Below are 461373 nucleotides of genomic sequence, written 5' to 3'. Positions count from 1 at the left end.
CAAGCACCAGCAGAATCAGCGGAATAATCTCGCCCGTGGCAACGTAGTGCAACATACCGATCCAGCCGGGAAGTTTTGCGTTGAGCAGGCCCAACAGCTGCTGATGATGCAACCGCGCCCAGGCCTGTTCGGCGGCCGGCGAGTCATCGCCGCCGTCGGCCTCAATCAATGCGAATTTATACTGCCGGAAGCGCCAGACGGTGAGGAATATACTGGCCAGCCCGACCACGAAGATCGGCACCGCTGCACTATCCAGAACGGGCTGCCAGTCGTCGCCGAGCAGCCAGACCAAAGCGATGGGCAGAATCAGGGACGCAGCGCACTGCATACGCCAATTGCGCTGAAGCGCTTTCCAGTGCGTTCGGGTATCGATCATCAATCCGCCTCGGCCTGATGAATCTTGCCGAGCAGGTGACCCAGCTTGCCCGCCTTGGTCGCCAGGTATTTGCTGTTATGCGGATTCTCGCCGAACTGAAGCGGCAGGCGCTCGACCACCGGAATACCGAAGCCTTCCAGAGCCTTGACCTTGCGCGGGTTGTTGGTCAGCAGCTTGAGCCGGGTAATGCCCAGATGGGCCAGCATCGGCTTGCAGATGGCATAATCGCGTTGATCCGCGCCGAATCCCAGTTGCACATTGGCTTCCACGGTATCGGCACCATGGTCCTGCAGATGGTAAGCGCGGATCTTGTTCATCAAGCCGATGCCGCGTCCTTCCTGGCGAAGATAGAACAGCGCCCCCCGCCCTTCCTCGGCAATTGCCTTGAGCGCCGCTTCCAGTTGGAAACCACAGTCACAGCGCAGACTGAACAGCGCATCGCCAGTCAGGCACTCGGAATGCAGGCGTCCCAGTACCGGCTGGCCGTCCGCTACATCTCCCATGGTGAGCACCACATGTTCCTTGCCCGTTCCCGGTTCGAGGAAACCGTGCATGGTGAAAGTACCCCACTGGGTGGGAAGCTGGGATGACGCGACGAAGGTGACAGGCACACCGGTCTCCTGTGTGAACCACTGCGATAAAAGGGCATATATATTATCAGAGTGAACGGGGGCGCGGGGATTGCAGTGGGGGCGAAGCGGTGCTCTCGAAGATCAATAGCGGCGTTCCATGACCAATATATTGCCCTCATCAACCAACCGCAGCCGGCTGAGAAAAGTCATACCCAGCAGAACTTCGGTGGGGTAGCTGCCCTCTATCACCATTCCTTCGATATTGTAGAGTTCGATTTCGCCGGCCTTGATACGCTCCAGCTGTACGCGATATCCGTTTGCGATGCCACTGGCGGTGGTCACGCCCACCCGAGTGCCGGCGAGCTTGTAGTCGATACCCAGCCGCCGCGCATGGGCGGAGTTCATTGCCACGCTGGTGGCGCCGGTATCGATCAGGAAAGGCACGCCATGGCCGTTTATCGAGCCCTGAATGCGAAAATGTCCTCCCTGCCCGCGCGGTACTACCACCCGTTGCTTATCCGGCTGCGCACTGCTCTGCGAGAAATCCTTTTGCAGCCGGAACTCCCGAGGCTTGCCATTGATAGCGAGGCGAGCACTGTCACTGTCGGCTGAAAGCAGCTCTATACCCTGCGGCCCCGGCTTACCAACACGGAGCATATGCCGCTGGCCATCGATGGTTATGACCGCCGCGCCGGAGAATAGCCCAACGACGCGTACCACGGGTTCGGCAGATGTCGGGGCAGCAATCAATAGCAAGGCGAGGAACAGTGCGCAGCGGTGCGGGATATTCATTGAGCGGCATCCATTGTCAGTCTCAAGGCCGCGGCAATGATCAGCCGCGATTATGCATCCATACAGTTGATCAGAACCGGCCCAGCGCGACCTCGGCGATCAGCAGCGCGATCAGCGCCATGAACCCGGCGAGAATGTCATCGAGCATGATACCCAGGCCACCGTGAACCTTTCTGTCCACCCAACCAATCGGCCAGGGCTTCCATATATCAAACAAACGGAACAGCAAGAAACCGGCGACCAACCATCCCCATCCAACGGGTGCCAGCCACAGAGCTATCCATACACCGACAAACTCGTCCCAGACGATACCACCATGGTCGTGCACGCCCAGATCAGCGGCGGTGCGATGGCATAACCAGATCCCGAATAGCGTACTGAATACCAGCACCAGGCTGTACCCACCTGGCGGCAACTGCTGCCATAGCAGGATGAACGGCATGGCGGCCAGCGTGCCGAAAGTGCCAGGTGCCTTGGGCGCAGCCCCGCTGCCGAACCCGAACGCCAGAAAATGAATCGGATTGCGCCAGACGGATGCGGGCGTAGGCTCGCGTAAGTCAGCCATTTATTCGGCTCCTTGAAAATGGTTATAGCCGGCTGGCCGCGCGATACGCTGCGGCCCGGCGCCTTGGTCCAGCCAGACGCCTTCTCCGTCGCGGATCTCCCCGATCACGCTGACATCCCAGCCGCATGCCTGCCATGCATCAAGCGAAGCACGGTGGGCGGCCGGCAGGCTGAACAGCAGCACGTAATCATCGCCACCGCCCAACATCCACTGCAACCGTTGCGATGCGCTCCAATTACCGAGCGCTGGCGAATGCGGAAGATCAGCGGCACGAATATGCACGGCTACGCCGCTACGGCTGGCGAGGTGCCCTGCGTCAGCAAGCAGACCATCCGACACATCCAGCCCGGCACTGGCGATACCTGCCAATGCTTGCCCAAACTCGCACTGAGCGCCCGGGCGCCAGAAACGCCGGTTCAGATAATCGCGATGTTCCGCCGACAGCCCCGGCGGCAAATCGCGTTCAAGCACTACGGCAAGCCCGCCAGCACCGTCACCCAGCGGACCGCCAACACACAGCAGATCACCGGGCACCGCGCCGCTGCGCCGCAAACCGAGCCCGCGCGGTACGTCGCCGTAAACAGTTACTCCGATGTTGAGAGGACCGCGAGTCGTATCGCCACCAATCAAACTGACCTGAAAAGCCTGTGCAGCGTCAGCCAGCCCACGGGCAAACCCGGCTAGCCAGTCCTCGTCAACATCAGGCAATGTCAGTGCAAGCGTGAACGCCAGTGGACGCGCTGCCATGGCAGCCAAATCACTGACGGCGACAGCCAGTGCGCGATACGCGAGGTCATCCGGGGAATAACGGGAGGGAAAATGCGTGTTCTGTACCAGCGAGTCGGTGGAGATCACCAGCTGCCGGTCTGTGGGGATATCCAGCAGTGCTGCGTCATCACCAATGCCGAGGGCTATCACCGATTGGTCGCCGGCCATTTCCAGAGCGGCGCCCTGGAAATAGCGATTAATCAACTTGAATTCACCCAGCGGCATGGCTGCGGCTCCAGCCCTGGGCTTCAACGCCCCCGGCGGGAGGCGTTGACCTCGACACTGCGCAGGCGTGGCGCCAGCTTGTCGAGAATGCCGTTGACGTATTTATGGCCCTCGGTAGCACCAAAGATCTTGGCCATCTCGATGCCTTCGTTGATAACGACCTTGTAGGGTACGTCGATGCGCTTGCTCAGTTCATACACGCCGATGCGCAGTACCGCCAACTCGATCGGATCGATATCCTTCACCGGACGGTCCAGCACGCTATCGAGATAACCATCCAGCTCAGTGAGGTTGCGCGGCACGCCGGTGAGCAACTCATGGAAATAGGCGCCATCAACCTTGCCGAAGTCGTTATCGGTACGAAACTGCGCCTCGATATCAGACAACGGCATACCCGCGATCTGCCAGGAGTAAAGCGCCTGCACCGCCATGCTGCGCGCCTTGCGACGCGCTGAAGCCTTGGGGCGACCGGCCGCCGGCGGTTGCTGCTCGGAATCGCTCACTTAAGCCCCCAACTGCTTGATCACGCTGACCATTTCGATTGCAGACAAGGCTGCCTCTGCGCCCTTATTGCCGGCTTTGGTGCCGGAACGCTCGATAGCCTGCTCGATGCTGTCGACAGTCAATACGCCGAAAGCAACCGGTACGCCGAAGTCCAGCGACACCGCTCCGACACCCTTGACGCACTCGCCAGCCACATATTCAAAGTGCGGTGTGCCGCCCCGAATGACCGCACCCAAGGTTATGATGGCGTCATAGTCCTTGAGTTCAGCTACTTTCTGCACCATCAGCGGAATCTCGAAGGCGCCCGGAACCCGGATGATAGTGATATCGGCTTCCTTGACGCCGTGGCGCTTGAGCGTATCAACAGCGCCAGCTACGAGGCTTTCCACCACGAAGCTGTTGAAGCGGCCTACAACCAGTGCGTAACGTCCGTCGGCTGCAACGAAATCGCCTTCAATGGTACGGATAGCAGTCATATTTACTCTCTCTTAAAGAACCGGCTGCACTCCATGGCGCAGCCGCAAATCAATGCGTTTATTCGCAGGGCACGTATTCTACTACTTCCAGGTCGAAACCGGATATGGCATTGAATTTCATCGGCGTGGACAACAGACGCATCTTGCGCACACCCAGATCGCGCAGAATCTGCGAACCAGCCCCTACAGTATTGTAAGTAGCCGGGCGCCGCGCCGGTGCTTCATCGCCGGTCAGCTGCCTGACGTGGTACAACAACTCCTCGCCGTTCATCTGATTACCCAAAAGCAGGACCACGCCATTGCCTTGTTCGGCCAGCTTGGCCATGGCGGCGCGCAGGCTCCAGCGGCCCGGCTGCTTGACCATGAACAGATCGCGCAGAGGGTCCATGTTGTGGACGCGCACCAGGGTGGGCTCTTCGGGTTCGATTTGACCGAGGGTCAGCGCAAGGTGCACCGAACCATCGAGGCTATCGCGGTAGGTGACCAGATTGAAGCTGCCAAGTTCGGTATCCAGCGGTTGCTCGGACAGGCGCTGCACGGTGTGTTCGTTGAGCAGACGATAGTGGATCATGTCGGCAATGGTACCGATCTTGAGACCGTGTTCTTCGGCGAAAGCCTCAAGCTCGGGGCGACGCGACATGCTGCCGTCCTCGTTCATGATTTCGCAGATCACCCCGGACTCACCAAACCCGGCCATCCGCGCCAGGTCGCAGGCCGCTTCGGTGTGACCTGCCCGCGCCAGCACGCCGCCGGGCTGAGCCATCAGCGGGAAAATGTGGCCGGGGCTGACGATATCTTCGGCAACCGCATCACGCGCGGCGGCGGCCTGCACGGTGCGCGCCCGATCAGCCGCAGAGATGCCCGTGGTGACCCCTTCAGCCGCCTCGATCGAAACGGTGAATTTGGTACCGAAGCCCGAGCTGTTACGTTGAACCATCAGCGGTAACTTGAGCCGCTCGCAATGCTCCAGGCTCATCGGCATGCAGATAAGACCGCGACCATGCCGGGCCATGAAATTGATGTGCTCCGCCTGGCAGGCCTCGGCGGCCATGATCAGATCGCCTTCGTTTTCGCGGTCTTCGTCATCCATGAGGATGACCATCTTGCCCAGACGAATATCTTCAACCAGTTCTTCGATTGTGTTCAGTTTCATAAGGCCCTCCCGGGCTCGTAATTCAGGGCTTGAGGAAGCCGTTTTCGGCCAGAAAAGCCATATTGATTGTGCTGCCCGAACCGGACTCGGCAGCCTTGTCACCGAGCAACAGGCGCTCCAGATAACGCGCAATTACGTCGACCTCCAGGTTGACCGGATGGCCGGGCTGGTACTCGCCCATCACGGTCTCCTGGATGGTATGCGGCACGATATTCAGATCGAACACAGCGCCATCCACCGCATTCACGGTGAGGCTGGTGCCATCAACCGTAATCGAACCTTTCTCGGCAATGTATCTGGCCAGCGCCGCTGGCGCTTCGATGCGAAAGCGCACCGAGCGGGCTTCTTCGCTACGCGACAGTACATGCCCGACGCCATCAACATGACCGCTGACCATGTGGCCACCCAGACGCGTGCTTGCCGTAAGCGCTTTCTCCAGGTTGACCTGACTGCCGGTCTTGAGCCGGGTAAAGGCGGTACGACGCATGGTTTCCTGACTCACATCCGCCCAGAATCCATCGCCTGGCAATTCCACGGCTGTCAGGCACACGCCGTTAACGGCAATGCTGTCGCCCAGTTTCACATCGGCAAGATCCAGTTTGCCGGTCTTTACATACACTCGCACGTCACCGCTGCGCGGCTGCATGCTCTGAATTTGGCCCACCGCTTCGATAATGCCGGTAAACATAGACGCCTCTGTTGGGGTTGGATGTCAGCCCGTGGTCATTCGATCATCAATCCGGTCAAATATACCGCCACGAAACCGACGGCGAAGGAAAGGAACAGCAGGCCGAAGCTGCGCAAATAGGAGATGAAAGTCAGCCCCGGCACCTTACTCATCGCCACGATGCCTGCGGCGGAGCCAATTATAAGCAGGGAACCCCCTACTCCGACAGCATAAGTCAGCCCCATCCACTCAGCCACGCTCATCTCCAGGTCGGATTTCAGCAGCGCGGCGGTCAGGGGCACGTTGTCGATCAGCGCCGACAGCACGCCCATCAGGAAGTTGGCGAGCAACACCGGTACCACGTCATACAACGCAGTGAGGCCATGCAGCACGCCGATAAACTGCAACATGCCGACAAGCAACAGGATGCCGAGGAAGAACAGCAGCGTCTCGAATTCGATGGCGCGGATGTATTCGAGGATCGGATCGTTGGCCACATCTTCATTAAGAAAATGCGCGACCAGGAACATCAGCGCCAGCCCGCCGAGGAAGCTCAGCAGCGGCGGAATTTCGAACAACAGACTGCCCAGAATGGTGCCGATGATGGTCAGCAGGAAAATCGTCGCAATGACCCGCTCTACCTTTTGCGAATGCACCTTCGCGCTCTTATCGATCACCACCCGATCGTTCATGCCGATGGATAACAGCGACGCCAGCAACAGGACCGCTAACAGCGAAGGAACGATAAGAAACAGCAGATGGGTGATTTCGAGCTTTCCGGCGAGAAATATCATCAGGGTGGTGACGTCACCGGTAATCATCGCTACGCCGCCGGAGTTCACCGAGAACACCACCAGCGTGGCAAACCGCAACGTCTTGCGCAGCTCCAGACGCAGGCTCAGCACCAGCGCCATGGACACCAGCGTGGCGGTGATGTTGTCGGCGATGGAGGAAAACAGAAAGCAGAATATAGCCGTAAGAAACAGCAGTTTACGCTCGCTGACATGGGTTGGCAGTATCTTGAAGATAACGCTGTCGATAAGCCCTTTCTTGTTCAGGTACGCCACAAAAGTCATGGTCGCCATCAGAAACAGCCAGAGGCCGGCGATGTCCAGAATATTGTGATTCAGTGCCTCCTGCACTCTGGCACGAGCCAGTTCATCCGGCGCGGCAATAAACATCAAAATCCACGCCAGCGTACCAAAGAACAACACCACCATCGCCTTGCTGACGTGGGTAACCTCCTCCAGCACCACGCCCGCCACAGCCAACACTGCCAGCAGAATCAGAACAACTTCAAATGCACTCATATTACTGTCTCAGGAAGGAAAAACCGGTCGCGCGGTAATACGCCAGTCCCGACCGACCGCACGCATGTCGATGATGTCGAGATCCTGGGCTTCACTCATGGAATCAAAGGGCAGCTCGACCAGCGGACGACCGCGGCTGCCAAGCAAGCGGGGGGCCATATACACAACCAGTTCATCGACCAGCCCGGCCCGGTAGAACGCGCCCGATAGTCCGGCGCCGGACTCAACCAGCACCTCATTGCAGCCACGGCTGGCCAACTCGAGCAGCAAGGCCTGAAGATCGACCTGTTCACCTGCTTCATCCGGCAAGGACAACAGCTCGGCACCGGCGAATCCATAGTCCGGGGCGCGCCCACGCTGCATGCGACAGGCTACCAAGACCGGTCCTGCCTGGCGAAACAGCCGGCTTTCCAGCGGCACCCGCAGTCTCCCGTCGACCAGCACCCTGAGCGGCTGGCGCGCTGCGGCGGCGATGGCTTCGGCTTCAGGCAATCCAAGCTCGCTAGCGCGCACGGTCAGTGCCGAGTCGTCCAGTAGCACACTGTCGGCGCCGCTGATAACCGCACCGCTGCGCGCACGCAGACGCTGAACGTCACCGCGCGCCTCGGGCCCGGTAATCCACTGACTTTCACCGCTGGCCATCGCAGTGCGCCCGTCGAGGCTCATCGCCAGTTTCATGCGGACCCACGGCCGCCCGGTTTCCATACGCTTGATGAACCCCGGATTGAGCGCGCGCGCCTCATTCTCCAGCACACCGCATTGCACCACGATACCTGCATCATGCAGGCGGGCAAGGCCTCGACCCGCGACTTGAGGATTGGGATCCTGCATGGCTGCGACGACCCGTGCTACGCCTGCCTTGATCAGGCCGTCGGCGCAGGGTGGCGTCTTGCCGAAATGACTGCAAGGCTCTAGCGTGACGTAGGCGGTTGCGCCCTTGGCGCGTGCGCCTGCCATGGCCAGCGCATTGACCTCTGCATGGCCTTCGCCTGCCCGTACATGCCAGCCTTCACCAACGATCTCGCCGTCACGTACCAGCACGCAGCCAACCCGCGGATTCGGTTCGGTGGTATACAGGCCGCGCGCAGCTAGCTGCACGGCGCGAGCCATCATCTGGCGGTCAAGAATGTCCGAATCAGACATCCGGCTCGGCCTTGGCACGTTGCGACAGTCGTTCGATTTCCTCACGGAACTGATCCAGATCCTGGAAACGGCGATACACCGAGGCAAAGCGGATATAGGCGACTTCGTCCAGCTGCTTGAGCTCGTCCATCACCATTTCACCGACCACCATAGCCTTGATTTCACGCTCACCGGTGGCACGCAATCTGTGTTTGATGCGGCTGATGGCAGCCTCGATTTCCTCGACACTGACTGGCCGCTTCTCCATGGCGCGTAGCAGGCCTGCACGCAGTTTTTCTTCATCAAAGGGCTGACGGCGACCGTCCTGCTTGACCAGCCGCGGCATCACCAGCTCGGCAATCTCGAAGGTGGTGAAGCGCTCCTGACAAGCCAGACACTCGCGGCGACGGCGTACCTGATCCCCGTCGGTTACCAGCCGGGAATCGATCACCTTGGTATCGTGAGCGCCACAGAACGGACAATGCATAGGAAAATCCTGAGGATAAAATAGCGGCCCCCATGTTACTCCCAACCAGACTGCTAATAAATCGCTGCGAAGGGTTACACTGCCCGTCCTTACGACCTACAAGATGCTCTCGATGCTGTTGAATCAACTCGAAACCGTGCTGCAGGAGGTGCTGAGCGCAGCACGTCTGGTGCCTACCGAGCTGCCGGGACTGCCTGAATTGCGCCTGTGGCTACTGGACCCGGTCAACCTGGATCGCGCTTTCGCCGAAGAGGAGACGCGCGCCCTGCTGGAGAGACCGCCCTATTGGGGATTCTGCTGGGGCAGCGGCCTGGCATTGGCCCGCTGGGTACTGGATCATCCAGAACAGGTACGCGGCAAGCGGGTGCTGGATTTTGGTGCCGGCTCGGGCATCGTCGCCCTTGCCTGCCGCGCCGCCGGTGCCAGCACCAGCATTGCCTGCGATCTGGACCTTCCGGCGCGCTGGGCCAGCCAGCTGAACGCCGAACTCAACGCGCTCGACATCGAGCTGGCAGAGGACTTTTTCGCAGTTGACGGCACGCTGGACATGATCCTGGCTGCCGATGTGCTTTACGATGCAGACAACCGCGTGTTTCTGGACCATTTCACGGCTCGCAGCACACGGGTGCTGATCGCCGATTCCCGGGTTCGCAATCTTCATCACCCGGGCTACCGCCGACTCGAGACATTGTCTGGCCAGACCCTGCCCGACCTCGGTGAACCACTGGAATTTCGTCAGGTTGCGCTCTACGGCGCCGGTCTTGAATATCCCTGAGTCGCCACCATATTACCCCGATAGCCACCTTAGCCCTGGAAGCCCCATGAGCCAATCGCCTTACATTTTTGATGTTACCGCCGAGGATTTCGACCGCTTCGTTCTGGAAAACTCTTTCCATAAACCTGTATTGGTCGATTTCTGGGCTGAGTGGTGCGCGCCCTGCAAGGCATTGATGCCGATACTGGCGACAATCACCGAGGGTTACGGCGGCGAACTCCTGCTGGCCAAGGTGGATTGCGACGCCCAGGCAGCGCTTTCGGAGCGCTTCGGTATCCGCAGCCTGCCCACTGTAGTGCTGTTCAAGGATGGCCAGCCGGTCGATGGTTTCGCTGGCGTACAGCCGGAAAGCGCAATTCGCACCATGCTGCAACCACACGTTGCCGAACCGGCAGATGAACCTCAGGACGAGTCGATGGACGTAGCTGGTCAGACTCACGAGCTGATTGCCGCCGGTGCCTATCAACAGGCCCAGGCGTTGCTGCAGCAGGCGATTGCGGCACAGCCGGATGACGGGTTACTGGTGTTGCTGGCTAAGACTCTGGTAATGGACGACCAGCCGGACGAAGCTGAACAGGTGATTGATTCAGTTACCGATAAGGACGCGCATAAGCAGGCCGTCAACGGGTTGAAAGCCCAGATCAGATTCCTGCGAGAGGCAGCCGATTTCCCCGTCCGAGACACGCTTGAGGCCCGCAGAGCGGCCGACGCAAGCGACAGCGAAGCCAGCTATCAACTGGCAATACGCGATCTCGCCGATGGGAATTACGCGTCGGCTCTCGCTACGTTATTGGTCCTGTTCCAGACCGACCGCGGGTATGCGGACAACAGTCCGCAGCGCAGCATGCTGGAAGTATTCGATCTGCTCGGCAACGACGACCCGTTGACCATTCAGTATCGGCGCAAGATGTATCAGGCGCTCTATTGAGTAACTTGCCGGGAGCCGACTTCGTCCATAGCGAGCGAATGTCGGCAGCACCGGCAGCCTGAGATTGCACGTGCATTGGCCGGTCAGGTTCCATCCTGACCGGCTTGCTAGCCGGCGATATCGCTCGTCGAGTCGGAGCTCGACACACCATAGCGCCCGGTTTCATTTCCGACCAATGTGCTCATCGGTAGCGCCTCTGGTCGAGTTGGCGTTCTACCTTCCCGGGAAAGCCTGTCTCATACAAACCTAGGTGTGCGCGATAGGTCGTCGCTCAGCTATTGCCCTCTGCCAGCGCATTCTGGGCGTACTGTTGCCACTGCCGTATCAGATCACGCTGCTCCGCGCTGGCACCGGGTTCGGCCTGTTTGAGGCTGCTCAGCAACTGATCCCACTGACCCTGTTGCAACTGTATGCCCGCCGCGCGCAGCCAGTGTTCGGCCTGTCCGCTGCGGTTGGCAAGCGCCAGCCAGGCAGCATGCGCGCGCTCGTGGTCGCGCGCCTGATGCCAGAGTTGCGCGAGCCGCTCACTGCGCGTTGCATCGCCAGTCAATAACTGCTGATCGAGCAAGGCTTGCAACAGGCGCGCGGCCTGCCATGGCGCGCCAGCTCGCACCTGCAACGCCACCAGATTGTCCAGATCCGAAGGGCTGAAGCGAATGCCCGATTCATAGGCCAGCCGCAATGTCGCTGCAGCCGCCACCTGGCGACCACCCTGACTCTGCACGCCCGCCAATTGTCGCCAGACTTGTATATTGTCCGGTTCACGCTTGAGCAGGACCTTGAGCCAGCGCTCGGCTTCGCGGTAGCGTTCCAGACGCTGATTCATTCCGGCAAGCAACTGATACCAGCTTGACTCCACGCCCGGCTCGGCCGTCACCACCTGCTCGGCTATGGGAATTGCCTTGCTGTACTGCTGCAATTGACTGTAGGCCTGAACCAGCAGGCGCTTCGGCTGATTACCCAGCGGCTGCTGCGCATGCTCGCGCTCCAGCAGGGTTACCGCTTCGCGATAGGCCTCCTGCATGATCAACAGCTGCGCAAGATTGATTCGGTCCTGGCGCGCGGCATCATCGGTCAATTGATCATGCGCCAGCGCCTTGCGCAGCCAGTCGATCGCTTCGGCGTTGCGGTCGCGGGCAATGGCCAGATATCCCAGACGCTGCTCCACCAGCGCACGCTCCAGACTGCCCCCGGCCGACTGCTCCAATGCAGCTTCCAGCCGAGACCGCGCATTGGCATAGTCACCGGAATCCTGCGCCTGTTGCGCAGCGTTCAGCGCGGTGAACACGCCAGGATTGATAGCCTGCTGGGCATGAGCGGTGCCTGTCGACAGCACCACACAGATCCCCATAGCAGCCAGACACTGGCGCAGACAATTCATCGGCGTCCTCCATCAAGTTTGAAGTACAGCGTCTTGGTTGCTTCTCTGGCTACCGGCTGGCCGTTTTCACGTCTGGGGGCAAACCGCCAACGACTCGCCGCCCGCCGCGCTTCGCGATCGAACACTCCCCTGGGCTCAGCGTGGGTTACCCGCAGGTTGTCCACCCTGCCCTCTGCAGTAATAGTGAAGGCCAGCGTCACTTCCCCTTCGATACCGGCCGCCAGCGCCCGCTGAGGATAATTGGGCGGGATGTCATTCAGCGGCGTGACTTCCTCTGACAACGACGGTTCGCCCTCCATCGCCGGTGCGGCTGGCGGCGGTGGAGTGCTTGGAGCCTCAGCAGCGGTCAGCCCCTCGAGTTTCGGAGCGCTGCTCAAGCTGATCTGCGTGTCAATGCTCGGTACCTCGATGTTCAGATCAAGCTCGGCGCTCACCTGGGGCTGCTGCTGTGGCTGTGTCGGTTGCGGCGTAGGCTCCGGCGGCTGCGGTCGTTCCGGCGCTTCGCGCGGCTGACGCTCGCGGCTTTCGCTACTGGTATCGCTGACACTGCGCACGAAGCTGACCCGCGCCAGCTCCTGATCAGGCGTACTGTCATCACGCGGCGGCATCACCAGCACCACCATCAACGCGAACAATGCCAGGGCCACCAGCAGCGCCCCGAAAAAACTCAACAGCAATCGCATCAGCGATTTCCGCTGCCGGCGGTGGCAGCCAGTGCGACATCCTGCACCCCGGCCAGTCGCACCTGATCCATGACCTGAATCACCAGACCGCTGCGCGAGTCCTGATCGGCCTGCACCACCACGCTGCTGTCGGGCTGGTCTACACGCATACGTTCAACCGCAGCCCGCACCGCGCGGATGTCCACCTGCTGGCCATCCATCCAGATTTCACCGTTCGGGCTGACGGCAATCAGAATGTTGCCCTTGGGCTGTTCGGAGGCGCTCGCCGCGGAGGGTGTCTGCACGGTAATTCCGGCTTCCTTGATGAAGGAGCTGGTGACGATGAAGAAGATCAGCATGATGAAGACGATATCCAGCATCGGGGTCAAATCGATCCCGGCCTCTTCATCACTCATTGCGGTATGTCTGCGCATGCGCATAAAAATCGATCCTAGTCGTGACGCAGTTTGTCGGTGAGCCGCTGAAACGCGCGACGGGACTGTTGATCCAGCCGGGCCAGGCAGAACAGCCCGCTGATGGCGATGACCATTCCGGCCATTGTCGGAACGGTCGCGCGGGAAACCCCGGAGGCCATCGCGCGTGGGTTGCCGTTGCCGCTCAACCCCATGACATCGAACACCTGAATCATTCCGGTCACCGTGCCCAACAGACCCAGCAACGGACACAGAGCAATCAGCACCCGCACCATGGGTACGCTGCGGTTGAGCCGCATTTGCGCCTGGGATAGCCAGGCGGTACGGATATGCCGCGCGGCCAGGCTGCGTCGTTCGGACCGCGCCAGCCAATCGCTGCGAAGCGCGCGGGCTTCCCGGGGAAACACCCGGGCAAGAAACCAAAGCCGTTCAAGCATCAGCGTCCACAGCAGGACAGTGGCGAACAGGATGGCCCACAGCACCCAGCCGCCGCTGTCAAAAAAGTCCTGCAGGTGCAGCAGGCCTTCACTCACCCTTGCGCTCCTCGCCGCCCAGATGCAGGGCTATGAGACCCGCACTCTGCTGCTCAAGCACCTGAATCAGAGCCTTGCTGCGCGCTGCGACCAGACCATGCAGGAACAGCAAGGGAATCGCCACGACCAGGCCCAACACTGTGGTAACCAGCGCCTGGGAAATACCCCCAGCCATGAGCTTCGGATCGCCCGTGCCGTACAGGGTGATTGCCTGGAAGGTGGCGATCATACCGGTCACGGTGCCCAGCAGACCCAGTAACGGCGCGACGGCGGCCAGCAGTTTGATCAGCCCCTGCCAACGATCGAGCTTGGGCGTTTCCTTGAGAATGGCTTCGTCCAGTTTAAGCTCGAGTGTTTCCAGTTCCTCGAGCTTCGGCTGGCTGCCGATGACGCCCAGAACGCGGCCCAGCGGGTTGTCATCGCTCAGCCGATCCAGATTGTCTATCTGCCGGTCGACCCGCGTATTGGTGCGGTGCAGCCATACCAGCCGGGCCAGTGCGAGCAACAAGCCGAGCACGCCCAGCGCCATGATCACGTAACCCACAACGCCGCCCTGTCGCACTCGCTCCAACAGGGATGGGGTCAGCTGGATTTGCTGGACGACGTTGCCGCGGCTCGGGTCGACATACAAATCTGCCAGCGTGTCTCGCGGCGCGACGAAGTCTTCAACCAGGCCGCGCCTGGCAGGCTGGCGCGGCGCGACCAGAAGCCGGTCGGCCTCGGGTTGATAGATGAGATAGTGATCATCCTGCAGCGCAGTGAACGGGCCTATGCTGACCACCGGCAGGGTTTGCTGCTCACCGTCCAGGCCAACCACAGGTGCTTCAAAACGGCTGACCTTGCCGCTGGCTGTCATGTCTTGCTGGAGCGTGAACCAGAACGCTTCCAGTGATTCGATGGTAGGAATGCCGCGGCTTTGCGATAACGCCTCCAGCTGATCCATGCGCTCGGGAAATTGCAGATTCAGCAGAGAATCCTGCCACTGGCCCTGGGTATCGCCGGCAATCTGCCGGACCACGCCGAACAGTTCGCCAAGATTGCCGCTGCGCTGGGCGAGCTCGGCTTCGCCCTCGGCCAGCGCCGTTTCAAGCTCATCGAACTCGGCCTTCAGCCGATCAGCCTCAGCCTGAACTTGCGCCAGCTCGGCTTCAGCCGCTTCAACTTTTTCCTGCTGCTGGTCGCGCTCGGCGATAAAGGCTGATTCGCGAGCCTGCATGGCCTGCTGTTCCTGGCTACGCACCTCGCGGATATCGCGCAGGAGCTCATCGAGGCTGACCGGTTGAGCCAGGGCAAAGGGTGTCAGCGTGACAAGGAGACAACTGATAACCAGACGCTTCATTGCGTGGCCTCCTGCTGTTGAACCGGAGGCAGGGGTAATCGCAGCATGACCGGCGTCTGTTGTTGGTGGGCGATACTCAGCCCCTGTTGCAAGGTGCGGTGGTAATCATCCGACAACGCAGACCACTGTTTGCTCTCCGCGTCCCAGTAGCCCTGGCGGCGACCGTCCAGCGTCTGATAAAACAGCATTACCCTGCCCAGCCGCAGGAAATCCACGACACGCTGGCTGCCGTCCACTTCCAGCGGCCCGCGCCAGGCTTCCAGGGTGCGGCCGTAATCACTTTCGATCTGATAGGCCTCAAGCACGCGGCGGTACTTCTCCGCCACGCTCACATCGGGCTGCGCCATCAAATCGCGCAGCTGCGCAAGGCGCTCGTTACGCTCATCGAGCTGGAACGGGACATCAAGCGCAACGAAGCTTTCCAGCGAATCGAGCATCCGCTGCAGCATCGGCAAGACTTCCCGTTGCGTTTCCTCGATGCTGGCCAGTTGAGTCTGTAGCGATTCGAGCTCACTGCGCTGAGTCTGAACCATCTCAGACAGCTGCCGGTTGTAGTCAGCGAGTTGCTCGCGCTGCTGTATAGCCTGGCGATAACGCTGCAGGGCGTCACGGGTGGCGTCGTCCAGCGCATCAATTCGTTGTTGAGACTCGCGTGCCTCACCCATGAGTCTTTCGCTTTCAGACAGTGCTTGGTCGCCGACATCCTGCGCCAGCAACGCACCTGGCATGCACGCCAGTATCAATAACCAGACAGCCTTCATTAAACGTCTCCGAGACGCCGGCTCGATTGAGCTCGACCACAAAAGAGACTCATTATCATCTGTGCATCAACAGACTTCAACCGCGTGTGGCGCCCCGTCGCAGCCCAGTGCGGGCGTCCATTGCTCCAGATCAATGTTTGGAAGATTTGAACCACGTAAAGTCAGCCCATCGATACCTACCCAGGAGTACCCATATGTCACGCTTCGCTACAGTCGCTGCCGGCCTTCTCATCGCTCCGGCACTGCTCGCCGCTTCAGTCGCCCACGCTCACCAGGCAGGCGACGTTATCGTCCGCGCCGGTGCGGTGACGGTTGATCCGCGGGAAGATAGTTCAGCCATTGAAGCAGGCGGAGTGGCTCTCGGCGGCAAGGCAACTCTGGACAGCAATACCCAGCTCGGCCTGAACTTCGCGTACATGCTGACTGACAGCGTCGGGATTGAGTTGCTCGCTGCGACGCCGTTCCAACATGATGTTGGCATCTCCGGTCTCGGGGCCCTTGATGGCAAGCTAGGCACTATCAAGCACCTTCCGCCGACCCTGAGCGCCATCTGGTACCCGATGCAAAGTAACTCGGCGTTCCAGCCTTATGTCGGTGCGGGCGTCAATTTCACTTGGTTCTTCGATGAGGAGCTGAGCAGCAGCAGGGAAGCCGGCGGGTTTGATGGTTTCCGTCTTGACAATTCGTGGGGTCTGGCCGGCCAGGTCGGGGCGGACTTCATGCTGACTGAGAACGTCATGCTGAACGCGCAGGTTCGCTACATCGATATCAGCACCACGGGTAAGACCAGCCTCGGCGGTGCACCGATAGAAGTGGATGTGGACGTCGACCCATGGGTCTACATGGTTGGCCTGGGCTACAAGTTCTGAGCCCAACCTGCCTGCTTCAAGAAAACGGCCGCTGATGCGGCCGTTTTCGTTATGACGACTCGAAGCTTTTCAGCAGCTCCGGCAACTGGGTGCGCCATGACCGCGACTTGATACCGTAGGTCATCAGAATCTTGCGGCTGACCACTGAAGCGTTCTGCGGCTCAAGCCCGGCCATCGGCTGGGTATTGAACGGCACAGGCTGTATCACCGGGTCCTTGTCCAGGCAGTGACTGGCCAACAACTCCTGCGTTACGCTTTGCGCGAAGCTGATCCAGGTGGTGGGCTCGGTACTTCCGTAGTGATAAACCCCATGCACTGGCGCCTCGCAATCCAGCTGCTTGAGAACCGCCAGTATGACCCGAGCCGCATCCACCACAGGCGTCGGGTTACCGCGCCATTCTTCAGCAAGCTGTACCGGATCCTGATGCTGCAATTGGTCAAGCAGCCGCCCGAGCTGCCCGTCCGGCGAGTTATCCAGCAACCAGCTGAAGCGCAGTATCAGATACTGATCACCGGCATCGCGGATCTGTTTTTCCAGCAGCGCCTGCAGCTCGCCTACCGCTTCGCCGGGTGCAGGTTTGTCCCGCTCGGTATAGGTGGCTTTTTTCAGACCATCGAACACTCTGGTACTCGATATCATGAAACGGGTGATACCGCGTGCTGAACATGCCGCGATAACGCCCTCGCCAAATGCCCGCTGGGTGGCGAGCTGCTGTTCATTATGCAGGCTCAGCTGAAACTGCTCATGATAGAAGACCAGATCAATAACGAGGTCAGGCTGAAAGGTGTCGAGGCAATCGTCCAGCGTATCGACCAACCAGCCGCCCTCTGGGGGTTCTGGTGCGTCGATCCTGATTGACTCTGCCGCCGCCTGGGTTAGCAGGGCCTGCCCCAACCGGGACTCCCCTCCAAGCAGCAAAACCCGCATTCGCATCCGCTTGCCCTTGTGTTTACTTATAGGTCGCACATTGTGCAGTGTTTCCCGCGCCCGCGTCACCCTGTTGAACTCGGGCCTATTGGCCCTGCAGATGCCAGCAGGCTCTGGCTAAGCACGGCCCGCGTCAAGCGTAGGTAATCAATGACTGTCGGTCCGGGCGGTCCAGATGCGGAACGCTGTTGAAGCCGCACAGACGCATCGATCGTGAGTTGAAAACACAATGTATCAGTGCCGTGTTACGTGTTTGCAGATTGAGCTCAATCATCGTTTCACAAGGTGCCTGCAGTAACTGGCGCATTATCATGGCGATCGCACCGCCCGAACTTACCGCCAGCACACGCTTGCCAGCACACCGCGACATCAGGTCCTGACGCAGGCGCTGCAGCCTGTCCTCGAAGCATGCCCAGGTTTCCGGCAGCTCGCCTTGGAGTTCGCCCTGCGACCATAAAAGAATGCCCTTGCGCAGCTGCTTGAAAAAATCGGCGATAGCCGGTTTCTCCGGAAGCTTGTCGTCTGGGAACTGCGCGCAATAGGCAGCCCGGATCGAGTGAAAATCGAATTCGTTAAGTTCTTCAAACACTTCGAAGGCCGTGTTCGGCAACCCCATACCCTGACAGATGCCCTCCGCCGTTTCACGGTGACGGACCATGTTGCCGGTCAGAATGTGATCGAATTCCATATCACGCTCACGAAAATATTCACCCAGCAGCCGGGCCTGTTCGTGACCGGTCTCGGAAAGCTTGTCGTAATTGTCGGAACCAAAGGAGGCCTGGCCATGGCGTACAAAATACACTTCGGACATATCCGTCCCGTTCTATAAAAAAGGCAAAAGAAAACCCGGCAACCGAGTCTTCGTCTCGGTCAAACCGGGTCCGGTCTGGCAGTCAACTCCAGTTCAGCGATGAATCCTCAGAACGGAATGTCATCATCGAAACTGTCGTAGTCCGGTGCAGGTTGCTGCGGCGCCTGCTGTGGGCGCTGTTGCTGCTGCGGAGCCGATTGTTGCTGCTGGGGTGCTTGACGCTGGGGCTGTTGGCGCGGAGCCATGCCTTGCTCGCCGCCCTGTGGACGACCATCGAGCAACTGCATCTGGCCGCCGATATCCACCACAATTTCAGTGGTATAGCGCTTGACGCCGTCCTTCTCCCATTCACGGGTCTGCAGGCGCCCTTCGATGTACATCTTCGAGCCCTTGCGCACGTATTCCCCGACCACTTCAGCCAGACGACCGAAGAACACCACGCGATGCCATTCAGTCCGTTCCTGCTGTTGCCCGGTCTGCTTGTCTTTCCAGCTGTCACTGGTCGCAAGGGTCACGTTGGCAACTGCATTGCCATTGGGCAGATAACGCACGTCCGGATCGCCGCCTACGTTACCAATCAGAATTACCTTGTTGACGCCTCTGGCCATCTCACTAATCTCCTGTGTGCTGCCTGATTCAGGCCGGACTCAATACGCTGTCCAGCTGCTCACGATTCAGCACTTGAATGTCTACTTTGATGTATGCAGCGGCTTCTTCCGCCACGATAACCGCCTCAGCCACCCCCGGTACGGCAAGTATTCGCCGGAGCAGATCCTCATCCCTGACTAGCTCGAGGGGCAACGGCAGACGGTAGCTGATTACATAGGCTGGTTGACGCATCTTAACACCAATCAGCAGCCATGAAAGGGCAAGCACGGCGCAGCAGACGAATACCCCGCCAAGCCCATAAGCCCCGTATACCGCGCCGCCGAGCACGCCGCCGAGGGCCGCTCCAATGAATTGGCTGGTTGAGTAGATGCCCATGGCCGTGCCCTTCGCACCCGCCGGGGCGAGCTTGCTGAGCAGGGACGGCAGAGTCGCTTCGAGCAGATTGAAGCCGACGAAATACAGGACTATTGCGGCAACCAGCCAGCCCAGCGACGACATGCTCGCCCAGAGCATCGGCTGCACCAGCGCTAGCAGCAGGATAGCGCCCAACACCACCTGTTTGACCCGGCGCCGACGCTCAGCGTAGATAATGCACGGCACCATGGCGGCAAACGAAATAACCAGCGCCGCGAGGTATACCCACCAATGCTGCTCGCTGGGCAACCCGGCCTGCTCAGTTAGCGCCAGCGGGATAGCAACGAAACTCGCCATCAGAATCGCGTGCAGCACCGCGATGCCATAATTGAGCCGCCATAACTCGGCGTTGCGCAAAGCAGGCAATACCGCGGAACGAACGACGCCTGCGTCGCGGTGGCGCGAAACATGCTGAGCAGGAGCCGGTACAACCAACAGCACCAGGAGCATGCCGGCGATGGCCAACAGACTGGTCACATAGAACACACCCTGCAAACCGGCCGCGCTGGCGATCAGCGGACCGGCCACCATGGCCAGGCCGAAGGAAATTCCGATGCTCATACCGATCATCGCCATCGCTTTGGTGCGGTGCTGATCCCGGGTCAGGTCAGCGACCAAGGCCATAACCGCCGCGGCAATGGCGCCAGCGCCCTGCAATATGCGGCCGGCGATCACCCCCTGGATGCTTTCAGCCTGTCCGGCGACCAGCCCACCCAGCGCAAACAGCACAAGCCCGCCGACAATAACCGGCTTGCGGCCGATACGGTCCGACAACATACCAAAGGGGATTTGCAGAAAGGCCTGGGTAAAGCCGTAGGCACCGATCGCCACCCCTATAAGCAGCGGCGTGGCACCATCGAGCGCCTGACCGTAAATGGCGAGAACCGGAAGCACCATAAACAGTCCGAGCATACGGAAGGCAAATACCGCCGCCAATGATGCAGCGGCGCGGCGCTCGGCGGGCATCATGCTATCGGCCTGGTTCAATGGACACTCCTGCCTGAACAAAAGGTGCGCATTTTAGCATGCTTGCAGGCAGCTTTTGCGAACCTGACACAGGGCTGCCCATGATAGGTATGCCATGTTCCGAGCGTATCCGCTTTTGGCGCGCATGCCATGAGCAACGTATACTAATCAGCTTTGCTGGCCTTGGGTGGATGTACAGTGGATACCATCGTTATTCGTGGGGCCCGTACCCACAACCTGAAGAACATTGACCTCGACCTGCCCCGTGACAAGCTCATCGTCATCACCGGTTTGTCCGGTTCCGGGAAATCCTCTCTGGCGTTCGATACGCTCTACGCCGAGGGCCAACGTCGTTATGTTGAATCGCTGTCTGCCTATGCCCGGCAATTCCTGTCGATCATGGAAAAGCCCGACGTCGACCATATCGAAGGCTTGTCGCCTGCGATTTCCATCGAACAGAAATCGACCTCGCATAACCCGCGCTCGACGGTCGGCACTATTACCGAGATCTATGACTACCTGCGCCTGCTGTTTGCACGGGTAGGCATCCCTCTCTGCCCTGATCATGGCGAACCTCTCGCGGCCCAGACGATCAGTCAGATGGTCGATCAGGTTCTGGCGTATCCCGAGGGAAGCAAACTGATGCTGCTCGCGCCGGTAATGCGTGATCGCAAGGGCGAGCATCTGGCGTTGATTGACGAGCTGCGTGCCCAGGGTTTCGTACGTGCACGGATCAATGGGCGCATCCATGACCTTGATGAAGCGCCAGTTCTGGAGAAGAACCGCAAACACACCATTGAGGTGGTCGTCGATCGGTTCAAGGTCCGCGAAGACCTGCAATTGCGCCTGGCGGAGTCCTTCGAAACAGCCCTGAAGCTGGCCGACGGGGTTGCGATAGTTGCCCCCATGGAGGGTGAAGACGGCGATGAAGTGACCTTCAGTGCCCGCTTTGCCTGCCCGATATGCGGTCACTCGATCAGCGAGCTCGAACCGCGCCTGTTCTCGTTCAACAATCCGGCCGGCGCCTGCAGTACCTGCGACGGCCTGGGGGTAAAGCAGTTCTTCGATGCGCGGCGCCTGGTCAATGGCGAGCTGACGCTGGCCGAAGGCGCGATACGTGGCTGGGACCGGCGCAACGTGTATTACTTCCAGATGCTCAGCTCCCTCGCCGGGCATTACGGCATCGACCTTGATACCGCTTTTGTTGACCTGTCAGACAAACACCGCAAGCTTGTGCTCAACGGTACCGGTAGCGAAAAAGTACCCTTCCGTTACCTGAACGACCGGGGCGACATCGTCAAGCGTGAGCATCCGTTTGAAGGCATTCTGCCTAACCTGGAGCGCCGATACAGAGAAACCGAATCACAGACCGTGCGCGAGGATCTGGCCAAGTTTCTCAGTACCCAGCCCTGTCAGGATTGCCACGGTACACGTTTGCGCCGCGAAGCTCGACACGTATTCATTGACGATCGCAACCTGCCCGGCATTACCACCATGCCGGTCGGCGCTGCGGCCGAATATTTCATGCAGCTGCATCTGCCCGGCAATCGCGGCGAGATTGCCGAGAAAATTCTCAAGGAAATCCGCGCACGGCTGATGTTCCTGGTCAATGTCGGGCTGGATTACCTGAGCCTCGACCGCAGCGCCGACACCCTGTCGGGCGGCGAAGCACAGCGTATCCGTCTGGCCAGCCAGATTGGTGCAGGCCTGGTCGGCGTTATGTACATTCTCGATGAACCCTCAATCGGCCTGCACCAGCGCGATAACGAACGGCTTCTGGGTACCCTTATTCATCTGCGCGATCTCGGGAACACTGTCATCGTCGTCGAGCATGACGAAGACGCCATTCGCATGGCCGACTATGTCCTGGATATCGGCCCCGGTGCCGGTGTGCACGGCGGCCAGGTAGTCGCGCAGGGCACGCCCGCTCAGGTGATGGAACACCCTGACTCGCTGACAGGCAAATACCTGTCCGGCCGCGTCAAGATACCCGTGCCGGCCGAGCGGCATCCGCCGCGCAAGGATGAATGGCTGCGCCTCAAAGGGGCCTGCGGTAACAACCTGCAGAACGTGAATCTGGAGATTCCGATCGGTCTGATGACCTGTGTGACAGGTGTCTCCGGCTCAGGCAAGTCGACCCTGATCAACAACACGCTGTATCCGATCAGTGCCACCGCTCTCAATGGTGCCACGACGCTTGAGGCTTCGCCCTACGACAGCTTCGACGGCTTGCAGCACCTGGACAAGGTGGTTGATATTGACCAAAGCCCTATCGGCCGCACGCCGCGCTCCAACCCGGCCACCTATACCGGGCTGTTCACACCGATACGGGATCTGTTCGCCGGCACCCAGGAGGCGCGCTCGCGGGGTTATAAAGCCGGGCGTTTTTCCTTCAACGTCAAGGGCGGACGTTGCGAAGCGTGTCAGGGCGACGGGCTGATCAAGGTAGAGATGCACTTCCTGCCGGACATCTACGTGCCCTGCGACGTATGCAAAAGCAAGCGCTACAACCGCGAGACACTGGAGATCAAATACAAGGGCAAGAACATCCACGAAGTGCTGGAAATGACTATCGAGGAAGCCCGTGAGTTCTTTGATGCGGTGCCATCGCTTGCGCGGAAATTGCAGACGCTGATGGATGTAGGCCTGTCCTATATTCGTCTGGGACAGTCGGCGGTCACGCTGTCTGGCGGCGAAGCGCAGCGGGTAAAGCTGGCCCGGGAGTTGTCCAAACGGGATACGGGCAAGACCCTGTACATCCTCGACGAACCAACCACCGGGCTTCACTTTGCGGACATACAACAATTGCTGGATGTGCTGCATCGTCTGCGTGATCACGGCAATACCATTGTGGTGATCGAACACAACCTCGATGTGATCAAGACAGCCGACTGGCTAGTGGATCTTGGCCCTGAAGGCGGCTCCAAAGGCGGCCAGATCATCGCGACCGGGACGCCAGAAGATATCGCCAAGGCCAAACATTCCCATACCGGACATTTCCTTGGTCCATTGCTGGAACGTGATAGTTAGGGGCTCCAACCGCATCTGGATTCGACCGGGGCGGCTGCCCGCCAGCGCCCCGTATCTCTTCTGTTCAACTAAGGGCTGCTGACCCGCTCACGGGCTGGTCTGCTCCCTTCTCCTCGACACGTCGCCCTCTCGTCTGCAAGCAATCGGGAATAGACCGGCGGGTCTATCCCTGCCCCGCCTTCGCTCGACCATAAACAGAAGCACAGGCCCGATATCAGAAAGCTATATCTTCACCGTGCGCTGGAGATGCTCTACTACGCTTGAACAGGCGCCGCCACCTGCTGGCGGTGTCGACTAAAGCCGTTCCCGTAACAAATAAAATAATTCAGGAGAGGTTTATGTATCCCCGCTCGCAATTCCCCCCTACCCGCTCGCCACGCTTCCTGCGCGCGCGAGGGCTGACGCTGGCTCTGATTACCAGCACGCTCTTGCTTGGCGGCTGCCTTGATGATGACGACGATGATAATGACACCCCAATTCCCGACAGTACTGCTGAGCTGACGTTGCCCAACGGACAGATCAAAGGGATTGTCAAAGGCAACTCCCTGGTTTGGTACGGCTTGCCCTATGCACAGCCGCCTGTCGGCGAGCTGCGCTGGCGCGCGCCGCTGCCACCGAATGACTGGGACGAGACTCTTGATGCAAGCAAACGCGCTGAAGAGTGCGTACAAGCCGAAACCACTCAGCGCTGGGAGCGAACAGCCAGAATGGTGGGCAGCGAAGATTGTCTTTATCTCGACGTATACCGCCCGCAACGCCCTGACTATCAGAACGAAGAGTTGCCCGTTTACGTGTGGATCCATGGCGGCTCGAATAATTTCGGAACCACCAAACAATACGACCTCGAGGCCCTCGCTGAGCGGTCTGATGTAGTCGTAGTCGCGGTGCAATATCGGCTCGGACCGCTGGGCTGGTTTTTCCATCCTGATGTCCAGACCGGGGGTGCAGACGCGCTGTCCGATTCCGGAAACTTCGGCACGCTTGACCACATCCGTGCGCTGGAATGGATTCAGGATAATATTGCCGCGTTCGGAGGTGATCCGCAGAATGTAATGATCACCGGCGAATCAGCCGGTGGGCATAACGTCCTCAACCTGATGGTCTCCGAACAAAGCACCGGGCTTTTTACACGGGCGGTGTCACAGAGCGGTTCAATGAACACGCGTTCTACCGAAACCGCAAGAGCGTCGGCTAACGCGCACATCGAATGGGTAATTCGGCTTCGGGAAGACCGAAAGACGCCTGATGCGCCTATCACCGCTGAGGCAGCAGAAGCGATGCGCATCAATATGGAAGCCGCGGGCACCCTGGCGGATTATCTGGCAGAGACAGATGGACGCGACTTTTACCAGGCTGTATTCAATTACGACCGGCTTGCAGCATATGGGGCGATCGAGGACGGCACCGTGGTCCCCCAGGGCGGCTGGATGCCGGCGTTCCGTTCCGGGAACTTCAATAATGTACCGGTGATTCTCGGGGCCAATCAATACGAGCAAAAGGCATTCATGCCGCTATACGGTGCAGCCATCAAACCGCTTGGTATTCCATCTGGCGAGCATTCGTGGATGGACCTGATTGATGTCGCACATGGGGAAAGCGATCTGTCGCTGGATACCGTGTTGCCTACCGCTCAGGACAAAGCGGTGTACGAGATGACGGGTTATTACGGCGGCCAGGCCTGGCGTGCAAAATACGTCGACGAACTGGCTCAGGTCATTTCAACTCACCAACCGAACACTTACGCCTATGAGTTTCGCTGGGGAACCGAGGCGGGGCCCTCGCCCTTTGATTTCATCTACGGTGCGGGCCATTCAGCCGAAATACATTTCTTTTTTGGAAGCGGCGACGGATTGTTCGGACTTCCTTTCACTGAAACCAACAGGCCTGGCAGAGAAGAACTGGAGGACGCCATGATGGATTACCTGGCCGATTTCGTCAGGAACGGAAATCCGAACGGCGAATTCAGCAGTGACCAGCCCAGCTGGTTGAGCTGGAACGAGGCGACTGACGAGGAAAAGCTGATCGTATTCAACGCAAACGAGGATCAAGCGCTCGTCGAAAGAACGGCAGCGACGTCTCTTGCACAGGTGGACAGCGCGTGGACAGAGGCTATGACCACGGCGGGTCTGGTCCCAGCGCAACAGAACACGCTTCGACAGCTGTTTGGCCAGTCGCCCCACCCGCTTCCATAGCACCCTATGCACCGGAAAAGAAGAGCCCGCATTCGCGGGCTCCTCTTTTATCTCAGCGCTTCAACGTCTTTTACACAGGCACTTCTGACATCGGCAGAGCCAAGGCCTCAGCGACTCCTCGTCCATACGCCGGGTCGGCCTTATAGCAGTGAGTGACGTGACGAACCATGATATGCCGATCGGCGCCATTCATGGCCCGCGCGGTATTCTGAAACAAACGCTGCTGTTCTTCCGGTGACATCAGACGGAACAGGTTTCCCGCTTGAGTGAAATAGTCGTCATCATCTGCGCGGTAGTCATAGCGCGCCGCAGCGCCTTCCAGGGCGAGTGGCGGCTCGCTGAAGTCAGGCTGCTCCTGCCATTCCTGATAGCTGTTCGGCTCATAGGCAATGCGGCCGCCCTGGTTACCATCTACCCGCATGGCGCCATCCCGGTGGTAGCTATGGAACGGGCAACGCGGTGCGTTGACCGGGATCTGGTGATGGTTTACCCCTAGACGGTAGCGCTGTGCGTCACCGTAAGAGAACAGCCGGCCCTGCAGCATACGGTCTGGCGAGAAGCTGATGCCGGGCACCACGTTGGCCGGAGTAAAGGCTGCCTGTTCGACGTCCTGAAAATAGTTGTCCGGGTTACGGTTAAGCTCGAAATAGCCGACCTCGATCAAGGGGTAGTCACCCTTGGGCCATACCTTGGTCAGATCAAAGGGGTGGTAAGGCACCGTAGCGGCGTCCTTCTCCGGCATGATTTGCACGTACATTGTCCAACGCGGGAAGTCCTTGCGCTCGATGGCTTCATACAGGTCGCGCTGCGAGCTTTCCCGGTCACCGGCGACGATGGCAGCCGCCCCTTCATCGGTGAGATTCTTGATACCCTGCTGGGTCTTGAAGTGGAACTTGACCCAGTAACGCTGGTTATCGGCACTGATAAAGCTATAGGTGTGCGACCCGAAGCCGTGCATATGGCGATAAGAGGCAGGGATACCCCGGTCACCCATGACATACGTAATCTGATGCAGCGCTTCGGGCAGACTGGTCCAGAAGTCCCAATTGTTGTTAGCGCTACGCATGTTGGTGCGCGGATCGCGCTTGATCGCATGGTTGAGATCGGGGAATTTCAGGGGATCCCGGAAAAAGAAAACCGGCGTATTGTTACCCACCAGGTCCCAATTTCCTTGCTCCGTATAGAATTTCATGGCAAAGCCACGGATGTCCCGCTCCGCATCAGCAGCTCCGCGCTCCCCGGCGACCGTGGAGAAGCGCACGAACATTGGCGTCCTCTTCCCTACGCTAGAAAAAATACGGGCCTTGGTATAACGCGTGATGTCGTGGGTAACAACAAACTCGCCGAAAGCGCCTGAGCCTTTCGCATGCATCCGCCGCTCTGGTATCACCTCGCGATCAAAATGCGCAAGCTTCTCGAGGAACCAGACGTCCTGCAGCAACATCGGACCGCGCGGCCCAGCTGTCATTGAATTCTGATTCTCGGCAACCGGAGCACCGGCTACGGTGGTGAGTTTGGGTTTGTCTGTCATGGGGAAACTCCTGAGGCTGTCCATCATTCGGTGCGTCCGGTGCGGTGTTCCGCCCTTCTGCGTGAGAGCGATGATAGGTAAACAAACGCAGCGACCCCAATGACATAAATCAACGCAGCTAATAGAAAAAATTTAGGCAAAAAAAAGCCGGATCCAAGGATCCGGCTTTTCTCACACGCTTCAGGTCTTACTCGTCAGCAGCTGCGCTCAGCTCCGGACGATCAACCAGCTCCACATAGGCCATGGGAGCCGCATCACCAGCGCGGAAGCCGCACTTGAGAATACGGACATAGCCACCGGGACGCTCGGCATAACGCTTACCCAGGTCGTTGAACAGCTTACCAACCGCTTCCTTGCTACGGGTACGGTCAAATGCCAGACGACGATTGGCTACGGTGTCTTCCTTAGCCAGGGTGATCAGCGGCTCGGCCACACGGCGCAGTTCCTTCGCCTTTGGCAGAGTCGTTTTGATCAGTTCGTTCTCGAACAGCGACACCGCCATGTTTTGAAACATGGCCTTACGGTGTGAGCTGGTCCGATTCAGGTGACGACCACTTTTACGATGACGCATCTCTCAATTCCTCGGTGTCGAGACGATCAGGCCGAAACCTTGTCGTCCTTCTTCAAGCTTGCAGGCGGCCAGTTGTCCAGACGCATACCCAGTGACAGACCACGTGAAGCCAGGACATCCTTGATCTCGGTCAGGGATTTCTTGCCCAGGTTCGGGGTCTTCAGCAATTCCACTTCGGTACGCTGGATCAGATCGCCGATATAGTAAATATTTTCTGCTTTCAGGCAGTTGGCCGAACGTACAGTCAACTCCAGATCATCAACCGGGCGCAGCAGGATCGGATCGATTTCGTCTTCCTGATGTTCGATCACTGGTTCGTGATCGCCTTTCAGGTCAACGAAAGCGGCCAGCTGCTGCTGAAGAATGGTAGCAGCGCGGCGAATAGCTTCTTCGGGATCCAGCGTACCGTTGGTTTCCAGGTCGATAACCAGTTTGTCCAGGTTGGTACGCTGCTCAACACGAGCGCTTTCCACTACATAAGCCACACGGCGAACCGGGGTATAGGTAGCATCAAGCTGCAAGCGGCCGATCGAGCGGCTCTCATCGTCTTCAGACTGGCGAGCATCGGAGGGCTCATAGCCCCGACCGCGTGCCACAGTCAACTTCATGTTCAGGACACCATTGTCAGACATATTGGCAATGACGTGATCCGGGTTAACGATCTCTACGTCATGGTCCAACTGAATGTCTGCGCCGGTGACCGGCCCCTGCCCTTTCTTGGAAAGGGTCAGGGTCACGTGATCACGGCCGTGCATCTTGATCGCCAACCCTTTCAGGTTGAGCAGGATCTCGATGACATCTTCCTGTACGCCTTCGATGGCGCTGTATTCATGCAAAACGCCGTCGATTTCCGCCTCTACCACGGCACAACCGGGCATGGAGGAGAGCAGAATGCGACGCAGCGCATTGCCCAGGGTATGGCCGAAACCACGCTCAAGCGGCTCAAGGGTAATCTTGGCACGCGTAGGCGAGCTTTCCTGTACGTCAATGTGACGTGGTGTTAGAAACTCGGTAACCGAACTCTGCATGGGGGCACCTTTTGCTTACTGACGCTTACTTGGAGTAAAGCTCGACGATCAAACTCTCGTTGATGTCGGCGTACAGGTCACTCCGTGCAGGCAGGGCCTTGAAGACACCTTCCTTTTTGGCTGCATCAACTTCAAGCCAATCGGACTGACCACGCTGTGCAGCAAGTTCCAGAGAACCGCTGATACGCAGTTGGTTCTTTGCCTTTTCGCGAACAGCAACCACGTCACCCGGAGACACCAGGAACGAAGCAACATTGACGGTCTTGCCGTTGACGCTGATCGCTTTGTGCGAAACCAGCTGACGCGCTTCCGCACGCGTTGAACCGAAGCCCATACGATAAACAACGTTATCCAGACGACGTTCGAGCAACTGCAGCAGGTTTTCGCCGGTCGCACCCTTCAGACGGGCAGCTTCCTTGTAGTAATTGGCGAATTGACGCTCCAGGATGCCGTACATCCGACGGACTTTCTGCTTTTCACGCAGCTGGGTGCCGTACTCGGACAAGCGGCCACGACGCTGGCCGTGCACGCCCGGAGGACTTTCCAGCTTACACTTTGAGTCAAGGGCGCGAACACCGCTCTTGAGGAAAAGATCGGTGCCTTCGCGACGAGACAGTTTACATTTGGGACCAATATATCTAGCCATTTCCGTCTCCTGGTTACACGCGGCGCTTTTTAGGCGGACGACAGCCGTTATGTGGGATGGGGGTGACATCGGTGATGCCGCTGATCTTGTAGCCACAAGAGTTCAGGGCACGAACAGCCGATTCACGACCCGGGCCTGGGCCCTTCACATTAACGTCGAGGTTTTTCAGACCGTATTCCAAAGCAGCCTGACCAGCACGCTCAGCTGCGACCTGGGCAGCAAAAGGTGTGCTTTTACGCGAACCACGGAAACCGGAACCACCAGAAGTCGCCCAGCTCAGAGCGTTGCCCTGACGGTCGGTGATGGTGATGATGGTGTTATTGAAAGACGCGTGGATGTGGGCAATCCCATCGACCACCGTCTTTTTTACTTTCTTACGAACACGAGCAGCAGGCTTAGCCATATCTGTATTTTCCTTCGCGATTACTTACGGATCGGCTTGCGTGGGCCCTTACGGGTACGCGCATTGGTCTTTGTGCGCTGGCCGCGGACCGGAAGGCCCCGACGGTGGCGCAGACCGCGATAGCAGCCCAGATCCATGAGACGCTTTACGTTCATGTTGATCGCACGACGCAGGTCACCTTCAGTGTTGCTCTTGCCCACTTCGGTGCGTAGCAGATCAACCTGCTCCTCGCTGAGATCCTTGATTTTTGCATCCGGTGCAATACCGGTTGCGGCACAGATCTGTTGTGCCTTGGTCTGACCGATACCAAAGATATAGGTCAATGAGATAACAGTATGCTTGTTATCCGGGATGTTGACGCCTGCAATACGGGCCATCCAAATTTACTCCGTCTGACAGCTACTCTGACTCAACCCAAAACGAACACGAGCTGTGTGTGAAAAAGGGTGCAGTAGGGTAGCGCTAACAAAAATAAAAATCAACCGCCCAGCCAGTTATCTGGCCGGGCGGCGGTTATCCTGAGACGTAGTCATCAATCAACGGGAAGGAATATTAACCTTGACGCTGCTTGTGACGGGGCTCAGCACTGCAAATGACCCGGACGCTACCATTGCGACGGACCAATTTGCAGTTACGGCAAAGCTTCTTGACTGATGCTGCAACTTTCATAACCGACTCCTAGAACCTTCAGATTCTCAGCGCAGCATGCCGCTGCCGTAGCCTTTGAGGTTCGATTTCTTCATAAGAGACTCGTACTGCTGAGAAACGAGGTGCGATTGTACTTGGGACATGAAGTCCATCACAACAACAACAACGATCAACAGTGACGTCCCACCCAGGTAGAAGGGAACATTAGCCGATACCACCAGGAATTGCGGCAGCAAACACACCGCAGTCATGTACATGGCACCAAACATGGTCAGTCGAGTCATCACCCCGTCGATATAACGAGCTGATTGCTCGCCAGGACGAATGCCGGGGATAAACGCGCCAGACTTTTTCAGGTTTTCAGCCACATCCTTGGGATTGAACATCAACGCTGTGTAGAAGAAGCAGAAGAAAATGATCCCCGCACTAAACAGAATGATATTCAAAGGCTGCCCTGGAGCGATTGCCTGCGACAAACCCTGCAGCCAACCCATGCCTTCGCCCTGGCCGAACCAGGTTCCCAGAGATGCCGGGAACAGCAGGATACTGCTGGCAAAGATCGCTGGAATCACACCCGCCATGTTGACCTTGAGAGGCAAATGACTGGTCTGAGCAGCGAACACCTTGCGACCCTGCTGGCGCTTGGCGTAATTGACAGTAATCCGACGCTGACCGCGCTCAACGAACACCACGAAGGCAATCATTGCCACTGCCAGCAAAGCGATCGCAATCAGTGCGAAGATATTGATATCGCCCTGACGTGCCGCCTCGAATGATTGGCCGATAGCGCTTGGCAACCCGGCAACAATACCGGCAAAAATCAGCATGGAGATACCGTTACCGATACCTCGCTCAGTAATCTGTTCGCCCAGCCACATCATGAACATGGCGCCCGCTACGAAGGTCGTTACCGCTACAAAGTAGAAGCTGAACCCCGTATCAAACGTCACGCCCTGCCCGGCCAGACCAACGGACATACCGATCGCCTGGATGAATGCCAGTACCAGAGTCAGATAACGGGTGTACTGGCTGATCTTGCGACGCCCGGATTCACCCTCTTTCTTCAACTGTTCCAGCGACGGACTAACCGCCGTCATCAGCTGCATGATAATCGACGCAGAGATGTACGGCATGATGCCCAGAGCGAAGATACTCATCCGCTCCAGGGCACCACCCGAGAACATGTTAAACAGGCTAAGTATGGTTCCCTCGTTCTGCCTGAACAGGTCAGCCAGTCGATCAGGATTGATACCAGGCACAGGTATGTGTGCCCCGATGCGGTATACGATGATCGCCAGGAACAGGAAGCGCAAGCGCCCCCACAGTTCCGTCAGGCCGCCTTGCTTCATTCCAGAGAGAGCGCCTTGCTTAGCCATTTAGTCCTCGATCTTGCCGCCAGCTGCTTCGATCGCTGCACGCGCACCTTTGGTGGCCATCAGCCCTTTGATGTTGACCGCTTTGGTCACATCACCGGAAAGAACGACCTTGGCACGTACAAATTTGTTGCCAATGATGTTGGCATCTTTCAAAGCCTGCAGGTCAATCACGTCGACGTCCAGCTTGTTAAGCTCACTGGTACGGATTTCAGCGGTGACCATCGCGATTCTGGAAGTAAAACCAAACTTCGGCAGACGGCGATGCAGCGGCTGCTGACCACCCTCGAAGCCCGGAGCAACGGTGCCGCCCGAACGCGAGGTCAAACCCTTGTGGCCGCGGCCGGCCGTCTTGCCCAGGCCGCTACCGATACCACGGCCGACGCGCAGCTTTTCACGGCGTGCACCCGGCGCGGAACGCAGATCATTCAGTTTCATGTCTTAACCCTCAACCCGGACCATGTAGGCGATCTGATTGATCATCCCACGAACAGACGGGGTATCTTCGACCTCGACGGTGTGATTGATACGGCGCAGACCCAGACCCTTTACGCAGGCTCTATGATTAGGCAGACGACCGATTGCACTCTTGTACAAGGTGACTTTGATTTTTGCATTAGCCATTACAGGTTACCCCACGATGTTTTCAACGGTCTTGCCGCGCTTGGCCGCTACAGACTCGGGAGACTGCATCGACTTCAGACCCTTGTATGTGGCCTGGACGACGTTAACCGGGTTAGTGGAACCGTAACACTTGGCCAGTACGTTATGCACACCGGCAGCTTCGAGGACGGCACGCATCGCGCCACCGGCGATGACGCCGGTACCTTCGGAAGCAGGCTGCATGAACACCTTGGAGGCGCCATGGGCAGCACGGACCGGATACTGCAAAGTCGAACCATTCAGATCCACCTGGATCATGTTACGACGTGCGGCTTCCATGGCTTTCTGGATCGCTGCAGGCACTTCACGTGCCTTGCCGCGACCGAAACCCACTCGACCATTACCGTCGCCAACCACCGTCAGTGCGGTGAAAGCGAAGATACGGCCACCTTTTACTACTTTGGCGACGCGATTAACCTGAACCAGTTTCTCGATATAACCTTCGTCGCGCTTCTGCTCGAAATTAGCCATAGCTCTACCCTTAGAATTCCAGCCCGCCTTCACGAGCGGCGTCGGCCAGCGCTTTCACGCGGCCATGATACTTGAAGCCGGAACGGTCGAAGGAGACCTGACTAATCCCAGCGGCCTTGGCGCGCTCGGCTACCAGGAGCCCGACTTTCTTGGCGGCTTCGACATTGCCAGTGCCGCTGTTGCGCAGGCTGGCATCCAGAGTGGATGCGCTGGCCAGTACTTTTGAACCGTCGGCAGAGATCACTTGCGCGTACATGTGCTGCGAAGAACGGTACACGCACAGACGTACGGCTTCCAGCTCGCGCTGCTTGAGACGCGAACGGCGAGCGCGACGGAGACGGATAACTTTTTTATCGCTCATTTTGCTATGCCCTACTTCTTCTTGGCTTCTTTACGACGCACGACCTCATCGGAGTAGCGTACACCCTTGCCCTTGTAAGGCTCGGGACGACGGAAATCACGAATTTCCGCGGCTACCTGACCGACCAGTTGCTTGTCGATACCTTTGATAATGATGTCAGTCTGACTCGGAGTTTCCGCAGAAACACCTTCAGGCAGCTGATAGTCGATCGGGTGGGAATAGCCCAGCGCCAGGGACAGAGTCTGACCCTTGGCCTGTGCCTTGTAACCCACACCAACCAGCTGCAGTTTGCGCTCGAAACCTTGGGTGACACCGGTAACCATGTTTTGTACCAGAGCACGAGTCGTGCCGGCCATGGCCATGTTTGGGCTGCCAGGACGCGCATTGAACTTCAATACGCCGTCTTCCTGAACAACTTCTACTGTCGAGTGGAGGTTCAGATCCAGAGAGCCCTTGGCGCCCTTGACTGAAAGTTCCTGACCGTTCAGCTTTATTTCTACGCCCTGCGGTAATTTGACAGGGTCTTTAGCGACGCGAGACATCGTAACCCCCTATCAGAATACGGTGCAAAGAACTTCGCCGCCGATACCGGCTGCGCGAGCGGCGCGATCAGTCATAACACCCTTATTGGTGGAGACGATCGATACACCCAGTCCACCCTTGACCTTTGGAATCTGGTCAACGGACTTGTACTGACGCAGGCCTGGACGGCTGATGCGCTTGAGATCTTCAATAACCGGCTTGCCTTCGAAGTACTTGAGGTCGATCGACAGCACAGGCTTGGAATCGCCCTGTACTTCGTAACCGGCAACATAGCCTTCTTCTTTAAGTACTTTGGCGACAGCCACCTTCAGCTTTGCCGCAGGCATGCTGACACTGGACTTTTCAGCCATCTGGGCATTACGGATGCGGGTCAGCATATCTGCTAACGGGTCCTGCATACTCATGGGCTTTCTGCTCCTGAAACTGAGTAATTGAGGTCTGGATTACCAGCTGGCCTTAACCAGACCGGGTACATCACCGCGCATCGCAGCTTCGCGCAACTTGATGCGCGACAAGCCGAACTTGCGGTACACGCCGTGTGGACGACCAGTCATGCGGCAGCGGTTACGCTGGCGGACAGGACTGGCATCACGCGGCAGTTTTTGTAGTGCCATCTGGGCGTTCCAACGATCCTCAACGGATGCGTTCAGATTGCCAACGATTGCTTTCAGTTCAGCACGCTTGGCAGCGAACTTGGCAACCGTACGAGCACGCTTGAGCTCGCGGTTCTTCATACTGACTTTTGCCATTACCTGACTCCTAGTTACGGAACGGGAAGTTGAACGCACGCAGCAGCGCACGACCTTCGTCGTCCGTCCGCGCAGTGGTAGTCAAAGTAATGTCCAGACCACGCAGGGCATCGATCTTGTCGTAATCGATTTCCGGGAAGATGATCTGCTCTTTGACACCCATGCTGTAATTGCCACGACCGTCGAACGACTTGCTGTTCAGGCCACGGAAATCGCGCACGCGGGGCAGAGAAATAGCCAACAGGCGATCCAGGAATTCGTACATCTGTTCACGGCGCAAGGTAACCTTGACACCGATCGGCCAGCCGTCACGAATCTTGAAACCGGCGATAGACTTGCGAGCATAGGTCACGATGCCTTTACGGCCAGTGATCTTTTCGAGGTCAGCCATTGCGTTTTCGATGACCTTCTTGTCGCCAACTGCCTCGCCAAGGCCCATGTTCAGGGTAATCTTGGTGAGCTTCGGTACTTCCATCACGTTCTGCAGGCCCAGTTCTTCCTTGAGCTTGGGAACGAGAGTAGTCCGGTAGTGTTCTTTCAATCTTGCCATGGTAAGCACCTAGATTCTCAAGCGTCGACGGATTTTTGCGTCGACTTGAAAATACGAACCTTCTTACCGTCTTCGACCTTGAAACCGACGCGGTCGGCCTTGCTGGTCTCGGCGTTGAAGATTGCCACGTTGGAGACGTGGATGGGCGCCTCCTTCTCAACGATACCGCCTTGCGAACCAGCCATGGGATTTGGCTTGGTGTGCCGCTTGATAATGTTGACGCCGGAAATTACCAGGCGAGAGTCAGCCAGGACCTTGAGGACCTTGCCGCGCTTACCTTTATCTTTACCGGCGATGACGATTACGTCGTCGTCACGTTTGATCTTTTGCATGACCGGGCTCCTTACAGCACTTCGGGCGCGAGGGATACGATCTTCATGAACTGCTCATTGCGCAGTTCACGCGTCACTGGCCCAAAGATGCGGGTACCGATCGGCTCATTCTTGGTGTTGAGCAGAACGGCTGCGTTGCCATCAAAACGGATCAGCGAACCGTCTGTACGGCGTACACCGTGTCGGGTACGCACGATGACCGCATTGAGCACCTGGCCTTTCTTTACTTTGCCGCGGGGAATCGCTTCCTTCACGGTCACTTTGATGATATCGCCAATGCCAGCGTAGCGGCGGTGAGAACCGCCCAGAACCTTGATACACATAACGCGACGTGCACCACTGTTGTCAGCCACATCCAGCATGGATTGAGTCTGAATCATAACTTTCTCCGACCCTTGAAAATTCCGCCAAGAAGCGCGGGCTTAAACTTGCGCCGCGCGCTCGTCGACCTGTACCAGGGTCCAGTTCTTGGTTTTGGCCAAGGGACGGGTTTCCCGAATAGTTACCAGATCACCGATGCGGCATTCGTTGTTCTCGTCATGTGCGTGCAGCTTGGTAGAGCGGCGCACGTACTTACCGTACAGCGGATGCTTTACCTGGCGCTCGATGAGCACAGTGACGGTCTTTTCCATCTTGTTGCTGACCACACGGCCAGTAACGGTACGAACTGTATTGGTCTCGGCCATGATCACTTACCACCTTTCTGGTTGAGCACGGTCTTGACTCGAGCGATGTCACGCTTGGCCTGCTTCAGCAGGTGGCTCTGACCGAGTTGACCGGTTGCCTTCTGCATGCGCAGATTGAACTGGTCACGCAGCAGGGTGAGCAGCTGCTCGTTGAGCTGCTCGGCAGATTTTTCACGAAGTTCTGTCGCTTTCATTACATCACCGTCCGCTTAACAAAGGTGGTAGCGAGAGGCAGCTTGGCAGCGGCAAGAGTAAATGCCTCGCGCGCCAGCTCTTCGGAAACACCTTCAATCTCATACAGGACCTTGCCAGGCTTGATCTGGGCTACCCAGTACTCGACGTTACCCTTACCTTTACCCATCCGCACTTCCAAAGGCTTCTTGGAAATCGGCTTATCCGGGAAGACACGGATCCAGATTTTACCGCCACGCTTAACATGACGAGTCAGGGCACGACGAGCGGCTTCAATCTGACGGGCAGTCAGACGACCGCGGCCGACGGCCTTGAGTCCAAATTCGCCAAAGCTCACTTTACTACCGCGATGCGCCAGGCCACGGTTGTGGCCGGTCATCTGCTTGCGGAACTTCGTACGCTTGGGTTGTAACATGTGCGTACCCCTTACTTAGCAGCTTTTTTCTTGGTCGCGACGGTTTTGGTTTCTTCAGGCTGACCACCAATGATCTCACCCTTGAAAATCCAAACCTTCACACCGATCACACCGTATGTGGTGTGGGCTTCATACGTTGCGTAGTCGATGTCGGCACGCAGAGTGTGCAACGGCACACGGCCTTCACGGTACCATTCGCTCCGGGCGATTTCGGCACCGCCGAGGCGGCCACCAACCTGGATCTTGATACCCTTGGCACCAATACGCATCGCGTTCTGTACGGCGCGCTTCATAGCACGACGGAACATCACACGGCGTTCCAGCTGCTGAGCAACGCTCTGTGCTACCAGGGCAGCGTCGAGTTCCGGCTTGCGGATCTCTTCGATGTTGATATGCACCGGCACGCCCATTTGCTGTGTCAGCTCCTGGCGCAGCTTCTCGACATCCTCGCCCTTCTTGCCAATCACGATGCCCGGACGGGCTGTGTGAATGGTGATCTTGGCGGTTTGAGCCGGACGCTGAATCTCAACGCGGCTGACCGAAGCGCTTTTCAGCTTCTTCTGAACGTACTCGCGTACTTTCAGATCAGTGTTCAGATAATCCGCGTATGTGCGGCCATCTGCATACCACACCGAAGTGTGCTGTTTAACAATACCGAGGCGAATGCCCGTCGGATGTACTTTCTGACCCATGATCGACTCCTACTTGTCAGCAACCTTGACCGTGATGTGGCAAGACCGCTTTACGATGCGATCAGCACGGCCTTTGGCACGTGGCATGATGCGCTTCAGAGAGCGACCTTCGTTGACAAACACGGTGGAGACCTTCAGGTCATCCACGTCCGCGCCATCGTTGTGCTCAGCGTTGGCAATAGCCGACTCGAGCACTTTCTTGATGACTTCAGCGGCCTTTTTGTTGCTGAAAGTCAGCAGATTCAGGGCCTCTTCGACTTTCTTCCCGCGGATCTGGTCAGCGACCAAGCGCGCTTTCTGGGCAGAGAGTCGGGCGCCTTTATGACTAGCGGCTACTTCCATCTTCTAACCCCTTAGCGCTTGGCTTTCTTGTCTGCTGCGTGACCACGGTAGGTACGCGTAGCAGAGAATTCGCCTAACTTGTGACCGACCATGTCTTCGGAAATGATTACCGGCACATGTTGACGACCGTTATGTACTGCGATGGTCAAACCAACCATCTGCGGCAGAATCATCGAACGGCGCGACCAGGTCTTGACTGGCTTGCGATCGTTCTTTTCAACTGCAACTTCGATCTTCTTTAACAGGTGAAGATCGATAAAAGGTCCTTTCTTCAGAGAACGCGGCACTGTCGTTTCCCCTCTAATTACTTGCTGCGACGACGGACAATCATCTTGTCAGTCCGCTTGTTTGACCGAGTCTTGGCACCCTTGGTCGGGAAGCCCCATGGCGACACCGGATGACGACCACCGGATGTCCGGCCTTCACCACCACCGTGCGGGTGATCAACCGGGTTCATGGCAACACCACGAACGGTCGGACGAACACCGCGCCAGCGCTTGGCACCAGCCTTACCCAGGGAACGCAGACTGTGCTCACCATTGGACACTTCGCCCATGGTTGCACGGCACTCACCAAGCACCTTGCGCATCTCGCCGGAACGCAGACGCACAGTTACATATGCGCCTTCACGCGCAACCAGCTGAACGGAAGCACCGGCACTGCGAGCTACCTGAGCGCCTTTACCTGGCTTCAGTTCGATCGCGTGGATAGTGCTACCCACTGGAATGTTGCGCAGCGGCAGCGTATTACCCGGCTTGATCGGCGCCTCGGCACCCGATACCAGCTGATCACCGGCAGTCACGCCTTTGGGGGCGATGATGTAGCGGCGCTCGCCGTCGGCATACTTGAGCAGAGCAATATGAGCGGTACGGTTTGGATCATATTCGATACGCTCAACGACAGCAGGAATGCCATCCTTGTTGCGACGAAAATCAACCATACGGTAGTGCTGCTTGTGACCGCCCCCACGATGACGCGTGGTGATACGGCCATTATTGTTACGACCACCTGACTTGCCTTGCTTCTCTAGCAAAGGCGCATACGGAGCACCTTTGTGCAGGTCAGCGTTCACGACCTTGACAACGAAGCGGCGGCCAGCGGAAGTAGGTTTACATTTTACAATTGCCATGATGTACCCCTTAACTTATTCAGCGCTGGCAAAATCGATGTCTTGACCGGGCTGAAGGCTTACATAGGCCTTTTTCCAGTCATTACGTTTGCCGAGGCCGCGTACGGTTCGCTTGGTCTTGCCTTTGACATTCAAGGTCGAAACGGTCTTGACCTTGACGTTGAACAGTTGCTCAACAGCCTTTTTGATTTCCAGCTTGGTCGCGGTGTTTTCCACCTTGAACACGAACTGGTTCTTGCTGTCAGCCAGCACGGTAGCCTTCTCGGATACATGCGGGCCAAGCAGTACTTTGAAAATGCGCTCTTGGTTCATCCCAGCATCTCCTCGAACTTCTTAACAGCAGGTACGGTAATCAGTACCTTGTCGTAAGCGATCAGGCTGACCGGATCCGAACCTTGAACATCGCGTACATCAACATGCGGCAGGTTGCGCGCAGCGAGATACAGGTTGGAATCAAGACTGTCAGTAACGATCAGCACGTTGTCCAGGTTCAGATCCTTGAGCTTGCCGACCAGTGTTTTGGTCTTCGGCGCATCAACGGAAAAATCCTCAACTACCACCAGGCGCTCAAGACGAACCAGCTCGGACAGAATGGAGCGCAAAGCACCGCGGTACATCTTACGGTTCAGCTTCTGCTCGTGATTCTGCGGACGTGCAGCGAAAGTGGTACCGCCCCCGCGCCAGATCGGGCTGCGGATAGTACCAGCACGGGCACGGCCTGTACCTTTCTGGCGGAACGGCTTCTTGCCACCACCGGAAACGTCGGAACGTGTCTTTTGCTGCTTGGTACCCTGACGACCACCAGCCATAAAGGCGACAACGGCTTGGTGAACCAGAGTCTCGTTAAATTCTGTGGCAAAGGTCAGATCGGAAACTTCGATCGCGTTTGCACCAGCTACATTCAAATTCATGGTAACTCCCCCTTAACCCTTGGCCTTGACAGCCGGGCGGACGACAACGTCGCTGCCGGGTGCGCCAGGTACCGCGCCCTTGATGAGCAGTAGGTTACGTTCGGCGTCAACGCGTACGATTTCCAGGGTCTGCACGGTCACTTGTTCAGCGCCCATGTGCCCGGCCATCTTTTTGCCCTTGAATACACGGCCCGGAGTTTGGCATTGGCCAATGGAACCTGGTACGCGGTGGGATACGGAGTTGCCGTGAGTAGCGTCTTGTCCACGGAAGTTCCAGCGCTTGATCGTACCGGCAAAGCCCTTACCCTTGGACTGACCGGTGACATCGACCTTCTGGCCCGCTTCAAAAATGCTGACAGTAATTTCAGCCCCAGCCTGGTACTCGGTATCGCCTTCCAGACGGAATTCGCATACCTGACGACCTGCTGCGGTGTTTGCCTTGGCAAAGTGTCCTGCCATCGGCTTGCTGACGCGCTTGGCGCGACGCTCGCCCACGGTGATCTGAACAGCTTGATAGCCATCCGAATCGAGGGATTTTACCTGGGTGATGCGGTTCGGCTCTACTTCTACAACCGTAACCGGAATGGAAACGCCATCTTCAGTGAAAACGCGGGTCATACCGCATTTCCGGCCGACTAAACCAATAGTCATCTTGTAACCTCATGAGTGCACGGGGCTATTACCCGCTATGGCCGCCCATTTCAGGGCGTTGCACGACTTATAGCCCCCGTCGTGTGGGGCTATCAGCCGAGGCTGATTTGAACCTCAACGCCAGCTGCCAGGTCCAGCTTCATCAGCGCATCGACAGTCTTGTCGGTAGGCTGAACGATATCCAGAACCCTTTTATGGGTGCGGATCTCGTACTGATCACGGGCATCTTTATTGACGTGCGGGGAAACCAGCACTGTAAAACGCTCTTTGCGCGTCGGCAAAGGTATCGGACCACGGACCTGAGCCCCAGTACGTTTCGCGGTATCCACGATTTCCTGGGTTGATTGATCTATCAGGCGGTGGTCAAAAGCCTTCAACCGAATACGAATCTGTTGGTTCTGCATTTGACCAGAAACTCCAAGCTTCAATTCTTCAGAGCACACCCCAAACTCGCGGGTAGGCCCATCCAAGGGAGGCGCAATTCTACTGACGCGCCTACCCAGTGTCAACCAAAATACAAAAGCCCCCGTTGAACGGGGGCTTTTGTTTATGGCTTCAGATTATCAGGCGATAATCTTGGCAACCACACCGGCACCAACGGTACGCCCGCCTTCGCGAATAGCGAAGCGCAGACCGTCTTCCATGGCGATCGGAGCGATCAGGGTAACAACCAACTTGACGTTGTCGCCCGGCATTACCATTTCAACACCTTCCGGCAATTCGCAGGAACCAGTCACGTCAGTTGTACGGAAGTAGAACTGCGGACGATAGCCCTTGAAGAACGGAGTGTGACGGCCGCCTTCGTCCTTGCCCAGAATGTACACTTCAGCTTCGAACTGGGTGTGCGGCTTGATGGTACCCGGCTTGGCCAGAACCTGACCACGCTCAACGTCTTCACGCTTGGTACCACGCAGCAGAACACCAACGTTCTCACCAGCGCGACCTTCGTCCAGCAGCTTGCGGAACATCTCGACACCCGTACAGGTAGTCTTGACAGTGTCCTTGATGCCGACGATTTCAACTTCTTCCTGGACCTTGATGATGCCGCGCTCAACACGACCAGTCACAACAGTACCGCGACCGGAAATGGAGAACACGTCTTCGATCGGCATCAGGAACGGCTTGTCGATGGCACGCTCAGGCTCAGGGATGTAGGCATCCAGAGTCTCAACCAGCTTACGTACGGCAGAAGTACCCATTTCGTTGCCGTCTTCGCCGTTCAGTGCCATCAGCGCGGAGCCGATGATGATCGGTGTGTCGTCGCCAGGGAAATCGTAGGCGCTCAGCAGATCGCGGACTTCCATTTCGACCAGCTCAAGCAGCTCTTCGTCATCGACCATGTCAGCCTTGTTCAGGAACACGACGATGTAAGGAACGCCAACCTGACGGGACAACAGGATGTGCTCACGAGTCTGCGGCATCGGGCCGTCAGCTGCGGAACAAACCAGGATAGCGCCGTCCATCTGGGCAGCACCGGTGATCATGTTCTTCACATAGTCAGCGTGACCAGGGCAGTCAACGTGCGCGTAGTGACGAGTCGGGGAATCGTATTCTACGTGCGAGGTGTTGATGGTGATACCGCGAGCCTTTTCTTCCGGCGCGTTATCGATCTGGTCGAAACCACGGGCGGCTCCGCCGTAGGCCTCAGCACAAACGCGAGTCAGTGCTGCGGTCAGTGTGGTTTTGCCATGGTCAACGTGGCCGATAGTGCCGACGTTGAGGTGCGGTTTTTTACGTTCAAATTTCTCTTTAGCCACGGTTCATAACCTCTGTAATTAGCTTAGGTGCAAGTTAGCCTTGCTTCTTGATGATTGCTTCGGCGATGTTGTTTGGGGCCTCGGCGTACTTCGAAAACTCCATGGAGTAGCTCGCACGCCCCTGGGACATGGAACGAACATCCGTGGCGTAGCCGAACATCTCACCAAGCGGAACCTCAGCGCGGATAACCTTACCGGAAGGGGAATCTTCCATACCCTGTACGAGACCGCGACGACGGTTCAAGTCGCCCATAACGTCACCCATGTAATCTTCCGGGGTGACAACTTCTACCTTCATGATCGGCTCGAGCAGAACCGCACCACCCTTCTGGGCCAACTGCTTGGTTGCCATGGATGCTGCGACCTTGAACGCCATTTCGTTCGAGTCGACATCATGATAGGAACCATCATAAAGGGTTGCTTTCAGGTTGAGCAGCGGATAACCGGCAAGAATACCGTTTTTCATCTGCTCTTCGATCCCCTTGTTCACCGCAGGGATATATTCGCGCGGGACAGAGCCGCCAACGGTTTCGTTGACGAAGATCAGGCCATCGCCTGCTTCTTCGGACGGCTCGAAGCGAATCCATACGTGACCGTACTGACCACGACCACCAGACTGACGGACAAACTTGCCCTCGATCTCGCACTTGTTGCGGATCGCTTCGCGATAAGCAACCTGCGGCTTACCAATGTTGGCTTCAACATTGAATTCGCGCTTCATGCGGTCGACCAGGATGTCCAGGTGCAGCTCGCCCATACCGGAGATGATGGTCTGGCCTGATTCTTCATCAGTGCGAACGCGGAATGAAGGATCTTCCTGAGCAAGTTTGCCCAGTGCGATACCCATCTTCTCCTGGTCAGCCTTGGTCTTCGGCTCTACCGCAACCGAGATCACCGGCTCAGGGAATTCCATGCGCTCAAGAACGATTGGATTCTCGATATCGCACAAGGTGTCACCAGTGGTGACGTCCTTCATGCCGATCAATGCCGCGATGTCGCCCGCACGGACTTCCTTGATCTCGTCACGCTGGTTGGCCTTCATCTGGACCATACGACCAACGCGCTCCTTCTTGCCCTTAACCGAGTTCATAACAGAGTCGCCCGAGCTCAGAACGCCCGAGTAGACACGTACGAAGGTCAGCGTACCAACGAAGGGGTCAGTAGCAATCTTGAAAGCCAGAGCAGAGAAAGGCTCTTCGTCACCGGAGTGACGCACGTCAGTTTTCTCGTCGTCATCGGGATGAACACCCTTGATCGCAGCCACCTCATCGGGAGCAGGCAGGAAGTCGATCACGGCGTCAAGAACCAGGGGCACACCCTTGTTCTTGAAAGATGAGCCGCAGACAGCCGGAACAATCTCACTGGCAAGCGTGCGCTGACGCAGACCGGCCTTGATTTCCTCGTCAGTCAACTCGCCGCCTTCCAGGTACTTGTTCATCAGCTCTTCGTTGGCTTCAGCTGCCGCCTCGATCATCTGTTCGCGGAACTTCTTGGCTTCGTCAAGCATCTCGGCAGGAATTTCTTCCTCACGCATGGTCATGCCCATGTCGTCTTCATTCCAGTAGATCGCCTTCATGCGAAGCAAATCGACCTGGCCGATGAAATTCTCTTCAGAACCAATAGCAAGCTGAATCGGCACCGGGGTATGACCCAGACGCTTCTTGATCTGTTCCACGACACGCAGGAAGTTGGCGCCCTGACGGTCCATCTTGTTCACGTAAACGATACGCGGAACACCGTACTTGTTGGCTTGACGCCATACGGTTTCGGACTGGGGCTCAACACCAGAGGTGCCGCAGAAAACCACGACAGCACCATCCAGAACGCGCAGTGAACGTTCCACCTCAATGGTGAAATCCACGTGACCGGGGGTGTCGATGATATTCACACGGTGCTTCTGGTATTGCTTCTCAGAACCCTGCCAGAAAGCTGTTACCGCAGCAGAAGTAATGGTAATACCACGCTCCTGCTCCTGAGCCATCCAGTCAGTTGTACTGGCACCGTCATGCGTCTCACCCATCTTGTGGTTGACGCCGGTGTAAAAAAGAATCCGTTCCGTGGTGGTTGTCTTGCCCGCATCGACGTGCGCGCAGATACCGATATTACGGTAAAGATTAAGCGGTGTTGTACGAGCCACGGTATTCTCCTGAGTCGTTTAGAAGCGGTAGTGAGAGAAGGCCTTGTTGGCTTCAGCCATACGGTGCACATCTTCACGCTTCTTGACCGCAGCGCCTTTGCCTTCAGAGGCATCGACCAGTTCGCCGGCCAGGCGCAGTGCCATGGATTTTTCGCCACGCTTCCGGGCAGCATCGACCAACCAGCGCATCGCCAGAGCGTTGCGACGGGAGGGACGCACTTCAACCGGAACCTGGTAGGTAGCACCACCTACGCGACGGGATTTAACTTCAACCAACGGTGCGATGGCATCCAGCGCGCGCTCGAACAGGTCTACCGGATCGTCGGTCTTGGTGCGATCCTTGACCTTGTCCAGTGCCCCGTACACGATGCGCTCAGCGACAGCTTTCTTGCCGCTTTCCATTACGTGGTTCATGAATTTCGCGAGAATCTGGCTGCCGTACTTAGGTTCAGGCAGGATCTCACGTTTTGCCGCTACACGACGTCTTGGCATGATAAGCCCTCAAAACGGTCTTCAGGTTAGCCCGGGATCATAACGTTAGCGTTACACCCGACCTTACTCTTATCGACTCAGGATAAATGAAATCAAAATTTACTTAGGACGCTTGGCGCCGTACTTCGAACGACCCTGACGACGATCCTTGACACCCGAGGTGTCCAGCGAACCGCGAACGGTGTGATAACGCACACCCGGCAAGTCTTTTACACGGCCGCCGCGGATCAGCACGACGCTGTGTTCCTGCAGGTTGTGACCTTCACCACCGATGTACGAAGAAACTTCGTAGCCATTGGTCAAACGGACACGGCAGACCTTACGCAGAGCCGAGTTCGGCTTCTTCGGCGTGGTGGTATATACGCGAGTACATACTCCACGACGCTGCGGACAGTTCTGCAGCGCTGGCACGTCGCTTTTTTCAGCAACGCGCTTGCGCGGCTTGCGAACCAGCTGGTTGATTGTTGCCATCTAGCAAAACTCCACTGATGTCTCTGGGACATATTTAATAAAAAATGGCAGGACAAGATGCCCCGCCAATTTTAGGGGTACGGAATTCTATAGAGCGCACCCCTTAGCGTCAAGGTCCCGGCGCCTGAGGCGCCGGGACACTTGTTAGTTGCCGCTCGAGTTCAACGCGTCGGAAAGTGCCTGTTCAACTTCACTGGCGCTTACCTTGACCGGCTTATCGACCTGGCGCTGACGCTTACGCTCAGCGTGATACGCCAGACCAGTACCGGCTGGAATCAAACGACCGACAACCACGTTTTCCTTCAGACCACGCAGATGATCGCTCTTGCCAGTGACGGCAGCCTCAGTCAGTACGCGGGTTGTCTCCTGGAAGGAGGCAGCAGAGATAAACGACTCGGTTGACAGCGATGCCTTGGTAATACCCAGCAGTACGCGCGCGTATTTGGCGGGGAACTTATCCTGAGCAATCAATGCCTCGTTCGCTTCCAGAACCTGAGTCAGCTCGACCTGGTCACCTTTGATGAAGCTCGAATCGCCGGACTCGGTGATTTCAACCTTACGCAACATCTGACGAATGGTTACTTCGATGTGCTTATCGTTGATCTTCACACCCTGCAGGCGGTACACGTCCTGGATCTCGTTAACGATGTACTTGGCCAGCGCACTGACACCCAGAAGACGCAGGATGTCATGCGGGTTGCTCGGTCCATCGGAGATAACCTCGCCCTTGGTAACCTGCTCACCTTCAAACACGTTCAGGTGACGCCACTTCGGAATCAGCTCCTCGTACGGATCGCTTCCGTCAGTAGGCGTAATGACCAAACGACGCTTGCCTTTGGTTTCCTTACCGAACGAAATGGTGCCACTGGTTTCGGCCAGGATCGAAGGCTCCTTCGGACGACGCGCTTCAAACAGGTCGGCAACCCGCGGCAGACCACCGGTGATGTCGCGGGTCTTGGACGTTTCCTGCGGAATACGTGCAACAACGTCGCCCACGTTCACCTTGGCGCCGTCGGTCAGGTTGACCAAGGCGTTCGGCGGCAGGAAGTACTGTGCCGGCACATCAGTGCCAGGCAGCATCAGTTCCTTGCCATTCTCGTCGACCAGTTTGATGGTCGGACGGATGTCCTTGCCAGACGCCGGGCGGTCCTTCGGATCCATCACTTCAATATTGGTCAGGCCGGTCAGCTCGTCGGTCTGACGCTTGATAGTGATGTTCTCGTCCATGCCGAAGAAGGCGACAGTACCGCTGATCTCCGTAACGATGGGGTGAGTGTGCGGATCCCACTTGGCGACGATGCGCCCTGCCTCAACCTGGTCACCTTCCTTGATGTTGATGAAGGCACCATAAGGTAGCTTGTAACGCTCGCGTTCACGGCCAAATTCATCCGCTACTGCCAGCTCGCCCGAACGCGATACCGCAACCAGCACGCCGTCAGCCCGCTCTACGTGCTTCAGGTTGTGCAGACGAACGGTACCGCCATTCTTGACCTGGACACTGTCCGCAGCAGAGGTCCGGCTAGCCGCACCACCAATGTGGAACGTACGCATGGTCAACTGGGTACCGGGCTCACCGATCGACTGAGCTGCGATAACACCGACCGCCTCACCAATGTTGATCAGGTGTCCACGCGCCAGATCGCGGCCGTAACAGGTACGGCATACGCCGTAACGCGTTTCACAGGCGATGGGCGAACGTACGATCACTTCGTCGACACTGTTCTGCTCGAGGAACTCGACCCACTGTTCGTCGATCAAGGTGCCGGCAGGCACGATGGTTTCTTCAGTTCCGGGGCGAACCACGTCACGGGCGATAGTACGGCCCAGTACGCGCTCACCCAGCGGCTCAACGATGTCGCCGCCTTCAATATGCGGCGCCATCAGGAGACCCTGATCGGTGCCACAGTCGGTTTCAGTGATAACCAGATCCTGGGCTACGTCGACCAGACGGCGGGTCAGATAACCGGAGTTCGCAGTCTTCAGTGCGGTATCCGCCAGACCCTTACGCGCACCGTGCGTGGAGATGAAGTACTGGAGTACGTTCAGACCTTCACGGAAGTTGGCGGTAATCGGCGTCTCGATGATGGAGCCATCCGGCTTAGCCATCAGACCCCGCATACCGGCCAGCTGACGGATCTGAGCCGGGGAACCCCGAGCGCCTGAGTCAGCCATCATGTACATCGAATTGAACGATTCCTGCTCGACCTCGTTACCCTCGCGATCGGTAACCATCGACGACTTCAGGTTGTCCATCATGGCCTTGGAAATTTCATCGTTGGCCTTGGACCACAAGTCGATGACCTTGTTGTACTTCTCGCCCTGGGTTACCAGACCGGAAGCATACTGATCTTCGATTTCCTTAACTTCTTCGGTGGCCTCATCGATGATCCGTGCCTTCTCATCCGGAATGACAAAGTCATTCACGCCGATGGATGCGCCGGAGATAGTCGAATAGGCGAAACCGGTATACATCAACTGGTCAGCGAAAATGACGGTTTCTTTCAAGCCGACAACCCGATAGCACTGGTTGATCAGCTTGGAAATCGCCTTCTTCTTCAACGGCTGATCGCAGAGCTCGAACGGAAGGCCTTTCGGCAGAATCTGGAACAACAGCGCGCGACCGACCGTGGTATCCACGATGCGCGTTTCAGTCGTCCAGCTTTCGTCCTTGTGCTTGATGGTCTCGCTGATACGCACCTTGACCATGGCATGCAGCTCGACCTGGCCGCTACGGTATGCCATCTCTACTTCGTTCACATCGGCAAACCGCATGCCCTCGCCCTTCGCGTTGATGCGCGAGCGAGTCATGTAATAAAGACCCAGTACCACGTCCTGAGACGGCACGATGATTGGGTCACCGCTGGCCGGGGACAGGATGTTGTTGGTCGACATCATCAGGGCGCGCGCTTCCAGCTGAGCCTCAAGGGTCAGCGGTACGTGCACAGCCATCTGGTCGCCGTCGAAGTCGGCGTTATACGCAGCACACACCAGCGGATGCAGCTGGATTGCCTTGCCTTCGATCAGGACGGGCTCGAAAGCCTGGATGCCCAGACGGTGCAGGGTCGGCGCGCGGTTCAGCAGTACCGGGTGCTCGCGGATAACCTCGGCGAGGATATCCCAGACCTCAGGCAGTTCGCGCTCGACCATCTTCTTCGCGGCTTTGATGGTGGTCGCCAGACCACGATGCTCGAGCTTGCCGAAAATGAATGGCTTGAACAGCTCGAGGGCCATCTTCTTGGGCAGACCGCACTGGTGCAAGCGCAGGGTCGGACCTACCACGATCACGGAACGACCGGAGTAGTCCACGCGCTTGCCAAGCAGGTTCTGACGGAAACGACCCTGCTTGCCCTTGATCATATCGGCAAGGGATTTCAGCGGACGCTTGTTGGTACCGGTGATAGCCCGGCCGCGACGACCGTTGTCCAGCAGCGCATCAACCGACTCCTGCAGCATGCGCTTTTCGTTGCGCACGATGATGTCCGGCGCCGACAGGTCCAGCAGACGCTTCAGACGGTTGTTACGGTTGATCACGCGGCGATACAGATCGTTCAGGTCGGAGGTCGCGAAGCGGCCACCATCCAGCGGAACCAGAGGACGCAGGTCCGGCGGCAGCACGGGAAGAACAGTCAGGACCATCCACTCAGGCTTGTTGCCGGAGCCGTCGAAGGCTTCCATCAACTTCAGCCGCTTGGACAGTTTCTTGATCTTGGTCTCGGATGTGGTTTGCGGGATTTCCTCGCGCAGGCGGGCAATCTCGTGCTCCAGATCCATTGCAGTCAGCAATTGGAAGACCGCTTCGGCACCCATGCGGGCATCGAAGTCATCGCCAAACTCTTCGAGCGCTTCGAAATACTGCTCGTCATTCAGCAGCTGCCCTTTTTCAAGGGTGGTCATGCCCGGCTCGATAACCACATAGCTCTCGAAATAGAGTACGCGCTCGATATCGCGCAGGGTCATGTCCAGCAGCAGGCCGATACGGGACGGCAGCGATTTCAGGAACCAGATATGCGCAACGGGCGATGCCAGTTCAATGTGACCCATGCGCTCACGACGCACCTTGGCCAAAGCGACTTCTACGCCACACTTTTCACAAATGACACCACGATGCTTGAGCCGCTTGTACTTTCCGCACAGGCACTCGTAGTCCTTCACCGGGCCAAAGATCTTGGCGCAGAAAAGGCCGTCACGCTCAGGCTTGAACGTACGGTAGTTGATGGTTTCCGGCTTTTTAACCTCGCCGTATGACCAGGACCGGATCATCTCCGGCGATGCCAAGCCGATCCGGATGGAATCGAACTCTTCAATCTGTCCCTGGGACTTGAGCAGGTTCAGTAAGTCTTTCAAGGCCTATACTCCTCGCAGTGTCTCGAGGGCGGAGCACTTCTCCGCCCGAGACGTGGGCAACCCGGGTTACTCGGTATCCAGTTCCATGTCGATGCCGAGTGAACGTATTTCTTTAACCAACACGTTGAAGGACTCGGGCATGCCCGGCTCCATACGGTGGTCACCGTCCACGATGTTCTTATACATCTTGGTACGGCCGTTCACGTCGTCAGACTTCACAGTCAACATTTCCTGCAAGGTGTAAGCGGCGCCATAGGCTTCCAGCGCCCACACTTCCATCTCACCGAAACGCTGACCACCGAACTGGGCCTTACCGCCCAACGGCTGCTGTGTTACCAGACTGTAAGACCCGGTAGAACGGGCGTGCATCTTGTCGTCGACCAGGTGGTTCAGCTTGAGCATGTACATATAGCCAACGGTGACCGGACGATCAAAAGTATTACCAGTCCGTCCGTCGTACAGCTTCATCTGACCCGAATCAGGCAGATCCGCAAGGCGTAGCATGGTCTTAATCTCATGCTCCTTGGCACCGTCAAACACGGCGGTAGCCATCGGCACACCCTGACGCAGGTTATTAGCCAGATCCAGAACTTCCTGGTCAGACAGAGAATCGAGATCCTCATTGCGTCCGCCAACCTGGTTGTAGATTTCATCAAGGAACTTCCGCAGATCTGCGATCTTGCGTTGTTCTTCAAGCATCAAGTTGATCTTCTCACCCAACCCCTTGGCCGCAAGGCCGAGGTGGGTTTCGAGGATCTGGCCCACGTTCATACGCGAAGGAACACCCAATGGGTTCAGCACCACGTCAACAGGCGTGCCGTTTTCGTCATGGGGCATGTCTTCAATAGGCATGATCACGGAGATAACACCCTTGTTACCGTGGCGACCTGCCATCTTGTCACCGGGCTGAATGCGACGCTTGATTGCCAGGTAAACCTTGACGATCTTCAGCACGCCAGGAGCCAGGTCATCGCCCTGCTGCAGCTTGCGCTTCTTGTCCTCGAACTTGTCGTCGACCAGCTTGCGACGGTCAGTCAGATAGGCCTGGGCCTTCTCCAGCTGCTCGTTCAGGCTGTCTTCGGTCATGCGTAGCTTGAACCACTGGCCACGCTCGATACCGTCGAGGATTTCGTCGTTCAGCACTGTGCCTTTCTTGAGCCCAGAGCCACCTTCTACCGACTGACCGTTCAACGCAGAGCGCAGGCGCTCGAATGTTGCGATTTCAACGATGCGGAACTCTTCCTGCAGATCCTTGCGAATCTCGTCGAGCTGCTCCTTTTCAATCGCCAGAGCACGCGTGTCGCGCTCAACACCGTCACGAATGAAGACCTGAACGTCGATAACTGTACCCTTGGTACCGGTCGGGACGCGCAGCGACGTGTCTTTAACATCGGACGCCTTCTCACCGAAGATGGCGCGCAACAGCTTCTCTTCCGGTGTTAGCTGGGTTTCACCTTTCGGCGTCACCTTACCGACCAGAATGTCACCAGGACCCACTTCAGCGCCGACATATACAATGCCCGCCTCGTCCAGCTTACCCAGCGCTGCTTCGCCCACGTTCGGGATGTCGGAAGTGATTTCCTCCGGCCCGAGCTTGGTATCGCGCGAAACGCAGGTCAGCTCCTGAATGTGGATCGTGGTGAAACGATCTTCCTGGACCACCCGCTCGGAGACCAGGATCGAGTCCTCGAAGTTGTAACCGTTCCAGGGCATGAACGCGACGCGCATGTTCTGACCCAGAGCCAGCTCGCCCATATCCACGGAAGAACCATCAGCCAGAATATCCTTGCGTGCAACCACGTCGCCTTTCTTCACCAGGGGACGCTGGTTGATGCAGGTGTTCTGGTTCGAGCGCGTGTACTTGGTCAACGCATAGATATCGACACCGGCTTCGCCCGCTTCGATTTCGTCCTCGGCCACACGAACAACGATACGGCTAGCGTCAACCGAATCGATGACACCGCCGCGACGGGCTGTCACACAGACGCCGGAGTCGCGCGCAACGTTGCGCTCCATGCCGGTACCCACGAGGGGTTTTTCGGCACGCAGGGTCGGTACCGCCTGACGCTGCATGTTCGAACCCATCAAGGCACGGTTAGCATCGTCATGCTCAAGGAACGGAATCAGCGACGCCGCCACCGACACAACCTGGCGCGGCGATACATCCATCAAGGTCACTTCGTTCGGAGTCTTGACGGTGAATTCGTTCATATGACGAACCGCTACCAGATCATCGGTCAGCTGGCCGTCTTCGACCTTGGCGCTGGCCTGTGCAATGACGTGATCGCCCTCTTCAATCGCGGAGAGGAAGACGATTTCATCAGTCACCTTGGCATCACGAACCCGGCGGAACGGACTTTCCAGAAAGCCATACTGGTTGGTACGGGCATAGGTAGCCAACGAGTTGATCAAGCCGATGTTCGGGCCTTCCGGCGTTTCGATCGGACATACACGACCGTAATGCGTCGGATGCACGTCACGTACTTCGAAACCTGCGCGCTCGCGCGTCAAACCACCCGGCCCAAGGGCCGATACACGGCGCTTGTGAGTGATTTCAGACAACGGGTTGTTCTGGTCCATGAACTGGGACAGCTGGCTGGAACCAAAGAACTCTTTAACGGCTGCTGCGACCGGCTTGGCGTTGATGAGATCCTGCGGCATCAAGCCTTCGCTTTCTGCCATGGACAGACGCTCTTTAACAGCACGTTCGACACGCACCAAACCCACACGGAACTGGTTTTCGGCCATCTCGCCGACCGAGCGGATGCGACGGTTACCCAGGTGATCGATGTCATCAACCACGCCTTTGCCGTTACGGATGCCGACCAGCGTCTTGAGGACTTCGATGATATCTTCCTTGCTGAGAACACCCGCGCCTTCGATCTCGTCACGGCCGATACGGCGGTTGAACTTCATACGACCAACCGCAGAGAGATCGTAACGATCACTGCTAAAGAACAGGTTGCTGAACAAGGTTTCCGCGGCGTCCTTGGTCGGCGGCTCGCCGGGGCGCATCATCCGGTAGATTTCGACAAGCGCTTCCAACTGGCTGGTCGTGTTGTCGATACGCAGCGTGTCGGAAATAAACGGGCCGCAGTCGATGTCATTGGTATACAGCGTCTCGACACGCGTCACCTGACCCTTGATCAACTTGGCGATGACTTCAGGCGTCACTTCGGTGTTGCACTCAACCAGAATCTCGCCCGTCGAAGGATGTGCGATGGTCTTGGCGATGGTACGGCCGATAATGTAATCAAACGGCACGGACAGGCTGGTGATACCGGCCTTTTCCAGCTGGTTGATGTGACGCGCGGTAACCCGGCGTCCTTTCTCGACGATTACCTTGCCCTTGTCATCCTGGATGTCAAAGGTAGCTATCTCGCCGCGCAAGCGCTGTGGAACCAGCTCCAGCTGAAGCTCTTCACCCTCGACAGAAAAGACGTTGGTCTCGTAGAAAATATCCAGCATTTCGTCGGTTTGATAGCCCAGCGCGCGCAGCAGAACAGTTGCTGGCAGCTTGCGACGACGGTCGATACGGACAAATACCGCGTCCTTGGGATCAAACTCGAAATCCAGCCATGAGCCGCGGTAAGGAATCACGCGGGCGGAGTACAGCAGTTTACCGGAGCTGTGTGTCTTGCCACGGTCGTGGTCGAAGAACACACCCGGGCTGCGGTGCAGCTGGGATACTATGACACGCTCGGTACCGTTGATGACAAAGGTACCGTTTTCGGTCATGACGGGGATTTCCCCCATGTACACTTCTTGTTCCTTGATGTCCTTGATCGCCTTGTTGGACGATTCACGATCAAAGATGATCAGCCGTACTTTTACGCGCAACGGGACCGCATAGGTCACGCCGCGGAGTACGCACTCCTTGACATCGAAAGCCGGGTCACCCAACCGGTAACCGACATATTCGAGCGCCGCATTACCGGAATAGCTGATAATGGGGAAGACAGATTTGAAGGCCGCGTGCAGACCGATATCGCGGACATTCTCTTTAGCCGTACCGGCCTGCAGAAATTCCCGGTAGGAATCCAGCTGAATCGCCAGTAGGTAAGGGACATCCATGACATGCGGCAGCTTGCCAAAGTCCTTGCGGATACGTTTTTTCTCAGTATATGAGTAAGCCATCAGCGTTCCCCAGCTTGGTCACCTGCTTGATTGGCTAGTCCTGACGGGCTAGCCTGAAAATGCGTGCAAGCCCTAAGTCTTGCTCACTCGCCTGGAGTGGATCCGCCTGCGGCATCGAAGCCGGTCAGAACGGAAAAAGGCCGGTGGCACACGGGCCACCAGCCATCAATCTGATTCAATAAATCAGACTGTCGACGCAAGGTCGCGCAAGCTTACTTGAGCTCAACCTTGGCGCCAGCGTCTTCCAGAGTCTTCTGAGCAGCCTCAGCTTCGTCCTTGGATACGCCTTCCTTGATCACGCCAGGTGCGCCGTCAACCAGTGCCTTGGCTTCTTTCAGGCCCAGACCTGTCAGCTCACGAACAGCCTTGATGACGTTAACCTTCTTGTCGCCAGCTTCCAGCAGCATGACGTTGAACTCGGTCTGCTCTTCAGCAGCAGCCGGGCCAGCAGCCGGACCAGCAGCAACAGCCGCAGCTGCAGAAACGCCGAACTTCTCTTCCATAGCGGAGATCAGTTCTACGACCTGCATGACGGACATTTCGGATACTGCGTTGATGATATCTTCGTTGGTAAGAGCCATGACTCTAATATTCCTGTATTGGGGATGGCTTTCAGGCCATCAAAACTTGTAAATCGAACGGAGAGTCCGAGCACGCATCAAGCGGCTTCGGCTTCCTTCTGATCGCGTACAGCAGCCAGGGTACGGACGAATTTGCTGGTGGCGCCTTGAATAACGCTCATCAACTGGCTGATAGCCTCGTCGTATGTTGGCAGTGTGGCCAGAATGTCGATTTGTTCAGCTGCAAGGAAGTTGCCTTCAAACGCTGCGGCCTTGATCTGGAACTTGTCCTGACCTTTTGCGAACTCCTTGAACATGCGGGCAGCGGCGCCCGGGTGCTCATTGGAGAATGCGATCAAAGTCGGACCGACAAAGACATCGTTCAAGCACTCGTACTGAGTACCTTCAACGGCACGACGCATCAGAGTGTTACGTACAACACGTACATAAACACCAGATTCGCGAGCTTCTTTGCGCAGACCAGTCATGGCAGCAACGCTTACACCGCGGGCATCAGCCACGACGGCAGACAGCGCACCTTTGGCAGCTTCGTTGACTTCAGCGACGATGGCCTTTTTGTCTTCGAGCTTAATTGCCACGGGTTTCACTCCTGGATTTACCATTTGCCACTCTTGCGAGCAGCCTGTTTTGGTGTCTGATCCAGCCTGCACTGAATCGGGAGCACCATCTGCGTAGGCTTGAAAGTTGTGCTTTCGGTTTAAGGCTTTCGCCGCCTACGGTCTTGGATAGCCCCCACTACGCAGGGACCCCAATATGTGGCGCGTCGCCAGGCGACGCGCCGTAAATCAGATTGCCAGCGACGCCTGGTCGATCTGGACGCCCGGACCCATGGTTGTGCTCAGGGAAACGCGCTTCAGATAAACACCTTTGGAAGTAGACGGCTTGGCCTTCTTCAGATCAGCCAGCAAGGCTTCAACGTTTTCTTTCAGCTTGGCAGCATCAAAGCCGACCTTACCTACTGAACAATGGATAATGCCGTTCTTGTCTGTACGGTAGCGGACCTGACCGGCTTTGGCGTTCTTGACTGCAGTACCAACATCAGCAGAAACCGTGCCTACTTTCGGGTTCGGCATCAGGCCGCGCGGACCGAGCAGCTGACCCAGCTGGCCTACTACGCGCATTGCGTCCGGCGACGCGATAACCACGTCATAATCCAGATTGCCGGCCTTCATGTCAGCCGCCAGGTCATCCATACCGACCTTGTCAGCACCCGCAGCAACAGCTGCTTCAGCATTAGCGCCCTGAGTGAACACAGCCACGCGAACCGTTTTGCCAGTACCATGCGGGAGCAATGTTGCACCGCGAACTACCTGGTCGGATTTACGCGGGTCAACGCCCAGATTGATCGAGACGTCGAACGACTCGACAAACTTCACGTTAGAAACTTCGGCCAGCAAAGTGGCGGCTTCTTCAAAGCCATAAACCTTGTTGGCCTCAACCTTTTCGGCAATAGCCTTCTGACGCTTAGTCAACTTAGCCATTTACACACCCTCCACGGTAAGGCCCATGCTGCGAGCGGAACCTGCGATGGTGCGTACGGCAGCATCAAGGTCGGCGGCAGTCAGATCAGCTTGCTTGGTCTTGGCGATTTCTTCGAGTTGAGCGCGGGTTACAGTGCCAACTTTCTGAGTGTTGGGGCGTGCGGAACCGCCCTTAACGCCAGCGGCCTTCAGCAGCAGTACCGCTGCCGGCGTGCTCTTGGTCTCGAATGTAAAGCTGCGATCGCTGTAAACAGTGATAATCACGGGAGTCGGCAGACCGGGCTCCTGGCCCTGGGTCTTGGCGTTGAACGCCTTACAGAATTCCATGATGTTTACGCCGTGCTGACCCAGCGCCGGACCTACCGGCGGACTTGGGTTAGCCTGACCGGCTTTGACTTGCAGCTTGATGTAAGCTTGAATCTTCTTTGCCATGTTTCTTCTCCAGAGGGTGCTAGCGCCTCGCGGCTCCCCTATTGACTATATTCCCCACTGACAACAAAACCCCGCAACGCCTAAGGCAGTGCAGGGTTCAGGGGGATGTATCAATTCAGCCCTTTTCGACCTGGCTGAATTCCAGCTCCACAGGCGTGGGGCGACCAAATATGAGAACAGCTACCTGAACCCGGCTCTTCTCATAGTTAACTTCTTCGACAACACCATTGAAATCCGCAAAAGGCCCGTCGGTAACGCGAACAACCTCACCCGGCTCAAACAGTGTTTTGGGTTTAGGCTTGTCGGTCCCTTCCGACACGCGACGCAGAATGGCTTCAGCTTCACGATCTGTGATCGGAGCGGGCTTGTCAGCGGTTCCGCCGATGAACCCCAACACACGTGACGTATCTTTAACCAAGTGCCACGTTCCCTCGTTCATTTCCATTTGAACAAGTACGTAACCAGGAAAGAACTTCCGCTCACTCTTGCGTTTCTGGCCATTGCGCATTTCCACCACTTCTTCAGTGGGCACCAGAATTTCGCCGAACTGGTCTTCCATTCCGGCCAGCTTCACACGCTCGATCAACGAACGCATGACATGCTTTTCGAAGCCCGAATAGGCATGCACAACGTACCAACGCTTAGACACGGATCACCTTTAACCAATAAACTGAGAAATGATCCAACCCAGAAGGGTGTCGAGACCCCACAGGATCAGCGCCATCACCAACACCACCGCCACAACAATCAGTGTTGTCTGTGTGGTTTCGGGACGGGTTGGCCAGACGACTTTACGAATTTCGATGCGCGCTTCTTTAACAAGCGCCCAGAAGGACTTTCCTCTAGCGGTCTGCAAGGCAACGAAGCCTGCGACCAGCCCAAGTACTACCAACGCCACGGCACGATACAAGACAGGTTCAGAGGCAAAATAATGGTTACCATAAACCCCAGCCAAGACCACTATGGCCACGATAATCCACTTGACTACATCTAAGCGATTATCGTGAAGCTCTGCTCTGGTGCTCATGAATCATCAAATCCTGTCTTGGTAGCCAAAGCCAGATTAAATCTGGCAGGCCAGGAGGGAATCGAACCCCCAACCTGCGGTTTTGGAGACCGCCGCTCTGCCAATTGAGCTACTGGCCTGTAATCGCAGTCGAGCCGGCAATAGTACCGGCTCAACTGTTCAAGATCAATTGCTAATTAAACAATAATCTTGGCAACCACGCCGGCACCAACGGTACGTCCGCCTTCGCGAATAGCGAAACGCAGGCCGTCTTCCATGGCGATCGGAGCGATCAGGGTAACAACCAACTTGACGTTGTCGCCCGGCATTACCATCTCAACACCTTCCGGCAATTCGCAGGAACCAGTCACGTCAGTTGTACGGAAGTAGAACTGCGGACGATAGCCCTTGAAGAACGGAGTGTGGCGACCGCCTTCGTCCTTGCCCAGAATGTACACTTCAGCTTCGAACTGAGTGTGCGGCTTGATAGTGCCCGGCTTGGCCAGAACCTGGCCACGCTCAACGTCTTCACGCTTGGTACCGCGCAGCAGAACACCAACGTTCTCACCGGCACGGCCTTCGTCAAGCAGCTTGCGGAACATCTCGACACCCGTACAGGTAGTCTTGACAGTGTCCTTGATGCCGACGATTTCAACTTCTTCCTGGACCTTGATGATGCCGCGCTCAACACGACCAGTCACAACAGTACCGCGACCGGAAATGGAGAACACGTCTTCGATCGGCATCAGGAAGGGCTTGTCAATGGCACGCTCAGGCTCAGGAATATAGGAATCCAGAGTCTCGACCAGCTTCTTGACAGCAGTAGTACCCATTTCGTTGCCGTCTTCGCCGTTCAGAGCCATCAGCGCGGAGCCGATGATGATCGGCGTATCGTCGCCAGGGAATTCATAAGCGCTCAGCAGGTCGCGGACTTCCATCTCGACCAGCTCCAGCAGCTCTTCGTCATCGACCATGTCGGCTTTGTTCAGGAACACGACGATGTACGGAACACCAACCTGACGGGAGAGCAGGATGTGTTCGCGAGTCTGCGGCATCGGGCCGTCAGCTGCGGAACATACCAGGATTGCACCATCCATCTGGGCAGCACCGGTGATCATGTTCTTCACATAGTCAGCGTGACCAGGGCAGTCAACGTGCGCGTAGTGACGAGTCGGAGAATCGTACTCTACGTGCGAGGTGTTGATGGTGATACCGCGCGCCTTTTCTTCAGGGGCGTTATCGATCTGGTCGTAACCCTTGGAAGAACCGCCACTACCGAAGACCTCAGCACAAACGCGAGTCAGTGCGGCGGTCAAAGTGGTTTTGCCATGGTCAACGTGGCCGATAGTGCCCACGTTCAGGTGCGGTTTTTTACGTTCGAACTTCTCTTTAGCCATCGAGAGATCCCCTATTCCTGAGTGCAATCGGTCACGCGACCATTAAATAAAAGGCAGATATTCGCATATCTGCCTGATACTGGAGCTCATGAGCGGAGTTGAACCGCTGACCTCACCCTTACCAAGGGTGTGCTCTACCAACTGAGCTACATGAGCTTTTACCTGTTGCAGCACCAAACTGGAGCGGGTAGCGGGAATCGAACCCGCACCATCAGCTTGGAAGGCTGAGGTTCTACCGTTGAACTATACCCGCCGTCTGCTCGGCTCTTGCGAAATCTGGTGGAGGGGGAAGGATTCGAACCTTCGAAGGCTAAGCCGTCAGATTTACAGTCTGATCCCTTTGACCGCTCGGGAACCCCTCCGTAAAAGAGGCGCCATTTTCATCACTAAGCGTCTACGTGTCAATACTTTTGTTAGAAAAAACCGTTACTTGAGGTGGTCCGGCTTGAGGAATAGCTCAACCGGGCCGACAACCCGGGCCAGTATGTCTGAATTCGTGAGTTCAGGCCCATGAAAACATACCTTGATCACTATGGGACTGTCATCCAGAACGTGATTGCCCTGTATCGAAGGCCAGCCCCCACAAGCAAACGGACTGGGTACGCTAGGCTTCATCCGTGCTGCTACACACCTGATATTGCTGCTGCAACTTCGGGAAATCTACCTGAAGCCGTGATAGCAAGGCCTGATCCACCAAGCGCCGTGCGCTTTGAGCGACCTGAACCAGATACTCAGTATTTTTCTGCTCGATCCGCTGCACCCGCGCAGGATAACCCTGGCTATCCAACTCTGCCTGACGGTTGCCGGCCTCAGCTTCGCTTTGGTAGATGCCAAACGAGACATTATCAACCAACGGGCCCTCGGTGATCAGATAACTCTCGACATCCCGGTCCTGCAAGATAGTAATCTGGGCGAGAGCTTCGCGTCGCCCGCCTTCCACATCCATCACAACCCAGAAATCCGGCTCGCCCGGGACCTCACGCTCAACAACAGAAGACTGGATACCGAGCGCTAACAGTCGCTGCAGAAGCTGCTCAGCCCTGACTGCCCGAGTGAAGGTGCCAAAGTTGACACACAGCGGCGCTGCAGGCTCTCGCGCAGGCGGAACGAGGGGAATGGTTTCTTCACCTGGGGCGACCGCCGGCAGGCCCTGCTCGAGGGTTTGATCAGCAACTTCCCGCAGCGCACGCTCAGCACTACGGTCCTGCAACTGCCACAGACCATACAGAATATTGAGAAGTAGCAGACACAGGAATACGGATTTCATCAGTCCACCTCCAGTGGGCACGCCAAAGCCAGTCCTTCGAAAACCAGGTCACCAATCACGTGACAGCCACCTGGTAACAGCTCGGCCATCCGCACCGCATCGCCGCCAGTGAGGATGACAACCATGCTATCACCGAGCAGCTGCCTGGCTATGCGAAGCTGTTCACGCACGAATCCTGACAGCATAAGTTCACAACCGTACTCCACTGCCTCACCCGTCGACGTGCCGGGCTTAGGCAGCTGAAGGTCCCCCAGGGGCTGCTCATCGTAACGAACCAAACGGGTATGCCGCACCAGAGACGTTCTCAATAACTTGCTTCCGGGCGCGATGTAGCCTCCTAAATGCATGCCGCTTGCATCCACAAAGTCGACTGTGACCGCCGTTCCCAGGTCAATCACCACGCAGGCCTTCTTACAAAGCTCATAACCGGCTACCAGTGCCAGCCACCGGTCCATCCCAAGCTTCGTACAATCCTCGTACCCATTGGTCACGCTGGCGAGGCTATTACTGGCGCGCGCGAGTAAAGGATGCAACTTGAGCCAGCTCGTGAGCTGATCCATTACTAATTGAGTCTCTTCGGCTGACCGGACACTGACCAACCTGCATCCACGAATTTCCCGCTCCTGGCCACCAAGGAGCCGCTGCAGTTCGACCAAGTCAGGAGCCATGTCGCGGTCGCGCACTCGACCCTCTCGATCAAGCAGACGCCATTTGATCAGGGTGTTACCGCAATCAAGCTCAAGTAGCATTATTCAACCTCAGGCTTACTTCCCCACCGTTTATGTGCGCCTCACCTTGTGTCGAGACAAGCCTTAGAGCACCTCGGGCGGTCACTCCTCGACTTATTCCCTCCTGTACCAGATTACCGGCAATCACTCGCACGGCCTGGTTGCGCCATGCATCACGTTGCTCCCATGGCTCCATGAACGGCTCAAAACCGTTTTGCTTGAACAACTTCAACGCGCTGGCCAGACGGGAAAGGAATTCTGCAATTAAACGATTCCGGTCAAGTTCCTTTTTTTGACCCGACATCAATAGCGATGTCCACGGCTGATCGATTTCGGATGTTCGCATCAGTACGTTCACCCCAACGCCGATTACCACCAGACACTCCGAAGTCAAGTCGCCCGATAGCTCTATCAGAATGCCTGCGAGTTTCTTGCCATCAAGTAGCACATCGTTGGGCCACTTCAGCTTACACCCACGATACCCGAGGCTTTCTAGCGACTCGACGAGCGCAAGACCTACGACCAGACTCAGCCCCTCAAGCGACTGCGCGCCACCTTCGAACGGTTCGGCGACCGATATATATATGTTCTGCCCAAAAGGGCTCGCCCATACTCGACCCCGCCGCCCGCGACCGGCCAGCTGCTGTTCGCTCAAACATATTATTCTCTTGGCTCCATCAAGCTGGAGGCGTCGCTGCGCCTCGGCATTGGTAGAGTCGACTTGTTGAGCGAGATGCCACCCCCAATCGCTTGCCATAGAGTCGGGAAGCGCGGCTTGGATCCGGTCCAGATCCAGAAGAACCGCATTGGGCGGAATACGATAGCCTTTTCCGCGCACACGCTGGATTGGAAAGCCCTGTTTTTCGAGACGACTGATGATTTTCCATATCGCCGCGCGGCTTACGCCCAGTTGAGACCCAAGTCTCTCTCCGGAATGGAAGCGACCATCAGCCATTAATGCGAGTAAGTCGTTCAGCATATCAACAAGCCATCTTGATTCGACAGGCCCGCATGATAGCGCCCGGCGGACACAGATTGAATGAATATATGAGCTGGATTGGAGAGTCCAATGCAGCGCCCGCAATAATGCAGAGAGCTCTGGCACTCGCAAGCCATGCAAGCGCCAGGCGCCTGATGGCTTTCAGGACACACCGAGCGTAAGGAAGATCGTGATTCAGGCGTACAGGCGTAACGGCGAGACCGAGCAAGGTACTCCCGCCTGCTAACTGCATTAGGTGTTTTCCGCGCCCAAAAAAGAACACCCCGACCTGTCTCCAGATCGGGGTGTTCTCGGTATAAGCGCTTGACGATGACCTACTCTCACATGGGGAGACCCCACACTACCATCGGCGATGCATCGTTTCACTTCTGAGTTCGGGATGGGATCAGGTGGTTCCAATGCTCTATGGTCGTCAAGCAATTCGTTGCTGTGCGTTTGTTAGTCCACACGGCTTAAAGGGTTGGGAGCGTGATAGAAGCTCGGACAAGGTGGTAACTGTCATCTCTGCAGTTCCAGACTGTCGTTCAATCGGTATCTTGTATAACACGGTAAATTGCTTGGGTGTTATATGGTCAAGCCACACGGGCAATTAGTACTGGTTAGCTCAACGCCTTGCAACGCTTACACACCCAGCCTATCAACGTCGTAGTCTTCGACGGCCCTTCAGGGGAGTCAAGCTCCCGGTGAGATCTCATCTTGAGGCAAGTTTCCCGCTTAGATGCTTTCAGCGGTTATCTCTTCCGAACGTAGCTACCCGGCAATGCCACTGGCGTGACAACCGGAACACCAGAGGTTCGTCCACTCCGGTCCTCTCGTACTAGGAGCAGCCCCTCTCAAATCTCAAACGTCCACGGCAGATAGGGACCGAACTGTCTCACGACGTTCTAAACCCAGCTCGCGTACCACTTTAAATGGCGAACAGCCATACCCTTGGGACCGGCTTCAGCCCCAGGATGTGATGAGCCGACATCGAGGTGCCAAACACCGCCGTCGATATGAACTCTTGGGCGGTATCAGCCTGTTATCCCCGGAGTACCTTTTATCCGTTGAGCGATGGCCCTTCCATACAGAACCACCGGATCACTAAGACCTACTTTCGTACCTGCTCGACGTGTTGGTCTCGCAGTCAAGCGCGCTTTTGCCTTTATACTCTACGCACGATTTCCGACCGTGCTGAGCGCACCTTCGTACTCCTCCGTTACTCTTTGGGAGGAGACCGCCCCAGTCAAACTACCCACCATACACTGTCCTCGATCCGGATAACGGACCAGAGTTAGAACCTCAAAGTTGCCAGGGTGGTATTTCAAGGTTGGCTCCACGCGAACTGGCGTCCACGCTTCAAAGCCTCCCACCTATCCTACACAAGCAAATTCAAAGTCCAGTGCAAAGCTATAGTAAAGGTTCACGGGGTCTTTCCGTCTAGCCGCGGATACACTGCATCTTCACAGCGATTTCAATTTCACTGAGTCTCGGGTGGAGACAGCGCCGCCATCATTACGCCATTCGTGCAGGTCGGAACTTACCCGACAAGGAATTTCGCTACCTTAGGACCGTTATAGTTACGGCCGCCGTTTACCGGGGCTTCGATCAAGAGCTTCGCCGAAGCTAACCCCATCAATTAACCTTCCGGCACCGGGCAGGCGTCACACCCTATACGTCCACTTTCGTGTTTGCAGAGTGCTGTGTTTTTAATAAACAGTTGCAGCGGCCTGGTATCTTCGACCAGCCAGAGCTTACGGAGTAAATCCTTCACCCTAGCCGGCGCACCTTCTCCCGAAGTTACGGTGCCATTTTGCCTAGTTCCTTCACCCGAGTTCTCTCAAGCGCCTTGGTATTCTCTACCTGACCACCTGTGTCGGTTTGGGGTACGATTCCTAGTTACCTGAAGCTTAGAGGCTTTTCCTGGAAGCATGGCATCAACCACTTCGCTTTCTTAAAAGAAAGCTCGTCATCGGTTCTCGGCCTTAGGATCCCGGATTTACCTAAGATCCCAGCCTACCGCCTTAAACAAGGACAACCAACGCCTTGCTGGCCTAGCCTTCTCCGTCCCCCCATCGCAGTAACTAGAAGTACGGGAATATTAACCCGTTTCCCATCGACTACGCCTTTCGGCCTCGCCTTAGGGGTCGACTCACCCTGCGTCGATTAACGTTGCGCAGGAACCCTTGGTCTTCCGGCGTGGGAGTTTTTCACTCCCATTGTCGTTACTCATGTCAGCATTCGCACTTCTGATACCTCCAGCCAACTTCTCAATTGACCTTCACAGGCTTACAGAACGCTCCTCTACCGCACATCCTAAGATGCACCCGTAGCTTCGGTGTATGGTTTGAGCCCCGTTACATCTTCCGCGCAGGCCGACTCGACTAGTGAGCTATTACGCTTTCTTTAAAGGATGGCTGCTTCTAAGCCAACCTCCTAGCTGTCTAAGCCTTCCCACATCGTTTCCCACTTAACCATAACTTTGGGACCTTAGCTGACGGTCTGGGTTGTTTCCCTTTTCACGACGGACGTTAGCACCCGCCGTGTGTCTCCCGTGCTCGCACTCACTGGTATTCGGAGTTTGCATGGGGTTGGTAAGTCGGGATGACCCCCTAGCCCAAACAGTGCTCTACCCCCAGTGGTGATACACGAGGCGCTACCTAAATAGCTTTCGAGGAGAACCAGCTATCTCCGAGCTTGATTAGCCTTTCACTCCTATCCACAAGTCATCCGCTAACTTTTCAACGGTAGTCGGTTCGGTCCTCCAGTGCCTGTTACGGCACCTTCAACCTGCCCATGGATAGATCGCCCGGTTTCGGGTCTATACCCTGCGACTGTTCGCCCTATTAAGACTCGGTTTCCCTACGCCTCCCCTATACGGTTAAGCTCGCCACAGAATATAAGTCGCTGACCCATTATACAAAAGGTACGCAGTCACGGAACAAGTCCGCTCCCACTGCTTGTACGCATACGGTTTCAGGTTCTATTTCACTCCCCTCACAGGGGTTCTTTTCGCCTTTCCCTCACGGTACTGGTTCACTATCGGTCAGTCAGGAGTATTTAGCCTTGGAGGATGGTCCCCCCATGTTCAGACAACGTTTCACGTGCGCCGTCCTACTCGATTTCACAGCTAAGAGCCTTTCGTGTACGGGGCTATCACCCACTACGGCCGCCATTTCCAGGGCGTTCCACTAAACTCTAAACTGCTTAAGGGCTGCTCCCCGTTCGCTCGCCACTACTTGGGGAATCTCGGTTGATTTCTTTTCCTCGGGGTACTTAGATGTTTCAGTTCCCCCGGTTCGCCTCACACACCTATGTATTCAGTGTGTGATACCCAGCTTATGCTGGGTGGGTTTCCCCATTCAGAGATGTCCGGATCATAGCTTGTTTGCCAGCTCCCCGAACCTTATCGCAGGCTACAACGTCTTTCATCGCCTCTGACTGCCAAGGCATCCACCGTATGCGCTTATTCACTTGACCATATAACCCCAAACAATCTGTGCTGTTGCCAGCGCGACTGATGAAGTCACATGTTATATCGACATGATTTCACGACAATCCGGAACTTGCGTTGAGATTACAAGTTACCTTAGCCATAACCCTGTGCAGTGAAACACAGTGCTATGTCTTGTCTTACTTCTATCACTTTCCCAAATTTTTAAAGAGCGGCTGGTATAAAGACCAGACATCAATGATCTACCCTGAGGCAATCATTCATGTATGAACTCTAGGTCCAGCTAAGGCGTTGTTGTTGCGTCGGTACGTCGGTCTGTCTTGGTGGAGCCAAGCGGGATCGAACCGCTGACCTCCTGCGTGCAAGGCAGGCGCTCTCCCAGCTGAGCTATGGCCCCTTTAAGAACCGTCGCACCTCGACAATTGGTGGGTCTGGGCAGATTCGAACTGCCGACCTCACCCTTATCAGGGGTGCGCTCTAACCAACTGAGCTACAGACCCAATCGCCTTTCTTTTGAATCAAGTAATTCGTGTGAGTGCTTGAAGAGTGTCGAGATCTATCGATTAAGGAGGTGATCCAGCCGCAGGTTCCCCTACGGCTACCTTGTTACGACTTCACCCCAGTCATGAATCACACCGTGGTAACCGTCCTCCCGAAGGTTAGACTAGCTACTTCTGGTGCAACCCACTCCCATGGTGTGACGGGCGGTGTGTACAAGGCCCGGGAACGTATTCACCGTGGCGTTCTGATCCACGATTACTAGCGATTCCGACTTCACGGAGTCGAGTTGCAGACTCCGATCCGGACTACGAACGGTTTTTCGGGATTAGCTCCACCTCGCGGCTTGGCAACCCTTTGTACCGCCCATTGTAGCACGTGTGTAGCCCTGGCCGTAAGGGCCATGATGACTTGACGTCATCCCCACCTTCCTCCGGTTTGTCACCGGCAGTCTCCTTAGAGTGCCCACCATTATGTGCTGGTAACTAAGGACAAGGGTTGCGCTCGTTACGGGACTTAACCCAACATCTCACGACACGAGCTGACGACAGCCATGCAGCACCTGTGTCTGAGTTCCCGAAGGCACCAATCCATCTCTGGAAAGTTCTCAGCATGTCAAGGCCAGGTAAGGTTCTTCGCGTTGCTTCGAATTAAACCACATGCTCCACCGCTTGTGCGGGCCCCCGTCAATTCATTTGAGTTTTAATCTTGCGACCGTACTCCCCAGGCGGTCAACTTAGTGCGTTAGCTGCGCCACTAAGAACTCAAGGTTCCCAACGGCTAGTTGACATCGTTTACGGCGTGGACTACCAGGGTATCTAATCCTGTTTGCTCCCCACGCTTTCGCACCTCAGTGTCAGTATCAGTCCAGGTAGTCGCCTTCGCCACTGGTGTTCCTTCCTATATCTACGCATTTCACCGCTACACAGGAAATTCCACTACCCTCTACCGTACTCTAGTTCAGCAGTTATGAAAGCAGTTCCCAGGTTGAGCCCGGGGATTTCACACCCATCTTACTGAACCACCTACGCGCGCTTTACGCCCAGTAATTCCGATTAACGCTTGCACCCTCTGTATTACCGCGGCTGCTGGCACAGAGTTAGCCGGTGCTTATTCTGTTGGTAACGTCAAAGTTGCTACGTATTAGGCAACAACCCTTCCTCCCAACTTAAAGTGCTTTACAATCCGAAGACCTTCTTCACACACGCGGCATGGCTGGATCAGGCTTTCGCCCATTGTCCAATATTCCCCACTGCTGCCTCCCGTAGGAGTCTGGACCGTGTCTCAGTTCCAGTGTGACTGATCATCCTCTCAGACCAGTTACGGATCGTCGCCTTGGTGAGCCATTACCCCACCAACTAGCTAATCCGACCTGGGCTCATCTGATAGCGCAAGGTCCGAAGATCCCCTGCTTTCTCCCGTAGGACGTACGCGGTATTAGCGCCCGTTTCCGGACGTTATCCCCCACTATCAGGCAGATTCCCAGGTATTACTCACCCGTCCGCCGCTCTCAAGAGAAGCAAGCTTCTCTCTACCGCTCGACTTGCATGTGTTAGGCCTGCCGCCAGCGTTCAATCTGAGCCATGATCAAACTCTTCAGTTAAAAAACTGCTTGGGTTTTGAGAAAACCCTAAACTTGGCTCAGCTTTACAAATAAACTCGATGAATTCACAGAGCAACTTGCTTGGCTGATAATCTTGCGATCATCGAGCAATTCAGCAAGCACCCACACGAATTACTTGATTCAGATTGTTAAAGAGCGATTCGGCCGGCGTTTCCGCCTGACCAAGGCCGCGTATTCTACGCTAACCTTCTGATCCGTCAAGCAATTTTGTGAAGTATTTTTGCTGCTTCACTTGTTGCCTGAGTGGCCTGAACAGCGCTGCTGTTCCGTGCCAGGGAGGCGCATTCTACAGGAGCCAAACTCGCTGTCAACACCTTCCGTAAACCTTGATGAGTCATCTCATCGCCGCGAACAACCGATCCATCCAGCCCTTCGCAGAGCGGCGTATTCTACGCCTTCTTCCCAGCCTGTCAATCACTAAATTATCGCTAACTTATTGATTACTAAGCACTTATTCCGTAGCGCCCTGACTTGGGAGACGCGCATTATAGGCCTGTGAGATTTGCCGTCAAGACGCAAATCGAACTTTTTGATTAAAAAGAAGGGAGCCCGTCCCTATCGCTTGGAAACGGGCGGGTCCTGCGATCACACGGAGAGGAATTTACTGATGTAGGCCTTGTCGATCTGTTCACCTTGCGCTTCGTGGACGATCCGCCCCTTGTCAATTACCAGCATGCGATCCGCCACAGCTGTGGCGAAACTGAGCACCTGCTCTGATACCACGATGCTAATCTTGCGCAGCTGTTTGATCTCATTCAGCGTCACCGCGAGCTGCTTGATTATAGAAGGCTGGATGCCCTCAGTAGGTTCATCCAACAACAGTACTTTCGGATCAGCCGCAAGCGCACGTCCGATAGCCAGCTGTTGTTGTTGACCACCGGAAAGGTTTCCGGCTTTCCGATGGCGCATATCGAATAGCACCGGGAATAGCTCATAGATGTCATTCGGTACTTTCTTCCGCCCTGAAGCTTCCAGGCCGGCCTTGATATTTTCCTCCACGGTGAGCGTAGGAAACACCATCCTGCCCTGCGGCACATAGGCGATACCCTTGGCGACGCGCTGGTAGGACTCAGCCCGGGCCAGATCATCACCCTGGAACCGGATTTCACCTGCCGTGCTCGGCAACATCCCGATCAACGACTTGAACAGAGTGGTCTTGCCCATCCCGTTGCGGCCCATAATCGCGACGGTTTCGTTTGCCCCCACATTCAGCGAGATGCCGTGGATGACTTCGCTCATGCCGTAACTGACGCGCAGCTCGTTAACATTCAACATGTTCGTACCCCCCTAGTGGCCAAGGTAGACTTCAATGACTTTCTCGTTTCGCTGCACGTCATCCATCTTGCCTTCAGCCAGTAACTTGCCCTGGTGCAATACGGTTACCCGGTGCGCGATATCCTTGACGAAGTCCATATCGTGTTCGATGACGATAACCGAGCGGTTCTGGCTGATACGCCGCAACAGGTCCGCCGTCGCCTCGCGCTCCGAGACGCTCATGCCGGCCACCGGCTCGTCGAGCATTAACAACTCCGGGTCCTGAATCAGTAGCATGCCGATCTCCAGCCACTGTTTCTGGCCGTGACTGAGCAGTCCGGCGCTGGTATCGAGCCGGTCGATCAGGAAAATATCATCTGCGACCGCTTCAACCCGCTCGCGCACCTGCTCGGTGACCTTGAAGAACAGACTGCCAAACACCGAACGTCCGGTGGGGTAGGACAGCTCCAGATTTTCCCGAACCGTCAGATTTTCGTAGATCGACGGTGTCTGAAATTTCCTCCCTACGCCCGCCTTAACGATATTGTTCTCTGCCAGCTTGGTGAGCTCGGTGTCTTTGAACTTGATCGAGCCTGATGTAGCACGGGTTTTGCCGCAGATAAGATCCAGCAGCGTGGTCTTGCCCGCGCCATTCGGGCCGATCACGACCCTAACCTCGTTGCGCTCGACATACAGGTTCAGCCCATCGACGGCCTTGAATCCATCAAAGGAGACGGTGAGATCTTCGACGGCCAATAGAATCGGGGCACTCATGACGTCACCTCCTGCGGCTTGCTACTGGGAGCGGGTTCGATTGTCTGCTCGCGCTTGATGGCTACCGGCTTACGACGGGAGGCAAGAAACCGATCGATATGCGGCTGCACGAAGTCGCCATATAGCCCCGCCAAACCACGCGGAAACAGCAGGACCACGCCGATAAACAGCGCACCCATGAAGATGATCCACAACTGGGGAAAGCTTTCCGACAGCAGCGTCTTGGCCAGGTTGACCAGCAAGGCACCATACACCGCGCCGATCAGCGAAAGACGCCCGCCAACTGCACAGAAAATCACCATCTCGATGGAGACGACCGTGCCCACGAACGAGGGCGACATGAAGCCGACCTGCAGCGCGAACATGGCGCCGCCGATTGCCGAGAAGATGCCGGCCAGCGCGAAGACGAAGATTTTGATATTGGCTACGTCGTAACCGGAAAACCGCACCCGGTCTTCCTGGTCGCGCATGGCGATAAGCAGTTTTCCGTAGCGGCTACTGAGTACGAACTGACCTATCAGCAGACAGATGATCAGCAGCGCGCAGCAGAGGAAATACAATATGTACTTCGCGCTGTCCGGTCGGATATCCCATCCCAACAGCGTGCGCAGGTCAGTGATTCCGTTGATGCCACCGGTGAAACCTTGTTGTCCGATGATCAGAATAGTCGCGATCGAGGCGATAGCCTGGGTGATGATCGCGAAGTAAACCCCACCGACCCGTCGCTTGAACATGGCGACGCCGATAACGAATGCGAACAGTGCCGGCACAGTCAGAATCAACAGAATGGTCAACGTCAGACTGTGGAAGGGCATCCAGAAAACCGGTAGCTCGGTAATCTGGTTCCAGTCCATGAAATCCGGAATACCCGGAGTGCTCTGAATGGCCGTATTCTCCGGGCTCGATGCTTCGAGCTTCAGGAACATCGCCATGCAATAACCACCCAGGCCGAAGAACACGCCCTGCCCCAGGCTGAGCACGCCACCGTACCCCCAACACAACACCAATCCGACCGCGACAAAGGCGTAGGTCAGATACTTACCGATCAGATTCAGACGAAAGATATCCAGCGTCAGCGGCAGCACGACCAGCAACAAGACGGCCAGCGCGGCTAATTGCAGCAAACGCTGCCGCCCCCCGAAAGCGCTTATCCAGTTTTGCATTCAAATAACCTCCAGCCGGCGCGCCAATCAGCGGCGCACCTTGCTTGCAAAGAGTCCCTGGGGACGGAACATCAGAATCCCGACGACTACCAGCAAGGTGATTACCTTGGCCATTGAGCCGCTGAGGAAGAATTCGAGAATGGACTGCGATTGCGCGATACCGAAGGCTGACACCACTGTGCCCAGCAGGCTTGCCGCGCCGCCAAATACCACCACCAGGAAGGTATCCACTATATAGAGGGAGCCGGTAGTGGGACCCGTGGATGCGATAGTGGTAAACGCCGCGCCGGCGACTCCGGCGATGCCGCAACCCAAAGCAAAGGTAAAACGGTCAACTCGCTTGGTATTGATGCCAGCCGCGTTTGCCATCAGCCGGTTCTGCGTGGTCGCACGCAGTTTGATGCCCCAGCGCGAGCGGTACATCATGATGACGACGCCCAAGGTCATCAGCAGGGTAACGCCCATGACAAACAACCCGTTGAGCGGAATGTCGATCATGTCGCTTGGTGCCCATGAGCCCATCAGCCAGTCGGGCATGCTGACGCTCACTTCACGCGGACCAAATGTCGAGCGATAGATCTGCTGAAGAATCAACCCCAGCCCCCAGGTCGCCAACAGCGTGTCCAGCGGACGATGGTACAAACGGCTGATCATCACCCTTTCGACGATGTAGCCGAGGAGGAAGGCTCCGGCAAAGGCTGCCACAATAGCGAAAGGAAAGTACGCCTGTTGCAACCAGGGCGATGTGCTGGCCAGCTCGGACACCAGCCAGGTGATGTATGCTCCCAGGGTCAGAAATTCCCCGTGAGCCATGTTGATAACGCCCATCTGCCCGAAAATGATGGCCAGACCCAGGGCCATCAACAGAAAGACGCAGAAAAGACTCAGGCCACTGAACCCCTGCATAACAAAGATGGCCGTGAGCTCCTGCCCTGAATAACCGCCCATGATCGTTCTCCTGATTTACCGGTGGTGCGACCGTTGCCGGCCGCACCTGCTAAGTGACGCGGCGGCTTACTGGTAGCCTTCCGGGAATGGGTTCGGTTCGATCAGCTCTGATTCGTAAACCACTTCAGCCTGGCCATCAGCCTTCCACTGACCAATGCGCAGCTTGCTCCACAGGTGATGGTTGTCGTGCACTTTCACGTAGCCTTCCGGAGCGGTTTCCAGCTCGATTCCGGCAGAAGCGGCAGCCACAGCGTCGACGTCAAAGGTGCCAGCTTTCTCGACAGCGGCTTTCCACAACCACGGCCCGAGATAAGCAGCCTGCGTCACGTCGCCGATCACGCTGTCTTCACCCCAACGCGCCTTGAACGCCTTGACGAACTCAGCGTTGTTGTCGTTTTCCAGCGACTGGAAATACTTCATCGAGGAGTAGTAGCCGGCAATGTTCTCGCCGCCGATGCCCAACACTTCGTCTTCGGTAACCGAGATGGTCACGATGGTCTGGCGCTCTGGTGTAATGCCGGCAGCCTTGAGCTGCTTCCACCAGGCCACGTTGGAACCACCGACGATGCTCGCGTACACCACATCGGGTTTCTTGAGGCGGATCTTGTTGATCAGCGATCCAAAGTTGGTATTGCCCAGCGGGTAATACTCTTCGCCGATCACTTCGCCGCCGAGTACGTTCTCGATATGCTTGCGGGCAATCTTGTTCGAGGTGCGCGGCCAGATGTAATCCGAACCGACGAGGTAGTAGGTCTTGGCACCTTTTTCCTTGGCCACCCAGTCCAGTCCGGCGAGGTTTTGCTGGGTCGCCTCCTGGCCGGTGTAGATCACGTTTTTCGACTGCTCGAGGCCTTCATAAAAAGTCGGGTAGTACAGCAGGCCGTTCTCCTTTTCGAAGACAGGCAGTACTGCTTTACGCGAGGCCGAGGTCCAGCAACCGAACACCGCAGCAACCTTGTCCTGGGTGAGAAGCTTGCGGGACTTCTCGGCGAAGGTTGGCCAGTCGCTCGCGCCGTCTTCCTGAACCACTTCAATCTTGCGGCCCAGCACGCCGCCCATCGCGTTGATCTGTTCGATGGCGAGTTTTTCAGCTTCGACCGAACCGGTTTCGCTGATGGCCATGGTGCCGGTGATCGAGTGCAGGATGCCGACCTTTACGGTGTCATCGTTAACAGCCAGGCCTGTCGTGTTGACCTTGTCGGTCGGGTGCTCCGCCGCGCCGGCGGCGCCAGCGAAGCCCAGACCAGCGCCCAGGGCAACTGCCAGCAGATGGCGCTTCCACGCCGGCGTCTTGCGATTAGAGTCATGCATGAGGTGCTTCTCCTTGGTATGGATGTAACCGGCGAGCACGTCCAGTCCCCCGCTTCACTCGCCTGTTGAACCCACCCAGAGCAACCCCTGTGCCACCTCCGTGTTTCATGCTGCGGTTTTTATCCGCCGCACAGCTAAGCCGTTGTAATAGGAGAGATTTATATTGCTGACGCAAGCCCTCCCCTCTTCACCGCAGCCAGGTACGGCGTGCTCCGAAATGGCTCGTGCTGACATTGTCATGTCATTGTCATGGTGCAACCTTCGACATTGTCATCCAGGCGCCGGCAGGCCTGCTGTTCACATCTGACATTCTTAAGACAACCTATTGTTTTTAAACATTTTTATATGCCGATGACAAAGCTGGCACGGCATCTGCTCTATGCGTCATACCGGACGGATTCACCGGACCGAAACGCGACATAAACAGAGGATGCCCCTGTCATGGCTGAAACACTGATCAAGATCGACCTGAGCAAGAGCCCAAAGGAACACGACAACATTCATAACCGCTGGCACCCGGACGTGCCCATGGTGGCCACCGTCAAACCCGGTGCGGACTTCATCATCGAATGTATGGACTGGACTGGCGGTCAGATCGCCAATAACGACAGCGCCGAAGACGTGCGGGATGTCGATCTGAGCAAGGTGCACTACCTCAGTGGCCCGGTAGCGGTCGAGGGCGCCGAGCCGGGCGACCTGCTGGTTGTCGATATTCTGGACATCGGCGCCTTCGCCGATCAGATGTGGGGCTTCAACGGCCTGTTCGCCAAGCAGAACGGCGGGGGCTTTCTAACCGAGCATTTTCCCGAAGCGCGCAAGACCATCTGGGACTTCAACGGCATCTATACCAAGTCCCGCCATATTCCCGGGGTCGAATTCATCGGCCTGATGCATCCGGGCCTGATCGGCTGCCTGCCATCGCAGGAGCTGCTGGATGAATGGAACAAGCGTGAACAGGCGTTGATCGATACTGACCCCGAGCGCGTCCCGGCCCTGGCCAACCCACCCTACGCACCCACTGCGCATGTGGGCCGCGCCACCGGCGATGTCGCCAGCAAGATTGCTGCGGAAGGTGCCCGCACCGTCCCGCCCCGCGAGCACGGCGGCAACTGCGATATCAAGGATCTGACCAAGGGCTCGCGTGTGTTCTTCCCCGTCTATGTCAAAGGCGGAGGTCTGTCGATGGGCGATCTGCACTTCTCCCAGGGCGACGGCGAAATCACCTTCTGCGGTGCCATTGAAATGGCCGGCTGGATTCATATCAGAGTGAACCTGATCAAGGATGGCGTGAAGAAATACGGCGTGAAGAACCCGATCTTCCAGCCCAGCGATCTCTCACCCGGCTACAAGAAACATCTCATTTTCGAAGGCATATCGGTGGATGAAAGTGGCAAGCAGCATTATCTGGATGCCCACGTCGCCTACCGCCAGGCCTGCCTGAATGCCATCGAGTATCTGAAAAAATTCGGCTACAGCGGCGCACAGGCCTACTCCATTCTTGGCACCGCGCCGGTGCAGGGGCACATCAGCGGCATCGTCGACGTGCCCAACGTCTGCGCAACGGTGTGGATACCCACCGAGATATTCGACTTCGACATCCAGCCCAACGCAGACGGCCCGACCATCGCCGTCAGCGGCGACGAAATACCCACGGCCATCTGGAACAAATAAAGCGTTGCTGGAAGGTTGCTCCGTCATGGAGCAACCCGTCAGCCCTCTTTGCACCGTCAGGAAGCATGAACATGCCTATCTATGATTTTGATTGCCCTGCGTGCGGGGTCTTCGAAGCGCTATTGCCCAGTGCCCAGCGCGACGAGCCGCGCGACTGTCCTGACTGCGGGCACACCATGCAGCGGCTCGTGTGCGCGCCACGCCTGCAGATCCTCAACACGCAACAACGCACTGCGCACGAGACCAACGAGCGCAGCGCCCATGCGCCGAAGCTCAGCCACGGGCACAGTTGTTGCAGCTCCGGTTCCTGTAGCCATACACCGCGTGCCGATGGACAACCGCCGGCGCTCAAGCAACAAACCGGCCCCCGCCGTCCCTGGATGATCAGCCACTAACCGCTGCGCAGCCGGACCGGGGCGCGTTCAGCCCAGATACCGGAGCTTGCACAGCATGATGATTTCCTCCCCGGAACGGATAACCCAACAGATGAAGCGTGAACTGGTGGTCATCCTGGAAATGGCCAAGCTGATGGAGAAACCGCTGGACGCGCCGCGCACGATTCAAGGCCTGCTCCGGTTGCTGTCACAGCTATATGGCCTGAATTGTGGCCGGGTCAGCCTACCGGACGCGGCCACCAGCACCCTTCAGGTGCGTTATTCCTACGGCCTGTCGATTGACGATCTCAAGGCCGGGCGCTTCAACCTCAACTTCAACGAAGGGGTAACCGGCTACGTCATGCGTACGGGCTCGATCGGACTGGTACCTGATGTAGATAAGGAGCCTTTGTTCATCCGCCGTATTACCGAGCTGTCCCATCATCGTGGCGGTCGCATGGCCTTTATCGCCATACCCATTCTCGAGACCGGAACGCCGATTGGCGTACTGTCGGTGCAGCGTGAAGGACTACACGAACGGCCCTTCGATAACGACATCAGCCTGCTGCGCGTGGCGGCGGCGATGATCGGTCAGCTGTTGCGCATTCATAGCTTCGTCGTAGAGCAGACTGCTCATCTGGTGAAGGAGAACCAGCATTTGCGCCATAGCATCGCCGTCGAGGGCATGCTCAAACAGAGCCTTGCGCACGGCATTCTCGGCACCAGCCAGGCACTGATGGACGCGGTGCGTTCGGCGATTCAGGTCGCGCGCAGCGATGCGCCGGTAATGCTGCTGGGTGAGTCGGGCACAGGCAAGGAAAAGTTCGCGCGCATGATCCACCAGCAAAGCGACCGCCGGGAACAGCCATTCATTTGCATAAACTGCGCCGCGATTCCAGCCGACCTTCTGGAGTCCGAGTTGTTCGGGCATGTCAAAGGTGCGTTCACTGGGGCTTCGCAAAGCAAACTGGGCAAGATCATCCAGGCCGACCGGGGCACGCTGTTCCTCGACGAGATCGGCGACATGCCCCTCGCGCTGCAATCCAAGCTTTTGCGCGTGCTGCAGGAAAAGAAGGTCGACCCTATCGGCAGCATGCAGTCGGTTCCGGTGGACTTCAGGGTGATTACTGCCACGCACGTAAACCTGCAGGAATCGGTCAATCAGGGCAATTTCCGCCTGGATCTGTTCTACCGATTGCACGTGGTGCCGGTGCACCTCCCGCCCCTGCGTGATCGCCAGGATGATATCCGGCAGCTGGCACTGCACTTTCTCAACGAACTCAATCATCACTACGAACGCAACTGGAGCCTGGCCGCTGATGCCTTTGCCGTGCTGGAACAGTTCGACTGGCCGGGCAACATCCGCCAGCTGCAGAACGTGCTGGAACGCACCGCTCTGACGAGTGATCAGGACTTGATCAATGGAGAGCAGCTCCGCCAGAGCCTCGCCTCGGAAAGCGCCATAACCATTCCGCAGAAATCCAAAACCCTGCCGCACCTGTCAGAGCCGGTTCCCGAAACGAGAGCTGGGAATAACGGGCGCAGTTACAGCCGTTCCTATAACTGGGTGCAGCAGGACGAAGCAGAGGTCATCCGCAGCATGCTCGCGCTGACCAACAACAACCAATCCGAAGCGGCCCGGCGACTGAATATAAGTCTCAGGCAGCTTCGCTACCGGGTCAGCAAACTGGGCATCGAACGCCCACATATCTGACCCACTCAATACGGAGTAGAACCAATGCGACACGGTGATATATCAAGCAGCCCGGACACAGTGGGCGTGGCGGTCGTCAACTACAAGATGCCCCGCCTGCACACCAAAGGGGACGTCCTCGATAACGCCCGCAGGATAGCGGACATGATCATCGGCATGAAACAGGGCCTGCCCGGTATGGATCTGGTGGTGTTTCCGGAGTACAGCACCATGGGCATCATGTATGACAACGAGGAGATGATGGCCACGGCCACCACCATCCCGGGCGACGAAACGCGCATTTTCAGTGAAGCCTGCAAACAGGCCCGTACCTGGGGCATCTTCTCGCTGACCGGCGAGCAGCACGAGGAACATCCGCACAAGGCACCCTACAACACGCTGGTGCTGATCAACGACCAGGGCGAAATTGTGCAGAAATACCGCAAATGTATTCCCTGGTGTCCGATCGAAGGCTGGTATCCCGGCGACCGCACCTATGTGACCGAAGGCCCCAAGGGCATGAAGATCAGCCTGATCATCTGCGACGACGGCAATTACCCGGAAATCTGGCGCGACTGCGCGATGAAGGGTGCCGAACTGATCGTGCGCTGCCAGGGCTACATGTACCCTGCCAAGGAACAACAGGTGATGATGTCCAAAAGCATGGCCTGGGCGAACAATTGCTACGTTGCCGTGGCCAACGCCGCCGGCTTCGATGGCGTGTATTCCTACTTCGGTCATTCGGCGATCATCGGCTTCGACGGCCGCACCCTGGGCGAATGCGGCGAAGAGGAAATGGGCATCCAGTACGCGCAACTGTCCGTCTCGCAGATCCGCGACGCACGCGCCAACGATCAATCACAGAATCACCTGTTCAAGCTGCTGCACCGCGGCTACACCGGCATGTACAACTCTGGCGACGGCGATCGCGGCGTGGCGGATTGTCCGTTCGACTTCTACCGCACCTGGGTGCTGGATGCGGAAAAGGCGCGCGACGATGTCGAGAAGATGACCCGCGGCACCATCGGCGTCGCTGACTGCCCGGTCGGCGAACTTCCCCAACCTGGACGCGACCGGGAAGCCGGTGCCTGAATTGAGCTGCGGCTCAACGGGGCCGTTTTCACGGTCCCATGCAGGCTCGGACAAGGACCAAAAACATGCCCTTTATCAATGACGTGCTGGTGCAGAACCAACGCGCCAGCAGCACCTTGCCGCTAACGCGCACCTCGCGTTTTCGCTTTGAGCCGCAGCAGGTCATGACGCTGCTGCGCTCGCGTATTGTCGGCCAGGATGCCGCCCTCGACACCATTGAAGACAGCCTGATGGTGATCAAGGCCGAACTCGGCGATCCGCGTAAACCGCTCGCGGTGGTTCTGCTCATGGGCCCCACCGGCGTGGGCAAGACCGAAACCGTGCGCCTGCTTGCCGAGGCGATTCATGGCAAAGCCGATGCGCTGTGTCGGATTGATATGAACACCCTGGCCCAGGAACACTACGCCGCCTCCCTTACCGGCGCCCCGCCCGGCTATGTCGGCAGCAAGGAAGGCACAACGCTGTTCGACAAAACTGCAATCGAAGGCAGTTACAGCGCTCCGGGAATCGTCCTGTTCGATGAGCTTGAAAAGGCCAGCGAGCCGGTCGTCCGGGCCCTGATGAACATCTTTGATAACGGCCAGCTACGCCTCAGTTCCGGCACTTCCACACTGGATTTTCGCAACAGTGTGATTTTCATGACCAGCAACGTCGGCGCCGAGGCGCTGTGGACTTATCAACAGCGCCAGCAACAGGGCTGGCGAAAATGGACGCCCGCTCAATGGCAGCTACGCCAGGAAGCGAAACTGGTCGACCGGGCGCTGGAAAAGCAATTCTCGCCGGAGTTCATCAACCGCATCGACCACCGCGTGCACTTTCAGCGGCTCGGTACGGAGCAGGTAGGGGAGCTGGTAAATCTGGCACTGGTCCGTTTGAATCAGCGCCTGGCCCGGCACCACTCGCAGCTGATGCTCACCCCGGAGCTTCACGACTGGCTGGGCAAACAGGGCTTCGATCGACGCTACGGCGCACGCTCCATGGCGCGTGCCTTCCGTCATCATCTGGAGCCGGCAGTGGCACGCCTACTGCTGGATCATCCGGACCGGAAAGCCGGCAACGTCATTCAGGCATCGCTTGGTCAGGACGGCATACAGCTAAGCCTGCTCGGTTCAGACAGTCCCTGAAGCATGAACACTGGCTGCTCGATCGAACATCCAGGCCTGATCAGCAGGCACAAAAAAACCCGCCGAAGCGGGTTTTTTCTTTACCTGCTGATCAGATGCAGTCTTCGACTGACTTCAGCGGGTAATGCGCCGGGTATGGCAGGGTAGCCACGCCGGAATCGATCGCAGCCTGGGCAACAGCAGCAGGCACTTCTTCGATCAGACGGACATCCATCGGCTTCGGAATGATGTAGTCCCGGCCGAATTCCAGGTTGATCCCGCCGTATGCGGCAGAAACGTACTCCGGCACTGGCTCCTTGGCCAGTTTGCGGATGGCGTGAACGGCAGCGATCTTCATTTCTTCGTTGATGCGGGTCGCGCGAACGTCCAGTGCACCACGGAAGATGAAGGGGAAGCCCAACACGTTGTTGACCTGGTTCGGGTAGTCGGAACGACCGGTAGCCATGATCACGTCGGGACGCGATGCATGGGCCAGCTCCGGGTTGATTTCCGGATCAGGGTTCGAGCAGGCGAATACGATCGGGTTCTCAGCCATCAGCTTCAGCTCAGCCGGCTGCAGCAGGTCAGGACCGGACAGGCCGACAAACACGTCAGCGCCCTTCATGGCGTCGGCCAGGGTACGCTTGTCGGTTTCGGTAGCGAAGATCGCCTTGTATTCGTTCAGATCGTCACGGCCAGCGTGGATAACGCCTTTACGGTCGATCATGTAGATATTTTCAACGCTGGAACCCAGGCTTACCAGCAGCTTCATGCAGGCAATCGCTGCAGCGCCGGCGCCCAGACAAACGATTTTGGCGTCTTCAATCTTCTTGTCAGCCAGCTCCAGCGCGTTGATCATCGCGGCAGCGGTCACAATAGCGGTACCGTGCTGGTCGTCATGGAAAACCGGGATATCGCACTGCTCGATCAGAGCTCGTTCAATCTCAAAGCACTCAGGCGCCTTGATGTCTTCCAGGTTGATGCCACCGAAGGTGCAGGAAATGCGCTTGACGGTGTCAATGAATGCTTGCGGGCTTTCGGATTCGACTTCGATGTCGAACACGTCGATACCAGCGAAACGCTTGAACAATACACCCTTACCTTCCATTACCGGCTTGCTGGCCAGCGGCCCGAGGTTGCCCAGACCCAGGATGGCGGTGCCATCGGAAATCACTGCAACCAGGTTGCCCTTGCCAGTGTATTTGAAGGCGTTGTTGGCGTCCTTGGCGATCTCGCGGACAGGCTCGGCAACGCCAGGGCTGTAAGCCAGCGCCAGATCACGGGCAGTGGCGGTCGGCTTGGTCAGCTCAACGCTCAGCTTACCCGGACGCGGGTGGGCATGGTACTCGAGTGCATCGGTTCTCAAATCAGACATGTTCAAAATTTCCGGTCAGGTTGCTCATGCGGACGGCCGAGAATACAGAAAAGCCACTATACGAACAAGATCATTCACAAGATCAATGTCAAGGACATATTGTTATATCCATGTGTCATCTCGATAAGTCGACTCGGTCACATTTTCAAATGAATCAAGGGCGTTGCAGCATGAAGGAATGCTCGATAGGCAAGATGAACGGCTTGTGCCCGGGCTTCAATTGCCCCCGATCGCGATCGATCACCCAGCCACGCGCTTCGACGTCTTTACCTGCCAGCTGCTCAACCGGGATTGCTCTTACATAGTCAGTTTCGCGCTGGGCGATTCTCAGCACCAACGGACCGTCCAGCTCCAACCAGTAGAATTTCCCCGCCTTGCTGACCGACTGGACCCGGCCACGCACGATCTGGAATCCGCCAGAGGACACCTGGCTCGCTGGCGTAGAGGCCGCGCCTTCCCACACACCCAACGAGCCTTGGCGCGCGACGCGCTCGGCCGCGGCATGGCACTCAACCAGATCAATATTCGGCGGAACGGCCAACGCATACCCCAGCCCTTCGCGCAGCAGCTGCGCTTCGATATTGGTGCCGCTGGCAAACAGATGACCGAGGGTACGCCCGTAATGATCCTTCGGGTCACCACCCACCGACAACAGCAGCGGTTGAGCCTCGGTCAGCTGTTGCAGCCGCCGGCGGGCTGCCTGCGCGAAGGGCTCGGACGCCTCACCCCGGCGGCCAATCTCCGGGGTATTGATACCGATCAACCGGAGCCGCCGACCGTCACGCAACTCAAGGGTATCGCCATCAATGACATGACGAACCAACACCGGCTCGCTGTCGCCAACCTGGCTGCAGGTGTCGGCAAACACCGACTGAACCGAAAGACAGACAATAAAAAAGGCGCCCCTGAGGAGCGCCTTTCTGGTATCGGGCATTGCCAACATGTGGCAGCCGACCTTACTTCTTGGTGCTGAGTGCACCGAAACGCTGGTTGAAGCGCTCGATACGACCACCGGTGTCCAGCATCTTCTGCTTACCGGTGTAGAAGGGGTGGCACTCGGAGCACACGTCAAGGTGGATAGTTTCACGCAGAGTGGAACGGGTCTTGATCACGTTACCGCAGCTGCAGGTAGCTTCGAGATCTTGGTACACAGGATGCAGATCAGCTTTCATGGTGATTCCTCGGTTTTTTGTGCCGCCACCGGACCAACATGATCAGGCACCGCACTGGATAATCGCACCGCTACCATACACTGGTACCGGAAAACAGGCCGGCGATAATAACAGAAACAAGAGCAGACGCAAGCATCCCCGGAATGCGCCACGGTGCTACCATCAGCGACGAATTATCAATGGAGTGTTACGTGTCCGGCCCGATTCTGCAGGTTGCCCTGCCTTCACCCCTGCGTCGCTTGTTCGACTATCTTGCGCCAGCCAATATCCCATTGGAAGCCCTGCGTCCGGGCCTGCGCGTCAAGGTACCTTTCGGCAACAGACAGCTCGTAGGGCTGATAGCCGGTCTCAGCACTAGCTCGGACGTTCCGTCAAACAAGCTCAAGCCCGCAATCGAGCTGCTGGATCGCGAACCCCTACTGCCCGACGCGCTATGGAAACTGTGCACCTGGACGGCCAGCTACTACCAGCATGGCCTGGGCGACACCCTGAGCAGCGCCCTGCCAATCCTGCTGCGCCAGGGCGAGCCGGCGCTGGCGCGTCAGGACCTGATCTGGCAATTGCTGCCCGGCGCCTACCCTGAACACCCCGCAGTCAGCCGCGCCGCCAAACAGAAACACGCGATCCAGACGCTTCAGCAACATCCGCATGGCTTGTCCCACACGTTGTTGAGCCAATGGGGGCTGACACGCGCCACGCTCGAGTCACTGGAGAAAAAGGGGCTGGTGCAACAAACCAGTCAGTCGCAGCACCACGTGAACGAACCTCTTCCTTTATTACGTGAAGCGCCGTTGACGGCCAATGCGGAACAAGCCGCAGTCCTTGCGGAAATTTTGCCCCCGCCGCAAAGCTCGGAGCAAGCGGCTTCAAGTCAGCCCGCGCCTGGCTTCCGGGCCTGGCTGCTGGAAGGGGTAACCGGCAGCGGCAAGACCGAGATCTACCTGCAGGCGATCGAGCACTGCCTGCGCCAGGGGCGCCAGGCTCTGGTGCTGATACCCGAGATCGGTCTCACGCCGCAAACACTGGAGCGCTTTCGCCGCCGTTTCAGCGTGCCGGTGGTGATCCTGCATTCAGGTCTGAATGATCGCGAACGTCTTGACGCATGGATAGCCGCCCGCGATGGCGAAGCCGGCGTGGTGATCGGCACCCGCTCGGCTATCTTCACGCCGTTGGCCCGCCCCGGTCTGATCATCATCGATGAGGAACATGACCTGTCCTATAAACAGCAGGAAGGCCTTCGCTATAACGCCCGGGACCTGGCGGTTTACAGGGCGCGCCTGGAAAACGTCGGGATTCTGCTCGGCTCCGCCACGCCGTCTCTGGAAAGCCTGCACAACGTTCAACGCGGCCGCTACCAACTGCTACGGCTGACACAACGCGCCGGCAATGCCCGTCCGCCCAGCTTCCAGTGTCTGGACATCCGCAGCCGTCAGCTGGATGCAGGTTTGTCCCGCCCGCTGGTGCAGGTCATGCGCGACCACCTGAACCAGGGCAATCAGGTACTGGTATTCATCAACCGCCGCGGCTTTGCACCGACGCTGATGTGCCACGATTGCGGGTGGATAGCCGAATGCAAACGCTGCGATGCGCGCATGACGGTTCACCAGTCGCCGCATCATCTGCATTGTCACCATTGCGGCAGTCAGCGCCCTGTGGACCGGGTCTGCCCAAAATGTACGGGTGAGGATCTGCGCCCGTTGGGTGCGGGCACCGAGCGCACCGAAGAATTTCTGACCAGCTGCCTGCCGGACTATCCGGTGTTGCGCATCGACCGCGACACCATGTCCCGCAAACAGGCCATGCAGTCGATGCTCAAGACCATTCACAGCGGCGCGCCCTGCGTGCTGGTCGGTACGCAGATGCTCGCCAAAGGGCATCACTTCCCCGATGTGACGCTGGTCGCCATCCTGGATGCTGACGGCGGCCTGTTTTCGGCAGACTTTCGCGGTCCGGAACGCATGGCGCAGATGATCACCCAGGTGGCCGGGCGCGCCGGCCGCGCGGACAAGCCCGGTCAGGTTTTGATCCAGACACATATGGCCGAGCATCCTTTATTGATTGATCTGACCGAGCACGGCTACGCCGCAATCGCCGAACGCGAACTCGCTGCCCGACAGGCCGCTCATCTGCCGCCTTACAGCTTTCTGTCACTTCTGCGCGCCGAAGCCAATTCAAGCGCGCTGGCAAACCAGTTTCTCGACGAGGCCTGTGATCTGGCGGAACAGATCTGCGAAGCCGGCAACTGGACCGGCATCGACCTGCTCGGCCCGGTCCCTTCTCCGATGGAACGCCGTGCCGGCCGTTTCCGGGCGCAACTGTTGATACAGGCCGAACAGCGATCAACCATGCACCAGCTTTTATATAACTGGTTGCCGCAGCTGGAACAGCACCCACTTGCGCGCAAGGTGCGCTGGTCGATTGATGTCGATCCGCTGGATATGTTCTAGGGCGGCTTGTTGATGGTGCCCTCAAAACCGAATCCCCCCTAGCCCCCCTTTTTCAAAGGGGGGAACGAGCCCGTGCTTTATTTGGCCTGATTCGCACGCTTGCGGAATCGATGCCGAGGATCTATCGAAACTCGCGACCATTCTACTGCCCGATCCAGCCAGCCGTTTGTCGGGGTGAAGCAAGTGTTGAAAACAAGGATGTTTTCACCAAGCCCCCAGGGATGGGTTCACGGCGTCTTGCGTAATCCTGGCAGATGGCTGGCGGTTAGCCTCGAACTCGCTACGGCAGCGCCGTCAAAATCAAATCCCCCAAGTCCCCCTTTTTGCAGAGGGGGACGAATCCGTACTTTATTTGGCCTGATTCGCACGCTTGCGAAATTGGCGAGGCGGATCTAGCGAAACTCGCCACCACTCTACTGCTCGATCCAGCCAGCCGTCTGCCGGGATGAAGCAAGTGTTGAAAACAGGGATGTTTTCACCAAGCCCCCAAGGATGGGTTCACGGCGTCTTGCGTAATCCTGGCAGATGGCTGGCGTATATCTCAAATCTCATCGCAGGGATCTTCTCTATATAGAGAACCAGCTGCAGCTTTGCCCAGCCAAGCCAAGCCCAGCGCGCGGACTGGCGCGCGCAGATGTCGATACGGGCCACGGCGCCGCCCTACCCGTAAACTGAATTTCGATGGCGTGCGCCTGGCTCAATGCGATTTGGCAAGTGGCTCTATACAACGGATAATGTCGGGTTTTCCACAGGCATTCGCCGGATACCCGATTACCCATGAAAAACCTGATCAGCCAGCTCCTTTCCAGCGCCGTTAGCAGCCTGCAAAGCCAGGGCGTTTTGCCCGCCGACCTTACGCCTAATATTCAGGTTGAAACCGCACGCGATAAAGCACACGGCGATTTTGCCAGCAACCTTGCGATGATGCTGGCCAAGCCCGCGGGTATGAAGCCGCGCGATCTGGCGGAAAAACTGATTGCAGCCCTGCCCGAGCACAAGGCCGTCGCCAGCGTGAGCATCGCTGGTCCCGGTTTTATCAACTTCTTCCAGGATTCAGGCTGGCTGGCTGGCCAGCTGGAGGCCGCTCTTGCCGATAACCGGTTGGGCGTGGCGCAAGCAGATCCAGCGCAGCGGGTAGTGGTGGATTACTCCTCACCCAACCTGGCCAAGGAAATGCACGTCGGTCATCTGCGCTCCACCATCATCGGTGACGCCGTGGCGCGCATTCTGGAGTTTCTCGGGCACGAGGTCATCCGCCAGAATCACGTAGGGGACTGGGGTACTCAGTTCGGCATGTTGCTGGCCTATCTGGAAGAGAACCCGGCGGACGCCGAGACCGAACTGGGCGATCTGGAGAATTTCTACCGCCAGGCCAAGCGCCGTTTCGATGAAAGCGAAGCGTTCGCCAACCGCGCCCGTGAGCGCGTGGTACAACTGCAAGCCGGTGACTCGGAGTGCCTGGCGCTCTGGCAGCGTTTCAATTCCATTTCGCTGGGCCACTGCCAGGCCGTTTATGACCGCCTCGGCGTCAGCCTCACCGAGCAGGACGTGCGCGGCGAAAGTACTTATAACGACAAGCTGGCCGACGTAGTTGAAAGCCTGACCGCTAAAGGTCTGCTGACCGAAAGCGAGGGCGCCCGTTGTGTGTTCCTCGACGAATTCAAGAACAGCGAAGGCAAGCCCCTGCCGGTAATCGTTCAGAAGGCTGGTGGTGGATACCTTTACGCCACCACCGATCTCGCCGCAATGCGCTATCGCCATGAACAGCTACAGGCCGACCGCGTGCTGTATTTCGTCGACCAGCGCCAGGCACTGCATTTCCAGCAGGTGTTTGCCGTCGCGCGCAAAGCCGGTTTCGTATCGGCTGACATGCAGCTCGAGCACATGGGCTTCGGCACCATGAACGGTGCCGACGGCCGGCCGTTCAAGACCCGCGATGGCGGAACGGTCAAGCTGATCGACCTGCTCGACGAGGCGGAGGCCCGGGCCCATCGACTGGTAAGAGAGAAAAATCCTGAGCTGGGCGAAGAAGAACTGAGCCAGATCGCCCGGGCAGTAGGTATCGGCGCGGTTAAATATGCCGACCTGTCGAAGCACCGCAGCAGCGATTACAGCTTCAATTTCGAGCAGATGCTCAGCTTCGACGGCAACACGGCTCCTTATCTGATGTATGCCTATACCCGCGTCGCCAGCGTATTTCGCAAACTGGGCAGCGGCATGGATCAGCTGGACCAGCTCGGCCCGCTGGTTCTGGAGGAAGAAGCTGAAAACGAACTGGCTGCGCACCTGGCCCAGTTCGGCAACACCCTGAATTACGTCGCCCGGGAAGGCACCCCCCACGTGCTCTGCCATTATCTGTATGAACTGGCCGGACGCTTCTCCAGCTTCTATGAGCGTTGCCCTATCCTTGCGGCCGAACAGCCCAGCCAGCGCGACAGCCGCTTGCGCCTGGCCGCGCTGACTGGACGAACCCTGCAGCAAGGCCTTACTCTGCTCGGCATTGAAACCTTGGAGCGCATGTAAGCAGTATGGCCAAAGGACGCAAAGCCCCAGCACGTGGCGCCAGCCGCGCTAAAGCTTCCGCCAGGCGAGGGATTCCGCCGTGGTTGTGGCTGATCAGTGGCCTGGTCATAGGCCTTTTCGTGGCGTTTCTGCTCCAGCTGGAACCCGGTCGGGAGACTGTCAAACGCGACACGACCCCGCCGAAGCAGGTACAGCCGAAGAAACCCGCAAAGCCCGCTGAGCCGCAGCCTCGTTATGACTTCTATACCTTGTTGCCGGAATCCGAGCAGCTGGTGCCGGAACACTCCGTGCCCAAGCAAGCACCACCGCAGCCCGCGAAGAAGGAAGAGGCTGCCAAGCCGCAGGACAGAACCCGGTTTTTCCTACAGGCCGGCTCATTTCGCAAGCGTAACGATGCTGATCGGGTTCGCGCCCAGATCCTGCTGCTCGGCCTCGATGTTAAACTGGAGGACGCCAAGCTCGGCGATGGCGAAACCTGGTATCGCGTTCAGGTAGGTCCCTTCCAGGATCGCAGCAGCGTCAACCAGGCGCAAAAAACCCTCGCAGGTAACGGTTACGACAATCTGCTGCTGCAACAGCGTAGCGAGACACGCTGAACGTAATTGCAGCTTGAAATCCGCGCTCCTGACCCCAAATAGGTTTCATTAGGGAATCTCTGCAAAACGTATCGAGCGAAGGCCACGCAAGGTTTTAACGCCGCATGGCCGAGCGCAATCGTTCTGCTCAGATTCCAAAGCGGTGATGCATTGCTGCATCACCGATCTTTTGACAGCCAATCAGGAGCTGCGTGTGACTACAATCGTTTCAGTCCGCCGCCACGGCAAAGTGGTAATCGGTGGCGACGGCCAGGTTTCCCTCGGCAATACCGTCATGAAAGGCAATGCACGCAAAGTGCGCCGGCTCTACAAGGATCAGGTTATTGCCGGGTTCGCTGGCGGTACCGCAGACGCTTTCACCCTGTTCGAACGCTTTGAAGCCCAACTGGAAAAACACCAGGGCAACCTGGTTCGCGCTGCTGTCGAGCTGGCCAAAGACTGGCGTACCGATCGCGCCCTACGTCGTCTTGAAGCCCTGCTGGCCGTAGCCAACAAGGATGCGTCGTTGATCATCACCGGTAATGGCGACGTCATCGAGCCCGAAGAAGGCGGCCTGATTGCCATCGGCTCCGGCGGCCCCTTCGCACAATCATCGGCCCTGGCATTACTGCGCCATACCGACCTGTCAGCCCGTGAGATCGTGGAATCGAGCCTGAACATAGCCGGACAGATCTGCGTCTTCACCAACCATAATCCGACCATCGAGGAGCTGGACGCCAATACCTGAGGCGTTCGGAATCAGCATGTCCATGACACCCCGCGAAATTGTCCACGAGCTGGACCGCCATATCATCGGTCAGCAGGACGCCAAGCGCGCAGTGGCCATTGCCCTGCGCAACCGCTGGCGTCGACAGCAGCTGCCCGACGCGCTGCGCAATGAAGTGACACCCAAAAACATTCTGATGATCGGGCCGACCGGTGTCGGTAAAACCGAAATCGCCCGGCGCCTGGCCAAGCTGGCGCATGCCCCCTTTATCAAGGTCGAAGCAACCAAGTTCACCGAAGTGGGCTACGTCGGCCGCGATGTCGAATCCATCATCCGCGATCTGGTCGATGCCGCAATCAAGATGCTGCGCGAACAGGAAATGAACAAGATGGGGCACCGCGCCGAGGATGCCGCCGAGGAACGCATTCTCGACGCCCTGCTTCCGCCTCCGCGCCAGGCCGTGAGTGACGAACCGGCCCGCGAAGATTCCAGCACCCGTCAGCTGTTCCGCAAACGCTTGCGTGAGGGCCAGCTGGATGACAAGGAAATCGATATCGAAGTGGCTGACGCCCCGGTCGGCGTCGACATCATGGCGCCGCCGGGCATGGAGGAAATGACCAGCCAGTTGCAGAACATGTTCTCCAACTTCGGCAAGGGCAAACGCAAGACCCGCACCCTGAAGGTCAAGGATGCGATGAAGATGATCCGTGATGAAGAAGCCGCCCGTCTGGTCAACGAGGACGAACTCAAGACCCGTGCGATCCACGCTGTGGAGCAGAACGGCATCGTTTTCCTCGACGAGATCGACAAGGTCAGCAAGCGCGCCGACAGTGGTAGCGGTGCGGATGTCTCCCGGGAAGGGGTCCAGCGTGACCTGCTGCCGTTGATCGAGGGCAGCACGGTGAACACCAAGTTCGGCATGGTCAAGACCGACCATATCCTGTTTATCGCCTCCGGGGCTTTCCACCTGACCAAGCCGTCGGATCTGATTCCGGAACTGCAGGGCCGTTTGCCGATTCGGGTCGGGCTGCAATCGCTGTCGCCGGATGACTTCAAGCGCATTCTCACCGAACCGGACGCCTCGCTCACGGAGCAATATCGTGCGCTGATGCAGACCGAGGGATTAGACATCGAGTTTGCCGATGATGCGATTGCCCGTCTTGCCGAGATCGCCTGGCAGGTAAACGAGAAGACCGAAAACATCGGTGCGCGCCGTCTGCACACCGTACTCGAACGCCTGCTGGAAGAGATCTCCTTCAGCGCCGCCGACCTCGCCTCCAAGCAGGATGGCAAGGCGATGGTTATCGATGCGGCTTATGTTGATGAGCATCTTGGGGAATTGGCGGTGAACGAGGATCTGTCGCGGTATATCCTCTAACCCAGGGTCACCGGACTGGGCGCTGAAGTCTGGCGTCCAGCCCCGGGTCCATGGCCAAACCCGACGCCGAGTCCTACCCTCTGTTCATCACATTGAATCCCACCGACCAAGGTCCCGCGATGCACAACCCTATCCCTGTCGATATCAAGCTCAAGAAGGCCTCCCGTACCCTGATGCTCAGTTATGCCGATGGACAAAGCTATGCATTGCCGGCGGAATACCTGCGGGTCTATTCACCCTCGGCTGAAGTGCGCGGGCACGGCAACCCTGTGCTGCAGACCGGCAAAATTCATGTCGGCTTTACCGGTATCGAGCTGGTAGGCAACTATGCGGTAAAGCTGGAGTTCGACGATGGCCACGAAACCGGGCTCTACAGCTGGGATTATCTGTATGAGCTTGCAACGCAGCAGGACCGTATGTGGCAGGCCTACCTTGACCAGCTCGCCGAAGCCGGCGCCAGCCGCGATCCCGACGAGGCGGTGGTGCGCTTCGTCCCCTGACCGGGTTTAGCCAGGCGCGGATGGTTTAAACGCTCACCTTCAGCCGGCGGAACTTCACATCCTCGGAACGAGTCTCTTGTCCTTGCTGTGTACCGTTGCGTTAATGGTCTCGGCTAAGCGGGCCGCTGCAGTAAGCAGCGCATGAATCACCCTCGCCCCAACGCATCGACGCCCTCTCGATCCTCCATGGGAGCAGGACAAGGAAAGCTTGATGCCAGGCCATACCGATATTTCACCGGACGAACTGGAGCGGTCTCTCGCTGCGACCCTGCAGAATCTGGCGGGTACCGCGGTTTCGCAACCTTGTCACCATGTACAACACACGCTGGCGCTGCTGGCTGACCTTACCGGCGCGTTATCGGGCAATCCCACCGACGAAGCCGTGTGGCAAGACGCACGCTTTGCCCGCCCCGCCTGGCAAAAACCATTGCGTCGCAGACTGGTTGGCGCCTGGTCTGCCTGGCTGGCAGGCACGGAAGGGTGGCTGGATGGGCTGGACGTGTCCCCGCATGACAAAGCGCGACTGAAACTGGCTTTTCGGCAACTTCAGGATGCACTGGCGCCGTCCAACAGCCCCTTCAACCCGGCGCTGGCGGAACGTCTGAAACAAACCGGTGGGCGCTGTCTGCGCGAGGGGGTACGCAATCTGTTGGACGACATCGTTGCTCAGCGGGTATTACCCGCCGTAGATAACCCGAATAGTCTTCTGGTGGGTCGGGATCTCGCGACCACGGCAGGACAGGTGATTTACCGAACGCCGCAGCTCGAACTGATCCAATACCTGCCGCTTACCAGCGCAATCCATGCGGTGCCTCTACTGGTTATTCCGCCGCCACTCAATCGTTATTACCTGCTCGATCTGCAGCCCGACAGCAGCTTGACCCGCTACGCCCTCGCACAGGGCATGCAGGTGTTCATGATCAGCTGGCGCAATCCCAATCCAAGCAACGCGACATGGGGCTTGACGCAGTATGTCCGGGCGGCTGCCGCCGCCCTGGACGTGGCTTGCGCCATCTCCGGCAATCAACAGGCGAACCTGCTCGGGGTCTGCACTGGTGGAGTAATCGGACTCGCGCTGCAGGGTTGGCTGGACGGTCAGAACCTGTCGAGCCGGATCAGCGCGGCTAGCTACCTGAGCACGCCACTGCATGGTCGTCAGCACAGTGAGTTGAGCTTGCTGGCCAGCCCGACCCTGCGCCAGCGCCTGCGCAATCTCGCCTGGCGCAACGGCTGCCTCGATCACCGTCACCTCACTGCGGGCTTCGCCTGGTTGCGCCCCGGACAACTGGTCTGGCCGCACTTTCAACGCTATGTGTTGGCGCAGTCAGCTGTACCTGACCCTCTGACTTTCTGGAGCCAGGACAGCACCCGGTTGCCCGCGCAACTGGTTCACGATCTGCTCGATGTGCTGGAGCGGGACGCCCTGAGCGCACCCAACACACTGATAATCGACGGTATTTCCATCGAGCTGGACAAACTGCGAACCCCATCCTGGCATCTCGGCGCCGAGCGTGATCACATCGTGCCCTGGCACAACGCTTATCCGGGCGGCTGTCTGGGTGGCGATAAAACCTTCACGCTCAGCCACGGTGGACACATCCAGAGCCTGGTCAATCCACCCGGCCACGCGAGCGCCTGGTATCGAAGCGCGACGGCCCGAACCGACATGACCATTGCTCAATGGCACGCCGCCAGTGAACGACAACCCGGCAGCTGGTGGCCTGAATGGCATGCCTGGCTCAGGCGCTACAGCGGCGATTTGCGCAGCGCTCCAGCGGTGCTGGGCAACGCAGCCTATCCAGCGCAATACCCGGCACCGGGCCGTTACGTGCATCAGTTATAGGGAAAGTGATGGCAACATTGACGGTAATCACATGAAAACGCGAGACCGCATCCTCCTGTGTGCGCTTGAACTGTTCAACGAACACGGTGAGCCGAATGTCACCACGCTGGATATCGCGAACGAGCTGGATATCAGCCCCGGAAACCTCTATTACCATTTTCGCGGCAAGGAAGCGCTGCTCGTCAGCCTGGTGGAGCAATTTCAGGATCACACCCGCGATCTGCTGGAAATGCGCGGCGATCCGCAACAGCTCGAACCCGAAGACTACTGGTTGTTCATGCACCTGCTGTTCGAAGCCATTACGGACTTTCGCTTCCTGTTTCAGGATCTCTCCAACCTGACCGGCCGCTATGACTTCATCCGACGCGCCATGCAGCAATGGCTTGCGGCGCTACGCGCCAGCCTGAACAATATGCTGATGGCGCTGCGCGAGCAGGGACATCTGACTGCCGGCGATGCCGATATCGAACGACTGCTGGATGCGCTCTGCCAGACCTTTGTGTTCTGGCTGGACTTTCAACGCGTGACCCGCCGCGACGATATGGGGCCGTCGCAAGCCGTGCGGCAGGTACTCGGATTGATGCTGCCTTATCTTGATGAACCCAGCCAGGCCTGGATGCGTACGCTGATAGACCGTTACAACTGACTCTGACAATAAAAAACCCGACCGGTAATCCCGATCGGGTTTCGTTCAAACTAACAACTCAGCGGGTCAGACAGTGCGCATCAAATTCCCGTCTCGCCCGGCTGAGCCTTAGGCTCAGAACCTGCATCGGCAGCCGACTTCGGTGTCGCCTTGGCTTTTGATGCGGCCTTGGGCTTGGCCGGTCGCTGCTTGTTCGATGCGGCCGACTTGCCCTCTTCCTTGGAAGCTATCTCCGGCTCCAGCTTGGCGGGCTCCGCCGGTGCAACCGGTGCTGCCGCTACCTCTGGCTCGGTCTCCAGCTTATCGGTCGTCTCATGAACCGCTTCGGCAGCCGGTGAGGCTGGCGCAGGCGCGGGGGATACGCTGGCTGGACGGTGCGCTCCCAACTCACTGACCAGCCTGGACAATTCCTCGATCTTGTTGTCCAGCGCCTGCATTTCGCTACGAGTAGGCATGCCCAGACGGGACAGAGCACTTCCGAGTCGCTTGTCAAATGCCGCTTCCAGTTCGGTCCAGCGGCCACTGGCTCTACCCCAGGGCTTATCACCCTTGGGCTCGGAGCTGTCAGTAGCGCTGTCCTTGAATCTGCCAGCGCGACTTCTGAACTCCTCGACCTTTTTTTCGATATTGGCCTTGGCGGTCTGCTCGGCTTCCTCGCCGTCCTTGATCAGCGTCTCGAACAGCTTGACCCCTTCCTTGCCAACCTTGGCGTAGGCGCCCAGGCCAGCCAGCCAGATCTGGCGCGAATAGTTCTCCAGATCATTGGCCCATTTTTCCTTGTCGTGCTTTTTATCGCCCGTCATGGAAACACCTCCTCTGAATGCTTACTTGGCCTGCATTGATCTCAGCGAAGCGCTCAGCATGTCCAGCTTGTTGGACAGCTGCTCGATATCCGATTTGTTCGGAATACCCATGCGCTCGAGTGCCGAGGCCACGCGCTCGTCAAACATTTCTTCGACTTTATGCAGGCTCCCGCCGTTACGTTCCTGCAAGCGCTCCTTCAGGCTGGCGACCTTGGTGCCCGCAGCGTCGATGCGCTCGGAAATGAATTCCTTGCTGTTCTGCTCCAGCTGCTCGCCTTCGCTGACCAGTGTCTTGAAATATTCGGCACTGTCCTTACCCGCCTTGGCATACACGCCAAGACCGGCGAGCCAGATTTGGTGAGCGTACTTCCGCACGTCACCGGCGAACGCCAATGCATGTTCTTCTGCTTCGATGGTGTTGAGCTTGACCATTGTGTAACTCCCGACTGTTGAGTGAGACGTAGACCGGGTCGATCACCGGCTTCTGATGCTCAAGCTACGCGGGAGAATTAGAAAAAACATACTAATCACGAAAGTCTGCTGACCGTTGATCGGCGGCGCGATGCCAGGTCAGCAGCGGTCAAATCAGGCCAGATACTTGTCCAGAGCCTTTTCGATTTCGTTCTTGACCATGCCGGACATGGGCGTGAGCATCATGCCGAGTTTGACGACAACCCTGACGTTATCTTCAGCGACGTGAATGGTGCCGTCAGCGCCACTGCGCTTGAATGTCAGCTGATCGCCATCCCATTCGCACTTGGCGTCGAGCTTCTGTGCCAGTTTATCGGCCAGCTTTTGTGCGCGTTCCCGGGCGGTTTCCTTACCTAGAGCGTGTTCTCGCGTGATATCTACGGTTGCCATGAAGGTGTCTCGTCTGCGGATTTATCCAGGCCGCATGATGACGCATTGCCGACTTTTCGTCATCCGTGACTGCGACAGCCTGTCTACAGCAAAACCGGCCCCGCTCCCGCAATTTGCGGTTAGAATGTCGGTTGATTTGCCAAGGCGCTGACCCCATGACCGACAAGCACAACTCAGACAACACCACTCATTTCGGCTTCAAAAGCGTGCCGGAATCGGAGAAAGCCGCAAAAGTAGCGGATGTATTCCATTCTGTAGCGGCCAAGTACGACTTGATGAATGACCTGATGTCGGCTGGCGTCCACCGGTTGTGGAAACGCTTCACCGTCGAGCTTTCAGGTGTTCGCCGGGACAACCGGGTCCTTGATATTGCCGGCGGTACCGGCGATCTGACACGCAAGTTTTCGTCGCTGGTCGGCCCCGACGGCGAAGTGGTGCTGGCCGATATCAACGCCTCGATGTTGAAGGTCGGGCGGGATCGACTGCTCGACTGCGGCGTATCCGGCAATGTCCGCTTCGTTCAGGCGGATGCCGAAGCGCTGCCCTTTCCTGACAATCATTTCGACTGCATCACTATTGCCTTCGGCCTGCGCAACGTTACACACAAGGAAGCGGCGATCGCGTCGATGCTACGGGTACTCAAGCCCGGCGGCAGATTGCTGGTGTTGGAATTTTCCAAGCCACGCAATCAGTTATTTTCCAAAGTCTACGATCAATATTCCTTCAAGCTCCTGCCATTGATGGGCAAATTGATCACCCAGGACGCCGACAGTTACCGTTATCTGGCCGAGTCAATCCGCATGCATCCGGATCAGGAAACTCTCAAGGCGATGATGGAAGAAGCCGGTTTCGCCCGCGTCACCTATCACAACATGACCGGCGGCATCGTGGCGTTACACCGAGGGATCAAGCCCTGATGTTGACGCAGGCCATGCTCGCGGGAATCGAGTACAGCCTGGAACAGGCTATTGCCCGTGATCCGCTGACCGCCAGACGTCTCGCGGCGCTGGCGGGCAAGGTTATCCTGATACGCGGCACCTCGCCTGACTGGCAGGTATTCGTTTTGCCTGCGAAAGGCGAGGTCCGGCTGATGAGCCAGTCCGAGCTTGATCCCGACTGCACCCTTACCGCCCCCAGCAATTTGCTGGCACAGCTGGTGGTCAGCAATCAGCGCCAACGCCTGCTGCAGGACCCCCAGGTGGTTTTGAGTGGGGATAGCCAGGTATTGGTGACCTTACAGAATATATTTGGCGACCTGCGCATTGATGGCGAAGCCGAACTGGCACGCTGGCTGGGTCCGGTTGCCGCCCATGCAATAGCAACCGTGCTGCGCAGCGGCCGTAACTGGGGCGCACAGACGCATGAGAGCCTGAGCCACAGCCTGGGCCGCTATCTGACTGAAGAAACCCGCCAACTGGTTGGCAAAGCCGAGGCCAACGTCGCCGCGGAAGAACTCCACGCGCTGCAACTTCGCCTGGACCGGCTTGAAGCCCGCCTGCAACGCCTAGAGAAGCCGCCTCAGGACACCCCCGACGCATGAACCTCACCGCGTTTGTTCGCCTGTTTCGCATCCTGCAAATTTTCACCCGCTATCGGCTTGATCAGCTCATCCTGCAGTTGCCGCTGCCCTGGTTTGCGCGTTTCGTGCTGAAAATCGGCCCCTGGCGCCTGCATCGGGCACCGAAGATGAGCCGCGGCGCCCGACTACGCCGGGCCTGTGAAGATCTGGGGCCGGTATTCATCAAGTTCGGACAGATACTGTCTACGCGCCGTGATCTGCTCGCGGATGACGTGGCACTTGAACTGGCCTGGCTGCAGGACAAGGTTCCGCCCTTCCCCTCCGAACTCGCCCGGCAACGCATCGAAGAACAGCTGGGCCAGACCATTGACGAGGTGTTTGCCAGCTTCACCGACCAACCGCTGGCCTCTGCATCGGTCGCCCAGGTACACGCAGCGCGTCTGCATGACGGTACCGAGGTGGTGGTAAAAGTCACCCGGCCCGGCGTTGGCGCGACGATTCACCAGGATATCCAGTGGTTGTTTCTCGCCGCACGCACGCTTGAACGTTTTTCCAGCGAAGGTCGCCGGCTACGCCCGGTTGAGGTTGTCAGCGATTATGAAAAGACAATCTTCGACGAACTCGACCTGTACCGTGAAGCAGCTAACGCTTCACAGCTGCGGCGCAATTTCGAGAACTCCACACTGCTCTACATCCCAGAAGTTTACTGGGACTGGTGCCGTCACAAGGTCATGGTAATGGAGCGCATCAGCGGCCTCCCTGTCACCGATCTGGACGCGCTGCTCGATCAACGTACCGACCTGAAGAAACTTGCCGAGACTGGCGTCGAGATTTTCTTCACCCAGGTGTTTCGTGACAGTTTTTTCCATGCCGACATGCATCCGGGCAACATATTCGTATCGCGCAGCCACCCCTGGCAGCCCCAGTACATCGCCATCGATTTCGGCATCGTCGGCAGCCTCAACCCCGAGGACCAGGACTACCTCGCGCGCAACCTGCTGGCCTTCTTCAAGCGCGATTACCGCCGGGTGGCGCAGCTGCATATTGACTCGGGCTGGGTCCCGGCAGGTACGCGCGTCAATGAATTCGAAGCAGCCATCCGTAGCGTCTGCGAACCGATATTTTCCCGGCCGCTGAAGGATATTTCCTTTGGCCAGTTGTTGCTGCGGCTGTTCCAGACAGCCCGGCGCTTCAACATGGAGGTCCAACCGCAACTGGTGCTGCTACAGAAAACCCTGCTGAACATTGAAGGGCTGGGCCGGCAGTTGTATCCCGATCTGGATCTGTGGAGTACCGCCCAACCCTATCTCGAACGCTGGATGCGTGAGCGCATGATGCCCCAGCACCAGGCGCGGGTACTGCATCAACAGCTGGAGCAGATCCCACCGCTGCTGAGCTCTACGCGCCGGGCCATGGATCGTCTGGCGCAGCAGGAACCGGAGCCGGCAGCTCGCGCGCCCGATTCCAACCGTGCCTTGCGTCTGATCGGCGTTGTGCTGGTGGTACTGGGCGCCAGTGGTCTGGGCACGGATGTCAATCTGTGGACCCAGGCGCAGCCCCTGCATTGGCTGCTGGTGGGCACCGGTGGCTGGCTGGTGATCCGTAAACACTAGACGCTGTCTATTCTCCCTAAGGGATACGCCCGAAACTGGCATCCGTCCCCTGATAACTGGCACACTTGCACGCATGACAGATACTTCCCAGAACACGGCCTGGCTCGACGAAATAAAGTGGGACGCGAATGGCCTCATACCTGCGATTGCCCAGGATATTCATAGCAACCGCGTGCTGATGGTCGCCTGGATGAATCGCGAGTCGCTGCAGCTCACCGTGCAGGAGAATCGAGCGGTATACTGGTCCCGTTCACGTCGCAAGCTATGGCGCAAGGGCGAAGAATCCGGCCATATTCAGGTACTGCACGAACTACGCCTGGACTGCGACGGTGATGTGATCGTGATGATGGTCGAGCAACTCGGTGACATCGCTTGCCATACGGGTCGGCAGAGCTGTTTTTACCGGGTCTTCACCGACGGGAAATGGCAGACAGTCGAACCGGTCATCAAAGACCCTCACCACATTTACGAGCATAAACATGAGTGACACGCTGAGCCGGTTGGCCAAGGTACTGGAGCAACGCAAACAGGCTGGAGCGGACGCTTCCTACGTGGCCAGTCTGCACGCCAAGGGATTGAACAAGATTCTGGAAAAAGTTGGCGAGGAGTGTACTGAAACACTCCTGGCCGCCAAGGATTGTCAGCACAGCGATGACAAGTCGGAGCTGATCTATGAAACAGCCGACCTGTGGTTCCACAGCCTGGTCATGCTCAGCCATCTGGGTCTCGGGCCAGACGATGTACTGAAAGAACTTGAAAGGCGCTTTGACCTTTCCGGCCTGGCCGAAAAGGCGTCGCGTCAACATAACTGAGGGCGTTGCCCTGGAGGTTTGCAATGGGTTTTGGCGGCATTAGTGTTTGGCAATTACTGATCGTATTGCTGATCGTGGTCCTGCTGTTCGGCACCAAGCGTCTGAAGAGCATCGGCGGCGATCTGGGTGAAGCCATCAAGGGCTTCCGCAAATCGGTCAATGATGAAGACGAAAAGCCCTCGGTTCAGAACAAGACCGGGGACACCCTGGACGTTCAGCCTGAGAAAAAGTCGGAAACTCACTCCCGGGACTGATCGTCCATGTTTGATATCGGCTTCATTGAAATGCTGGTGGTGGCCATCGTTGCCCTGTTGGTACTGGGGCCCGAACGGCTGCCCGGCGCAGTGCGCACGGCCGGACTGTTTATAGGCCGTATCAAGCGCGGGTTCGCAGATGTACGCTCTCAGGTCGAGCGCGAAATCGGCGCGGACGAGATTCGCCAGCAGCTGCATAACGAGCGCATCATGTCCGGCCTGGAGAAAAGCGGGAATCAGGGCAAGCAGGACAAGCAACCGGAGCAACCTGCCAGACCGGACCCCGGTGCCCCGGTTGCAGACCCCAAGGTCAGCAAATCAAACGTCAAGCGCGCCGGTAATACGACCGTAACATCCACCGAGCAGACTGCCCCGGCAACCGATACCCTGGCTACCCCCGACGGCCCGATGCCGTCGGTCGACGATACCACCGATGACTCTCCGACACGTCCCGATGAGCGATAAGCGCACCCCGGCCCAGCTGGCCGAAGACATGCCCCTGGTGGCACACCTCACCGAACTCCGCTCGCGATTGCTGCGCATCGTGGTGATCTGGATGCTGGTGTTCGCTGGCCTGTTCTACTTCGCCAACGATCTGTACACCTTTATTTCCGAGCCGCTGCGCGTGTTCCTGCCCGAAGGCACCAGCATGATTGCCACCGATGTGGCATCGCCCTTCCTGACGCCCTTCAAGCTGGCGCTGGTCAGCGCCTTGTTCCTGGCCATGCCCTTCGTGCTGCATCAGATCTGGGGCTTCATCGCCCCGGGCCTGTACCGCCATGAAAAACGGCTGGCAATACCTTTGCTGGCATCCAGCATCATCCTGTTCTATTCCGGCATGGCGTTCGCCTATTACGTGGTATTTCCACTGGTGTTCGGCTTCTTCACCAGCACCGCGCCTGCCGGCGTAGCGGTGATGACCGACATAAACAAATATCTGGATTTCGTCCTGACCCTGTTCATGGCATTCGGGCTGTCGTTTGAGATCCCGGTAGCGACGGTTCTTCTCGTACTCACCGGGGCAGTGGATGTGGCCAAGCTGCGCGAAATCCGCCCTTACGTCATCGTGGGCTGCTTCATCATCGGTATGGTGCTGACGCCTCCGGACGTAATCTCCCAGGCGTTGCTGGCAGGTCCAATGTGGCTGCTGTACGAGGTGGGGATTCTATTCAGCCTGCTACTAAAACGTAACAAGGATTCCGAACAGGACGCGCAGGACAACCCGCCGGCATGAACCTGCTCTTGCTCGAAGAGCAGGACTTCAGCGATACCTCCTGCGTAACACTGAGCGGTCGCCGTCTGCGTCATATGCTTGAAATTCAGCAGCTGAGCACCGGTGATACGCTGCGCGTCGGCCGCATCGGCGGCATGATGGGACAGGCGCAGGTTCTCTCGCTCTCGGATACTCAGGCCGAACTCAGCATTACCCTTGACACACCTCCGCCTCCCAAGCTGCCGCTCACGTTGCTGCTGGCGATGCCGCGACCGAAAATGTTTCGCCGCATCATGCAGCACTGCGCGACCCTCGGCGTGCCGCGCATCATTCTGCTCAACAGTTATCGCGTCGAGAAAAGTTTCTGGCAAACGCCTTTTCTCAAACCGGCTGCGCTGCGCGACAATCTGTTGCTCGGCCTTGAGCAGGCCCGCGACACCGTCTTGCCCGAGGTCATTATCGAGAAGCGCTTCAAACCCTTTGTCGAAGACCGCCTGCCCGAGCTGATCACCAACACCCAGGCCCTGGTTGCGCATCCCGGTGATTATCCGCCCTGCCCCCGTGCCCTGACATCCCCGGCAACCCTGGCGATCGGCCCGGAGGGCGGCTGGATACCCTATGAGGTGGAAAAACTGGTCGAAGCCGGCTTCGCACCGGTGCAACTGGGTGAGCGGATTCTGCGGGTCGAAACGGCTGTGACGGCGCTGATATCCAGACTCTACTGATCAGCCTTGTGCAGGAGCGATAACCTGCTGCGCCTCGTCCTGCCAGCCCTCTCCGGCCTCTACTCTTACATCCCGGGCCGTAACCGGCTCGCCACACTCTGAACAGACGGTAACCGGCCGCATGGCTTTCTCGCAGCCCTTGTGGATATGCCGGACCGGTGCGCCACGCTCATCGGCCATATGTCTGTCTCCCCAACTCACCAGTGCCAGAATGGCCGGATGCAGTTCGAGCCCTTTCTCGGTCAGGCGGTACTCTTCTCGTAGCGGACGTTGTTGATAAGGCACCTTGACCAACACGCCATGCTCCACCAGTTTCTTCAGCCGTTCAGCCAGTACATGACGTGTCACCCCTAGCCGCTTTTCAAACGCATCGAAACGCCGAACGCCCAGAAAACAATCGCGCAGAATCAGCAGCGTCCAGCGATCACCGACGACCGCGAGCGTCCGGGCAATGGAACAGGGCTGCTGTTCAAGTTCTTCCCAACGCATGGTTTTTCTCCTATCGACAGTGTCCAAGCCTAACTTGACAAGTTCCAAAAAGAAACTGACTATCGACTAAGTTCCTAAATAGAACTCTAATCACACACGTAGGAGCCTTTTATGTCCAGACCCTCCGTTGCCATTGTAATTGGTGCTGGCGATGCTACCGGCAGCGCCATTGCCCGGCGCTTCGCCCGTGAAGGATTCACTCTGTGCGTCACCCGCCGTCAGGCCGATAAGTTGGCGCCGCTGGTGAACGACATCGAGGCTGCGGGCGGCCAGGCTCACCCGTTCGGCTGTGATGCGCGCAGTGAGGAACAGATGGTGGCGCTGTTCGAAGAGGTTGAACGCGATCTGGGGGATATTGAAGTAGTGGTATTCAATATCGGCGCGAATGTGCGCTTCGCCATTACCGAAACCACCGAACGGGTCTATCGCAAGGTCTGGGAAATGGCCGCCCTGTCGGGCTTTCTCACCGGACGCGAAGCTGCCCGGGTGATGCTGCCGCGTCAGCGCGGCACCATCATTTTCACTGGCGCTACGGCTTCACTGCGCGGCGGCAGCGGATTCAGCGCTTTCGCCGGCGCCAAGTTCGCTTTGCGTGCGCTCGCCCAGAGCATGGCCCGAGAGCTCGGCCCGCAGGGCATCCACGTAGCCCATCCGATTATCGACGGCGCGATCGACACCGCTTTCATCCGGGACAATTTCCCTGAGCGCTATGCACTGAAGGATCAGGCCGGCATTCTCGATCCGGAGCATATCGCCGAGCAATACTGGCAGCTGCACTGCCAGCCGCGGGACTGCTGGACCCATGAGCTGGATCTGCGTCCCTGGATGGAAACCTTTTAAACTGTTAAGCGGAGCGAATATGAATAAGAAAATCGAGTTTTATTTCGATGTCGGCAGTCCAGCCAGCTACCTGGCGTGGACCCAGATCCGGACCATTGCTGAGCGACACCATGCCAAGCTGGACATGAAGCCCATGCTCCTTGGTGCCGTCTTTCAAGCAACGGGTAATAGCTCTCCGGCGACCGTGCCAGCCAAGGGCAATTATACGCGTCAGGATTTCCAGCGTTTCGCCCGGCGCTACGGCGTCCCGCTCAACCACAACCCGTTTTTCCCCATCAATACGCTGCAGCTGATGCGCGGTGCCGCCGCTTATCAGAACACGGAACACTTCGAGCGCTATCTGTCCGCAATATTCACCGCTATGTGGGTAGACGAACTGGACATGGGAAAACCGGAAATCGTGGCCGAGGTGCTTGAGCGCAACGGATTCAACCCGAACGAAGTGATGGGTTTGATTGGTGATCCGGCGGTGAAAGATCGGCTACGCCAGACCACCGAGGAAGCCATCACCCGAGGCGTATTCGGCGCACCCAGCATCATCGTTGGCGACGAGCTCTTCTTCGGGCAGGACCGCCTCGAGTTTGTTGAAGAAGCGCTAAAGCGCCAGAGCTAGCGTCACACCTCGAGAAGGAAGGTCACCGGTCCGTCGTTGACCAGATGCACCTGCATGTCAGCACCGAATGTTCCGCTGCTGACGTCAGGGTGATGCTCACGCGCTTGCCCGAGCAGGTATTCGAATAGCTCAGCCGCTCGCTCGGGCGGAGCCGCGGTGGAGAATCCCGGGCGTAACCCTTTGCGTGTGTCGGCAGCCAGAGTAAATTGCGATACCAGCAGCAGTCCTCCCTCGACGTCCTGCAGCGAGGCGTTCATACGGCCTTCGGCATCCCCGAATACTCGATAGCGCAGCAGCCGTTGCAACAGCTTGTCGGCGCTGGCCTTATCGTCCTCCGGTTCGATGCCGACCAGCACCAGCAAACCCTGGTCGATCGCTCCGACAACCTCCCCGTTTACTTCCACCCGGGCCTGACTGACCCGCTGCAACAGTCCCTTCATGTCTATTCCGCTTGAGGAGCCAGGTGTAACAGGCGTTGCGCCATGCTTTGCGTGGCGCGCACCAGTGCGTCTGCCGTGCCGGCTTCCGACGCAGCGTGCCCAGCGTCACGGATGATTTGCAACTCACTGCCCGGCCAGCTCTGGTGCAAGGCATAGGCATTATCCAGCGGACAGACCATGTCATAGCGACCATGGATAAGAATGCCGGGGATATGCGCGATAGAAGGCATGTTACGCAAAAGCTGGTCCGGCTCGAGAAAAGCCTTGTTGATAAAATAGTGACACTCGATCCGGGCCATCGCGTAGGCGCGGCGAGAGTCATTGAAGCGGTCAATGACCTGGGCGCTCGGGCGCAGCGTGGCGCAACGGCCTTCCCAGGCTGACCAGCTTCTGGCGGCGTGCATCCGGCAGATCTCGTCATCACCAATCAGCCGGCGATAATAGGCAGAGACCATGTCACCCCGCTCCACCTCCGGAATAAGCGAAGCATAATCCTCCCAGTAATCCGGGAAGATGTGGCTGGCGCCCTCCTGGTAAAACCAGCGGATGTCCTGGTCACGGCAGAGGAAGATACCGCGCAGGATAATGCCGCTGACCCGGTCCGGATGCGCCTGGGCATAGGCCAATGCCAGCGTCGACCCCCAGGAGCCACCAAAGAGCACCCACTTGTCGATCTTGAGAAATTCACGCAGCGCTTCCATATCGCTGATCAGATGCGCTGTGGTGTTGTTCTCAAGACTGGCGTGGGGCGTCGAGCGACCTGCTCCGCGCTGGTCGAAAGTAACGATGCGATACACCGACGGATCAAAGAAGCGTCGGCTTAGCGCATCGCAACCGGCTCCTGGCCCGCCATGCAGAAAAACCACCGGCAAACCGTCCGGCTCACCGCTTTCATCAGCGTATAAAACGTGCGGTGCTTCGACGGCCAGCTCATGCCGAGCGTAGGGTTTGATCTCCGGATACAACAGTTGCATGGCTGGGCTCCTGAATGTCCATCTCAACCGATACTGTGTTTAGCAACATTACTCACCAGCGCGATGGCTGTCATCTGCAGCCACGAACTAGCCGAAGGGCCGCACGCCGATCAGCCATTCATGCAACCAGAGCGCGAATACAACCCAGAGCACCAATCCGACTACCACGGCCATCCCGTCACGGCTGGCCTTGCCTGCGGGGCGTATCACACCGTTAGCGCGATCACGCCGGCGCAGCACGACAAACAGCGCCACGGCCCAGATCAGTAAGCCACCGAACAGCAGCAGGTCAGCCAGGCTGCCGTTGGCCAGCAAATGCGCAATAGCCCAGAACTTGACCCCAAGCAACATCGGGTGCCCTATCCTGGCCTTCATTTTCGTGCCGGGCAAATAGGTAGCCACCAACAGTACGAAGGCAGGTATCGTCAGCAGCGCTGCGAGGTGTCGCGTCCAGACTGGCGGGATCCACAACCACACAGGATCCATTCGGGCCTGGCCGTATCCCCAGACGATAAGCACCAGACCAACCAGCGCGATCAGTGCATAGATCCCCTTCCAGGTGTTCTCACCGAGCCGCCGCTTCTGCGCAGCGCGCCAATCCGGAGCAAACAACCCCGTCGAATGGATGCCGAGAAAGATCACCAAACCTGCCACCAGAGCTAACATTTTCTATCCTTTCGATTGTTTTGGAGGTACGGGTCGCATTGTATTAGCAAGCGCTTGCTGCGACGCCGGGCCGAGTCCGCTACTGCTCGATTCGCCAATCGTTCTAGCGCATTCTCGCGGTCAGCGACTCGCCTTCAGCAGTAAGCAGAACCAGCGCATCCTGTTCGTTGAATCTGAATCGCTGCACACGCTGCAGCATATCGATAAAGCGATGCTCCTGCTCCATTAATGCCGGTGCACACGCCTTTTTCGTACTGATCACGTCTCTCACCATCAGCGCTTCTGCGGTCAGTTCGTATTCAGCCGAATAGTTATTGCAGGATGCCTGACCGGCCAATCGATCATTGTGCAGAAAGGCCAGATCCACCCGCGAACCGTCGATAATCCCTCCGCCGTTAATATCCTCCACAACCCATTCTGCGCCCTGCAACAAACGCGTAGGGTCGCCGCCGCAGCCTTGCAGCGTCTCTCCATCAAACGTCAGGGAAACCTCACGGGGATAAGGCATAGCGGTCATGCTGTCATAACAGATACTGCGATTGGCGGTCAGACTCAACTGATGGTCGCTGTCCAGCTGACCGGCTTCGATGGTCACGCCTTCGCTGTTATCGTCACTGATGCGGTATGGCGAGGTGAACTCCTGATTCTGATCGGGACGTTGCCAGGTCAGCTCGCCATTATCCAACCGAACCTGCCAGCCCGGCTCGTTGCCGAACGCGAGGAACGGTTTGGGCAGTGCGCCCGGCGGCACGCATTCAGGATAGGCTTTGCCCTCAAGCGTCAGCAATGCGCTATCGCCGCGGCTCCAGAAGCGCGTCGCAGGGTCCCCTTCGGCCTCGAACCGGGCGCCAGCATGCGTTTCCACCGGGAGCAGAACGTATTCATCATCCGCCACCTCAAGAATCAGATCGTCCCCTTCATAACCAACGCTGATCTGCGCCTGCCCACAGGAGAGAATGCTTGAGAAAGCCGCCTCTCGATGCGGCAGCAGTACCAGCTCACCGAGGTTGATTTCCTCCGCTGTTGGGCCGATCTCCACGGGCTCAGCCAACCAGGTGGCACGCTCATCTTCCATGATCATGGCGCGTAACTGATACGCGTCGGCGCGCCGCAATTCCTCGGGGTCGACTTCGAGCACAAAATGCACAGGGACGTTGCGGCCAATCAGATCAATACGTTGACGGGCCAGAACACTCTCCGGCTCATTCTCGTCCGACGCTGCGTAGCGCAGCTCGATGACTGCCTGACTCTCCGGTTGCAGAGCTGTGCGCGCCTGATAGGTCAGGTCACCGGTAATGCGCAACATCTGCTTTTGCTCATCGCCGGGCTGAGAGGCGTCGGGCGGAGGGGCTTGAGCAGGTGCGGGCGAGTCATCGCTACAGCCGGTCAACATGGAAAGCGAAACACTGATGAACATGGCAGATAGCAGATACCGCATTGATGGACTCCTCTGATGGCATTTCGTCAGACTGCCACATCCTTCGCCGCGTTCACAGCAAAGCAATGGCAGCAGGGCCAACTGACTGGCCACCATGAAATTTACCTGGAGAAATGAGAACAGCGGGACTCGATCAGAAGCTGGAGCCTGGCTGTCTGAGGAAGGCGATCTCGGCGTCTGTGGACGGCCGCCCCAGCGCTGCGTTGCGATGGGGATACCGACCGAAACGCTGGAGAATTTCCTTATGGCGCTGTTCAACCCGAAAACTGTCTTCCAGACCTTCGATTGAAAACAGGCGCATTGCCTGCTCATGAACTACCAGCGATTCGCTATGCATGAACGGCATATACATAAACCCGCGTTGCTCGACAGGCAAGCCGCGGTCGGCACCGGCGGCAATGGCTTCCTGCGCCAGCACCAAAGCCATTCCATCCCAGGCGAAAGCTTGCGGGCTGTCGCGGTAGATGTTTCTTGAAAATTGATCCAGCACTATGATCTCGGCCAGCCGCCCCTCGGCTTTTTCGCGCCAGCCAGAGAGTTCAGCACGACCGGCCTGCTCATGCACTGCCCCAAAACGGTCAGCAATCAGGCGGTCAAGTTGCGGATCTTTCTTCCACCACATTGCTGGCTTGATTTCGTTGAACCAGAAATTCAGAACACCGGCGTACATGGTCCGTCCAGATATCGTCAGGGCTGGCAGGGCTTGCAACCCCGCCAGCGAACAGCTCGGGACATGCCTAGATCACGCCGCAGGCAACCCGTTTACCGCCACCACCCAGCGGCTGCGGATCGTCTGAATGATTGTCGCCACCGGCATGAATCATCAGCGCGCGACCTTTGATTTCTTCCAACTTCTTGATCCGTGGCGCCAGCACCGGATATTCGGCATTGCCTTCTTCGTCGACGTAGAGCGCCGGCAAGTCGCCCAGGTGCCCGTCGCCGTAAGGACCATGATGCTCGCCCTTTTTCTCTGGATCGAAATGTCCGCCGGCCGACTTAGCCGCGACCTTGTTGCCGTTGTCTGTACCCGGTTCGCAGCTTCCTGTTTCATGCACATGGAAGCCATGGATGCCGGCAGGCAGGGAGCTCAGCTTGGGCGTGAAAACCAGGCCGTGTTCAGTTTCCTGGATGGTCACTTGACCAACTGATTGCTCAACGCCGTCGCCACTGACCTGGTTTATGGTGACATCGGTGGAGGCTGCTTGCGCGGCGCCAACCGACATCGCTGCCCCCAGGGCCAACCAATGGATTGCTTTCATGATGTCTCCTTTATTTGCTGATTGATCGAACTGTCGAGATTCTCTGTCCAACGTTTCGTGTATTCACCGCTCCGCCATTTCATGGAGCCTGCGAGGTGTTTGCTGCGGCTACCACTTGCTCCTCGGTAAAGCCACGGCAGACCGCGGCCAGCTTGTTTCCATCAGGATCACGAACATAGGCCACGAAAAAGTCATCTGCGTAGTGCGGACGCAGCCCAGGCTCACCCTCGCTGATGCCGCCGTTATCCATCGCCGCCCGGTGAAATTCCCGTACGGCCGCCCAACTGTCAGCCTTCAGCGCAACCATGGTGCCATTACCCACCGTGGCAGCGCGGCCGTCGAAGGGTCTGCACAGCCACAACGCCAGTTCTGACGCGCCGTTCTGTTCGTAGACGCCCCAGCCGACAATATCTTCCCATTCCGCTTCATCCTGTGGGCCACCGCAACGGGCGATACCAAGCGGAGCTAGCGTATGGTCGTAAAAGCCTGCCGAGCGTTTCAGATCGCTGCTGCCAAGCATTATGTAGGTGAACATAGGATGCCCTGCCTTTGAGCTGCCTGACTGTATAGCCTAGTCCAGATTTGACAGTTGATATGCCTGAAGCTCGATAGTCATTCAGCCACGCAGCAAACAGTAAAACGAAACAGGGCTACCCTAAGGCAGCCCTGTTTCATTCCCTGCTCAGTCCTTGCCACGGGTTACCATGCCGTAGATCACCAGCAGGATGATCGCACCGATGACTGCACCAATGAATCCTGCGCCCTCTCCCGCTTCGTAGAGCCCCAGCGCCTGGCCGCCGTAGGTCGCCAGCAGAGAACCGCCGATACCGAGCAGAATGGTCATGATCCAGCCCATGCTGTCGTTGCCCGGCTTGAGAAAACGGGCAATCAGGCCCACGATAAGGCCAATGATGATCGTACCGATAATACCCATGGATATACCTCCTCTGGTCTCAGGCGCAAACATTGCGTAACGCTTGAGACCAGAGAGGTGCAACTCAGTTCGCTAACCCCGAGTCAGCCCGCATATAACCAGCGGTCTACATAAGCCGCGGCCGAAGTTTCCGGACTAAAGCTGGCAGCGACCCGCCCCTGCATCGGCCACCACATGTTCCTTGACCTGATTGGTTGGCAGCGAGTCATAGCCGTAGGGCGGCGTGTAGCTGACCCGGCGGGGCTGGGGCCGGCAATACTGCAATCGGAACCATCCTGCCAGGTCACGTTATTGAACTGGTTGTTGCGTGCATCGTGTCTGGCCAAAGCGTAACAAGGGCGCACGCGAATAGACGTTGTCGAAATGGTTGAAAGCGAAAGTAATTCGCCGTTCGTCTTCGCTGTTGTCGCTGTGCCCCCAGAGCGAGGTCGGTGCTTTATTGCCCGGTCAACCGGTTGCCTGATACGCGAGTGCCCGGCGCTTCCGTCGCCAGATCGGTTACCGTGCCGGCATTACGCAGATCGTTATTGAGGATGCGGTTGTTGCTGGTTCCGCCTGCTGCGGTTTCCCGAATGCCATACGGCTGGGCAGGATTGCGCCGGTCATCGGTGATGCGCAGGTTCTGCAGGGTGTTATTGGAAGAGGGGCGATGTTCGTTGGAGGTGCGAGAGGCGATCCGTGCGCCTTCAGCATTGCTGTTACGCACACTGCCTCCATTAATCGAAACGGACTGGCAGTCCTCGATCAGAATGCCCTGTTGGCCGGTTCCCTCGATGTCGACCCGGTCGACAGTAATACCGTGGCTACCCGATACGCAGAACACTCCACGTGCGCCGCCACGGACCGTTACCTGATCGACTCGGATATCAGGTCCCGCGTTGTTGGCCAGCCGCAGTCCAGCGTACCCTCCACCGTTAACGCTCGGTCGCGTGGCATGCACGGATCCGACTCGAGCGTTGCTGGTATCGTTTAGTATCAGCCCCGAGCCGCCGGTATCCACTGTTACCACGTTGCCAATGACCAGATCGTCCACGCCATAGGTCTCGACGCCGTGGTGCTTTGAGCCCTCGATGCGCGCGTAATCCAGGCGTACCTTGCTTGAGCGCGGCCCCTTGGCATGATCGATCCGGATACCCAGACCCACTGTTCTGGTCGCATGCAACAGCATCTGAATGTGACCCAGCTGAACATCGCTCGAGCTCTGAATCCAGACCCCGTAGCGCGGGTTGCCTTCGATTTTCAGATTACGGATCTCGATTGCCTTGGCGCGCATCGCGCGGATGGGCACGATGGTATCGTCACCGCTATCCTCGACCCGGATAGTCCCGCGCACATCAAGAATGGTGTAACTGGGCAGGTCCACGGATTTGACATCACCATCCCACGCATGGGGCCCGACCACACCGGAATCACGTACCAGTACGGTTTCCTTGCGGGTACGCCCGGGTGTCAGACTATCTACCGCGGCCTGCATTGCATCCAGCATGTCGCCGCCGCGATAGACCACGTTGTTGCCATTGCGCGCGGTCCAGGCATCTCCGTTACGGAATACCTCCGCATCAAACGTCGGCTCATCGCCCGGGTTGTCACCTGCCACCACCGCGCGTGCTGCATTCGAATTGATTACCTGAAGCGCCGTATCGCGAACCTTGATCGAGTAGTAATAAGTGCCCGGCGCAAGATTGGTATCGGTAAAGCTTCGGGCGGTGCCGCTTAATGAAGCAATACGCACCCGGCCATTGAGCTCCGCCTGGGTGTGGCGGTAGATCTCCTGATCACGAACCGCCACGCCAGTCGCGACCCAGTCGATGCTGACCTGATTGCCGTTCACACGCGTGCTGGCCGTTATTTCTGTTACCGGCTCCGGCGTTGGCACCGGGTTCGCCGCAGGCATCATTATTCCTGGCAAAGAGAGGAAGCCGGGCCCGGCAGTGGCTGGCAACGGCGCGGCCAGGACATAGGCAAGTGCGACGAGCGCCGCAGGCAAACGGAGGGCTGAGAATGATGGCATTATTGGCTTCCTGTTGTTCTCCCGGCCAGGGTGCACTAACCCTAATCGGCTCGCTCAGAAAGGCATAACGCCAAAACCCCGAAAAGCGGGGCAGTTCGCAATCCCAATCGGGTGGAAAGCTGTCGCCGGTAGCCCGCTCACACAAATGGGCTAGGCCACTGATCCATGTATCGATTAGCCACCACAGGCTCAGCACTCGTGATCGTCGGTACTGCACGATGACGGACAAACCGGCACAAAAAACCCGCCTGAGTGGCGGGTTTCTTGTTCAACGTAAAACGTTAGCCCTTGCTGGCACGCTTGCGCAGGTTCTCGTCGAGAATCTTCTTGCGCAGACGAATCGACTTCGGCGTTACCTCGACCAGCTCGTCATCATCGATGAACTCAAGTGCCTGTTCGAGGGTGAAGCGAATCGGCGGAACCAAGGCAATGGTTTCGTCCTTGCCAGAAGCACGCATGTTGTCGAGCTTCTTGCCCTTGGTGGGGTTGATCACCAGATCGTTGTCACGGCTGTGAATGCCGGCCAGCTGACCTTCATAGATCTCGTCACCCGGAGCAAGGAACAGCTTGCCGCGGCTCTGCAGGGTTTCCAGCGAATAGGTCAGCGCCTTGCCAGTGGCCATGGAGACCAGCACACCGCTCTGACGGTGACCTACTTCGCCACCCTTGAGCGGACCGTAGTGACTGAAGGTAGAGGTTAGAATACCGCTGCCTGACGTCATGGTAAGGAACGAGTTACGGAAACCGATCAGACCGCGTGCGGGTACGGTGTACTCGAGACGGATACGGCCCTTGCCATCCGGAACCATGTTGCTCAGGTCACCTTTACGCAGACCCATCTGTTCCATTACCGGACCCTGATGAACTTCTTCGATATCGATGGTGACGTTTTCGTACGGCTCCTGCTTCTCGCCGTCGACTTCCTTGATGACTACTTCAGGACGGCCAACGGCCAGCTCGAAACCTTCACGGCGCATGGTTTCGATCAATACCGACAGGTGCAGCTCGCCACGACCGGAGACCTTGAACTTGTCTGCGTCATCGCCCTGGTCAACGCGCAGCGCAACGTTGTGCAGCAGCTCTCGTTCCAGGCGTTCCTTGATGTTGCGGCTGGTAACGAACTTGCCTTCCTTACCGCAGAACGGCGAGTCGTTGACCTGGAATGTCATGGAGACGGTCGGCTCGTCGACTGACAACGGCGGTAGTGCTTCAACGTTGTTCATGTCGCACAGCGTGTCGGAGATATACAGCTCGTCCATACCGCTGACGCAGACGATATCACCGGCCTGGGCCTGATCGACTTCAACCCGCTGCAAGCCGGAGTGGCCCATGATCTTCAGAATCCGGCCCTGGCGCTTCTTGCCATCCGGACCGATGGCGATGACCGGGGTGTTGGTCTTGACGGTGCCGCGCGCGATACGACCGATACCGATTACACCCAGGAAGCTGTTGTAGTCCAACTGGGAAATCTGCATCTGGAACGGGCCATCCACGTCGACAGCGGGCGTCGGAACATGGTCGACGATCGCCTGGAACAGCGCGTCCATGTTGTCGTCCATCTTCTCGTGGTCCAGACCGGCGATCCCGTTCAGGGCGCTGGCGTACACGATTGGGAAGTCCAATTGCTCGTCGGTCGCGCCGAGGTTATCAAACAGATCGAAGATCTGGTCAACGACCCAGTCCGGGCGCGCACCCGGGCGGTCAATCTTGTTGATGACCACGATAGGACGCAGACCCGCCTTGAAGGCTTTTTGCGTAACGAAACGCGTCTGCGGCATGGGACCATCCTGCGCATCAACGACCAGCAACACGGAATCGACCATGCTCATCACGCGCTCTACTTCGCCGCCGAAATCGGCGTGGCCGGGGGTATCAACGATGTTGATGTCGTAGCCGTTCCATTTCAGAGCGGTGTTCTTCGCCAGAATGGTGATGCCGCGCTCTTTTTCCTGGTCATTGCTATCCATCACGCGCTCGTTCTCGAGCTCCTTACGGTCCAGGGTGCCGGACAGACGCAGCAGCTTGTCGACCAGTGTGGTCTTGCCGTGGTCAACGTGGGCAATAATGGCAATATTACGGAGATTCTCGATCACTATGGACGTCCTGGGAAATGCGCGGCTGTCGGCCGGCTTATAAAAATGAGGGGGGCATTATACAGAGACAGCCGTGACAGTGTATGTTTTTTGAACGAAACACCGTCACAGACCCATTCTGGACTGTCTGTAAGTCTGACTCAGACCTTGGGCAATCGTAGCACACGGATGTTGCCGTGCCCCGCATCAAGCAGGTACTGAGCGTGCAGCTGGCTCATGACACCCTTGTCGCAGTACAGGAGATAAGCCCGCGACGCGTCCAGCCCGGCAAAGCGGCTGTTCAGGGTATAGAACGGCACGTGCATGACCTCAACGCCCGGAATTTGCAGCGGATTGAGCTCCTGCTCGTCCGGCGCACGAATATCCAGGACTACCTGACCCGGCAGCGCCTGGCTGACCAGTTCGACCGCGTCAGCTCCCTCGAGATCCAGCTCAAGCTCGCTGCAATCGCTATACCGCGCGCTCTTCACCGCTTCATCAAGAATGGCGAAATCAAAGCTGGCTTCCGCCTCGGCAACCTTGGCAGGTGAGGTGCGGATCGCCGGATTGACCGAAATGACGCCGCAATATTCCGGCATGCTGCTGGAGAAGGCTTCGGTGCCAATGCGCCGGGCGGTGTCAATGATATCCATCTTGCTGCTGGTGATAAGAGGACGCAGAACCAGCAGATCACTAACCTGATCGATAACCGCCAGGTTGGGCAACGTCTGGCTCGCGACCTGTGAGATCGCCTCGCCGGTCACCAGTGCGTTCAGGTCCAGGCGCCAGGCGATACGGTTTGCCGCCCGCAACATCATGCGCTTGAGCACAACGCCCATCTGGCTGTTCTCGACGTTCTGTAGGAGCTCTGCCACCACCCCCTCGAAGGGTACGCTGATAAAACGCAGGCGATGGCTCGCCGCATACCGCTCCCACAGGTAGTGAGCCACCTGTCTGACGCCCAGCTCGTGCGCGCGTCCGCCGAGGTTGAAAAAAACGAAATGCGGCAGCAGTCCGCGCTGCAGCATCTGGTAACTGGCGACAGTTGAGTCGAAACCGCCGGACAAAAGGCTGAGCACCGGCTCAAGCGTGCCCAGCGGAAACCCCCCCATCCCCTCGTGACGAGCCTGGATCAGCCAGATGCGGTTATCCCGCACATCCAGCTTGACCTCGACATCGGGCGCCTTGAGCGAAACGCCTGTCGCACCGCAGCGCGCCATGAGCTGCTCCCCGACAAGCCGAGCTACATCCTGCGAGCTGAACGAATGCCGGCCTACGCGCTTGCAGCGCACAGCAAAGGTCCGCCCGCGGACCTGATCGCCGAAACTGGCGACGCACAGTTCGGCCAGCTCATCGAGTGTCTCCAACGGATAGTCACGCACCTCGAGTATGTGGGCGATACCCGGGGTATTGCACAGGCGTTCGATGCAGCGCTGCTGCACAGAAGGGTCATCGCCGAGCACGACCTCGAGACTGTCCCAGGAACCACCCACCTTCACGCCCGGATCAATGGCGGTGAGCAGCACGCGCACGTTGGTCTTGAGCTGATGCACGAAGCGCTTGCGCACCTGGCGAGTCTTGATGGTTATTTCTGGGAAGAACTTGATGATCAGTTTCATGAGCGGCGACAACCAGGCAAAGCGCAGCATTATACGCCTATACCGGTTGTGAAGGGCCGAGCTGTATAATCTGCACCAAATTTGAGCACTAACGTGGTTTACTGCACTCTAATTGCGCAGCGCAACGGCGCCCTGCTGCACCACAAGTCGCTATATAGCTCTATCGTGCCCATTTCAGCGCGGCTTCGATATGGCATAGCTTTTGCTAACCTGTACCTCAGCGGATGCGGGAACTGAATTCCGCTCGAATTTGAAGATCCGGGCTAGCCGCCCGGGCAAATGTTTCTTTGGAGGAAACCATGTCGAAAGCGATGCAACTGATCCAGGAATTTGACGTGAAGTGGGTCGACCTGCGCTTCACTGATACCAAGGGCAAGCAACACCACGTGACAATGCCGGCCCGCGACGTCAAGGATGATTTTTTTGAAGAAGGCAAGATGTTCGACGGCTCCTCCATCGCTGGCTGGAAGGGAATCGAAGCTTCCGACATGATCCTGATGCCCGATGACGAAACCTCGGTTCTGGACCCCTTTACCGAAGAACCGACGCTGATCATCGTCTGCGACATCATCGAACCTTCCACCATGCAGGGTTACGAGCGCGATCCACGCAGCATCGCCCGCCGCGCCGAAGAATATCTGAAATCCACCGGTATCGGTGACACTGTCTTCGTTGGCCCGGAACCTGAATTTTTCGTCTTCGACGAAGTGAAATTCAAGTCCGATATGTCCGGCTCCATGTTCAAGATCTTTTCCGAACAGGCAGGCTGGAACACCGATGCGGACTTCGAGACCGGTAACAAGGGTCACCGCCCTGCCACCAAAGGCGGCTACTTCCCGGTTCCGCCGGTTGATCACGACCACGAGCTGCGTACCGCCATGTGTAACGCCATGGAGGAAATGGGCCTGGTCATCGAAGTACATCACCACGAAGTCGCCACCGCCGGCCAGAATGAGATCGGCGTACAGTTCAACACCCTGGTGCACAAGGCTGACGAAGTTCAAACCCTGAAATACTGCGTGCACAACGTGGCCGATGCTTTCGGCAAGACAGCGACCTTTATGCCCAAGCCGCTATACGGCGACAACGGGTCTGGCATGCACGTGCACATGTCCATCTCCAAGGATGGCAAGAACACCTTCGCAGGCGAAGGCTATTCCGGTTTGTCCGATACTGCCCTGTACTTCATCGGCGGCATCATCAAGCACGGCAAGTCGCTGAATGCCTTCACCAACCCGTCGACCAACTCGTATAAGCGCCTGGTTCCGGGCTTCGAAGCACCGGTCATGCTGGCCTACTCGGCCCGCAACCGTTCCGCCTCGATCCGGATTCCCTATGTTTCCAGCCCCAAGGCGCGCCGTATCGAAGCCCGCTTCCCGGATCCGGCTGCCAACCCCTACCTCGCCTTCTCTGCACTGTTGATGGCCGGCCTGGATGGCATCCAGAACAAGATCCACCCCGGCGACGCTGCGGACAAGAACCTGTATGACCTGCCTCCGGAAGAAGCACAGCAGATCCCGCAGGTATGCGGCAGCCTGAAGGAAGCACTCGAAGCGCTCAGCAGCGACCGCGAGTACCTGACCAAGGGCGGCGTATTCACCGATGAGCTGATCGATGCCTTCATCGAACTCAAATCGGCTGAAGAACTGAAGGTGCGTACCTTCGTTCACCCGCTTGAGTACGATCTGTACTACAGCGTCTGATTGACCGTTGATTAGAAGAAGGGCGTCCGTTGGGACGCCCTTTTTTTTCGTCTGTCCGCAACTGAGACATAGCAACTTGCCAGCCACTGCGCGGGATGCAACTCTTAAGCTCTGTTGCCGTTGCAAAACGGCCCCGTCCCTTCGGGTTGTACGGCACATGACCGAGACACGCCCAAGGGCAATCCACAGGAGTAAAGCAGCATGGTTCGCATATCGATTCTGGCCAGCATGGTCTTGCTGGTGCTTTACGCGGGCAGCCTTTCAGCCCAGGTCTTTTCCTGGACTGACGAAAACGGCAATCGCGTTTTTTCCGATCAGCCTCACCCGGACGCAGACAGCATTGACCTGGGGCCGGTGAATACCATCGAGCCACCTCCAGCCTCGACGATGGAATGGCAGGAAAACGACCGGGACCCTTCCCGTTCATCCGGACAGCAGTCCCAGATCGCTTACCAGCGGCTGGCGATCACCTCGCCTGGAAACGATCAGGCTGTTCGCGCCAACGACGGCACCTTGAGCCTTACTGTCGAGACCGACCCACCGCTCAGCGGCAACCACCTGCTACGTGCCGAAGTGGATGGCAGCCTCGCCAGCGAACCGGTGCCCGGAAACGGCAATGCGACCCATCAGCTGCAGCTCAATGAGCTGGATCGGGGCAGCCACGCGATCACCGCTGTCGTCGTCAACGTTCGAGGCGAAGTCATCCAGCGCAGCAAGCCGCTTCAGATCCACATCCAGCGCACCTCGTTGAACCAGCCGGGTCGCGCCAGTGCCAATCAGGCGCCCCGCGCTCCCGCCGCACCGCGCGCACCCAACGTCCCTGCTCCCAGCCGGTCTGGTAACTGATCCGCTCTCCCTCCGTTACCGTGCGCACTGTTTTGGTGCGCACTGGTAACATAAGTGCCCACCTCAACGGCAATGCCGGCGGCTCACGCCTCACCCAGCCGCGTGACGTGCGGAGTTCTGGTGCGCTCTCGCCCATTCAGGCGAACCGCTAGAAAATCAGCAGCCCCATAGATGGGCCACGCGGAAGATAATGATCTCAAATGAGGCCCGCCCTCGCTTTTAATGCCCTCATTTGTGAGTAGCGCTCCCGGCTGGTTCGCTTCTTGCATTTAACTTATCAAACCTTTGGGGACCACTATGCTGCCGAACCGGATTCAGATTCTCGAGAACCTCACCACCGCCGTCGTATTGTTGGACGACCAGCTGTGCCTGGGTTATCTGAACCCGGCTGCGGAAATGCTGCTGGAAGTAAGCGGTCAGCGACTGCAGCAGCAACCTGTAGGGGACTTCTTTCACGACCGCGCCTCGGCCCTGGCCTCCCTGCATGATGCGCTGGACAACATGCACGCTTTCACCAAACGTGAGGCGCAGCTCAGCCTGAACAACGGCAACAGTCTGGTCGTGGACTACACGGTGACGCCGCTTGCGGCGGCCGGACATAACTGGATCCTGATGGAAGTGCATCCGCGCGACCGCTTGCTGCGTATCACCAAGGAAGAAGCCCAACTCGCCAAGCAGGAAGTCACCAAAGTGCTGGTACGCGGCCTCGCCCACGAGATCAAGAACCCTCTGGGTGGCATCCGAGGCGCTGCGCAGTTGCTGGCGCGGGAACTGCCCAACCAATCGCTGCGTGACTATACCGACGTCATCATTGAAGAAGCTGACCGTCTGCGCAATCTGGTCGACCGCATGCTGGGCCCCTACCGACCGCCGAGCCTGCAACCGCTGAATATCCACGAGATAACCGAGCGGGTCGCCCATCTGATACAGGCCGAAACACACGGGCGGATCGATTTGCAGCGGGATTACGATCCGAGCATTCCCGAGCTGATGGGCGATCGCGAGCAACTTATCCAGGCAGTGCTCAATATCGTGCGCAACGCGATGCAGGCGATCACCGAAAATAGCCAGGCTGAACGAGGCCGCATCATCGTGCAGACCCGTGCGCTACGACAGTTCACCATCGGTCACAAGCGCCACCGGTTGGTCTGCCATCTGCGAGTCATTGATAACGGGCCGGGTATTCCCCCTGCGCTGCTCGACAGTATTTTTTATCCCATGGTCAGTGGCCGTCCCGATGGCACCGGATTGGGCCTTTCCATCACGCAGAACATCATCAGCCAGCACCAGGGGCTGATTGAATGCGATAGCTTGCCCGGTCACACCCAGTTCAACCTTTTCCTTCCGCTAGAACAACACCCCGGAGACTAATGCATGAGCCGAGCCGAAAACGTCTGGATTGTTGATGATGACCGCTCAATACGCTGGGTTCTGGACAAGGCCCTGCAGCAGGAAGGAATGGAGCCGGTCTGTTTTGACAGCGCCGATAGCGCTCTGGCCAAGCTGTCGCGCCAGCATCCGGACGTGTTGATCAGCGACATTCGTATGCCCGGCACCAGTGGCCTGGATCTGCTGGCACAAATTCGCGATCAGCACCCTAGAGTCCCGGTGATCATCATGACGGCGCACTCCGACCTCGACAGCGCCGTGGCCTCCTACCAGGGCGGTGCGTTCGAATATCTGCCCAAGCCCTTCGATGTCGATGAAGCGGTGGCGCTGGTTCGGCGTGCCCTCGCCCACAGCCGCGAGCAGCAGAGCGCTGCCCAGGAAACCGCTCAGATGCGCACACCGGAAATCATCGGTGAAGCGCCGGCAATGCAGGAGGTCTTCCGCGCCATAGGTAGGCTGTCGCATTCGAACATTACCGTGCTGATCAACGGCGAGTCCGGCACCGGCAAGGAGCTGGTCGCCCATGCCCTGCACCGGCACAGCCCGCGCGCGCGTAACCCGTTTATCGCCCTGAACATGGCAGCGATACCCAAGGACCTGATGGAGTCGGAACTCTTCGGCCACGAAAAGGGCGCCTTTACCGGCGCAGCGGTGCAGCGCAGGGGGCGTTTCGAGCAGGCGGATGGCGGCACACTATTCCTCGATGAGATCGGCGATATGCCGGCCGAGACTCAGACGCGGTTATTGCGTGTGCTGGCCGATGGCGAGTTTTATCGCGTCGGTGGCCACACTCCGATCAAGGTCGACGTACGTATCATCGCTGCTACACATCAGAACCTCGAGGGTCTGGTACAGACCGGTAAATTCCGTGAAGACCTGTTCCACCGCCTGAACGTTATCCGTATTCATATTCCGAAGCTCGCCGAGCGCAGTCAGGACATACCCACATTGGCGCAGCATTTCCTGGCCCGTGCCGCGCAGGAGCTGTCTGTTGAGCCCAAAGTGCTCACGCCCCAGACCCAGGAATACCTGAGCACCCTGCCCTGGCCGGGCAACGTTCGGCAGCTGGAAAATACCTGTCGCTGGATCACGGTGATGGCATCAAGCCGTGAAGTCCTGATTGAAGACCTGCCGCCGGAGATGCTTACCCAGCAGCAGGACACCGCCGCCGGTGACCATTGGGAACTCAGCCTGCGCAACTGGGCCGATCAGGAACTGGCTCGCGGTGTAACCAATCTGCTGGATGCGGCAGTGCCGGCATTCGAAAGAATCATGATCGAAACCGCGTTGAAGCATACCGCTGGCCGACGTCGCGACGCCGCCCAATTGCTTGGCTGGGGGCGCAACACCCTGACCCGCAAGATCAAGGAACTGGGCATGAACAGCGAAGGCGCGGAAGAAGAAGAGGTGGAATAGCCGTTGATGGTGGAGCGATAGATATCTAACGATGCTGCAACCGCAGGCGCGGCCGACTATTCGCATGAGCAACTTGCCGCTGGCGTCCGCCGGCACATACACTGCCGGCCAATCCTGCCACCTGACCTGATACGCCAGCATGTTCCATATCGCCTTGCTTGAACCGGAGATTCCACCGAATACCGGCAACATCATCCGATTGTGCGCCAATACCGGCTGCACCCTGCATCTGATCGAGCCGTTAGGCTTCGAGCTGGACGATAAGCGGCTACGCCGTGCGGGGCTGGATTATCACGAGTTTGCCGAGCTGAAAACCTACCCGGATCTTCCCAGCTGCCTGGCACAGGTACAGCCGCAAAGAGTATTTGCGCTGAGTACCAAGGGTACGCGCAGTTATACTGACGTGCGTTTCAGCGAGGGGGATATGTTTCTGTTCGGGCCGGAAAGCCGCGGCCTGCCAGCGGAGATTCGTGAAAGCCTGCCAGCCGACCAGGTACTTCGCATACCCATGCTGCCAGACAGCCGCAGCCTGAACCTGTCCAATAGCGCAGCCGTTCTGGTATTCGAGGCCTGGCGCCAGCAGGAGTTCGCTGGCGCGCAGCGGTAAGCACCCGTTCCGGGCCTGCCCCGTTTCGTCGCGAGCCGACGAAACGGCAACAGACACCGATGATGCTAGCGAATCTGCATGACCACTTTGCCCACTGCTTTGCGCGAGCTGAGCAATTCCAGGGCTTGCTCATATTCGCCCAATGCGAAGCGCTCAGACACCAGCGGCTTCAGTTTTCCCTCGGAATGCCAGGCAAACAGTTGGCGGAAGTTGTCCAGATTAGCCTGTGGCTCGCGTGCGGCGAAGGATCCCCAGAACACACCGACAATCGATGATCCTTTGAGCAGTGCCAGGTTCACCGGAAAATCGGGGATACGCCCGCTGGCAAAACCGACCACCAGCAACCGTCCCTTCCAGTTGATTGCGCGAACCGCCTCGTCGAACAGATCGCCACCGACCGGATCATAAATCACGTCCGCGCCCTTGCCGCCGGTGAGTTCCTTGACCGCGTCCTTGAGGCTGACTTCGCTGTAGTTGATCAGCTCATCAGCGCCAGCATTGCGAGCAACCTCGAGTTTTTCAGCGGACGATGCCGCAGCGATGACCCGTGCACCCATGGCTTTACCGATTTCGACTGCCGCGAGGCCAACGCCACCGGACGCACCCAGCACCAATAACGTCTCGCCCGGCTTGAGCTCGCCCCGTTGCGTCAGCGCATGCATGGAAGTGCCGTAGGTCATGCTGAAACCTGAAGCTGTGGTGAAATCCATGTCGTCGGGCATCGGCAATACCTTCGCCGCGTCTGCAACAACCTTTTCGGCAAAACTGCCGTAGCCGGTCAGGGCCATCACCCGGTCACCGGGCTTCACATGCTTGACGTTGCTGCCGACGCGGGCCACGACACCTGCGGCTTCACCGCCCGGGGAGAACGGAAAAGGCGGCTTGATCTGATACTTGCCTTGAATGATCAGCGTATCGGGAAAGTTGACCCCGGCAGCGTGGATATCGATAACCACCTGGTTATCACCAGCGACTGGATCGGTGGTCTCTTCAAAGACCAGGCTGCTGGCCGGTCCGAACTCTTTGCATAATACGGCTTTCATGATGTCTCCCTTGCGCGGTTTTCCGACAGTCTAGCGGTATACGCTGCGCACCGGTCAATCAACATGCCTGCGCGTGATCAGCATGCATAAGACCGGCGGGCGTAATGGTTTGGCGCTACCGTTCTGCTCGGATATGCTGTGGCAAAACCAGCGGAGTAGTAAACGTGAAAGGATTAAAGAAGGCATGCCTGGCCCTGGCTCTGGCAATCGCTGCGGGGTTGCCGGCCCAGGCGGCGACCGAAACGCCTGCCGCATCACCTTATGTGGACTTGAAACCCTCGTTCATAGGCACTATCGGCCCCGGTCCACGCCTGCAGTATCTGAAAGTCGACGTGGCGCTACGTGCCAGCGACGCTGCCGCGGTGTCCCGTATCGAATATCACGACCCACTGATACGCAACACCCTGGTCACGCTCTTTGCCCGCCAGACCCCCGACGCGCTGGCCGGGCTGGAAGGCAAAGAGCAGCTGCGCAGCGAAGCACTGCAAGCGGTCCAGCAAGTGTTGGAAGAAGAGGAAGGCCAACCGCTGGTCACGGATCTGCTGTTCAATAATCTCATTACTCAATGAGCTGGAAGCTAGACGCACTGGGGGTGGGGAGATATCTGGAGCCGGTCGCCCGCCGACTGCCAGGATTACGCAAGACGCCGTGAACCCATCCCTGGGGGCTTGACGAAAACATCCCTGTTTTCGACACTTGCTCCACCCTGACACCCGGCGGGCTTGAACTGGCATTGGTGTGATACCGAGAATTGAACCCGTTTTGGGTTATGCCTTCCGGAAACTCAAAACTCTATGCGAAGCGACGCGACAGGGTTGAGCCGACCGTGGGATGACAGAGATGTCATCGACGAGCTTACAGGGATGTACTTGCAGCGTGTCGGCGCCGACCTGTCGGCTCGTGGCAGCTAACCTCAGACTTCCACCAGAATTCGGCGTACCAACTTGAAAGCAGCGCGAGCCCGCCATCTCAGGACAGGCTCCGCCATTGATATGACTAGCTACCCGACGTTACTGGCTCAGGTAGCTACTAACAAAGGTGTCAAAATCCACGTCGTCCGCCGCTTCGATCGCGGTCTGCTCGGTCAGCGATACCTCCGCCTGACGGCGAAATGCATCCATGCTCTCGGTATCCAGTGGCCGCGCCATGAAATACTCGCGGTGCGCCTCTGACTGCGCCAAGGCGAAGCGGAAGAAACTGTTGCCGTGTCGCTGAATCTCCGCAAGCACCCGTGCAGAAGGCGTCAGAACCGGATTGTGCAGTTTGTCACGCTGCTGATTCAGGCTGTCACTGAAGTCGGACGTCCCATGCGCCTGATCGAGCAGTTGCGAGCAGGCGGCAATGTCGTCCAGCAAGCCCAACCCCCAGTCCTTGAGCGCATAGGCGGTTCCGTTGTGTCGTAGATTCAGACCTGGCTCCCGACCACGCTTTACTGCCAGGTCGAAATTCAGGGCCGCCTCCTCGCAGCCTGCCGGCTCGAATTCGGGGCTCTCCTGTAGCGCGCAGAACAACAGGAAGCTGTCCAGGAACCGCGCAGTAGCGGGCTCGATCCCAAGCGGCGCGAAGGGGTCGATATCCATGCAACGCACTTCAATATATTCCACGCCGCGCGATGCCAGCGCATGCACCGGCTTTTCACCGCTGCGCGTGATGCGCTTGGGCCGGATCGGACTGTAGAACTCGTTTTCGATCTGCAGCAGATTGGTATTGAGCTGCTGCCAGTTGCCCTGTGCGTCGTGGGTGCCCATCTCAGCGTACGGCGCGTAGGGCATGCTGATAGCTTGTTGCATGCTCTGGATATACTGATCCAGCCCGTTGTGACAGATATTCAGGCCGGACTGGGCGTTGTTGTTATAACCCAGATCGCTCATCCGCAGACTGGTCGCGTACGGCAGGTACAGGCTTTTTTCGCCCAGCTTCTGCAGCTTGTGGTCGCGCCCCTGTAGAAAGCTCGCGCAGACCGCGGGTGACGCGCCAAAGAGATACATCAGCAGCCAGGAGTAGCGGCGGAAATTGCGAATCATCGCCATGTAACGGGCCGACTGATAATCCTGCGCGGAGCCCTGGTCGCCATCGTGCTGTTGTAACAGCTGCCAAACCTGGTCGGGTAGCGAAAAGTTGTAGTGAATACCTGCGATGCACTGCATGGCTTTACCGTAACGAATGGCCAGGCCGCGGCGATAGACATGCTTGAGCATGCCGATATTGGAGGTGCCATACCAGCCAATCGGAATATCCTGGTCACGCTCCGGCAACAGACAGGGCATCGATTGAATCCACAGCCGCTCATCACCCAGTTGGCTGTAGGTAAAGCGATGAATACGGTCGAGGTTATCGAACAACCCGTCGATACGGGTGCAGACCGGCGTAATCAACTCTACCAGCGCTTCGGAGTAGTCCGTGGTAATGGTCGGATGCGTGAGGGCCGAGCCCAGCGCAGCGGGATGCGGAGTCTGAGCCAATGCACCCTGTTCAGTGATCCGCAGACTTTCCTTCTCGATACCGTGTTTGCAGCCGCGTAGGTGCTCCCGGCAAGCCGACTGACCAAGAAGTTCGAGATATTGGCTAAGCGTTGGTGACAAAGTTGTCACTCCTTGAACGTAGAAACCGGTGACAGCGCGCGCACCGGATTTTTGTCAGTATAGAAGCGTTCAGATACGTGCAAAGGTGCCAAGACACTTGGCAACCAGTGTACCGTCCTGCCAGATTTCGCCGTCAACGATGATGGTGCGCGTTCCCGCATGCACAACCTTGCCGGTGCACTCCAGCTCGCCGCCGGTCACCGCACGGGTGTAGTTGATCTTGGCTTCGATGGTGGCCGTGCTCTCGTTAGCTTCCAGCACACTGAACGCGGCGGCGCCCATGGCCGAATCCAACAGGCTGAATATCACCCCGCCATGCACGCGCTCGGTGGAATTGAAGTGGTGCTCCAGCACCGGCAGTCGCAAAATACAGCTTCCGCGTTCGATTGAATGGAACTGGATTCCCAGCGCCTGCGTAAAGGCTCTCATGCGGTTTTCCATTATTTCGGTCAGCTTGGGATGTTGGATCATGTCAGCGCTTCTTCAGGTTTTTGGCGTTAGCGAACAGGTTGGCAAACGTACCAGTGGCGGCGGGTTGGGCGCCAGCGTTAGCTGAACCCTGCCTGGCCGTGCCCCGCGATCCAGAGCGATCAGAGCGGCGTTCGCCACTGCGGGCCGAAGCAGAACCAGCAGCACCAGACGCAGTCGCGCCCAACTGATCATCCATGCGCATGGTGAGGCTGATACGCTGGCGAGGCACATCAACTTCGAGCACTTTTACCTTGACAATATCCCCGGCCTTGACCACATCACGCGGGTCTTTGACAAACTGGTGGGAAAGCATGGAAATGTGTACGAGCCCGTCCTGATGGACGCCGATATCCACGAATGCGCCGAAATTCGCCACGTTGCTGACTACCCCCTCAAGCACCATACCGGGTGTCAGATCGCCGATTTTTTCCACGCCTTCCTGGAATGCGGCAGCCTTGAATTCGGGGCGCGGGTCACGGCCCGGCTTGTCGAGCTCCTTGAGGATGTCGCTGATTGTCGGAATACCGAAGTGTTCGTCGGTGAATTTGGCCGGTTCAAGTTTGCGCAGGAAAGCAGAGTCGCCAATCAGCCCGCGAATATCGCGGCCGGTCTGCTCGGCGATACGCTCGACCAGCGGGTACGCCTCGGGGTGCACAGCGGAGGCATCCAACGGATTATTTCCTCCCATCACTCGCAGAAAGCCGGCCGCCTGTTCAAAGGTCTTGGCGCCAAGGCGCGCCACCTTGAGCAACTCACGACGACTGCCAAATGCGCCGTGGGCGTCGCGATAGTCGACGATATTCTGCGCGATGGTCGGGTTCAGGCCGGATACACGGGTAAGCAAGGGCATCGAAGCCGTGTTCAGGTCTACCCCAACCGCGTTCACGCAATCTTCGACCACCGCGTTGAGGCTGCGCGCCAGCTTCAGCTGAGAGACGTCATGCTGATACTGTCCCACGCCAATGGATTTGGGCTCGATTTTCACCAGCTCCGCGAGCGGGTCCTGCAGACGCCGCGCGATGGAAACCGCACCACGATAGGTAACGTCCAGATCAGGGAATTCCTTGGCAGCCAGCTCCGAAGCCGAATACACCGAAGCGCCCGCTTCGGAAACCGTGATCTTCTGCATCTTCAGGTCTGGACACAGCTTGAGGAGATCACCGGCCAACTTGTCACTTTCACGAGAAGCCGTGCCGTTACCGATGGCTATCAAATTAACGCCATGCTTCTTGCACAGCGTCGTCAGCACTGCCAGAGACTGATCCCACTGGTTCCGCGGGGCATGCGGAAAGATAGTCGCGGTGTCGACCAGCTTGCCGGTGGCATCGACGACGGCCAGCTTGACTCCGGTGCGCAGGCCCGGATCCATTGCCAGCGTGACCTTCGGGCCAGCCGGTGCAGCGAGCAACAGGTCTTTGAGGTTGTTGGCGAAGACGCGGATCGCCTCGTCTTCGGCTGCTTCGCGCAGATCACCCAACAGCTCGGTTTCGACATGACCAAGCAGCTTGACCCGCCAGGTCCAGCGCACCACCTCAGCCAGCCATTTATCAGCCGGACGGCCCTGATCCTGGATACCAAAGGCTTCTGCGATCATGCCTTCACAGGGATGCGTAGCAGTTGCCGGGGCATCCGGGTCGCCCAGCTGCAGCGCGATACTCAATATGCCTTCGTTGCGCCCGCGCAGAATCGCCAATGCCCGATGTGAAGGCACGTTGCGGAACGCTTCGTCATACTCGAAGTAATCGCGGAATTTGGCGCCTTCCTGCTCTTTTCCGGCAATCAGGCGTGACGTCAGCCGCCCGTCCTGGCGCATCGCCTGACGCAGACGCTCAAGCAATGCCGCGTCTTCGCTGAAACGTTCCATGAGAATGTACTTCGCGCCATCAAGCGCGGCCTTGGCATCAGCCACGCCCTTGTCGGCGTCAATGAACCCCGTCGCCAATTGGCCGGGATCCTGGCCGGGATCGTCAAACAACTGGTCGGCCAAGGGCTGAAGACCCGCTTCAATGGCGATCTGACCCTTGGTGCGGCGTTTGACCTTGTAAGGTAGATACAGGTCTTCAAGACGGGTCTTGGTGTCGGCCTCGCGAATGCTCTGCTCCAGCTCCGCCGTAAGTTTGCCCTGCTCGCTGATACTGGAGAGTATGCTCTGGCGCCGATCATCCAGTTCGCGTAGATAGCGCAGCCGCTCCTCAAGAAAACGTAACTGGGTATCATCAAGACTGCCGGTAACTTCCTTCCGGTAGCGCGCGATAAACGGAACGCTGGAACCTTCATCAAGAAGGCTTACAGTAGCGGCCACCTGTTCGGGGCGAACTGCCAGCTCGCTGGCAATACGTGAAGCAATACTTTCCATCGGCACGGGCACCCAGTCTTTTCAACGAGCCGCGCAGTATAACCGAGTCTCGCCGCAAACGAGGAAACTGGACGCAGCAGCCCTTGCTGCCAACGGCTAAGGTGTATTAATACAAGGCTGAAAGGGCTACGGGACGGCGCGGCTTTTTAAACCGATCGAGCGCCACCTGACATTTCCTGTAACAAGGGGTCAATGAGCAAACCGGACGGCTTGCGCGACAATGATTCCCATATCAGACAAGGCGAGACGCATGAACAGCGAAGGCGAAAAGATCCTTATTGTCGATGACGACGTACGATTGCGACGGCTATTGGAGCGCTTCCTCACGGAGCAGGAATATCGCGTGCGCGCAGTTGAAAACACCGAGCAGATGGACCGTTTGCTGGCTCGTGAGCTCTACTCGCTGATCGTGCTCGATCTGATGCTGCCCGGTGAAGACGGAATGACGGCGTGCAAACGGCTGCGCGATCAGGGTAACCGCACGCCGATCATCATGCTGACCGCCAAGGGCGATGAGACCAGCCGCATCGAAGGCCTGGAAATGGGCGCTGACGACTATCTGCCCAAGCCGTTCAATCCGCGGGAGCTGGTCGCGCGTATCAAGGCCGTGCTGCGTAGACAGTCGCCGCAGGTGCCGGGTGCGCCGAGCTCGGATGATAACGAAGTAACCTTTGGCGATTTCGTGCTCAGCCTGTCGACCCGCGAGCTCAAACGCGGCGACGAGGTCCACATGCTGACCACCGGGGAATTCGCCGTGCTCAAAGCGCTGGTCCAGCATCCACGCGAACCGTTGACGCGGGACAAGTTGATGCAGTTGGCACGCGGCCGCGAATGGGATGCACTGGAGCGTTCAATCGACGTTCAGATTTCCCGTCTGCGCCGCATGCTTGAACCCGACCCGTCGAAGCCACGCTATATCCAGACAGTCTGGGGCGTGGGCTACGTATTCGTACCGGACGGCAAGTGAAGGGAGGCCCCGGCTGGCATCCTTTACTGCCGCGTAGTTTTTTCGCCCGAACCCTCCTCCTGGTGTTGGTGGTCACGCTGTTCTCCAAGCTGCTCACCATTGTCTATCTGATGAGCAACGAGGATCTGCTGGTCGACCGCCAATATAGCCATGGCACCGCGATGCTGGTACATGCTTATTGGACCAGCAATCCCGAGGCCCGTGCTGACCTCGAACGCATGACCGGCATGGAGTTGGTTCCCGAGGAAAGTGTTCCGCAAGGGGAAATTCACTGGCCTTATTCCGGCATTTTCACCAATCAGGTACGCGACGAGCTCGGTGACCGCACTCAGGTACGGGTGCGGACCCGCGAAGAGCCAGCCATCTGGATCCATCAAGCCAATTATGGGAATAACTGGTTGAAGGTTCCGCTTTATGCGCATCCACTACGCGGCCAGCGCATCTGGTGGGTGGTCACCTGGTTGTTATCAATCGGTATGTTGTCCACCGCAACCGCCTGGATCTTTGTGCGCCAGCTGAACAGACCGCTCAAGGTGTTGGAACTGGCCGCCCGGCGGGTCGGGCGCGGACAGCGAATCCGCTTGCTGGATACTGGAGGGCCGGCTGAAATTGCCGAGGTATACCGGGCCTTCAACCAGATGGCCCATGACGTCGAGCAGGCCAACCGGGATCGCACTCTACTGCTCGCGGGTGTGTCGCATGATCTGCGCACCCCGCTGACACGCATGCGGCTATCTACCGAAATGCTCTCATCCAACGATCCAGAGCTCACCGAAGGAATGATCCGGGATATTGAGGATATGGACGCGATCCTCGACCAGTTCATGGCCTTCATTCGCGAGGGCAATGCCGAAGCGTCCGAGCCAGCGGATATCAACGAGCTGATCAGGGAAGTAGCCGCGCCGCTCAATACCGGAGAAGAAAAGGTGCGACTGTGTCTTGAACCTGTTCCGTCGACACCGCTACGCCGTCTATCGATCAAGCGCGCAATAACCAACCTGATCGAAAACGCACTCAAGCACGGCGGTTCAGGGGTGGAAGTCTGTACCTACGAAACCCGTACCGGGGCCCAGCGTTACCTGGTGGTTGCAGTGCTGGATAGAGGGCCTGGCATTGAGCCTGCCGAGTCGGAGTCCCTGTTCACGCCTTTCACCCGGGGTGATCGGGCGCGCTCAACCAAGGGAACCGGATTGGGTCTGGCGATCGTCAAGCGCATAGCCGATACCCACGGCGCAACGGTGCAGTTGCTCAACCGCGGCGGCGGTGGCACCGAAGCCCGTTTGAGTATTCCGATACCAGATTGAAAAACCGGCCAGGATCAAGCCCGGCCCGTGGCTTCGGCTAGTCGCGCGTCAGGCGCGTAACAACCCGGTATCGGCCAATGCCTGTTCGATGGCCAGCAGGTCGGGGATCAACATAGTCTCTGAATCGCCACCCAGGCTGATCTCCTGGAGCACGAACTCAGCCCCTTCGGCTCTGGTTTCGATTTCGCCACGAATGACCTTGCGTGAACGTGGGATAGCAGCGATCCGCATGCCGACAAACTTCAGCCCCGACCGTCCGCCCAGCGCGTTGAGCACCAGCGTGCGAGGCTGGGCGGTACTATCCGGCGACGGGTTTTGCCCCAGCAGGCGTTCCGGATCAATCAGGGGAACCAGCTGATCTCGCCAGGTTGTCCAGCCAAGAAACCATTCGGGGCCTTCCGTAGCCGGCTGACTCAGGCGGTAACCCACAAGCTCGGCAACCGCGATGTTAGGCAGTAAAAGGGGTTTTGTAGCCAGCGGTACAACCAGTCCATTCAAGCTATCCAATGCGTCTGACGTTGCCATCTTGTCCTCTCGATATTATCCGTGGCGCCAGGTCTATCGACCCCTCGTCGCGATCATGTTGTAACCCGGCATCCCGGCCGTGCGTTGGTGCCGCCTGGAGCGTCCCTGATTGATTCGGCGGAAGATAAAGCTGGGCTGCGCTGGCTTTCAAGGGCGCTAGAGCGCAACAAGCCACTCTTCGTCGACCCATTGCTGCATCGCCGCTGCGAGCTCCTCCGGTGATCCCTGCCGACTGCTGTATCCGGCCAGCTGAACCGCCAGGGGCATGGTCGCGCAAGCGGCGCTTTCCGCATTTTGCGTCCACACCTGCATGCCTTTTTCATGCATGCGCCCGCACGCATTCACTCCGTCTTCGCCCATTCCACTGAAGATAATCGCGCCACAGCCCGGACTGAAAGCCTTGACGATCTCGTCCAGTAGCACCTCGATAGCAGGCTGGTAAGCCCCTGGCCAGGGCTGGTCAGATAATCGCACCTCTCCGGCGGGGCCAAACTCTATTACGCGAGTAATCGGCGCGACCATTACCTCGCCTTCATGCAAACGTGAGCCTTCCTCGCAATTGAAGAACCGCCAGTTGTTGTGACGTCCCAGTATTTGCGGAAGCTTGTATTCGAAGCCTGCATCGATGTGTTGTGCGTAGATGAAGGCTACTGGCAGATCGGCTGGCAATGCATCCAGGAAACTCTTCACTGCCGCGGGTCCGCCAAGCGAAGCCGCAAGTAACCAGACGCACCGGGCAACAGGCACGCCTGAGTGGTTAGGCGGCGCTACCGATACACTGGGTGCCTGCCCCTCTGGCGGGTCGCCCAGCAGAGGCTGAAGCTTGTTATATAACCTGCGTTTCCAGCGCGGGTAATCGTCGCTGTGCCGGTCAGGTACTTCCCCGGTCCCCAGAAGAACCGGCACCGGACTGTGTTCAAGCAGCCACTCGGCAAGTTCCGATTCCTCGGATAATTCCAGCAACCATGCATCAGGATCAACCGCCGCCAGTTGCTCACAATTCAGCCGCTCAGGTTCGCTGGCAAATACCACGCGATAGCCAAACTCGCCCAGCACCTCGGCCAGCAGCTTTCGCTTGGCTGGCTGGCTGGCGAGCAAGGCGATGGCTGGTGCCAGGGTGTGTTGCCGTTTCATTGCGAACCGCGTTGCTGTGTCAAAGGGCGCAAGGACTGGCAACGATCCGCAAGGCCGCGCCCGCTCCCGGCGGGCTTGCTGCCTCCACCAAATTCATCTGGATCGCGAACAGCACAGTTGATGGCCGTTTCCTTGCCAGACCCCGCAACGCCGCATGGCGTCATGTGAAACCGCAGCCCGGGCGGCCCCACCCGAAGGGACGGAGCCGCGATGAAACGGGAACAGACTCTTGTCTCATTCACGGATGGTAACCAGCTTGCCTATGGTGTCGAGCAGCTCGGTCTCCTGATAGGGCTTGCCGAGGTAATCGTTAACACCAATAGTTCGTGCCCGCTCACGGTGTTTCTCGCCGGTTCGCGAGGTAATCATGATGATCGGCAGGTCCTGGAGCCGCTCATCATGACGCACCAGCGTGGCTACTTCGAAACCATCCATGCGGGGCATCTCGATATCCAGCAGCATGATATCCGGCTGGATATCCTGCAGCATGGCAATGGCTTCCACCCCGTCCTTGGCCGTGACCACTTCCATACCGTGGCGCTCAAGCAGTCGAGTAGTGACCTTGCGAACAGTAATCGAGTCATCCACCACCATGACCAGTGTTGAGCGTTCCTCGGCTGGCGCGCCGATGGCCAGAGCGCGCTCGGCGGCCAGACGTTGTTGTGATTGCAACGCCTGCTGGGCACGAATGACAGCGAGCAGATCGAGAATGACCACGACACGGCCATCACCAAGAATGGTGGCACCCGAGATACCCGGAACGACCGCAAACTGTTTGCCGAGGCTCTTCACAACAATCTCTCGCGAGCCTGCCAGGGCGTCCACCTGAACGGCCATGCTGTGTTCGGCCCCGCGCACCAGGATGACCGGCAGCGGCAGTGAATGCCCGGTTAGCCGTGGCTGCTGGCCGGTGACCAGCAGCTCTCCTAGATACCTCAGATCATAGGTTTTACCGGCGTATTCAAAGGGTGGCGCGTCCGGAGCATAGTAAGCCTCCAGCTCGTAGCCCGATACACGCACGATACCTTCGATGGTATTCAACGGAATGGCGAACAGATCATCGCCCGAGTAAACCATCAGCGCGCGGTTCACCGATACGGTAAAGGGCAGGCGGATGGTAAAGGCGGTGCCTTGGCCCGGCTCATTCAACAACGTCATGCTACCGCCGAGCTGCTTGACCTCCGCGTTCACCACATCCATGCCGACGCCGCGACCCGATATCTGGGTAACCTTGTCGGCGGTAGAGAAACCTGCTTCGAGGATAAGCTGCAGAATCTCGTCGTCCGACAATTCAACATCAGAATCCAGCAAGCCTCGCTCGATGGCCTTGCGGCGTACCGCATCAAGGTTGATGCCCTTACCGTCATCGGCGAGCTGCAATACGATCTCGCTGCCTTCGCGGCGCAGATCCAGCGTTATGCGGCCTTCTTCCGGCTTGCCAGCAGCTTCGCGCCCCGCCGGCATTTCGATGCCATGGTCAACAGCATTACGCAGCATGTGCTCCAGCGGACCGATCATGCGCTCCAGCACGCTGCGATCCATTTCCCCTTCAGCATTACCGACGACCAGTTCGACCTGTTTGCCCAGCTCGCCGGCAACCTGTCTGACCACCCTGCGCATGCGGGGCAGCAGGCGGTCGAACGGTACCATCCGGGTACGCATCAGACCTTCCTGCAATTCGGTATTAACCCGAGCCTGCTGGATCAGCAGGGTTTCAGCATCGCGGCTCTTGGAGGCCAGCGTTTCTTTCAGATCAAGCAAGTCGGACGCCGACTCGAACAATGAACGGGACAGCTGCTGGAGCTGGGAGTACCGGTCCATTTCAAGCGGATCGAACTCTTCGTAGGCTTGTTCAATTTCCTCCTGATGGCGCGACAGAATCTGTGCCTGGGTTTCCATATCCAGTCGGCGTAACTGATCCCTGACCCGCTCAATGGTGCTTTCAACATCCTGCAGGGTATGACTCAAGTCTGTTACCTGCTGCTCGATGCGGCCCCGGAAAATGGAGGTCTCGCCCGCCAGGTTTACCAGGTCCTCGAGCAGGCCAGCAGGAACCTTGACGGTTTCCTGTGCGCTATTGCGGGTGCTTGTTCGGCGCTCGTCCCCTGCTTCCATGGCCTTCTGAAGGATCGCTTTGACGTCGGCCAGTGTCTTGCCTGAATCGATAATCCGGGGCTTGTCCGCAGACTGGCTGGTAGTCGTTACAGCGCCAGGCTGTGTGTGCGCAGTCAGCGACCAGTCAATTGTCGACAGCTCCTGCCCCGCAGCGAGCATTTCGATTGCCGATTGAAGCTCGCTCAACGAACGCTCCAACAGCTCGACGTGGTCCGGCTCGCTTTCATGCAGCGCGGTTTCCAGCAATTTTGCCTGTTCAGCCAGATCGTGCTGGTTGGCGAGACGTGCGCTGCCTTTCAGTGTCTGCACTCTGTGCAGGAGATCGTGGGCAGCCGTGGGGTCATCTTCCTTGCGCTGCAGTAACGCAGCGCAAGGCTCGAGCAGCTCGCGCGCCTCCTCGAGGAACATCGCGAGCATGCCCTGCATGGGCTGAGAAAATGCAGCGGGTAGTACGGTGGTTGCCGCGCCGCTTGCCTGTACATTGAATTCCGACTGCGCCGCCGAATCGCGAGCAGGCAATTCTACAGGCAGGTCGGGATGGGCACGGTAAGCGCGGATGGCACCGATCAGCCCCAAGCCATCGCTTATCGGGCGCCCGGCGGTGACACCTTCGACCATATCGGCAAGGCTGTCATGGCAGGCGTGCAGTAACGCAGCGAGATGCTCGCTCGGTTGGTAGCGGAATTCGCAAACGCCTTCGTAGAGGAATTCCAGCTCGTGCGCCAAATCCCCAACAGGTCGGATTTCCGCCATCCGTGCGCCGCCCTTGAGCGTATGAAGATCACGCTGCAAGGCTTCAACTGCAATGTTGTTGCCCGTGTCGTCAAGCCAGGTACGCAGACTTTCGCCTGAACTCTCGATAATTTCCTGTGCCTCTTCCAGGAAGATATCGACCAGTTCGTGGTCGGTAACCGCTTCACGCGGATGCCACATGCCAGGCGGCGTTTCGTCTGGCGAGGCTTGAGAGACAATAGATGCCTGCGACTCGGTCAGCGCCTCTTCCGTGACGGGAGCGAAAGCTTCAGGGGTGCGCTCATCAACAAACAGCGCTTGCAGCGTCGCCATCTCACTTTCGGCAGGCACGACGAACTGGTGGGAGGCGACCTGATCCATCATGACGATCAAGCGGTCGTGGGCCGCTTCGAGGGCTAACGCGACACTGTCATCAAGCTGTAGTCGACCGTCGAGGATAGCCTCATGCACTTCTTCCAGACGCTGACATAGGGTTTCCAGCGTACTCAGCTCAACATCCCCTGCGACCTCTCCCAGCTCTCGCAAGCTGCGAACCAGGCCGTACCCGTCGATTTCGCCTTCACCTCGGCGCCAGTCCTGCAGCGCATCGGTCGCGTCCAACAGCAGCTCTATGCCGTCAGTAAGGAAAATCGATAGCAACCCTGCTTCGATATCGCGGCTGTCTTCCGCATCGGAGCGACGGCTTTCGAGCTGGCTGAGTCCTTCAGCATGAAGCGCTTGCACCCGCTCAAGGAAGCTATCGGTTCCGTCGATCACGCGTTCAGGGTCGGATTGCAGCTGCACCAGGCCCGTTTCGATCATTTTGACGACTTCGTCAAGCAGCGCTGCGAGCGGCGCATCGGCGTCTATCAGGTTGCCCTTGAAGTCCTTCGCCAGTTTCTCCAATGGCGTGACAAGTCTCGCGATCGGCTGGATACCAGCCATGTGCGCGCTACCCTTGAGAGTATGCAGTGCACGCTGCAACGCATCGCTGATTGGTTGCGGGACGGAATCTTCGCAGCGGGCGATGAAGCGGCGGATCTCCTCAATGTGAACGCGCGTTTCGTTGTTGAAGATTTCCAACAGTACCGGATCCATGCCGCCGGCCGCGGCAAGCGCATCGTCGTCCAATGTGACCTGCGTTTGCGCTACATCAACGGGCGAATCAGTTTCGGCCTGCTCCGCTTCCAGCATCGCAGCGATTGCATCGGCGTCGGGTTGCGGCGCTGCATCAGACTGTTCAAGCGTTTCCGAAGCTGGCGTCAGTTCTTCATCTGCATCAACCGAATCGGCCAATAGCGATTGAGTGGCCTCTTCCGTCTGCGAGGGAGCATCCTCAGAGCCGATGAGCAGTTCAGCATCCAGCTCGGCGCTTATCCATTCCTCACCGACACTTTCAACGTCGACAGATTCAGGAACCTCGTCAATAGACTGCTCTTGGGAGTTCAACGAGGGTTCGATCAGCTCGCTTTCTGGCTCAGTCAAAACGTCTTGGTCTTGAGAAGCCGTACCAGCAATCAGGGCGTCGCCATCAAGCGCTTCCTCAGCCTCGCCAAGATCGACGGCCTCGTCGATTGGCTGCACGGGTTCGGGCGTCTCTTCTGGCAGCGGTAGCCCTTTGGCTAACGCGTCAGCATGACCGGACAACTGGGTTACTTCTGGTAACTGCTGCTGGGTATTTGTTGCAAAATCTTCCACCAGACGGGGCATCAGCTCACGCACGGCATTGATTACCGAGAACACGCTGGGCGTCAGCTCGATACTGCGGTCAATCACCCTGTTGAGCATGTTCTCAACTGACCAGGAGAGTTCGGCCAGTACGCCAGCACGTACCATCCGGCCGCTACCCTTGAGGGTATGGAAAGACCGTCGTACTTCGGCGCGCGCCTTGTGATTCTCAGGATCGGCCTGCCAGATCGGAGTGAACTCGGCCAGTGCCTCCAGCACTTCGCCGGCTTCTTCAATAAAGATCTCGACCAGCTCCGTGTCCAGCTCCTCGGCGTCCTCCACCTCGACTACCGGCGTCTGCACCACAGCCGGCTCCAGCGAGGCTTCCGTACTCGACTGGCTTTCGGCTTCTGCCTTACGCCGCGACAGGCTCGCGGGGTCATATTCAAGCACCGCGAGGCGTTCCTCGGCTACCGAGAGAATGCTGTCGCCGCGGTCGGTATCATCCTCAGCCAGCCGCTCGAGGTAATAATCGATGCTGGTGATGACATCGGCCAACGCATCGAGCGATTCCCAATCAGGAACAGACTGGGGCGTGATCAACTGCTCGATAACGTACAAACGACAGGCACCGAGGGTGTCGGCGGCGCGTTGCAATCCGAGCATTTCCATGCCGCCGCGAACGCTGTTGAGACATTCGTCGACAGGTTCGAGCTGATCGTGACTCCATTGCTGGGCTATGAACGAGTTGATTGCGTCGCGGGTATGCTCGAGCGCATTCCGCGCCTCCTGCACAACCTGCTGATGCACCTGCGCCATATCCTGGCTAACCGGAGCCTGGCTCGTTTCGGATTCGTCATCGGTTTCAACAGCTTCCCCGCGCTCCTGTCCCGATACACCTTGCAGACTGGCTTCAACGAATAGCAACCCGCCAGCGATGTCCATGAGGCCGGCATCATCAACCAGGGTGTCGCCGCGGGCGAGCTGCTCCAACTGGACTATCTGATCCTGCAATACACGTCGTGGCTGGCCGAGTCCAAGCATGGCCAACGTGTCCGCAATCTGCTTCAGGGTGGGCAACAGAGCCTTGAGGCTAGCCAGTTCGGAGCGATCACTGCGCACGAACAGATCGAGCCGCTCCTTGACCTGCAACAACTCTTCCCCCAGCGCTACGACTACTGATTGCATTGCACTGCGATCCGGCCCGACCAGTCGACTGCCAGATGACTGCGCGTCACGCTCTGCCTGAGTCCATAACGTGCGCAGCTGGTAACGGTCCTTGAGCGCATCCAATCTGGGACTGCTACCCAGACTTTTGGCGACATAGAACAAAAGGTTGCGTTGCAAGTCAGGGGGAGGTGTCTCGCCTCGGGCGGCAATGCCTTTATCGGTCAGCCTGCGCAACTCGCGATCGCCCTCTCGTAACAGGTTGCGTATCGCGGTGCCTGTCTCGATGGAGCCAAGCTCCAAACCCTCGGCGACGCCAGCGAAAATGGTCCACAGGTCTCCGTAGGGAGCGCCCTGGAACAAGGATTCCAGACGCGCAAAAACCCTGCCCAGCTGATGGCTGTTGGCAGCTACGTTCTGTTCCCGGATGATCCCTGCCTGCGCCATCTGCATCGCCTGACGCAATTTACGCAGTCGCAGAACGATGAGGTCGTCGGCAAATTCAGGGGACGGCGAAACGTCCGTCTCACTCGGTTTGCCAAGGTCCGGGCTGAACAGAGCGTTTTCAGAAAGCAGCTTTTCGCCTCTTGCCGAACGCATATCGTTAAGCAGCGGCAACAGCACCAACGGCAGGTCGCGTCGGCCGCTTTGTACCCGATCGAGGTACGCAGGCATCTGCAATATGGACTGCATCAGTACTTCCAGCGCCTCCCCTTCACGGCTTGCGGTGCCATGCATCAAGGATTGCGCCAACTGCTCCATCTCTTCAGCCAGCAACGCTGCGCCATAAAACTCGACCATCTGCAGGGTGCCGTGAACCTGATGAATATAGGTCAGGCAAAAACGCAGACGTGTTGAGTCCTCGGGGTTTTCTACAAAAGCTTCCAGAGCCTGGCGTGCCTGGCCCAACGTCTCGGAAATTTCGCCTTTGACCCAGTCGAGGGCGACATAATCATGCCGATCACCCATATTCACTCCAGACTTCCGTTGCTTTCCCGTCGCACATAAGCCTGGACCCGGTCATCGGGTACCCGCTCGAGCAAGGGATTTTTCCAGTCCACAATCTCACCTAAACCGATGATCAACATGCCACCCGGCGCCAGTCGGCTGGCCAGCATGTTGAGCAAATCGCGACGACGCCAACGGCGAAAATAGATGAGGAGGTTCTGGCAGAAAATGATATCCAGTTCCCGTATCGGGGCCTGGGCCAGTTCGAGAATATTCAGGCGGGTAAAGCAAACCCTGTCGCGCAGCGCCGGTATGACTGCATACCGTTCGTCCCTGAGAGCGCGAAACCAGGTGGATCGTTCTGTCTGCGTCAGACCTCCCAGCCGCGCAGCTGAGTATTCGGCGACACGTCCCTGCTGAAGGGCCTTGGGGCTGATATCACTCGCCCATATACCGAAATCGGTTTCATCCCTACCGGCTGAACGCAAACATTGAGCGCTGGTGATTGCCAGAGAGTAGGCCTCTTCGCCACTTGCGCAACCCACGCTCCACAAGTGCAACGGGCGCTTATCGGAAGCATTGGTCATGCGCTGCTGTAGATGCCGCGCGACACAGTCGAAGGACGGTCTGTGCCGCATGAAACTGGTTTCGCGGACGGTCACGTTGTCCAGCAATGCCGACCACTCGATGGCGCCTATCGGCCCCTGAGTCACATGCTCGTAATAGGTCTGGTAGTCGGTCATTTGTTTCTCGCGCATCCGTGCACACAGACTGGTCTGCAAAAACAACTTACGCTGCTCACCCACGCATACACCTGTGCGTGATTCGAGCAATGCCTGCCATTGACGGAACTGTGTATCGTCCATATCCGGCAAATGCTGCAATGACCAGTTCGACGCTTTCACAGTAAGCCCCTCGCGTTAGCCGGCTACAGGGGCCCGCAGGCCCCTTGCATCGGTCAGCCGTTCTGCTGCGGCAGGGTGAAGCCATCTACCGACTGGCGCATGCTTTCAGCCAGCTTGGCCAGTTCACCAATGCTTCGTGCAGTAGTGGTCGTACCCGCGGAAGTCTGCGAAGTAATTTCCTGGATCACGTTCATGGTGTTGGAAATATGACCGGCGGAGGAAGCCTGCTGACGAGCAGCGTTGGAGATATTCTGAATCAATGCAGCGAGGCTGGTTGATACCTTTTCGATCTCCTCCAGGGCAACACCGGCGTCCTGCGCCAGCCGTGCACCCTGCACAACCTCGGCAGTGGTGTGTTCCATGGAGATTACCGCTTCGTTGGTATCGGTCTGAATCGTCTTCACCAGCGCTTCGATCTGCTTGGTTGCACCGGACGAACGTTCAGCCAGACGCTGTACTTCATCCGCGACCACCGCAAAGCCTCGCCCTGCGTCGCCCGCCATGGAGGCCTGAATCGCAGCGTTCAAGGCAAGAATGTTGGTCTGGTCAGCAATGTCGTTGATCAGGCTGACGATATCGCCAATTTCCTGAGAGGACTCGCCCAGTCGTTTGATTCGCTTGGATGTATCCTGAATCTGCTCGCGAATGGTATCCATACCGACGATGGTGTTCTGCACCACTTCGTTGCCCTTGTTGGCAATGGCTACCGAACGTTCGGCTACCGCGGAGGACTCGGCAGCGTTCGCGGATACCTGGTCAATGGACACGGCCATTTCGTTTACAGCTGCCGAGGCGCCGGCGATTTCCTGAGCCTGATGCTCGGACGCTTCGGCCAGATGCATCGCGGTGCTCTGGGTACTCTGTGCGGCTGTAGCTACCTGCAGGGCGGTATGGTTGATGGTTTCCACCAAGGCGCGCAGCTGGTCGATCGAGAAGTTGATCGAGTCGGCGATGGCGCCCGTAAAGTCTTCGGTTACCGTGGCTTCGGCCGTCAGGTCACCATCGGCCAGGTCAGCAATCTCGTCGAGCAGACGCAGAATAGCCGCCTGGTTACGCTCGTTCTTCTCTGCGGTTTCAGCCAGACGTGCGCGGGTTTCGCGGGTCATCTGAACGCCGATCAGGAAGATACAACCGAGGGCGATAAGAGCGAGCGCGTAGCCCACCAGGGTATTGGTCCAGCGCGCGTCGCTGCGCTCTTCAAAACCGCGGGACAAATCAGACGCGTTTTCCAGCAGGAGCTGGGAGTCGGTGAAAATGTCGTTGGCTGCCAGACGTACCTGATACAGCTCCGGCGAAGTCAGCAGGATCTCGTCAACCGAATCCGATACATAACTGAACATGTCGGCAACGTCGTTCAGGCGCATGATGGCGTCTTCGTCAGTTACCTGAGTGATCCCCAGATCCTCGTCGCCCTGCAACATACCTTGCAGCACGCGACCGAACAGGCTGGCGTCCCGGCCAAAGCTGTCAGCAGCCAGTACCGAGTCAGCGTCACCCGAAAGAACCCTGTTTACCGAACCAAGAATACGCTCGGCCAGCAGCGACTGACGCTGCGCCAGAGAAACCTGGCTGGCGCTGGCGCCGGCTGTGATAAGCACATCCACGATATCTTCGTATTCGACCTGGAGCTGCGGCACCGTATCGGCCAGAGTCACTGCTACTTCATGCAGGGACAGAACCGTGGCTTCGGTGGCAAGAATCGCGTCAGCGTTCTGACGTACGCGATCCCAGTCTTCCTGAACCCGGGCAACCTCTTCCTGCAAGGCGGCTGGCGCTGCAGGCAAGCCGGTTTCTTCGCGGCCTTTGGACAGATAATCCCAGCGTTCCTGGAAATCGTCACGGGCGGCAGCCAGCAGGCCGAACGCTTCAGGCGTACCGGTTGCTGCTTCGGTTGCCGATTTGGAAATCTGCTGCGACAGCACCCTTAGCTCACCGGAGTGACCGATATATTCAGTGTCGTATGCACTTTGAATATTCAGGTAAAGGAAGTTGACGAACAGCAACAACAACGAAACGATCAGGACGGCAAACAAGCCGGTGATTGTTCGGTTGCCACGCATGGCGGATAGTTTCTGTGTATCGAGCTTTTTCATCATCTGGCCCCTACCTGGCCCACGGCATTTTCTTTTATGAAGCTTGAACTCTTGCGTACCGACAAATGCCGGCCGCCCCTCTGGTCAGATCGCTACGTCAAGGAACGTCTGATCGCGCGCCAACGCACGGAAATTGAATACCAGCGAAACCTGTTCCCGCACATAGGCGCCGACCACGTAAGGCTTGAACGCCTCGACCGCATCCTGTGTATCGGATGTAAAGGTGCTGACCGGGAAATGCTGCATTCCCAAAACCTCGTCCACCAGCAACCCGACGAATACTTCGTCCCGGTCCAGCACCAGAACGCGGCGCTGTTTACGCGGAACGCTGATCGACGAGCCAAAAAAGCGACTGAGATCGATGATAGGCAACAACCGGCCCCGAACATTCGCCACACCCCGCACCCAGGATTTCACTCTAGGCAACGCGGTATAACGTGGTTCGTGCAGTATTTCTGCGACTTCTCCCATAGCGGCGACCATTGACTGGCCCGCCAGTCGGAAACCGACTCCGCTCCAGGTCTCGCTTACCACTTCCTGGGCAGGCAGACCCGCAGCCTGTTGCCGGCACTGGGCAACAAGCTGCTGGAGAATATCGAAAGGGTGAGTAGAATCTGCCATGCCATCCCTGTTCTGGTTGCAAACGTGGCATCAGGCGAGCGTGCGCTCGTCCTTAATTACCAAGTACTGACTTGAGAGTATTTATCAAAGTGGATTCATCGACAGGTTTGGTCAGGTAATCCCTTGCACCCTGACGCTTGCCCCATACCCTGTCGGTTTCCTGATCCTTGGTGGTCACGATAATGACCGGAATGTGAGATGTCTCAGCATCCTTGGTCAATTGTCTGGTCGCCTGAAAGCCATTCAAGCCGGGCATCACGATATCCATCAGCACCGCGTCAGGCTTCTCCTGGCGTGCAAGTGCCACCCCATCGGCACCATTTTCGGCCTTGAGCACTTCAAAACCATTTTTTTCCAGCATGCCAGTGAGCTTGTATAGCTCGGTCGGCGAATCATCCACTACAAGAATTCGAGCCATCGGACTCCCCCGGAGAATCTAATCGGCGCGCAGGGCTCAGGCCCCGGCAGCACCGGCTACTTTGTTTTGAGTTTGCGGAACATGGGCGCGGATCGCGCCGAGAAGCTCTTCCTTGCTGAAGGGCTTGGTAAGATATTGATCAGAGCCCACGATGCGACCCTTTGCCTTGTCAAACAGGCCGTCCTTGCTGGACAGCATGATTACCGGGGTTGCACGGAAGGCGCTGTTGTTCTTGATTAGCGCGCAGGTCTGATAGCCGTCGAGACGCGGCATCATGATGTCGACAAAAATGATATCGGGGTGATTGTCAGCAATCTTGGCCAGGGCGTCGAAGCCGTCCACCGCAGTGATGACAGTGCATCCGACTTTTTTCAGCAGCGTTTCTGCCGTCCGTCGAATGGTCTTGCTGTCATCGATGACCATGACCTTCAGGCTCTCGAAATTTTCTTCCATTAGACCAGCCCTTTTTATATATGGGTCGATTTGAGCGGCATGGTGCCTACCCCCCGACCAGCCATTCCCTTAGAGCGTACTTTTAGCACAGTTTATATGACCAATCCATAAAGGTTGATCATATCTGGAACATTCTGCGAGTTTAATCAACCTTTTGCCGGACGCGCCCCAGAGGGTAAACTCGAACGCTTCCAGTACATCACAGCGGTGGCACCGAATGCGTACACGTCTTGGCATAGTCATGGATCCAATCAGCGCTATCCATTACAAGAAGGACAGCTCCCTGGCCATGCTTCTGGCCGCACAAGCCAAAGGCTGGGAACTGCATTATCTCGAGCCTCAGGATCTCTTCATGCAGGACGGCAAGGCAATGGGTTGCTCACGTCCGCTGTCTGTCGCCGCCGACCCGCAAGACTGGTATACGCTGGGCGAAGAACGTCAGGCCAGCCTGGCCGAACTGGACGTCATCCTGATGCGCAAGGATCCGCCGTTCGATAATGAATTCCTTTACGCCACCCACATTCTCGAAGCAGCAGAGAAGGAAGGCGTACTTGTTGTGAACCGGCCGGCCAGCTTGCGCGATTTCAACGAGAAGTTGTTTGCCACCCAGTTTCCCCAATGCGCGCCGCCGAACGTGGTCACACGCCGAGCAGACATACTGCGCGCTTTCGCCCGCACTCACCGTGATGTGATTCTCAAACCACTGGACGGCATGGGCGGTACCATGATCTTCCGTGTACGCGAAGACGACCCCAACCTCAGCGTCATCATCGAAGCTCTGACCAACCATGGGCAACAGCAGATCATGGCCCAGCAATACCTGCCGGAAATCAAGGATGGCGACAAGCGCATTCTGATGATTGAAGGCGAGCCCGTACCCTATTGTCTGGCGCGTATCCCGCAGAAAGGCGAAACGCGCGGTAATCTGGCCGCCGGTGGCACCGGCGAAGCGCGCCCGCTTACCGAACGGGATCGCTGGATCGCTGCGCAGGTCGGACCGGTATTGCGTGAGCGGGGCCTGCTATTTGCCGGGCTCGATGTGATCGGTGACTATCTGACCGAAATCAACGTGACCAGCCCGACCTGTATCCGTGAAATCGACGCCGCCTACGATACCAACATCGGCGGTCAGCTGATGGACGCCATCGCTCGCCAGCTGAAAGCGCGATCAGGCACATAGACTTTTTCACTGATCAACGGCAGACTGCGGTGCACAATGGATAGCCGGTTTGCCGCCATCAGAGCCCAGCAAACCCCCGCACTTATCAGCCTACGGAAAGCATGAAGAACGCAGCTACAGCCAGCTCCCCTGTTATAGAGCAGACCGTCACGCCACGTGACCGCCTGGGGTTCACCCTGTTCCTGGCGGCAGTACTGCACGCGCTGGTCATTCTTGGCGTAACGTTCGACCTGCCCACGCCCAGCGAGCTGTCCAAGTCCCTGGAGATCACGCTTGCCACTCAACAATCTGACGTGGCTCCAGAAGAAGCTGATTATCTGGCGCAGATTAATCAGGAAGGTAGCGGTACTCTGGATGAAAAGGCCGCACCCAGCACCGTCGAGGAAGCTCCCTTTCAGGATACTGAAATCCATGAGGTGAGCCAGGCTCAGGAAGTCAGCGCACCGCCGCCTGAACCAGAGCAACCGCAGCAGACTGTGACGACCACGGCTCGCAGCCCTGACCGGGTCAGTAAAACTCCGGAAAGACCTGAACCAATCGAATCACCACGGCCGACCCAGCGCTTCGATATGTCGCGCTTGTCCCAGGAAATTGCCAGTCTTGAGGCCCAGCTCGCGGAAGAACGCCAACAGTATGCCAAGCGTCCGCGCATCCACCGCCTGAATGCCGCTTCAACCATGCAGGACAAGGGCGCCTACTATAAGGAAGCCTGGCGGCGAAAGGTCGAGCGCATCGGCAACCAGAACTATCCGGCCGAGGCCCGCGATCAGCGGATCTACGGTAGTTTGCGCATGCAGGTGCAAATCAACCGCGACGGCACCCTGCGCGATGTGAAGATTCTTGAAAGTTCAGGACAACGGGTGCTCGACAACGCAGCACTGCGCATCGTTCGTCTAGCGGCGCCCTTCGCTCCCTTCACCGGCGATCTGATGGATGTCGACGTTCTGGAGCTGATCCGCACCTGGCGTTTCGAGCCCGGTGATCGGGTGTCCAGCTTCTAGTGAGTATCGGGCCCGGTCTTCGGCCCGAGTGCATAAAGCAGTGTCCTCTGCTGCTTCGTGCTTGCAGCTGTCAGTGCTACCCCCAATACTATGGGCATGACTGAAATCACCTCGAACTATCTGACCCATCATTTCCTGATCGCCATGCCGCACATGGCTGATCCGCGATTCATGCACAGCCTTATCTATGTGTGTGATCACAGTGAAGAAGGCGCAATGGGGCTGGTCGTTAACCAGCTCAGCGGCCTGAGCATGAGCGATATCCTCGAGCAAACGTCTCCTGAGCTGGATGTACCTTCCGATATCGCCGACATACCGGTATACACCGGCGGCCCGATCCAGACCGAGCGCGGGTTCGTACTGCATAGCGGCACACGGCGCTGGGAAGCCACCCTCGATCTGGGCTCTATCCAGCTGACCACCTCCCGGGACATCCTGTTTGACATGGTTAACGGACAGGGCCCGGAGGAATCGCTGGTAGCACTGGGATATGCCGGTTGGGAGCCAGGCCAGCTCGACCGGGAGCTGACGGATAACGCCTGGCTGAGCTGCCCGGCGGACCATCACATCCTGTTCGGGATGCCGAGCGAACAACGGCTTGGCGCAGCGGCGCGCACGCTCGGAATAGATCTCAGCCTGCTGACCAGCCAGGCAGGGCACGCCTGATGACCCCAGCAGTACGCGTGCTGGGATTCGACTTCGGCACCAGACAAATCGGCGTTGCGGTTGGCCAGAGCCTCACCGGTAGCGCCGAGCCGCTGATCGTACTGCGCGCCCGCGACGGCATTCCTGATTGGAACCAGATCGCCCGCCTGATTGATGAATGGAAACCCGACGCGCTCGTGGTAGGGCTACCGATCAATATGGATGGCACGCCTAGCGAGATGAGCGCCCGCGCCGAGAAATTCGCCAGACGGCTTGAAGGCCGGTTCCGCGTGACCACCCACTGCATTGATGAGCGCCTGTCCACGTTCGAAGCCAAGCAACAGCTGCGTGATACCGGCCGCAGCCCGACCAGTTATAGAGACAACCCGGTTGATAGTCTGGCAGCAGCCCTGCTGCTGGAGACCTGGCTGGGTAATCTGTCCAAGGAGAGACAATGACCGCCCTACCTGAGGTTGAGCCGCTGCTCGACAGCATGGCCGAAGAACTGACTCGCTACCTCGAGCACCATCAGCGCAGCGACCCGGCCTTCGTCGGCATTCATACCGGAGGGGTGTGGATTGCCGAGCAGCTGCATAGCCGGTGCTTCCCCGACGCGCCCATGGGCACGCTGGACATTGCGTTTTATCGCGACGACTTCGAACAACACGGATTGCCTCAACGCGTGCGCCCGTCAGAACTCCCGTTCAGCATAGATGACCGTCATCTGGTACTGGTCGATGATGTACTGATGACCGGCCGCACCATTCGTGGCGCACTCAACGAATTGTTCGATTATGGTCGCCCCGCCTCGGTTACCCTGGTGACCCTGCTGGATATTGAAGCGCGCCAGTTACCTATCCGCGCCGACATCCTAGGAGCCAGCCTGGAGCTGCCGCTCGGACGCCGCGTTAAACTGACCGGCCCTGCGCCATTAAAGTTGACCCTGAACCCCGCAGACTGAGAGCCCCGATGAGCGTGAATTCCAGCCAACTCCAATTGAACCAGCAGGGCCAGCTCCGACATTTCCTGACCATCGGGGGGCTTCCCAGAGATCTGCTTACCGAACTTCTCGATACCGCCGATTCATTCCTTGAAGTGGGCGAGCGCGCGGTCAAGAAAGTACCGCTACTGCGCGGCAAGACGGTGTGTAACGTATTCTTCGAGAACTCGACACGTACCCGAACCACCTTCGAGCTGGCCGCCAAACGCCTCAGCGCCGACGTGCTCAACCTGAATATCTCTACCTCCTCGACCAGCAAAGGCGAAACGCTGTACGACACCCTGCGCAACCTCGAGGCGATGGCGGCAGACATGTTCGTGGTGCGTCACGGCGACTCCGGCGCGGCGCACTTCATTGCGCAGAACGTCTGCCCCGACGTAGCGATCATCAATGCCGGTGATGGCAATCACGCGCACCCGACCCAGGCCATGCTGGATATGCTGACCATCCGCCGGCACAAGGGCGGCTTCGAGAATCTATCGGTGGCTATCGTCGGCGACATTCTGCATTCACGGGTGGCCCGCTCCAACATGCAGGCTTTAAGCACCCTGGGATGCCCAGACATTCGGGTGATCGCGCCGCGCACCTTGCTGCCGGCCGGTATCGATCATTACGGCGTACGCGTATTCAATGATCTGCGCATCGGCCTGCGCGACGTGGATGTCGTCATCATGTTGCGTTTGCAAAAGGAACGCATGCAGAGCGGCCTGTTACCCAGCGAAGGTGAGTTCTATCGCCTCTACGGGCTGACCAGCGAAACCCTGGCGTTGGCCAAACCCGACGCACTGGTCATGCACCCCGGCCCGATCAACCGCGGCGTGGAAATCGAGTCCGCCGTCGCAGACGGACCCCAGTCGGTCATCCTCAATCAGGTCACCTACGGAATCGCCGTACGAATGGCCGTTATGTCGATGGCCATGGCCGGTCAGAACACCCAGCGTCAGCTCAATCAGGAAGCCCAGTAAACCATGCGACTGACTATCGAAGGTGCGCGCGTCATCGACCCCGCCAGCCAGCTTGACGAGATTACCGACCTGCACATCACCGATGGCCGAATCGAAGCCATCGGACCAGCGCCGGAAGGCTTCAAGGGAAGCGTCATAGACGCCCGCGGGCTGATTGCCAGCCCCGGACTGGTGGATCTGAACGTCAGCCTGCGCGAGCCTGGCCTGTCCCAGAAGGGCACCATTGCCAGCGAAACCCGTGCAGCGGCGGCCGGCGGCGTGACCAGCCTGTGCTGCCCGCCGGATACCCATCCGGTACTCGACGAACCGGCCGTAGCGGAACTGATCCTCGACCGTAGCGAGCGGGCTGGTCAGGTTCGTGTATTTCCAGTGGCCGCGTTGACCAAGGGCCTGGATGGTGAACACCTCAGCGAACTGGTGTCCCTGCGGGATGCCGGCTGCGTCGCCTTTACCCAGGGCTTGGCGCCGATGAAAAGCAACCGCATCCTGCGTCGGGCGCTGGAGTACGCAGCCGGGTTTGATCTTCCGGTCATTTTCATGCCCCAGGATCCGGCGCTGGCAGAAGGCGGCCTCGCCCATGAAGGAGCCACCGCATCGCGTCTCGGGCTGACGGGCATTCCGGAAGCAGCAGAGACCGTCGCCCTGGCACGTGACCTGCTGCTGATCGAACAAACCGGTGTACGCGCCCATTTCAGCGGCCTTACCAGCGCCCGTGCCATGGATATGCTGGCCGATGCCCAGGCCCGCGGTCTGCCAGTCACTGCTGATCTGGCGATGTATCAACTCATGTTGTGTGACGAGGATCTGGAAGGCTTCTCGAGTCTGTTGCATGTACAGCCCCCGCTACGCAGCCGCGAAGACCAGCACGCGCTGCGCCAGGCTGTACAAAGCGGCGTCGTGCAGGCGATTTCTTCACACCATCAACCCCACGAGCCAGAAGCCAAACGGGTGCCTTTTGCCGCATCTGCGCCGGGTATCAGCAGTGTCGAGGTGTTGTTACCCCTGGCACTCAGCCTGGTAGCGGATGGTTTGCTGGAGCTGCCAGCCCTGCTCGCGCGCCTGACCTGCGGTCCAGCCAGAGCGTTGAATCTGCCAGCCGGGCAATTGAGCATTGGCGACTGGGCGGACATCACCCTGTTCGATCCGGCCACGTCCAGCCAGATCGGCCAGAACTGGCTGTCCCGGGGCGCGAATTGTCCGTTCCTGGGGCTGGGCGTGCCGGGCGCGGTTACCCATACCCTCAGTGCAGGTCGCCTGGTCTATCAGGCATAGAGATCTGATGTGCATAAGCCCGCCCCATAAGCGGAGCGGGCTTGATCGATGATCAGCTGCGGGAGGTTAGCGCCGCAGCTTAACGCCGGCGAAAGTCGTCTGCGTCAGGCTCAAGCGACAGGCCCGTGTTGATATCGCCCATCAGATGCTTGCCATCGGTCTCCGAACCCAGCTTGATCAGCAGACGCAGATCGTTGGCCGAGTCGGCATGCGCGAGCGCATCTTCATAGGTAATCTCGCCCTGGCTATACAGCTTGTACAGCGCCTGATCGAAGGTTTGCATACCCAGCTCGTTCGAGCGCGCCATCAAGGGTTTCAGCTCATGCACTTCGCCCTTGCGGATCATGTCCGCAGCCAGCGGCGTATTGAGCAACACCTCAATCGCAGCGCGGCGCCCCTTGCCATCCGGCGTCGGGATCAATTGCTGCGCAACGATCGCCTTGAGGTTCAGCGACAGATCCATCCACACCTGCTGGTGCATCTCAGTCGGGAAGAAGTGAATGATCCGGTCCAGCGCCTGGTTGGCGTTGTTGGCATGCAGCGTGGCCAGACACAAATGGCCCGTTTCGGCGAAGGCCACCGCGTGGTCCATGGTTTCCTTGGTCCGTACCTCACCGATCAGGATCACGTCCGGCGCCTGACGCAGGGTGTTCTTCAGCGCTGTCTCGAAGGAATCCGTATCAATCCCGACTTCACGCTGGGTAACGATGCAGTTCTGATGCTGATGGATAAATTCGATGGGGTCTTCAATCGAGATGATATGGCCGCTTGAGTTCTTGTTGCGATAACCGATCATCGACGCCAGCGACGTGGATTTACCGGTACCCGTGGCACCGACAAATATCACCAGGCCGCGCTTGGTCATCGCCAACTTCTTCAGGATCTCCGGTAAGCGCAGATCCTCCATGGTCGGAATATTTACCTCAATGCGCCGCAGAACCATTCCTACCAGATTGCGCTGATAAAAGGCGCTGACGCGGAAGCGCCCTATACCGCGGGCGCTGATGGCGAAGTTGCATTCCCGTTGTTCAGCAAAATCGCGTCGCTGCGACTCGGTCATCACGCCGAGTACCGTTTCGCGGGTCTGTTCGGGCGAAAGCGGCGCTTTGGTAACGGGCATGATTTTCCCGTTTACCTTCATGCTGGGCGCTACGCCCGCAGTGATGAACAAGTCAGAAGCGCCCTTCTCGACCATCAGCCGCAATAATTTTTCAAATTCCATCACTATCCCTCGATCGCCGTCCGGGCCGGTAGCTGCGTATCGGCCTGCGTTGGCAAATAATTAGATGCCGTCAGCCACCTTGGCTTTCTCACGTGCCGCATCTCGGGTGACGAGTCCTTTAGCCACCAGGCTCTTCAAACACGTATCCAGCGTCTGCATGCCAATGTTGCCACCGGTCTGGATGGCGGAATACATCTGCGCAACCTTGTCCTCACGGATCAGGTTACGAATCGCCGGCGTACCCATCATGATCTCGTGGGCCGCGACCCGGCCTCCGCCGATCTTCTTCAGCAGCGTCTGCGAGATAACCGCCTGGAGCGACTCGGAAAGCATCGAGCGCACCATCGCCTTTTCCTCGGCCGGGAACACGTCTACCACCCGGTCGATGGTTTTCGCGGCTGAGGTGGTGTGCAGGGTGCCGAATACCAGGTGACCGGTTTCTGCGGCAGTCAGCGCCAGACGAATGGTTTCGAGATCGCGCATCTCACCGACCAGGATAATATCCGGATCTTCCCGCAGCGCCGAGCGCAGTGCTTCGGAGAAGCCCAGCGTGTCTCGATGCACTTCGCGCTGGTTGACCAGACATTTCTTCGATTCGTGGACGAATTCGATCGGGTCTTCGATGGTCAGAATATGCTGATACTTGGTGCCGTTCAGATAATCGAGCATGGCCGCCAGCGTGGTCGACTTGCCCGAACCGGTCGGGCCGGTCACCAGCACCAACCCACGTGGCACATCCGAAATCTTCTTGAACACGTCGCCCATACCGAGGTCTTCCATGGTCAGCACCTTGGAAGGGATGGTCCGGAACACCGCCCCGGCACCGCGGTTCTGATTAAAAGCGTTGACACGGAAACGTGCTACGCCAGGCACTTCGAAGGAGAAGTCAGTCTCGAGGAATTCTTCGAAATCCTTGCGCTGTTTATCATTCATTATGTCGTAGATCAGCGCGTGCACCTGCTTGTGCTCCATCGCCGGAACGTTAATCCGACGCACGTCGCCATCCACGCGAATCATGGGCGGCAGTCCGGCCGAAAGATGCAAGTCCGACGCGCCCTGTTTGGCGCTGAAGGCTAACAGCTCAGTTATATCCATAGGGTTCCCCATAGCGTCCTGCTTGCATGTAGAATGCCGGCAGATCAAATCCGATTGGCAAGGTATCCAGAGACAGTAATGTCCACGATAGCAGACAATATTGCAAACGTTCGTGACCGCATTTTCCGCGCCGCAGAGAGCGTCGAGCGCGACCCGCAAGGGGTAACGCTGATGGCGGTAACCAAGACTCGACCCGCGACAGCAATACGGGATGCCTGGGCCCACGGTATACGTGATTTTGGCGAAAATTATCTGCAGGAAGCGCTGGACAAGATGGCCGAGCTGCAAGACCTGCCGCTGACCTGGCATTTCATCGGTCCGATCCAGTCAAACAAGACCCGCGCCATCGCCGAGCACTTCGACTGGGTGCACAGCGTTGACCGCTTGAAAGTTGCCCAACGGCTCTCCGATCAACGACCCGAGCATTTGCCACCGCTGAATATCTGTCTGCAAGTCAATATCAGCGCTGAGGCGAGCAAGTCCGGCGTCCTGCCCGAGGACCTGATCGAGTTGGCCGCTGCGGTATCCAGCTTGCCCCGCCTGCGGTTACGCGGCTTGATGGCGATCCCTGCCCCTGCTGATGACAGTGCTGCCCGACGGGCGCCGCTGCAACAGCTACGCCAGGCCATGCAAGCGCTGCCGCAACCCCTCGATACGTTGTCGATGGGCATGACTGATGACCTCACCGAAGCCGTGCAGGAAGGCTCGACGATCGTACGCATCGGTACCGCGCTGTTTGGCCCCCGGGACTATTCCACCTCCTCTCCGAGCAAGGATTAAATCATGACTGCTCCGACTATCGGCTTCATCGGCGCCGGCAACATGGCGTCCAGCCTGATCGGCGGCATGCTGCAACAGGGCATGCAACCGGAACGTATCCTGGCCAGCGATCATAGCGCCGAGCAGGCCGACAAACTGGCAGCCGAGCTCAACATTCGCACCTGCACCGACAATGCAAAGCTGGCCACCGAGTGCGACGTGCTGGTACTGGCAGTCAAACCCCAGGTCATGCAAGCCGTATGTCGCGCCCTGCCCGGCGAGCGCAAGCCGGGCCAGCTGATTATTTCCATTGCCGCCGGCATCAGCAGCGCCAGCCTCGGCCAGTGGCTGGGCGACGGCGTCGCCATCGTACGCTGCATGCCCAATACCCCTTCCCTGCGCCGCCAGGGTGTCAGCGGTCTGTTCGCCAACGCCGCCGTCACAGCCGAGCAGAAACGTCAGGCTGAAGACATCCTCAACGCCGTAGGTATCAGCCTGTGGCTCGAAGAGGAATCCCAGATCGATGCGGTGACTGCCGTTTCGGGCAGCGGTCCGGCGTACTTTTTCTACATGATGGAGGCGATGATCGCTGCGGGCGAACAGCTCGGATTGCCACGCGCCACTGCCGAACGCCTGACGCTGTATACCGCGCTGGGCGCAGCGGACATGGCGGTACACAGCGATGTCGACGCCGCGGAGCTGCGCCGCCGCGTGAGCTCACCGGGCGGAACCACCGAACAGGCGATCAACAGCTTCGCCAATGATGACCTGCCGCAAATCGTCGCGCGGGCAATGCAGGCCGCCGCCGCGCGTGCAGCCGAAATGTCCAGGGAACTCGCATAAGGAATTCCAATGAATAACGTCAACATGGCAGCAATTTATCTGGTGCAGACGCTTGGCAGCCTGTATCTGCTGGTGGTTTTGCTGCGCTTCATCCTGCAGCTGATACGCGCCGACTTCTACAATCCGCTGTCGCAGTTCATCGTGCGCGCCACCCAGCCGCTACTCAAGCCGCTGCGCAAGGTCGTGCCGGGCTTTGGTGGTCTGGATATGGCCTCTCTGGTGCTGGCGATTCTGATTCAGTTGGTGCTTATTGCAATTATCGTCATGCTGATGGGCTACGCGCTGCCAAACATCGGGCAACTGTTTGTCTGGTCGCTGATAGGTGTCACCGCACTGTTTCTGAAAATCTTTTTCTTCGCCCTGATCATCAGCGTGATCCTGTCCTGGGTCGCACCGCACAGCAACAACCCGGCTGCCATGTTGGTTCAACAACTGTGCGAGCCGGTGCTGGCGCCGATCCGCGGCATACTGCCGTCGATGGGCGGGCTGGATCTGTCGCCGATTTTCGCCTTCATCGCCCTGCGTCTGGTCGACATGCTGGTCATCGCCAACCTGGCTGCCGCGACCGGTATGCCACGCGGTCTGACGCTGGCACTCTGAGCGCGTCCAGTCCGATATGGCGTTCTACTCATGGCGTGGAGACAGTCTGATCCTGGACTGTCACCTGCAACCCGGCGCCAAAGGCATTGGCTTTGCCGGGTTGCACGGTGAGCGTCTGAAGATCCGCATCAGCGCGCCGCCCGTGGATGGCAAAGCCAACGACATGCTGCTCAAGTTTCTCGCCACCGCCTTCTCCGTGCCGAAACAACGGGTCAGCCTGCTCAGTGGCCAGCAAAGCAGACAGAAACGAGTAGCCATTGAAGCGCCGCAGGTATTACCGGCCGAACTGGAGTTCAGCCGCAGCTGATATTGCACCCACCCGTTGCGCTCTTTAGACTGGCGCCTCGTTCGCTGGATGCGCGCTGTATCTATCCTCTCCTGCGCTACCAGTTAATAGGGTCTGTCGACGTTTCGTCGCAGCCGCGTTTAAGGAACAAACTCCCGATGTCCGGATTTCCTGCTGATTCAGTTGGCCTGGTCGCTCCCCAGCGTCAGTCCTTCTCAGAGCCGCTGCGGCTGGCCTGCGGCAAGACTCTGACCCAGTTTGACCTGGTATACGAAACCTACGGCACCCTCAACGCCAGCCGCACCAATGCTGTACTGATCTGCCATGCGCTCTCCGGTCACCACCATGCCGCGGGCTATCACCATGCGGACGACCGCAAGCCCGGCTGGTGGGATGCCTGCATTGGGCCGGGCAAACCGATTGATACCAACCGCTTTTTCGTCGTCAGCCTGAATAACCTGGGCGGCTGCCACGGTTCCACAGGACCCGGCAGCATCAACCCGCAGACCGGTAAGATCTACGGCGCGGCTTTTCCGGTTCTGTCAGTTGAAGACTGGGTGCACAGCCAGGCGCGGCTGGCGGATGTGCTGGGTATTGATTGCTGGGCGGCGGTTGTGGGTGGCAGCCTCGGCGGTATGCAGGCCATCCAGTGGGCGATCAGCTATCCCGAGCGTCTTCGTCATTGTGTGGCGATCGCTGCGGCGCCCAAGCTGTCAGCACAGAACATTGCGTTCAACGAGGTTGCCCGACAGGCCATCATCACCGACCCGGATTTCCACAACGGCGACTACGCCGCCTTCGGTGTCATCCCCAAACGCGGCCTGATGCTGGCGCGCATGGTCGGTCATATCACTTACCTGTCGGATGATTCGATGGGTCAGAAATTCGGCCGCGAGCTGCGTACCGATCGGCTCAACTACGATTTCACCAGTGTGGAATTTCAGGTCGAAAGTTATCTGCGCTATCAGGGCCAGGAGTTCTCCGCGCGGTTCGACGCCAATACCTATCTGTTGATGACCAAGGCACTGGACTATTTTGACCCGGCCGAGGCGCACGGCGGCAACCTGACCAAGGCGCTGGAAAACGTGAAAGCGCGGTTCCTGGTGATTTCCTTCACTACCGACTGGCGCTTCTCTCCGGCACGCTCGCGGGAGCTGGTCAATGCATTGATGGCCGCGAACAAGCCGGTAAGCTATCTGGAAATCGAAGCAGCGCAGGGCCACGACGCCTTCCTGCTGCCGATACCCCGCTATGTCGACGCGCTGAGTGGTTATATGAACCGTATCGAGGTGGACGTATGACCCTGCGCGCCGACCTGCAAATCATCGAACAATGGATCCGCCCCGGCAGCCACGTACTCGACCTCGGGTGCGGCGATGGCGAGCTGTTGAGCTACCTGCGTGACAGCAAGGGCGTTCACGGTTATGGCCTGGAAATCGATCCGGACAAGATCAGCGCCTGCGTGCGCAAGGGCGTTAACGTGATCGAGCAGGACCTAGACAAGGAACTCGACAACTTCGAGGACAAGAGCTTCGATACCGTGGTCATGACCCAATCCCTGCAGGCCATGCACTATCCGGATCGGGTGCTCGAAGACATGCTGCGAATTGGCAAGGAAGGCATTCTGACCTTCCCCAATTTCGCCCACTGGCGTTGCCGGTTGTATCTCGGATTACGCGGTCAGATGCCGGTGTCCGATTTCATGCCCTACACTTGGTACAACACGCCCAACATTCACTTTTGTACATTCAAGGATTTCGAGGATCTGTGCCGCGAGCGCTCTATTCAGATACTGGACAGGCTGGTCGTAGACCAGTCGCATCAAGCTGGAAGACTGAGCGCCCTATGGCCGAACTTGTTGGGTGAGATCGCAATCTACCGTGTTACACGCTGATCGAGGAGTACCGTTATGCTACGCAAGCTGCTATGCACCATCCTGTTTCTGGCCGCCCCACTCGCCATGGCACAAGTGCAGAGCCCGGCCGAGCCCGAGCGCTTTGGCGATCTTCTGGTGTACCGCACCGTATTCAACAGCAGCTATCTGCCGCCCGAAACCGCTGCCAACGTCGGGCTTGAGCGTGGTCCGACCCACGGCGTGATCAACATCGCTGTCCAGCGTCAAACGCCGGAAGGTCCGGTGGCAGTCGATGCAATTGTCGAGGGCAACGTGCGGAACGTCCTGGAGCAGCGCCAGCAACTGGATTTCATCCGTGTCCAGGAAGAAGAATCCATCTACTTCGTGGCGAACTACACGGCTGCCCAGCGTGGCGTCCTGCGCTTTGAAGTCTCGGTGCAGGCAGAAGAAGGCGCACCGGAACACACCATGACCTTTATGCAGGAATTCCATCCGGATGAGTAAGGCGCTGCCCTTTCGCCAGCTGGTGCTGGCCAGTGGTAACCGCGGCAAACTGGCCGAGCTGCAGAGCATGCTGGGCGACGCGGTAAAGGTTCTGCCGCAGAGCCAGTTCCTCAGCGAGGAAGCTGAAGAAACCGGCCTTACCTTCATCGAAAACGCCATCCTCAAGGCCAGACACGCTGCACACGCGTCCGGCCTGCCGGCCCTGGCGGATGATTCAGGCCTGGCCGTGGATGCGCTTGGTGGCGCGCCGGGTATCTATTCCGCCCGCTACGCAGGGGGCGGCGGTGATGCCGCGAACAACGCCAAGTTGCTGGAAGCGCTTGCTGACGTGCCGGATGCCCAGCGTGGAGCGCGATTCATCTCAGTAGTGGCGTTACTGATGCATGCGGATGATCCGACACCCATCGTGTGCGAAGGCGCATGGCACGGGCGCATTCTGACCGAACCCCGCGGCAGCAACGGCTTCGGCTATGACCCGCTGTTCTGGGTGCCGGAGACCGAATGCTCCAGCGCCGAACTAGCCGCCGACCAAAAGAATCGTCTGAGTCACCGCGGTCGGGCCATGGCGCAATTGCGTTCCCGCCTCGGACTGTCGTGATCAATGCCTCCCGCGCGCCAGACTCAACTGGCGCGACTTCCATCCTGCAACTCCCGACGCTGGCCGCTTACGTCCACATTCCATGGTGTGTGCGCAAATGTCCGTATTGTGATTTCAACTCGCACACCAGCGACAGCGCGCTGCCTGAAGACGACTATATCGATGCGCTGATAGCTGATCTCGAACAGGATCTGCCTGCCACCTATGGCCGCGAACTCACCTCGATCTTCTTCGGCGGCGGCACGCCCAGTCTGTTTTCCGCAGCGAGCCTCGGTCGACTGCTTGAAGCGATGGCTGCTCGTCTGAAATTCGCCGCGGATATCGAAATCACGCTGGAAGCCAACCCCGGCACCTTCGAACAGAACAAATTTGCCGACTATCGCAGCGCGGGCATCAACCGGCTGTCGATCGGCATACAGAGCTTCAACCCGGCACACCTGAAAGCCCTGGGCCGCATCCACGACGACCGCGAAGCACTGAGCGCCGTCGACATGGCCCGCCGCGCTGGCTTCGATAATCTGAATCTCGACCTGATGCACGGCCTGCCCGGCCAAACCCTGGCAGACGCGCGCGCCGATATCGAGCAGGCGATCGCCCTGGGTCCTGAACATCTCTCCTGGTATCAACTGACGCTCGAGCCCAACACCGTGTTCTATTCGCGGCCGCCGACTCTGCCGGTGGAAGACGTACTCTGGGATATCCAGGAAGCGGGGCAGGCGCGTCTGGCCGAAGCGGGGTTCATTCAGTATGAGATCTCAGCCTATGCCCGCGGGCAGCAGGCTAGGCACAACCTGAACTATTGGCAGTATGGCGATTTTATCGGTATCGGTGCGGGCGCCCACGGCAAGTTCAGCCACCCTGACGGGGGCATCGAACGCTACTGGAAAACCCGCACGCCAAAGGACTATCTGGATCCAGCCCGCCCCTTCTGCGCCGGGCGCAAGGAGCTGGGCGCAGCGGAGCTGCCCTTTGATTTTCTGATGAATGCGCTGCGATTGGTCGAGGGTGTACCGACCGAGTACTACGCGGCGCGCACGGGGCAACCTCTGGAGACCATCGCTGCGCAACTGCAGCTAGCCAAGGACAAGGGCTTGCTTGAGGCGTGGGATAACCGCCTGCGCCCCACCGAGCGCGGGCGGTTGTTTCTTAATGATCTGCTTGAGATGTTTCTCGAGCCATAGCTCGATGGGGATGAACCGCCAATCCGCGTCGCCAGCTTGGTACAAAGCTCCACGCTCCACGACAGCACCAGCTCTGGAGGGCCAGGTTCCATCCTGGCCGCCCTACGAGCCGGCGACGCCTATGGTCGAGATGGAACTCGACCCTCCATTCACCTGGGCGTTGTTTTGGACGGCGTGCTTGTCAGCGAAGTCTCACTTCCGAGCGCGCGCTGCGGCCAGAAACGCCGCCATTTCTTCCTTCTTGTCTGCCTCGATTTGTTGAACATGCGGATTCTGGTTTAGCGAGGCCAGCAGCGCCTTTGCCTCGGGGAAGTCTTGCAGAAGATCCAGCCCGAACAGCTTCTTCGCCACGGCAGACGCCAGGTCGATGCTGTACAGGAACATGATATCGGCGATGGTCATCTCTTCGCCGGCTACATAGGGGGCAAACTTGCCGTGGCGCTTCAGTGCTGCCACGCCACCCAACAGATCCGCCTTGGCTTTGTCCTTGACCAGCTGATCAACCTTGCCGCCAAAGAAGACTTCCGGATAGCAGCTACGCGCCGGCAATTCGATATACAGCTCGATTTCCTTGGTCAGAGCGCGTACTTCGGCTCGGCGAAACGGATCCTGCGGCAACAGGGATTTGCCCGCTTGCGTTTCTTCCAGATATTCGAGAATGACATTGGTCTCGCTGATGAAACCCTGCTCGGTCTGCAAGCACGGCACCTTGCCCCGCGGGCTGATGGCCAGGAAGGATTCGTCCTGGCTGGGATGCACGTTGTTGACCTCAAACTCGATACCTTTTTCCATCAGCGCCAGCTTGACCATGTTGAAATAGTTACTGACGTTAAAGCCGTGAAGCGTGAGCATGCTGCCTCTCCTGTTTGCGTGTGTACCTGCTGCGTACAGTTGTATCGATGACAGCGCCAAAGGTACATCGACATAAATCGAGTGAATGATCGATAAGCCAGGCCAGGGCGAAAGCCTTAGCAAAGACACTGGACCCGGCAGCGCTACGCGCCGCCAGCGAAACAGCCACCAACTCCTCCCGGTTTAGGGCTAGACTGCCAGTATCAAAGCGGCTTCAACCCACCAGAAGGTAATGCCATGCTGACACCCGAAGAGATCGAAGACATCAACCTATTAGGCCAATTCAACCTGGCCAATACGCTGGAGGGCCTGAAAATACACGCCCACGACGCCCCGGAGCAGACCGTAGCGGCCGCTCGGCGCTTACATGAAAAAGGATTGGTGACGCAGACGGATGGGGGTTATCTGACCAGCCTGGGTATCGAGGCTGCCGAACATTGTCAGGCGCTGCTGACCATTCTTCGCTGACAGAGTTAATCAAATTCCCGCAGGCCGCTGAGGTGCACGATACGCCCCTGTGGTGCTGCGGGTTCAACCAGGCGGAGCGACCCGCCTCTCAGTCAATATCCAGCTCGACGTCATCGCCTACCAGGTTGCCCAATACCCGGCCGAGCACTTCGCCCAGCGTCTCGTCGTCGTTGTCGTACAGCCAGCCCTGATCCGGCTCGAAACCGAAATGCAGGGTAGCACCGGGGGCTGCAAGCCAGAGCTCACGTGAGGCAGGCTGACGACCCAGCACGACGCGCGCCCCGTCTGCCGTATGCAGAATAAGTGATCCCTCAACATGCTCCATCTCCAGATCCAGGCCGCAGGCATCGACAGCATGCTCGATCTTGTCCTGGATGAGGTCGACCTGCCTGTTGAAGTCCGCTTCAGTGAGTTCGTTCATGTGTGTCCTCTAATACCTAACGAGACCCAGTCCGGGTGCGTCGAACCTGACGGCTGGGTATACTGCCGGATATTCTCTGTTTATCAACAAGGTTTTTTCCATGAAGCGATCCATCGCGCTGATCTTCGGAATGCTGGTACTGGCTGGTTGTGGCCAGAAGGGTCCATTGTTCCTGCCCCAGCAGACCCCAAGCGAAACAGTCGAGCCGGCCCGGGACGAACTGAACCAGCAACCCAACGAAGAACAGTGAAGCGCCCGATGACAGCTTTTGACTACCAGAATGGTGAACTACACGCCGAATCCGTAGCCCTGTCCGCGGTCGCGGCAGAGTATGGCACACCCTGTTTTGTCTACTCGCGCCAGGCAATCGAGCAAGCCTACCGGGCCTGGGACGACGCGCTTACGGGCGTGCCGCATCTGGTCTGCTTCGCAGTCAAGGCCAACTCCAACCTGGCGGTGCTGAATGTGCTCGCCCGCCTCGGCGCTGGCTTCGACATTGTTTCCGGCGGCGAGCTGGAGCGGGTGCTGGCGGCTGGTGGTGATCCCTCCCGGGTTGTATTTTCCGGGCTGGGCAAGACTGCCGGGGAAATGCGCCGCGCTTTGGAGCTGGGTATCCATTGCTTCAATGTCGAGTCCGAACCCGAGCTTGAGCGTCTGCAGCAGGTAGCCGCGGAGTTGGGCGTGCAGGCCCCGGTATCCTTGCGTGTGAACCCGGATGTGGATGCCGGCACCCACCCGTACATCTCTACCGGCCTGAAAGAAAACAAGTTCGGCATCGATATCGCTAACGCGCCGGCCGTATACCGCCGCGCCGCCGAGCTGCCGAATATCGCGGTGCGCGGTGTGGATTGCCATATCGGCTCGCAGCTGACCGACGACACGCCTTTTCTCGACGCGCTGCAGCGCCTGCTCGGGCTGATTGACGCATTGGCTGCGGACGGCATCCAGATTCGCCATCTGGACCTTGGTGGCGGGCTCGGCGTGACCTACCGCGATGAACAGCCACCTGCGCCGGGAACCTATCTGAGCAAGGTGCTTGAGCAGCTGGCCGGACGCAACCTGGAGCTCATGTTCGAGCCGGGCCGTTCAATCGTCGCCAATGCCGGCGTGCTGCTCACTGAAGTGAACATGCTCAAGCCGACCAAGCACAAGAACTTTGCCATCATCGATGCGGCAATGAACGACCTGATCCGCCCGGCACTGTACAGCGCCTGGATGGGCATCGATGCGGTGCGGCCGCGCACTGATGTGCCAGCGTCCACCTGGGATATCGTCGGGCCGGTATGTGAAACCGGCGATTTTCTGGGCAAGGACCGTGAGCTCGCCCTCGCCGCCGGTGATCTGCTGGTGGTGCGCTCCGCCGGAGCCTATGGCTTTGTCATGAGCTCGAATTACAACACGCGTCCGCGCGCCGCCGAGATCATGGTCGACGGCACCCGCACACATCTGATTCGCCGGCGCGAGACGGTCAGCGAGTTGTTCGCTGGCGAGTCATTGCTGCCCGAGGCCTGACATGCTGCTGCGATTTACCAAGATGCACGGGCTCGGCAATGACTTCATGGTCATCGACTTGGTCACCCAGCATGTTCAGTTGTCCCCGCGGCTCATACGTCTGTGGAGCGACCGGCACACCGGCGTCGGCTTCGACCAGTTACTGGTGGTCGAGCCGCCGCGCAGCCCCGATGCCGATTTTCGCTACCGGATTTTCAATGCCGATGGCAGCGAGGTCGAGCAATGCGGCAATGGCGCGCGCTGCTTTGCCCGGTTTGTGCAGGACAAGCGCCTTACAGCAAAATCGGAGATTCATGTCGAAACCGCTGGCGGGCCTATCATTCTGACTGTCAGCGATGACGGTCGCGTTACGGTCGATATGGGCGCTCCGCGTTTTGCCCCTGCTGAGATCCCCTTCGAAGCGGAAGCCGAAGCCATCGTGTATACGCTTGAGGTTGAAGGCGAACGATTGGAGGTGGCTGCAGTATCGATGGGCAACCCACACTGCGTGATATTGGTCGATGATGTGGACACATTCCCCGTGGAGCGGCTCGGTCCTGCGATCGAGCGGCACCCGCGCTTCCCGCGACGGGTCAATGCCGGATTCATGCAGATCATCGACCGTCACAGTGCGCGCCTGCGGGTGTACGAACGCGGTGCCGGCGAAACCCGTGCCTGCGGTACCGGCGCCTGCGCGGCTGCCGTAGCCGGCATTCGCATGGGGCAACTCGACTCGCCCGTTGATATCACGCTTCCCGGTGGAACCTTGCACATCCGCTGGGATGGAGATGGCCGACCCGTCATGATGACCGGCCCGGCCAACCGGGTTTACGAAGGACAAGTACGCGTATGACCGAAAAGACCGAGCCAGTCGAGACTCAACTGGATGCCGAACAGGTCGCTGAATATCTGCGCCAGCATCCCGCTTTTTTTGCCGAACATGACGAACTGCTGCCTGATCTCATCATTCCGCACCAGCGCGGCCAGTCGGTCTCACTGGTAGAGCGGCAGGTCAAACTGCTGCGGGAGCGCAATATCGACGTGCGTCACCGCCTGAATGATCTGATGGAAGTGGCCCGGGATAACGACCGGCTGTTCGAGAAGAGCCGCCGGCTGGTGTTGGGACTGCTCGAGGCCCAGAGCCTGGACCAGGTGATCGCCAGTATTGAAGACAGTTTGCGCAACGACTTTCAGGTGCCCTTTGTCAGCCTGATCCTATTCAGCGAAGCCAACCGTTTTACCAACGCTCGCTGCGTGACGCACAGTGAAGCGCGTGAAGCCATCGGGCACCTGCTCGACAGCAACAAAACCCTTAGTGGTGTGCTGCGTCCCGATGAGCTGGGCTTTCTGTTCGGCGAATCCGGTCAGGAAGTCGCCTCCACCGCCCTCGCGCCGATCCAGCATCATGGTTTGCATGGCGTACTGGCGCTCGGCAGCCGCGATCCACAGCAATACAAGAGCGCGACGGGCACCCTGTTTCTGGGTTACGTCGCCGACGCCCTCGCCCGCGTACTGCTGCGCCAGCGCCCGATGATGGATGAACCCAGGGATTAAAGCCCTGCGCACTATTGCGACCGGGCCACTCCGGTCGCCCGCAGCGGATCCAGGCTGTACCGTAAGGGAGCTCGTATGACACTCGAAACGCCTCTGCAGACCGATCTGGACGCTTTTCTGGAGCACCTGCGCAGCGAGCGTCAGCTGTCCCCGCGAACCCTTGAAGCCTACCGGCACGACCTGTCGGGGTTGGCGGATTACCTGCACGAACAAGGCGTACGCGACTGGTCCATGGTGGATACCGAATACCTGCGCCGCTTTGTGGCCAAGCAGCACGAACGCGGGCTGTCCGGTCGAAGCCTGCAGCGCGCGCTCAGCTCGGTGCGCAGCCTGTATCGCTTTCTGATCCGCGAGCGGAGGTGCCGGCATAACCCGGCGCTGGATCTGCGTGCGCCGAAGTCGCCGCGCAAACTGCCCCGGGCCCTGGATGCAGACCTGACCGCGCGACTACTCAACGAAAACGACGATGATGACTGGCTGGCCATCCGTGACCACGCCATGCTCGAGCTGTTCTACTCATCCGGCCTGCGCCTTGCCGAACTGGCAGGACTCAACGTGCATGAGGTGGACCTGGCCGGCGGCGAAGTGCGGGTGCTCGGCAAGGGCAGCAAGACCCGCATCCTGCCGGTCGGGCGCCATGCCCGCGAAGCCCTGCAGCGCTGGCTGAAAGTACGGCTGGCGCCCAGCGGCTCCGAGCAACCGCTGTTCATCGGCAAGCAAGGACGACGCCTGACACCCAGAGCTATTCAGCTGAGGGTGCGCCAGCGCGGCGTTCAGCACATCGGCCAACATGTGCATCCACACATGCTGCGACACTCCTTCGCCAGCCATATCCTGGAGTCTTCGGGTGACCTGCGTGCGGTGCAGGAGCTGCTCGGCCACGCCGATATCAGTACTACTCAGATCTATACGCACTTGGATTTCCAGCATCTGGCCCAGGTGTATGATCAAAGCCATCCCCGTGCCAGAAAGTCGTCCGGCACGCCTGGCAAACCCAAGAACCGAGATGAATCATGATCCGCCTGCTGACATTCGATCTGGATAACACGCTCTGGGAAACCGAGACAGTGGTCGCAGCCGCCGAGCTGACATTGCTCGAGTGGCTGAAGGTCAACGCGCCCTTGTTTGTAGAACGGCTGGATGCGGAAGCGCGCCGCCACTTGCGCAAGGAGGTGCTGGCGACCGATCCCGACCTGAGCCACCGGGTGACTGCGCTGCGCATTGCCATACTGGAGCTGGGGCTGCGCAAAGCGGGTTATGCCGAGGATCAGCTGAAAGAGCTGGCGCAGCGGGGTTTTGATGTGTTTCTCGAGGCGCGCCATGCGGTGACTTTCTTTCCGCATGTGGAAAACCTGTTGCAGCAACTGGCTCCGCGTTATCAACTCGCGACGATTTCCAACGGCAATGCCGATGTGCGCCGTCTGGGGCTTGAGCAGTATTTCAGTATTATCGTGTCGGCCGACGACATCGGCCGCAGCAAACCCGACCCTGCGCCGTTTCTCGCTGCCCTGGAGCGAGCCTCTGCCGAACCTGCCGAAACCCTGCATATCGGCGACCATCCGGTTGACGATATGCAGGGCGCGCAGGCAGTTGGACTGCACACGCTCTGGTTCAATCGGCTGGGTTTGCCCTGGCCGGACCAACCCAGACCCCATGGCGAAGTGCGCTGCCTGAGCGAGATACCCGAGTGGCTACAGCGCTATGACATCGGCACTCTGGAACCTAGATCTGGAACCTAGATAGGTCTGCTGCCGTATTTGCTGTCGGGCTTTCTGGGCGGATCACTGACCACATTGGAATCGATCTCCTGCACCTGCCCGCCGCGCGCCATGAATTCGGCGATCTGCCGCTCCAGCATTTCCCGCTCGCGCGCCTTGGCTTCAACAGACAGCCCTTCCAGCGGATCCTCCACGGCAGCCTTCTTGCGAGGCTTTACGACCGGCGTCTCTTCGTCGTCGTCTGACGTGTCATCCACATTGGGGTCGTTCAGCCCGGTCAGTTCCTGATCCTGATCCTGCTCTTGGTCTTCGATGTCGTCGTCGCTCATTACCTTGGTCTCGCGCAGAAAAAAACAGGCTATTTATAGCGCAACCAGAAAATTTGGCCAGCAACAATTCAGATTTTTTTCAGTTGCGCCTGGGGTACAAAAAGCCTGATGTAGAGGCCTCGCCACCACTTCAGCCAGGTGAGCGCCGACGGCCCCCTGGCATTACGCAGCCTGGCTACATTTCGCGTGAGCTGCTGATCCGGTCTGCCATCTGCCTGAGCACGCCCTGCTCGGCATCCAGTACCTTTTCCATCAGCTCCTGTGCTTCGGGAATGGCAGCCTTGTTAGCCATTGATTCATAGGTATTGACGATCTGGTTATGCACATCGACAACCTCGCTGGCGATGTCCTCGAAGCTCATGCTGCCGAACGGCAATTTGCGGCGATCATTCGGCGGGAGCGTTTCGGTCAGATGCTCGTATAGCCAGGTGTTGAGCGCCTTGGGATCAGCCTGACGTTTAAAACCCTCCACTTCCGTGGCCAGCGTGCGCTCATGCTCGGCGACGTACTTCATCAGCCATTTGGCGCAGTCGTCCAGCTGCTCATCGAGCCCTTCTTCGAGGCAACTGGCCATATGGTTATGGAACTTCGTGGTCCACTCCAGCAGGTACTGGAAAGTCTCGGCCTGCATAGTCTTCTCCTGTCGTTGTTCTTAGCTGTGACCGCGCTCATCCCATCAAGTTTAGCCCTGAAGCGTTGCAAGCACGCGCCGGCTGCCGGCCTCTTCCCGGTGCTCACCCAGATAGATTCCCTGCCAGGTTCCGGTAGCGAGCCGCCCATGGCTGACCGGAACGCTCAGCTGGACGCCAAGCAGGCTGGCTTTGACATGCGCGGTCATGTCATCGGGGCCTTCGTACGTATGCTTGAAGTACGGCGTGTCGTCTGGCACCAGACGGCGCAGGAACGCCTCGAGATCACCGCGTACCAGTGGATCGGCATTCTCGTTGATGCTGAGCGAGGCAGAGGTGTGCAGTAACCACAGATGGAGTAACCCCACGTCCATATCTGCCAGTTCGGGCAACGCAGAGAGTATTTCCTCATCAACCAGGTGAAAGCCCCGGCGACGGGGCTTGAGCGTGATGGTTCGTTGCAACCACATTGCAGGTCTCCTCAAGTTCCAAACGCAAGCAGGGCGCCATGGGGCGCCCTGCTTGTATAGCTTTACCTTCTCAAAGGTCTGGCGGTCGCTGCTGCTCAGCCTTTGCTGCTGGTAAATTCCGGATAGGCTTCCATTCCGCACTCGGAAATATCGGCGCCTTCGTATTCCTCTTCCTCACTGATGCGCACACCAATGATTGCCTTGATGATATACCAGACCAGCAGGCTAGCCAGGAACACCCAGAGGAAGATGCCGATCACGCCAGCTAACTGGCCGCCGAAGGTCGCTTCAGCGTTGGTCAGCGGCACCGCCATCACGCCCCAGATACCGGCAGAACCGTGGGCGGAAATCGCGCCAGCCGGATCGTCCTGCTTCAGCTTGTCCAAGGCCAGGACGCTGAAGACCACAATCACGCCACCAACCGCACCGATCAGCATGGCCGACAGCGCACTCGGTGAAAGCGGATCGGCAGTGATGGAGACCAGACCTGCCAGCGCGCCGTTGAGGATCATGGTCAGGTCGGTCTTGCCGAACAGGATGCGTGAAACAATCATCGCCGCAATCAGGCCGCCCGCCGCAGACAGGTTGGTATTGACCAGTACCTGAGCCACGTTGTTAGCCGAATCGATGTCGGAGATCTTCAGTTCCGAGCCGCCGTTGAAGCCGAACCAACCCATCCACAGGATGAAGATACCCAGTGTGGACAGTGCCAGGTTACAACCCGGGATAGCGTTGACCTGGCCGTTCGGGCCGTATTTGCCGCGACGCGGACCCAGGACCAGCACACCCGCGAGAGCCGCCGCAGCACCAGCCATATGCACGATGCCAGAGCCGGCATAATCCGAGTAACCGACATCCGACAACCAGCCGCCGCCCCAGCTCCAGGCGCCCTGGATCGGGTAGATGAAACCCGTCATGACAACCGCGAACAGCAGGAAGGACCACAGCTTCATACGCTCGGCCACTGCGCCCGAAACAATCGACATACAGGCGCCAGCAAAGACGATCTGGAAGAAGAAGTCCGCGCGGGAAGAGTAGTAGGGCGCATCGTCGCCACCGGCCAGCACCGCATCAACCGTGTTTTCGCTACCGATCAAAAAGCCCAGGCTCGGAAAGATCGGGCCGTCAGAGGAGTACATGATGTAGTAGCCGATCAGCAGGTACATGACCGACGCGATAGCGAACAGTGCGATGTTCTTGGCCAGAATTTCGGTGGTGCTCTTGGCGCGGACCAGGCCGGCCTCAAGCATGGCGAAACCGGCGGCCATCCACATCACCAGAATGCCGCACAGCAGAAAATAGAACGTATCCAACGCATACGTTACTTGCGAGATATCCATAATAAGCCCCCCAAATAGGCTTGGTTACTGCGTCAATTAACGATCCCTAGATTGCGTCCGTATCGGTTTCCCCGGTTCGGATGCGGATCGCCTGCTCCAGATTGACTACGAAGATCTTCCCGTCACCGATCTTCCCGGTGTTGGCTGCCTTGGTAATCGCCTCGATAACCCGGTCCAGCATGTCGTCTCCGATTGCCACATCGATCTTCACCTTGGGCAGGAAATCCACTACGTATTCCGCGCCACGATAAAGTTCGGTATGCCCCTTCTGTCGGCCAAAACCCTTGACCTCGGTAACCGTGATGCCCTGGACCCCGATCTCGGATAAGGCTTCACGCACGTCATCCAGCTTGAATGGCTTGATAACAGCCGTTACTAATTTCATATCGATACTCCCGTGTATATGGACTGCCCTGGGGGACAGGGACAAGTCTATGCCGAGTTAGAGGCTTTTAGAAACGGGACGACGCATGGAGGTTGTCGCAGTTATCGGTCCTTGCGGCGAAACTGGTCTGGCAACGATCCCTATGCTCAGTGCAACTGCTTCGTCTCCGTGCTCCCTTCGGTAAAGCCAAGCTCGCTTCCGGGAAGGAACCCAATTTGGTTCGCCTACCAGCTGCAGCTGCGGATTGCACTGCAGAATTCCTGCCACATTCAGATTCTTCTTTATTTTCAGTGGCTTATTATCCATATGGCATTTTGCCAAGCGAACCGGCTAACGGCGCTATGCCCCAGCGTGGTGCAAGCAATACCCGTCTGTGCGCCATTGGTGAACAGTGACCAGCCCGCAAAAAGAGGACTCGAGGGCTGTGCTAAACTGCGCTTTTGTCGCCCTCCGGCAGGGACAATTGTTGAAAATGCCGCGTGATCGAGCGCAAGCGTTTTCAGGACGCCGTATTCTGCCCGGGCCCAGCGAGAGCGAATCGCCATGTTGCATAAAGTTCTGATTGGCGCGGTCAGCAGCCAGGCCGCACGATTGCTGATCAATGAAAAGGGTCTTCCGGGACCTGATGTAGAACAACACCTCAAAGCCTTGCTGCAGAGCGCGCTTTCCAAACTCGATGTAGTCAGCCGTGAGGAATTCGAGACGCAGCAGGTCGTTCTTGAACGTACCCGCGCACGGCTAGAAGCCCTGGAAAAGCGCGTAGAAGCCATCGAGCAAGGCACGCAAGCACCGTCCACCTGATGCGCAGGTGGGCCTGATCAAGGAGCGATCATGTCCCTGGCGATTGTCCACAGCCGCGCCAAACTCGGCGTGCAGGCGCCTGCCGTCACCGTTGAGGTGCATCTGGCCAATGGAATGCCCAGCCTGACACTGGTCGGGCTGCCTGAAACCGCGGTGCGCGAAAGCAAGGACCGCGTACGCAGCGCACTGCAGAATGCGCGCCTCGAATTCCCCGGTCTGAAACGCATCACCATCAATCTCGCGCCCGCTGACCTGCCCAAGGAAGGCGGACGCTTCGATCTGGCCATTGCACTGGGCCTGTTATCGGCCAGCGGCCAGATTCCTGCCGAGGTGCTGGACCAGTGCGAATGCCTGGGCGAGCTGGCGCTGTCCGGCGAGTTACGTCCGGTGCAGGGCGTGTTGCCGGCGGCCCTCGCCTGTCGCGACCAGGGCCGGACCCTGCTGTTACCACGCGCCAATGCCATGGAGGCAGCGTTAGTACGGGGTTTGCATATAATCGCCGCCGATCATCTGTTGGAGCTGTGCGAACACCTGCGCGGTGAACGCACCCTCGAACCGGTACCGGCCAATCCGGCACCCGAAATGCCTCGCTATCATGCTGACCTTGACGAGGTGCAAGGGCAGGCGCAGGCCAAACGCGCGCTGATCGTCGCGGCCAGTGGCGGGCATAATCTGCTTTTGTTTGGCCCGCCGGGTACCGGGAAAACCCTGCTCGCCAGTCGCTTACCCGGGATTTTGCCGCAACTGGTCGAGAGCGAAGCACTTGAAGTCGCCGCCATCCAGTCAGTATGCGGACAAGGCCCGTTACAGGCCTGGCCGACGCGGCCATTCCGTGCGCCCCATCATGGTGCATCTGCGGCAGCGCTGGTGGGCGGCGGCAGCCAGCCGCGCCCCGGAGAAATCAGCCAGGCCCACCGTGGCGTACTGTTTCTCGACGAATTACCCGAACTACGATATGAAACTTCTGTCAGCTGTGAATTTAGTATACAAGGTATTGAATGATAAGGCAAAAAAATAATAGACCGCTTTGACAGACTTTTTTTCTGTCAACCTGAGGTCTCGTTTTGCTATCCAGCTATAATCGTCTGGTGACACGGGTTAGGAGGACAGTCAAGCTTATATTCATGCTATGCCGCCTACAGACCGAGAGGATGAGATATATCTAGTCTAGGAGGCTAGAGGTACTTGAGTGCTTGACTGCCCGCTAAGCCAATAAAAGTGTAACTGGGGGCAATGGCGTCCCAAAGATCACCGGCGTACCGCGTCTTGGAACCGCAACGCAGCCAAACAAGAATTTGCTAAGGCTCAGCCAACCTCAAAATTCATGAGCATGGCGAGTTAACCCTGACGAGCACCTACGAATCTTTGAATGCCTACGTACTCCTGAAAGCACGCCCCATCTCAAAGCATGGTAAGCGTCCGGTGATCCCGTCTTGAGCTGAGCACTGGGGCCGTCAGGATAGTGTCCACTTATTTTCTAGTGGACACTTAATATGAGCACTGCAAGCGTAACCAGGCCCTACCAGCGAATTCAGGACAACCCCCGCCAGACAGCTCAAATAGAGACGCTGAAGCGTGATCTCGACATTGCCCGTAGCCGCTACATGTCACTCCTGTATCTGAACGGTGAGATGGCAAAAACCATAGGCAAGCTGGGTGGTGAAGTACCTCAGTTCGGGGGTGTGAGTGGTACCAACATTGATCCTGATAGCACTGACATACCGTATTAGGGCCGTCTGTGAAAAGGGGGGAGCACCCTGGACCCTGTATGAAAAGTCGTCGAGCTAATCAGCCGCCCCGCGCGGAGTCCAGATGAACCCGGATAGCCGCCAGATCCACCATGTACCCGGCCATCAGCCAATCTATTGGCGCCTGACCATTGAACATGGGGCTATCGTTCGCTTTCGTTAGCCAACGGTCGGCGTTGGATTGGGTAGGAAAAAGCACCTGCAGCGCCTTGTAGATGCCAAGAATGTAACTCGCCCGTTCGATGTGATCGAGGGATAGCTCGGCCTTCTCGGGCGCCTTTTTCCAGTTGTACAAGGTTTTTTCATTGATCAGACCCAGAAGCTTCACCTGCTGCGCACCGGTGAGTTTCCAGGCTTCGAAGATCCGGAAGATGGAGGGAAGCAGTACCCGCGGTACTTCGCTTCCGCGCTGTATGAAGCTCGCGATTGAGAGACTCATGCCGACGGCCTCTTTAGTGCAATTTTACAGTCAGAGGGTAGGCAGCTGTAACCTTGCAGTCAAGGCGCGCCCGCTTATTTAGGTATCATCAAAATCATGTACTTGACGGGGCAAGAGCATCGACCTCGGCCTTCACTCGGGCCATAAGGTCTTCCAGGGACACCCCCGGCGCCGCATTTAGATAGCAGCGAGTCAGCAAGGTCAGGGGATGAACCCCTATAACGGAAGATAACGCATCAATTTTTTCGAGCGTTGGCGATTTCATCCCGCGCTCCAAGGTACTGAGATAAGTTCTACTACTAACGCTCGAAAAATCTTCTTGTGTCAATTTTCGGCTATTACGAATATCTCGCAAAGCCGCTGCGAATGCGTGCTTGAGCTCCACTTGTCAATTTCCTCGACTCGTAAAGCTAAATATCTAGCCATCTTGAACACTATAGAACTACAATCTATAGTGTTCATTTTGACGTGACTGGCTATGTTTAAAACGCATAAAAGTACTGAGGTAGGTTTTTACGGCCTTTTTGGCGAATCACAGCATTGGCGCCTAGTTGAACGAAACCTCTTTCGCCCATGGTTCTGTGTAACCCTTGTGCAGGACGACGACGGACTCGATTTGCAGAACACCCTAATGCCGGCTGATGTACAGATGCTGGTTGAGATCTTGAACCAACAAGGTGACGGCCTCATCGTCACAGATGTGTTAGTGATGATGCCCGCCTGGATGACCCAAAGTGACCGCTGGACGCTTGAGCGCTTGGTTGAGCTCAGGAGCAGAGATGATCCAGATTGTGATCCCGTCTATTTTTTTGTGCTGGAGAATGGGTCTATCTTTCCTGATTCCGGGCATGCTGATGGACATATTCTGAGTATGTCCGAAATAAATGATGCTCAAATAATCTATCAGCGAAAGCAGAAAGGTTGACCTTGGCCCATCCACTCCTGGCGGACTAAACTCGTCAGGTGGGGGCTCCCTTAGCCCCGCAAATCGAGATTTAGTGGTTCATATGGATTCCTACCGCAACCCGTTGACGCCTGGCGTTAGACACAGGCCTTCCGAATTGGAGGTGCACACCTCACTTCTTGAAATGGCAAGAATATCCTGTGGGCGAGCCATTAAGGGGCGAAACGCACGCCCCATAATGTTTCTCGGGTTAAAAGGCACTGGAAAGACCGTATTGCTGAATGAAATTAGAATAAATGCTAGGAAGGAAGGTCTTCTCGTTTCTCATGTCAAATCACCAGAACATGAAGGCCTTGCACGTCTTCTCTATCCTGAAATGCGGGAAGTTATGCACTCGCTCTCTGGTGTTGAGTCGGCAAAGGAAATAGTTAGCCGTGGATTAACAGGCCTTCAGAGTTTTGCGTCTACCTTCAAAATTGATACCAGAGGTGCTGAGATCCCCGCTCAGCCTAAGCCGGGACTCGCTGATAGCGGAGACCTTGAATACGACCTACTAGGCCTATTGGCTGTGATCGGCAAAGCAGCACAGGCTGCGGGCACGGGATGGGTTCTTTTCATTGATAACGTTCAGTATTTCTCAAAAGAGGATCTAGCTGCCCTTATTGCCGCTATTCACCGTATGTCGCAAGAGAGACTTCCGGTACTGCTGATCGGTGCTGGTCTACCGCATGTTGCTCGTTTGACGGGGGAGGCAAAGCCTTATGCGGAGCGCCTTTTTCTCTACCCATCGCTGGACGCACTCGGCCAAGCATAATCAATTCCGGTTCTCGTTCTCAAGCTCCTTGAGTCGGGCCATCATGGATGCATCCATGCCACCAAACTTGGATCGCCACTTGTAAAAGGTCGCACTGCTGATGCCGTGTTCACGGCACAGGTCAGGCACTGGAACCCCGTTCTCGGCCTGCTTCAGGACAGCCAGTATCTGGCTGTCGGTAAAACGTGATTTTCTCCCCTGTGTGCAGCTTACGGAAAATTCTACTTATGAGCACCGTGGTTTTTAGGGGGGATTACCAGCAGGTTCGTACTGCTGCTGGGAAGGCAGATAAACTAGAGGCAAAGTGACAAGTTGAGCATGCGAGACCGTTACGGTCTCGCTATTTATTAATGAATCGCCCTGGGCTTCGTAGACACCTCTAGGCCTTATACTGAAGGCACTTAGGGGTTCTAGGGATTTTCCGTCCAAAAACGACAAAGTGCTCTGGAGGCCCCGCCGTCTGTGGCCTCCAGAGGGGTATTACTTTTTTCGAGATCCCTATTTGGGCTCTGTTTGAGTAAGATTTAGTCTTTTTGGGCTAAATCCATGGCATTCGAAGAACGTGTCCAAATCTTGTCCGAGGCAGAACAAGATGAGTTATATGGACCCCCCGCTTTCACCTCCGCCGACCAACGCTTCTTTTTCTCGCTGAACGATAAGGAACTGGCGATCGCTAAAAGCCTCCGTCATCGGGGCCAGCGTTACATGCTGGTGGTACTGCTGGGCTATTTCAAAGCCAAGCCGGTGGTGCTGAATCCCGGCTTTCATCAGATCAAGCAGGACCTCAAATACGTTTATCAAACCGTTCTACCAGGCCCAGGCTGTAGACCCTTTAATCTCACGCCAAAAGAGAACGAACGGATTTACCAACGTGTTTTCCAGCTCTGCAACTACCAGCGCTGGAATGTCAAAGACCATGGAGCGGCGTTGAGAGATTACTTATCCCAGCAAGCCAGAGCCTGGACAGCGCCTAGGCACCTCTTCGATGCGGCCATTGAATATTGTTCGGGGCAGAAGATCGCAATCCCTGCCTACAGCACGCTGCAAAAGATCATCAGTCAGGTGGTGGGAGACGAACAGGAACACATGGCCGCGCACCTTGAGCGTGCAATGTCACGCGGTCTTAAGCAAGCACTGGCGGAGCTCGTGAACGGCACAGGTCCACTGCCGTTCCGACAGTTGCGACAATCGGCTCGTAACTTCACCGGAACCGAGTTGGAGAAAGAACTGATTGTCTATCGCCATATCCAGCATTGGATGCCGGAAGTGGATCTGCTGTTGAGCACGCTATCACTGTCGCAGAAAAATCTGCAACACCTGGCAGAGAAAGTCGACTACTACGGTGCCAAACTGAAACGTCAAACCGTAGGCAGCCAATGGCTGTATTTATTGTGCTATCTTCAAACGCGATGGCAGCAAGCGCTGGAACGTATTGCCGATGGCTTTGTGCATCATGTCAGACAGACCAAACAGAAGGCAAAGGATTATGCGCAGGAAGCGGTGTTTAAGGATTGGCAAAAAGCAGCTAAAAATGTCAGCAAGGCAGCTGAAGTACTGCACCTGTTCATTGATGACAGCATTGATCTGCAACTACCGTTTGCAACAGTAAGACAGCAAGCACTGAGCCTGCTGACCAAAAGGGATCTGGAATCTGTATGTCTCTTCCTGAACGAGCAGCGACGATCGGTCGATGAAGCCATGTGGCAGTACTGCGACGAGAAAGAAAGTCTGCGGAAAGGTTTGCTGCGAGAGTTGTTCCTATGTCTGCGCTTCGAAGGCTGCGACGGCACCCAGCACTTAGCGGCCGCCTTGGCGAAAACACAAAACGAACTCAACGGCCAGGACGCTCAGTTGCAAACTGCCGACACCAGACTCCTTTCCAAAAAATCACGTGAATTCCTGCTGGATGGTGAAGGGAATATCCTGATCGATCGTTATGAGTGGTTCCTCTATCAACAGATTCCTGATCGCCTGAATGGCCAGCTGACGCTGCCTGATATCACTAAATACCGGGCACTCGACGCCGACCTGATCGACGGGGAACATTGGCGAAAAAACAAATATACGCTGCTTCAACAGAGCCATTTTACAAAATTAGCGGAGGAGCCTGAAAAGCTGATCAAACAGATGGCCATGGAATTGGATACCCGTTTGTACGAAGTCGGCGAATATCTTGAACAGGAAGACAACCGGAATATCATCTTGCGTAATCCGCAGGGTAAACGCTTCTGGCGCCTGCCTTCGGCCAGCAAACATCATCTGGTCAACAATCCCTTCTTCCAGCAAATTCCCACAACGGGGATTGCGGATGTACTGCGCATGGTTGATCGTGACACCGGTTTCATTGACTGCTTCGCTCATGTGCTGGGTTCCCAATCCAGAAGCCGTTCCCATGAATATGACCTGTTGGCAATTCTGGTCGGCAATGCAACCAATCAAGGCATTTACGGCATGGCACAGATCTCTGATCGTACCTATGATCAGCTCAGCACTATCCAGGCGAACTATCTTCGCCTGGAAACATTGAATGCTGCTAACGACAACATCAATAACGCGACAGCCAAGCTACCCATCTTCCGGTACTACAACATCCAGGAAGATGTGATCCACGCCAGTGCCGATGGTCAAAAGTTCGAAGCCCGGCGCGAGACCTTCAAAACCCGTTATTCGTCGAAGTACTTTGGCACTCAAAAAGGTGTTTCTGCCATGACCTTGATCGCCAATCACGCTGCGATCAACGCCAGAGTGATCGGCGCCAACGAACATGAATCGCACTACATCTTTGATTTGTTGATGAGCAATACGTCAGACATCATTCCGGATGTGCTCTCAACCGATACCCATGGGGTGAACCATGTGAACTTCGCGTTACTGGATCTGTTCGGATACCAGTTTGCCCCACGCTATGCCCAGGTTGGCAAAGTGATCAATGACATGTTTGATGTCAAGGAAGACAAAGAACACCGAATTCAGCTGTGCTTAAAAAAGCCAATCAATACCCATCGTATTGCGCAGCACTGGGATACCATCCAACGGATTGCAGTATCACTTAAGCAGCGGAAAACAACGCAAGCCACCTTGGTGAGAAAGCTCTCGGAGTACAAGCGCAATCACCCGCTGCTGGAAGCCCTGACGGAATACAATCGCCTGGTGAAAGCGAATTATCTACTGTGCTACATCGATGATGCCAGTTTAAGAAACTATGTTCAGCGCGCGCTGAACCGGGGAGAGGCCTATCACCAACTGCGTCGGGCCGTGAGCAGCGTCAATGGGGATCAGTTCCGGGGCAGTTCAGACGAAGAAATCCAGCTATGGAATGAGTGCGCTCGCCTGGTCACCAATGCCATCGTTTACTTCAACTCCAGGATACTCAGCCAGCTGTTGACCAGCTTCGAATACCAAGGAGATACCAAGAGAATAGATATCGTCAAACAGGCATCCCCTGTGGCCTGGCACAACATTAACCTCAAGGGGACTTACCACTTCGAATTGAGCGAAAAATTGCCAGATCTGGAGGAGCTTATGCGCTCAATCGAGGGATATTTACCCGTCAGCGAAAAGTAATACCCCTCTGGAGGCCACGGACGGCGCGGCCTCCAGAGCACTTTGTCGTTTTTGGACGGAAAATCCCTAGAACCCCAGGAAGGCCGAAGGCTGTCAAGCAATACGGTCGCAATCTGACCATCCGCAATTCTAGTGTAGAAGGAGAGTAGAAAAGTGAATGACCTCAAGAACATGAGCGCCGACGAGCTGCGTGCACAGCGTGCCCAGATCGACGCAGAACTCAAGAAACGAGAGGCCAAAGAGAGGCAGGAAGCCCGCAAGAAAATTCTCGAAATTGCCAACACGCATGGAATAAACATCGCCGAGCTTGCGAGCAAGGAACGTCAGTATCGTAATCCTGACGACCAATGGGAAACATGGAACGGACGCGGGCGCAAGCCCAAATGGGTCAAAGAATGGCTCGCCAAGGGGCACTCGCTCGAAGAACTGGAAGTATCATGAATTGAAGATCGGGCCGTAAGGCCAGGAGGAACACTATGGAACCCCACCGCACCAACGTCATTATTTTTCCGAAGGTGCGCGAAGTCGCAGAGGCGGCCGAGCGAGCCTGACAGGCCCGAAAAGCCCGGCACGGGCGTCGGCGGCGATGACGGCGGCGGCATTATCCAGGGTTGATGATGGAAGTGGAGGATATCGACAACCTCTCGCGCAACCAAGACATCGCGGTCGGACTGCAAGTGATCTTGAAGCCACGGGCCCGTCCCACCCCGACATGGACCTCGATGCCCGAACGGACGTTAGATTTCGAGTTCTAGGCGTTCTGCGATGAAGGTTGGATCCCAGCCGGGATTGAAAGTGTCGACGTGGGTGAATCCGAGCCGCTCGTATAGGCCACGCAGGTTCGGGTGGCAGTCGAGCCGCAGCTTGGCGCACCCCTGCGTTCGCGCGGCATGGCGGCAAGCCTCGATCAGCGCGGAGCTGACACCCCGGCCCGCATGTGTCCGTCGCACCGCGAGCTTGTGCAGATATGCGGCCTCCCCCTTGAGGGCGTCGGGCCAGAACTCGGGATCCTCGGCCGACAAGGTGCAACAGCCGACGATGCCGTCGCTGCAACTCGCGACTAGGAGCTCGGATCTCAGGACGAAGGTCTCCGCGAATGTCCGGTCGATCCGCGCGACGTCCCAGGCGGGCGTTCCCTTGGCGGACATCCACGCCGCAGCGTCGTGCATCAGCCGCACAACCTCGTCGATATCACCCGAGCAGGCGACCCGAACGTTCGGAGGCTCCTCGCTGTCCATTCGCTCCCCTGGCGCGGTATGAACCGCCGCCTCATAGTGCAGTTTGATCCTGACGAGCCCAGCATGTCTGCGCCCACCTTCGCGGAACCTGACCAGGGTCCGCTAGCGGGCGGCCGGAAGGTGAATGCTAGGCATGATCTAACCCTCGGTCTCTGGCGTCGCGACTGCGAAATTTCGCGAGGGTTTCCGAGAAGGTGATTGCGCTTCGCAGATCTCCAGGCGCGTGGGTGCGGACGTAGTCAGCGCCATTGCCGATCGCGTGAAGTTCCGCCGCAAGGCTCGCTGGACCCAGATCCTTTACAGGAAGGCCAACGGTGGCGCCCAAGAAGGATTTCCGCGACACCGAGACCAATAGCGGAAGCCCCAACGCCGACTTCAGCTTTTGAAGGTTCGACAGCACGTGCAGCGATGTTTCCGGTGCGGGGCTCAAGAAAAATCCCATCCCCGGATCGAGGATGAGCCGGTCGGCAGCGACCCCGCTCCGTCGCAAGGCGGAAACCCGCGCCTCGAAGAACCGCACAATCTCGTCGAGCGCGTCTTCGGGTCGAAGGTGACCGGTGCGGGTGGCGATGCCATCCCGCTGCGCTGAGTGCATAACCACCAGCCTGCAGTCCGCCTCAGCAATATCGGGATAGAGCGCAGGGTCAGGAAATCCTTGGATATCGTTCAGGTAGCCCACGCCGCGCTTGAGCGCATAGCGCTGGGTTTCCGGTTGGAAGCTGTCGATTGAAACACGGTGCATCTGATCGGACAGGGCGTCTAAGAGCGGCGCAATACGTCTGATCTCATCGGCCGGCGATACAGGCCTCGCGTCCGGATGGCTGGCGGCCGGTCCGACATCCACGACGTCTGATCCGACTCGCAGCATTTCGATCGCCGCGGTGACAGCGCCGGCGGGGTCTAGCCGCCGGCTCTCATCGAAGAAGGAGTCCTCGGTGAGATTCAGAATGCCGAACACCGTCACCATGGCGTCGGCCTCCGCAGCGACTTCCACGATGGGGATCGGGCGAGCAAAAAGGCAGCAATTATGAGCCCCATACCTACAAAGCCCCACGCATCAAGCTTTTGCCCATGAAGCAACCAGGCAATGGCTGTAATTATGACGACGCCGAGTCCCGACCAGACTGCATAAGCAACACCGACAGGGATGGATTTCAGAACCAGAGAAAGAAAATAAAATGCGATGCCATAACCGATTATGACAACGGCGGAAGGGGCAAGCTTAGTAAAGCCCTCGCTAGATTTTAATGCGGATGTTGCGATTACTTCGCCAACTATTGCGATAACAAGAAAAAGCCAGCCTTTCATGATATATCTCCCAATTTGTGTAGGGCTTATTATGCACGCTTAAAAATAATAAAAGCAGACTTGACCTGATAGTTTGGCTGTGAGCAATTATGTGCTTAGTGCATCTAACGCTTGAGTTAAGCCGCGCCGCGAAGCGGCGTCGGCTTGAACGAATTGTTAGACATTATTTGCCGACTACCTTGGTGATCTCGCCTTTCACGTAGTGAACAAATTCTTCCAACTGATCTGCGCGGGAGGCCAAGCGATCTTCTTCTTGTCCAAGATAAGCCTGTCTAGCTTCAAGTATGACGGGCTGATACTGGGCCGGCAGGCGCTCCATTGCCCAGTCGGCAGCGACATCCTTCGGCGCGATTTTGCCGGTTACTGCGCTGTACCAAATGCGGGACAACGTAAGCACTACATTTCGCTCATCGCCAGCCCAGTCGGGCGGCGAGTTCCATAGCGTTAAGGTTTCATTTAGCGCCTCAAATAGATCCTGTTCAGGAACCGGATCAAAGAGTTCCTCCGCCGCTGGACCTACCAAGGCAACGCTATGTTCTCTTGCTTTTGTCAGCAAGATAGCCAGATCAATGTCGATCGTGGCTGGCTCGAAGATACCTGCAAGAATGTCATTGCGCTGCCATTCTCCAAATTGCAGTTCGCGCTTAGCTGGATAACGCCACGGAATGATGTCGTCGTGCACAACAATGGTGACTTCTACAGCGCGGAGAATCTCGCTCTCTCCAGGGGAAGCCGAAGTTTCCAAAAGGTCGTTGATCAAAGCTCGCCGCGTTGTTTCATCAAGCCTTACGGTCACCGTAACCAGCAAATCAATATCACTGTGTGGCTTCAGGCCGCCATCCACTGCGGAGCCGTACAAATGTACGGCCAGCAACGTCGGTTCGAGATGGCGCTCGATGACGCCAACTACCTCTGATAGTTGAGTCGATACTTCGGCGATCACCGCTTCCCTCATGATGTTTAACGCCGCCATAAGTTGCGGCTTTGTAGTTGATTGTTTTGTGGTAGCGTAGCGTTAAGCCACAAAACAAGCGACGGAAAAGCCGTCAACTTGATGGCCTTGTTAGCCTTATCAGCGCGACTGTGATGTATAAACGTCAAAAATTGAACGACCAATTTTAACAATCGCATCATTTCGCTCTGCCATTGAAGCCTGTGTTTGAGCTAGATAGATGCTCACAATAATTGGGGCTTGATGCTCACTCCACACAACTGCTGTAATACTCCGAGCACCAAATCCGCCAGCACCTGAACGATCCGCAATGTTCCATCCCGCCGGCAATACTGAACGTAGTAAATTACCAGTGACTTGATTGTTCACCATCCAAGACTCTAATTTTTTTTTGTTCATTTCAGATAGCGCTGAACCAAATAAAAATTTATTCAAAGTACTGGCTATTGCCTTAGGAGTTGTCGTATCCCTCAAATCACCGAGCTTACCTTCATTTAAATCAGGCTCAATACGGTCTAGACGAGTCTCTTTGTCCCCAATTTGTCTTAAAAAATCAGTAACGCCTTTGGAGCCACCTACAGCACTTAGGATGATATTTGCCGCAGTATTATCACTTGTAGTCATAGTTGCGAAGCACGCATCATCGAGTGTGATTGCCTGCCCTACTTGCTTTTCTATTACAGGGGAATAGGTCACAAGATCTGCTTTCTTAATCTCGACTGTACTATTGGGATTAACTTTTCCTTGCTCAGCATCATATAGTAATTTAGCGCAAGCTATTGTTTTAAAAGTACTTGTCAACGGGAAGCGCTGATTGCCATTGTAATCCCAGTATTCTCCATTTTGAGTATCAAGAACGGAAACACCTATACGAGCAGAAAGAGAAACTTCAATTGCCTTAACGTCTTGTTCAACTTGCCGAAACTTTGAACTACTTGCAAAAACCACGGATGGTATTAAAAGCGAAAATACCAATAAAAACTTCATGTAAGTAACCCCATAATTTTGATTGTCACACATTTTATATAAAAGCATGAGGCTCCATAATATGGCTAACGCCTGAGTTAAGCCGACTTGCGTAGTGGAGCCAAAGCCATGGCAAGCTCTTTCTGCCATGGCTTTGGTGGAACGAAGCAAGTTCGGCTTGAACGAATTGTTAGGCGGCAAGTGCCAGAAATGCCAATGCTCGTGCTGCCGCCAGTGGCGACAATGTAGCTGAAGTTGACGCCGAAGCTGCCAGAAGACATCTATTTGGCCTTGCCAGTTCGTAGCCAAACTTTGCGGGCAACGAGGGTGGGAAAGACTATCACCACCGACCAGCCGAGAATGAGGACTACTGGCTCTGTCCATTGAGGTAGGACGCCGCCGTGCGGGCCAGCCAAGAAGATGACAGCAAAGAATGTCATGACGCCGATCACCGGCAAGGTGACGAGGAATGCGATGAGTGTGAGCAAGGCTCTTATCACAGTTGCGCCGCTGGTTGGTTTGCCGCCTAACACCTGAATTAAGCCGCGCCGCGAAGCGGCGTCGGCTTGAATGAGTTGTTAGGAAACACCGCGCTTTCTCTCGAAGGCTTGTCGTGTTTGAACCATGTAAACCGCCGGCCCGTCAGGCGTGGTGATGATCTTCTCCCGCACGAATCCTGCCTTCTCATAGCAGCGTATGGCTCGATGGTTGTTCGGAGTCGGGTCGGTCTGAATCTTCGTCACGGTGGGGTCCGAGAACAGTAGTTCAACGAGAGCGCGGACAAGCCTTGTTCCTAGGCCTTTGTTCAACTGTGTCGGGTCAGCCAGAGACTGGTCTATTCCTCGCACTCCTGGATCAGTTTCATCTTCCCACCAGCCATCACCGCTTCCGAGCGCGACGTACGACTGAGCATAGCCGATCGGTTCCTCGCCCAGCATTGCGATGTACGGTGTTACGGACTCTTCCGCCATCGCTCTGGGCAGGTAGTGTTCCAGCACTTCATCAAGAGTCGGTCGCTCTTCGTCACCACCCCACCACTCAACGATGTGCGGCCGGTTGAGCCAATCATGGAGCATCGGCAGGTCGCGCTCGGTCATGAGGCGAAGAGTTATGGGGGGGGTGCTCGCGGACATGAAATGGTCGCTCTGTGCTGCCTAACGCCTGGCACAGCGGATCGCAAACCTGGCGCGGCTTTTGGTACAAAAGGCGTGACAGGTTTGCGAATCCGTTGCTGCCACTTGTTAACCCTTTTGCCAGATTTGGTAACTATAATTTATGTTAGAGGCGAAGTCTTGGGTAAAAACTGGCCTAAAATTGCTGGGGATTTCAGGAAAGTAAACATCACCTTCCGGCTCGATGTCTATTGTAGATATATGTAGTGTATCTACTTGATCGATCAGGCTTTTGTATATCTCCCCACCACCTGAAACAATGACATGATCCGTTATTTTCTTTAGGTTGGTTAAAGCATCTTTAATTGATGGAAAGATCACTACGTTCTCATTGTCAGATGTAAAACTTGAACGTGTTACGACCGCATACTTTCGGTTGGGTAATGCTCCCATTGATTCAAAAGTCTTGCGTCCAACCAACAGCCATTGGTTATAGGTAATAGCTTTAAACAGGAGCTGTTCACCTTTGGCACTCCATGGAATATCAGGGCCATTCCCGATAACTCCATTCTTCGATATAGCTACCATTAGTGATAGTTTCACAATTCTTCCTCAGAGGTTAACGCCCGGCACAGCGGCAGCCGTAACGGAGCGGTTTTGTGTTAATGTTTGAGCGCAGCGAGTAACACAAAACCGCGTAGTGTAGGCTGACCGCCTGCTGCCGATTGTTAGATGCCAGTGCCACTTAATGAACGCTTGCTTTAGAAAGCAAATTTAAAACCAATACACCGCAAACTATTAAACTAATACCCACGAAACCCCATGCATCAATTTTTTGCCCGTAAAGCCCCCATGCAACAGCAGTGACTAATACTACGCCAAGGCCAGACCAAACTGCATAGGCCACCCCTATAGGAATAGACTTCAAGACCAATGAAAGGAAATAAAATGCAATTCCATAGCCAACAATTACGATGAAAGATGGTACGAGCTTCGTAAAACCTTCACTGGACTTTAATGCAGATGTTGCAACTACCTCTCCAAGAATTGCAACAGTAAGAAATAACCAGCTTTTCATGATCCGCCTCCAATATGATTCGAAGGGATTATGTGTTCTTTTCTCTTAAAGTTGTAGTCTTGAAGAAAAAAATTATTCGTGCGCAACTTTCCGGTTAATTACATCTAACGCCGCGTTAAGTAGTGAGCAACATGCCACCCAACCTAAACCATTGTGCCGTAAACACTAAATTCAAAGCAAACCGAAAATGCCCAGCGTTGCGAATCTGTCTTAAACGCTTTGTTATGTGCGTAGCCGAATCTTGCGCTTAGTCAGGAACAATGATTACCCCTAATTGCTCCAGTAACTGCTCCTGTTGCCACGAGCATATTTTTACACCTGTAAGATCAATCTTTCGAGGATCTAAACCATAAAGCTCTGAATGACTTAAATCACAGCCTTGTACTCTAAACTGTTCCCAGCAGTCTTCTGAAAAAACGCCACGACTTAAATCTGATTCTTTAAATGAAGCGCCTCGAAGATTTGCACCAATCCATCTATTTTCGAACAGGTCACATTTTTCAATAAGCTGCTGCTCAAAATTGGCATAGGATAAGTTACAACCTGTTATGTATGCAGAGCAAAAGTACATTTTATTCGAAACCTGATTTACAAAACTAACTTGGCTAAAATTTGCCCCTTTAAGATCACAATCTCTCAGTTCAATACCAAAGCAATTTGCCCCCTTAAAATGGGACATTGAAAGCTGACAATCTTTAAATGAAGCATCTCGAAGATCAGCATAAGAAAAATCGCACCCTTCCAGTGCCCCCTGCTCTATGAAAGTACAGTTAATGAACTGTGTATCTCGAAGGTTTGAGCGCTTAAAATTACAATGTATAAAAGTACAATTGCTAAAGATATGTTCTTGCAAGTCCTGATGTGAGAAGTTCACTTGATTATATAATTGCTTTGATTTTTCCATGCTGTAGCTCCAAAAAACATTTGATTTGAAGACTACCATTTACCTGAAAGTTCTCAACAAAAACAAAACCAATAAAAACAGACACTTAAAACACCCCGTTTTAGCCAAGATAAGGCATCAAAATGGCATTTTAAAGGGTGCTAATTCAAAATAAGCGATGCGGCCAGCTAGAAAAAAGTTTTGGTGAACCTGGTGAGTTTTAGAGAAAGCACATAACTTTGTTTTAGGGCGACTGCCCTGCTGCGTAACATCGTTGCTGCTGCGTAACATCGTTGCTGCTCCATAACATCAAACATCGACCCACGGCGTAACGCGCTTGCTGCTTGGATGCCCGAGGCATAGACTGTACAAAAAAACAGTCATAACAAGCCATGAAAACCGCCACTGCGCCGTTACCACCGCTGCGTTCGGTCAAGGTTCTGGACCAGTTGCGTGAGCGCATACGCTACTTGCATTACAGCTTACCAACCGAACAGGCTTATGTCAACTGGGTTCGTGCCTTCATCCGTTTCCACGGTGTGCGTCACCCGGCAACCTTGGGCAGCAGCGAAGTCGAGGCATTTCTGTCCTGGCTGGCGAACGAGCGCAAGGTTTCGGTCTCCACGCATCGTCAGGCATTGGCGGCCTTGCTGTTCTTCTACGGCAAGGTGCTGTGCACGGATCTGCCCTGGCTTCAGGAGATCGGAAGACCTCGGCCGTCGCGGCGCTTGCCGGTGGTGCTGACCCCGGATGAAGTGGTTCGCATCCTCGGTTTTCTGGAAGGCGAGCATCGTTTGTTCGCCCAGCTTCTGTATGGAACGGGCATGCGGATCAGTGAGGGTTTGCAACTGCGGGTCAAGGATCTGGATTTCGATCACGGCACGATCATCGTGCGGGAGGGCAAGGGCTCCAAGGATCGGGCCTTGATGTTACCCGAGAGCTTGGCACCCAGCCTGCGCGAGCAGCTGTCGCGTGCACGGGCATGGTGGCTGAAGGACCAGGCCGAGGGCCGCAGCGGCGTTGCGCTTCCCGACGCCCTTGAGCGGAAGTATCCGCGCGCCGGGCATTCCTGGCCGTGGTTCTGGGTTTTTGCGCAGCACACGCATTCGACCGATCCACGGAGCGGTGTCGTGCGTCGCCATCACATGTATGACCAGACCTTTCAGCGCGCCTTCAAACGTGCCGTAGAACAAGCAGGCATCACGAAGCCCGCCACACCGCACACCCTCCGCCACTCGTTCGCGACGGCCTTGCTCCGCAGCGGTTACGACATTCGAACCGTGCAGGATCTGCTCGGCCATTCCGACGTCTCTACGACGATGATTTACACGCATGTGCTGAAAGTTGGCGGTGCCGGAGTGCGCTCACCGCTTGATGCGCTGCCGCCCCTCACTAGTGAGAGGTAGGGCAGCGCAAGTCAATCCTGGCGGATTCACTACCCCTGCGCGAAGGCCATCGGTGCCGCATCGAACGGCCGGTTGCGGAAAGTCCTCCCTGCGTCCGCTGATGGCCGGCAGCAGCCCGTCGTTGCCTGATGGATCCAACCCCTCCGCTGCTATAGGGGTCGTTTGCGGGAGGGGGCGAAATCCTACGCTAAGGCTTTGGCCAACGATATTCTCCGGTAAGATTGATGTGTTCCCAGGGGATAGGAGAAGTCGCTTGATATCTAGTATGACGTCTGTCGCACGTGCTTGATTGCGGCCGCGATAGCTAGATCGCGTTGCTCCTCTTCTCCATCCGCGTTCCAAGCCGCGGAAAGACACCCGTAAGCGTACGCCTGGTCGAGCAGCCGACGCGGATCGACGTCCAGCGCACGAGAGAATGCGTCCGCCATCTGTGCAATGCGTCTAGGATCGAGACAAAGGTCGTCTCTGTCAGCCGGATCGTAGAACATATTGGCGGCGCCAAAGCCCACTTCACCGACCAGACCGACTGGATCTATCACCAGCCAGCCGCGACTGGAGAACATGATATTTTCATGATGCAGATCGCCATGTAGCCCACGCAGTTCCGAGGCATTGCTCATCATTTGATCGGCTATAATCGCCGCGTGGACGTAGTCAGTTTGACGACCTGCGTTTTGATCGTCACGCGCCCGCTGAAACAAAGCTGCAAAGCGCTCCCGGATCGGGAGAAGAGCAGAAGGCAGGGGTTCCTCAGATGCGGCATACAGCTTCGCCATCAGTTCCGCTGCAATTTCGGTCGCCTGGTAGTCGCCGTGCTCGGCAACGATGTGAGAGAGCATTCGCTCCCCGGCATATTCGAGCAACATCAGATTGTTCTCACGACCGAGCAACCGGACTGCTCCCCTCCCACTGCGCCATACCAGATAGTCGGCCCCGCGCAGTTCATCAGCAATGTCTTCTATAGGTTTCAATCCTTTGACGATTGCAGGAGTCCCGTCTGGCAAAAAAACTTTCCAAACGAGGCTGGAAAAGGTGTCCGCAATGAGAACAGGTTGGGAAACGTGCCAATGAGCAGGAAAAACAGGCGGCATGAACATCAACCCCAAGTAAGAGGGTCCAATCGCAGATAGAAGGCAAGGCGTTCGCGGTCGGGGGCTTCGATCCCCAATACATTGAATAGGACAGCGAAGGCGCGCTCTGCTTCATCTGGCGCTGCCCAGTTCTCTTCGGCGTTAGCAATCATGAGTGCCAAATCGGCATAGCGATCTGCTGTTCCGAGCCGCCCAAGGTCGATCAGACCCGTACATTGAAGAGTTCTAGGGTCTACCATGAAGTTCGGCATGCAGGGATCACCATGGCAAACAACCATATCGGTGCGCTCTTGGTCGAGCCGCACCGGTAGCTCTCGTTCGACACGAGCCAAAAGATCGAGCTGCGGCGTACTCTTGTCCTCGTCAGGTAAGAAGTCGGGATTGACGGCATTGCGGGACACCACATCAACGGCGCGTCCGATCATTCGCGACAGCCTGCGCTCAAACGGACATTGATCAACCGATAGGCTGTGAACAGCCCCAAGTTGCTGCCCCATTGACGGCCACGCTTTGAGCAAATCTGCTCCAGACAGATCCGCCGCCGGTACTCCCGGAATTGCCGTTATCACTAGGCATGCGCCCTCCTGTTCCTCCTGCCAGTTGATTACCTCGGGGCAAGCCACACCTCGACCTTTGAGCCAAATGAGGCGGTCACGCTCTCCAGCGAGCTCACCGCGACGGGAAGCAGGTGCGATTTTCGCGAAGGCATGCCCGTCACCACGTCGAAAAACAAAATCACCGGATTCTCCGCCTCTGACAGGCAACCAGTCAGAATGCGATTCACCCAAAAAAATATAAGTCCGATTCAATGGAGGTTCCTTCAGTTTGCTGATGAGGCGCGGAGGTGGCTCAACCTGCGAAAAGAAAAGAGTTGCTATGCAAGGCCAAGAACATGCTTTCCATGGTCTCTGAGCTCGCCTTTGGGGCCGACGTACCGGTAGAGAGTGACGCGCTCGATGCCAAGTTCCTTGCAGAGATCGGAAACTGAAGTATCGCGCTGGGCCATGGCGGCTTGCGCGAGACGCACCTGAGCTTTGGTGAGCGCGAATTTTCGTCCGCCCTTGCGACCGCGCGCTCTCGCGGAGGCGAGACCCGCCATGGTGCGCTCTCGGATCAGATCCCGCTCGAACTCAGCCAAGGTGGCGAAGATTCCGAACACCATGCGACCGGACGCAGTCGTGGTGTCGATCTGAGCGCCCTTTTCAGTCAGAACCCGCAGGCCGATCTTGCGGTCTGACAGCTCCTTCACCGTGTTGACCAGATGGGCAAGCGATCGTCCGAGGCGATCGAGCTTCCAGACCACCAGCACATCGCCGTCACGCAATGACTTGAGGCAAGCGGTCAAACCAGGGCGATCATCACGACCGCCGGAAGCAAGATCATCATAGATATTGTCCCGTTCGACACCTGCGGCGCGCAAGGCGTCGTGCTGCAGGTCGAGAGACTGCGAGCCATCGGCTTTGGAGACGCGGGCATATCCGATCAGCATGTATCACAAACGTTCGATTATGTGACAGTGTGAGCCAGAACGTGCCGGTCGTCAAAAATTGTCACTTAACCCGTAATTCTGTCTAAGGCATACAAAGGGTGTTTATGGTTAGTAAAGTGACGGCGCAAGACAGCATCGTGCAGGGGACTTGTCGTTTTCAGAAGACGGCTGCACTGAACGTCAGAAGCCGACTGCACTATAGCAGCGGAGGGGTTGGATCCATCAGGCAACGACGGGCTGCTGCCGGCCATCAGCGGACGCAGGGAGGACTTTCCGCAACCGGCCGTTCGATGCGGCACCGATGGCCTTCGCGCAGGGGTAGTGAATCCGCCAGGATTGACTTGCGCTGCCCTACCTCTCACTAGTGAGGGGCGGCAGCGCATCAAGCGGTGAGCGCACTCCGGCACCGCCAACTTTCAGCACATGCGTGTAAATCATCGTCGTAGAGACGTCGGAATGGCCGAGCAGATCCTGCACGGTTCGAATGTCGTAACCGCTGCGGAGCAAGGCCGTCGCGAACGAGTGGCGGACCAGCGCCGCGAGCATCATATCGAACAGGGCGACGCCGCCCGAGCGCGGGACGGCCGCATCTTCTATCGGCGTAGTCTTCTCGCCACGTTGCGCGAACGCGAGGTTGCCCGCGTCGGCGCCGAGATGGCCGAGAGCAAAGGTCTGCCGTTCCGCGCAGCAGCGGATGGCGAGAGCGTCAGCGGCAAGTTCACCGGCACCGTGCAGCTATCGAGCGGCAAGTTCGCCGTGGTCGAGAAATCCCATGAGTTCACCCTTGTCCCATGGCGGCCGATCATCGACCGTCAGCTCGGCCGCGAGGTCATGGGCGTCGTGCAGGGCGGATCGGTGTCTTGGCAGTTGGGCCGGCAGAGAGGGATTGGACTCTAGGTGGTCCAACCCCGGATTGGCAGCTCGACGCATTGCGATGGAAGGGATGATCGGATAGAATCGCCATCCATCTTTTCAATGTGAGGTCAACGGCATGGGAGCCAGTATTACAGCAGACAAGTAAGCCGCAACAACAAGCATTGTTGTTGCGGCGTTCTGTAAGACCAATCCTGTTTGATTGCTGACGAGCAGACGCCGCCCGGAATCCTTATTCGAGAGGTTGATTCGTCATGACCACCACACGCCCCGCGTGGGCTTATACGTTGCCGGCAGCTCTGCTGCTGATGGCTCCCTTCGACATCCTCGCGTCACTGGCGATGGATATTTACCTTCCCGTCGTTCCGGCGATGCCCGGCATCCTGAATACGACGCCATCTACTATCCAACTCACGTTGAGCCTCTACATGGTGATGCTCGGCGTGGGCCAAGTGATCTTCGGGCCGCTTTCGGATCGCATCGGGCGACGGCCAGTCCTGCTTGCTGGCGGGGTGATTTTCGTCGTTGCGTCTCTCGGAGCAGCATGGTCGTCAACGGCCGCAGCCTTGGTCGCCTTCCGCCTGCTTCAAGCGGTCGGCGCATCGGCTGCGCTGGTGGCGACGTTCGCGACGGTTCGCGACGTGTATGCCAGCCAGCCCGAGGGCGTCGTCATCTACGGCCTTTTCAGTTCGATGCTGGCCTTCGTACCTGCTCTTGGCCCAATCGCTGGAGCACTCATCGGCGAGTTTTTCGGATGGCGGGCGATATTCGTCACGCTGGCTGCGCTTGCGTTACCCGCACTCTTGAATGCCGGTTTCAGATGGCACGAAACCCGCCCGTTGGACGGAGCAGGAACGCGCCGATCCGTTTTGCCGATCTTCGCGAGTCCGGCCTTTTGGGTTTACACGGTCGGCTTTAGCGCCGGCATGGGCACTTTCTTTGTCTTCTTCTCGACGGCCCCCCGCGTGCTCATAGGCCAAGCGGACTATTCGGAGATCGGATTCAGCTTAGCCTTCGCCACTGTCGGATTCGTCATGATCGTGACAACCCGCTTCGCGAAGTCCTTTGTCGCCAGATGGGGCATCGCGGGATGCGTGGCGCGTGGGATGGCGCTGCTCGTTTGCGGAGCGGTCCTGTTGGGGATAGGCGAACTCTACGGCTCGCCGTCATTCCTCACCTTCGTCCTACCAATGTGGGTTATGGCGGTCGGCATTGTCGTCACGGTGTCTGTTACCGCCAACGGCGCGCTTGCACAGTTCGATGACATCGCAGGATCGGCAGTCGCGTTCTACTTCTGCATTCAAAGTCTGATCGTCAGCATCGTCGGGACATTGGCGGTGACGCTGTTAAATGGCGACACCGCATGGCCCGTGATCGTCTACGCGACGACGATGGCGGTGCTGGTATCGGTGGGTCTGGCGCTACTTCGATCCCGCGACGTTCCTTCCGAGAGGTCGCCAGTCGTCTAACCGGCGATTGGTAGGACGGCTGGCACCCATGCGGCGCACCCGCCATCGCAGCCTCGTGAATGGCGGTATCCTGTCCGGCAGGATACCGCTCATTTCCCTTGTTCAGTTCGTTGCCGTCGCTGAGCATCTGAACTTTCGGCACGCGGCCAACGCGCTCGGCGTCAGTCAGTCGAGCGTCAGCGCGCGCGTTAAGGCGCTGGAAGAAAATCTTGGTGTCCTGCTGTTCGAGCGCCATGCGCGAGGCGTCCGGCTGACGGATGCAGGCAGACACTTCATGGAGCGGGTCGTGGCAGGCGTCGATCAACTCGATCACGCCGTCAAGACCGCCGGCATGACAGCGCAAGGCGAATGCGGCCGGCTACGCATCGGTGTCTATGCCCTGATTCCGGGCAGCTTCCTTGCAGAGCTGATTGGTCAGTATCGAAAGGACCATCCCAATCTCGACATCGAAATCACGGAGGGCACAGCACGCGATACTCTCACGCAGCTTCGAGCCGACCGGCTGGATATTGCGTTCGTTGCCGGCACGTCCAAACCGCCCGACTGTCATTCCCGGCGAATATGGACCGAACCCCTTTTAGCCGCTGTGTCGGCGCGGCACGCTCTTGTTGGACGCTCGGCCGCCACATGGGCTGATCTGGCAGCGGACACGTTCATCGTCAGACATGGTGGCACCGGCCCACAAGTGCATGACCATATCGTTTTACGCCTTGCCGGAACCTGGCCCGCGCCTTCGATCCTTAGATTTGATGTTGGGCGCGGCACCTTGCTGTCGATGGTGGGACAGGATTTCGGTATCACTGTCATAGGTGCGGCTTCGTCCCTCTTGCCAACATCCGGGGTGGTCTTCCTGCCGATCACCGACGAACCCGAGCCGGTCGCTTTCTCGGCGGTCTGGTCGCCTCACAATCGCAGTGTTGCGCTCCGAAATTTGCTTGGACTCGCCGACAAGATGAGCCGATCTAATTGATTCATTTGGATGTGCTCGAAATTGCGAGCACCCATCCTATTTGCCGCCGATAGTATCCGGCAGCCCTCCTGCATCATCTTTGCTATTGCCTCCCGCGCAAACGCTTATTCTCTAATCGGCTCAATCTCTCTTGCCAACTGGAGCCTGCATTGCGCGGAGGCCGAATCCTTTGGGGTCAGATCGCTGTCGTTTTCACCATCGTTCTGGTGATGACGTGGGCGGCGACGCAATGGATAGCATTCCGCCTCGGCTTCCAGCCGCAGCTTGGCAATCCGTGGTTCGAGCTGGTGGGCCTGCCGGTCTATTATCCACCGGCCTTCTTCTGGTGGTGGTTTTCGTTCGACGCCTATGCGCCCGCGATCTTCGTCGAGGGCGGCATCATCGCCGTATCGGGCGGCTTCCTCGCCATCGCTGCCGCCATCTTCATGTCGATCATCCGCGCGCGCGAAGCCCGGAACGTCGCCACCTACGGTTCGGCGCGATGGGCCGAGGACAGAGAAATCCGCGCGGCCGGATTGCTCGGCCCCGATGGCGTCCTGCTCGGCCGATACGACCGGGACTATCTGCGCCATGATGGTCCCGAGCATGTTCTATGCTTCGCCCCGACGCGCAGCGGCAAAGGCGTCGGGCTGGTGGTGCCGACGCTGCTGACATGGCCGGCATCCGCCATCGTTCACGACATAAAAGGCGAGAACTGGACGCTGACAGCGGGCTTCCGCGCGAAGCATGGCCGCGTGCTGCTGTTCGATCCGACCAACGCCAGATCGTCGGCCTACAACCCGCTGCTGGAGGTGCGGCAGGGCGAATGGGAAGTCCGCGACGTGCAGAATATCGCGGATATTCTGGTCGATCCCGAAGGCAGTCTCGACAAGCGCAATCATTGGGAAAAGACCAGCCATAGCTTGCTGGTCGGCGCGATCCTGCATGTTCTCTACGCGGAGAAGGATAAGACCTTGGCGGGCGTCGCCAACTTCCTGTCCGATCCCCGCCGCCCGGTCGAGGCGACCTTGCGCGCCATGATGGACACGCCGCATCTCGGCGAGGCGGGCCTTCATCCCGTCATCGCGTCGTCCGCCCGCGAACTGTTGAACAAATCCGAGAACGAGCGGTCGGGCGTGCTCTCCACCGCCATGTCGTTTCTCGGCCTCTACCGCGATCCCGTGGTGGCGCGGGTGACGGCGCATTGCGACTGGCGCATTGCCGATCTGGTCGGCAGCCGCCAGCCCGTCACGCTCTATCTGGTCGTGCCGCCATCCGACATTAACCGCACAAAGCCGCTAATCCGCCTGATCCTCAACCAGATTGGGAGGCGGTTGACCGAGGAATTGACCACCTCCGGCAAGCGCCATCGCCTGCTGTTGATGCTCGACGAGTTTCCGGCATTGGGCAGGTTGGATTTTTTCGAGTCCGCCTTGGCCTTCATGGGGTTCTAGGGATTTTCCGTCCAAATGCGACATTCAGACTGCTAAGTGATTGATTTATTGTGACTGGCTATGTGAAGCGCCAAAAAAGTAATACCCCTCTGGAGGCCGCGGACGGCGTGGCCTCCAGAGCACTTTGTCGTTTTTGGACGGAAAATCCCTAGAACCCCCACTTAGGGGGATTCATGAGCCAAGTACGATACACAGAAGAATTCAAAATCGAAGCCGTCAAACAGGTGGTAGACCGAGGTCACCGTGTTGCTGACGTGGCAAGCCTTAACTGCGGCTATTAACCCTCACGGAATACAATTCTTCACCCGTATGGGGTACAACACTTCGATGCCGGCAAGACGGTATTTTTATAAAACCCGACAAATCCAGACAAAATTGCAAGACTGATCGGCATTTCCGGCAGTCTAAAAGGAGGTAGATGTGCTCACCAAAGATCAGAAAAACTCGGCAGGCTTCATTCTTGGTATAGCCCTTTCTGCAGGGCTTCGGCTGGCAATAGTGCCTGTCTTAGGATTTTTATTAGCCTTCCCAGCATTCTTTTTTCTGTGGATGGCATCCAGCTTTACCTTTGCAACTTCCGCTGCGTACTACGCTGGATGCACACTTGTCGCTTTGGCTTTAATTGGGGCAGTGCTGTACGAATCTACACAACCTGATGGTATGACCATGCAACGTGCAGCTCTACTAGCTCCAGTTTTTCTAGCGGCGGCAGTCATCCTGGGCTTCCTAACAGTCCACAAGGGGAATTCAGCGGTGTACGCCAAGAATGCTAAGGAAGCTGCTAAGAAAGCCGCTACCGCCGAACGATTGGCAAACCGAACTCCAGAAGAAAAATTTTGGGGTAGGTGCTACAGTGAGGGGCGCACGGCTGTGTGGACAGATCGCCCAGTATCTGAAGCCTGCCAAGGTACTAGCGCTGCTAGGGAGGGAGCCGCATCGGAGATTAGGAAAAGCCTCTATATGCGATAATAGAGGTAGGTCTTCGCTGCCTAAGATCAAGGTGTTGCGGGTTCCATGGTTGCCCGGCTTGGTGCAGCCTGAACCGCCGGCACCCGAGGTCAACACTACTGCCTTGGCTGACCGCTATCGGCCAGAAGCGGCCTGTCAGATATGGGTAGTTCGGGTTATGGCAGCACTTGGGGCTAATCAAGTACCCGAAGGCCAAAGGAAACTGGCAGTTCCTGGATGGGCTAGTGCCATTGAAAAATGCAAAAAGGTTACGGATGTCGGAGAATAAATTATGATTCTCTTTGACAAACAGCCTACGCTCGACCTAGCTCTATAATTTGTGAGAGCTGGCATTAGCATTGACTATATTGCAGCCACTGTGGTATGCCCTTACGCTGCGCGTTCAATGAGCATAGAAACCGCCTACGTTTCCTATATTTAGGATTTAGGCGAGAAACAAACATGATTGCGGGTAAAAAATGAGAAAAATCACGTATGTACTACAGGATAAAAAGGTAAACTCCCTAAATATTCAGTTTGTTATTGATATTGGGAGCTACGCCGAGCTAGCTGGGAACATAATAAACAACAACCCATACCAGCGGAATAGAGTGAGTAAAAGCGGCAGTATTTACAACCTCCTAAAAGAAGACATTCTCAAGGAGTGTATTATCCCTCCGATTGTTCTGGCCTCCACCTCTGCGCTAAGATCTAACAGTACAGAGGAAGAGCTTCTAGATGAAGTTCTAGCCGATTTCGGAAACCTCAAGATTTTAGATGGTTTGCAACGGTCTCTCTCCATTATTGATGTATACAACAATAACAGGGAATACTTCGACGGACTAACTGAAAAATACATGATCAGAGTCGAGGCTTACCTTTCCATCAGTGATACTGGAATATTATATAGAATGCTGACCCTGAATACTGGTCAGACTCCAATGACATTACGTCATCAGCTAGAAATATTGTTCTCTAAGTATGCAGAAGAAGGAATAGATGGCGTAACTATTCTTCGCGAAGTCGATGAAGCAGCCGTTAAAACAATTCACGCTTATAGATTTTCAGACTTAATTGAAGGTTACACCTCGTTTTTAGAGAAAAATGAACTCCCGATTGATAGATTCGACATACTCCAAACTGTAAGAACAATAAAATTTATTTCTGATGAGAGCTCGGAGAAGATAGAGTTCACAGACTTTGTAAACTCCTACCGTGCGTTATCCCTAGCATTTGATTCTCAATATGCTAACTGGCGCTATCCGGACGCTGTGGATGAGGATTTACGCTTGAATGCCAACCCGTTTGGGCGGGAAGTTTATAAAATATTCAACAAAAGTCAGCCACTAACGGGTTTTGGCGCGGCAATAGCGGAGTTGATGCATTCACAGGTAATCGCAGGCCTGAACGAAGTAGGCGATATAATTCCAGACTTGACTTTTGGTGAAAATGACTTGCTTCAGTTAAATAAGTATTTGGATGACATTCGAGAAAAATCGAAAAAAATTGGTAACGGCCAGAGAATATATTTTAAGTTATTTTTTAAATATCTGTTAGACCGAGACGGCAGCACATTCCTACATGTTCCTGATTCACTAGAGAAAGCAAGAAATCGTGCTATTGCAGAGGTTTGACAATAAGTATGGGTGACTTAATTGAATTGACAGATGAAAATGTGCCGTCAGCCTATCTTGAAGACCCCATGCCTGAAGTCCAGACAGAATATGGAGTTAGACTTTACACTAAATCCGCTCCAGACGAGAAAGAAATTGCGCAAATCTTCATGCCAGGCGACCCTAAAGAGGTCCGCATTGGATGGCTGATACCCCTGCTTTCTATAATATCCTCAGAGCATGACGAGTACGAAAATAAATTTTTCAGGAAACATGCATACGAGGCATTGAAAACCCTAAAAGGCAGGAATCTCCCCGAAAATTTATATTTATTAATTTACAGCAGACGCTTATTAGATAGCGTAAGAGTTAGTTGCGATGGTGAGCTGGCTCTGGCCTTTCTGTTGTATGGAGTTTATCCTTTCTACGAACACGGCTCTCTCTCAAGCGTAGACTTTAAAGCTCCGATCACCCCAAAAATTGTTATCCATAAATGCTTTAATGGCGATCGCGCGATGGGCTTCTTCAAGTTGTTGATAAGAGAGGTTCTGCCTGCAGAGAAAAATGGCTATGCTAGATTTATGTTTTTTTATCAGATATACGAAATCACGATGGAATTGGTTTTTTATAAAAAAGTTAATGAGCTTAAAATAAAGCGTAGCCATCTCGGGATTATACGAAAAAGAATTGATGAGTATTCATCTGAAAGCAAGCTTATAGGGCTTCTGTATTCTGAAATGAAGCGAGAGGAGTTTGACGCCAGATTGGCGGCAGAGGCTAGATTGATATTTGAAGACATCAAAGAGAATGAGTACTACACTTCCACTTCGAAGTCCAAAATGATTTATGATATCAGAAATACCCTTGTTCATAGTTATTATAGATTTAAGTTTAAAGATAGCCTTTCTTATTTGACCTCCTATCTTGAGGATGAAGCTTTTCATCTGCTGCGGTATCTGTACTCAGCCGAAGGGCTTAAAACCGAAATTGAACGTACCTACTTTGGGGATATTGCCTGAGTTGACGAGTCGCCTAAAAAATTGAAGCCACCTTACAGGTTCTGCGGAACGTCCGCTTTTGGCCGGCTAGCGACCGTTTCCATCACCGTTCATCCTTGCCTTTCATCACGTGGAGGACAAGCCATGAAAGCCACTGAAACCTATAGCCATCAACCTTGGAACAAGGGCAAGCTGGTCGGGCAGAAAGCCCCGCTGCGACTCAGAGACATTTGGTCCATCCGGGTAAGGCTTCAAATAGCGGATAGACCTCGAGATCTTGCGTTATTCGAGTTAGCCATCGACAGCAAGCTGCGGGCCTGCGATTTAACCAAGCTTCGTGTGCGGGACATCGCACATGGAGACCTTGTGTCGTCTCGGGCCATTGTGATGCAGCAGAAAACCCAGCACCCGGTACAATTTGAAATCACTGAACAAACCAGGGTGGCGCTGGCGGAATGGATACAGCAGGCAAACCTACGCAGCGAGGATTTCTTATTTCCTAGCCGGTTGCATAGCTCAGATCATCTTTCCACCAGACAGTACGCGCGGATCGTCAAAGTTTGGGTGGCTGCCATTGGGCTTGATCCGGCCCTGTATGGCACTCACACGATGCGTCGCACCAAAGCTTCTCTGATCTACCGCAGAACGAGGAACCTAAGGGCGATCCAGCTTCTTCTCGGCCACAGCAAGCTTGAAAGCACCGTCAGATACCTGGGAACTGAGGTCGATGACGCTTTGGAAATGGCGGAGCAGACGGAGGTCTGACCTTGAATAGCGACGGCTGAAGCTAACCCGTCGCTATTCGGCCAATTGCTGCCGCATCAATGGGCGCCTGTCCGAGTCACACAATTTGATTGGGGCAGACCATACTGGGTCTCTGGCCGAGGCCAAGTATAGAGATCTGAATCCTCAAAGGAGCTTCAATGCATCTGGTAATGCTCGATACATGCGTATGGCTTGATATTTCATCCCAGAAGTCAGAGCTGCCAATGCTCACGGCGATAGAGCATCTAGTTGAGGATGGCGTTATCAAGATCCTGCTGCCCGACTTGGTACGGACCGAGTACGAGCAAAATAAAGACAGGGTGATCGAGGCCACACGCAAACGCCTCGCGAACGAGTTCAGAGTGGTTAAAGGTGTCATTGAGTCGTTTGGCGGCGACGGAAAGGACGTAACGCTTGAGACGTTGGAGGACGTGAATCACCGTCTGCCAATACTTTCAGAAGCCACCGAGGGCACGGTTAAGCGTGTCCTGAGGTTATTCGACACAGCTTTGGTTGTAGCAATAACTGATAAGGCAAAAATTAAAGCAGCTGAGCGCGCAATCGCGAAGAAGGCTCCGTTCCACAAGCAAAAAAACAGTGTTGCCGACGCGGTACTTATTGAGGCGTTCCAAGAGTATCGGCTAGAACACGCAGATGAGTACAACTCCTTTCGGTTCGTCACCCATAATGTCAATGATTTTTCAGCCAAAGACCACCGCTTACCTCACGAAGATTTTGCAGAAATCTTTGATGACCAAACCCATTTCTACAATGCCACAAGCCAGGCCGTAGAGGATCTGCTCGATCTCGAAGAGCTCCACTATGAGTACGACTGGGCTTGGGAGGATCAGACGCGCGGCTTGCAAGAGATCTTGGGGGCAATGGATGAGCTGGTCGATAAAGTTTGGTACAACAGGCATATGAACCGCGCTCACCACATTGAGCAAGGAACTATCAAGCTCATCCCGGAGGGAGCTGAGCGTAATTCCAATGGTGAGATTCACCAACACATCTGGAAAGGTGCGTTGGCCGCTGCTGAGAGGGTGAGAAATCAGTACGAGGACACCGGCCCTTGGGACGATTTTGAGTGGGGCATGCTCAACGGCAAGCTATCCGCGCTCCGCTGGGTACTAGGAGATGAATGGGACATGCTCGATACCTGAAGCAATAGAGGCCCCCTCTGGATCGACATCAAGACAGCTCTGTAAATGACCAATCAGCTTGTCTGTAACACTCTGGATAGCTCCCTCTTCACCATCCTATAAAGGGTTGACTGCTACCGGTCGTGACAGGCCGGTGTCGGCCAATAGCGGACAGTTATTCAGGGGGGGCTGCCCATAATTGACGCTTGACGGCGTCTAGAGAAGCCAGGGCGATTCACAGCTTGACGACTGGGAGGTGGTGCCAAATTTCAGACCTACCCTAAGTCTACATCCCATCCGTATCATTGGCACTGCGATATTCTGCTACATGTTGTTTAATGAATCTGCCGATGACTGTTCCAAGCGTTACGGGTACAGCATTTCCAATCAGCCTACCAACCTTAGAGAAACTCACAATTTCATCTTCTGGAAGGAAGGAGTAATCCTGGGGAAACCCTTGAAGCATCGCCGCCTCACGAAGGCTTATTGCTCGATCCTGTTCTGGGTGACCAAACCGTCCATTTCCATACCCGAAGCACTGCGTCGTTATTGTCGGTGCTGGAGAGTCCCATTCCATACGCCCATATACCGAGGGGTAAGTTGCACCGGAAACTTTAGTGTGGCATGACAAAAGAAGGTGCTCCGGCCAATCTCTCCAAGTGCCACCGGCAACAGAGGAACGGATACGCTCCATATTAATGCTACTTAGCCTACTAGCTTTATGCAACCGATCATCTGGATCTACTCCCCCCGCATTTATTCTAGGTAGTTCCCCAATGATTGAACGAACAGTTTTTCGGGGCAGATCGAAATTAGGAATCTCAATCGGCCCAAGTTTAGATGCAATTAGAACCAAGCGCTTTCTGGTCTGTGGAAGCCCAATCAAAGTACACTCAATTAATCTCCAGTCGACCCAATACCCTTCAAGCGCTTCTAAAAATGTTTTGAATACTTCCTGCTGCGCGAATGGAGGTACATTTTCCATTGTTACTATATCAGGCTGGACCTTTCTTATAATGTTTCCGAAGTGCTCAGCAAGCCGCCAATCTTCACTTCGGCCATCGCCAGCACTCTCGCCGTGCTTTCGCTTCGCAGCACGAGAATATGTAGAAAATGGTTGGCAAGGAGCACATCCAGCAAGAAGTTTAAAATCTCCTCCCCTCAAAGCTTCTTTAACCACAGCAGCGTCTAACTCAGCAACGTCGGCTTGTAAGAACTTAGCCTTAGAGTTGGCTTCTATGGCATGAGCGCAATGCGGGTCAATATCTATCCCAAGCGTTACCGAAATACCAGCCGCCTCAAGACCATAAGTAAGGCCTCCGGCCCCACAAAAAAGATCGACGGCAACAATTTTATCTTCTTGCATCAAACCGCAGCCACAAAATGCTTTTTATCCACAAAACCCTGAAATGCATCCACCGCAAGCCCTATATATTCAATAGTTATATCAGCTAAATCTTGGATATCCTGAAGAGTAAGATCCCTGGTTCCATCCTCAAATGAACGTCGTCCATGAGCAATGGCATTTCTTCTATCCGCCAAAAATCCCAATGGAGTCTTGTCGCCATACTTAGAATTTTTTGCCATCTTTCGTGCTATCTCCGGCTCCAACCTGAACTCAACTTTTAGTCGCTGCGAAAACGTATAAATCACTTTATCCGACCAAGTACCGGACGGCTTCTTAAAGACCAAATCTTGGATAGGCTCCCTCGTTAACAGTTTCAAAGCGGCCTTGTGAACAACATCCAAACGGGTATCTTCATTTCCGTCAGAGCCAGTTGCCGCATAAAATCGCAACCACTCCTTCAATGTTGCAGTCGTCCACTCGGAAGGAGGTGTGACCTGCACCGCTTTTCCAACCTCCTGAATTGTACGTGTCATCACTGACTCGACAATGTTATAGAGATGGACTATCAAGCCTGATTTTACAGTCGACAAATGACGAGCAGTTAGAGCAGTCTCACCGATTGAGGTAGGACCTCCAACAAATAGCTGGCGATCCAGAGCGTGAGCAAGGGACATATGCACTGAAAACTCTTCTTTCCTCTCAGCAAGAGCTGCATGCAGAGTAGTCATTATTCGGCCAGCATGCGGACAACAATGTCTATCCGCCCCTCTAGTTTCGAACGTACATTTGCCCCATCTGATACAACCACCTTATCAAAATTGGCTTCACGCATCCGCTCCGATATAATTTTAGAGTCGACTTTCAAATCAGGATTGGCCCTCAATGCAAGAGCTGACCCTACAGATAGAGCCTCAAATCTGACGCGAGGCACAGTGTTGGCTTTTGTGTTTTTTCTAAAGCCAAGTTCGAAAGTATTTTTAACGAACTCTAACATTTTCCAAAACTCGTCACTCATAGACTGAATTAAATCGGGCCTATCTTTCGCATCTAAATTTGCGTCTTTCAAATAATCGTATATGAATTTTTTTGGACGATCGCGATACCCTGGAAAGCGGCCCTCTGGGGTGTCATTTCGATTGAGATAAACGAAGAAGCGGGTGACAAGCTCTTCGCGCTCACGCGCGTTAACAGCTTTAGCAGTAAGCGGAGTCATCTCTATGAATCTTGGGTCTTCAGCCAACTTGGCGATCAAATTCGTTACATCACCAGGCAGTGAGCCCCTGCGAATTTCCGCCTCATTTGCGGTTGTGCCCATGCGATTGATTCGAGCAAACATTTCCGCCCGAGTTGAAGAATCTGTATCATTATCCAAGATGATCGTACGAATTGTAATGTCTTCTAACTTGTTAATTCTATCAGCATGAAGATCAGCGGCTGAGAAGCCATTTAGTTCAGGAACTAACACTAGGTCTCGCAACCTCAGACCTTCTTTTAGAAAGGACCTCATTGCCCTCATTCGTTGCGACCCGTCAACAATCTCCATTCTTCCGTCATCTGTTTGATAGAAAAACATAAACGGGATAGGCAAACCAATTATCAGCGACTCAATAAACTGTGATTTTTGTTCATCACTCCATGACAGATTACGTTGATATGAGGGTACAAAATATCGATCACCCGTATCACTTTTGAATCGTTCGACATACATCGAGACCGGATATTCAGCAACATTAAATTTAACCTGGCGAGCTACAACCGAAATAGCGGCCTCCGCCTCTCGCTTCGCCTCTGCACTCAGCTCAACGCTTCTGCTTTTCTTGACCATTTAGATTGCATTCCCCAGATTGAACAACATTCAATATGACCTTATTTCCAAATACATCTCTTTCTAGAGCCTAGAGTGTATTCAAAATGCTGCTATGGTATCACGCCTGAGTTCCATTACGGGCGTTCCAAGCCGACGGGGGGCAGGTAATCAACATAATTCTGACTAGAAATGAGTTTCTCTAGGGGATGATGAGGGGACAAGTTTTTGACGGTTGCTATGCCCACACCATCGGCCTGCAATCTCCCCCGCCTACGCGGCTTTGTCAACGGTAAGCAGGTTGAGCCATCCACGCACCAGTCGATGGGGTGTAGGCGGCGACCCATCTGCACTACGCCTCGGCCACTATGCTGGAATTGCCGGAGCAACAGCGGAAAAAGGGACGCATTTATTTATAGAGCTGACCGTCCGCTTTTGGCCGATAGCGGCCTTATCGCACATAGTTAGCGACAAGGCACCTTCCACAGCCCCCGCCAGTCCGTCGTATAACGCGGGCTTAAAAACTCTCGACGCATTCCCCACTCTGGCTCCAACGGTACTCGCGCCGGGCGCAGCGTCCCCCTACCCCACCGGCCGTTAATCTCATCCAGAACACTCATAACGCGGCCGGCCGCTTCAGGCTGTTCCGGTGCAAACAAATCACCGCTGAACTCTCCACGCCGCCGCAGATCCATCAGCAGAACCTCGGCCTTGGCGTAGGCATAACCGGTGCGATAGATCGCATCCAGCGCCTCAGTGGCGGCCCTGATGATTAATCGAGTGTCATCGGTAGGAAAAGGAAGCTCGCAGATTACGCCTTTAGCGAATTTGGCTTCGTTCGGATTGAACATTCCTGTGCGAATACTCACCCGTACTTTCTTGCACAGCGAGCCTTGCGCCCTTAACTTCTCGCATGCTCTGGCAACATAGGTGGCCACCGCCTCGCGGATTGGGGCTTTGTCATGCAGGCGATCACCGAATGCCCGGCTGCTGCATATCTCCTGCTTGGGCGCTGAGTCGACCTCCAGTTCCAGACACGGCACGCCGCGCAGCTCCCGGGCGGTTTTCTCGATCACCACGCTGTGCTTCTTGCGCAGCGTCCAGGCATCTGCCTGCGCCAGATCCCATGCGGTGCTGATACCCATCAGCCCGAGATGTTCTTTCATGCGCCGACCAACGCCCCACACTTCATCAACGGGCATGCGCTTGAGCAGCCAGTCGCGTTTGTGATCACTGTCCAGATATACAACGCCGCCCGTCTGAGCTTGCCACTTCTTTGCGGCAGCATTCGCCAGCTTGGCAAGTGTTTTGGTCGGCCCAATACCGATTCCTGTGGGAATGCCTGCCTGTTTCAGCACCTGCGCCCTGATCTGCCGAGCCAGTTGTTCCGGTGCGCTGATGCCGGTCAGATCGGCAAACGCTTCATCGAGATAAAGGAAAGAAGAACAGCCATGGACATGACTTCAGCTCAGACATTCCGCTACTCAATCTCTGATGTCGGATGTCCATAGAAAGAACCTCTTTTCCAGGAAATTGGGGCTTGAAGTCCATACCTGCGCAATTGCACCCATTTGACCAGTCAATTGCATTGGTACTGACCACCGCGTGCATCCGACTTGGCCAGTGGGCAGCAGAGACGCAACAGGCAGAAACCGGCCAGAAGCAGTCAGTCAATCATGCGTTACAGTGATTTTTTGCAGCTCTTTATAGAGCCGTTAGCTGCTGCCACCAATAATCCATAGGCCTGCCAGTCGTCAGACAGTCTTATTCTCGATCAGACGATTGCCCCGTCGATGACCAGTAGCTCACCGGTGATGGAGCCAGAGTCCGGTCTTCGGATGCAGGACTCCTGGCTTTGCTCACTCAGCGCCGATCCCGGCCATCGGTTCAGTTTGGCCCCAGCCACCGCCCAGAGACCTGAACAGGTCAACCAGCGCAATCTGCCGTTCCGTGCTGATTTGAATTAGTGTGGTCTGGTTGCTAAAGGTGCTGCGCTGGGCGTCAAGATAACGCAGGTAGTCGTCCACGCCGCCCTCGTAACGCGCCTTAGCCAGGGCCATCGCAGCCTCGCTGGAACCGGCCAGAGCCTGGCGGGCAGCCTCCTCGCGGCGCAGGGTGTCGGTGGCGGCCAGGGCATCGGCCACTTCGCGGAAGGCGGTCTGGATGGTGCCTTCGTAGTCGGCCACCGCCGCGTCCTGGCGCACTTCGGCGAGGTCCAGGTTGGCGCGGTTGCGGCCACCGGCGAAGATCGGCAGCGACAGCGTCGGGGCAAAGCTCCAGGCCCGCGAGCCGCCATCGAACAATCCGGACAACTCGGCACTGGAGCTGCCCACCGAACCGGTCAGGCTGATCCGGGGAAAGAACGCGGCGCGAGCTGCACCGATATCGGCATTGCGCGCCTTGAGGCGGTGCTCGCTGGCGAGAATGTCCGGGCGCCGTTCGATCAGTTCCGAGCTGGTGCCGGGGGCGATGTCCTGCAGCACCATCAGGTCGTCGCGGGGCGTCGCGGGCAGCAGGCGAGCGGCATCTGGCGTGCCGAGCAACAGGACCAGGGCGTTGTCCGCCTGGCGTAACTGGCGTTCGGTGCTCTCGCGCTCGGCCCTAGCCTGTTCGGCAAGGCCGACCGCTTCCTGGTAATCCAGGGCGGTGGCGGCCCCCGCTGCACGGCGCTGGCTGACCAGCTCCAGCGAGGCCATGCGGCTGTCCAGGGTTTGTTCGACCAGGGCCATGCGGCGTAGCGCACCATCGCGGGTCAGGTAGGCCTGGATGACCTCGGCAACCAGGCTGATCTGCGTGGCACGGGTCGCCTCCTCGGTCGCCAGGTAGGTCTCCAGCGCGGCCTCGGAGAGGTTGCGCACGCGGCCGAACAGGTCGACTTCGTACTCCGCGAGGCCGAGGCCGACCTGATAGTTGCTGGTCACTTCCGAGCGCCCGGTCTGCGACAGATCGGCAGGCAGGCGCTGGCGGTTGCCGCTGGCATTGGCGTTGATCGAAGGCAGGCGATCAGCACGCTGGATGCGGTACTGGGCACGCGCAGCTTCGATATCCAGCAGCGCCTGGCGCAGGCTGCGGTTGTTGCTCAGCGCCGTATCCACCGCGCGGCGCAAGTCGGCATCGACGATGAAGGTCTGCCAGTCCAGCGCCTGGGCACGGGCGCCCTCCGCGTCGGCGGCTTGCCAGTGCGACGCGACCGGTGCCTGCGGGCGCTCGTAGGTCGGGGCCAGCGAACACCCCGCCAGGGCGGCGATGGCCAGGGGCAGCAGAGCGCGACGGAGCATGAAGTGAGAGGTCATCGCATTACTCCGCTTTATGCAGGGGATGGTTGTCGGTTTGCTGAGGTTTGGTGCGCAGCAGCGACAGCACCCAGACGAAGAAGATCGGCACGAAGATCACCCCGAGCATGGTCGCGCTGAGCATCCCGCCCAGCACCCCGGTGCCCAGTGCGCGCTGGCTCGCAGCGCCGGCGCCAGTGGCGATGGCCAGCGGCACCACGCCGAGCATGAACGCCATGGAGGTCATGATGATCGGGCGGAAACGCAGGCGCGCGGCTTCGACAGCGGCATCGCGCAGCGAGTAGCCGTCTTCCCACAGGTCCTTGGCGAACTCGACGATGAGAATGGCGTTCTTCGCCGCCAGGCCGATCACGGTGATCAGGCCGACCTTGAAGTACACGTCGTTGGGCAGGCCGATGGCAGTCACCGCCAGTACCGCGCCGAGTGCGCCGACCGGCACGATCAGCATCACCGTCAGCGGGATCGCCCAGCTCTCGTAGAGCGCCACCAGCAGCAGGAACACCACGGTGATGGCCAGCGCGAACAGCATCGTCGCCTGGCCGCTGGCGACCCGCTCCTGATACGAAAGCCCGGTCCACTCGTAGCCGATACCTTCGGGCAGCTCGGCAGCGATGCGCTCCAGTTCGAGCATCGCCTCGCCAGTGCTCACGCCGGGCGCGGCGTCACCGGCAATGCGGATCGACGGGTAACCGTTGTAACGCGCGACCTGCACCGGGCCTTCCTCCCAGCTCGTGGTGACGAAAGCACTCAGCGGTACCAGGCTGCCGCTGTCGTTGGGCACATGCAGGCGCAGGACGCTTTCCGGCGTCATGCGCTCGGCCTGTTCGGCCTGTACCACCACGCGCTGCTGGCGGCCGGCGTTGGCGAAGTCGTTGATCACCGACGAGCCGAACGCAGTGGACAGCGCGCTGCTGATCGCTTCGAAGCTGACACCCAGCGTGCGGGCCTGCTCACGGTCGATCACCAGGCGCAGCTGCGGCGCCTCGGCCAGACCTTCCATCATGGCGTAGAGGAACTTCGGATTGCCGTTGACCTTGCCCAGCACTTCATCGCGCGCTGCCAACAGGGCATCGCGGCCGAGACCGGCGCGGTCCTGCAGGCGCAGGGCGAAGCCACCGGAGTTACCAAGGCCTTCAATCGGCGGTGGTGGTACCGACATGATTGCGCCGTCATCGAGGTTGGCGAAGTGCTCGTTGACCGCAACCGACTCGGCTTCCGGCGACTGCGAAGAATCACGCTCAGACCAGTCCTTGAGCAGCGGGAAGGCAATGGCCGCGTTCTCGCCCATGCCGGAGAAGCTGAAGCCAAGCACCAGGAAGGTCGTCTGCACGGCCTCGCGGGCCATCAGAAATGACTCCAGCTCTCCACCAGCGGCCGAGGTACGCTCACGGGTGGCGCCGGGCGGCAGCTGGATGTCGACGATCATGTAACCCTGGTCTTCCACCGGCACGAAGGATTCCGGCAGGCGCATGTAGAGAAAGCCCATCAGCACCACCACGCCCAGGTAGATGAACATCACCCTCCCGGCTCGCGGCACCAGCTTGTCGTTGAGCTTCGTGTAGCGGCTGGTCAGGCTGGTGAACTTGCGGTTGAACCAGCCGAAGAAGCCAGTCTTCTCGTGATGGCCTACAGGAATCGGCTTGAGCAGCGTGGCGCACAGCGCCGGGGTGAAGGTCAGCGCGAGAAAGCCCGAGAACAGAATCGACACCGCCAGCGACAGCGAGAACTGCTGGTAGATCACCCCCACCGAACCCGCCATGAAGGCCAGCGGCAGGAACACCGCCGACAGAACCAGGGTGATACCGATGATCGCCCCGGACACCTGCCCCATCGCCTTGATGGTCGCCGGCACCGGCGCCAGGCCTTCCTCGGCCATGATCCGCTCGACGTTCTCCACCACCACGATGGCGTCGTCCACCAAGATGCCGATGGCCAGCACCATGCCGAACATGGTCATCATGTTCACCGAGAAGCCCAGCAGGTACATGAAGGTCAGGGTACCAAGCAGACACACCGGCACGACGATGGACGGGATCAGGGTGTAGCGCACGTTCTGCAGGAACAGGAACATCACCAGGAACACCAGCACCATGGCCTCGATGAGGGTCATGATGACCTTGTCGATGGCCACGTCGACGAAGCGCGAGGTGTCGTACGGCACGGAGAACTCGACGTTGTCCGGGAAGTTGGCCGACAGCTCGGTCAGACGCTGCTTGACCGCCTCGGCGGTCTGGATCGCGTTGGCACCGGGCGACAGCTGCACGGCGGCGGCAACGGCGGGCTTGCCGTCCTGGCGCGAGCCGAAGTTGTAGTCCTGGCTGCCGACCTCGATGCGTGCCACGTCGCCCAGGGTCAGGCGCGAGCCGTCCTGGTTGGCACGCAGCACGATGGCGGCGAATTCCTGCGGGTTGTCCAGGGTGCCCTTGACCGCCAGGGTCGCCGTCAGCTCCTGCTCGCTGGAACCCGGCGTGCTGCCGAAGGCACCGGCCGGCACCTGCACGTTCTGCGCGCGGATGGCGTTGTTCACGTCATCAATGGACAGGCCGTAGCCAACCAGCTTCTGCGGATCGATCCACACGCGCATGGCCGCCTCGGAGGCGAAGAACTGCAGTTTGCCGACACCGGGTACCCGGCGGATTTCGTTGTTGATACTGCGCGCCGCGTAGTCGGCCAGCGCCGTGACATCGGAGTCCTTGTCGCCATCGGTGTAGCTCAGCGCATAGATCAGCAGGAAGCCGGCGGTGGCCTGCTCGGTCTGGATGCCGAGGGTCAGCACGGCCTGCGGCATGCGCGCCTCGGCCTTCTTCAGACGGTTCTGCACGTCGACCTGGGCCAGTTCGGGGTCGGTCCCCGGCTGGAAGGTGACGGTGATCTCGGCTATGCCGTTGGCGTTGCTGGTGGACTCGAAGTACAGCAGGTTCTTGGCGCCGTTGAGTTCTTCCTCGATGACGCTGGTCACCGAGTCGGTCAGCACCTGCGCCGAGGCGCCGGGATAGGTGGCGGTCACGGTAATCTGCGGCGGCGCCACGTTGGGGTACTGTGCCACCGGCAGGAACGGAATGACCAGCAGGCCACCTAGCGAGATGAACAGGGCGACTACCCAGGCAAAATTGGGGCGTCGGATGAAAAACAGGGGCATGAATGGTTCTCCGGCTTACTGGGCCTGGGACTGTGGAGCTTTTTCGGCGGCGCCTTGCTCGCGTGGGATGACCTTGGCGCCCGGACGGATAGCCGCCAGCGAGCTGGTGATCACCTTGTCGCCGGCCTGCAGGCCCTCGCTGATCTGCCAGCGCGAGCCTTGCATGGCGCCAGTAGTGACCTGGCGCACCTCGACGGTATCGCCCTCGCCCAGCAGCATCACGCTGGCCTGGCCGTCAGCCGAACGCTGCACGGCACGTTGCGGCACCAGGATGGCGTTCTGGTTGAGCCCCTGCGGCGTGCGCACACGCACGTACATACCCGGCAGCAACACGCCCTCGGGGTTGTCGAACTGCCCTCGCAGGGCGATTTGCCCGGTGCTGCGATCCACCGAGATATCAGTGAACAGCAGCGTGCCCTTGCTCTCGATATCGGTACCATCGACGCGCAGCGACAACGGCTGGTCGCTAGCGCCGGTAACCTTGCCCTCGGCGATGGCCGCGCGCAGGCGCAGGGCGTCGGCAGCCGGCTGGGTGAAGTCGGCGTACACCGGATCAAGTTGCTGGATACGCGCTAGCAGAGTCGCCTCACCCTGGCCTACCAGCGCCCCTTCGGTGACCTGGGCTCGGCCGATGCGTCCGGCAATGGGTGCGCGAACCTCGGCATAGCCCAGGTCCAGGCGGGCGGTTTCGACATTGGCCTGGGCCGATCGCTTGTCGGCCTGGGCACTCTGCAGAGCGGCCTTGGCGTTGTCGAAATCCTGCTGGCTGACGGCGTTGATCTTCACCAGCGGCTCGTATCGGCGAACCATCGCCTGGGCCTGGAACAACTGCGCCTCGGCGCGGGCCAGTTCACCCTGCGCCCGCGACAGGGCCGCTTTGAACGGCGCAGGGTCGATCTGGAACAGCACGTCGCCGGCCTTCACGTCGGCCCCTTCCTCAAAGGTGCGCTTGAGCACGATCCCCGCCACCCGCGCGCGCACCTCGGCGACACGCACCGGCTCGATGCGTCCTGGTAGCTCGGCAACCACGGTGAAGGGCTCGGTCTGCACGCTGAGCACATCGACTTCACGCGCCGGCGCCTCCTCCCCTTGCTCTTCGGGCTTGTCGCAGCCAACCAGGGTCACGGCGACCAAACAGGAGATCACGGAAAAAGTGATCCACTCGCGAAATTTGTTCATATCTCACCCAAGCACGAAGCCAGTACGTAGTCGAAGCCGCGCATGATGCACACCAAAATCAAATGAGTCAATATTGACTCATTTGATTTTGATGTGAACAAAGCTAGTATCCTCTTTGAGAAAAATGAGTGTTCTAGGCAAAATACCCGCATCTGCCTGCGATAGATAAAGAGTGACCGATGGATTTAACTGCTGCCGATGAGCAATTGCTGAAGGCCCTGGCGATCGCCATCGTTGACCACCCGCGAGCCACGTTCAAAGAAATAGCCCAGGCAGCGGGAGTCAGCAAGGCGACGCTAAACAGGTTTTGCGGCACCCGCGACAACCTGATCGAGATGCTTCTGGATCATGGTTCGGTGGTTATTTATCGGGTCATTGCCGATGCCGATCTTGAGTCGGCGCCCTTGGACGCATTGCATCGCCTGATCGAAGGCCATTTGACTCACAGGGAGTTGTTGGTTTTCCTCTCATTTCAGTGGCGCCCGGACACGTTTGATTTAGATGCAGGCGGCTGCCGATGGCTGCCTTACTCAGAAACGCTGGACGAGTTCTTTCTACGCGGGCAAAAACTGGGCGTATTCCGTATCGATATCGGTGCCCCGGCGCTTACCGAAATCTTCTCCTCCTTGATCTTCGGCCTGGTAGACGCCGAGCGCCGCGGCCGTATCGCACGCGCAGGTATGGCGGCGTTGATCGAGCAATTCTTCCTGAACGGGGCTTGCAACTACCAAACTTAACGGAAAGCAACGCTCAGTTTTTTTCGGGTTGGCGGTGTCCGTTTTTGGCCGATTCTGTTGAAAAAGTAGCGGCCTCTCCATACCGTTGGCAAAATTGCTCTGTCAGCGAGCGTGGGGGCGAACAGCATGATGGGGCAGTTACCGGGAGGACAGCAGCGCCTGTTCTACTCGTTCAACCTAGAAGATCACGTCCCGGCTCAACACCTCCTGCGCAGCATCGACCAGTGCCTGGATCTTAGTGATCTGCGCGCCTACCTGGCGGACTTCTATAGTCCCATCGGACGCCCCTCGATTGACCCGGAATTGATGGTGCGCATGCTGGTCGTCGGCTACTGCTATGGCATTCGTTCCGAGCGGCGATTGTGCGAAGAGGTGCACCTGAACCTGGCCTATCGCTGGTTCTGCCGGCTGGGTCTGGAAGACGAAGTCCCCAATCACTCGACCTTCTCGAAGAATCGCCATGGGCGTTTTCGTGACAGCGATCTGTTCCGCTGGTTGTTCAATGAGGTGCTGCGGCGTTGCATGGCAGCCGGCCTAGTCAAGGGCGAAGGTTTTGCCGTCGACGCTAGCATCATCAAGGCGGATGCCAGCCGGCAACGTGGGGTAGCGGGAGATGAGGTCGATTGGAACGATCCAAAGCTCAGCAGCCGCGCAGTGCGCGAGTACCTCGAAGCCCTTGATGAAGAGGCGCTGGCTGAGGCTCTTCCCAAGAAAATTTCGCTCACAGATCCTCAGTCCCGTTGGACAGCAGCGCCAGGTGGGCCGGCCTTTTTTGCCTACTCCACGAATTACCTGATCGACACTGAGCACGGTGTGATCATGGACGTGGAAGCTACCCCGGCGCACCGTACCGCCGAAGTCGATTCGACTAGGACGATGGTTGAGCGTGTCAAAGCTCAGTTCGATCTCACACCGGAACGCCTTATCGGCGATACCGCTTATGGCACCGCCCCGATGCTGGCCTGGATGGTCGAAGAAAAGGACATCGAGCCGCATGTGCCGGTGTGGGACAAGACTGAGCGCAAGGACGACAGCCTCTCCAGTAACGACTTCCACTGGAACCAGGAGGCCAATGAATACCGCTGCCCAGCCGGCAAACCACTACGCAGTGAGTGGCGCGCCTTCACCCAGAAAAGATCGCGGGTGACCAAGGCCCACACCATCATTTATCGCTCCAGCCAAACCGACTGCACTACCTGTCCGCTGAAAGCGAAATGCTGCCCCAACACGCCGAATCGGAAGATCGTCCGCAGTATCCATGAGGCTGCCCGCGATGTGGCCAGGCGCATCGCCAAGACACCGGAATACCTCGTCTCTCGCTGCGAACGAAAGAAGGTGGAGATGCTGTTCGCCCACCTCAAACGGATCATGAAACTCGATCGTTTACGACTGCGCGGCCTGACAGGTGCCACTGACGAATTCACTTTGGCGGCGGCGGTGCAGAACCTGCGACGCATGGCCAAGCTTTTGCCTCAAGGGCCACCGCTCACGGGATAGGTACGCCTGCTGAGAGCAGAAACCTTCAAATTAACCCTCAGGCCTGAGCAAGGACGCTCAGCGAAACGCCGAAAGGCAACCTGAAGTGGCTTGCAGTCACTTCGACAGCAGGCACACCTGATCGGCAGGCCGCCGCTAAACCTACTTTTTCAACAGAATCGGCCGTTCTCTGACGGTCGTGACAGTGACACGCCCTGGTCAAGTTGAACGCAATCCGTGGTCAACGCCAACCCAAATTGGTGGTCAAGAGGAGTGCAATTTCGCACATACCTGAGGACTGCTCACCACATCGCTTGCGTCGGTAGTAGCTTCCGCACTTTCCCCGTCTCTCACCGCTAAACAGCGCTTTCCGGTAGCGGACTTTAGAGCGGCTTGATACTGGCCAGCATGCAGAAATTCTGCCCGTGTAGCGTCACGACCGGACAAGCCACTAGGGTGGCGGTCAGGAAGGCAGGCAAACGGAACACGGCGAAGCACCTCGAAGGCGCTGGCCACTTGCCATCCAACTGGGCGCGGCCTTTAATCGGCGGATCTGGAAAGGAGACGGATATGCCATTGTTGGACGAGATTATTGGGTGGGCCGGCGGACTCAGACCCTGGCAGCAGGAAGCACTGCGCCGGATATTTGCCCGGGCCGAACTAACCCAAGATGACATCGAGACCATTCTGCGAATGGTTCGCGAGCAAGAACGGGAAGACGCAACCACGGGGGGAGCACGGCCATTCACGCTGGACGACGTACCAGGCGCCGGAAGTGGCGCAACCGTGCGGTTGGTGGGTGTCTCGGGGCTAGACCAGGTAAACGGCTTCCCGTCCGGTCGTGCCTTTGACCTCGCACCGGAGGGCATGACCATTTTCTTTGGTCATAACGGCGCCGGCAAATCCGGCTACGCCCGCGTCTTCAAGAATGCCTGCAACGCTCGGCATCGGGTGGAGGTCCTGCCCGACGCTTTTGGGGCGGCAACCCCAGCTAGACTGCCATCAGCAGATTTCGCCATTTTGGTGGATGGCACTCCGGAAACCGCACGTTGGGTCCAGAACGGGCCGGCCCATTTGCATTTGAGTTCGGTCTCGGTCTACGACGCGGCCTGTGCCAATGACTACATCGACGCGGAAGGGACCCCTGCATTTCAGCCCTACGGACTCACTCATCTGACGCGCCTGGTCCTACTTCAGCGTGATTTACAGGCACGGATTGGGACCGAACGCAATGCCTTGGCTCTGGATACCCGGCAATTCGAACCGCTGAAGGGTGACACCGAAGTCGGCCGCTACATCGCCAAATTAGGTGGGGACTCGGACCGCGCCGTGCTTGCTCGATTAGGGACGGTCGGTGACGATGAACTCCGGCGACTGGAGTTTCTGAAGCGGACATTACTGGAAAGCGATCCTGTGCCGCAGGCGCTGGCCTTGGAACGTTTGGCGACACGCTTGGACCAGGCGCAGCGTCGAGCCGAGGAAGTCCAGCGCTGGGTGAATGATCGTGCCATAGCACGGGCAAAGGAACTGATTACAACGGAAAAAACCGCGCATCTCGCCATGCAACTGGCGCAAGCGCGTCTTCAGGATCGAGACACACTGAACGCCATGGAGTTGCCGGTAACGTCCTCACCCACCGCCACGCTGCTGGAAGGCACAGGAGCTGAACTCTGGCAAACGATGTACCGAGCCGCTGAGGCTTTCTCTCAGCAGACGGCATACCCTGAACATCCCTTCCCGCACCTGGAACCGGACGCTTACTGCGTACTCTGCCAGCAACCTTATTCAACGGATGCCTCGGAGCGCATGCGGCGTTTCGCGGCATTTGTCGCCGACAGCGCCACGGCGGATGCGCAAGCCGCCACGCTTGCGCGCATGAACGCTCTAGGGAAGGTGCAGGCTGTCGATCTAAACGTTCTGGATGTGCCAACACGGGCTGACGTGGAGGAGCGACTGCCCGACCTACACGCTGCCATCACCGCAGCGGCATCGGTCTGGACCGCCCGGCATACTTGGGTTAGCCAAGCCCTGCAAACTGGAAACTGGTCCCCCGAGTCAGAACCGCTTCCTATCGAAGCAAACCTCGATAGTCTCTTCGCCGCCAAAGCTGCTTCGCTCCGAGTCGACGCCAATACCCTGCGGACCTCTGCCGATCCCGCTCTACGCTTGGCGCTGACCCAAGAACTGGCAGAGCTAGAAGCCCGACAACGCCTCGCCAACCAGCTTGGCGCGGTGGAGCGCTTTGTTCAGGACAGTCAGGTCCATGCCACATTGAGCCGCTGCCATGCCGCCCTCAACCCAGCGGCAGTGTCACGCAAACTGACGTCCCTGGCGGCGACGCATGTGACCGAGGCTCTGGCCGCTTCTATGAATGCTGAGTTGAAAGCCCTGGGCTATAAGCGACGGGTGCAACCCGACCTGAGCGGGCGCACAGAGCTGGGGGTGACCAAGGTCACGCTGCGCCTGCAGGAAATCACGGCGAAAGCCTCCAAGGTGCTGTCAGAGGGCGAGCAGCGCGCGTTGGGGATGGCTATGTTCCTCGCCGAGCTCGAATCCCTGCCACATACTTCGACCGTTATTTTCGACGATCCGTCTACGTCGCTGGATCACGTATATCGTCGGGCCATAGCTCGGCGTTTGGTAGCGCTGGCTGAGACCCGCCAAGTGCTGGTGTTCACCCATGATGCGGTGTTCCTGACCGAGCTCGCGATGGCGCTTCAGCGCGCTGATCGCTCGGCCAGCTACAAGACCATCGGTTGGGACGAGTCGCCGGGACTAGTGAGCGAGGGGCTGACGTGGACGACGATGGACACCAAGGCCCGCCTGGCCGATCTCGAAAGTCGTGCGAAAGCACTGAACGTTCCGGTCGGCAGCGACCCGGATGATGAGCTTGAGCGGCAAATCGCATCGGGATACTCAAGCCTCCGAGGCACTGTCGAGCGCGCCATACGCGAGGTTTTTTTGAACAATACCGTCCAGCCGTTCAGCGATGTGGTGAGCGTAGAAGCATTTGGTGCTGTCATTGGCCACCCCGCAGAGGAGTGGGAGCAGTTGCTGGCAGTGTATGCGCGGGCCTGCGAAGCTACCGAGGCCCACGACACCCCAGGCGAGCGCCAACTACCGCTTCCCGCGCGTGAGGAGTTGCTCGGCGATATCGCCCAGGTCCTGGAATTAATCAAAAACGCGACTAAACGCCGAACTGCCTACGAGAATCTACGCCGGGAGCGGACCGCGCAACGCAAGAAGCTCTTCGGCGGCTAGCCCGACGTTTCATGCCGGGCTGGTCGGGCATGGCTGTGTTTCTTTCGAATATTGCGAGCTCTCCGTTTCAAAGTTTTTTGTGGCCTCGCGGATCAAGAGGAAGCACATTGGAGGCCGGCAGTTGGCGCTCCAAGTCCGCAATACGGTCGTACAGCTCAAGAATGGTGGCGTCGGCCTCACTGAGTAGGCTGGCTAGGTGGTCACGCTGCTGCGTGATTTCCTCGATCCGTTCTCGAAGTCCACGATTTTTTCTGCGGGCTAATAAGCTGACTTGGCGCACTGATGGCGGACGTTGCTCAGCGTGTCCTTCCACGTACTTTTGGATCTCAGCGATCAGTAGGGGGAAACGAGCTTTTTTCAGTGCAGAGGGGTCGCTGCCGGCCTCCTTGGCAACGTTGTTCTGACTTACGGGCGTCCCCTTCGGCAGTCGTTCGGGCTTGTTGCTCTTCAGCCGCTCGAACGCTGCGCGATACTGCTCGCCGGCACTCATTCGCTTAGCCGGGTCAGCGGATTCATGTTTGCCGGATGACATGGCGATAATTCTCCACACTACGTTTCTGGGCTTCCAACGAAGTCCTTAGCGGACTGTCTACCTCGGCAGCGGCCAGGCGCTCATCCAATACCGCCTCCAACACTTCGACTTCGTCGAGTTGCTCGGGGTCATAGAGAACGTCCGCACATGGTTTGGTTTCTCCGGGGGAGTCGCCCCCTCCGCAGCGAGCGATATTGTCGATGCCCCCATAGGGACAGGGGGTACGGCTCGTGCAGATGCCCAGCAAAATCGGTCGATGAGTGACCGTCCCCTTCTTAGCCAGATTGATCGCTTTCTTAGCATCAGAGGCTGAGATCAGGCGGACAATCTCAGATTTTCGCTTCTCGCCGTGGGGGCTGACGAATCGGTTGCTCGTCAGCTGTTGCAGCTGCCTACCCAAAGTTTCGTACATGGTGCGGACGTAGTAGGTATGGGCCTTCTCTTCCAGCCGTACCCTGGAATGGTTTTGCCCGTAGTAGAGACTCATCGCTCTGGCGACGTGCTTTAGCTGAAACTGCAATGAAGCGTCGCTGACCAGCCCGGATGCCTGCATATTCACTGCGCCGGTTCGTCGGAGTTGATGCCAGGCCAACGGCCAGATTTTGCCGACCGCAAACTCGTCGGTCAGCGTCGGCGTCACCAACCGAGCCAATTCGAAATCTTCCGGCGTAATGCGCAATTGCTCACGGTCGAACAGCTTGTCGAACCACTGAAGCACATGGGCATAGCTCGGAATCGATGGCCGAATCGTGCGGTTGATCTTGGTGAACTTCGTTCCCCACGGTTCAAGGCAATAATCAAGCAGATAGCGCTTGGCCGGATCATCCGGCACCGAGGCCTCGCCGGGGGGAGAGTCGCATTCTGCGCGGAGGTCTGCGACCACACGCATGGCTTCAACTGCCACCTGAGCTGACGGGGACGTCACCCAAAGTGCCTCAGAATCCGACATCGTCTTGGTCGTTCGTCCGCACAATACATGGATGTCGCCAAACTGCGGATCACGTTCTATGTGCAAGCAATCGGCGCGCAGGTTCCAAGCCTCTTCGACTCGCATGAGGCTGAAGTTCAGCAGATAGCACAGTCCAGATCGACTCACGAGGTTGAGGTAGCGACTCAGAGTTTGAATGCGAATTTCGTCGTCGCTCACTCCCAGCCAGCGACGAAATAGTTCCACCATGCCAAACCGATGCGCGGTGTCGATGAATGGGCCGTAGTACTGCCGCCCAGTCCACTTTCCGTTTGATCCATCCGACGGCCACTGAAACGGATAGAACGATTGTGGCCTGCGTTGTCCTTGGAGACTGGCAGAGTTGTGCCGATAGGCAGCCAGACAGAAGCGGAAGCACTCCTCGACTTGGCCTCGATGCGCCAAAAAGTCATCCAGGCATTCGCGCAAGCGTGTGATTTGATAGTGCCAAATGCGGGGCGGGATATAGGGGGTCTGGAGCTTCTGGTGGTCGGGCATGGCCGCTGCGAGGCGTGCCAACCCTGCGCGATCCAACAAGGTGAACCCCAGCGCATCCCGCCGCTCGTACAGTTCGTGCAGCAATGCCAAGAACTCACCGGACCGGGAAGCCTGGAGCACCTCCGGGAGACGGTCGGCAACGCGCGGAAAATGACTCAGTTCGGATGCGAGAATGCCTTCTTGAGTGCACAAGACGAACAGCCGACGCATCTGGTCGAAGCGCGTTTTCAGGCCTCGGTATCCACGGGCTCCATTGGGGCCGTATAGCCACCAGCCGATTACGGTCCGCAATAAATCGGCGTTCGCAGGATCGATCGCGGCGACATATTTCTTAGCTGGGCCATCGCCGAAATTGAGAGTGAGCCGTTTTCCCGCCCATGGGTCGAGCCGCCAAATGGCATCGCCCCAACGGCTCACCACCTGGCCAGCGGCATCTATGATGACCGGCCAATCACGCTGCGGTGGCCAGCACGGCGGACGGTAGTTCGGCGCATCAGGAATCGCTAGGGGCGAGTCGATGCCGAGGCCAAGTTCGGAAAGAATATTTTTCGTCATGCTGATCTTTGTCGCAGTTCTGCCAATCGGATGAAGCCATCCCAGGCCGGGTGGTAGTCACCTTCACTTATGCGCGCTCTGGCTTCTTCGACCCAAAGCCTGCGGACCTCGCTACTTTCTTCGAAGAAGCGCAGTTTGGCCGTCAGCCGATCGATCACCAGCAGGGCCGGATGCTCTGTCGTCAGGTGCTTACCCGAACTGGATGGGCGGTAGCGTGCCAGTTCAAGCGATTTGAGGTGGCGCAAGCTACCGAGAGACCACACATGATCCTCACTTTCGATATCCCGGTGCTGGGTACAGAACAGGCAACCGGCAGCATTGATGCAGTCGGGTCGCGGACCATTCTTCGGCATCGTGCCCACTGGTTCAGGTGTGGCCGATACACATCTACCAGGAGCAGGAGGTGAAAGGGACGGATCGGTTTGCTGATGGAAGCGCGTAATTTCCACCATAGCGATCTGCGGATGGGGGTCGGCATATACGCGTATCAGCGTTTGCACCGTATGCTGGGCCAACTCCGCAACCTGTTGGGGATTCTGGGACTCCCGAAGCAACCAGTTGATGCGCGTCCCGCGCAGTTTTCGCGGTCTCACTATCGGTATGCCAAGCTCGCGGCAGATGCGCGTAACGTTCGTGAACTGCGTCGCCTCTTCTAGGATTCGTCCCCCGCTACGTATAAGCGGAAAGAGCAAACCATCCGGCTCATTGGGAAACCATTCGGAACGCCATTCGAGATAGCGCTCGAACCACTCTCGATAACTGGCAAAGATCTCGAATAGCACTTCTCCTTCCCGTCGATTTTTGTAGGTACGTACCTGGTAGCCGTCTATGTGGCTGGTGTAATGAAACTGCTCAACCCGCAGGGTATGTGCTTGCTGGAGGTTCAGACCGGTCTGGGCGATGAACATCAGCAATTCACTCTCGATCCGTAAATTGACGATGGGGAAACGGGTCCGCAGTGTCCGATCTGCATCGTGGGCGGCACGCGCCGCCAGGGATGCTTCGATTTGCGCTTGGTTTTGCGGCCTGGTACGGCGGGCCGCTACTTTCTCGGGGCTCTGCAATCCCGACCATAGTTCCAGCACTTGGCCGGTGCGTAACGAAATACAAACTGGGAGGGGGGCCATTGTCCCCCTCCAGGTCAATGCCTCGCATACGTCAGCTAGAAGGTGTCCGAATGCGAAGGTGTTTTGCAGATTCTGCTTGTCCGCTTTGCTCGTATGTACCTTGCCTTTGCCGCGCGGCTTGCGAATACGTGTGCTCTTGCTCAGGCTTGCTTGGCGGTCCAATGCTCGGTCCAGCATCGTCGCCGTGAGCCTGGTGAGATCGTACAGGGACCCATCGCTGAAATTGCGTTCGACTCGATGACGCTGGAGCAAGTGATCGGTCCAACGAATGAACGTGTCGGCCGCCGTCTCGAGACTGAGATTCACGTTTTCTGAATCGATCCAGGCAAAGAATCGGCGCAATGCACTGATCTTGTTCTGCACCGAGAAGCGACTTCCGCCACCAGCAAGGTCGTCAGTCATGTGCTCATGCAGCTGCGTCACCAGCTCGAAACGTTCCGGCAAGGGACTGCCGAGTTCGCCCTGCGCGATCTGGCGGCCCACATGCTTCACCTTTGCTGCTGCACCTCCGCGAAACAGCAGCGGCCGGAGGTCCCAGGGCGTTTCAGTGGCCCCATACTCAAGCATCGGGAAAGTGAGGTCGAATTCGGAACTATCCATCGTGCCGCGCCCCAGCGCCGATCCCGCTAAATGCCGCCATGAAGCTATTTGAGAGGGCTTGTTTGATCGGCAGTGCCTGTACGAATCGGATGTATTTGAAGGTGGTGGCTTCAGAGTTAGGCCCATGGAGCAACGCGTCGCTGACCGTCGCAATTACAATAGCGACATCGGCACAAGCCGATAGCGCCAGACGTGCCAATTCGGTACCGAAGGTGCAGCGCGACTGATGGAAGCGGAATTTACGGAGCACCTGTAGTTCTGCTTTGACGCCCCGTTTTCGAAACTCGGACATCTCAACATTCACAGCAGATGACTGATCGGTGCCGCGCCTGCCATAGGCGTTACCAAAGCGGGTCAAGAACAGCAAATCACGATTCTCGGGCGAGGCTTTCGCCTCTCGTTCCATCCTCCGCCAGCCTTTGGCATATTCCAGCAATTCATCACGCAACGCTTCGGGTATCCAGACCTGGCCAGTCACACCGAATTTCGTGTGCACTGGCGGAGCTGCGCCTGGACCAACTGCAAGGCGTAGAAGCCCTTCAGCGGAAGGGTCGGGGGCGGCGCGCTCCAGAGACTGAATCTTGAGATCACAGATGCTGCCGAGCCGCATCCCGGTAAAAAATCCAAGGGCCAACATGAGGTAGAGCTCGGGCGTGGCGTTCTCTGCGGCGAAATCCAGAATTGCATCGCGATCGGTCTCCGAGACTGGCAACAGCCCATCTTCAAGCGTTTGGCCTGGGCGCTTACGGTTCGGGATGCTGAGGTCGGTGGTGGTTCCGCTGATCGTTCGCTCGAACCCCACCCGGTCGAAGTATTTAACGACGTAGGGTTTTTCCCGCCACAGCTGGACGTGTGGAGAAAGAAGCTCCCTATGCCTTACCCACCGATAGAACATGATGCAATTGCGCATGTACTCAGACGCCGTGGATGGGCCGATCTGGCCGGCATCGCGCATCTTGATCAACGCCCCTCGGTATAGCACCAGGCAGCGGTCAGCTTTGCGAGCGGGAAACTCGAACCACTGCAAATCACGAGATTCAAGAAATTTAGCGTAATTGAGAAGGCCATTCATGTTACTGGCAACGGTCTTAAGAGAAGCGTCACCAGTCGTTGCTCGCTCCACTGCCCACAGGTTTGCCTCCCTCCAAGGTGCATAGTCTGCCCAAAAGATTTGGGGCAAGCCCTCAATGGATGGCCGGCTGCTACTGGGGGAGTATGCGACGGCGTTCTCTCTGCGCACGAGGTAATGGGGCACGAAATGAATGCGCTCTAGCGTCGCCATTCAACGCCCCTGGGACGCTTAACAATGTCCATAGATAGAACTCAATAGCTTAGGCGTCCGCACTATACAACTTACTCTTATCAATCGAATACACCTCCAGCGCCGGCACCAGACCTTCGACAACCGTCATCACTCGCTGGCTCATGTCGCCATACAGTGCGTAGTTGCTGCTGAACGCCACGATGCCGTTACGCCGCAAAACACCTTTGATCTTGTGGTAAGGCTCGCCCATCTTTACAAACGGTTTCGAGTCCGCTGACCTGGCAATTACGCAGCCGTCATTGTTGCTAAGCACCACAATAGGTACCCGCTTCAGATCGGGCCGAAACACCCGCTCGCAACTGGCATAGAATGAATTGCAGTCGATCAGTGCAATAGCCTGGTCACCCATGCAAGAACCTGCGAAGGCTGCCGATCACTACACCCCATATCTCGAACTCATCACCTTCCATGATGTAGCGTGGCCTGTATTTCGGATTTTCAGATTCCAGTACCAGCTGCTCCTCGCGCTTTCTTAAACGCTTGACACATACATCAGCGTTCACCGCCGCGATGACGATATGCCCAGGCACTGGGTCCAGCTTGCGGTTTACCACCATAACGTCTTTATCGAAAATACCGACGCCGGTCATGCTGTCACCCGAGGCTTGAACGAGATAGGTATGCGGAGCGTCCACCTCCATCAACTCATCCAGCGACAGCGGCTGATCCATATGGTCTTGGGCGGGACTGGGGAACCCGGCAGAAACCCGGCAGGTGTAAATCGGCAGCTCCCGAGCAGAACTGTTCAAAGGGCCTAAGATTACTGCATTGCTACTCATTAGCAGGACTCGCTTGTATGTCTGTATGCATATACAGTATTTTGATTAGCCCTACGTCGTCAATCAGTAGTGGATAGGAGGCGGATATGTGTGGCCGTTTTTCCCAGTACAGCCCCCCTTGGGAATATCTCCAACCGATTGGGCTCCACGTGCCGCTGGTAGGCGGTACGGACCCGGAATCAGTCGGCCGCTTCAATGTTGCTCCGCGATCCAAAGTACGCATCCTACATTTGGAGCCAGATGGCCTGCGGTGGAACTTTGTGCCGTGGGGATGGGCGCCGTTTTGGGCGAAGGGCACGCGCCCGCCAGCCATCAACGCCCGTAGCGAGACTGCGGCCACGGGTAAATTCTTCAAACAGATTTGGGAAACCGGACGCTGTGTGATTCCAGCGGATGGCTGGTATGAGTGGGTGAAGAACCCTGATGATCCGAAGCAGAAGCAACCTGAATCGCACCGGGTTTCGTGGAGGCCTCAACTCTTGAGAGAATGAGGCATGAAGAAATCTAATAGCTATTCCCCTGAAGTCCGTGAACGTGCTGTGCGCATGGTTCTGGAGAACCTGAAGGACTACCCCTCCGAATGGGCAGCCATCGAATCCATTGCGCCCAAGATCGGCTGTGTCCCCCAGACGCTGCATGGCTGGATACGCAAACACCAGACTGATATTGGCCACCGCCCCGGCCAGACGACCGAGGAACGAGAACGCATCAAGGCTCTGGAACGCGAGAACCGGGAACTGCGCAAAGCGAACGAGATTCTGCGCCTGGCCAGTGCGTATTTTGCCCAGGCGGAGCCCGACTGGCCGGCACCCCGGCGCCGCAACAAACCCTGAACGCCTTCGTTGACGAGTACCGTGACCGCTACGGAGTCGAGTCGATCTGTCGGGTAATCCAGATCGCTCCGTCCGGTTATTACGTGCATGCAGCCAAAGCCCGTCAACCCGAACTGCGAAGCGCTCGTGCCAAACAGGACGAGCTGTTGAGCGATAAAATCCAGCGAGTCTGGGATGACAATATGCAGTGCTATGGCGTCGTGAAAGTCTGGAAGCAACTCAAGCGTGAGGGCATTGATATTGCTCGCTGCACGGTACAGCGGCTGATGCGTCAACTGGGCCTGCAGGGCGTTCGTCGCGGTCATGTGATCCGCACCACCATCCCGAATGAGAACGCGATTTGTCCGCTGGATAGGGTCCAACGCCAGTTCCATGCGGATCGACCCAATCAGCTATGGGTGTCCGACTTTACTTATGTTTCAACGTGGCAAGGCTGGCTCTACGTCGCCTTCGTGGTCGATGTATTTGCCCGGCGTATCGTTGGCTGGCGGGTGAGCAACAGCATGCGAACAGACTTCGTTCTGGATGCCCTGGAGCAAGCGCTGCACGCTCGACAGCCGAGCCGCATGGACGGCCTGATACACCATAGCGACAGGGGTAGCCAATACGTCTCCATCCGATACACCGAGCGTCTCGCTGAGGCCGGCATAGAGCCCTCTGTAGGCAGCAAAGGCGATAGCTATGACAACGCTTTGGCTGAAACCATCAACGGGTTATACAAAGCGGAGCTGATCTATCGGCAGTCCTGGCGTAGTCGCGAAGCCGTGGAAATCGCCACTTTGAAATGGGTTCACTGGTACAACCACCAGCGGTTGCTGAGCTCGATTGGGTATATACCCCCGGCAGAAGCTGAGGCAAACTTCTACCAGCAACAATCCGGTCAGACCATGGCGGCCTGACTTAAACGAAATGGCCTCCATAAAACCCGGTACGATTCAAAGTGCCGCTTTCGGCACTCTACGCCTTGTCTTGGTCATGACCTTTCTCCCCAAACTCTGCACCATGAATTTGATGAGATTTCCAGCTCGACGACATCTGACGCAAGCTTATCCAGCGCCACGTTCTACAACTGGCGAAGTAAGCATGCTGGTTTAGATGTTAACGACGCGAAGCGTTTGCGTGAACTGGAGTCAGAGAACAAAAACTCAAAAGCTCTTGGCAAGCAGGTTGCTGGCAGTTGAAACGCTGCAGGACGTGCTCTCAAAAAAGCGGTGACTCTTGCAGGCCTAAAGATAGTCGCCCCCGGCGCAGAGAGCTAGCTACGCAGGACTCTGCTCACGGCGATCTTTTTTTGCACAGCATGCTGAAGGCGGAGGGCTTGGTGGTTAATAGCGGATTCTGTCGTCCCCAACCAACCTCTTAATATACACGCCTCCATCCACGAAGCTGAATCTTGGCTGGCTCATTTTCGTTGACCTTAATTTCCTCAGAAACAATCTTCATGAAATACTGATTTGTCTTAGGCACACCACTAATCTCAATAAAATCCCCAGCTTGAGCATTTTTTTCTCTAAACCAAGCGGTCATACCTGTGATCCGGTATTCGTTGCGTGTACCTGTGTCGTCATGGAGCTTGTTATTGTAATAGACAAATCTGAATCTATTAGAATTGTCGTTTTCGTCAAAGAAATCTATCATTATACTAGGGTTTTTTATGCTGGGATCTAGATGGGGGAGAAGCCTAAGAAGCTCAGTTTCACCTTTAGGAATTAGCACTCCGGCCTGGTGACCTCCTGTGGCTCCTACATCATTAGCGCTTAACAGTTTCCTGAAAGAAAGCTTTTTCATTCCAAACACTCCGGTTCAATATTGAGCGCTTTTTTAAGATCGTGCTCATTCCTGGTTGATAGAGGTAACGTTTCATTGCCGAGGTCTTGTTTCCAGGATGATCTGTCAAGCATGACCCGCTCTACCGTATCCTCGAAATACAGCCTGTAGATCGTTACAGGCATTGTCTGGCCCCGACGATGCGCACGTGCGCTAGCTTGCGCTTCAACTGCAGGGTTCCAGACAGGTGTGTAATGGATCACAACAGTCGCTGCGGTAATGTTAAGCCCAGCTCCAGCTGCTTTAGGGTTCAGGATCAGACATCCCGGGCCTTCGTAAACAGAGAACTCATCAATAACGTTTTGGCGTTCCTTTTGTTCTGTTGAGCCGTTGATTGCACCCCAGTACGCAGCAGGAAGGTCGCTAGCGGCTTCCTTGATAAGATCCCCAATACGGTTGAAGATAGAGAAAACAAGCACCTTTTTCCCATTGGTAAAAGCTTCTCGGAGCAGACTTACGGTGCGCTCCATCTTGGGTGTCATCAGCGGTAAATGGCTTGCTATCACCACCTCTGAAAACTCACCATCTTGGTCTTCTGGGTCGGTTTGTCGTAACCAAGGATGTGCACAAACAAGCTGCAACTGAAGTGTGGCAACAAGGGCTCCCGCAACAGGGTAACGTGCCAACGTTTCAGCCCGGACGTTTCGGTAGTGATGAGCAAGCGCGCTATCCAGCTCCACAGGTAGATCAATATCTATCCGTTCTGGAAGGTCATCGGCAACATCCGCCACTCGCCTTTTCAGTATTACCGGATCGGTTATGACGCCTAGTTCTTTTGCTGCATCGAGGGTGTCAGGGTATTTTATTTCGAATGTGCTGCGGGCCCCCAAAAGCCCAGGTATCGCGAAGTCGACCAATGACCACAAATCGAGCAGCGTATTTTCAACAGGAGTACCGGTCATCGGTATCGTACGCTTACGGGGGATACTAGCTACAGCCTGCCTTCTGTTGGAATCTGGGTTTTTGATGGCTTGTGCCTCATCACAGATAACCCAAGACCATTCGAATGCTGAAAAAATAGCAATGTCATTAACCATTGTTTCGTACGTGGTTATCACCACATTGGCCTGTTGAAGCCCTTTATAAACCCCTGTCCTATGCGCCCCTCTGTGGATCATAAACGATAGTGTTGGAGCAAACCGCATGATCTCCCGCGACCAGTTTGTGATGAGGCTGGTAGGGCATAAGACTAAAGCAGGCGAAGCACAAGGAGGCGGATCTAGGAGCAGCAAAGCAATAATTTGCAGGGTCTTGCCTAGCCCCATCTCATCGGCAAGGATCAGGCCTCCTTCCCGATTTATAGTCTTGTTCATCCATAAGACACCCTTTGCCTGATAGGGATAGAGCTCAGCTTTCAGATCAGGGATAGCGACCGATTCTCCCAATCCTTCCGCTGCGGCAAGGCCTGCTACACGAAATTGCTCTGTCGTCGTCACAGGCAGAAAATCATTCGATGAATTCAGAATCGCAATCGCTTCGCTATATGCGAGGTCATTTGGATCGCTTGAGCCGATTAAATCTCTCAGTGCATTGGGTGCATCATTCGGGAGGGGGCGGACTGTCGCACCGTCTACAACCCAGTCATGGTCTATGGATGGTGCAGCTATCAGGCGGCGTACACCACGAATCGTTCTTATGCCGACAAGAGATGCTGTTATTCGGGACTCATCTCTGTCTAGGATGACCTCTGCATCCAGGATGCGATCAGACAGATTTAGCCCCTCTGGAAGCGGAATACCAATTTCGGAAAAGCGGGGAGGCAAGAACGGGTAGTCAGGCATGCGTTTTCCCTATGAGGCTGCTTAGCTCCTCAGGACTTAAGGGCCAGGGTCTGCGTGTATGCACAGCTCTATGGCAGCTCGGACATAAAGGGATCAGATCTTTTTCCGGACTATAAGGCCGGGGCTTCTCTAGCAGAGCAACAGGCTCCAGATGATGTACCTCGATAATACCTCCTGCATCACCGTACATCCCTCTGGGATCAACCCCGCAGACCTTGCAAGCGTAACCGTGAACACGCAGGCAGAGTAACCGGTTTCTTGGGTTACGCTCGCGCCGTGCGACTACGGCTCTGCTTAACCCGCCTTCTACTTCTGGCTCATTGGAATCCGCAGGGTTCTCAATGACCTCATAACCTATGAGTTCAGCCATGGCCCCCATGAGCGGGATAATCACCTCCCGACATGTGAGTACTACTGCTTCATCACTATAAAGGTTGAGTTCCTGTGGCCGGTAGCTCGCAACCAGCTCAAAGCTTGAATCTGTTATTTGCCAGTTATCCAGAGACTGGCCGGTTGCAAAGCGAACGTCTGCCGCCTTTGCGACTGAGCGCACAAGAGCACGGGAAAGCAGGATTTCTTCGTTATCCGCTTCAAGCATCTGAGAGATGACGCTGGCAGAGAATGACCCAAATGATAGCTTGACACTGTGTGCGAGCAAGCCATGCGGCTTGAGCTCCGCTATCGGGCCATGTTTCTGCCCCAAATCATCGAACCAGATTGCGAGTCCTTGCCGTAACCCGGAATTCGCGGGACGAACTGCTATCGTCGCCCCTGTTCCTTCAGCAAGCTCTTTGGCTATGAGGGCCTTATGCTTCGCGAGCATCTCACTGATCCTCATCCACCGACATATCAACGTCACTTGGCATGGGCACGGAACGAAGTAATTTACGCAAGTTGGAAGAAACAACCTCGCGAATATCAGAGAAAATAGGGGCCATTTCCTCATTCGAATATTCTAACTCTGCTACTGCAAACGCCCAAAGTAGCAAGTCCATCCCCTGAACGGAGTAACCCCCTGATCCTGCACGGAGATAGATTTTTTGATAGAACTCGTGGTGCTTGTTAATTTCAACGCCTGGTACGTGGCCCTCTGTGTCGATACTTCGTAGGGCGGGAACCCACAGCTCACCAGTGGTAATACTGTCTACAGCGTCAACATATAGGCTTTCTGGGCCTACGTTATTGTGTACGGGCTGTTTGATGATGATTTTGGATCCTACGCTATTGGATATCGTAGCTGTTTGCTTCTCTACATCAACCTCATTAATCAAGGGCTTTTTGGTGTTGGGTGTCTCAGCGATGCTGATGTTTGCAGGAGTATGATTAAGGTCTACCTTGACTGCCTTGTCTTTTTCTTTGCGACGGTAGCGGTTTTCAGCTTCACGTCGGGCGTTGCCAAGCAGCTTTTTTAAGTGTTCTTCAATCGCTGGATCAAACAGAATCCGAGATTTTTTAACATCAACGTCAAAAGCCGCGTCTAGGTCGTGTCCGAAATCGAACTCGATGCGCAAAAGGGACATGTGTGGTTCGTTTCCATGAGAACCAAACACCCCTAGCCAGCCTCCTTCATTGATAAGGCGTCCCTCTCGGTAGATATAAAACCCCTGTCGGCGGTTGGCAATCTTTGCCTTATCTTTTTCTTCTGTATTTAAGCTGGTGGAATGAGGCAAAATCCAAGCGCGAATTTTAGCTTCCCCCTCGTTTTCACCATCAACAGAGACGACCTGGATGACTTGCTGGGCTTCAGGAAGAACTTGTTCGGATTTTTCGATGAAGAAGGGGTTCCAAGGCATAACGGGGTCGCCATCTACCGTAATGGTCACATTGCGTTGCCGGTCATCATCCACATCAAGAAAACGATGATATATCAGGCTTAAATGGTCTTTCAGACTGGCTCGTAGCCGCTTTATTGCAGCCAGTTCCTTTGTCGCCTCGTCATAGAGCTTGGACAACAGCCGGTCGCATTTTGACCATACAACCAGTGTTCCCGTATCGCCGCACAGCTCATCCCAGGCGTCCTGCTCATGCGCCTCGATCGGTTCGCGGAGCATTTCCCAAGTATCAGTGTTTTCAACGTGCTCAAGATCCCAAGCCAGTTTTACCAGCGGGGCGTCGGGAGACGATCTGGAAATTACAGTAAAGCGAAGGCAAACCGAACTCGAAGCAGTTTTAAGACCAAGGCCGAATTTGCCCAAGCTCGCTAGGTTCTCTCGTACTGGAGCGCCATAGCGCATAGCGCGGTAAACGCCGTCGCCATCCATTCCCTCGCCATCGTCACCGAAATATACGAATTTACGACCGTCGGCTGTCATTTGAATGTTGACATACACATTATCGGCGTTTGCTGCAATGGAGTTATCAATGATGTCAGAAGCAGCCGTACGGAAGTTATAGCCGGTATCCCGAAGACCGAAAATAAGGCGGGAGGCATCAGGGTTATTGATCAGGCTAGTGTTCATCTGCATACAGCATAAACTCCATTTTCATCGTTGCATTACAATATTAATGGCTAATAGCCATCCCACGGTACCACGATAGGATGGCGTTTTCCTGTACAGTTCTGTGCTCATTGGCCGCACGTCATTACCTTGGAGCATCGTTTGGATGGCGTTGTAAATGGGCATCCATTACATAGCTAAAAAACCCGACGATATCCGTTTCATTCATCGGGCCCTTCTGGTGGTGATGAGCTGGGCGCAGCACTCTTGTTTTACCATCCCTCGCGATCCAGTCAAACACAAAAAAGTGAGCCCCTTCGACCTCATTCAAGGGCTTTATCATCTCCCATGTGCGTGTGCTCTGGGCATAGAGGGCAAGGCATGCTGTCAGCATCTGGCGCTCGCAGGAACCCGGACTGCCCAAGCCGTCATAAACATGCAAGGCTGAGGAGAGCGCATCGACAGGGTTGGGAACATCTGCAATGAGGCTTTTTATCAAACCATCACCTGACAGCATGTCCCTATAGAGTTGAGCCCCCACTTGCGCAACCATGCGGGTTCCACTGTGGAAGCTAACACTGTAGAGCCATATTTTCACCGGGTTGGAAGCAAGGCTCCCGGCATCCGGATTCCAGCCCGCTGCCTGCATTTGCTGTTGCAAGCGAGCCATCCGTGCCTTGTCCAGATCTTCCACCATGCGCAACCTCCACTCTTTACCAAATTTAATGATGCCCGGTTGCCTTATAGATTAACAACCCTCAGAATGTTCAAAATGCGAAAATCATTCCCAGAGGTTAGAAGATGACATCCCATTACCACCACACTGATTTCTCTTTGCTACGCGAAAAAGCGGGGATGACAATTGAAGATGTGATGGAGCTGACCGGAAAATCCAAGAGTACTGTTTATCGGTGGGAAAAGGGTCAGATACAGGCAGACCGGCTTGCGCTGAAGGTAATAAACGAACGCATTGCCTACGCGATCCGAGGTCAGCAAAGCCAGCCAGACGCATCTTTTCGCTTTATAGACCTGTTCGCTGGTATTGGAGGAATGCGCAAGGCATTTGATGCTGCTGGCGGTCGCTGCGTTTTTACAAGTGAATGGAACAAGTACGCGCGTATGACTTATCACGCAAACTTCGAATGTTCGCATGATGTCGCAGGGGATATAACCAAGATTGAAGCTAGCGCAATCCCTAAGCATGATCTGCTTGTGGCGGGGTTTCCCTGCCAGCCATTCTCTATTGCCGGTGTGTCCAAGAAAAACTCTCTGGGTCGTGCACACGGCTTCGAAGACAAGACACAGGGAACTCTATTCTTCGATGTGGCTCGCATTATTGCTCATCATCGCCCAGCCGCTTTCTTGCTGGAAAACGTCAAGAACCTTAAAAGCCATGACAAAGGACGTACTTTCAGAACAATCATGGAAACCTTGCAGGATGATCTGGGATACCACGTTCACTACCAGGTTATTAATGCGCGACACTGGGTGCCTCAGAGTCGAGAACGGATCTTCATCGTCGGCTTCAGGGATCGTGTTCCTTTTGATTTTGATCAGCTGGTATACCCTAAAAAGTCTCCAGTACTAGGCGATATTTTGCATCCTCAAAACGGTGATGAAGAGGCTGAGATCCCATTCACAGTGGGTGATGGAGCTTTGGTGGCGGACAAGTACACCCTGACCGAAAACCTCTGGGAGTACCTTCAAGCTTACGCTGACAAGCATAAAGCTGCAGGCAATGGATTTGGCTTTGGGATAAACGGACGGGACGATGTAACACGCACTCTGTCGGCTAGGTACTACAAGGATGGCTCTGAAATCCTTGTCCACCAAGCTGGCAAACGCCCAAGACGTCTCACACCCCGTGAATGCGCACGCCTGATGGGATTTGATATGCCGGGTGTGCCGCTGTTCGAAATTCCTGTTTCGGATACCCAGGCGTATATGCAGTTTGGTAATGCTGTAGTTGTTCCAAAAGTTAAAGCTATTGCTGAGCTCATGCGTCCGCACGTAGAAAGTATTATCCAGGAAAACAGGAAGGGTGACTCGGGCTTGGTTGTTAAAGATTTTCATGAAGCGAAGACAGCGGTGGTATGACTGACGTTGTGAGTTCTGAAAAGCGGAGCCAGATGATGTCTGGCATCCGCTCAAAGAACACGGGCCCGGAGATGATTGTTCGCCGCGAACTGCATGCTCGCGGCTTTCGGTACCGTCTGCATGCAAAGGAACTGCCGGGTAAACCTGATCTTGTTTTCCCGCGCTACCGGTGTGTGGTTATGGTACACGGCTGCTTTTGGCATGGCCACGATTGCCATCTCTTCAAATTACCGGGCACTAGGGTGGATTTTTGGCTTGCCAAGATCAACCGAAACCGGCAGAGAGATATCGAGGTGCGTGAGGCCCTTCAGGCGCAAAGCTGGAGAGTCCTTGAGGTCTGGGAGTGTGATCTTCGCGCTAGCAAAAAATTTGGCTATATCCCGCTTGTAGACCGGATTGAAAACTGGATATGCGCTGAAGGTACATAGACTCAGGAGCATACGCTGGGGCGGCAGATCGGTTTCGATGATATCGACCATCCAGTTCTTCCCACGGCATACTAATTACCGGCAATTTATGCGCCACAAATCATACCAACAAGTTGTATAGCTGGGATTTTTCAGCTCCTGTTTCATCTCCCACTCCGGGGATATTGGGATCCGTGCTCAGTTCGCCCTTGCACAGGGGTCGACGCCAATACAAATAGACAAGTAACTAGCGCGTTACGAGACCCTTGCTTCCACTATTGGAATCCATCCTATTTCACTTTTGGCAGAGTGTTACAAGATCAAGGACGAAGTAAGTATCGATGATCTGTGGCGCCAAGTCGATAAAGATCTAACAAGAGCGGATGATCCTTAAAGGTGAGGTGCCGTGCAGAAGGCCGCTAGTCCACCTCAGGTGGATATAAAGTCGATACCTGACTTTTGCCTCGAAGTTTGATTAACTCAATCTCTAGCATTCGTCTTCGGTCAATTTCCTGACTTAGCTCCTCTTCCAACGCATGCCGAACTTCGATCAAGTCCGCAATTTGTCGAATAAGCTTTTCATTTTCAAGACGTTGATTTAGCGTATTCAAACCAGCCCTGTGCTGAATTGAAACTAAACCAGAATCAATTATTTTGGTGACCTGGAGCGCTATTAACTCGTGATCGAAATCGGATATCTGCTTCTGAAGCCGTCTAACTTCGGAAATTAGGTCCGCTTTTGTCATCTGAGTCAGAGATTTTTTGTGATTCTTATCATTTCTCACCTTTTGTATGGTACAATATAATTCTTCAAGTCGTGCGTTCTGTGATTCGATTTCTTGGTGGACGCAAGGAAATCTACGATGCGTAATATACGAATCGTTTAAGTTAAGTCTATTGCTTATCTGACTCCTCACAATTTTTCGCTCTTTTTTTGAAAGCTGCTCTCCAGACCTAATTTTATTCTCAATATATGCAGCTTCTTTTATTATCTCATCATAAAGCCATTTTTCTTTTTGATTGGTAAATTCAATATCGAGATCCTCAGTCTTTGGAGTTTCCTGAGGCGCATCTGGGATCTTAAAAATTGTCTTATTTGTCATCTGGTTTTTTCCAATCATTTAAGGCTGAAGCAGCATTTTTTATGGTGCCTAATATGGCAGCCTTATAACTTGGGTTCATGGGAATACCGGACTTTTCAAAAAAGTCGAGATGGCCCTGAGCGCTAAAGCCCAACCTCTCAATGGTCTCTTTTTGGCAGCCCAAGGTCAGCCGGTTAGCACATCCGGAGCATAGTCGAAAGTTAGAGTTTGTAGTTTCTGGAGTAGCCGTTTTCGGATTCCAGCACTTACTTAGTGCTTTTGTTTTATGCCGAATCAGGCAAATTCCATATTCATGAACCACCAAATCATCTTCAAACTCGTCAATCAGATCTTGAACGTCCTGAGGACTGGCTATGTCAATTTCGTTGATTCTTTGCCTAATAAATTTGCCAACGGGTCCATGAAGTACCTCTTTGTCCTCGATGTACCGCATGATAATTTCACCAATATACTCCCTGTTAAGATTAACCGGAAAATCTTTTTCAATTACTTTTCTATCTGTGTAACGTCGAGTCATATAACTGCCGATAGAGTGCCGGAAATGATCCCTAATTGCGGCAATGACGTTTCCGTCAAATCTTCGGAGTGCGAACTCTGCAAAAGAATGACGGAACTGGTGCGGGCTAATGTTAGAATGTATCTCTTCAAAGAGAGGATAAGCCGACAAGAACTCAGAGAACAAACTATTCAGATTGTTCTTTGTGGTGGTATGCGAGCCGACAAGAGACCAGGTTCTTGGCTCAAACTCTTTATTTGAGAAAACCATCTGGCCAGTGAATAATCTATCCCCACCTTTCACCTTATCAGAAGTGCTCATAGCTAGAAGGATATCTGTTGCCTCGGCTGCTAATCCTGTAATATCTCGAACAGTTTCAATTCCATGATTAGTTTTCTCTATGCCACTTATAAAAACGTATTTTCCATCGGGCTCTTTAACAATCGAGTCTGCGGAAAGCTGTATGAGCTCACTCCAGCGTGCGCCTGTAATAGTTAGAAATATTACAAAACTTGCTGTATATACCCTCTTGAAATGTGATACATACTCACCTTGGCTAAGGAAAGGCCAGTCCTTTAATTCGACTCCCTGCGAACTAAATTCCTTAAGTTTCATGTCGAGCGCTGAAAGTAGCTTCGGTTGATTAACGTGTATATTTATTCTAAAGTGGGGCTGTAATTCATGTTTGAATGCACCATTTTTAACGCGAAAAGACAAATGATCAGACAAAACATTTGCCATGCTCGGCGGGTAAGGTGCATTTTCACACTCTCTTGAAACCTCATACATCGTCAAAAGAAGAATAGTCTCTGGTGAACGTATTATCGAGATGCAATGCTGCAACAAAAGCATCGCTACTTCTAATGGAACACGCCCCCAGGTGCCACCGTCGAGCCAGTCAGCATAGTCGTCATTAGTCTCAAGAATTAGCTTCTGTGCATCAGAAAACACGCGGTTTCGATGAACAGGAAACTGGAAGCCGTCCATAATACCTTTAGTAAATCTTTTATGGTTTCTGTCTATCTCAAGTAGATAACGATCGAAAACCTTCTTTGAAATTAGTTTTGAGCCAGCTGCTTTGATTGTGCGAGTCGCACTATCAGACTTTGAAAACAGAAGCGCCATAATAAAATTATCTATGTCCCACTGTGCCCATTCATCGAGTCTCATGCCTGGATGATGCTGCTCTGCATAAGTCAGGAGTTTTTGATTAAAGATAAAAAATTTCCTAAGCTCACTTTCATTCAATAATAGAGAACCGTCAGAAAGTGATTTGAATTCATGGCGTATAGCCAATTTCAGCCAAAAAACCGACTTAGGGTGAAGTCCCAATTTTTCAGGACAAAAATCAAAATAAAAGACCTGGTCATCTTTTCTCGACACGAAGACCCATTTATCCTCCGATAAATGATTATGTTTCCGGCTTTTCGTTAGGTCGATAGTTGTTGTAATCTGCTGAGATGCTCCAATCATTGTATTGTCACCATTAAATCTGGAAATGGAAAGTTAAAGTGTCCGTATAGCTTTCGCCCTTGAGATACGATCTTCTTGGGGAACCGGCTAAGTATTTCATTCAAAGTAAGTGCTCTTATCGCGCATCTATTTGCTCGCTCAATGCTGTTGGCTGCAACGTTCTCAATCTGATTGTCAATATGCGTTATGTACTGCCGAATTAATTCAGAAACCAAAGGCGTGATAAGTATTATTGACTTTTCGCCTATTTTGATTTCGTTAAATATACCATCAACGTAGTCTTTCACTTTCTCGTGTTCGATTAGTTCTTTGATTTTATCGCTATCAGATTCTGAAGCGATTAAAGTGATGTCAAGGCCAAGGCGCTTACGAGCGGCCTCTGGCGTCAAGGGAATCATTTGCTCAGAGGTCTCCCTGACCAAGCTCTCAAGCTCAATTGCGGATTTGTGCATTTCGTCTCCTACCAATGCGGCAAACCTATCTTGCTTTTGTAGCGAGATTTTAGAGCGCCGCCTGTAAATCTCGTAGTGTGTTCTGGCACTATGGTGGAGCCCAGTCATGTCATGTAGTGTTCGATCATCTTTGGTTTCTTTGTTATTGTTGAATCCTAAGGGAGAAGGCTTAGATTCAGGCTCGATTTCCTCAATAAAATTTATTCTTGAACGTGCAATACCGTCTAAACTCAGATAGGAAGAGCCTGGCTTCACTGAGTTGTCTCGAACTATAGTGCTCCAATATTCGACAAATGAGTCCACGAGTCTAGGCTCTTGGCCAGTTAGTTTGTTTAAATGATGGTTCCATACAGAATTTTTTATGCATATGAGATTTATGGGCCTTACACTCTTTGTGCTGAGTATCGGCGTGTAGCTAATGTTTTTGGAAAAAATGGGCTCTCTCAACGCGGAATCGTAGTCGGTTCCGAATAGATTGGTTTTATAATCGATTTTGCTTTTAATAAAATTCTGGTAGACAGAAAATTGTAACTTGGTTCGAGGATAAAATATGCGATCAGTTTTCCCTGTTCTTTTCTTGAAGCTGGAGATTTCTAATCTGCTACTATCGAAGATGAAGTTTCTTGAAGTCATTTTACTCTGATTGGAGGGTTGTATCCGATCAGAGGCTAATAACATCGCGAATGCAGCATGTTCTGCTAGTGAAGGTGTGAAAATATCCTCAACCTTCGTAGAAAAGTTGGCAACAGGAACCTGTCCCCTTGCGCCAAAAAAACTTACGGATGGATAGTGATAAATCATTTTATTATCTGAGAAGCAAGCTCTTAATATTTTTGCTTTACTTTCTTTATCAAGTATTTTGTCATAACTCAGAGCATCACAATCCAGAATGTTTTGGTGCTTTCTCCTGTTCACGACCTGGTCAAAAAAAAGCAAGTCGATCAGCAAAGAATCTTCCATCTCATATGCGGCTTCAATCAGCAAATAATAGACTTTTGAAAGGATTTCACTGTCCTGAGGCCTGATTTTTTCAGAGGCTTCATTACTCTTCAGAAAATCCTCTGAAGTTTGGATGAGTTCTGGGTGATTGAGGTGAAGCGTGCTTCTAATTTTTTGCATTTCATTTAAGTAATGCAAGAGGGTAAATCTCAGCGAGTGCAAAAAGTCACCGTCTTTAAATGTTGGATCCTTTGCATCGTCGTATGTTTTTTCACGCATGGACTTGCGCGGTCGTCTTGGAGGTACACGGAGTGTTGGCCAGGCTTCACAGATGCCAACTAATGTTTTATATTTTTCAGACGAAAAGTTTTTTATTGAGGGCGTCGACGTAGCTTCCAGGTTCTCTCTTGCTTTGATAAATGCCCAGCGAGTGCATCTCATCGTGTCATATAGGCCGTGTTCTTTTAAAGGTTGCCTCTTCAAATACGTTAAAAATAGTTGACCAAGGTTTATCGATATTGGTTGTGTGAGGCTTTCGAGGAAACCAAAAAATCGTTTTAGATATGTGAACCATTGCGATTTCGTCTGTAAACCCAGCTTCTTAAAATCACGGCTATAAAAGAATCTGACGAACTCTATCATCACCTCATTACTTTTGAGCGGATCTGGAAGTGATAAAGATGCGTTATGAATGTTCCCTGACTTTGGGCTGTAAGTAAAAACGATTGTGTCGCTCTGCGCCGGAAAATCTGCAGGATCGTTGAAATGAATTTCGTCGAACAGAGGGTCTTCAGAATTAATTATATCTCGGCGCATAATTTAATCTGTCTCTTGCATCTTGGTTTTTTGTTGGATTATTGCTGCGAACGTTATGTAAATCCGCGTTGTTTCGAAGTTTTCGTGTCCCATTCGTGTTCTAAGTAGTTCCTTTGCTGCTTCATCTTCACCCTTGTCTATGACGAAGTTGGTAGCATATGAATGGCGCAAGGCATGAAAGGACCTATTTGAATTTCGCCATTTCTCAGTAGAGTCTCCATTGATAACGAGATTGCGCTTAAAATTACTGAAGAGAGTGGACGCAAATTGCTTGTTTAACGGGTTTCCTTGCTTGCTGCATATCAAGTGTCTTGACGAGCTAAGTTTTGGATTCTTTAGAAAGAGCTGTATTTTTTGAGACAATTCATCAGGCACCCAGATGGTCCTCACTTTGCCTCCGCTGCTCCCTTTCCCAATTATTTTTAACTCGAAACCCTCATTGAGTGAATTTTTAAAGTCAGCGCGCTTTATTGCTAGATTTATGTCTTTAATTTTGAAGTTATGTTTGGAGGTTACCTCCTGGGCTCTACATCCGCAGAGATAGCCCAGTAAAAGGATTATTTCGTTGCGTTGAATTTCAAATAGGTTGCGTGCTGGGTTATGATTCAAAAGGTTGTCGAATTCGGGTTTCGAGATCCACTTTGTAGAGAGATTGTTCGGTGTCTTGCTGTTTTTATCTGCGTTAGCTAATTCGAGCTCTTCAAGAATCTCATTTGACATATTGAAGCTAAAAACGTCTGCATTTTCGCAAAGGTGTCTGGCGTGGGCCCATGAATAAAATGTTTTCAGAACGGATATGTGGTTGTGTATCGACTGTGCTGTCAAGTTTCTGTGTTTGAAGAGCACGCCTTCAAGATACTTCCGCATTTCTGAATCGGTGATCTTGTCCCAACGTTTGCTATTCTTCTTTAATGTGTTTAGAAAGCTTGTGAGCAAATATGCGTTCCCCCGAGCTGTTTCATTTTGCAGCCCGTTGTATATGATTCGACTAACCAAAAATGTGGTAGGTTCCAAGGAGATCTGCTTCGTCTCCCTGTCAAAAATAGCCCATACCTGTAATGTAGAGGCGCCATACGGCACCCTGACCTTTGCAACTTGATACATGTCCATCTTCCGATCCTATTGGTGCTTTTAGGCTACCAAACTTTCCAATTTGACCAAGAAAATAACTTGGAGTCGCTTTTATCAGTGCCTTTGGAGATAGTAGGCACTAACATTTTCCTGACAGAAAAAGTTGGCTAATCGGTTTGGGTAGTGATTTACCCGAGTTTGATCGCAAGGTACTCGAGATGCTGCGTGAGCCAATGGAGTCCGGCGAGATACACATTGCTCGCGCCCGCGAACAACTGAGTTTCCCCGCGCGCTTCCAACTGATTGCCGCGATGAACCCATGCCCCTGCGGCTATCAGGGCGATCCATCCGGGCGCTGTCGCTGCTCTGCAGAACAAGTGGAACGCTACCGCGGCAAACTGTCCGGCCCGCTGCTGGACCGGATCGACCTGCACGTCGGCATGCACAATGAAGCCTTCAGCCTTGCCAACAAAGAGCCCGGCAAACCCAACAGCGCTGAAGCCACAGCTCAGGTAGCCGCTGCGCGTCAACGGCAGCAGCAACGCCAGGGCAGACTGAACGCACATCTGGACCTGGCGGGATTGCGTGATCATTGTCCATTGAAGGAGGAGGATGCGCGCTGGATGGAGCGCGCTATCGAGCAGCTGGGTCTATCCCACCGCGCCAGCCATCGGGCGCTCAAGGTAGCGCGTACATTGGCTGATCTGGATAACCAGGCCGCTATCGGCCGCGCACATCTGGCGGAGGCTCTGCAATACCGGCAACTGGATAGAAGGCCAGGTTAGGGTCTGGCTCAAAGCCTGCAGAGCAGGTCGTCTTCGCGGCCCATCCGGTAGGCATCCAGGAAATAGCACAACTCCTCAAAGGGTAACGCCGGACTGATGAAGTAACCCTGCACCTGATCGCAACCCATCGCGGTCAGCGCATCCAGCTGACTGCGCTCTTCCACACCCTCTGCCACGACCGCCAGCCCAAGGCTGTGGCCCATGTCCACCACAGCATTCACCAGCTTTCGGTCGCCTTCGATCTCGCTGATTTTCCTGACGAAACTGCGATCAATCTTCAGCAGGCTGATGGGTAGGCTGTGCAGATGCACGAAGGAGGAGTAACCGGTTCCGAAGTCATCCAGCGAGAAGCGCACCCCCAGTTCGGTAATGCCCTGCATCGCCGCCAGTACCTGCTCGGAACGCTGCATGATGGCGGTTTCAGTCAATTCGAATTCGAGACGGTGCGGATCGATACCCGTGGTTCTCAGCACCCTGCGGACATTGCCCAGCAACTGGCTGTCCTGGAATTGGCGAAAGGACACATTCACCGCAATGTGAATATCGGCGAAGCCGCGACGGCTAAGCTGATTCAGATCGTGGCAGGCACGGGCCATGACCCAGTAGCCCATCGGCACGATCAGGCCCGTCTCTTCGGCTAGGGGAATGAACTCGTTCGGCCCCAGCAATCCACGTTCCGGATGACGCCAGCGTATCAGCCCCTCCAGACCGACTATCTGCCCGCTGCGCAGGTCCACCCGCGGCTGGTAATGCAGCTCGAACTGATTGCGGCGCAAGGCCAGACGCAGGGCAGCCTCAAATTCGATCAAGTTGCTCGCATGCAGATTGACCCGGTCGTCATAGAAGTGAAAGTTACACCCGCGCTGCCCCTTCGCTTGTTGCATGGCCATATGCGCATGCAACAGCAAACCGTCCACCGTAACCCCGCATTCCGGGTAACTGGCGATGCCGATGCTGCAGCCCAGCAACAGGCTTTCGCCGTCGATATTGAACGGCTCGGCCAGCTCATTGGTAATCTTCTGGGCAATCAGCAATAAATTGCCCGGATCGTTGTAGTCTTCGACTACCACTCCGAACTCATCGCTGCCCATACGCCCTACGGTATCGGTGCTGCGCAAGACACGACGCAGTCGCTCTGACACATCACGAATGATCCGATCACCCGCCGAGTGGCCCAGCGTATCGTTGACGTGGCGGAAGTTGTCGAGATCGATGACCAATACGGCAAGCGGTTGCTTGTTTCGTGAGGCGCGGTGCAAGCCTTGCCGCAGGCGATCATTGAGCAATTGACGGTTACAGCTTCCGGTAAGCGGGTCGTAGCTTGCAGCGCGATCAAGCGCAGTCTGCAAGCTATGGCGTTCGATCGAATACTCCAGGCAGCGGATCATTTCACTGGCGCTGACCTGTATCCAGATGCTGTCATCCACGCCTTCAGGCAACGCCTCAACGTGCTGCGCATCGGTTAGCTGGACGAGCGGTACAGTGCATCCATCGGGGGGATCGAGCAGATCACCGCGCGCCATCACGGCCGCGACGGAATCTGTCTCGAACATGGCATAGGCTTGACGCCAACTGCTGCAGCGCCGCAACGCGAAGTTATGCGTAGCCGATAGCGTCCGGCATAGCTGCGCGAACACTTCGTCGTCCTTGTCCAGCACTACTATTAGCTGGGTACTGCGGTCGGCGAGCAAGCGATCCTCCCTGGATCCCGGATTTCTACATGTAATTCAAGAGCTTCGAGCGGTCCGAAGCCTATCATGGCCGTTCGGCATTATCAGAAACCGAGTCCAGCAAGACTATCTGGCGGCCACAGCGCTGTCGAGTCCCGCGTGGGCTGGTAGAATGCTCGCCCATTGCAGGAGACCACCGGTGGCCACACTCAACCCTCGTCAAAACGAAGCCGTCCGCTACATCAGCGGACCCATGCTGGTGCTCGCCGGTGCGGGGAGCGGGAAGACCAGTGTGATCACACGCAAGATTGCCTATCTGGTCAAGGAATGCGGCATACGCGCAAAGAACATCGTCGCCGTGACCTTTACCAACAAGGCCGCACGGGAAATGAAAGAGCGTGTTGGCCAGCTGATTCAGGGCAGCGAGGCCCGCGGCCTGACCGTGTCGACCTTCCATAACCTGGGCCTGAATATCATCCGCACGGAACACAAGCGGCTGGGCTACAAACCGGGGTTTTCCATCTTCGACCAGCAGGATGCCCAGGCGCTGATTACCGACCTGATGCACCGGGACTACGGCGCGGATGATGGAATCGAAGGCATTCAGGCGATGATATCCGCCTGGAAGAACGACCTCATCACCCCGGAGGAAGCCCTGGCCAAGGCCAAGAGCCCGCAGGAACAAACCGCAGCCAGCGTCTACATGCACTACAACCGTACGCTGAAAGCCTACAACGCGGTCGATTTCGATGACTTGATCCTGATTCCGGTGATCCTGTTCCGTGACCACCCCGACGTGCTGGAGAAGTGGCAATTCCGCATCCGCTACATGCTGGTCGATGAATATCAGGACACCAACGCTACGCAATATTTGCTAGTGAAGATGCTGGTCGGCCGCGAAGCGCGGTTCACTGTCGTGGGTGACGACGACCAGTCCATTTACGCCTGGCGTGGCGCGCGCCCTGAAAACCTGGCCCAGCTCAAGGATGACTTTCCCGGCTTGAAGGTGGTCATGCTTGAGCAGAACTATCGCTCCACCAGCCGCATCCTGCGCGCGGCCAACACACTGATCGCCAACAACCCGCACGTATTCGAGAAGCAGTTGTGGAGCGAGCTGGGGTATGGCGACCCGATCCGCGTCATCCGTTGCCGCAACGAGGAAGCCGAAGCCGAACGCGTCGCCACCGATATCCAAACCCAGAACCTCAAGTACAAACGCGCCTGGAAGGAATTTGCCATTCTGTATCGCGGCAATCACCAGTCACGACTGATCGAACTCAAACTACAGCACCACCAGATCCCTTATCACCTGTCCGGCGGCACCAGCTTCTTTGCCCGTCAGGAAGTAAAGGATCTGATGGCTTACTTCCGCTTGCTGGTGAATCTGGACGATGACAACGCCCTGCTGCGGGTAGTCAATGTACCCCGCCGTGAGATAGGCCCGGCGACCCTGGAAAAGCTCGGTAACTACGCCAACGACCGTGGTATCAGCCTGTTCAAGGCGTGTGACGAGATTGGCTTGGCCGAGCAGATGGAGCCGCGCTATCACGAGCGACTCCAGCGCTTCAGCCGCTGGCTGGATAACGTGCGACAGCAGTGTATGGAAGGCAACCCGATCGAGGCCCTGCACCGCATGATCGTCGATCTGGATTATGAGAACTGGATACGCCAGAACTGCTCCAGCGATGAAATTGCCGCCAAGCGCATGGGCAACGTGTGGTTTCTGCTCGATGCACTGAAAAGCACCATCGAGCGCGATGAAACCGGCGAAACCACATTCGAGGATGCCATCGCCAAACTGGTGTTACGTGACATGCTGGAGCGCCATGAAGAGGAAGAAGACACCGATCGGGTCCAGCTCATGACGCTGCACGCCTCAAAGGGTCTGGAATACCCCCACGTCTATATCATGGGCATGGAAGAAGAGATCCTCCCGCATCGCTCCAGCATCGAAGCAGACAGCGTCGAGGAAGAGCGCCGCCTGGCCTACGTCGGCATCACTCGCGCCCGAAAAAATCTGACCTTCAGCTTCGCTGCACGCCGCCGCCAGTTCGGCGAGATTATCGATTGTCTGCCAAGCCGCTTCCTGGATGAATTGCCCAGCGAAGACCTGGAGTGGGAAGGGACGGAAGACGTGCCGGTAGAACAGAAACAAGCGCGAGGCAATACGGCGCTTTCGGACATCCGCAGCTTGCTCGGGCGGTAAACACGGAGCGCACAGACACAAAAAAGCCACCCCGAGGAGTGGCTTTTCGCAACGACTCAACTCAGTTGAGCGAGATAATCCACTCGGCCAGAGTCGTGGCCTCTTCCTCGCTTACCGCGTTCGGCGGCATGGGAATCGCGCCCCACTTGCCACTGGAACCCTGAGTGATGCTGGCCACCAAGGTAGCAACGGCATCATCCTGACCGGCGTACTTGGCGCCCACTTCTTTCAGCGCAGGACCCACCAGCTTGTTGTCTACGCTGTGGCAGGCACCACAGGGCTTGGACTTGAACAGCGCTTCGCCCTCGCTACCACCGGCTGAACCGGCATCGGCAACAGCCTCACCTCCAGCAGCGGGGGCGGGGGCGGCCGCTGCAGCGGCTTCTGCGCACTCATCACCAGCAACACACACTTCACCGTAGGGCTTGATACGCTCGGCGATAGATTCGTCATCCATTGCAGCAAAGGCATTGCCGGCGGTCAGAGCAAGCATGGCCGCAGAGGCCGCCAGGAGTTTTTTCAAAGTCGTCACCTTATACATCCTCATCATGACCATAGGTTCAGCCCAAGTACCATGCCCGGACAATGTGCGCGAGTATACCGGTAAACCCCCGGCCGTTAAAATAGCCGCCGCACAATCGGGACAATGCGTCGCGCCCGAGCAAAAGGCTTGCCGCAGGGCATGGACGCCAGCCGCATCAATGCGTATTATTGCCACCCTGCAACGCACCCGTAGCTCAGCTGGATAGAGTACCGCCCTCCGAAGGCAATACTCAGCCTCTTGTGCCACGATGCGGCTAAAGGTCAGAATGGCCTCGCTTTACCAATATGCACCCGTAGCTCAGCTGGATAGAGTACCGCCCTCCGAAGGCGGGGGTCACAGGTTCGAATCCTGTCGGGTGCGCCATTTCCCTTGTAAATTCAGCACTTTATCCAAGCCAAGCGACTGGTCTTGGTTTTCCTGAGCTGCATTCCTTTCTCTGCGCTTACTTCTGTCACTGATTCTCGCCGCTTGCTGGAATAACATCTGCCCTGAGAGCGAAAAAACTGCTCGAAAATCGCTCTGTGTCCATTCTGTGTCCGTTATGTGTCCAGGGATTTTTTGCTCCATCAAGACGCCGTCGAGCTTTGAGTACTGCCCTCTGTGCCCAAGCCCTTCTAGGGCCTGCTGCTCAAGCATCAAGTTGAGTCTGCTAATTCACGATTCTTTCTGAATTGTATGGCCTGGCACGCAGAACCGAAGTAGTTGCGCTCGGATGTCCGCAGGAGTTGCCGTCAAATCCACAGTGGCAAATCGAATGGCGTGCCCCTGGATCAGCACTGTCTCGTCGACCATCTGGCCGATCGCGGGATGCAACAACAATCCACTCGCGTGATCCGCAAGCGCATCACCGCACCCAACCTGGGAGCGCAGATAGGCGTAGATCTGGTACACGTATCCGCTGCGTAGGGTTTCCTCACGGTACCAACCGCTCGTCACAATCGAGGTGAACTTGGTATCGATGACGATCCTCTGCCCGGTTGACGGGTGGTCGAGCACGACATCAGTTCGCATCGTCGGCAGGATCTTGTCGATCCCCGCCGTCTTCTGCTCGATCTGCCAGCCCATCGTCCCGCCGCATAGCACCCGCCAGCCCTGCGGACTCAATACGACTTCGTAGAAGCCGCCCACCGCCCGCTCGAACAAACGGCGTACCCACGTCGCTTCTCTGTCCGGCAGAGAGAGCACATTCGCACCCGACGCCTCCGTAGGTAGCACTAGGTCGAACGCCAGCTTTGCGGCTGCCACCATGAACCGGTCGTCCGCATCGTTACGGCCGAAACGATCGGTGCTCATTTGGGCGCGGGTCGGTGCGTCCCCTGATACACCCATTGCCTTCATGCCACCCGCAAGTGCGCGGCACCGATGGGCAACGTCCTTCCTCTGAACGATCCTGGAGATGGACTCCAAGGCTGCTCGTACGAAACGATTGCGTGGGGTGTCGATGATGAGTTCGTCGAACCGGCACGCCACCAGGCCTCTATCCATTAACTGATGGCGTTCGGTGGTCAAGACGTCGATCCGGCCACGCACGCGATTGATGACTGCGTCACGAGATCGATATCCAAGACTCAAGCGGCGACGCTGTCGCACTTCAACCGAGTGGGCAAGGATCTCCGCAACTAGATCCGGTAGATCGTCCGGGCTGTCTTCCAAGCCGATCTTGCCGATGCCGCGAGTGCGGAACAGGTCAGAGGCGTAGAGCATCAGCAGCCAGAGGTTGCGCACCGGAATGCGTCCGATGAACCCCTCAGCGCTCATGGATGCACTTTCCACCTGTTCTGCGACGGCGGTCATCACCAGCCCTGCGTCAGCCGTGCAATCGCCTTTTGTGCTTCGTCGGGCGCGTCGAACCAGTATTCATCCAGCAACGGGCCGATCTCCGTCTCCACGACCTGCTGGAACCACTTCTTCGTGTCTCCCGCCTCCAGTCGATGTGCGGGTGTCACATAGCTGTGACCAATCCGGAATTGCTTGCCAAGGCGTGCATCCGCCGCGATCTGTTCGTTCAGATCGGCGATACGGCGTTCAATATCCGCGACCAAGCCCGGATCGACAGCACACTCCTTGACCACCCACTCCCGCCAAACCTGGCCCAGTCTTGGCTCCAGCCCAACGAAAGCAAAGCGGCGACGCAATGCCAGATCGACCAGTGCAAGTGATCGGTCGGCGATATTCATGGTGCCGACCACATAGAGATTCTCGGGAATATGGACGGGACGTCGTTTGCCGTCTGCATCTGGGTAGCAGAGTTCCAGCGCTTCGTTGGGTGTCCGCTTGCCGGCCTCAAGCAGCGTCAGCAACTCGCCGAAGATCTGCGCTGGGTTTCCACGGTTGATCTCCTCGATCACCACGACAAACTTCGACGAAGGGTCCTTTGATGCGGCCTTAATGGCTTCCATGAAGACGCCGTCCGCCAGCGACAACTTGCCTTCGCCAGTGGGGCGCCATCCTCGAACAAAGTCCTCGTAGGACAGGTTGGGGTGGAACTGCACTGCGCGGACCTTGCTGTCGTCCTTCTGCCCCATCAGCGCGAACGCGAGCCGTTTGGCTAGCCAGGTCTTGCCCGTGCCCGGAGGCCCCTGAAGGATGAGGTTCTTTTTTGTGCGGAGACGATCGAGCAAGCGGTCAATCTCGGCCCGCTCCAGGAAACAGCCGTCCTTGAGGATGTCCTCCACCGAGTAGGGAACGATTGGCGCTGCCACCTGAAAGGCTTCGCGAACTTCACCTTCAGTTTCCTGTTCTGCTCCGGCATTGGTACCGATATCGCCAGCCGGCACAGGCTCGTCAACCAGGTCTTTGTACATCCAGTACGCAAGCGACAAGTCCGGGAAACTGTGGACCGGATAGCCGTCTTCGCCGAAGCGCGAACGCAAATCGTCCAGCAGCTTCAGATAGGCCCGACCATCACATGGGCCTTGCTGACCACTGATGGCGACATTCAGGCCGAGCCGCTTGTTGATGTAGTGGCGCGACTGGCTATCCAAGGTCAGGAATTCCCACGGATGCGCCCAGTAGAGACCTGTCGAAAGGTTCCATGCGACACCCCACACTTGGGTTGCCTCGTTATAAGCCCGGATGAAGGCATCGCGAGTGTCCAACTGGTCGCCATCGACCATCTTGCTCGCGGCAACGAATACCTTCCATAGCGCGTCGATGTCGCCCGCACCACGCTTGTCGGCATAGGCGAAAAACCAGGAACGTTGGTTGTTGAGAACGGGGATGCCTTCGAATGAAGGCGGGACCGGCACCGTCACACCCAGCAACTTGGCAAGTTCACCCGCGATGGTCTTGCGGTTGGCATCGGTCATGGATCGGTTAAAGGTGCCCATCGTGGTGAACGGGCAAATGTCCCGCAGCGGACCACTGGTTCCATCGGGAAACTTATCCTGGAGATATGTCAGCCCCGGCACCCGGGACGCGATCTCGTGGATGCCCTCGACGAGCGGAGTTCGATCGTCTGCGTGGGCCAGCAGCTTTTCGGCCACTGCCTCGTAGAAGTCCGTCCACTCGAAGCGCTGCTTTTCTGGCGAAGTCGTGCCGTAACGCTCCCGCCAAAAGGGCTCGTTGCGAAAGCGATCTACATCCTGCGGCTTGCCGTCAAACGCAAATGCAATCAGCGCATCGTTCATCCATTCGCCGGGCAGCACACGCCAGATCGTTGCTCGGTGAGTGTAGAAGTACCACTCCCGTACCGGCTCGACCTTGGCCCAGTCCACCTTCACCCGCTTCCCGTCGTTCAGGTTTTCGGTGATCGTGCCGACCGCTTTGATGCCCATAACCGAAACCGCTCGGCCTCGGCTATCGAAAGGCAGACCGTGCTTTCGCGTGTAAGACGACTTGATGGCGATCCGCTCTCCCGGGCGCATGGAACGCACCACATCGAGGAGCTTGTCGTCGTAGCCGTTCTCCCAAATTCCTTCTGCAAGAAATCGCGGCATCTGATCATCGGTGCCGCCGTAGCTGGCGCCGACAAACCAGGTTGCATGCGGTGCACTATCTATCGTCTGAGTGGTCATCCCCCGCCCCCTTTAGTAATACTGCCGGATGTAGCTGTAGGCCTTCTCGAACAGCTCTTCATCCGCATGCAGCTTGTATTTGAAGAGGGCTTTGCGCAGGGCCTTCTTGACTTCACGCTCACCGGCCTGCGTGCCTTGCCAGCCCGGGAAACGGACCAGTCGCACAATCTCGTCGATGTCCGCGACCACGCGTTCGACCATGATGGGCGTCTCGGCCGTCTTGACCTCGTTGAATAGTTCGGTGAGCGCCGCCTTGCCGCGATCCTCGTCCTCTTCGGGCGGGACCTCCTTCTCGGCTTGCAGCGTCTCCTTGGCGATTTCCAGTAGCTGCTTCAGAAATTCGACACTGTTGATCTGGCCAGACTCGAACCGGTCTTTCAGCGCATCAAGCCGCTCCGACAGCTTCTTGAACTTGGGGTTGCCGCCATGCCCGCGCAGCCGGCGCTTGAGCTTGATCTCGATCTCCTTGGCCTTCTTCGGGTCGGGGTTCGACAGCACGGCCTCCAGCAGATCAGCGTCCAGCACCAGGGTGTCGAGGTCATCCCGCACGGCGTCCACATGCACGTTCTGGTGGATCAGCTCGATGGTCTTGGCGCCCAGCGAGTGCCAGATCAGCTTGCCGTGGCCACTGGAGGGCTGCACCGACTGGTACACCTGCGACAACCACTTGTAGTCCTTTTCGAAGGGGCCCAGAACGGTGTCCGGTGACAGCGCCTCCCAGATCTTGTTGAGCACGCTGTACTCAGCAGCAAAGTTGTCCCGCACCTCATTGTTGGGCAGACACTGCTGCGCGGCGATCAGGCCCTCATAGCCCTGCACGCTCCGGTCGCAGCCGGCGAAGAACGCCAGGCACTTCTGCATGGCTTCGGGCAGCTTGTCCTTCAGCTCCTGAATGTTGCTGACCACCTGCTTGACGCTCTGGTCGTCGAATTCCAGCGCTGCTGCCACATCATCGAAGATGCCGAGGTAGTCGACGATCAGGCCGTGGGTCTTCTGCTCGGAGTAGGTGCGGTTCACCCGGCAGATGGCCTGCAGCAGCGTGTGGTCGCGCAGCGGCTTGTCCAGGTACATGGCCTGCAGGATAGGCGCGTCGAAGCCCGTCAGCAGTTTGGCCGTGACGATGATCAGCTTCAGAGGGTCGGCCGGGTCGCGGAAGCGATCGAGCAGCCGTTCTTCCTCATCGCGTGAACGGTCATAGGTCGCATACTCTGGATGCTCCTTCTTGTCGGACGCCTGCACCGACATGACGATGTCTGTAGCCTCGGGCGGCAGCAGCTTGTCCAGCTCGGCCTTGAACAGCAGGCAGGACTCCCGGTCGAAGGTGACGATCTGGCCCTTGAAGCCATTGGGCTCCACCTTGGTCTGGAAGTGCTCGACGATGTCCTCGCACACCTTGCGGATACGCTCAGGCGTCTTCACCAGCACGGCCATCTTGGCGGCGGTCTTGGCGAGGTTATCCTTGTCGAGATCTGACAGATCCCCGGTCAGCTTTTTGTAGGCGGAATCCAGCGCGGCCTTGTCGATGTGCAGATCGATCAAGCGCGGTTCGAAGTGCAGCTTCAGCGTGGCGCCGTCGCGGATCGACTCCTCGAAGCCGTACCGGCTCATGTAGCCTTTTTCGTCCTCGTCGGCACCAAAGGCGTAGAAGGTGTTGCGGTCGGCGCGGTTGATCGGCGTGCCGGTCAGGCCGAACAGAAACGCGTTGGGCAGGGCCTCGCGCATCTTGCGACCGAGGTCGCCTTCTTGCGTGCGGTGGGCTTCGTCCACCAGCGCGATGATGTTGCTGCGGTCGTTCAGACTGCCTGTGGCCTCGCCAAACTTGAAGATCGTGGTGATGATGATCTTGCGCACGTCCTGCGCCAGCAGTTGCTGGAGCTTCTCGCGCGTGTCTGCCTTTTCCAGATTTGGAATGTCCGCTCCGGTGAATGTGCCGGTGATCTGGCTGTCGAGATCGATCCGATCCACCACGATCAGCACGGTGGGATTCTTCAATCCTGAGTGCATGCGCAGCTTCTGCGCGGCAAACACCATCAGCAGTGACTTGCCCGAACCCTGGAAGTGCCAGATCAGCCCTTTCCTGGGGTAACCCGCCAGCACGCGCTCGACGATCTTGTTGGCCGCTTCAAACTGCTGGTAGCGGCAAATGATCTTGATGCGCTGCTTTTTCTTGTTGGTGGCGAACAGGGTGAAGCTGCCGAGGATATCCAGCACCACGTGCGGGCGCAGCATGCTCTCGGCTGACAGTTTGAGCGATTTCAGCGGATGGTGCTGACCATCCTCCCCATTGCCATCCAGATGCCACGGCCCCCAGTCCTTGACCGGCAGGCCGATGGACCCGTAGTGGTAAGCCTTACCCTCGGTGGCCACCGAGAACACGTTGCAGACAAAGAGCTCGGGTACGAACTTCTCGTAGTCGTCGTGCACCTGCACCGCGCCATCGACCCAACTGATGCACTTCTTGACTGGCGTCTTGGCCTCGATCAGCACCAGCGGCAGCCCGTTGACCAACAACACCAGATCGGCACGGCGCTCGGTGGGGCCTGCGCGGTAGGTGAACTGCTGGGTGACGATGTATTGGTTCTGCGCCAGGTCATCCAAGTCGATCAACCGCACCGGCACATGCTCATTGTTGTGGCCGAAGGGCATCGAGCGCTCACCACGCATCCACGCGGTCATTTCCTCGTTGGCGCGGATCAGACCATCCGAACGCACCGACAGCACGATGGCGCGCAGCTTATAGAGCACTTCATCGGCGCGGTCGGGCTGGGCGGCAATCTCGGGGTTCAGGCGGATCAGCGCCTCACGCAGCCAGGGTTCGACAAGCACTTCCTGGATCTGGCGCGGCACCTCAGCCGGGGCGGCGTAGCGCCAGCCGATGCCCTTAGGGCTGGGGCCGTAGCTGCCTTGAGGTTCATGGGCGGTGTTGGCCGGGACAGCCTTGATTGGGCCTGCGAGAAGGTCGCGGACGTAGGCTTCGACGGTGTTGGACTCGTTAAATGCCATTTGCGCCCCCTTCAAGCATCTGGCCGGCCACATGCATCACGAGAGAACGCGTTCCAAATAGACGACTCTTCAGCGACACTTCTGCGGCCTCAATCTGCTCAAACTCGGTAACTGCAGCAGATTGATCTGTCGTAGGTGGAATTGGAATTTCGATCTTGTGCACGACTTCTTGGGTGATCAGAGGCAGGTACTCACCCAACTTGTTCCGGTTTAAATTTGAGGCGCGTAAACAAACGGCCAGAAATGCTGGATGAATGTCTTGGCTAACTTTGGCTGGATAGAGCGCGTTGTCAGTTATCCAGCAGGGTCCCGCCGTCATTGACGTAACTCCGCAAAATTGCCCAACACGCCCAATCACAACTGTCGGCTCCGATGTCCCTGGCATGACGGTGTCTGTGTACCCCGAAATTCCGTTGCCTCCAAATACTGGAACGGGATGCCTATCCGATGGACTCTTTGGGAGGTCAGATACCCGAATACTTTTGCCGCTCGTAAATTTGGCGACGTCCCCCACTTTTTGTCGCGGCACGCCGTCCATTGAGAGCAAACGCATCTCCATCGAACGTCGAAGTATCGGGAGCGCGAATAGAGCAGCTTGGAGTTCGTCAGCAGCGCCTAGGCCAGCGGCCAGGAGGGCTGATACCCGACGTTGTTCTTCGATTGGCGGTAGCGAAAACTCAAAGTCCGCCAAACTCGTCCAGTTCGTGCGAGGGCTCAGCGATCCCGCCGACGTGCCCACGGCGTGATCGAAGAAGGCGTCGGTCTGGCAAATGAATGGCAGCAACTCCGCCAGCAAGACCTGCGCGTCCTTGGTCTCCAGCACATAGATGTCGCCGGAACACACACCGGAGAAATCCGCCACAGCCACCTTGCGCTGGTAAGCGCGTCGCTTGCCGAACAGCACCTGTCCAGGTTGAAACACGCTGGTGAAGGTCACGCCGTCAGCGACGCTGCCCCAACTGCGGATGCGCAAGTCACCTGGTTCGAGATGTTCCAGACCGACGTAGCGTTCAATGCCATCGGCCAGCGGGTCTTTGCTACGCGCCTTGCACAGCCGTACCACATCGCCAAACTTCACTCGACGCCAGCCGGGCTTCAAATCCCTTTCAATCATTACGCTTGTCCTCTGGGGCAACATACGCCTGGTGTGGATGCTTGGCGCTTTCCGGGTAGCGGAAACGTAATTGGCCATCACGCACCATGGGTGCCAGGTGTTTATTGCGCAAGTAGTCGCGATCTTTGCCAAGCAAGGTTGCAAGTTGATCACCGCTCTGGGGCGCCCACTGGCAAAGGCGGCGGATGCCGTCACGCAAGGCTTCGCCGCTGATCCGCCCCCGCAAGGTTGCAAGTAAGGTTGCAAGCTCAGGCGGCAAGGTTGCAAGTAAGGTTGCAAGCTGAGGGTTGCATGCTTGCTGGCCCGCTGCTGCCTCTGCAGGCTGAGGCTGGCCAACAGGAGGGTTGTCTGCTGGGACATCCAACGGCAGCTCTGACTGCCCACCTTCCAGAACAGGTCGAGGCTCGTTGCCAGCCAGGGTGTAATAGGTGCGACTGCCTGCACCCTGCTTTTCAAGCAGGCCCCGGTCGCGCAGCCGGCGCAGTACCATGCTGGCGGCCAGGGTATCCGAGCCACAGAAGTCGCGGCAGGCGGTATTATCCACCGCGCCGGTTGCCCGCACATAGATCAGCACCTTGGCTTCGTCGGGGCCAAGTGTGCTGCCGGCATAATCGCGCAGCCAGGTGTGGTCCTCTTCGGTGAGCAGGTTGTGCAGAAACAGGGTGAGCTTAAATTCATTCGCCTGCCGGTCTGAGTGGAACTCTGGCAGGGGCAAGCCTGCATCCGCAGCCAGGCGACGCATGGCACGAATCCCTGTACCCTTGGCCTCGGCCAGATGCAGATCATGCAGCACTGCTGCAATGGCTGGATTGCGCAGGCGTGAACCCGGTAAGCCCAGCTGCGCTGGCTCCTTAAGGGAGTAGCCGACGTTACGAATTTCGATGCGGTTGCTGTAGCGAATGATCTGCGTCGGGCTGTGTAGGGTGTAGTTGCGGTGCATAGCGGCATTGGCCAGCGCCTCGCGGATCACCTTGCGCGGCAGAATGGGCTCTTGCACGCTCTGTAGCTGGCCCTCCGGCAGGCGAAAGCCTTTAGGTAACTCATCAATAATGCTGGCTTCGGCGAGCGGCAATGCCAGTATCAGGGGCTTGCGGATATCGATGGATTGGAAGCGATTTTCTGGATCTTCGACCCATTCGTTGCCCGGCACACGTATGTAGTCAATACGCACCATGGGCAGCAATCTGCGCAAAGCTAGCGGTTTACCGAACAAAACGATGCCAGCCAATGTTGGCTGCAAAGCACCATCCACACGCCTCAGTGCCCCCAGCGCTTCGAGCATGTCTTCGTCGCCATAGTCCAGCTCTTCAGCCTGGGGGTTGATGCGGGCACGCTCACGCCGATACGCGGCAATGGCGGTCGGGTCAAAATCGTCGGCACGGGCATCAGAAAGAATGCTCGAATCAGGGCCATGCAAGGGCTGGCTTTCACCGCGCAACACCCAGAGGTCTTCATCGACGCAGCGCTGGTCGCTTGAGCCAATGCGGCGATAAGCACCGCCCGGTAAGCCCGTCGCTTTTTTATAGATGGGTTTGTGGGTGACGTCGGCCTCGGGGACATACACCACAAGCAGCGTCTTGCCACCCACCTGCTCCAACTGCATCTCTGGCCGCAGAGCGACGCTGAGCATGCTGGCACACTGGCTGGCAAGATCACGTTGCACCTTGTCCGGATCGGGCAACCCCACCGGCCGGTACACGGTATCGCCCTTGTTGTTGATCGCCCAATCCACGCCCAGTAGCAGGTAGCCACCATCTAAGCCGGGCTCGTTGGCAAAGGCGATGACCGTTTCCATCACCGACTTGCCAATGTCGCTGGCACGCTTGGCTTCAATGCAGGCGGACTCGTCTACCGCATTGAGTTCATCCAGTAGATCGGTAGCGCTACGCATCGGCAACCTCCTGAGCGACGAGGCCATCGAGAGTCTCGACCAGCGCATCCATCTGTTGCCAAAACGCACGGCCACCGGCTTGCCATTGGTCCCAGGCTGAGCGCAGCGATACTGCGTCGCCATTGCTGTCGGTGGCGATGGCGGCGGCAATGCGCTTCACGTACAGCGGGATCGACAGGTTGCCCGCATTGGCGCCGATTTCGGCCAGGGTGGCGACCTTGGCGAAACCGGGCACATCGGTAAACGTCTTGTAGGCGGCCAGGATGCGCTGCTGGTGCTCAGGCTTGAGAAAGCTCTGCGCCCTTTCCCGGGTGACTTCGGCCACCGCGTCGATGAAGATCACCTTGCCCTTGCGAGCGGCGGCCTTCTTGCGGTTGCAGATGACGATGCACGACTCCATCGGGGAGTTGTAGAACAGGTTGGGGCCCAGGCCGATGACTGCCTCTACCCAGTCTTGCTCGACCATCTTGGCGCGCATGGCCTGTTCTTCGTTACGGAACAGTACGCCGTGAGGCCAGAGCACTGCACTACGCCCCTTGGCGGTGAGGCTGGTCAGGATGTGCTGCTGGAAGGCGTAGTCGGCCCGGCCCTGTGGCGGCGTACCCAGGGAGTTACGGCCCCACTTGTCACTGCTCCAGGCCTCGCGGCTCCACTGCTTGATGGAGTACGGCGGGTTGGCCAGGATCACGTCGAACTGGCGCAGGCGATCGCCTTCGATGTGCTTGGGTTCGGCCAGGGTGTCACCGCGGATGATTTCGAAGTCCTCCACGCCGTGCAGGAACAGGTTCATACGGGCGATGGATGAGGTAATGAGGTTGCGCTCTTGCCCGTAGAGTTTGAGTGTGCGGTACTCGCCGCCCGAGCGCTTCACTTCGTCCAGCGCTGAAATCAGCATGCCACCGGTGCCGCAGGTGGGGTCGTAAATCGACTCACCCGCTTGCGGTGCCAGGAGCTGTGTCATCAGATGGACGACGGTGCGGTTGGTGTAAAACTCCGCTGCAGTGTGGCCGGAATCGTCTGCGAACTTCTTGATCAGGTATTCGTAGGCGTTACCCAGCTCGTCCTCGGGCACGTTGGCCACCGAGAGTGTCTGCGTCGAGAAGTGCTCGATCAGGTTCTTCAGCGTTTCATCGGGCAGGCGCTCGCGGTTGGTCCAAGGGGCATCGCCGAAGATGCCGTCGAGCAGATCCGGGTTGGCGGTCTCGATAGCGCGCATGGCCTTCTGAATGGCCGCGCCGACGTTCTTGGGTGCTTGGCGTACATCGTTCCAGTGCGCGCCCTCAGGAATCTGGAAGCGGTGGTTCTCCGCGAACTGCGCGTAGGAGAGGTCGCCGCCTGAGTTGGCTAGCGCCACCTGGTACTCTTCTTCCCATACGTCCGAGATACGCTTGTAGAACAGCAGCGGGAAGATGAACTGCTTGTAGTCACCCGCGTCGATGAGACCGCGCAGCAATACGGCGGCGCCCCACAGATAGCTTTCGAGTTCTTGTTGGGTGATGCGTTTGCTTGGGTGACTCATTTCAGCCATCCCCCTTCAGTCATGACCTGCGCGAGCCGCTCTTCGGCTTCACGGCAGCGGGTGAGCGCGTCCTTGAATGCCGCGATAGCATCGGGCAGCGGTGGGATGTCTTCCTGCAAAGGCAGGACATAGCGCGAAATGTTCAGCGTCCAGTCCTCGGCTTTGATCTCGTCGAGGCCGACCACGCGGGCTGCGTCTTGTACGTCGGCAAAGCTGCGATACCAGCCGAGGATCTCGGCGGCATGCTCAGGCTCCAGATAGTTTTGGGCTCGCCCCTTCCGGAACAGGCGCGAAGCGTCAACGATCAATACCTTCTTCTTTTTCTTGGCAGGCTTACGTTTACGTAACACAAGAATGCACGCAGCGAGGCCGGTGCCATAAAACAGATTGGGCGCCAGGCCGATCACAGCCTCTACCAGATCCATCTCCAGCAGTTTCTGACGGATATTGCCCTCCGCACCTTTACGGAATAAAGCCCCCTGGGGCAACACCACAGCCATACGGCCAGTGACATCAGCCATCGATTTGGCCATGTGCTGCACCCAGGCAAAGTCACCACTGGATGAGGGCGGCAGGCCGGCAAAGTTGCGACCGAAGGGGTCGTTCATCCACAGATCCTCTCCCCACTTTTCCAGCGAGAACGGCGGATTGGCGATCACGCAGTCGAACGTGGCGAGCCTGTCGCCCTCGAAGAAGGCCGGGTTACGCAGGGTGTCGCCACGCACCACCTGGAAATCTTCAATGCCGTGAAGGAACAGGTTCATCCGTGCGATGGATGAGGTGGTGAGGTTCTTCTCTTGTCCGTACAGCTTGCCCCACAGCCGCTTCACGTCGCCATGCTGCTCCTTCACGTGCTGCACGGCGGCCAGCAACATGCCGCCGGTACCGCAGGCCGGGTCGTAGATGGTCTCGGCTTCTTGGGGGTCGAGCATGTCGATCATCAGCCGCACGACGCTGCGCGGGGTGTAGAACTCGCCGGCCTTCTTGTTGGTGGCGTCGGCGAACTTCTTGATCAGGTATTCGTAGGCGTCGCCAAGCAGGTCCGAGTTGACGTTCTTGTTGCCAAACGGCAGCTTGGAGAAGTGCTCGATCAGGTCCTTGAGCAAGGCATCAGACAGCCGATCCTTGTTCGACCACTGGGCATCGCCGAACACGCCGTACAGGGTGTCGGGGTTGGCTTTCTCAATCTCGCGCATCGCGCGCTGAAGGGCCGTCCCGACATTGCTGGCCTTGGTGCGAACGTCGTTCCAGTGACAGTCTTCCGGGATCTGGAAGCGGTGCGACTCCGGAAACCAGGCCAGTTGCTCGTCGCCGGTCTCATCAACAATCTCCTGGTACTCCTCGTCCCAGACGTCGCAGATGCGCTTGAAGAACAGCAGCGGGAAGATGTAGGTCTTAAAGTCGGCCGCATCCACCGGGCCGCGCAGGATGTTGGCGGATTCCCAGAGGTGGCCTTCGAGTTGGCTGAGGGTGATTTTTCGGTTGTTCAAACAGACGTCCTTCCTTCGATTCTGGTTGTCTGGGTGGCTCTTCCATACACCTTGCCTCTACGACGTCGATACTATTTGCCGTCGAAGGGACGAGGCTTGTTTTCAAAAGAGCAAGCTGAGCAATTAATTACGACTCATCAACGTCCCGCACCAGGTTATCGGGCACATATTCAACCAGCTCCTCAACCTTACAGTCGAAGTATCGACACAGCCCGTTGATGTGCTCTGTGCTGGTACTGAATCCGCGCCGATTGATCATTTTCGACAGTGTCACTCGATGGATGCCCGCCCCCTCCGCGACCTCCGCGATGGTAATGCGTCGCCCCTCCTCAAACTCTCTGCGAGCGATCATTTCTTTGATCTTAAAACGAAGCATATGGGCTACATCCGTTACCTGTGTCTTGCAAATGTTAGCAATCCGCTGCAAAAAAAGCTTGCATAGACCTTTAGTCGAAGCTATACATATACGAATGTAGCCAAATTGCTACATATGAAACCGAGGGACAATTTATGAATACTCTATACCTTACTACTGACGAGTTGGCTGCACGCATCAAATACGATTCGCGAACTATCCGCGAACGACTCAAGGACAGCGTCCTGCTTGAAGGCACTCACTACATCCGGCCCTTTGGGGGACGCAAGATTTTGTACATCTGGGACGCCATAGAACGTGACATGGGCGGGTATTCGGATGAAAACAACCTCAAAGTGCCGATGGCACGCGGAGGGGTGTGCAATGGGTAGGATCGTAGCCCGGCCGGAGACCGGGAAATTGTTCTTCGACTTCCGATATAGGAGCAAACGTTGTCGAGAGCAAACAGCGCTAGATGACACTCCTGCCAACCGCCGCAAGCTTGAGACAATCCTGAAAAAGATTGAGGCCGAAATCACCCTTGGCTCGTTTGAGTACGCGCGCTACTTCCCCGGGAGTAACAATGCTCGCAAGTTCAGCGAGGTCGATGCGCTCAAGACAGTTGTAAAACAACCCGCAACGCCGCTATTCAACGATTTCGCCGATACCTGGTTTGGGGAAATGCAGACTCAGTGGCGACGTTCGCACATCGACACGGTGGCAGCCACCCTGCGCGCCTATTTGAAACCAGAGTTTGGTGAAAAGGAGGTCGGCTCCATCACCAAGGCAGATATTTTGTCGTTCCGTTCCCAGCTCGCCAAAGTCAGAAACGGTAAAGGCAAACCTCTGTCAGCAGAGCGAATCAACCACATCATGACGCCTTTGCGCATGATCCTTAACGAAGCAGCCGACCGTCATGAGTTTACCTCACCCTATCAGGGCATCAAGTCTCTCAAGGTGCCAAGAACCGATGTAGAACCGTTTACAGTGGAAGAGGTGCGCCTGATCCTTCAAACGGTACGCGAGGACTACCGCAACTATTACACCGTGCGGTTTTTCACCGGAATGCGTACCGGCGAGATCGACGGACTGCAGTGGCAATACGTGGATTTTGAGCGACGGCAGATCCTGGTTCGCCAGTCGCTTGTGAAGGAGGAGCTGGTCTACACCAAAAACGATGGCTCGTTCCGTAGCATCGATATGTCCGGACCAGTATTTGAAGCTTTGCAGGCGCAGAAGCAGGCCACCGGCGATTGTGAGTATGTTTTCTGCAGTCGCAACGGCACACCGCTCGTGCACCGCAACGTCACCCAGCGAATTTGGTATCCACTGCTCCGGCATCTGGGGCTACGCAAACGCAGGCCCTATCAGACGCGGCATACAGCGGCCACGCTGTGGTTGGCCGCCGGTGAGGCTCCGGAATGGATTGCCAGACAAATGGGCCACACCACCACTGAAATGCTTTTTCGGGTCTATTCCCGCTACGTCCCTAACCTGACCAGGCGCGATGGGTCAGCAATGGAACGCCTGCTGATTCAGACACTGAACACTCCCCTGCCATCAGACGAGGAGCACAGCCATGCATGAGTTCTCGCGCAACACCTGCCGCCGACTGGCCAGTGCGATGCAGGCAGCCCTGCAAATCCCCGAGGGCGATGCACTCGTATTTCTAATTGGTCGGGGAACTGAATCGAGCAATCTGGCGGCACTGGAAACCTGGGTAAGAGAAACCCTGCCGCAATTCGAAGAAGAGTGCGGCCACGCTGTATTGCCACATCTCCTGGAGCTGCTGGAGCGCACGCTCAATCAATGGGGGGCCGCCTCATGATTCACCCAATGCCCGCTGTAAAGCAGAGCAAAACGCCTGAGCTCTTCAGGCTGACTGGCTGCCTGATGCCTCAGCAGGCGTATCAGGTATCGCCGCTTGGCTCGGCAATCTTTCTCAGCATCGAGAACCTGGACGGCCGCCATGAAGTGCTGCTGGAACTTCAGGATCATCCTGGAAAATGGCCTGTTGGCGACCTGATTGCTGTCTCCATTCTGGTGAACCGCCACGGCGATTACCTGTTCGGTTCCGACGGCCAAATAATCACTGCGGACGGCTTTCAATCGCTAGCCCATTTGCCGGCCAGCCTCGTCGGCTCGGTGGAAAACGTGATGGCTTTGGAGCAATGGCTTCAACCCTGTCCCTATCCTTCGCTTAAGGCCTTTGTATATCAGGTACTGGGGCAACCCTCTATTGGCTGCAAATTTTTCAGTCTTCCTGCTAGCCGCGATCATCACCACAGTCATACCGGAGGACTAGCTCAGCACAGCCTGGAAGTGGCGCGATCGGTGTATGCGGTTAGCAGTAGTTTTGCCGAGCATGAACGCTGGCTAGCGGCTGTCGCTGGCTTGCTGCATGACCTAGGTAAGGTGTGCTGCTTTTCTGCGGACGGGCGTCGCACTGAAACAGGCTACCTAATCAGCCATGAGCTGCTTGGGATGGAGCTAATCGTCCCAGCCTTAACTCGCCTGGACCGCGTCTGGGCCGATGGTGCGAATGCGCTACGCTATCTGTTTGACTGGATGATACGTCCTCGCCAGCAACGGCCCATGATGCCGATCGCCCTTACGATAAAACAAGCCGATGTCATGAGCGCATCGGCCAACAATCGGCAGCAGGCTTTCGGTGGAAAACCGGACTGGCACTCTTTCGCCCGCTTCGAAGGTGCGGGCCCCGGCTGCACCTACTGGTTGCCCGGACCTCCATGAACCCGTCGATGCTCAGGGCTTACTAAGCAAGCCCTGAGCCACTCTTTATGCCCACACGTACTGGCCAGGGCTTCGGCCCAGCATTGACAGACAACCCGGCTAGCCAGTACATATACTGGATATACGTACAGCATAGGTAGGCCTTTGAGCCTCCGCTGGTCGCTAAGAACTCAAAAGGAAACCAATATGAACGAGCTGAACGAACTGACTGATCTGCTGTACGGCGAGGGCGAGCCCATGCAAGGGGGCAATCTGACGCTGGAAGAAGCCAAAATGCTGGTTAGGGCCCACACCGACTACAAGCCGTTCCGGATTGTCCGCGATTGGATCTGGGCTGAGCTGAATGTGGCCGAGAAAATTGCCGACGATCTTCAACAGCAGGATCTCAAACCAGTCATGGTGTATGCCCACGATGTCATGTTCGATAGCACTCATCGCTTCGCGCCAGGCAACTGGGTAAGAACCACGCCGCTGCTAAGGTTCACCCCGCCCTGCATCTTCGAGACAACTAACACTGTTTACATACTGGTCGGAGAAGGAAAGCGCAAAACCACCTCACTACAGACCATCATGAGCATCTGTTAAGGCGAGAGACATGTCGGTATGCCCCACGATCTTCTTAGTGACGCGGATGGCGGCAACGATTAGCTCGCCACTCTACCGATCGGGACGCGACGAGTTAAGGAGAACCCTATGACAGACATGGCCGCCAAAAACGCCGTTAGCCAGGGAGTGAGGTTTCATGGAGATTCGTAATGGTTTGGCGGGGTCGCTGCTAGCGGATTTTGAAACGATAACCGGTCAGGTGATGCGCTACCGCCCTTTCTTGGCGAGCCAGACCCAACACTGCCCCCTTTACGATCTTTTAACAGACGACATCTCGCCGCCGGTTTATAGCCAAATATAGTAAAGTATAGCGATGTATAGCGATGTATAGCAAAATCCGCTATACATCGCTATACATTCGATCCTAACCCCCATCCATTTTTCATAGTAGACGACGCCCAAGCCAGCGCAGCGTCATTGATACAGCGAATCAGAGTGCGCTGTTGTCTCGCTAGTACTGAACGCCAGTGGTAGCCGGCAAGGTACGCACATACTTCATGGCGAACAGCAACAGCGCGTCTCGCTATTGTTCAGAAAATTTGCCTACAACACCGGCGTCTGAGTAAAGAACCAGCACCACCTTCCCTTCTTGATACTTAACACTCCCCCTGACTGGAAATCCTCAGTGAGGCGATATTTCCCTATTTTGGATTCCGAAATAAACAAAACCCTATAAAAACACTCGAAAGACATATCATCGAATATCATTATACGATAGCAAACAAAAAAATCTCGCAACAGCGCAATACAAAACGGCTTAAAATTCATAACGTTATAAAAACGCGAAACACAAACAATCAATAAACATTCGATTTAATGATACAAAACAAACATTTGAACATTTCCAAACAGAGGAATAAGTTATCAACTGGCTTCATGACAAGGACTTCCGATGAAAACTAATAGTATTAATAGGGTCGAACTTTTCTATGGTTTTATCGCTAAGACTGAAAAGCAGGATTCGCACATCACTTGGCCGGTGTCTAATGCGGAAAAGCGCAGTTATTTAAAAAGTTTTGAGACTGTAGCGGCGAAGCTTCAACACAAAGTAGGCAACCAGGTTCGCCTAGAGGCTCTGGAGCGAACCGATGGAAAACGGGTAGAAATCGCCCTTTTTGCAATCTTCGAACATCCCGAATTGCCCTTGGGATCAAGCAGTGCTAACGAGATCCTGCAACAGATTAACGCCGCGCTTCAGGTCCTAAGAGAACTCGAAGCGTCTCCTGCCCCTGCGGAGCTAATCTCAATCAGCTCAGGCGATCCAGCACAGAGCTCCGAATCTATCTTCCGAGCTCCAGAAAAGATAGCTGAACTAGCAACCCTTTTGAGAACCCACTTGCCACCGTGTGAATTAAGGGCTGGGGCGGACGACGCTACCAGCTTCAGCTTCGTCCCGAAGCGCGGATCTAGTGAGATCCTTGAGGACAGCCAGGACCTAGTGCTAAGCGGAGAGGTATTAGCGGTAAATGATAAGACCAGGACCATGCTGCTCCGCGGGCCTGACGGTCAGTGCAGCCAGCTGCACATTCCGCTGAGTGAACATTTCAGGGAACGATTGCTTGAGGCTCAGTTATACCGCAAATCTGTCGAGCTGCGTGTGACTCCTTCATACCAGCTAGAGAACGGGGCACGCAAAATGCGGGGCGGAACGCTGCAAGAGATAATCCGAACAATAGACATTCCTGTCCAACGCTCGCTGGTTGACTAGCCATCACTGTGCATACAGTTGCAATTCCAGCACCTCAAGATCAAGCTGTTATCAACTATGCACTAACGTTCTCAGGAAACGGCAGAGCTAGCAGCACTGTCATCAGACTTGAGATCCACAACAGCAGCTGTTTGATACTTATCGGGAATCGCCAACGCAATTATCAGTAGCAGGCGCTGCAACGTACGCTTCGGCCCGCTGGTAGGGGTCAGGCTGAGCCTTAGTCCGGCCCGCCTAGTGTTCCAATGACGCCATTCCACACCATTGACCTGCAACAATTCTCGCAGCTCACAGGTGTCTATCACGGCTGATACTGCCGCGCTGACGCGGGCATCAAGTAGTGCTGCGAGCTTTGCTATTGAGCTCAACTGCTCTACCCGGACCACATAGTAGTCACCACTCTTGGCATCAATTGTCTCCTCCAATGCGCGCAATCCAGACAATAATTCATCCAACTCTGGTAGCGAAGACATTCTTATCTGGCGATCAAGTACTCTAAGGCGCTCGATTACATTGTTATCCTCACGCTTGAATTGCCGAGCTTTTCTGTCGCTAACGGCCCAAGCTAAAAAATCGTCAGAACGCGTTGCCAGCCGATAGCCGTCATATCCGGTTCGAACCTCCAAGCTCAACGCGCGGTCTACCGCGCACCTAGACGCTGGTATGTTCAGGCCCAACGTTCTCGCTACTACATCTACGGGCTGCCCGCTATTCCGGAGTCTGCGCAGCAGCATGTCAACATCCGTTAGACTAAGAGGCCCAGCCTTCAGCGACTCACATAAGAGGCCTGAGAGGGTGGCAACCTGGGGCGTCCCAGTAGCAACCGCAGGCTTCGGTATCGCAGGCAGGCGTCCCTCAGATGCCCTACCCGAGCCTCGGCGCCGTGTCCGGACTGTGGCGTAGGCTATCTGCTCTGCATAAGCCACCGTGTGATCCGAGAGCTGGGGCTCGGGTAAATAATCTGACACCAATTGATCAGCGCAGTGTGTGTAACTACCCAGCGTAGTGCTCTCATTGGCATGACCAGCAGCCACGGCAATACTGCGCAGCGGAAACCCCGCGTCACTACCATAAAATTCTGGCCAGACAGCTTCGGATAGCTGCTCACAAAAACCGGGGGTTACCAAGCCGATGTGAGACGCCACCGCTCGTGTCGCCCAACCATGGCGCAGATGATGAAAGCGGCTACTGCTATCACCCGTCACTCGGCGGAGCAAACCGTTTAGAACACGCCCAGCCTCCGCTCGATCAATCAGCTCCGCTGCCCCAGAATGCTCAGCCATCAGCATAGCAGCGGGATTATCATCAAAGTCGGATTCGCCTGCAGCCAATAACCGGTCCAAAACGCGTGTTTCCAGCGCATCCAGTCGTTCTATCAGAGGTACAACCCGAACACCCGCATGTGATTTTGTCTCAGCGAAAACAGAGTTGTGCACCCAAACATAAACCTGTTCCCCGTCGCGCTGCACGTCGGTAAAACGCAATCGTAGCGCCTCTCCAAAACGCAGGTTGAACCGAAACCCAAGAAGTAAAAGCCCAGCATACTGCCATCGGCGACGCTCCCCCAGAGACGCGTCGTCGACTAACGCAGTCAATGCACGCCGATATTCCGCAGAGGTGATGATATTTGCTTCCGCAAAACGGGTCTGGGCACGGCCACCAGCGGCTCCCATAATGGCGGACCAGTCCAGATCTTCCATCAAATAAACTTCTTGAAAGAAAGCATGCATTTCGCGTAATCGGCAGGCTAATTCAAATCGGCGCTTGGGCTCTTCACGTTCAACAGCACGCAGATATAGCTCTTCGTACGCCACCTCATCCAGGGCATAGACATCAAGATCTGCACTCACAGGAATCAGCCTTGATGCGACGAGCACGGAGTATTTTTCCACTGTGGAATAGGCCAGACCTTTTTTGCTCCGCGTTCCATGCCGACATAGATGGACCGTCCAGCCTGCGAGCATCATCTGAAGGGCGGACCAGCCTGAACTTTCGCAGGCTAGCTGCAACGTCTTCACGAGCTCACGCTTGCTACGGGTACGCGCTAGCTGGTTACCAGTACGCTTAGTGTTCCGGGCAGCAGAAATCAGGCGACGAAACTCCCGTAAAAAAGCCCGTCCCTCCCCGGCAGTGTGTTGCCGTTTCGAATTTTTTATAACGGGTGTCCAGTTATCGGACTTGGCTGGCTGATTTGCGGCTGGTTCGTCGCCAGACGTTAACGATTTACCCGTTACCACTCGCACCCATTGAGGCAACGGAAGCGATACGGCCGGTATAACACCACTGAGACAAGACGAAATGTAGCCCGGCATTTCTATTCCCGAGACCGCTCTCGAGACACGGACCAAACGATCATAAGGACACCCGCCAGCTGAACCCGCAAGCTCGCAAACCAGCGAGTTCAAAGCTTTTCTCGTCTTGGTTTCTTGTATCTTCTGGCCTGCGGTTTCGGCTCGGAACAAACCATAGATGAGTTTTTGCGATACCGGATCAGGAAACCACCTGAAGACTGCTCCATGACCTAAGGGCACATCGACAAACACGGAGCGCTTAAGAAGGTAGGTTTGCGCCAGCAGAGCGCTCCCCAGGACTTTCAGCCTGTCCGCATTAGCGATTCCACTAAACATAGCCGCGCTGACCACAATCTCCGCAAGCCGAACATGCACATCGAATGAGGCCTGATTCTTCCCCTGTTGCTCTAGGTAGCCCAAATATGCGGCTCTAATTCCCTGACCTGCCTGATAGTCGATGAGTGAACCGGCATGAAATGGCGAGGGCTCAATTTCTATCTGACGATATCGCGCAATTTGGCGGAGTATTGCTAGCCCACCTGGACGGGAACGCAGGTGACTGTAGAGAAGCCTGAGACACCAATTTACCGAGTGTCCTCTAGTTGGTGCCTGAATAATAATCTGTTCAACTATGCGCTGGACCGCTGTCCGGTTCACAGCAGCACCTGTGGGAAACTGCTCACTCCACAGCTCTCTGAAGAATGTTGCAGCGATTGAACGTTTTCCCTTACGCACAGCTTCACGTCGCTGGTAGCCAAACAACGCTTCTGAAGAGGTATTAAGCCGTGACCGCTTTACAGGCCGGTGTCTGACTCGAGAGCCATGCAACGGTGATCGGGCCACTGTCCATCCAATTTTCTTTAACCCCTCTTCCAAGTAAGGACGGATCTGGCCCAAGGTATTTAACGCTGGTTTTGTCGATGTCGCTCCAAATGGATGATCGACTCCGTCGGCATGCCCTAGCTGGATGCTGACCCAGTCAGCCCGACGAGTAAGATGCAACAGCGTGTCTGCCATCACATGGCGAAGAAAATTCACCGGCAATGTCCAGCGGTCTTGCCAGCGCTTTGAGAGAGTTGCCGGCGTGACCGCCTCCCAACCGTCACAACTTTCCTGCAGATAGAAAAAGAACGGTATCCGCGCGTTGCCCTGAGATACATCCCAGATCAGCGCCGGCAATTCACCAAGAGGCGAGCCCCCCTCAAGTTGAGATGCCAACAGGCGCAAATAATTACGATAAACACTTACTTGTTCTACCGCCGTATCTGGTAGGGAAACCAGCCGCCAAGCCCGCGACTCATCGCTGACCTTATCGCAAATAAGTAGTAACCCTCGGTCAAAATCAAAGTGTTTTAGCTCGCTGAAGGGGTCTTTAACTGCACGATGTCCTGTGCAGCAAAAAAGCAGCGCAAGGCAATAGTCAGTGAATGCGTTATGCCGTTCCGCAAGGCTCCCGTTACCATGAATGGCTGACTGCAAACGCGTCAGACTGATCTCAGGTAAGCTGGAAATCACCTGAGACTCCGGAAAGAAACCCGTAACCGTTGACGTACTCATTAGACTCGCAGCATATCCTCAGTAACCTCCGTGTATCGGTGCTTCAAATCGTCAATGAAATGCACCACGTAATAACTGATCATCGGCGCAACCTGATCAGGGCCGGACGCCAAATGGTGAACAACTCCAAAATCGCGATACCGCAGGTTCAGTTCAATGGCCAACGCTGCAGGAATGCGTTCGCGGCGGATCCGTGTGTAACGGCCCCCAGCACGAAGGCATTCCATGACCTTATCGACATCTTCTTTTGCCTTATTCAGCTCAACACCCAAAGCTTGCGCCAACGCACAGTCTTGATGCTGAACGTTCGCGTTCATCCAGTTCGTCACCATATCGGGCAACTGGAGTACTAACGTCGTTTCTCTGGGCAGAAACTGCTCCGCCACATCAGCATTCGGAGTGTAAGCATTGCTCGGCAGGCGAATCGTCCGTCGATACGCTCCGCCGACGTCAAAAGTTCCTTCTGGCCCAACAGCAGCCTGCAGCACGTCATCTAGGGGCATTCCGGTGACATACATGAGCGCCACAATGCCAGCGCCTGATCGCAGGCCGACATCCTCGCTTACCGTGAGCTCTCGTAGCCGGGATGCGAGCCAGCGACGCTCGATTGGGGTTAACCGACCGGAATCGTTTGGCGTTAGGCGTTGATGACGGGAAATCCAATGACGTGTCTCGCGGCACTGGGCATCAACCTCCTGTTCAGACGTCGGCTCATCCTCTTCTTCCTCTTGTGGAGTCAGGTGCAAATCCACATATTTTGGAGGTTCAGCCGTTTGACTGTCGCCAGGCTCGGTGACCAGAGTGCGGTACGTAGGACCAACACTGATACCAACACCAGAGGGCGGATTAGAGTCGGTTTGAGAGATAAGCGAAACTGGAGGCGTTTGCCTGGATGTCGGAGAGCTACTGGAGGTACGCAGTCTCAAAAGCTTGTTGAGCATTCCTGAAAGGGCATCGTTAGCAGGCAGATTTGCAAGATATTCTGCCCAAGCGGACCAGTCAGTAGACACGTCTGTAGGCAATCGACCCATGCTGGATTTTGGAGTGCTGATAGCGATCAACTTCCGCAGCTCATCCGCAATCGCTTGAATACCCCTAAAGGTTTTCTGTTGAATCGCAACTTCCAGAAAGAGGCGATGTATCAGGTTGGCTTGTTCACCAAGTTCGGCCAGGGGCTCCTGCAGCAAAAACGCTGGCAAGGGATAGCGCTTGAATTTCCCACCCAGGGGGTTGCCTGCAAGGCTGGTGGCCGCTAGCCGCGTCCAGGACAGATCATATTTCCTAAGCTTACCGGCGTCTTGGACGGACTCGAGCGCTCGAACCCACTCCAACACGGATCCATCTTTAACAGGTATTACTTGAAGAATACCCAGCAGCTTCTCAACCAGATTCAACGCCGCAGGGAAATCGCGATCGATCCCGAGTATTCGTTCAATCTGTTGCACGGTGGTCGCGCACGGCGAACTGCCCACTATCTCCGTAAGCACACCGCCAGTGTCACCGTCGTTCTCTGCGTTCAGCTTATTTGCATGCATCGATCACCAGGACTCGTAACCTCCGTCATCTGGTGAGGCTAACAAGCTGGCTATGTGCTGTCACTGGCTTTCATCATCCTAGATACGATCCACCGAATCGTTGCAAGAGGCTGGATACGGCCAAAGGCTGTTGATCGCCTGCCCCCTGACGTAGGATATCGATTTCGGTAAACAACAAGCTTTGGTCAAGATTGAGGCTAACTTCCCATGAGCGGAACAGTACGGGGTATCCGGATTATCTGGTTGCTATGCGAAATTGAAAGGTGGGCGACAAGCAAAACTCACAACGGATTAACTGGTTGATAGGCCCTACATAACCACACTTGAAGCCATAGCCGCTTACTTGGCCGCCGTTGATAAAGCGAAGGAGAACCGGACTACCTGGTTCATGCTCGGGAAGCTGTGGAATTGGCCAGGACAAGAGGGACTACGCTGGGTGATGGCTCGCCAGGCTACCCTGATCACGTAGCTTCTCGGCTAGGCGTTGACTTTCAGATCACGCATTGAGGCCCGTGTTACAGGAACACGGGCCGATTTTATTATTCGGGGAATCTGTCCCGTGTGTTGTTGGCGATTCTGACCAGCATGAGCATGATTGGCACCTCCACCAGCACCCCTACCACAGTGGCTAACGCCGCGCCGGAATGCAGGCCAAATAGGGCGATGGCAGCGGCCACGGCCAGCTCGAAGAAGTTGCTGGCACCGATCATCGCCCCGGGGGCCGCCACGTTGTGGGGCACCTTCCACGCCTTGGCCCAGCCGTAGGCGATGAAGAAGATCAGGAAGGTCTGGATGATCAGCGGGATGGCGATCAGCACGATATGCAGCGGGTTAGCCAAGATCACGTCGCCCTGGAAGGCGAACAACAGCACCAGAGTAATGATCAGCCCGATGGGGGTGATCGGCCCCACCTTCTTCATGAAGACGTTGTCATACCACTCGCTGCCGCGGCGGGCGATCAGGGTACGCCGGGTCAGGTAGCCGGCCGCCAGCGGAATCACGATATAGAGAAAGACCGATAGCGCCACGGTGTCCCAGGGCACCTGGATGTTCGACACGCCGAGCAGGAAGACCACGATGGGCGCGAAGGCGAATAGCATGATCAGGTCGTTGAGGGCCACCTGCACCAGGGTGTAGGCGGCGTCGCCGCGGGTCAGGTAGCTCCACACGAAGACCATGGCGGTGCAGGGGGCGGCCCCCAGCAGAATGGCGCCGGCCAGGTATTGGCTCGCCAAGTGCTCCGGAATCAGCGGACGGAACACCACCATCAGGAAGAACCAGGCGATGGCGAACATGGTGAAAGGCTTGATCAGCCAGTTCACCGAGGTGGTAATGACCAGCCCCTTGGGCTGGCGGCGCACACCGAGTACGGCGGCGAAGTCGATTTCCGCCATCATAGGAAAGATCATCGCCCAGATCAGGATCGCCACCGGGATCGATACCTGGGCATATTCGAAGCGTGACAGCGTCTCAGGTACCGCCGGGGCAAACTGGCCGAGCAGCACCCCGACGACGATAGCCAACGCCACCCACACCGAGAGATAGCGCTCGAAGAGACCCATGCCCTCGGAGGCGCTGGGGGCCTGGGATTCCTGGAGTACGGTCATAGTGTGACTCCTGTCAGATGGCACATTGGTTCACGCGCCGGGAAACGTCTTCTGCGCTTTCCACTCGCTCAGAGTAGCGGTCTGTCAAGTAGTCGCTTCGTCCCCGGATCATCAGGGTGAACTTGGTCAGCTCCTCGCAAACATCCACTATGCGAAGGTACAGGGGGGAGGGCTTCATGCGCCCATCGTCGTCGAATTCGGTAAAAGCTTTCGGCACCGAAGATTGATTGGGGATCGTCACCATGCGCATCCAGCGACCAAGGATGCGCATCTGGTTGACTGCATTGAAGCTCTGGCTACCACCTGAAACTTGCATCACGGCCAGGGTCTTGCCTTGGGTCGGGCGAATACCGCCCAGCGACAACGGAATCCAGTCGATCTGGGCCTTCATGATGGCCGTCATGGCACCATGGCGTTCGGGACTGACCCACAGCATGCCTTCCGACCACTCGGCCAACTCGCGTAACTCCTGAACCTTGGAGTGGTCGGCCCCCGCATCATCCGGCAAGGGCAGGCCGCTGGGGTTGAAAGTTCGCACCTCGCATCCGAACCAACGCAGCAGCCGCCCGGCTTCTTCGGCAACCAAACGTGAGTAGGAGCGTTCACGCAGGGATCCGTAGAGCACTAAAATACGTGGCGCATGCTGGGGGGCCTCGGGGCCTGCTAACAGTGTCGTGTCGATGGAACGCAACTGCGAAGGATCAATATGGGGGAGGTCTGCCAACATCTTGATGTCGCTCATGGCGCGATTCCTGGGTAATGGATGACTTCACCATCTTCCTTGACGAAGTGCGCTACTGGATGGTCAAGGAGATCCAGCACCGTCTCCGAGGGTCGGCATAACCTGGTGCCCTTCCGTGTCACCACGATCGGCCGGTTGATCAGAATTGGTTCCGCCAGCATGGCATCGATCAGCTGCTCATCCGTCAAAGCCGGGTCGTCCAGCCCCAATGACTCGTAGGGGGTTCCCTTGCGCCGCAGCAGATCCCGAGGGCAGATACCCATCATCGCCAGCAGCTCCACAAGCCGTTCCCGGCTTGGAGGCGTCTTGAGGTATTCGATGATCTCGGGGGATTCACCAGAGGCCTTCATCATCGCTAAGGTATTGCGCGATGTGCCACAGTTCGGGTTGTGATAGATCTGGGGGAGCATACCGTCTCACTTCCTATCTTGATTCGGAGTGCAACCGATTAGGGACTCCGCCAAGGGGCCACACACCTCCGGATGCCCCGCGCAGCAGTCGCGCACCAAGAAGCGGATGGCTTCCTGCATGTGGTTTAGATTCGCACGATAGATGATCGAGCGCCCCTGGCGACGGGATACCACCAGACCTGCCCGCGACAGAACAGCTAGGTGCGCCGACATCGTGGCATGGGGCACCGATAGCTGCCGTGCGAGCTCACCGGCGGCGAGCCCATCCGGTTCCTGGCGTACCAGCAGGCGAAAGATCGCCAGGCGTGTCTCCTGGGCCAGAGCGGAAAAGCTCTCGATTACGTTTGATATTTCCATATTTCTAAAAATATGGAATTATTGGGGGTGCGTCAAGTCCTGCACTCAAGGTAGAAGCGTAGAACGTCCTAGCAGCACACAACATCTCTCTATCCGCATATATGCAAAACCGCATTAATGAGGGCCCACTGATGAGACAGCGACGTGTTCTGTTCCTGTGCAATGCCAACTCGGCCAGGTCCCTGATGGGCGAAGCCCTGTTACGTCACCTGGCGGGAGACCGCTTTGAGGCGTTCAGCGCTGGTTCCGAGCCGGATCGCCCCCATGAGATCACCTTGGCTACCTTGAGCAAGCTAGGTATCGACACTCAGGGGCTCGCCAGCAAGTCCCTGGGCGATTTCGCCGGTGAGCATTTCGATTCGGTGATCGTGCTTTGTGACAAGGCCCAGCAGGCATGCCGTGACTGGCAGGGCAGCAGTGATGAGTATCTCTACTGGGATATCCGCGATCCTCGCCTTATCGAGCGGTCGGATGCCTACGAGCAGGCGCTGGCCGAAATCCGTCATCGGCTATTGCTCTGGCTGGAGATCCAGGAGCGCGACGACATCGAGCGCTGAACCTCGATCCATCGAGACCCACGACTAAATTCAAAGCGAGGTAACTATGACTCTGCGTATTGGTATCAATGGCTTCGGACGCATTGGCAGATTGACGCTGCGCAGCCTCTGGCGCTCCGTCGAATCGGGCGAGGTCGAGATCGGCTTGATCAACGATCCGGGCGGTGACGCTGCCACCTTCGCCCACCTGCTGGAGTTCGACTCGGTGCATGGCCACTGGGCACCGGGAAAGGGAATCGACGCCACCGAGGCGGACATCCTCATCGACGGTCGGCGCCTGGCTTTTACCTCCAAGGTCGCCACGGCCGACAGCGTCTGGTCGGGCTGCGACGTTGTCATCGAGTGTTCGGGCAAGATCAAGACCCGCGAGAAACTGCAGGCCTACCTGGACCAGGGCGTCGGTCGGGTGGTGGTAAGCGCGCCGGTGAAGGAAGAGGGCGTGCTGAACGTGGTGATGGGGGTCAATGACGACCGCTACGATCCTGAGACACACCGCATCGTCACCGCGGCGAGCTGCACCACCAACTGCCTGGCGCCGGTGGTCAAGGTTATCCACGAGACCTATGGCATCCGCACGGCTCCATGACCACCGTCCACGATATCACCAATACCCAGACCATCCTCGACGCCCCCCACAAGGACTTGCGCCGAGCCCGTGCCTGCGGCATGAGCCTGATTCCCACCACCACCGGCTCGGCCAAGGCGATCACCGCCATCTTTCCCGAGCTCGAGGGCAAGCTGAACGGCCACGCCGTGCGGGTGCCCCTGGCCAACGCCTCGCTCACCGACATGGTCTTCGAACTCGAACGCGAGGTGACGGTGGACGAGGTCAATGCTGCTCTGAAGGCCGCCGCCGAGGGCCCGCTAGCCGGCATCCTGGGCTACGAGGAGCGCCCGCTGGTCTCCATCGACTACCGTACCGATCCGCGCAGCTCGATCATCGACGCGCTTTCGACCATGGTGGTCAACGGCACCCAGCTCAAGCTCTACGCCTGGTATGACAACGAGTGGGGCTACGCCAACCGGACCGCCGAGCTGGCGATGAAGGTGGGGAGTGAGCAGGTGGGCCATGTCTGAGGCAGGGAAGCTCGGGATCCGCTTGAAGGGGCTGCCCTTCGAGGTGCGCCAGTACCTGCTGATCACCGGCAACTACTGGGCCTTCACCCTCACCGACGGTGCCCTGCGCATGTTGGTGGTGCTCTACTTCCATCAGTTGGGCTACTCACCGCTGGAGGTGGCGCTGCTGTTCCTCTTCTACGAGGCCTTCGGCGTAGTCACCAACCTGGTGGGGGGCTGGCTGGGGGCACGCCTGGGCCTCAACCGCACCATGAACGTGGGCCTCGGCCTGCAGATCGTCGCGCTGGTCATGCTGATGGTGCCCGCCGCGGCGCTAACCGTGCCCTGGGTGATGGCCGCCCAAGCGCTCTCGGGCATCGCCAAGGACCTCAACAAGATGAGCGCCAAGAGCGCGGTCAAGGTGCTGGTGCCCAAGGACAGCCCTAGTGCCGGCAGTGCCCTCTACCGCTGGGTAGCGATCCTCACCGGTTCCAAGAACGCGCTGAAGGGGGCCGGTTTCTTCCTCGGCGGCCTGCTGCTGACTCTGATCGGCTTCCGCGGTGCGGTCATCGCCATGGCATTGATGCTCGTCGCGGTGTTGACGCTGTCGCTGATAAGGCTCAAGGCTGACCTGGGTCGCCAGAAGCGCAAGCCCAAGTTCACCGAGGTGTTCTCCAAGTCCCGGGCCATCAACGTGCTCTCGGCGGCGCGGCTATGCCTGTTCGCCTCCCGGGACGTGTGGTTCGTGGTGGCGTTGCCGGTGTTCCTCTACGACCAGCACGGCTGGAGCCATTGGACGGTGGGCGGCCTGCTGGCTATCTGGGTGATCGGCTATGGTGGGGTGCAGACCCAGGCGCCGCGCCTCACCGGCCTGGTCAAGGGCGGGGCGCGGGCCGTCACCGTGTTCTGGGCGTTGGCCCTGGCCGGCTTGCCAGCGCTGCTGGCCCTGCTGCCCCTGGCCGAAGTGGGCTGGTTGGTGACGGGGCTTTTGGCCTTCGGCGTGCTCTTCGCCGTCAACTCCAGCTGGCACAGCTACCTGATCGTGCACTATGCCCGCGCCGATGGCGTCTCCATGGACGTGGGCTTCTATTACATGGCCAACGCCATGGGCCGCCTCGCCGGCACACTACTCTCCGGTTGGGTGTACCAGGTGTATGGCCTGGCCGCCTGCCTGTGGATCTCGGCCGCTCTGGTGGCGGCCAGCGCCCTGATGGCTCTTGCGCTGCCACAGGAGGCGTCTGGGGAATGATGTGGGGTACCCGACGCTGACCTTGCCCCACGGCTATCGACTGAGCCCCAGGACCCTCTACCCCATGCTGCATTCGATGGAGCGCAAGGGGGCCTGCCCTCCGTGATTAGCGAAAATCGAAGTACTCGTAGGCCAGGTTGTGGCGCGGAATATCCAGCGCCTCCATCTGCTGGCGCACCGCTTCCTTCAACCCCTGGGGACCGCAGAAGCGGATCTCCACGCTGTCGGCCGGCACTTCGTGGGCGATCTCGGCCAGGCGCTCGCGGAAGGCGACACTGTTCGGCCCGGCGGGTACCGGCACCAACTCCACGCCGCGCGCGTCGGCCTGGGCCTGCAGGGCTTCGACGTCGGGGAACTCCCGCCCCGGGGTGTAGCAGTAGAAGAGCGTGACCCGCTCCAGCGACTCGGCCTCGGGATCCTGCAGCCAGGAGATGAACGGCGAGATCCCCACCCCGCCGGCGACCCACACTTCATGGCCGGCCCGCTCGGGCCGCGTGAAGTGCCCGTGAGGTGCGTAGATATCCGCGCGCATGCCCACCCGGCTCTCGCTGACCAGCTTGCGGGTGAAGTCGCCCAGCCCGCGGATGAAGAACTCCACCGCGCCGTTCTCCTGGCTGGCCGAGGCGATGGTGAAGGGGTGCGGCTCGCGCAGTCCCTCCTCCTTCAGCCGCAGGAAGCCGAACTGGCCGGGCTGGAAGGCCACGCCGCTGCCCACCGGTGCCAGGCGCAGGCGAACCGCTCCGGCGCCGGGCGAAACCTCTACCACCTCATATTCGCCATGGCGGGCGAGGCGCGGATAGAGCAGCAGCTTCCAGGCGGCCGCCGCCACGCCGAGCACCGAGAGGATACCCAGCCAGAGGCCGGCGGGCTCGCTCAGGGCGATGGGTGACTCGAAGGTCAGCCAGTGCAGGATAACCACCACGAACAGCGGGCCGGAGAGCTTGTGCCAGCTCCGCCACAGGTGGTAGGGAATCTTGCGGTTGAGCGCCAGCAGGATGATGAACATCAGCGCCACGAAGCTAAGTTGGCGCAGCAGGCGGGTCCAGTACTTGCTGACCTCGAGGATCGGCGCCACGTCCCAGGCGTCGAGACCGGCCTTGAACACCAGGTGGTACGAGGCCAGGCCCAGCGCCCACACACCCATCCACTTATGGGCGAGGTAGACCCGGTCCAGCCCGCCCAGCAGCCGCTCGACCCAGGCCCATCGGCTGGCCAGAATGGCCGAGGTGGCCATCAACGCCAGGGCAGCCACCCCCGCCGCCAGGCTCAGGGTGGCCGACGTGGCCCAGGTGGATACGGGTACTTCCCACAGCACCAGCAGGAAACTGATGGCGACCGTGATGCCCACGGCCTGCCCGGGTTTCAGCACTTTCATGTCTTGCCTCCTTGGATGATGGTCACGATGACGTCGGGGAGGGGGAGGTGTGTTCTGTTATGCGGGGATTATCTGTGGGGAATGTTGTAGTGGTCAACTAGTACAAGGGAAGCACACGACGCAGGCTCTACCGTCGCTGTTCGCGCTGGGCGCCGCCGTGCTCAACGGTCCCCTCAACCAGGGGATCATCCACGGCCTCAAGGTCAGTGGCGGCATTCTCGTCACCATGTAGCTGGCATCGTCCTCAATGCCAAACAGGCACTATCCCGATAAACATACTTGCCACGAAAACGCCCAAGATATGACGCACTTTTCTGACAACATTCTCCACCTGCCGGAATACCACGTCCTGGGCACCAAGGTGGAAGAGCATGATCTCCACTACCAGATCGAAGCTCCTGAGCCTCTAGCTTGCGAGGAATGCGGCGTTGAGAATGAGTTTGTCAGGTTCGGCAAGCGCGATGTGGCCTATCGTGACCTACCCATCCACGGCAAGCGGGTCACCCTCTGGGTGGTCCGTCGCCGGTACACATGTCGAGCCTGCGGAAAGACATTCCGTCCGACGCTCCCCGAGATGGTGGACACTCATCGCATGACGCGGAGGCTTTACAGCCATGTTGAAAAGGAGGCCTTCAACCACCCCTACGCCTATGTAGCCGATACCACGGGCCTCGATGAGAAGACCATACGCGAAATCTTCAAGAAAAAGGCTGAGTTCCTGGCGATTTGGCACCGCTTCGAGACTCCTCGTTGCCTGGGCATCGACGAGCTGTACCTGAATCGCCGCTACCGCTGCATCCTGACCAACTTGGAGGAGCGTACTCTGTTAGACCTGCTGCCCGGTCGTCAGCAGGACGCGGTGACGAAGCGGCTCATGAGCATGACTGAGCGCGACAAGGTCGAGATCGTCAGCATGGACATGTGGAAGCCCTACCGCCGTGCCGTTCAGGCGGTGCTGCCACAGGCCCGCATTGTGGTCGATAAGTTCCATGTGGTGCGTATGGCCAACGAAGCCCTGGAGAAGGTCCGCAAGGGGCTCAGGAAGGAGTTGACGGCCAACCAGCGACGAACCCTTAAGGGCGACCGGAAGATCCTGCTGAAGCGGGCTCACGACGTCTCAGACCGCGAGCGTCTCATCATGGAAACCTGGACAGGGGCCTTCCCCCAGCTCCTGGCAGCCTATGAGCACAAGGAGCGGTTCTACCACATCTGGGGCTGTGCCACCCGGCGGGATGCTGAGAAGGCGTTGGCTGCCTGGGTTGACGGCATCCCGCAGGGGCAGAAGGAGGTCTGGAAGGATCTCGTTAGCGCCGTCAGTGGCTGGCGTGAGGAGGTGCTGACCTACTTCGAGACCGACATCCCAATCACCAACGCCTTCACGGAGTCGATCAACCGGCTGGCCAAGGACAAGAACCGCGATGGCCGGGGCTATTCATTCGAGGTGATGCGGGCCCGGATGCTCTACACCACCAAGCACAAGAAGAAGACGCCACAGACCAAGGAATCTCCGTTCCTGGGCAAGGCCACCATGACCTACAGCATGGGTCTCCCCGAGGCCGAGAAGAACTACGGCGTCGATCTATCAACCTTCTGGGAGGATTAAGGTTTTGGTGGATCAGAGGGGATCATCAACCACTTAATCCGGATACCCACAGTACGGACGATTGTGAAATGCCAACATGCCGGCGATGACACAGGGGATGTTATTGTCGAGCTCCCACCAAACATCCTGGCAGAAATGGACGTCGGTCTCGGTGATTCACTAAGTATCGATATGATTGACGGCGCGATAGTGCTCAGACCAATCCGGCATGCTGAGGAAAAATCCTGAGACAGCAGTTGACCACCGGCAGTCCCTCATGACGGGCTGCTGTCGGCCAGAAGCGCACAGTCGCTACGAGGTAAATAAATCTGAACTAGCCCCGGTTGTGTGGACACCTTGTTAAGAGACAGCGTTTCGTTGCTCATATTCGAATGGCGTCATGTAATCCAAGTATGAGTGCCGGCGCTGTCGGTTGTAAAAAATCTCGATGTAATCAAATAAGTTTTGCCTAGCCTGCTCACGAGTCCGGTAGCGGTGGTGCCTCACATGCTCAGTCTTCAGGGTGTGGAAGAAGCTCTCCATCGCTGCGTTATCCAGGTATTTCCCCTTGCGGCTCATGCTAGGCTCGATACCGTTTCTGGCTAGGATTGCTTGATACTGGCCAGTCCGGTACTGCACCCCTTGATCGGTGTGGATCAACAGTTCGGAAGGTTTGCCGCGTCGACCTAATGCCATTTACAAGGCATCTGTTACCGGGCTTCGATTAGACTTTCATTCATCGCCCAACCTACGATCATTCTCGAGTACAGGTCCATGAAAACTGCCAGATACAGCCATCTTCAGCGGTGGAGATAAAAATGATATCACCCACCCAGCGTCGGTTTGGCTCAGATGAAGAACTCTAAGGCTAACCTGGCTGTTCAGGATGAGGCCGCAGCGCTGGTGGCCGAGTGCAAGGTCCTGATCGAAGCAGAACGCAACGCCATCACCGCCCGCACAATGACATCCAGTTCAAGCGGGTCTGAGGCCCGTTCAGCTATTTGCCGGGTGTAGTAGCGAGATCCGAACGACTGGACTATGCTATCATTTGACGTATTACAGAAACCCATTTGGGGTGATTAGGATGAACGCTACGAAAGAAGCAAGTGCTGGAAAGCCTGCAACCAGCAAGCGTGTTGAAGCAAAGGCTAAGGGCTTTGAGGGAACCATCAAAACGAGGCGCGTTGCCCGGCGCGGTCGTACAATGGACCTCGACCCAAAAGACGTTGCTCTGTTTTTTGAAATGGCCGCTAGACAATCATTGCGCACTGAGCGCGAACGCATCGAGCAGATCACCGCAGGCTTTGAAGAAACGTGGCTTATGGCGTTGAAGTCAGCCTTCAATCTGAGCCAAGAGACCCTCGCAACTATCGCCAACGTATCTACAACAACGCTTGGGCGGATCAAGAGCGGCATGGTACTAAGCCAAGTGGCATCCGAGCGCATTGACCGCGTTGCGCAGGTGGCGATGCTGGCCGCTGAAGTCTTTGAAGATGAGAGCGTGGCCGCGCAGTGGATGTCCAGGCCGCATGATCTGTTAGGCGGTGTGACGCCCCTGTCCCTGTGCGAAACCGAACTGGGAGCCCGTCAGGTTCGCCGCGTGCTACATGGGATTGAATGGGGCAGTGCAGCCTGATGCGCGCCTGGCGTATTTCCAAGGCCAAGCGCGCCAAGGACTTGAGTGGCCAAGGCGCTGCCTTTGAGGGCGGGCGCTGGAACGATTCGGAGATACGCGCTTTATACCTGGGGCTGTCTCCTGGTATCTGCTGCCTGGAAACCTTTGTGCATCAGAACCTACGCCCCATCATTCCAATGAAGATCACGGTGCTTGAGTTGCCCGACGACCCGGCGCTGTACCTTGAGCCTGCCCTGGGTGATCTACCTAACGGTTGGAACGCGTTACCGGCAGACAGACCCAGCATGGGCTTTGGTACTGACTGGCTGAACCGGGGTGAACAGTTGGGCCTGATCCTGCCGTCCGCCGTTATGCCATTAGAGCGAAACATCATGCTCAACCCCCTCCACCCGGCGATGGAGGAGGTGCAGATAGTTGATGTGCTGGACTTCAGCTACGACGACCGCATGTTTCTAGTGCGTGATTGATAGCACAAGGCAGGAATTGAGCATCTAAGGTAAAGAAAACCTTCCCTAGACCGTCAAATATGCGGTTAAAGCAAAGAAACCTTGCCTTTGTTTGCCTGGCCCGCGCCGGATCACCCTAGACGCACCTTCTTCAGCTGGCTCCATTCCGTCATGTACGACGGAGAAAGGTATTGCCGTTTCATGGCCCAGCCCGGCTGTGCAGCGGTGCGGGCGAATCTGACACTGCCACGGCCCCACTTGCGGTTTATCTGGTCCACCAGACTCATGACTGTCTGGCTTGGTGCTGAGTCCCCCGGACAGAACATATCGGCGGTATAGCCCTCGGCATCCACAATGTGCGTGAGGATGACTCCGGCCTTGGCGTAGCCATAACCCTCCCGGTACGTCGACCGCAGCGCATCCTGGGCGACGTGCGTCATCATTCGGTATCAGCAGTAGGGGAAGGCGTTGAGATCGTCAGGGTGCGCCCGTAGCGCTCGCTGGGTTCAGCAAACCAGCTCCCATTCAACCAACTACATTGACTGCCGCCAGCCCGGTAGGGCTTTTATGAAGGGCAGTAGTCGGCCAAAAGCAGCACATCAGAATTGCCAACGAAACCAGGCGCAGTTCAATGCCAGTCGGAGAGAAGCCAGCATCCCTGACGACTTGCTCACTGACCTGAAAACCATCTTGAAAGCTATCCACCCTTGCACTAGCTGGACACTAAAACACGCAGATTACTGACGATCTGCTCAGCTGCTTGCTCTGGTGATTGCTCTCGAAGCATTGCCAAAGCTTGTACAGTTTTCGGGATATCTACAGCAGGCCTGGTTGATCGCCCCTCACGTTGCACGAACGGGCCATCGGTCTCGGTGAGAAGCCGGTCGGACGGAAGCGAGGCGACGAGGTTGCGATGCTTGGTGGAGGCCAGCATCTGCGAGTTGATAGAGAAATAGCATCCAAGCTCCACGGCCCTCTTGGCCTCGTTAGCTGAACCGGTGAACCAGTGGAGAACCACCGTCCCACGGTCGCTCGGAAGCAGGCGCTCAATGTGGGATAGCACCTTGCCTACACTCCGGACACTGTGGACGGTCAGGATTTTCCCGCCCTGCTCCGCGCAAGCCTCGAGCACCCTTTTGAATACCCGCTCCTGAGCATCAAAGCTTCGATAGAATCTGGGCCCGGCATCCAGCCCTACCTCTCCGACGTATCGAGTCTCCTCAAGCAAACGTTCCAAGAGCGGAAGCTCGGATTCGCGCTCTGCTACCAGTTGGGGATGTAGCCCCAATGCCACCCGGACATGCCGAGCCGAGGCCGCAAGCTCACAATTGCGCCGCCATGCTTTCGGTGTCGTGGTCACGGCCAAGGTGGCAACCTCAGCCTGATCGCATTCCACTATTAGACGCTCGTGATCGGGATAAAGATCAAGGTGGCAGTGGAAATCTACCCATTTGGGACTTGTGCTGTTCTGCGGCTTCATAGTGGTATGGCTATCACACCCTCAAGGTAATAGTCGACTTCCAGCAACCCATCTCGATAAACCTGTTCGAAGTCATTCAGTCTGTCAGGATGGTCGATCAAAGGCCCTGGCTCATGAATTGCGAATTTGACGCGGTGTGGAGCACGCTTGAGGCGAGCGATGGCCAGTTGAAAAGAGCGCACATGTTCGCCATCAGATTTGTTCGTGTCCAACGCTTGCGCATGCAGATCCGCTATGACATAGCGGGTCTGATCTGGCCCGCACCCGCGGTGAATCGCTGCCCGCCTGATGATACAGGGAACGCAGAAACCACAGTGCTTGGGTGTTCGATTCAAGGGATCGGGATGGTACCTAGCCTTTCCAGGCGACGAGCACGACATCGTCAGATGTACATGATCCGCTAGGAACACTTGGTCTGCGCACTGCTCAGCCATCTGCCCCTTGGTGCGATGGCTGAACATGTTGAACAGCCTCGTGCTCAGGCCCAAACGCTCAAAAAGCTCATTCACGCGCGCCATGTAGTATGGATGCGTCGTGCGCGTGCTACATGCACCCAGGCGGCGCGGATCCAAGGGGACGTTCAGAGAAATGAGGCCATTTTCAGGCACATGGATGGTAATCGAGTCGCCGATCGCTTCCGCAGCCATCGCCGCCAGCGCGAAGAACAGGAATGAGCGCGCGCGAAGTGTATCCTCACTGCCACCATCCTCCACGAGATCGTGTGGGAACCCCACACGGGCCTGGACGTGATTGATCGACGTTTGGGAAAACCTCGCCTGCAGCGCTGCCCGGCAGTCGTTCTGGTAGGTGCTGGTGCTGTTGGTGTCCCAGTAATGGCTCACAAGCAATGGCTTCGCGCCGCCACTGAGTAGATCGATCGCCCCAATGAAGCTGTCCATCCCCCCTGAGAACAGGCAGACGCTGTCCGACTCATCTGTTCTCAAGCTCTCCGGAGCGGGAGATAGCTCACCGATACCTGTGGGCCGCTCGCGGAAGACCACACGCCAGCGATCACCAGTGAGGAATTTCAATGTCGAGGCCAACATGTCGGACGTTGCTATCCACAGTGTGGTATCAGCGACAGGGACGTAGAGGTCGATCTCTCTCGTCCAGGCATTTTCCGACTCGGTGTCCCGTGAGATTCTGGTATCCGCAGCGGTAAGAGTTGCCGCCAATAGTGCCAGGTCTACGACAGTCTCTCCCGGGCTCAGACCCAGATCAGCCAATTGCTCAATGGCTTGGCCAATCCCAAACTGTAGTCGCCCGAACCCGTCGAGGAATTGGATGTTGGTGATGACACTGCCTGGCTCCAGCAGCGCCAGATCCTGGTCATCCGTTTCGCCAAGTCTGCAGATGATGCTGTGGTGCCTCATTCCAGCCCCTCCGCTGCAGTCGCGATAAGATCGAATGCCGCCTCATAAATCGCAGACGTGACCTGATTGACCTCTTGGTCTGTAGGAGCCGGCCATTGCTCCAGCCGGTTGGCAAGCTGCCCCCTTGTACAACCCGTGATGAAAGAACTCAACTGAGATTGAATGTGCTCAACCGCTTCCACATCATCCGGCATGGTGATGCCCCTACCGCCCAAGTCAGCCATGATCATGCTCTCAATCGAGTTCGCTACAAAGTCGAGGAAGAAGTTCTGCCGATCAGCTTGAGTCATGTCCTCGAAGCTACCACTGCCTGCCTCGTCCTGTTCGGCGATCGTATTCAGCGCAGCCTGGCGAGCAACACCTTCGTCAATCGCGCCGCCAGGCGGGCAAATGAACTCCAGCAGCGTGAGCAGCACCTGGGAGGCCGGTTGCCCTGGTGCCACGGTGAGCTGCAACCGCCGCAGTGTCTCCGCGGCCCCGTTGCGCTGAACATCTCCGAAGATACTGAGCAACTTTGCCGCGGTAGCTCGGGATGCCCCCATGCGGCGTGCGCCTCTCGACGATCCCCCTACGCCTTTACGCACATATGAAGACAGGGCGTTTCCCAAATCGCTGGGGCTTCCAGTGCGGGCGAACCGGGTGAAGCTGCTGCGAGCCCCCCGAAGTGAGCCTGTACCGTCATTGTTTACCGGCCCTGACGGAGCTGAGCTAGGCTGAGATGGGTTAGCTTGGCCTGACCCGTTCGGTTGAGCAGCCGGGGCAGCTGGCTGTGCCACATCATCAATCCAGGAGGGCACCAAGCCGGAGCTCGGGCCTCCATATCCTTTGGAGGTACCCATATCAATCCTTATGATTTGCCGCTGAAGGCCAGTACGCGATTGGCCGCCTTCTGAAGATTCTCGTTCTCGACTTGTTGGCTCCAGCCCCTCAGAATTCGCTCGAACGCTTGGATAGCATTTGTATCCTTAAGGCATTCATGCCATGGGGCGGGAGCCCACATGCCGAGTTTTGCCGTGGGCAGAGATCGGATAAATTCGATCAGGCGCTTCTGCAGCGCGGGGCGTTGTTTGACAAGCTCGATCAACCCCGCGACACCTTTGGGTTGATTCGCAAAATCATCCGCCTGGATTATCTGATCGCGGAGTGCGTCAAAAACATTCTCGGCATCAACCTCCGCCAATCCCACAATTTCTTTCTTCGTGGTCGCTTGCCGGATCTGTAATGGTGGGCCCATGAGCTTGTCGACAAGCGCTTCGAGATGACTTACCGCAACCTGCCCCATCAAGGAACTGCGTTTGTCGCGAGTCACGAAGATATAGGGGCGCAGATCCACGCCAGTCAGCGCGGGATCGATCGCCGCCCATTTGCTGATCCAATCGCTCTTCTCCCAGTCGTTCACATCTCCAGAGTTGGCCACTGCCTTGAGCTTCCCAGAGCCCTTTTCCTCATTCGGCTCTGAATCGGTACCCTTGGACTTCTTGGCACGTTTTTCCAGTTCGGTGATTGCCGGCACCGTACCGCCCGCATCCAGGCTCGCGATCCGGGCCAACTGCTCGTAAAAGTCAGGGTGAAAACGCTCAGCCAGCATGATTTTCGCAAGTATTGGACGCCGGATGTCCTCAGCAAATCCACGAGCTTCGGCGATGGCGTAACGCAGCATCATGGAGTTAAGGAAGCGTTTGATCTGCCGGGGGTTGCCCCGGGTTCCTTCGCTCAAGATTCGGGCCAACAAGGCACTGGTATCCAATGCTTCCTGGGCATAGTCGGGAAGCGGGCTGCCGAAAGCGCCAGCTACGGCTTTGCGGTCGAGGCCGGTGCTCTTCCAAGGACGGAGCATATCCTGCTGGGCGGTATTCAAGAGCGCCTTGAATCGATCGTCATCCGTTTTGACGAAGCTCTCCAACTGCAGCAGCGTGATGTAACTACGGGTTTCCGCCAGCCCTAGAGCCGGGATGCGGAACGGTACTTGGATGAGCTTTTCGAGGTAGTTACGCGCGTACGTCACAGGCCCCGCGCCTTGCGGGAGGTCTGGAAAGTGTTCGCGTACCGCGTACTCGATCATCGCCTCGTCAGCCCCGACCACGAATGCTGTCCGGTCTACGAAGAGGAAGAGGCGGATGGCCTCAAGCGTGGCAATTGCTGTCTTCGGCAAGCATCGATCAAGGTCATCAACGATGACCACCAACTGGTCAATGTCGGCAGCCGTTAAGAGCTCTTCGAACTCGGCTCTGAACTCATGCATGTGCTCGGGAAGCTGCTCAGACTCGATATCAGCATCTTTGATGAAACCTCCAGCCTCTTTAGCAAGGTCATTGAGCCGTTCAAGGCTCAGATGTTCACCGGGGTTCTGCACAAAGGAAGAAATCGATTCCACAGCTCCTCTTAACTGATTGAGGTTGGGGATGCCTGTGAACGCGGTAATGCCTAACCCACCTGCTTGCTTGGCCAGTTTGAACCAATCAACTCGGCGTAAGACCTTCTTTGCGGCCTCAGCAACCTTCGCTGAGCCAGGGCGCGCACGCCTCAACTCATCGACAATCGTCTGGATGACGACAGTTTTCGCGTCCTCAAAACCTTCGAATGTCCACCCGTTGAACCAGATACAGCAGACGCGATCATCAGAGTTGAGGATCTGCTGGGTCATTTTCAGAACGCTGGATTTACCGGCACCCCAGTCACCGTGAACGCCAATGGTGACCGGCGCCCCCCGTGATTCGCGAAGTAAACGCTCCACTGTTTTAGCGATGGGGGTGTAATACAGCAGGTCGGTAGCCGTTTCCTGGTCGTTCAAGAACATGCAAAGAACTCCCTTCCTAGCATTTGAGATCTACCCATTTAAGTGAATTCAACGCTAGAAGACGGCTGTTCTCACATCACTTGGCAGGCATATACAGAGCTTACGAGTAGGCCAAAGCCGGCACGCTGATGTCAATATCTTATTCTGCTGCGTTCGCGCTCGCTGTTCTCGTACTATGCGGCCATCATACTGCCCCCTGCATTTATAAATACGCAATGACCGCTTCTGGGCCGTTTTCATGAGGGGGTGATCGGGAACTGGCCCAGGGTGCAGACGTACGGCCGGCGGGCTCGATATTACGGGCAATAGCTGCCCGATCCGGCACCCAGTAGGGGGCAGCGGTGTAGATGGTGGGCATTATTTTTCTCTGTTCTGAGTGGTAAGAGTCTCTGAGGAGCGTTATATTCGGCGCAGACTTCGAGGGAACGATTGGGAATGGATGAGCTAGTTAAAGAAGTAATTCCGCTACTTCAATATTTGATTCCTGGCTTTGTTGCGACCTGGATTTTTTACACGCTCACCTCATTCAAGCGGCCAGATACTTTTGGGCAAATAGTTCAGGCTCTGATATTTACGTTCTTCATCCACGGAATCGTTACAGGCATTGGTGAACTGCTGATTGCCGTCGGTAATGCCGTGTGGGTGTGGGGAGTGTGGGATCAGAAAGCAATCGCAACTTGGTCAGCTGTGATCGCGGTCCTGCTTGGGTTGCTCACGTGCTTCTTGGTCAATAAAGGCTATTTACATGCTTTTCTTCGATTTGCGGGGATCACCGTTAAGACCTCTTGCCCAAATGAATGGTTTAGTGCGTTCAACCGGTATAAGAGATTTGTGGTTCTACATCTAAAATATGATCGTCGTATTTATGGTTGGCCGGAGGAGTGGCCATCAGAACCAAATAGCGGTCAGTTTGTTATCCTTGACCCCGCTTGGCTGGATGAAGATGGGAACGAGTATCCGCTTGGTGTGGATGCATTTGTAATCGACGCCACGCAGGTACAATGGGTAGAGCTCAGTAAGAAAACTTGGTGAAAAAATGACTAGTAAAGCACCTCAACCAATGCCATCTAGGCAGCAACCGAGTGGTGGCCGCGAAAAAGCAAACGTTAATCCACCGAGCCCCACTAACGTTCGGCCAGCAGCGCCGAAGGCTCCGCCAAAGCCTAAAAGTAGTTAAAGGCGGCCACTGGCCGCCTTTTCTAAGGCAGGCTCCGCCACGCCTAACGCAACTGCTACCGGTCTAGCCCAGATCGGCATGCATACTGAGCATGAAGGCCTCCTTGGCGCAGTCGTACACAAACTCGGTAATCCCGACACTGGCTACTACGGCAACTCTAAGCATTCGAAGTAGTGGGACCTCCAGAGCGCTCGCTGGTATAGGGGAGTGTGCATCATGCTCTAGCAGCGTCCGCCTGGAGCGGTCGTTGGGACACTACGAACGCTAGCCACCGGCCGGAAGCAGTCCTCCGGGACCGACAGCTGGAGCCAGCGTAGTCCCTCTCGCTTGGCATCGCCGCTGAATCTGCATGGATTAGAGCGAGTAGCCGTTCTTCGCTGTTTTCAAGAGAGATTGCCCGTAGCTGCTCGGTTGCTTGATCTGCCTGCTTGCGACCACGTTGATGTCCAGGTCCAGCTTCCCACGGGCAGTGGTGATCTCTTCGATGCCTACCGGCGTCAGAACGATGTAGCAACCCTCGCCCCACAGAGACTCCGTATCGATATCAACTGGGCCGGCGTCGCGCCACCAATGCAGCTGTGCGACCACGTCTCCGCTCGGGTCGAGGAAGACGCTCGGTTCGTTGTCATGCGCGCGCCAGCGGAGCCTCATCACCCAGTTCGGGCACAATACGAGTGAATAGGCTGCTGCGTCGAAGCCCATGTCCACGGAGCAAACAACTCGCCTTACCAGCGTTGGAGCCAATTCATTGTCGAGGGCGACGTGCTGGCCTAGCCACACAGCGATTGGCAAGGTGGCATAGCACTGGTCGAAGTCCTCTCCATCGGTTCGTGCCGAGGGTGCTCGAAATCGGTAGAGGTGATGCTCTGACAGGCGTGGCTTGAAGATCTTGATACGCGACACCTCAGCCACGACTTGGCCATCGTGATGTGCCGGGAAAGGCGCAACGTCGCTGTCGACCTCCTCAACCCACTTCTTCTCTCGTCCGGACCAACCCGCATGTCGGTCCAACAGCGGCATTCGGATCCATTCGGGGCGCACTTGCGGGAGCTTCAGCGGTCGAGGCGGAAGCGGGCAGCCCAAACGTTCCAAAAGCGTGGGCATGTCGCTGCCTTTCACTTTGCCGGCCAGCCGCAGTTCTCCTGCGACGTGGCGAAGTGCGGCAAGGGCAATGTAGGCGTGGGGCTTCAGGTAAGTGATCTGCATGTCGAGCACGCGAAGCTGAGTCTCAAGCCTTTTGGTGCCAGAGGGCCCGAATGCCTCAAGTCCACCCCAATCCTGGATGAACATCGCCGCGCGTCGGCGGACTGTCATCTCCTCAATGCCTGCCGCCTTCGCGATGTGACGTGCCGTCGAGCGCAACATCTCGGTCCAGCCAAGCGGCGACTCGACGCGCATTGCACCAGTTCTTTCGTCCGTGAATGCCTGGTCACCCTCTGGCGGGTGCTCGAGTTCAAGGCGATAGAAAAGCGGCAGTGGTATCGCGTCCAAGGGGACAGCCTGCCTCCAACGATGCGACAAGAGCGCGGCTGACTCTGCCACTGCGATGTCACGGTGACTGACCAACGCAGCCACGGCGCTGCCCAACTCGGGGGCAAGGTCCGCGCTGTCAGCAGCCAGCAGTGTTCCGAGCGCATGCAAGGGGGCATCTAATTCGCCGGCTATAAGTCGCCGCATAAGGGACTTGAACAAAGCTTGGCCGAGTCCGGCTTGCCTTGCCAGGCTGAACGTGCAATTGCGTGCGTGTCGCTGAACTTCTGCAACGGGCAGCCGATAGGCAAAGTGCAGCAGATCCTCCAAAAGTTCCGTGTCGCTGAGCGGTAGCTCGCTCGGCTGGAAGGGTCGCCCCAGCTGGAACTCGCGAGTGCAGGCCATCTGCTCCTCAAGTAGCGACCAGATGGCCGGCCAATCCGGCGTCGCGCTGATTACCGGCAGTATCGAATCCAGCTCTGTCAGCAGTGACTGGGTGTTCTCCTGGCCCGCCGTTACTGAATCGACAATGTTCTCGAAGGCGGCTGGGCATGTGGATGGTCCCTGCAAGAGCTTCTTCGCCTCAAAGTAGAAGAACTTACCGCCACCCATCCACTGGCTCCAGGAACTCCAGGGGTCCTTGCTTGACTCGTAGCCTTGCATCAGCTTCTTGGCGTACTCGACCTCCCCCGCCGCAGCCAACCTTTTAACCATCAGGAAGCGGCAGCGCGCGTCGTCCTGCAAGACCTGCCAGCGCTCAAATATCCTCCGCACCAGATGAAGCGGGGCCGTCTCGGCCAGATCTCTGAAACGGTACGGGGCGTTGTAGTTCAGTTCGTCGCCATCCGCTTCAAACGCGCGCTCAAGCTGCTCGAGAGTGGTCTCCGAGTCGTACTTGCTTGGCGTATACGAGTGTCGAGGTTCCGGCGCTTCTGACGTCCACCGGGCTACGGCGGCGTCGAGCTCGGCAGATGAAAACCCATGTCTTCCGGCAGAGGTGCGAAGGCGCTGGAGCAGTCCGACCCTCTCGTGTGCCCTGCTGGCTACCTCGATCACCGCCAAAAACATCCGCGCGAGCGGTTCAATCTGTATAGGTCCTGCGGCGTCGGCGGCGGTGTCGATGAAGTCACCGACGTGGTGCGGGTCCCGGTAGTACGGTTCCATGTAGAACGGCAGACACAGACCGCACCAGACCGTCGCGCAAGCCAAGACGAGTTCAGGGCTTCGCCGCACCATCCCCGTCATGAGCAGGTCAACACGGTTCGGCCAGCCAATCAGATTCCAATCCGCCAGTGTTTTTGACACCTCGAAGCCGAAGCGAGGTGCGACCTGCGTCGCTTCCTCGATTAGCGACATCGTCAAACGATGCGCGGCCGACGACCCTTCCGTTTCATTCATGCCGCCGACTTGGCGCATTAAGGTCGATACTCGCTTGACACGGTTCTCCGGGTCAGCGGCGTTCGCAAGGACCAGGATGTCTCGCCAGATTGCGTACTGCGGGTCTTTCTTGGGGGCCAACGCGTAGCCAAGGCATTGCTCGGGAACCGTCGCCAGCAACTGTTTGGCCCGCTCTAAGTCCCCGACCACAGCCAACGCGATGGCCAGATCGGCCAACCCGTCGATCTGCTCGCTCGGCGTGCTCTCCTGAAGCTCCGCCACGAGTGCGTTGAGTCGATCGACGGCCGCCACCCGGTCACCGTCAACCCTATACGCATCGACGGCCAATCTGCGTCGCAGGTACGCAGTGCCCCCCAGCGTCGATGAGGCGATGGCTGCGTCAATTTCCCGAAGTACCGCACGGTACTCAGTCTCGCCGCGCTTGGCGCCGAGCCTCAGCAGCGCTGGCACGAGCATGGGGACCGCTTTGAAGGCCTGCTGGATGCGATATGACTCGCTGCCGCCTTCTGATGTCAGACGTAGGACGTACCCAAGGGCAATGCGGGCTTCGTCCTGGATGCTGCCGGCCGGCACGGACGCGTTGTCGACGGCGGCGCGACCTAGAAGCACGCCTATCGTCGAGGCGTGCTGCTGGAACGGATGAAGGAAGGTGTGCTTCGACGGTGTCGCGCTTGGCAGCGGCTTATTGAGCAGCGTGCAAAGCCTCGCGTGATGCATCACCGCACCGACCAGATTACCCAGCCCAGCCAGGTCCGTCTCGTCGTCGCACATAGAGATCATCGGTGCGACCAGCTTGTCGAACAGGGCCTCGGCTAGGTCACGACGGTCAGCTTCGAATGCAATTAGTGCCATCCGGCGTCGGTAGCCGTTGGGTACCTCTACGAAGCCAGGAAGGGCGGCGGCAGCATCAAACAGGGCAAGCGCTTGCGCAACGTCGCCACGCCGACTGGCCACAAGACCTGCGTGAACCATCACCGAAGGTTTGTCTTCGTTGGCTACCCCGAGCTTGCTGCAGAGGTCTTGTGGATCGGCGCCAACCTTCTGAAGGAGCATCGCCTCTGCGGCTTCCCTCCTCAGATGCAGTTGCAGCGCGGCGACAGTTTGCGGATCCACCTTTTCGGGCTGGCGTAGCCCCTCTGCGGCGAGGTGGTCAATCGCTATCTGGATCTGCTCGGTGTCTCGGAAGTGGACGGCGCGCCTTGCCCACCTCTCGAATTCCGTTATGTTGTGGTCGTGCCCGTGGTTCTGGAACTTGGACGTATGGAGCTGCGACAGTGGCTCGAGGCTTTCAAACAGTTCCTTCGCCCGCTCGAAGTCCCCTCGCGCTAACAGGGCGTCGACGACCTCGTAGCCCTGGCTGGGGAAGTACTGCACGAAGGCCAGGGCTGCATCAATGTCCCCAACCGCTAGCATCGCCAGCGGAAGCTGGTTGGCGTACTCAAGGGCAGTTTCCCGCCGCCCCACTTCGTCACGACACAGCAGCAGCCGTGAGAAGGCGGTCGCATCGTGCGTTCCACGCACTGCCAGCAGAGCCAGGCGGATATCGGCGTGGATCTCGGCGATAGAACGCCCGTCAGCCAGTTGCTGCCTGAAGCGAGCGGGCATCGCCAGCGCAAGTACATCGGCACCGTCGCCGGCACGGGCGCGGTAGCGCAACTCAAGCCAGTACTGCGCCGATTCGGGCGGCGCGTTCTTCGCCAACTGGGCGAGGTCGCGGTACACGCGCTGCGAGTATTCGGCATCGACGCTTCCGAGGCGGGTTCGAGGTTGAGCGATGACGAACAGCCGAAAGCTGTTGTGGAAGACGCTCCACCCCTGGGATGAACTACGGAGCAGGTGCCGTGCAACGATCAGAGCGCGTTCAATCGCGGACTCCTTGACCATTGTGGCCAGCAGCCGCAGGTCCACAGGTGCCTCAGCACGAGCGATGTAGCCCAGCACGTCCATGGCATCGACATCGCTTGCGATCTCGCGCCAAGCAGCGGTGTACACGGTCTCAATATCGCCGTCGAACGGCATCCCACCGCTGAGAAGGTGCTTACGGCCGGCTTCGTCCGCGTGCAACAGCGCATGAATTAAGTAGCGCGTTGCCAGCGGGTGGCCATGCGATAGATTGCTTAGATCCAATCTTGGAATCTCGGCAGGCAGGCCAAGCGCATCTGCCATCCGGGCGACCTCCTCGCGGCCGAGAGGTCCCATGAGAACCTGTCGCTCGCTTTTCTCCGCTTGCTCTCTTACTGCGGGCTTCAGATTCGCGAGATCCAGCCGCTGCGTGCCGAGGATGAACACAACCCCGTTGGGGATGGCAGCGGGAAGAGGCAGCTCGCCCAGAAGCGAATTGGTCGGCCGCTCTTCGCGAGGCACATGGTCGAGCCCGTCGACGACGATGATTGTTCGGATCCCGTCGCGGTCGAAGCGTTCACCAGCCTGCTGTACCAGGACGCCGAACTGCTCTCGGCGCTCATGCAGCGAGTCGTCGCGAAGACGCAGTCCAACCAAACCGCTGTTGCGTAACTGCGTGCCGACGTCAGTCAGGAAGTTGTCGGCCTCCCCGCGACCCACGCCTTGAGCAGCACCTGGCACGTACGCCAAGTAGCGAACGAGCCGGATATTAGCCTCAGTGGCCAGCGCAACCTGCAGGAGAGTGGACTTCCCGGAGCCAGGCGGTCCTATGAGTGAGACGTAGCCCTGGTCGGCGGCATGCAGCGCGGCTAGCAGCTTGGCCTCAGTGTCACGGTTGCGCTGAACATAGGCGCCGACTGGGAACCGTTGGATGAGCAGCGTCTTAGAGGGATCGCGCCAGCCAAGCTCACGAAGCAGCTCGTCACGCGTCCACCTGTCTTTGTCGCGGGCATCGGCGACCAGCTTGGGCAGTACGCTTGAAATCTCGGATGCCTGCCGCGCCTGCTCGGCGTTCAATTTGTGCGACTGGATGAAGTCCGCCGCAGCTCCGCACACCACACGGAGGCTGTGCAAAAAAAAATCGAAGTCGTCATCGCCCAGGCCGGCTTCACGGCGCAGGTGGTTGATCAGTCGACTCCATTCCTGCGTGTACCAATCCGCTAGCGGCCGATTTGGATGCTGTTGGAGTTCCTCAAGAAATGCCGCGCTGTGGGGCGGCGTGCCATCGCCTGGCTTGTCAGTAATCGACGGAAAGTCATTAACAACCAGGCGAATCTCGACCCGGCTTCCCGGGTTGTCCTTGCGCAGGCACTGCCAAGCATGAACCAGGGGCCTCAACAGGCCGTTGGCACCAATAAACAGCGTCTCAACAGTGAAAGTGCCTGGGAACTTGGACGTCTTGAACTGGTGACCGACCACCACCCCATCGAAACCGAGCACCAAGTCGTCGGCAATACCCGCGTTGCGGTCTGCGACGCCGATCCAGAGCAGCTCGTCGCGCTCGAGCGCAGCATAAATGGCAGCGCCCGCCCGCTCGTACTGGCCAATGTATCCACGGAGTGCTCGACGTTCGCCTTCCGCCGGTGCAGTTGCGGGAGCTGCAGTGTTGGATGGATTCGGTTTCTTAGGCATTTTCGGAACCATGAAAATGGATTTGGTAGTTGACGCCAACTTAGTACCAAGGGAGCTACTTCAGCATAACCCGGGGCGTCCAGCACTAGAAGCTAGATGCCTCTTATTCATCAAACGCTGTTCTGAAACGAAGTCAGGCCGACCCCGACCGAAGCGGTCATTCGCGAGATCGGTCGTGAATGACTCAGATCATCCTTTTCCTGTAGTTCAGTCGAGGAATTGAGCGGCAGGTCGTGGCCGACTGCAGGCGTTCAGCGTCTAAAGAGCGTAACCCGCGGACCCCTTTGACGCTGCCTGACCGAGACTTTCCGGAACGGCTTGCTGCGAGCGTTCCAGTTAAGCTCGCGTTCTTACAACGGCGTACCCACGAAAAGCTTTATGTCAAAAGCCGCTTCAGAGTATGTGCCATATTTTGTGCCAAACGTACCTGTGTGTATTAAGCGCCCACCAAAATGGGCTTAAAATGGCACAAAATGTGGTTCTTATTTTTAGTTATTAATCAATGTGTTATGCGAGATATCCACGCTTAAAAACTATCTATATCAATTAAAACCTTTCGCATACATGCATTAATTTTTGCCCTCCGAAGGCATTTCTATAACGCACCCGTAGCTCAGCTGGATAGAGTACCGCCCTCCGAAGGCGGGGGTCACTGGTTCGAATCCAGTCGGGTGCGCCATCTTATTTAAAATCAATAACTTGCACGATAACAAAGTCGGCAAGATCAAACATTGATTCTTGCCACACCCAACCGGCACTCAATTACCCGTCGCGCGAATGCTGAAAAGCATGACATCTAGCTCAAATCACGAGCGAACTCTTAAAAACCGTCTGTGCCCAGATTGTGCCCAAATCGCGCCCACCTGGTTTTAGTGATGAGTGTATACGCGGCTTATTTGAGTACCGCCTCAGACTGGGCACGAAGACATCTGGCAGGAATTATTTCATGTGAATCACTACGTGAAAAGGGTTCTACCCCGCTTCCACGGACGGTTTTAAAGAGCCGAAAACTTCAGATCTTGCTGAGCAACTCTACGACGCATTCGTGGGTTATGAAACCGCTCAATATAGTCGAACAGATCCGCTCGCGCTTCATCAAGTGTCCGGTACGATTGATGAGCAACACGCTCGCGCTTGAGTTGGCCCGAAGAAGCCCTCACAAGCCGCGTTATCGCCACAATGGCCAACGGCACTCATGCTGCAAACCAGCGTGTTTCGGCTCAGAAAGCGCTGATAGTCGACGCTGGTAAATTGGCTTCCCCTGTCAGAATGTAAAATGACCGACCAGTTACCCTGACGCTGTCAAATCGCCATCTCCACTGCCCGGATGACCATCTGCCTATCTTGGCGATGATGCATCGACCAGCCAATCACTAGCTTGCTGTACAGATCCAGCACTACACACAGGAAGAGCTTGCCCTCCAGCGTGGCTATCTCCGTGATATCCGTGACCCATTTGCGCTCCGGCTCCAAGGCATTGAAGTCGCGTTCCAGTAGATTTTCCACACCTGCTGGGCGGCCAGACGTTACTCGGCCAAAGCCACGTCTCTTCCTGCGCGGCCAACCTTGAATTTGCTCTGCGGCCATCAAGCGAGCAACACGGTTCAGGCTGGCGGTTTCACCTTCGAATAGGAGATCCTCGTGCATGCGAGGCGCACCTATTGCACCGCGGCTATCCTCATGGATCTCACGAATACGCTTTATCAGGCGCGCATTATCCTGAGCGCGTGGGCTTGGCTCACGATCTTGCCAGTCGTAATAGCCACTGGCAGACACCTTCAAACAACGGCACATCAGTCGGACTGGGTACTCGTTGCGGCAGCGCTGGATCACCGAGTACCGTTCGATGATTCCCTGGCAAAGTACGCTGCCGCGTCTTTTAAAAAATCACGTTCCTTCGTCACTCGGGCCAGCTCGCGCTTGAGGCGGGCAAGTTCTTCATCTCGCGGGTTGCCTGTGCCGGGAAAAGGCTTCTCAGCTGCTCGCGCCTCACGCACCCAGCGATTTAGCAAGCTTGGCGCCACCCCGATCTCTTGAGCTATCTGACGACAGCTGGTGCCTGAGCGACGGGCCAGTTCTACGGCCTCCCGTTTGAACTCCGGGCTATATTGTTTGCGCTTGGACATGAACACTCCTATGACTCCACATGAGTCTACTTGAAAGTGTCCGTGTTAGCGGGGTAGAACCCGTGCTGGCCAAGGCAAGTCCCTTCCCCATACGTCTTATCGGTGAACTTACCATATCCGAACCAACAAGCTAGTCGAGTCTCACCTTGACGTACCGACCTTGAATGGCTTGCCGCCCATGCTCCAGACCTATGCAACGACCAGCGCGATTCCTACTAAGCCACCGCAGCCCCTGGCAATACTGACGATGGTCTAGGGTTGCTGTCGCGGAAACAGAAACGACACTCGCGTCGACACGGGAAGAATATTCAACGTGATGGCTTAGCTCGTCTCCGTCCCGCTCCCCCTTCTTCCCTTTGGATTAACGCCACCGAATCGATGAGGTTGATTGCATTGCGTCGCCCTGGGCGCACCCTACAAACGACGCCCGCTCGGCGATATCGGGCGAACATGCTGATCCCGCCGGATTGGTTTCGGGCCTCGCTCCAAACATGCGTTAATCAGCTTTCCACGTTATGCAACCGAACCTTTGGTGCATCAAAGTATCCGCCCGCTCACGTGCCGGGTGATGCGGACACCACTTGACAAGGGGCGGCTGTGCCTTCCGCCGACGAACCAGATTTCCTGAGCTGCGATCCTCGTCCCGAACAAATTGATAACAAATCCTCGAGGAAAATATCACGGTGGTTCCCGTCAGATCAGCTACAAGCCCTTTTACAGCCCGTGGATAGCGGTGCGACGAGGGGCTTCGGAATTCGTCATCACTGCCAAAGCGAGCACCACCGAGACGCCAAGACGGACCGGGCCTGCCTGTTGCCCTCTGCTTAGCGGTACGAGATTTCGCTAGCAAATCCTGCCAAACTCGCCCGGCAACCAAATCTGGCATCTAACGGAATTTGCCGAGATGGGTCCTTGGCAGCACAAAAAATCTTTGCCATTGAAATGGCCAGATGCCTGCATTAAGGTTAAGGTCAATGCCAGCAAGGAACTGCGACCTCGCCTCCAGATGCGTTGGACAGCCTATTCCCGCTCAAACGGCTTAATGCATATGCCCGAAACACGAAAGATCGCGAGGTAGCGTGTTTGGTGATTGCTCAAGCTCAGCGACTACCCAACGGGCTGTGAGTAACACAACCCTTGCAGTACCTTTATGTCAGTGGAGATAAGGCGACAAATTGTCTAATAATTTTTTCAGATTGCACGCTGAGCCCACTTGACCGGGCGAGCACATGCTTCTTAATCAAAATTACGCGGCATTACAAGTTGAGTGAGGAATGGATGCAGTATAAAACAGCGAACAATTTTTCGACTGATCCAATATTTGATCTAGAAGCAATGGAATATATAAAATACCGGGCGGCATATGACTATCCCAAGGCTTATGCAGAACGAGCCGTACAGGGAAATCATGACATCCAGTTAACGCCAGACTTATTCGCGCGCTTTGTTGTGCCAAATCAAGATCAGCGCACGGACCTCTGGCTCGACAACTATCATTATAGTCTTCTTCGCTCAGGCTCGGCAGAAGACAGGCTGCTGGGAATTACGTCTGTCGTGTACTGGGGCTATTTTACGTTCGGCGATTCCTACGCGAGGAACAAGGTTGATTGGCTGATCAATGGCAATAAAGGTCAGCCTGCAACTACTTCGGCTATGGCTTTTGCACATACCACTGCAGCGATCAATCATCTTGATCAAAAGTGTATTGGCGAAGCGATGTTCTCCCTGCAAGGCTTAAGCCAATTGAACCGCACACCGTTCGCATCGAAAGTGATTGCATTTATGGCGCCATCTGCAGCTGGTGTATATGACAATCGCATTGCAGACGGGCTTTCTTTGCATTCGTGGGCGGCTAATTTTTCGAAGGGTATTGGGCAAACCAACTCTCCCCAGGTGCGCAGCTGCTATCAATCTTGGTGTATCTATCTCACTCAGATTGCATCGCAACTGAACTTGGGGATTTCTCTCGGTAAAGAATGGATGTGGTCATGCGGTGACGATCAAGGGGAAGTTTGGCGAGCTTTAGACGTAGAGCGGGCTATATTTGCGATGTTTGGTGCTACCCCTGCTAATGCTGCCAAATAATAGACTGCAAACGCCGGTGCTCGAACGGCAGAACTGAAGCACACATTGATTAGCGATACACCGGGCAGAACATGGTGGTCTAATCAGTGTAAGCTGAATAACCGGACAGCACCGCTTTCCCTATGCTTTGCCCACGACCTCAAAGAGCCTCCAGCCGGTAGGTTTGTAAATCTCCGAGCAGCTCAAAAAACAGCTCACCATCAGATGCCTGCGGAACGGATGACGCTGACGACCAAAGCGTCAGGTTCTGCCTTGCGTAGGAACAAAACTCTGCTATCAACGGATCATTTTTCCAAAGAGCTGTCAGCTCACCACGATGCAGGCCTGGCAGAAAGAGCTGTGCCACTTTCTGCTTCTGAGTTAATGAAAGATCAGCGAACACCTGTCCTCGCTGGCTGACCCAATTACCGACCAACCGAATGTCGCTGTGATAGCGAGCATCTTTCACTTGCAGCTGGGCAACCCGGATGTCTCGCGGATCGACAACTACCCTGCAAGGGACATATTCATCACCATCTGCTAGCGGAGCACTCGCATTCTGCAAAGCCAGTTCAGCGGTTGGGCTGGCGTAGATTGCATGTCGACGAGACGGCATGTTTTTGGGCCTAAGAGACTCCCATAGATTATCAACAACATAGGGGACATTGCGCGGTACGCGAATGGAAGATTGCCGCCGCAAACCCTGTTCTGCCTCAGCCAAACGGCTTGAGGGGATCGCTCTAAACAACTGCATGCTATTTTTCCTATGTCCTATATACTACTCCAGATATTCAACAACTCTTGTCGCCGAATAGTAGCTCTAGTTTATCGATAACTAAATAACTGCACGACCCTCCTGGTCAAACATTGGAAAATGCCCTCGCTGACTATATAGCCGCTCGACCAATTAATTAGTGAATAGAACCACCTCTCCCTGCGAATAATCTTCACGCTTCAAGCGCCGACCTCCCGTCCCTCTTCTAGACACAACTCTCTAGCCCGCGAACTTCCCTGATTAATGGCCCGCTCCAGCCAGAATCGGCGAAGTAGCCCATCCGGATCCGGCGGCGAATCAAATACGGAACAGTAAAGTTCAACCAGCCTCTCGCTCGCAGAGACCTCTCCCTGCATGGCAGCCCATTGAAGCCAGTACACCGCCTGTACCGGATCATACTCCTTAAGCGACGCATCCAGCAGCAAACGTCCCAAGTAAAAGCCGGCGCCCACATCGCCCTCTTCCACTGCGCGCCGGAACCAAACTACTGCTTTTCCAGAATCCTGGATAGTGCCAGACTCTTCGTTCTCGCATATAAGGCCGAGCGCTCGAGCCGCTCCTGGCATGCCGGCTTTGTACGCTTGCTCATAGTAATCAGAGGCAAGCGCTGGATCAGGCTTGCCACCTCTGCCGTACCAGGTCATCTCAACAAGGTTGAACAGCGCTTCGCCACAGCCTTCTGAAGAGGCAAGGCTGAACAGTCGCCCGGCTAAAGCAGGATCCGCTATCAAACGGGATCCGTTCAACCATAACCAGCCGAGATCATTCAGCGCATCAGCGTCACCCTGTATTGCCTCAGCCCTTAACTGCATGTATCTGCGGCGAATTTCAACCGGCTCGACCAAGCTATATAAAGGGTGATCAACTAAACACTCGTGGAGAGTTGTGAGTTTCCCCGCCTCCAAACGCTCCATCACACGCAAGGAAGGCATTCCGATCCCGACGTACAGTCTCTGCAGCTCGTCAGGAATTACGATGACTATTTCATTTTCCTTCGGAAGCTCTTCGTTTAGCAGATTGAATACATTGGCGGATTCGCTCATTCTCAAGCCCCATCGTTGACGCGGTTCATTATCAACCGGAGCTGCGACATTCTGTGTCGCTCAACATACAAGGACGAAAAAATGGATAGAGTCTTTCGCTGGAACCTGATTCTCAAAATTCTAGAGCGCGAAAGTAAAGGTAACCCGCTTTCCTGCACACTTATCCATCAGCGTGTAACGAAGGAGGGGGCTGACATCCATCTGCGTTCCATACAACGCGACATGCTTGATCTCAAGCAAATGTTTCCTGAGGTACGTTGTCGTGAGGAGGGCAATCAGACACTCTGGTGGGTAGAGAAATCGCTATCGCGTTTGGCGATGACGCTCACAGACGCATTGAACTTGATCATGATCATGGATCACGCGAGCCGATTCGGAATGGCAGCTCAGGTTGAGCGCCTTTCACCCCTACGCGAGTACGCCCAGTCCCTGCTAAAAAACAGCCGCCCCCCGGAAGATATATCTCGGATAGTCACCAGCAACATGAATCACACCGGGTTTCGTGGAGGCCTCAACTCTTGAGAGAATGAGGCATGACAAAATCCAACAGCTACTCCCCTGAAGTCCGTGAACGTGCTGTGCGCATGGTTCTGGAGAACTTGAAGGACTACCCCTCCGAGTGGGCAGCCATCGAATCCATTGCACCCAAGATTGGTTGTGTCCCGCAGACGCTGCATGGCTGGGTGCGCAAACACCAGACCGACAACGGCCAGCGACCCGGTCAGACGACTGAGGAACGGGACCGTATCAAGGCTTTGGAGCGCGAGAATCGTGAGCTGCGTAAAGCGAACGAGATCCTCCGCCTGGCCAGTGCTTATTTTGCCCAGGCGGAGCCCGACTGGCCGGCACCCCGGCGCCGCAACAAACCCTGAACGCCTTCGTTGACGAGTACCGTGACCGTTACGGGGTCGAGTCGATCTGCCGCGTGGTGCAGATCGCTCCGTCCGGTTACTACCTGCATGCAGCACGTGCCCGACAGCCTGAACGGCGAAGCACTCGCGCCCAACAGGATGAGTTGCTGTGTGAGGACATCAAGCGTGTATGGGAGGACAACATGCGCTGCTATGGCGTCGTGAAGGTCTGGAAGCAACTCAGGCGCGACAAGGTGCACGTTGCCCGTTGTACCGTTGCGCGACTGATGCGCCACTTGGGGTTGCAGGGTGTTCGGCGCGGCCAGGTAGTTCGTACCACGGTGCCTGATGGCAACGCCGTCTGTCCTCTCGACAAGGTTCAACGCCAGTTCAAAGCTGACCGTCCCAATCAGTTATGGGTTTCAGACTTTACATACGTATCAACGTGGCAGGGTTGGCTCTACGTAGCCTTCGTTATCGATGTCTTTGCGCGACGTATCGTCGGCTGGCGTGTGAGCAACAGCATGAAAACGGACTTCGTGCTCGATGCTCTGGAGCAAGCACTCTACGCTCGGCAGTCAGGCCACACGGACGGTCTGATCCACCATAGCGATAGGGGTAGTCAGTACGTCTCTATTCGTTATACGGAGCGTCTCGCTGAGGCTGGAATAGAGCCCTCTGTTGGTAGCAAAGGAGACAGCTACGACAACGCCTTGGCGGAAACCATCAATGGCTTGTACAAAGCGGAACTGATTTACCGGCAGTCTTGGAGGAGCCGCGAAGCCGTCGAAATCGCCACCTTGAAGTGGGTTCACTGGTACAACTACCAGCGGTTACTGAGCTCGATTGGATATATACCGCCGGCAGAAGCTGAGGCAAACTTCTATCAGCAAAACACCGGTCAGGCCATGGCCGCCTGACTTAAACGAAATGGCCTCCATAAAACCCGGTGTGATTCAACACGCGATTTATCACACTGCAACCCGGCGTGGTGAAGCCGGAGGTGCTGGCAGAAGTCCAGCGAGCGCTACTGGAGGGCACCTCCTTAGAGGTGATGTACCAGAAGCGGGGTTCTGATGAATCAAAACTGCTGCGAGTTCACCCGCTGGGTCTCTCTTACCAAGATTCGAATATTTATCTATCATGCGTGTTCGAGGGATTGCCAAAAGGCGACATCGCTGCTCTCCCTTTGCATCGATTTCAAAGCGCACGCAAACCGTTCTATGACATCGCTCATCCCGACAACTACAACATTCAATCCGCTCAGGCACTACGCAGTCTGATTGGCCGAAAAACCGACTCTCCAGTCAAGATCACCCTGCAAGTTAGCCAAGCATTGAGCGAGCGTCTGCAGGAAAACCCGCTCACAACCGATCAGGTGCTGCGGCACGGGTCGGAAGGCTGGTGGTTGATGACCGGAAGCATACATCTCAGCCAAGGACTAGATCTCTGGCTAATGAGTCAGGGAGAACATCTCGAAGTATTGGAACCCGCGGCACTGCGTGAACAGATCGCCACGTCAACTCGCCGTACGGCAAAGCTCTACGCAAACGACTTGGTACGACACGGATCGTCGCGAGCATGATTCATCCTGTCTCCTGGCACCTACATGGAGATATGGACCAATGAAAACATACTCAGCCTTCCTACAGCGCGTAGTAGCGAATGCAGGGCCGCGCGCGAACTTCACTATTACTGTTCAGGCAGTGAGCTCGGATATGGCCAAGGTAACGGCCGAAGCCCAATACCCAGGCTACCGATGTATCAACGCACCGGTGCAGGCTCGGTAGAGGTGCGCCCGTGATGCGGTTCAAGGACTATCTCTTCTACCTGCTGAATATGGGCGAAAATCCGGAAGATGCTGCTGTCACGAGACAGCAGCACCACCTCGGGCGGGTCGGAGAGACACACTTCTACGAAATTGCTCTGCTCGTCTATTCCGGGGAAGCCTCTCAGCTATTGCCGGCAAATCCCGGAACAGGCAACGACTTGGCTGCCTGGGTACCTTCGTTAAAACATCACCGATTCACACAGCTCAGCCTGGATGCCGCCTTGCCGTCACAGCCATTTGATGAACTCCACTGGCTATGCACTGACCAGACAGACCCTACCTCTCTTGAACGCCTGAAGAAGATGGCCCGCCTGATTCATATACACTTCGTCGGGGTACCCACTGGCAGCATCTTTCCGGAGGAGCGCGTTTATCACTGGCAGCGACGACAGGATATCTTCGACTTCTGGAGTTCGTTGTATCGCGCCCGCGACAGTCTCAGTTCCTTTGGGCTGAATTGGGGCAGCAATCTAAGCAAAAGCTCCCAACCAATGATCGGTCATTACACCTCTGCTTACGGAAACACACCAAGCCAGGCACTACTGAACCTTAAAAACAGCATGCGACTCACGGAGCCACCCGGTGCACAAGAAGCTGTGCTGGTGATCGAGAGCAGTCCCGCTCTTAGCGTGGATGAATACGTTTCCATCATGGATCTTGTGGGCTGCTTGTTAGGTTGCGATATCGCACCGGTACTGCATCTTTCAGATGAGCATGAGCGGTGTAACTTGCGCCTGCTGACCTTCTCGACTCAGTGATGCTTACCGATAAGGGGATTTGGCCGGATGCATAGATGGTGATTGCGATGAGCTTACAGCTATGCCGTGCGCTGCTCGTATCTGTTGAATGGGAACGCCGAACGATGGGCTATGTGTCAAATTCGAGCTTTCTTAATGTGCCCGGATTTGTGACAAATTTCTGTGTCAGAAAATCGCGCCCGCAGAATACGGTCTAAAATGTCACAAATTGGGAATCCTTAAAACTCATGCACTTCAAGCACTTACCCTATTTGCGAAACATTTGGTCCCATTTAGAGAAAGATAAAAACGATCTATTACAGCCATAATTTTTGCCCTCCGAAGGCGGTCACAGGTTCGAATCCTGTCGGGTGCGCCATTTTTTGCACTTCATTAGCTGCAGCTCTCAGTCTAACCATTTTCGCTGGCTTTCCGTCGATGCCCATCTTCGGTATGAGTCATCAAGTCGTGCTGTTCCAATGATGACAGTGCACCTACCCCGTCTCCTGAATTATCCCCTGCCCATTCTGAGCCTATGCGTTAACTACCCGCGTGTATGACCTGTGCGGGCTGCTTTGCGCAGTACATAACGACTACTGGCATCAGGGTGAATATGAACACGAAGCTCAACATCAGGAAGCTGTCCTGAAACCCTCTGGTATACGCTTGAAACTCGATGATCTGCTTAAGAAACTGGTGAGATACGGGTATGAGCTGGTCGGAGCTCAGACCCATGGACGGGCCCATGGCTTGAATTTTGGATAATAGCTCCAGAGCGATAGGGTTGTTCAGGGTTTGGGCATCTGTAAATGCCCTCGCGTGATGGGTCGTGCGCACGTCCAGTCCTAGCGACAACAAATTAACGCCAAGCGCACCGCCTAGTTGTCGAGCGAAGCTGTTAGCGCCCGAACCCTGACTAACCAATGAAATGTTCAACGTTCTCAATGACCCGGTGCTGATCGCTGGCAAACCAAACCCGAATCCCAAGCGCCCCACTGCGATCCAGAACATGATCACCCACGGCAGCGTCGATGTGTCCGCCCAGCTTAGGGCCCAGCAGGACACGGCCAGCAGCAACATTCCTCCGGCGATTATGCCAGGCGCTGAAATCCGATCCGTCATGTATCCCGCCAACGGAAACGCAGCCGCCATGATTATGCCCGCGGGCATAAGTAACAGGCCTGCAGTGGTAGCGGTGAAGCCCTGAATATCCTGTACGAAGATGGGTATGAGATAGGTAGAACCAAACAGTCCAAACCCAAAACAAAACGCGATAGCCGAGCCTGCGGCAAACCCGGGGACGCCGAATATCCGAATATTAAGCAGTGGCCGTGGGCTGACCAGCTCCCAAATGATAAATCCCAGGAACGATACCAGTGCAACAATGAACAGACTGGCGATCTCTAGCGAGTCCCAGCCTATACGCTGCCCATTTGAAATCGCCGATAATAAACAGCCGATAAACACGCACAACAGGGCGAAGCCGAACCAATCGAAACCATTAGAAGCGCTTTTGTCATCCTTACCCGGTGCGAAAAACAGCGCAAAAACGATTGCAAGTAAACACGCAGGCAGCGGCATGAAAAATACCGCACGCCAACTTAGCCAATCGACCAGAACACCTCCGATAGCCGGCCCAATGGCAGGGCCCAATATCACACCAATCCCATAGATGCCCATCCCGATACCGCGCTGGCGCTCAGGAAACACAGTAAAAATAACCGTCATGGCAAGGGGTTGGACAATGCCAGCCATGGCGCCCTGGAGCATCCGGGAAAATATGATCATGTTGTCACTTTGACTCATTCCACCCAGGATCGCGGCAACCATAAAAATCCCAACCGCGCCAATATACGCCCACCTCATCCCGAATCGCTGCAGAGTCCATGCACTGACCAACATGAAGGCCGCCATGGGTGCTAGGAAGCCTGTCGATAACCATTGGGCCTTTGTCTGAGTCATGCCAAAGTTGCCCATGATGTCGGGAATGGCCACGTTTACGATGGTGGTCGCCAGGGTCATCGACAATGTGCCAAGCATGGCAGTAGCGGTTGCCAGCCACTTGTAGGCAGGACCGTATCGTTCAAACAGGACATCAGTCGACACTGATATCCACCTCAACCATCATGCCCGGCAGTAGCCGATCGTCAACCTCTTCAAACTGGATCCACAGAGGTATGCGTTGGGTTGTTTTTGTAAAGTTTCCGCTCGGGTTAGGGCTTGGCAGCAGTGAGAATTCGCTTGTTGCCGCCGATCCGATGCTCTTCACAAAACCTGGGAACTCATGCTTAGGGATCGCATCCACTGCGATGGCAACTGTTTGGTTAGTTTGCACTTTCGCAAGGGCTGTTTCCTTTACGTTCGCCTCGACCCATACATTCTTCGGATCATATATCAGAAACATACTCTGACCCGTTTGAGCGTATTCGCCAATCTCGACGAAACGTCTGGCGATTACGCCGTCAATGGGACTTCTTATGATTCGGTCTTCCACGTCCAACTGAAGTTTGCTGAGTTTCGCATCCAGCTCACTTAGCCTGTTATCGATAAGCTCTAACCGACGTTCAAGGACATCTTGAGCTAATAGTTCTGCTTCTGCGTGCGCTATTGCCGCCTGTTGCTCCGCCAACTCCGACTCGGCGATCCGCAGTCTGACCTCTGCGGATCGATGTAGATAACGGGCTTCGGAAAGTTGCTGGACGGAAATCGCTTCATTTCTTCTGAGCCGCTCCAAACGCTCCAGATCTTCTGCGCTTTTCGAAACGTCCAGTTTGTGTTGCTCGAGCCCAGCGTGGCTTCTTTTCAATAATAAACGGGCCATCTCAACACGGCTGTCGCCTATTGCAGTCTGCAACTTCAACTCCGCAACAACTTCAGATCGCTCTTTCTCCACCCCGGCTCGCTCCGCCGCGAGGACTGCCAGATCGGCATCAGTAGCACTGGCATCTATCAAGGCAAGAATCTGATCTCGGGCGACGTGCTCACCTTCCGTGATACTCACTTGCGTAATCCGGCCCGGCAGGCGCGGTGCAACAGCCACCATATCCGTTTTGATCCGGGCGTCGATGATATGCACGTGATTCGACCGGTGGTGCAGCCACTGGCCTAACCAGACAACAGAAGCCCCTATAACAAACAGGGCCATCAATGGTTTGAAACCGATCATTCGTGGCCGAAATACAGCTCTCATTTTTTTTATCCAAACAATCGCATGTCCGAACCATTGCGCTGGAACCAGAGCACGCTCAGATCTGCCAAAGAATTCTAATTGGTCGGTTTACGCTAAACCGTATGCATGCCCGCGAGATATTGTGAAACAGCCGGAGAGCGCTGCCACAACACGTTTCCAGAGTACTGGCGGCGCTGACAGCGGCGAGCGATCACCACTCGGTAAGCGCAAAAACCAGGTTTTGCGCTGGATAACCCTAAGCTCACTAAATTCGCCGCCGTCCGGTGAGCACGCTCAGCTGGGTCATGTATTTATGTCATCGAGCCAGTGATTACATGGGGCAATGCAGTTGAAAATACCATCATTCATTGAGGTTCAAGATCTTGTATTTCGCTTGTATTTCACTGCATCAATGACGTGAATTATGAACACCGTACCATTACGCGCCTTCTGGTTTGATTAGCAACAGAAACAGGTGAAAACTCAACGTCTATTCAATGTAGCGGCGCTGACGGCGACTAGCGATCACGCTCATACCGCTCAGTATGCGGAAACTCCGGCAACCAGCTCTCGCGGCGGATAATCCAAAGTTCATAGGTCGGCTTGAGTTGGTCGGTGGAATCCAGCGAGCCGAGACTCACTTCCATTTCATCTGCAGTGCGCGCGAATACGGACGAGCCGCAGCGGGGACAGAAATGGCGACCCTGATACTCGTGCGTGTCGCCAGTCACGGTGACGGCGTCCTGGGGAAAGATCGCGGAGGCGTGAAAAAGCGCGCCGTGGTGCTTGCGGCAATCGAGGCAGTGCCAAATGCCGACGCGGTGTGGCTGTCCAGTTGCAGTGACACGAACATCCCCGCACAAACAACCGCCGATGAATGGGACCATGATGCGTTCTCCTGGATATCCGCTAGAGGGCTGATGAGCCTCCCGGGGAATTCGCGAGTCTTGACATGAATAGTTGGCGCCGTTTTATGAGACCATGTCGGGCACAATAAAAATAACATTCGGGAGTCATTCATGCCCGCCTTTGAGCGTCGTTGTTTTGCCATGGCCGTTGTATTGGGGCTGTTGTATCTGGTCTTGCTGCCTTTTAAACCCTACCCGCTCAGCTGGCTACTCAAGCCAATCCCCATGCTGTTGTTTGCCGTACTCGCCTGGCGCGCCTGGCCCGGCAAAATCGGTATCTGCCTGGGCGTGGGGTTCGTTGCCGCAGCGGCTGGTGACTTCTTTCTCGACTATGGTGCCCGGGACGGGCTCTTTATCCAGGCACTGAGCGCGTTTCTAATCAACCAACTGGCGTTTATCGCTGGCTTTGCGCTGATGGCCAGAGGCAAACCCTGGATGCGCTGGCGCATGTTGCCTGTAACGTTGTACAGCATACTGCTGGCCGTGTGGCTGGTCCCGGCCGCCGGCGCTTATCAGATACCAGTAGCGATCTATCTGCTGTGCCTTTACGCCATGGCATTGATGGCTTGCCGGGTTGAGGACAAGACTGGCCTGCTCTGGCTAGGCGCGATGTTATTCGTCATCGCCGATTCGCTGATCGGGGTAAACAAGTTTGCACAGCCTTTTGCCTATGCCATTCCGATAATCGTGGCCTGTTACTTCACGGGGCAGACGTTGATTGTTTTGGGGGTTCGGAGGTGGAAACATCCGTCGGCGGTCAGCGCGGCGCGGAGTCGGCACGCCTGTCCACGCGGCTAACCAGACTGATACTCACGCGCAGGCAGTGTGGAGACCACCTTTGAACACATCCTGCACAGAGCAAGGTTGCTCAGCGGCAACATGCTCCTGCTTTTGTGAAAAACCAGACTCCAAGAACCTATCGCACGTTTCTAGAGCAATCGTATCGAGATCCCAATCACAGCATTTGGAAGCAGCTACCGAAGGCTAAACAGCACACTCATCGGCGCGCTACCTTCATGGCTTTTATACTCGACCGGTCCGTAGTAAGTGAACGGTGCGGCTTTGCCGTTGCGCAGTTTGTTCTCACGTACAAACAAATGCACGGAGAGCCCAAGACGCTCATGATTGATAAGCTCTAAACCGCGCTTACTCACTGGTGACGTTGAGTTCTGGCTTTGCCAGTGAAACGTTGTGTCATCAACCCAGTGGTCGACGTAACGATGCTGATCGGCTTTTCCCTGCTTATTGAGCGTGACCAACAGAACATGTGCGCCGGCTTCCTTTAAGAAGACATGACCGCTCTGCCAGTTTCCGGGATTGAATTCCGTTTCGAATAAAGCAGGAATGTCCTCTCGCAACAATTCTTGCCCGCGGGCCATCTCCAACGGTGAGACAACATCATGGAGGCGGGCAAAAGTCCTAAATTGCTCGGCAAGTTCTGGGGTGACGGCTATATCGTCATATTCAGGATTCGCGGCTTCGAGAATATATTCTCCGGAAGAAGATTTCCTAACCGTTCTTAGCAAATACTGAGTATCTCCAGCTTCGTCCAACTTTTCGATGGCTAAGGTGGTGTCGGAAATAGCCCCCGCCGATTCTGAGCTGATGTGTTCAAGTAATAAATAATCCCCATCTTGGATAGGGCGTTTTCCTCCATTCATGGAGTCACCAGAGGCTCTAGCAATAAAATACCTGTCCCGGTTCAACCGGCCATGGCCACTCCCAACTGATCGGTACTCCACATCTTCTAGCTGATCGACCGTGCTATTCCTGAAGTGACCACAGGCGATTTTCAAGGTTGGAAAATATGGAAGCGCTGTATCGTTAGCCAGCATAGGGGCGACATTGTTCGTGCCTCCAATATCGGCTTTAGAGCCTTGCCGTGCTTCATAGGAAGCTATTCTGTAATCAACGAGTTCTTGGACCATAGACTCGAATGTCGCGAATGCGGATGACTCAACGGTGAAGGTAGGCTCGAATCGCCCTGCTGCAACCCGAAAAAGAGCCGGCGACTTGTTTGTCCAATGGTCTACCGGGTTCTTTCTCCAATACTGTTGCCATTCGGTGGAGCCACCATCGAAGCGACGAACCGATTCAGCTACTTCAGAAAATAATCGCGGCCGGCGCTTCAATATTCTCCATGATTCCTGTGCAAGCGCAGGGAGCTCTACTGATTTCTCCCAACCATTGACGGCTTGAAAGGCTTCTAGAAGTATCATTTTGAATGACTTAGTCATGGAGGTTTTTTCGACTTCCACAAAAAAATCTTCATGCGCGGATAATAGCTCTCCTTCTTTTTCGGGAAGGTCACCCATGGCGTGTAGCAGGCCAAACCAGCTTCCGTGCTGCTTCCGAATCTGGGAAATATTCGCTCCAAAGTGATAATACTCGGTGAGTGAAGGCCGCCGGCCAAGTGTGTCTTTCAGGGCCTGATAGTCCTTCTCTGCGCCCTTCTGATCTAACCCTTTCAGAAAGTCGATCAATTCCAGGTCATAGTTAACAAAGCACCCTTCAGGAAGGTCGAGTCTATTCTGCTCGGCCTGTCGCGCGAACTCAGCCAACTGCCGAAAATTCATCGCCTGCCCCATCAGCGCCTGAGGTTTATGAAAAAAACTTTGATGATTTCCGACGAAATCAAGAATTACGAGTTGTTTTTTGCCCTGACTCTTACGCAAACCTCGACCGATTTGCTGAAGAAACAGAACCTTCGATTCTGTGGGTCTTAGCAAAAGAACCGTATCAATCGCGGGCAGATCCACACCTTCATTGAACAAATCAACGGAGAAAATAACGTCCAAGCCACCGGACTCGAGCGACTCCAGAGCCTCGCCCCTAGACATTTCGGAGTTCCCGTGAACTGACACCGCTCGAACATCATGTTTTTGGAAGTACCTGGCCATATAGTCGGCGTGTGAGCGGGATACGCAAAAGGCCATCGTTCGAAGCTGTTTATGTTGGTTCCAAACCCTCAAAGCGTGGCGCGCTCGCCCCATAGTGGCGAGTTTGTTGGCCAATAGTTCCGGATCAAACTTTCCGTTCCGCCAAGGGATCGCCTGGTACTCGACGGTTTCATCATAGATCCCGTAATAATGGAAGGGGACGAGAAAATCGCTCCGAACACCATCAAACAAGGGACACTCATAAACCAGGTTGTCGTCACAAAGCGATAGAATGTCAGAGCGGTCGGTTCGTTCAGGTGTGGCCGTTAGCCCTAGCAAAAACTGCGGCGCAAAGTGCTTCAGCAGCCGATGATATGTCGGTGCTGCCGCATGATGAAATTCATCCACGACGATGTAATCAAAATGCTGCGGGGCAAACCGCTCCAAGTGAGCTTCTTTACCCAGCGTCTGTATGGATGCGCAGAGGATATCCACAGAGCGGTCCCGCTGCTTTCCCATATAAAACCCAACGCGGCTATCTGGTTTGATCCGAACAAATGTCTCAGCCGCTTGGTACAAAATCTCCTCTCGATGCGCCACAAAAAGTATCCGTCGCGCACCCAGCTGCTTGGCATCAAAGGCTGACAGCCACGTTTTTCCCAGACCTGTCGCCAGTACCACGAGACCCCTCGTATAGCCTTCGTCCCGGGTGGCGTCTAGTGCTTTCAGTGCAGCTTTCTGGATTGGATTAGGGGTAGGTGGGGCTTCCTGCTCCATACTTCCAGGCGCAACGGGCTGAGGCGGAGGAACCCGCCGCCTCGCATAGGCATCGATCCAATTATCTGTAAGCACAACTACTTTGGGGTGCCGAAATAACTCTTCAAAGCGGCTTACAGTCTCCAAGTATCCCGTGTCCGGCGGGTAGTCGATCTGATAGTTCCACTCCAAGCCATCTTGAAGCGCTTGTCTACTGATATTGCTGGAACCAATAAAGGCTCTCCCCCAGTGACTATCGCCACGATGTCCCGCAAAGAGATACGCTTTCATATGAAAGCTACTGCCCTTACTTTCATAAACCGCAATTTGTGCTCCATGGTCTTGGAGTAGGGACAGCTTGCGCAAGGCTTCTGGATCGGTGATATCGAGGTAGTCGCTAATAAGAATTCGTACCCTTGCCGGCTCGGGCTCCCTCTCTTTTTGCAGCACATCCAGAAGATCCGGCAATAACAGGTTCAAGCCGGTCGTTTTCACGAATGCCACAGCCATATCGATCTGATCTGAAGACCGGATCGCATGACACAGCTTGGGCAGAAAATGATGCTGACTCCCACCTACTGTCAATCGATCATGCACTGCAGGAGCTTTGTGCACGAGTATGTTTAGCCACTGCTCGTCACGATTTGGCCGTTGGTCCTTGGTACGCCAGAACTTTATCTGCGGATCCTTCTCGAGGCATTCAAACCACTGAGCAGCTTTCTCTTCATTAGCATCTGTGAAGTGCCTTCCACCGCTCTTTCGTTCACTTTCGCCAAATTTGAAACTGGCGTACAGGACTCCCCCGGGCTTAAGGGCTGTCCAGAGGCGATCTAAAACGCTGGCGATCTGATTTTCAGGAAGGTGTAGCAAGCTGGCGCAAGCCCATACGCCGTCGTAAACGTAGCGTTCATCCACATCAAGGAAAGACCGATGAGCAATTGGCAATCCAGTCTTCTGTCGTGCGAGGGCAGTTATAGCCTGCGATGCATCAAATGCAGAAATACGGTAGCCCAGGCGATGAAAGTGCATGGCGTCACGACCAGAGCCGCAACCCGCGTCGAGTATGTGGCCACCTGCGGTTACATCTGCAAGGAAGACGCGATAGATATCGTCCATCGCAATATCGAAGGTCGAATCCACGAACGCTTCGGCATTGGCATCGTAATAGCCCAGCGTATCGGACATGCGGTAGTTTCCTTACTGCTGATTCGCGCCTGATTGGGTGTTCGCCAGGTTACCAGTGGTCGAGATATTGTCCAGCGGCGTGCTTTCATGGGAGGGGACTCATCCGGCAGCTAGCTCTACTCCGCTGCGTTCAGCACCCAAATGGAAGCGGTATATTCCGCTGTTCCCTAGCTGGAAGCCATCCGCTCCCCCAAAAACGAAACCTCCCTTCATTTCGCGGTCATACAAAAGCAAGCGGCGGCACTGGGTCGCCAGCAGTATTGCCAGAGAGTCTCTGATCGTGAGTCGTATCAAGTGTCACATACCGCTTTTACTTACCGCGGCGTGGCTGTTCGCCACGGCCACCGCTGCGGCCGAGCCGCTGCGTATCACCCAACTGCAACGTTGCGGCGATGTGCTGGACGATAAACAGTTGACGTTCTGCGTGCAGGCCAGCGGTCTCGCCTCGGGCGATTGGCAGGCGAGGCTGAACGGTGAGCCCTTGCAGATCGAGCCGCGCAGCGGTGCCGACGATCTGATCAGGTTCCAGCTCGATGCGGATGATGCCGAGAGTGGTCCGCTTTGGCTGGAGCAGAACGGTGAATCCAGCAACCCGGTGTGGCTGAGCCTCGGCTCAAGCTATGTGCTGGCAGCTGATGAGGATGAAGTTGTTGAAAACGCTGACGGGCTGACCACCTACCTGAATCTGGTCAGCGTGATTATCGAGGAACAGCACGACGGCGCTGAAGAGGCGCGCCAGCTGGCTGAAAAATATGACGCGAAGGTGGTCGGTGCGATTCCGCCGCTGAACACCTACCAGCTTCGGTTACCGGCCAGCAATCTGGATGAGCGTGACGCTGCGGTGCTGCGCCTCGGAAACGAGGTGAGCGTGGACGCGGTTGTGATCGAAGAGTCCGGGGCAGAAAAGAATATCGAGCGCGACAGCGATACCGCTTCTGCGAAGGAAAATGAAGAGTGGGCATCCAACCGGCTCATGGATGCGGTGAACTTCTACCAGCGTCGATTGAAGGGAGAGGAGAACACGATCAAAACCCACCCGATCCGCCTGGGTCTGATCGAGCGGGACGTGGATTTCGATGCCCCTGATTTCGCCGGTTACACAGGCGATTGCCGTAAGGACAAAAGCCGCACCTGCGTATATGCCCGCGATGCTGGCAAGGCTGACGGACATGGCACCACGGTGGCCGGTATTCTCGCAGCGGGCTGGGACGATGGCGGGAACAGCGGTTTCCTGAGTGCGCTGGACGATGTCGGGCCGGGCTTTGATGTGATCGTTGATCGCAGCTCGGATGCGGGTATCACTGCCAACATCGCTGCGTCGGTAAACCTGGTGCAGGACGGTGCCCGGGTACTCAACTGGAGCTGGGGCATTCACCGGATCGGCGCGATCGATGTGAAAGGCGATCCGATCGATTCGCTGGTCCGCTCCGGCATCGCCATGAGCGGCTATGAAGAACTGCTTGAGGAATTTTTTCTGTGGCTGCGCAGCGAGCACCCTGATGTGGTGGTGGTCAATTCAGCGGGCAATGGATCATCCTTTTCCGGGCGCGATGAGTACCGGTTGCCCTCGTCTTTTATTACCGATCAACTGTTTGTAGTGGGTGGTCACCAGCGCAGTAACGAAAATGTCAGTGTCGACGATCCGCAATATGCCATCCGCCGCAAGGCGTCGAACATCGATATGCGGGTCGATATAACCGCTGCAGCCTGCGTCCGGGGCTCTACTCCAACACCACACGAAAAAGGCGCCGAGCACTGCGGCACGTCCTACGCCACCCCACTGGTCGCCGGGTTGCTGGCGGCCATGCTGTCCATCAACCCTGATCTTGAACCAAGCCAGTTACGCATGTTGCTGCGGCGCAGCGCCATGACGATCGGTGAAGAACACGATTTCGAACCGATGGAAGCGGACGACCTCACCGCGCCGATTCTGCCCTCCGAGCGAGGTAATGAATTGAACAACCCTGACGTTGGCCATTCAGCCAGGCTGGATATGTACAAAGCACTGGATCTTGCCGTGCAGAGTCTGGATAGTGTCCGCTGAATTTGATCGAACGGTCGAGCAGACCTGGGACCCAATACGCCATTTCGAGCGTTCAATCCGCAATTGTCGAGACCTGTCCTGCGTTCTGTCATTTACACGACAGCCGCTTTGAACCTATCGCGGGATCATCCACTCGAAAATTCGGGCACAGCTCCCTCGGCCAGCATTTACGCCACTATCTTGGTATTCAGGAACACGCATGAGCGAATCAGCCCCTTGCAAATCCCCTCGCCCCCGTTTCACCACTGGTGTAATAGGCCTGGACACTGTATTGCGCGGAGGCATGATCCCAGCTGCCGTTTATATCGTTCAGGGCTCCCCTGGCGCTGGTAAAACGATCCTGGCGAACCAGGTGTGCTTCCACAGGGCATCACTTGGCGAGCAATCGCTGTATGTGACCCTGCTTTCCGAATCGCATGATCGCATGGTCGAGCACCTGAGCGGGTTGAGCTATTTCGACGGAGATCAGGTCCCTGAGTCGGTGTACTACGAAAGCGCATTCAGCGTGCTGGAGCAGGAAGGGCTCGATGGTATCCTGCGTTTATTGAGCCGCGAGCGCAAAACCCGTAACGCGTCGCTGATTGTCCTCGATGGGTTGTTCGTACTGGAAGAGAGCGTTCACACAGAGGGTGAGTTTCGCAAGTTCGTCAATAATCTCTCGACCTTTGCCAACCTCACCGGCACCACCATCCTGTTATTGACCAACAGTGCACGCGGTCCACATAGCCCCGAGTACACCATGGTTGATGGCTGGTTCGAATTGGGCAGACAGCAGATTGACTACCACAGCCACCGCTATTTTCAGGTGCACAAATTCCGGGGTAGCGGCTTTATTTCAGGCAACCACATGGCGCGTATTTCCGACGAAGGGATACGTGTGTTTCCTCGACTCGAAAGCAGCCTGGGGCGCACCCGAGGGCCGGTAACCAACAGAACCAACCTTTCAACGGGTATCCCCAGCCTGGACCGGATAATGGGCGGTGGCGTTCGAACCGGATCTGCCACGCTCTATGTCGGCCCCTCCGGGATCGGTAAGACAACGCTCGGGCTGCAGTTTATTGCGCAGTCCGCGCCGCACGAGCCGGGGTTGATCTTCAGCTTCTATCAAAGCGAGGATGACCTGGTCGACAAGGCGCAGGCTTTGGGTATCGAGCTTGAGGCGCTCGTCCGCGACGGGATTGTCGAAGTGATCTGGCAACCGGCTACCGAAAATACGCTGGATGAACTCGGCTATCGATTGCTCGAAGCCGTACGCCGGCGCAACGTCAAACGCCTGTTTATCGACGGTATCAACGCGATTCAGCAGTCTGCTGTATACCCTGACCGTATGGGTCGCTATCTCGCCGCGTTAACCAACGTGCTTCACACAGAAGGCGTTACCGTGACCTGTACATTGGAAACCGAAGAACTGATGAGCGGCGATATCAGCATGAAGTTCGGTGCTATATCGGCAGCAGCCCAGAATATTCTGTTGTTGCGCTACCTGGAACTCGACAGCTCGATCCGGCGCTCTATCGCGGTGCTAAAAGTTCGCTCCAGCGCGTTTGACCCAGCCATTCGTGAGTTCTTCATTACGGATGACGGCGTGGTGATTGATGAGCGGTTCCGGCGCGTCGACGATATCCAGACCGGGCATGGACATCCGCGCCGGATCCAAGGCGACAATTAGATGAGCCATTCTCAGCTCACCGATAAGACCCTATGCATCCTGCTCGTTGATGACGAACCCAGCATTCTGTTTACGTTAGCCATATTGCTGGAGGAAGAGGGTTACCGGGTGCTCAGCGCCGACCACGGGCGCGATGCGCTTGATCAGCTGGCGGAAGAGCGACCCGACCTCATCATCACCGACTACATGATGCCCTATCTGACCGGAGCGGAATTGATCTCGGCGGTGCGTGCTGAGCCGAAATATGCAGACATCCCGGTTCTGATCATGAGTGCTGCGTTACCCGCCGGCATTGACCCTCGTGAAATCGCCGATGCCTATCTGCAAAAGCCTGCCGACCTTGACGAGTTGCTAAGCGTTATCAAGCAATTGATCCAGGCCTGAACGCCTGAACGCCTGAACGCCTGAACGCCTGAACCGTCTTTGGATGATCCAAAAAACCAGCGTTCAACCGATCTCGGCTCGCGTCCCACTCAAACTTCCACGACAACCGCATCGATCGGCCAGAAGTTCAAGCCCTCGCTGATCAATACGCCGTTACTCAAGGTATGAAGTTTGCCGCGGTAGATAATCTTCAGCGGTTTACGTCCCAGAATAACTGCGCCCGAAGCGATCATCTGGTCGACATGCGCACGCATCTTGGGATCTTTTCGGCGCTCGGCTCTGGCTTTGGTCATGCTTGATTCCCTGCATCTGGCTAAAGACATAATTTTGACGATATCACGTCGCCACTATCTCAAAGCATCAAGCGTGCCAGGACCGTCCGCGAGTCGATCTTCAATGCGATGACCTGCCGCAACGAGGCTCTGGCTCGGCGATGCCAGCAGCGTGCGCCGCTCCAGCGTACCCCTGCCCTGTCGCTATCGTTGCGCTTGCTTCATACTTCGAGTTCGGGGCCCATTCATATCGGCTGAAAACTCAACGCTCAATGGCGTTCCGTGCGGGCCATTCGGTTCGCGGGTAGCGCTTCAGGAAGTACGTTTCGATGGATATTCTGTTTTTCTGGCCGACGTTCGCCATTTTCATGCTGGGGTTCATTCTGATCGGGATTGGCTTCAGCTTGAGAGAGAAGCCGGCTGGTATCGCGCTCCTGTGGATGGGCACGCTGTGCATGTTGGCGCTGGTGTTTTACCACGTGAGCAACGCGGTAGCGCTCTGAAGCAGCCCCGCCCGGCAGCGGGACTGTTCTGTTAGCGGCAGGGATGTTGCCGCATCACAGCAGACGCCCGCTCGGGCAGCTCTTTCGGGTTCATTATCTGTTCAGTGTCAGCAGTACCGCACTGGTGGGGCCTACCGCGACGGTAAAGGTGCCGTCCTGCGCTTCGATCAGCTCCCGGTACTCAACGCCCACCGGGCGGCCGTCCTGACTGCCGTCAAAGGTCTGGCCACCAAGGCTGATGCCCTGTTGCGCATCGAACGACGGCGCCAGCAGACGCTTTACCTCGCCGATGGCGTAACCCGGGATGGTGACCCGAACCGGCCCTGACGCACTTGGATCCTTATTGATCAGGGCCAGGGAAATCCGGTTGGTGTCAGGGTCACGGGTCGCCCAGGCCTTTACGTTTACATCGGTGGCCAGTGAGATAGGCAACATTTCCGCCCGGTTGCTTGCCGCTTCGGCGAAAAACAACATGCCGTAATACACAGGCAGCACTTTTCTCAATTGATACCCGGCCGGGAATCGCGCATCAGCGGGCGCCTGAGCCTCGGTAGTCGACGCCTGGTACTGCGCCTCCGGCACGTCAAACAGGAACGCGCCATACAGATCCCAGCTATGCGTGGTGTTCCAGGTGTTGCTGTGAATATTAACGCCATTGATACCCGCGTAGGCGTATTCGAACAGGGCATCGGCGGTCCACAGCGTGGCCTCGAAGGCATCGCTGATACCCGGCTCGCCCGCACACATGATCGAATTCATTTCAGTCAGGCGGTACGGTTTGGCCATTTTGGTGGCCACTTTGACATAGGGTTCAGCGGCTTCGCGGTTGTCGGTCACGGCATCGGGCTGCAACAAAAATCCCGGCTGGGGATCGCCTCCGCAGGCTGAGCTGCCGCCGTTATAGGCATGCTGGCTGACTACGCCGATGGTCTGGTGCTCTTGTGTAAGCAGCCGCTCCAGCTCTAATGGCGTGCCGAAATCCGACGCTTCAACGAGGGGAAAAGGCGCGCTGCCAGCGAACCCGGCCATTGATGGACCCACCAGAGGCGGCCCGCCGGGAATGTTGGTCATGATCTGGCGGGCAAAGAAGCGGAACTCTCCCATATAGTCTTCAAAATCATAGCCACTATCTCGATGGTCGTTGTGCACAAACAGGTCAGGCTGATTGCCTAATTCAAGCCCTTCGATCGAACCGACCGGCATATCCTGAACATAGGTTCTGGCCTGCAGCGCTGCCAGACCGGGCACACCAGCGCCCATGTTGAGCCCCATGAAAAAAGATACCCCATGTCCTGCAGCATTCAGGTCGCGCGCAAGCTGCGCCATGGGCGTAACGGTGTCTGGCGCCGGTTCGCCGGTACGGTCGGTGCTGCCGCCGCCGATACGCAGCGACAAGGGACTGCCGCTGCGCTCCATCAGGTTGGTCAGCAACTGACGATAGATAGGATTGGTTCCAATCGCCGGGTCGCCCATCATCATCTGCGCCTGCCCCCATTCATGGGACAAACCAAGAAATCGTTCGGGTATGCGTGGCCCGGTCTGTTCCGGGTCAATCGAAACATTGGCCAGCACGCTTGGGCCTTCGTCGACGTTGACGGTCACCTCATATTCGACTGGCTCACCCTGGGTGTTGGTAGCAGACAAGGTATAGGTTGTGGTCTGTGCTGGCGCAACGATAGCCGACGACTCGGGCGTAGCGGTCAGCTCACCCAGTTTCACCGACCGAACATTGTCAAGGTTCCAGGCGAGCTGGGTCGTCTGGCCTGCGGTAATGGAAGTTGGCGATGCGGTGAACGGCTGAGTAGCGCCGACCGTTTCAGCCGGGGTATCCGGCCCGCTGGCAGCGCAACCGGCCAACAGCACAGCCCAGCACAGCGATGTAGCCAGTTTGACCGGGCCGGCGAAGCGCATAGCGCCCACTGGCCTCTGGCTGCTCATTGAGTCCTGTGTGCCAGTTTGGTCCATAGTCCTTAACCCCTTGGGAATAAAAAAAATCACAAAACCACGTGAACGACCGTACCAGACGGACGTCATCAGCACACTGGGCTGCCCGAAACGCGCTTCATTGCCACTCGTTGCGGCTGATCTTCCCAGTGTTCGTTCCGGAAAAATTGGCCTTGTTGCCAGTCGAACCGAACAGGTATGCGAATGCGGGTATCGAAGTGCAATCGGCACGCGTGGCCAGCATTTAGCCATCAATGAATGAAGCCTAGCTCAGTATTCAGATTTGCCGAATGCGGATCACCGTCGCACTATCCGACGAAGGTACGATCACCATCTATCGAAAAAGTTTTGGCGTTAAGGCTGGAACCGGAACTGTAGAGCGTCTGGCATTGTCCCGTCGCTCACCCTATGGACAGCCACGACGCCTCGCCTGCACCCGCAGGGGAGCCCTCATGCCAAACGTAACGCTGGGCTCAATTTGAGCATGTCGAGCAGTGCGTCGACCAGCTGCGGCGCTTTGTCCGGCAAGTTCAGGCCCTCCGGGTTCATCAACCACTGATCAACGGTTCCGCTGATAAAGCTATGCACGCAGCGGCTGGCCAGGGCAGCATCCAGATCGGCCGGCAACTGACCTCTGACCATGGCAAGGCGCAATGCGCTTTCGATGTTCTGGTCACAGAGGCTGCGAAAATCCTGAATGCGCTGGCGCAAGCCGCACATCTCGTCGGTGTATTCACATTTGTGAAATATGATTTCGTTGATACGCCGGATGCCTGGATCCAGCGCTACACGCCGAAATATCATCACTAACAACTCCCGCAGCCGCCCAAGGGGATCGGGCTCGCCCTCGTTCCGGCTGGCTTCGCCGAGTGGTTGCAGTGGCATGTGAGCGGTTTCCAACAGCGCAGCCAGCAGTTCAGTCTTGTCCTCGAAGTGCCAGTAAATGGCGCCGCGTGTGACCCCGGCAGCCGCAGCTATCTCGGCCAGTGAGGTGCGGGAAATGCCCTTTTTGTGAAAGCACACACCCGCCGCCTGAATAATCTGGTTACGGGTTTCCTGCGCTTCCTCTTTGGTGCGTCGAGCCATGTGGCGTACTCGCTTGGTGCGGGACCTTCGGCCTTTTTATTGCAAGAAAAAGCGAAGATCCATAATGTTAACGAAGCTAAAAACGCTTACAAACATACGCGAATGTAAGTATATTGTCGCCCATTACTGACCAGCGCCTTTTTCAGGCCGGTTTAATCATTTTTGCAATTGTCCATGGGGTTCATTCATGCCAGCCACGCCCGTCCGCGCTGCTCTGCTTCCGGTCCTGCTCATCGCAGCGGTGCTATTAAGCGCCTGCGGTAAAGAAGAGGAAGAAGCCACTTCGCCTGCTGCCGAGCAAGCGACGCCCGAAGTGGGTGTTGTGACGCTCGAAGCCGAGCCCTTCACCCTGACCACCAATCTTCCCGGCCGCACAGCTGCCTATCGAGTAGCCGAGGTCCGGCCGCAGGTAAACGGCATTATCCAGAAGCGCCTGTTCAAGGAAGGCAGCGACGTGGAGGCCGGCGACCAGCTGTATCAGATCGATCCAGCCATCTACGAAGCGGCGCTGGAAAGCGCTAAAGCCGCCCAGGCGTCAACCAAGTCATTGGCGGACCGCTACGAGATACTGGTCAAGGAAAACGCTGTGAGCCGGCAGGCCTATGACGAAGCCCGCGCCTCAAACATGCAGGCCGAGGCTGCGCTGGAGCGCGCGCGCATCGATCTGCGTTACACCAAGGTTCTGGCTCCTATATCCGGCCGCATCGGCCGTTCCGCTGTGAGCGAGGGCGCCCTGGTGAACAATGGCCAGGCCGCTGCGATGGCAACGATCCAGCAGCTGGATCCGATCTATGTCGACGTTACCCAACCAGCACGGGAACTGTTGCGTCTGCGCCGCGACCTGGCCAATGGCCGGCTTGAGCGCGCCGGTGATAACGCCGCCAAGGTCAATCTGACACTGGAAGATGGCACAGTGTATGAACACGAGGGCACCCTGGAATTCTCCGAAGTGTCAGTCGAAGCGGGCACCGGCTCGGTCACCCTGCGCGCTGTGTTCCCGAACCCGGACAAGCTTCTGCTTCCAGGCATGTTCGTTCATGCAGAACTCGTTGCAGGCACCCGCAGTGAAGCCATTCTTGCACCACAGCAGGGCGTGACGCGCACCCCGACAGGCACCGCCACCGCGCTCGTGGTCAATGACGAAAACGTTGTCGAGCTGCGCAATATCAAAGTGGACCGTACCGTCGGTAACCGCTGGCTGGTGAGCGAAGGCCTTGAGGCAGGTGATCGCCTGATTACTGAAGGCTTCCAGTTCATCAGTCCTGGCGCCGAGGTCAAGGCCGTTCCTGCCGGTAATGTTGAGCAGCCGGCACAGCAATCCGGTCAGGAAGGTTAATTATTCATGCCACATTTCTTTATCGACCGACCGATATTTGCCTGGGTTATCGCCCTGGTGATCATGCTGGCCGGGGGGCTTTCTGTTCTCAGCCTGCCGGTCAACCAGTATCCAAGCATCGCACCGCCCGCCGTGCGGATTTCCGTAAGCTATCCCGGCGCCTCGGCGCAGACTGTGCAGGACACCGTGGTCCAGGTGATCGAGCAGCAGATGAACGGGATCGACGGTCTGCGCTACATCAGTTCGCAGAGCAACTCCGACGGCAGCATGCAGATCAACGTGACCTTCAACCAGGGCACCGATCCGGACATCGCCCAGGTTCAGGTACAAAACAAGCTCCAGCTGGCAACGCCCCTTCTACCCCAGGAAGTACAGCAACAGGGTATTCGTGTTACCAAATCGAGCAGCAACTTCCTGATGGTAGTGGGCGTCGTCTCGACTGATGGCAGCCTGACCCGGGACGATCTCTCCGATTATGTCGTGTCCAACATCCAGGACCCGATCTCACGTACCGATGGGGTAGGTGACTTCCAGGTGTTCGGTGCGCCCTACGCCATGCGCATCTGGCTGGACCCGGCCAAGCTGAACAATTTCGAGCTCATGCCTTCGGATGTCAGTGCGGCAATCCGTGCGCAGAACGTGCAGATCTCTTCCGGCCAGTTTGGCGGCTTGCCGGCGGTGCCCGGCCAACAATTGAACGCGACCATCATCGGCAAGACCCGCCTGCAGACGCCGGAAGAGTTCCGCAATATTCTGCTGAAGGTCAACAGTGATGGCTCGCAGGTCCGCCTGGAGGATGTCGCACGGGTTGAGATGGGTTCACAAAACGCAGCCATAACCGCCTTGTACAACGGCATGCCCGCCACGGGTATTGCGGTAAACCTGGCTACCGGCGCGAACGCCCTGGAAACTGCCAACGCGGTCAAGGAAACCATCGCCAGCCTGCAGCCGTTCTTCCCGCCGGGCATGGATGTGGTCTACCCGTTTGAAACAGCGCCGGTGGTATCGGCTTCGATTGAAGGCGTGGTGCACACGCTGTTCGAAGCGATCGTGCTGGTATTCCTGGTGATGTATCTGTTCCTGCAGAACTTCCGCGCCACACTGATTCCGACCTTGGCTGTACCGGTGGTATTGCTGGGCACATTCGGTGTGCTGGCGGCCTTTGGCTTCAGCGTGAACATTCTGACCATGTTCGCCATGGTACTTGCCATCGGTCTGCTGGTGGATGACGCGATCGTGGTGGTGGAAAACGTCGAACGGGTCATGGAGGAAGAAGGCCTGCCGCCGGTTGAAGCCACCCGTAAGTCCATGAGCCAGATTCAGGGGGCACTGGTCGGTATCGGCCTGGTGCTGTCCGCGGTGTTTGTCCCCATGGCCTTCTTCGGTGGCTCCACCGGGGTGATCTATCGCCAGTTCGCCATCACCATCGCATCAGCCATGACCCTGTCGGTACTGGTTGCGCTGATCTTCACGCCCGCCCTCTGCGCCACCATGCTCAAGCCCATCCCGAAGGGCTCGCATCATGAAAAACGCGGGTTCTTCGGCTGGTTCAACCGTACCTTCAACCGTGGGGTAAGCCGGTACGAGCGTGGCGTGTCTTCTATCCTGCGGCGCAAGGCACCCTATCTGCTGCTGTATGTGGTGATCGTCGGCATCATGGCGCTGCTGTTCACCCGCTTGCCGTCAGCCTTCCTACCCGATGAAGATCAGGGCGTACTCTTTGCCCAGGTACAAACGCCAGCCGGTTCGACCGCTGAGCGAACCCAGGCGACCGTGGACCGGATGCGTAACCACCTGCTTACGGAGGAAGGCGACATCGTCGAGTCTGTATTTACCGTAACCGGCTTCAGCTTCGCCGGTCGCGGACAGAACTCTGCCATTGCCTTTATCGGTCTGAAGCCATGGGACGAACGTCCGGATCCGGAGCAGAGTGTCTTCGCCCTGGCTGAACGTGCCCAACAGGAATTCAATACCTACCGGGATGCGATGGCGTTTGCCTTTGCTCCGCCTGCTGTCATGGCGCTGGGCAACGCGACGGGTTTCAACTTCTTCCTGCAGGATAATGCCGGTGTCGGGCATGCCACCTTGATGCAGGCACGTAACCAGTTCCTGGGGATGGCCGCAGAACATCCGGTGCTTACCGCCGTGCGACCCAACGGGCTGGACGACGAACCGCAATATCAGCTGATTGTGGACGATGAGCAGGCGCGCGCACTGGGCGTATCGCTAAGTGATGTGAACGCTACCCAATCGGTCGCCTGGGGTTCCAGCTACGTCAATGATTTCATCGACCGCGGTCGGGTCAAACGGGTCTATGTCCAGGGCGAAGCCGAAGCACGTATGAATCCGGAAGACCTGGACAAGTGGTTCGTGCGCAACAATCAGGGTGAAATGGTGCCCTTCAGCGCCTTCGCCACCGGCGAATGGATCTACGGTTCGCCAAAACTGGCACGTTACAACGGTGTTCCGTCCATGGAAATCATGGGCGAAGCAGCACCCGGTTACAGTACCGGTGACGCCATGGCCGCGGTTGAAGAGCTGGCCGGCAAGCTGCCCGAAGGCGTAGGCATTGCCTGGACAGGTCTGTCATTTGAAGAGCGGCTTTCCGGCGACCAGGCTCCCATGCTGTATGCATTGTCCTTGCTGGTGGTGTTCCTGTGTCTCGCCGCGCTGTATGAAAGCTGGTCGATTCCGCTGGTAGTGCTGTTGGTGGTGCCGCTGGGTGTGATCGGTGCATTGCTGGCGACCCTGGGTCGTGGTCTGTCGAACGACGTGTTCTTCCAGGTCGGCCTGCTTACCACGGTCGGTTTGACGGCGAAGAACGCCATTCTGATCGTCGAGTTTGCCAAGGATCTGCACGAGCAGGGCATGAGCCTGGTGGACGCTGCGGTTGAGGCCTGCCGGATGCGTTTGCGCCCGATCATCATGACCTCCATGGCATTCACGCTCGGCGTGGTCCCGCTGGCATTGGCCAGCGGTGCCGGCGCCGGTAGCTCACACGCGATCGGTACCGGGGTCATCGGCGGCATGCTTACCGCAACCGTCCTGGTCATATTCTGGGTGCCGCTGTTCTTCGTTATGGTGTCCTCGGTATTCAGCCGCAGGAAGCAGGACGAATCCGACAGCGAAGCTGTTACCACCGAGGAGCCAGCCAAGTGAAAAGAACCTTATTAAGCGTATCGCTGGCAGTCACGCTTAGCGGCTGCTCGATGATTCCTGATTTTCAACGGCCCGAATCCCCGGTAGCGGACAGTTGGCCGCAGGGCGAGGCGTATTCGACCAGTACTAACGAGCAAACCGCCAATCTGGGGTGGGGACAGTTTTTCCAGGACCCGGCGCTACGTGAGTTGATCGGCGTAGCGCTGGAAAATAACCGCGACCTGCGTGTCGCCGCACTCAATGTCGAGGCGACGCGGGCTTTGTATCGCATCCAGCGCTCGGATCTGTTTCCCTCAATCAGCGCTGATGGCAGTGGCAACCGCAGCCGCACGCCGGCCAGCCTGAACCCTATGGGCGAAGCTGATATCAGCAGTCAGTACAGCGCCACCCTGGGCATTGGCTGGGAGCTCGATCTGTTCGGTCGCCTGGGAAGCCTGCGCGAGCAGGCCCTTGAAGAATATCTGGCCACCGAAGCAGCTCAGCGCAGCGTACAGATCAGCCTCATCGCTGCCGTAGCCAACACCTATCTGACCTGGCAGGCCGATCAGGCGCTCCTGGAAATCACCCGCGGTACGCTTGAAACTTACGAGGAAAGCCTGTCGCTGACCCAGCGCAGCTATGACGTGGGGGTCGCCTCCTCATTGGAGCTGACCCAGGCCCGCACCGCTGTGGAAACGGCACGCAGCAGTCTCGCGCGCTATACCCGGCTGGTAGCCCAGGATCGCAACGCCCTGGCGCAACTCCTCGGCCAGCGTCTGCCGTTCAGGGATGTGGATCCAATTGATCTGCAACGCAGCTACCTCACCGATCTGCCGGTGGGATTGCCGTCGGAATTGTTGGTCAACCGGCCGGATATTGTTGAAGCTGAACGTCGGCTGCGCGCTGCCAACGCCAACATAGGCGCGGCCCGGGCAGCTTTCTTTCCGAGTATCAGCCTGACGGGTGCCGCAGGCAGCGCCAGCAGTGATCTGGACGGGTTGTTCGATAGTGGCTCGGATTACTGGAGCTTTTCACCAAGCATCAGCCTGCCCATCTTCAACGCCGGCCGTCTGCGTGCGAACCTTGATTACGCAGAGATCATTCGCGACGCCCGCGTAGCGGAGTACGAACGCTCCATTCAGGAAGCCTTCCGCGATGTATCAGATGGCCTTGCTGCGCGTGATACCTATGTGCAACAGGTACAGGCGCAAAGTGATCTGGTCGAAGCCAGCGAAAGCTATTTCGAGATTGCCGAGCGACGGTATCGCACGGGCGTCGACAGCTATCTCACCCTGCTTGATGCCCAGCGCCAGCTATTCACCGCACAGCAGCAGCTGATCGGCGACCGTCTGAGCCAGCTGGTCAGTGAAGTCGAGTTGTTCAAGGCGCTGGGTGGTGGCTGGCAGGCTGAGGCCGAGGCTGAGTCTATCGCTGCGCAATGAAACCAACCCGCGCCGGCACTGCCTGTGGGCAGTGTCGGCGGGTTGCGTTCAACGCCTCATGCGACTGACTGTTCGGCCTGACGCTCGAGCTCGGTTTTCAGTTCCGGATCAAGCTTCAACTGCCGCGCCAGTTCGTCCAGATACGCACGCTCCATGTAATTTTCTTCGTCAACCATCAGCAAACTGGCCAGATACATTTCAGCCGCCATTTCCGGCGTGCTCGCGGCCCTGGCGATCTCGGCCGGATCAAGTGGCCGGCGCAACTCTTGGTCGAACCAGCTCTGCAGTTCCCGATCCTCAGTCAGTTTATTGATTTCCCCTTCTATCAACTCCCGCTCACGGTCATCAACGTGCCCGTCCGCCTTGGCCGCCCCTATCACCGCTCGCAGGATCGCCTGGCTGTGCTCTTCAACCTGCGGCGGGGGCAGTCGATCTATGGTTTGTGGCTCGCTCACCGTGTTGTTGCCGGTACGTTGTTGCCAACTGCCGTAGGCCTTGTAGGCGATCACACCCAGGGCAGCCAACCCGCCGTAGGTAGCAACCTTCTTGCCGACCTTGCGGGCCTTCTTGTTACCCATCAGCAAGCCTATCGCCGAACCACCCAGGGCACCACCGCCGACCCCGGACAACAGTCCCGCCAGGGGAGAGTCAGTACGGCCCGATGGCTGGCTGGAGGATTTCATGCCTGCCTGCCCTTGCAGCAGATCAGAACCGGATTTCAATAATTGATCGAGCAGACCACGGGTAATCATGATGAGTGCCTCATATTCAGGGAAAGAAAGCCAATCCCGGCGGCAGGCCGCCGCCAGTCTGATGGCAAGTCGGGAGATGCTGATGCTCTGATAGACTCCGGCACATAGGTGCGGTTCAGGAGATAACGTATCTGCTAATTGCCGCGTAATGGCACTTTGCCCTACCCTGATGATTGGCTGTTCCGGCTTGAAGGATCAAGCGGCGCGATCCCCACATCGACGTTCAGGATTTCAGATGATTGATTACAGCAACAAGCGGGTGCTGATAGCGGATGATTTTTCCGGTTTCCGCACATCGGTTACCGCCATGCTACGCCAGATGGCAGTGCGCGACGTCGATTCGGTCGCGACAGGCGAAGAGACCCTCGCGCTATGCCGGAATAACCGATACGACATCATTCTGCACGACTACAACCTCGGTGACGGCAAGAACGGCCAGCAGGTGCTGGAAGAATTGCATCACACCAAGCGCATCAGTCCGCATTGCATCTTTGTCATGGTTACCGCTGAAAGCAGCCAGGCGATGGTCATAGCAGCCTTGGAATGCGAACCCGACGCGTATCTCACCAAGCCGTTCAACCGCGCCAGTCTCGAACAACGCCTGGATAAACTGGTCCAACGCAAGACGACGCTCAAACCAATACTGGACGCGATCAGCCGGGATGACCCGCAGGCCGTGGTTGGCGCCTGTCGAACAATGATCCAGGCGCAGCCGCGACTCGCCCCGCTATGTCAGCGTTATCTGGCCGACGCGCTGGCGCAGCTCGGTCAGGATGCCGAACTGGAAGCCTTGCTTAACGAACTGGTCGGGGATCGACCTCTACCCTGGGCGCTGGTCACATTGGGCAATCATCAGCGTACTAAAGGCCGGCTCGATGAAGCGCAGGCGCTGTACGAGCGAGGTATCGAATTATTTCCGATGCTCCCCGCCCTGTTTGACGGACTAGCCGCTATACATGACGCGCGTGGCGATAGCCTTGCCGCCCAGCAGTGTCTGGAGCAGGGCATAAAAATCTCACCCCACGCCCTACAGCGCCAGGTGGAACTAGGCAAGCTAGCGCGGCGCAACGAAGATTATGCTCAGGCTACCCGCGCCTTTCGCCACGCTGTTGGCCTGGGCCGCAATTCAGCCTTTCGTAACGCTGAAACGCATCTCCAGCTGGCCGCCACCCTGACCGAGCAGGACGGTCCGGGCGCAATTAACCCCAAAACGCTGCTCGAGATTCGTCAGACATTGGCCGAAGTGGATAAAACCTGGAAGAACGATGCGAGTTTGGTCGCCCGTTCAAATTTGCTGCAAGGGAGCGCACTGGCTAAAAGTGGCCAGAAGAGCGAAGCGGAGCGTTACGCCCAGATGGCCTCCGAACACCTTGAGTCTTTGGACGGCGGCCTGGCTCCGGAACTGGCACTGGACGTCGCGAGACAACTGCGTGAACTAGGCCGTGCGGATAGCGCAGACACTGTATTGGCCACCTGCGCCGAAATGTATGGGGACGATCCGGTGGTGCTCGAGCAAATCGCCGAGTTGATCGACAACCCGGAGATCATAAGAAGCGGGGAGCATGCCAAAGCGAAAAACCGTGAAGGCATCAAGTGCTATCAGCAGAAACAGTTTGAGGAAGCGCTGGGATTGTTTCGTCAGGCCAGTGCAAGCCAACCGCGCAACATCAGCTACGCATTGAATACGGCGCAATCCCTGCTGCGATTGCTGACACAAACGCCCGATGAGGCCCTCAAGGCTGAATGTTTAAGGTGTCTCGCTCAGGCGCACAACATGCCCACCACTGACAAGCGATACGAGCGCTATCAGAAACTGCGCAAGGCGGTGGAAGCGCTATGAACGACGATCGCGAACAACCGGGCGCAGGCCTCGACTTTTCCACTGTCATCGCCTCTACCGTACATGACATGAAGAATTCCTTGGCCATGTTGATGCAGGCTTACAGCCAATCCCTGGCCAGCCTGCCGGCGGAACTGAGTAACAGCCGTGAACACGGCGTGATCGAATATGAGTCCCTGCGTCTTAACGGCATGCTGGTGCAGATGCTTGGCCTGTACAAGCTGCAGGTTAACCAACTGCCCCTGCGGCCTGCCTGGATTGAAATGGACGACTTTCTCGAAGCGCAGCTGGCCCGCCACGACAATATTCTGCGGGCCCGCCACATCGACGGCAGTTATGAGGTCGAAGAAGAAGGCATGCTCGGCTATTTCGATACGGAGCTGGTCGGCTCGGTGGTGGCGAACGTGATCAACAATTCCATACGTTACGCACGCTCGGCCATCCAACTGCATGCGGGTATACGCGACGGCCAGCTCTCAATCACCATTTGCGACGACGGCGAGGGTTATCCGCTAGCGATGATCGAACGCCAATCGGAGTATGTGATGGGCATTGATCTGAGTACCGGGAGCACCGGGCTCGGTCTGTATTTTGGCGAACGCATCGCCCGGCTGCACCAGCGCAACGGCATACCGGGCCATATTGAACTGAGTAACGACAGCCCGCTTGGCGGCGGAAGCTTCCGCATTCTGTTGCCCTGACTCTCCGATGCTTATGATGTGTCAACAACGGCATTGTTAGCGGTTTCCAGACTATCCGGCTCCGACTACTCTCGGGAACAGACCCTCGCATTCAAGCACGCCGGAGAATAACAAGATGTTCGATCGACACTACGATGTCTGGCCCGCCCTGGTTCCGCATTTCCTCGAGCTTCCCCGCACCTGCCTGTATAGCAACCTGGCGGTCTCGGCGCTGCGCTATCCGGACCATCCTGCCATTCTGTATTACGGCACCGCACTAAGTTACCGCGAGCTGGAACGTCAGGCGCAGAGCATGGCGGGACATCTGCAACAGCATGGCGTGAAGGCTGGGGACAGGGTTTTGCTGTACATGCAGAACAGCCCGCAGTTTGTGGTGAGCTTTTATTCCATTTTGCGGGCCAATGCCGTGGTCGTGCCGGTCAACCCGATGAACCGCCGCGCCGAACTTGAATACCTGATCACCGACACCGAGGCTGACGTCGCCCTCTGCGGCCGCGAGTTGCTGGACAACGTCACCGGATTGCTTGAGGAAGGTTCACTGCGCCATGTAGTCGTGAGCGCCTATAGCGAATATGTGACTGAACCGCCGGTCGGAGAGCTGCCCGATGCGGTGAAGCTGCCGAGTGATATTCCGCAACAGCCGGGTCTGGTCGCCTGGCAAGACGCCCTCGCGGCAAACCATATTCCCGGACCGCTGACTACCGGACCGGATGATCTCTGCGTGATTCCCTACAGCTCCGGCACGACCGGTAACCCCAAGGGCTGCGTGCATACGCACCACAGCGTCATGGCAACCGCCGTGTACTGTTCGGTATGGGGCAATGCCCAGCACAACAGCGTACAGCTGGTATCTGTGCCGCTGTTTCACGTGACCGGCATGCAGGTGTGCATGAACAGCGCGATCTATATCGGCGGCACTCAGGTGATCATGACGCGCTGGGACCGCAAGACCGCTGCGCAACTGATCCAGCGGCATCAGATCACCAACTGGCGGAACATCTCCACCATGGTGGTGGATCTGTTGTCGGAGCCAACCATCGATGACTATGACCTGAGCAGCCTGCAATCCATTGGCGGTGGCGGCGCGGCCATGCCGGCTGCGGTGGCAGCGAAACTGGAAAACAAGACCGGGTTGCACTATTCAGAGGGCTATGGTCTCTCGGAGACCATCAGCGCCACTCATATGAATCCACCGCAGGCACCCAAGCCACAATGTCTGGGCATTCCAATCATTGGAGTTGATTCGCGGATCATCAATATCGATACGCTGGAGGAGGTCGGTCCGGGCGAAAGCGGTGAGATCGTCATGCACGGGGAGCAAGTATTCCAGGGTTACTGGCGGCGGGACGAAGCCACTGCAGAGGCCTTCGTCGAGCTGGATGGCAAGCGTTTCTTCCGCTCTGGCGATATCGGCTACTACGACGAAGAGGGTTACTTCTTCCTGGTCGACCGGGTCAAGCGCATGATCAATGCCTCCGGCTTCAAGGTCTGGCCGGCGGAAGTCGAATCACTGCTCTACGGACACCCCGCAGTGCAGGAAGTCTGCATAATCTCAGTGCCCGACGAGCGCCGCGGCGAAACCGTCAAGGCCGTGATTGTTTGCGCTGCCGGTCAGAATGCAGACGCCGAAGACATCCTCGCCTGGTGCCAGGAAAATATGTCAGCCTATAAATGCCCCAAGCTGATCGAGTTCGTGGACAGCCTGCCGAAATCGCCCACCGGAAAAATCATGTGGCGAGCGCTGCAGGAACAGGAATGGAGCAATGCGGACTGAGCCGCTTTTGATCGGGCCTGGCTGAAGGAGCCTGAATGCACTCAGCCGGCGGGAGCTGCGCCAGCTCCTGCCGGCTGTTCAGGTGCCTTCGCCGGGAAACCAGTGCCGGGTGCGGTTGGCGAAGGCGACCAGCGAAAGCATCACCGGCACTTCAACCAGCACCCCTACAACAGTCACCAGCGCGGCCCCTGAGTTCAGGCCGAACATTCCGATAGCAACCGCTACCGCCAGTTCGAAGAAATTTGATGTACCGATCATGGCGCACGGCGCGGCAATATTGAACGGCACCTTCCAGAGCTTCGCTGCAGTGTAGGCGAGGGCGAAAATCCCATAGGACTGAATCAACAGGGGGATCGCTATCAAGGCAATCAGCACCGGTTGATCAAGGATGACCTGGCCCTGAAAGCCAAACAGCAGCACAACGGTAGCCAGCAAACCCAACACCGAAAAGGGTTTGACCTGTGTGTTGAAGCGCAGCAGCGATTGCGCAGCTGTCTGAGGGGAAACACCCGCGCTGAGTTTGACCCGCGTTATGACCCCGGCCAACAACGGAATCACCACATAAAGCCCTACCGACAACAACAGTGTCGCCCACGGAACGTCTATTTCGGTGACGCCGAGCAGCAGCGCCACAATGGGTGCAAAAGCGAAGATCATGATGACGTCATTCAACGCCACCTGAGCCAGAGTGTAGGTGGCATCGCCTCGCGTCAGCTGGGACCAGACAAATACCATAGCCGTGCAAGGCGCTGCGCCGAGCAGAATCAGCCCGGCGATGTACTGACCTGCATTGGCCGGATCGATGAGATCCGCAAACAGATACTCGAAGAACAATACCCCCAGCAGTGCCATGCTGAATGGCTTGATCAGCCAGTTGACCGTGAGCGTGATGACCAGGCCCTTCGGCCGTTCGTGCAATCGCCGCAGACTGGTGAAATCCACCGAGACCATCATCGGATAGACCATAAACCAGATCAGCACCGCCACCACAAAATTCACCGAGCCATATTCAACCGCTGCCAGCAGCTCGAAGACATGCGGAAACAGGCTGCCAAGTACAATGCCAACCACTATGCCCAGAGCTACCCAGACCGAAAGGTAGCGCTCAAATGCTGAAATAGCCTGTTTGGTGTTACTCATGGGACGCTCCTTCTGAATTACATCGACCCTCGTCATCGCAGAGCGCGCCATGCTGCTGTACCTTTTCAACGGTGACCTGCAACCAGCTTGAAAGCAGCGCAAGGCCATCCGGATTGAGCGAATAACACACACGCGGCCCCTCTATTTCACCGCACACGATGCTCGCCTGCTTCAGGATGCGCAGGTGCTCGGATACAGTGGACTGAGCGAGGCCGAGTTCCCGGACTATCTCGCCACCTACACATATATGGCGATCAAGCAGCAACTCAACTATCTGCAGCCGTGCCGGATGGCCCAGTGCACGCGCTGTTTCAGCGACCTTGAAAAGCGTATTTTTCCTATCTGTTTTCATCGAGGCTCAAATGGAACACAAGGCAATCATGACGGTCGTTTATCGTATATCGTCGTTTGGCGATATTACTCGCGTCGCCTCCTCGTGCAAAGCAGTTGACTGGCCCTATTGGTGCTCTAACACGCGAGATTCCAACGAATCTGTCGCCCGCATGGGTGAATTTTTTGAACGTTAATTCATTTACTCTACACCCGCGATTACTAAGGGCTAGACACATATGGAAATGCTGATTGGACTTATCGGCCTGGCAGTGCTGATAGTGATTTATGTTCGTCGTTTTTTGCTTCGCAAGGAAACTCAACCGCTCCAGGCGGAAACCTACAACGGAGAAATCTTCAGGGTCGGTAAGGCTGTGATAGCCAGGCGAGCCGGTACTGGCACCAAATCCAGCGTGGTGGCGGTGCACGGTTTTGCTGAGAATTTCACCTATTTCAACCGGTATTACTCAGCGCCCCATCTGGAGCTGATCACGCTTAACTGCGCCGATTATCATCTGCCGGTCGAGAAACCAAAATACGTGACCGCAGACTGGACCTTCGTTCCCAAGCACCAGCCAGGCACGATTGCCTACGACGCGGCGGTGTTGAATCTGGCTATTGAGAATCTGGTCAGTCATAGCTCACTGCGGGTCCATGGGCACTCACGCGGCGGTGCGGTGGTGCTGGAAGCAGCACGCCAGCGTCCCGACCTGTTTGTGGATGCCGAGGTGATTCTGGAGGCACCGCTTTTGCCACAGGCCCGGCCTGTCCAGGAGATCTCGCCTATCGTCGCCTGGTTGATGCCGTTTTACCTGGCAGCCTGGCAACAACAGCCCATCTCGGAAAAAAACCGCACACGCTGGGGCCCACTGGCGGACCCACACAAGCGTGACATGGTGATGCGATTCCCCTTTAGCACAAGGACACTGTCCACCCTGGTTACCAACATGCAGGACATGGAAAACTGGACAGCAACCACCGGGCCTGATATCTACCGTCATGTTCGTTGCGGCGCCATACTGCTACCCACCAACGACCGGATTCTCGATCCGGCTTCCATGCGTACTAGCGCTCAACAGGCAGAGAACCTGCAGATCATCGAAATAGAAGATGGGAGCCATTTTGTGATTCACGATCATCCGTCATCCGTCCCCCCGGTTCCGCACGTCTGATGGGTTTCAGCTTCGAACCTGTCGGACAGGTTCATTCGTGTTTCCGGGAAAAATTTGCCATTCCGCGTCAGCCGCGCCTGGCACCCGCTTCAACAGCTGTCATTGAGTTGCTTCCACCCTATGACCAGGTCGAAGCAACCGAGGGGCTGGAGTCGTCCAGTCACATCTGGATACTCTTCGTCTTCCACGCCGCTCCTTCCGGAGAGGCGCACTTGAGAGTGCGTCCGCCCCGGCTCGGCGGCAACCTCAAGATCGGCGTGTTTGCCAGCCGCGCGACCCACAGACCCAATTCGATCGGTCAGTCAGTGGTGAAGCTGGACGCGGTGCAACCGGGCCGGTTGTTGATTTCAGGTCATGACCTGCTCCACGGCACGCCTGTGCTGGATATCAAGCCCTACGTGCCTTACGTCGACTCGGTAGCCAACGCGACCAACACCCTGGCATCCTCAGCGCCCGCATTGATCGAGGTGCAGTGGACCCCGCAGGCGCTTATTCAGGCGCGGGACCACGCCAGTCGACTGGGCCAACCGGTGGTTGAGCTAGTGGAACAATGTCTGGCGCAGGACCCCAAGCCCGCCTACCAGCAGCCCGGACCGGACCGGCAATACGGCGCTATGTTCTGGGATTTCAACGTCACCTGGCACTACCCCTCTGGCGATCGGATCAGCGTACTCGCCTTGTCATCTGCGCTTGCATGAGGTGATGTGCCGGTCCCCTCGCCCCATGCAATAATCATCCACATCAGAATCTACGGAGCGCCGGACTGATGATCGATCTGGGTCATGTCACCCTGCTTATCCTGGCATTCTGGGCGGGCGCCTGGATCTGGCGCGGGCTGGGTCTGCGCGACCGCGCATTGAGCCTGGTACGCAGCCACTGCAGCAAAGCCGATGTTCAGCTGCTTGATGAAAGCATAGCGCTGGTCCGACTCAGACCTGGTCGCAATCGCAACGGGCGAATTGGATTGATCCGTCGTTATGCCTTCGAATTTACCGTCACGGGAGAGCGGCGCTACCCCGGCTACGTTGAGCTGCACGGCGCGCAGCCGCTCAATCTGGAGCTGGCACCGCACCCGTTCCCCGGCGAAGGGCCGGACAAACCACCGTCTAACGTGCACTATCTACGCTAGGAAGCGTCCCTCAGCTGGTGAAAAAAGTCTGCTTGGTTGCCGCTTCGTTCCACGTGGAACCTGTCGGCAAGCCTACCAGCAGAGGATGGCAAGCTGAGACCGGTTCGACAGATCCCCGGGCGTTTTTGCCCCAATCTGTAGTCTGATTGCACGAGCGCTTCGTCCAACACCTTTCAGGGCATGGCCATGCTTGAACAAATACCTACCCATCTCATCGCCGGCCCTCTCGGGTCGGGCAAAACAACCTTGATGCGACACTTGATCTCAGAGCGGCCAGAAGGCGAGCGGTGGGCCATTCTTATCAATGAGTTCGGCGAGGTAGGCATTGACGCAGCGCTGCTGCAGAACGATGAAGAGGGTATCAGCCTGGCAGAAGTGCCAGGAGGCTGCCTATGCTGCGTGAACGGCTTACCCTTTCAGGTCGGATTGAGCCGGCTACTGCGTCGTGCCCGGCCTGATCGATTGTTCATTGAAGCGTCCGGGCTCGGCCATCCTTCCACGCTTCTGACACAACTGGGCAACTTCCCATGGAAGGACGTACTTGCTCTGCAACCGATGCTGATGGTGCTGGACGCGCAAGCCCTGCATAGCGGCAAGGGTTTGGCTGATGCGCAGCGAGCGGCGCTGCCGCAAGCTGGCATGTTGATTCTCAACAAGTCGGCGGGCCTGGGTCTGTCCGATCGCAAAGCGTTACTTAGCGGACTGAAGACAGCCGCGCCCGTGTACTGGAGCCAGCACAGCCAGTTGCCATGGGAGAAGGTGCCGCGTCAGACAAAACCGTTGGCTATCGCGCCTGGTCTGGACGATCTGCCCGACACTCCCACCGGTCCCGCTACCCTCTGGCGCAGCGTAGAAGACTGGCACTGCCGTCAGTCCAGTCGGGATGTGTGGTACAGCATCGGCTGGCATATTCATCCAGCGCAACAATTCAAACGCGAGGCGCTGGAGGAATGGCTAAGCCGTTCGCAATGGCAGCGCGCCAAGGGCGTTGCGCACACCGAAGATGGCTGGATGAGCTTCAATGGCACAGGCGAAAAGTCACTCAACTGGCAGCCAAGCCCCTGGCGGAGCGACAACCGAATCGAGCTGCTGATGACTCAAAGGCCGGACTCGCGTCAGCTGGAAAGCGGCTTGCAGGCAGCGCGGCGTAAACAGTAAGGTTGGCTTTTCGCCATCGCCGATACCTTATGAAGTCGATACTGCTCGTGCCCGTTCTGCTAGGCGTCATGGCCGAGGTCCATGCCACGGCCTGCCTGATACAGTCTGACGATGAACAGGAGCCGATACGTTTATGCCAGCAAAACATGACGATTCCGGAAAATCTGTTCGAGGAGAATTTCTGTCAGCCGAATATTCCCGAACGCAGCTTCAAGATCGAACTGATCGAAACCTGTCCGGCGGGTGCCTACGGTATCTGTGAAGGCTCGCGTACTGAAGGCGTTGGTTACCAGCAGTCCATTTATTACTATTCAAATGCCAGCGATGCGCCTGTTCTGAAAGCCTATTGTGAACAGATCAGCCAGGGCAAATGGATTGAGCCGACCGCTCAGTAAGTGAAACCAGGTTGCAGGTCTGGACTGACTCATCGTACAGGGGCGGGCTGTTCAGCCAGGGGACCGAGATTCAGCACCATGCCCGTCTCAAGTCCTAGTCGATCCGCCGTTCCGGCTGCGACCTCGATGACAAACCATAACGGCGTTTTATCAGACAAGCATCACTGGGCGGGCGTTGCGGGACGTAGGTTCTGCCAAGCCGATACAGTGATAAAAAACCTCACTTATCGCACGAATAAAAAACCCCGGTCGAACCGGGGAAAGTCTGCCTGACACAGATTACAAATACCTTTGAAGTCAGAACTGGAATTCTGCCCCTACCGATACAACATAGGGACTCCCTCCATCGACAGTAGCAACCCGGTCACCGTGAGCAAAGTCTGCTGTGCCATACCGGCCATTAGCACTATTATCGGTCATAGTCGCTACCGCATGAAGCGTCAGAGGCTTGGATAATTTATGAAATATACCAATGCTATATTGATTTGCATCATCTCCGCCCTCGGCAATGTCAGACTCATCAGCATGCATCCACTGCCCGGCAACGGATGTTCGCTGGGTGACGTTATAGCTCAGATAAGCACCATATTCAGAGCGAGACAAAGAGCCTCCAGCGACGGAGTCGTCAGTATCAATGTCCCCGAAAATAGCGCCAGCAGTGATTGGCCCGCTGGTATAACGTGCGCCGACACGCCAAGCGTCAATACTACCTCCGAACGCATCAGCCCAATTTTCATATGCGCCCATCAGCATAACTGGTCCAAGTTTATAGCCGAGACTCATGCTATAGACGTCATCCTCATTGGTGTCGATAAATCTGTCGGAAGATCCCTCCGTCCCCCGCTGCCCATCAAATGAATATAGCGCAGATACCGTTAAACCCTGGATGGCATGGTCCCACTTGAGGGCGTTTTGAGCTCGAAGATCCAGGCGGGCTCCAGAAACCGAGCTTTTGCCTAAAATAGCCATCGGATCAGCGGCAGTAGCCACAAACAACGAGTTGCGAATGCCCATCGCTTTGAACGGAGTGTCCATATGCCCGGCTCGGAATAAGCCAACTGGCGTTTTCACGCCCAAAAAAGTGTCCCTCGTTCCTAGCGTGTCACCGCCATCCGTGTCGGGGTTGAATTTGGTTTCTAATTGCCAAACAATCGTGTACGGATCATTTTCGAGTGCATAGGAGCCCCGGATGCCAAAAAGCGTAGTATTAGATGAAAGACCAATGCTGCCATCCGTCAGTCCTGAGGATTTATTTTCTGGCGTAGACCCCAGGTCAGAATCACCATAATCAACCGAAAGTCTAACTTTTCCGTAAATCTCAAATGTCTCTTCCGTGGCAGGGTTTTTATCTATGTCCACGTCGAATGAGTATGCATGTGCTGCAGAGGATAACGACAGCATTACAGGTAGAGCGACTGGCAACAAATATAGTCGCTTGATTTCGGAAGATCTCATCACTACTTTCCTTTTGTTATTGGCAATCAGCGCGAAGCCTACGACACCAATCTACAAATTATTTTTATTTACAACAATATACAATACGTTTCGCTGGGTTAACTTCAGGTTTACCAAAAAGAGCAATTACGAATCCTGGCTCGATATGTCATCACTACTAACAAGACCTTTTAAATACACAAAACTGCATTCACCAGGATCCATGAAAAAACAAGCAGGGTTCGTGAGCTGCGCTATGAAACGCAACCGTATTCAGCAGGCGTAGCGAAGAAGAGCGGATCAAACCTAAAGCCGAGTCACTGCTTGCAGCTTGGTAGCGCTATGCCCCCAAAAGAGACATAGGCTATGGAGTCAAAAACAGTTCTAGAGCATTTGATTCACATCATATCCGGAAGAAACATGACGATCTGAGGGAAAGCCACGAGCAATACGATAGTCGCCACATCCGCGACGAGAAACCAGGTAACACCCTTAAATATCTGCCCAATGGAAACCTCTCCACCGACAACAGCCTTAATAATAAAACAGTTGATCCCTATGGGCGGCGATATGAGACCTATTTCCAGGTATTTAATCATTATAATTCCAAACCAGATCATGTTGTAATCCAGCCCTTCCACAATCGGTATAACAATAGGAAGGGTGAGCAACATAATCTCGATCGAACCCATAAATGTCCCCAAAAACACATAGAGCACTGACAGACTGGCTATAATGACCCATGGCGGCACATCGAAACCGCCTGCCCAGGCTGCCAAATCACCAGCTATTCCAGTCAATGCGGTGAAAGACGTCACCATGTATGCGCCAATGATTGCCGCGAATAACATCGACGTGGTTTTCAACGTTTCAGAAAATGCCGCATTAGCTTTTTTTCGATCCATACGGCCGGAGAAAAGACACAACGCGAAAGCTACAGCCGCGCCGATCGCCCCAGCTTCCGAAGGTGTGAACATACCAGAATATAAGCCGCTTACAATCACGCCGATAAGAAGCAACATACCCCACGTACTTTTCAGCGAACTGACCTTTTCCTTCGTAGTGGAGCGCTCAACCAACGGCGCTAGCGAAGGATTCAGTTTCGCGCGCACCATGATCATCCCCACATATATACCCAGCGACAATAGGCCAGGAATAATACCCGCAACGAACAGCTTCGCGATCGACTGCTCGGTAAATACTGCATAAAGAATAATAAGAATACTTGGGGGAATTAAAGAGCCGAGAGTACCAGATGCTGCCACCACACCCGTCGCGAGTCCTTTGTGATACCCGCGAGCGAGCATTTCCGGAACAGCCATCCGGCCCATCGCTGCCGCGGTAGCAAGACTAGAGCCACTAATCGCAGCAAACAGCGCGCATCCTACGCTTGATGCGACAGCAAGACCGCCTGGGACGCGGCCCAGCCAAAGCCGGGCAGAGGCATAAATATCTCTAGTAAATCCTCCTTCTGTTGCGAGGTAGCCCATCAAAAGAAACATCGGGATGGTTGTAAACGTATAATCGGAGGTGCTTGAAAATGGCAAGCTTCCCAAGAATGAGTTTGCCGTGTCCATGCCTGCTTGGATGTTGAAATCTTGACCTCGGGCAGCGACCACCAGCACCATACCGACGTACCCTGATGTTACAAGCACAACAGCAATAGGTACTCGTAACAGCAACAGTGTTATCATTCCTATTGTCACTACGATGCCAACAGTTTGGGGATCCATAACTAACTCCAGCTTGATTTTATTGTCTTCCCCGAACCTATCGTAAACAGGGAAATGTTAGCTCAAGGCGTTTCATTCAGATGCTCAGTCTCGCGCAGCACTGTCTTGAATTCCGATCCAGCCTCATGGCGGGTGGCTGGCCAGATTATCTGGACTATTATTCGCAGACACCACCATGCGAGACCAAAGGGGATTAGCATCTTCGCAGGCCAATCCCTGAGATCAAGTACGCTGTTATAGGCGAGCTCATCGAAGATGTAAGCTTCGTAAGCACTTTGCCAGCTAACGTAAGCCATTCCGCCAAATATTATCAGCCCAATCAGGAGTGCTATCGAAACCAGGGCGTTCTGGATAAATTTAGGAAAGTGATCGGTAAGTACCGTAACTTCCAAGTGCGCTCCCATGGACTGGACCCAGCTCAAGGGCAAAAATACCAGACCCACCATGAGAAGTTCCGCAATTAACAGGTCGTCGGGCACAGACCAGTTCAGGAACGTACGGCCAAATACTGATATAAAAGTAATCAGCACCATAGTTCCGAGCAGTAATTGTGCAAACCGGATGAGCCACCGATCGACAGCATTCATATAACGATTTAGGTTGTAGCCAATCATGGACATTTAACGACCTCTAGGATAGGGGGAGGGAGGAACAGGGCGCCTGACGCGCCCTGTCTAACCTTTGTTTTATCTATTCCCAAGGATATCCGTTTTGTTCAACTTCTTTGGCAACTATGTTTATCTCTTCGAGATATGCGCCGTAGAGCTCTTTTGCAATACTGTTCCGCTTCGCCGTTTGTTCTAAATTGTCACGCGCGGACCCTTTGACTGCTTCGGCCCAGACTTTCCGCTGCTCTTCGTTGAGCTGGTGAACTTTTGTAGGATATTCTGGATGATTCTCAAGCTCCTCCCGAGCATTCAAATTATCTTCTATATCCCCACGTGCCTGGCGGACAAGCCACTCGCCTTTCAATTCTTCAATGACCGCTCTGGTCTTCTGGGATAAATTTTCATATACCCGCTTATTCATGACGACGATATTGGTCTGCTGCCCAAGACTGGGCTCCACTACGTGGTTGACGATTTCGTGATGGCGATAAGGAATTACGTAGTTGAGATAGCTTTGCGCGCCATCTATCGTTCCCCGACCGAGAGCGGTATAGATATCAGGAAATGTTAAATTAACAGGATTAACGTTCCAGGGTTCCAGGCTCGCTGCTTTTGCCCAAAGCGATGCCAAACGGATTTTTTTGCCACCAAAATCGTCCGGTGTAAAAAACGGGGTGTCTTTGCTAATAAGAACTCCAGGCCCGATCGAATAGTGCGACAAGTACACCATATTATTACGGTCTAACTCTTCTTGGAGCTGCGGAAATTTGTCATACATACGACGCCATGCTTCCATCGTGACGTACTGATCGCCGCTTCCCTCGGCCGTAGTTGACAAGTAGTGCAGTGGCATCCTGGCTTGAGAGTATGCGGGAATAACATATCCCGCATCAGCAACCCCAGAGCTGATGCCTCCTACAGCGTCTTTTAGCTTAACCAGACTACCCATGTAGTGAACATTTACCGAAACCTCACCATCCGTCCGGCTTTCTAGCTCCTGTGCCCACCAGCTAAGGGCTTTGTTTATCCCAGTTTCGGTTGGGGGGCTTGCACTCGCATATGATATTTGCCGAGCCTGAGCATCGAAGCTGGCGGTGGTAAACACTGCCGCTAGCGCTAAGCTTGCGAGGGTCAATTTTGAGGCTAAGCCAACTTTCGTATTGCGCATCGCATCTACTCCTATCTTTCTTATTCGCATTGTTGTCGCTCGGAATAACTAACACTTTTGTCGATGTTTTCGTGTCAAAAGCTAAGGCCAACAGGTAAATCAAGTTATCTAGAACATGAACTCGCCACCATTGAGGTGCAACGCCTGGCCATTTACAAAGCCAGCTCCGTCAGTGCACAGGTATAAACAGCCCTCGGCGATGTCCTCTACCTCACCCCAACGGCGAACGGGGATGGTCGCTTTTTTCTTCTCCACATCAGTATTGGGATATTGGCTCCAGTCTCGCTCCGTATTGATCGCGCCGGGCACCACCGTGTTGACAGTTATGCCTGACGGGCCAAACTCCCGCGCCAGTGCCTTGGTGAATCCATGCATGCCGGCCTTGCAGGCGATGTTGTGGGCGCGGTTGAGGATGTGGCCGGTGAACCCGTCATAACCCGAGACGTGAATTAGCCTGCCCCAACCTTGCTCCTGCATGTTCGGCAGGACCAAACGGTTGAGGTAGAACACCGAGCTCAGGTTGGTTTCCAGAACCTTGCGCCAGTCTACGATAGAAACGTCGAGAAAAGGCTGGTGCAGGCGCCGGCCGACATTCGAGATTGCAATGTCTATCCCGCCGAAGTGCTCGTTCGCTGAATCGACCATGCCGGCAACGGCATCTGGATCCGAGACGTCGCACATGTAGGGCAACGCCTGCCCGCCCAGGCTTTTGATCTCGGCAACCACAGCGTCAACCTTGTCTCGGTTACGGGATCCGTTTACCACGACATTTGCGCCAGCTTGGGCAAACCGCAGCGCGATCGACTTGCCGATGTTCTGACCGGAGCCTGTTATCAGTGCTGTCTTTCCAGCGAGTGGCTTGTTTGTTTGTTCCATCTCGTTCTCCTGTGCTGCGTCGTTTTAAACCATCGGCCGGGAAGCCAGCGCATCGGCGAAGGCGACCACGCGCCGGGCTTGGTCTGCGTGCAGGTTTTCGATCATCATGCCGTCTAGCACAGCCACACCGCGTCCGTCAGCCTCTGCTGTCTGCCAGGCCTCCAGCACTCGCCGGGCCTGCTCCACATCATCTCCAGCCGGGCCGAACAGGCGATTCGCGGGTTCAACCTGGGTCGGATGAATCAATGTTTTCCCATCGAATCCAAGTTCGCGTCCCTGGCGGCAACTGGCCTCGAACGCAGGCTGATCCTTGAGGTCGAGGGAAACGCCATCAAGTGCGTCCAGCCCGTACCGGCGGGCGGCAATGATCGTTCGCGACAGTGCATACAGTAGGGGGAGGCGATCAGGGACCGCTTCAACTCGCAATTCCTTGACGAGATCAGAGGTGCCCATCACCAGTACTTTGACGCCACTGACCGCGGCAATTGCATCGACGTTGGCCACCCCTTCCGGAGTCTCGATCATGACCCAGAGCGCCGGACCGCCACCGGCGCTCTGGATGCGATCGAGGCAGCCCCTTGCCATTGCAGCATCCTCGACCTTGGGCACGAGTATCGCGTCGGGACCGGCTCTTACCGCCGCGGCGATATCCTCGTCATGCCAGGGGGTGCCCACCGCGTTTACCCGAATCACCATTTCCCGGTAGCCGTAGCCGCCCGCTGCCACCTGATCGCAGACCAGGCTTCTGGCTTCGTCTTTTTTGGCGGGTACCACCGCATCCTCCAGGTCCAGCACCACCGCGTCCGAATCCAGCCCTTTGGCCTTCTCCATGGCGCGCTGATTGACCCCGGGCATGTAAAGCACTGATCGTCTGGGTCTGATTGCTGCTGTCTTCATCTGTACCGTTCCTCTTCCTACGCGCGCTGCTACATGCCGATGAGGTCGGCTTTGCGAATGGTGTTCTGAAGAATCCGGATCGAGGCGGCATCAACCATGTCGCCGTCAACCGCCACCGCGCCAAGCCCTTCGGCTTCCGCCTGGGCATAGGCGGCGGCCAGCTTGCGCGCCCGGTCGACGCTTTCTTGGGAGGGAGAATATTCGTCGTTTGCGATGTCGATCTGGCTTGGGTGGATAGCCCACTTGCCGCTGGCACCAAGGATGCGCGAACGCTTACATTCCTCCCGGTAACCTTCGGGATTTTTGATGCCGGCATAGGGGCCATCAACCATCTCGATCCCCGCAGCGCGGGCGGCGATAATCACTTTGTTGCGGGCGTAATGCCAGATGTCTCCTGGATACCCGTCACTGCTACCGATAGCCCTGGTATCGACCCCTTGCGAGGCGGAATAGTCGCCCGGCCCGAAGATCAAGGCTTCCAGCCGCGGTGAGGAAAGCGCGATTTCCTCCGCGTTGATCATGGCCTCGACCTCTTCAATAAGCACTTCCAGGGCAATTTTTTTGGTCCGGCCGAGGCGGGTTTCCATCTGGGTCAGGAGCACATCGACCCACCAGACATCCTTGGCAGATTTAACCTTCGGGATAATGATCATGTCCAAGTTGTCGCCTGCCCCTTCGACAATCTCGATGATGTCCAGATAGGCATACTCGGTTTCGATATTGTTGATGCGCACCGCCCGGGTCTTGTTGCCCCAGTCAAGGGTGTTGAGCGCATGGATGATCTTCGCTCGGGCCGAAGCTTTCTCGTTCGGCGCGACGGAATCTTCAAGGTCGAGGAACACCAGATCCGCATCGCTGGCGGCGGCTTTGACCATCATTTTTTCACTGCTGCCCGGTGTGGACAGTTCTGAGCGACGTAAACGCATGATTTTTATCCTTTTGAGAAAGTGCCAATGGCGCGGTTATCGGCGAGTGTCGCCAGTTCCGCGTCGGAATAGCCGAGGCTTCGCAGTACCTCGGCGGTGTGTTCCCCTAGCAGAGGTGCGCGCCTGGCCGGGCTGGCCGGCGTGCCCTTGAGCTTGATGGGGGGCGCGGCGAAGGTGCCCAGCCGTTTGCTACCCGGATGCTCAAGGTGCATGAGCATGTCCCGGGCTGCGATGTGGGGATCGTTGAAAATGTCTTCCGCGGTATTGATGGGCCCGGCAGGGACATAGCCGCCAAGTTCGTGCATGACCTGCTTCTTGGTCCGCTGGCTACACCATTCGGCGAGAATACGACGCACATCTCCCGCGTTTTGCACCCGAGCGCGGTTGTTCTCGAAGCGCGGGTCAGTGCCGAGTTCCGGCTGACCAATGATGCGACACAGCTCCTGCCAGAGGTTTTCCCTGGGGGCCGCGATCGTGACCCAACCGTCGGAGGTCGGGAAGTTATCGAACGGGCACAACAACGGATGGGTTGTTCCCTGAGGCCTGGGTACCTCACCGGTGTAGCTGTACTGGTAAACGATCCGCTCACATAGAGCGAGGATGCTGTCGTACATCGCCACATCAAGGAACTGGCCCTCCCCCGTGCGCTCAGCGTGCAGCAGTGCAGCGGCGATACCGAACGCGGTTTGGGACGCCGGAAAGATATCGCCCACCCCCGGTCCGACTTTTATCGGGCTGTCGGGATCGGGACCGGTGATACCCATAAGGCCACCCATGGCCTGGGAGACCACATCGTAAGCGGGCCAGTGAGCATAGGGACTCTCTCCTGTACGGGGATCGCCGAACCCGCGTATGCAGGCATACACCAGCTTGGGATTCACGGTACGTAGCGTTTCATAACCCAGGTTCAGCCGGTCCATGACGCCAACCCGAAAATTCTCCAGCAGCACATCGGACTGCTCTACCAGGCGTAGCAGCACGTCGCGCCCATCGGGATGCTTCAGATCCAGGGTAACGCTCGCCTTGTTGCGGTTGACGCTGTGAAAGTAGCCACCAAAATGACGCGCTTCGTCGTCGTCAAAGTGCGGCCCCTGCCGGCGCGTCTGGTCGCCGCCGAGGGGCTCGATCTTGATCACCTCGGCGCCCAGGTCGCTAAGCATCATTGAGCAGTACGGCCCGGCCAGCATCTGGCTCAGGTCAAGCACGGTGACGCCCGCGAGCGGCCCGCTGCCGTTGCGCTTCCAGTCGCTCATCGCGCGCCCCAATGGCTCTGACGCTTGATCATGACGCGTCGCTCACCGGTGAATACGACGGTCTTGTTCTGGTTGATACCCACATGTCGGAAGGTCAGGATCCCGGCATCGTCCCGGTCGCAATCTTCCTTGTTGAGTACCTCGCTGAAGGCGTACAAGGTGTCGCCGTGGAATACCGGGCTGCTGAACCGGATCTTGTTGAGACCCAGCTCTTCCAGCGCCTGCTCCGCGGTGTCCTCTGAAGCCAGGCCGATGATGAAAGAGGCCGTGATGCCGCCGAAATTGATCCTTTGCCCGAAGGGCGACTGCTCCATGCGGTGCTCGTTGAAGTGGCCCTGGGCTGTATTCATCACCTGCAAGGTAATGAGCACGTTGTCCATCTCAGTGATGGTGCGGCCACGGGCATGTTCGTAAACATCTCCGACGGCAAAGTTTTCGAAATAGTTGTCGCGGCCAGTCAGGCCAGATAGTGGATAGCTCATGATTTGGCAGGCCCCAGCAGTCGGTCCGAGATAATGCGCTTCTGTATTTCGGAGGTACCCTCGAAAATTTTGGTGAGGCGGGCGTCCCGCCAGTAGCGTTCGGCTGCAAAGTCCGTGGTATACCCGGCTCCGGCATGAATCTGCAGGCCTTCGCTGGTGACGCGTTCGGACATTTCCGCCGCGTACAGCTTCACCATCGAAGACTCCTTATCGCAGCGTCTTCCGCTATCGATTTCGGTGGCGACGTAATACATCAGCTGTCTGGCCGCCTCGATTTCCGCCGCCATATCGGCGATCTTGAAGCGGATCGCCTGGAAGTTGGCGATAGGCTGACCAAACTGTTCCCGCTGGTGGGCGTATTTGATTGCATCTTCGAGCGCACCACGCGCCAGTCCGATCGAACGTGCGGCGGTATGCGCCCGTGCAATTTCCAGCTTGCCCATGATGGTGTAGAAGGCGTTGCCTTCTTCGCCAATCAGAGCGTTAGCCGGGACCCGACAGTTGTCGAACGCCAGCTCGAAGGTTTTCCAGCCGCGATAACCTATCTTGTTGACCGGTGTGCCTTTGACGCCCTGTGGCAAGGAGCCGCGCTCCTTGGGAATGTGGAAGGCACTGATGCCTTTGTGGCGAGCCTTGGGATCGACATTCGGATCGGTGCGCGCCATAACCGTGAGATAATCCGCGCCGTCGGCGAAGGTGCACCACATTTTGGAGCCATTGATGACCCATTCGTCGCCATCGCGGCGGGCCCGGGTCGACAGATTGGCCACGTCAGAACCCGCGTTGGGTTCCGATAGTGCAAAAGCCCCGAGGTATTCCCCGCTCGCCATACGTGGCAAGTACTTCGCTTTCTGCTCATCGGTAAAACCGTTACCGGCGCCGTTACCCCGCGCCATGATGCTGGCTACGCTCATCCAGCCCCGAGCGAGCTCCTCCGCCACCAGGCAGTATTCGAAGCAACCCAGGCCAAGACCGCCATATTCTTTTGGAATCAAGATGCCAAAAAAGCCCATGGCGCTCATCTGGTCGCGCAGCGACATGGGAATCTCGCCATTGATGGGATCCAGCTCATTGGCAACCGGTAGCACCTCCTTCATGGCGAAGTTTCGCGCTACTTCCTGGATCATCTGGCGCTCTTCCGTCATATAGGAAGGGACGTCCTCGGAGGGTCTGATCTCTGTGGTTTCAATGACCATGTCTACTTTCCTTCTAGCCGCTTGGCGATCATGTTGGTGCGGTGGAAATCGATGACTCGCTCGCCCCGCTGGTTGAATCCTTCGGTGTGCCAGATCGCGATGCCAGCATTGGGACGGCTTCCAGAATCACGAAGGTCGACGACTTTGCTGCGCGCAGTCAGCGTTTCGCCGGGATACACGGGCTGATGGAAGCTGAGATCCTCGACACCCAGGAATGCGCCGCCGGACTCGCTCAGATCTTCCACAGACAGTCCGAAAACGGTGAGAAACACCAGCATCGGGTTGATCACGACGCCGGGATGGTCATGCTCCCGCGCATATTCGCCATTAAAATAGAGCGGATTGAAATGCAGGGTCATAGTGCTGAATTGCGTGTTATCCGCCTCACTAAGTGTGCGGCCCCAATGATGTTCGAATATCTGGCCCACCTGCATATCGTCGAGCCCGTTGCCTTTGGGCCACTTCCTGGCCTTGCTTAGCAGGTCATCTATTTCACTCATCGTTATTCCCCATGTTGATCAATGCTTTAGTGCGGTCCGCCACACTAGTTGGCGCGTGCCAGAGAGATAATGCTTGTCATGTCATGCAGAGCCTCGAGCGAGGCGACACCGTCGATCAGCGCATGCGCAGTAGTCGCACCGAGCACGGGCTCGACCAGGCCGACAAACTTTGCGCTGAGTTTTTTCCACTGGGCTGGCATCTCGTGGTGTGGTGTAGCGCGGGACACGTCCGCGGATGACCTTAGTCTATGGCCGCTGTGGAGGACGACTTCCACCTCACTGCTGTAGTTGTTAGGCAGCGAATCGATAGGCTCCACTCGCACCTTGTCCCTGATGGCGATCAGCTCCGGCTCGCTCGCCGCCGCATCGTTAAAGGCGTGGTCGTCTGTACGGCGGCCAAAAAAGGCCAGGGCGGTGGTGAACCTGAGGCTGAACTTTGCTTCCAGCCCGGTCTCGGGTTCCTGGATATTGCAGACGCGCAGGTGGCCAGGCGGCACCTTGACCACTATCTCCGCAACATCACCGGCGGCAACCTGGTGCTCGGCCTGGAGCCGGAGGACGGCTTCTATAGTGGCGTGGGTCAGGTAGCAGGCGGCGTGATACTTGAACATGACCTTGGCTATACCCAGATCAGCGTCCATTACCCGCACGCCATCCCAATTCAGGCCATCAGCCTGAGTTGCTATGAAGCCCTGCTCGGCCTCCAATGCACCCACGTTAGCGCTGAAGCCGCGCCGGGCCAGCCGGGCCGCGAGGAAGCCGTTGGCGGCGGCCTTTCCTGCGTGAAATGGTTTGGTCATGGTGCCAAACATGCACTTGAGGCCAGCGGCCTGTGCTGCCGCCAAACCAAACGTTGTTTCCCATTCATCGCTATCGAACTGATGCAAATGGGCGCAAGCTGCGGCTGCTCCAAATGTGCCGATCGTACCCGTAGCATGAAACCCACGCGCATAGTGCGCGGGCGCTGCCAGTGTCCCGACCCGACACTCGGCTTCGAATCCCGCTATAAATGCTGAAATGAACTGCTGGCCTGTGGTCGGGTGAAGTTCGGCCGAGGCCAGTAGGGCTGGAAAGACTGGCACGGATGGATGGCCACCCATGGCGGAAACCACATCATCAAAGTCCAGTGCGTGACCTGCCGCGCCGTTGATCAGAGCCGCCCAGCCTGGCGCGCACTTGTGATCCAGCCCGACTACGGTGCACACCGGGTTTCCGCCTTCTTCTTCAGCCTGAGCCACAAGAAGGCCAACCAGAGGCTCACGCGATCCAGCTATAGCTACCCCAAGCCAGTCGAGGAAGCAGTGCTTCGCGAGCTCAATGGCAGACTGCGGTAACTCTTCGTACTTGAGATTTGATACAAAGTCCGTAATTGCCTTAGTTGCCAATATAGGGGCTTGCTCTGGATTATATGAGCTCGTCATTCCAACTCTCCGGTAAAAATGCTGCACGTCGTTAACAAGGACACTAACGGTCTCATAACCCACTGATCTAAATAGTCTTTTCTTATATCCGCCATCTGCCAAAAACGGGCAGTCTGCGTTTGTTCTGGGGATTATTATGAGGAAAGGAGCTTGCGACGCCATTGGCTAAACGTTAACGTCCAATAAACTACAAGTTATTCAACGAGGCGCCTTAGTGAAGAAGCGACACTTACCCCCCCTAAACCCGCTCCGGAGTTTTGAGGCAGCAGCGCGCAACGGAAGCTTTACCAAGGCAGCAGAGGAACTGCATGTAACGACGGTCGCAATTAGCCGCCAAGTGGCCGTACTTGAAGGTTATTTCGGCGCGCCCTTGTTTGAGCGACTACACCAAACTCTGAAGCTAACCCATGCAGGGCGCGCGCTCCTACCAGACGCAACCGCGGCGTTTGACTTACTCGACAAGGGGACCAGAAAACTGCGGGCGCCTCAGACAAAACCTCTACGTATCTGCGCCTACCCTTCGGTCGCGGTTTACTGGCTGATTCCGAGGCTACCCCGGTTTCGGGAAGCCCATCCCGATATCGAAATCAGTATTGCTACAGGTCAGAAACCGAGGGAGTTCAATTACGATGAGATCGATGTAGGTCTGCAATACTTGAGCGATGCCCGCGAAGGACTCATCACGCAGCTCTTGCTTCCGGACATTATCCAGCCCGCCTGTAGTCCTCATCTCTTGAAGAACTCTGATCCATCGCCAACCGAACCCAACCTTGCGGATTACACATGGATCTACTCTCATTACCGCCGACTTGATTGGGAGGAATGGCTGAATGCATCCGGGCTCGAAGAACTGGAACCCGTCCAGAAGGTAACGGTCAGGGGATCGACTCTGGCATACCAAGCAGCGGTGGAGGGCATGGGCGTGGCAATGGTGCAGCGCTTGCTGGTCGAAGACGAGTTTAAGCGCGGGGCGCTGGTAGCGCCGTTCAAGGCCACAGGTAGACGCTCCGCGGGCATTTGTATGGTGAGCAGAAGCGAGCGGCTCGACGACCCCAGGATAGCCGCCTTTCGAAGTTGGCTTGAGAAAGAGGCAGGCTTGACAGTTGACGAGCTGGCAAGTCACAGCCCGCACCTATTTGAACCTGAGTTCCTGGATAGCAATAGCAATGGTGGTTCAATGATCCCGAGCACCACGACGGCCGTAGGACCGCAAGCAAAAACGCCTATCTGATAACCAATTCGACGTGCTTTTTCCTTGGGTTCAAGCAGAAAGCAGCCGGCCTGCTGATAGGCCAACGCTCTACCCTTGCGCAGGAAGTATGCCTTTACCTGGTCGCTTCTCGGGTCGAGGCGAGGATGTTGAACCCGGAAGCTGACCAACTATGCGATATCCGGGATCCGGGCTTGCGGTAAGTATCTTGGAAGAAAACCATGCTAGAAGTGCCCGCGTTCGGTAGCGACGAAGCTAGGTCGGAAAGCTCCTGACAATTACAACGCTATAACAGAGTGCTGCGGGGCGATGGGCGCCCTGTTGAATCGCTTGACGTGCGAGTAGGCTCATCAAAACTTGCATATTGCCCAGTATAAGTTGACTAGTTCCAACTGATCGACTGAACTGGCCGATAAGCTTCCATAGCACTTATTAACCGCACGTTAAGCACGCCTTAATCATTTATTCAGGAGACAATTATGCGCATCATCAACGGAATTTCGGAACTTGAGAAACTGGTAGGCCAGGAGGTGGGCGTCAGTGAATGGCTTGAGATAACCCAGGAACGAATCAATCTTTTTGCCGAAGCAACAGGTGATCACCAGTGGATCCATGTCGATGTACCCAGGGCCGAACGCGAGTCGCCGATGGGCGGGCCCATCGCGCATGGATTCCTGACCCTTTCGCTATTGCCCATGCTACGAGCCCAGACTTATCGTGTCGAAGGCGTGACTGCAGGCATTAACTATGGGTTGAACCGATTGCGTTTCCTCGAACCGGTATTGGCAGGCGCGAGGATTCGCGCACGGTTTGTACTGGTGTCAGTTGAAAACCAGGGACAAGACCGATTTCGCATATGCAACAAGGTAACAATAGAGCTCGAAGGAAGCGACCGCCCAGCCTGCATTGCCGAAACTTTGGGATTGTCCATTTTCTGATTCCGGAACTGTGCGAGGAAAACTTAACTTCTCTGACCCACCCCTTCGGCCGGCCCAGCCACTCCCCTGCAACTGCCGAGCTGGCTACTATTCCAAGTAGATATCAGGCGTTGTATTCAACTAACCTGGGCGTTGAAGTGAGGTTTTCCTCGGCGACTGGCGGTACCAAACCACCATCAACCGATGCGGGCATTCTCTCTTTCCGATGTATTACCTAATGACCTATCTGGTTCTGCCATCCGGCATTTATAACGGGTCACCACTTCTAGTATCGACACCTTCTACCCAAGCCGATTGATCCGGGCTTTGAGCTCGGGACTTACTCTCGCCTGAAATATTGTTCAGCCTCGTAAGATCATCACCACGAATCGCTAGTTTGTAACATGTAGTTAAGCGCTCCTTAACATTTCCACAATGGCGCCCGTCACGAACCTCCTCATAATAAAAAACCATCAGTATGAGTGAGCGCAGCGCCAGCCCGGCTCTTGGTAAAGCAGCGAAATAAAAGCCACTCAGTTTCAAACGGAGACTTTCGATGCATTCATTCGGATTCGATTCGGTACACCTTTCACCTCAAACTGAAGGACTGCGTGAAGAAGTTCGGTCTTTTATTGCCGAGGAGCTGGCATCCGGGCGGATAACACCTCACCGAAACTCCTGGGGTAGTTACGACCCGGAGTTCAGCCGCAGATGCGGTATCCGCGGCTACATAGGCATGCGCTGGCCCTCCCAATACGGGGGACACGAACGCAGCGCCCTCGAACGCTACGTGGTGACCGAAGAGATGCTGGCAGCGGGCGCACCGGTGGGCGCGCATTGGGTTGCCGACCGTCAAAGCGGAAACAACATCCTGGCCCATGGTAGCGAAGCTGCCAAGCAGGCCATCCTGCCCGAGATTGCAGCCGGGCGGTGTTTTTTCGCCATCGGGATGAGTGAGCCGAACTCTGGATCCGACCTTGCGGCCGCTTCGACAAAAGCGACCCGGACTGAGGGGGGCTGGCTTCTTAACGGCACCAAGGTCTGGACCAGTGGCGCTCACCGGGTTCACTACCTCATCGCTCTCGCCCGGACCGCCCCGCGCGGTGAAGACCGTCATGCCGGCCTGACCCAGTTTATCGTGCGCATGGGCGAGGACCGGGTACAGACTCGGCCCATCTTCAACCTCTATGGCGGCCATGACTTCAACGAAGTGATATTCGACGACACCTTCGTCCCAGACGACATGGTGATCGGGGAAGTAGGGGCTGGCTGGCAGATGGTGACTGGCGAGCTCGCATTCGAGCGCAGCGGTCCCGATAGATTCCTCAGCACCTACCAACTCCTGCGCCAACTCATAGACACCTTAAGTGGGTCGGCGGACACCCGGGCACAGGTAGCGATTGGCCGCCTGGTTGCCCACCTTGCCACCCTGCGCACCATGTCCTTGTCTGTCGCCGGCATGCTTGAGCGAGGCGAGTCGCCGAACCTGGAGGCGGCCCTGGTGAAAGACATCGGCACCGCCTTCGAACAGGAAATCCCCGAAATCGCACGACTGCTCGTTGCTGCCGAGCCCTCCCTGGACCAAGGCGAACATTTCCAGGAGGCGCTGGCAAAGGCCATTTTGACCTCGCCTTCGTTCACGATTCGCGGCGGTACTCGGGAAATACTGCGCGGCATGATTGCTAAAGGGCTGGGACTAAGATGACCGATCTTCAGAACATGTTAATAGACTCTACCAATCGCCTTTTAAACGACCTCAGTGGACGTGATCTCTGGAGTAGTGCTGAGAAAGGCATGTGGCCAGAAAAGGTGTGGGCTGCTCTGGTGGATCTGGGACTGATTCAGGCATTAGCGCCCGACAGTGGCGTCACTCTATCGCCGGCAGAAGTACTTCCATTAGCCGAACTGGCGGGGTATCACGCCCTGCCAGTACCGCTGGCAGAAGCCATTGTCGGGAATCATTTACTGGCGAGCGCGGGACTTTCCACCACCGACCAACCTCTGGCGTTTGTCAGTCCGACCAATCGCGTGCGGCTTAGGTGGGCCGATGGTCAGTGGCGCCTAACCGGCTCTCTGCGGCGAGTCACGTGGGGCCGGGGCGTCTCCCACGTGCTGCTGGTGGCCGAGACCGACCACAAACCTGTCTTGGTCACCCTTCCTTGCAAGCGCCTACCCTGGCACAACGATATCAACCTTGCTGGTGAGCCGCGGGACAGTTGTGCACTCAACGACGTCATTATCCAGCCTGACGATTTTGCGCCGTATCCAGCTGACGCACCATCGCTGCTGGAATGGGGAGCACTGATCCGGTCGCTGCAAATGGCGGGTGCCATGCGCCGCGTACTGGAACTCTCGGTCCAGTATGCAAACGAGAGAGTGCAATTCGGCCGACCCATCGGCAAGTTCCAGGCGGTGCAGCAGCAGTTGGCTGCGGCGGCCGGTCAAGTCGCGGCAGCCGGCGCGGCAGCCAATGCTGCGATTCGCCAGATCGGAGCCCGCGATGCGGGATTCACCATAGCCGTCGCCAAGGCCCGTGTCGGGGAAGCCGCCGGCCTGGTCGCGGCCATTGGTCACCAGGTTCACGCCGCCATGGGCTTCACACAGGAACACACCCTGCATCACAGCACTCGCCGACTCTGGTCCTGGCGTGACGAATTCGGTAACGAAGCCTATTGGCAGCAGACCCTCGGCGCTCTGGCGTTGGCTCAGGGCCGGGACGGGCTCTGGCCTTTCCTTACCTCGCTGCAGGACGTGGATCACGAAACGGGAGAACAAGAACATGAGTAACGCTGTTTTGTTTGAAGTCGACGAGGGTGTTGCCACAATCACCCTCAACCGGCCGGAGAAACGCAACGCTTTCAACCGCGAGATGATCCAGCAATGGCTTACCGCATTAGGTGAATGTGAGAGCCGCGACGACATCCGTACCGTCATTCTTACCGGCGCTGGACACCAGGCCTTCTGTTCAGGCGGTGACGTGGGCGACATGGATCGCCAGAAGCGGGGCCCCTGGAGCACCAAGGACTATCTCTGGGAGGCCATTCACAAGATCCCGCTGGCGCTCGAGCGAATCGACAAGCCAGTCATTTGCGCGCTCAACGGCTCCGCAACCGGCGCAGGACTGGACATGGCGTTGATGTGCGACATCCGCTTTGCGGCGGAAGGCGCGCGCTTCGGTGAAACCTATATCAAAGTTGGCCTGGTACCGGGCGATGGCGGCGCTTACTTTCTTCCTCGTCTGGTCGGATTATCCAAAGCGCTGGAACTACTATGGACCGGCGATCTGGTGGATGCCGCCGAAGCCGAGCGCATAGGTCTGGTTAGCCGTGTCTTTGCGCCGGATCAGCTCCTGCCAGAAACGAAGAAGTTTGCCCGCCGTCTAGCTGCCGGCCCGTCTCGTGCCATGCGGCTGACCAAACGCCTGGTTTACCAGTGCCAGCGCACGGACCTACGTACCAGTCTGGATCTGGTGTCTTCACACATGGGGTTGGTCACACAGGGCGATGAACACAAGGAGGGCGTGAAGGCCTTTCTCGAAAAGCGCCCGCCCAACTTCCGCACTGCGGGCGCTCACGATAAGTAATTCCCGAAAAAAGCCTGATACCCCGTTTATCACGCATGTAACTGCGCCGCGGCAGAAGTCCCAGCGCCTACTGCCGCGCTTGAACCGGGTGCGTTTCTGAACTTCATTCGCAGGAGAAAATTATGCGTTATCAAGGAAAGACCGCAGTTGTCACCGGCGCGGCCCACGGCATCGGACAAGGCATTGCCCAGCGGCTGGCGGAGGAAGGCGCCCGGGTGGCCCTGCTCGATCTGGATCTCGAAGGTGCCCAGCAAGCGGCCGAGCGTATCAACAGCGACGCCATTGCAATCCAGTGCGACGTTAGCAACCGCGATCAGGTCGAGCAGGCACTCGCTCAGGTCAACGACGTGTTCGGCTCAGTCGATGTTCTGGTCTGTAACGCAGGCATGACCCGGGACAATCTGATTCACAAGATGACCGACGACGACTGGGACCTGGTGATCGATACCCACCTGAAAGGCAGCTTCTATTGCTGCCGCGCCGCGCAAAAATACATGGTGGAACAGCGCTACGGCAAGATCGTTCTGATGTCCTCCAGGGCGGCCCTGGGCAACCGTGGCCAGACTAACTATGCGGCCGCAAAAGCGGGCTTGCAGGGTATGGCCCGGGTCCTGGCGATGGAGCTGGGTCCCTTCAATATCAACGTCAATGCGATTTCCCCCGGCCATATCGATACGGCCATGACCCGAGCCACGGCCGCACGCGTTGGCATCAGTTACGAGCAACTTCAGGAAAAGACCATCCAGGCTAACGCCATCAAGCGGGTTGGCAAGCCGGCGGATATCGCCGCCGCGGCAGCATTTCTGGCCGCAGATGAATCCAGCTTCATAACGGGACAAGTTCTTTGGGTCGCCGGTCGTCCGACCGTCTGAGTCCTGCAACCTTACAACGGAGTATCCCATGTCTACATCGCCAGCACTGGACCCCGAACGCATCCGGTCCCTTTTTCAGCCGAGATCGGTGGCCGTTCTGGGCGCATCGGACGACACCGGAAAAATTGGTGGACGACCAATTCGTTACCTTAAAGAAAGTGGGTTCCAGGGCCGTATTCTTCCGATCAATCCCCGTCGGAACCAGGTTCAGGGCCTCGACGCGTACCCGTCCATCGAAACGGCTCCGGGCGAGATCGACCTGGCAATCGTTGCGCTTCCTTCACATCTGGTCATAGAAAGCATTCAGGCCTGTGCCGACCGCGGCGTGCGCGCGGTTATTCTTTTTAGTGCCGGGTTCGCGGAAATAGGTGTCGAGGGCCTGCGGGCGCAGCAGCAGATTACCGAGATATCCCGCGCGTCCGGCATGCGCATCCTCGGGCCCAATTGCCTCGGAGCGATTAACCTCCGCCATGGAATGATCGGCACCTTCACTTCCGGGATGGAAGGCGGGTTGCCCGCGCCGGGCCGGATCGGATTCGTGAGTCAGAGTGGCGCCCTGGGCTCCCACTGTTTCGCGGCATTCAGAGAGCGCGGCCTGGGATTCAGTTACTGGGTTACCACGGGCAACGAGTGCGATATCGAGTTTGCCGATTGCCTGGCATTTCTCGCCCAAGACCCGGATACCGATGTTATCGCGGCCTATATCGAAGGTTGCCGCGACGGTGAAAAACTGAAGCAGGCGCTCGCAATCGCCCGTAAGCATCGCAAACCGGTGGTGGTGCTTAAGGTCGGCCAATCCGAGATCGGTGCCCAGGCCGCCGCATCGCACACCGCCTCGCTCGCGGGTTCCGATGCGGTTTATGAGGCCGTATTCCAGCAGTACGGCGTATGTCGGGCGCATTCAATTACCGAGTTCATGGAAATGACTTACGCCTGCCTCGGTCGGCGCTTTCCAGTCGGAAAAAGGATTGGGCTAGCCACGGTATCGGGTGGTGTGGGCGTCATGATGGCAGACAAAGCCTCGGAGCTAGGTCTTGACGTCGCGCCTATGCCCGCCTCGGCCCAGGCTCGAATGAAAGAACGCTGGGCTCCGGCCGCGGTGGTGAACCCGGTCGACACAACCGCCCAGGTGACCAGCGATCGTGAGCTGTTGAGCGACTTCGTCGAGTTGATGCTCGACCAGGGCAATTACGATGCGGTGGTCATATTCCTGGCTCACACCGGCCTCGTCAAAGAAACCTCCGACCGACTACGCGACCAACTGCGGCCGCTGCGCGAGCGCTACCCGAAACGCCTGATCATGGTAACGACACTATGCCGGCCCGAAGTCCGGGCTGACTATGAAGCGGATGGATTGCCGGTATTCGAAGACCCGACCATGGCCGTTCAGGCGGCCGGAACCCTGATGCGGTTGGGACGTGATTTCGAAACTCCGCTTCAGGTGTCTGCGCCTGACACTTCCAGGACTTCTCAGCTCAGCCTTCCGCCGCAGGAACTCAATGAGTTCACGGCGAAGCAGTACCTGGCCCGGGCCGGAGTACCCATCGTCGAGGAGCGCCTCGCAGAATCTGCCGAAGCTGCTGTGTCTGCTGCCGACGTCCTGGGCTATCCGGTTGTGTTAAAAGTTGTCTCACCGGACATTCTGCATAAAACCGAAGCAGGTGGGGTCATGCTCGGCCTGAGCGATTCAGCCCAGGTTTTTGACGGGTACCAAAAGATACTCGCACGCGTGCACGAGCGGGTACCGGATGCTCGTATTGACGGGATACTGGTGTCCCGTATGGTCGATGGTGGCACCGAGACGCTCATTGGCGTCCAACGCGACCCGGTGTTCGGGCCCGTGGTGGCCTTTGGCCTCGGGGGAATCTTTGTCGAGACGTTGAAAGATGTGGCCCTGCGAGCTGCGCCGTTCGGCCTGACAGAAGCCCACGCAATGATTCGGCAGATCAAAGGTTATGCGCTCCTGACCGGGGCGCGTGACCGCCCCCCGGCGGACCTCGACGCGCTCGCCCAAGCCCTTGTCGTCGTTTCCGAGCTGGCCTGGCATAACCGGGACACGCTGGAAGGTCTGGACATTAATCCCTTTATCGTCATGCCCAAAGGCGAGGGCACCGTCGCCGTCGATGCACTGATCATTCCCCGAGCCGATGCAGCACGGGAGGAGCACCATGCGTCAACCCATGCTAGCTGAAGGCACCTTCTCCGGCAGGGTTGCGATTGTGACCGGCGGTGGCTCAGGCATCGGCTTCAGTATCGCTCATGCCTTGGCCACGTTGGGTGCAAGCGTAGTGATTGCCGGGCGGCGCCAGCAGATACTCAGCGACGCCGCGGCGCAATTGCATAAAACCGGAGCCGAGGTGTTGGTCCAGGTAGTAGACGTACGCCATCCAGACCAGGTCCAGCGGATGGTGGATGAGGTGCAGCACCGGTTTGGCCGCATCGATATGCTGGTCAACAGTGCCGCCGGAAACTTTCGTGTCCGAGCCGAGGATTTATCCCCCAACGGTTGGCGCGCAGTGTCCGATATCGTCCTCGACGGCACCTGGTTCTGTACCCAGGCGGTCGGGCGGCAGATGATCGCAGCCGGAGGCGGAGCCATTCTCAATATCGGCACGGTCGGTGCCTTCCATGGCGGCCCACTAGCGGTGCATTCCGCGAGCGCCAAGGCAGGCGTCCTGGCCATGACCAAGACGCTGGCCACTGAATGGGGCCGCCATAAGATACGGGTAAATGTGCTCACACCTGGCGCCACCACAGACACCGGGGCGGTCACCCAGCTATTCCCTACCCCTGAAGACCAGCAGCGGATCGCCTCAAGCGTACCGCTGGGTCGGCTCGCCGACCGGACAGAAATTGCCAATGCGGCGGCCTTCCTGCTCAGCGATTACGCGAGCTACATCACTGGCGACAACCTGGTGATGGACGGAGGGAAATGGCTTGGCCGGGGTCACCTCGGTTCGAGTTTCGAGCCGCGTTCGTGCTGAACCCGCGCATTACCTAAAAGGAGAAGCCACCATGGCTCGAGAGGCAGTGATCGTTGGTGTAGCGGATGCGCCACTTGAAAAAGGCATCCTGCGCGATGGCGGAACCGTTTTGCAGGTTCAGGCCCGAACAGCCAAAGCTGCGCTGGATGATGCCGGCCTGGATATGGCCGAAGTGGATGGGCTGCTGACAGCGGGAATCTGGGGCGTGCCAGGCCCTGGCAGTCTGATGACCATCACGCTGGGTGAATACTTGGGCATCCGCCCACGCTTCGTTGATGGCACAAACATCGGAGGGTCCGCCTTCGAGGCGCACGTTGCCCATGCCGCGCTTGCCATCGAGAGCGGCTACTGCGACGTGGCGCTCATATGCTATGGCAGCACCCAGCGAAGCGAACGTAGCCGCACCCTGGGCGGACGGCCGCCGATTCTGACCATGCAATACGAGACCCCGTACGGCATGCTCATGCCCATCGGTGGCTATGCGCTAGCCGCGATGCGTCATATGCATGACTACGGCACTACCTCCGAGCAACTGGCCGAGGTTGCGGTCGCGACGCGGCAATGGGCCTGCCTCAACCCGGCGGCAATGATGCGCGAGCCCATCACGGTAGATGACGTGCTCGCCAGCCCGATGATTTCGGATCCCTTGCACCTCCTGGATTCCTGTCTGGTAACCGATGGGGGCGGGGCGATTGTCATGACCACGGCTGAGCGCGCTCGTGGTCTGAACAAGCCACCGGTTTACGTGCGTGGATATGCTGAATCCCATACCCATTGGACCATAAGCCAGATGCCCGATCTTACCCTGACCACTGCCGCCGAAACCGGCAAGCGTGCAATGGAAATGGCCGGCGTGAGCCACGACGCGATCGATGTAGTTGAACTCTACGACTCCTTCACCATTACCGTCCTGTTGACCCTCGAAGCGTTGGGATTCTGCGGTCGTGGTGAAAGTGGTGCGTTCATCGGTGGCGGGCGGACCGCGCCAGGGGGAGCGTTTCCGATGAACACCAACGGCGGCGGCCTTTCCTATGCGCACCCCGGGATGTATGGCCTTTTGCTGCTGGTCGAAGCGGTCCGCCAGCTTCGAGGCGAAGGGGGGGCACGTCAGGTGGCAGGTGCGCGTACTGCCTTGGTCAACGGTACTGGTGGCACCCTTTCCAGTACTGCGACCTGCATCCTCAGCCGAAACTAATATCGCCCCCAACAGAGGAGGAAGCCCACCATGACGGACAAACCCATACCTGTGGTCGATGCCGACAGCCGAGAATACTGGGAGGCAGCGGGCCGCCATGAGCTGCGGCTACCCCACTGCACCCGGTGTGATAGCCCGTTTTTTTATCCCCGCATCCTCTGCCCGCGCTGCCACAGCGATGCAATCGAGTGGCGTCAGATGAGCGGCCGCGGCGTCATTTATAGCTACACCGTTTCGCGGCGGCCAGCCGGCCCTGCATTCAAGGAAATGGCTCCTTATATCGTCGCGCTCGTGGATCTTGAAGAAGGCCCGCGGCTGCTCACGAACATTCTCACCGACGACGTCTCCGCCATCCGGATCGGACAGGCCGTCAGTGTCACCTTTGAAGACCTGGAGGAAGGCATTGCCCTCCCCCTGTTCCAGCCTAGGGAGGCGAGCACGTTATGACCGATTTCCAAGTACCCGAAGAAATCCAGGCGGTCATCGATTCGCTCTTGCGGTTCATCGAGCGGGAAGTGTTGCCTATCGAGCAAGATCACGCCCCGATACTTGCGGATGAACGGGACCGTTACCAGCGGGACGGCCGTCTGGTGCCCGAAGCGCTCGCCCTGCGGCGACGCGTACGCAACCTGTCATATCAGGCTGGGTTCTACACCATGTTCGGCGCTGAAGAACTGGGCGGCGGCGGACTCGGCGCGACCGCCGCGGTCTATGTTCACGAAGCCATGAACCGACGGTTCGGCCCAGGCCATTCCCTGGTGAAGGAAATTGTCATTCCCTCCGCCTTTACCAACGGCCTTAGCCCGGTCCTTCGGTTTTTGTCACCCCCTCTGCGGGATCGCTATCTGGAGGATATCGCTCGGGGCGACAAAACACTCTGTTTTGGGCTCAGCGAGCCGGACGCCGGCTCCGATGTGTTCAATATGAAAACCCGTGCGGTGCTGGAGGGGGACGAATGGGTGCTCAATGGTACCAAACAGTGGATCACCAACTCTCCCTACGCCGACTACGGCATGTTCTTCGCGGTAACGGACCCGGACCGTTTCAAGCGACGTAAAGGCGGCATTACAGGGTTCTTCATAGACACAAGCACAGAAGGCTTCAAGGTCACCAGCACCATTCCTTTGATGGGCCATATGGGCGCGGATATAGGGATAGTCAGCCTGGAGAATGTGCGCGTACCCGCAGATCACGTTCTAGGAACGGTTCATGAGGGCTTCGACGTAGCCATGTCGGGGGTTAGTACAGGCCGGCTAGGAATGGCGGGAAGCTGTGTGGGACTGGCGGAGTGGGCTTTGGACCGAGGCCTCGACTATGCCAAACAGCGTGTGACCTTTGGCAAGCCCATCGGCGAACACCAGGCCATACAGTTACACCTGGCAGAGTGCGCCATGGATATCTATGCAGCGAAGAACATGGTGCTTAATTGCGCATGGCAGGTAGACGCAGAAGGCAAGCCCACCAAGGAGCTCTCAATGTGCAAGGCTTTCGCGACAGAAATGCTGTTTCGTGTAATTGACCGAATAATCAGTATCCACGGCGCCATGGGACTCACCAACGAGTTGCAGCTAGAGGAAGGCTTGCGCTTGGCTCGCATACTGCGCGTTCCGGACGGTACCGGAGAAATTCAACGCCGAACAATAGCTCGACAATTACTGGCGGGCGATACAGCGTTCTGATGAGGAAGTTAGATATACAGCAAGACCAGAAGTGGACTGATTTCAGATATCCCAACTGTGACAGAAGCGGAGCTGGCTCATGAATAATAAGACCATCAAGCGGAGTAAAACGCGCGCCATCCACATAGCCGCACTTACCCTAGCAGTAGGCCTTTCTTGCAACATGGCGCATGCGGAGGTCAAAACCCTGTCGTTTTCTGCAGCGAATCCCCCTGGGCCCAGCGGCATCAACAATGCCCTGCAGTGGTGGGCAGAAGAAGTTAACCAGCGAACCCAGGGAACCATAGCCATCGAGTTCTTCCATATGGGTGGCCTGGTGAAACTGAAGGACGCCCTCGAAGGTGTTGGCTCCGGCGTAGCGGACATGGCGTATGTGATCCCTGCTTACACAGCGGCAAGGATGCCCCTCTGGAATCTGGCTACCACCAGCCAAGGGCCGGGAGACGAATGGGTCGCGGTTGAAAGCTGGCGGCGTATTCGCGACAGCACCCCCGCGATAAAAGAGGAAGAGCAGCGTAACAATCTTAAATATATTGCTCACTATTCTCTTGGTCCGGTTGTGCTGTTGAGCAGGGATCGCCCATATCTATCCCCGGATTCTTTCAAGGGCGACAAAGTCCGGCTCCCTGGCACCTATGCACGGGCCGCCCGGGAAGAAGGCTGGAACGTCACGTCGGTCAACCTCACCTTTCCAGACGTTTATACCGGCCTGCAACGGGGAACCATCGACGGCACGATGACCTACATGGGCCACATCCCAACGTATCGCCACAACGAGGTAGCGAACCACCTGGTCGAGCCCGACGTAGGCCAGAACATGAACGTGATAGTGATGAACCGCAACCGATGGGATAGCCTCAGCGCCGAAGAACAAAACGTTTTCGATGAACTGCAACAGCCGTTGCTGGAGCATCTCGCAAAAGGGAACCTGGAAGAACGGAAGGTAGTTCGCGAGCAGCTAACAAGTGATCCCGATAACCCCGTTGAGTTTTATGAGATTGACAGTTCGCAGCGCGCGCAATGGGAGCAGGGTATGTCCCGCGCTTCCAGGGAGAAAGTAGCGCAATCTGCGAAATCTGTACCTGCCGCGGTCGGCATCAATGAAAGTTATATGACCATGCTCGAAGCAGTCGAGAAAGAGATCGCTGACCAAGGGTATCCCTGGGAGTCCCATTAAATCCTGAACGCGCAGCGTTCCGACAGGAGCTTCAATATTGCAAATCCCTGATGACGAAAGCTGCACCCATGAGGATGACGGCCTGCCAGTCCCTCGTCGCTACTGGGCCGTTCTGACCACAGCCCTGGGAATAGGCATGGCAGTGGTAGACCACAGCATGGTCAATATTGCTCTTCCGTCTATCGCTGCCGATCTAGGTGTCACGCCGGCTGAGTCGATATGGGTAGTCAACGCGTATCTCCTTGCAGTGGCGACAACTCTCCTATCGCTCGCCTCGCTTGGGGACATACTTGGATATCGCGTTATTTATCGACTCGGCCTGCTGGTATTTGTCTTCGCCTCGGTGTCCTGCACCTTAGCTGACTCACTTCCCGCACTGATCGCCTCGCGATTTTTTCAGGGGCTCGGAGCCGCAGGGATCATGAGTGTGAATGTTGCACTCGTGCGCTTTATATATCCTCGTCACGCGCTCGGCAAAGGGATCGGTACAAACGCGATGATCGTGGCTATTTCCACCGGCCTGGGGCCGACAGTCGCGGCGGGCATCTTAGCCGTCGGCCCTTGGCCATGGCTCTTCGCCATCAACATACCCATCGGATGCATAGCACTGGCCATCGCCGCGCGTGCTCTTCCCCGCACCCCCCGAGCAACCTATAAGTTCGACTACCCCAGCGCAATAATGAACGCCCTGGGTATCGGACTTCTTGTGGTCGCCATAGACAGTTTCGCGCATGATGTCAGCTACCCGGTGATTCTCGCGGAGTTCATAATTGCCGGGGGGATCATTTATACACTTGTACGCCGCCAGCTTGGGTTGAAAGCCCCATTGCTGCCGGTGGATCTGCTTAAGATAAAACCTTTCGCGCTGGCAATTATCACTGCAATGTGCGCCTTTACAGGCCACATGATGGCGTTCATTTCTTTGCCGTTCTATCTGCATGACGTTTTAGCCTACTCTGCCGTCGACACAGGACTACTCATGACGCCCTGGCCCCTGGCTGTGGTGCTGATGGCACCCGTCGCCGGAGCGCTCGCCGATCGCTATTCATCCGGCCTGCTCTGCGCTGCAGGAATGGGTTTGATGGCCCTCGGATTATTGTTGCTTTCACTCATGCCCAGTACGCCGGAAGCCATCTCTATTCTATGGCGGATGGCAGTGTGCGGCGTAGGTTTCGGTTTGTTTCACGCTCCTAATAACCGCACCATAATCGGCTCGGCGCCCCGTGAGCGAAGTGGCGGCGCAGCGGGCATGCAAGGCACCGCACGTCTTTTAGGCCAGACCGGAGGCGCCGCCGCCACGGCCCTTATTCTCGGCCTATCGTCCAACGGTACTGCCACGGCTTTATTAATAGCTTCCGGATTTGCGATTACGGCCGCGGTAGTTAGCGCATTCAGAATCTAGTACGACGTCGCATCGCTTCTTCAAACCAAAGAACAAGAGATAACATGAAACCGAGCCGGTCAGAGTTTATAGAAATCAACGGACGCCGCTGCCATATCAGACGTTGGGGAACGCCAGGCGCGCCCCGGCTGTTTTTAATGCATGGCTGGCTGGACACATCCTCAACTTTCCAGTTCTTGGTCGACTGCTTTGAACAGGAGTGGGACATTATCGCTCCAGACTGGCCTGGCTACGGCGAGTCAGAGTGGCGACACCAGCATTACTACATGCAAGACGATGTAGTAATGCTGGACGTCATTCTGGATCGTTACAGCCCCGACACCCAGGCCTCCCTGGTAGGTCACAGCTACGGAGGTCAGGTCACCACGCTCCTGAGCGGTGCCCGGCCCGAGCGCGTCCGCCACTACGTGAGCCTGGAAGGATTCGGACCGCGGCAACAGCCGGTCAGCGCAGCCCCCCGTCTGATGGCCATGTGGCTAGAGCGCAGCAGGGAGGAACGTCGGAACAGCCAATACACGGGCTTCGATGCCCTTGCTCAACGACTGAAAACGGCCAACGTCCGGTTAACGTCACAGCGAGCAGACTTTCTTGCCAGGAGCCTTGGTCGCTGCCCTGCCCAGGACAATACAGTTGTCGAACTACAAGCAGACCCATGGCGGCGGCTTCGCGGTATGCCCTTATCTTTCCCCACGGCCGCTTTTTTTGAGACATTCCTGTCGCATATCTCGGCGCCTGCTCTTTGGCTCCGTGGCGACGACTCGGATTACATGACCCTGGTGTTTCCCGAAGACGAACTATACAAAGCGCGCTTCTCACATTTGCGAAACGCTCGGGATGTACTGATTAACCAGGCAGGTCACAATATTCATCATGACCAACCAGAACTCGTTGCAAGGCATATCGAACACTTTCTAAATTCGACTTAACTCTCTTTGCGAGGGTGGTGAGACACTGCTGAGTCATTGGTACGGTGCGGGTTGGCGGGTAATGCGTCCCAGATTCAGCACCATGCCGGATTCCAGCCCCAGCCGATCCGCCGTTCCGGCTGCGACCTCGATGACAAACCGTATCGGTCGTTCAACTCGATAGATATCGCAAGGTGGGGCGTCGCAGGGCGGAACGTCAGTGAAAACCTTCACCAATCTGCTCTGCTCATCGACAAATAGCAGATCGAGGCTGATCAGCATGTTGCGCATCCAGATGGCCGGGGTAGTGCTCGAGGGGAAATCGAATAGCATTCCTTCATCTGGTGCCAGGAACTCGCGGCCCATCAGACCCTGTCGGCGACTGGCCGGATCGTCCACAACCTCCAGATAGAAGCGCTCGCCTCCTAGCATGACTTCCAGCGGTTCTGCGTGCGCAGCGGGTATTGAACACAGCATCGCAAGACAAGCCATCAGCCTTAACCACAATCTCATTACAGAGTGTCCTTAAGCAGATTCTGATATACCACTGTCGTCAGGTATAACCGCTCCTGTTCGCCTAGTTCAACAAACTCAACGCCGGTGATGACCGGCCCTGCGCCAGTCTGTTCTGTCTGAACGGCGCGTACTTTCGCGTTAACCGTCATATAGACTTCCATGCCCGCCGGGTTCACCCGAAATGATAGCTTCAAGTCGTCGCCCTTGTGCGCAATGAGGCTATCGGAGGCCATTCGAGCGCCGCCCACGCTGAGATCAACAATCTTTGCTGATTTCGGGCCCTGTTCCGTAAGAACTGCCGTAACGAGCTGAAGAGGTACCCTTGCGGAGCTACGGATACGCATGGACTGAACGCTTTGCGGATAAGCCAGATGCAGATAGGGAAACGGGGCGAGGTTTGATTTCAATACGCGCGTTCTGTATGCCACGGCGTCCTTACCAACGAATCCTCTCACCAGAAACTGCTGCCCTTCCTTGATGAACGCCAGCTTGCCCTGATGAGTCGGTGTGGTCACCATGATGCTAACCGGAGCATGCACGCCGATCATCCGCACCTGGTAACGTTCAGCGTGCGTAGGGTGCATTGTCTGTAACTGCACTGGATCGCCCGGCGCGAGCTGTATATGTTCCAGAGACGAGTTCTGAACATCGCCCTGCGTCCCGTTTCCGGCCACATCGATTCTTTCCTCCGCCGCCGCTGGCTCTGGTGCTGAGCGATATAGTCCGAGCTTGAACAACTGATTGAGCAGCGGCTGGCTGTCCAGCACGCGCGACTGTTCGAATATGACGCGCCCTTCGACGTCCAACAGGTTCCAGGGCAGCGGCACTCCCAATACGACTTCATCTTCTTTAACGGGTATCAACGGCACGCCACGTCTCCATTCTGTGCCGGCGCCAGGGCCGGGAACTGAAGAATGTAGCAGCAGGGGTAGCGATTTGCCATTAAGCGATGATGTATGGTCCGTTCAGTGATACAGGTCTGCGCGCGTCAGCGGCAGGGTGTGACCACCGTCGGCGTAAGACTTTACCGCCAGTATCTGATGCAGGTTCATCCAGTTCCGTTTGAACCCATAGGCGCAGCCGGCAAGATATATGCGCCAGATCCGCAATGTCTTGTCGGGAACAAGCTGGCCGGCTTCTGCGAGTCGGCTTTCAAGGTTGTGGCTCCAATGCTCGAGGGTCAAGGCATAGTGCAACCGCATGCTTTCTACATCGACGACTTCCAACCCTTGATCACTCATGCAGGCAATGGCAGTGGATAAATGAGGCAGCTCTCCGTGGGGGAATACATACCGGCCGATAAACTTGCCCGCGCCTCGGCTTACCGGCCTGCCATCCACGTATCGGGATGTTATGCCATGATTCATCGCCAACCCGCCCGGTTTCAGTTGCTCGAACACAATACGGAAGTATTCCGGCAAGTTAGCGTGGCCCACATGTTCAAACATTCCAACACTGACCACCTTGTCGTAAGACTCGTCCGAGGGCAGATCGCGGTAGTCTCGTAGCTCGAGCTGAATCTGGCCATCGAGTCCGGCACCGCGATTCTTTTCATTTGCCAGCTCTAGCTGAGACCTGCTGAGCGTGATGCCGTGCACCTGGACGCCGTAGTGCTTGGCTGCGTGTCTGGCAAGTCCACCCCAACCGCAACCTACGTCCAGCAGACGCTCGCCCGATTTGAGTCGCAGCTTACGGCACAGATGGTCCAGTTTCTGAAACTGGGCCTGAGCCAGAGAATCGTCAGGCTTGTGGAAATAGGCGCAGGAATACACCATTTCCGGATCAAGCCAGAGCTGGTAGAAATCATTGGAAAGATCGTAGTGGTAGGCGATAGCCTCGGCATCAAGTCTTTTATCGTGGGCAGTACGCGCCGGTGGTCGCTCGGATGTTTCACCCAACAGCCCCTTGCTTAACCTGTCGGCCACCTCGATGACGTCCATGATGTGTCCGCGTACTTCTATTCGCTTGTCTATATACGCCTCGCCCAGCTTATCCAGGCTCGGCTCCTTTAGCTCGGTGAGCAAAGAAAGATCGTTCACCTCAAGCGTAACGGTAGGTGCAGGGCCGAGATCCAGACTGGCTCCGCCTTTGATCTCGACTCTCAGCGGCAGTTTAAGTCTGCTAAGGCTCTGCGATAAATGCGCGAACATCAGGATATCTCCTGGCTAGGTTATCTATATCTTGTGAATATAGATTAGCCTGCGGAAATATCTATTTACCTGACTGCCTCAAACAGGTGAAGCAGCCACGGCGGATACGAACGCTTGGGGACTTGTCTGGAGAGAGACTGGCGGCAGGATACCGCTTCGCTTAGAGCAATGAGGGCAGCCCGCGCTACCACAAGCGCGGGCCTGGCTACTCATTCCTTGCGGGTAGGACGTTGCCAGTTAGCAATATTTCGTTGACGACCACGTGCCACGCCCAAGGCGCCGGCCGGAACGTCGCCCGTAATAGTTGATCCAGCCGCAGTCGTAGCTCGGTCACCCACGCTAACAGGCGCCACCAAGGCAGTGTTGGAGCCAATAAACGCCCCCTCACCGATCAATGTCATGAACTTGTTCACGCCGTCGTAATTGCAGGTGATGGTGCCGGCACCGACGTTGGCATTATTACCAACACGGGCATCGCCTATGTATGACAGATGATTGACCTTGGCCCCTTCACCGAGTTCGGCCTTCTTGGTTTCAACAAAATTACCGATCTTGGCTGTACGATGAAGGACAGTGCCCGGCCGCAGCCGTGCATAGGGGCCGATGTCGCAGTTCTCACCGACCTGTGCGCCCTCCAGGTGACTGAACGCCTTGATGACCGTACCAGCCTCGATGCTGCAATCCTTGAGCACACAGTTCGGCCCGATATGAACGTTGTCACCAATGCTGACGCGGCCTTCGAGCACCACGTTGATGTCCAGAAAGATATCCCGGCCGACTGACACCTCTCCTCGCACGTCCAGGCGTGCCGGGTCAGCCAGGGTCACCCCTGATTCCATCAGGCGCGTAGCCTCCTTCTGTTGCCACGCACGTTCCAGCACGGATAGCTGTAGCCGATTGTTCGCACCCATGACTTCAAGTTCGTCTTCTGGCTGGGCTACTTCGACCGCAACCGATTGCGAGACAGCCAGAGCCACTACATCCGTCAGATAATATTCACCCTGGGCATTGTCGTTGGACAGACCACCCAGCCAGTCAGCGGCCTTGGTGCCGGGCAAAGCCATGATCCCAGTGTTGCCCTCGCTGATGAGCAGCTGCCCGGGGCTAGCGTCTTTTTGCTCGACAATTGCCTGTACTCGCCCCGCTGAATCACGGACGATGCGGCCGTAACCCGTCGGATCTGCCATCTCCACGGTCAACAATCCAAGGCTGCTGCTTCCGGCTTGCTGACTCAGTCTGCTCAACGTCTCGCTGCGCAGCAACGGCACATCACCGTAGAGCACCAGTATCTGATCGGCAGCCGTGATGTGCGGCAACGCCTGCGCTACCGCGTGACCAGTCCCCAGCTGCTCGGTCTGCATGACCCAGTTGATATCCGCAGCGTCCAGCTCCTCACGTACTCTTTCAGCGCCGTGCCCAATTACCACGTGAATTTTCGCCGGTGACAGATTCCGGGCACAGTCGATAACGTGGCCGAGCATGGGCTTGCCAGCAACCGGATGAAGGACCTTCGGCAGGGCTGAGCGCATACGAGTGCCTTGTCCGGCAGCGAGGATGACTACGTGCAGATTCATTTATCCGTTCCTGGGATGTGTTATTGAAGAGACGCAATGATAGAAGCCGCGAGCAAGCAGTCGCAAGCGACTCCGATAAAGGGATAATGATAGAAAGCTATCAGTTCACTGATATCGAAGAATGAAGTATTCGGCTTGATGGCTATTTAACGAAAAGAAAAAAGGCAGCCGAGGCTGCCTTTCTGGACTCAGCGGTTGTTGACCGCTGGGCCGCCATACTTCTTGCGGAGCTCTTGCACGGTACGCAACTGCGCAGCGGCCTCGGCAAGTCGTGCGGAGGCAGAACCGTAATCAAACTCGGCACCCTTCTCACTAAGAGCGGCCTCGGCGGCCTTCTTGGCTTCAAGGGCTGACGCCTCATCAATGTCACCAGCACGGATAGCCGTGTCGGCAAGCACCTTGACCATGCTCGGCTGGACTTCAATGAAACCACCGGAAATGTAGAACACTTCCTCATTGCCGTCCTGCTTGATAACCCGTACCGGGCCAGGCTTCAGATCAGTCAGCAGCGGCGTATGGCCTGGCAGAATACCCAGGTCACCCATATTGCCGTGTGCCACGACCATCTCCACCAGGCCGGTGAACAGCTCTTCTTCCGCGCTGACGATATCGCAGTGCACTGTCATAGCCATTTTATTGCCTCGGTTATGCGCCCGCTGACGCAGGCGCTACCATTACATTTTCTTCGCTTTCTCGATTGCTTCTTCGATGCTGCCGACCATGTAGAACGCCTGCTCGGGCAGATGATCGAACTCGCCATCCAGGATGCCTTTGAAAGCACGAATGGTGTCCTTCAGCGAAACGTATTTACCAGGCGCACCGGTAAAGACTTCAGCAACGAAGAACGGCTGCGACAGATAACGCTGGATCTTACGAGCGCGCGCTACCAGCTGCTTGTCTTCTTCGGACAGCTCATCCATACCCAAAATCGCGATGATGTCCTTCAGCTCCTTATAGCGCTGCAGAACATACTGAACGCCACGTGCGGTGTCGTAGTGCTCCTGACCGATAACCTGCGGATCAAGCTGACGCGAGGTGGAATCGAGCGGATCAACCGCAGGGTAGATACCTAGTGACGCGATATCACGCGACAATACCACGGTCGCATCCAGGTGGGCGAAGGTGGTGGCTGGGGAGGGGTCAGTCAAGTCATCAGCAGGTACGTATACCGCCTGGATCGAGGTGATGGAACCCTGCTTGGTGGAGGTAATACGCTCCTGCAGAACACCCATCTCTTCGGCCAGCGTCGGCTGATAACCTACCGCAGAAGGCATACGACCCAGCAGTGCAGATACCTCGGTACCGGCCAGGGTGTAACGGTAGATGTTGTCGATGAACAACAGTACGTCACGGCCTTCGTCACGGAACTTCTCGGCCATGGTCAGGCCAGTCAGGGCCACACGCAGACGGTTACCCGGCGGCTCGTTCATCTGACCGTAAACCAGCGCTACCTTGTCCAGTACGTTGGAGTCCTTCATCTCGTGATAGAAGTCGTTACCTTCACGAGTCCGCTCACCCACACCGGCAAATACGGAGTAACCGCTGTGCTCGATGGCGATGTTACGGATCAGTTCCATCATGTTCACGGTCTTGCCGACACCGGCACCGCCGAACAGACCCACTTTACCGCCCTTGGCAAACGGGCAGATCAGGTCGATGACCTTGATGCCGGTTTCCAGGAGTTCATTCGAACCTGCCTGTTCTGCATAGGAAGGTGCCTGGCGATGGATACCCCAGCGCTCTTCCTCACCAATAGGACCGGCTTCGTCGATTGGATTGCCCAGCACGTCCATGATCCGGCCAAGGGTCTTGACACCCACCGGTACAGAGATGGCAGCGCCAGTGTTGCTCACGGTCAGCCCGCGCTTGACACCTTCGGTGGTACCCATGGCGATGGCACGCACGATGCCGTCGCCCAGCTGCTGTTGAACTTCCAGGGTCAGACCCTTTTCGTCAACCTGCAGCGCGTCATACACATTCGGTACGTCTTCGCGTGCGAATTCCACGTCGATGACGGCGCCGATGATTTGAACGATACGTCCGCTACTCATGTTTGGTTCCTCTAAGTGGTATGAAACCGTAATCGCTAGACCGGGTCGCGTCAGACCGGGTCGCGCTAGACCGCGGCGGCGCCGCCGACGATTTCCGAAATTTCCTGAGTGATCGCTGCCTGACGCGCCTTGTTGTAGATAAGCTGCAGGTTGTTGATGATTTCCCCTGCGTTATCCGTAGCGCTCTTCATGGCAACCATTCGGGCAGCTTGCTCACTGGCATTGTTCTCGATCACCGCCTGATAGACCTGTGATTCGATATACCGCACCAGCAGCCCATCGAGCAGCTCGCGCGCGTCCGGTTCATAGACGTAGTCCCACTGCTTCTGCAGTTCTTCCTTGTCAGCCGGAACAAGCGGAATCAGCTGTTCTACCTGGGGTTGCTGCACCATGGTGTTCACAAACTTGTTGGATACCAGAAACAGACGATCGATACGCCCTTCGTGGTAACCGTCAAGCATCACCTTGACGCTGCCGATCAGGTCATTCAGTGTCGGTTTCTCGCCGAGGCCATTGATAGCCGCTACCACGTTACCGCCATAACTGCGGAAGAACGCGGCGCCCTTGCTGCCGATAACGCACAGCTCGGTCTCAACGTTGCGGTCACGCCACTCTTTCATATTCTGAACCAGCGCCTTGAACAGGTTAGTGTTCAAACCGCCAGCAAGACCACGATCCGTGCTGACCACGATATAACCCACCCGCTTGGTTTCACGCTCTTGCATGAACGGGTGGCGATACTCCGGGTTGGCGTTGGCCAGATGGCCAATTACCTGACGGATACGCTCAGCATATGGACGGCTGGCAGCCATGCGCTGTTGAGCTTTGCGCATTTTGCTGACCGCCACCTTTTCCATGGCGCTGGTGATCTTTTGCGTACTTTTAATGCTCGCGATCTTACCGCGAATCTCTTTTGCGCCTGACATGTCACACCTCTGAGGTTATCCCGTGGCTGCTTCGCACGATACGGAGTGCGATGACATCGCACCCCGCAATGGGCTTACCAGCTCTGGGTCGCCTTGAAGTTCTCGATGCCAGACTTGATACCGGCTTCGATCTCGTCGTTGTAGTCGCCCTTCTCGTTGATCTTGGCCAGCAGATCGGCCTTATCACGCTTGAAGTAAGCGAGCAGCGCCTTCTCGAACGCGCCGATCTTGCTCAGCTCGACGTCAGTCAGGAAGCCCTTTTCAGCGGCGTACAGACTGATAGCCATATCTGCAACCGACATGGGCGCATACTGGCCCTGCTTCATCAGTTCGGTAACGCGCTGACCATGCTCGAGCTGCTTACGGGTCGCTTCATCCAGATCGGATGCAAACTGGGCGAATGCTGCCAGTTCACGGTACTGAGCCAATGCGGTACGGATACCACCTGAGAGCTTCTTGATGATCTTGGTCTGCGCAGCACCACCCACACGGGACACCGATACACCGGCGTTAACCGCAGGACGAATACCTGAGTTGAACAGGTTCGACTCCAGGAAGATCTGACCGTCGGTGATGGAGATCACGTTGGTCGGAACGAAGGCAGATACGTCACCGGCCTGGGTTTCGATCAAAGGCAATGCGGTCAACGAACCGGTCTTGCCTTTCACTTCACCGTTGGTGAGCTTCTCTACATACTCTTCCGAGATACGTGATGCGCGCTCGAGCAGACGACTGTGGAGATAGAATACGTCACCCGGATAGGCTTCACGGCCCGGCGGACGACGCAGCAGCAGGGAGATCTGACGATAGGCAACTGCCTGCTTGGACAGGTCGTCATATACGATCAGAGCATCTTCACCGCGGTCACGGAAGTATTCGCCCATGGTGCAGCCTGCATAAGGTGCCAGGAACTGCAGCGCCGCCGGATCGGAAGCAGAAGCCGCGACAACAATGGTGTGAGCCATTGCGCCGTTTTCTTCCAGCTTGCGAACCACGTTGGCGATGGTCGAACGCTTCTGACCAACCGCGACGTAGACACACTTGATGCCGGAATCTTTCTGGTTGATGATCGCGTCGATCGCCATGGCGGTCTTACCCGTCTGGCGGTCGCCGATGATCAGCTCACGCTGGCCACGGCCGATCGGAATCATCGCGTCGACTGATTTGTAACCGGTCTGAACCGGCTGGTCGACCGACTTACGCCAGATCACACCCGGGGCTACTTTCTCGACTGCATCGGTCAGCTTGGCGTCAATGACACCCTTGCCATCGATCGGGTTACCCAGCGCGTCTACAACGCGGCCAAGCAGCTCGGGACCGACTGGAACTTCGAGGATACGACCAGTGCACTGGGCAGTCATGCCCTCGCTCAGACCCAGGTAATCACCCAGTACAACCGCACCGACGGAATCACGCTCCAGGTTCAGTGCCATACCGTACAGGCCACCGGGGAATTCGATCATCTCGCCGTACATTACGTCAGCTAGGCCGTGGATACGCACGATACCGTCAGATACGCTGACGACAGTGCCTACATTCCGGGCCTGCGAAGTCACATCGAGTTTCTCGATGCGCTGTTTGATAATTTCGCTAATTTCGGAAGGATTCAATTGCTGCATGCCATGTCCCTCAAATCAGGATTTCAACGTTTCGGCCAGCTTTGCAAGCTTGCCGCGGACCGAACCGTCGATGACCAGGTCACCCGCACGAATCAACACACCGCCAATAAGGGCCGGGTTGATGGTCACATGGGGAGTTACTGTGCGGTCTAACCGCTTCGACAACGCGGTAGCCAGCGTTTTCTGTTGATCGTCATTCAGTTCGAAGGCGGTTTCCACCTCCACTGCAATGCTGCGATCGTGTTCCGCCTTGTGCTGCTCGTAGAGCTCGGCGATAACCGGAATCAGGAGCAATCGATCGTTATCAGCCAGAGCCCGGACAAAATTGCCGAACTCCGCGTCGAACTGACCTTCGCCAACCATGAGCAGGTCTTCAGCCTTGCGCTCTGCGGTCACTGCCGGATTGCGCACCCTATAGCCAAAAGCTGCATCGGAGACCACCGCACCCGCTACCGCCAGCATGCCTGACCAGGCATCCAGCTTATTAGCGGATGAAGCGACTTCGAACGCAGCCTTTGCATAAGGACGAGCTAGCGTATTGATGGTAGCCATAGCTCGCCTCGCTTAGAGTTGTGAGGCCAGTTTGTTGACCAGCTCACTGTGTGCCTTGGGATCCACTTCGGATTCCAGAATCTGCTCGGCACCCTGGATAGCCAGTACGGCGACCTGGGCACGAAGTTGATCCTTGGCGCGGTTCATTTCCTGCTCGATTTCGACCTTGGCGGCCGCAATCAGGCGCTCACCCTCGGAACGTGCCTGCTGTTTCGCTTCCTCGACAATGAGGTTGGCACTCTTGTTGGCCTGCTCGATGATCTGAGTAGCCTGTTCCTTGGTCTCGCGCAGAGTCTGGGAAGCCTTTTCCTGGGCCAGGCCCAAGTCACGCTGGGCGCGGCCAGCCGCATCCAGACCTTCGGCGATTTTTTTCTGGCGTTCCTGCATGGCCTGGGTAATCGGCGGCCATACATACTTCATGGTAAACCAGACAAAAATAGCGAAGGCAATCGTTTGACCAAACAGCGTCAGATTAATATTCACAGCGATTTACCTCGTGCTATTTCGTTGTATCCCGATGAACGAGACGATCATCTCCGGCAGGGGTTACCTGCCGGGTTTCCGAATCGTCCGATCAGGCGCCCATACCAGGAGCGACAACGAAGATCAGGTACATCGCGATACCAACACCGATCATCGGCACGGCGTCGAGCAGACCGGCCATCAGGAAGGTCTTGGTTTGCAGGTTCGGCCCCAGTTCAGGCTGACGTGCAGTGGATTCCAGCAATTTGCCACCCAGCAGGGCGAAGCCAATACCAGTACCCAGAGCGCCCAGACCGATCATGATGGAGGCAGCAATGATAACGAGTTCCATAATTACTCCTAAGGTTCAAGTTGAAGTTCAAGTTTATCGTTGGTTGAACACGGTTCCGGCTGCTTAGTGGGAATCCTCATGGGCAGCACTCAAATACACCACGGACAGCACCATGAAGATGAAGGCCTGTAGCGGGATTACCAGGATGTGGAAGATAGCCCACGGCACGTTCAGACCCCACTGGAGATAGAAGGGCAACAACGCGATCAGAATGAATACTACCTCGCCGGCATACATGTTACCGAAGAGTCGCAACGCCAGACTCAGCGGCTTGGTAAGCAGGCCAAGGATTTCAAGGAACAGGTTGAACGGAATCAACGACCAGTGCTTGAACGGTGTGAAGGACAGTTCGTGAACGAAGCCACCCACACCCTTGATTTTGACGCTATAGAACAGGATCAGAACGAAAACCCCGAGGGACAGACCGAAAGTACCATTCGGATCGGCCGTCGGAACAATCTTGAAGTAGTCGAGCCCCAGAGCGTGAGCAAGGCCCGGGATGTAGTCAACGGGAATCCACTTGAGGGAGTTCATCAGGAAGACCCAGACAAATATCGTCAGCGCCAACGGTGCTACCAGCGGGCTCTTGCCGTGAAAGGTGTCACGCACGATGTTCTGAATGAACTCGACGATCATCTCGACCAGATTCTGGGCGCCTCTGGGCGTGTCTACCGTGGCGCGACCTGCAACATAGCGGAACAGACCGAGAAAGATCAGACCCATGAAGATCGACCAGCCCAGTGTATCAACATGCACCGCCATGAAACCCATATCGGTTGCTTCGGCACCGCTCCTGGCCAGGGTCCAGGTTGTTTCTTCGACGACACTGCCGTCCGCACGAACGTAGCCACCAGGCAGCTTACCGAAGGTAAGGTTCTGCAAATGGTGCTGGATATACTCAGCTGATGAAGTTGCCATATTTGCCTCAGACACTAATGCTTTGGAAAGCTTCTGACGATCAACATTGCACTGGCTCCCACTGCCAGTACCGCGAGGTAGCCGGCAAATAGCGCGGGGACCTCAAGCGGCTTTACTGCCAATAGCACCAGCACAAAAAGTGCTGCCGTCAATATCAGTTTGCCTGCCTCGCCGGAATACAGTTCGCTGACGATGGCACGGGCCGATCGAGCTCCGCTGTAGCGGTACACCCGATAGGCAAAATAGGCGTTGGGCACGAGGGCTATCATCCCTCCCAACAAAGCTGAGCATGCGGAAACTTGGCCCTGGAAAACCCACAGGGTCAGTGCCACCAGCCCAGCCATAATTGCTTGTGCTACCAAAACCGGAAATGCGGGCAACCGATGAAACGGGGTTTTGTTGGGCGTTCTTGCGTCCATTTTCCCGCCTCGGTGATTAGCCTCGGCCTGATCTCCGGGTTAATTAATGCAATAAACTGGTGCAATTTGCGCCAGTCAAAACAGCGCGAGGAGTATAGGGGGATTAAACCCTCGGTTCAACAGGCACAGGGGAAATCCGTTTCGATAACCGCAACCCCGCATTGCTGTGAGAATGCCATTCTGCGATCCCTGACATGACAAATCATTTGATGTGCATCAATACGCCATCAAGTTCGTCCAGCGAGCTGTAGCTGATGACCAGCTTTCCTTTACCCTTGGCGCCGTGCTGAATGCTGACGCTTGCTCCGATCCGCTCCGCCAGATCCTGCTGTAAACGTTCAATATCAGGGTTCTGGCGTGTTGAGGAGGCGTCACGCCGCGGATTCAACAACTGCCTGACCAGTGCTTCCGCCTGGCGCACGGTCAAGCCCTTGGCCACTACTTGGCGTGCTGCCTGGGTTTGCTGTTCCGGGGGTAATCCCAATAATGCGCGTGCGTGTCCCATCTCGATGTCGCCGCGCTCCAGCAACAATTTGACATCATCTGCGAGAGACATCAGGCGCAATAGATTGGTAATGGTTACCCGCGACTTGCCCACCGCGTCTGCGACCTGCTGCTGGGTCAGTTCGAATTCCTGTTGCAGGCGCTGCAGTGCAATCGCTTCCTCAATGGGATTGAGATCCTCACGCTGAATGTTTTCAATCAGCGCCATCGCGATCGCTGCTTCATCCGGAACATCGCGAATGACTGCAGGGATCGCATCGAGTCCGGCGAGCTGGGTGGCGCGCCAGCGACGTTCGCCGGCAATGATCTCGTAACGGTCTCCCGGGATGGGACGCACCACAATCGGCTGCATTACACCCTGCACCCGAATTGAGTTGGCCAGCTCTTCGAGCGCCTGCGGGTCCATGTCACGGCGAGGTTGGTACTTGCCGCGCTGGATCAGGTCGATCGGGATATCCTTGAGCTGCTGGTCCTGGCTGTCGACTTCCTGGTTTGCGGGCAACGGTTGCCCCAGTAGTGCGTCGAGCCCTCGTCCCAAGCCGCGTTTCTTGACCGCCATGCCTATATCGTCCTTTTCGTGTTATTCGGTTGCATCTGTCACGGCAGGCGTTTTGTCTGCCTGCTTGGTACGCCGGATCAGTTCACCGGCCAGGGCCAGATAAGCTACCGCTCCCCTGGACTGCTTATCGTACGCGAGTGCCGGCATGCCATAACTGGGCGCTTCAGCCAGGCGTACATTCCGCGGGATGACTGTTTTGTACAGCTGATCTCCGAAATGAGTGGTCAACTGTGCAGAGACCTCTCGGGTCAGACTGTTACGCGGGTCGTACATAGTGCGCAAAAGACCTTCTATTTGCAGCGACGGATTGAGCTTTGCGCTAATGCGCTGAATGGTGTTGACCAGTGCTGACAAACCTTCCAGCGCGTAATATTCGCACTGCATGGGAATGATCACCGCGTCGGCGGCGACCAGGCCATTGATAGTCAGCATATTCAGCGAGGGCGGACAGTCGATCAGAACGAAGTCGTAGCTGCCAAGCACGCCGTCCAGCGCCATGCGCAAACGGTGCTCACGGAAGTCGGACTCGAGCAACTCGATTTCCGCTGCGGTCAGGTCGCCATTGGCCGGCAGCAGATCGTAGTTTCCAGTCTCGGAACGGCACAACGCCTCGGCCAGCGAACACTGACCTGTCAGCAGTTCATATACAGAATTTTCCAGATCAGCCTTGTCCACTCCGCTACCCATGGTGGCATTGCCCTGGGGATCGAGATCGATCAGCAGCACCTTGCGCTTGGTAGCAGCAAGCGAAGCCGCCAGGTTCACACTGGTGGTGGTCTTGCCGACGCCGCCTTTCTGATTGGCCATTGCCAATACCTTTCCCACTCCGACCTCCTATCCGTATACAGGCTATGCCAATTCGGGCTGGATCAACCGTCGCAGTATCAGCAGATGTCGGCTGCCTTGGCAACCAGGGACTGCCAATTGTTCGCTCTGCAGAACTTCAAAATCATCCGGCAGGGCACTGAGCTCTTCATCCGGGTACAAGCCTTTCATTGCAAGCCACCGCGTGCGGCTATCACTCACATGACGGGTCAGGTTGGCAAAGTCGGCCATGGAACTGAATGCCCGGGACACGATTCCGTCGAACGCCGACTCGACCGAGAAGGCTTCCACGCGGTTATTCACCACCGTGACGTTTGCCAGTTTCAACTCCACCTTCGCCTGAGTGAGAAAGCGGGTCTTCTTGCCGTTGCTGTCGAGCAGGGTGAAATGAGCGTCAGGTCGCATGATGGCGAGAATCAGCCCGGGCATGCCCCCACCGCTACCCACATCCAGCCAGCGATCACCCTGCACGAAGGGAAGAATACTCAGGGTGTCCAGCAAATGGCGGCTGACCATTTCCGCCGGATCGCGAACGGCGGTGAGGTTGTAGGCCTTGTTCCACTTGTTGAGTAATGCCAGGTAGCCAAGTAGCTGCTGCGCCTGGTAATCGCTCAAGGCAATACCCAGTTGCCGTGCTCCTTCGGCGAGCTGCGTCGCGTGATCACTCATGCGTTCAGGCCTCCCTGACCAGACCGCTTTTTCCGGCAGCGCTGCGTTTTTTCAGATGGATCAGCAGCAGACTCACGGCAGCAGGCGTCACACCCGGAATGCGCGATGCCTGGCCGAGCGTTTGAGGCCGCACGTCGGCCAGCTTGTGTTTGATTTCGCTCGACAGCCCGCTGAGCGCCTGGTAATCCAGATCGAGTGGCAATTCCGTTTCCTCGTTCTGGCGCAGACGGTTGATTTCTTCCTGCTGGCGTTCGATATACCCGGCGTACTTGGCGTGAATCTCGACCTGCTCAGCCACATCGGAGGCGATATCCACCTGGCCGGTTACTTCGCAAAGGCTTGGATAGGTCACTTCAGGCCGCCGCAAAAGATCAAGCAGGCTGTACTCATGATTCAGCGGCGTTGCGAAACGTTCCGCAAAAGCCCGTCCGCTGTCACTGGTCGGCTGCACCCAGGTAGTGCGCAGGCGCTGCTGCTCCAGTTCGATAGCGTTTCGCTTGGTACTGAATCGCTCCCAACGATGATCATCAACCAGCCCCAGTTCGCGGCCTTTTTCGGTGAGACGCAGGTCAGCATTGTCCTCACGGAGCACCAGGCGGTACTCGGCCCGCGAGGTGAACATGCGGTATGGCTCACGCGTTCCCATGGTAATCAGATCGTCGACCAGAACGCCGATGTAGGCCTCATCGCGTCGTGGGCACCAGCTTTCCTGACCCTGCGCCCGACGCGCAGCGTTCATCCCAGCCAGCAGACCCTGCGCCGCAGCCTCCTCGTAACCGGTGGTGCCATTGATCTGGCCGGCGAAGAACAAGCCACTGATGACCTTGGTCTCCAGTGAATATTTCAGATCCTGCGGGTTGAAATAATCGTATTCGATGGCGTAGCCGGGACGAAGGATATGGGCGTTCTCCATTCCTTTGATCGACCGCACCACCTGCAATTGCACGTCGAATGGCAGCGAGGTCGAGATACCGTTGGGATACAACTCGTGGGTCGTCAGGCCTTCCGGTTCGATGAAAACCTGATGCTGGTCCTTGTCCGCAAACCGATGGATCTTGTCTTCGATCGATGGGCAATAGCGTGGGCCGACGCCCTCGATGATGCCGGTATACATGGGTGAACGGTCGAGATTATTGCGAATGATCTCGTGGGTGCGCTCGTTGGTATGAGTGATCCAGCAATTGACCTGATCCGGGTGCTCGCTGGCATCACCGAGGAAAGACATGACCGGAATCGGGGTGTCACCGGGCTGGGCAGTCATCTGACTGAAATCCACTGTCCGACCGTCGATGCGCGGCGGCGTACCGGTTTTCAAGCGATCAACCCGCAGGGGCAGTTCTCGCAGACGTGCAGCCAGGCTGATAGCCGGCGGGTCACCAGCGCGGCCGCCGGAGTAGTTATCCATGCCGATGTGAATCAGGCCACCGAGAAAGGTGCCGGTCGTCAGCACGACGTTCTCGCAATGGAAACGTAAACCCATCTGCGTCACCACACCACGGACCTGATCCTGTTCTACGATGAGGTCATCGCAGGCCTGCTGGAATATCCACAGGTTGGGTTGGTTTTCCAGAATGTGTCGGATAGCAGCCTTGTACAGCACGCGATCGGCCTGCGCACGGGTAGCTCGCACTGCAGGTCCTTTACGGCTATTGAGTACCCGGAACTGTATCCCAGCCTGGTCAGTAGCGCGGGCCATGGCTCCGCCGAGCGCGTCGATTTCCTTGACCAGGTGGCTCTTGCCGATACCGCCGATCGCCGGGTTGCAGCTCATCTGACCGAGCGTTTCAACATTGTGGCTCAGCAAAAGGGTCTTCGATCCCATACGGGCAGCCGCCAACGCGGCTTCAGTACCGGCATGGCCACCGCCCACCACGATTACGTCAAATCGGCTCGGGAAATCCAACAGTGCACCTCGTTGCCAGAAAGCAGGCCTGGCGTCGGAAAAAGGGGCTGATTATAGGCCCAGCGTCAAAAAAAAGCAGCCTGCAATTGTCTATTTTTTGAGCAGAGCGCGGGGTCCATCTCCAGCCGGGTTGTTAATACATATAACAAGACAAGTATTTAAAAAGCTTTATGTTAATGCTGTATATGGTGAAGCTCATTTCTGTGGACAACCCTAATAATCGTATCCAATTCAATTACTTGCATGAAGTATAAGGCTGTGGCTGTCCTGCTGGTAACCCTTGTCCGGATGGCTTTGGTTCCTGTGTATAACCACCCTCTTTATCCACAGGGCAGTTTCAACCCAATTCATGCACAGGGTTATGGACCGGGCTCAGCTCCGGTTGTACACAGGGTTTAATGCCACGTTGCGGGCCTGATATAGGCATTCATCTTTACTGTCACGTGCTATGCGTATCTATGAGCTAGGGTAAACAGAAGCCCAATCAACCAGGACCACTTTCATGATTGCCCATCGATTACGCCCGTTAGTCAGCGCTTTGTTTATCGCTGGAAGCTTTCTTACCAGCCACGCCCAGGCTGCCCCGGAACAGGTACTGTCAGACATCCGCGAGCGGACGGACGCTGTCGAGCAGCAGCTGATTTCCTGGCGTCGCGATATTCATCAGCACCCGGAGCTTGGTGAACAGGAGACCCGCACCGCTGCCCTGGTAGCTGAACACTTGCGTGAGATTGGTATGCAAGTGCAGACAGAAGTCGGCCGGACTGGTGTGGTAGGTATTCTCAAAGGCGGCAAGCCCGGGCCAACGGTAGCGCTACGTGCGGATATGGATGCTTTACCGGTAGAAGAGCCGCAAGGTTTACCCTTTGCCTCCCCGGCACCGTCATGTTTGTTTTTCAACCCGCTGAAGAAGGCTCCAGCCTGGTCAGACCTGGTGAAGGCAGGAGCTGGGGGGCCGAGCTGATGCTCGAGGAAGGTCTGTTCGAGCAGAACAAACCTGAGGCAATTTTCGCTGTACACGTCATGCCCGGTGAGTCCGGATCGCTCAGTTGGCGTACCGGAGCAAGCCTGGCGAGTAGCGACATGCTTGAGATCAACGTAACCGGGCAACAGGGCCACGGGGGCATGCCCTGGAACACTGTGGATTCGATTGTGACATCGGCACAGATCATCACGGGTCTGCAGCCGGTGGTCAGTCGCAAAGCCAATCTCACCAAATCACCAGCGGTGGTGACCATAGGCTCGATCCATGGCGGATCAGGACCCAATATCGTGCCCGAGCGAGTCGAGATGACCGGCACCATCCGCACCTATGACGAAGACGTGCGCGCGCAGGTCGGGCGGGATATCAAAACCAGCGCGGAGAAGATTGCCGAGAGTGCCGGTGCCACCGCTGAGGTCTCGATTACACCCATGTATCCCACTACCGTGAATGACGCAGACCTGGTTGAATCCATGGCGCCTGTCCTCGAGCAAGTTGCCGAGAGCGGCACCAGCGAAGGGCAGCTGCAAGGTGCCTCTGAGGATTTTGCCTTCTATGCGCAAGAGGTGCCCGGGTTTTATTTTTTCCTTGGGGTGACGCCACCGGACCAGGATCCAGCCGAGGCTGCACCCAACCACAATCCCGAGTTTTTCGTGCATGAAGATGCGCTGGTGGTGGGCGCTCGGGCCATGGCATCAATGGCAGCAGCGTATCTGTATAAAGCCAACCGCTGACAGGTCCTCAGCCGCATGGGCTGCATGCGGCTGTCGATATCATTTGCCGATACAGAAACTCGAGAAAATCTTACCCAGAAGATCATCGGCGCTGAAATCGCCGGTGATCTGACCCAACGCCTGTTGCGCCATGCGCAGATCCTCTGCCAGCAATTCTCCGGCGCCCATCAGGGTCAACTGCTGTTGCCCATGATCGAGGTGCTCGCTAGCCTGCTCCAACGCCTCCAGATGCCTGCGGCGGGCGCTGAACAAGCTCTCAGCTGTCTGTTGATAACCCATGCAGGTTTTCAAATGCTCACGGAGCAGGTCGATGCCTGCGCCCTGCTTGGCGCTGAGATGCAGCGAGACACTTCCGTCCCGAGCTCGCGTCTGGCCCACCGGTGTGGCTGTCAGATCAGCCTTGTTATAGATCAGCGTCACCTTGCCGGGGTCCGGCTGCTGCAACAAGAACTCAGGCCATAGCTGATCGGGGTTCTGCGCTTCAGGTTGGGATGCATCAATCACCAGCAGAATCCGGTCAGCCTCGTTTATCGCTGCCATGGCCCGCTCTACCCCGATTTTTTCCACCAAATCTTCGGTGTCGCGTAGCCCAGCCGTATCGATGATATGCAGTGGCATTCCGTCAATGTGGATATGCTCGCGGAGGATATCCCGCGTGGTGCCAGCGACATCTGTGACGATGGCGCTTTCGCGCCCTGCCAACGCATTAAGCAAGCTTGATTTGCCCGCGTTGGGACGACCGGCAATCACTACGTTCATGCCATCCCGTAACAACGCCCCTTGTCCTGCCTCGCTGCGCACTTTCGCTAGTCTTTCACGCACGTCTTTCAGCTGGCCGAGTACATGACCATCCGCGAGGAAATCAATTTCTTCTTCCGGGAAATCGATCGCCGCTTCCACATAGATACGCAGATGGATCAGTGCATCGGTAAGGCTCTGAACCCGCTGAGAGAATGCCCCCTGGAGTGATTGCACCGCATTGCGCGCCGCCTGTTCGGAGCTCGCTTCGATCAAATCGGCTATGGCTTCGGCTTGTGCCAGATCCAGTTTGTCATTCAGAAACGCTCGCTCACTGAATTCACCGGGTCGAGCCAGCCGCGCTCCGCATCCGATACAGGCCTTGAGCAGCAGATCCATGACCACAGGACCACCGTGGCCGTGTAGTTCGAGCACGTCTTCACCGGTGAAGGAGTTCGGGCCAGGAAAATACAGCGTCAGACCCTGGTCAAGTGGCTGATCGTCGGTCCATAGCGTGCCGTAATGCGCATGCCGGGGCACTGGTTTCAGTCGAGCAATTTTGCTGGCGACATCAAGTGCTCCGGGCCCCGATACGCGCACTATACCCACACCACCCTGACCGGGTGCGGTAGCAATAGCCGCAATGGTGTCGGCGTGGTAACTGCGATTCATGGTCGCTCCTGGACAACACAGGTTATGGATAGCAAAACGCCCCGAAATCGGGGCGTTTATACGAGCTGCCAGTGATCAGGCCTTGGCTGCTGAGCCTTTCTCGATCTGACGGGTAATGTACCACTGCTGCGCAATCGACAGCATGTTGTTGACCACCCAGTACAGTACCAGACCAGCCGGGAACCACAGGAAGAAGAAGGTGAAGATGATCGGCAGCATCTTCATCACTTTCGCCTGCATTGGATCCGGCGGCGCAGGATTCAATTGCTGCTGGATGAACATGGTTGCACCCATCAGGATAGGCAGGATGAAATAGGGGTCCTTCTGTGAAAGATCCACGATCCAGCCCAGCCATTCAGCCTGGCGCATCTCAACACTTTCCATCAGCGTCCAGTACAAAGCGATGAACACAGGCATTTGCACCAGGATCGGCAAACAGCCACCCAGCGGATTGATCTTTTCCTTCTTGTACAGCTCCATCATCGCCGCAGACATCTTCTGACGATCATCGCCATGCTGTTCACGCAGGGCTTGCAGCTTGGGCGCAACGCGTCGCATGTTTGCCATCGACCGGTAGCTGGTTGCAGAAAGCGGGAAGAAAACCAGTTTGATCAGGATGGTGAGCAGGATAATGCTCCAACCCCAGTTGCCGACGAAGCTGTGGATAAGACTCAGGACAAAAAACAGCGGTTGGGCGATCCACCAGAGGAAACCGTAATCAACGGTCAGTTCCAGGCCCTGAGAGATTTGCTCGAGGCGATCCTGAATCTTGGGTCCGGCATAGAAATCTGCGGATATAGTGCCTTGTTGACCAGCGGCGACAGTGGACGCCGGGCTGATGAAGCCGACGATGTAATTGCCCTGGCTGTCCTTGCGCGTCTGATAAACGTGAGTCTGGTCTGCGGCGGGAACCCAGGCGCTTACGAAGTAGTGCTGCAGCCAGGCGACCCAGCCTCCATCGACTGGCTCGCGCAGGCGCGATTCATCCATATCGCCGAGACTGATCTTCTCGTAGGAGTCATCCGCTGCCCAGTAGGCAGCACCCAGATAGGTAGCCATACCGGTCGCGCTGGAACTGGAGGGATCACCACTGCCGTCACGCTTGATCTGCCCGAACAGATTACCGTTCCACGTTGCGTTACTTCCATTATCGACGATGTACTCAACGCCAATCAGGAAGTCGCCCCGGTTGAAGGTAAAACGCTTGGTATAACTGATGTTGTTTTCGACAAATTGCAGATCAACGACCAGCTGGTCACTGCCGTCTTCCAGCACGTACGAGTTCTGCTCGACACTGTAGGTGGGCCGGCCAGCTTCACGCGCGTCCGGTCCGTTCTGTCCGGCAAGACCGCTCTGAGCGATATACATCCGGTTAGAGGTTTGTTCCAGTAACTGGAAAGGCTGGTCAGGACGGTCTTTACGCGTCGGGTAACCGGGTAGGGACAATGAAACAATGTCTCCGCCCACGGGATTGATGCTTACGCGCAGTTCGTCGGTTTCAACCTGAATCAACCCAGACGCCTGGTTAGCCGCATCAACCGGGGCGCTGGCATCTGCAGTCATCGGCGCAGTTGCTACGGGCACATCACTGTTATCGCTCTGAACATCAGATGAGGCAGGAATGTCCGGCAGATCACTGGTTGCAGACTGCGTGTTTTCTGAGACAGCAGGCGGCAGGTCAACATCGCCATAGTCGTTATTCCACTGCAGCACCATGAGATAAGTAATCACGAGCAAGGCAGCTATGAGGATATTTCGTTGCATGTTCATGGTTTGTTGGCCATCTGGGAAGTACGGTGAGCAGACTTTGACGGTACGGGATCGTAACCACCCGGGTTCCATGGATGACAACGAGAAAGACGTTGCGCACTCATTGCGCAGCCGCGAAGAAAACCGTATTGCTCGATGGCTTCCTGGGCATAACAGGAACAGGTGGGATAAAAACGACAATGATTGGCCATCAGCGGACTGATAGCGTATCGATAAATCTTGATCAGTCCGAGCGCGAGGTTACGCATTGGATGACGGAGATCCGGAACGGCGTGATTGATTCTGTTTGCCAGCCGATTTGATAAGCCGACGCCACATGTCTGAGAACAGCGAATGTAACGCCGCATTATCAATATCACCCAAGCCCTTGCGGGCCAGGACGACTATGTCCAGGTCTTCCAGTTCAGCACGGTGATGTCTGAAGGAATCGCGAGCGATGCGTTTGACCTTGTTGCGATCTACCGCACGGCGGACATTCTTCTTGGCAATGACCAAACCCAACCTGCTATGACGCAGGCCATTACGTCTGGCCAGCAACAGCATGTTGGGTCCCGAGGCCTTGCAAGTGGCTCCATCGAAGACGTTCTTGAATTGTGCGGGCGTAAGCAGCCTGTATTCAGGACCGAATCCGAGATCCACCTGTGATCCCGGGCTTAAGCTGACAGCTGCTTACGGCCTTTCGCGCGACGACGAGCCAGAACGGCACGGCCGTTCTTGGTGGCCATACGGGCACGGAAACCATGGTTACGCTTGCGCTTCAAAACGCTGGGTTGAAATGTTCTTTTCATCTTCAGATACCTGATTGATTCATGCCAGAGCTGGTGAGCCCCTTCAAGGGACCGGTGATTCTAGTGAAGAAGGGCAGACGGGTCAATTCGATTCGCATCCGTGGATTAAAAAAACAATATAAGAATAATTCTTTTTAAAAGACTGATGATGTTGATGTAAATGAGCAGGCGTTTTTCTGTGGATAAGCCGCTCGAGCACTCATGTCCTGCGTTTCTCAGCGGAGCATAACCCGGTTAACAACCTGTTTCGGCAGACCCTCGACTGGTGTGGACCTGCTGTGGATAAACAGGTCGGATATCCACAAGCGGTTTTCGACGGCGCTTATCCACCTTGTTGTGGACAGGCTTCGGTGCAGGTTGTGCACAGCCTTTAAGATCCGCTGTTTTCGATGATTGTGCTTTCTATATCGTTGCGCCCGGTGTCAGAGAAACTGCTTTCGGCGTGCAGACGCAAACCATGGTTCGGTGTGGATAAGTCGAGGGGTTCCAGCTAGAATACTGTCCCTAGGCAAAGCCAGAATGGCTGCACAGTGACGTGCACTGTTTCATTCCAAAACAAGCCGCTAGGGTATAGCGCACCGGGGGATTTAGTGTCTGTTGCACTCTGGCAGCAATGCATCGATTTTTTACGAGATGAGCTACCTGCTCAGCAGTTCAATACCTGGATTCGTCCGTTGCAGGTAGATGGCGACGATCATGAGTTGCGTCTGTATGCACCCAACCGATTCGTACTCGATTGGGTCAATGACAAGTACCTCAACCGCATACAGGAATTGCTCGACGATCTGTCCCAGGGGCAAGCGCCATTGCTGTCCTTGTTGATTGGCAGCCGTCGCGCAACGTCCACTGGTAATGCTCAAAGTCCGGCTGTTCGTGCGGAGACCAGTAAACAGAGCCCCGCTACGGCGACGGCCCCGGTTACGCCGCGTACCCAGGTTATTTCACAGGGATTTCAGCCCGAACCTGCCGCTGATTCACCGCGACAGGCTGAATATGACCCGCATCCGCCACAACGCGCCGACTCGGGCCCGTCGGTGGTCAAGCACACCAGCTATCTCAACCGCAGTTTCACGTTTGAGAATTTCGTCGAAGGCAAATCCAACCAACTTGCCCGGGCGGCAGCCTGGCAGGTGGCGGATAACCCCAAGCATGGCTATAACCCGCTGTTTTTGTATGGCGGCGTGGGTTTGGGCAAGACTCACCTTATGCATGCGGTCGGTAATCATCTGCTGAAGAAAAATCCGGCAGCGAAGATCGTCTACCTGCATTCGGAGCGTTTTGTCGCGGACATGGTCAAGGCGTTGCAGATGAACGCCATCAACGATTTCAAACGTTACTACCGATCTGTCGACGCTTTGCTGATTGACGACATTCAGTTTTTCGCCAAGAAAGAGCGCTCCCAGGAAGAATTCTTCCATACTTTCAATGCGTTGCTTGAAGGTAACCAACAAGTCATTCTCACCAGTGACCGGTATCCCAAGGAAATCGACGGGCTTGAGGAACGTCTCAAGTCTCGCTTTGGCTGGGGCCTGACGGTGGCCGTTGAGCCCCCCGAACTCGAGACACGGGTAGCGATTCTGATGAAGAAGGCTGAACAGTCGCGCGTGGATCTGCCGCATGACGCCGCCTTCTTTATCGCCCAGCGTATTCGCTCGAATGTCCGGGAATTGGAAGGCGCGTTGAAACGGGTAATCGCCAGTGCGCATTTCATGGGTCGCGACATAACGATTGAATTGATTCGCGAATCGCTAAAAGATCTGTTGGCACTGCGCGACAAGCTGGTGAGCATTGATAACATCCAGCGAACCGTCGCCGAGTACTACAAGATAAAATTATCGGATTTGTTATCCAAGCGTCGCTCGCGTTCGGTAGCGCGCCCGCGTCAGGTGGCCATGGCTTTGTCCAAGGAACTGACCAACCACAGTCTTCCGGAAATCGGCGACGCTTTCGGCGGTCGCGATCACACAACGGTCCTGCACGCGACACGCAAAATCGCTGAGTTGCGTGAAATGGATGCCGACATCCGCGAAGATTATAAAAATCTGCTCAGGACATTGACCACCTGATCAAGGTGATGCCTGGCAACCTAGCCATCCTGCACGAGGTCGAAGGAAGACAATGCAATTCACCATTCAGCGCGAAGCCCTGTTGAAGCCCCTGCAACTCGTGGCCGGTGTTGTAGAGCGGCGCCAGACGCTACCGGTACTCTCCAATGTTCTGCTGGTAGTTGATGGCAATACCCTGTCTCTTACCGGTACGGACCTTGAGGTCGAGCTGGTCGGTCGCATCAGCCTGGAAGAAGGCGCAGAGGCTGGCGAAATTACCGTCCCTGCGCGCAAGCTGATGGACATCTGCAAATCCTTACCTGATGACGCCACCCTGACCGTTAAGGTCGATGACAACAAGGCCGTGATCAAGGCCGGCCGTAGCCGCTTTACTCTGGCGACGCTACCCGCAGCTGATTTTCCTAACGTAGAAGACGGCCCTGGGGCGATGAGTTTCGCTGTCGGCCAGAACAAGCTTCGTCGCCTGATTGAACGCACCAGTTTTGCCATGGCGCAACAGGACGTTCGTTACTACCTCAATGGCATGTTGCTGGAAATCAATAACGGCCAGTTGCGTTCTGTCGCAACGGATGGTCACCGGATGGCCATGTGTACGGTGGATGCCGGTATCGACTACCAGGAACGCTATCAGTTGATTGTTCCGCGCAAGGGCATCCTGGAATTGGCGCGCCTGCTTGGTGAGGCGGACGATCTGGTGAACATCACGCTGGGCTCGCACCACATCCGCGCGACGACAGGAGACTTCACCTTTACCTCGAAATTGGTCGATGGCAAGTTTCCTGACTACGAGCGTGTATTGCCGCGTGGCGGTGACAAGGTCGTGCTGGCAGACAGGCAGACTATGCGTAACGCCTTTGCCCGTACGGCGATTCTCTCGAACGAAAAATACCGCGGTATTCGTTTGATGCTTAGCGAAGGACAACTGAAGATCCAGGCAAACAATCCTGAGCAGGAAGAAGCTGAAGAAGAAATCGTTGTGGATTACTCCGGCGCTTCGTTGGAAATCGGTTTTAACGTCAGTTATTTGCTGGACGTGATGAACGTGCTGGGAAGCGAACACGTTAAGCTGATCCTATCGGATGCCAACAGCAGTGCGCTGGTGCAGGAATCCGAGAATGATGACAGCCTGTACGTCGTCATGCCCATGCGTCTCTAATCCTCAATAATGCCACTCAAGCGCCTCGCTGTTACCGGGGTGCGAAATTTGCACCCGGTAACGCTTCTCCCTTCTCCTCGCATCAATATTATTTCTGGCCTGAACGGCAGCGGTAAAACCAGTCTACTCGAAGCCATCCATATTCTCGGCATGGCGCGCTCATTCCGCAGCACCAAACTGCAGCCTGTAATTCAGCACGAACAAGACGCCTGTACGGTATTCGCCGAGATTGTTTTACATACCGGGCAGTCATGCTCTCTGGGTATCACCCGGAACCGCCAGGCTGAATATCAGATTCGATTGAATGGTCAGACTGCGCGTAGCACGGCGCAGCTCGCTGAAACCCTTCCTCTGCAGCTCATCAATCCGGACAGTTTCAAGTTGCTGGAAGGGGCGCCTAAACAACGCCGCCAGTATCTCGATTGGGGAGTGTTCCACGTGGAACATCGGTTCCTGCCGACCTGGCAACGATTGCAAAAAAGCCTCAAGCAACGGAATTCATTGCTCCGGCGTGGTAGAATCGAGCGTTCGATGATTAGCCCTTGGGATGCTGAATTGGTGCAGGCCGGGGAACAGATCGATATGTATCGGCAGGCTTATCTCAAAGCGCTTAAGCCAGCCTTTGAGCAGGCACTGGCTCAGTTGATCGATTTGCCTGATTTGAAGCTGAGTTACTTCCGTGGCTGGGACAAGGATAAATCGCTGAGCGCGGTATTGAATGCGCAGTATGAACGGGATGCGCAGCTGGGGCATACGCAGGCGGGACCCCAGCGAGCCGATCTGCGATTGCGTATACACGGCATGAACGCTGCTGATGTGCTATCCAGAGGCCAACAGAAGCTGGTTGTCTGCGCGTTGAAGATTGCTCAGGGCGACCTGCTGCGGGACAGCGAGAAGCTCAGGGACTGTGTATTTCTCATCGACGACCTGCCGTCAGAGCTTGATCAGCAACATCGTAAATCGTTGTGCGCTTTACTCGAATCGCTGGAATGCCAGGTTTTTATTAGTTGCGTTGAGCCTGAACAGCTGGATGGCTGTTGGCAAGAAGCAACACCTCGGGCCATGTTCCACGTGGAACATGGTCAAATTATGCAGACCGAATGACGTCTGGAGTGACTACAAGATGACTGAAGAAAGAGCTTACGATTCCTCAAGTATTAAGGTCCTCAAGGGCCTCGATGCGGTGCGCAAACGCCCGGGCATGTATATCGGGGACACGGACGACGGTACCGGTCTCCATCACATGGTATTTGAGGTGGTCGATAACTCGATTGATGAAGCCCTTGCCGGTTACTGCACGGACATCAATATTATTATTCACGCCGACGAATCCATCACCGTTAACGACAACGGGCGAGGGATTCCGGTAGACGCACACGAAGAAGGTGTGTCGGCGGCCGAAGTTATCATGACGGTGCTGCACGCCGGCGGTAAGTTCGACGAGAACAGCTATAAGGTATCGGGTGGACTACACGGCGTAGGGGTTTCGGTGGTTAACGCGCTGTCTGAGAAGCTTGTTCTGACGATTCGCCGAGAAGGTAAGGTGTGGGAGCAGGATTACTCCCATGGCGTCCCCCTGGCGCCTCTCAAGGCCATTGGGGACGCCGATAGCAATGGTACACAGATTCATTTCAAGCCCTCCTCCGATACGTTCACCAGTATCAGCTTTTCCTGGGATATTCTGGCCAAGCGCCTTCGCGAATTGTCATTCCTGAACTCCGGGGTGGGCATCAACCTTATCGATGAGCGCACCGGACGGCAGGAGCTATTCAAATATGAAGGCGGTCTGCGCGCGTTTGTTGAATATTTGAACGTTAACAAAACGACCGTCAACTCGGTGTTCCATTTCAATATTCAACGCGACGACGGTATCGCCGTTGAGGTCGCGATGCAGTGGAACGATAGCTTCAACGAAAGCCTGTTGTGTTTCACCAACAACATTCCACAGCGGGACGGCGGAACTCACCTGGCGGGTTTTCGTAGCGCACTGACCCGGACGTTGAACAGCTATATCGAACAGGAAGGCTTGTTGAAGAAAATGAAGGTCAGTACTTCAGGCGACGATGCTCGCGAGGGCCTGACTGCTATCATTTCCGTTAAAGTCCCGGACCCTAAGTTCTCTTCCCAGACTAAGGACAAGCTGGTCTCTTCAGAGGTGAAAACTGCTGTAGAACAGGAAATGAACAAGCAATTTGCGGATTATCTGCTGGAGCGCCCGAACGAAGCCAAGGCGGTTGTCGGCAAGATGATCGATGCCGCACGTGCGCGCGAGGCAGCTCGCAAAGCACGGGAAATGACGCGTCGTAAAGGTGCGCTGGATATCGCCGGTCTGCCAGGCAAGCTGGCAGACTGTCAGGAGAAAGATCCGGCGTTGTCAGAACTCTACATAGTGGAGGGCGACTCCGCCGGCGGCTCAGCTAAACAGGGACGCAACCGTAAAACCCAGGCGATCCTTCCGCTCAAGGGGAAGATTCTCAACGTTGAGAAAGCCCGCTTCGACAAGATGCTTTCTTCCGCCGAGGTCGGCACGCTGATCACCGCGTTGGGCTGCGGTATTGGCCGGGAAGAGTTCAACATCGACAAGCTGCGTTATCACAACATCATCATCATGACCGACGCCGACGTTGACGGTTCGCACATTCGGACCTTGTTGCTGACGTTCTTCTTCCGACAGATGCCGTTATTGATCGAACGCGGTTACATCTATATCGCGCAGCCTCCGCTCTACAAGATCAAGAAGGGCAAGCAGGAACAGTACCTGAAGGATGACGAGGCGCTGCAGGACTACCTCACTCAGTCTGCTTTGGAGGATTCATACCTGTTCGTCAACGAGCATGCACCGGGCATCACCGGTGAGCATCTCGAGAAAATCGTACAGGAATTCCGTGCGGTAATGAAAACGCTGGACCGACTGTCACGCTTGTACCCGGTCGAGTTGATGGAGCATTTCATCTATCTGCCTCGTCTATCCGCTGAGAACGTTGCTGATAAGGCGTTCATGGAAGAATGGATCGGCAAGTTCGAAACCATGGTCAAGACCGGCGAGAAATCAGGCCAGCAATACGTTGTCAGCCTGCGCGAAGACCGCGAGCGCAATCTCTGGTTGCCGCAGGTAGAGTCGATCTCCCACGGCCTATCCAGCTATTACACCTTTAATCGGGACTTGTTTGCGAGTAACGACTACCGGGCCATGGCTGAGCTGGGTGAGAAGCTGCAGAGCCTGCTTGAAGATGGCGCCTATATGCAGCGGGGCGAGAAGAAAAAGCCGATCACTCATTTCAAGGAAGGCCTGGAATGGATGATGAACGAAACCGCTCGCCGTCATACCATCCAGCGTTACAAGGGGCTGGGTGAGATGAACCCTGACCAGCTCTGGGAAACGACTATGGATCCTGATAGCCGCCGCATGTTGCGGGTTAATATTGAGGACGCGATCGCCGCTGATCAGATCTTTAATACCTTGATGGGTGATCACGTCGAGCCGCGGAGAGAGTTCATCGAAAGCAACGCGCTAGCGGTATCCAATCTGGATGTGTGATCGTTAAAAGCACTTAGTGCTTATGCTAAAAAACCCGGTCAGGCAATCGCCTCCCGGGTTCTTTTTGGCGTATCGCTTGCTACAAGTTCGTTCAGCCTACCGCCTGGCGAAGCGGTTCCGTACTTTGCACGGTGCTGATTGACTCGGATGCGTTATGCAGAACACTGCTCATTTGCTTTTCCAGCGATTCGAGATGCGCGAGCATATTCTGATGGGAGATCATTAACTCACACTCGTCAGGACATCGGTCTAGCGCCTGTTTTCCCATTTCCACGAACCAGCGGGCTTTTTCTATACGGAGCTGAAGCTGAGCGATGTGGTTATCGACGTGTATCATGTGATCCTTCCTTTTCAGGCGCTTAACAAATATCCCTTTCACATCTCGAACAGCTGGATTGAGCTGGGATATGGCTTGTTCACTTCTTGATATCTGCTGCGGTCTTCAAGAAACCGAAAGGCCAGAATCTTTCGCCATTTTTTGTTGTGCATAGATTGTTATTGTCAGGGAGCTATCCTGCTAGCTCACTGAGCCCAGTCTAGCCCGTAAAATATGTGACGCAGTACCGCTTGTCTGATTGAAGCGGACTTCAGACAGCACGTCAGCCAGTGATCAGCCGTAGTACGGTTAGCTGTGTGCCCTCCCCATAAAAAAGGCCGGCATAAGCCGGCCTCTATGATGCAGGTGCTGGTTAAGGAAGCGGCCCGTATTCGGTGCAGTTGCCGGTATCGACGTATTTCTTGAGCACGTCCCACTGGGCTTTCTGTTTACCGTCCTTGCCAGGTTCGACCGAGAGCTTGTAGTTACCCCAGGATGGACCTGCTGCCCAGTAGCTCACCGGAATGCAGTTCTCCTGCAGGTACCCAAGCATATTATCCATAGCTTTCAGATATTTAGGATCGTTCGGAACGCCGAACTCGCCAATATGCCCTCGTTTGTAGTTCTCCTTGAGCCAGTTCACGAATGGCTTGACCCGGTTCACGCCCACCATCGGATCGAATTTGTCGTAGTTCTCTTTATAGCTCCCACTGGCGTCTGGATCGAGATAAACATGGGCCGAGAAAACCAGATTATTAGCCGGGTCGTTGAGTTCCAGTAGCGCGTCGGCATACTTGGGCCAGCGCGCGGCGCTGGACCAGGACGTGCCTTCGATGAAGATCGGCTTGAGCGTGTCGTGTTTGCGCACACCGTCGATGCCGGCCTGGGCCGCAGCGGGCCATTTATCATCGGCGCCGTAGGGCTCATTCATGATGTCATAGGCGTATAGCGCAGGGTGATTGCCCCAGCGCTCGGCAATCCGCGAGAGCAGGTCCTCAAAGGCTTCCAGCGGCACCTTCTTGGTACCGATCACGTCGCCGCGGTAGCGGGCGTAATTGTGGACGTCGAGCAGGATATCGATGTAGTTGTGCTCAGCCTGATCCAACATATCGTCGATATGCCCGGCATACACTTCATCGAATTTGCCTTTCAGTTTTGGCTGGAGTCGCTCCCACTTGATAGGGAAGCGTACCGAGGTGATGCCCTTCTCTGCCCAACGATCGAAATAGGCAGCTGGTGGGAAGAAATAATGGGTGCCTTCTTTACCTGGCAGCGCACTACTGGTGAATTCAGCACCTGCTACGTTAAGACCAATCAAGGCTATCGGACCACCGGTGTCAATGTCGCCAGCGCGTGCGTTCTTGTTGGCTTTTCCAGCCGTTTTGGCGCCGGTCGATGTGCTACCCGTCTTCTCGTCGCCAGCGTCGGTGGCATCCTTGCCGCTGGAATCGGGCTCCTGTCCCGCTTCGACCTGTTCGATTTCAGGGTCTTCAAATTCGGGTTCGCTATCGCCACTGCCGCTACGACAACCTTGGCTGGAAACTACTATCAGACCAAGCGCGACAGGCATCAGCCATCTACGAAAGGGATGGAGACTGTCTGTCTTCATGGTGAAACCTTCTTGTTCGAGTGAGTTGGGAACGGAGAAGATAGTAAGAGACAGATGGCAATTTGTGGCCAAGGCGATGCCGGTTTGTGACCAAGGTTTGACTCGGGGCTGTAAAGGGTGACGGGCATCGCATAACGAAGCGGCCCCAGCGCAGAATTTGCGGGTTCAAGCCGGTTGAAAAGAGGCCGTGCGGAGACGCTTGATACGTCTGAAAGCCCCGTGCTTGATGGCCTAGTGCCTTATAACCAGAGACTGTGTAGTTAGTTTAATAGCGGTTGGAATTGAGATCGTGGCAGGACGGTAGAGATGTTCTGGATCAGGCTTGATGATCGATAAAGTACGTAGCCAAAGGCAGGGTGTCATAGGGAGCCAGCCCGGCGGTGTGTCAGCTGCCGGACTGTTGTGGCGGATGAATTGTTGATCTTTTTCTCAGCGAGCGGTGGTTTCACCCAGCGCGTCGTTTACCCACTGCTCGGCGCGCTTGTTCAACTCGACGATGGAACGGGGATCAGTGCCCTTGGGATACATTGCCGGGCCTATTTTCACCGTTATGGTGCCAGGTCGTTTGCCCCAGCCGATCTTGGGCCAAAATTCGCCGGCGTTGTGCGCCACCGGTACTACCGGCACGTTGTTTGTGCAGGCCAGCGCAGTGCCGCCTCGGGAAAATTTCACTGGCGTGCCGGGTAACACTCGGGTGCCCTCGGGGAACACCAGAATCCAGAAACCTTCCGCCAGCCGCTGCCCGCCTACCTTGGCGAGCTGTTTGAGCGAATCACGACCGTTGCTGCGGTCGATGGCGATAGGTTTGGCCAGCGCGAAGGCCCAACCGAAGAAGGGAACGTAAAGTAATTCCTTCTTGATCAACTGGGTTTGCGGACGAAACACCTGTTGCAGGAAGAAGGTTTCCCAGGTGCTCTGGTGGTTCGCCAGAATCACGCCAACCTGATCTGGAATGTTTTCCCGGCCGATGACCTCGTAGCGAATCCCGACAAGATGCCGGGTCAGCCAGATTGCCATACGGCTCCACCAGCCGATGATCAGCGTATAGCGCCAATGAGGCGACAGAAAGGGCGCGACGATCAGCATCAATACACCCCAGATGCCTGCGCTTGCGGACAATAGCAGGTAGAACAGAATGACGCGCAGGGGCATCAAAAAGGACATGGTCAGTCTTCCAGCAAGTAAGCGGCCACGGCGGCCAGATCATCAAATACCAGTGTTTCAGGCGGCAGCGCCTTTTGTTCGGTCGTGGCGCCCTTTCCGGTCCGGACCAGGAAAGGCCGACAACCTACCGCTACGCCTGCCTGTAGATCCCGCAGGCTGTCACCAACAGTGGGAACGCCCTCCAGCGGCACCTGAAAATGCGCAGCGATGTTTTCGAACAAACCTGAGAGGGGTTTTCGGCAGGCGCAGTTATCATCCGGCCCATGGGGACAGTGCACGATAAGGTCAACCCGGCCGCCCTGCTGGGCGACCAGGTCCTGCAGATGCTGGTGCATGGCTTCAAGTGTTGCCTGGTTGAAATAGCCGCGCGCCAAGCCGGACTGATTGGTAGCCACCGCAACGGTCCACCCGGCCCGGCTGAGCGCGGCTATCGCGTCGATCGAGCCGGGTAACGGAATCCATTCATCCAGCGATTTGACGAAATCGTCCGAGTCCTGATTGATGACGCCATCGCGGTCCAGAATGATCAGTTTCATAGAGTCTGCGCCAATCAACCCAGCAGCGAAATATCCGCCACCCCGAGGAACAGACCGCGCAGCCGGGCCAGCAAGGCGTAACGGTTGGCCTTTATCGCAGGCTCTTCGGCATTGACCAGAACCTGATCGAAGAATGCATCGACCGGCTCACGCAGCGCGGCAAGCGATTCCAGGCTGCCGGTGTACTGGCGATCGCGTGCCAGTGGTTCGGCAGCACGTTCGGCATCCTGTACCGCCTTGGCCAGATCAACCTCGGCTCGCTCGTGTAATAAAGCCGGATCGACAGTGGGCTCGATGGCGATGTCGGCCTTGGACAGGATATTGGCTACGCGCTTGTTGGCGGCGGCCAGGGCTTCTGCTTCTGGCAACCGGCGGAACGCTTGCACAGCCTGTACGCGCTGGTCGAAATCAAGCGGCGAGCTGGGCGCTACCGCACGCACCGACTGATACACCGCTACGTCGATGCCCTCGTCTTCATACCGGGCACGCAACCGGTCGAAGATGAAATCCTGGACCTGCTCGACCAGACCCTGCGCCTTCACCGCATCGCCGTACTGGGTGACGGCCGTTTCCAGCGCAGTATGCAGATCCAGCTCCAGTTTCTTCTCGATCAGGATGCGCAGCACACCCAGGGCAGCACGACGGAGCGCGTAGGGATCCTTGCTGCCGGTAGGCAGCATACCGATGCCGAAGATGCCCACCAGAGTATCCAGCCTGTCCGCTAGCGCGACAGCAGAGCCTGTAAGCGTGGTCGGCAATTCTCCGCCCGCGCCGCGCGGCATGTATTGCTCGTTGAGCGCCAGTGCAACGTCTTCTGCCTCGCCGTCATGCTTGGCGTAGTAATAACCTGCGATCCCCTGAAGTTCGGGAAACTCGCCGACCATTTCCGTGGACAGGTCGCATTTGCTCAGCAGGCCTGCACGCTCGGCTTTTTCGGGTTCGCCTCCAATATGCCCGGCGATGATCCGGGCCAGACTGGATACGCGGCATGCCTTGTCGTAGACGCTGCCGAGCTGGGCCTGGAAGACAACATTGGCGAGGCGCTCATTATGCGTTTCCAGCGGCTGCTTCTGGTCCTGACGGAAGAAGAATTCAGCGTCGGTCAGACGTGGGCGGACCACCTTTTCATTGCCGGAAATAATCTGAGTAGCATCATGGCTCTCGATATTGGCGACGGTGATGAAGCGCGGCAGCAGACGACCGTTGGCATCCAGCAGGCAGAAGTACTTCTGGTTGTCCTGCATCGTTGAAATCAAAGCTTCCTGCGGTACCTGAAGGAAACGTTCCTCGAAGCTGCAGACCAGCGGCACGGGCCATTCGACAAGTGCAGTCACCTCATCCAGCAGGTCGTCCGGGATGATGGCCGTACCGTTCTGGCCCGCTGCAAGTTCTTCAACCCGCTGACGGATGAATTCGCGACGCTCACCAAAATCGGCGATAACCTTTGCCGCCCGCAGATCATCCGCATAGCTTGCAGGTGTGGTGATACGGACTTCATCAGGATGATGGAAACGATGCCCACGAGACGTCCGGCCTGCCTGTTGCGCGAGGATTTCGCCGGGGATCATCGAGTCGCCCTGGATCATCACCAGCCACTTTGTGGGTCGCACAAACTCGGTCTTGCGGTCGGACCAACGCATCCGCTTCGGAATGGGCAGCCCGGCCAGCGCCGTTTCGACGATATCGGGCAGCAGGTCGTGTGCCGGCTGACCCGGAATGGTCTGCACATACCGCAGCTTCGGACCGCTGCGGTCCAGTTCAGACACGTCCACGCCGCACTTGCGGGCAAAGCCCTGGGCCGCCTTGGTCGGGTTGCCATCGGCATCAAAGGCTGCCTGCACCGGTGGGCCGTCCATCTGATTGGTACGGTCGGGCTGCTGGGTGGCCAGTTGACCGATAAAAACGGCCAGGCGCCGCGGAGCAGCAAAATACCGTGCTGAGTCGTAGCTCAATCCTGCTTCCTGCAAACCCTTCTCAACGCCTTCTTGGAAGGATTCGGCGAGGCGCTTCAAGGCCTTTGGCGGCAGTTCTTCGGTTCCAAGTTCTACCAGGAAATCAAGCGGCAGCATCATTCGGCCTCCTTCAGTTTGGCCAGTACTTCATCACGCAATTCGGGAGTGGCCATGGGAAATCCGAGTTTCGCCCGGGCCTGCAGATAGCTTTGGGCGATGGCGCGGGACAGCCCGCGCACGCGCAGAATGTAGCGCTGACGTTCGGTGACAGAGATGGCGCGACGGGCGTCCAGCAGGTTGAACGTATGGGATGCCTTGATGACCATCTCGTACGCCGGAAGCGGCAGTTCGGCGGTGATCAAACGGTTGGCTTCGCTCTCGTAGAAATCAAACAGCTCGAACATCTTGTCGACGTTGGCGTGCTCGAAGTTGTAGGTCGATTGCTCTACCTCGTTCTGGTGGAACACATCGCCATAGGTCACCTTGCCGAACTGACCATCGGAGTACACCAGGTCATACACCGAGTCCACGCCCTGCAGATACATTGCCAGCCGCTCGAGGCCGTAGGTGATCTCGCCGGTAACCGGGTAACACTCGACACCACCTACCTGTTGAAAATAGGTGAACTGGGTGACTTCCATACCGTTGAGCCAGACCTCCCAACCCAGACCCCAGGCGCCAAGCGTAGGAGATTCCCAGTTGTCCTCGACGAAACGGATGTCGTGAACCAGCGGATCCACGCCGATGTGCTTCAAGGATTCGAGATAGAGCTCCTGGATGTCATCCGGATTGGGCTTGAGCACCACCTGGAACTGATAGTAATGCTGAAGGCGGTTCGGGTTGTCTCCATAGCGCCCGTCAGTTGGCCGGCGGCTGGGCTGAACGTAGGCTGCATTCCAGGTCTCGGGGCCGATAGCGCGCAGGAAAGTCGCGGTATGGAATGTCCCCGCACCCATCTCCATATCGTAGGGCTGCAGAATCACGCAGCCCTTCTCTGCCCAGAAGCTTTGCAGGGCAAGGATAAGTCCTTGAAAGGTATGGACGGCTGGATTGGTTTGAGTCACGTTTTCACCCGGTTAGGCTGTGAAGAAAGGCGGAAGTATACATTCAGACAGAGGTGACATACAGGCGAAGACCCAGGCTCTGTATGCGATCAGATTCAACTATGACTGAGCTACACTGGCCCGACGACAACAGACGCAGTGAATAGCCCATGATTGCAACCGCAACGCCTGTCATCCGCTGCCAATGGTGTTCGGATGATCCGATTTATCAGGCCTACCACGACACTGAATGGGGGGTGCCCGAATTTAACGGTGACCGCCTGTTTGAGAAACTGGTGCTGGATGGCCTGCAGGCGGGCTTGTCCTGGATTACCATCCTCAAAAAGCGAGAGCGCTACCGAGAGGTATACCGCGGGTTTGATGTCAGCTTCATGGCAAACCAGACGGACGATGACCTGCTGCGGCTGATGGACGATGCCGGCATTATCCGCAACCGACTGAAGATCAATGCCGCTCGTCAAAACGCCCGGGCCTGGCTGACGCTCCGGGAGCGGACCGATCCGGCGCAGTGGCTCTGGCAGTTTGTCGGCGGTGCGCCGCGTATCAATCATTTCACCCGCATGGCCGAGGTGCCGGCCATCACGCTTGAAGCCGAAGCTATGAGCAAGGCGCTGAAGAAAGCCGGGTTCTCGTTTGTCGGGCCTACCATTTGTTATGCCTTCATGCAGGCAACGGGCATGGTTATGGACCATACAACCGATTGCTTCCGCTATCCGGTTCTGGCCGATAACCGCGCGATCTCGCCCTGACGCGTCGCTGCCTTTACAATGTATTTTTTCGAACGACTGCGGAGTTACTAGTGGAACGGCTCAAGGGCGCTTTGATTGTCGGCTTTCTCCGGCTGTATTCCATGCTGCCGTTTCGGTGGGCGCAGCGCCTTGGTGCCGGTATGGGCTGGCTTACCTGGAAGCTGCCAAACCGCTCCCGTGAGGTCGTGCGCATCAATCTGGCGCACTGCATGCCCGAGCTGAGCGCAGAAGAACGTGAGGCGTTGGTTGGCGAAACGTTGATCAATACCGGCCGCAGCGTAGCGGAAAGCGCCTGCGCCTGGATGTGGAAGCCATCCAAGACGCTGAGCTATGTGAAGGAAGTCGAGGGCGAGCACCTGTTACGCGACGCCCTGGACTCAGGCGACGGTGTAGTCTGCATCACCAGTCATCTGGGCAATTGGGAAGTGCTCAATCATTACTACTGCTCCCAGTGTTCGCCGTTGATCTTCTATCGGCCACCGAAACAGAAAGCCGTGGACGAGCTGCTCAAGCGCCAGCGTACACAGCTCGGTAACAAGGTGGCGGCTTCGACCCGTGAAGGCATTACCAGCGTGATTCGCGAAGTGCGCAAAGGCGGAGCTGTGGGTATTCCGGCCGATCCTGAGCCCGCGCTCAAGAGCGGTGTGTTCGTGCCCTTTTTCGCGGCTCAGGCGCTGACCAGCAAGTTCGTGCCGGGTCTGGTCAAGGGTGGCAAGGCCAGAGCGCTGTTTCTGCATTGCGTTCGTTTGCCTGATCACAGTGGTTTCAGGATCATTCTCGAAGAGGCGCCCCAGGCGCTGTACAGTGATGATGAGACCGAAGCGGTAACCGCCATGAGTGCGGTTATCGAGCGCTATGTCCGCCGCTGGCCGAGCCAGTACATGTGGAGCATGAAGCGGTTCAAGAAACGCCCCGCAGGGGAAAAACGCTGGTACTGAGTTCAGGCGTACTGCGTTGTCACAGGGATAATAAAACAAAGAGCAGGAGCTAAAGCATGGCCAACCAGCGACAGTATCCGCGCACCATGATGCGGTGCCGGATCAGGATTACCCACCCGGATCTGGGCGATGTGTACGGACAGACGCGTGATCTGTCCGATGGAGGTGTGTTCGTGGAGAACGCTGATCTGGCGACGCTGTCGCCGGGCTCGGAAGTACAGGGGCAAGTGCAGGATATGCCCATCGAGGCGCCGGTCCTGCGCATGGTTATTCAACGGGTCATCCCCGGTGAAGGTGCAGGCCTGGCATTTCTCGACGAGGAATAAGCGGGCCGCCAGCTGATGAGCTGCGCGATCCGCCGGGCATCAGCGACGCCAGAACATCGGGGTCAGCAGGATGATCAGCGTAAAGACCTCAAGCCGGCCCAACAACATGGCAAAGCTGAGGATCCATTTTACCGCTGAGGACATTTCTCCATAGTGGGTCGATACATCGCCCAGGCCCGGGCCAAGATTATTGATGCACGCGGCCAGTGCAGAAAATGCCGTAACGAAGTCCAACCCGGTGCCGAGCAATATCAGGAACATAACGGCAAAGGCGAACACGTATACCGCACAGAACCCCCACACTGCCTCAACGACTCGATCCGGCACAGGTTTGTTTCCGAGCTTAACCGGGAATACGCCATGCGGATGGAGCAATCGCTTGGTTTCACGCGTGCCCTGCTTGAAGAGCAGGATGACGCGGATGACCTTCATGCCGCCCCCCGTAGACCCCGCGCATGCACCGATAAAACTGGCGTAGAGCAGCAGGAACGGCAGCACCGTTGGCCAGACTGAAAAATCAGTGACGCTGAAGCCTGCCGTGGTCGCAATCGAAATGGTCTGAAAGGCGCCGTATCGGATCGACGTCCAGGTGTCGAAATGCTCCATATAGATAAGCATCGCGCAACACACAATGAACAGCGCCGCCAGTATCAGCAAATATGAGCGGCACTCGGGGTCATGCCAATAGCTTTTCAGCGAGCGGAACCGCCAGGCCAGAAAATGCAGGGCGAAGTTGATACCGGAAATGACCAGAAACACCATGCAGATCAGCTCAATGACGGGGCTGTCGTAGTAGCCGATATTCAGGTCATGGGTGGAGAATCCGCCGATGGCGACGGTTGAAAAGCTGTGACCGATGGCGTCAAAAAGCTCCATCCCTGCGGCCCAGTAAGCTAGGGCGCAGGCAAGCGTAAGGCAGGTGTAGATCAGCCAGAGTACCTTGGCTGTTTCGGCAATCCGCGGCGTGAGCTTGTTCTCTTTCAGCGGCCCGGGCATCTCCGCTCGGTAAAGCTGCATTCCTCCAACGCCCAGCAGCGGCAGGATAGCTACCGCCAGCACAATGATTCCCATCCCGCCAAACCATTGAAGCTGATGGCGATAGAACAGCAGGGCGCGGGGCAATGTATCCAGGCCGGTGATGACCGTCGCGCCTGTGGTGGTCAGGCCCGAAAAGGACTCGAACACAGCACTGGCTACAGACAGGTCCGGCATATCAAGAAGATATAGCGGCACCGCACCGAACAGCCCGAGAACCAGCCAGAACAGTACGGTAATCAGATAGCCATCCCGGGTGCGTAACTCGTTGCGTCGGTTGCGTACCGGCAACCAGGCCAGAAAGCCAAACGCAAAGGTAATCAGAAAGCCGGTAACGAAGGCTTCGCGGGCATGCTCGCCATAAAACCAGCCGACCCCCGCCGAGGGGAGCATGCTGGTGGAAAACAACATCAGCAGGATGCCAATGATGCGCTGGATTTGTGGATACTGCATGCGGTCGGTTACCTAGGGTCTGTTGCTGTTACGGCGGTACAGGTCAGAGAAATGTCAGCCCGACCTGAAACAGGCGCTCGACATCGCGAATGTGTTTCTTGTCGATCACGAACATGATCACATGGTCTTCGGATTCGATCACCGTAGCGTCGCGGGCAATCAGCACCTCGTCGCTGCGCACGATTGCACCAATGGTGGTACCGGGCGGCAGGTCGATGTCGCCAATGGCGCGACCGACCACCTTGGACGAGCGCGAATCGCCATGCGCCACCGCTTCAATTGCCTCCGCCGCGCCGCGCCGCAACGAATGCACGTTAACGATATCGCCCCGCCGAACATGCGCAAGCAGGGTACCGATGGTCGCCTGGGAGGGTGAAATGGCGATATCAATTTCGCCACCCTGAACCAGGTCGACATAAGCCGGATTGTTGATCAGTGCCATGACCTTGCGCGCGCCCATGCGCTTGGCCAGCATCGATGACATGATGTTGGCTTCATCGTCGTTGGTCACCGCGCAGAAAATATCAACTTCCTCGATATTCTCCTCGATCAGCAATTCCTTGTCTGAGGCGCTGCCGTGCAGAACGATGGCGCGGTCGAGATTTTGCGCCAGGTAGTCCGCCCGAGCCTTGCTCTTCTCAATGATTTTGACCTGATAGCGCGTCTCCATGGCCTCGGCGAGGCGTTCACCGATGTTGCCGCCACCGGCAATCAGCACCCGTTTGTTGGTGCGATCGAGGCGTCTGAGTTCACTCATCACAGCCCGGATATCCGGGGTGGCAGCGACAAAGAACACTTCATCGTCAGCTTCGATTACTGTGTCGCCCTTGGGAATGATCGGACGATCCCTGCGGAAAATCGCGGCGACCCGGGTCTCGATGCCGGGCATATGCTGACGCAGGAAGCGCAGTTCCTGCCCGACCAGCGGCCCGCCGTAATAAGCGCGTACGGCTACCAGCTGCACCTTCCCTTCCGCGAAATCGAGCACCTGCAGCGCGCCGGGATTCTCGATCAGACGTTTGATATAGGTGGTTACTGCCTGTTCGGGACTGATCAACACATCAATCGGCACTGCATCGTTGTGGAACAGCCCGCCGCGGGTCAGATAGGCAGACTCGCGTATCCGGGCGATCTTCATAGGCGTACGAAACAGGGTGTAGGCGACCTGACAGGCGATCATGTTGGTTTCGTCACTGCTGGTGACGGCAATCAGCATGTCGGCGTCGTCGGCACCGGCATGGCGCAGGATGGTGGGAAAGGACCCGCGGCCAACCACCGTGCGGATATCCAGGCGGTCGCTCAGATCACGCAGGCGTACCGCATCGGTGTCGATAACGGTAATGTCGTTGGCCTCGCTGGACAGTTCCGTTGCCAGACTGCTGCCCACCTGGCCGGCGCCGAGAATGATGATCTTCATGACGCAGACGGCTCCTTATCTTCGGCGGGAAAACGACCGCGGCGGCTGCTACTGGCGGCTATTTTGACCAGTTTGGCCAGATAAAAGCCATCATGACCATCCTGTTGCGGTAAAAGTTGCCGGCCGCACGGTTGTGGTTCGCCGTAATTTGCGGCAATCGACAACTCCCTCGCACTGGGCTCGCGTTGCAGGAAGGCCTCGACCACGCGGGTATTTTCCTCCGGCAGTACCGAACAGGTGGCGTAGACCAGAATGCCGCCGACCTCCAGCGTTTGCCACATGGCATCGAGCAGACTTGCCTGCAGCGATGCCAGTTCACTTATATCGGCCGGCTGCCTGGCGAGCTTGATGTCGGGGTGACGGCGAATCACTCCGGTTGCCGAACAGGGAGCGTCGAGCAGGATACGGTTGAAGGGCACGCCATCCCACCAGGCATCCAGATCGCGACCGTCGGCGGCTATCAGGGTGGCTGTCAGGCCCAGGCGATCGAGATTCTCCTGTACCCGTAGCAGGCGCGACGGTTCGAGATCCAGCGCGACCAGCTCGCTGAGGGCGGGCTGTTGCTCCAGGGCGTGACAGGTTTTACCGCCCGGGGCGCAGCAGGCGTCCAGCACCCGATCGCCAGGTCTGACTTCCAGCAACGGGGCGGCCAGCTGCGCCGCTTCATCCTGCACGCTGACCTGGCCCTCGGCGAAGCCGGGCAGTAACTGAACATCGCAGGCCTGGAGCAGACGAATGCCCACCGGGCTGTGCATACAGGCCTCGGCAGCAATACCGGCCTTTTCAAGCTGTCGCAGATAGGCCGAGCGCTCAATCTGGCGCTGATTGACGCGCAACGTCATGGGCGGATGGGCGTTGTTCGCCTCGCAAATGGCTTCCCAGTGCTGCGGCCAGTCTGTCTTGAGCTGTTTCTGCAGCCAGCGTGGATGCGCCAGGCGCACCACCGGGTCGCGCGTCATCTCGGCAAACAGGTCATCGGCCTCACGTTGAGCGCGGCGCAGCACGGCATTGAGCATGCCTTTGGCCCAGGGCTTTTTCAGGGTTTTAGCGGCGCTGACGGTTTCATCAATAGCTGCGTGGGCTGGAACGCGGGTATAGAACAACTGATACAGGCCGACCAGCAGCAACGCCTGAAGGTCCCGGTCAGCCGCTTTGAGCGGTTTGTCCAACAGGCGATTGGCCAGTGCTTCGAGGCGAAAGAACCAGCGCGCGGTACCAAAGGCCAGTTCCTGGGTCAGTGCATGATCGCGCGGAGCAACCTGCTTCAGCTGACCCGGTAAGCTGGTGCCGAGCGAAGCCTTGCCTGCCATGACCAGCGCCAGTGCGTTGGCCGCCGCCAGGCGCGGACTCACTGACCGTTTTCCAGCTGCAGGCCGGACGCGAAATGATTGCGTCGCGCATTGTATAGATCGGCGAATGCCAGCGGCTTGCCGCCGGACAACTGAAGCCGTGTCAGGCGCAACGCGCCCTCTCCGCAGGCGACCAACAAACCGCGCTTGTCTACCGCAAGCACTTCGCCCGCTGCGCCCGCGCCAGCTTCCGGGCAGGCAGCCCATATCTTCAGAGGCTGATCATTCCAGCGCGCATGCGCCAGTGGCCAGGGATTGAACGCGCGGATCATGCGGTCAAGCTCGATCGCTGAACGGGACCAATCGATACGTGCATCAATCTTGCCAAGTTTATGCGCGTAGGTTGCCAGGCTGTCGTCCTGTATTGCCGGCGTTGCCTTGCCTTCAGCCAGCTGCTCGATGGCAGCAATGACCGCTGGCGGGCCTATCGTGGCAAGGCGGTCGTGCAAGCTGCCGCCGGTGTCTTCGGAGCTGATCGGCGTGGTTGCTTTAAGCAGCATGGGACCGGTGTCCAGTCCCGCTTCCATTTGCATGACGGTCACGCCTGATTCTTTATCGCCCGCCTCTATTGCACGTTGGATGGGCGCTGCGCCACGCCAGCGCGGCAGCAAGGACGCATGGCTGTTGATACAGCCCAGACGGGGAATATCCAGTACCGCCTGCGGTAATATCAGCCCATAGGCCACCACCACCAGCAGATCGGGTGCGAGCGCGGCCATCTCAGCCTGACTATCAGCATTTCTCAACGTTTGCGGTTGGTAGACCGGTAGCCCGTGCTTTAGCGCAAGTTCCTTTACCGCACTCTGCGCGATCTTGTGCCCACGTCCCGCGGGCCGGTCAGGCTGGGTGTATACCCCGATAATGTTCAGGCCCTGCTCGATCAATGCCTGGAGATGGGCTGCGGCGAACTCTGGGGTGCCTGCGAAGAGGATGCGAAGGTCTGACGCGTTCATGGGAATCCGTAAAGAAAAGGCTTGCCGAAGCAAGCCTTGTGACTATCCAGGCAGACCCTAGCCGTTGGCCTGCAGCTTATGTTGCTTTTCCAGCTTCTTGCGAATGCGGTCGCGCTTGAGATTGGAAAGATAGTCGACAAACAGCTTGCCGTTCAGGTGATCGCATTCATGCTGGATGCATACCGCGAGCAGACCCTCACAGATACGGTCGAAGGGCTTGCCGTCCTGGTCCAGCGCCTTGACCCGCACACGTTCCGGACGCGTAACGGTTTCATAGAAGCCGGGCACTGACAGACAACCTTCCTGCATTTCTTCCAGGTCTTCGGTCAGAGGCTCGAATTCAGGGTTGATGAATACCAGCGGCTCGTCCTGATTTTCGGACACGTCGATAACGACTATCCGCTGGTGCACATTGACCTGCGTAGCCGCCAGGCCAATGCCTGGAGCCGCATACATGGTCTCGAACATATCGCTGATCAGCTGGCGCACGGTATCGTCAACCTCGACCACCGGTTTGGCGATGGTGCGCAGGCGCGGATCAGGAAACTCCAGAATATTTAATATCGCCATATCGGTTTGTGATGCACTTGTGGATCAGATATAAGTTGTGCTGCTAAGATGATTGCAGCTAGGAAATAAAGCGGGTCTGGCTCCTCGTAGCGCAGGAGTATGTACTCAGACCTCGGGTGCTGACCTACATAATAAAGGGATTCGTGTCATGAGGAAAACATTACTCGGCCTCCTGTTGGTGGCTTCGAGCTTTTTAGCTCAAGCGCAGGAGTCGGTATTCAAGGAAGATCACCCGGAACGGTATCAGGTTGTGAAGGGCGATACGTTGTGGGATATATCAGGACGGTTCCTCAGTTTGCCATGGAAATGGCCAGAAATCTGGCATGCCAATCCGCAAATAGACAATCCCCATCTGATCTATCCGGGCGACATTATTTCGCTGGTCTACGTTGATGGTCAGCCTCGGCTGACAGTCAACCGTGGGCAGGGCGGCACCATCAAGCTCTCTCCGACCATACGCTCGCGTCCGGTTGCCGAAGCAATCCCGACCATTCCGCTCGAAGCGATCAACGCCTTCCTGCGTGCCGGCCGCATTCTCGACACTGAAGAGCCACTGGAGCAAGCACCCTACGTAATCGGCGGCGAAGCCGAGAGCGTCGTTGCCGGCGCTGGTAACCGGGTCTATGCCCGGGGCGATACTGAAAGTGACGTGGCAGCCTATGGTATTTATCGGCGCGGCCGGTCCTACACCGATCCGGAAAGCGGCGAATTCCTCGGAATTCACGTGCAGGAGATTGGTAACGGCCAGGTCATGGCCTCGGAGCGGGATATCACTACGCTCAATATCACGCGCAGCCGCCAGGAAGTGCGAGTCGGCGATCGCTTGATGGAAACCGAAGAGCGCGCCGTATCCTCAACTTTCTTCCCGAGTGATCCGGAACAGGAAGTGAACGGTCTGATTCTCGACGTGCCGAACGGCGTAACCCAGATTGGTCAGTACGATGTGGTACTGCTGAACAAGGGTGCGGTCGACGGCCTGAAAGAAGGCAACGTGCTGGCCATCTACAAGACCGGCGAAGTGGTCCGCGATCGCATCCAGAACAACCAGGTTCAACTGCCCGATGAGCGCGGTGGTTTGCTGATGGTGTTCCGCGTCTACGAACGCATGAGTTATGGGATCGTGCTGAATGCCAGTCGCCAGCTGGCGATCATGGATAAGGTCCGTAACCCTTAAGTTTTGCTTCAGCGGCGCCAATCGGCGCCGCTTTTCATCAAGGATGATGCATGGCTCTTCAGCTGTCCGATCCGCGACAGGCCTGGCTCGCCCTGTCCATGCTCGATGGTCTCGGACCTCGTTCCCTCAAACGCCTGCTCGGTTATTTCCCTTCTGCGGTTGAAGCACTGGATGCGGATTTCATGACGCTGCAACGCCTGGGCGTGACCGCCGGGCTGCAAGCCAGCATTCAGAAACTGCAACAAGGCGATAGCGAAATACTCGATCGTATCGGTGCCGCGCTGGACTGGCTCGACGCGCCCGATTGTCACCTTCTGCATCTTGAATCACCGGGTTACCCGCCGTTACTGCGCGAGATCGCAGACCCGCCGCCGGTGCTGTTTGTGCGCGGCAATATCTCACTGTTGACGGATCCGCAGCTGGCGATGGTCGGCACCCGACATCCTGGGCCGCATGGTGCTGCGACGGCGAGGGCCTTCGCTCGCAGCTTTACCGAGAGCGGACTGGTAGTGACCAGCGGCATGGCCCTAGGTATCGACGGTGCCTGTCATCAGGGCGCGCTTGATGTTTCGGGCCAGACGATCGCCGTCTGGGGCACCGGGCTGGATAACTGTTATCCCAAGCGGCACCGCAGGCTGGCCGACGATATTCTGGCCAATGGCGGTGCGCTTGTTTCGGAGCTGGCGCCCGCGATGGGCCCGCATGCCAGTCAGTTCCCCAGGCGTAACCGAATCATCAGCGGCCTGAGCCTGGGCACGCTGGTAGTCGAGGCCAGCCTGAACAGCGGATCGTTGATCACCGCACGCCTGGCGCTCGAGCAGAACCGCGAAGTCTTTGCCATGCCCGGCTCGATTCATAATACCCAGGCGCGCGGCTGTCACCGCTTGCTCCGTGACGGTGCTACGCTGGTCGAGACAGTCCAGGATGTACTCGACGTATTGCGTGTACCGCTTACCGCCGCACTGGCTGAACCTGCTGCGTGCGACGGGGCGAGCCCAACAGATCATCCGCTGGATAAATGGTTGAGTCACGAACCAGTCAGCGCGGATTGGCTGAGTCAGCACAGCGGGTTGCCGGTGCATGAGGTGCTCCAGGGTCTGCTCGAACTCGAATTGGAAGGCATCGTGCAACAGACACCGCACGGTTATTCTCGCCGCTGATCTTGAGCCGTTTGTCTGGCTCGGCTACTGTCCCTACTTGCAATCCATATGAGGCAGGGCATGTTGGCAAACTGGCGAATCAGGCAGGTAGACAGAGTTCTGCATGCGGGCGGAGTCATCGCCTATCCGACCGAAGCGGTATGGGGATTGGGCTGTAATCCATGGAAGGCCGATGCCGTCGAACGCCTGCTTGAACTCAAGCAACGGCCGGTGGAAAAAGGCCTTATTCTCATAGCAGGCGCGATCGAGGAGTTCGATTTCCTGCTTTGGGACCTGCCCGATAGCCAGTTGGCCAAGCTGCGTCTGTCCTGGCCAGGCGCCAATACCTGGCTGGTACCGCATGAGGACCGGTTGCCGCCGTGGATAACCGGGCAGCACGAAACGGTCGCCTTGCGGGTCAGCAATCACCCGACCGTGCAACAGCTGTGCGCCGTGACCGGACCCCTGGTATCCACCTCCGCCAACCCATCGGGTCGACCGCCGGCGCGCTCGCGTCTGCGCATAGAGCAGTACTTTCATGGCGCACTGGATGACGTTGTGCCCGGCCCGTTGGGGGGCCAACGCAATCCGAGTATCATCAGGGACCTGAGAACCGACGCCATCATTCGCCCTGCCTGAGAAACCGCTGTGAACAATACTCCCCAACCTGCCGATGTTGCTGATGTAAAAGCCTACCTGACCGGACTGCAGGATCGCATCTGCGCCGCCCTGGAACAGGTAGATGGCCGGGCCCAGTTTGCCGAGGACGAATGGCAGCGCCCGGGCGGCGGTGGTGGTCGATCACGCATCATCGAAAACGGCGGTCTACTCGAAAAAGGGGGTGTCGGCTTCTCCCATGTATTTGGCGATGGCATGCCGCCGTCGGCAACAGCGCATCGGCCGGAGCTGGCCGGGCGGCACTTCCAGGCGATGGGCGTATCGCTGGTCATGCATCCGGAGAACCCGCACATCCCGACGTCGCATGCCAACGTGCGGTTCTTCATCGCTGAAAAAGCCGATGCGGACCCGGTCTGGTGGTTCGGTGGCGGCTTCGATCTCACGCCTTATTACGCGCATGAGGAAGATTGTGTGCACTGGCACCGGGTCGCCCGGGATGCCTGCGCGCCATTCGGCGACGACGTATATCCCCGCTTCAAAGCGTGGTGTGACGAGTATTTCTATCTGAAGCATCGTCAGGAAGCGCGCGGCATTGGCGGGTTGTTCTTTGACGATGTGAACCAGTGGGGTTTCGAGCGCAGTTTCGAATTCATGCGCGCCATTGGCGATGCCTATCTCGAGGCGTATCTGCCAATTGTCGAGCGGCGCAAAACCCAGGCTTACACCGCCGAGCAGAAAGCCTTCCAGGAATACCGGCGCGGCCGCTATGTCGAATTCAACCTGGTCTATGACCGGGGCACGCTGTTCGGATTGCAGACTGGCGGCCGTACCGAATCGATACTGATGTCGTTACCGCCCACGGTTCGTTGGGGCTACAACTGGCAACCTGAACCGGGCAGCGCCGAGGCGCGACTCACCGAAGAGTTTCTGCCGGTCCGTGACTGGCTCAAGGAGCTATCGTGATGGATCGTTACGCAGTAATCGGCAATCCGATTGAGCACAGCAAGTCCCCGCTGATCCACCGGATGTTCGCTGAACAGACCGGACACCCGCTGACCTACGAAAGGTTGCTGGCGCCGCTGGACGATTTCGACGGCACGCTGCGCACCTTTCTTGCCACAGGTCATGGCGTGAACATCACTGTTCCCTTCAAGGAGCAGGCCTGGGCAATTGTTGATCAGCACACCGATGCGGCGGAGCGAGCCGGTGCAGTGAACACCATCCTGAAGCTCGACGACGGACGGCTGCTGGGTGATAACACTGATGGCAAAGGTCTCGTACGCGATATTCAGCACAATGCGGGGCTTTCTTTGGCAGGTCTGCGAATCCTTCTGGTCGGCGCGGGCGGGGCATCCCGCGGGGTGCTGCAACCTCTGCTCGAAGCGGCGCCCGATCAGCTGTGTGTCGTTAACCGCACGGTTGAAAAAGCCGAACACTTGGCTGCGCTGTTCGTTGATCAGGGACCCGTGAGCGCAGCGGGGTTTGGCTGGATTGAAGAGCCCGTGGATCTGATCATCAACGCGACCTCGGCGAGCCTGCACGGCGAGGTCCCAGACCTTTCGCCTAAGTTGATTCGCCCGGGTCATACCTGGTGTTACGACATGATGTATAGCCAGGAGCCAACCGCCTTCAATCGCTGGGCCAGCGAACACGGGGCGGCACGCTGTATCGATGGGCTCGGGATGCTGGTTGAACAGGCGGCCGAAGCTTTCCTGCTCTGGCGGGGTGTGCGGCCAGACACCGCCCCGGTGTTGGCTGCTCTACGCTAGGGATTAGCAGAGAACTGCTGCGCTAGGCGGCGCAGCATCACTGCCGCGCCGAACGCACCGCGGCGGCCAGTTGCCCGGTCAGTTTCAGCACCGCCGCGACGGCTTTTTCGCCTGTTTCAGCGCGTTCGATACACTCCACCAGGGCCGAGCCCACTACTACTCCCTCGGCGTCGCGGGCGAAGCTGGCGGCCTGTTGCGGAGTACGCACGCCGAATCCCACACATAGCGGTATCGCGGACTGCTGTCTGATGGCGCCGATTGCATCGCGTACTCGCGCCCCATCCGCCTGACCTACCCCCGTTACGCCGTTAAGCGAAACGTAGTAGAGAAAGCCGCTGGCCTGGGCCAGTACCCTGGGCAAACGCTGTTCATCGGTGGTTGGCGTTGCCATGCGGATCATATCGATGCCATGTTGCCGTGCCAGTGGGCCCAGCTCAGCGTCGTGCTCGGCGGGTACATCTACGACTAACAGTCCATCGACGCCGGCCTCGCTGGCATCACGCATGAACTCCGCTGCACCGTAACGGTGTATCGGGTTGTAATACCCCATCAAGACCAGCGGTGTGGTCTTATCGTGCTCGCGAAACTGCCGCACCATCTCCAGTGTTTTACGCTGGGTCTGGCCAGCGCGCAGGGCACGCAGCGCAGCGGCCTGAATGGTGGGCCCATCTGCCATGGGATCGCTGAACGGCATGCCCAGCTCAATGATATCTGCGCCCGCGCCGGGCAATTGTCGCAGCAGCGCCAGGCCAGATTCGTAATCGGGATCGCCGGCACAGACATAGGTAACCAGCGCGGCGCGATTGTTTGCAGACAGTTGTTGAAAGCGGGCTTGAAGACGTGAGCTCATGCTTGCTCCTCCATCAGACGCAGCACAGTGGGCATATCCTTGTCGCCACGTCCGGACAGGCAGACCACCATCAGGTGATCGGCAGGCAGCTGCGGCGCGAGCCGGGAGACTTCGGCCAGCGCATGGGCGGTTTCCAGCGCGGGGATGATGCCTTCCTGTCGACAGCAGGTGTGAAAGGCCTCCAGCGCCTGCTTATCATCGATAGCGGTGTATTCCACCCGTCCCTGCTCGTGCAACCAGGCATGCTCGGGCCCGATGCCTGGATAGTCGAGGCCGGCGGAGATGGAATGCGCATCGGTGATCTGACCATCGACATCCTGCAGCAGATAGGTGCGGTTGCCGTGTAATACGCCGGGAAAGCCGCCCTTGAGGCTGGCGGCGTGCTTGCCACTCTTGAGCCCTTCACCGGCTGCTTCGACACCGATCATGCGCACCCCGGCATCGTCCAGAAAGGCATGAAACAAACCCATGGCGTTGGAGCCGCCACCGATGCAGGCCACCAGGCTGTCCGGCAGACGCCCCTCGCGCTCGAGCATCTGCTGGCGCGTTTCGCGGCCAATCACGGCCTGAAACTCACGAACCATGGTCGGGTAAGGGTGCGGCCCGGCTACGGTCCCGATCAGATAGAAGGTGTTGTCGATATTGGTCACCCAGTCGCGCAACGCCTCGTTCATGGCATCTTTCAGGGTGCCGGTTCCGGACCTGACCGCGATGATTTCAGCGCCCAGCAAACGCATGCGCGCTACGTTGTCGCGCTGGCGCTCGATGTCGGTAGCGCCCATGTACACCACGCATTGCAGGCCAAAGCGCGCCGCTACTGTGGCAGTTGCCACGCCGTGCATGCCCGCGCCGGTTTCGGCGATGATGCGCATCTTGCCCATGCGCCGCGCCAGCAGAATCTGCCCGATGCAGTTGTTGATCTTGTGGGCGCCGGTGTGATTGAGCTCCTCACGTTTGAAGTAGATCTTTGCTCCACCATGGAGCGCCGTTAACCGCTCGGCGAAATACAGCGGGCTTGGCCGCCCCACGAACTCGGCCTGGAAACGATCCAGTTCAGCCAGAAAGTCTGGTTCGGCCATGGCCGTGTTGAATGCCTGTTCCAATTGTAGAATCAGCGGCATCAGCGACTCTGCAACGAAGCGACCGCCGAAGATTCCGAACTGCCCCTGGGCGTCGGCACCCTGGCTGAAACGCGTTGTAGCTGTCTGCATGGTCGGTTCCTCTACTGGGTGGGTTGCAGCTGAAAATCATGCAGTGAATGCTAAAGCAGACAAGGAGGAGTAAAAATCGATAAGATCGCTGCGACCTGTGAGAAAAAGTGACCTATCCATGACCGGAAGATTGCCCTCGCTCAATGCGCTTAAAGCCTTCGAAGCGGCTGCTCGCCTTGAAAGCGTGAGCCAGGCCGCTGAGCAGCTGAACGTCACACACGGCGCTGTAAGTCGGCAGATACGCACGCTTGAGGAGGAGCTCGGGGTTGCGCTGTTCGAAAAGTCCGGCCGCGGCGTGAGACTAACCTCGGCCGGCAGACGCCTGCGTGACAGCAGTCGCGATGCCTTCGATCTGCTGCGTACCACCTGTGCGGAAATAGCCGGGCTTCGGGCAGGCGCTCCGTTCTTGCTGGCTTGCCCTGGCAGTCTACTGGCGCGCTGGTTTATCCCCCGGCTTGACCGGTTGAATGCGGAGCTGCCGGAGCTGAATCTGCATCTGTCGGCCAGTGAGGGCGAGCTGGATCCGCGGCGCTCCGGGGTCAGCGCAACGCTGCTGTTCGCAGCGCCACCCTGGCCTGGGGATATGCACGTGTATCCTCTGACGAATGAGCGCATCGGGCCTGTATTCAGCCCCGGTTATGCAGGTGCCGCGGCGTTGCACGGCAAGTCCACTGCGGTACTGGCCGGTGAGCCACTGTTGCATACGCTGTCTCGCCCGCAGGCCTGGAGTGACTGGGCGCACGCGGCTGGGCTTGATGCGGATTCGTTGAACAGCGGGCAGGGTTTCGAGCATCTGTACTACCTGCTGGAGGCAGCACTCGCAGGGCTCGGCGTGGCTATCGCACCGGAGTTGCTGGTCGCCGATGACGTCGCCTCCGGTAGATTGATGGCCCCCTGGGGATTTGTCGAAACGGCTAACCAGCTGGCACTTTGGGTGCCCGCGCGCCAGCCGCAACGGCAGGCTGAAGCACTCGCCGGGTGGCTGAAAGGCAATCTTGGTTCAACCAACAGCCCCGCCAGGGCCGGATCAGTGGAGTGAATATGCGGGCTCGTGCAGCCAGAACCCTTCGATCGTGCTTACTGTTGGCACTGGCTGGCCTGTTTGCTGGCTGCAGCACCGTGGAATACGCGCATCAGGCATGGCAAGGCCAGCGCGCCGTGATTCGTGACAGCGTGCCGATACGCGCCATTCTCGAAGACCCGGCAGCTGACCCGCATCTGCAGTCGAGGCTGGCGACCGCCTTGGAGGCACGGCGTTTCGCCAGCAACGCCCTCGCCTTGCCGGATAACCCCAGCTATACCCGTTATACCGCTCTGCCTCGCACCTATGTGGTGTGGAATGTATTCGTCACGCCAGAATTTTCGCTGGACCCCATGGAGCATTGCTATCTGATAGCCGGCTGTGTTGCTTACAAAGGCTATTTCGAGGAAGCACGCGCACATCAGGAAGCAGCAGTCTGGCGCGATCAGGGCATGGATGTGTTTGTTGGCGGTGTGCCGGCCTACTCTACGCTGGGCTGGTATGACGACCCGGTGCTCAGTTCCATGATGCACTGGGACGACGACTACGTCGCGAAACTCATATTCCATGAGCTGGCCCATCAGCGCTTCTATATCAAGGACGACACGGCATTCAACGAGTCCTTCGCCAATTTCTTGGGCCAGCAAGGGCTGCGCCAGTGGCGAGCGTCCCGAGGCTTGTCACCGCCAGACATGGCGCTGGATCGGCGCCAACAGCAACTCATCGAAGTGGTTCTGGCGACGCGGGGCGAACTGGCAACCCTGTATGCCAGCGACCTGAGCGAGGCAGAAAAACGTATCGCCAAGGCAGAGCGTTTCGCTCAACTGCGCGCTGATTATCAAAGGCTGCGTGACGAGCAATGGAATGGCTACGCCGGCTTCGATCAATGGTTCGGGGATTCGCTGAACAACGCCGCATTGCTACCCTTTGGTTTGTATGACCAGTGGGTTCCTGCCTTCGAGCGGCTGTTCCAGCAGGTCGGGGAAGATTGGTCAGCCTTTTACGCGGCGGTAGAACGTCTCGGACATCTGGCGGAGCCGGACAGAACCCAGCGTCTCATTCAGCTGGCTGGCGAGTCCTGAGTGATCTGAAGCCGGAGCTGATGGCCCGTCAAAACCCCATGCGAAGCGTCTAGCATGGTATTCTACGTCCAAAATAACAGTAACCGAGGCCTCACCATGAAAGCAGTTGGATATCATCAGGCTGGCGACATCAATCGTTCAGACGCGCTCATCGACATCCATTTGCCGATTCCCTCCCCTGGTCCGCGTGACCTATTAGTCAAAATCAACGCCATTTCAGTCAATCCGGTCGATACCAAGATCCGCAGAACGCGCGAGCCTGCTTCGGATATTGCCGAAGTGCTCGGTTGGGATGCGGTAGGTATTGTCGAAGGCATTGGAGAGGAAGTCAGTGGCTTCGCGGTAGGTGACCGGGTGTTTTACGCCGGAGCGGTCAATCGGCCCGGCAGCAACGCGGAATACCAACTGGTCGACGAGCGCATCGTCGGGCATGCGCCGGAGAGCCTGAGCGATGCCGAGGCCGCTGCTCTGCCACTTACGGCTATAACGGCGTGGGAGTTGCTGTTCGACCGCCTCGGTGTGCCGGAAGGTGGTGGCGCCGGGCAGAGTCTGCTGATCGTCGGCGCTGCGGGTGGGGTGGGTTCGATTCTGGTACAGCTGGCGTGCCGGTTGACGCGGCTGAAAGTGATCGCGACCGCCGCCCGCCCTGAAAGCGTTGAATGGGTAAAAACACTTGGCGCGAAATACGTGATTGATCACAGCCAGCCGTTCCTGCCCCAGCTGGAAGCCCAGGGTCTTGGACCAGTGACGATGGTGGCATCGCTGACACACACTGCCGAGCACTTCGATCAATACGTTGAGTGTCTGGCGCCGCAGGGCAAGCTCGCCCTGATCGATGATTTCGAAACCCTGGATATCCGCAAGCTCAAGCCCAAAAGCATTTCCCTGCACTGGGAGTTCATGTTCACCCGCAGTCTGCATCAAACACCGGATATGCATGCGCAGGGGTTGTTGCTCGACCGGATCGCCGCCCTGACGGACAAGAACACGCTGCGCACTACACTGGCCGAGCATTTTGGCGTCATCAATGCGACCAACCTGATCAAAGCCCATCAGCTGCTCGAAAGCCATCAATCGCGCGGCAAGATCGTGCTTGAGGGCTTCGCCTGACGTAAGGCGCGCGGGGCGTTTTTCGGTGCCGCCGCGTTAGCCTCTGGCGGCGCGCATCGGTTTTACCTAATCTGTAAGAGCTGACTTGAGCACAAGGTGCCATTGATCAGCTTGCGAGCCAGGCGTTCAAAGGCGTCTTGAAGGTACTCGCTCCCGATAATAATAAAGCAGGCAGGTGACCATGAATTACCCAAGCCTTGGTTTTGCCCTGGGCGAGACGCTGGACATGTTGCGCGACCAGGTTCAATCCTTCGTCGCGGCAGAATTGGCCCCGCACGCCGCTGCCATTGATCGTGACAACCAATTTCCCGCCGGGATGTGGCGTCGTTTCGGCGATCTGGGTCTGCTCGGCATCACGGTTGAGGAGCAATACGGCGGCGCTGGCCTGGGTTACCTCGCCCACATCATCGCCATGGAGGAGATCAGCCGTGGCTCTGCCTCGGTCGCCCTGTCCTACGGCGCGCACTCCAATCTCTGCGTCAACCAGATCCACCGCAACGGCACCGCCGAGCAGAAGGCGCGCTATCTGCCCAAGCTGATCAGCGGCGAGCACGTGGGTGCGCTGGCCATGAGCGAACCCAACGCCGGTTCGGATGTGATGAGCATGTCGCTCCGCGCCGATCGCCGTGGCGACCGGTATGTCCTGAATGGCAGCAAGACCTGGATTACCAACGGTCCGGACGCCCACGTCTATGTCATCTACGCCAAAACCGAGCCCGAAGGCGGCTCGCGCAGCATCAGTGCATTCATTGTCGAGCGCGACTGGCTCGGCTTCAGCCGGGGCGACAAGTTCGACAAACTGGGGATGCGCGGCTCCAACACCTGTCAGCTGTTTTTCGACGACGTTGAAGTGCCTGAGGAAAACCTGCTCGGTGAACTCAACGGTGGCGCGCGCGTATTGATGAGTGGCCTGGACTACGAGCGCGTGGTGCTGTCTGGTGGCCCGCTGGGCATCATGCAGGCCTGTCTGGATGCCGTGCTGCCCTATATTCATGAGCGCCAGCAGTTCGGCCAGGCCATCGGTGAGTTTCAGCTGATCCAGGGCAAGGTCGCCGACATGTATACCCAGCTCAACGCCAGCCGTGCCTATCTGTACGCCGTGGCTCAGGCCTGTGATCGCGGCGAAACCACGCGCAAAGACGCCGCGGGGGTAATCCTTTACACCGCCGAGCGCGCCACGCAGATGGCCCTCGATGCGATCCAGATTCTCGGCGGCAACGGATATATCAATGACTACCCCACCGGCCGCCTGCTGCGCGACGCAAAGCTTTACGAAATCGGCGCGGGCACCAGCGAGATACGGCGCATGCTGATTGGGCGGGAGCTGTTTAATGAGACGCGCTGAGCTATCGCACCCGACATTTTCCGGGCTCGTCGAGTACTGCGTGGGAGTAAGACCTTGGCGTAGCGCAGGCGCGCTACACCCCCAGGGAAGTGAATCCGCGCAATCGGGGCTGCCGTCCTGGGGTTGTCGAGCGCCGGCTCGACGACAGCTTGCAGTCAGCACTAAATTCGCTATGGGACGCGGGTTTAATAAAGTGGTCCGTCTAAATGGGGGGTCTCGCTGCGGCAAAAATCATCGGCGTAGCGCAGGCGCGCTACACCCCCAGGTAGCCTTGCGAGCCAGCATCTCATGATTCTCAACACCCACATCAACCCGCAATCCAGCGAATTCATCGAGAACGCCAGCGCCATGCGTGCATTGGTCGAGGAACTCCATCTATTGCTGGCGCGCATTGCCGAAGGCGGCGGTGCCAAGGCGCAGGAGCGGCATCTGTCCCGCGGCAAGCTGCTGCCGCGTCAGCGTATCGATACCCTGCTCGATCCCGGCTCGCCCTTTCTCGAAATAGGCCAGTTGGCCGCGCATGATGTCTACGATGAAGCCGTGCCTGCCGCCGGGCTGATTGCCGGCATCGGCCGTGTCGAAGGCGTCGAGTGCCTGATCGTCGCCAACGATGCGACGGTGAAAGGCGGCACTTACTACCCGCTCACCGTCAAAAAGCATCTGCGCGCCCAGGCCATCGCCAACGAAAACCGCCTTCCCTGTATCTATCTGGTCGATTCCGGCGGAGCCAACCTGCCGCGTCAGGACGAGGTGTTCCCTGATCGCGAACACTTCGGGCGCATCTTCTTCAATCAGGCCAACATGAGCGCCCAGGGCATTCCGCAGATTGCCGTGGTGATGGGCTCCTGCACGGCGGGCGGTGCCTATGTGCCGGCCATGGCGGATGAAGCCATCATGGTGCGTAACCAGGCGACCATCTTTCTCGCCGGCCCGCCTTTGGTGAAAGCCGCCACCGGCGAAGTGGTCAGCGCCGAGGAGCTGGGCGGTGCCGATGTGCACTGCCGGTCCTCGGGCGTGGCCGATCATTATGCCGAGGACGATGAACACGCGTTGGCATTGGCCCGCCGCTGTATCGCCCATCTCAACTGGCGCAAGCAGGGCGTACTGAACAGCCGCGGGCCAATTGCTCCGCGCTTCCCGGCAGAGGAGTTGTACGGGCTGATCCCTGCCGACCCCAAGCAGCCGCTCGAGGTGCGCGAAGTGATTGCCCGGCTGGTTGATGACAGCGCGTTCGATGAGTTCAAGGCGTTGTTCGGTACCACTTTGGTATGCGGCTTTGCCCACCTGCACGGTTACCCCGTGGCGATACTGGCGAATAACGGCGTGTTGTTCAGCGAGTCAGCGCAAAAGGGCGCGCATTTCATTGAACTGGCCTGCCAACGCGGCATTCCGTTGCTGTTTTTGCAGAACATCACCGGTTTCATGGTCGGGCAAAAATACGAGGCCGGCGGCATCGCCAAACACGGCGCCAAACTGGTCGCCGCGGTGGCCTGCGCCCGCGTGCCCAAGTTCACCGTCATCATCGGCGGCAGCTTTGGCGCCGGCAATTACGGCATGTGTGGCCGGGCCTACGATCCGCGTTTTCTGTGGATGTGGCCGAATGCGCGTATCGGTGTGATGGGCGCCGAACAGGCCGCCGGCGTGCTGGTGCAGGTCAAGCGCGAACAGGCCGAACGCCACGGCGAGACGTTCTCCATTGATCAGGAACAGGCGTTGCGCCAGCCGATTCTCGATCAGTATGAACATCAGGGGCACCCTTATTATTCCAGTGCCCGCCTCTGGGATGATGGCGTGATCGACCCGGCGCAGACCCGGGATGTCCTCGGTCTGGCGATTTCCGCCGCCCTTAACGCACCCATTGAGCCGACGCGGTTCGGTGTATTCAGAATGTGAGTAGGGTCTGTTGCCGTTTCGGCACGGCCGCGACCCGTCCCTTCGGGTTGCGTGGCAAATGACGCCATGCGGCGTTGCGAGACTTGGCAAGGGAGCAACCATTACCTGCGTCCCGCGCCTTGCCTGGCATCATTTGACACAGCAACGCGACTCGCGACGAAACGGCATCAGACCCTTAGGCACGGCTCCACAGACAGCGGAAGACAGACGTATGACTGATTTCAATACCATTGAGCTGGAACGTGATGCGCAGGGCGTCGCCACCCTGTGGCTCAACCGGCCGGACAAGAACAACGCCTTTAACGCCGAGATGATCGCCGAGCTGCTGCAGGCCATCGATCAGGTGCAAGCGGATGATTCGCTGCGCTTTCTGATTCTGCGCGGGCGCGGCCGGCATTTCTCCGCTGGCGCAGACCTGGCCTGGATGCAGGCCTCGGCGGAGCTGGACTACAACGCCAATCTCAACGACGCCCGTGAGCTGGCGCAACTGATGACCAGCCTCAGTCAGCTGCGGCTGCCAACGCTGGCCGTGGTGCATGGCGCGGCCTACGGCGGCGCGCTGGGACTGGTGAGTTGTTGCGATATGGCGATCGGCGCGGAAGAGGCGCAGTTCTGCCTGTCGGAGGTGCGTATCGGCTTGATACCGGCCGTGGTCAGCCCCTTTGTCGTGCAGGCCATGGGCGCGCGCTCTACCCGGCGCTATGCGCTGACCGCCGAGCGCTTCGATGGCCGGACCGCCCGCGAGCTGGGATTGCTTGCTGAGTGCTATCCGGCCGACAGTCTTGACCATGCCCTGCAGGGCTGGATCGACAATATGTTGCTGAACAGTCCTGCGGCCATGCGCGCCACCAAGCTGTTGATGCTGGAGGTCAAGCAGGGCGAGTTTTCCACACCGCTGCGCCGTTACACCGAAGCGGCCATCGCGCGCATTCGTGTCAGTCCCGAAGGTCAGGAAGGGCTGAAGGCATTTCTGGAAAAACGCAAACCGGTGTGGCAAGCATGATCAGTCGCCTGCTGGTCGCCAATCGCGGCGAAATTGCCTGCCGGATCATGCGCACCTGCCGCGAGTTGGGCATTGTCTCCGTGGCTGTGCACAGCGACATCGACCATGACGCGCGTCATGTGCGCGAGGCAGACCTGGCAGTCGCGCTGGGCGGAGCCAAGCCCGCCGAAAGTTATCTGCGCATAGATGCCATCATCGAGGCCGCACGCCGGAGCGGCTGTCAGGCGATTCACCCGGGCTACGGTTTCCTCTCGGAGAATGCCGAGTTCGCCCGCGCCATCGAAGCCGCCGGGTTGATCCTGCTTGGCCCGCCTGCGTCGGCCATCGACGCCATGGGCAGCAAATCCGCCGCCAAGGCCTTGATGCATGAGGCCGGTGTGCCACTGGTGCCAGGCTATCATGGCGCAGACCAGAGCCTTGAAACCTTCCGGGATGAAGCGTCACGTATCGGTTATCCGGTGCTGCTCAAGGCCAGCGCGGGCGGTGGCGGCAAGGGCATGAAGGTGGTCGAGTCCGAATCCGAGCTGGCCGAGGCATTGGCCTCGGCGCAACGGGAAGCGCGGTCATCCTTCGGTGATGAGCGGATACTGGTTGAGAAATATCTGCTCAAGCCCCTGCATATCGAGATCCAGGTGTTCGCTGATCGGCATGGTGGCTGTATCTACCTCAACGAACGCGATTGTTCCATCCAGCGGCGACATCAGAAAGTCGTCGAGGAAGCGCCAGCTCCCGGCCTGACGCCCGCGCTACGTGCCGCCATGGGCGAAGCGGCGGTCAAGGCAGCACAGGCGATCGGTTATGTGGGTGCCGGGACTGTTGAGTTCCTGCTCGACGAGCGTGGCGACTTCTTCTTCATGGAGATGAACACCCGGTTGCAGGTCGAGCATCCAGTCACTGAAGCCATCACCGGGCTGGATCTGGTCGCCTGGCAGATACGCATCGCCGAGGGTGAGCCGCTGCCGCTGGGCCAATCGCAGGTACCGCTCAATGGTCACGCGATCGAAGTGCGGCTTTATGCCGAGGATCCTGCCAGCGGGTTTCTGCCGTCAACGGGCCGGCTTGAGCTGTACCGCGAGCCGGCGGCGGGTCCCGGCCGCCGGGTAGATAGCGGCGTTGAGCAAGGTGATGAGGTTTCACCCTTCTATGATCCGATGCTCGCCAAGCTGATTGCCTGGGGCGAGACGCGGGAGCTGGCCAGACGGCGGTTGCTGCAAATGCTCGGCGAAACAGTGGTTGGCGGGCTGCACACCAATCTGGCGTTTCTGACGCGGGTCATAGCCCATCCGGCCTTTGCTGCGGCGGAGCTGGATACCGATTTCATTCCGCAGTACGAGGCGCAGTTGCTACCCACGCCCGAGCCCTTGGCTGATGCGTTCTGGCAGGCCGCCGCTGATGCCTGGCTTGCCACTGAACCGCCTATCCAGCGGCACGGTGATATGTATTCGCCCTGGAGCCGCCTCACTGGCTGGCGCGCGGGCCTGAGCGCTGCCCAGCCATTGCATCTGAGCTGCGCCGGTGAACGTAAGCGAATAGTCCCCTGCGCCGATCACGCGGCAACCGCTGCCGCACAATACATTCGCCAGGGCGCGACGCTGTACCTGCACTGGCACCACGACTGGCTGGCGGTACGGGCCGTCGATCCGCTGGCGGACGTGCAGGCTTCCCTTGCGCCGCAGGGCAGCCTGACCGCGCCGATGAACGGCAACATCGTTCGGGTGTTGGTGCAGACCGGGGATGAGGTGGCCGCCGGCGCGCCGCTGGTTGTGCTGGAGGCAATGAAGATGGAGCATAGTATTCGCGCCCCGGCCGCCGGACAGGTGCGCGAGATTTTCTACGCTGAAGGGGCGATGGTGGCCGAAGGCGCGGTATTGATAGACCTGCAAAGCCCCGCTGAAGCCCAATAGCGCAGCGACGCTGAGCATCATTAAAGGACCAGACAGCATGAATCACAGCCTGCCCACCCAGGTACGCCTCGTTGAAGTGGGCCCCCGCGATGGACTGCAGAACGAGAAGCAGCCGATCAGCGTTGCCGACAAGGTGCGGCTGGTCGATGACCTGACCGACGCTGGCCTGCAATACATCGAGGTCGGCAGCTTTGTCTCGCCCAAGTGGGTGCCACAGATGGCCGGCAGCGCCGAGGTGTTTGCCGGTATCAAACAGCGCCCGGGAGTGATCTATGCGGCCCTGGCGCCGAATCTCAAAGGGCTGGACGCGGCGTTGGCGGCGGACGTGAAGGAAGTCGCAGTGTTCGCCGCCGCCTCGGAGTCGTTCTCGCAGAAGAACATCAACTGCTCCATCGCCGAAAGTCTGGCGCGCTTCACTCCGCTCATGCAGCAGGCGCAGCAACATGGCCTGCGGGTGCGCGGCTATATTTCCTGCGTGTTGGGTTGCCCCTATGAAGGCGCGGTGCCGCCTGAGCAGGTGGCAAGCATCGCCGCTGAATTGTTGGCGATGGGCTGCTATGAGGTGTGTCTGGCGGACACGATCGGCGTCGGCACCGCCGGCCAGACGCGCAGCCTGTTTGATTTTGTTGGCCGCGATATCCCGCGCCAGCAGCTGGCCGGTCACTTTCACGATACCTACGGCCAGGCGCTGACCAATATCTACGCCGGACTGCTTGAAGGTATCAGCGTATTCGACAGCTCGGTCGCCGGACTTGGCGGCTGCCCCTACGCCGCGGGTGCTACCGGCAACGTCGCGACAGAGGACGTGCTCTATCTGCTCAATGGGCTGGGTATCCATACCGGCGTCGATCTGGATCAGGTGATCGCCGCCGGGCAACGCATCTGCACCCTGCTCGACAAGCCGAACGGTTCGCGTGTGGCGCGGGCAATCTTGGCCCAGGCCTGAAGGATTCCGCTATGCCCGCACCGTTCTGGACGCCCTCACCCGACCGCATTGCTGCCAGCCGGATGGACCACTTTCGGCGCTATGTTGAACAGCGCCATCAGGTTGAGCTGGCTGATTACCCGGCGTTGCACGCTTGGAGCATCGAGCAGCGCGGCGCCTTCTGGCAGGCCATTGTGGATTTCTTCGAGGTGCGTTTTGCGACGCCGCCTATTGACGTACTGCTTAAAGGCGAAGCCATGCCGGGCGCGCAGTGGTTTCCCGGCGCGACGCTGAATTTTGCCGAGCATCTGCTGCGCCGTCGAGACGTTCATCCTGCATTGGTTGCCGTCGCTGAGAGCGGCAATCGCGAGCAGCTCAGTTACGCCGAATTAAGCGCGCACGTCGCCGGGCTGCAGCGAGCGCTGCGTGAAGCCGGTGTGGAAGCTGGCGACCGGGTTGCCGCCTGCATGCCCAACATCTGGCAGACGGTGGTGGGCATGCTCGCCGCGACCAGCCTGGGCGCCGTGTGGTCATCCTGCTCGCCGGATTTCGGTACCCAGGGCGTGGTTGATCGTTTCGGTCAGATCGAGCCCAAGCTGCTGATCGCCTGCGCTGGCTATCAGTACGCCGGCAAGCAGATCGATCTCACCGACAAGCTCAAGGACATCCTCGCGCAACTGCCTTCGCTGGAGCAGCTGGTGCTGGTGCCCTATACGCACGCCGAGGCAAGTTCAGCGGATTTCGAATCCGTTGTACCCACCAGCCTGTGGCAGGACTTTTACCAGGCCGGCGGCGAGCCGAAATTCGTGCCAGTACCCTTCAATCACCCGCTGTATATCCTTTACTCCAGCGGCACCACCGGCGTGCCCAAGTGCATCGTGCATGGCACCGGCGGCACGCTGCTGCAGCACCTGAAGGAGCATGGCCTGCACACTGACCTGGGGGCCGAGGACAGGCTGTTTTATTTCACCACCTGTGGCTGGATGATGTGGAACTGGCTGGTCTCGGGGCTGGCGGTCGGCGCCACGCTGGTGCTGTACGACGGCTCCCCCTTCGAGCCGCAAGCGCAACGGCTGATGGACCTGATCGATGCTGAAGGCATCAGCGTATTCGGCACCAGCGCCCGCTATATCGCCGCGCTGGAAAAGGCCGGCTGCACACCGCGCAAAACCCATCAGCTGAGCCGCTTGAGAGCCCTGCTGTCGACCGGCTCGCCGCTGGCGCCGGAAGGCTTTGAATATGTGTATCGCGATATCGAGGCGGACCTGTGTCTGTCGTCCATTTCTGGCGGCACGGATATCGTTTCGTGCTTCGCGCTGGGCAATCCGATACTACCGGTGTGGCCCGGTGAGTTGCAGTGTGCGGGCTTGGGCATGGCGGTCGAGGTATGGAATGAGCAGGGCGAACGCGTTTACGGCAAGAAAGGCGAGCTGGTATGCACGCAGCCTTTTCCGTCGATGCCTGTCGGCTTCTGGCGGGATGACGACGGTAGCCGCTTTCACAAGGCGTATTTCGCGCGGTTTCCCGGTGTCTGGGCGCATGGCGATTACGCAGAGGAAACGCCGCACGGCGGGTTGATCATTCACGGCCGGTCCGACGCGGTACTCAACCCCGGCGGAGTGCGCATTGGTACCGCCGAGATCTATAGGCAGGTCGAAAAGGTTGAGGAAGTGCTCGAATCCATCGCCGTCGGCCAGCACTGGCAAGGCGATGAACGCATCGTGCTGGCGGTGCGGTTGCGCGACGGCGTAGCGCTGGACGCGGCGCTGGAACAACGCATCCGCCAGGTCATCCGCGCCAATGCCACCCCGCGGCATGTGCCGGCGCGCATCTTTGCGGTTGTCGATATCCCGCGCACGGTCAGCGGCAAGATCGTTGAAGTGGCGGTTCGCGAGACAATTCATGGGCGACCGGTGAAGAACACCGATGCGCTGGCGAATCCGGAAGCGCTGGAATACTTTCGTGATCGACCGGAGCTGGCTAGTTAAAGGTCTGTTCACGAGGTTGCCAGATTTCGCTCGGTGGCGAGCCCGAGGTGAGGCAAACACTGGCGTAGCGCAGGCGCGCTACACCCCCAGGGCGTGCCTCCGATCGGCGCATTCGTTTATCTAAGTGAGCGACCGAGGGGCTGGTTTTTCCTGGGGTTGGCGAGCGCCTGCTCGCCGACGAAGTTTGATGGAGCCGCAGATCCTGGCGTAGCGCAGGCGCGCTACACCCCCAGGGTTGGTCTCCGGTCGGCGCGTTCTGCCGTCTGGCTTGGCCACCCTGGGGTTGGCGTGCGTCTCGGGCCGCGTTCGGACGCGCCGACAGCGTTTGATGGAGCTGCAGAGCCTGGCGGAGCGCAGGCGCGCTACACCCCCAGGATTATCGCGCGGTCGTCGGCTTTAACCGAAACAGGGAAACCCTCGCATCACTCTCCGGTCACAACCTCATGACAGGCATTTGAGGCTGAGCCGGTCACCTGCTTCGCTTTACCCGGCCGTTATCTGACGCGGCCTGCGATCAGCCTCTCTTTGTCTGCATGCAGTCACATTCAGAACAAGCGAGGTTCCCATGGCCACAGTCAGCGAATATTTTGTCGAACGGCTTTACCAGTGGGGCATACGCCGCATCTATGGTTACCCCGGTGACGGTATCAATGGCGTGTTCGGCGCGCTCAGTCGGGCCAACGGCAAGATCAAGTTCATTCAGGCCCGGCATGAGGAAATGGCCGCCTTCATGGCTTCAGCTGACGCCAAGTTCTCAGGCGGTCTTGGCGTTTGTATCGCCACCTCCGGCCCGGGCGCTTCGCACTTACTGACCGGGCTATACGATGCACGCATGGATCATATGCCCGTGCTGGCTATTACCGGGCAGCAGGCGCGCACCTGTCTGGGCGGTCATTACCAGCAGGAGCTGGATCTCGTCTCCATGTTCAAGGATGTTGCTGGCGCCTTTGTGCAGCAGGCCAGCGCGCCGGCGCAGGTACGGCATCTGGTGGACCGTGCGATTCGTACTGCATACGGCGAGCGCAAGGTGGCGGCGATCATTCTGCCGAACGATTTACAGGAGATGGAATACAGCGAACCTGAGCGTTCCCACGGCACCATCCATTCCGGTATCGGTTACAGCAGGCCTAAGGTTGTGCCCTATGAGACAGACCTGCGCTTGGCCGCCGACGTGCTGAACGAAGGCAAAAAAGTCGCCATTCTGGTGGGCGCTGGCGCTTTGCAGGCTACCGACGAGGTGATTCAGATCGCCGAGAAACTCGGCGCGGGTGTCGCCAAGGCGCTGTTGGGCAAGGCGGCGCTGCCCGACGATCTGCCCTGGGTGACGGGCTCGATCGGCCTGCTGGGTACCGAACCCAGCTACAAGCTGATGACCGAATGCGACACCCTGCTGATGATCGGCTCCGGCTTTCCCTACTCGGAATTCCTCCCTGAAGAAGGCCAGGCACGCGGCGTGCAGATAGATTTGAAAGCCGACATGCTCAGCCTGCGTTATCCCATGGAGGTAAATCTGGAGGGCGATGCGGCAGAAACCCTGCGTGCGCTGTTGCCCCTGTTACAGGACAAGACCGATCGCAGCTGGCGCAAGGACGTGGAAGCCTGGCGCGCCGACTGGGAGCAGACCCTTGAAGCCCGCGCCATGGTATCGGCCAACCCGATCAATCCGCAGCGGGTGGCGTTCGAGCTCTCGCCGCGCCTGCCGGACCGCGCAATCATCACCTGCGATTCAGGGTCCGCCGCCAACTGGTTTGCCCGCGACATCAAGATCCGCCGCGACATGATGTGCTCGCTGTCCGGCGGGCTGGCCTCCATGGGTGCTGGTGTGCCCTACGCCATCGCCGCCAAGTTCACTCATCCCGACCGGCCGGTGATTGCTCTGGTCGGCGACGGTGCCATGCAGATGAACAACATGGCCGAGCTGATAACGGTCGCCAAGTACTGGCAGGAATGGACCAACAAGCAGTGGATCTGCGCCGTATTCAACAACGAGGATCTTAACCAAGTGACCTGGGAGCAGCGGGTCATGGAGGGCGATCCCAAATACGAAGCGGCCCAGCGTATTCCCAGCGTGCCTTACCATCAATTCGCCGAATCGATCGGACTGAAGGGCATCTATGTCGACAGTGAAGACCGGGTCGCCGCGGCCTGGGAGGAGGCGCTAGCGTCCGACCGGCCGGTATTGATCGAGTTCAAGACTGACCCCGATGTTCCGCCGCTGCCGCCGCACATCAAGCTGGAGCAGGCCAAACAATACGCAGCGACCCTGTTGCAGGGCGATCCGGACCAGCGCGGGATTATCACCCAGACAGTCAAACAGGTGCTCGGCGGCGTGCTGCCACAGGATCAAAGCGATGAGAGCGGCAAGGACCAGAGCGGGCAATGAGTTTGTCCGCCGCTCCGCTGATCAGCAGCGTGCGCGCCTGCGCCTATCAGATCCCGACCGAGGCGCCCGAGGCGGACGGCACGCTGCAATGGAACGCCACCACGCTGATACTGGTCGAGCTGGACGCCGCAGGCGAAACCGGGCTGGGTTATACCTACGCGGATGCTGCGTTGCTGTCTTTGATCGATAGGCAGCTGCGACCGGTGCTCGAAGGTGCCAGCCCGCTGGATATCGGTGCGATAGTTGATCGACTCTGGATCAGCGTTCGCAATCTCGGGCGCTCCGGGCTCTGTGCCTGCGCCATTTCGGCGATCGATACCGCGCTGTGGGATCTCAAGGCCAGGCTGCTCGGTCTGCCGCTGGTGCGGCTGCTGGGCGCCAGGCGCGAATCGGCCCCCGTCTACGGTAGCGGTGGCTTCACTACCCAGGCCGGCACGCCGCTGTGTGAGCAGCTCGCCGCCTGGACGCGGGACGACGGTTGCCGCTGGGTCAAAATGAAGGTGGGTGCCGACCCGGCTGCTGATTTTCAGCGCGTGGACGAGGCGCGACAGGCGATAGGCGATGCCGGTCTGTTTATCGACGCTAACGGAGCGCATAGCAGCCGCACCGCTATTGCCTTCGCCCGCCGGATCGCCGATTCACAGGTGAGCTGGTTCGAGGAACCCGTCAGCTCCGACGATATACGCGGTCTGCGCGCCGTACGCGATGCGATCGGTGCCGCCGGCCAGCCGATGGATATTGCTGCTGGCGAATACGCTTATACCCCTGACGATGTTCGCCGTCTGCTGGAAAGCGGTGCGGTCGATGTGCTGCAGGCCGATGTAACGCGCTGTGGGGGTATCAGCGGCTTTCTACAGGCGGCGGCGCTGTGCGAGGCGTTTCATATTGATCTTTCAGCGCACTGTGCGCCGGCCTTGCATCGGCATGTGGCCTGCGCCGCGCCGCGTCTGCGCCATGTCGAATGGTTCCAGGATCATGTGCGGCTTGAGAGCATGCTGTTCGCAGGCGCACCGCAGGTCAGGGATGGCGTGATCAGGCCTGATCCAGATCAGCCCGGGCATGGATTGGCGTTCCGACACGCTGATGCCCGGCGCTACGCAATCTGACTGAATCTAAGGAGGCGAGATGTTCTCCAGAACGCAGCTCAGGGCGCTGGCGGCTGGCGTCACCACGCTTCTGGGCCTGGCTTCACTGCTCTGGCAGAAATATGAGCGGCCCGGCCGGGGTCGTCTGCTGCATACCCACGGGCGAGAGCACGTCATGCTCGACGCCGCGCGCACGTTGAACCGGGGCGCGGGCCTGCTGGCTTTTTCGGTGGCGGCAGACAGCGCAATGGAGCACTACCGGGGCGATTTTCAGAATCGTGCAATGTACACCCCGCTAGTGACCTCGGTGCTTTCGCTGATGATAAGCGGGCAGGGTCAGCAGGATCCGCGCGCGGGCAATAACCCGCTGCGCAACGCTGTGTACCTCGGCACGATAGGGACCGGTCTGGCCGGGACCGCATTCCATCTGTACAACATCGGCAAGCGTCCAGGTAGGTTGAGCTGGAGCAATCTGTTCTACGCGGCACCGGTCGGCGCGCCCTCTGCGCTGGTGTTGTCGGGTGTGCTGGGCTACTTTTCCGAGCGCCTGCGCGGTGAGACGCAGGATTTTATTCCGCGTATATTCGGGCTACCGGTGGGGCATTCGGTCGGGTTGATGGCCGCGACCGGTTTGCTCGGCACCGCGCTGGAGGCCGCTCTGCTGCATTTTCGCGGCGCGTTTCAGAACCCGGCCATGTACCTTCCGGTCAGCGCACCGCCATTGGCCGCCGGCCTGCTGGTCGCCACGGTAGCGGCCGGCCCGGCATACAGCCGGTTGCGTTGGCTGTCGCGCCTGGCCCTGCGCTTCACGGCGGTGATGGGGCTTGCTGGTGCGGTTTTTCACGCCGTCGGTATTGCCCGCAACCATGGCGGTTGGCGCAATTGGCGACAGAATCTGCAAGCCGGCCCGCCCTTGCCGGCTCCGCCGAGCTTTACCGGTCTGGCGTTCGCCGGGCTGGCCGCGCATACCCTGCTGGAAGACGACCGGGAGCTGGCGCCATGAGCCGGCGATATCCCGGATATGACGTGCAGTCCAAGCGAGGCGGGCCATCCTGGAACGATGCAACCCGACAGGTCGTGGACGCGCGTCTGGCTGTGCCGCGTGAGCCGCGGTTTCTCGACGCCGCGCAATGGTCCATCTTGCGTGCGCTCTGTGCGTGCGTGGTACCGCAACCGCATGATCGGCCCGAGGTACCCGTGGCGGCGCTGATCGACGCACGTCTGCTGGCCGATCAGGGTGACGGTTATCGGGATGCGCGCCTGCCCCCGTTCCGCCAGGCCTGGTGTATCGGGCTGGCCGCGCTGGATGCCGAAGCGCTGGATCGCCATGCGCAAGGCTTCGCAACGCTGAGCCGTACGCAGCAGGAGCAGTTACTGGCTGACGCGCAGGCTGGTGAGCTGGTTCACCCCGCCTGGCAGGGCATGCCGTCTCGCTTGTTTTTCAGTCTGCGTCTGGCGCACGACATTACTGCAGCCTATTACCGCCATCCCGTCGCCTGGAATGAACTCGGCTTCGGCGGCCCTGCGGCGCCCCGCGGTTATGTCCGTCTGGGCGCCAATCACCGTGACGCCTGGGAATCCGCTGAAGCCAGGCCGGGGACTGAATCCAGGGCGCGGGAGCTGAATCGCCATGTCCGCTGAGTTGTATCTCGAGGCGCTGGAAACGCCGCGTGGCCGAGGCGGGCGCGCGCCGGACGTGTTCAGCCCGACGGGTTGGGTGCCGATGCGTGAGTATCCGCTCGACGAGCCGGTGGATTTTGCCATTGTCGGTACGGGCGCGGGTGGTGGCACGCTGGCCGCGAAACTGGCCGAGGCCGGCTTCTCGGTGGTCGCCTTCGACGCCGGTGCCTGGTGGCGACCGCTGTCGGAATTTGCCTCCGATGAAGAGCATCAGCAAAAGCTGTTCTGGACCGAGGAACGGCTGTGTGACGGTGATAACCCGCTGGTGCTTGGCACCAATAACAGCGGCAGGGCGGTTGGCGGCAGCACCGTGCATTACGCCATGGTATCGCTGCGGTTCCGCCCCGAATGGTTCAGGTCGCGCAGTCTGCTGGGCTACGGTTCTGATTGGCCGATTGACTGGCGGGAGATGTGGCACTACTACCGTGAGGTGGAACAGATGCTGGGTATTGCCGGCCCGGTCCGCTATCCATGGGGCCCCAAACGCCCGCGCTACCCCTATCGCCAACACGAGCTGAATGGCTCGGCGCTGGCTTTGGCGCGGGCCTGTGAAGCGCAAGGCATCGACTGGACGTCCACTCCACTGGCAACGCTGTCGGCCCCGCGCGAACAGGCGCCGCCTTGTGTCTACCGGGGATTTTGTGTGACAGGTTGCTCAACGAACGCCAAGCAGAGTGTGCTGAATACCTGGCTGCCGCGGGCGCTGAAAGCCGGTGCCGAGGTACGCGACCTGGCCATGGTCGGCCGCATCGAGACCGGGCCGGACGGCCTGGCCAGCGGCGTGCATTATCACCGCGAAGGCAGCTGGCACTTCCAGCGTGCCCGACACGTGGTGGTAGCCGGTTACGCCATCGAAACGCCCAGACTCCTGCTCAATTCGGCCAACCCGCGTTATCCGGAGGGGCTGGCGAATAGCTCGGGACTGGTCGGCAAGAATCTGATGGTGCACAGCAACCAGGCGGCCTGGGGGCTGGTCGACGACGAAATCCGCTGGTACAAGGGCCCGCCTTCACTGGCCATCAGCGAACACTGGAACTACTGCGACGACAACAAGGATTTCTTCGGCGGCTATGCCTTCATGAGTCAGGGACCGCTGCCGGCTGCGTGGGCAGAAACCCAGGTCGGCAATCGCGGTCTGTGGGGCCAGGCGCTGGTTGATGAGATGGAAAAATACAATCATCAGGTGGGTCTGAAGATCGTCGGCGAGACGCTTCCGCAGGAACGTAACACTGTTAGCCTGGCAGATGAGTGTGATGCCTACGGCTTGCCCATCGCCCGCGTCAGTTACTCTTTCTGCGACAACGATTTACGATTGATCGATCACTCCATGCGCTTTCTGCGTGACGCTCTGGCGGGTATCGATGCACGCGAGATATGGTCCGAGACGGAAGGCACCGCACATCTGATGGGCACTGCCAGAATGGGCAGCGATCCACGCACCAGTGTGGTCGACGCCGACTGCCGCAGCTGGGATATACGCAATCTCTGGGTCTGTGACGGCTCGGTATTCCCCACGTCCGGCGGCGTCAATCCCTCACTGACCATCCAGGCCATCGCCTGTCGCACCGCTGATCGCATCCGCGAAATGGCGCGGCGCGGTGAGCTTTAAGGTTTCTATAAAGACCGTCGGCCCAGTCAGCTGCTAGCTGTCAGCTTTTCACCCAGGCGGTTCTATTTGCCCTTTCATCGAAATTGATGCGATATTGCATCACCCGTGATGTGGCGAGGAGTAACCCTATGAGAACCACCGTTACGATAGATGACGCACTGTATGAAGAGGCGCTCGAAGTTGCTGATCCGTCGATGGACAAGACTGAGTTGTTCAGGGAGGCCGTGAAGACCTTCATTCGAGTTCAATCGGCCAAGCGACTCGCAGCTCTTGGCGCAACCATGCCAGACATGCAGAATATTCCGCGGCGCAGCGTGGAGGCTTCAGATTGAGTGAGGTGATGGTCGATACATCCGTTTGGGTCGATCACTTTCGTCACGGCAATGATGCTCTGGTTCGTCTTCTTGAGTTTGATCAGGTACTAACGCATCGGCTGATCGTTGGTGAAATTGCCTGCGGGACCCCACCCAGTCGCAACCAGACTCTTTCCTGGCTTGGCGGGCTGAAGCAAGCTCAACAGGCTAGCGTTCAGGAAACAATAGATTTCATCCAGCGTGAACGTCTGTACGGGATGGGTTGTGGTCTGGTCGATATAATGTTGCTTGCATCCACCATGGTCACGCCTGGGGCGAAGATCTGGACGCTGGATAAACGGCTGTGCACCATGGCAGAACGATTGGGCGTTATGCATCGGCCTGTTGATTGAGCAACTGAAACCTCCAACCCAAGCTAACCCGGCTCAAATAGCATCGCCGCGATCTGCCGCCGCGATGATGCAATTGCGACCGTGGGATTTGGCCATATACAGCTTGGCATCGGCGCTTTCCAGTTGCTCGCTTGCTTCCCACAAGGGTGCCTGGCAGGCACTGATACCAGCGCTAAAACTGCAACGGAACAGGCCATTGCTGCCGCTGAACAGCAGTTCGTTGAAGGCCACGCGAATTTCATCGAGGATGCGCTTGGCATCCGCTGCGTGGCAGTCAGGCAGGACCGCGACGAATTCCTCACCACCGTAACGCCCCAGCCGATCGATCTTGCGCAGGCGCTGGCGCAGCAGGTTGGCCAGAGCGCGAATCACATTGTCGCCCACCGCGTGCCCATGCTGATCATTGACCGATTTGAAGTGATCGATATCGATCATGGCGATGCTTACCGGGCGGTGCGTACGGCAGGCGCGCTCCAGTTCGATTTCTACCTGTTCCTTGATATCGGCGTGCTTGAGCAGGCCGGTCAGGCTGTCGCGGGCCAGTGCCTGACTCAGCAGCCGGGCGCGCTGGGCGCGGGAGTACACGGCATTGACCAGCGCATTGTCGGAAATCGGCTTGGTGATGAAATCATCCCCGGCTTTGAGCAGCGCATTCTTCTGCCGGGTAACGTCAGTTTCCGCCGACAGATACACCACCGGTACGCGTAGCCAGTTGTCGTCCAGGCGGATCATCTGCGCCAGCTCGGGCCCGGAATAATCCGGCATATTGATATCCATGAGAATGACGTCCGGCATGAAGGCGTCCATCTGCTCGAGCAACCTGCGCGGGTCGCTGACAATTTCCACACGCATGGCCGCGTTGTTCAGCACCGCCTGATAACGCTGCGCCAGGGTTTCATCGTCATCCACCAGCATGATGCGGAACGGCTCGCTCTGGAGGCTGTTAAAACAGCGCTCGAGCCGGTCTTCCAGCTTCGCCAGATCGACCGGTCGACCAAACAACCCCTGGGCGCCGGCGCGCACGGCGCTCAGCTGAAATTCGAAGTCGTCGTTGTCGCTGATCAGGAGCAACGGCAAGGGGCTGGCGCGCTTTGTCTGAACCTGCTGAAGCTGTTCCAGCAGTTCGCTGCTTTCAGTCTCGGCACTCATATCCAGAATCAGCGCGTCGGGGAGATTCCTGGCCAGAGCCTGCCTGAGCTCACTGGCCTGCGCGTGTAGCACCACCTGATAGCCGAAGCTTTCCAGGGTATGGCACAGGCGCTTGGCGAACGGGACGTCGTGCTCGAGAACATGAATGCAGCGCGCACGGTCGATGCGTGCATCGGCGGGTGCCGGTGGTGCGACGGGTGCTTCCTGCGTTTCGCTGCGCCGCAACCGGGCAAGCTCATCAATACCGCTGAGCAGTGCGTGTAAGGATTGACTGTCACATTGCTGTTGTTCGGTCAGCTCGCGCACCTTCAGTTCCAGTTCGCGCGCGTATGCTCCCAGCGCCGGGTATCCGAAGGTGCCCGCGGCGCCGGCCAGTTTGTGCAGTTGTTCGCGGATGGGCTGAAGCGCGTCGGGAGCAATATCTTCAGAGGTGGATAGCGCGCGTATCGACTGCTCCAGAGCGGGAAGCTCGGTATCCAGACGCTGACGAAACCCCTCGGCCAGGATTGCCAGTTGCTGACGAAGTTGTTCAGTCTTGTCCATGCCAAGCCTCCCAGATCTGTCGTAACTGGTTCGACAACGCCATGGGGTCGAACGGTTTGACAATAACGTCGGCGGCGCCCAGGCGCTTGTATTCGTCAATCTCGTCGGGCTGCATCTTGGCGGTCATGAACACCAGCGGACAGCTCTCGAGCACCTGCATCTGTTCAAGTTGGCGCAGCGTTTCCGGCCCGTCCATCTCAGGCATCATAACGTCCAGCAGGATCAGATCCGGCCGGAATTGCTCCACGACGGCCAGCCCAGCGGAACCGGAAGCGCAGGTCTGCACGGTAAAGCCACCGAGCACTTCCAGCGCGACCCGAGCAATTTCCTGAATTGATACGTCGTCTTCGATATGCAGGATACGTTCAAGCTGTTTCATGTCAGTGGCTCCAGCGTTGGCTCCAGCGAGGCCTCGGCCCGCGTCCGTGCTGCGTTGCAGCTGATTGGTGTTCATCAGGTTTCACTTCCGTCGGTTGGTTCTGCAGTCAATTCGCACCAGAACACCGAGCCTTTGCCAGGTTCGGATTCGAACCCGACCTGCCCACCCATGTGTTCCACCAGATCTTTGGTTACTGCGAGGCCCAACCCGGTGCCGCCGCGGCGCCGGGTGGTGGAACTGTCGACCTGGGCGAAACGTTCGAACAGACGTGAGTGCGCTTCCTGCGGTATGCCTTCGCCGGCATCGGTAACGCTGATGCGAACACGTCCCTCAGCGTAACGGCCATCAAGTGTAACGCTACCGCCCGGATGGGAAAACTTGGCCGCATTGGACAGATAGTTGGCCAATACCTGAGCCAGCCGGCGCGGATCAGCGTGCACCTGTACCGGATCCACCTGCCCGCAGCGCAGCGTGACATCGAACTGGTCAGCGTAGCTACGGTTTGCGTCCAGCGCTTCCTCCAGCAACGGCTGCAGCGGTAGATGTTGCATGTCGAAGTGCATGCGATTGACCGCCAGCTTGTCCAGGTCCAGCAGGTCGTTCACCAGATGCGTCAGGGTGCGGCCGTTGTTTGAAGCGATGGTCAGCATTTTGCGCATCGGTTCGGGAATCTCGCCGAGTGCACCGCCTTCAATCAGACCCAGCGCGCCGCTGATGGCCGTCAGGGGCGTGCGTAGCTCGTGACTGACAGTAGACACAAATTCCGATTTCATCTGTTCAATGCGGTAGCGCTCGGTCACATCCCAGATGAAGCCGCTGATCCATAAAAGTCGGCCTTCGTTGTCATATTCTCCTCGGCCCTTGTCGCGCACCCAGACTTCGCGTCCGTCCGCGTGGATGATGCGATAGGTCAGCTCGAAGCTTTCGTCCAGCGCCAGATTCGCAGCCCCGGCCTGATTACGCGGCGTGTCGTCCGGGTGGATGATGCTGAGATAGCTGCGCACCTGGCTGTTAACAAAGTCGTCTGTCGGATAGCCGGTAATCACTTCAATCTCGTCACTCAGATAAGTGATTGTCCAGTGCTCATCGGCCGCGCAGCGGTAAACCGCTCCGGGCAGGTTACTCACCATATCGCGGAAACGCGCTTCGCTGCGTTGTAGTTCGCGTGTGGCCTGGATGAGGTCAGTGATATCAGTGGCAACACCAAGGAAGCCGGTCAGCTCGTTATTCTGATCGCGGATCCCGGTTACGGTCAGGTTGACCAGTCGCTGGTTGCCGTTCTTGTTGATATAGGTCCAGGGCAGGGTCTCCGGTTTGCCGCGGCGGGCGTTGGCCAATAGCGCTTCGCGGTGATCCACGGCATGGCCGAGCTCGGCGCTGAGGATCTGCGCCCGCCGCTCCAGTTCGCTGTCCAGGTGGTAGCTTATGGGTGTGTGCTGGCCAATCATCTCGTCAGCTTCATACCCCAACAGCTTTGACGCCCCGGTATTGAACAGCGTGATGCTGCCTTCCAGATCAGTGGTGATGACCGCTACTTCGGTCGAAGCGTCGATGACCGCCCGCAGGAAAGCGCGAGCCTGGTGGATCTCGGTGTCGCGCCGCATGTCATCAGTGATGTCCGTGCATGTACCGCTGGCCCAGAGCGGCTCGCCGTTGGCGTCCCGACTGATGAGCTGACCGCGGTCACGGACCCAGACCCACTGGCCGTTCTGATGATGTATGCGATATCTGAAATCAATGTGATCAAGCTCTCCATCGAGATGCGCCTGCATCAGTCGATCGGCTTCAGCTCTGTCGTGGGGATGGATCAGCCCACGCCAGGTATCGACTGTAGTGGGCTGCAGAGTCTCCCTTCGGTGCCCGTTGATCTCGTACCAGCGGTCGTTATAGTGCGTCTCCCCGGTTTGCAGGTTCCATTCCCAGGTGCCCAGGTTGGCGCCTCGAATGATGCTGGCCAGTCGCGCGCGCTCCAGCTCCAGAGCCATTTCCATCTGTTTGCGCTGGGTAATATCGGCAGCAAAGCCGTGCCAGATATGGGTACCGTCGGGCAGGGATTCGGGGCTGGCAATGGCGGCTATCCAGCGCTCGCCGAAACGGGGGTGTTCTATGCGGAACTCTCCTTGCCACTCGGTAAGCATCTGGTGAGAGAGCTGAATGCTCTCGGTAACGCTCTGACGATCGTCCTCATGGATTCTGGAAAGCACCGTCTCGGCATTTTGCTGCGCCTGCTCGGTGCTGGTGCCGCACAATTCCTCGAGCCCTGGACTGGAAAAGGGAAACCAGCCATGCCCTGAACTATCCTGTTGATATTGATAGATAATGCCAGGCAGGTGGGTGGTCAGCTTGTCGAAGCGTGACAGTAGCTGTTCGCGCTCACATTGCATCCGATCTCGCCGCAGGGCCTCGCTGACCCAGGGGCCGAGCAGGCGTACGAATTCCAGGTCGGTTTCGTCAAAGGGCTGCGGCCGCGGCACGGCTGAGGAAAAGTTCAGGGTGCCGTAGCGTTCATCACCAACCTGCAGGCTGACCGAGATATAGCTGCGCAGACCAAAGGTTTGATAGCAGGGATGACCGCGATGTGGCGAGTTTTCCATGTCGTTGATAGCGAGCACATCCTGCTGCTGCAGCGTCAGCCAACAATAGGTGGTAGCCAGCGGGAAGTGCTCCCCTTCGGTCACGCGACCGTCACTGCTGTGCACAGCGACGACCTGGTAATCATCGCCCTGAATATGGCTGACGATGCCCATGTCCATGCCCAGATAGCGACAGCCCAGCGCCAGAACCTGCGTGAGTTGCCGGGTTATATCCGGCTCGGGTACACCAGCGATCTCGTTCATTGCCCGCAGCGCTTGCCGTTGGTGTTCCAGACGTTGCGCTGTGGCGCGCTCTTGCCGGTTTTTGACCAGCGCGTGTATCAACTGGCCCAGGCTGCTGAGCAGCGGCGCGAGAAATGCAGTGAGCTGCTCGTCGTAGCCACTGCTGCGGTTGGCCAGGGCAAGCATACCTATCATTTCTTCCCCGAAATAAATTGGCAGACCGGCAAAGGTCTCAAGCGGCGGATGCCCCGGTGGTAGCCGGTTGTTGTTCGGGTCGGACGCTGCATCGTTGGACAGATAGGCTTCCCCGGTTACCAGCACCTGGCCGAACAGCGTATCCAGCCGGCGAAAGATCATCCCCTGCGGGCCGCGCATGCGAACGGCGGCTGCGCTGGCCTCATCCCAGCTGATGTCAGAGAGTGCATGGACTTTCAGATACGGCTCGCTGTGTTCATCACGAAGTACCTGCCCGACGAAGCCAAACTGGCTGTCGGTTACCTCGAGTATCCGTTCGAGCAAGCGGTCGAAGCTCTGGTTGAGATTGGTCTCGTTGATATAGGCCGATTGCGTAGCAACAATAATGTCCGAAAGCTTGCGGTTGGCTTCGCGCAGATCCGCTTCTTCCAGCAAGCTTTGCCGCCAGGTTTGCTCCTGGCGTTGCACGACGTACCGCGTGCCCAGCATCAGGGCCCCCATCAGCGCCAACGCAGCCAGATAGCCGAAGCCCCAATACAACGGCGAAAGACGTTTGCCATTGATATGGTTATTCCAGAGCGGCGTGATATCGCGTGAAGTCAGCATGACGGCGTACGGCGGAGCGTCATTTTCGGTATTGCTGAATTGCTGTAGCAGAATCGGCGTAAGCAAGTAATGGCGGTCATCGACCTGAACGCGCTGCGCCTGGCCTTGCAGCGCATCGGCTGGCAGCTCGCCTGCCAGCAACCACGGCAGGATACGGGGTCGCGAGTAACTACTGACCAGCCACTCGGTGCCGGCAAGCGTGAACGCGCCCGCGCTGGGTTGAGCATCGACTACGTTCTTGATCGCTGATGAATTGATCAACACCGCCAGGCCGGATTTCAGTTCGTCATCAAGCTGATGCAGACCCGAGCCAAGCCCGAAGCCGACTTCGATACTTCCGATAACCGCCTCGTCAGAATAATCGGAGGCAAACACCGGTACGATCGCGCGAATCCCTGCGCCGTAACGTCCCGCCCCGATACCGCTAAGCGGTATGCCGGTGCGTTGCACCTGGTCTGCCATGGGGCGGATAGTTGCCATGGAATCGCTCCATGCATCGGGCTGATGCATACGCAGCAGATTGAGCACGCGGGGGCTCAGGTGAACGTTCAACTGGTCGGCACCGGATTCCTTCAAAACAATCCAGACACGTCGAAGATCGCTCTCAAGCTGGGCGCGCAGGGTGATGACTGCAGGACTGTTCAGGCCGTCGCGCTCGGCGAGCACCTTGATGCGCCTGATCAGCCGCCGGGTATCGGGATCTGCGGAAACGCTGTTGGCTGCCATCAATGCCTTCCGGCGGATAGACTGCTGGGACTGTTGCACCGCCAAGCGCTGCATCTGTGAATAGGTTGCGAGCTGGGTTTCCCAGGAACGGTCGCGCTTTACCTGGCTGGACCAGGCGAAGAAAGCGAACAATAGACCCAGCAAGACTGCGCCGGTTATGCGCAGCAGGCGTTCGTTCGGGGATAACAGCTTCGGCAGCATTGTGATGGTTTTCCGTAATACGCGGCGCGGAAAGAGTGAGTCAACCGGAGCCTTGAATCAGAGGCTATTGGTCACATGCCCGCCATCGACATTGATGATGGTGCCGGTCATGAATGCGCCGGCGTCACTGGCAAGCAAGAGCAGCGGCCCGCTGAGATCTTCCATATCACCCAGGCGACGCATCGGCACCTTGCGGCGGATATAGTCCTGGCCGTGCTCGGTATCGAAGTAATCGGTATTCATCTCGGTCCGGAAGTACCCCGGCGCCAGTGCGTTCACGCGGATGCTGTTGCGCGCCAGCTCAAGCGCCATGGCTTTGGTCAGCTGCACTACTCCGGCCTTGGCCACGGCGTAATGGCTTAGCGCCGGGCCAACCCGCAGCCCCAGAATCGAGGCGATATTGATCACGCTGCCGCCCTTGCCTGCCTCAGCCATTGCCACCGTGGCCCGGTGAGCAACGCGCCACGCGCCGTCGAGGTTGGTATCAAGCATGCTGCGCCAGTTGCCTTCGGTCAGATCCAGAAACGGCACAGGATTGCTGATACCCGCGTTGTTAACCAGGATATCGGCGACGCCCCAGGTCTGCTCGGCCTGGTTGAACCCGGCATCGACGCTGTCTGAATCGGTTACATCCATCGCAACGGCCAATGCCTCCTGACCCTGCGCCTGCAGATCCGCTACCAGCGCCTGTAAACGCTCGACCCGGCGCGCAGCGACGATGACCCGCGCACCGGCAGCAGCCAGCACCCGCGCGAAATGTTCCCCCAGCCCGCTCGAGGCGCCAGTGATCAGGGCGGTTTTGCCGGTGAGGTCGAAGCGGTCTGCGTTCATCTGGTTGTTATTCCTGTAACGTGGCGGCGGGCAATGTCTGTCAGTATCAACCAATCTCGGCAGGCACTCCAGCAATGAGAGGGCAACGCGGATGCTTGATGAGAGGCGTCGGCGATGTCCGGGTGGTCTATCCTGAGTATCTCGGTAGTGCCGCCGAGCGCATCGAACAAGCGAAAGAAGACTGGCATCAACAGTGCTTTGCCAAGGTGCCGGACGAAACCGAGTGTATCCCCATGCCCATGATTTCGGGTAAGCCTGCGCGTTATCCACACAGCTCGCAAAATAATCAGTGGTTAAACGCGCACTTTTTTCTCTCTGCAATGAAAGGATCAATCTGATGACTGACTCAAGCAAAAAGCCTACTCATTCGACCATGAGTACCGGCGCGCCCGCGCCCAGCGATCGCAACTCCCTGAGCGTCGGTGCCGACGGCCCGATCATGCTGCATGATGTGCATTTTCTTGAGCAGATGGCGCACTTCAACCGCGAGAAGGTGCCCGAGCGTCAGCCCCACGCCAAGGGTGCTGGTGCCTTCGGTGTATTCGAGACCACCGAAGATGTTTCCGCCTACACCAAGGCCGCGCTGTTCCAGAAAGGGTGTCAGACCGAGATGCTGGCGCGGTTCTCCACCGTTGCTGGCGAGATGGGCAGCCCGGACACCTGGCGCGACGTGCGTGGCTTCTCGTTGAAGTTCTATACCGACGAAGGCAACTATGACCTGGTCGGTAACAATACTCCGATCTTCTTCGTGCGTGACCCGATGAAGTTTCCGCACTTTATTCGCAGCCAGAAGCGCCTGCCTGACTCCGGTCTGCGCGACAACCATATGCAGTGGGATTTCTGGACCAACAATCCTGAATCGGCGCACCAGGTTACCTATCTGATGGGTGATCGCGGCCTGCCACGCACCTGGCGGCACATGAACGGCTATGGTTCGCATACCTACATGTGGATCAACGCTGCCGGCGAACGTTTCTGGGTGAAGTACCACTTCCATACCGAACAGGGCATGGAATTCTTCAACAATGCAGAGGCCGCTGACATGGCAGGCGCGGACGCAGATTATCATCGCCGCGACCTGTTCGAGTCGATCCAGCGGGGCGAGCATCCGAGCTGGATATTGTCAGTACAGATCATGCCCTATGCCGAGGCGCGCAACTATCGCTTCAATCCCTTCGACCTGACCAAGATCTGGTCGCACAAGGATTACCCGCTGATCAGGGTTGGTCAGATGACGCTAAACCGCAACCCGGTGAATTTCTTCGCTGAAATCGAGCAGGCGGCGTTCTCTCCGGGCAATACGGTGCCGGGCATCGGCCTGTCCCCGGACAAGATGCTGCTGGGCCGCGCCTTCGCCTACAACGACGCGCAGCGCAACCGCATCGGCACCAACTTCCATCAGTTGCCAGTGAACCGGCCGAAGGTGCCGGTCAACACCTACATGTTTGATGGTCAGATGACCTATGAACACAGCGGTAACGCAGCGGTTTACGCACCCAACAGCGGCGATCGCAACTGGGCCGACACCACGGGCAAGATGGAGGATGGCTGGGAGGCGGACGGCGACATGGTACGCAGCGCCTACACCCTGCATCCGGAGGATGATGACTTTTCCCAGCCAGGTACCCTGGTACGCGAGGTATTCAACGACGCGCAGCGCGATCGGCTAGTCGGGCAGGTGGCCGGCAGTTTGCTGGGCGGCGTGCGCAGCCCGGTACTGGAACGCGCCTTTGATTACTGGAAGAGCATTGACCCTGAGGTGGGTCGTCGTATCGAGGAGAAGGTCCGCTCCGGTGCCGCAAGCCAGCCCGCCGAAGGCATGGGTGAAGCCTGAGCAGATCGCGTGTGAGATGACTCGTGCTGCGGAGCTTGCATGTTGCCAGCTCCGCAGCACGAAATGTGTAATCAGCGATTCAACACCAGGAGCAGGGAAGCAAACGGCTAAAGTGCTTGTGCCCTATCGTCATCTTCCATCAACTGAGTACTTGCCTGGACCGGTCAACCCCAGCAGCAGCAAGCCCCCGATAATGCTCAGATTCTTGAAGAACTGCGTCACGTTGGTAGCTCGTTCTGCATCGGCCATGGTCCAGAAGTCGTGCCCAATCACAGCGGTACCCAGAACGAATAGCGCGAAGAGGAACGCGAGCGGACGGGTATAGAACCCCACCAGGATCAAGATGGCGACAAGAAACTCGATGATCACGGCAATTGCTGTGGCCAGCATGGGAACAGGCACTCCCAGCGACTCCAGATAGCCCGCGGTGCCGGAAAATCCCGTCAACTTGCTCCACCCCGACATGACGAACAGAATCATGAGCAGGATGCGCGCCAGCAGGATGATTTCGTTTTTCTGCTTTTCAAAAAGGGTATATCGCATGCTGCATTTCCTCATTAGCGTTTAGGGCGCGCTGTCGTCACCTACCGCCAGGGTGAACAGGTGGCGCGGATTGCGTGAAGCTCAAAGTACTGCCCTGTGCTCCAGTTGGCCTGTACATTGACCCCGCAATGGAGTGCGGTACAGACCAGCTTGGTCAATTTGCTCAGGCTGTGAGCTTGGCGGTTATCCGGGCGACGTGTTCTCCCTGGTGGCGCGCAATATCCAGCTCACGATCGTCCGGTTGCCGAGAGCCATCAGCTCCCGCAATGGTCGATGCACCGTAAGGCGTGCCGCCACTCACCTGGGAGATATCGAATAGTGCGGGATTGGTGTAGCCAATCGGCACGAGAACCATCCCGTGGTGCGCCAGTGTGGTCCAGGTAGAGGTGATGGTCATTTCCTGGCCGCCAGTTGTTCCGGTGGAGGTAAACACGCTAGCCACCTTACCCGCCAGGCTTCCCTTGGCCCAAAGACCGCCGGTCTGGTCGAAAAAGGTACGCATTTGCCCGGACATGCTGCCGAAGCGAGTCGGTGTGCCGACGATGATGGCATCGTATTCAGCCAGCTCTGCTGGTGTCGCCACCGGCGCGTCCTGGTCGACCTTTCCGCCCGCCGACTTGAAGGCTTCTGCATCCATCGTTTCGGGCACACGTTTTACTGTGACCTCTACGCCATCGACGCTACGAGCGCCCTCAGCCACTTTGTTCGCCATGGTTTCGATATGGCCGTACATGGAGTAATAGAGAACTAGAACCTTTGCCATTTTTGCTTCCTCGTTGGGTATAGATTGATTGGTGGTTGCTTTGCCCGTCATACGGGCGATTAAATTGCTGAACAAGCCCACTTGTGTGTCTCTCTGTTGAGTTCAGCCAAAGCGTGCGGATCGGATCAGGCATGAGCAGCAACGCCTTGGCTATTCGCCGAACATCGCTTTACGCAACGTCTACCAGCACGATTTCACTTTCTTCCTCAGCATGTACCTCAAGTACTTGCTCATTGCTGATCGCAACGCCATCGCCTGCTGAAGCAACTACGCCGTTGACGGTGATCTGACCGGTGGCGGGCACCAGATAGACCCTGCGCCCGGCTGCGATGCGATACTCGGCGCTCTGGCCGGCTTCCAGCGTCGCAGCGACGAGGCGCGCATTCGTACGGATCGGTAGGGCCTCCTCATCGCCCGGCAAGCCGCTGGCGAGCGTGACGAAGGCGCCCCTGCGCTCGCCTTTGGGAAACGGTTTGGTGCCCCAGGATGGAGGCAGGCCCCGCTCATCGGGCATGATCCAGATCTGGAAGATCTGGGTGACTTCATCCTCCTCATTCATTTCGCTGTGAGCGATGCCGGTCCCGGCGCTCATCACCTGCACATCACCGGCCGCTGTGCGGCCACGATTGCCCAAATTGTCCTGGTGCGTGATGGCGCCTTTACGGACATAGGTGATGATTTCCATGTCGCGGTGCGGGTGGCCGGGAAACCCCGAGTGCGGAGCGATAGTGTCATCATTCCAGACTCGCAGATGGCCCCAGTGCATGCGCCTGGGATCGTAATATTCGGCGAACGAGAAATGGTGGCGTGTGTCCAGCCAGCCATGCTTGGCGCCGCCCAGTTCGCGGTAGGGACGTAGTTCGATCATCGCAGACCTCCTGACAAGTGTTGGGTCGTTAGAAGCGGTCACGCTCGTGCGGCTCATCCAGATTCAGCACGGGGCCCGCTGGCACGACGCCGGTCGGATTGATGGTGCCGTGGCTACGGTAGTAGTGTTCCTTGATGTGCTTGAGATTGACGGTCTCCGCCACGCCCGGCCATTGAAAGAGCTCGCGGACGTAGCCGGCGAGATGTGGATAGTCATCTATGCGCCTCAGATTGCACTTGAAGTGCCCGTGGTAGACCGCATCAAAGCGGACCAGTGTGGTAAACAGGCGCCAGTCCGCTTCCGTAATCTGCGCCCCTGCAAGGTAACGCTGCTGCGACAGACGCTGGTCGAGCTCATCCAGCGCCTCAAACAAGGGAAACACTGCTTGTTCATAGGCATCCTGAGTGGTCGCGAAGCCCGCTTTGTAGACGCCATTGTTAACCCGGTCGTAAACCCACGCATTCAGGCTATCGATCTCGGTGCGGAGTGCTTCTGGATAGTAGTCACCAGCTATAGCTCCAACGTCGTCAAAAGCGAAATTGAACATGCGGATGATCTCGGCAGACTCGTTACTGACCGGCCGGTTCTGCTGCTTATCCCAGAGCACCGGTACCGTTACGCGCCCGCTGTACTCGGGTTCCGCGGCTGTGTAGACCTGATGCATGAAACGCGCTTGCTGAACAGGATCAGCGATCACGCCCTCATCAGGATCAAAGGTCCAGCCGTGCTCGCCCATCAAAGGGTTGACCACCGAGACCGAGATCATGGACTCCAGTCCTTTCAACTTGCGGAAGATCAGCGTCCGGTGTGCCCAGGGGCACGCCAGGGAAACATATAGATGGTAGCGTCCGGCTTCGGCCTGAAAGCCTCCGTCCCCAGCGGGACCAGGGCTGCCGTCCGGCGTAACCCAGTTGCGGAACTGCGCTTCGCTGCGGGCAAAGCGCCCATTGGTCGATTCAGTGTCATACCAGCGGTCAACCCACTGGCCTTCAACGAGTAAGCCCATTTTCAGGTGCTCCTGTTTGTCGATGTGGTTTTCGGGGCCGGGTAGATACGTCTTCCCGGCGACGGATGATTGGTGTGGACGGGTGGGCTATAGCGAAGCGAGGGCACGACTCACGTCATCGCGCGGGGTAGCCAGCGTGCTATCCACGGTAAATCCATTTGAATTAATCAGTTTCGTTGATCGATGGATCTACTATATTGGGAGGGCCTTGCAGAAAATAGCGGAACGTTTTGACTAATAGCATCAGAGAATCTGAACAATGATTTCACCCATAACACTGGATGCCTTGAGAACATTGGACGCGGTGGATCGCCGTCAGAGCTTTGCAGCTGCAGCGGACGAGTTGCACCGCGTCCCTTCGGCCGTGTCCTACACGATTAACAAGCTCGAAGAGGAGCTTGGTGTCGCGCTGTTTGACCGCAGTCGGCGCAAAGCGGAACTGACGCCAACCGGGCGCTTGGTATTGGAACAAGGCCGACAGATCCTGAAGGCAACCGAAGAGCTGACCGCCTTGGCGAGGCAAGCGGCTGATGGCTGGGAAGTCGAACTTCGCATCTGCGTCGACAGCGTACTGAGCTGCGATCCTGTCTATGATCTGATCGAAGCATTCCAGCGCGTCCAGCCCAGGACAGAGATACGCCTGAGCGAAGAGGTGCTCGGCGGCAGCTGGGATGCACTGAACGATGATCGCTGTGATTTGGTGATCGGCGCGGAAGGCGCTCCACCCGCCCAAGGATTTGGCCTTCACCCATTGGGAAAGGTACTGTTTGAATTTGCAGTTGCAGCGGATCATCCGTTGGCAGAATTGCCGATGCCCCTGCCGGAGAAGGCGATTCAGGATTATCCCACGGTCATAGTGGCGGACAGTTCGAGGCATCTGCCAGTCCGCTCGTCCGGCCTGTTGGATGGACGCAGCCGAATTATCGTGCCTACCATCGAGCGTAAAATCGAGGTGCAGTGCAAAGGCTTGGGGGTCGGGTATCTTCCCAGGCACCGAATTGCAAAAGAATTAGCAGAGGGGACGCTCAAACTCCTGACGTTGGATGCGCCACGGCCTCCGGTCGAAATATCGGTGGCCTGGCACCGTAGCAATCCAGGAAAAGGACTCAAATGGTTCGTCGACCGACTTAAACGGATGCGGTTCGACGCTGACAGCGGCCTTTGAGCGTGGAGTCTACGCGCAACCGGCAGCGCGGAGATCCCGTACCGAAGAGCCCCAGCGTAGTAACGACGGAGTGATTATGCACATGAGCAGCTTATGCTGACCAACCCCAGGCTGCAGCCACCGGGCGGCGATGGATATCTTGCGTGGCTGCGCAATTACCGTCGGGCCTGGCTGAGTGGCGATATTACCGCCGGGATCATCGTCAGCATCATGATCATTCCGCAGAGCATGGCCTATGCGATGCTCGCCGGTTTGCCGGTGGAAATTGGTCTGTACGCCAGCATCCTGCCGCTGATTGCCTATGCGCTGTTGGGCAGCAGCATGAATTTGTCGGTTGGGCCCGTGGCCGTCACCGGTCTGATGACGGCTACGCTGCTCGCACCGGTGGCTACGGCGGGCACCGAACAGTATCTGCAGATGGCGATCTGGCTGGCGCTGTTGTCCGGGGTCATGCTGTTTGTGCTCGGCCTGCTACGCATGGGCTTTCTTGCCAACTTCCTCAGTCATCCGGTGATCAGCGGGTTTATCAGCGGCGCCTCCATCTTGATCATCCTCAGCCAGCTGCCGCATCTGTTCGGCCTGGATGGCATGCCCGCAAGCCCCAGGGCGGTGCTCGACAGCTGGACGCCGATCAATTCGCTGGTATTGGGCATGGGCCTGGTCGGGCTGCTGTGGTTGATTTACGCACGGAGCCGACTGGCCGGGCATCTGGAGCAGCTCGGCTTGAAAGCGGAGTTCGCCCGGCTGGCCTCCCGTCTCGCACCGATAGGGGTGGTAGTGCTGGGCATGGCCGTCACGCTCGGTTTTGATCTGGCGGGGCGTGGTGTGCCGGTGGTGGGCGAGCTGCCAGCCGGCCTGCCGAGTCTGCAATGGACTACGCCGGACTTTGCCAGCCTGCGTTCATTGTTTCTCCCCGCTGCGCTGATCAGCCTGGTCAGTTTTGTTGAAAGCGTGTCTCTGGCACAGTCGCTGGCCCGGCGCAAACGCCAGCGTATTGATGCTGATCGGGAGTTGCTGGGTCTCGGCGCTGCCAATCTGAGCGCCGGTCTGTCCGGTGGCTTCGCAGTGTGTGGCGGGTTTTCCCGCTCAATCGTGAACGTCGAAGGCGGTGCCAACACACCGCTTGCGGGCGTGATCGCAGCCAGCGTGATCGCGTTGATCCTGCTGACCATCGCGCCGCTGTTTGCCAGTTTGCCGCTGGTGGTGCTGGCGGTGATTATCCTGGTCGCGGTGACGCCGCTGATTGATATCGCCGGGCTCAGGCGCGCCTGGTGCTATGACCGGGCGGAGGGCCTGACGCTGCTGAGCACCGCTCTGGGGGTGATATTCATAGGGATCGAAGGCGGGATCGTGCTGGGCGTGAGCCTGTCGATTGCCTCTCAGCTCTGGCGCGGCAGTCGGCCCCACGTAGCGGTTGTCGGCCGCGTGCCGGGTACCCAGTATTTCCGTAGTACCCGTCGCCATCTGGTGGAAATCGAGCCGCACCTGCTGGCGCTGCGGGTCGATGAAAGCATTTTCTTCGCCAACAGCAAGGCCATCGAGCAGGGTGTATTGCAGGCGCTGGCGGAATATCCCGATACCCGCCATCTGCTGCTGATCATGTCGGCGGTGAATCACATCGACGGCACCGGCCTCGATATGCTCAGCGAGCTGACAGAAGGACTGGCCGAGCGGGACATCACAGTGCATCTGGCCGAGGTGAAGGGGCCGGTGATGGATCAGCTGACCAAGACCGCCTGGGTGAGCGAGCAGGTGGGTGAAATATTCCCGAGTACCGATATCGCCTTCAATACGCTGGGTGCATTGAACCGCGTGTCCCGCGCCGCGAAGGAAACCAGCAACGAAGATTAATAAAATGCTGCCACTGCGCTACCGCGGACTTTTCATCGAGTGTCGTTATAATCCGTTGCGGTTCGGCTCATCCGTGTCGAACCGGCGCCCGCCCCGGGCACCGAATGAAAAGCCCTGATAAGGAGTAACGATGAAAATCGCAATTGCTGGCGCGCTATGCGCCTCCCTGTTCGCAGCCAGCCTGACGGCGCAGGCACAGGTTTCGCCGGAAGACCAGATCAAGTTCCGCAAGGCTGGCTACAGCTTCATGGGCTGGAACATGGGCAAGATCAAGGAGCAGGTGATTGACGAAAGCGTCGCCTACAACCCTGATCAGGTACTGGCTGCGGCCAATGCTATTTCCGCTATTTCCAAGTCGGGCATGGGTGCGCTGTTTGGTCCGGGTACTGAACAGAATGTGGGCGACCAGGTGACTCGCGTGAAGCCGGAAATGTTCGACAACACGCCTGACGTGATCAAGCTGTCTGGCGACCTGACCAAAGCTGCCGACAATCTGGTTGCTGCGGCCAGCGAAGGCGATCAGAGCAAGGTCCGCACCGCCTTCGGTGAAGTCGGACAGACCTGCAAGGCCTGCCACGATAAGTACCGCCAGAAGTAGGGAACCTCTGCAAAACTACTGCGCTCGGCCATGCTGCGTTGAAATCTCGCGAAAAATGCTCATTTACAATACGTAAACTGGTACGCCAGCCCGGTCCGCTTTTCGCTCGATTTCGCCTTGCCTGACCTTCGCTCGTTACGTTTTTCAAAGGTTCAATGACTATAGGAATAATTACCAGGCCGGCGTGGCAGGCGCCGGCGCTGGTGCTGGTATCCAGGCGCCCGACGCCGCCCACACTGCCAGTCCCGCCAGTATCAGTACGATCACCAGCGCAATCCAGCTGCCATGACGGGTGTCGGAGACGGGTTCGTTCACCTTCTTCTTGCCGTGCAGCATCGCGCCGACCAGCTTCTTGCCGCGTAGCTGATAGATAACGATTGCCAGAATGTGCAGCCCGATCACCACGTAGATCAGCTCCTCGGTCCAGCGATGCCAGCTGGTCAGGGTATTGCCGAAACTGGAGGATACCAGGCCGCGCAGAGGGCCGGAGAAGGCGATATCGTCTGTGGCCACCAGACCTGACAACGCCTGAAAGCCGAACAGGCAGAGCATTACGAACACCGACAGACCGCCAACGGGTGTGTGCCCAGCGCCCTGCCAGCGCCCGCGCAGTTGTGCAAACAGCGCACCCGGCGTGGGGAAAAAATCACTGAAGCGCGCGTGCGTCGAGCCGACCAGCCCCCACAACACCCGAAACACCAGCAAACCCAGCACAGCCAAACCGAAGCGCTCGTGCCAGACCATCCAGGTGCCGCCCAGGTAGATGGTGACCAGCGCACCGGTGACAGCCACAACCAGCAGCCAGTGAAACACGCGTAACGGAAGATCCCATACTCGAACCTGCATGACAGCGGATGCTCCTGATATTTGAAGAGGCGAAAGGCTAACCGCCGAAACCCGGGCCGGCAAGCGAAGCGCCCACCACGCCACGCGGAGTTTTCCGCCAGTTGCCGTTATGTTTGCTGAATTACGCCTGCTGTGCCCTATAATCGCCCCACGTTCAACGCCAAAGAAGATGGACCTCATGTCGTGCTTAAACCGCTGGGTTCGCGCCCTGTCAGTATCGCTGATTGTTGCCCTCGCCTCTGCCTGCTCCGAGCAGGCCGCCGAGCCGGAGCAAGCTCCTCGCCCGGTCAAGATTTTCACTGTGGGCGATCCTGCCAGTAACCAGATCCGGGAGTTTCCGGCCCGGCTCAAATCCCCTGAAGAAGCCGAGCTGTCCTTTCGCATCGGCGGCCAGCTGCAGAATCTGGCCGTGCGTGAGGGCCAGCGGATAGCTCGGGGCGAGCTGGTGGCGGAGCTGGACGATACCGACTACCGCCTGCGACTCAACGATGCGCAGTCGTCCTATGATCTGACCCGCTCGCAACTGGAGCGGATGAAGCAGCTGGTGGACCGCAAAATGGTGTCCCAGGCGGAGGTCGACGAGCGTCAGGCGCAGTTCAATCAGGCGGAAGCAGCCCTCGAGTTGTCCCGTCAGCAGCTGGCCTACACCCGTTTGAGCGCGCCCTTCGATGGGCTGGTAGCCCGTACCCATGTCGAACGCTATCAGGTTGTTCAGGCCAATCAGCCGATCATCACACTGTATGCCGGTGGCAGCATGGATGTGGTGTTCCAGGTGCCGGAGAACCTGTTGTCGTCGCTGCGCCGCGATATGGACATTATTGAATACCATCCTCGTGTGCGCATGGAGAACCTGCCGGATCTTGATCTCGATGCTCGCTACAAGGAGCACGCCAGCCAGCCGGACCCCAAAACGCTGACCTATCAGGTGACCCTGAGTGTGCAACCGCCGGAAGGGCTGGTTCTGCTGCCAGGCATGAGCGCCAAGGTGATCATCGATTTTGCCAAACTGCGCCACAGCGCGCCTGTGGCGGTAACCGTACCGGTGGAAGCCGTGTTCAGCCCGGATACGGGTGATGCCGACCAGCGCCGGGTCTGGATTGTCAGCGAGGCGGATGAGGGCCTTCAGGTCAGTGCCCGCGATGTAACGGTGGGTGAACTTACCCGCAACGGCATTGAGATTCTGGAAGGGCTGAAACCGGGCGAGCAGATTGTCGCCGTTGGCAGCGCGGAGCTGTCGGAGGGTCGCAGGGTGCGGGCCTGGGAACGCGAGCGGGGACTGTAAATGGACGTTGCCGGTTATTTCATCAAGCGCCGGGTCAGCAGTTGGCTGATTGCGATGATCCTCGGTATCGGCGGCTTGATCGCCTTTCTCGGGCTGGGCCGGCTTGAAGACCCCGCCTTTACATTGAAAATGGCCATGGTGGTGACGCCCTATCCGGGTGCTTCGCCGCTACAGGTCGAAGAGGAAGTCACCTACCCGCTGGAAAATGCCATCCAGCAACTGCCCTACATCGAGGAAATCACCTCCATCAGCAGCGCCGGGCTGTCGCAGATCACCATCGAGATTCAAAGCCAGTATGGCGCCGAGGAGCTTGCGCAGATCTGGGACGAGATGCGGCGGCACGTAAATGATGTGCGGCCCACTCTACCGGCCGGCGTCGGCGATCCGCAGATCAATGATGACTTTGGCGACGTCTTCGGCACCTTCATGATGCTCAGTGGCGCCGGCTACAACTTCACCGAATTGCGCGATTTCGCCGAATATCTGCGCCGTGAGCTGGTTCTGGTTCCCGGCGTGGCCAAGGTGTCCATCGCCGGGGCCCCGCAGGAGGAAATCCATCTGGAGATTTCCCGCGCCCGGCTCGCCAGCCTGGGGATCGCGCCGCAGCGATTGCAGCAGGTACTGAGCAATCAGAACGTCGTGTCGGATGCCGGCCATATGCTGGTCGGCAGCGAATCAATCCGCCTGCATCCCACCGGTGAATTCCAGAGCGTCCGCGAGCTTGAGCAGCTCATCATCAGCGAGCCCGGTAGCGCACAGCGTATCTATCTGGGTGATATTGCCGATGTGCGCCGCGGCTTCACCGAGCGGCCGGGCAACCTGTATCGCTCCGGTGGTCAGCCGGCACTGGGTCTGGGCGTCTCCTTTGCCGACCATGTCAACGTGGTGGATGTGGGCGAGGCGGTCGCACAGCGTCTGGTAGAGCTGGATCAGGACCGCCCGGCCGGAATGGATATCGCCGTCTTCTACAATCAGGCCGATGAAGTACAAAGCTCGGTGCGCGGGTTCGTATTCAACTTTCTCGCCTCGGTCGCCATCGTGATCGGTGTGTTGCTGGTCTTCATGGGGCTGCGCAGCGGTCTGCTGATCGGCCTGGTGCTGGCGCTTACCGTGCTGGGCACCTTTATTTTCATGAAGATGTTGGGCATTGAGCTGCAGCGCATTTCCCTTGGCGCGCTGGTGATTGCGCTGGGGATGCTGGTGGACAATGCCATCGTTGTGGTCGAGGGCATTCTGGTCGGTCGTCAACGCGGCGAGACGACGATGCAGGCCGCACGCAATATCGTCAGCCAGACGATGATGCCGCTGCTCGGCGCCACGGTCATCGCGATCATTGCCTTTGCACCGATCGGCCTGTCTGATCACGCCACAGGCGAATACACCATCTCGCTGTTCCAGGTGCTGCTGATTTCGCTGTTTCTCAGCTGGGTCACCGCGATCACCCTCACCCCGTTTTTTGCCAGCCTGCTGTTCAGGGACGCCGCGCCCGGCGCGGACCAGCCTGAAATCACGGACCCCTACCGCGGCATCATCTTTACTGCGTACCGCGCCATGCTTGCCCTGGCGTTGCGTCAACGCACGCTCACGCTGGTGATACTCGGAGTTCTGATGGTCGGCTCGGTCATCGGTTTCACCCAGGTCCGTCAGAGCTTTTTCCCGCCGTCCAATACGCCGATGTTCTTCGTTGACCTGTGGTTTCCCAAGGGCAGCGACATCCGGCATACCGAGGAGGTCGTCGCGCAGATTGATCGTTACGTGCTCGAGCAAGAGGGTGTGCAGCAGGTCAGCACCACTATCGGCCAGGGCGCGCTGCGTTTCATCCTCACCTACTTCCCCCAGCGGCGGCACGCCAATTACGCGCAGCTACTGGTGCGCACCGAGAATCGTGACCAGATCCAGCCGCTGATCAGGCAGCTGGATGCCTATCTGCATGACGAACATCCAGGCGTGCAGGCAAAGATCAAGCAGTTGATGCTTGGGCCGGGAACGGACAGCAAGATCGAAGCGCGCTTCACCGGCCCGGATCCGATTGTGCTGCGCAAGCTCGGCGCCCAGGCGATCGCAATCATGCGTGAGGACCCGGTTTCCGATGCGGTGATGCATGACTGGCGCGAGCGGACCAAGCTGGTGCGACCGCAGTTTGTCGAGTCCCAGGCACGCGAGCTGGGCGTCGACAAGCGCGATATGGACAGCATGCTGAAGATGAATTTCAGCGGCTTGAGCGTTGGTCTGTACAGGGATGGCACGCGGATGCTGCCCATCGTTGCGCGCACGCCGGCTGAAGAGCGGCTGGATGCCTCGGGCCTGGCGGACCTGCTGATCTGGAGTAATGGTCGCGGCACCTATGTGCCGATCGAGCAGGTGGTCAATGGGTTTGTGACCGAATGGGAAGATCCGTTGATCATGCGCCGCGATCGCAAGCGAACCCTGACGGTGCAGGCCGACCCTGCAATCACCAGTGGCGAGACGGCAGCACAGCTGTTTGAGCGGGTGAAGCCAGAGATCGAAGCCATCGAACTGCCACGGGGCTACAGTCTGGAATGGGGTGGCGAGTACGAGAACTCGAAAAAGGCCCAGCGCGCAGTATTCGGGAGTTTGCCGCTGGGCTATCTGGCGATGTTTCTCATCACCATCCTGCTGTTCGACTCCTTCAAGCGCGCCATCATCATCTGGCTGACCGTACCGCTTGCGGTTATTGGCGTGACCATCGGCTTCCTGTTGACCGGCATCCCCTTCGGTTTCATGGCGCTGCTGGGCTTCCTGAGTCTGAGCGGCATGCTGGTGAAGAACGGCATCGTGCTGGTGGATGAGATCCGTCTGCAGCTGGACAGCGGACGGGACGCCTATGATGCATTGGTGACCTCGGCCATCAGCCGGGTTCGCCCGGTCTCCATGGCCGCCCTGACCACCATCCTCGGCATGGCGCCGCTGCTGACTGATGGGTTTTTCCAGAGCATGGCCGTGGTGATCATGTTCGGCCTGGGCTTCGCCACGGTGCTGACGCTGGTGATCCTGCCGGTGCTTTACAGCGTGTTCTTTGGTATTTCACCCGCCCGAGCGATGCAGCACGGAAATTGATGGCAGACATGTCGGCGTGACACCCGGAAGCTGGCCTGGATAGAAAGGCGAAGCGACCTTGGGGAGCGCGTTGAATGCAGAGACCGAATGTCACCTGAGGTGTAGCGCGTCTGCGCTACATCCCCGCCTCGCCTCAAGCCAATGCCTGTCGGCGCGCAGGCGCACGCCAACCCCAGAGCAAACCGCCTCGATTCAGCCGGATCGGTGTTTAGGCGCTATGGCGCGACGCACCCGGGGGTGTAGCGCGCCTGCGCTACGCCAAAGCCCTTGTTACAACTCCACTATTCCCTCCGAGTTCGCGGCCGTATAGCCCGGCAGAAGTTCCGCATCATCAAGTGGCGTGGGAGTCGTATCACAAACTGACGCATGCCCCGCAGAGGCCAGTAGCGCTAGAAAACAACCCGCATATACTGCCTGACTCTCGCCATCCTTTGGTTGGATGAGGAAGCATGCCCTTCCGAAATCTCCTGCATTACCAGGTTGCGCCAAACCCGTCTGCGACGGGATGAACCAACAGGAGACCACTCCAATGTCAGCTTTTAGAACAACGCCTTTTCGACGAACCCTTGTTGCCGCGGCGCTACTGTGCGCAACCGCAGGTGCAGCCGTTGCCGAGACCGGCAATCCGCGGGTCAACCAGCTGGGCTATATTCCGGCCGGACCCAAGATCGCAGTGTATGCCACGAATGGCAATGCGCCCCTTCAGTGGGAGCTTCGTCGCGGCAATACGGCCCTTGCCAGCGGCCAGACCGTCCCCTTTGGGCGTGACGGCGCCAGCGGTGAGAACCTGCACCACATCGACCTCAGCGAATTTGATGAATCCGCCGACAATCTCACACTGCACGTGGGCAGCGACCAGAGTTATCCCTTCGCCGTCGATGAGAACCTGTTTAGCGGCGTGCTTTATGACTCGCTGAAATACTTCTATCACAACCGTAGCGGCATCCGGATCGAGACCCGCTTCACCGGTGGTGGCAACTCCAGTTACGCCGCGAACAGCCGTTGGGCCCGCCCGGCCGGCCATTTGAACCAGGGTGCCAACCGCGGTGATGAAAATGTCCAGTGCTGGCCGGGGACCTGTAATTATTCGCTTAACGTGACCAAGGGCTGGTATGACGCGGGTGACCACGGCAAGTACGTGGTCAATGGCGGAATTTCGGTGTGGAAGCTGCTCAACATGTACGAGCGCGCGCTGCACCTGGGCAGCAACGCTGCGGCCTTCGCCGACGGCACGCTGAACATTCCGGAAAGCGGCAACGGTGTGCCGGATATCCTCGATGAAGTGCGCTGGCAAATGGATTTCATGCTGTCCATGCAGGTGCCGGAAGGCCAGCCGAAGGCTGGCATGGCGCATCACAAGGTGCATGACATTGGCTGGACCGGGCTGCCATTGGCGCCCCATGAAGACGGTAACGAGCGCGCGCTAGTGCCGCCGAGTACCACCGCGACGCTCAATCTGGCCGCTACGGGCGCACAGTGCGCCCGGCTCTGGAAGAATATCGACAGTGCCTATGCCAACCGCTGCCTGACTGCAGCGCAGACAGCCTGGGAAGCCGCAAAGCGTAACCCCAATGATCTCTACCACGGTGGCTACGACGATGGCGGCGGCGCCTATGGTGACGGCAACGCAGCGGACGAGTTCTACTGGGCCGCGGCTGAGTTGTACATCACCACCGGCGATGAGCGCTATCTGCAGACCATCAACACTTATCAGGTCAACCGTATTGATTTTGGCTGGCCGGATACGGAGCTGCCGGGCCTGATGTCCCTCGCCGTGGTGCCCGCCCCGCACACCACCAGCCTGCGTGGAAGCGCCCAGCGCAAGATCGCCGAAATCGCCGATAACCACGTCAACACCATCAACAGCGTGGGCTATTTGGTGCCGACCAGCCAGCATGAGTATTACTGGGGCTCCAACAACGTCATGGCCAATAAGTTGTTCCTGGTTGGCCTGGCCTATGACTTCACCGACGACCGCCGCTATGGCGATGCGTTCGGCAAGGCGCTGGACTATCTGTTTGGCCGCAACGCCCTGTCGTTCTCCTTTGTGTCAGGCCACGGTGAGAATGCATTGAAACAGCCACACCACCGTTTCTGGACCGGCGCGCTGAACGGAAACTATCCTTGGCTGCCACCGGGCGCGTTGGCGGGCGGGCCCAATACCGGGTTGGAAGACGGCGTATCCCAGGCGGCACTTGGCGGCTGTGGCGCGCGTCCGGCGACCTGCTATGTCGACAAGATCGATGCCTGGTCCACCAATGAGATCACCATCAACTGGAACGGCGCGCTGGCCTGGGTGTTGGCCTTCTATAACGATTATGCCGGCGCCGCCGAAGGTGGCCCGGTAAGCCCGCCACCCGATACCGACACACCGCCTGATAATGAAACACCTACTGACCCACCGCCGCCAACGTCCGGTGGCCCAGTGCAGTGTGAATACGTGGTGTCAAATGAGTGGAACGTCGGCTTTACCGCGGCGGTACGCATCATCAATAACGGCAGCGAACCGGTACAGGACTGGAGCCTGGAGTGGCGCTACGATGATGGTACCGAGATCACCAATATCTGGAATGCCAAGCTGTCCGGCAATGATCCCTACCGCGCGACCGATGTCGGCTGGAACGCTGTCGTACAACCAGGCCAGACGATGGAGTTCGGTTTCCAGGCCAACAAGGGCAACGGACCGGCGCAGGTTCCGACTGTGAACGGGGCGGTGTGTCAGTAATGGCCTAACCTTCATACCGGAGCGCCCAGGCGCTCTGGTATGAGCGCGCAGGTTACGAAGATGAACGTTTCTTTGGCCCGATAGCCGTGGTTAGCGCTTCTGCCGTCTCTCTGCTCGGGCCACTCGCTGATTTTCATCCAGCACGTCAGCCAGCACTTCCTGCACGTAGTGGATATGCTGGTCGGAAAGGTCCCGTGCCGCGTCCGCCTTACCGGCCATGATTGCCCGATACAGTTCGTTATGCTGCTTCATCAGCATGTCGCGGGTTTCGGTACGCTGGGCGTACATGCCGCCGATATTGGTCACCACGTTGCGCTTGAGCAGGTCGAAAAGGCCGCGGATGGTATGCAGCAGCACGGCGTTGTGGCTGGCCTCGGCTATGGCCAGATGAAAACGGGCATCCGCCGCGCCTTCGTCGGCCCGGCTGGTCTTGCCGACCCGAGCGTAACAGTCCTGCAGGGCCTCGAAGGCTTCGGTCAACCGCTGGCGATCCGGCTCGGTCGCCCGTTGCGCCGCGTAATAGGCACAGGCGCCTTCGAGGGTGTGGCGAAATTCCAGCAGGTCGCGCTGCGCTTCGGGGTTGTCTTCCAGCAAGGGCAACAGGGGATCGCTGAACGTGGAGCCCAGGGATTCGGCAATGTAATTGCCGCCTCCCTGACGGCTGACCAGCAGCCCCTTGGCCGCCAGTTTCTGGATCGCTTCGCGCAGCGATGGGCGCGAGACGCCGAACTGCTCTGCCAGCACCCGCTCGGCGGGCAGGCGCTCACCGGCTCTGAGTGTGCCTTCGAGGATCATGCCTTCCAGCTTGGTGACGATGTCGTCTGACAATCGACGCACCTTTATCTGACCGAACCCCATATCTCTCTCCAACCGTGGCCGGCCCTTGCTTCGCGCTCGGTACCGCTAACGAATCAGTTTAACCAGCCACTGAGGACCCGGCAACGGCGCTGCCTGGCCGGCCCCTTCGACTAAAGGGGTATACCCCGCCAATTGACAGCTAAACATCTGACTCTTAGTCTGAATCCCATCATTTGTAAATTGGTCTTACCAATCAATGCAAAGCCTGAGAATAATTCCAACAACGAGCAGAGGTTTTCCAATGTCGAACTCGATCCTTCCTGTTTACCGTGCTGTGCGCTGTATGCGCCGCCGCGCTCAGCGATAGGGGAGCATCACCATGTCTACTGGTCTGCTCGCTCTCCTGGCATTTGCCCCCATTCTTCTGGCCGCCATATTGCTGGTTGGCCTCCGCTGGCCGGCGAAACGCGCCATGCCCCTGGTCTACCTGGTTACCGCAGCCGTGGGTCTGTTCGCCTGGGACATGAGTCTCAACCGGGTCCTGGCCTCAACGCTTCAGGGTCTGGTCATTACCCTCGGGCTGCTGTGGATTATCTTTGGCGCGATATTGCTGCTCAATACGCTCAAGCATTCGGGCGGCATCACCGCGATCCGTGCTGGCTTCGCCACTATCAGTCCTGACCGCCGTATTCAGGCGATCATCATCGCCTGGCTATTCGGCTGCTTTATTGAAGGCGCCTCGGGCTTTGGCACCCCGGCGGCGATCGCTGCGCCCTTGCTGGTGGCCATCGGATTTCCGGCCATGGCTGCGGTGCTGATGGGCATGCTGGTACAGAGCACGCCGGTGTCCTTTGGTGCGGTGGGTACGCCTATCATCGTTGGGGTAAGCACCGGGCTGGACTCCACCGTCATCGGCGCGCAGCTCATCGAGCAGGGCTCGTCATGGGCAGAGTTTCTGCAGTTGATCACTAGCGAGGTGGCGATCATCCATGCCATCGTCGGAACCGCCATGCCACTGATCATGGTGCTGATGCTGACGCGCTTCTTCGGGGCGGAGAAGAGCTGGAAAGCGGGCTTTGAGGTGCTACCGTTCGCGCTGTTCGCCGGCCTGGCTTTCACCCTGCCCTATGCGGCTACCGGCATTTTTCTCGGTCCGGAATTCCCATCACTTGGCGGCGGCCTGATCGGCCTGGCCATCGTCACCACCGCCGTGCGCAAGGGCTTTCTGTTGCCGAAAACGACCTGGGATTTCGCCCCGGCGAAGGACTGGCCCAGTGAGTGGCTGGGCACGGTGGAGATGAAACTGGACCAGCTGACAGCGAAATCAATGAGCAGCATCCGCGCCTGGCTACCCTACGTATTGGTCGGCCTCTTGCTTGTCATCAGCCGCGTGATACCGGAGGTGGATGCGGCGTTGAAGGCCGTGGCGGTCAGCTTTCCGGACATTTTGGGCGAGAGCGGCGTCAGCGCCAGCTTCATGCCTTTGTATCTGCCGGGCGGTATTCTGGTTGCAGTGGTCATCGCAACCTTCTTCCTGCACGGCATGAAAGCCCGGGAGCTGGGCGCCGCCGTAAAGGAGTCATCCGGTGTGTTGCTCAGCGCCGGCTTTGTGTTGCTGTTTACCCTGCCCATGGTGCGTATTCTGATTAACTCCGGGGTTAACGAGGCAGAGTTGGCCAGTATGCCGATTCTGATGGCGCTCTGGGTGGCCGAGAGCGTCGGTGGCATCTACCCGCTGTTGGCGCCGAGTATTGGTGCGCTGGGCGCGTTTATCGCCGGTTCCAATACGGTCAGCAACATGATGTTCAGCCAGTTCCAGTTTGGCGTCGCCGACAACCTGGGCATTTCCGGTGCGTTGATTGTTGCGGCACAGGCCATAGGTGCAGCAGCAGGGAATATGATCGCCATCCACAACGTAGTGGCGGCGTCCGCGACCGTAGGGCTGCTCGGACGCGAGGGCAACATCCTGCGCAAAACCATTTGGCCTACCCTTTACTACGTGCTGTTCACCGGGTTGATCGCATTGTTCGCCGTGTATGTACTGGGTGTTAGTGACCCGCTGGCGGCCAGTTGACCCAAGGTGCGCTCCGGCCTGGCTGAAGCGCACGGTTGTTTCTTCGCCAGCGAACCTGGAACGCCGCTGACAACCGCGGCGCCTCAGATTCCCGGCGTCTTTTTTCAGCTTCAGAGTAATGCACATGATCATTTCGGCCTCTACCGATTACCGCGCCGCAGCACAACGCAAACTGCCAGCGTTTCTCTTCCATTACATAGACGGCGGCTCCTACGCCGAGCACACCCTCAGGCGTAACGTCGAGGATCTGGCCGGAATAGCGCTGCGCCAGCGGGTGTTGCGTGACATGTCCGAGCTGAGTCTGGAGACCCGCCTGTTCAACGAGACACTGTCGATGCCCGTGGCTTTGGCGCCAGTCGGCCTGACCGGCATGTACGCCCGGCGCGGCGAAGTGCAGGCGGCGAAAGCGGCGTCGGACAAGGGCATTCCTTTTACCCTCTCCACGGTCTCGGTGTGTCCTATCGAGGAAGTCGCGCCGGCGATCAAGCGGCCGATGTGGTTCCAGCTATACGTGCTCAGGGACCGGGGCTTCATGAAGAATGCCCTGGAGCGCGCCAAGGCCGCCGGCGTCACGACCCTGGTATTTACCGTCGACATGCCGGTGCCGGGGGCGCGTTACCGTGATGCTCATTCCGGCATGAGCGGCGCGAATGCGCCCATGCGGCGGATGCTGCAGGCCGTGACGCATCCCGCCTGGGCCTGGGATGTCGGCCTGTTCGGCCGGCCCCACGATCTGGGCAACATCTCCACCTACCGTGGCAATCCCACCGGGCTGGCGGACTACATCGGCTGGCTGGGGGAGAATTTTGATCCGTCCATATCCTGGAAGGATCTGGAGTGGATCCGCGAATTCTGGGACGGTCCGATGGTCATCAAGGGCATCCTTGACCCCGACGATGCGCGTGACGCAGTGCGCTTCGGTGCCGACGGGATCGTGGTATCCAACCACGGCGGACGCCAGCTCGATGGCGTGCTGTCCAGTGCGCGCGCGCTGCCGTCGATTGCCGATGCGGTGAAGGGCGATCTGACCATCCTGGCCGACTCGGGCGTTCGCACGGGCCTGGACGTGGTGCGAATGCTCGCACTGGGCGCCGACACCGTGATGCTGGGCCGCGCCTATGTGTACGCGCTGGCTGCAGCCGGCGGCGCCGGGGTGAGCAATCTGCTGGAGCTGATCGACAAGGAGATGCGCGTGGCCATGGTACTGACCGGTGCCAGAACCATTGCAGACATCAGCGCCGATTCCCTGGTACGCGAGCTCGGCCGCTGAGCCTGGCACCCTTGATGACGACCGGAGTTGCCATGACCGCCTCTAGCCTGCCAACAGCCTTTCTGACAGCCGTCGAACGCGTGATTCCGGGCGAGCGGCGCTTCGACGATCCGCTTTCCACACTGGCCTTCGGCACGGATGCCAGCTTCTACCGGCTGATCCCCAAGCTGGTGGTGCGTGTCGAGTCGGAGGCGGAAGTCGTGCAGCTGCTCAAGCTGGCTAGTAGTCATCAGGTGCCGGTGACCTTCCGCGCTGCCGGCACCAGCCTGTCTGGCCAGGCGATCTCCGATTCGTTGCTGATTGTGCTGGGCGATCACTGGAACGGCCGCGAGGTGCGTGATCAGGGCCGGCAGATCCGTCTGCAACCGGGAGTGATCGGCGCCCAGGCCAATACGGCACTGGCGCCCTTTCTACGCAAGATTGGCCCCGATCCGGCATCGATCAACGCCTGTAAGATCGGTGGGATCGTCGCCAATAATGCCAGCGGCATGTGCTGTGGCACGGCGCAGAATACCTACCATACCCTGGCCGGTATCCGCCTGGTGCTGGCCGATGGCAGCGTGCTGGACAGCGAAGACCCGCAGAGCGTTTCGGCCTTCGAGACCAGCCACGCCGAACTGCTAGGGCACCTGGCCGAACTCGGCCGCCTGACCCGGGCCAATACCGCCCTCGCCGACAGAATCCGCCACAAATACCGGCTGAAAAATACCACCGGTTTATCGCTCAACGCCCTGGTCGACTTCGATGCACCGCTGGATATGCTCAGTCATCTGATGGTCGGCTCCGAGGGCACCCTGGGCTTTATCAGTTCGGTCACTTACAACACGGTGCCGGACTACCCGCACAAGGCCAGCGCGCTGCTGGTATTCCCCGACGTGCAAAGCTGCTGCCGCGCCGTGGCGGCGCTCAAGCCGCAGCCAGTGTCGGCGGTGGAGTTGTTGGATAGACGCAGCCTGCACTCGGTGGAGAACCAACCGGGCATGCCTGATTGGGTAAAAGGTCTGTCGGCCAATGCCTGCGCCTTGCTGATTGAATCGCGCGCCGCCAGCCAGTCCCTGCTGCACGAGCAGCTGGCGCTGATCATGGCGTCGATTGCCGACTTCACGCTGGAGAAGCGCGTCGACTTCAGCGAAGACCCGGCTGTTTACAACCAGCTGTGGAAGATTCGCAAGGACACCTTTCCCGCCGTCGGCGCGGTGCGCCAGACCGGCACCACGGTGATAATCGAGGATGTGACCTTCCCCATCGAGCAACTGGCCGAGGGGGTCAATCGGCTGATCGAACTGTTCGAGCGCCACGGCTATGACGAGGCGATCATTTTCGGCCATGCGCTGGAAGGCAACCTGCATTTTGTGTTTACCCAGGGCTTCGACGACCCGGCGCAGGTGGCTCGCTATGAAGCGTTCATGCAGGATGTCGCGCAACTGGTGGCAGTGGAGTTCGGTGGTTCGCTGAAGGCCGAGCACGGCACCGGACGCAACATGGCGCCCTTCGTCGAGCTGGAATGGGGCAGCGACGCCTACCAGCTGATGTGGCAGATCAAGCGTCTGCTCGATCCGCAGGGCATTCTCAATCCGGATGTGGTGCTCAGCGATGATCCGCGGATTCACCTCAAACACCTCAAGCCGCTGCCGCCCGCTGACGAGATCATCGACAAGTGCACCGAATGCGGCTTCTGCGAGCCGGTCTGTCCTTCCCGAGGGCTGACCTTGAGCCCGCGCCAACGCATTGTCGTCTGGCGCGATATCCAGGCGAACAAGCGCGCCGGCATCGATACCACCGCCATGGAACGCGCCTATCAATATCAGGGCATTGATACCTGCGCCGCCACCGGGCTGTGCGCCCTGCGCTGCCCGGTGGGTATCAACACCGGCGACCTGGTGCGCACGTTGCGCGGCCGCGATGCGACCAATACGCGCACCGCCGATTGGCTGACGGATTACTTTAGCGGCGCCGCGGGCGCTACCCGCTTGATGCTCTACGCCGCCAAGGGGGCACGCATGACGCTGGGCGCTCCCTTGCTGGCCCGCGCCTCGGCCGCGCTGAGCAAGGCGAGCAGCGGGCGGATACCCCAGTGGACCACCGCCATGCCGCAGCCGGTTCGCAGCATGCGTGTGCCCTGCCCGGTGGTCGATTCCAGGCCACGGGTAGTCTATCTGGCCGCGTGCGTTTCTCGCGTCATGGGGCCGTCCGCCGGCGATGCAGAACAGATGCCGGTGGTGGACAAGACGCAGGCCCTGCTGGAAAAAGCCGGCTATCAGGTGGTTTTTCCGCCACAGCTGAACCAACTCTGTTGCGGACAGCCCTTTGCCTCCAAAGGCTACGCCGAGCAGGCCGAACGCAAGCGGCAGGAAACGATCGCGGCCTTGCTCGAGACCAGCCGCGGCGGCCTGGACCCCATCTACTGCGACACCAGTCCCTGCACCCTGCGTCTGTTGCAGGATGGAGCCGACCCACGGTTGGATCTCTACGATCCGGTGCGTTTCATTCGCGAGCACCTGCTGCAGCGCCTGGAATTTACTGCGCAGCAGGCTCCGGTCGCGGTGCACGTCACCTGCAGCACCCAGCATCTGGGCGAAGCCCAGGGGCTCATTGACATCGTCAAACGCTGTACCACTCGGGTGGTGATCCCCGAAGGCATCCACTGCTGTGGCTTTGCCGGCGACAAGGGTTTCACCACGCCCGAACTGAACGCTCACGCTCTGCGTCATCTACAGGATGCCGTGCAGCACTGCGCAGAGGGCATCAGCACCAGCCGCACCTGCGAGATCGGCCTGAGCCAGCACGGCGGGGTTGATTACCATGGGCTGGTCTACCTTGTGGACCGCGTTACGCGGGCACGGGAACAGGACTCTGATGCTTATTGAGGTCTTGGCGACGACGCCACACATTTTCTTCGAGGGTTACCCATGATTGACGAAACCCGCAAACCTGACTGGAATCCCAGAGCAGATGAGGTTTTATCCGCCCAGACACGGGCCTACGACGCCATGCGGGCGCAGTGTCCGGTCGCCTGGAGCGAATTCCAGCACTGGACCGTATTCAAGCATGCCGACGTGAAGCGGGTTCTGGACGATCATGAAACCTTCAGCAGCGCGGCTTCGAGCCATCTTTCCGTACCGAATGGCATGGATCCGCCCGAGCACACCCCCTATCGCCAGCTGATTGAGCCTTACTTCTCACCCCAGGCGATGAACGCATTTGAGCCGATTTGTCGCGAAATCGCGCGCGACCTCGTTAATAGTCTGCCGGACAGCCAGCCGTTTGATGTCGTCAAACGGTTCAGTCAGGCGTTTGCGCTGCAAATCCAGTGCGCCTTTATGGGCTGGCCTGACTCCCTGAATGAGCCTCTCCGCGAATGGGTGAACAGGAACCATCGGGCTACTCTTGCTGGTGACCGCCAGGCCATGGCGGACGTTGCGCAAGAGTTTGACGGCTACATTAAAGGCTTGCTGAATACCCGCCGCCAGGCCGGAGCCGACGCCTCCAGGGATGTCACTACGTCGCTGATGGAAGAGTCCGTCAATGGTCGGCCGATGACCGATGAAGAACTCACGAGCCTGCTGCGGAACTGGACGGCCGGTGAACTCAGCACGATCAGCTCGAGCGTATCGATTGTGTTGAACTACCTGTCCGAGCATCCGGATCTCCGGCAGCGTCTCGCCGGCGAGACCAGTGAAAAGGAGCTGTCAGACGCCATCGATGAAATACTGCGTATGGACGCGCCGCTGATGTCCAATCGCCGGATAACCACGCGAGAAGTCGAGATGGGAGGAAGACAAATCCCCGCCGGCGAGAAGCTGACTATTCTGTGGGCTTCGGCCAACCGTGACGAAGCGGTTTTCGGCGATCCGGATGCGTTTTGCCCGCAGCAGAACAGTGCGCACAATCTGCTTTACGGCGCGGGCGTTCACATCTGCCCAGGCGCGCCCCTGGCGAGAATGGAACTGACGATTCTGATGAAGGAATTCCTGTCCAGAGTGGACCGGCTGGAAATGGCAGCCGGCGAACAGCCCAAACGTGCGCTCTTCCCGACAGGTGGCTTCAGCTATCTTCCGATGGTCATAGGAAAACGATAGGCATGTGTCGGTTGCAAGGAAGGGATTCAATGCCATGCTCTTGCATAATCAGCCGGGTGCACCCATGCATTGATGCCGATCAAGCCGCAGCAGGGCGTTACGCGTTTTAATCGCACTGTCCCCACCGCCCGAGGTACGTATGGCCCCGCACAATCTGGTCAACGAGGCTGCCATTTTTGGCTGACCCTGGTCAGCAGCCGCGATCACGCTCGCCAGCGATAGCTGCATGGTGCCGAGAGGATGCCTTCGGTATCAGGTGTGCGCCTGTAAATAGGAGAGGCTTGCCGAACAGGCGTCTTTCCGCGCAGTCGGAACGCTGATCGATTTGCTGTTGACGGAAAACCGTGTTGATCTGCCCTGTAAATTCATCTTTTTCCGCGTTATCCATGCAACACAGCTCTCTCATGCGCTGTCGATAGTGTTGCACCTTGCACACACTTACCGGCCCACCCATCCGATGCGCGACAGCGCAAGCGCCGTGCACGGAACAGTGTTTCCGCAACCCAGCAAGTCGAGACTGCCATGAAAAAACAATTGACCGCAGCATTATTCCTGCACCTCTGGTTACTGCCAGGCTATGTTCTGGCCCAATCAGATGAGGTTTCGCAGAGCGATCAGGAGATCGTCGATGTCGTGCTGATAGGCGGCGGGACCATGAGCGTAACGCTGGCCACCTGGCTCAACGAGCTTGAGCCCGATTGGAATATTCAGTTATACGAACGCCTCGACGGCATTGCACAGGAGAGTTCCGATGGCTGGAATAATGCTGGCACCGGCCACTCCGCCTTTTGCGAAATGAACTACACCCCAACCACGGATGACGGCGGTGTGGATATTGCTCGCGCGATCGGCGTCACCGAACAGTTTGAGATATCGCGGCAGTTCTGGGCTCATCAGGTCGAGCGGGGCGTTCTTTCTGATCCCCAAAGCTTTATCTCGTCAGTACCGCATATGAGTCTGGTATGGGGACAGGAGAATATCGACTTCCTGAACGAGCGCTACGAGCGGATGTCGGAGAATCCGCTCTATACCGGCATGCAATACACAGAGGACAAAGCCACCATCGCGGAGTGGCTGCCATTGGTGATGGCGGGCCGAGAGGAAGACACGCCCATGGCCGCCACCCGCATGGATCTGGGCACCGAAGTCAATTGGGGCGTGCTGACGCGTCAGATGGCAGATCACCTGGCGCAACAGCCAAACATATCGCTGGCGACCAATAGTGAGATACGTGGGCTAGAACGTAACGAGGATGGAACATGGCGCGTCACTGTGGCTAATCTTGAAAGCGGAGAAACAGAGACCGTTAATAGCCGCTACGTTTTCAATGGTGCCGGCGGGGCGGCGCTCCTTTTGCTTCAGGAGTCCGGTATCCCTGAGGCCAAGCAGTACGCCGGTTTCCCGGTGGGCGGCTCCTTTCTTTACACCACGAATCCGGAGGTAGTGTCACAACATCAGGCGAAGGCGTACGGCCTGGCCGCTGAAGGGTCGCCACCGATGTCGGTGCCACACCTTGATCTGCGCTATCTGAATGGCCAGCCCACCCTCTTTTTCGGACCCTTCGCTACTTTTTCGACCAAGTTTCTGAAAGAAGGCTCCTGGACGGATTTGTTCAGTTCAATAACCTTCAGCAATATCCTGCCGATGATGGAAGTGGGGCTGAGTAACTTCAATCTGGTGCGTTATCTGGTTAGCGAAGTGCTCCAGGACCGCGAGGATCGGCTCGACGCACTACGTGCCTACTATCCTGAGTTGAATCCCGACGACTGGGAACTCACCAATGCCGGCCAACGGGTGCAGATCATCAAGAAGACTGATGAAGGCGGAACGCTGCAGTTCGGCACCGAGGTGGTGGTCTCTGAGGACGGCACCTTTTCGACACTCCTGGGCGCGTCTCCTGGAGCATCCACTGCTCCGCCAATCATGCTCAATCTGCTGACACGGGTCTTCCCCGAGCAAGTTGAAAGCGCTGAGTGGCAGGCGACGCTTAAGGAAATCATTCCGTCGTTT

Annotated in this window: 413 protein-coding genes, 8 tRNA genes, 3 rRNA genes, 14 pseudogenes and 2 other annotated features (2 of these 440 only partly in view); of the genes and pseudogenes, 182 read left to right on the top strand and 256 right to left on the bottom strand. The window is 57.3% G+C overall.

The annotated features are described in order from the left end of the window. The 12 genes from HG264_RS15415 to nrdR all read right to left on the bottom strand — a co-directional run. Positions 1–376, bottom strand: the 5' portion of a protein-coding gene (locus tag HG264_RS15415; protein WP_169408437.1) for a hypothetical protein. 53 nt of this gene lie to the left of the window's left edge; only the first 376 of its 429 coding nucleotides appear in the window; it begins with the start codon at positions 374–376; its stop codon lies off the left edge, out of view. Next, a complete protein-coding gene (gene ribA, locus HG264_RS15410) occupies positions 376–987 on the bottom strand; it encodes a GTP cyclohydrolase II (RefSeq protein ID WP_169408436.1) in 612 nt (203 codons plus the stop codon). Before ribA ends, HG264_RS15415 begins: the two co-directional genes overlap by 1 nt. Before the next feature lie 102 nt (positions 988–1089). Further along, positions 1090–1740 (bottom strand): TIGR02281 family clan AA aspartic protease, encoded by a 651-nt coding sequence (locus tag HG264_RS15405; RefSeq protein WP_169408435.1) that lies wholly within the window; start codon positions 1738–1740, stop codon positions 1090–1092. 70 nt (positions 1741–1810) lie between these two features. Continuing rightward, positions 1811–2305: a phosphatidylglycerophosphatase A gene (locus HG264_RS15400; RefSeq protein ID WP_169408434.1), complete on the bottom strand. Its 495-nt coding sequence runs from the start codon at positions 2303–2305 to the stop codon at positions 1811–1813. Further along, positions 2306–3292, bottom strand: coding sequence for a thiamine-phosphate kinase (gene thiL / locus HG264_RS15395; RefSeq protein ID WP_169409166.1), 987 nt, complete (start codon positions 3290–3292; stop codon positions 2306–2308). It lies immediately after the preceding gene. A 29-nt stretch (positions 3293–3321) separates the two neighbouring features. Next, entirely contained in the window at positions 3322–3801 is a 480-nt protein-coding gene (gene nusB / locus HG264_RS15390; protein ID WP_169408433.1) for a transcription antitermination factor NusB, read from the bottom strand. Next, the gene (gene ribE / locus HG264_RS15385; protein WP_169408432.1) at positions 3802–4278 is read right to left on the bottom strand and encodes a 6,7-dimethyl-8-ribityllumazine synthase; all 477 of its coding nucleotides are present in this window, start codon (positions 4276–4278) and stop codon (positions 3802–3804) included. 58 nt (positions 4279–4336) lie between these two features. After that, positions 4337–5431: a bifunctional 3,4-dihydroxy-2-butanone-4-phosphate synthase/GTP cyclohydrolase II gene (ribBA, locus tag HG264_RS15380; protein WP_169408431.1), complete on the bottom strand. Its 1095-nt coding sequence runs from the start codon at positions 5429–5431 to the stop codon at positions 4337–4339. 22 nt (positions 5432–5453) lie between these two features. Further along, positions 5454–6119, bottom strand: a complete 666-nt coding sequence (locus tag HG264_RS15375; protein ID WP_169408430.1) for a riboflavin synthase — start codon at positions 6117–6119, stop codon at positions 5454–5456. Positions 6120–6154: 35 nt separating this feature from the next. Continuing rightward, a complete protein-coding gene (gene nhaD / locus HG264_RS15370) occupies positions 6155–7408 on the bottom strand; it encodes a sodium:proton antiporter NhaD (RefSeq protein WP_169408429.1) in 1254 nt (417 codons plus the stop codon). 9 nt (positions 7409–7417) lie between these two features. Then, complete coding sequence (ribD, locus tag HG264_RS15365; RefSeq protein ID WP_169408428.1) at positions 7418–8551, bottom strand: bifunctional diaminohydroxyphosphoribosylaminopyrimidine deaminase/5-amino-6-(5-phosphoribosylamino)uracil reductase RibD; 1134 nt, start codon at positions 8549–8551, stop codon at positions 7418–7420. After that, entirely contained in the window at positions 8544–9017 is a 474-nt protein-coding gene (gene nrdR / locus HG264_RS15360) for a transcriptional regulator NrdR (RefSeq protein WP_169408427.1), read from the bottom strand. The genes ribD and nrdR overlap by 8 nt, the downstream gene beginning before the upstream one ends. Before the next feature lie 112 nt (positions 9018–9129). Here nrdR and HG264_RS15355 point away from each other — a divergent pair, with 112 nt between their 5' ends. Both HG264_RS15355 and trxA read left to right on the top strand, forming a co-directional pair. Beyond that, positions 9130–9792, top strand: coding sequence for a methyltransferase (locus HG264_RS15355; RefSeq protein WP_169408426.1), 663 nt, complete (start codon positions 9130–9132; stop codon positions 9790–9792). A 46-nt stretch (positions 9793–9838) separates the two neighbouring features. Then, the gene (gene trxA / locus HG264_RS15350; protein WP_169408425.1) at positions 9839–10720 is read left to right on the top strand and encodes a thioredoxin; all 882 of its coding nucleotides are present in this window, start codon (positions 9839–9841) and stop codon (positions 10718–10720) included. Positions 10721–10991: 271 nt separating this feature from the next. On the opposite strand, the gene HG264_RS15345 is transcribed toward trxA, so the two are convergent. Genes HG264_RS15345 through HG264_RS15320 form a run of 6 tightly spaced genes read right to left on the bottom strand, consistent with a single transcriptional unit; the run spans position 10992 to position 15830 of the window. Further along, positions 10992–12101, bottom strand: coding sequence for a hypothetical protein (locus HG264_RS15345; RefSeq protein ID WP_169408424.1), 1110 nt, complete (start codon positions 12099–12101; stop codon positions 10992–10994). After that, positions 12098–12784 carry an energy transducer TonB gene (locus HG264_RS15340; protein ID WP_169408423.1) on the bottom strand — a complete coding sequence of 229 codons (687 nt, stop codon included), beginning with the start codon at positions 12782–12784 and terminating at the stop codon, positions 12098–12100. Before HG264_RS15340 ends, HG264_RS15345 begins: the two co-directional genes overlap by 4 nt. Next, on the bottom strand, positions 12784–13203 hold the full coding sequence (locus tag HG264_RS15335; protein WP_169408422.1) for a biopolymer transporter ExbD: 420 nt from the start codon (positions 13201–13203) through the stop codon (positions 12784–12786). Before HG264_RS15335 ends, HG264_RS15340 begins: the two co-directional genes overlap by 1 nt. A gap of 11 nt (positions 13204–13214) precedes the next feature. Next, positions 13215–13730, bottom strand: a complete 516-nt coding sequence (locus tag HG264_RS15330; RefSeq protein WP_256663695.1) for a MotA/TolQ/ExbB proton channel family protein — start codon at positions 13728–13730, stop codon at positions 13215–13217. Then, entirely contained in the window at positions 13723–15069 is a 1347-nt protein-coding gene (locus HG264_RS15325; RefSeq protein ID WP_169408421.1) for a MotA/TolQ/ExbB proton channel family protein, read from the bottom strand. Before HG264_RS15325 ends, HG264_RS15330 begins: the two co-directional genes overlap by 8 nt. Next, the gene (locus tag HG264_RS15320) at positions 15066–15830 is read right to left on the bottom strand and encodes a DUF3450 domain-containing protein (protein ID WP_169408420.1); all 765 of its coding nucleotides are present in this window, start codon (positions 15828–15830) and stop codon (positions 15066–15068) included. The genes HG264_RS15325 and HG264_RS15320 overlap by 4 nt, the downstream gene beginning before the upstream one ends. 194 nt (positions 15831–16024) lie before the next feature. On the opposite strand from HG264_RS15320, the gene HG264_RS15315 reads away from it, so the two are divergent. Beyond that, on the top strand, positions 16025–16699 hold the full coding sequence (locus tag HG264_RS15315; RefSeq protein ID WP_169408419.1) for an OmpW family protein: 675 nt from the start codon (positions 16025–16027) through the stop codon (positions 16697–16699). Between the two features lie 49 nt (positions 16700–16748). On the opposite strand, the gene HG264_RS15310 is transcribed toward HG264_RS15315, so the two are convergent. The 4 genes from HG264_RS15310 to HG264_RS15295 all read right to left on the bottom strand — a co-directional run bounded on the left by HG264_RS15310 (position 16749) and on the right by HG264_RS15295 (position 20430). Continuing rightward, positions 16749–17633 (bottom strand): sugar nucleotide-binding protein, encoded by an 885-nt coding sequence (locus HG264_RS15310; RefSeq protein WP_169408418.1) that lies wholly within the window; start codon positions 17631–17633, stop codon positions 16749–16751. A 127-nt stretch (positions 17634–17760) separates the two neighbouring features. Continuing rightward, positions 17761–18438: a histidine phosphatase family protein gene (locus HG264_RS15305; RefSeq protein ID WP_169408417.1), complete on the bottom strand. Its 678-nt coding sequence runs from the start codon at positions 18436–18438 to the stop codon at positions 17761–17763. Between the two features lie 107 nt (positions 18439–18545). Further along, positions 18546–19046: a single-stranded DNA-binding protein gene (gene ssb, locus HG264_RS15300; protein ID WP_169408416.1), complete on the bottom strand. Its 501-nt coding sequence runs from the start codon at positions 19044–19046 to the stop codon at positions 18546–18548. A 28-nt stretch (positions 19047–19074) separates the two neighbouring features. After that, positions 19075–20430 (bottom strand): MFS transporter, encoded by a 1356-nt coding sequence (locus HG264_RS15295; RefSeq protein WP_169409164.1) that lies wholly within the window; start codon positions 20428–20430, stop codon positions 19075–19077. 195 nt (positions 20431–20625) lie between these two features. Between HG264_RS15295 and uvrA the strand changes: the two genes are divergently transcribed. Then, a complete protein-coding gene (gene uvrA / locus HG264_RS15290; RefSeq protein WP_169408415.1) occupies positions 20626–23457 on the top strand; it encodes an excinuclease ABC subunit UvrA in 2832 nt (943 codons plus the stop codon). Between the two features lie 338 nt (positions 23458–23795). Next, positions 23796–25649 carry a carboxylesterase/lipase family protein gene (locus HG264_RS15285; protein ID WP_169408414.1) on the top strand — a complete coding sequence of 618 codons (1854 nt, stop codon included), beginning with the start codon at positions 23796–23798 and terminating at the stop codon, positions 25647–25649. A gap of 70 nt (positions 25650–25719) precedes the next feature. Here HG264_RS15285 and HG264_RS15280 read toward each other — a convergent pair whose 3' ends face one another. From HG264_RS15280 to urtA, 59 genes are all read right to left on the bottom strand, one after another. Continuing rightward, a complete protein-coding gene (locus HG264_RS15280; protein WP_169408413.1) occupies positions 25720–27180 on the bottom strand; it encodes a catalase in 1461 nt (486 codons plus the stop codon). Positions 27181–27367: 187 nt separating this feature from the next. Beyond that, positions 27368–27751 (bottom strand): 50S ribosomal protein L17, encoded by a 384-nt coding sequence (gene rplQ, locus HG264_RS15275; protein ID WP_169408412.1) that lies wholly within the window; start codon positions 27749–27751, stop codon positions 27368–27370. A 26-nt stretch (positions 27752–27777) separates the two neighbouring features. Continuing rightward, positions 27778–28779 carry a DNA-directed RNA polymerase subunit alpha gene (gene rpoA / locus HG264_RS15270; RefSeq protein ID WP_150302333.1) on the bottom strand — a complete coding sequence of 334 codons (1002 nt, stop codon included), beginning with the start codon at positions 28777–28779 and terminating at the stop codon, positions 27778–27780. Positions 28780–28804: 25 nt separating this feature from the next. After that, the gene (gene rpsD / locus HG264_RS15265; protein ID WP_169408411.1) at positions 28805–29425 is read right to left on the bottom strand and encodes a 30S ribosomal protein S4; all 621 of its coding nucleotides are present in this window, start codon (positions 29423–29425) and stop codon (positions 28805–28807) included. 13 nt (positions 29426–29438) lie between these two features. Then, entirely contained in the window at positions 29439–29828 is a 390-nt protein-coding gene (gene rpsK / locus HG264_RS15260; RefSeq protein ID WP_022962893.1) for a 30S ribosomal protein S11, read from the bottom strand. Between the two features lie 20 nt (positions 29829–29848). Then, positions 29849–30205 (bottom strand): 30S ribosomal protein S13, encoded by a 357-nt coding sequence (gene rpsM, locus HG264_RS15255; protein WP_150302331.1) that lies wholly within the window; start codon positions 30203–30205, stop codon positions 29849–29851. A 175-nt stretch (positions 30206–30380) separates the two neighbouring features. Further along, the gene (gene rpmJ / locus HG264_RS15250) at positions 30381–30497 is read right to left on the bottom strand and encodes a 50S ribosomal protein L36 (protein ID WP_084672050.1); all 117 of its coding nucleotides are present in this window, start codon (positions 30495–30497) and stop codon (positions 30381–30383) included. A 26-nt stretch (positions 30498–30523) separates the two neighbouring features. Then, the gene (gene secY / locus HG264_RS15245) at positions 30524–31852 is read right to left on the bottom strand and encodes a preprotein translocase subunit SecY (protein ID WP_150302330.1); all 1329 of its coding nucleotides are present in this window, start codon (positions 31850–31852) and stop codon (positions 30524–30526) included. Then, positions 31853–32287 carry a 50S ribosomal protein L15 gene (gene rplO, locus HG264_RS15240; protein WP_169408410.1) on the bottom strand — a complete coding sequence of 145 codons (435 nt, stop codon included), beginning with the start codon at positions 32285–32287 and terminating at the stop codon, positions 31853–31855. It abuts the gene before it with no gap. A gap of 3 nt (positions 32288–32290) precedes the next feature. Then, on the bottom strand, positions 32291–32473 hold the full coding sequence (gene rpmD, locus HG264_RS15235; protein WP_169408409.1) for a 50S ribosomal protein L30: 183 nt from the start codon (positions 32471–32473) through the stop codon (positions 32291–32293). Between the two features lie 6 nt (positions 32474–32479). After that, a complete protein-coding gene (gene rpsE, locus HG264_RS15230; protein ID WP_169408408.1) occupies positions 32480–32983 on the bottom strand; it encodes a 30S ribosomal protein S5 in 504 nt (167 codons plus the stop codon). 10 nt (positions 32984–32993) lie between these two features. Beyond that, entirely contained in the window at positions 32994–33344 is a 351-nt protein-coding gene (rplR, locus tag HG264_RS15225; RefSeq protein WP_169408407.1) for a 50S ribosomal protein L18, read from the bottom strand. Positions 33345–33355: 11 nt separating this feature from the next. Next, on the bottom strand, positions 33356–33886 hold the full coding sequence (gene rplF / locus HG264_RS15220) for a 50S ribosomal protein L6 (RefSeq protein WP_169408406.1): 531 nt from the start codon (positions 33884–33886) through the stop codon (positions 33356–33358). A 12-nt stretch (positions 33887–33898) separates the two neighbouring features. After that, positions 33899–34291 carry a 30S ribosomal protein S8 gene (rpsH, locus tag HG264_RS15215; protein ID WP_169408405.1) on the bottom strand — a complete coding sequence of 131 codons (393 nt, stop codon included), beginning with the start codon at positions 34289–34291 and terminating at the stop codon, positions 33899–33901. Positions 34292–34330: 39 nt separating this feature from the next. Then, positions 34331–34636, bottom strand: coding sequence for a 30S ribosomal protein S14 (rpsN, locus tag HG264_RS15210; RefSeq protein ID WP_169408404.1), 306 nt, complete (start codon positions 34634–34636; stop codon positions 34331–34333). A gap of 10 nt (positions 34637–34646) precedes the next feature. After that, entirely contained in the window at positions 34647–35186 is a 540-nt protein-coding gene (gene rplE, locus HG264_RS15205) for a 50S ribosomal protein L5 (RefSeq protein ID WP_169408403.1), read from the bottom strand. Between the two features lie 17 nt (positions 35187–35203). After that, entirely contained in the window at positions 35204–35518 is a 315-nt protein-coding gene (gene rplX / locus HG264_RS15200) for a 50S ribosomal protein L24 (RefSeq protein WP_169408402.1), read from the bottom strand. 11 nt (positions 35519–35529) lie between these two features. After that, positions 35530–35898 (bottom strand): 50S ribosomal protein L14, encoded by a 369-nt coding sequence (gene rplN / locus HG264_RS15195; RefSeq protein ID WP_083728633.1) that lies wholly within the window; start codon positions 35896–35898, stop codon positions 35530–35532. Positions 35899–35940: 42 nt separating this feature from the next. Further along, on the bottom strand, positions 35941–36204 hold the full coding sequence (rpsQ, locus tag HG264_RS15190) for a 30S ribosomal protein S17 (RefSeq protein WP_150302320.1): 264 nt from the start codon (positions 36202–36204) through the stop codon (positions 35941–35943). A 2-nt stretch (positions 36205–36206) separates the two neighbouring features. After that, a complete protein-coding gene (gene rpmC, locus HG264_RS15185; protein ID WP_150302319.1) occupies positions 36207–36398 on the bottom strand; it encodes a 50S ribosomal protein L29 in 192 nt (63 codons plus the stop codon). Continuing rightward, the gene (gene rplP, locus HG264_RS15180; protein WP_150302318.1) at positions 36398–36811 is read right to left on the bottom strand and encodes a 50S ribosomal protein L16; all 414 of its coding nucleotides are present in this window, start codon (positions 36809–36811) and stop codon (positions 36398–36400) included. The genes rpmC and rplP overlap by 1 nt, the downstream gene beginning before the upstream one ends. An 11-nt stretch (positions 36812–36822) precedes the next feature. Then, positions 36823–37503, bottom strand: coding sequence for a 30S ribosomal protein S3 (gene rpsC, locus HG264_RS15175; protein ID WP_169408401.1), 681 nt, complete (start codon positions 37501–37503; stop codon positions 36823–36825). A gap of 9 nt (positions 37504–37512) precedes the next feature. After that, a complete protein-coding gene (gene rplV / locus HG264_RS15170) occupies positions 37513–37845 on the bottom strand; it encodes a 50S ribosomal protein L22 (RefSeq protein ID WP_169408400.1) in 333 nt (110 codons plus the stop codon). 11 nt (positions 37846–37856) lie between these two features. Beyond that, positions 37857–38132, bottom strand: coding sequence for a 30S ribosomal protein S19 (rpsS, locus tag HG264_RS15165; RefSeq protein WP_169408399.1), 276 nt, complete (start codon positions 38130–38132; stop codon positions 37857–37859). A gap of 17 nt (positions 38133–38149) precedes the next feature. Continuing rightward, on the bottom strand, positions 38150–38974 hold the full coding sequence (gene rplB, locus HG264_RS15160) for a 50S ribosomal protein L2 (protein WP_150302314.1): 825 nt from the start codon (positions 38972–38974) through the stop codon (positions 38150–38152). A gap of 15 nt (positions 38975–38989) precedes the next feature. Next, entirely contained in the window at positions 38990–39286 is a 297-nt protein-coding gene (gene rplW, locus HG264_RS15155) for a 50S ribosomal protein L23 (RefSeq protein ID WP_150302313.1), read from the bottom strand. Continuing rightward, positions 39283–39885, bottom strand: a complete 603-nt coding sequence (gene rplD / locus HG264_RS15150) for a 50S ribosomal protein L4 (protein WP_169408398.1) — start codon at positions 39883–39885, stop codon at positions 39283–39285. Before rplD ends, rplW begins: the two co-directional genes overlap by 4 nt. Before the next feature lie 12 nt (positions 39886–39897). After that, positions 39898–40536, bottom strand: a complete 639-nt coding sequence (rplC, locus tag HG264_RS15145; protein ID WP_150302311.1) for a 50S ribosomal protein L3 — start codon at positions 40534–40536, stop codon at positions 39898–39900. 92 nt (positions 40537–40628) lie between these two features. Continuing rightward, positions 40629–40940, bottom strand: coding sequence for a 30S ribosomal protein S10 (rpsJ, locus tag HG264_RS15140; RefSeq protein WP_028614853.1), 312 nt, complete (start codon positions 40938–40940; stop codon positions 40629–40631). Positions 40941–41099: 159 nt separating this feature from the next. After that, positions 41100–42293, bottom strand: coding sequence for an elongation factor Tu (gene tuf, locus HG264_RS15135; protein WP_169408397.1), 1194 nt, complete (start codon positions 42291–42293; stop codon positions 41100–41102). Positions 42294–42327: 34 nt separating this feature from the next. Then, complete coding sequence (gene fusA, locus HG264_RS15130) at positions 42328–44430, bottom strand: elongation factor G (RefSeq protein WP_169408396.1); 2103 nt, start codon at positions 44428–44430, stop codon at positions 42328–42330. 18 nt (positions 44431–44448) lie between these two features. Further along, on the bottom strand, positions 44449–44922 hold the full coding sequence (gene rpsG, locus HG264_RS15125; RefSeq protein ID WP_150302404.1) for a 30S ribosomal protein S7: 474 nt from the start codon (positions 44920–44922) through the stop codon (positions 44449–44451). A gap of 99 nt (positions 44923–45021) precedes the next feature. Beyond that, positions 45022–45393 carry a 30S ribosomal protein S12 gene (rpsL, locus tag HG264_RS15120; RefSeq protein WP_022964798.1) on the bottom strand — a complete coding sequence of 124 codons (372 nt, stop codon included), beginning with the start codon at positions 45391–45393 and terminating at the stop codon, positions 45022–45024. Between the two features lie 144 nt (positions 45394–45537). Continuing rightward, positions 45538–49737, bottom strand: a complete 4200-nt coding sequence (rpoC, locus tag HG264_RS15115; RefSeq protein WP_169408395.1) for a DNA-directed RNA polymerase subunit beta' — start codon at positions 49735–49737, stop codon at positions 45538–45540. Between the two features lie 66 nt (positions 49738–49803). Next, complete coding sequence (rpoB, locus tag HG264_RS15110; RefSeq protein ID WP_169408394.1) at positions 49804–53874, bottom strand: DNA-directed RNA polymerase subunit beta; 4071 nt, start codon at positions 53872–53874, stop codon at positions 49804–49806. A gap of 212 nt (positions 53875–54086) precedes the next feature. Then, complete coding sequence (gene rplL / locus HG264_RS15105) at positions 54087–54455, bottom strand: 50S ribosomal protein L7/L12 (protein WP_169408393.1); 369 nt, start codon at positions 54453–54455, stop codon at positions 54087–54089. 77 nt (positions 54456–54532) lie between these two features. Continuing rightward, positions 54533–55033 (bottom strand): 50S ribosomal protein L10, encoded by a 501-nt coding sequence (rplJ, locus tag HG264_RS15100; RefSeq protein WP_169409163.1) that lies wholly within the window; start codon positions 55031–55033, stop codon positions 54533–54535. 207 nt (positions 55034–55240) lie between these two features. Then, positions 55241–55936: a 50S ribosomal protein L1 gene (gene rplA, locus HG264_RS15095; RefSeq protein WP_169408392.1), complete on the bottom strand. Its 696-nt coding sequence runs from the start codon at positions 55934–55936 to the stop codon at positions 55241–55243. After that, entirely contained in the window at positions 55937–56368 is a 432-nt protein-coding gene (gene rplK, locus HG264_RS15090; protein ID WP_169408391.1) for a 50S ribosomal protein L11, read from the bottom strand. 115 nt (positions 56369–56483) lie between these two features. Then, entirely contained in the window at positions 56484–57017 is a 534-nt protein-coding gene (nusG, locus tag HG264_RS15085) for a transcription termination/antitermination protein NusG (RefSeq protein WP_169408390.1), read from the bottom strand. Positions 57018–57026: 9 nt separating this feature from the next. Further along, positions 57027–57395, bottom strand: coding sequence for a preprotein translocase subunit SecE (gene secE / locus HG264_RS15080; protein ID WP_169408389.1), 369 nt, complete (start codon positions 57393–57395; stop codon positions 57027–57029). Positions 57396–57438: 43 nt separating this feature from the next. Then, a tRNA-Trp gene (locus HG264_RS15075) sits at positions 57439–57514 on the bottom strand. Between the two features lie 57 nt (positions 57515–57571). Continuing rightward, the gene (gene tuf, locus HG264_RS15070; RefSeq protein ID WP_169408388.1) at positions 57572–58771 is read right to left on the bottom strand and encodes an elongation factor Tu; all 1200 of its coding nucleotides are present in this window, start codon (positions 58769–58771) and stop codon (positions 57572–57574) included. 80 nt (positions 58772–58851) lie between these two features. After that, positions 58852–58927, bottom strand: a tRNA-Thr gene (locus HG264_RS15065). Between the two features lie 23 nt (positions 58928–58950). Beyond that, positions 58951–59024: transfer RNA gene (locus tag HG264_RS15060), tRNA-Gly, on the bottom strand. A 24-nt stretch (positions 59025–59048) separates the two neighbouring features. Beyond that, positions 59049–59133: transfer RNA gene (locus HG264_RS15055), tRNA-Tyr, on the bottom strand. A gap of 242 nt (positions 59134–59375) precedes the next feature. Further along, positions 59376–60038 (bottom strand): SPOR domain-containing protein, encoded by a 663-nt coding sequence (locus tag HG264_RS15050; RefSeq protein ID WP_169408387.1) that lies wholly within the window; start codon positions 60036–60038, stop codon positions 59376–59378. After that, positions 60038–60787: a type III pantothenate kinase gene (locus HG264_RS15045; protein ID WP_169408386.1), complete on the bottom strand. Its 750-nt coding sequence runs from the start codon at positions 60785–60787 to the stop codon at positions 60038–60040. The genes HG264_RS15050 and HG264_RS15045 overlap by 1 nt, the downstream gene beginning before the upstream one ends. Further along, on the bottom strand, positions 60777–61745 hold the full coding sequence (birA, locus tag HG264_RS15040) for a bifunctional biotin--[acetyl-CoA-carboxylase] ligase/biotin operon repressor BirA (protein WP_169408385.1): 969 nt from the start codon (positions 61743–61745) through the stop codon (positions 60777–60779). Before birA ends, HG264_RS15045 begins: the two co-directional genes overlap by 11 nt. A gap of 322 nt (positions 61746–62067) precedes the next feature. Continuing rightward, positions 62068–62183, bottom strand: a 5S ribosomal RNA gene (gene rrf / locus HG264_RS15035). 151 nt (positions 62184–62334) lie between these two features. Beyond that, positions 62335–65225 (bottom strand): 23S ribosomal RNA (locus tag HG264_RS15030). A 295-nt stretch (positions 65226–65520) separates the two neighbouring features. Next, a tRNA-Ala gene (locus HG264_RS15025) sits at positions 65521–65596 on the bottom strand. 26 nt (positions 65597–65622) lie between these two features. Next, positions 65623–65699 (bottom strand) — tRNA-Ile (locus HG264_RS15020). 64 nt (positions 65700–65763) lie between these two features. Then, positions 65764–67300: ribosomal RNA gene (locus tag HG264_RS15015) — 16S ribosomal RNA — on the bottom strand. The 16S, 23S and 5S rRNA genes sit together here with 2 tRNA genes alongside, the layout of an rRNA operon. Positions 67301–67906: 606 nt before the next feature. Further along, positions 67907–68596: an urea ABC transporter ATP-binding subunit UrtE gene (urtE, locus tag HG264_RS15010; RefSeq protein ID WP_169408384.1), complete on the bottom strand. Its 690-nt coding sequence runs from the start codon at positions 68594–68596 to the stop codon at positions 67907–67909. 12 nt (positions 68597–68608) lie between these two features. After that, entirely contained in the window at positions 68609–69349 is a 741-nt protein-coding gene (urtD, locus tag HG264_RS15005; RefSeq protein ID WP_169408383.1) for an urea ABC transporter ATP-binding protein UrtD, read from the bottom strand. Beyond that, positions 69346–70512: an urea ABC transporter permease subunit UrtC gene (urtC, locus tag HG264_RS15000; RefSeq protein WP_169408382.1), complete on the bottom strand. Its 1167-nt coding sequence runs from the start codon at positions 70510–70512 to the stop codon at positions 69346–69348. The genes urtD and urtC overlap by 4 nt, the downstream gene beginning before the upstream one ends. 27 nt (positions 70513–70539) lie before the next feature. Further along, entirely contained in the window at positions 70540–71460 is a 921-nt protein-coding gene (gene urtB / locus HG264_RS14995) for an urea ABC transporter permease subunit UrtB (RefSeq protein ID WP_169408381.1), read from the bottom strand. Positions 71461–71526: 66 nt separating this feature from the next. Then, positions 71527–72771 (bottom strand): urea ABC transporter substrate-binding protein, encoded by a 1245-nt coding sequence (gene urtA / locus HG264_RS14990; RefSeq protein WP_169408380.1) that lies wholly within the window; start codon positions 72769–72771, stop codon positions 71527–71529. A gap of 441 nt (positions 72772–73212) precedes the next feature. Here urtA and fmdA point away from each other — a divergent pair, with 441 nt between their 5' ends. The 5 genes from fmdA to HG264_RS14965 all read left to right on the top strand — a co-directional run bounded on the left by fmdA (position 73213) and on the right by HG264_RS14965 (position 78725). Continuing rightward, on the top strand, positions 73213–74442 hold the full coding sequence (gene fmdA / locus HG264_RS14985; protein WP_169408379.1) for a formamidase: 1230 nt from the start codon (positions 73213–73215) through the stop codon (positions 74440–74442). Positions 74443–74513: 71 nt separating this feature from the next. Beyond that, the gene (locus tag HG264_RS14980; RefSeq protein WP_169408378.1) at positions 74514–74837 is read left to right on the top strand and encodes a zinc ribbon domain-containing protein; all 324 of its coding nucleotides are present in this window, start codon (positions 74514–74516) and stop codon (positions 74835–74837) included. A 55-nt stretch (positions 74838–74892) separates the two neighbouring features. Beyond that, complete coding sequence (locus HG264_RS14975; protein ID WP_169408377.1) at positions 74893–76530, top strand: sigma 54-interacting transcriptional regulator; 1638 nt, start codon at positions 74893–74895, stop codon at positions 76528–76530. Positions 76531–76554: 24 nt separating this feature from the next. After that, entirely contained in the window at positions 76555–77601 is a 1047-nt protein-coding gene (locus HG264_RS14970) for an aliphatic amidase (protein ID WP_169408376.1), read from the top strand. Positions 77602–77666: 65 nt separating this feature from the next. After that, on the top strand, positions 77667–78725 hold the full coding sequence (locus tag HG264_RS14965; RefSeq protein ID WP_169408375.1) for an AAA family ATPase: 1059 nt from the start codon (positions 77667–77669) through the stop codon (positions 78723–78725). A 91-nt stretch (positions 78726–78816) separates the two neighbouring features. Here the strand turns inward: HG264_RS14965 and HG264_RS14960 are convergent, their stop codons facing one another. The 3 genes from HG264_RS14960 to rpmE all read right to left on the bottom strand — a co-directional run bounded on the left by HG264_RS14960 (position 78817) and on the right by rpmE (position 81251). Beyond that, positions 78817–80079 carry a malic enzyme-like NAD(P)-binding protein gene (locus HG264_RS14960; RefSeq protein WP_169408374.1) on the bottom strand — a complete coding sequence of 421 codons (1263 nt, stop codon included), beginning with the start codon at positions 80077–80079 and terminating at the stop codon, positions 78817–78819. A gap of 154 nt (positions 80080–80233) precedes the next feature. After that, positions 80234–81013, bottom strand: coding sequence for a thermonuclease family protein (locus HG264_RS14955; protein ID WP_256663694.1), 780 nt, complete (start codon positions 81011–81013; stop codon positions 80234–80236). Positions 81014–81035: 22 nt separating this feature from the next. Continuing rightward, positions 81036–81251, bottom strand: a complete 216-nt coding sequence (gene rpmE, locus HG264_RS14950; RefSeq protein WP_150302131.1) for a 50S ribosomal protein L31 — start codon at positions 81249–81251, stop codon at positions 81036–81038. 191 nt (positions 81252–81442) lie between these two features. Here rpmE and HG264_RS14945 point away from each other — a divergent pair, with 191 nt between their 5' ends. From HG264_RS14945 to HG264_RS14910, 8 genes are all read left to right on the top strand, one after another. Beyond that, positions 81443–83698 carry a primosomal protein N' gene (locus HG264_RS14945; RefSeq protein WP_169409162.1) on the top strand — a complete coding sequence of 752 codons (2256 nt, stop codon included), beginning with the start codon at positions 81443–81445 and terminating at the stop codon, positions 83696–83698. 777 nt (positions 83699–84475) lie between these two features. Further along, positions 84476–86221 (top strand): arginine--tRNA ligase, encoded by a 1746-nt coding sequence (gene argS / locus HG264_RS14940; protein WP_169408372.1) that lies wholly within the window; start codon positions 84476–84478, stop codon positions 86219–86221. Positions 86222–86226: 5 nt separating this feature from the next. Beyond that, positions 86227–86817 carry an SPOR domain-containing protein gene (locus HG264_RS14935; protein WP_169408371.1) on the top strand — a complete coding sequence of 197 codons (591 nt, stop codon included), beginning with the start codon at positions 86227–86229 and terminating at the stop codon, positions 86815–86817. 193 nt (positions 86818–87010) lie between these two features. Beyond that, the gene (hslV, locus tag HG264_RS14930) at positions 87011–87544 is read left to right on the top strand and encodes an ATP-dependent protease subunit HslV (protein WP_150302127.1); all 534 of its coding nucleotides are present in this window, start codon (positions 87011–87013) and stop codon (positions 87542–87544) included. Between the two features lie 16 nt (positions 87545–87560). Next, entirely contained in the window at positions 87561–88901 is a 1341-nt protein-coding gene (gene hslU / locus HG264_RS14925) for an ATP-dependent protease ATPase subunit HslU (protein WP_169408370.1), read from the top strand. Positions 88902–89020: 119 nt separating this feature from the next. Next, positions 89021–89401, top strand: coding sequence for a gamma-butyrobetaine hydroxylase-like domain-containing protein (locus HG264_RS14920; RefSeq protein ID WP_169408369.1), 381 nt, complete (start codon positions 89021–89023; stop codon positions 89399–89401). Between the two features lie 211 nt (positions 89402–89612). Next, positions 89613–91244: an alpha/beta hydrolase gene (locus HG264_RS14915; RefSeq protein WP_169408368.1), complete on the top strand. Its 1632-nt coding sequence runs from the start codon at positions 89613–89615 to the stop codon at positions 91242–91244. 31 nt (positions 91245–91275) lie between these two features. After that, positions 91276–91890, top strand: a complete 615-nt coding sequence (locus HG264_RS14910; protein WP_169408367.1) for a TetR/AcrR family transcriptional regulator — start codon at positions 91276–91278, stop codon at positions 91888–91890. Positions 91891–91970: 80 nt separating this feature from the next. On the opposite strand, the gene HG264_RS14905 is transcribed toward HG264_RS14910, so the two are convergent. From HG264_RS14905 to HG264_RS14895, 3 genes are all read right to left on the bottom strand, one after another. Beyond that, on the bottom strand, positions 91971–92693 hold the full coding sequence (locus HG264_RS14905) for a phasin family protein (protein ID WP_169408366.1): 723 nt from the start codon (positions 92691–92693) through the stop codon (positions 91971–91973). 21 nt (positions 92694–92714) lie between these two features. After that, positions 92715–93125 (bottom strand): phasin family protein, encoded by a 411-nt coding sequence (locus HG264_RS14900; protein ID WP_169408365.1) that lies wholly within the window; start codon positions 93123–93125, stop codon positions 92715–92717. 153 nt (positions 93126–93278) lie between these two features. Beyond that, positions 93279–93554, bottom strand: a complete 276-nt coding sequence (locus HG264_RS14895; RefSeq protein ID WP_169408364.1) for a polyhydroxyalkanoic acid system family protein — start codon at positions 93552–93554, stop codon at positions 93279–93281. A 155-nt stretch (positions 93555–93709) separates the two neighbouring features. Between HG264_RS14895 and ubiE the strand changes: the two genes are divergently transcribed. The 9 genes from ubiE to HG264_RS14850 all read left to right on the top strand — a co-directional run bounded on the left by ubiE (position 93710) and on the right by HG264_RS14850 (position 99690). Beyond that, positions 93710–94471, top strand: a complete 762-nt coding sequence (gene ubiE / locus HG264_RS14890) for a bifunctional demethylmenaquinone methyltransferase/2-methoxy-6-polyprenyl-1,4-benzoquinol methylase UbiE (protein ID WP_169408363.1) — start codon at positions 93710–93712, stop codon at positions 94469–94471. Then, the gene (locus tag HG264_RS14885) at positions 94471–95094 is read left to right on the top strand and encodes an SCP2 domain-containing protein (RefSeq protein ID WP_169408362.1); all 624 of its coding nucleotides are present in this window, start codon (positions 94471–94473) and stop codon (positions 95092–95094) included. The genes ubiE and HG264_RS14885 overlap by 1 nt, the downstream gene beginning before the upstream one ends. Continuing rightward, complete coding sequence (ubiB, locus tag HG264_RS14880; protein WP_169408361.1) at positions 95091–96686, top strand: ubiquinone biosynthesis regulatory protein kinase UbiB; 1596 nt, start codon at positions 95091–95093, stop codon at positions 96684–96686. The genes HG264_RS14885 and ubiB overlap by 4 nt, the downstream gene beginning before the upstream one ends. Positions 96687–96759: 73 nt before the next feature. Then, positions 96760–97173 carry a phosphoribosyl-AMP cyclohydrolase gene (gene hisI / locus HG264_RS14875; RefSeq protein ID WP_169408360.1) on the top strand — a complete coding sequence of 138 codons (414 nt, stop codon included), beginning with the start codon at positions 96760–96762 and terminating at the stop codon, positions 97171–97173. After that, positions 97166–97498: a phosphoribosyl-ATP diphosphatase gene (locus HG264_RS14870; RefSeq protein ID WP_169408359.1), complete on the top strand. Its 333-nt coding sequence runs from the start codon at positions 97166–97168 to the stop codon at positions 97496–97498. The genes hisI and HG264_RS14870 overlap by 8 nt, the downstream gene beginning before the upstream one ends. A gap of 23 nt (positions 97499–97521) precedes the next feature. Then, positions 97522–97752: a twin-arginine translocase TatA/TatE family subunit gene (gene tatA / locus HG264_RS14865; RefSeq protein WP_169408358.1), complete on the top strand. Its 231-nt coding sequence runs from the start codon at positions 97522–97524 to the stop codon at positions 97750–97752. 6 nt (positions 97753–97758) lie between these two features. Next, a complete protein-coding gene (tatB, locus tag HG264_RS14860) occupies positions 97759–98217 on the top strand; it encodes a Sec-independent protein translocase protein TatB (protein ID WP_169408357.1) in 459 nt (152 codons plus the stop codon). Further along, a complete protein-coding gene (tatC, locus tag HG264_RS14855; RefSeq protein WP_372240178.1) occupies positions 98186–98986 on the top strand; it encodes a twin-arginine translocase subunit TatC in 801 nt (266 codons plus the stop codon). The genes tatB and tatC overlap by 32 nt, the downstream gene beginning before the upstream one ends. Then, positions 98983–99690: a 16S rRNA (uracil(1498)-N(3))-methyltransferase gene (locus HG264_RS14850; RefSeq protein WP_169408356.1), complete on the top strand. Its 708-nt coding sequence runs from the start codon at positions 98983–98985 to the stop codon at positions 99688–99690. The genes tatC and HG264_RS14850 overlap by 4 nt, the downstream gene beginning before the upstream one ends. Here HG264_RS14850 and HG264_RS14845 read toward each other — a convergent pair whose 3' ends face one another. After that, positions 99691–100179, bottom strand: coding sequence for a helix-turn-helix domain-containing protein (locus tag HG264_RS14845; protein WP_169408355.1), 489 nt, complete (start codon positions 100177–100179; stop codon positions 99691–99693). 111 nt (positions 100180–100290) lie between these two features. On the opposite strand from HG264_RS14845, the gene HG264_RS14840 reads away from it, so the two are divergent. Further along, on the top strand, positions 100291–101019 hold the full coding sequence (locus tag HG264_RS14840; RefSeq protein WP_169408354.1) for an SDR family oxidoreductase: 729 nt from the start codon (positions 100291–100293) through the stop codon (positions 101017–101019). Between the two features lie 19 nt (positions 101020–101038). Continuing rightward, positions 101039–101632 (top strand): 2-hydroxychromene-2-carboxylate isomerase, encoded by a 594-nt coding sequence (locus HG264_RS14835; RefSeq protein WP_169408353.1) that lies wholly within the window; start codon positions 101039–101041, stop codon positions 101630–101632. A 2-nt stretch (positions 101633–101634) separates the two neighbouring features. On the opposite strand, the gene dtd is transcribed toward HG264_RS14835, so the two are convergent. The 12 genes and pseudogenes from dtd to thiI form a co-directional block, all read right to left on the bottom strand. Further along, the gene (dtd, locus tag HG264_RS14830; RefSeq protein ID WP_169408352.1) at positions 101635–102072 is read right to left on the bottom strand and encodes a D-aminoacyl-tRNA deacylase; all 438 of its coding nucleotides are present in this window, start codon (positions 102070–102072) and stop codon (positions 101635–101637) included. A gap of 2 nt (positions 102073–102074) precedes the next feature. Then, the gene (gene pip / locus HG264_RS14825) at positions 102075–103046 is read right to left on the bottom strand and encodes a prolyl aminopeptidase (protein ID WP_169408351.1); all 972 of its coding nucleotides are present in this window, start codon (positions 103044–103046) and stop codon (positions 102075–102077) included. Between the two features lie 87 nt (positions 103047–103133). Then, the gene (locus HG264_RS14820; RefSeq protein ID WP_169408350.1) at positions 103134–103712 is read right to left on the bottom strand and encodes an NnrU family protein; all 579 of its coding nucleotides are present in this window, start codon (positions 103710–103712) and stop codon (positions 103134–103136) included. Positions 103713–103815: 103 nt separating this feature from the next. Continuing rightward, positions 103816–105150, bottom strand: coding sequence for an META domain-containing protein (locus HG264_RS14815; RefSeq protein WP_169408349.1), 1335 nt, complete (start codon positions 105148–105150; stop codon positions 103816–103818). A gap of 133 nt (positions 105151–105283) precedes the next feature. Continuing rightward, positions 105284–105820: a DUF924 family protein gene (locus HG264_RS14810; protein WP_169408348.1), complete on the bottom strand. Its 537-nt coding sequence runs from the start codon at positions 105818–105820 to the stop codon at positions 105284–105286. A gap of 67 nt (positions 105821–105887) precedes the next feature. Next, positions 105888–106409 (bottom strand): superoxide dismutase family protein, encoded by a 522-nt coding sequence (gene sodC / locus HG264_RS14805; protein ID WP_169408347.1) that lies wholly within the window; start codon positions 106407–106409, stop codon positions 105888–105890. Between the two features lie 79 nt (positions 106410–106488). Beyond that, positions 106489–106944 carry a VOC family protein gene (locus HG264_RS14800; RefSeq protein WP_169408346.1) on the bottom strand — a complete coding sequence of 152 codons (456 nt, stop codon included), beginning with the start codon at positions 106942–106944 and terminating at the stop codon, positions 106489–106491. A 147-nt stretch (positions 106945–107091) separates the two neighbouring features. Further along, the gene (locus tag HG264_RS14795; protein ID WP_150302102.1) at positions 107092–107343 is read right to left on the bottom strand and encodes a GlsB/YeaQ/YmgE family stress response membrane protein; all 252 of its coding nucleotides are present in this window, start codon (positions 107341–107343) and stop codon (positions 107092–107094) included. A gap of 288 nt (positions 107344–107631) precedes the next feature. Then, positions 107632–107760: pseudogene (locus tag HG264_RS18870) on the bottom strand (hypothetical protein); the annotation flags it as partial. A 19-nt stretch (positions 107761–107779) separates the two neighbouring features. After that, positions 107780–109354: a right-handed parallel beta-helix repeat-containing protein gene (locus HG264_RS14785; RefSeq protein ID WP_169408345.1), complete on the bottom strand. Its 1575-nt coding sequence runs from the start codon at positions 109352–109354 to the stop codon at positions 107780–107782. 281 nt (positions 109355–109635) lie between these two features. Continuing rightward, positions 109636–111447 carry a translational GTPase TypA gene (gene typA / locus HG264_RS14780; protein ID WP_169408344.1) on the bottom strand — a complete coding sequence of 604 codons (1812 nt, stop codon included), beginning with the start codon at positions 111445–111447 and terminating at the stop codon, positions 109636–109638. 140 nt (positions 111448–111587) lie between these two features. Further along, a complete protein-coding gene (thiI, locus tag HG264_RS14775) occupies positions 111588–113045 on the bottom strand; it encodes a tRNA uracil 4-sulfurtransferase ThiI (RefSeq protein ID WP_169409160.1) in 1458 nt (485 codons plus the stop codon). A gap of 299 nt (positions 113046–113344) precedes the next feature. Here thiI and glnA point away from each other — a divergent pair, with 299 nt between their 5' ends. From glnA to trmL, 5 genes are all read left to right on the top strand, one after another. Then, entirely contained in the window at positions 113345–114748 is a 1404-nt protein-coding gene (gene glnA / locus HG264_RS14770) for a glutamate--ammonia ligase (protein ID WP_169408343.1), read from the top strand. A 201-nt stretch (positions 114749–114949) separates the two neighbouring features. Next, the gene (locus HG264_RS14765) at positions 114950–115594 is read left to right on the top strand and encodes a DUF4124 domain-containing protein (RefSeq protein ID WP_169408342.1); all 645 of its coding nucleotides are present in this window, start codon (positions 114950–114952) and stop codon (positions 115592–115594) included. 297 nt (positions 115595–115891) lie between these two features. Next, positions 115892–116965 (top strand): nitrogen regulation protein NR(II), encoded by a 1074-nt coding sequence (glnL, locus tag HG264_RS14760; protein WP_169408341.1) that lies wholly within the window; start codon positions 115892–115894, stop codon positions 116963–116965. A 3-nt stretch (positions 116966–116968) separates the two neighbouring features. Beyond that, positions 116969–118399, top strand: a complete 1431-nt coding sequence (gene ntrC / locus HG264_RS14755; RefSeq protein ID WP_169408340.1) for a nitrogen regulation protein NR(I) — start codon at positions 116969–116971, stop codon at positions 118397–118399. Between the two features lie 139 nt (positions 118400–118538). Continuing rightward, positions 118539–119006: a tRNA (uridine(34)/cytosine(34)/5-carboxymethylaminomethyluridine(34)-2'-O)-methyltransferase TrmL gene (gene trmL / locus HG264_RS14750; RefSeq protein WP_169408339.1), complete on the top strand. Its 468-nt coding sequence runs from the start codon at positions 118539–118541 to the stop codon at positions 119004–119006. Between the two features lie 65 nt (positions 119007–119071). Here trmL and HG264_RS14745 read toward each other — a convergent pair whose 3' ends face one another. Continuing rightward, positions 119072–120049 carry an NADPH:quinone oxidoreductase family protein gene (locus HG264_RS14745; protein ID WP_169408338.1) on the bottom strand — a complete coding sequence of 326 codons (978 nt, stop codon included), beginning with the start codon at positions 120047–120049 and terminating at the stop codon, positions 119072–119074. Between the two features lie 164 nt (positions 120050–120213). Between HG264_RS14745 and HG264_RS14740 the strand changes: the two genes are divergently transcribed. Further along, positions 120214–120618 (top strand): flagellar basal body-associated FliL family protein, encoded by a 405-nt coding sequence (locus tag HG264_RS14740; protein WP_256663693.1) that lies wholly within the window; start codon positions 120214–120216, stop codon positions 120616–120618. Positions 120619–121059: 441 nt separating this feature from the next. On the opposite strand, the gene gshA is transcribed toward HG264_RS14740, so the two are convergent. The 3 genes from gshA to HG264_RS14725 form a co-directional block, all read right to left on the bottom strand. Then, a complete protein-coding gene (gene gshA, locus HG264_RS14735; RefSeq protein ID WP_169408336.1) occupies positions 121060–122631 on the bottom strand; it encodes a glutamate--cysteine ligase in 1572 nt (523 codons plus the stop codon). A gap of 69 nt (positions 122632–122700) precedes the next feature. Continuing rightward, positions 122701–123060 (bottom strand): PaaI family thioesterase, encoded by a 360-nt coding sequence (locus HG264_RS14730; protein ID WP_169408335.1) that lies wholly within the window; start codon positions 123058–123060, stop codon positions 122701–122703. A 43-nt stretch (positions 123061–123103) separates the two neighbouring features. Next, positions 123104–125458 (bottom strand): Tex family protein, encoded by a 2355-nt coding sequence (locus HG264_RS14725; protein ID WP_169408334.1) that lies wholly within the window; start codon positions 125456–125458, stop codon positions 123104–123106. 250 nt (positions 125459–125708) lie between these two features. Here HG264_RS14725 and ompR point away from each other — a divergent pair, with 250 nt between their 5' ends. Both ompR and HG264_RS14715 read left to right on the top strand, forming a co-directional pair. Then, positions 125709–126425, top strand: coding sequence for a two-component system response regulator OmpR (gene ompR / locus HG264_RS14720; RefSeq protein WP_169408333.1), 717 nt, complete (start codon positions 125709–125711; stop codon positions 126423–126425). Continuing rightward, positions 126422–127729, top strand: a complete 1308-nt coding sequence (locus HG264_RS14715; RefSeq protein WP_256663692.1) for an ATP-binding protein — start codon at positions 126422–126424, stop codon at positions 127727–127729. The genes ompR and HG264_RS14715 overlap by 4 nt, the downstream gene beginning before the upstream one ends. Positions 127730–127777: 48 nt before the next feature. Here HG264_RS14715 and HG264_RS14710 read toward each other — a convergent pair whose 3' ends face one another. The 8 genes from HG264_RS14710 to pilG all read right to left on the bottom strand — a co-directional run bounded on the left by HG264_RS14710 (position 127778) and on the right by pilG (position 140508). Next, positions 127778–128254 (bottom strand): chemotaxis protein CheW, encoded by a 477-nt coding sequence (locus tag HG264_RS14710; protein WP_169408332.1) that lies wholly within the window; start codon positions 128252–128254, stop codon positions 127778–127780. A 156-nt stretch (positions 128255–128410) separates the two neighbouring features. After that, the gene (locus HG264_RS14705; protein ID WP_169408331.1) at positions 128411–129388 is read right to left on the bottom strand and encodes a chemotaxis protein CheB; all 978 of its coding nucleotides are present in this window, start codon (positions 129386–129388) and stop codon (positions 128411–128413) included. A gap of 234 nt (positions 129389–129622) precedes the next feature. Further along, positions 129623–136039, bottom strand: a complete 6417-nt coding sequence (locus HG264_RS14700; RefSeq protein WP_169408330.1) for an Hpt domain-containing protein — start codon at positions 136037–136039, stop codon at positions 129623–129625. Positions 136040–136041: 2 nt separating this feature from the next. After that, on the bottom strand, positions 136042–136884 hold the full coding sequence (locus HG264_RS14695; protein ID WP_372240245.1) for a protein-glutamate O-methyltransferase CheR: 843 nt from the start codon (positions 136882–136884) through the stop codon (positions 136042–136044). Between the two features lie 92 nt (positions 136885–136976). After that, positions 136977–139016, bottom strand: coding sequence for a methyl-accepting chemotaxis protein (locus HG264_RS14690; RefSeq protein WP_169409158.1), 2040 nt, complete (start codon positions 139014–139016; stop codon positions 136977–136979). Positions 139017–139100: 84 nt separating this feature from the next. After that, positions 139101–139637 carry a chemotaxis protein CheW gene (locus HG264_RS14685; protein WP_169408328.1) on the bottom strand — a complete coding sequence of 179 codons (537 nt, stop codon included), beginning with the start codon at positions 139635–139637 and terminating at the stop codon, positions 139101–139103. A 52-nt stretch (positions 139638–139689) separates the two neighbouring features. Next, positions 139690–140055, bottom strand: a complete 366-nt coding sequence (pilH, locus tag HG264_RS14680; RefSeq protein ID WP_169408327.1) for a twitching motility response regulator PilH — start codon at positions 140053–140055, stop codon at positions 139690–139692. Between the two features lie 36 nt (positions 140056–140091). Beyond that, positions 140092–140508 (bottom strand): twitching motility response regulator PilG, encoded by a 417-nt coding sequence (pilG, locus tag HG264_RS14675; RefSeq protein ID WP_150302081.1) that lies wholly within the window; start codon positions 140506–140508, stop codon positions 140092–140094. A 217-nt stretch (positions 140509–140725) separates the two neighbouring features. Here pilG and gshB point away from each other — a divergent pair, with 217 nt between their 5' ends. The 7 genes from gshB (at position 140726) to HG264_RS14640 (ending at position 146571) form a co-directional block, all read left to right on the top strand. Continuing rightward, complete coding sequence (gshB, locus tag HG264_RS14670; protein WP_169408326.1) at positions 140726–141688, top strand: glutathione synthase; 963 nt, start codon at positions 140726–140728, stop codon at positions 141686–141688. Between the two features lie 101 nt (positions 141689–141789). Next, positions 141790–142689 carry an energy transducer TonB gene (locus HG264_RS14665; RefSeq protein WP_169408325.1) on the top strand — a complete coding sequence of 300 codons (900 nt, stop codon included), beginning with the start codon at positions 141790–141792 and terminating at the stop codon, positions 142687–142689. Positions 142690–142785: 96 nt separating this feature from the next. Beyond that, positions 142786–143355: a YqgE/AlgH family protein gene (locus HG264_RS14660; RefSeq protein WP_169408324.1), complete on the top strand. Its 570-nt coding sequence runs from the start codon at positions 142786–142788 to the stop codon at positions 143353–143355. Continuing rightward, positions 143355–143792 carry a Holliday junction resolvase RuvX gene (gene ruvX / locus HG264_RS14655; RefSeq protein WP_169408323.1) on the top strand — a complete coding sequence of 146 codons (438 nt, stop codon included), beginning with the start codon at positions 143355–143357 and terminating at the stop codon, positions 143790–143792. The genes HG264_RS14660 and ruvX overlap by 1 nt, the downstream gene beginning before the upstream one ends. After that, positions 143789–144295 (top strand): bifunctional pyr operon transcriptional regulator/uracil phosphoribosyltransferase PyrR, encoded by a 507-nt coding sequence (gene pyrR / locus HG264_RS14650; protein WP_169408322.1) that lies wholly within the window; start codon positions 143789–143791, stop codon positions 144293–144295. Before ruvX ends, pyrR begins: the two co-directional genes overlap by 4 nt. Positions 144296–144303: 8 nt before the next feature. Further along, complete coding sequence (locus HG264_RS14645) at positions 144304–145299, top strand: aspartate carbamoyltransferase catalytic subunit (RefSeq protein WP_169408321.1); 996 nt, start codon at positions 144304–144306, stop codon at positions 145297–145299. Positions 145300–145302: 3 nt separating this feature from the next. Continuing rightward, positions 145303–146571, top strand: a complete 1269-nt coding sequence (locus tag HG264_RS14640) for a dihydroorotase (protein WP_169408320.1) — start codon at positions 145303–145305, stop codon at positions 146569–146571. A 79-nt stretch (positions 146572–146650) separates the two neighbouring features. Here the strand turns inward: HG264_RS14640 and HG264_RS14635 are convergent, their stop codons facing one another. Both HG264_RS14635 and HG264_RS14630 read right to left on the bottom strand, forming a co-directional pair. Then, the gene (locus HG264_RS14635) at positions 146651–147793 is read right to left on the bottom strand and encodes a PilT/PilU family type 4a pilus ATPase (RefSeq protein WP_169408319.1); all 1143 of its coding nucleotides are present in this window, start codon (positions 147791–147793) and stop codon (positions 146651–146653) included. Positions 147794–147853: 60 nt separating this feature from the next. After that, positions 147854–148888: a type IV pilus twitching motility protein PilT gene (locus HG264_RS14630; RefSeq protein WP_169408318.1), complete on the bottom strand. Its 1035-nt coding sequence runs from the start codon at positions 148886–148888 to the stop codon at positions 147854–147856. Positions 148889–148966: 78 nt separating this feature from the next. Between HG264_RS14630 and HG264_RS14625 the strand changes: the two genes are divergently transcribed. The 9 genes from HG264_RS14625 (at position 148967) to hemW (ending at position 155514) form a co-directional block, all read left to right on the top strand. Continuing rightward, a complete protein-coding gene (locus tag HG264_RS14625) occupies positions 148967–149668 on the top strand; it encodes a YggS family pyridoxal phosphate-dependent enzyme (protein ID WP_169408317.1) in 702 nt (233 codons plus the stop codon). 3 nt (positions 149669–149671) lie between these two features. Further along, on the top strand, positions 149672–150490 hold the full coding sequence (gene proC, locus HG264_RS14620; protein ID WP_169408316.1) for a pyrroline-5-carboxylate reductase: 819 nt from the start codon (positions 149672–149674) through the stop codon (positions 150488–150490). Positions 150491–150499: 9 nt separating this feature from the next. Further along, positions 150500–151090, top strand: a complete 591-nt coding sequence (locus tag HG264_RS14615; RefSeq protein ID WP_169408315.1) for a YggT family protein — start codon at positions 150500–150502, stop codon at positions 151088–151090. Positions 151091–151106: 16 nt separating this feature from the next. After that, complete coding sequence (locus tag HG264_RS14610) at positions 151107–151397, top strand: DUF167 family protein (RefSeq protein ID WP_169408314.1); 291 nt, start codon at positions 151107–151109, stop codon at positions 151395–151397. A gap of 137 nt (positions 151398–151534) precedes the next feature. Next, positions 151535–152677 carry a homoserine O-acetyltransferase gene (locus HG264_RS14605; protein WP_169408313.1) on the top strand — a complete coding sequence of 381 codons (1143 nt, stop codon included), beginning with the start codon at positions 151535–151537 and terminating at the stop codon, positions 152675–152677. Positions 152678–152679: 2 nt separating this feature from the next. Beyond that, positions 152680–153270 (top strand): methionine biosynthesis protein MetW, encoded by a 591-nt coding sequence (gene metW / locus HG264_RS14600; protein ID WP_169409157.1) that lies wholly within the window; start codon positions 152680–152682, stop codon positions 153268–153270. 15 nt (positions 153271–153285) lie between these two features. Next, positions 153286–153735 carry a DUF4426 domain-containing protein gene (locus HG264_RS14595; RefSeq protein WP_169408312.1) on the top strand — a complete coding sequence of 150 codons (450 nt, stop codon included), beginning with the start codon at positions 153286–153288 and terminating at the stop codon, positions 153733–153735. Beyond that, positions 153728–154333 carry an RdgB/HAM1 family non-canonical purine NTP pyrophosphatase gene (gene rdgB, locus HG264_RS14590; RefSeq protein ID WP_169408311.1) on the top strand — a complete coding sequence of 202 codons (606 nt, stop codon included), beginning with the start codon at positions 153728–153730 and terminating at the stop codon, positions 154331–154333. The genes HG264_RS14595 and rdgB overlap by 8 nt, the downstream gene beginning before the upstream one ends. Beyond that, positions 154330–155514: a radical SAM family heme chaperone HemW gene (gene hemW / locus HG264_RS14585; RefSeq protein ID WP_256663691.1), complete on the top strand. Its 1185-nt coding sequence runs from the start codon at positions 154330–154332 to the stop codon at positions 155512–155514. The genes rdgB and hemW overlap by 4 nt, the downstream gene beginning before the upstream one ends. 192 nt (positions 155515–155706) lie before the next feature. Here hemW and HG264_RS14580 read toward each other — a convergent pair whose 3' ends face one another. Continuing rightward, the gene (locus HG264_RS14580) at positions 155707–156366 is read right to left on the bottom strand and encodes a glutathione S-transferase family protein (RefSeq protein ID WP_169408309.1); all 660 of its coding nucleotides are present in this window, start codon (positions 156364–156366) and stop codon (positions 155707–155709) included. Between the two features lie 237 nt (positions 156367–156603). Here HG264_RS14580 and HG264_RS14575 point away from each other — a divergent pair, with 237 nt between their 5' ends. After that, entirely contained in the window at positions 156604–156834 is a 231-nt protein-coding gene (locus tag HG264_RS14575) for a TIGR02647 family protein (RefSeq protein WP_150300058.1), read from the top strand. Positions 156835–156922: 88 nt separating this feature from the next. On the opposite strand, the gene cyaY is transcribed toward HG264_RS14575, so the two are convergent. Further along, on the bottom strand, positions 156923–157255 hold the full coding sequence (gene cyaY / locus HG264_RS14570) for an iron donor protein CyaY (RefSeq protein ID WP_169408308.1): 333 nt from the start codon (positions 157253–157255) through the stop codon (positions 156923–156925). A 100-nt stretch (positions 157256–157355) separates the two neighbouring features. Here cyaY and HG264_RS14565 point away from each other — a divergent pair, with 100 nt between their 5' ends. From HG264_RS14565 to HG264_RS14540, 6 genes are all read left to right on the top strand, one after another. Next, positions 157356–157505 carry a lipoprotein gene (locus HG264_RS14565; protein ID WP_169408307.1) on the top strand — a complete coding sequence of 50 codons (150 nt, stop codon included), beginning with the start codon at positions 157356–157358 and terminating at the stop codon, positions 157503–157505. An 8-nt stretch (positions 157506–157513) separates the two neighbouring features. After that, a complete protein-coding gene (lysA, locus tag HG264_RS14560; protein WP_169408306.1) occupies positions 157514–158767 on the top strand; it encodes a diaminopimelate decarboxylase in 1254 nt (417 codons plus the stop codon). Between the two features lies 1 nt (position 158768). Continuing rightward, positions 158769–159599, top strand: coding sequence for a diaminopimelate epimerase (gene dapF, locus HG264_RS14555; protein ID WP_169408305.1), 831 nt, complete (start codon positions 158769–158771; stop codon positions 159597–159599). Then, positions 159596–160300 carry a DUF484 family protein gene (locus HG264_RS14550; protein WP_169408304.1) on the top strand — a complete coding sequence of 235 codons (705 nt, stop codon included), beginning with the start codon at positions 159596–159598 and terminating at the stop codon, positions 160298–160300. The genes dapF and HG264_RS14550 overlap by 4 nt, the downstream gene beginning before the upstream one ends. Positions 160301–160393: 93 nt before the next feature. After that, the gene (xerC, locus tag HG264_RS14545) at positions 160394–161317 is read left to right on the top strand and encodes a tyrosine recombinase XerC (RefSeq protein ID WP_256663864.1); all 924 of its coding nucleotides are present in this window, start codon (positions 160394–160396) and stop codon (positions 161315–161317) included. Further along, the gene (locus tag HG264_RS14540) at positions 161314–162039 is read left to right on the top strand and encodes an HAD family hydrolase (protein ID WP_169408302.1); all 726 of its coding nucleotides are present in this window, start codon (positions 161314–161316) and stop codon (positions 162037–162039) included. Before xerC ends, HG264_RS14540 begins: the two co-directional genes overlap by 4 nt. Here HG264_RS14540 and HG264_RS14535 read toward each other — a convergent pair. The 5 genes from HG264_RS14535 to glnK form a co-directional block, all read right to left on the bottom strand. Beyond that, entirely contained in the window at positions 162036–162347 is a 312-nt protein-coding gene (locus HG264_RS14535; protein WP_169408301.1) for a hypothetical protein, read from the bottom strand. The two genes, HG264_RS14540 and HG264_RS14535, sit on opposite strands and share 4 nt — an antisense overlap. 175 nt (positions 162348–162522) lie before the next feature. Next, complete coding sequence (locus HG264_RS14530) at positions 162523–162978, bottom strand: hypothetical protein (protein WP_169408300.1); 456 nt, start codon at positions 162976–162978, stop codon at positions 162523–162525. A 51-nt stretch (positions 162979–163029) separates the two neighbouring features. Further along, the gene (locus HG264_RS14525; protein WP_169408299.1) at positions 163030–163446 is read right to left on the bottom strand and encodes a secondary thiamine-phosphate synthase enzyme YjbQ; all 417 of its coding nucleotides are present in this window, start codon (positions 163444–163446) and stop codon (positions 163030–163032) included. A gap of 95 nt (positions 163447–163541) precedes the next feature. Further along, the gene (locus tag HG264_RS14520; protein WP_178102819.1) at positions 163542–164786 is read right to left on the bottom strand and encodes an ammonium transporter; all 1245 of its coding nucleotides are present in this window, start codon (positions 164784–164786) and stop codon (positions 163542–163544) included. 46 nt (positions 164787–164832) lie between these two features. Further along, on the bottom strand, positions 164833–165171 hold the full coding sequence (gene glnK, locus HG264_RS14515; protein WP_093396590.1) for a P-II family nitrogen regulator: 339 nt from the start codon (positions 165169–165171) through the stop codon (positions 164833–164835). Between the two features lie 543 nt (positions 165172–165714). On the opposite strand from glnK, the gene HG264_RS14510 reads away from it, so the two are divergent. The 3 genes from HG264_RS14510 to HG264_RS14500 all read left to right on the top strand — a co-directional run bounded on the left by HG264_RS14510 (position 165715) and on the right by HG264_RS14500 (position 167702). Next, positions 165715–165972: an accessory factor UbiK family protein gene (locus tag HG264_RS14510; RefSeq protein ID WP_169408298.1), complete on the top strand. Its 258-nt coding sequence runs from the start codon at positions 165715–165717 to the stop codon at positions 165970–165972. A 30-nt stretch (positions 165973–166002) separates the two neighbouring features. Beyond that, the gene (locus HG264_RS14505) at positions 166003–166974 is read left to right on the top strand and encodes a YifB family Mg chelatase-like AAA ATPase (protein WP_169408297.1); all 972 of its coding nucleotides are present in this window, start codon (positions 166003–166005) and stop codon (positions 166972–166974) included. 491 nt (positions 166975–167465) lie between these two features. After that, positions 167466–167702 carry a hypothetical protein gene (locus tag HG264_RS14500; protein ID WP_169408296.1) on the top strand — a complete coding sequence of 79 codons (237 nt, stop codon included), beginning with the start codon at positions 167466–167468 and terminating at the stop codon, positions 167700–167702. Positions 167703–167760: 58 nt separating this feature from the next. Here the strand turns inward: HG264_RS14500 and HG264_RS14495 are convergent, their stop codons facing one another. Together HG264_RS14495 and HG264_RS14490 are read right to left on the bottom strand one after the other, a co-directional pair. After that, positions 167761–168159 carry an antitoxin Xre-like helix-turn-helix domain-containing protein gene (locus HG264_RS14495; RefSeq protein ID WP_169408295.1) on the bottom strand — a complete coding sequence of 133 codons (399 nt, stop codon included), beginning with the start codon at positions 168157–168159 and terminating at the stop codon, positions 167761–167763. Between the two features lie 94 nt (positions 168160–168253). After that, positions 168254–168544, bottom strand: coding sequence for a helix-turn-helix domain-containing protein (locus HG264_RS14490; protein ID WP_169408294.1), 291 nt, complete (start codon positions 168542–168544; stop codon positions 168254–168256). A 93-nt stretch (positions 168545–168637) separates the two neighbouring features. Here HG264_RS14490 and HG264_RS14485 point away from each other — a divergent pair, with 93 nt between their 5' ends. Both HG264_RS14485 and HG264_RS14480 read left to right on the top strand, forming a co-directional pair. After that, positions 168638–169084: a hypothetical protein gene (locus tag HG264_RS14485; RefSeq protein ID WP_169408293.1), complete on the top strand. Its 447-nt coding sequence runs from the start codon at positions 168638–168640 to the stop codon at positions 169082–169084. An 82-nt stretch (positions 169085–169166) separates the two neighbouring features. Next, positions 169167–169877, top strand: a complete 711-nt coding sequence (locus HG264_RS14480; protein ID WP_169408292.1) for an ATP-binding protein — start codon at positions 169167–169169, stop codon at positions 169875–169877. A 6-nt stretch (positions 169878–169883) separates the two neighbouring features. Here the strand turns inward: HG264_RS14480 and HG264_RS14475 are convergent. Further along, positions 169884–170072, bottom strand: a pseudogene (locus HG264_RS14475) (transposase); the annotation flags it as partial. Between the two features lie 351 nt (positions 170073–170423). On the opposite strand from HG264_RS14475, the gene HG264_RS14470 reads away from it, so the two are divergent. Beyond that, positions 170424–173441 carry a Tn3-like element IS3000 family transposase gene (locus HG264_RS14470; protein WP_021740570.1) on the top strand — a complete coding sequence of 1006 codons (3018 nt, stop codon included), beginning with the start codon at positions 170424–170426 and terminating at the stop codon, positions 173439–173441. A gap of 153 nt (positions 173442–173594) precedes the next feature. Continuing rightward, positions 173595–173882, top strand: a complete 288-nt coding sequence (locus tag HG264_RS14465) for an H-NS family nucleoid-associated regulatory protein (RefSeq protein ID WP_012414174.1) — start codon at positions 173595–173597, stop codon at positions 173880–173882. A gap of 296 nt (positions 173883–174178) precedes the next feature. Here the strand turns inward: HG264_RS14465 and HG264_RS14460 are convergent, their stop codons facing one another. The 9 genes and pseudogenes from HG264_RS14460 to HG264_RS14420 form a co-directional block, all read right to left on the bottom strand. Continuing rightward, a complete protein-coding gene (locus HG264_RS14460) occupies positions 174179–174679 on the bottom strand; it encodes a GNAT family N-acetyltransferase (RefSeq protein WP_000376623.1) in 501 nt (166 codons plus the stop codon). A gap of 127 nt (positions 174680–174806) precedes the next feature. Further along, positions 174807–175646 (bottom strand): sulfonamide-resistant dihydropteroate synthase Sul1, encoded by an 840-nt coding sequence (gene sul1 / locus HG264_RS14455; RefSeq protein WP_000259031.1) that lies wholly within the window; start codon positions 175644–175646, stop codon positions 174807–174809. After that, positions 175640–175987, bottom strand: coding sequence for a quaternary ammonium compound efflux SMR transporter QacE delta 1 (locus tag HG264_RS14450; protein WP_000679427.1), 348 nt, complete (start codon positions 175985–175987; stop codon positions 175640–175642). The genes sul1 and HG264_RS14450 overlap by 7 nt, the downstream gene beginning before the upstream one ends. A gap of 116 nt (positions 175988–176103) precedes the next feature. Further along, a pseudogene (gene aadA1, locus HG264_RS14445) lies at positions 176104–176942 on the bottom strand (ANT(3'')-Ia family aminoglycoside nucleotidyltransferase AadA1). Between the two features lie 117 nt (positions 176943–177059). Next, positions 177060–177926 (bottom strand): PSE family carbenicillin-hydrolyzing class A beta-lactamase CARB-12, encoded by an 867-nt coding sequence (locus HG264_RS14440; RefSeq protein ID WP_063857839.1) that lies wholly within the window; start codon positions 177924–177926, stop codon positions 177060–177062. A gap of 557 nt (positions 177927–178483) precedes the next feature. Beyond that, positions 178484–179038, bottom strand: a complete 555-nt coding sequence (locus HG264_RS14435; RefSeq protein ID WP_169408291.1) for an AacA4 family aminoglycoside N(6')-acetyltransferase — start codon at positions 179036–179038, stop codon at positions 178484–178486. Positions 179039–179146: 108 nt separating this feature from the next. Then, positions 179147–179620 carry a trimethoprim-resistant dihydrofolate reductase DfrA1 gene (gene dfrA1, locus HG264_RS14430; protein ID WP_000777555.1) on the bottom strand — a complete coding sequence of 158 codons (474 nt, stop codon included), beginning with the start codon at positions 179618–179620 and terminating at the stop codon, positions 179147–179149. A gap of 142 nt (positions 179621–179762) precedes the next feature. After that, positions 179763–180095, bottom strand: coding sequence for a quaternary ammonium compound efflux SMR transporter QacK (gene qacK, locus HG264_RS14425; RefSeq protein WP_052484405.1), 333 nt, complete (start codon positions 180093–180095; stop codon positions 179763–179765). A gap of 247 nt (positions 180096–180342) precedes the next feature. Then, positions 180343–180999, bottom strand: coding sequence for a quinolone resistance pentapeptide repeat protein QnrVC6 (locus tag HG264_RS14420; protein WP_032495607.1), 657 nt, complete (start codon positions 180997–180999; stop codon positions 180343–180345). Between the two features lie 371 nt (positions 181000–181370). Between HG264_RS14420 and intI1 the strand changes: the two genes are divergently transcribed. Then, a complete protein-coding gene (gene intI1, locus HG264_RS14415) occupies positions 181371–182384 on the top strand; it encodes a class 1 integron integrase IntI1 (protein ID WP_002075255.1) in 1014 nt (337 codons plus the stop codon). A 260-nt stretch (positions 182385–182644) separates the two neighbouring features. Here intI1 and HG264_RS14405 read toward each other — a convergent pair whose 3' ends face one another. From HG264_RS14405 to HG264_RS14390, 4 genes and pseudogenes are all read right to left on the bottom strand, one after another. Beyond that, a complete protein-coding gene (locus HG264_RS14405) occupies positions 182645–183481 on the bottom strand; it encodes an APH(6)-I family aminoglycoside O-phosphotransferase (protein WP_000480959.1) in 837 nt (278 codons plus the stop codon). Then, positions 183481–184284: an aminoglycoside O-phosphotransferase APH(3'')-Ib gene (gene aph(3'')-Ib, locus HG264_RS14400; RefSeq protein ID WP_025464697.1), complete on the bottom strand. Its 804-nt coding sequence runs from the start codon at positions 184282–184284 to the stop codon at positions 183481–183483. The genes HG264_RS14405 and aph(3'')-Ib overlap by 1 nt, the downstream gene beginning before the upstream one ends. 65 nt (positions 184285–184349) lie before the next feature. After that, positions 184350–184964, bottom strand: a complete 615-nt coding sequence (locus tag HG264_RS14395; protein WP_099593669.1) for a recombinase family protein — start codon at positions 184962–184964, stop codon at positions 184350–184352. Positions 184965–185315: 351 nt separating this feature from the next. After that, positions 185316–185495, bottom strand: a pseudogene (locus tag HG264_RS14390) (tyrosine-type recombinase/integrase); the annotation flags it as partial. Between HG264_RS14390 and HG264_RS14385 the strand changes: the two are divergent. The 11 genes and pseudogenes from HG264_RS14385 to HG264_RS14340 all read left to right on the top strand — a co-directional run. Beyond that, positions 185412–185861: pseudogene (locus HG264_RS14385) on the top strand (DUF3363 domain-containing protein); the annotation flags it as partial. The pseudogenes HG264_RS14390 and HG264_RS14385 overlap by 84 nt on opposite strands. Before the next feature lie 230 nt (positions 185862–186091). Next, complete coding sequence (gene floR, locus HG264_RS14380) at positions 186092–187306, top strand: chloramphenicol/florfenicol efflux MFS transporter FloR (RefSeq protein WP_169408290.1); 1215 nt, start codon at positions 186092–186094, stop codon at positions 187304–187306. Between the two features lie 28 nt (positions 187307–187334). Next, positions 187335–187634 (top strand): annotated as a pseudogene (locus HG264_RS18725) (LysR family transcriptional regulator); the annotation flags it as partial. Positions 187635–187637: 3 nt separating this feature from the next. Next, complete coding sequence (locus HG264_RS14375) at positions 187638–188276, top strand: LysR family substrate-binding domain-containing protein (protein ID WP_258236883.1); 639 nt, start codon at positions 187638–187640, stop codon at positions 188274–188276. Between the two features lie 149 nt (positions 188277–188425). Further along, positions 188426–189700, top strand: a pseudogene (traG, locus tag HG264_RS14370) (IncP-type conjugal transfer protein TraG); the annotation flags it as partial. A 182-nt stretch (positions 189701–189882) separates the two neighbouring features. Then, positions 189883–189969: pseudogene (locus HG264_RS14365) on the top strand (transposase); the annotation flags it as partial. A gap of 160 nt (positions 189970–190129) precedes the next feature. Continuing rightward, positions 190130–190678 carry a hypothetical protein gene (locus tag HG264_RS14360; protein WP_169408289.1) on the top strand — a complete coding sequence of 183 codons (549 nt, stop codon included), beginning with the start codon at positions 190130–190132 and terminating at the stop codon, positions 190676–190678. A gap of 458 nt (positions 190679–191136) precedes the next feature. Further along, positions 191137–192291: a hypothetical protein gene (locus HG264_RS14355; protein WP_169408288.1), complete on the top strand. Its 1155-nt coding sequence runs from the start codon at positions 191137–191139 to the stop codon at positions 192289–192291. An 8-nt stretch (positions 192292–192299) separates the two neighbouring features. Next, positions 192300–193289 (top strand): hypothetical protein, encoded by a 990-nt coding sequence (locus HG264_RS14350; protein ID WP_169408287.1) that lies wholly within the window; start codon positions 192300–192302, stop codon positions 193287–193289. 123 nt (positions 193290–193412) lie between these two features. Next, a complete protein-coding gene (locus tag HG264_RS14345; RefSeq protein WP_169408286.1) occupies positions 193413–194033 on the top strand; it encodes a tyrosine-type recombinase/integrase in 621 nt (206 codons plus the stop codon). A 158-nt stretch (positions 194034–194191) separates the two neighbouring features. Beyond that, positions 194192–195196 (top strand): PIN domain-containing protein, encoded by a 1005-nt coding sequence (locus tag HG264_RS14340; protein ID WP_169408285.1) that lies wholly within the window; start codon positions 194192–194194, stop codon positions 195194–195196. Positions 195197–195461: 265 nt separating this feature from the next. On the opposite strand, the gene HG264_RS14335 is transcribed toward HG264_RS14340, so the two are convergent. The 7 genes and pseudogenes from HG264_RS14335 to tmexC form a co-directional block, all read right to left on the bottom strand. Continuing rightward, positions 195462–196541, bottom strand: coding sequence for a DNA cytosine methyltransferase (locus tag HG264_RS14335; protein WP_169408284.1), 1080 nt, complete (start codon positions 196539–196541; stop codon positions 195462–195464). Further along, positions 196541–197251, bottom strand: a complete 711-nt coding sequence (locus HG264_RS14330; RefSeq protein ID WP_169408283.1) for an MAE_28990/MAE_18760 family HEPN-like nuclease — start codon at positions 197249–197251, stop codon at positions 196541–196543. Before HG264_RS14330 ends, HG264_RS14335 begins: the two co-directional genes overlap by 1 nt. Continuing rightward, the gene (locus HG264_RS14325; RefSeq protein WP_169408282.1) at positions 197251–198348 is read right to left on the bottom strand and encodes a DUF262 domain-containing protein; all 1098 of its coding nucleotides are present in this window, start codon (positions 198346–198348) and stop codon (positions 197251–197253) included. The genes HG264_RS14330 and HG264_RS14325 overlap by 1 nt, the downstream gene beginning before the upstream one ends. A gap of 443 nt (positions 198349–198791) precedes the next feature. Next, positions 198792–199757, bottom strand: a pseudogene (locus HG264_RS14320) (DUF4113 domain-containing protein); the annotation flags it as partial. A 429-nt stretch (positions 199758–200186) separates the two neighbouring features. Next, positions 200187–201620 (bottom strand): multidrug efflux transporter outer membrane subunit TOprJ1, encoded by a 1434-nt coding sequence (locus tag HG264_RS14315; RefSeq protein ID WP_003152694.1) that lies wholly within the window; start codon positions 201618–201620, stop codon positions 200187–200189. Between the two features lie 4 nt (positions 201621–201624). After that, entirely contained in the window at positions 201625–204759 is a 3135-nt protein-coding gene (locus HG264_RS14310; RefSeq protein ID WP_034065037.1) for a multidrug efflux RND transporter permease subunit TMexD3, read from the bottom strand. 15 nt (positions 204760–204774) lie between these two features. Further along, positions 204775–205938 carry a multidrug efflux RND transporter periplasmic adaptor subunit TMexC gene (tmexC, locus tag HG264_RS14305; protein WP_065285147.1) on the bottom strand — a complete coding sequence of 388 codons (1164 nt, stop codon included), beginning with the start codon at positions 205936–205938 and terminating at the stop codon, positions 204775–204777. Between the two features lie 179 nt (positions 205939–206117). On the opposite strand from tmexC, the gene HG264_RS14300 reads away from it, so the two are divergent. The 3 genes from HG264_RS14300 (at position 206118) to HG264_RS14290 (ending at position 211412) form a co-directional block, all read left to right on the top strand. After that, on the top strand, positions 206118–206675 hold the full coding sequence (locus HG264_RS14300) for a TetR/AcrR family transcriptional regulator (RefSeq protein WP_088813950.1): 558 nt from the start codon (positions 206118–206120) through the stop codon (positions 206673–206675). Positions 206676–206801: 126 nt separating this feature from the next. After that, complete coding sequence (locus HG264_RS14295; protein ID WP_065285146.1) at positions 206802–208172, top strand: IS1182-like element ISCfr1 family transposase; 1371 nt, start codon at positions 206802–206804, stop codon at positions 208170–208172. Positions 208173–208721: 549 nt separating this feature from the next. Continuing rightward, positions 208722–211412 (top strand): AAA family ATPase, encoded by a 2691-nt coding sequence (locus HG264_RS14290; RefSeq protein ID WP_058131653.1) that lies wholly within the window; start codon positions 208722–208724, stop codon positions 211410–211412. A gap of 67 nt (positions 211413–211479) precedes the next feature. Here HG264_RS14290 and HG264_RS14285 read toward each other — a convergent pair whose 3' ends face one another. The 6 genes and pseudogenes from HG264_RS14285 to HG264_RS14260 all read right to left on the bottom strand — a co-directional run bounded on the left by HG264_RS14285 (position 211480) and on the right by HG264_RS14260 (position 217794). Then, positions 211480–211944: a hypothetical protein gene (locus HG264_RS14285; protein WP_023443007.1), complete on the bottom strand. Its 465-nt coding sequence runs from the start codon at positions 211942–211944 to the stop codon at positions 211480–211482. Beyond that, on the bottom strand, positions 211925–213964 hold the full coding sequence (locus tag HG264_RS18655; RefSeq protein ID WP_034039551.1) for a hypothetical protein: 2040 nt from the start codon (positions 213962–213964) through the stop codon (positions 211925–211927). Before HG264_RS18655 ends, HG264_RS14285 begins: the two co-directional genes overlap by 20 nt. Continuing rightward, positions 213961–215691, bottom strand: a complete 1731-nt coding sequence (locus HG264_RS14275) for a site-specific integrase (RefSeq protein ID WP_034039553.1) — start codon at positions 215689–215691, stop codon at positions 213961–213963. Before HG264_RS14275 ends, HG264_RS18655 begins: the two co-directional genes overlap by 4 nt. Beyond that, positions 215684–216973, bottom strand: coding sequence for a site-specific integrase (locus HG264_RS14270; protein WP_034039555.1), 1290 nt, complete (start codon positions 216971–216973; stop codon positions 215684–215686). The genes HG264_RS14275 and HG264_RS14270 overlap by 8 nt, the downstream gene beginning before the upstream one ends. 73 nt (positions 216974–217046) lie before the next feature. Beyond that, positions 217047–217364 (bottom strand): annotated as a pseudogene (locus HG264_RS14265) (DNA polymerase V subunit UmuC); the annotation flags it as partial. Continuing rightward, positions 217357–217794: a LexA family transcriptional regulator gene (locus tag HG264_RS14260; protein ID WP_169408280.1), complete on the bottom strand. Its 438-nt coding sequence runs from the start codon at positions 217792–217794 to the stop codon at positions 217357–217359. The pseudogene HG264_RS14265 and the gene HG264_RS14260, both read right to left, overlap by 8 nt. 86 nt (positions 217795–217880) lie before the next feature. Here HG264_RS14260 and HG264_RS14255 point away from each other — a divergent pair, with 86 nt between their 5' ends. The 3 genes and pseudogenes from HG264_RS14255 to HG264_RS14245 all read left to right on the top strand — a co-directional run. After that, a complete protein-coding gene (locus HG264_RS14255; RefSeq protein ID WP_169408279.1) occupies positions 217881–218285 on the top strand; it encodes an SOS response-associated peptidase family protein in 405 nt (134 codons plus the stop codon). 3 nt (positions 218286–218288) lie between these two features. Beyond that, positions 218289–219526 (top strand): IS3 family transposase gene (locus tag HG264_RS14250; protein WP_136869546.1). Its coding sequence is split into 2 segments (ribosomal slippage): positions 218289–218574 and positions 218574–219526, totalling 1239 coding nucleotides; the frame shifts between segments, so codons are not numbered across the junction. Then, positions 218567–218698: a sequence feature (AL1L pseudoknot), on the top strand. (Overlaps the previous gene by 132 nt.) 147 nt (positions 219527–219673) lie before the next feature. Beyond that, positions 219674–219836 (top strand): annotated as a pseudogene (locus HG264_RS14245) (transposase); the annotation flags it as partial. A gap of 150 nt (positions 219837–219986) precedes the next feature. Here HG264_RS14245 and HG264_RS14240 read toward each other — a convergent pair. From HG264_RS14240 to HG264_RS14220, 5 genes are all read right to left on the bottom strand, one after another. Further along, complete coding sequence (locus HG264_RS14240) at positions 219987–220415, bottom strand: EcoRII N-terminal effector-binding domain-containing protein (protein WP_169408278.1); 429 nt, start codon at positions 220413–220415, stop codon at positions 219987–219989. Continuing rightward, a complete protein-coding gene (locus HG264_RS14235) occupies positions 220412–222235 on the bottom strand; it encodes a DEAD/DEAH box helicase (protein ID WP_169408277.1) in 1824 nt (607 codons plus the stop codon). The genes HG264_RS14240 and HG264_RS14235 overlap by 4 nt, the downstream gene beginning before the upstream one ends. Further along, entirely contained in the window at positions 222228–223058 is an 831-nt protein-coding gene (locus HG264_RS14230) for an HNH endonuclease (protein WP_169408276.1), read from the bottom strand. Before HG264_RS14230 ends, HG264_RS14235 begins: the two co-directional genes overlap by 8 nt. Before the next feature lies 1 nt (position 223059). Further along, positions 223060–224700: an ATP-binding protein gene (locus HG264_RS14225; protein ID WP_256663687.1), complete on the bottom strand. Its 1641-nt coding sequence runs from the start codon at positions 224698–224700 to the stop codon at positions 223060–223062. A 118-nt stretch (positions 224701–224818) separates the two neighbouring features. Then, on the bottom strand, positions 224819–225370 hold the full coding sequence (locus tag HG264_RS14220) for a hypothetical protein (RefSeq protein ID WP_169408275.1): 552 nt from the start codon (positions 225368–225370) through the stop codon (positions 224819–224821). A gap of 104 nt (positions 225371–225474) precedes the next feature. On the opposite strand from HG264_RS14220, the gene dcm reads away from it, so the two are divergent. Together dcm and HG264_RS14210 are read left to right on the top strand one after the other, a co-directional pair. Further along, a complete protein-coding gene (dcm, locus tag HG264_RS14215; RefSeq protein ID WP_169408274.1) occupies positions 225475–226770 on the top strand; it encodes a DNA (cytosine-5-)-methyltransferase in 1296 nt (431 codons plus the stop codon). Further along, positions 226767–227198, top strand: a complete 432-nt coding sequence (locus HG264_RS14210) for a very short patch repair endonuclease (RefSeq protein WP_169408273.1) — start codon at positions 226767–226769, stop codon at positions 227196–227198. The genes dcm and HG264_RS14210 overlap by 4 nt, the downstream gene beginning before the upstream one ends. A gap of 75 nt (positions 227199–227273) precedes the next feature. Here HG264_RS14210 and HG264_RS18865 read toward each other — a convergent pair whose 3' ends face one another. From HG264_RS18865 to HG264_RS14185, 5 genes are all read right to left on the bottom strand, one after another. Beyond that, entirely contained in the window at positions 227274–227363 is a 90-nt protein-coding gene (locus HG264_RS18865) for a DUF4113 domain-containing protein (protein ID WP_372240244.1), read from the bottom strand. 233 nt (positions 227364–227596) lie between these two features. Next, positions 227597–228280 carry a hypothetical protein gene (locus HG264_RS14200; RefSeq protein ID WP_169408272.1) on the bottom strand — a complete coding sequence of 228 codons (684 nt, stop codon included), beginning with the start codon at positions 228278–228280 and terminating at the stop codon, positions 227597–227599. After that, on the bottom strand, positions 228270–230249 hold the full coding sequence (locus tag HG264_RS14195; RefSeq protein WP_169408271.1) for a site-specific integrase: 1980 nt from the start codon (positions 230247–230249) through the stop codon (positions 228270–228272). Before HG264_RS14195 ends, HG264_RS14200 begins: the two co-directional genes overlap by 11 nt. Continuing rightward, positions 230246–232456 carry a hypothetical protein gene (locus HG264_RS14190; RefSeq protein ID WP_169408270.1) on the bottom strand — a complete coding sequence of 737 codons (2211 nt, stop codon included), beginning with the start codon at positions 232454–232456 and terminating at the stop codon, positions 230246–230248. The genes HG264_RS14195 and HG264_RS14190 overlap by 4 nt, the downstream gene beginning before the upstream one ends. A gap of 3 nt (positions 232457–232459) precedes the next feature. Next, positions 232460–233566 carry a site-specific integrase gene (locus HG264_RS14185; protein WP_169408269.1) on the bottom strand — a complete coding sequence of 369 codons (1107 nt, stop codon included), beginning with the start codon at positions 233564–233566 and terminating at the stop codon, positions 232460–232462. Positions 233567–233712: 146 nt separating this feature from the next. On the opposite strand from HG264_RS14185, the pseudogene HG264_RS14180 reads away from it, so the two are divergent. Beyond that, a pseudogene (locus tag HG264_RS14180) lies at positions 233713–234312 on the top strand (ATP-binding protein); the annotation flags it as partial. A gap of 8 nt (positions 234313–234320) precedes the next feature. Here the strand turns inward: HG264_RS14180 and HG264_RS14175 are convergent. Further along, entirely contained in the window at positions 234321–236003 is a 1683-nt protein-coding gene (locus HG264_RS14175) for a bifunctional diguanylate cyclase/phosphodiesterase (protein ID WP_169408268.1), read from the bottom strand. Positions 236004–236181: 178 nt separating this feature from the next. Between HG264_RS14175 and rep the strand changes: the two genes are divergently transcribed. Then, complete coding sequence (rep, locus tag HG264_RS14170) at positions 236182–238188, top strand: DNA helicase Rep (RefSeq protein WP_169408267.1); 2007 nt, start codon at positions 236182–236184, stop codon at positions 238186–238188. A 61-nt stretch (positions 238189–238249) separates the two neighbouring features. Here rep and HG264_RS18645 read toward each other — a convergent pair whose 3' ends face one another. Continuing rightward, positions 238250–238600: a c-type cytochrome gene (locus tag HG264_RS18645; RefSeq protein ID WP_372240243.1), complete on the bottom strand. Its 351-nt coding sequence runs from the start codon at positions 238598–238600 to the stop codon at positions 238250–238252. Positions 238601–239018: 418 nt separating this feature from the next. Between HG264_RS18645 and HG264_RS14160 the strand changes: the two genes are divergently transcribed. Further along, positions 239019–239095: transfer RNA gene (locus tag HG264_RS14160), tRNA-Arg, on the top strand. Here HG264_RS14160 and HG264_RS14155 read toward each other — a convergent pair. From HG264_RS14155 to HG264_RS14115, 9 genes are all read right to left on the bottom strand, one after another. Next, positions 239066–239368: a hypothetical protein gene (locus tag HG264_RS14155; protein ID WP_169408266.1), complete on the bottom strand. Its 303-nt coding sequence runs from the start codon at positions 239366–239368 to the stop codon at positions 239066–239068. The genes HG264_RS14160 and HG264_RS14155 overlap by 30 nt on opposite strands. An 18-nt stretch (positions 239369–239386) precedes the next feature. After that, positions 239387–240526: a 5-methylcytosine-specific restriction endonuclease system specificity protein McrC gene (gene mcrC, locus HG264_RS14150; protein WP_169408265.1), complete on the bottom strand. Its 1140-nt coding sequence runs from the start codon at positions 240524–240526 to the stop codon at positions 239387–239389. After that, complete coding sequence (locus HG264_RS14145) at positions 240526–242748, bottom strand: McrB family protein (protein WP_169408264.1); 2223 nt, start codon at positions 242746–242748, stop codon at positions 240526–240528. The genes mcrC and HG264_RS14145 overlap by 1 nt, the downstream gene beginning before the upstream one ends. A 12-nt stretch (positions 242749–242760) precedes the next feature. Beyond that, positions 242761–245751, bottom strand: coding sequence for a type I restriction endonuclease subunit R (locus HG264_RS14140; protein WP_169408263.1), 2991 nt, complete (start codon positions 245749–245751; stop codon positions 242761–242763). Beyond that, positions 245741–246865, bottom strand: a complete 1125-nt coding sequence (locus HG264_RS18450) for a hypothetical protein (RefSeq protein ID WP_178102818.1) — start codon at positions 246863–246865, stop codon at positions 245741–245743. The genes HG264_RS14140 and HG264_RS18450 overlap by 11 nt, the downstream gene beginning before the upstream one ends. Further along, positions 246858–248756: an ATP-binding protein gene (locus tag HG264_RS14130; RefSeq protein ID WP_169408262.1), complete on the bottom strand. Its 1899-nt coding sequence runs from the start codon at positions 248754–248756 to the stop codon at positions 246858–246860. Before HG264_RS14130 ends, HG264_RS18450 begins: the two co-directional genes overlap by 8 nt. Next, positions 248749–250275, bottom strand: coding sequence for a class I SAM-dependent DNA methyltransferase (locus tag HG264_RS14125; protein ID WP_169408261.1), 1527 nt, complete (start codon positions 250273–250275; stop codon positions 248749–248751). Before HG264_RS14125 ends, HG264_RS14130 begins: the two co-directional genes overlap by 8 nt. Further along, positions 250272–251765, bottom strand: coding sequence for a class I SAM-dependent DNA methyltransferase (locus HG264_RS14120; protein WP_169408260.1), 1494 nt, complete (start codon positions 251763–251765; stop codon positions 250272–250274). Before HG264_RS14120 ends, HG264_RS14125 begins: the two co-directional genes overlap by 4 nt. A 127-nt stretch (positions 251766–251892) precedes the next feature. Further along, complete coding sequence (locus HG264_RS14115) at positions 251893–252141, bottom strand: helix-turn-helix transcriptional regulator (RefSeq protein WP_169408259.1); 249 nt, start codon at positions 252139–252141, stop codon at positions 251893–251895. A 134-nt stretch (positions 252142–252275) separates the two neighbouring features. On the opposite strand from HG264_RS14115, the gene HG264_RS14110 reads away from it, so the two are divergent. The 6 genes from HG264_RS14110 to HG264_RS14085 all read left to right on the top strand — a co-directional run bounded on the left by HG264_RS14110 (position 252276) and on the right by HG264_RS14085 (position 257188). Beyond that, on the top strand, positions 252276–252512 hold the full coding sequence (locus HG264_RS14110; protein ID WP_169408258.1) for a hypothetical protein: 237 nt from the start codon (positions 252276–252278) through the stop codon (positions 252510–252512). Continuing rightward, a complete protein-coding gene (locus HG264_RS14105; RefSeq protein WP_169409149.1) occupies positions 252505–253707 on the top strand; it encodes an Arm DNA-binding domain-containing protein in 1203 nt (400 codons plus the stop codon). Before HG264_RS14110 ends, HG264_RS14105 begins: the two co-directional genes overlap by 8 nt. After that, on the top strand, positions 253700–253948 hold the full coding sequence (locus tag HG264_RS14100) for a hypothetical protein (RefSeq protein WP_169408257.1): 249 nt from the start codon (positions 253700–253702) through the stop codon (positions 253946–253948). The genes HG264_RS14105 and HG264_RS14100 overlap by 8 nt, the downstream gene beginning before the upstream one ends. Before the next feature lie 146 nt (positions 253949–254094). Beyond that, the gene (locus HG264_RS14095; protein WP_169408256.1) at positions 254095–254874 is read left to right on the top strand and encodes an HD domain-containing protein; all 780 of its coding nucleotides are present in this window, start codon (positions 254095–254097) and stop codon (positions 254872–254874) included. Between the two features lie 186 nt (positions 254875–255060). After that, positions 255061–255459 carry a hypothetical protein gene (locus tag HG264_RS14090; RefSeq protein ID WP_169408255.1) on the top strand — a complete coding sequence of 133 codons (399 nt, stop codon included), beginning with the start codon at positions 255061–255063 and terminating at the stop codon, positions 255457–255459. A 913-nt stretch (positions 255460–256372) separates the two neighbouring features. Continuing rightward, a complete protein-coding gene (locus HG264_RS14085; RefSeq protein WP_169408254.1) occupies positions 256373–257188 on the top strand; it encodes a hypothetical protein in 816 nt (271 codons plus the stop codon). Positions 257189–257259: 71 nt separating this feature from the next. Here the strand turns inward: HG264_RS14085 and HG264_RS14080 are convergent, their stop codons facing one another. The 6 genes from HG264_RS14080 to HG264_RS14055 all read right to left on the bottom strand — a co-directional run bounded on the left by HG264_RS14080 (position 257260) and on the right by HG264_RS14055 (position 265687). Beyond that, positions 257260–260994, bottom strand: coding sequence for a hypothetical protein (locus HG264_RS14080; protein ID WP_169408253.1), 3735 nt, complete (start codon positions 260992–260994; stop codon positions 257260–257262). Between the two features lie 41 nt (positions 260995–261035). Further along, on the bottom strand, positions 261036–262571 hold the full coding sequence (locus HG264_RS14075) for a hypothetical protein (RefSeq protein WP_169408252.1): 1536 nt from the start codon (positions 262569–262571) through the stop codon (positions 261036–261038). Positions 262572–263110: 539 nt separating this feature from the next. Further along, positions 263111–264178, bottom strand: a complete 1068-nt coding sequence (arsB, locus tag HG264_RS14070; RefSeq protein ID WP_169408251.1) for an ACR3 family arsenite efflux transporter — start codon at positions 264176–264178, stop codon at positions 263111–263113. Positions 264179–264191: 13 nt separating this feature from the next. Then, the gene (gene arsH, locus HG264_RS14065; protein WP_092850574.1) at positions 264192–264905 is read right to left on the bottom strand and encodes an arsenical resistance protein ArsH; all 714 of its coding nucleotides are present in this window, start codon (positions 264903–264905) and stop codon (positions 264192–264194) included. Positions 264906–264916: 11 nt separating this feature from the next. Beyond that, complete coding sequence (arsC, locus tag HG264_RS14060; RefSeq protein ID WP_092850563.1) at positions 264917–265330, bottom strand: arsenate reductase (glutaredoxin); 414 nt, start codon at positions 265328–265330, stop codon at positions 264917–264919. A 6-nt stretch (positions 265331–265336) separates the two neighbouring features. Beyond that, entirely contained in the window at positions 265337–265687 is a 351-nt protein-coding gene (locus tag HG264_RS14055) for a helix-turn-helix transcriptional regulator (RefSeq protein WP_169408250.1), read from the bottom strand. Positions 265688–265818: 131 nt separating this feature from the next. Between HG264_RS14055 and HG264_RS14050 the strand changes: the two genes are divergently transcribed. From HG264_RS14050 to arsJ, 3 genes and pseudogenes are all read left to right on the top strand, one after another. Continuing rightward, positions 265819–266244, top strand: a complete 426-nt coding sequence (locus HG264_RS14050; protein ID WP_169408249.1) for an arsenate reductase ArsC — start codon at positions 265819–265821, stop codon at positions 266242–266244. A 46-nt stretch (positions 266245–266290) separates the two neighbouring features. Beyond that, positions 266291–267321, top strand: a pseudogene (locus HG264_RS14045) (ArsJ-associated glyceraldehyde-3-phosphate dehydrogenase). After that, on the top strand, positions 267314–268549 hold the full coding sequence (gene arsJ, locus HG264_RS14040) for an organoarsenical effux MFS transporter ArsJ (RefSeq protein ID WP_008958323.1): 1236 nt from the start codon (positions 267314–267316) through the stop codon (positions 268547–268549). The pseudogene HG264_RS14045 and the gene arsJ overlap by 8 nt, the downstream one beginning before the upstream one ends. A gap of 106 nt (positions 268550–268655) precedes the next feature. On the opposite strand, the gene HG264_RS14035 is transcribed toward arsJ, so the two are convergent. After that, positions 268656–269924 carry a ferric reductase-like transmembrane domain-containing protein gene (locus HG264_RS14035; RefSeq protein ID WP_169408248.1) on the bottom strand — a complete coding sequence of 423 codons (1269 nt, stop codon included), beginning with the start codon at positions 269922–269924 and terminating at the stop codon, positions 268656–268658. 301 nt (positions 269925–270225) lie between these two features. On the opposite strand from HG264_RS14035, the gene HG264_RS14030 reads away from it, so the two are divergent. Beyond that, complete coding sequence (locus HG264_RS14030) at positions 270226–271527, top strand: ISL3 family transposase (RefSeq protein ID WP_008958322.1); 1302 nt, start codon at positions 270226–270228, stop codon at positions 271525–271527. A gap of 339 nt (positions 271528–271866) precedes the next feature. Here the strand turns inward: HG264_RS14030 and HG264_RS18860 are convergent, their stop codons facing one another. Further along, entirely contained in the window at positions 271867–272202 is a 336-nt protein-coding gene (locus tag HG264_RS18860) for an IS3 family transposase (protein ID WP_169408247.1), read from the bottom strand. Between the two features lie 352 nt (positions 272203–272554). Here HG264_RS18860 and HG264_RS14020 point away from each other — a divergent pair, with 352 nt between their 5' ends. Further along, positions 272555–273142, top strand: coding sequence for an antitoxin Xre/MbcA/ParS toxin-binding domain-containing protein (locus HG264_RS14020; RefSeq protein WP_256663684.1), 588 nt, complete (start codon positions 272555–272557; stop codon positions 273140–273142). Next, a complete protein-coding gene (locus tag HG264_RS14015) occupies positions 273142–273609 on the top strand; it encodes an RES family NAD+ phosphorylase (protein ID WP_169408246.1) in 468 nt (155 codons plus the stop codon). The genes HG264_RS14020 and HG264_RS14015 overlap by 1 nt, the downstream gene beginning before the upstream one ends. 110 nt (positions 273610–273719) lie before the next feature. Here HG264_RS14015 and HG264_RS14010 read toward each other — a convergent pair whose 3' ends face one another. From HG264_RS14010 to qatA, 5 genes are all read right to left on the bottom strand, one after another. Beyond that, positions 273720–274031 carry a DUF4113 domain-containing protein gene (locus tag HG264_RS14010; RefSeq protein WP_169408245.1) on the bottom strand — a complete coding sequence of 104 codons (312 nt, stop codon included), beginning with the start codon at positions 274029–274031 and terminating at the stop codon, positions 273720–273722. A 269-nt stretch (positions 274032–274300) separates the two neighbouring features. Beyond that, the gene (qatD, locus tag HG264_RS14005) at positions 274301–275068 is read right to left on the bottom strand and encodes a Qat anti-phage system TatD family nuclease QatD (RefSeq protein ID WP_169408244.1); all 768 of its coding nucleotides are present in this window, start codon (positions 275066–275068) and stop codon (positions 274301–274303) included. After that, the gene (gene qatC, locus HG264_RS14000; RefSeq protein ID WP_169408243.1) at positions 275065–276441 is read right to left on the bottom strand and encodes a Qat anti-phage system QueC-like protein QatC; all 1377 of its coding nucleotides are present in this window, start codon (positions 276439–276441) and stop codon (positions 275065–275067) included. Before qatC ends, qatD begins: the two co-directional genes overlap by 4 nt. Further along, complete coding sequence (gene qatB / locus HG264_RS18720; RefSeq protein WP_306085221.1) at positions 276438–277280, bottom strand: Qat anti-phage system associated protein QatB; 843 nt, start codon at positions 277278–277280, stop codon at positions 276438–276440. The genes qatC and qatB overlap by 4 nt, the downstream gene beginning before the upstream one ends. An 8-nt stretch (positions 277281–277288) precedes the next feature. Continuing rightward, positions 277289–279238 carry a Qat anti-phage system ATPase QatA gene (qatA, locus tag HG264_RS13990; protein ID WP_169408241.1) on the bottom strand — a complete coding sequence of 650 codons (1950 nt, stop codon included), beginning with the start codon at positions 279236–279238 and terminating at the stop codon, positions 277289–277291. 435 nt (positions 279239–279673) lie between these two features. Here qatA and HG264_RS13985 point away from each other — a divergent pair, with 435 nt between their 5' ends. After that, positions 279674–280270 (top strand): DUF6338 family protein, encoded by a 597-nt coding sequence (locus HG264_RS13985; protein ID WP_169408240.1) that lies wholly within the window; start codon positions 279674–279676, stop codon positions 280268–280270. 499 nt (positions 280271–280769) lie between these two features. On the opposite strand, the gene HG264_RS13980 is transcribed toward HG264_RS13985, so the two are convergent. Then, a complete protein-coding gene (locus HG264_RS13980) occupies positions 280770–286817 on the bottom strand; it encodes an ATP-binding protein (protein WP_169408239.1) in 6048 nt (2015 codons plus the stop codon). A 602-nt stretch (positions 286818–287419) separates the two neighbouring features. On the opposite strand from HG264_RS13980, the gene HG264_RS13975 reads away from it, so the two are divergent. Beyond that, positions 287420–287496, top strand: a tRNA-Arg gene (locus HG264_RS13975). 293 nt (positions 287497–287789) lie between these two features. Here the strand turns inward: HG264_RS13975 and HG264_RS13970 are convergent. Further along, positions 287790–288943 (bottom strand): annotated as a pseudogene (locus HG264_RS13970) (IS3 family transposase). A gap of 1278 nt (positions 288944–290221) precedes the next feature. On the opposite strand from HG264_RS13970, the gene HG264_RS13965 reads away from it, so the two are divergent. Next, positions 290222–291028 carry a hypothetical protein gene (locus tag HG264_RS13965; RefSeq protein WP_169408238.1) on the top strand — a complete coding sequence of 269 codons (807 nt, stop codon included), beginning with the start codon at positions 290222–290224 and terminating at the stop codon, positions 291026–291028. Between the two features lie 139 nt (positions 291029–291167). Here HG264_RS13965 and HG264_RS13960 read toward each other — a convergent pair whose 3' ends face one another. Further along, on the bottom strand, positions 291168–291761 hold the full coding sequence (locus HG264_RS13960; RefSeq protein ID WP_169408237.1) for a hypothetical protein: 594 nt from the start codon (positions 291759–291761) through the stop codon (positions 291168–291170). Between the two features lie 200 nt (positions 291762–291961). Then, positions 291962–292825, bottom strand: a complete 864-nt coding sequence (locus HG264_RS13955) for a tetratricopeptide repeat protein (protein WP_169408236.1) — start codon at positions 292823–292825, stop codon at positions 291962–291964. Between the two features lie 81 nt (positions 292826–292906). Here HG264_RS13955 and HG264_RS13950 point away from each other — a divergent pair, with 81 nt between their 5' ends. The 4 genes from HG264_RS13950 to HG264_RS13935 all read left to right on the top strand — a co-directional run bounded on the left by HG264_RS13950 (position 292907) and on the right by HG264_RS13935 (position 296265). Then, positions 292907–293347 (top strand): hypothetical protein, encoded by a 441-nt coding sequence (locus HG264_RS13950; protein WP_169408235.1) that lies wholly within the window; start codon positions 292907–292909, stop codon positions 293345–293347. Positions 293348–293358: 11 nt separating this feature from the next. Further along, a protein-coding gene (locus tag HG264_RS13945) for an IS3 family transposase (protein ID WP_169408234.1) occupies positions 293359–294596 on the top strand; the annotation gives its coding sequence in 2 pieces (ribosomal slippage) (positions 293359–293644 and positions 293644–294596; 1239 coding nt in all). Beyond that, positions 293637–293768: a sequence feature (AL1L pseudoknot), on the top strand. It overlaps the preceding gene by 132 nt. 68 nt (positions 294597–294664) lie before the next feature. Next, positions 294665–295261: a YafY family protein gene (locus tag HG264_RS13940; RefSeq protein ID WP_256663683.1), complete on the top strand. Its 597-nt coding sequence runs from the start codon at positions 294665–294667 to the stop codon at positions 295259–295261. Between the two features lie 215 nt (positions 295262–295476). Next, complete coding sequence (locus HG264_RS13935; protein WP_169408233.1) at positions 295477–296265, top strand: hypothetical protein; 789 nt, start codon at positions 295477–295479, stop codon at positions 296263–296265. Positions 296266–296784: 519 nt separating this feature from the next. On the opposite strand, the gene HG264_RS13930 is transcribed toward HG264_RS13935, so the two are convergent. The 3 genes from HG264_RS13930 to HG264_RS13920 form a co-directional block, all read right to left on the bottom strand. Continuing rightward, positions 296785–298350, bottom strand: coding sequence for a DHA2 family efflux MFS transporter permease subunit (locus HG264_RS13930; RefSeq protein WP_256663682.1), 1566 nt, complete (start codon positions 298348–298350; stop codon positions 296785–296787). Beyond that, on the bottom strand, positions 298340–299434 hold the full coding sequence (locus tag HG264_RS13925; RefSeq protein ID WP_169408231.1) for an HlyD family secretion protein: 1095 nt from the start codon (positions 299432–299434) through the stop codon (positions 298340–298342). The genes HG264_RS13930 and HG264_RS13925 overlap by 11 nt, the downstream gene beginning before the upstream one ends. 497 nt (positions 299435–299931) lie before the next feature. Then, a complete protein-coding gene (locus HG264_RS13920) occupies positions 299932–300300 on the bottom strand; it encodes a GFA family protein (RefSeq protein WP_169408230.1) in 369 nt (122 codons plus the stop codon). Positions 300301–300432: 132 nt separating this feature from the next. Here HG264_RS13920 and HG264_RS13915 point away from each other — a divergent pair, with 132 nt between their 5' ends. Next, the gene (locus tag HG264_RS13915) at positions 300433–301119 is read left to right on the top strand and encodes a lysoplasmalogenase (protein ID WP_169408229.1); all 687 of its coding nucleotides are present in this window, start codon (positions 300433–300435) and stop codon (positions 301117–301119) included. Between the two features lie 176 nt (positions 301120–301295). On the opposite strand, the gene HG264_RS13910 is transcribed toward HG264_RS13915, so the two are convergent. Further along, complete coding sequence (locus HG264_RS13910; protein ID WP_169408228.1) at positions 301296–305141, bottom strand: DUF3427 domain-containing protein; 3846 nt, start codon at positions 305139–305141, stop codon at positions 301296–301298. A 289-nt stretch (positions 305142–305430) separates the two neighbouring features. On the opposite strand from HG264_RS13910, the gene HG264_RS13905 reads away from it, so the two are divergent. From HG264_RS13905 to HG264_RS13895, 3 genes are all read left to right on the top strand, one after another. Then, a complete protein-coding gene (locus tag HG264_RS13905; RefSeq protein WP_169409146.1) occupies positions 305431–307185 on the top strand; it encodes a S8/S53 family peptidase in 1755 nt (584 codons plus the stop codon). Between the two features lie 199 nt (positions 307186–307384). Continuing rightward, positions 307385–308854: an ATPase domain-containing protein gene (locus tag HG264_RS13900; protein WP_169408227.1), complete on the top strand. Its 1470-nt coding sequence runs from the start codon at positions 307385–307387 to the stop codon at positions 308852–308854. After that, complete coding sequence (locus tag HG264_RS13895) at positions 308855–309238, top strand: response regulator (protein ID WP_218573007.1); 384 nt, start codon at positions 308855–308857, stop codon at positions 309236–309238. Between the two features lie 89 nt (positions 309239–309327). On the opposite strand, the gene HG264_RS13890 is transcribed toward HG264_RS13895, so the two are convergent. Beyond that, positions 309328–309531 carry a hypothetical protein gene (locus HG264_RS13890; RefSeq protein WP_169408226.1) on the bottom strand — a complete coding sequence of 68 codons (204 nt, stop codon included), beginning with the start codon at positions 309529–309531 and terminating at the stop codon, positions 309328–309330. A 308-nt stretch (positions 309532–309839) separates the two neighbouring features. On the opposite strand from HG264_RS13890, the gene HG264_RS13885 reads away from it, so the two are divergent. Next, a complete protein-coding gene (locus tag HG264_RS13885; protein WP_163982061.1) occupies positions 309840–310013 on the top strand; it encodes a hypothetical protein in 174 nt (57 codons plus the stop codon). Between the two features lie 93 nt (positions 310014–310106). On the opposite strand, the gene HG264_RS13880 is transcribed toward HG264_RS13885, so the two are convergent. Both HG264_RS13880 and HG264_RS13875 read right to left on the bottom strand, forming a co-directional pair. After that, the gene (locus HG264_RS13880; RefSeq protein WP_169408225.1) at positions 310107–311951 is read right to left on the bottom strand and encodes a glycosyl hydrolase family 79 C-terminal domain-containing protein; all 1845 of its coding nucleotides are present in this window, start codon (positions 311949–311951) and stop codon (positions 310107–310109) included. A 456-nt stretch (positions 311952–312407) separates the two neighbouring features. Beyond that, complete coding sequence (locus tag HG264_RS13875) at positions 312408–313043, bottom strand: TetR family transcriptional regulator (protein ID WP_169408224.1); 636 nt, start codon at positions 313041–313043, stop codon at positions 312408–312410. Between the two features lie 187 nt (positions 313044–313230). On the opposite strand from HG264_RS13875, the gene HG264_RS13870 reads away from it, so the two are divergent. From HG264_RS13870 to HG264_RS13860, 3 genes are read left to right on the top strand one after another with little or no spacing between them, the layout of a single operon-like run. After that, a complete protein-coding gene (locus HG264_RS13870; protein ID WP_169408223.1) occupies positions 313231–314379 on the top strand; it encodes an efflux RND transporter periplasmic adaptor subunit in 1149 nt (382 codons plus the stop codon). 6 nt (positions 314380–314385) lie between these two features. Continuing rightward, positions 314386–317538 (top strand): efflux RND transporter permease subunit, encoded by a 3153-nt coding sequence (locus HG264_RS13865; protein ID WP_169408222.1) that lies wholly within the window; start codon positions 314386–314388, stop codon positions 317536–317538. Next, positions 317535–318959: an AdeC/AdeK/OprM family multidrug efflux complex outer membrane factor gene (locus HG264_RS13860; protein ID WP_169408221.1), complete on the top strand. Its 1425-nt coding sequence runs from the start codon at positions 317535–317537 to the stop codon at positions 318957–318959. The genes HG264_RS13865 and HG264_RS13860 overlap by 4 nt, the downstream gene beginning before the upstream one ends. A gap of 56 nt (positions 318960–319015) precedes the next feature. Here the strand turns inward: HG264_RS13860 and HG264_RS13855 are convergent, their stop codons facing one another. Continuing rightward, complete coding sequence (locus tag HG264_RS13855; RefSeq protein WP_169408220.1) at positions 319016–319711, bottom strand: tellurite resistance TerB family protein; 696 nt, start codon at positions 319709–319711, stop codon at positions 319016–319018. 235 nt (positions 319712–319946) lie between these two features. On the opposite strand from HG264_RS13855, the gene HG264_RS13850 reads away from it, so the two are divergent. From HG264_RS13850 to HG264_RS13840, 3 genes are all read left to right on the top strand, one after another. Further along, positions 319947–321551 (top strand): tetratricopeptide repeat-containing response regulator, encoded by a 1605-nt coding sequence (locus HG264_RS13850; RefSeq protein WP_169408219.1) that lies wholly within the window; start codon positions 319947–319949, stop codon positions 321549–321551. Next, positions 321548–322252, top strand: coding sequence for a sensor histidine kinase KdpD (locus HG264_RS13845; RefSeq protein WP_169408218.1), 705 nt, complete (start codon positions 321548–321550; stop codon positions 322250–322252). Before HG264_RS13850 ends, HG264_RS13845 begins: the two co-directional genes overlap by 4 nt. 115 nt (positions 322253–322367) lie before the next feature. Continuing rightward, positions 322368–324026 carry a long-chain-fatty-acid--CoA ligase gene (locus tag HG264_RS13840; RefSeq protein ID WP_169408217.1) on the top strand — a complete coding sequence of 553 codons (1659 nt, stop codon included), beginning with the start codon at positions 322368–322370 and terminating at the stop codon, positions 324024–324026. Between the two features lie 78 nt (positions 324027–324104). Here the strand turns inward: HG264_RS13840 and arsB (HG264_RS13835) are convergent, their stop codons facing one another. Both arsB (HG264_RS13835) and HG264_RS13830 read right to left on the bottom strand, forming a co-directional pair. Then, positions 324105–325166, bottom strand: a complete 1062-nt coding sequence (gene arsB / locus HG264_RS13835; protein WP_218573006.1) for an ACR3 family arsenite efflux transporter — start codon at positions 325164–325166, stop codon at positions 324105–324107. Further along, a complete protein-coding gene (locus tag HG264_RS13830; protein ID WP_169408216.1) occupies positions 325159–325518 on the bottom strand; it encodes a helix-turn-helix transcriptional regulator in 360 nt (119 codons plus the stop codon). Before HG264_RS13830 ends, arsB (HG264_RS13835) begins: the two co-directional genes overlap by 8 nt. Before the next feature lie 217 nt (positions 325519–325735). On the opposite strand from HG264_RS13830, the gene HG264_RS13825 reads away from it, so the two are divergent. The 5 genes from HG264_RS13825 to HG264_RS13805 all read left to right on the top strand — a co-directional run bounded on the left by HG264_RS13825 (position 325736) and on the right by HG264_RS13805 (position 329350). Continuing rightward, a complete protein-coding gene (locus HG264_RS13825; RefSeq protein ID WP_169408215.1) occupies positions 325736–326668 on the top strand; it encodes an alpha/beta fold hydrolase in 933 nt (310 codons plus the stop codon). Next, a complete protein-coding gene (gene tsaA / locus HG264_RS13820; protein ID WP_169408214.1) occupies positions 326668–327366 on the top strand; it encodes a tRNA (N6-threonylcarbamoyladenosine(37)-N6)-methyltransferase TrmO in 699 nt (232 codons plus the stop codon). Before HG264_RS13825 ends, tsaA begins: the two co-directional genes overlap by 1 nt. Positions 327367–327434: 68 nt before the next feature. Next, entirely contained in the window at positions 327435–327797 is a 363-nt protein-coding gene (locus HG264_RS13815; protein WP_169408213.1) for a DUF3301 domain-containing protein, read from the top strand. Between the two features lie 186 nt (positions 327798–327983). Next, positions 327984–328955: a GTP-binding protein gene (locus HG264_RS13810; protein ID WP_169408212.1), complete on the top strand. Its 972-nt coding sequence runs from the start codon at positions 327984–327986 to the stop codon at positions 328953–328955. Between the two features lie 29 nt (positions 328956–328984). Further along, complete coding sequence (locus tag HG264_RS13805) at positions 328985–329350, top strand: NADH:ubiquinone oxidoreductase (protein WP_169408211.1); 366 nt, start codon at positions 328985–328987, stop codon at positions 329348–329350. Positions 329351–329647: 297 nt separating this feature from the next. On the opposite strand, the gene HG264_RS13800 is transcribed toward HG264_RS13805, so the two are convergent. The 12 genes from HG264_RS13800 to HG264_RS13745 form a co-directional block, all read right to left on the bottom strand. Continuing rightward, positions 329648–330805 (bottom strand): porin, encoded by a 1158-nt coding sequence (locus HG264_RS13800; RefSeq protein WP_169408210.1) that lies wholly within the window; start codon positions 330803–330805, stop codon positions 329648–329650. A 377-nt stretch (positions 330806–331182) separates the two neighbouring features. Then, positions 331183–332517 (bottom strand): TRAP transporter large permease, encoded by a 1335-nt coding sequence (locus tag HG264_RS13795; RefSeq protein ID WP_169408209.1) that lies wholly within the window; start codon positions 332515–332517, stop codon positions 331183–331185. Between the two features lie 62 nt (positions 332518–332579). Beyond that, a complete protein-coding gene (locus HG264_RS13790; RefSeq protein ID WP_218573005.1) occupies positions 332580–333137 on the bottom strand; it encodes a TRAP transporter small permease in 558 nt (185 codons plus the stop codon). 70 nt (positions 333138–333207) lie between these two features. Continuing rightward, positions 333208–334293: a TRAP transporter substrate-binding protein DctP gene (gene dctP, locus HG264_RS13785; RefSeq protein ID WP_169408208.1), complete on the bottom strand. Its 1086-nt coding sequence runs from the start codon at positions 334291–334293 to the stop codon at positions 333208–333210. A 108-nt stretch (positions 334294–334401) separates the two neighbouring features. Then, positions 334402–335169: an SDR family NAD(P)-dependent oxidoreductase gene (locus HG264_RS13780; RefSeq protein WP_169408207.1), complete on the bottom strand. Its 768-nt coding sequence runs from the start codon at positions 335167–335169 to the stop codon at positions 334402–334404. Positions 335170–335193: 24 nt separating this feature from the next. Beyond that, on the bottom strand, positions 335194–336066 hold the full coding sequence (locus HG264_RS13775; RefSeq protein WP_169408206.1) for a CoA ester lyase: 873 nt from the start codon (positions 336064–336066) through the stop codon (positions 335194–335196). Positions 336067–336095: 29 nt separating this feature from the next. After that, entirely contained in the window at positions 336096–336992 is an 897-nt protein-coding gene (locus tag HG264_RS13770; RefSeq protein WP_169408205.1) for a CoA ester lyase, read from the bottom strand. A gap of 5 nt (positions 336993–336997) precedes the next feature. Beyond that, positions 336998–338245 (bottom strand): CaiB/BaiF CoA-transferase family protein, encoded by a 1248-nt coding sequence (locus HG264_RS13765; RefSeq protein WP_169408204.1) that lies wholly within the window; start codon positions 338243–338245, stop codon positions 336998–337000. Further along, entirely contained in the window at positions 338242–338727 is a 486-nt protein-coding gene (locus tag HG264_RS13760) for a MaoC family dehydratase (protein ID WP_169408203.1), read from the bottom strand. Before HG264_RS13760 ends, HG264_RS13765 begins: the two co-directional genes overlap by 4 nt. Next, positions 338724–339923 (bottom strand): acyl-CoA dehydrogenase family protein, encoded by a 1200-nt coding sequence (locus tag HG264_RS13755; RefSeq protein ID WP_169408202.1) that lies wholly within the window; start codon positions 339921–339923, stop codon positions 338724–338726. The genes HG264_RS13760 and HG264_RS13755 overlap by 4 nt, the downstream gene beginning before the upstream one ends. Positions 339924–339925: 2 nt before the next feature. Further along, a complete protein-coding gene (locus HG264_RS13750; protein ID WP_169408201.1) occupies positions 339926–340423 on the bottom strand; it encodes a MaoC family dehydratase in 498 nt (165 codons plus the stop codon). A gap of 44 nt (positions 340424–340467) precedes the next feature. Next, positions 340468–341844, bottom strand: a complete 1377-nt coding sequence (locus HG264_RS13745) for an MmgE/PrpD family protein (RefSeq protein ID WP_169408200.1) — start codon at positions 341842–341844, stop codon at positions 340468–340470. 214 nt (positions 341845–342058) lie between these two features. Between HG264_RS13745 and HG264_RS13740 the strand changes: the two genes are divergently transcribed. From HG264_RS13740 to HG264_RS13675, 14 genes are all read left to right on the top strand, one after another. Further along, complete coding sequence (locus HG264_RS13740) at positions 342059–343075, top strand: LysR substrate-binding domain-containing protein (protein WP_169408199.1); 1017 nt, start codon at positions 342059–342061, stop codon at positions 343073–343075. A 458-nt stretch (positions 343076–343533) separates the two neighbouring features. Continuing rightward, positions 343534–343992, top strand: coding sequence for a MaoC family dehydratase (locus HG264_RS13735; protein ID WP_169408198.1), 459 nt, complete (start codon positions 343534–343536; stop codon positions 343990–343992). A gap of 535 nt (positions 343993–344527) precedes the next feature. Then, positions 344528–345676 (top strand): acyl-CoA dehydrogenase family protein, encoded by a 1149-nt coding sequence (locus tag HG264_RS13730; RefSeq protein ID WP_169408197.1) that lies wholly within the window; start codon positions 344528–344530, stop codon positions 345674–345676. An 89-nt stretch (positions 345677–345765) separates the two neighbouring features. Further along, on the top strand, positions 345766–346758 hold the full coding sequence (locus HG264_RS13725) for an acyl-CoA dehydrogenase family protein (RefSeq protein ID WP_169408196.1): 993 nt from the start codon (positions 345766–345768) through the stop codon (positions 346756–346758). After that, on the top strand, positions 346751–347554 hold the full coding sequence (locus HG264_RS13720; RefSeq protein ID WP_169408195.1) for an enoyl-CoA hydratase/isomerase family protein: 804 nt from the start codon (positions 346751–346753) through the stop codon (positions 347552–347554). Before HG264_RS13725 ends, HG264_RS13720 begins: the two co-directional genes overlap by 8 nt. Before the next feature lie 122 nt (positions 347555–347676). Then, positions 347677–348426, top strand: coding sequence for an SDR family NAD(P)-dependent oxidoreductase (locus tag HG264_RS13715; RefSeq protein WP_169408194.1), 750 nt, complete (start codon positions 347677–347679; stop codon positions 348424–348426). An 88-nt stretch (positions 348427–348514) separates the two neighbouring features. After that, positions 348515–350617, top strand: a complete 2103-nt coding sequence (locus tag HG264_RS13710) for an acetate--CoA ligase family protein (RefSeq protein ID WP_218573003.1) — start codon at positions 348515–348517, stop codon at positions 350615–350617. Beyond that, entirely contained in the window at positions 350595–351410 is an 816-nt protein-coding gene (locus tag HG264_RS13705) for an SDR family oxidoreductase (protein WP_218573002.1), read from the top strand. The genes HG264_RS13710 and HG264_RS13705 overlap by 23 nt, the downstream gene beginning before the upstream one ends. Before the next feature lie 31 nt (positions 351411–351441). Then, positions 351442–352605: an acetyl-CoA acetyltransferase gene (locus HG264_RS13700; protein ID WP_169408192.1), complete on the top strand. Its 1164-nt coding sequence runs from the start codon at positions 351442–351444 to the stop codon at positions 352603–352605. 30 nt (positions 352606–352635) lie between these two features. Further along, entirely contained in the window at positions 352636–353052 is a 417-nt protein-coding gene (locus tag HG264_RS13695; RefSeq protein WP_169408191.1) for a Zn-ribbon domain-containing OB-fold protein, read from the top strand. Further along, entirely contained in the window at positions 353049–354284 is a 1236-nt protein-coding gene (locus tag HG264_RS13690; protein WP_169408190.1) for an acyl-CoA dehydrogenase family protein, read from the top strand. The genes HG264_RS13695 and HG264_RS13690 overlap by 4 nt, the downstream gene beginning before the upstream one ends. Positions 354285–354363: 79 nt before the next feature. Further along, the gene (gene dctP / locus HG264_RS13685) at positions 354364–355461 is read left to right on the top strand and encodes a TRAP transporter substrate-binding protein DctP (protein WP_169408189.1); all 1098 of its coding nucleotides are present in this window, start codon (positions 354364–354366) and stop codon (positions 355459–355461) included. 37 nt (positions 355462–355498) lie between these two features. Then, the gene (locus HG264_RS13680; protein WP_218573001.1) at positions 355499–356863 is read left to right on the top strand and encodes an MFS transporter; all 1365 of its coding nucleotides are present in this window, start codon (positions 355499–355501) and stop codon (positions 356861–356863) included. A gap of 44 nt (positions 356864–356907) precedes the next feature. Continuing rightward, positions 356908–357789, top strand: coding sequence for an alpha/beta fold hydrolase (locus HG264_RS13675; protein WP_256663680.1), 882 nt, complete (start codon positions 356908–356910; stop codon positions 357787–357789). A 33-nt stretch (positions 357790–357822) separates the two neighbouring features. Here HG264_RS13675 and HG264_RS13670 read toward each other — a convergent pair whose 3' ends face one another. The 17 genes from HG264_RS13670 to mnmG form a co-directional block, all read right to left on the bottom strand. Further along, positions 357823–358281: a DUF192 domain-containing protein gene (locus tag HG264_RS13670; RefSeq protein WP_218573000.1), complete on the bottom strand. Its 459-nt coding sequence runs from the start codon at positions 358279–358281 to the stop codon at positions 357823–357825. Further along, on the bottom strand, positions 358281–359153 hold the full coding sequence (locus HG264_RS13665) for a flagellar brake protein (protein WP_169408187.1): 873 nt from the start codon (positions 359151–359153) through the stop codon (positions 358281–358283). The genes HG264_RS13670 and HG264_RS13665 overlap by 1 nt, the downstream gene beginning before the upstream one ends. 96 nt (positions 359154–359249) lie before the next feature. After that, the gene (gene cfaB / locus HG264_RS13660; RefSeq protein WP_169408186.1) at positions 359250–360434 is read right to left on the bottom strand and encodes a C17 cyclopropane fatty acid synthase CfaB; all 1185 of its coding nucleotides are present in this window, start codon (positions 360432–360434) and stop codon (positions 359250–359252) included. Positions 360435–360643: 209 nt separating this feature from the next. After that, positions 360644–362008 (bottom strand): bifunctional UDP-N-acetylglucosamine diphosphorylase/glucosamine-1-phosphate N-acetyltransferase GlmU, encoded by a 1365-nt coding sequence (gene glmU / locus HG264_RS13655; protein ID WP_169408185.1) that lies wholly within the window; start codon positions 362006–362008, stop codon positions 360644–360646. Between the two features lie 188 nt (positions 362009–362196). After that, positions 362197–362640 carry a F0F1 ATP synthase subunit epsilon gene (locus tag HG264_RS13650; protein WP_169408184.1) on the bottom strand — a complete coding sequence of 148 codons (444 nt, stop codon included), beginning with the start codon at positions 362638–362640 and terminating at the stop codon, positions 362197–362199. A gap of 42 nt (positions 362641–362682) precedes the next feature. Beyond that, positions 362683–364059, bottom strand: a complete 1377-nt coding sequence (atpD, locus tag HG264_RS13645; RefSeq protein ID WP_169408183.1) for a F0F1 ATP synthase subunit beta — start codon at positions 364057–364059, stop codon at positions 362683–362685. A gap of 65 nt (positions 364060–364124) precedes the next feature. Then, on the bottom strand, positions 364125–364985 hold the full coding sequence (atpG, locus tag HG264_RS13640; RefSeq protein WP_169408182.1) for a F0F1 ATP synthase subunit gamma: 861 nt from the start codon (positions 364983–364985) through the stop codon (positions 364125–364127). Positions 364986–365059: 74 nt separating this feature from the next. Continuing rightward, positions 365060–366604 (bottom strand): F0F1 ATP synthase subunit alpha, encoded by a 1545-nt coding sequence (atpA, locus tag HG264_RS13635; RefSeq protein ID WP_169408181.1) that lies wholly within the window; start codon positions 366602–366604, stop codon positions 365060–365062. Between the two features lie 15 nt (positions 366605–366619). Further along, positions 366620–367156 carry a F0F1 ATP synthase subunit delta gene (locus HG264_RS13630; protein ID WP_169408180.1) on the bottom strand — a complete coding sequence of 179 codons (537 nt, stop codon included), beginning with the start codon at positions 367154–367156 and terminating at the stop codon, positions 366620–366622. Positions 367157–367168: 12 nt separating this feature from the next. Continuing rightward, entirely contained in the window at positions 367169–367639 is a 471-nt protein-coding gene (locus HG264_RS13625) for a F0F1 ATP synthase subunit B (protein WP_150300006.1), read from the bottom strand. Between the two features lie 91 nt (positions 367640–367730). Next, on the bottom strand, positions 367731–367970 hold the full coding sequence (atpE, locus tag HG264_RS13620) for a F0F1 ATP synthase subunit C (RefSeq protein ID WP_150300005.1): 240 nt from the start codon (positions 367968–367970) through the stop codon (positions 367731–367733). A 63-nt stretch (positions 367971–368033) separates the two neighbouring features. After that, positions 368034–368888 carry a F0F1 ATP synthase subunit A gene (gene atpB, locus HG264_RS13615; protein WP_169408179.1) on the bottom strand — a complete coding sequence of 285 codons (855 nt, stop codon included), beginning with the start codon at positions 368886–368888 and terminating at the stop codon, positions 368034–368036. 14 nt (positions 368889–368902) lie between these two features. Next, positions 368903–369307: a F0F1 ATP synthase subunit I gene (locus HG264_RS13610; protein WP_169408178.1), complete on the bottom strand. Its 405-nt coding sequence runs from the start codon at positions 369305–369307 to the stop codon at positions 368903–368905. 202 nt (positions 369308–369509) lie between these two features. Then, positions 369510–370370 (bottom strand): ParB/RepB/Spo0J family partition protein, encoded by an 861-nt coding sequence (locus HG264_RS13605; protein ID WP_169408177.1) that lies wholly within the window; start codon positions 370368–370370, stop codon positions 369510–369512. 21 nt (positions 370371–370391) lie between these two features. Then, positions 370392–371195: a ParA family protein gene (locus tag HG264_RS13600; protein ID WP_169408176.1), complete on the bottom strand. Its 804-nt coding sequence runs from the start codon at positions 371193–371195 to the stop codon at positions 370392–370394. Between the two features lie 24 nt (positions 371196–371219). Then, the gene (gene rsmG / locus HG264_RS13595; protein ID WP_169408175.1) at positions 371220–371864 is read right to left on the bottom strand and encodes a 16S rRNA (guanine(527)-N(7))-methyltransferase RsmG; all 645 of its coding nucleotides are present in this window, start codon (positions 371862–371864) and stop codon (positions 371220–371222) included. A gap of 4 nt (positions 371865–371868) precedes the next feature. Beyond that, positions 371869–373767, bottom strand: a complete 1899-nt coding sequence (gene mnmG, locus HG264_RS13590) for a tRNA uridine-5-carboxymethylaminomethyl(34) synthesis enzyme MnmG (RefSeq protein ID WP_169408174.1) — start codon at positions 373765–373767, stop codon at positions 371869–371871. A 502-nt stretch (positions 373768–374269) separates the two neighbouring features. Here mnmG and HG264_RS18635 point away from each other — a divergent pair. Further along, positions 374270–374731, top strand: a complete 462-nt coding sequence (locus HG264_RS18635) for a hypothetical protein (protein ID WP_256663679.1) — start codon at positions 374270–374272, stop codon at positions 374729–374731. Then, positions 374653–375483, top strand: a complete 831-nt coding sequence (locus HG264_RS13585; RefSeq protein ID WP_372240175.1) for an amidohydrolase — start codon at positions 374653–374655, stop codon at positions 375481–375483. The genes HG264_RS18635 and HG264_RS13585 overlap by 79 nt, the downstream gene beginning before the upstream one ends. A 39-nt stretch (positions 375484–375522) precedes the next feature. Here the strand turns inward: HG264_RS13585 and mnmE are convergent, their stop codons facing one another. The 5 genes from mnmE to rpmH form a co-directional block, all read right to left on the bottom strand. Then, positions 375523–376893 carry a tRNA uridine-5-carboxymethylaminomethyl(34) synthesis GTPase MnmE gene (mnmE, locus tag HG264_RS13580; protein ID WP_169408173.1) on the bottom strand — a complete coding sequence of 457 codons (1371 nt, stop codon included), beginning with the start codon at positions 376891–376893 and terminating at the stop codon, positions 375523–375525. A gap of 75 nt (positions 376894–376968) precedes the next feature. Continuing rightward, complete coding sequence (yidC, locus tag HG264_RS13575) at positions 376969–378663, bottom strand: membrane protein insertase YidC (protein ID WP_169408172.1); 1695 nt, start codon at positions 378661–378663, stop codon at positions 376969–376971. Then, positions 378660–378911, bottom strand: coding sequence for a membrane protein insertion efficiency factor YidD (gene yidD / locus HG264_RS13570; RefSeq protein WP_218572999.1), 252 nt, complete (start codon positions 378909–378911; stop codon positions 378660–378662). Before yidD ends, yidC begins: the two co-directional genes overlap by 4 nt. Then, a complete protein-coding gene (gene rnpA, locus HG264_RS13565; protein WP_169408170.1) occupies positions 378904–379302 on the bottom strand; it encodes a ribonuclease P protein component in 399 nt (132 codons plus the stop codon). The genes yidD and rnpA overlap by 8 nt, the downstream gene beginning before the upstream one ends. A gap of 14 nt (positions 379303–379316) precedes the next feature. Next, positions 379317–379451 carry a 50S ribosomal protein L34 gene (rpmH, locus tag HG264_RS13560; protein ID WP_105644045.1) on the bottom strand — a complete coding sequence of 45 codons (135 nt, stop codon included), beginning with the start codon at positions 379449–379451 and terminating at the stop codon, positions 379317–379319. Between the two features lie 590 nt (positions 379452–380041). Here rpmH and dnaA point away from each other — a divergent pair. From dnaA to gyrB, 4 genes are read left to right on the top strand one after another with little or no spacing between them, the layout of a single operon-like run. Next, positions 380042–381517 (top strand): chromosomal replication initiator protein DnaA, encoded by a 1476-nt coding sequence (gene dnaA, locus HG264_RS13555; RefSeq protein ID WP_169408169.1) that lies wholly within the window; start codon positions 380042–380044, stop codon positions 381515–381517. Between the two features lie 52 nt (positions 381518–381569). Beyond that, the gene (gene dnaN, locus HG264_RS13550; RefSeq protein WP_169408168.1) at positions 381570–382673 is read left to right on the top strand and encodes a DNA polymerase III subunit beta; all 1104 of its coding nucleotides are present in this window, start codon (positions 381570–381572) and stop codon (positions 382671–382673) included. Positions 382674–382682: 9 nt separating this feature from the next. Then, complete coding sequence (gene recF / locus HG264_RS13545; protein ID WP_169408167.1) at positions 382683–383777, top strand: DNA replication/repair protein RecF; 1095 nt, start codon at positions 382683–382685, stop codon at positions 383775–383777. A 19-nt stretch (positions 383778–383796) separates the two neighbouring features. Beyond that, entirely contained in the window at positions 383797–386211 is a 2415-nt protein-coding gene (gene gyrB / locus HG264_RS13540; RefSeq protein WP_169408166.1) for a DNA topoisomerase (ATP-hydrolyzing) subunit B, read from the top strand. Positions 386212–386302: 91 nt separating this feature from the next. On the opposite strand, the gene HG264_RS13535 is transcribed toward gyrB, so the two are convergent. The 6 genes from HG264_RS13535 to glyQ all read right to left on the bottom strand — a co-directional run bounded on the left by HG264_RS13535 (position 386303) and on the right by glyQ (position 392852). Continuing rightward, positions 386303–386548 (bottom strand): hypothetical protein, encoded by a 246-nt coding sequence (locus tag HG264_RS13535; protein ID WP_169408165.1) that lies wholly within the window; start codon positions 386546–386548, stop codon positions 386303–386305. 352 nt (positions 386549–386900) lie between these two features. After that, the gene (locus HG264_RS13530) at positions 386901–388136 is read right to left on the bottom strand and encodes a glycoside hydrolase family 5 protein (RefSeq protein WP_256663678.1); all 1236 of its coding nucleotides are present in this window, start codon (positions 388134–388136) and stop codon (positions 386901–386903) included. 429 nt (positions 388137–388565) lie between these two features. Next, complete coding sequence (locus tag HG264_RS13525) at positions 388566–389300, bottom strand: 1-acyl-sn-glycerol-3-phosphate acyltransferase (protein WP_169408164.1); 735 nt, start codon at positions 389298–389300, stop codon at positions 388566–388568. Between the two features lie 2 nt (positions 389301–389302). Beyond that, positions 389303–389836 carry a D-glycero-beta-D-manno-heptose 1,7-bisphosphate 7-phosphatase gene (gene gmhB / locus HG264_RS13520; protein WP_169408163.1) on the bottom strand — a complete coding sequence of 178 codons (534 nt, stop codon included), beginning with the start codon at positions 389834–389836 and terminating at the stop codon, positions 389303–389305. Positions 389837–389850: 14 nt separating this feature from the next. After that, positions 389851–391908, bottom strand: a complete 2058-nt coding sequence (gene glyS / locus HG264_RS13515) for a glycine--tRNA ligase subunit beta (protein ID WP_372240174.1) — start codon at positions 391906–391908, stop codon at positions 389851–389853. Further along, on the bottom strand, positions 391905–392852 hold the full coding sequence (gene glyQ / locus HG264_RS13510) for a glycine--tRNA ligase subunit alpha (protein ID WP_169408162.1): 948 nt from the start codon (positions 392850–392852) through the stop codon (positions 391905–391907). The genes glyS and glyQ overlap by 4 nt, the downstream gene beginning before the upstream one ends. Before the next feature lie 149 nt (positions 392853–393001). Between glyQ and HG264_RS13505 the strand changes: the two genes are divergently transcribed. From HG264_RS13505 to HG264_RS13495, 3 genes are read left to right on the top strand one after another with little or no spacing between them, the layout of a single operon-like run. Beyond that, entirely contained in the window at positions 393002–393601 is a 600-nt protein-coding gene (locus HG264_RS13505; RefSeq protein ID WP_169408161.1) for a DNA-3-methyladenine glycosylase I, read from the top strand. 50 nt (positions 393602–393651) lie between these two features. Beyond that, positions 393652–394539 carry a lysophospholipid acyltransferase gene (locus HG264_RS13500; protein WP_169408160.1) on the top strand — a complete coding sequence of 296 codons (888 nt, stop codon included), beginning with the start codon at positions 393652–393654 and terminating at the stop codon, positions 394537–394539. 56 nt (positions 394540–394595) lie between these two features. Next, complete coding sequence (locus HG264_RS13495) at positions 394596–394865, top strand: PilZ domain-containing protein (RefSeq protein WP_169408159.1); 270 nt, start codon at positions 394596–394598, stop codon at positions 394863–394865. Between the two features lie 39 nt (positions 394866–394904). Here HG264_RS13495 and HG264_RS13490 read toward each other — a convergent pair whose 3' ends face one another. From HG264_RS13490 to def, 5 genes are read right to left on the bottom strand one after another with little or no spacing between them, the layout of a single operon-like run. Then, positions 394905–396353: a TrkH family potassium uptake protein gene (locus HG264_RS13490; RefSeq protein ID WP_169408158.1), complete on the bottom strand. Its 1449-nt coding sequence runs from the start codon at positions 396351–396353 to the stop codon at positions 394905–394907. A 43-nt stretch (positions 396354–396396) separates the two neighbouring features. Next, positions 396397–397770: a Trk system potassium transporter TrkA gene (gene trkA / locus HG264_RS13485; protein ID WP_169408157.1), complete on the bottom strand. Its 1374-nt coding sequence runs from the start codon at positions 397768–397770 to the stop codon at positions 396397–396399. Further along, positions 397767–399122: a 16S rRNA (cytosine(967)-C(5))-methyltransferase RsmB gene (gene rsmB / locus HG264_RS13480; RefSeq protein ID WP_169408156.1), complete on the bottom strand. Its 1356-nt coding sequence runs from the start codon at positions 399120–399122 to the stop codon at positions 397767–397769. Before rsmB ends, trkA begins: the two co-directional genes overlap by 4 nt. Next, entirely contained in the window at positions 399119–400072 is a 954-nt protein-coding gene (fmt, locus tag HG264_RS13475) for a methionyl-tRNA formyltransferase (protein WP_169408155.1), read from the bottom strand. Before fmt ends, rsmB begins: the two co-directional genes overlap by 4 nt. Positions 400073–400129: 57 nt before the next feature. Continuing rightward, positions 400130–400642 (bottom strand): peptide deformylase, encoded by a 513-nt coding sequence (gene def / locus HG264_RS13470; protein ID WP_169408154.1) that lies wholly within the window; start codon positions 400640–400642, stop codon positions 400130–400132. 148 nt (positions 400643–400790) lie between these two features. Here def and HG264_RS13465 point away from each other — a divergent pair, with 148 nt between their 5' ends. The 5 genes from HG264_RS13465 to aroE are packed head-to-tail and all read left to right on the top strand — an operon-like array spanning position 400791 to position 405342. Then, positions 400791–401816, top strand: a complete 1026-nt coding sequence (locus HG264_RS13465; RefSeq protein ID WP_169408153.1) for a LysM peptidoglycan-binding domain-containing protein — start codon at positions 400791–400793, stop codon at positions 401814–401816. Between the two features lie 50 nt (positions 401817–401866). Then, positions 401867–402976, top strand: a complete 1110-nt coding sequence (gene dprA, locus HG264_RS13460) for a DNA-processing protein DprA (protein ID WP_169408152.1) — start codon at positions 401867–401869, stop codon at positions 402974–402976. Positions 402977–403036: 60 nt separating this feature from the next. Continuing rightward, a complete protein-coding gene (locus HG264_RS13455) occupies positions 403037–403594 on the top strand; it encodes an L-threonylcarbamoyladenylate synthase (RefSeq protein WP_169408151.1) in 558 nt (185 codons plus the stop codon). 9 nt (positions 403595–403603) lie between these two features. After that, on the top strand, positions 403604–404536 hold the full coding sequence (hemF, locus tag HG264_RS13450) for an oxygen-dependent coproporphyrinogen oxidase (protein WP_169408150.1): 933 nt from the start codon (positions 403604–403606) through the stop codon (positions 404534–404536). After that, positions 404536–405342, top strand: a complete 807-nt coding sequence (gene aroE, locus HG264_RS13445) for a shikimate dehydrogenase (protein ID WP_169408149.1) — start codon at positions 404536–404538, stop codon at positions 405340–405342. The genes hemF and aroE overlap by 1 nt, the downstream gene beginning before the upstream one ends. A gap of 37 nt (positions 405343–405379) precedes the next feature. Here the strand turns inward: aroE and trpA are convergent, their stop codons facing one another. Both trpA and trpB read right to left on the bottom strand, forming a co-directional pair. Then, entirely contained in the window at positions 405380–406192 is an 813-nt protein-coding gene (gene trpA / locus HG264_RS13440; protein WP_169408148.1) for a tryptophan synthase subunit alpha, read from the bottom strand. Then, positions 406189–407403, bottom strand: coding sequence for a tryptophan synthase subunit beta (trpB, locus tag HG264_RS13435; protein WP_169408147.1), 1215 nt, complete (start codon positions 407401–407403; stop codon positions 406189–406191). The genes trpA and trpB overlap by 4 nt, the downstream gene beginning before the upstream one ends. 118 nt (positions 407404–407521) lie before the next feature. On the opposite strand from trpB, the gene HG264_RS13430 reads away from it, so the two are divergent. The 16 genes from HG264_RS13430 to HG264_RS13355 all read left to right on the top strand — a co-directional run bounded on the left by HG264_RS13430 (position 407522) and on the right by HG264_RS13355 (position 427137). After that, positions 407522–408442: a LysR family transcriptional regulator gene (locus HG264_RS13430; protein WP_169408146.1), complete on the top strand. Its 921-nt coding sequence runs from the start codon at positions 407522–407524 to the stop codon at positions 408440–408442. A gap of 2 nt (positions 408443–408444) precedes the next feature. Beyond that, the gene (locus HG264_RS13425; RefSeq protein WP_169408145.1) at positions 408445–409506 is read left to right on the top strand and encodes an aminopeptidase; all 1062 of its coding nucleotides are present in this window, start codon (positions 408445–408447) and stop codon (positions 409504–409506) included. A gap of 96 nt (positions 409507–409602) precedes the next feature. Next, positions 409603–410616 (top strand): zinc-binding alcohol dehydrogenase family protein, encoded by a 1014-nt coding sequence (locus HG264_RS13420; protein ID WP_169408144.1) that lies wholly within the window; start codon positions 409603–409605, stop codon positions 410614–410616. 181 nt (positions 410617–410797) lie between these two features. Next, on the top strand, positions 410798–411961 hold the full coding sequence (locus tag HG264_RS13415; protein ID WP_169408143.1) for an isovaleryl-CoA dehydrogenase: 1164 nt from the start codon (positions 410798–410800) through the stop codon (positions 411959–411961). Between the two features lie 288 nt (positions 411962–412249). Further along, the gene (locus HG264_RS13410) at positions 412250–413854 is read left to right on the top strand and encodes a carboxyl transferase domain-containing protein (protein ID WP_169408142.1); all 1605 of its coding nucleotides are present in this window, start codon (positions 412250–412252) and stop codon (positions 413852–413854) included. 211 nt (positions 413855–414065) lie between these two features. Continuing rightward, on the top strand, positions 414066–414857 hold the full coding sequence (locus HG264_RS13405; RefSeq protein WP_169408141.1) for a gamma-carboxygeranoyl-CoA hydratase: 792 nt from the start codon (positions 414066–414068) through the stop codon (positions 414855–414857). Continuing rightward, entirely contained in the window at positions 414854–416761 is a 1908-nt protein-coding gene (locus HG264_RS13400; protein WP_169408140.1) for an acetyl/propionyl/methylcrotonyl-CoA carboxylase subunit alpha, read from the top strand. Before HG264_RS13405 ends, HG264_RS13400 begins: the two co-directional genes overlap by 4 nt. A 37-nt stretch (positions 416762–416798) precedes the next feature. Then, the gene (locus HG264_RS13395; protein WP_169408139.1) at positions 416799–417707 is read left to right on the top strand and encodes a hydroxymethylglutaryl-CoA lyase; all 909 of its coding nucleotides are present in this window, start codon (positions 416799–416801) and stop codon (positions 417705–417707) included. Positions 417708–417718: 11 nt separating this feature from the next. Next, on the top strand, positions 417719–419674 hold the full coding sequence (locus HG264_RS13390) for an acetoacetate--CoA ligase (RefSeq protein ID WP_169408138.1): 1956 nt from the start codon (positions 417719–417721) through the stop codon (positions 419672–419674). A gap of 565 nt (positions 419675–420239) precedes the next feature. Then, complete coding sequence (locus HG264_RS13385; RefSeq protein ID WP_169408137.1) at positions 420240–422057, top strand: thiamine pyrophosphate-requiring protein; 1818 nt, start codon at positions 420240–420242, stop codon at positions 422055–422057. Next, positions 422054–423163 (top strand): enolase C-terminal domain-like protein, encoded by a 1110-nt coding sequence (locus tag HG264_RS13380; protein WP_169408136.1) that lies wholly within the window; start codon positions 422054–422056, stop codon positions 423161–423163. Before HG264_RS13385 ends, HG264_RS13380 begins: the two co-directional genes overlap by 4 nt. A 19-nt stretch (positions 423164–423182) precedes the next feature. Beyond that, positions 423183–424145: a hypothetical protein gene (locus tag HG264_RS13375; RefSeq protein ID WP_169408135.1), complete on the top strand. Its 963-nt coding sequence runs from the start codon at positions 423183–423185 to the stop codon at positions 424143–424145. Next, positions 424142–424783, top strand: coding sequence for a gluconate 2-dehydrogenase subunit 3 family protein (locus HG264_RS13370; protein WP_169408134.1), 642 nt, complete (start codon positions 424142–424144; stop codon positions 424781–424783). The genes HG264_RS13375 and HG264_RS13370 overlap by 4 nt, the downstream gene beginning before the upstream one ends. Beyond that, positions 424773–426431, top strand: a complete 1659-nt coding sequence (locus HG264_RS13365; RefSeq protein WP_178102817.1) for a GMC family oxidoreductase — start codon at positions 424773–424775, stop codon at positions 426429–426431. Before HG264_RS13370 ends, HG264_RS13365 begins: the two co-directional genes overlap by 11 nt. Before the next feature lie 128 nt (positions 426432–426559). Next, positions 426560–426763 carry a type II toxin-antitoxin system VapB family antitoxin gene (locus tag HG264_RS13360; protein WP_169408133.1) on the top strand — a complete coding sequence of 68 codons (204 nt, stop codon included), beginning with the start codon at positions 426560–426562 and terminating at the stop codon, positions 426761–426763. A gap of 5 nt (positions 426764–426768) precedes the next feature. Continuing rightward, positions 426769–427137: a type II toxin-antitoxin system VapC family toxin gene (locus tag HG264_RS13355; RefSeq protein WP_306085235.1), complete on the top strand. Its 369-nt coding sequence runs from the start codon at positions 426769–426771 to the stop codon at positions 427135–427137. A gap of 33 nt (positions 427138–427170) precedes the next feature. Here HG264_RS13355 and HG264_RS13350 read toward each other — a convergent pair whose 3' ends face one another. The 4 genes from HG264_RS13350 to HG264_RS13335 form a co-directional block, all read right to left on the bottom strand. Next, positions 427171–428829, bottom strand: a complete 1659-nt coding sequence (locus HG264_RS13350) for a diguanylate cyclase (RefSeq protein WP_169408132.1) — start codon at positions 428827–428829, stop codon at positions 427171–427173. Further along, positions 428816–429208 carry a response regulator gene (locus tag HG264_RS13345; protein ID WP_169408131.1) on the bottom strand — a complete coding sequence of 131 codons (393 nt, stop codon included), beginning with the start codon at positions 429206–429208 and terminating at the stop codon, positions 428816–428818. The genes HG264_RS13350 and HG264_RS13345 overlap by 14 nt, the downstream gene beginning before the upstream one ends. A 74-nt stretch (positions 429209–429282) precedes the next feature. After that, positions 429283–433752, bottom strand: a complete 4470-nt coding sequence (locus HG264_RS13340) for a PAS domain-containing protein (RefSeq protein WP_169408130.1) — start codon at positions 433750–433752, stop codon at positions 429283–429285. 57 nt (positions 433753–433809) lie between these two features. Continuing rightward, entirely contained in the window at positions 433810–434583 is a 774-nt protein-coding gene (locus HG264_RS13335) for an SDR family NAD(P)-dependent oxidoreductase (protein WP_169408129.1), read from the bottom strand. Positions 434584–434681: 98 nt separating this feature from the next. Between HG264_RS13335 and HG264_RS13330 the strand changes: the two genes are divergently transcribed. Both HG264_RS13330 and HG264_RS13325 read left to right on the top strand, forming a co-directional pair. After that, the gene (locus HG264_RS13330; RefSeq protein WP_169408128.1) at positions 434682–434921 is read left to right on the top strand and encodes a hypothetical protein; all 240 of its coding nucleotides are present in this window, start codon (positions 434682–434684) and stop codon (positions 434919–434921) included. Further along, complete coding sequence (locus tag HG264_RS13325; protein ID WP_169408127.1) at positions 434921–436417, top strand: catalase; 1497 nt, start codon at positions 434921–434923, stop codon at positions 436415–436417. The genes HG264_RS13330 and HG264_RS13325 overlap by 1 nt, the downstream gene beginning before the upstream one ends. A 129-nt stretch (positions 436418–436546) precedes the next feature. On the opposite strand, the gene HG264_RS13320 is transcribed toward HG264_RS13325, so the two are convergent. From HG264_RS13320 to HG264_RS13305, 4 genes are all read right to left on the bottom strand, one after another. Beyond that, a complete protein-coding gene (locus HG264_RS13320) occupies positions 436547–436960 on the bottom strand; it encodes a DoxX family protein (RefSeq protein WP_169408126.1) in 414 nt (137 codons plus the stop codon). Between the two features lie 163 nt (positions 436961–437123). Next, positions 437124–437723 (bottom strand): NAD(P)H:quinone oxidoreductase, encoded by a 600-nt coding sequence (wrbA, locus tag HG264_RS13315; RefSeq protein ID WP_169408125.1) that lies wholly within the window; start codon positions 437721–437723, stop codon positions 437124–437126. A 169-nt stretch (positions 437724–437892) separates the two neighbouring features. Further along, positions 437893–438591 (bottom strand): pirin family protein, encoded by a 699-nt coding sequence (locus HG264_RS13310; protein ID WP_169408124.1) that lies wholly within the window; start codon positions 438589–438591, stop codon positions 437893–437895. Between the two features lie 28 nt (positions 438592–438619). Further along, positions 438620–439597 carry a glutathione S-transferase family protein gene (locus HG264_RS13305; RefSeq protein WP_169408123.1) on the bottom strand — a complete coding sequence of 326 codons (978 nt, stop codon included), beginning with the start codon at positions 439595–439597 and terminating at the stop codon, positions 438620–438622. Positions 439598–439856: 259 nt separating this feature from the next. Between HG264_RS13305 and HG264_RS13300 the strand changes: the two genes are divergently transcribed. From HG264_RS13300 to HG264_RS13290, 3 genes are all read left to right on the top strand, one after another. Further along, the gene (locus HG264_RS13300; RefSeq protein ID WP_178102816.1) at positions 439857–440762 is read left to right on the top strand and encodes a LysR substrate-binding domain-containing protein; all 906 of its coding nucleotides are present in this window, start codon (positions 439857–439859) and stop codon (positions 440760–440762) included. Between the two features lie 93 nt (positions 440763–440855). Next, positions 440856–442613: a SulP family inorganic anion transporter gene (locus tag HG264_RS13295; RefSeq protein ID WP_169408122.1), complete on the top strand. Its 1758-nt coding sequence runs from the start codon at positions 440856–440858 to the stop codon at positions 442611–442613. 130 nt (positions 442614–442743) lie between these two features. After that, positions 442744–443211 (top strand): cytochrome c, encoded by a 468-nt coding sequence (locus HG264_RS13290; RefSeq protein WP_169408121.1) that lies wholly within the window; start codon positions 442744–442746, stop codon positions 443209–443211. Between the two features lie 171 nt (positions 443212–443382). Here HG264_RS13290 and HG264_RS13285 read toward each other — a convergent pair whose 3' ends face one another. Next, positions 443383–444057, bottom strand: a complete 675-nt coding sequence (locus tag HG264_RS13285; RefSeq protein WP_169408120.1) for a cytochrome b/b6 domain-containing protein — start codon at positions 444055–444057, stop codon at positions 443383–443385. A gap of 178 nt (positions 444058–444235) precedes the next feature. Here HG264_RS13285 and HG264_RS13280 point away from each other — a divergent pair, with 178 nt between their 5' ends. From HG264_RS13280 to HG264_RS13270, 3 genes are all read left to right on the top strand, one after another. After that, on the top strand, positions 444236–445339 hold the full coding sequence (locus tag HG264_RS13280; RefSeq protein WP_169408119.1) for an efflux RND transporter periplasmic adaptor subunit: 1104 nt from the start codon (positions 444236–444238) through the stop codon (positions 445337–445339). Then, positions 445340–448417 (top strand): efflux RND transporter permease subunit, encoded by a 3078-nt coding sequence (locus HG264_RS13275; protein ID WP_169408118.1) that lies wholly within the window; start codon positions 445340–445342, stop codon positions 448415–448417. 529 nt (positions 448418–448946) lie between these two features. Further along, complete coding sequence (locus HG264_RS13270; RefSeq protein ID WP_169408117.1) at positions 448947–451142, top strand: glycoside hydrolase family 9 protein; 2196 nt, start codon at positions 448947–448949, stop codon at positions 451140–451142. Between the two features lie 90 nt (positions 451143–451232). On the opposite strand, the gene HG264_RS13265 is transcribed toward HG264_RS13270, so the two are convergent. After that, entirely contained in the window at positions 451233–452000 is a 768-nt protein-coding gene (locus HG264_RS13265) for an FCD domain-containing protein (RefSeq protein ID WP_169408116.1), read from the bottom strand. A gap of 319 nt (positions 452001–452319) precedes the next feature. Between HG264_RS13265 and HG264_RS13260 the strand changes: the two genes are divergently transcribed. The 4 genes from HG264_RS13260 to HG264_RS13245 all read left to right on the top strand — a co-directional run bounded on the left by HG264_RS13260 (position 452320) and on the right by HG264_RS13245 (position 459363). Next, on the top strand, positions 452320–454014 hold the full coding sequence (locus HG264_RS13260) for an L-lactate permease (RefSeq protein ID WP_169408115.1): 1695 nt from the start codon (positions 452320–452322) through the stop codon (positions 454012–454014). Positions 454015–454138: 124 nt separating this feature from the next. Next, positions 454139–455284 (top strand): FMN-dependent L-lactate dehydrogenase LldD, encoded by a 1146-nt coding sequence (gene lldD / locus HG264_RS13255; RefSeq protein ID WP_169408114.1) that lies wholly within the window; start codon positions 454139–454141, stop codon positions 455282–455284. A gap of 32 nt (positions 455285–455316) precedes the next feature. After that, positions 455317–458151, top strand: a complete 2835-nt coding sequence (locus HG264_RS13250; protein WP_169408113.1) for an FAD-binding and (Fe-S)-binding domain-containing protein — start codon at positions 455317–455319, stop codon at positions 458149–458151. 42 nt (positions 458152–458193) lie between these two features. After that, positions 458194–459363 carry a cytochrome P450 gene (locus tag HG264_RS13245; protein ID WP_169408112.1) on the top strand — a complete coding sequence of 390 codons (1170 nt, stop codon included), beginning with the start codon at positions 458194–458196 and terminating at the stop codon, positions 459361–459363. A 190-nt stretch (positions 459364–459553) separates the two neighbouring features. On the opposite strand, the gene HG264_RS13240 is transcribed toward HG264_RS13245, so the two are convergent. Continuing rightward, on the bottom strand, positions 459554–459751 hold the full coding sequence (locus HG264_RS13240) for a hypothetical protein (protein ID WP_169408111.1): 198 nt from the start codon (positions 459749–459751) through the stop codon (positions 459554–459556). A gap of 134 nt (positions 459752–459885) precedes the next feature. Between HG264_RS13240 and mqo the strand changes: the two genes are divergently transcribed. After that, a protein-coding gene (gene mqo, locus HG264_RS13235; protein WP_169408110.1) for a malate dehydrogenase (quinone) crosses the window boundary here: on the top strand, positions 459886–461373 show its 5' portion. 249 nt of this gene lie beyond the right edge of the window; 1488 of the gene's 1737 nt are visible here — the first part of the coding sequence; its start codon is at positions 459886–459888; its stop codon lies beyond the right edge, outside the window.

The organism is Pseudomonas sp. gcc21 (genome assembly GCF_012844345.1).
In the GTDB taxonomy this organism is placed as follows: Bacteria; Pseudomonadota; Gammaproteobacteria; order Pseudomonadales; family Pseudomonadaceae; genus Halopseudomonas.
The sequence above is the reverse complement of the archived record's forward strand: the minus strand, read 5'-3'. Positions and strand labels throughout refer to the sequence as shown.

What these genes read in the sequence shown, in the direction of transcription:
- HG264_RS13980 (WP_169408239.1), bottom strand. Translation starts at nt 286,817, where the DNA reads ATGCCTAAGAAACCGAATCCATCCAACACTGCAGCTCCCGCAACTGCA.
- HG264_RS14190 (WP_169408270.1), bottom strand. Translation starts at nt 232,456, where the DNA reads ATGCGCCGAGATATAATTAATTCTGAAGACCCTCTGTTCGACGAAATT.
- HG264_RS14850 (WP_169408356.1), top strand. Translation starts at nt 98,983, where the DNA reads ATGAACCTGCTCTTGCTCGAAGAGCAGGACTTCAGCGATACCTCCTGC.
- HG264_RS14450 (WP_000679427.1), bottom strand. Translation starts at nt 175,987, where the DNA reads ATGAAAGGCTGGCTTTTTCTTGTTATCGCAATAGTTGGCGAAGTAATC.
- HG264_RS13790 (WP_218573005.1), bottom strand. Translation starts at nt 333,137, where the DNA reads ATGTCCATGATTGGCTACAACCTAAATCGTTATATGAATGCTGTCGAT.
- HG264_RS13650 (WP_169408184.1), bottom strand. Translation starts at nt 362,640, where the DNA reads ATGGCTATGACAGTGCACTGCGATATCGTCAGCGCGGAAGAAGAGCTG.
- HG264_RS14125 (WP_169408261.1), bottom strand. Translation starts at nt 250,275, where the DNA reads ATGAGTCACCCAAGCAAACGCATCACCCAACAAGAACTCGAAAGCTAT.
- HG264_RS13915 (WP_169408229.1), top strand. Translation starts at nt 300,433, where the DNA reads ATGCCCGCCTTTGAGCGTCGTTGTTTTGCCATGGCCGTTGTATTGGGG.
- HG264_RS14565 (WP_169408307.1), top strand. Translation starts at nt 157,356, where the DNA reads ATGAAGCGATCCATCGCGCTGATCTTCGGAATGCTGGTACTGGCTGGT.
- HG264_RS13765 (WP_169408204.1), bottom strand. Translation starts at nt 338,245, where the DNA reads ATGAGCGACTGGAAGCGCAACGGCAGCGGGCCGCTCGCGGGCGTCACC.
- fmdA (WP_169408379.1), top strand. Translation starts at nt 73,213, where the DNA reads ATGGCTGAAACACTGATCAAGATCGACCTGAGCAAGAGCCCAAAGGAA.
- intI1 (WP_002075255.1), top strand. Translation starts at nt 181,371, where the DNA reads ATGAAAACCGCCACTGCGCCGTTACCACCGCTGCGTTCGGTCAAGGTT.
- glyS (WP_372240174.1), bottom strand. Translation starts at nt 391,908, where the DNA reads ATGATGCTGCCGCTTGATTTCCTGGTAGAACTTGGAACCGAAGAACTG.
- HG264_RS14960 (WP_169408374.1), bottom strand. Translation starts at nt 80,079, where the DNA reads ATGTCTGATTTGAGAACCGATGCACTCGAGTACCATGCCCACCCGCGT.
- HG264_RS14550 (WP_169408304.1), top strand. Translation starts at nt 159,596, where the DNA reads ATGACCGAAAAGACCGAGCCAGTCGAGACTCAACTGGATGCCGAACAG.
- ribBA (WP_169408431.1), bottom strand. Translation starts at nt 5,431, where the DNA reads ATGAAACTGAACACAATCGAAGAACTGGTTGAAGATATTCGTCTGGGC.
- HG264_RS14290 (WP_058131653.1), top strand. Translation starts at nt 208,722, where the DNA reads ATGCCATTGTTGGACGAGATTATTGGGTGGGCCGGCGGACTCAGACCC.
- HG264_RS13815 (WP_169408213.1), top strand. Translation starts at nt 327,435, where the DNA reads ATGATCGATCTGGGTCATGTCACCCTGCTTATCCTGGCATTCTGGGCG.
- rplB (WP_150302314.1), bottom strand. Translation starts at nt 38,974, where the DNA reads ATGGCAATTGTAAAATGTAAACCTACTTCCGCTGGCCGCCGCTTCGTT.
- HG264_RS13265 (WP_169408116.1), bottom strand. Translation starts at nt 452,000, where the DNA reads ATGGGGTTCGGTCAGATAAAGGTGCGTCGATTGTCAGACGACATCGTC.
- HG264_RS14630 (WP_169408318.1), bottom strand. Translation starts at nt 148,888, where the DNA reads ATGGATATAACTGAGCTGTTAGCCTTCAGCGCCAAACAGGGCGCGTCG.
- HG264_RS13415 (WP_169408143.1), top strand. Translation starts at nt 410,798, where the DNA reads ATGAATTACCCAAGCCTTGGTTTTGCCCTGGGCGAGACGCTGGACATG.
- HG264_RS14325 (WP_169408282.1), bottom strand. Translation starts at nt 198,348, where the DNA reads ATGGTCAAGAAAAGCAGAAGCGTTGAGCTGAGTGCAGAGGCGAAGCGA.
- rpmE (WP_150302131.1), bottom strand. Translation starts at nt 81,251, where the DNA reads ATGAAAGCTGATCTGCATCCTGTGTACCAAGATCTCGAAGCTACCTGC.
- atpG (WP_169408182.1), bottom strand. Translation starts at nt 364,985, where the DNA reads ATGTCAGGCGCAAAAGAGATTCGCGGTAAGATCGCGAGCATTAAAAGT.
- HG264_RS14270 (WP_034039555.1), bottom strand. Translation starts at nt 216,973, where the DNA reads ATGGCGACGCTAGAGCGCATTCATTTCGTGCCCCATTACCTCGTGCGC.
- HG264_RS14665 (WP_169408325.1), top strand. Translation starts at nt 141,790, where the DNA reads ATGAAGAACGCAGCTACAGCCAGCTCCCCTGTTATAGAGCAGACCGTC.
- HG264_RS14010 (WP_169408245.1), bottom strand. Translation starts at nt 274,031, where the DNA reads ATGATGACGCACGTCGCCCAGGATGCGCTGCGGTCGACGTACCGGGAG.
- HG264_RS13465 (WP_169408153.1), top strand. Translation starts at nt 400,791, where the DNA reads ATGAGGAAAACATTACTCGGCCTCCTGTTGGTGGCTTCGAGCTTTTTA.
- HG264_RS14615 (WP_169408315.1), top strand. Translation starts at nt 150,500, where the DNA reads ATGAATAACGTCAACATGGCAGCAATTTATCTGGTGCAGACGCTTGGC.
- HG264_RS14505 (WP_169408297.1), top strand. Translation starts at nt 166,003, where the DNA reads ATGTCCCTGGCGATTGTCCACAGCCGCGCCAAACTCGGCGTGCAGGCG.
- HG264_RS14610 (WP_169408314.1), top strand. Translation starts at nt 151,107, where the DNA reads ATGGCGTTCTACTCATGGCGTGGAGACAGTCTGATCCTGGACTGTCAC.
- atpD (WP_169408183.1), bottom strand. Translation starts at nt 364,059, where the DNA reads ATGAGTAGCGGACGTATCGTTCAAATCATCGGCGCCGTCATCGACGTG.
- trkA (WP_169408157.1), bottom strand. Translation starts at nt 397,770, where the DNA reads ATGAAGATCATCATTCTCGGCGCCGGCCAGGTGGGCAGCAGTCTGGCA.
- HG264_RS13365 (WP_178102817.1), top strand. Translation starts at nt 424,773, where the DNA reads ATGTCCGCTGAGTTGTATCTCGAGGCGCTGGAAACGCCGCGTGGCCGA.
- HG264_RS15305 (WP_169408417.1), bottom strand. Translation starts at nt 18,438, where the DNA reads ATGTCCGAAGTGTATTTTGTACGCCATGGCCAGGCCTCCTTTGGTTCC.
- HG264_RS13775 (WP_169408206.1), bottom strand. Translation starts at nt 336,066, where the DNA reads ATGAAGACAGCAGCAATCAGACCCAGACGATCAGTGCTTTACATGCCC.
- HG264_RS13295 (WP_169408122.1), top strand. Translation starts at nt 440,856, where the DNA reads ATGCTGACCAACCCCAGGCTGCAGCCACCGGGCGGCGATGGATATCTT.
- arsC (WP_092850563.1), bottom strand. Translation starts at nt 265,330, where the DNA reads ATGCTCCCCCAGATCTATCACAACCCGAACTGTGGCACATCGCGCAAT.
- HG264_RS13910 (WP_169408228.1), bottom strand. Translation starts at nt 305,141, where the DNA reads ATGTCCGATACGCTGGGCTATTACGATGCCAATGCCGAAGCGTTCGTG.
- HG264_RS13610 (WP_169408178.1), bottom strand. Translation starts at nt 369,307, where the DNA reads ATGGACGCAAGAACGCCCAACAAAACCCCGTTTCATCGGTTGCCCGCA.
- mnmE (WP_169408173.1), bottom strand. Translation starts at nt 376,893, where the DNA reads ATGAATCGCAGTTACCACGCCGACACCATTGCGGCTATTGCTACCGCA.
- HG264_RS13330 (WP_169408128.1), top strand. Translation starts at nt 434,682, where the DNA reads ATGAGAGGCGTCGGCGATGTCCGGGTGGTCTATCCTGAGTATCTCGGT.
- HG264_RS15335 (WP_169408422.1), bottom strand. Translation starts at nt 13,203, where the DNA reads ATGCGCATGCGCAGACATACCGCAATGAGTGATGAAGAGGCCGGGATC.
- HG264_RS14440 (WP_063857839.1), bottom strand. Translation starts at nt 177,926, where the DNA reads ATGAAGTTTTTATTGGTATTTTCGCTTTTAATACCATCCGTGGTTTTT.
- sodC (WP_169408347.1), bottom strand. Translation starts at nt 106,409, where the DNA reads ATGAAAGCAATCCATTGGTTGGCCCTGGGGGCAGCGATGTCGGTTGGC.
- HG264_RS13290 (WP_169408121.1), top strand. Translation starts at nt 442,744, where the DNA reads ATGAAAATCGCAATTGCTGGCGCGCTATGCGCCTCCCTGTTCGCAGCC.
- qatD (WP_169408244.1), bottom strand. Translation starts at nt 275,068, where the DNA reads ATGAAGCCGCAGAACAGCACAAGTCCCAAATGGGTAGATTTCCACTGC.
- HG264_RS13870 (WP_169408223.1), top strand. Translation starts at nt 313,231, where the DNA reads ATGCCAGCCACGCCCGTCCGCGCTGCTCTGCTTCCGGTCCTGCTCATC.
- HG264_RS15280 (WP_169408413.1), bottom strand. Translation starts at nt 27,180, where the DNA reads ATGACAGACAAACCCAAACTCACCACCGTAGCCGGTGCTCCGGTTGCC.
- hisI (WP_169408360.1), top strand. Translation starts at nt 96,760, where the DNA reads ATGACAGATACTTCCCAGAACACGGCCTGGCTCGACGAAATAAAGTGG.
- HG264_RS14605 (WP_169408313.1), top strand. Translation starts at nt 151,535, where the DNA reads ATGTCCGGATTTCCTGCTGATTCAGTTGGCCTGGTCGCTCCCCAGCGT.
- HG264_RS14510 (WP_169408298.1), top strand. Translation starts at nt 165,715, where the DNA reads ATGTTGCATAAAGTTCTGATTGGCGCGGTCAGCAGCCAGGCCGCACGA.
- HG264_RS13735 (WP_169408198.1), top strand. Translation starts at nt 343,534, where the DNA reads ATGCGCATCATCAACGGAATTTCGGAACTTGAGAAACTGGTAGGCCAG.
- yidC (WP_169408172.1), bottom strand. Translation starts at nt 378,663, where the DNA reads ATGAACATGCAACGAAATATCCTCATAGCTGCCTTGCTCGTGATTACT.
- HG264_RS13320 (WP_169408126.1), bottom strand. Translation starts at nt 436,960, where the DNA reads ATGCGATATACCCTTTTTGAAAAGCAGAAAAACGAAATCATCCTGCTG.
- HG264_RS14015 (WP_169408246.1), top strand. Translation starts at nt 273,142, where the DNA reads ATGCGCGCCTGGCGTATTTCCAAGGCCAAGCGCGCCAAGGACTTGAGT.
- HG264_RS13380 (WP_169408136.1), top strand. Translation starts at nt 422,054, where the DNA reads ATGAGTTTGTCCGCCGCTCCGCTGATCAGCAGCGTGCGCGCCTGCGCC.
- HG264_RS14910 (WP_169408367.1), top strand. Translation starts at nt 91,276, where the DNA reads ATGAAAACGCGAGACCGCATCCTCCTGTGTGCGCTTGAACTGTTCAAC.
- HG264_RS13890 (WP_169408226.1), bottom strand. Translation starts at nt 309,531, where the DNA reads ATGACCAAAGCCAGAGCCGAGCGCCGAAAAGATCCCAAGATGCGTGCG.
- ompR (WP_169408333.1), top strand. Translation starts at nt 125,709, where the DNA reads ATGAACAGCGAAGGCGAAAAGATCCTTATTGTCGATGACGACGTACGA.
- secY (WP_150302330.1), bottom strand. Translation starts at nt 31,852, where the DNA reads ATGGCTAAGCAAGGCGCTCTCTCTGGAATGAAGCAAGGCGGCCTGACG.
- HG264_RS13530 (WP_256663678.1), bottom strand. Translation starts at nt 388,136, where the DNA reads ATGAAGACAGACAGTCTCCATCCCTTTCGTAGATGGCTGATGCCTGTC.
- HG264_RS14810 (WP_169408348.1), bottom strand. Translation starts at nt 105,820, where the DNA reads ATGTACGCCGGTGTTCTGAATTTCTGGTTCAACGAAATCAAGCCAGCA.
- HG264_RS13345 (WP_169408131.1), bottom strand. Translation starts at nt 429,208, where the DNA reads ATGAAACAGCTTGAACGTATCCTGCATATCGAAGACGACGTATCAATT.
- HG264_RS13505 (WP_169408161.1), top strand. Translation starts at nt 393,002, where the DNA reads ATGATTGCAACCGCAACGCCTGTCATCCGCTGCCAATGGTGTTCGGAT.
- trmL (WP_169408339.1), top strand. Translation starts at nt 118,539, where the DNA reads ATGTTCCATATCGCCTTGCTTGAACCGGAGATTCCACCGAATACCGGC.
- HG264_RS14295 (WP_065285146.1), top strand. Translation starts at nt 206,802, where the DNA reads ATGATGGGGCAGTTACCGGGAGGACAGCAGCGCCTGTTCTACTCGTTC.
- HG264_RS13430 (WP_169408146.1), top strand. Translation starts at nt 407,522, where the DNA reads ATGACCGGAAGATTGCCCTCGCTCAATGCGCTTAAAGCCTTCGAAGCG.
- HG264_RS14480 (WP_169408292.1), top strand. Translation starts at nt 169,167, where the DNA reads ATGGATTCCTACCGCAACCCGTTGACGCCTGGCGTTAGACACAGGCCT.
- atpE (WP_150300005.1), bottom strand. Translation starts at nt 367,970, where the DNA reads ATGGAACTCGTTATCATTGCTGCCTCCATCATGATCGGTCTGGGCGCT.
- rpsL (WP_022964798.1), bottom strand. Translation starts at nt 45,393, where the DNA reads ATGGCAACAATCAACCAGCTGGTTCGCAAGCCGCGCAAGCGCGTTGCT.
- ntrC (WP_169408340.1), top strand. Translation starts at nt 116,969, where the DNA reads ATGAGCCGAGCCGAAAACGTCTGGATTGTTGATGATGACCGCTCAATA.
- HG264_RS13325 (WP_169408127.1), top strand. Translation starts at nt 434,921, where the DNA reads ATGACTGACTCAAGCAAAAAGCCTACTCATTCGACCATGAGTACCGGC.
- urtA (WP_169408380.1), bottom strand. Translation starts at nt 72,771, where the DNA reads ATGCATGACTCTAATCGCAAGACGCCGGCGTGGAAGCGCCATCTGCTG.
- HG264_RS13305 (WP_169408123.1), bottom strand. Translation starts at nt 439,597, where the DNA reads ATGGGCTTACTCGTTGAAGGCCAGTGGGTTGACCGCTGGTATGACACT.
- gyrB (WP_169408166.1), top strand. Translation starts at nt 383,797, where the DNA reads ATGACTGAAGAAAGAGCTTACGATTCCTCAAGTATTAAGGTCCTCAAG.
- argS (WP_169408372.1), top strand. Translation starts at nt 84,476, where the DNA reads ATGAAAAACCTGATCAGCCAGCTCCTTTCCAGCGCCGTTAGCAGCCTG.
- ruvX (WP_169408323.1), top strand. Translation starts at nt 143,355, where the DNA reads ATGACCCCAGCAGTACGCGTGCTGGGATTCGACTTCGGCACCAGACAA.
- HG264_RS14220 (WP_169408275.1), bottom strand. Translation starts at nt 225,370, where the DNA reads ATGGTGGAAGATCTGGACAAGGCACGGATGGCTCGCTTGCAACAGCAA.
- gshB (WP_169408326.1), top strand. Translation starts at nt 140,726, where the DNA reads ATGCGTACACGTCTTGGCATAGTCATGGATCCAATCAGCGCTATCCAT.
- HG264_RS13880 (WP_169408225.1), bottom strand. Translation starts at nt 311,951, where the DNA reads ATGAGCAGCCAGAGGCCAGTGGGCGCTATGCGCTTCGCCGGCCCGGTC.
- HG264_RS14310 (WP_034065037.1), bottom strand. Translation starts at nt 204,759, where the DNA reads ATGCCCCTGTTTTTCATCCGACGCCCCAATTTTGCCTGGGTAGTCGCC.
- glmU (WP_169408185.1), bottom strand. Translation starts at nt 362,008, where the DNA reads ATGAATCTGCACGTAGTCATCCTCGCTGCCGGACAAGGCACTCGTATG.
- HG264_RS13390 (WP_169408138.1), top strand. Translation starts at nt 417,719, where the DNA reads ATGCCCGCACCGTTCTGGACGCCCTCACCCGACCGCATTGCTGCCAGC.
- rplK (WP_169408391.1), bottom strand. Translation starts at nt 56,368, where the DNA reads ATGGCAAAGAAGATTCAAGCTTACATCAAGCTGCAAGTCAAAGCCGGT.
- HG264_RS14435 (WP_169408291.1), bottom strand. Translation starts at nt 179,038, where the DNA reads ATGTCCGCGAGCACCCCCCCCATAACTCTTCGCCTCATGACCGAGCGC.
- rpsD (WP_169408411.1), bottom strand. Translation starts at nt 29,425, where the DNA reads ATGGCTAGATATATTGGTCCCAAATGTAAACTGTCTCGTCGCGAAGGC.
- trpA (WP_169408148.1), bottom strand. Translation starts at nt 406,192, where the DNA reads ATGAGCTCACGTCTTCAAGCCCGCTTTCAACAACTGTCTGCAAACAAT.
- HG264_RS15355 (WP_169408426.1), top strand. Translation starts at nt 9,130, where the DNA reads ATGCTGTTGAATCAACTCGAAACCGTGCTGCAGGAGGTGCTGAGCGCA.
- HG264_RS13855 (WP_169408220.1), bottom strand. Translation starts at nt 319,711, where the DNA reads ATGATTACCCGTGGTCTGCTCGATCAATTATTGAAATCCGGTTCTGAT.
- HG264_RS14145 (WP_169408264.1), bottom strand. Translation starts at nt 242,748, where the DNA reads ATGACCACTCAGACGATAGATAGTGCACCGCATGCAACCTGGTTTGTC.
- HG264_RS13925 (WP_169408231.1), bottom strand. Translation starts at nt 299,434, where the DNA reads ATGAGAGCTGTATTTCGGCCACGAATGATCGGTTTCAAACCATTGATG.
- HG264_RS13715 (WP_169408194.1), top strand. Translation starts at nt 347,677, where the DNA reads ATGCGTTATCAAGGAAAGACCGCAGTTGTCACCGGCGCGGCCCACGGC.
- HG264_RS14685 (WP_169408328.1), bottom strand. Translation starts at nt 139,637, where the DNA reads ATGGCAGATTCTACTCACCCTTTCGATATTCTCCAGCAGCTTGTTGCC.
- arsH (WP_092850574.1), bottom strand. Translation starts at nt 264,905, where the DNA reads ATGTTGGCAGACCTCCCCCATATTGATCCTTCGCAGTTGCGTTCCATC.
- lysA (WP_169408306.1), top strand. Translation starts at nt 157,514, where the DNA reads ATGACAGCTTTTGACTACCAGAATGGTGAACTACACGCCGAATCCGTA.
- nhaD (WP_169408429.1), bottom strand. Translation starts at nt 7,408, where the DNA reads ATGAGTGCATTTGAAGTTGTTCTGATTCTGCTGGCAGTGTTGGCTGTG.
- HG264_RS13340 (WP_169408130.1), bottom strand. Translation starts at nt 433,752, where the DNA reads ATGCTGCCGAAGCTGTTATCCCCGAACGAACGCCTGCTGCGCATAACC.
- rplX (WP_169408402.1), bottom strand. Translation starts at nt 35,518, where the DNA reads ATGCAAAAGATCAAACGTGACGACGACGTAATCGTCATCGCCGGTAAA.
- arsJ (WP_008958323.1), top strand. Translation starts at nt 267,314, where the DNA reads ATGTCTGAGGCAGGGAAGCTCGGGATCCGCTTGAAGGGGCTGCCCTTC.
- hslU (WP_169408370.1), top strand. Translation starts at nt 87,561, where the DNA reads ATGTCCATGACACCCCGCGAAATTGTCCACGAGCTGGACCGCCATATC.
- HG264_RS14260 (WP_169408280.1), bottom strand. Translation starts at nt 217,794, where the DNA reads ATGAGTAGCAATGCAGTAATCTTAGGCCCTTTGAACAGTTCTGCTCGG.
- proC (WP_169408316.1), top strand. Translation starts at nt 149,672, where the DNA reads ATGACTGCTCCGACTATCGGCTTCATCGGCGCCGGCAACATGGCGTCC.
- HG264_RS14820 (WP_169408350.1), bottom strand. Translation starts at nt 103,712, where the DNA reads ATGTTAGCTCTGGTGGCAGGTTTGGTGATCTTTCTCGGCATCCATTCG.
- HG264_RS13850 (WP_169408219.1), top strand. Translation starts at nt 319,947, where the DNA reads ATGATTGATTACAGCAACAAGCGGGTGCTGATAGCGGATGATTTTTCC.
- fmt (WP_169408155.1), bottom strand. Translation starts at nt 400,072, where the DNA reads ATGAACGCGTCAGACCTTCGCATCCTCTTCGCAGGCACCCCAGAGTTC.
- tmexC (WP_065285147.1), bottom strand. Translation starts at nt 205,938, where the DNA reads ATGAACAAATTTCGCGAGTGGATCACTTTTTCCGTGATCTCCTGTTTG.
- HG264_RS13350 (WP_169408132.1), bottom strand. Translation starts at nt 428,829, where the DNA reads ATGGACAAGACTGAACAACTTCGTCAGCAACTGGCAATCCTGGCCGAG.
- HG264_RS14635 (WP_169408319.1), bottom strand. Translation starts at nt 147,793, where the DNA reads ATGGAATTTGAAAAATTATTGCGGCTGATGGTCGAGAAGGGCGCTTCT.
- HG264_RS14700 (WP_169408330.1), bottom strand. Translation starts at nt 136,039, where the DNA reads ATGGGTGATCGGCATGATTATGTCGCCCTCGACTGGGTCAAAGGCGAA.
- HG264_RS14595 (WP_169408312.1), top strand. Translation starts at nt 153,286, where the DNA reads ATGCTACGCAAGCTGCTATGCACCATCCTGTTTCTGGCCGCCCCACTC.
- dnaN (WP_169408168.1), top strand. Translation starts at nt 381,570, where the DNA reads ATGCAATTCACCATTCAGCGCGAAGCCCTGTTGAAGCCCCTGCAACTC.
- atpA (WP_169408181.1), bottom strand. Translation starts at nt 366,604, where the DNA reads ATGCAGCAATTGAATCCTTCCGAAATTAGCGAAATTATCAAACAGCGC.
- arsB (WP_169408251.1), bottom strand. Translation starts at nt 264,178, where the DNA reads ATGACCGTACTCCAGGAATCCCAGGCCCCCAGCGCCTCCGAGGGCATG.
- rpmD (WP_169408409.1), bottom strand. Translation starts at nt 32,473, where the DNA reads ATGGCTAATGCAAAAATCAAAGTCACCTTGTACAAGAGTGCAATCGGT.
- HG264_RS13455 (WP_169408151.1), top strand. Translation starts at nt 403,037, where the DNA reads ATGTTGGCAAACTGGCGAATCAGGCAGGTAGACAGAGTTCTGCATGCG.
- HG264_RS14645 (WP_169408321.1), top strand. Translation starts at nt 144,304, where the DNA reads ATGAGCGTGAATTCCAGCCAACTCCAATTGAACCAGCAGGGCCAGCTC.
- pip (WP_169408351.1), bottom strand. Translation starts at nt 103,046, where the DNA reads ATGCAACTGTTGTATCCGGAGATCAAACCCTACGCTCGGCATGAGCTG.
- rpmH (WP_105644045.1), bottom strand. Translation starts at nt 379,451, where the DNA reads ATGAAAAGAACATTTCAACCCAGCGTTTTGAAGCGCAAGCGTAACCAT.
- rpmJ (WP_084672050.1), bottom strand. Translation starts at nt 30,497, where the DNA reads ATGAAAGTTGCAGCATCAGTCAAGAAGCTTTGCCGTAACTGCAAATTG.
- HG264_RS13800 (WP_169408210.1), bottom strand. Translation starts at nt 330,805, where the DNA reads ATGAGATCTTCCGAAATCAAGCGACTATATTTGTTGCCAGTCGCTCTA.
- rpoB (WP_169408394.1), bottom strand. Translation starts at nt 53,874, where the DNA reads ATGGCTTACTCATATACTGAGAAAAAACGTATCCGCAAGGACTTTGGC.
- dtd (WP_169408352.1), bottom strand. Translation starts at nt 102,072, where the DNA reads ATGAAGGGACTGTTGCAGCGGGTCAGTCAGGCCCGGGTGGAAGTAAAC.
- dcm (WP_169408274.1), top strand. Translation starts at nt 225,475, where the DNA reads ATGACATCCCATTACCACCACACTGATTTCTCTTTGCTACGCGAAAAA.
- HG264_RS13375 (WP_169408135.1), top strand. Translation starts at nt 423,183, where the DNA reads ATGTTCTCCAGAACGCAGCTCAGGGCGCTGGCGGCTGGCGTCACCACG.
- HG264_RS14535 (WP_169408301.1), bottom strand. Translation starts at nt 162,347, where the DNA reads ATGAGCGACGACGACATCGAAGACCAAGAGCAGGATCAGGATCAGGAA.
- HG264_RS15320 (WP_169408420.1), bottom strand. Translation starts at nt 15,830, where the DNA reads ATGAAGGCTGTCTGGTTATTGATACTGGCGTGCATGCCAGGTGCGTTG.
- HG264_RS14975 (WP_169408377.1), top strand. Translation starts at nt 74,893, where the DNA reads ATGATGATTTCCTCCCCGGAACGGATAACCCAACAGATGAAGCGTGAA.
- HG264_RS14540 (WP_169408302.1), top strand. Translation starts at nt 161,314, where the DNA reads ATGATCCGCCTGCTGACATTCGATCTGGATAACACGCTCTGGGAAACC.
- lldD (WP_169408114.1), top strand. Translation starts at nt 454,139, where the DNA reads ATGATCATTTCGGCCTCTACCGATTACCGCGCCGCAGCACAACGCAAA.
- HG264_RS14235 (WP_169408277.1), bottom strand. Translation starts at nt 222,235, where the DNA reads ATGCCTGACTACCCGTTCTTGCCTCCCCGCTTTTCCGAAATTGGTATT.
- ribD (WP_169408428.1), bottom strand. Translation starts at nt 8,551, where the DNA reads ATGTCTGATTCGGACATTCTTGACCGCCAGATGATGGCTCGCGCCGTG.
- HG264_RS14420 (WP_032495607.1), bottom strand. Translation starts at nt 180,999, where the DNA reads ATGGAAAAATCAAAGCAATTATATAATCAAGTGAACTTCTCACATCAG.
- pilG (WP_150302081.1), bottom strand. Translation starts at nt 140,508, where the DNA reads ATGGAAGAAAATTTCGAGAGCCTGAAGGTCATGGTCATCGATGACAGC.
- HG264_RS14785 (WP_169408345.1), bottom strand. Translation starts at nt 109,354, where the DNA reads ATGCCATCATTCTCAGCCCTCCGTTTGCCTGCGGCGCTCGTCGCACTT.
- HG264_RS15315 (WP_169408419.1), top strand. Translation starts at nt 16,025, where the DNA reads ATGTCACGCTTCGCTACAGTCGCTGCCGGCCTTCTCATCGCTCCGGCA.
- HG264_RS13950 (WP_169408235.1), top strand. Translation starts at nt 292,907, where the DNA reads ATGGATAGAGTCTTTCGCTGGAACCTGATTCTCAAAATTCTAGAGCGC.
- tatB (WP_169408357.1), top strand. Translation starts at nt 97,759, where the DNA reads ATGTTTGATATCGGCTTCATTGAAATGCTGGTGGTGGCCATCGTTGCC.
- rplC (WP_150302311.1), bottom strand. Translation starts at nt 40,536, where the DNA reads ATGACTATTGGTTTAGTCGGCCGGAAATGCGGTATGACCCGCGTTTTC.
- HG264_RS14970 (WP_169408376.1), top strand. Translation starts at nt 76,555, where the DNA reads ATGCGACACGGTGATATATCAAGCAGCCCGGACACAGTGGGCGTGGCG.
- HG264_RS14575 (WP_150300058.1), top strand. Translation starts at nt 156,604, where the DNA reads ATGCTGACACCCGAAGAGATCGAAGACATCAACCTATTAGGCCAATTC.
- HG264_RS14485 (WP_169408293.1), top strand. Translation starts at nt 168,638, where the DNA reads ATGTTTAAAACGCATAAAAGTACTGAGGTAGGTTTTTACGGCCTTTTT.
- HG264_RS14405 (WP_000480959.1), bottom strand. Translation starts at nt 183,481, where the DNA reads ATGTTCATGCCGCCTGTTTTTCCTGCTCATTGGCACGTTTCCCAACCT.
- HG264_RS15345 (WP_169408424.1), bottom strand. Translation starts at nt 12,101, where the DNA reads ATGAATTGTCTGCGCCAGTGTCTGGCTGCTATGGGGATCTGTGTGGTG.
- HG264_RS14090 (WP_169408255.1), top strand. Translation starts at nt 255,061, where the DNA reads ATGAACGAGCTGAACGAACTGACTGATCTGCTGTACGGCGAGGGCGAG.
- rplA (WP_169408392.1), bottom strand. Translation starts at nt 55,936, where the DNA reads ATGGCTAAGTTGACTAAGCGTCAGAAGGCTATTGCCGAAAAGGTTGAG.
- HG264_RS14275 (WP_034039553.1), bottom strand. Translation starts at nt 215,691, where the DNA reads ATGGATAGTTCCGAATTCGACCTCACTTTCCCGATGCTTGAGTATGGG.
- HG264_RS13270 (WP_169408117.1), top strand. Translation starts at nt 448,947, where the DNA reads ATGTCAGCTTTTAGAACAACGCCTTTTCGACGAACCCTTGTTGCCGCG.
- floR (WP_169408290.1), top strand. Translation starts at nt 186,092, where the DNA reads ATGACCACCACACGCCCCGCGTGGGCTTATACGTTGCCGGCAGCTCTG.
- rsmG (WP_169408175.1), bottom strand. Translation starts at nt 371,864, where the DNA reads ATGAGTGATCACGCGACGCAGCTCGCCGAAGGAGCACGGCAACTGGGT.
- HG264_RS18450 (WP_178102818.1), bottom strand. Translation starts at nt 246,865, where the DNA reads ATGATTGAAAGGGATTTGAAGCCCGGCTGGCGTCGAGTGAAGTTTGGC.
- urtB (WP_169408381.1), bottom strand. Translation starts at nt 71,460, where the DNA reads ATGGGCGGTTATTCAGGGCAGGAGCTCACGGCCATCTTTGTTATGCAG.
- HG264_RS13400 (WP_169408140.1), top strand. Translation starts at nt 414,854, where the DNA reads ATGATCAGTCGCCTGCTGGTCGCCAATCGCGGCGAAATTGCCTGCCGG.
- HG264_RS13405 (WP_169408141.1), top strand. Translation starts at nt 414,066, where the DNA reads ATGACTGATTTCAATACCATTGAGCTGGAACGTGATGCGCAGGGCGTC.
- HG264_RS13960 (WP_169408237.1), bottom strand. Translation starts at nt 291,761, where the DNA reads ATGCAGTTGTTTAGAGCGATCCCCTCAAGCCGTTTGGCTGAGGCAGAA.
- rpmC (WP_150302319.1), bottom strand. Translation starts at nt 36,398, where the DNA reads ATGAAAGCGACAGAACTTCGTGAAAAATCTGCCGAGCAGCTCAACGAG.
- HG264_RS13300 (WP_178102816.1), top strand. Translation starts at nt 439,857, where the DNA reads ATGATTTCACCCATAACACTGGATGCCTTGAGAACATTGGACGCGGTG.
- HG264_RS13955 (WP_169408236.1), bottom strand. Translation starts at nt 292,825, where the DNA reads ATGAGCGAATCCGCCAATGTATTCAATCTGCTAAACGAAGAGCTTCCG.
- HG264_RS14495 (WP_169408295.1), bottom strand. Translation starts at nt 168,159, where the DNA reads ATGAGTCTCTCAATCGCGAGCTTCATACAGCGCGGAAGCGAAGTACCG.
- HG264_RS14500 (WP_169408296.1), top strand. Translation starts at nt 167,466, where the DNA reads ATGAGCACTGCAAGCGTAACCAGGCCCTACCAGCGAATTCAGGACAAC.
- pilH (WP_169408327.1), bottom strand. Translation starts at nt 140,055, where the DNA reads ATGGCTCGAATTCTTGTAGTGGATGATTCGCCGACCGAGCTATACAAG.
- tatA (WP_169408358.1), top strand. Translation starts at nt 97,522, where the DNA reads ATGGGTTTTGGCGGCATTAGTGTTTGGCAATTACTGATCGTATTGCTG.
- HG264_RS14470 (WP_021740570.1), top strand. Translation starts at nt 170,424, where the DNA reads ATGGCATTCGAAGAACGTGTCCAAATCTTGTCCGAGGCAGAACAAGAT.
- wrbA (WP_169408125.1), bottom strand. Translation starts at nt 437,723, where the DNA reads ATGGCAAAGGTTCTAGTTCTCTATTACTCCATGTACGGCCATATCGAA.
- HG264_RS18860 (WP_169408247.1), bottom strand. Translation starts at nt 272,202, where the DNA reads ATGGCATTAGGTCGACGCGGCAAACCTTCCGAACTGTTGATCCACACC.
- HG264_RS14100 (WP_169408257.1), top strand. Translation starts at nt 253,700, where the DNA reads ATGCATGAGTTCTCGCGCAACACCTGCCGCCGACTGGCCAGTGCGATG.
- HG264_RS13730 (WP_169408197.1), top strand. Translation starts at nt 344,528, where the DNA reads ATGCATTCATTCGGATTCGATTCGGTACACCTTTCACCTCAAACTGAA.
- HG264_RS14335 (WP_169408284.1), bottom strand. Translation starts at nt 196,541, where the DNA reads ATGCAAGAAGATAAAATTGTTGCCGTCGATCTTTTTTGTGGGGCCGGA.
- HG264_RS14920 (WP_169408369.1), top strand. Translation starts at nt 89,021, where the DNA reads ATGCACAACCCTATCCCTGTCGATATCAAGCTCAAGAAGGCCTCCCGT.
- rplN (WP_083728633.1), bottom strand. Translation starts at nt 35,898, where the DNA reads ATGATTCAGACTCAATCCATGCTGGATGTGGCTGACAACAGTGGTGCA.
- HG264_RS14255 (WP_169408279.1), top strand. Translation starts at nt 217,881, where the DNA reads ATGTGTGGCCGTTTTTCCCAGTACAGCCCCCCTTGGGAATATCTCCAA.
- rpoA (WP_150302333.1), bottom strand. Translation starts at nt 28,779, where the DNA reads ATGCAGAGTTCGGTTACCGAGTTTCTAACACCACGTCACATTGACGTA.
- rpsG (WP_150302404.1), bottom strand. Translation starts at nt 44,922, where the DNA reads ATGCCAAGACGTCGTGTAGCGGCAAAACGTGAGATCCTGCCTGAACCT.
- HG264_RS13370 (WP_169408134.1), top strand. Translation starts at nt 424,142, where the DNA reads ATGAGCCGGCGATATCCCGGATATGACGTGCAGTCCAAGCGAGGCGGG.
- HG264_RS14195 (WP_169408271.1), bottom strand. Translation starts at nt 230,249, where the DNA reads ATGATTGGAGCATCTCAGCAGATTACAACAACTATCGACCTAACGAAA.
- HG264_RS14900 (WP_169408365.1), bottom strand. Translation starts at nt 93,125, where the DNA reads ATGGTCAAGCTCAACACCATCGAAGCAGAAGAACATGCATTGGCGTTC.
- HG264_RS14225 (WP_256663687.1), bottom strand. Translation starts at nt 224,700, where the DNA reads ATGCAGATGAACACTAGCCTGATCAATAACCCTGATGCCTCCCGCCTT.
- urtC (WP_169408382.1), bottom strand. Translation starts at nt 70,512, where the DNA reads ATGCAAAACTGGATAAGCGCTTTCGGGGGGCGGCAGCGTTTGCTGCAA.
- HG264_RS14640 (WP_169408320.1), top strand. Translation starts at nt 145,303, where the DNA reads ATGCGACTGACTATCGAAGGTGCGCGCGTCATCGACCCCGCCAGCCAG.
- glnK (WP_093396590.1), bottom strand. Translation starts at nt 165,171, where the DNA reads ATGAAATTAGTAACGGCTGTTATCAAGCCATTCAAGCTGGATGACGTG.
- HG264_RS15295 (WP_169409164.1), bottom strand. Translation starts at nt 20,430, where the DNA reads ATGATGCCCGCCGAGCGCCGCGCCGCTGCATCATTGGCGGCGGTATTT.
- HG264_RS13705 (WP_218573002.1), top strand. Translation starts at nt 350,595, where the DNA reads ATGCGTCAACCCATGCTAGCTGAAGGCACCTTCTCCGGCAGGGTTGCG.
- HG264_RS13755 (WP_169408202.1), bottom strand. Translation starts at nt 339,923, where the DNA reads ATGGTCATTGAAACCACAGAGATCAGACCCTCCGAGGACGTCCCTTCC.
- HG264_RS14105 (WP_169409149.1), top strand. Translation starts at nt 252,505, where the DNA reads ATGGGTAGGATCGTAGCCCGGCCGGAGACCGGGAAATTGTTCTTCGAC.
- HG264_RS13605 (WP_169408177.1), bottom strand. Translation starts at nt 370,370, where the DNA reads ATGGCGGTCAAGAAACGCGGCTTGGGACGAGGGCTCGACGCACTACTG.
- mcrC (WP_169408265.1), bottom strand. Translation starts at nt 240,526, where the DNA reads ATGACCGCCGTCGCAGAACAGGTGGAAAGTGCATCCATGAGCGCTGAG.
- HG264_RS13770 (WP_169408205.1), bottom strand. Translation starts at nt 336,992, where the DNA reads ATGCGTTTACGTCGCTCAGAACTGTCCACACCGGGCAGCAGTGAAAAA.
- HG264_RS14690 (WP_169409158.1), bottom strand. Translation starts at nt 139,016, where the DNA reads ATGAAAAAGCTCGATACACAGAAACTATCCGCCATGCGTGGCAACCGA.
- birA (WP_169408385.1), bottom strand. Translation starts at nt 61,745, where the DNA reads ATGCTGAACGACTTACTCGCATTAATGGCTGATGGTCGCTTCCATTCC.
- HG264_RS13875 (WP_169408224.1), bottom strand. Translation starts at nt 313,043, where the DNA reads ATGGCTCGACGCACCAAAGAGGAAGCGCAGGAAACCCGTAACCAGATT.
- HG264_RS13900 (WP_169408227.1), top strand. Translation starts at nt 307,385, where the DNA reads ATGAGCGAATCAGCCCCTTGCAAATCCCCTCGCCCCCGTTTCACCACT.
- HG264_RS14765 (WP_169408342.1), top strand. Translation starts at nt 114,950, where the DNA reads ATGGTTCGCATATCGATTCTGGCCAGCATGGTCTTGCTGGTGCTTTAC.
- HG264_RS14230 (WP_169408276.1), bottom strand. Translation starts at nt 223,058, where the DNA reads ATGCTCGCGAAGCATAAGGCCCTCATAGCCAAAGAGCTTGCTGAAGGA.
- rpsE (WP_169408408.1), bottom strand. Translation starts at nt 32,983, where the DNA reads ATGGCTAATTTCGAGCAGAAGCGCGACGAAGGTTATATCGAGAAACTG.
- rplP (WP_150302318.1), bottom strand. Translation starts at nt 36,811, where the DNA reads ATGTTACAACCCAAGCGTACGAAGTTCCGCAAGCAGATGACCGGCCAC.
- rplR (WP_169408407.1), bottom strand. Translation starts at nt 33,344, where the DNA reads ATGAGCGATAAAAAAGTTATCCGTCTCCGTCGCGCTCGCCGTTCGCGT.
- dctP (WP_169408208.1), bottom strand. Translation starts at nt 334,293, where the DNA reads ATGCGCAATACGAAAGTTGGCTTAGCCTCAAAATTGACCCTCGCAAGC.
- ssb (WP_169408416.1), bottom strand. Translation starts at nt 19,046, where the DNA reads ATGGCCAGAGGCGTCAACAAGGTAATTCTGATTGGTAACGTAGGCGGC.
- HG264_RS13805 (WP_169408211.1), top strand. Translation starts at nt 328,985, where the DNA reads ATGAAGTCGATACTGCTCGTGCCCGTTCTGCTAGGCGTCATGGCCGAG.
- HG264_RS13780 (WP_169408207.1), bottom strand. Translation starts at nt 335,169, where the DNA reads ATGGAACAAACAAACAAGCCACTCGCTGGAAAGACAGCACTGATAACA.
- HG264_RS15405 (WP_169408435.1), bottom strand. Translation starts at nt 1,740, where the DNA reads ATGAATATCCCGCACCGCTGCGCACTGTTCCTCGCCTTGCTATTGATT.
- HG264_RS13760 (WP_169408203.1), bottom strand. Translation starts at nt 338,727, where the DNA reads ATGAGCTATCCACTATCTGGCCTGACTGGCCGCGACAACTATTTCGAA.
- gmhB (WP_169408163.1), bottom strand. Translation starts at nt 389,836, where the DNA reads ATGAAACTGATCATTCTGGACCGCGATGGCGTCATCAATCAGGACTCG.
- HG264_RS13630 (WP_169408180.1), bottom strand. Translation starts at nt 367,156, where the DNA reads ATGGCTACCATCAATACGCTAGCTCGTCCTTATGCAAAGGCTGCGTTC.
- HG264_RS14580 (WP_169408309.1), bottom strand. Translation starts at nt 156,366, where the DNA reads ATGCTCACGCTTCACGGCTTTAACGTCAGTAACTATTTCAACATGGTC.
- HG264_RS13825 (WP_169408215.1), top strand. Translation starts at nt 325,736, where the DNA reads ATGGAAATGCTGATTGGACTTATCGGCCTGGCAGTGCTGATAGTGATT.
- recF (WP_169408167.1), top strand. Translation starts at nt 382,683, where the DNA reads ATGCCACTCAAGCGCCTCGCTGTTACCGGGGTGCGAAATTTGCACCCG.
- HG264_RS14795 (WP_150302102.1), bottom strand. Translation starts at nt 107,343, where the DNA reads ATGGGTATTATCGGTACGATCATCATTGGCCTTATCGTGGGCCTGATT.
- HG264_RS13425 (WP_169408145.1), top strand. Translation starts at nt 408,445, where the DNA reads ATGCGGGCTCGTGCAGCCAGAACCCTTCGATCGTGCTTACTGTTGGCA.
- HG264_RS13675 (WP_256663680.1), top strand. Translation starts at nt 356,908, where the DNA reads ATGAAACCGAGCCGGTCAGAGTTTATAGAAATCAACGGACGCCGCTGC.
- HG264_RS14845 (WP_169408355.1), bottom strand. Translation starts at nt 100,179, where the DNA reads ATGCGTTGGGAAGAACTTGAACAGCAGCCCTGTTCCATTGCCCGGACG.
- HG264_RS13745 (WP_169408200.1), bottom strand. Translation starts at nt 341,844, where the DNA reads ATGACGAGCTCATATAATCCAGAGCAAGCCCCTATATTGGCAACTAAG.
- rpsM (WP_150302331.1), bottom strand. Translation starts at nt 30,205, where the DNA reads ATGGCCCGTATTGCAGGCGTCAACATCCCGGATAACAAGCATACTGTT.
- def (WP_169408154.1), bottom strand. Translation starts at nt 400,642, where the DNA reads ATGGCGATATTAAATATTCTGGAGTTTCCTGATCCGCGCCTGCGCACC.
- HG264_RS14240 (WP_169408278.1), bottom strand. Translation starts at nt 220,415, where the DNA reads ATGAAAAAGCTTTCTTTCAGGAAACTGTTAAGCGCTAATGATGTAGGA.
- rplQ (WP_169408412.1), bottom strand. Translation starts at nt 27,751, where the DNA reads ATGCGTCATCGTAAAAGTGGTCGTCACCTGAATCGGACCAGCTCACAC.
- sul1 (WP_000259031.1), bottom strand. Translation starts at nt 175,646, where the DNA reads ATGGTGACGGTGTTCGGCATTCTGAATCTCACCGAGGACTCCTTCTTC.
- rplD (WP_169408398.1), bottom strand. Translation starts at nt 39,885, where the DNA reads ATGAATTTGAATGTAGCTGGTGCAAACGCGATCGAAGTTTCCGATCTG.
- dapF (WP_169408305.1), top strand. Translation starts at nt 158,769, where the DNA reads ATGCTGCTGCGATTTACCAAGATGCACGGGCTCGGCAATGACTTCATG.
- HG264_RS13410 (WP_169408142.1), top strand. Translation starts at nt 412,250, where the DNA reads ATGATTCTCAACACCCACATCAACCCGCAATCCAGCGAATTCATCGAG.
- HG264_RS14345 (WP_169408286.1), top strand. Translation starts at nt 193,413, where the DNA reads ATGAAAGCCACTGAAACCTATAGCCATCAACCTTGGAACAAGGGCAAG.
- HG264_RS15400 (WP_169408434.1), bottom strand. Translation starts at nt 2,305, where the DNA reads ATGGCTGACTTACGCGAGCCTACGCCCGCATCCGTCTGGCGCAATCCG.
- HG264_RS14185 (WP_169408269.1), bottom strand. Translation starts at nt 233,566, where the DNA reads ATGGACATGTATCAAGTTGCAAAGGTCAGGGTGCCGTATGGCGCCTCT.
- qatC (WP_169408243.1), bottom strand. Translation starts at nt 276,441, where the DNA reads ATGAGGCACCACAGCATCATCTGCAGACTTGGCGAAACGGATGACCAG.
- HG264_RS14905 (WP_169408366.1), bottom strand. Translation starts at nt 92,693, where the DNA reads ATGACGGGCGATAAAAAGCACGACAAGGAAAAATGGGCCAATGATCTG.
- HG264_RS14395 (WP_099593669.1), bottom strand. Translation starts at nt 184,964, where the DNA reads ATGCTGATCGGATATGCCCGCGTCTCCAAAGCCGATGGCTCGCAGTCT.
- HG264_RS14800 (WP_169408346.1), bottom strand. Translation starts at nt 106,944, where the DNA reads ATGTTCACCTACATAATGCTTGGCAGCAGCGATCTGAAACGCTCGGCA.
- HG264_RS14725 (WP_169408334.1), bottom strand. Translation starts at nt 125,458, where the DNA reads ATGGAAAGTATTGCTTCACGTATTGCCAGCGAGCTGGCAGTTCGCCCC.
- HG264_RS13275 (WP_169408118.1), top strand. Translation starts at nt 445,340, where the DNA reads ATGGACGTTGCCGGTTATTTCATCAAGCGCCGGGTCAGCAGTTGGCTG.
- pyrR (WP_169408322.1), top strand. Translation starts at nt 143,789, where the DNA reads ATGACCGCCCTACCTGAGGTTGAGCCGCTGCTCGACAGCATGGCCGAA.
- HG264_RS14155 (WP_169408266.1), bottom strand. Translation starts at nt 239,368, where the DNA reads ATGCTTGAGCAGCAGGCCCTAGAAGGGCTTGGGCACAGAGGGCAGTAC.
- HG264_RS13260 (WP_169408115.1), top strand. Translation starts at nt 452,320, where the DNA reads ATGTCTACTGGTCTGCTCGCTCTCCTGGCATTTGCCCCCATTCTTCTG.
- HG264_RS15045 (WP_169408386.1), bottom strand. Translation starts at nt 60,787, where the DNA reads ATGCTACTTGAGCTTGATTGCGGTAACACCCTGATCAAATGGCGTCTG.
- HG264_RS14520 (WP_178102819.1), bottom strand. Translation starts at nt 164,786, where the DNA reads ATGGATATCTCGCAAGTAACGTATGCGTTGGATACGTTCTATTTTCTG.
- HG264_RS14110 (WP_169408258.1), top strand. Translation starts at nt 252,276, where the DNA reads ATGAATACTCTATACCTTACTACTGACGAGTTGGCTGCACGCATCAAA.
- thiI (WP_169409160.1), bottom strand. Translation starts at nt 113,045, where the DNA reads ATGAAACTGATCATCAAGTTCTTCCCAGAAATAACCATCAAGACTCGC.
- qatB (WP_306085221.1), bottom strand. Translation starts at nt 277,280, where the DNA reads ATGGGTACCTCCAAAGGATATGGAGGCCCGAGCTCCGGCTTGGTGCCC.
- HG264_RS13385 (WP_169408137.1), top strand. Translation starts at nt 420,240, where the DNA reads ATGGCCACAGTCAGCGAATATTTTGTCGAACGGCTTTACCAGTGGGGC.
- HG264_RS13895 (WP_218573007.1), top strand. Translation starts at nt 308,855, where the DNA reads ATGAGCCATTCTCAGCTCACCGATAAGACCCTATGCATCCTGCTCGTT.
- aroE (WP_169408149.1), top strand. Translation starts at nt 404,536, where the DNA reads ATGGATCGTTACGCAGTAATCGGCAATCCGATTGAGCACAGCAAGTCC.
- HG264_RS15325 (WP_169408421.1), bottom strand. Translation starts at nt 15,069, where the DNA reads ATGAAGCGTCTGGTTATCAGTTGTCTCCTTGTCACGCTGACACCCTTT.
- HG264_RS13420 (WP_169408144.1), top strand. Translation starts at nt 409,603, where the DNA reads ATGAAAGCAGTTGGATATCATCAGGCTGGCGACATCAATCGTTCAGAC.
- HG264_RS14965 (WP_169408375.1), top strand. Translation starts at nt 77,667, where the DNA reads ATGCCCTTTATCAATGACGTGCTGGTGCAGAACCAACGCGCCAGCAGC.
- secE (WP_169408389.1), bottom strand. Translation starts at nt 57,395, where the DNA reads ATGAGCACCAGAGCAGAGCTTCACGATAATCGCTTAGATGTAGTCAAG.
- HG264_RS14085 (WP_169408254.1), top strand. Translation starts at nt 256,373, where the DNA reads ATGAAAACTAATAGTATTAATAGGGTCGAACTTTTCTATGGTTTTATC.
- HG264_RS14115 (WP_169408259.1), bottom strand. Translation starts at nt 252,141, where the DNA reads ATGCTTCGTTTTAAGATCAAAGAAATGATCGCTCGCAGAGAGTTTGAG.
- HG264_RS13830 (WP_169408216.1), bottom strand. Translation starts at nt 325,518, where the DNA reads ATGAAAACAGATAGGAAAAATACGCTTTTCAAGGTCGCTGAAACAGCG.
- HG264_RS13885 (WP_163982061.1), top strand. Translation starts at nt 309,840, where the DNA reads ATGGATATTCTGTTTTTCTGGCCGACGTTCGCCATTTTCATGCTGGGG.
- HG264_RS13690 (WP_169408190.1), top strand. Translation starts at nt 353,049, where the DNA reads ATGACCGATTTCCAAGTACCCGAAGAAATCCAGGCGGTCATCGATTCG.
- HG264_RS13840 (WP_169408217.1), top strand. Translation starts at nt 322,368, where the DNA reads ATGTTCGATCGACACTACGATGTCTGGCCCGCCCTGGTTCCGCATTTC.
- trxA (WP_169408425.1), top strand. Translation starts at nt 9,839, where the DNA reads ATGAGCCAATCGCCTTACATTTTTGATGTTACCGCCGAGGATTTCGAC.
- rpsQ (WP_150302320.1), bottom strand. Translation starts at nt 36,204, where the DNA reads ATGGCCGAGACCAATACAGTTCGTACCGTTACTGGCCGTGTGGTCAGC.
- yidD (WP_218572999.1), bottom strand. Translation starts at nt 378,911, where the DNA reads ATGCGTAACCTCGCGCTCGGACTGATCAAGATTTATCGATACGCTATC.
- HG264_RS14035 (WP_169408248.1), bottom strand. Translation starts at nt 269,924, where the DNA reads ATGAAAGTGCTGAAACCCGGGCAGGCCGTGGGCATCACGGTCGCCATC.
- HG264_RS14525 (WP_169408299.1), bottom strand. Translation starts at nt 163,446, where the DNA reads ATGTGGTTGCAACGAACCATCACGCTCAAGCCCCGTCGCCGGGGCTTT.
- HG264_RS13490 (WP_169408158.1), bottom strand. Translation starts at nt 396,353, where the DNA reads ATGCAGTATCCACAAATCCAGCGCATCATTGGCATCCTGCTGATGTTG.
- HG264_RS14030 (WP_008958322.1), top strand. Translation starts at nt 270,226, where the DNA reads ATGACGCACTTTTCTGACAACATTCTCCACCTGCCGGAATACCACGTC.
- ribE (WP_169408432.1), bottom strand. Translation starts at nt 4,278, where the DNA reads ATGACTGCTATCCGTACCATTGAAGGCGATTTCGTTGCAGCCGACGGA.
- HG264_RS13795 (WP_169408209.1), bottom strand. Translation starts at nt 332,517, where the DNA reads ATGGATCCCCAAACTGTTGGCATCGTAGTGACAATAGGAATGATAACA.
- HG264_RS13280 (WP_169408119.1), top strand. Translation starts at nt 444,236, where the DNA reads ATGTCGTGCTTAAACCGCTGGGTTCGCGCCCTGTCAGTATCGCTGATT.
- HG264_RS14050 (WP_169408249.1), top strand. Translation starts at nt 265,819, where the DNA reads ATGAGACAGCGACGTGTTCTGTTCCTGTGCAATGCCAACTCGGCCAGG.
- cyaY (WP_169408308.1), bottom strand. Translation starts at nt 157,255, where the DNA reads ATGAACGAACTCACTGAAGCGGACTTCAACAGGCAGGTCGACCTCATC.
- HG264_RS14285 (WP_023443007.1), bottom strand. Translation starts at nt 211,944, where the DNA reads ATGTCATCCGGCAAACATGAATCCGCTGACCCGGCTAAGCGAATGAGT.
- HG264_RS14460 (WP_000376623.1), bottom strand. Translation starts at nt 174,679, where the DNA reads ATGGACAGCGAGGAGCCTCCGAACGTTCGGGTCGCCTGCTCGGGTGAT.
- HG264_RS14935 (WP_169408371.1), top strand. Translation starts at nt 86,227, where the DNA reads ATGGCCAAAGGACGCAAAGCCCCAGCACGTGGCGCCAGCCGCGCTAAA.
- HG264_RS14730 (WP_169408335.1), bottom strand. Translation starts at nt 123,060, where the DNA reads ATGAGAGCCTTTACGCAGGCGCTGGGAATCCAGTTCCATTCAATCGAA.
- HG264_RS15375 (WP_169408430.1), bottom strand. Translation starts at nt 6,119, where the DNA reads ATGTTTACCGGCATTATCGAAGCGGTGGGCCAAATTCAGAGCATGCAG.
- HG264_RS13920 (WP_169408230.1), bottom strand. Translation starts at nt 300,300, where the DNA reads ATGGTCCCATTCATCGGCGGTTGTTTGTGCGGGGATGTTCGTGTCACT.
- HG264_RS13585 (WP_372240175.1), top strand. Translation starts at nt 374,653, where the DNA reads ATGTTTGTTTTTCAACCCGCTGAAGAAGGCTCCAGCCTGGTCAGACCT.
- HG264_RS14710 (WP_169408332.1), bottom strand. Translation starts at nt 128,254, where the DNA reads ATGGCAACGTCAGACGCATTGGATAGCTTGAATGGACTGGTTGTACCG.
- rplL (WP_169408393.1), bottom strand. Translation starts at nt 54,455, where the DNA reads ATGGCTCTTACCAACGAAGATATCATCAACGCAGTATCCGAAATGTCC.
- rplO (WP_169408410.1), bottom strand. Translation starts at nt 32,287, where the DNA reads ATGAAACTGAATGATCTGCGTTCCGCGCCGGGTGCACGCCGTGAAAAG.
- HG264_RS13285 (WP_169408120.1), bottom strand. Translation starts at nt 444,057, where the DNA reads ATGCAGGTTCGAGTATGGGATCTTCCGTTACGCGTGTTTCACTGGCTG.
- HG264_RS13360 (WP_169408133.1), top strand. Translation starts at nt 426,560, where the DNA reads ATGAGAACCACCGTTACGATAGATGACGCACTGTATGAAGAGGCGCTC.
- HG264_RS14835 (WP_169408353.1), top strand. Translation starts at nt 101,039, where the DNA reads ATGAATAAGAAAATCGAGTTTTATTTCGATGTCGGCAGTCCAGCCAGC.
- HG264_RS14340 (WP_169408285.1), top strand. Translation starts at nt 194,192, where the DNA reads ATGCATCTGGTAATGCTCGATACATGCGTATGGCTTGATATTTCATCC.
- rplV (WP_169408400.1), bottom strand. Translation starts at nt 37,845, where the DNA reads ATGGAAGTAGCCGCTAGTCATAAAGGCGCCCGACTCTCTGCCCAGAAA.
- trpB (WP_169408147.1), bottom strand. Translation starts at nt 407,403, where the DNA reads ATGCAGACAGCTACAACGCGTTTCAGCCAGGGTGCCGACGCCCAGGGG.
- HG264_RS13525 (WP_169408164.1), bottom strand. Translation starts at nt 389,300, where the DNA reads ATGTCCTTTTTGATGCCCCTGCGCGTCATTCTGTTCTACCTGCTATTG.
- rpsC (WP_169408401.1), bottom strand. Translation starts at nt 37,503, where the DNA reads ATGGGTCAGAAAGTACATCCGACGGGCATTCGCCTCGGTATTGTTAAA.
- HG264_RS14955 (WP_256663694.1), bottom strand. Translation starts at nt 81,013, where the DNA reads ATGCCCGATACCAGAAAGGCGCTCCTCAGGGGCGCCTTTTTTATTGTC.
- rpsH (WP_169408405.1), bottom strand. Translation starts at nt 34,291, where the DNA reads ATGAGTATGCAGGACCCGTTAGCAGATATGCTGACCCGCATCCGTAAT.
- HG264_RS13965 (WP_169408238.1), top strand. Translation starts at nt 290,222, where the DNA reads ATGCAGTATAAAACAGCGAACAATTTTTCGACTGATCCAATATTTGAT.
- arsB (WP_218573006.1), bottom strand. Translation starts at nt 325,166, where the DNA reads ATGAGTAACACCAAACAGGCTATTTCAGCATTTGAGCGCTACCTTTCG.
- HG264_RS14980 (WP_169408378.1), top strand. Translation starts at nt 74,514, where the DNA reads ATGCCTATCTATGATTTTGATTGCCCTGCGTGCGGGGTCTTCGAAGCG.
- rpsN (WP_169408404.1), bottom strand. Translation starts at nt 34,636, where the DNA reads ATGGCAAAAGTCAGTATGAAGAACCGCGAGCTCAAGCGTGCTCGTACG.
- HG264_RS14705 (WP_169408331.1), bottom strand. Translation starts at nt 129,388, where the DNA reads ATGAAACGGCAACACACCCTGGCACCAGCCATCGCCTTGCTCGCCAGC.
- HG264_RS13720 (WP_169408195.1), top strand. Translation starts at nt 346,751, where the DNA reads ATGAGTAACGCTGTTTTGTTTGAAGTCGACGAGGGTGTTGCCACAATC.
- HG264_RS15050 (WP_169408387.1), bottom strand. Translation starts at nt 60,038, where the DNA reads ATGAAATCCGTATTCCTGTGTCTGCTACTTCTCAATATTCTGTATGGT.
- HG264_RS13985 (WP_169408240.1), top strand. Translation starts at nt 279,674, where the DNA reads ATGGATGAGCTAGTTAAAGAAGTAATTCCGCTACTTCAATATTTGATT.
- HG264_RS14130 (WP_169408262.1), bottom strand. Translation starts at nt 248,756, where the DNA reads ATGCGTAGCGCTACCGATCTACTGGATGAACTCAATGCGGTAGACGAG.
- rpsK (WP_022962893.1), bottom strand. Translation starts at nt 29,828, where the DNA reads ATGGCTAAGCCTGCTGCTCGTGTTCGTAAGAAAGTAAAAAAGACGGTG.
- rdgB (WP_169408311.1), top strand. Translation starts at nt 153,728, where the DNA reads ATGAGTAAGGCGCTGCCCTTTCGCCAGCTGGTGCTGGCCAGTGGTAAC.
- HG264_RS14885 (WP_169408362.1), top strand. Translation starts at nt 94,471, where the DNA reads ATGTTGACGCAGGCCATGCTCGCGGGAATCGAGTACAGCCTGGAACAG.
- HG264_RS15285 (WP_169408414.1), top strand. Translation starts at nt 23,796, where the DNA reads ATGTATCCCCGCTCGCAATTCCCCCCTACCCGCTCGCCACGCTTCCTG.
- HG264_RS13245 (WP_169408112.1), top strand. Translation starts at nt 458,194, where the DNA reads ATGATTGACGAAACCCGCAAACCTGACTGGAATCCCAGAGCAGATGAG.
- cfaB (WP_169408186.1), bottom strand. Translation starts at nt 360,434, where the DNA reads ATGTTCGCGCATTTATCGCAGAGCCTTAGCAGACTTAAACTGCCGCTG.
- HG264_RS13310 (WP_169408124.1), bottom strand. Translation starts at nt 438,591, where the DNA reads ATGATCGAACTACGTCCCTACCGCGAACTGGGCGGCGCCAAGCATGGC.
- HG264_RS14895 (WP_169408364.1), bottom strand. Translation starts at nt 93,554, where the DNA reads ATGGCAACCGTAGATATCACGCGAGAACACGCTCTAGGTAAGGAAACC.
- HG264_RS14140 (WP_169408263.1), bottom strand. Translation starts at nt 245,751, where the DNA reads ATGGCATTTAACGAGTCCAACACCGTCGAAGCCTACGTCCGCGACCTT.
- HG264_RS15340 (WP_169408423.1), bottom strand. Translation starts at nt 12,784, where the DNA reads ATGCGATTGCTGTTGAGTTTTTTCGGGGCGCTGCTGGTGGCCCTGGCA.
- rplW (WP_150302313.1), bottom strand. Translation starts at nt 39,286, where the DNA reads ATGAACCAAGAGCGCATTTTCAAAGTACTGCTTGGCCCGCATGTATCC.
- rpsJ (WP_028614853.1), bottom strand. Translation starts at nt 40,940, where the DNA reads ATGCAGAACCAACAGATTCGTATTCGGTTGAAGGCTTTTGACCACCGC.
- HG264_RS14625 (WP_169408317.1), top strand. Translation starts at nt 148,967, where the DNA reads ATGTCCACGATAGCAGACAATATTGCAAACGTTCGTGACCGCATTTTC.
- HG264_RS13725 (WP_169408196.1), top strand. Translation starts at nt 345,766, where the DNA reads ATGTGGCCAGAAAAGGTGTGGGCTGCTCTGGTGGATCTGGGACTGATT.
- HG264_RS13535 (WP_169408165.1), bottom strand. Translation starts at nt 386,548, where the DNA reads ATGATACACGTCGATAACCACATCGCTCAGCTTCAGCTCCGTATAGAA.
- HG264_RS13700 (WP_169408192.1), top strand. Translation starts at nt 351,442, where the DNA reads ATGGCTCGAGAGGCAGTGATCGTTGGTGTAGCGGATGCGCCACTTGAA.
- qatA (WP_169408241.1), bottom strand. Translation starts at nt 279,238, where the DNA reads ATGTTCTTGAACGACCAGGAAACGGCTACCGACCTGCTGTATTACACC.
- ubiE (WP_169408363.1), top strand. Translation starts at nt 93,710, where the DNA reads ATGACCGACAAGCACAACTCAGACAACACCACTCATTTCGGCTTCAAA.
- HG264_RS13250 (WP_169408113.1), top strand. Translation starts at nt 455,317, where the DNA reads ATGACCGCCTCTAGCCTGCCAACAGCCTTTCTGACAGCCGTCGAACGC.
- HG264_RS14300 (WP_088813950.1), top strand. Translation starts at nt 206,118, where the DNA reads ATGGATTTAACTGCTGCCGATGAGCAATTGCTGAAGGCCCTGGCGATC.
- tatC (WP_372240178.1), top strand. Translation starts at nt 98,186, where the DNA reads ATGACTCTCCGACACGTCCCGATGAGCGATAAGCGCACCCCGGCCCAG.
- HG264_RS14815 (WP_169408349.1), bottom strand. Translation starts at nt 105,150, where the DNA reads ATGCGGTATCTGCTATCTGCCATGTTCATCAGTGTTTCGCTTTCCATG.
- HG264_RS18635 (WP_256663679.1), top strand. Translation starts at nt 374,270, where the DNA reads ATGATTGCCCATCGATTACGCCCGTTAGTCAGCGCTTTGTTTATCGCT.
- HG264_RS13395 (WP_169408139.1), top strand. Translation starts at nt 416,799, where the DNA reads ATGAATCACAGCCTGCCCACCCAGGTACGCCTCGTTGAAGTGGGCCCC.
- qacK (WP_052484405.1), bottom strand. Translation starts at nt 180,095, where the DNA reads ATGAAAAGCTGGTTATTTCTTACTGTTGCAATTCTTGGAGAGGTAGTT.
- HG264_RS13240 (WP_169408111.1), bottom strand. Translation starts at nt 459,751, where the DNA reads ATGGATAACGCGGAAAAAGATGAATTTACAGGGCAGATCAACACGGTT.
- HG264_RS14695 (WP_372240245.1), bottom strand. Translation starts at nt 136,884, where the DNA reads ATGGACGATACACAGTTCCGTCAATGGCAGGCATTGCTCGAATCACGC.
- dctP (WP_169408189.1), top strand. Translation starts at nt 354,364, where the DNA reads ATGAATAATAAGACCATCAAGCGGAGTAAAACGCGCGCCATCCACATA.
- HG264_RS14660 (WP_169408324.1), top strand. Translation starts at nt 142,786, where the DNA reads ATGACTGAAATCACCTCGAACTATCTGACCCATCATTTCCTGATCGCC.
- glnL (WP_169408341.1), top strand. Translation starts at nt 115,892, where the DNA reads ATGCTGCCGAACCGGATTCAGATTCTCGAGAACCTCACCACCGCCGTC.
- HG264_RS13810 (WP_169408212.1), top strand. Translation starts at nt 327,984, where the DNA reads ATGCTTGAACAAATACCTACCCATCTCATCGCCGGCCCTCTCGGGTCG.
- HG264_RS13670 (WP_218573000.1), bottom strand. Translation starts at nt 358,281, where the DNA reads ATGAGATTGTGGTTAAGGCTGATGGCTTGTCTTGCGATGCTGTGTTCA.
- glnA (WP_169408343.1), top strand. Translation starts at nt 113,345, where the DNA reads ATGTCGAAAGCGATGCAACTGATCCAGGAATTTGACGTGAAGTGGGTC.
- tsaA (WP_169408214.1), top strand. Translation starts at nt 326,668, where the DNA reads ATGGGTTTCAGCTTCGAACCTGTCGGACAGGTTCATTCGTGTTTCCGG.
- HG264_RS14870 (WP_169408359.1), top strand. Translation starts at nt 97,166, where the DNA reads ATGAGTGACACGCTGAGCCGGTTGGCCAAGGTACTGGAGCAACGCAAA.
- HG264_RS15310 (WP_169408418.1), bottom strand. Translation starts at nt 17,633, where the DNA reads ATGCGAATGCGGGTTTTGCTGCTTGGAGGGGAGTCCCGGTTGGGGCAG.
- HG264_RS18655 (WP_034039551.1), bottom strand. Translation starts at nt 213,964, where the DNA reads ATGACGAAAAATATTCTTTCCGAACTTGGCCTCGGCATCGACTCGCCC.
- HG264_RS14210 (WP_169408273.1), top strand. Translation starts at nt 226,767, where the DNA reads ATGACTGACGTTGTGAGTTCTGAAAAGCGGAGCCAGATGATGTCTGGC.
- HG264_RS14915 (WP_169408368.1), top strand. Translation starts at nt 89,613, where the DNA reads ATGCCAGGCCATACCGATATTTCACCGGACGAACTGGAGCGGTCTCTC.
- HG264_RS14330 (WP_169408283.1), bottom strand. Translation starts at nt 197,251, where the DNA reads ATGACTACTCTGCATGCAGCTCTTGCTGAGAGGAAAGAAGAGTTTTCA.
- rplE (WP_169408403.1), bottom strand. Translation starts at nt 35,186, where the DNA reads ATGGCAAGATTGAAAGAACACTACCGGACTACTCTCGTTCCCAAGCTC.
- HG264_RS13865 (WP_169408222.1), top strand. Translation starts at nt 314,386, where the DNA reads ATGCCACATTTCTTTATCGACCGACCGATATTTGCCTGGGTTATCGCC.
- nrdR (WP_169408427.1), bottom strand. Translation starts at nt 9,017, where the DNA reads ATGCATTGTCCGTTCTGTGGCGCTCACGATACCAAGGTGATCGATTCC.
- HG264_RS14840 (WP_169408354.1), top strand. Translation starts at nt 100,291, where the DNA reads ATGTCCAGACCCTCCGTTGCCATTGTAATTGGTGCTGGCGATGCTACC.
- ubiB (WP_169408361.1), top strand. Translation starts at nt 95,091, where the DNA reads ATGAACCTCACCGCGTTTGTTCGCCTGTTTCGCATCCTGCAAATTTTC.
- HG264_RS14745 (WP_169408338.1), bottom strand. Translation starts at nt 120,049, where the DNA reads ATGAAAGCCGTATTATGCAAAGAGTTCGGACCGGCCAGCAGCCTGGTC.
- urtD (WP_169408383.1), bottom strand. Translation starts at nt 69,349, where the DNA reads ATGAGTGCCCCGATTCTATTGGCCGTCGAAGATCTCACCGTCTCCTTT.
- HG264_RS14055 (WP_169408250.1), bottom strand. Translation starts at nt 265,687, where the DNA reads ATGGAAATATCAAACGTAATCGAGAGCTTTTCCGCTCTGGCCCAGGAG.
- HG264_RS13750 (WP_169408201.1), bottom strand. Translation starts at nt 340,423, where the DNA reads ATGAGTGAAATAGATGACCTGCTAAGCAAGGCCAGGAAGTGGCCCAAA.
- HG264_RS14200 (WP_169408272.1), bottom strand. Translation starts at nt 228,280, where the DNA reads ATGACAAATAAGACAATTTTTAAGATCCCAGATGCGCCTCAGGAAACT.
- HG264_RS14350 (WP_169408287.1), top strand. Translation starts at nt 192,300, where the DNA reads ATGGGTGACTTAATTGAATTGACAGATGAAAATGTGCCGTCAGCCTAT.
- HG264_RS14315 (WP_003152694.1), bottom strand. Translation starts at nt 201,620, where the DNA reads ATGACCTCTCACTTCATGCTCCGTCGCGCTCTGCTGCCCCTGGCCATC.
- HG264_RS13495 (WP_169408159.1), top strand. Translation starts at nt 394,596, where the DNA reads ATGGCCAACCAGCGACAGTATCCGCGCACCATGATGCGGTGCCGGATC.
- urtE (WP_169408384.1), bottom strand. Translation starts at nt 68,596, where the DNA reads ATGTTGAATGTTAACGAGCTGCGCGTCAGTTACGGCATGAGCGAAGTC.
- HG264_RS13695 (WP_169408191.1), top strand. Translation starts at nt 352,636, where the DNA reads ATGACGGACAAACCCATACCTGTGGTCGATGCCGACAGCCGAGAATAC.
- HG264_RS14355 (WP_169408288.1), top strand. Translation starts at nt 191,137, where the DNA reads ATGAGAAAAATCACGTATGTACTACAGGATAAAAAGGTAAACTCCCTA.
- HG264_RS13845 (WP_169408218.1), top strand. Translation starts at nt 321,548, where the DNA reads ATGAACGACGATCGCGAACAACCGGGCGCAGGCCTCGACTTTTCCACT.
- atpB (WP_169408179.1), bottom strand. Translation starts at nt 368,888, where the DNA reads ATGGCAACTTCATCAGCTGAGTATATCCAGCACCATTTGCAGAACCTT.
- dprA (WP_169408152.1), top strand. Translation starts at nt 401,867, where the DNA reads ATGGCTCTTCAGCTGTCCGATCCGCGACAGGCCTGGCTCGCCCTGTCC.
- tuf (WP_169408388.1), bottom strand. Translation starts at nt 58,771, where the DNA reads ATGGCTAAAGAGAAGTTCGAACGTAAAAAACCGCACCTGAACGTGGGC.
- HG264_RS14075 (WP_169408252.1), bottom strand. Translation starts at nt 262,571, where the DNA reads ATGCATGCAAATAAGCTGAACGCAGAGAACGACGGTGACACTGGCGGT.
- HG264_RS14375 (WP_258236883.1), top strand. Translation starts at nt 187,638, where the DNA reads ATGACAGCGCAAGGCGAATGCGGCCGGCTACGCATCGGTGTCTATGCC.
- rplF (WP_169408406.1), bottom strand. Translation starts at nt 33,886, where the DNA reads ATGTCTCGCGTCGCTAAAGACCCTGTCAAATTACCGCAGGGCGTAGAA.
- HG264_RS14530 (WP_169408300.1), bottom strand. Translation starts at nt 162,978, where the DNA reads ATGCAGGCCGAGACTTTCCAGTACCTGCTGGAGTGGACCACGAAGTTC.
- HG264_RS13335 (WP_169408129.1), bottom strand. Translation starts at nt 434,583, where the DNA reads ATGAACGCAGACCGCTTCGACCTCACCGGCAAAACCGCCCTGATCACT.